Source organism: Nostoc commune NIES-4072, assembly GCF_003113895.1.
GTDB lineage: Bacteria > Cyanobacteriota > Cyanobacteriia > Cyanobacteriales > Nostocaceae > Nostoc > Nostoc commune.
This window is the reverse complement of sequence record NZ_BDUD01000002.1, coordinates 403,701-806,781: the sequence shown is the minus strand read 5'-3', so window position 1 is coordinate 806,781 and position 403,081 is coordinate 403,701. Positions and strand designations below refer to the sequence as shown.

The window sequence follows — 403,081 nt, the reverse complement described above, 5'->3', positions numbered from 1 at the left end:
CATTCTTTTCTAACAACTTTTTAAATCCTGGTAACAGGCAGCCTCCACCTATCGCCCAGATTTCATCCCCTTGGTGCTTGGCATCAAGTGTCAGATTCACCACTTTTTTTAAGTATTTTTCATACCAATCTTTCAAACAAGTGCTGTATATATCTTTGATATCGATGTCACGGCTGTACTTGGTATGTCCCATTTCCAGACAAAATCGAATCTTGGATGCATCCCCAATTTTTCCCCCATTTAGATGTTTCATTTTTTGGGAAATATCATCAATGAGAACTTCTACACCAATGGGGTAGGCGGTGTGAACTTCTCGTTTCCCCTGGTTGTAACGAGAATACAGAGTCGTGCCATTGCCAAAATCTAAAATAGTTAATTTTTTTGGCAGTGGATGCCCAAATAATGCACCCATCCCCTCTAGCACAACTTTCAGCACTTCTACTTTCACATCTGATTGTTTGCCAGCAAGTATCGGCTGATATTCCCCACTTAGTACTTTTTGTAGTTCTTCAGCCAGACCAACATCATGTAAGCTGACAACTAATTTTAAGTGCCAAGCCTTACGGTGTGGCAGATGTGCCAATGCACCGAATAAAGTCAACAACGCATTATTGACTTTGTTTTCATTGTTATCGGTGTTTCGGTCAAAATGATAACCTGTACGGAAAGCTGATTCTCCGACTGTGTAAGCACTACCGTTAAAAACTACCCGTCCGGGTACATCTTCCATGTCGGCTGTGGAAATATAGCTGGGGACACGAACAACTTCAAAGCCATCGACTAAAAGTTTTAGGCTTCCGTAACCGTTATCAAAGCCAGCAGGAAAAATTTTTTGCAAGGCGTGAATGTTTGACATAGGGATCAAGTCAATACGTTTTAATTTGTGAAAGTTATCTGTTCAGATTATCTAGGGGAGCAGGAAAGCAGGGGAGAGAAGAATAACTTGCTATGAGTCTTTCCCCAGAACTCTGCCCCTTCCCTCTCTAACCTCAAGAGCTTATCATACCCCTTGGGGGCTAAGTGGGGTACAAAATATCAAATAGCTAAATGTACCCCAAAAAGCCCCCACAAAGCCCCCATGTAGGTGTCAAATTCTCATCAAAGTCCTAATCTATTTTTGGGGTACACATAGTCCCCATATAGCCCCCACCAGAATTTTTGAAATCTTTTCTATGAACGTAGTAGAAATTAACTTACAAAAAAATAGAGAAGAAGAAATAGAAAACTTTAGTTGTGATATAAAGCCCACTTAAAAAAATATTTATTTCGAGACGCATAGCGCGAAATACAAAGCGCAGAGGCGGAGACACTCCACCTCCGCTCCTTGCTTAAATCCCACGTTTCAAAACGTGGGTTCCCTACACCCTCTGAAATGGTTGACTGTTTGATTTATACTCTACTGTCAATATCTTTGTTATTAAATTAGCTTCCCGCCACGCAAGATGTCTAGCCAAGCTTTGATACAGTTGGAATCTACCTACGAGAAATTGGTCGCTTTCCGAGGCTATTGCCAGAGTAAAAGATTGTCTACACAAGACTTGTAAGGTCAATGCAAAACTTGATAAGCAAAACGATTCTCAAGTGCAACGACTAGAGCGTTCCCCAACTAGGGCTGAACTAGCTACCGAGGTAAATAAAACAGAAGCACAGTTAACGCAAATCCAAAAGCTTGGTCAACTGGTCAGATTTGGAGAATTTGTCAGCTGACTTGAAGCCAAATCAACGTCCAAGTCTTAACGTTACAGTTTGGGCTAGAGGGACAGGGCAAGCTAACTGTAAAACAGATTGCACAAAAAAAAATTCAATTTTAGTCATTCCAAGGTACGCTCTGCTCATGGACAAGGAATGAAAGCTTTACGACGTGAGCAAGACGAGATTAAAAATTATTTGGTTTCTTGAAAACTATTTATGTCCAAGGAAAAGGAATCACTATTGTAGAAAGCACTTCTTCCGTACTAATTCTAATAGCAGTTTGCTCAAAGTTTGGGCATTGACCTTTAACTTGGATGATTGAAGACCGTCCATTATATTCTCCAACTACAGGCTCACCCGTAAACTCACAAAGTATCCTCTCTTGGCAGTGTCAGCACTCAAATATAATTCGGCTTACTGCTTTGTCGCAGTCTAGAAATCTCACATGCTGAAACCGTTCGGCTGATAATTCTGGTTTGACTCTGCGGGATTCAGGCGAAAGCTATTTGGGTAGTTTAGATAAGCACTTATAGATTACATGGACATCTCCGATTCAGTGAACTAAGTCGGACGAGATAGTATTAGTCCAGCTTTTTCCGAATCTCTTTTGCCTTAGCTTCTAATACAGCCAATAAATCTCTCAGTTGCTCTTGCTGGATATCTTCGACCTTAGTTGCTGAGACATCTCGAATTAGAGAACTGATTTGGGGACTTGGTTTAGGTTTTGTTTCAGGAGCATGTTCAGCAATAGTTTGGGCAACTAGAAAACGAGTTTGAGCGACTGTTAGCCTTTCTTGCAAAACTTGTGATGTAGCATCTTGTCGGATTTTAAGAGCTTTAGTTTCTTCAACTTTTAAATTTTTAGAATTTAGTTTTTGGAGTGATCGGGCATGGTTTGCACCAAGTCCTGATTCTCTAATCGCAATTTTTAAGTCTTCTGAAAGCCGTAAACAAGGAAAGACATTTGCATCTACTGATGCTGGATTTTGTTGAAAACGTAATAGCAACAGAAGAATACTTTGTTCTATTTCGTCTAAATTAAATCCTTTAATGCCTTCTGACTGCTCTTTTCTAGTTAAAATAACCAATTCAGTTAATTGGGGCAAAAGCTTTTTTGCATTTAATCTAGCTATTGCTCTCCTAAGTGCTCTAACTACTTCTTCCTGTTCAAATTCCAAAGCTAACTTAGCCTGTTGAATCAAGCCCTCGGCTAAATCTAGCTCATTCAAGCTTTCTCGATGAAGACTAGTTAATAAAGTGCGTGCATGTAATTCCTCTTCAGAAAGAACTTTCTGAAGCATCACTGCATCAAGCGTTTCAATTTCTGGCTGTAACTCTTCTGCAACGGATCTCCATCTCCGTTCTCCATCAAAAATGAGATTTCCCGGTAGTAAGATAATCGGCTGTTGTTGCCCTTCCTCTCTAATTGAAACAGCCATACTCCGAATACTATCCGAAGTAAATGTTTGCCTTGCTTGTTTCGGATTGGGTTTTATTTCACTATAGTGAATTTTAAAAATTCCAGATGCTTTCAAATGTTCTCGTAGGTCTTCAATAGTTTGATTGAGGACTGTACGTTCTTCTTCAGCAAGCTTTCCCTGTGCTTGTTCATCTTTTAATCTTGTAATCTCTGCCTGTAAATCTTCTACTCGTTCTTCAAGCTCAAATACCTGTTGTGAACCAGCAGCAGAAGCAAACATTCCAAGTACACTCGGTTTGTTTAATTTTGTCATCGATCAACCTCTTATTAGCTTAAGTTCGTTAACTAGTGCATCAACAATTGGCAGAAAATCTCCTCTTGCCTCTTTGCCTGGTCTGTAAATTCCCAGAGGTAGCCCTCTACCAGAAGCATTAAGAATATCAGCTGATTCTCGAATTGGGCTAAAATACTGAATTCCCAAATTTTTACAGACTAGGGGAAGTTCCTCGACAATACTTCTATGCGCTCCCCAATCACTTTTCCAACGAGTAGGAACTATACCTAATATTTTTGGAGTCGGTTTCAATCTCAGCCGCTTGCAGTTGAAATAGTACCACTCAATCATCGCCGCAGCACTTTGAGAAGCCTTGTATTCAGGTTGAATGGGAATTAATACGTGGCTAGAAGCTGCAAGAGCAGTCAGTGGTAAAGGCTCCAATGTTGCAGGACAATCGATAATTACAAAATCGTGAGATAAGGGGTAATCACTCAACCGATCTGCAAGAGTATAAGCTCCACGCAGATCCTTTGAAACTTCCCGAATTGTTTCGTGTAATTCTTTTCCGCCTTTACAAACTTGAATTTTGTCAATCTTACCTTGCCAAGCTGTAACTAAAGGCCAGTTCCCATTGAAGTCTGGATGGTAAACATTAGCCATTGTTCCCTGAGTTTTAAATTCTCCTAATCCGCAAAATAATGTCAATGATTCGTTAGGATCGATGTCTAATAGTGCCACTGAATAGCCACGAACACCCAATTCATACGCAAGATTGTATGAAATAGTACTTTTCGCCACTCCTCCAGCGTTTGTCTCAATCGAAAGGGTCAAATTGGCAGGCATAATTTTTTCTCTTTCTTGATTACTATATTTCCGACTCCCAGTCATGAGATAACGTTATATCAGTTTGGGCGAAGAATTTTGAGATAATGTTATATCATTTTTCTGATTTCTCTAACAAGGATTGCTATCAACACAGAGGTTGACTGCAAGTAATATCGACCTAGCTACACAGATTGCCTATTGTGGAATTGTACACAAAAAGAAATATACCCCGTCCAAGAGATATTCACTCAGCACTTGCTCAATCTAATAGTTCCGTAGGAAAGCATTATGGCCTTTGTGCAAGCTGGTTATTGAGTATAAAAACCAACGGCATAATTCTAATGTGATTTCAACCTTTAAAGCTGTGTCAACCAGCAGCTATTAATGCGACTTTTTTGAGCTTATTGAGAAGAAAAATCTTCTGTTGACATAATATAACCACCTTGCCATGAAGATTCTACGCTGAACAACAGTCTTTGTTCAAAGTGTACTCGATTGAAGCGGGATAACAATATTCTCTATCTACCTGATGTCATTATAGAAAGGGGCGCTGCCAACAAGGAATTATTTTCAATCCCCCTAGAACTAGCTATTCTCACCTAACCACGAGTAATCGGCTCATTCATGCAGTGGTTATTGAGAAGTTACGTAAAAAGCATCCCAGAAGTGTAGTTGCAGTCCTTGTAACTACACTACTTTTTCTGAGCTAATCAAACATTCTCGTTCACAGCAATAAAGGTACTAGGTCGATCACAAGGCGTAAAATTATACTTACGTTTAACTTCTTCATCTGTACTACCTTCAGCGGATTTAGTTAGCAGTACAACCTCAGAGCGGGTATAACCAGTCAACTCATCAAACTGAATAATCATATATTGGTAGAGCGCCCAGACATCCGCCATCCGATTGCCAATACCGGAAGATATCTCATCAGGTATAAAAATATTACCGTGCCAAGATACCTTAATCCCCTCTTTCTGGAAGTAAGCGTCTATTTCTGGACGAATGTAATCCGCAGTCCCTCCGCAAAACACCAGTTCTTCAATATCATCATCCATCTTCGAGCGCAACCATCTGACGATCGCACGCCAATATTCATCTCTAGCAAGCAATAAAGCCTTGGACATCAACTCGCCATCAAGTTGAATTTCATCACCTTTGCGTTTGCGTGAGAGTTTCTGCATCACCTGGGAGTCACAACTAACTCCAGCTTCTACCAACACCTCGATAATATTGGGATTATCAGGGCTTAGTCCTGATGTCTTAGAAGTAAAATTATTCACCAGCCAAGACATACCAAAATTACTGGTTATTCCCGCACCAATTGAACCACTACGAAAGGTGAAAATACTTGCGTTGCGATAACCAAGCATCACATACATCGAAGCAGGCATATTATCGCCAAGCGATTGCCTACGGTGAAAAAATATCCCACTACCCTCAGAAGCTGCATCATAACGAAGCATTTTTACCCGCATCTTACCTGCTGGTGTATCAAATCCTCGAAACGCATCCTTCAACCGAACTTGTAACTGTTCTTTGTCTTGCACTTCACCGGGCGGTAGCAGGATGCTCAAGTAAGCTGCAACATCATTACCCAGGTTCAACTTCTCCTTAGCCAGCCAAAATGCACCACAAATTTTGGGGACTGCCAGTTCGTACTTTAGCTCCTTCAGCTGCGATATACCCCCAAATCGACGACGGGCAAGCTCTCCCAAGGCGCAATACTCATCGCCTATTCCTACCCAAGTACGAGATTCAGGACTACCTTCTTGTTGAACGCTCTCAATCGAAGCTTTAGCAATATCTGCTACTTCTGAGTCAAAAAGTAAAACAACAGGCTTTCCCTCTGGATACTCTTGAACGATCGCCTTGGTTTTACTTGCACCCATGTCAATCGTAATTACTACCTTTTTTACGTCTGTTTTCTCCTTAGTTTTGGGCATATCTTTAATCTTTTATTACCTTTTACTATCGTTCCCAATTTAACCGAAATGGGAAAAATACTGTGGTGTAAAATACTTTCTTTACAGGGTTTAACAACTTTTTTACATACAAAGTGCATATAGAAAAAACTATTATGGCGATGTTTTTCGATGGCGCTACAGCATTCATACTCAACTCCATTGAGTAGAAAGTCCACTGCAAACTGCCGACAACTACAGCAAATTGCCAGAGGGCTAACTGAAGTACCTCCATAGCACTAATACCAAATCAAAACTGTAAACTCTAAGTACATTAGAGTACTAAAGATTACTTTAATACCCGATGATCAAAACACCTCCTAAATTATGACTAAATTACCCCAATCACACCCAAATTCTGTATCAACGAAAAGTTGAATTATTAAATAAAATTACCTTTTTAGCTGTAGTTCAAACAATGCGATTGTTATGATCACACCCCGTATTACCTCAACTATCCCCGCAATTACCCCAGTAAAAAGTATCGCAATTGTGTAGTCCTGGGCGATAACAAGGTATGTCAAATGGGGTTAATTACACATTTGCTTTGCTGTCAAATTTTTGATCGCAGCTTTTACAGATGAGATATATGAAGTGATTATTCTAGGCGATCGCACCTCTAAAACTAGAATGCGATCGCCTTTCCAGTTCCGTCAAATACTATTGAAGCCCTCGACCAAAGGCTTTGACCAAATGTATGGCTGAAATGGTTTCATAGAAACTTTGAGGAATGCAGTGCAGGTGCTTGAGCGAAAACTCCTTCTAAATGCGCCCAGTGTAGTGGTGCAAAGCACTTACTGGTAACAGCGCCTGCGCGATCGCACTCCAGGAGATATTGCCCACAACGACAAACAGGACAAGGGCAGGACTTACGCAAGTATCACAACCGAAGGCAGAGAGAGTATGCTTTTCTCAAATATCTAACCACCCATATCCTCATAATCCCCTCACTCCAGACGAAATCCCGCATCAACTTCTATTTCTGCCTTAGCAATTGGGTCATCCTCCTCATCATTAAAGAACCCATCATCTTCGGAATCTTCTTCCAAAACATTTGAGCCGACTGGTTCTGTCGCAACAGTTAACGACACAGGACTTGGCCCAGTGGAATCAAAAAAAGAAACTGAAGGGGGAACCGAATTAGCTGAAATAGGAGCTATTTCCACGCCATTAGTTCCAACTGTTGGTTGTAACCCAGTTGCACCTTGCGAGAAAACTCCACTATGAGGATTAACAAGAACTATCTGGGGCAACCCCTCCATCCCAAACATCCGTTTCATCTTAATTATCTGAACTTCCAGTTGCGCGATCGCATCATGAAGGGCTGACTGCAATTCAACACCAGATACCCCCGCAGCAGATAGCGCAAACGGTAAGTAATACGCCCGCAGCGCCTCACATACTAACTCAGTTTGCCCTCGCTTCTTCGACTGGAGATAGCTAATTACTATACCGTCCTCCATATCTTTATTCCGCATGATACGCGCCAACTCAACCGAATCAGCTGGCTTACTCGCTCTTGCCATAACTTCTCTTCTATCTAACGTGCAAATCAAGCTTCTCAGTAAGCTATTTGTCAATACTCATACTTTAACCATACGGCAGGAGAACTCACCCCCGTATTTACTCCTAACTACCCCAATTGACACACTAATTACCCCAATTAAGTGAAATTGGGTTTGATTTTTGTCAATCAAAATAAATAATTAACTGAAAAATAAACTCTAACAATCCCCATAATTGAGGTATTCTGAGGGCAAATTAACCCAATTATTTCAGCATTACGTCGAAGTTAATCAACTTAGGATAGAACCCCACAATCCGCTCTGTATCTGATTTACTACAGTTGCACTCCACAACAGACTATTGCTGTCGCCGTACAGTCCTGTAACTAAAACAAGGTATGTTTAGTAGGGTCATTTTATCACTAAGGTTATTATCAATAAACTAGATTAATTGACAGTCCTTTAATACCAATCGTTTTATTTTGTAGCACAAAATGCTACCTTTGTAATATATCTACTGTTTGATAAATAAACAGATTGAAAAATAATACCTATAAATAATTGTAATTACGTATAATTTAATTCACGATAATGGATAGCACCCACTACGCGATCGCACGCTGGCGACATAACCATACAATCTCTACAACCCAACAATTGCATCATTAAAAACAAGGTTTACGGCTTCAGTGTCAGTTACAAGACGAACCATAAGATATTACCTTGTATTATCACAAGTTACAGTACTCTCACTGGCGGCATCTAAATCAAGTATAGTTTATACCAAAAGTAGCAGCGATATTGTCCGCAATTGAGACCATACACTGTTGTCAGATTTCCGGTTATCCCCAACTCCCTCAGTGCAGTCTCTAACTATGCCACTCAGTCCCGCAGTGAAACAAGGTATGGTAAGTAACTCCATAAAGCGAACTAAATCTATCAAGGTATACCTCTTTGAGCAAGAGAAAACTACCATTGAGGAAAAAGCGATCGCCACAGGGGTAACTGCATCTGAGTATTTACGTTCCTGTGGGTTAAGGCGGGTACTAACGGCAAAACCGCCTGCCGACTTGATAACTATCCGCGCTACTGCTGGAAACCTCAAAAGCGAACTGATGATGTTATCTCATTTAGCAAAGGAAACAAACAACCAGGAAATTTTGGATACTGTCAATAATGCGATCGCACTCGTAGATCAGACCATAGCTGCTGCATTTAACCTAGACGTTCCAGATAAATCAGCCTTAAGCCAAGATAAATAAGGCATTACAGGTTCTATATATCCACTTTAAACTCCCTCAATTTGATTCCCGTCATTTATAAAAAACCGAATTTTCTCGACACGCTCAAGTATGTCTTGGGGAAAGATGATGCTGCGATTGTCGATACTAATATGATGGGAACAAAGCCAGATGAATTTAACCAGCAGTTCCTCAGTACCAAATACACCAAAAAAGCAGTTAAACGGCAGTGTGCCCACCTCATTATCTCGATAGCACACCGCCCTAACTACCACGAGCATTTGTCGGACAGTCAGTACAGTTATGTAGCAAGGGAATATCTCAAAGATATGGGATACTTGCCCAAGGAAGAATCATCTGTAGCAGCTACGAGTCAGTTCGTTGCAGTACGCCACCACGATCGCAACCACGAACACCTGCATATAATCACCTCCCGGATTCGGTTAGATGGCAGCTTAGTTAATGATTCCTATGATTATTTCAACTCCCAAGTCTCAACTAGACGCATCGCGGCGGAACTAGGATTAGAGGTAACACCGACAACAAATGAAGCCGTCGCCTCTAGGTTAGAGCAAGAGTACGGAATAATTACACTCACTAGTCCCAACCGATCAAAAAGTATTAGAGCAGTCAACAGTAAGCACAAAACCCCAACAAGTAAGGAAATTATTCGCCAAGCAATAGGAGAAGCCATTAAGGATAGTCCCACCGTCTCTACGTTTATTCAACGCCTGGAGGAAAATAACATTGGAGTATTGCCTAAGATGCAGGGGGAAGAACTACTAGGCTTTACCTACACTCATAATGATGTAAAAATTGCTGGTTATCAAGTATACAAACCTTATAGCTGGAACAAACTGCGGTCTGAATATGGAATCATGTACGACCCAGATAAAGATAAAGAAGTAATTCAACAAGCTAAAGCCAAAGCAATTGCTCGCATAAATAGTATAATTTTAAGTAACATTGATTACTTATATAGTGATAAACCTACTAATAGCAGTACAAGTGATAGTAATGGTGATACCGATAGTAACTCTAAAAAACTTGTTACTATATATACATTAAGCAGTAATTATCCCAGTGAGATTTCGATAATACAACCAAAATTAGAATATAACCCCACTTCGGAAGCAAATAAGACCAAGAAAAAAGTTCAGCCGCATCCAAAGAAACAGCACCCACAACAGGATATTTCAGCAGGGTTAGCGCGTCTCAAACCCTATTGACAGGGGGATTTATGGCAGAGGTACTGAGTTTGAGAGAGCCGCAGCTAACACAGAAAGCATATAGTGATCGTTCATAGCTGCCCGTCGTGATTTTTGGCGAATACTGCGACGAAAAGACGATTCTCGCTCTAATGCATTAAGAGCAATACGACGTAGTAAAGCAAAGTTTTGTGGACTGTGTAAAGAACGAATTCGGCATTCATCCTCGTGGAAGGTAACATCCAATGTCCAATGAACAGAATTTTCTATTCCCCAATGCTGTCGAATTGCACTAGCAATCTTGTTTGCATCATTAATAAGGCTAGTAATGTAAAATTGTACTTCGTGTGTTGTTTTATTCCAATGCTGAATCGAACGTACTACCATGACTATTGTTTTTAGTCCTCCCCATAAATCTAGTTGATAAAGTCCAGGAATCTGCGACACAGGTACGGTGTAAACTGTACGTTTTTCGATGCGGTGATGTCCTTTTTCAATACGTTGACTAATACCGATATCAATATCTTTAAATCCAATGGATTGTGCTGCCTCAAACCAATTTTTTACTTGTTGATGGAGTGTTGGATGATTATCTTTCAGACTCAGAATATAATCCGCATTAGCTGCAATAATTTTCTCGGCAATCAATTTCTGTGTACCCATCGCATCAATGGTAATGATGCAGCCAGAGATGTCTAATATGTCCAATAGTGCTGGAATTGCAGTGATTTCATTTGATTTAGAACTGACTTTTGTTTGTCCCAAAACTAAACGATGTTCACTCGACCAGGCACTCACTGTGTGCAAGGCTTTTAGTTTTGATTCTCGGTCATAAGAGCCTCTATGAGTTTTGCCATCTATGGCTACTACTTCTACTCCCAATTTCTCAACCAAGGATTGAACCCACTGCCGAAAACATTGCTCAAATTCTTTTGGGTTAATTCTTTCAAACACCCTCCTAAAAGTATCGGGGCTGGGTATTCCGAATGGTAGTTGCAAAAACGTTTTCAACCACTCTTGTTTACTGATTCCATACTCCTCAATATCTTCCCAACCTGACGCTCCTGCTATTACTGCCAAAATCGCTATGGTGATGATATCTGTGAGTAAATGATATCTTGTCCTTTCCACTCTGGGATCTTTTATTTGTGTGAAGTATTCCTGAAACTTAGTGGTAATGTCTTTGCTATTTACACTGGGTGTAAAAGATGCTTTGGTTTTGCTTTTCTTGTTCTCAAATCCTGCTGGCATTACTCGAACCTTGCACCTAGATGGATTAAATCTTACCCTAGCCCGGATAGTGCCACTTTGTTTCCAACTTGATTGCTTATAGGTAAGTCCGCTTGTCAATAGGGTTTGAGACGCGCTAACCCTGACTATCCAACGGGGCCAAAATGGGTCATGTCCTGGTAAAACTCTTTGAAGTTCCTGATGAATTTGTGTTGGTATTCTCAGATTTTCTGGAAACGTATTCATATCATCATCACGCATCCAAGCCTCTGCTGCTTCAATTGCGATTTCTGCTTCTTTGGAACGGGCTTGTTTGAGTCCAAAAATATCTGAGGTTAACCATCCAACTATGTCCCCTTGTTTTGACCAAGGTACTTCGTCAAGGCTAACCTCTCTATCTTGTAATTTAAATAAAAATAGTTTATCTTCTTGCTCATGAAAATTTGGCTCTAAAGAAGCAAGAATAAGTGGAGAATGAGTAGTTACTAAAGCCTGTATCTTCATCCTGGGTTGTAATTCTGTCACCACAGATAAAATAGCTGGTAAAATCACCCTCTGCCAACGAGGATGCAAATGAGATTCAATTTCATCAATTAGTAAAACTATCTGATTTACTGGCTTTTGTTGTCGCAGTTCTGAAGCTTTTTTATGTTCGTACCAAGTCCACACTAGTAAATAAGCTAGTCCCAAAATACGCTTCATTCCGGCTGATGTTTGAGTGACAGGAACATTCCCGTAAGGTAGGTTAACTGTAGGAATATCGCGCACGTCTTCAATAGAAACTCGCGTTGTTTCTCCCACTTCTATCCATTCGGAAGGGTGAGGTGCAAGTTTTTTAATAACATTAGAAAAGAGTTCAAATGGATATTTATTGGGTTGATTCTGCCATGTAACCCAATCTTGAATTAGACCATTACAAATAACTTTATCTTTTGACTTTAATCCATTCCAAAGTGTATTTGGATTAAAGTCAAAAGGAATATCGCGTTGGCGAGCTGGGTCAAAAATGGAAAAACTACCATCAACCCGTACATAAATAACTACCTCTTTTAATAAAGGAGGCATTTGTAAATTACGCCATTGCTGTTCAGAAAAATCAAAGTGGCTCTGATATTCTCTTATATTTTTTTTATTGCTAACTACGGCTGTAATTTGCGGATTTTCACCTCTGACTCGCTGTGGGTACGCTGGTTGCTCCGCCCAATTTGTAGTCATCACCCACCATGCAATATCAAGTAAAAAACTTTTACCTAAACCATTATCACCTGTAAATATATTGAGCCTATCGGCAAATGCGACATCAAAATGGGCAGCTGGACCAACTTGTTGGAGGTGAAGTTCTTTTAACATTTGGCTCTCATACACAAATTTATATTGATCAACTTACTTCTTATAAATTAAAAGCTATGTGTCTGGATGTTTGCTGTAGCGAACTCACAGTCTTTGCTCAAGCTATTCGTAATCGTTCAATGTCCTTCATCGGAGGCGCACCAAACATCCGAGAATATTCGCGACTAAACTGTGAAGGACTTTCATACCCCACCTGATAGGCAGTACGGGTCGCATCGGCATTCTCGGCAAGCATCAGGTGACGCGCTTTCAATAGTCTTAATTGCTTTTGATATTGCAGCGGACTCATGGAGGTGACTTCTTTAAAATGGCGATGGAACGAGGAAGGAGACATATTGGCTTGAAGAGCTAGATCCTCAACCCGCAGTGGCTTTGTAAAATCAGCCTTGATAAGTTTTATCACTTCAGCAATGCGCTGCATATTGCTGCCCGATGTGGCAATTTGGCGAACTGCTTCACCTTGTTCACCAATTAGCAAACGGTAGTAGATTTCGCGGACGATCATTGGTGCTAGGAATGGAATATCCTGCGGTGTGTCCAAAAGCCGTGTCAGCCTGATAGCACAATCAATCAACGATGGATCGGCATCGCTGATGAACCAGCCTCTAACCGAGTTTTCTTTCTTACCCATGCCTGGGTTAGTTTGAGCAATAATGTCACAGAGTTGAACGGGGTCTAAATCTAGCTTAAATCCTAGATACGGCTTCGCAGGTGTCGCCTCGATCGCACATCCACAGAGCGGCAAATCCACCGACACCACTAGATATTGAGCCACACCATACCCATAGGTTTCCTCATTTAGCAACACTTCTTTTTTGCCTTGAACGACAATGCCGAGAATCGGTTCGGTGACCCCCTGCATTGTGGCTGAAGTATCAGATTCCCGCATGAATTCTAACTGATTAATTGCCGTTGCATGAACACCGTTCCCCTTACCGTCAGTGTGCCGAGTCACTAATGCTGCCAGTTCGTCACACTTGCTGATTGCCGCTTCATAGTTGAGTGTTTCAATCACCATACTCAATTCCTGACTGATACCATCCTCATACGCTCATTATAGAGAATATTTCTCCCTTGCCAACGCCTGATTTGAGAGGATTAGGCAATCATCTGCGAGGTTTATGTATTTAGGGAAAAGCTTTTCAACCTTATGATGAACCCATGCTGAAAGACAAGGCTGAAAGGATGAGGCAATGAAGAGAAACAAGGCAAAAATTGCTTTAGTCACAGGAGCGAGCCAAGGACTGGCGAAAAATACCTCTTTGGCGCTGGCGAAAAAAGAGGTTGGTGTAATTGTGACGGATCGCAGCAGTGAGGCAAAAGTGAACAGTGTTGTTTCTGCGATCGCCTACTGTGGCCATTCACCCATCGCGGAAACCGATGAGTAAATACCCAAAGAATTGAAGTCTCTAGAGGCATATTTTTCTAAGTCAAATCAACCTCAACAGCAAGGACAGTCATCATGTTAAATGTAGAAAACAAAGTTATTGCGATCACTGGAGCCAGTAGTGGCATCGGTGAAGCCACCGCGAAGTTACTTGCTCAAAACGGTGCAAATGTAGTTCTGGGGGCACGGCGTACAGAAAAGCTAGAAGCGATTGTCAAAGAGATCCGCGACCAGGGAAACATTGCAGAATTCAAAGCAGTGGATCTTCGCTATCGCGAGGATGTGAAAGCATTCATTCATTTTGCTAAAGAAAAATTTGGTCGCGTCGATGTCATCTTCAACAATGCAGGTGTGATGCCCTTGTCTCCAATGAATGCCCTGAAAGTCGAGGAGTGGGACACCATGATTGATGTAAATATCCGTGGCGTATTGAACGGCATTGCGGCTGGTTTACCGATCATGGAAGCACAAGGCGGCGGACAGTTTATCAATACTGCGTCGATCGCTGCTCACATGGTAGGGCCCACCAGTGCAGTCTATTCCGCGACAAAATATGCTGTTTGGGCGATATCTGATGGACTGCGCCAGGAGTCGAAGAACATTCGCGTAACCATCATATCCCCCGGTGTCGTTGAGACCGAACTCGGCTCTGATATCACGGACGATGCAGTAAAAGGCTTCTTAAAAGAACTTCGCAAAACTGCCCTCACCCCTCAGGCGATCGCCCAATCTGTCTTATTTGCTGTGTCCCAACCGGATGATGTCGATGTCAACGAAATCATTGTCCGCCCGACAGCCAGCGCCTTCTAGGTATCGAAGACATCACTGTCTGTGTCCCTTCTTTGCATCATGAGCTTGATTGACACAGACAAGACACTTTTACCATTCTGAGTACTCAGCACTCCTCTTCTTACTCAGCACGGGCTAAACCTTAGCTATCCGCTAACAGCACTTTTAACTCAGCACTCTTCATCGACTTTGTTGTTTCAGCCAGAAAAGAAACCTATGAGCCTTACCGCCTTCCGCACTCTCGGACACTCCGGCTTGCTCGTCAGCCCGCTCACCCTCGGCACCATGACCTTCGGCACCCCGCGATGGGGTGCGCCCGATGAGGTTTCTGAGTCCATCTTCCATGCTTATGTCGATGCTGGCGGCAACTTCATCGACACCGCCGATGTATATGCCAAGGGTCGCAGCGAGGAACTGATTGGTAGCTATATCGCCGATCGCAGCCTACGCGACCAACTAGTGCTTGCAACCAAGTTCAGCTTTCACGGCGGCGAACCGGGCAACGCGAATGCGGGCGGTAACGGACGCAAAAACATGCATCGGGCGCTTGAGGGTTCGCTGCGCCGCCTCCGTACCGACTATGTTGACCTCTACTGGATGCACACCTGGGATATGGTGACGCCCGTTGAAGAAGTACTACAGTCGTTCGGCGACCTGGTACGCGTCGGCAAGATCCGCTACTTCGGATTCTCAAATGTGCCAGCCTGGTACACTGCCAAGGCAGCGGCGATCGCCACAGCGCATAACATTCCTGGGCCCATCGCCATGCAACTGGCGTATTCGCTCGTTGAACGCAGCATTGAGCGCGAACATCTGCCCGCCGCCCGTGAATGCGGTCTCGGCATCTGTGCCTGGAGTCCGCTTGCTGCCGGTTTCCTCACTGGCAAGTACGAGCGCGAGGGGGCGGGGGCGAGCGGTCAAGGACGGCTGATTGGCCCCAATCCTTTCGGAAGCCAGATGTTCACCGATTGTAACTGGCGCGTCCTTGATACTTTGCGAACGGTGGCAGCCCAAGTCGATCGCCCCTTGGCACAGGTCGCCCTTGCCTGGGTTTCAGTGCAGTCTGGCATTACCTCGCCGATTCTGGGTGCCAGTAAGCTCGAACAACTGTATGACAATCTGGCATCATTGGACATCCGCCTCACCCCGGAACAGATGCGGACGCTGGACGAGAGCAGTGCCCTTGATCCCGCCTTTCCCTATAGCATCTTCACCAGCGAGGTGAATCGTAGCATTTTCGGCGGCGCGATCGTTCAAGGCTGGAGGTAGTGCTTCGGTTGTGTTGCAAAGTACTTTAGTAACTTAAGGTAGTCGATCTAACCAAATTCGAGAACAAGTTAGCCAAATTACCAAGCAATTGCTAGGAGGATTGTAATGCCTAACTGGAGTGCAATTGAAGCAAGTTTTTTACGTCAACCCCACGCGCAACAATTAGGAGAATTGGCAGCTAGTTTGGCACGCCTTAACTCTTGGTCACAAAAGAGTGCAATTCGTGAATTAGCTCCAATATTGTTGTCAGAAAGTTTGTTGTACGTGTCTTTAATACAACAAAAAAGTGAAATTAATAATGTTGAATTAAATCAACTCCAAGACTTATTACAAAACTGGATTAATGTTTGGGACAAATCAATGGAAATTACAGATATTGCATCTGTTGCCTCTACTTGGTCACAGCGAGTATTGGAGATGTCGGGTTTGCTAGCTTCTTAAATCGTTGAGTGCATAGTCTTAAGTAATGCGCTTGACCACTGCGATCAGCTACACTGGGCGGTTACGCCATCGCTCCTCAGTAAATAATGCTGTATCAAGAGTCGGCAGTCGCGTCATTATCAGTGGTAGAGTATTTAGAAGCAATAAAATAATTATTTTTGCTTGGTAATTAATTAGATTTTGCTACGGGATTATGAGAATACTACACAGCAATTTGCTCCCAGCTAGAATTCTCCTCAAGAATATCTATTTCATCAAGAGAAAGTATTTTAGGTTGCATTTGTTGTAGGTCACGCAGTACCATTTCGGTATCCTCAGCATTAAATTTATAGTACTCAGTTAAACTGCCGATAGGATAATTTAAGCACTGATAGCGGTGTTTGAAATACAGTTCAACATTACCTCTATGCTCCCAAGTTCCTAATACTCTAATAGCAACACTGGAATAATGAGCAAGTAAATCAATTTTTACTTCTGCTACTCGCTTGACAACGGGTCTTTGGGTTACTCCTATTTTGTACAAAGTGCCAATATTCGTTTGTATTTCTAAAAAATATAGGCTAGAGGATAGAATACGTTGAAGTTGAGCGCGGTAGAGTTTTAAATCAGTAAGTCGATATGCTAAATCTGGAGCATTTTTGTATTCGGCGTGTTTAAAAGCTAGCTCAAATTTCAGCAGTTTTTTAAGTAATAGTGGCTCCTGTACATCATTGAACCGTGCAAACTCTAGCGCTCCAACAGGAATTTTACCCAAATCACTAAATTCATACTCAGGTGGGGTTAAGTATAGATTTTTTCTTAACACTCCTGCTTTGAGTAAACTAGAAGTAATTAAGTAGGAACTAATAGGGTAATTTTTGGCTCCGTACTCCTGCCAAAGCAGCTTTAACTGTGCCAAATCCTTGCCAGATAATTGAACGTTGAAATTGTCATAGAGTGGCAGAGTAGGGAATTCTCGGTTAGCTATGGGGCGGCAGGTTTCTTCATTATGAGCAAAATGATGCTCTTTCACCTTGCCTTTTTTAGCAGTTAGACTGCTATTACAGTAAGGACACTGAAGTGAAGTCTTGCCCCTGTTGATATCTTCAATACATATCAAGATACCTTCTTCATTTACACCATATTTTAGCCACATTGCTACACCATTACTGAATAGTTAAAGTTGCTCTTACTAGTGTGCTTTAACTTTTCTAAGATGTCTCTATCTTCTGGAGTAATATAATGTTGATTTTAAGAATTAATGCACCAGTTAAAAACCCCTCCAAGGTTGGAGAGATAAAGTAGCTTTTCAAAGGCTGTACTGAAACTATGCTTTATTCAAAGTTGCCATTACCCATCATGTGATAAGCAATAACAGCAGTATCAAAGGGTTGCAGAGAATTGATATTTATGGAATTACTGGGTAAAGTAATTGATGTTTCACTCTTGTTAGAAGTAGCTGTTTGATTGTTAGCGATTCTAGGTAGTAAAATAGAACCAACAAAATTTGCTAAATTGAGTGAATTAGCGAGTTTCATAGGTGATCCTCTGTTGGTTATTGAATATATATATAACTGAAATAATCTAACAACTTATGCATCACAGTTAATCATTTGTAGGTGCGATCGCCTGACTAAAAAACTAAAGAGATGGGGGCAACACCGAATAGCCCGCCGCAGGCATCGCTCTTTTTTCCTCTCTACGAGACGCTGAACGCGAGCGCTTGAATGAAGGGCGATAAGCAAGAGCGACATGGCTGGCGCTTACCACAATTCCTGTTATTCAATTTTTTATTCCTGAACCACCAACTCTTGCAGCAAGGCATCATTTATCCTTTGTGCCTCTTTTCCAGTACTTTCCTTGATGTCAAAAGCCTGCTGCACCACAGCTTGAACTGACTCTGGCAATGATTCAAATTTTTCCGAATTGAGTATAACGATGCGGCAACCTGGGTAAGGCATAAAATCAGTAAAGGGTTCCATCCCCGATTTAATCAGAGTTTTGCTAAGTTCCGCGATGGGATGATGAGGCTTTTGGTTGTCCTCACTGCCGTTGATTTCTGATGCCATGTAGCCGCAAAACCAACTCAAAGTGTCAATATCTTTCTGCAATGCTGCCAAAATCCCCGTTACTACTCGTTGGTTGAGGTTGACAGGTAAATAATCAAAGATGCTGTCTAAGGCTTCTGGGTGTCGCTTGTGGCAATAACGCACCGCAGATTCAATAAGTTTATCGATTTTAGTAGGTTGAGATTGCCCAAATCCCTTTGCACACATGGCACTGCCTCAAAATTTACGTGCTGGAAGACGCGATTTTAACAGAATTAGTGGGGCGATGAGCAGGAGCCGGGAGTACATTTATTTCGCAACACTGCCCGGTAAAACCGTTTGCTGGCAGCAACATCAGCAACTCGTAGATGAACATGGTCAATCAGGCGACCTCGATGGAATTCTATAGTGTTATCTTGCCTCTAAAAATGAGTCATTCTCTGGTCAAGCATTGTTCTGGTTGAGTTGCTGCTCAAGCTGCTCATCCCAGAAGGCGGCTTCTATTTTGTGTCCATCTGGATCGCGCACAAAGCAGCCGTAATACGGCTCACTATAGTCGGGTCTGCCACCAGGGGCACCATCGTCTTTGCCTCCTGCCGCTAATGCTGCCTCATAGAAGGCGTGGACTGCTTCTTTTGTAGGAGCAATAAAACCAATGTGAGTTCCATTGCCAACCGTTGCGGGTTGCCCGTCGAAGGGAGTTCCCACCCAAAATTCGGGATACTGTTTGCCATAGGCGATCGCCCCTGGATGCTCCATAAATCGCTTACAGCCCAATGTTGGCAACACAGCATCATAGAAGGCGATCGCTCGTTCAAAATCATTAGTACCAATCGAAACGTGCGAGAGAATGCTGGGATTGTTATCCATGTCGGAATCCTCTATCAGTTGATGTGGATGTGCTAGAGAGCCGATCGGTGATTTGCTGCACCCTAACACAACTTGATGAAACGATTGGATTATAACAGTACTTTAGTACTAAGCCGACTTGTCTACTTTTGCCTTTTGTTAAGTTACAAGTTCACCCTGTTAGAAGATTTTTCATTTCTTTTTCAACGGCATCATGGATGCCTGGCGCTTTAAACTGTTGTAAACCCTTAGCCGGACTGAATGTTATGTTGAACTTCGCGCAACCGACGTTCCAGAAAACGACGCTCACTGTCATTTGTCACTAATTCTAGTGCCCGTGTATAGCTCTGAGTCGCTTCCTCTAATGCTCCAACACGCCGGAATAAATCTGCACGGGTGGCATGAAAGAGATGATAGCTGTCCAGTTCTGGAACAAGGCTATCAATCAGTCCAAATGCGGCTTGAGGACTGTCTGCCATTGCGATCGCCACTGCTCGGTTCAAGGTAACAATGGGTGAGGGCTGCAAGCGTTCCAACACCTCATAGAGCCGCACGATCTGCGCCCAGTCTGTTTCTTCGGCGCGGGTTGCCTGACAATGGAGGGCGGCGATCGCCGCTTGCAGGGCATACACTCCGGTTCTACCGCGCAACGCTTCCTCTACCAGAGGTAACGCCTCAGCAATCTGTAGATGGTTCCAACGACTGCGATCCTGATCTTCTAGCAAAATCAAATCGCCTGCCTCATCTAGACGCGCATTGCGCCGCGAATCGTGCAATAACATCAGCGCCACCAGTGCTGTGACTTCAGATGGGGGTTGGGGTGCCAGCAATTGCCGCACCAGTTGCCCCAAGCGAATCGCTTTGATGCAGAGGTCAGCCCGCACGATCGCATCTCCTTTGGTTGCGGCATAGCCTTCGTTGAAGATGAGATAGATGACTGTCAGGACTGCCTCTATCCGGGGAGCGAGATCAGTCGTCTCAGGTACTTTGTAAGGAATGCCTGCGTCTCGAATTTTGCGTTTAGCACGAACTAACCGCTGTGCCATTGTTGCAGTCGGTATAAGAAAGGCGCGGGCAATTTCGTCGGTTTCCAGTCCACCCAACATTCGGAGGGTCAACGCTACTTGAGTTTCCGTTGCCAGTGCCGGGTGACAGCAGGTAAAGATTAATCGCAGGCGATCGTCTCCAATTTCATCACTGTCATAGGTTGGTTCTTCAGTGGCTGGAATTAAGCCAGATGCCGCATACCACTCCAGTTTTTCGGTCAGTTTCGTGCGTCGTCGGAGGCGATCGATCGCCTTGTACCGGGCAGTTCGGATAATCCAGGCGCGGGGATGATCGGGAATACCGTCGCTTTCCCACTGATTCACTGCCGCTATAAATGCTGCCTGTGCAGCTTCTTCAGCTACATCAAAATCTCCGACCAGCCGAATCAGAATAGCGACAATGCGCCCCCATTCAGTTCGATAAAGGGCAGCAATTGCTTGAGCCACATCTGTTTTTGGGATTGAAGTCATACCTTTTACAAAAATACATAAAGAATTTTGGGCAAGGTGTCGATTTGAGCAATTCCCGTTCGACTAACTGATAAAGGGAGATAAGTTCAATTGTACTAGACAAAATTTTTGCACTCAGGTGTCGATTTGGACAATTCCCGTTCGACTTAATCACAAAGGAGGCAACCGAATGAAATATTTGCTGCTGATTTATATGGACGAAAACGCCATGAGCGACACCGAGCGGGAGCATTGCTATGGGGAATCTGCCCAACTCGCCCAGGACTTGCATACTCAAGGACAATTTCTGGCGACGGCTCCACTCCATCCTGTTGCAACCGCAACCAGTGTCCAAGTCCGTGATGGCAAATCACTCGTGACCGATGGCCCATTTGCCGAAACCCGCGAACAATTGGGTGGATTCTTCCTCGTTAATGCTCAGGATTTGGATGAAGCCATTGCGATCGCCACCCGCATCCCAGGTGCAAAAGTCGGCACCGTCGAAATCCGTCCTGTGATCGAAGTTACGGGACTACCAGCACAGCCCTGACTGAACAATTCGCAATTCGCAGTTCGCAATTGCGGACAAAAAGGATACAAGTCCCTCAATTCATTGAAGAAAAGATAAAAAGACGTAGTATCTAGTTCTTGTCCCCGCCTTTAGGCGTGGGGTAATAATTGCGAATTGCGAATTGCGAATTGGGTTGACCGTCCTTAACCGCTTGAACTCAAGGAGAACCCTCATGCAAAACAATTCCAAAATCACTCCCTGTTTATGGTTTGATGATCAAGCCGAAGCCGCCGCTCAGTTTTATACGTCGATTTTTCGCAATTCCAAAATTGTCCACGTCAGTCGATATGGAGACGCTGGACAGGAAATTCACGGAAAACCAGCCGGAGCCGTCATGACTGTCAGCTTTGAACTTGATGGTCAGCCGTTCACAGCACTCAACGGTGGTCCGACCTTCAAATTTAACGAGGCGATTTCCTTCCAAATCTTTTGCGATACCCAGGCGGACGTGGACGATTACTGGCAAAAATTGTCTGCCGGTGGGGATGAAACCGCACAGCAATGCGGCTGGCTCAAAGACAAATACGGTGTCTCCTGGCAAATTATTCCTCGCATTCTGATTGAGTTACTCAACCACCCCGACGCGGCAACCTCTCAAAAAGTGACCACTACCATGCTGCAAATGAAGAAGATCGAGATTGATGAACTCAAACGTGTCGCTGCTGATTAGCGGTTCCTTCGGAGTTGCGCTTTGTGCTAATCAGCACACCCAACCCCTCGCAATCTAACTCAAAACCATTCAACAGGAGATTTCACAATGAAAGTCATGGTCTTTGTCAAAGCAACCCAAGACTCCGAAACTGGGGTCATGCCGAGCGAACAGCTTTTAACTGAAATGGGGCAGTACAACGAAGAATTAGCCAGGGCAGGTATCTTGCTCGCCGCTGAGGGGTTTCATCCTAGCTCAAAAGGGGTGCGAGTTCACTTTTCAGGAACCGATCGCACCGTCACCCAGGGACCTTTCACTCCAGCGCAGGAGCTAGTGGCAGGGTACTGGCTATGGCAGGTGAACTCAATGGAAGAGGCAGTTGCTTGGGTAAAGCGCTGCCCTAACCCTATGCCAGGAGACTCCGAGATTGAGATTCGTCCCGTATTCGAGACAGAGGATTTTGGTGAAGTCCTGACACCCGCCTTAAGGGAGCAGGAAGACCGCATTCGCGCTCAACTTGAAACGCAGCAGCAAGAGTAACGTCAGCGAAGAGGACAAGGGGCAGGGGGCGGGGGGCAGGCTCACAAGTGTAGGTTTTTTACAATCAGATCTAGAATGAGGTAAGACTTGGAAGACTTGGGGGGAAAGTAGACAAGGAAGCTTTTTTACGCCAGAACCATTCATTGAGATTAGGAAGTATTGGCAGCAGCAGCAGATGTACTGTGGTAGGGTTGTGGAAACAAACCAGTTAAAGAAATAGCCTTGCCGTTAAGTAAGTCAGCAAGAATATGAATTAAACCTTGAAGAAAACAAGAAATCTTACAAACAGTTTTTTTGGGAATATCTTGTTTTTTGTCCAGATGATTTGGAGAAAGTTCTTTCGATAAATTATTTAGGTAATGTGGCTCTATATCAGTGCCAATTGTTATAGTCCAAAGGGTAGCTACAGCCATAGCTAACCATACCCTTTCGGCTCTATTTGGTTCTCGTAAACGAGTTTTATGCCACTGCCAACCATCACTTTTGATATCCCGATAACTACACTCAATCCAAGAACGTAAAGAATACCAGAGAGCATCCCCTTGTTGGGGTAGTAAATCCGTGACAATTAACCAAGGATCTTTGTAACCTTCATCCCAACGGGCAAGTATTGTGCAATTGAGTGGATTAGTTTTAAAACAGGTGACTATTCCAGACCAACTCGTCCCTGTTTTTTGTACTAGTTTATCTAAAAACTGCCATTCGGTCTCTCCTCTAATTTGATATGTTCCAGTATAATTAATTCGTAAAAAAGGATGCCAATTCAAAGCGCAAATTGCGTCAAACAACCAGTCAGCATAGAGTCCTCTATCTGCTGAAACAACGACTTGCATTTCCGGAGGAACAACATCTTTCAATGATTGGAATAATTGCTGCCAATGAGGTTTCCAAGCTCCTTTTTCTGTTCCTTTGACAATTTTCCAAGCTACAGGAATGCCGCAACCCCGATAGAGAACATGAACAGAAAGAACCGTGAAGTGTTGTCCAATATTAGTGCTATCTACCGCAAGAGGAAGCCATTTTTCTTCACTGTTCCACATACTCAAAATCCATTGGAGTAGGGGAGCAAAGCACTTAGTTACATCTATAGCAGTTCTTTTTTTTCCTGTTTTGGCATCTGCTTCTTGATACCATTCTTTTAGTCTTTGTCGAACTGCATTAGTGTTCTCTTGATTAAGCCTGCCGATAAATTCTGAGACTCTGGTTAGACTACTTGAGCCTGTCATTACTATCCCAAAGCTCCAAGTAGCTAAACCTGGGGAGCAACGCGAAAAAGTGAGATCGGGGTTTAGTTCTCAATTACACCCCTATATTCTCAACAAAATCTGGTTTTTTAGTTGCGATCGCATCCTGAAACAAGCTATATACGTCCCAGATTTTAGCACCTCACAAAATCGCGTTGCTCCCGAGAGTATCTTTCTTCCTCTGGGAACCGTTTTGATATCTCAAAAATAGTTATAGCTGCCTGAAATGCTTTTTGGTAGATGATTAAATCTTCGTGGGTTATAATTTTTCTGCGTTCTTCCTCCTTGTCCACTTTCCCTCCTTGTCTACCTAGTCTTACCTCATTCTAGATGTTTTTTGTAAAAAACCTACACTTGTGAGGGGGGCAGGGGGGAGAACCCCATAAATAAATTTAGGGGCTTGGAACAAGGACGTATTATTTCTCGCGCTTCGCGTCGACGCTCGCGGACTCGCTAACGCTACGCTATCGAAATAAATGTTTTTACTTGGAGCATAAATAAATTTAGGGGCTTGCAACCCTTGTGGCAGGGGAACTCCAGTATCTTTATCCCTTGCTCCCTGCTCCCTGCTCCCCTGCCTCTTTGGTCATCAGCAACCGCGCAAATGATGTTCATGTGCGAACGATCCGCTCATCAAAACGCAGAATCGATTACAAAAGGAGAAATCAATGAAACTCAATTCTTACCTGATGTTCAACGGCAACTGTGAGGCAGCGTTCAAGTTCTATGAACAATGTCTGGGTGGCAAGATGACTATGATGATGACACACAAAGAAGCACCTTCCGCCGAAAATGTCTCACCGGAATGGCAAGACAAAATCATGCACGCTTGCCTTGAACTAGATGATCGCCTCCTGATGGGATCTGACTGCCCACCAGGATACTTTGAAACCCCGCAAGGTTTCTACGTACAAATTAGCGTTCCTGAAATCGCTGAGGCAGAACGGCTTTTTCACGCTCTAGCAGAAAACGGCAAGGTGAAGATGGCGATCGCGCAAACGTTCTGGTCATCGCGCTTTGGCATGTTGACCGATCAGTTTGGGACACCGTGGATGATCAACTGCGAACAAAGCATCTGAGCCTATACCAACATCTGTCATTCGTCCTTTGTCCTTTGTAAATAACCTGAGTTCGGGATAAGAAATCCTCAAAAGCCTTGAATTATCGTTGTTCGGTCTAAAGCTCTGTTTTCATCTATTGTCAATAAGACATATTGCTGAGATTAGTTTCATTTGTGAACCTTATTGACAAAATGATTCCACTTTTATCCCTGCTTTGATCAATTCCAGTTTTATTCAATCCTGACAGAATAAGCTTTTTAGCTTCTGGCTTAACCCGAACTCAGGTTAAATAGCCACTGACCAACAACTAACTACACCAGGAGAAACCATGAGTACTCAAATTTTCGTCAACCTACCCGTCAAATATCTCCAGCAATCCATCGAGTTTTTCACAAAACTTGGCTTTCAGTTCAACCCCCAATTTACCGATGAAACGGCCACCTGCATGATTGTGTCCGAAACCATCTTTGTGATGCTTTTGACGCATGAGAAATTCAAAACATTCACGCCGAACCCGATTTGCGATGCCACAAAAAGTACCGAGGTGTTGACGTGCTTATCAGTTGAGAGCCGAGAAAAAGTGGATCAGCTGGTTCGTGAAGCCGTTGCTGCTGGTGGCACAACCTACAATGTACCTCAAGACCACGGATTTATGTACGCGCATGGATTTCAGGATTTAGATGGTCACATTTGGGAACTGATTTACATGGAACCCGAAGCAACCCATCCAGTTGAGGCTGAAAGGGAAGGAGCAGGAGTGTGAACTACAACAGAACAACCAGTGGAATACAAATTCGCGAACTCATCGAAACATTAGCACACCCATTGATACAAGAAGATGAAAGATATTTGCACATCACTGAGGTTGATTCATGAAACTCTATGAATTTGCTCCCACACGATCAATTCGGGTTCGTTGGGTTCTCCAGGAACTTGGGGTGGAATTTGAAGCAATCTCCATCAACATGCAGGCAGGTGAACACCGTACACCCGATTTTCTCACCATCAATCCCACTGGCAAGCTCCCTGTACTCATCGATGGCGAACATATCATCACTGAATCCGTAGCCATTGCTTTGTACCTCGGTGAGAAGTACCCAGAATCTAACTTGGTACCTACAGAATTGCTTCTGCGAGCACAGCTTTATCGTTGGCTCCTCTTTACTGCCACCGAATTGGAACAGCCGCTATGGCGTATCGCTCGCCACACGTTTATATACCCAGAAGAGTTGAGATTGCCTGCTGAAATACCTCTCGCTCGGCAAGACTTCACCAGTATGGCTGTCGTTTTAGAGAACCATCTGTTGGATCGGCAGTTTGTAGTGGGTGAACACGTCACAGTGGCTGATTTTGTGCTTGCTTACACACTGGATTGGGCGAATGAAGTTCAGCTACTCGCCACTTTCCCCACGCTGGTGGACTACATGGAACGAATGTACAAACGACCAAAGGCATCTGGGCGAATCGCAGCTGCACTTGCAAGTCTCAATCAGACCTCACAATGATTCGCGATCTGATCAGCCGTTTGGGTATCAGCCAGAGTGAAGTCTGGTAGATATTGTTTTACAGAGACATCCAGGTTAATTTTTCCAGCTTCTACCAATTGCAGCGCTGCGATCGCTGTAAAAGATTTACTCAGTGAAGCGATCGGAAATTGAGTTTGTGGGGTGATAGGTTGCTGAGCGTCCGCTTTGCCATAGCCTTTGGAATGGATTGACATCGCGACACTTCTTGAATTACGTTGCTCCTTCTTCCAAAAAGCTTAATTAACCGAACTGGTCAAAGGAAATAAATGCTCCCATGATTCTCTGGTAAGCTGCCACTTAATCTGGCTCCACCCTTGCATATGCATCCAGCCGGAACCAGGTTGTGTACCGATCGCCTGGAATCCGTAACGTTCTGCTAGCCGGGATACTCTCAGGTTAGCACTCACAGAAAGACCAATAATTTCCTTTAGTCCCAAATCGCGGAACCCAAAATCAATCAGAGCTTTCCCAACTTCGATTGCATAGGCATAACGCCCCCAGTGCTGGGGTGCTAGCTCAATTCCAAGTTCTGCCTGCCCGGCAGCATAGCCATCCTGCCGCAATCCACCACAGCCAATTAACTCCAGATTGCGGCGATCGACGATCGCCAACTGGTAATTGCATCGAGGAACTTCGGTTGCCCATTGTATGAACCGTTGAAACAGTTGATAAGTAAAGTCCGGGGTCACTTCTTCCGGTGAACAGAACTCGGCATAACGAGGATCAGCGTGATAAGCAAGGAATGCAGGCTCATCCTCCTGAACAAAGTCACGGAGAAGAAATCGTTTGGTGGTAATGTCCATAGCCATGTTTTAGAAAAGCGATCGACTCTGGGTTCCTTCACCAGGCGTGATAAATAACACTGAACTGGGAGTACGAACCTTTGCTGTATGCCAGACTCCGCGTGGCACCAAAATGTACTGACCAGGGGTGTTGAGAGACACAATTGCTTCACCTCTATCTTGCTCCAGCACGAAATCAATCTGTCCAGATAAAAGGCAGACAAATTCCTCTCCGGCAGGGTGTCTTTCCCAACTATCCCAGTCTTGCTCGAATGTGTAGTGGGAAATCAACCGTTTTCTCTTAAAGTCTCCAAATTGCTGTTCTAGCTTTTCGTAGAAGCGATCGCTGTTAGCGATCAAAATTGCATTGTTAGCATCATCCAGGACAACAAAAGTTGAGTTGATATTTTGGGGAGTGATTTCACTCATGATTCGATGACTCCTGCTGTAAGAATGAATAACGATTAACCTCGGAAACCAACTAACGCCTTTCGTCCGTCTGCTAGGGAGCAACGCGAAAAAGTGAGATCGGGGTTTAGTTCTCAATTACACCCCTATATTCTCAACAAAATCTGGTTTTTTAGTTGCGATCGCATCCTGAAACAAGCTATATACGTCCCAGATTTTAGCACCTCACAAAATCGCGTTGCTCCCGTCTGCTACGAAGTTGGGCTGCTGGCATACCTATACCCAATCTTCAACCGTTAAAGCCCAGCGTTCATGGTCACGCCATTCTCCATTGATTTTGAGGTATCGTCGAGAGAAACCCTCCTTCGTGAAACCGAGCCGCTCTACCAAATGAATGGATGCCCTGTTTTGGGGCTGAATACGATGCAAACCGAGTGTACAAAAAGCGTAATCAATCGCTAAACGCACACCCTCTGACATCAACCCCTGACCTGAAAAATTGACGTCAACGTAATAACCGAGATAAGCATTTTGAAACGCTCGGTAGAAGATTTGACTGAAATTTGCGACTCCAATAATTTCAGCGCTATCTGCGTGACAAATTAGTAAGCCTTCAAAGTCCTCATTTTGGCAACGATTGATATAGTTTTTGCACTCCTGCTCGTTGAGTGGAGGAAAAGCCCAGAGGAAATGGAACTCTTTGCTTCGGGAAGGATGTATTGTAATGTTTTCTCTTTCGTTTACCCATTGAGCCATTGCAATGTCTATCGCCTTGCCGCCTAAACGTCTACGCACTCAACTTTAATGCTACCGTTGATTATTTGGTAGGCTTCTTTACCAAAGAGCAACTCCTCTTTGTGACACTACGTACACCCAAGAGAAATGTATTGTTTTTTACCTATATTTATCAGGAGTATCACCCACAAAAATCATCCACCCGGATATCCCGCCAAATGTCAGAAATCTGCCAGCCAGAGTTGCCAACAGACTGTACTGGAGGATTGTCAAGGAATGGAATATAGTCAGGTTCTCTTGGAAGAAGAATTGCTGCTGGTTGCTCATCAGCTACAGGGGCTGAAGAATTGACGGTATCAGCTTGAAGATTTTGGTCTTCAGCGTGTTGGATTTCCATCATTTTCTTCAGAGTCAGCTTGTCGGATTTTTTGATGATCTTCATATCTATCTATTAAAAGTTTTCATTCACTGCTCCCCAAAGGCATCGGCTGAAAATCTGGATGACAGCAAAGTTGTGAGAAATTGGATGTTAATAATTGCACGGAATAAACAAGATACAGCAAATCTATGGAAAATACGAGTCCCTTGCTGAGGAATTTATCTTTTTCGATACAAATTTCTTTTTCGTGTAGATGCCACAATATTTTACACAGATGTTTTGGGCACTCGCTAGCCTCATAAAAACCATTAATTCTCAAAATCAAACTGGCATATATCCGTTCAGTAGGAGCTATTCAGTTTCACATCTATGTTTGTATTACCTAACCTGCACACTTGCCAAGTTACAAACGTACTTGTTGAGAATGCAAGCACCTTTGTATATATGAGTAGAAGAAATAGAAAAATAACTTTTTAGGTAAAAAACTGCTTTAACAGAAATGTATAGCCAAAAATTTAGTTGCCTACTGAATACTTATGCCTACAGCGAGTTTAAAGATACGAGAAACTCTTCCTGAATTAAACGGTCGATATGTTCTGCCACTTGATGAGCTATATCTTCACCATGAACTAGTAGTCCCATTTCCATATTTAATGTCAGAGCGTACTCAGTGAGGTTAGCACTGGAAATAAACAGGTGCTTTCTATCGGCGATCGCACATTTAACGTGTAAGGAACCATACCTTCCTTCTGAATCTGTAAGCCGCTTATTTCGTGGCCAAATAAAAATGTGTGCTTGTTGGGCAATTTCCAGTCCCAATGCTGCACTGACTCCAAAAGGTATTTTACCCTTGCTAGATTCGGGGGTTTCAGCAATAATTCGCACAGTGACTTCTCGTTTCATTGCTGTTAATAATGCTTTTGCAATCTCTGGAATCTTATAAACAGCAAAACTGACAAGAATTATTTCCCGTTGCGCTTCGTGAATTAATTGTAGTAACACTTGTTCTGTTCTGCGAAGTGGTATTCCCTCACTTGTGGGGCCAGTCCAAACCAACTCAACAGACAACTCATTCTTTGCTGCCACCTCACAGTAAATTGCTGTGGCTAATGCAGACGCGATCGCACTACTGTCCAAATAAATAGCTTCCCGACACCAAGTTTCTAACAATTCCCCTACTAATCGGCGAAAATTAGTATTGGGCAGTTGTTTCAAGATTGATGCTTTCAACGCAAAATCACAATATCTTGCTGGAGTGGCTATCAACAAATTAATTACAGCATCTAAAACAGGAGATGGAAGTTGTTTGGCACAGGTACGAATTTGAGCTAATAAAAGCGGTGGTAAAAAGCTCACGTTTTCTCCTCTGGGAAGAACGCTAAGTCTGCGGATAGTACAGTGGGAATAAGTACCGCGCGATCCAGATACTTATTGCCGCGTTCACAGGAGGTTTCTGGGCTAAACAGACAAGCATGGCAAGCTGCCCAATGTAGTGATGTAGCTCCTTTAAAGGGGGTATGTTCTGCACACAAGGGATCAGAAGCGCATAACCGCATTTGTTCTAAAGCTTGGTCTATATGGTATCCAAGTATTTTAGGCTCTCCCAAACTGACTAAACCACCCAAGGTACCTTCACTATCAGGCGCGGCGGTATAAATTAGTATTCCTGCCATTGGGCCGCCTTCTTCTTCTGGTCGTTTGGAGTAAATTCGCTCCTTTAAACTGGCAGCATTGTAACCACACTCAAGGGCCATTTGCCGCATCAGAGCGTGAGCAAAAGAGTGTAGTAAAATGTAGCGTACACCGGGAAATTTAACTTTGTCTGGATCGAGAGAACGAACATTACACCACTTTTTATGAGCATCGAATGCTTGACGCTCATAATCTTGCAATAGTTGATTTTGCTCCCATTGATGAAGTGTCGTTTCTTTGAACTGGATAAAGATACCCTCGCCTTTGACTTCACTTGCCGGTACCCATTTAGGTTTGCTGCGACTCAATGGAACCCGATGCTCTGTGAGAATTTCTCCAGAGTCGATAAAATCACCTGGGGATTGAATGCGTGTAAAGCCAATTAAGGCACGAACTTCTCGCAATCTTTCTACCAACACCACCTGCGAAAAGTAATTTTCATACCCAGATGGTGGGTTTACAGTCCGCAGTTGAAAATCTGGGGTATTAAGATTTGGGTCTGCTGCTGAGAAAATTTGCCATTCAGGTGTTTTCAAGTCCCTGACACTTTCATCATCAAAATTGCTTTGCTGCTGAAGTTGTTTTTGTTCAACTAGCGCCCAAATTTTGTCTGTTGTGTATTTAGATAATTCCTGAAGTTGCCCCATAGCGAAGAAAGCTTGCAGCACAGCATCTAAGGCACTAAAGTTACTCGCTTTTCCCAAAATAGTCCAGTTTTGATTGACCAACTGCTCTAATTGATTAGAGGTGATGGGAATTGATAAGGCTGAGAGTGTAATTGGAAACCAACTATTAGATGCTCCCAACAAGATGGTTTTCATCTGTTCGTCGCAGCTATCATCAAAAACACGTAGATGCGGGTGACGAGCGCGACAAAGCGGCATATTTTTTTTGCCTAATTCACCAAAAGCATCCGATAATCGACGTTCTCTGTTGCAGCCATTGCATTTGACTACAATATCTGTAGGTGAACCCGATACACCGTATTCCTCCAGCCTGAGTGGCCCCTTGCAGGCTGTATTGCTACGATGGACAAAATATAACCAAGGAAAGTCATCTAAATGTCCGCGTTCGCACGAAACGAGGAACCTCGATGGTATTGCTGTTGGGTCTTTCTTTTGACTTTTAGGACAGTTTAGATGAACGTAACGGGTTTGGTCTGGACGATAAGAATTTTCTTTAAGTTGGAAATAAGGATATAAAGGGGCTAGCAACCGACATCTCGGACATACCATCCATCCAGGAAAGGGAGCGACGGGAATTCCTATTCTGGCATATTCGTCAAAAGGACTAGATGAAGAGGCATCTTCAGCAGGTATTGGAGGTGCAAGTAGTTTTTTAACTTGTTGGCCCAATTCACGACGAATGGCTGCAAGGAGACGCTGTTCCCCTAATTCAACTACTCCGTGTTGGGTGTTCCAGTCCTCCAAACCCATGACCATAACTGAAAGGTTTGGCAGGTCGAGTACAGCACCTACACCGAAGGAAAATAAAATCTGGCTGGGTCGCAGTTCGCCTACTCTGTATTTATAGTTAGATTGGCTCATTTTGGGGAATTGGGAATTGAGAATTGGGCATTGGGCATTGGGCATTGGGCATTGGGCATCGGGCATTAGGAATTGAGAATTGTGGATTATTAAACTGTATTTTTTACCTATTCTCTATTCCCCATTCCCTATTCTTTCATTGCTTGAGGTAACCGACTAAAGTCATCATCGGGTACTTGATCTTGAAAAATTAACCCTACTGTCGGTTCGACGTTTCGCAGGGAGTTCAAACAAGTAAATTCTTGCCAAATTCCTTGACCTGCTGATTCTAATAATTCAATGGTTAAACCATCACGCTTGTCTGTCTGATATTTGAGAGTACCGCCTCCAATCAAGTTTTGTGCTTTACTCAACCAGATATCTAATTTGGCTTCCAGTGCTTGTTTAACGAGTTTTTGAGCTTCTGTACCCGCAACTAAATTAGCGCGATCGCAAATTGTATTAATGGCAGATTGTATATAAGGATGGTTGCGTTCAATTCGTCCTGCTTGGTTGTTACCGTTAAATTCTCTACCCGCCAACCGCACAAGGGATATAAACAACGCGGCTAAACCTCTGTCAATCGCACGGGGCGCAAAGGGAGTTAAAGATAGCGCTTCTACGTGTTGATAAAATGTAGCGTGGTAATGCTCAAATCTTTCGTAGTGGGATAAATCTCTAGGACGCGCCCAATTATAAACTGTAAATACGATACCAGGAAATGTCCGCCCGACACGGCTGGTAGCTTGAATATACTCGGCAGTATTTTTTGGTTGACCTGTAACAGCCATCACACCCAAGCGTTTCACGTCTACACCCACGGAAATCATATTAGTAGCAAGTAAAACATCGAGCGGTTCAAGCTGATCGACTTTTTCCCCAGCTTTGCGTTTGGCTTTGATTTGTGCTTCTCGGACTGGATCGAAGGATGTTTCTAGCCTATCTAGAACTACAGGAATATCTGTAGAATCCTTACGAGATGTAAGTTCCTCCAAGTTAATCCGCAGACGTTTTGCTAGTCCCCGGCTATCCATTTTCGCAAGGCGGATGCGAATATCATCATCCACTAAGCGTCGCATACCCCCTAATTCCCGCATTGAGTTGAAGTAACCGACTAACGTCATCCAGGGGTCAGCACGATTTCCGTATTGTTTGTTTTCATACAGGTCTTGAGAAGCAGCAAGAATAGCAACATAAACTCGAATTAATGCAGCTTTTAGCCGTCGCCCTGTGGCACAAATACCGACATAGCGTCGTCCTGGATTAGTCTCATTTGGTTTCCTCTGGCGTGAGAAGAAATTATCTTCCACATCTAAACCCTGGGGTGGAAAAACCTGTACTTTCCGCAGAAATAGGTTGTGCATCTGAGTTTCTGCTTGACGTATTGTTGCAGTAGAAGCTATGACTTTGGGGCGAACCTTTTTACCATCGACTTCCCAAGAGGAGAGTTGGTCTACTGCGGTTTCATAAAGGCCTACTAATGTACCGAGGGGGCCGCTAATCAAGTGCAACTCATCTTGGATGATTAAGTCGGGTGGGCGTAGGGGGTTGCTGTGAATTGTTTTAGCACCGGGTAAATACGCAGTTTTTTTATGTGAATTAGTATCTTCAATATCTGATGTCCGAAAACCATGCCGTTCACAGTAACCATCTACTTGCCCAAATAGCATTTGAATTTCCCCTTTCCAAGGCATTTGGGCAAATTTATCTACGGTAGCAATCAACAGCGTGGGTAAACGACGGTAGATTTCTTCATCAACTACAAGGATGGGTAAACCTTCGCTTGAAGATTGTTTTTTACTAAACAGACAACGCCCCAAAGAGTCGCCGCAGTAAATTAGAGTACGGGCGCGACCTTTACTAAAAGATTCGACTTCAATGTTTTTACCTGGATCGATTTTAGAACCACACCACGGGCAATTTGTAAGTTGGTGAGGGGAACCGCTAGCACTTTGCTGGTACTGCCCTCGCGCTTGTTTGCAAAATTCTTCGCTTTGGTCGGTGTGGTTGGGGGTAGTGCGCTGACCTACCCACAACCCAATACGGAATGGTTCTTTTCCCCATTTAGTTGGGTTGTCTCTACGAATAGATTCGCAAGCACAAATTAAGGCAGTGGCGCGTTGAAATTGTTGTAGTGTAAGCAGGCGTAGGGTGTAGCGCATCAGGACTGCAACGCCATATTCTCCAGAACGCCCCGCAATTACCCCTTGTAACCTCCGCAAGCCCATAGTGTAGGCGGTCAAACCCAGGTAAGCTTCAGTTTTACCACCGCCAGTGGGGAACCAGAGTAAGTCTGCAACAGCATCGGTTTCGTGACTGCGATCGCAATGGTGTAAGTCGGTTATGCTGGGTAAGTTCAACAAAATAAAGGCTAATTGAAAGGGAAACCAGGTAGGATTAGGGATTTTGTCTAATTCTGGCGCTTTGCCTTGGCGTACTTCTTCTGAGTAAATAGAATGAAGACGCTGCAAGTGCATGGCTTGATTCATAAATCGGAAAGCTTCGGCTGCTTCAGGGTTGGTTTGCAGCAGCGTTAAACCTGACTGAATGCGTTGAAGAGTGCGATCGCAATTTTTAATTGCATCCTCAGCTACATCTTGGTAATCTGTCAATCCTTCATTAGGATTAGAAATCCGTTGTGCTTGTTTTTCAATCCAAACTGCGTAAGCTGTTACCAGAGGATTTAGCTTACTGATAAAATCTGCGGTTGGAGTTTGTGCCAGTTCTTTCATATCCAAAACCAATCCCGCCAATTCGGGAATTTCATCTGCTTGAGGTGGAGAGGTTTTGGGAACTTCGTAGACAGGTACAACATTGGTAGATAATTTAACAGCACATTCTGTAGTATTTTGTGCTGTTTCGGCATGGACGCTTACCCCATGACCAATGGCGAACTCTACCTGTTTACGATAAAGCATTGCCATTGCTTTTTCTTCAGCATAAATCACCGGGTCAAGCTTACCAGCCTGACGCGGTTTGTGTCGCTTGAGAAAAATATCAAGATGGTGAGAATCTGCTGATTGTACGCTTAATTCTGGTTGAAATAACCACGCTTCATCACGTAACTTGGCGGGTTCTTTTTGTCCGTTAATTAAAAACAAGCTAACAATCCAATCCCCGTTACTTTGTTGGCGAATTTTGCCTTGTACTTGCACTTGGGGATATTCTGAATGCACCGTCCATTTAGTAATTTCTCCCTCAATCAGAGGAATGGGAGGTGAATTTCCTAAAATTTGTTGGCGCTTCCACACCATTTTTGGTGTATCATCTTTTTTGGTAATAGTTTCGCTTTTAGTGCGTTTATATTGTCCCCAACCTGCGTTAATTTGCAATACTTTGGCTGCACCACTGACGCAAAAAGTCATCCCAAAAGATGAGGGAAACATCGTTTCAGCAGGTGGTACACTAACCTCAGTTGTGCCTTCCTCGACAGTACCTTTACCAACTACAGCCAATTCATCAAGAAGTTCTGGTTGTTGACAGTCAACTTCTCTAAATAATTCGTCTTGCACTTCGTCAACCACAACCGATTTATTTACAGTCTCAGCACTGATGCGGCGTTGTTGCGGTGCGAGTAACCCTACAAGATAGCGATCGCTTACACTATCCTCATCTACTTCTTCTTCCTCACCACCCGCAGGCCCAAGTAAATCTGCTAATACTGCTTTTTCTAATTCATCACGGATTTTATAAGGTGTGGGTAACTGCGATTCCAGAATTTTACTAGTTTCATCTGCTTTTACTTCTAGCTTTTCCTCAACAAGTGGATCAATCGCAAGGATAAATTTCTCTTCTAATAATTGACCTTCATTTGTTGAAGGGATAAATTGCGTTTCTAATAGTTTCCTCTGTTCCCAAAGTTGAGGAGTTACTTTAGTTTCTAGCGGCTTTTTCTTAGAACGCGATTTTTTAGTTTGAGGTTTCTGCTTGTTAAATAAATTGATGATATCAGTGGCAATCTTCTCTGCAATATCTCCATTTACTAACCAATCAGCATCTTCTACTTGATCAATTCCGTCTAGCAAAACCACAAGCTGAGATTCTGGTGCAGACACAACTGCACTCCAATCAAGCTGAATTTGATGTTCCCGCAGTTGTTTATTGATATTTAGTAAATCTAATTCACCTGGAAGTACAGAAGGAAGCTTAATAATTTCCATATTGCTGATAAAAGTATATATAGTTAGCCTAAATTATGCGTGTAAACTTCTTTCTTACTCCCTTCTCCTTGGGGGAGAAGGGTTGGGGATGAGGGCAAATTTCGCAATTCAGCAATGCCATTTTTCTTTCTTATTCTCTATTCCCAAGATTCCACAATTGAGAATCAAATTTTTCCAAAAGGAGAGAAGAGTTGCTTGCAGGAACAATAACCAACAATGCCCGCATAGCACGAGTCATACCAACAAATAGAGTCCGGCGATCGCGTGCTAAAATTTCTGTAATTTCATCCTCCGGTGTACCTTTGGGAATTGTTGGATAGGTTGCATCCAAAAATCCTGCGATCGCTACAATGGGAAATTCTAACCCCTTCGCAGCTTTAAGCGTAATAACTTTAACACCTTGTTTATTTAAGTCCAAATCTTTGCTAGACATGAAATGCGCTTCTAAACCTAAGTATGAAAGTTGACCAGCTATTTTTGTACCAGCACTTTCTGTCGGCACAATTACGGCACAAGCGTTAATACCCAACCGAAATTCACGGGCAGCACTTTTGCAAAATCGTACCAGTAGTTCTGCTTCATCCCCTGGATTATTTACGGCACGGACAGCCGGTGGTGGGCCATTGTGGATATAGTCTCTAGTTGGAGAATGGGAAATTTCTCCGATTCCCAATTCCCTATTCTCCATTCCCTCATCATCTAAAATCGAATTTGCCAAGTAAGATATTGCAGCTTCGTTAATTTCGCGGGTGGTGCGGTGATTAACGCGCAGTACTCCTGTGCGTCCGACAAATTTCAAGTCTTGGCTAACGTCACTCCATCGGAAGCTACTACCATATATGGATTGATTGGCATCGGCGGTAATGAACAGGCGGTTAGGGTGACGGCATATTTGAGTCAAAATACGTAAAGTATTGGGGTCTAAATCTTGGGCTTCGTCAATTACCACTGCATCATAAATTGGCGGGTTATCCATCTCCCGTAATGTTTCCAAGGCACGGGTACGGACTTGCTGCCAAGTTTCGAGTTCTTGTTTTTCTAGCAGCTGGTAAAATTGTTGACGCAAGTGCCAGATTGCTTGACGTTGCGTTTTGTTAAGGGAAATTGCCCTACCGCTTCGTGGCGTTGCTTGATATGCTTCGAGAGTTTTGATTTCGCGTGCTTCGATAACTGTACCAATTTCATCGATGAGATAATCAATACTCAGACGTTTTAACGTTTGTTCTTGCGCTTGACGTTGTAGTAGGTTGCCTTCTAGAGAATCAATTGCGTAGATTAGCGCTTGCTTAATGGTTTTTCGCAGGACATCACCAGAAGCAATATTGGGTTTTCCGCTACTTTGGGAAATGACTGACGCAATTATTGCATCGGCAGTTTTAACATTAACATACTGTATATCTTCGCCCAAGAGACTTGCTAAAAGTTGTTGAGAAAACGCAACCAGTGCATTTGTATAGGTTGTAAATAGGATTTTAGGTTTTTCGATTCCGTTGGCTTGGAGGATTTCTACTAACGCACGAACACGGTAAAGTGCAACGGTACTTTTTCCCGTACCGGGGCCACCTTTTAGCAGTGTAGGGCCAGAAGCGTTGATTGCCCAACTGACGAACTTTTCTTGTTCGGGATTGAGTTTGAGTAAAAATCCTAGCAACTCACCTTCAGTGAAGCGCAATAAATCATCAGTGCTACCCGTAACAAAGCTGGGTTGGTTCAGAACTTGGTCAAAATTGGGTTCAGCGATACAATCAAAAATGCGATCGCACCACTTACCTGGTAAGTTGACCGCCATTAAATCATCTAATGTCCGACACGCGGTTAATGTTGTCCAATATTCTTCCGGTAGTCGCAACCTTTGAAGCAAATCTTCGGTAATTTCCACGGGTAGCGGGCTTTCTGTGTTGGAGGTATCAGGCAAAACCAAGTTTGGGGTATAAGTTGGTTTTACAGCCAGTAATGCTTCTACATCTGGCAGAGTGCTGATATCAATATCGGTTGTTTCAGCAACTAGCTTATCGCCTTTGTATACATCTTTACGAGCATCTACACCCAGCAAGATTACCCATTGATCGCCAAAAGTATAAATTATGCGATAGTCACCTGAACGCAGACGATACACATCACCCTTGTAGCCGTGTAGTTTCTTCTTTAAATTACCGTGAGGTTTGGGATCATCGCGCAATACTTCGATTTTTTCTAAAATTTGCACTACGTACTCTTTAGGAATAGCCAAGAGTTGATTGGTGAAGGTGGGTTTGTGGATAATCTCGAAGATCATGGTAGATGGGTATCTATACGTAGATATGATTAGGTTTTTTTAAGTGTTATTCAAAATTATACTCAATGAGGAATGGGGATTGGGGATGGGAAGATCGGATTTTGAAGATTTGGAGGTTTACAGGTTATCGGAAAAGTTAGCGAATTAATTGCGCTTGTTGACTTTTCAAAAGAACAATCAAAGGTGAAGAGTTAATAATTAGACGATTAATCGACATTCGTTAGTTCTTCGGCTAACTCTTGGGCAGTATATTGCATAAAGTCTACTTGGTAGCGTGATAATGCATTAATAAATTCAGCACGAGATAGCCCAGCAATTTCTGCTGCTTTAGCTTGTGATATTTCACCTAATTCATACCATTTAGCTGCTGCTGCAATTCGCATTTCTTGGATAAATTCTTCAGGATTTTTGCGGAGTGCTGAAAATACTGTTTCTGGTAATTGGATTGGTACTGTTCGCATAATTTTTTTCGGTTTATCAGATTGAATGAATCATAACAAAAGTAAAATTATGTGCTTAATATATCAAATATAATTTTATAATAACTAAACCTCATCTAAGTTGAGAACCGTAGTTTTCGCCCTCACCCTAAATCCCTCTCCCCAAGGGAGAGGGACTTTGAAATTCTAGCTCCCCTTCTCCCAGATACGGGAGAGAGATTTTGAAATTCTAGCTCCCCTTCTCCCCAAGGGAGAAGGGGTTGGGGGATGAGGGCAAATCTTTTTCAAAAGAGTTGAACTACAGGTTTCAAGATAGACGTGGTTTATATCAGTATAAAATTGGGTGTAACTGGTGGCTTTTGACAACGTTTGTAAAATATTAGCAGAGAAATATCCAACGGATTTTGCGCGTTGGTTGCTCCCTCATGAACCGCGACAAATCAAAGTATTAAAAACTGAATTAAGCATCGAACCAATTCGAGCCGATTCTGTTTCATTTTTACAAACAGAGAATAGGATTTTGCATCTAGAATTTCAAACAACAGCAAAATCTGAAACTCCCATTCCTTTACGAATGTTGGATTATTTTGTTAGGTTAGTGCGACAGTATGATGTTCCAATAACGCAAGTAGTAATTTTCTTACAAGAGACAAGTAACGAAATTGCTTTTACTGAAGAATATGTAAATGAAATGACACATCACCGCTATCGTGTTGTCAGAATGTGGGAACAAGATTCGGCGTTATTTCTGGATAATCCTGCATTATTACCGTTAGCACCTTTAACACAGACAGATTCACCCCAAAGGTTATTATCGCAGGTTGCCCAGAGTGTTGCTAGAATCTCAGATAGGGAAACTCGGCAGAATATCGCCGCTTACACAGAGATATTAGCAGGTTTGAAGTTTGAAAAAGATTTAATTCAGCAATTTTTAGGAGAGGAAATTATGCAGGAGTCAGTGATTTATCAGGATATTTTGCAGAAGGGGAAACAACAAGAAGCGGTTTCATTTTGTTTGCGGTTACTCAATCAACGTTTTGGGGAGCTTAATTCATTCACAATTGAGAGAGTTCAAGTTTTATCTGTTGAGAAACTCGAAGCTTTAGGTGCTGCATTGTTCAACATTTCAGAAGTATCTGATTTAATTACTTGGTTAGATCAGCAGGAAAGTAATTAGTTTTAGGGTTTGATAAACTATAAAGCCGGAGGTAAAAACTCCGGTCTTTTATATAGTGATTGTTCATAATTATGAAAGTAAATTTAACTTAATTCATACTTTTACAACAATAGGCTATTTATTTTATAGTAAAAATGTACTATATTAATATCTGATCAATTATTGAGTGAGGATTTTATGCAAGAGTCAGTCAATGATGAAGATATTTTATATCCAGGTGCGTATCATTTATTTAATTGTTTAGTTCGTAGTCGTTTTTGTGATATTAGTGAACTTGAGGAAGAAATACCTGGAATATCCGAACGCATTCGCGGATTGAATCTGCAACAGTTAGAAGGATTTGCAATAGCTTTTATGGAATTTAATGATGCAATTGATTTAAAGGTTTGGTTAGATGAATATGAACATGAAAAGGATTGGGAAAATCGGTTTGTCAAAAAGGTATTTAATTGGTGAAAACTTATAACCCACCCTGCCAAATTCTAGTTCCAGTCCCCCTTCTCCCTTGGGGAAAAGGGGCTAGGGGATGAGGGCTTGAGCAATTGTATGTAAAACAAACTCGATATCATCAAATATTTGCTCATTACTAAAGCGGATTACAATAAACTGATTAGAATTTAACCAGTTTTCTCTAATAGAATCTTCAGCTTGCTGATTTGCATGAATACTACCATCTAACTCGATAATTAATAACTTTTCGTGACAATAAAAATCAGCGATATATCTACCAATATTATGTTGTCTGCGAAATTTTGTATTTAATAAACGTCGATTTCTTAAACATTCCCATAATATTTGCTCTGCTGGTGTTTGTTGTTTTCTTAACTCGCGGGCGCGTTCTAATAATACTTTGGGAATTTGTCGGTTGTTACCTGCTAATTTAGAGATTTCTGCCCTCACCCCTAGCCCCTCTCCCTCTGGGAGAGGGGGACAAGATTTATCGTTATCTTTTTCTTGTTTATATTTATTCTGTGGTTCTTTTTCTTGACTGTCTTTTTCTCTTTCTTTACTCCCTCTCCCAGAGGGAGAGGGTTGGGGTGAGGGCTTATATTCCATATTATCAACCTAAAATAAACTCATCTGCCCATTATCATTATCTTGATTTTTAGATTCCGCTTGCACTTTTTTCTTACCTCCAGATTTACTTTTTTTATTACCTTTATCATGTAAACCTTGTGCTACCTCTTCAGCATAGCGTTGGTGATTTAATTCTAATAATCTATCTAGCACTTCTCGCCGTGCAGTTTCGCTGATGGTGAAGCGTAAGCCTTGTTTGGTTTGGTGGAAACCATGAGATAATTCTAAATCTTGCCAACCGTAAGCAGCAGTTACAGCATTATCCATCTCTATGTGCAATTCGCGCAATTGTTGAATATCGGCGGCGGTTTCGTCGGGGTTGTGGAAGCGGTTGTAGGTTTTGGTTAATCCTTCTTGGCGTGTTTGCATGATATTTTGGCGATGGTTGTAGTAGCGATCGCCTATTTCTTCTAGATTTGCGGTTGATGTGGGGAAAGGGAAAGTTTCAAAGCAGTCGGTTGGAGTATAGTTATACGTAATTTTACCAAGAGTTGAACCAAATTGTATTGCCCAAACCCAGTGAATAGTACTTTGCGCCATAAACTGCCCGAAATGTCGCCAACAGCCGACACCAAGCATCATAACGCCGTTCTAATACTTCCTCACCTTCTTTATCAGCCCGTTGTTGCAACTGTTCCCGCAGAGTGGAAACAGCATAATGCTGGTCATAAAGGGGGTCGCCCAGTAGCAACAAACCCCGTTCTTCCGCCGAAAACAAAAACACCAGCCGCATCATCACCGTCAACGCAGCTTCGTAAAGGTCTGTTTCAGAAATACCTTGAAGGAGAATGCGGTTTCTATCTTGGTCGATGTGGTCTAACGCCTCTACCAACACCTCCACCGCCTTGCGGACTTGATAGCCAAGTTGGTCGGTAACTTCTTGCTGGTCGGTAACACTTGCTTGCAGCAAAGCCTCCAAGCTTTCCGAGTCATCTACCCCAAAAAAGCGCTGTACACCCAGCAAACTCCGAAATGCCCGCAGTGTGATGTGTTCTTCCAGCCACAGCGCCCCATACCAGGAAATAAAACCAGTTGTTTCCCCCCGTGGGGCGTTTACCAGCAGCCAATGTTCTCCATTCGTCACCAATCCCAACCGCACATTACAAGCGTGCAGCAACTCCATCATCCGCGTCGCTGGACTTGCTTTCCAACGGCGGTCTTTGAGGGGTTTTTCTAAATTCTGCTGAGGCAATACAATCTGCACTAATAAGCGAGGTTTGTTCCCATCCGGTTCAACTACCACCCAGTCGGGACGCAAAGTTTCACCCTGTTCAGCAATTGTGGCAGCCAGCCCCGTGGGAATGCGTTGACCTGTTAATAAAACTTCATCCGGCAATTCTAAAGTCTGCCGCAGCACAAAATCTACCCACGCCCGATGAATTGCTGGTTCAGGTTTTGCCCCTAATTGATTATCTTGCCATTCTTCGTATGCTAATCGTAACAGCTTTAAGTGTTCTGGATCGTGGGCATCTAAACCATTAGGAAATACTTTGAGGAGTACAGGTAGACTGAGAAAGGGGCCAGAAGCTTCAACTAAAGATAACCATTCTGCGTGGTGACGGGCTGTAGACATGGGAATAGGGAATGGGGAATGGGCTGATGTTTTGAAAGTTAAAATTTAGCTAATAGAGATTTATTGTTTAGGTAAGAAAATATAATAATTCAAAAAATTAACACACCAATCATTGAAACTTTCCCATAAGTCATCATCATCTTCTAAATACACAAGAATATAATTTGCTTTTGATATTTTTAATCTTTTTATCATTTCTTCTGGTGTGATAACTTCGTAGTCTTCCATACTAGCGCAACAAAAACAATCTCCCGGTTCAGGGATTTCAAAAGCTTCATCGGTAGCAGGTAAATCCACTCCTGGTTTTTTTACAGTTCCTGGATAACCTCTATCTTCCCATTCTTGTGCTGTTGCAATTGATGACGAGAAAGTTACGTATGTGCATTGACAAGCTTCGTAAGCAACAGCCATTAAAGCTAAATCCCGATCTTCTGTTTCAACATAAACAGGAAGATAAGCTAAATTCTCATCTTCATCCGCTTCTAAAAAATCTTCATCGTCTTCATTCGTTTCTAAAAAATCTTCATTTTTTTCATTGTCTTCATTTTCATAATCATATTCGGAGTAAAATTCTTGTCCTGTCTTGTAAGGTACTAAAACAATAAGTCCATTTTTGCTCATGTTTTTATTCTTTTTAAGATTATGTGTTGGAAACTTGAGATGAACTATTAATAAATATTTATCTAGTTAAAAAAACTCAGGGACATTCAATTAACAATGGACCTTCAGGAATAAAGCGAGAATTATAATAAGACTTTTTACCTAAACCTTTTAAAAAGCCAATTTTTCTAGGAGAAGTTAATCGTTTCAAATCTTGCACTTCCCAAAAACTAGCCCAAGTCGGTTTATCAGTAGCAGTAGATGGCGGACGAAATTGAGCTTTACCTGGATATCTGCCATTGCGAGAATTGACATGACCAATGTATAAACCATGCCAAGATGCTTCTGAGTCTAAAGGTTGATCTGCATCTGAATGGGAAGCATAAATTAATACTTCCACACTTTTATCTCCCCGCAACTCATCAACTTTACGAAAAAGCTCAAAATCCATACTTCCGAAAGCTGTTTTAACCGTTTCATCACTTAATTCATGCTCTAAGTTAGCTATTGTCTCCATCGCTGAAAGCAAGTGCATTTCTGGAACAGGTGCAAGAATTGCAAATGAATGTGTTTTAACCATATTTCCGCAAGTTGACTTTGTAATTATATTTACAGTTATACTCACCGTGCTAGCTTTTGGGGAATTAAGTAAGTAACCGCCAAGGGAAACAGTCGCGGTGTCGGATTTGCAAACCTAGCTTGAATTGCAGCCACTTCGCGCTCAATTTCTGCGGGAATTTGCTCTACTCTCACCTTAAGACTGTTGACATTGCGCTCGAACTGTTCCTTCTCTGCGGTATTAAACAATTCCAACTGCTTAAACTCAGGTTCATCCAGTTCATTGAGAATGCTTTGACGCAATTCCGTTAAAACTGCTGTAATATCAGCTGCTTCTTTTTGAGCGCGATCGCCTAAGTCTCGTTGTAAACTTTTACTACGGTCTTGAAGCCGTGCCTCCAAAGCTTGCATCAAAGCCGATGCGTGACTATCCCATAACTGGGCTAATTTCTCTGTGACATTTTCCGGTGCTAATTCTGGTAAAGCCACTGAAACAGCTTCTTGAATTTTCATCACACCCAAACGGCTAAATTTTCCTTCTTTAAGTAACCCACCCGCCATGATTACTTCCTCATGTAACCGTTGTTGGTCGCTTCCTAAAATCACCAATCGACCGTAAGCTATAACCGCAGGTGTATCCAAAACCGAATTAGGAACCAAACGCGCCGTCACCCGATGCAAAGCTTTTCTACCTTCCTTTGACCAAACTTCAGCGCGTAACAAACGCAAGCACATTTGCACTAAACGATGATTCAAGTGGGCTAAGACTACATCATCTCTACCATGTGCCAATTCCGGGTCAAAAACAATCGGACGAATTTCTTTGGTGTGGGGATGGGTTAAACCTTCGCTGCAAACTGCCCAACTGCTTTTTAATGGTGGTAGGTAAAACACCTTCCCAGCAACTCCCTCTACTTTCCCTGCAATCAAAAGTGGTTGTTGAGCTAATTCCAAACCAATTTTGACCACAGCCTCAATATTATCGGGTGTCAATCGCAAATGCTGGCGCGTCTCATTCAACTGTTCTCGCAGCTTTTCAATTTGCTCCCGCACCTGGCGTTCAAATTTCAACATTCGCCGCACAACTTCAGACTCCCTCTCTGCGACTGAAGTATCCAAAACGCTGCGATACCCCATCATCGCTTCTTCCACCTGCGCCGCAATCACTGGCCCCACCTTACCTAAATCTTCGCGGATGTTGTTGATTTTCAACGCCGCCCGCATGAGAAATTCTAAATCGCCTTCTAACTCACCGGGACGTAACCCAGTTGTATTATGTTGATAATCTTTGCCGACAAAGTGGTAAATCCTCACTAGGGAGGCTTTTTGCCCATGACGGTCAATTCTACCGTTACGCTGTTCCATCCGGTTCGGGTTCCAGGGAATTTCATAGTGGATAAGGCGCGAACAAAAATTCTGCAAATCCAAACCCTCACTCGCCGCATCCGTCGCTAACAAAATTCGCACTGGGGAAATATCAGGAGATGCTTGAAACGCCGCTTTTACCTGTTCTCGGTCTTCCGACTTCATCCCACCGTAAAGTGTCATTAGGCGATCGCCTTCTACTAACCCCTCTGTGGCAAATAAGTTATATAACCATTTCTGGGTAGCTCGATATTCTGTAAAAATTATTACTCTCTCCTTAGACCATTTACCATCAGGTTTAATGTGAGTATGAATCCAGTTAAGTAGTTCTTTGGCTTTGGCATCAGACACTCTCGATGTTGTCTCTGCCCATTCCCGCATCTGTCGCAGCAAAGCCTGTTCTTCTGCACTCAGTTCTCGAAATAACCTAGTTGTATTAGTAATTGCCTCATCTGTCGATTCTTCATAAACTTCATCATCTGCAAAATCTTCTTCAATTTGTGCCAATTGGCGGCGCAAAATACCTTCTGTCGGTCGAGATAAACTGCTATAAGTGCGGCGACGGGCATTTTTTAGCGATTCTTCATGCTGTGCCAAAGTAGTTGCAAACGCTTGAGGAGATGAAAACAACCGTTTTTTTAACAACTTGAGGACAAATTCAGTAGCATATTTTTCTGTATTATCTGCCACCCCTTTGCAGCGCAATTCAGTATATCTTTTGAGGTTAGTGTGTGCTTGTCGTTCTGCTTCAGGATAGTCTACAGGTATAGCTTCTAACTGACGCTGTGGAAATAAGTCAGAACCATCCCAACCTTTCATCTCGGATTTGAGACGGCGAACCATGATTACTTGTAACTGCTTGCGATCGGGTGATACCCCCCGTGCAAACCGTTGGCTATCAAGTAATTCCAACAGGGCTGTAAAACTTTCGGGGTAGCCGTTGTGTGGTGTCGCTGTCAAGAATAGTTTGTGTTCAAAATGCGGTACTAAAAGCCGAATAGCAGCAGTCCTCAAAGAATCAACAGCATAGTTTCCACCGCCAGAGGGAGCAACATTGTGCGCTTCATCCACAATCAGCAAATCAAACCGCCGGGGATACATCGGTTCCCCTTCACCTGGTAACATTTCTCGCAGAAGACGAAGAGGGCGATCGCGTTTGAGAAAATCTATTGAGGTAATCAATCGGGGGAAATGCTGCCAAGGGTTGACGTGGATTCCCCGCTTCCGTCGCAGTTCCTTCATTAAGGTACTGTCCACGACGCGGAAATCTAAACCAAACTTATCGCGCATTTGGTCTCGCCACTGAATTTGCAGTGAAGATGGACAAACTATCAAGATGCGCCGGCAGCGATGACGGATAATTAATTCTTGGGCAACTAACCCCGCCTCAATGGTTTTACCTAATCCGACATCATCTGCAATCAGCAAATTAACGCGAGGCATTTGAATTGCTCGCACTACTGGATCAAGCTGATAATCTTCAATATCGATGCCACTGCGAAAGGGGGATTGTAAAGTGCGAATATCAGCTGTTGATGCTGCTCCCCAACGCACAGCATCGAGAAATGCATCTAACCTTGCGGGTGCGTCAAAGCCTGTAGGTTTGGGCAACTCCATCTTTTCATAAACTAATGCCCCAGGCTCTAATTCCCAAATTACTTGTAGTTCTTCACCCAAACCATCATCTTCAACGGAGGATAGACTGACCAAATGCTGAGTTTTTTCCACTGCACTCAGCATTGGATTGGTGGGTAAAGTCGTATTACGCACATCCGTGACGACGAATTGCCGGGAGCGAACGTTAACCAGTTGACCTTGTTCTGGGATAGCTCTGACTATAGCCATGATTTGGGGAATTAGGGATTGGGAATTGGGAATTATCAAAAACAGGTTTGTGTTGTTATTATTGTTACTTCTCTTTTCCTATACAGTCAAAATTATCAGTGATGTGTTCTCAAGATAGTGGTGCAAAGCATCTGTCGTGAAAACACACTCAGTAACTCAAACTGTGAAATGTATGATAAATTTTTTAATTGGAATTTTTGTAGTTTGCGTAGGCGCAGCCCGTCGTAGACATCGCTGTGTACTTCAGGAGGGCGGGTTGCTGAACTGTGCTGTTTCTCGCTTTTAGCAGAGGCCAATAAACCAGACCTTTGCTGATCTGTAGATACCTGTAGGCGAAGCTTTCGCTGCGATCGCTTATCCAGCCACAAAGTAAAACTTAGAACATAAAAAAAATCTAGAGAATCGCGTATTCTTCCAAAAAGTGTAAATAAATACGCTAAATATAGAATAATTAACCAGTACTAATGTACTTGCCTTAGTTCAGATAACCAAGGGGACTGAGGTACAAACTGCATCAAAATTTTCACAGATATAAAGTAAGTGCTACATATGTCCATTTGCTTCAACGGGTTTAAGGTAGAACTTTCCGCTAATACGTTCACCGCCTATGTTCAAGACATGCCAGATAATAGAGGGCTACGAGAATTACGAGAAAAACTCCAGTCGGACTGGTTTCTTCATTGGCGCTCTGGCAAAGTCTACGGAATCCCTAAAGTGCCTCAACAAGAACAAACCTTTGGTAAACCTGTTGAATTGAAAACTGAAGAACACCTGCAACTTCTAGCAGCTCGCATTGATAGTGTCTTGCCAAAGATATTTGCCCAATATTCAGCTTTTCGATTTAAACCCTTCACATTCCTTTCTCAAAAAGAAGAGTTAGTCAGTTCTATTGCTACTAAGATCAAAGACTTACCATCACTGATTTCTTCCTTCAAAATTAAACCCAAATTTGCACTCGAAGCAAAGTTAGTTGAACTGCGACACGAGGAGACATTTATTGGTCTGTTTCTACGGTTAGAAACTCGTTGGGAAATCCTTGCATCTCTGAGCGATCTACAAAATGCAGGAGTTAATCTTCAGGATCTATATGTTGTTCGTCGCCAACCTCAACCAGGACAACGCCGTTTGGTTGGAAAAATCAGCCACATCTATGAAAAAACGGTCAACTTATTAGAATCATTCGATGGAATTACTTCTATCAATGAAGATGAAGTATGGCTAGAAGGCTCCAAAGCGTCTTTTGTCCGTTGCCTCAAAACATTGCTGGGAGATAAATATGATGCTTTTGAATCAGAAAGATTGATTCAGGAAGCTAATTTTTTAACTGGCCCTGCACTAGACAATATTTTGATTCGCATGGAGACTTTTCTAGCAAAAAAATCTCCTATGCAGCTTGCACCTAATTTATTTGGGTATATTAGAGATCGTATTGAAGCAGTGAATGATGATAGTTATCAAACGGTGATTTCTGCTTCACCAGTAGAGTACTGCTTTGATGCGGCCCGAACAAAACGAAACCTATACGCTTGGAAAGGAATTGAGAAATATGGGCCTTTTAGTCGTGAGATTTTCTCAAAAAAATCCCCAGAAATATTGGTTCTTTTTCCAGATACCGTTCAGGGTGCAGTGGAAAATTTTTTAAAAGCATTTCGAGACGGAATTAGTATCAAGAAAAAAGTATTTCAAGATGGGATTGAATATTGGGAGGAAAACTCCAAATACTCAGGTGGATTTGCCAAAATTTTTGGTCTTGTTAATCCTAAGTTGACTCTACGGCAAATTCCCTGGCTCAATAGTAAACAGAAACCGCCAGCAGTCGCTTATAGAGAAGCTGTGGCGCAGGTTTTAGAAAAAACCATGCCAGATGCAGCTATTGTTATTCTCTTAGACGAACATGCAAGGCTTCCAGACCCAGAAAATCCATATCTTCAGTCCAAAGCTCTGTTACTAATGGCTGGAATCCCTGTGCAAGGCATTCGGGCATCTACTCTAGGGCAATCACGTTATTCACTGCAATACACGCTGCAAAATCTCAGTGTTGCTCTCTACGCCAAAATGAACGGGTTGCCTTGGACAGTAGATCATGACCTCACAATTAGTGATGAACTTGTCATCGGCATAGGAAACTGTGAACTTTCTGGGAGTCGCTTCTTTGAGCGACAAAGGTTTGTAGGTATCACAACAGTTTTTAGAGGTGATGGGAACTACCTCTTGGGCAATCTTTCCCAAGAGTGTTCTTATTCTGAATATCCAAATATTTTGAAAACATCTACTGTATCAATTTTACAGGACATTAAGCGACGCAACGGTTGGCAACCAGGAGATACTGTTCGCCTTGTATTTCATGCTGCTAGACCTTTCAAAAACCTTGATGTTGCAGATATTGTCGCACAGTGCGTTGCGGAGGTTGGAGAAGAACAAAACATTGAATTTGCTTTCCTAACAGTTTCTCACGAACACCCGTTTACCCTGTTAGATAAGTCGCAACAAGGTATTGTTATGAAAGATGGTGCTAAAAAAGGACAATTAGCACCACAGCGAGGCATAATTGTGCAACTAGGAAGATATACCCGACTTTTGTGTACTAATAGTGCAGCACTAGTAAAAATGCCGCGATCGCCTTTACCAACCCCTTTATTAATTCACCTACACCCACAGTCCACTTATCGGGACTTGACGTATCTTTCCGAGCAAGTGCTAAAGTTTACATCATTATCGTGGCGCTCCTTGCTTCCAGCTAGCAAACCAGTGACTATCTATTACTCTGAACTAATTGCCGAACTACTTGCCCGCCTTCGCAATATTCGAGATTGGTCACCTGCATTGCTCAATATCAAACTTCGTGCAAGCAAGTGGTTTCTATGACAGATGCAGTAGCAAAAAGCTTCGGTTATCAATTGGATTTTCTGACACATTATCTGGGGGCAAACTATAACTGGGAATCACCAGAAAGTGGCTTTGCACGCTATCTTTTTTATCGCGTTGATAGCAAACCACCTTTTAGTGTGGCAACAGATGCAGCAATTAACAGTTTGGAACTAAGGCGACTACATCAAGCTCCTGTTCTTGCTGCTGTGGGTTATGAGCTTGCTTGTGGCAGAGTTCTTGGTGAGAGTTTTTTGTCAGCTTGGGCAAACGGTTTGACGCGACTGGCCTCTCGTGAAGTATTTCCTTCGGATCGAGCTTCGTTTTTTTATCGACCTGTAGAACTGTTGGGTATATCGCTTGGTGTAAGCTCTTGCCCAAAGGTTCGCCCTGAAGACTTGCGTTGGTTGCAGGATGTATTAGCAGAGGGAGAACAGAGATTAGTTCATGAGATAAGGCTTTACTTTCTAGTTGTATAACAGCATCTGTCTCGGCGCATGACACTTCTCATGCTGCTGCACTGTATCTTTCTCTGCAAAAAACTGTTAACCAGGTGTTTCTGGCAAGCTGGGAGCATTACTTTCAAGTTGGTAACAGCATAAAACAACCAGTGAAATTAATTAGGTTTCTTTGCGATCGCTTCCATCTTGTTGCTGAACAGCTTCAGTCTCCACATTACGGAATTGAAATTAATGGTGAGTACGATGTCCAAGAAATCTTGGACTCTCTATCGCAGCTTCGGTCAGATACTGATGCTGTAGTGGCTAAGGTGATAGATGCAATGAGGCAGAAACTTGGTAATCAGATAATTAATACTCAAAAAATTATGATCACAGGAGGTAATGTTACCATGAGCAACAATCAAAATTATGTAGAAACTATGTCAGAGCGCAAAATAAATATCAACCAAAGTGGGGCATCAATTGGTGTTGGCTATAGTGAGAACGTTGAGGCAAATCAACTCGGTGGCACTATAAACAACTATCCTTCGGAGCGGAAGCAGACTCTTGCAGAAGCAGCCGCAGAGATACAACAGCTTCTGCAACAGCTAGAGCAGACTTACCCCACCAACACCACAACAGGGCAGATGGTAGTAGCAACAAAAGTTATTGAGCGTATAGAAAGTGACCATATTTGGAAACAACGGGTTGTAAACGCAGTTAAAGAAGGTGGTCTTCAAGCGTTCGAGAAAGCCATTGATAACCCTGTAGGTGCTTTTATTGTAGGAGCGATTAAAGGTTGGCAGGAAGCTGAAATTGAGTGATGTCTACTGCTAATTTAACAAACACTCCCAGGTTTTGAGCATTTGGTCAAGTTCCTCCTTTGTCGCGCGATTCCCTTCGGGATAGCTGACGCTCGTTCCTCGCTATCGCTAATGTCGTTTGTATTGCAATCTGTCTCGTCAACTAAGAACACCCAACTCGAACGCTCATATTTCCGCACCTAGATTTTGAATGAGAATTTATTGGTCAGTATTAGGTAAGATAGTTGGGTAAAATTTTTGGAGTAGGAGTAAACTTTTTTGTACTGTAGTAATCCCTATTCCTTTCGTTGATAAAAATTTAGATAAATTACATATACTTTCCTCTTGCATTGCTTGCTTGACTTTTTTAATATATGTTTTCCCCAAGCCAGTTACCTCTAAAATTTCTCTATCTGATAGTGAAAGAAAAACATTTTTTAATTCATTAAATATATCATCAGGTGCATGAGGATCGTATATATATATTTCTATAGGTAATTCACATTTACCTAAATACCTAGTCATAATTTCTAGAGATTGCTCTTGGGGAATTCCTCCATTTTGTGTTCCAAGCAGAGGAAAAGCGATAGAAGTTATCTCTTTTTCTATGTAGGTATCGACGAATTTTTGCAAACCCAATTCCAGATATTCTAACTTTGATGGTTTCTTCCAGTGCTTTTTAGTTGGGAAGTTAAGAACCCAATGTTTGTCACATTTATACAGCCACAGCTTACCAATATCCATCAAATTTTGATTACATATTTCTACATAATATGTATACATTTCTTGATATCTTAAGCGAAATTCCAATGCAATACCAGCACCCATCACACCCACACAGTTAACAGTGTTGACTAGTGTTTGACAATTTGAAGTAAATAAATTGCCTTTAATAATTTTGAGACTCATTTGTATAAACAGGGTCAGCGCGTCTCAAACGCTATTGACAAGGAGACTTACCTGATCAGCAATCAAGTTGGAAACAAAGTGGCACTATCCGAGGTAGGGTAAGATTTAATCCATCTAGGTGCAAGGTTCGAGTAATGCCAACAGGATTTGAGAACAAGACAAGCAAAACCAAAACATATTTTGCACCCAGCATAAATAGCAAAGACATTACCACTAAGTTTCAGGAATACTTCACACAAATAAAAGACCCGAGAGTGGAAAGAACAAGATATCATTTACTGACAGATATCATCACCATAGCAATTTTGGCAGTAATAGCAGGAGCGTCAGGTTGGGAAGATATTGAGGAGTATGGAATTAGTAAACAGGAGTGGTTGAAAACGTTTTTGTCACTACCATTCGGAGTACCCAGCCCCGATACTTTCAGAAGAGTGTTTGAGAGAATTAACCCAAGAGAATTTGAGCAATATTTTCGGCAATGGGTACAATCACTAGTTGAGAACTTGGGAGTAGAAGTAGTAGCCATAGATGGCAAAACTCATAGAGGCTCATATGACAGGGAATCTCAGCTAAAAGCTTTACACACGGTCAGTGCATGGTCGAGTGAACACCGTCTGGTCTTGGGACAAACAAAGGTCACTGACAAATCCAATGAAATCACCGCGATTCCAGCACTGTTAGAAATGCTAGACATATCTGGCTGCATCATTACTATTGATGCAATGGGGACACAAAAATCAATTGCCCATTAGATGTCACTTTCAATGAGGATGAATGTCGAATTCGTTCTCTGCACAGTCCACAAAATTTTTCTTTGCTCCGTCGCATTGCTCTTAATGCCTTAGAGCGAGAATCCTCTTTCCGCCGCAGCATTCGCCAAAAGTCTCGGCGAGCCGCGATGAATGATCAGTATATGCTTTCAGTTTTGGCGGCGGCTCTTCCAAATTCAACACTTTCCTAGAATTCCACTGTCAATAGGGTTTGAGATGCGCTAACCCTGCTTGAAAGTGAGTACACATCAGTTGCAACAAGCTGATACCCTTGATTATTTAAATAACCAACTAATTTATCAGGCATTACATGAGATGCACCGTAACTTGGTAACAAATTATGTTCAATTTTATCCTGATCTAAAATATTTAATTGCACAACACCTGTACGACAAAATATATCAAAATCAATCGGTTCGACTAAGCCACTTGTAGTAATTTCTATTGAATCTAATTCCATCGCTAGTTGATCTATACTCGCAAAATTACATGACCACGGGTTGCCCATTAAAAATAGCCGTATCGATATTGCCTCTGGCTGCACCTTCACGATATCAAGTAATGTTGTTGTAACCACATGTGGCTGTAAGTAATCTAATACTCCATGAACTGAAACTAGCCGTAGGCTATTAGGAGCGTAAAGTTTTGTCAGTTCTAGTTCTGCTAGATTGCGATCGCAAAAATAATTTAACTGTAGGTTTGGGTATTGGCTGCGTAAAGCTAAAAACTTTTCTGGCGGCTCAGTAGCAATGTCGTAACAGTCGATTGTCGGAAGTTGGTAGCGCGTCAAGTCAACTCCCTCAAAACCAAAAAAAACTTCACGTTCGGCAAAACCTGCACCCAAGATAGCTGCACTATCACCGTTACCTGAAAGAATCGCTTCCCAAGTCAGGGGATAAACATTGGGGGTAAGCTCCAAAAGTCTAGCTCGACTAATCTCTAGAATATTGCCACTGCCCTTGTTTTCTAGGAATCTTACTGCCATAAAACCTCGCTATATTATGAAACAACCTTGGGACGACTGATTAGGGTGATATCTTTACCTTCGCCCAAACGGTACACTTCTGTGCGATCGCCAACATCAATTTCAAAAAACCGATAGCTTGTAGTAAACCGCGCCCACGGTGCCAAAGGATTAATTTTTGGGAGATTGGTTGTTGCTTGGTAAGTAATTTCAAACCCCGCTCCCCCATCTTGCTTGAACATCTGCAAAAAACATTCGTAGTCTCTAGCGTGCCAAAAATCAGTCGTTCGGCGACGCACCACATCTTGTGAGTCAGAACTCATCGCCCGTGCTGCTGATGCGGACACGATTAATTGCAAATTGTCAGACATTCGCGTTAAAGCAAGTTTCTTGTCTGGGTTTGAAAATATTTCATCAACAATTGGTATAAGCTCAGGGTGCAAACAAGTTTCGGCAATGTAAAACCCTGAATACTTGCTGATATCATTCTCAAATTCCCGATCAACTAGTCTTTCGGAGTCACAACTAACCGACTTTCGTAAGCTCGCAAAAATCAAGTCTTCATATAACTTCTGCTGCGATGCTGGCGTTGCTGCAAGAATTTTGAATGCAGACCCACGCATCCCCTGAATTCCTATCAAAGCACAGGTACAATCGAGGGATGCCGCCCACATTGCTAGAAATTTCCGATAGTTGGTATAAAGCATTAATGCTTCCTGGTAAACTCAACCCCAGTTTACGCTACCTCCAGAGGATGAAAGCCTACGCCCAGTATTACAGTATTACCTGACTCATACTCGCGCCCTAACCAATTTTCTTGTGCAACCATTACAACGGCAGGGGTTGGCTTATATAGATCCTTATGAAAATGTTGTGTTTATCAAGCGAGATTTAAACGGTGAAAAGTCAGGCGCACTGGTTTGGGATACCGCACGGATTGACAATCGCTGTTCGCAGTATTCCGAAAACAGCGATCGCTCCGAGGGGTGGTTTCATCTGAAATTGGGTGGAGAGCCTGACGATAAAATCGAGAGGGTATACCTGTGTTCTTCCCCCATTGATGCTTTGACAATGGCAGAGATTGACATTCAGGGACACAAGGGGCAACCACCAGTTAGAACAATGTACATGGCAGTGGATGATCCAAATAACTTGCCCTTTGAACTTCTCAGAAATATCAGCAGAATTGGGTTGGCATTTAATAACGATGATCAGGGAAATGAAACATCTCTTGTCGTTCAGGAAATGCTACCGCAGGCTAAAAGAATTGCACCCAAGGGGCAAAGCTGGAATGAGATTCTTGTTAGAGAGCGGCAGCAGCAGCAAGAGATGCTCTCTCAAAAGCAACGCTCTAGGGGTTTCAGTCGGTAATCTAAGTAATCAACCCCCGTGGAAGTTAAAGGTGCGCGAGGGAGGGGCTTTGCCCCGTCCTTCTGGACTCCCTCCCCAATGCCAGTTGTTGACCGAGCGCTGTACAAATTCCTTGGTGCGGTCAACTAGATTTTTCGCAGCGCTCAGTCACCGCTTCGCTACAACTGGCGAGCGATAGAAAACCAGCTAAGAAACGGCTCTTTTGTAAAGGCTGTCAATCGCTTTTGGTAAAGGTTTGAGGCTGCCAGTGCTGCCTAAATTCCTTGCCAAGCATTGGCAACGGCGATCGCACAGGGCTATTTCCTTTTACATTTTCCTAGAAATGGTAAATCTTCCCAAACTGGATGCTCCCTCCGATTATCCTACTAAAGAGGGGGAAAAGGAGACCGACGCTCACCTCTTCGCCCTCTTTAGGACTTATACACTTACAAAAAGTCCCAGATATTATTCATAACCAATAGCACCACTGCAAAGGTTTTGGAAAATGTATTTACGTACAACATTTTTGAACAAGTTCCTTTGCACTTCGTACCAATTGCTAATCTGGCTAATCAAAGTGATTTATAACCATAGTCTTCATTATAATTCGCAGGCAGTTCGCATTTACCGTCTGTTGCATATATGTTGACTCTGATACGATTTGTCAAACTAAGACGGGTAAGTGTAGCATACATTTCTGTCTGACAATTAGTTGAAAGATTGGTACGATTTATAATAAGGTCAGCAGTGCGATCATCATAGAACACACCACTGATTGTATGAGAAGTGGCATAGTTTGAAAATGTGCCCTGTAAATTACAGCCACTCTGGGAAAAATTCCAAATAACATCATCAAATAATCTTGCCCACCTACCGCTAATGTTGGGGCAGGCTGGTTGAGCGATTGCAGATTCTTGCATGGGAACAAAAGAACCCAAAAGCAAACCGGAACTAACAATAAGCAAACCCAAAAAGTTTTTCACGAAAATACTCCTAGTTTTTCTAATAGTGTTATCACTGTTCTGTTGTGAGAATTTGTCGTCTAACCAAACAAAATATTGCCCAAACCACAATTAGTTTGCATCAAGTTAGTAACCATATACTTGTCGTTACGGCTCACAAGTTTTATGCAGTGCCAGCCAATTCTTTACAAAACTTTATAAGAAAATCCTCCCATGCCCAGCATTGGCTGTCCCTTACCTTTATCAATAGGGCGTTTACAGTAGATTACTTTTGCTGTTTCTTACCCGTTACTTACTTTTACTTTGTTTTATTAAAAATCTTAAATATGTTCAGCAATGTGTTGTAAACCTAACCTATCTTCCTCATAAGGCATTATATGAATTGGCACAACCAATTCTTTGTAAATAGGATTTTGGCTAAAAAACCTTTTTGACCAATTAGCTTTTACATCTATGCCTTTACTCAGTGCTTCTGTTACTGCATCAACTTTACTCCGGGAGCAACGCGATTTTGTGAGGTGCTAAAATCTGGGACGTATATAGCTTGTTTCAGGATGCGATCGCAACTAAAAAACCAGATTTTGTTGAGAATATAGGGGTGTAATTGAGAACTAAACCCCGATCTCACTTTTTCGCGTTGCTCCCGCCGTAACCTTCTTTTTTAGCCTTAATACTGCCATAATCAAGAAAAGTTGTGTCTCCGACGCACAGCATTACATCGCTTTCTGCAACAATCTCCGCCGTCATTTGACAGTGCGGCTCAATCACACTGGAAAATTCCACTTTTGGGTTGCCAAAAACTCATAGGCTCTTTTGAGTACTTTTCCATTGCTGAAGATTTCTGACAGTGCTTTGCCAAATCCAAGACTTAGAGCATAGCCTATCGACATTGCACGCTCATTTAATCGGGAGCAACGCGAAAAAGTGAGATCGGGGTTTAGTTCTCAATTACACCCCTATATTCTCAACAAAATCTGGTTTTTTAGTTGCGATCGCATCCTGAAACAAGCTATATACGTCCCAGATTTTAGCACCTCACAAAATCGCGTTGCTCCCCCAAACGCCTACCTGACTCTGAACTGAAGTCTTTAGCAAGACGAGCAGCCCAGGTGAAGCAGGTCGAGAAAGCAAAAGTATTGGTAGAAATGCTCTCAAAATCTTCCCAGAAAACCTTGGTCTTCACAACCCATAAAGCAACTAGCACTTATTTGGCCCAAACTCTCCTTGCAGCAAATATCCCCTTTGCAGAATTTACTGGTGGGATGTCCCTTAAACAGAAAGATGAGGCTATAGCCGCATTTCGAGATACTGTTTCTGTACTGCTGGCATCTGAAACAGGCGGAGAGGGACGTAACATCCAGTTTGCGAACGCGATCGTTAATTATGACCTCCCCTGGAACCCAATGAAAATAGAACAGCGCATTGGTCGTATCCACCGCATTGGACAAACCCAGGATGTTTTTATTTTTAACTTTTGTCTCAAGGGCAGTATCGAAGAGTATATTCTGCGGATCTTGCATGACAAAATTAATATGTTTGAACTAGTGGTCGGAGAGATTGAAACAATTTTGGGGAACGTGGATGATGAATTTGACTTTAGTGAAATTGTTATGGATATCTGGCTCAAGCATCAAGTCAAGCCCGAATTAGATACAGCCTTCGAGCAATTGGCAGATAATTTGTTGAAAGCCAAAAACCAGTATCAGCAAATTCAAGAACTGGATGAACAGATTTTTGGCGAAGATTTTGAAGCTTGAGAGATTGATTTGAATAAATATGTTATCAGACCCAATTATTGCTACTTTAGAAAAAATTGTTTCTCTGCATGATGGGATAGCAGAACCTGCTGGTGAACACATTTTAAATGTGTTGTTAACAGAAAATATAGCATCGCTGCTTTCGCTCCCAGAAGAAGTTACTTTTACTACTATTGCTGATGTACCCCAAAGTGTTTTTGTCACCTATCATTCAGAAGTATTAAATAAGCTATCTGAACTATTAGCTGTTAAAGGACTTATTAGTGCGTTGGGTGTTAAAATCGATGGACATCTGAAAAACACAGGCTTTGAGAAAATTTTATTGGAGAGACTCGCACCTCAAAATGGCTTAATTCGTTTTTTAGATGCTAAACCAGAAATTACTCGTTACATCTTGTGTAATGTGGCTTACACAGCGAATGCTTCAGAAAAAAGGATTGGTTTAGTTTCGTTCATTATCAATGAAATAACCGGAGTAACACCAGTAGAAATTGGGGATGCTTTGTTTTGGGAGTCTGACCTAATGACTGTGGAGCATCAAGAGACACCATTGGCGATGCCAATTGAAGATTTGTTGAGGTTAATCGAACATCAAAGTGCAATATTAATTGGAAAATCTCTAGATAATTGGCAGGCTAAATTAACAAGAGCTAGAGCTAGGGATGAAGAAAGACTCAAGGATTATTACAACACGATTAGCGACTCGATTCGCAACAAGATTGAGTTAAAAAAATTGATTGGTGATGAACTAGATAAAGAATTAGCACGAATTGAAGCTACTAATAGAGAATTAGAGAGAAAATTGTTAGATATCCAAGAGCGTTATGCAATGAGTGTAGAAGCTTGGTTGCACAGTGCAATGATTATCCATCTCCCTACGGTACATATTCAGTGTGAGTTGCAACGAAAGAAAGTAAAACGGACTGTAACAGCAGTTTGGAATCCGTTCACTAAAATTCTTGAGCCGCTTCGCTGTGAATTATCAGGAGAACCTGTTTACAATTTCTATTTAGATGATCAATCAGCCAAAATTATCTCACCGACAGTTTGGAGAAAGTAATTGGTGAGATTTCCGCTACTAGGGTTTGACCCCCAATACCAAAGAGCAACCTTCCCCAAATCTGGCAGGGCAGCGTCATTCTTGAAACTTTGTCGCTTTTAAGCTACGATTTATAATCTATGGCTGATATCGTTCGTCAAAAAACACTGCTAGTCTATGCTACAGAAAACGGCAAGGAGCCGTACACCGAATGGCTGGAAAACTTGAAGGACTATGTGATCCGTTCCAGGATAATCCGACGGATAGAGCGACTCAAGCAGGGCAATTACGGGGATTGCAAGCCGGTTGGAGATGGCGTGCAAGAAATGAGGTTTTTCTTTGGCAGTGGCTACCGCGTTTACTTTGGTGAATCCGCGAACGATCTGGTGATTCTCCTGTGTGGTGGCGACAAGAACAGCCAGGAGAGGGACATAGAAAAAGCTAAAGAATATTGGCAGGCTTATCAGGAGGAACAGGATGAGCAAGAAACTGAGAAACCATGACGAGGTTGTGTTCGAGCAGCTGTTGAACCCGGAAATGGCAAAGGCTTACCTGGACGTTGCCCTTGAAGAGTACGAGCAGGATGGCGATCTGGGTTTTTTTCTGGAAGCACTACGGAACGTAGTGGAAGCACGTTCGGGGATGACGAGCCTTGCGGAAAAAACGGGTTTGAACCGCCAGAATCTTTACCGAGTCTTGTCGCCAGAAGGCAACCCCGAACTGCGAACCATCAGCCTTATTCTGCATCATCTCGGCTATCGCCTGAGTGTGCAACCAATTCAAAGCTGAAAATTTAAAAAGGTTCAGACCATCGCTTAACTAAAACCTCCCCAGAACTCCTATCAGGGCTTACGTGCAGATATTTACTCGTGGTATCCAAACTTGTATGCCCCAAAGTAGCCTGAACCAAATGCACCGGAACACCTTCATCCAAAGCGTGAGTAGCGTGACTGTGCCTAAACCAATGCGCTGAAACATTCATCGCATTCTCTAATTCTGCTGCTGCCGCCGCCCTTTTCACGACTCGGTCAATGTGAGAAGGGGCCAAGGGTCTACCCGTAGCACTGGCAAACACAGGCGCATCCTTCAACGCTTCGCCGCGCAGTGCCATTAACTCCAGCCATAGCGACTGGGGGACGTGAACTCTACGAGTGCGCCCCCAGCTGTGACTAACTCCGCTTTTTCCAGCAGCCGTTGTAATTTATTGCCAGTTAGCTGTTCTAAGGGTTGGTCTAAAAAATATTCATCAAAAATGGATTTATCATCACAAGACACATCCACCATCGACAGCGATCGCACTGCATCAAACACAGAGTTGGAATACTGTTGCTGACCATAAGAACCCAGGATTACCCACCAGTTACCGTTAGTGCATCCGACTTGTCCCAGTTTCACGCCGTTGTCGTTGTAAATGCCATCATCGAGAATTTCAAACCCGTAATTCTGGCACTCGTTGAAGATATGCGCCATGATTAGGTTTTCAGTCGTGGGGGCTGTTGCAAGTTGTTCCTGCACTGGCAGCGTGTCATCTTTGTAATGTATGCGAATGTCAGTAGACCGAAAAGTTTGGCAAGCGTCAATAAATAGTAACCTGTGATACAGTTTTCCCTTGAATTCACAACAGTTGATCGTTTTTGATGATTTATAAAGGAAACTTATGAATCAGCCTCCAGAATCAACCATTACTAGTCCTACGTCAGATAAACTTCGTGCGCTACTCCATAGTTGCGGTCTATAGTTTGACGTAAAAATTCCAACATTTGTTTGAGAGTAAATAGATGAGAAAAAGCCTTTTTACTACTTTTTATTAACGCACTAAGATGATGCCATAAGAGAGAAATCCAAATATTAATAATTAAAAATGCCAAAGCTATAAATAGAAACCTGATAGTTGGATTTTTAATAGTTGTTTTGATGCGGCATTGATTTTTCATTCGATAGCTGCTTTCAATTCCGAAACGTAGACGATAGTCATCATGTATTGAATATAATGACAACTTAATGTTATAGACAGCATAAACAAAAAACTCTCGTCCATGTGCTCGTCTTTTTCCTTTTTTATACGTACAAACTATCCAAACCTGAAAGGTGACTGAACCATATTTATCGCTATTGAGAGTATAAGTTGTTTTGTAACTACGCCGACCTCTAATTAATTGTCTAGTTCCTCCATGTTTACCTCGGATAATAGCTGGCATTTCAAAAGGGATATCCAAAGCTTGCAACCACCGAATTACTGGCACGCAGAAGAACTCTCTGTCTAAAAGTAATCGCTCAATTTTGAATGTGTTAGGCTTGATTAATGCTAAAAGGTATGTGATAACTGCAACTAAAGTATCTTGCTGTCGAACAGCTTTAATGGCAAGAGTTACTCGTTGATTTTTCTTAATTACATATAAAGTTGCGTAAGCATAAAATGAACAAGTACCACTTTTAGCTTGACTTCTATAAATATATGGTGACTCTGATGGTGATGGTTCACCATAATAAGGAATTAAGTTAAAGTCGATAGCAATTTTATGTTTCCCTTTTAGAATTACATCTGGTATCCGGCTTTGAAGTGCTGCATTTAAATCTGACTCCAATGAGTTCAGATCTGAATATTTTCCTAAATGGTAATAAACATTTTTGCTTGTAGGCACATTTGTTAAGACTTTACTAGTATTCTCTATACTATCTTTCTGTGTGGCAGCGCGAATTAATATTTCAAAAATTGTCTGTTGCTCACACTTACCTTGGGTTTTTATGGGAATATTTTCTGTGAGACAGTTAACTACTTCTTTTAACGTTTCACTATCAGTTAAGATTGGGGAATTTGCCGTACTCACGCTTACTTAATTCTCCTGCGTCAATATCCTTTTTACTTACCTTACAAAAATTTATACACTTTTACTTTGATTTCTTACTAGCTTGACTCTGAGGCGATCGCAAGAATGAAGCGGTGTTTAACGATCAGCTTGTTGTAAGCTCTGGTTTGGTTCTCCCTTCCGTGTAATACATGGTTTAGGATTATCCCTCACAATTTGCTCTAAAAACCCAAGTTTCATCGGTTACTGACGGGGAGCGAATTAAATCATAGTCAAATAAAGCCCTTTGACCAAGTAATACACGGTTGTCCCTAGCTCAAAGGTTTGGAGTTTATCTATTACCTTTTCTTATCAATTTATTTTTTCCAAAAAACAAAATAACTGTATTCAAGAATACAGCTAATTAAACAAAAATCTGATTTTTAGTCTGTTCCTCAGAATGATTGCAAAACTTTTCGGTCTACTGACAGTCAATCACACGGGCAATAGCAGAGAAATCCCGTACTGTACGCTTGCCAATTCATATCACCGAACAATTGAACAAAATTAAGAAGGTACAGCGAGAATTATTTCAGACACTGGGTCGTTCAGCCAGTGTTGTAGAAATTGCTGAAACTTTAGACTTACAACCAAGTCAGATTAGGGATTTTCTCAGCAGTTCAAAGCAGCCAATTTCTCTAGATGTAAAGATTGGAGATAACCAAGACACAGAACTTAGCCAACTTTTACCAGATGAGGGCATATCTCCAGACGAACATATCACCAAAGAACTTTTACGCCAAGACATAAATAGTTTATTAGAATCACTTAAACCGACGCAACGTGAAGTATTAATTTTGCGTTTTGGGTTAGAGAACGATGAAGAACTAACTTTAGCTCAAATTGGAGAGAAATTGAATGTCAGTAGAGAACGAGTTCGTCAAATTCAACAGCAAGCAATCACTGTTCTACGTCGTCAAAAACCTGAAATTAAAGAGTATTTAGTTTCCTAAAGGACGCTAAAAGTTAATATTTTAGCGGGCTGAATTTGGTGAGAAGTGGGGATCTAATCCAGGATTTGAAAGTTTATTTTAACCGGAACTTGCGTGTTTCTAAAGCTCAAGATTCTCTTGTGCCGAATGCCAAAATCTAGCGATACTGACCCGCTTTTTCTCCTCTTCAACCCTGTAGACAACACGATATGGTTTAAGAATAAGCTGACGAATATTAGGGTCGTCAAACTCAGGTACTTTCTGACCAATAAATGGAAATTGACTTAACTCCCTACTTTTTTCGGCGTTGCATAATAGAGGGATGAATCCAGCACAAGTACTATGCAATGTTTATACTGTAATTATCCTGATGTCAGGAAGAATGGTAAGCGACGAGGTAAACAAAATTACATTTGTGTAAACTGCGATCGCCAATTCATCGATGTCTATAATCCGCCAAAAGGATATTCTGATGAAGTTAAACAAGAATGTTTAAAGTTGTATGTTAACGGTATGGGATTTCGGGCAATCGAGCGTTCTACAGGAGTTCATCATACAACAATTATTTATTGGGTTAAACAAATTGGTCAACAACTTCCAGATGCACCACAAGAAGATGAAATTCCAGAAGTTGGAGAGTTAGATGAACTAGAAACTTTTGTTGGGTCAAAAAAAAACAAAATTTGGTTGTGGACAGCAGTCAATCATTTTCGTGAAGGAGTTTTAGCTTGGGTTCTGGGAGATCATAGTGCAGAAACATTTCAACCACTGTGGGAGATTGTTTGCTGTTGGCAGTGCTATTTTTATGTCACAGATGGATGGAAAGTTTATCCCAGTTTTATTGATTCAGGAGACCATATTGTGAGCAAAACCTATATGACTAGAGTTGAAGGAGAAAATACCCGTTTACGTCATTACTTAGCACGCTTACAGACGCTCCTAACGTCGCTACCGCTTCGCTATCGCAAAACATTATGTTATTCCAAATCAGTAGATATGCTTAAACACTCAATTCGCTTATTACTTCACTATTTAAAGTATAGGGAAATACCCGTGTTTAACTGATTCATCCCGCATTTATGCAACGCCTACAGATGAAATGCACTACACCTAAAACCTTGGTGCTGATAACCTTTATCCGGTAAGGCTTTCAACCTTAGCGTAAGTTTCTGTACGATTGCTACTAAAACGCCTTCCACGAACTGATCTAATAAAGCGGCAAGTGCCATTTCTGGACTTTTGATATAAGTCACAGTTGCCAGCACGACTTTCTCTCGCACAGAGGAACCACGTCCACAAAGCTGGCGCAATGCTCCAGACATCGGACTGTAGATATAGTGGTGTAAGTCGCTAGAGTAGAAAAAGTAATTAATTCCTCTGTCAAAAGCGTAAAGGGTATCTTCGCTGGAGATGCTACCGCCGCCACCTAGACCGAGACAGCTGACCGTTAAATCAGTCCGCCCCAGTTTACGGTAAAACGGTAAATCCGACTCTGGGAATTTATCTGCTGCATGGCTAACTTCGCTTGCTGAGGCTGCTGGCGGCGCGAGATCAGTTAGTTTCATAGATTTAACGGGGTGTAGATGTCTTCAGAGTTGGCATTGAGGTAGGCACGCTGCCAGTCAATCCCTAAAATAGAGAAGTGTTGGCGAATAAATGCCATTCGAGCTTCTGGAGATTCATCCCCTTTTTGTCTAGCTGACAGCAAGCCATTGGCAACAATTTGACAGCGATTCATCCCAAAACTTTCAGACTCAGCAAATTTGAAATCTGGTTCTTCTGCTAAAGCAAGTCCAGGCGCAAGTAACTTTGTAAATAGGGGTACTTCTGTGCGAAAGTACGATCGCTTTTCTGCATAAACACTTTTTAGGACTTGCCGGATTGCTTGATAATTGCTTTTCTCAAAGTAGAGAACCCCACTGTCATAGCGTCCATAATCAGAAGGGTTGTATAGGACTTTAAAGGCAAAAGGAATTCTGATTTGGTTTAATTGCCGTGTCAGGCTTTCCATAAGTGCGATCGCACCTTCAGGTGTGAAGTTAAAGTAAACTCTAACTGTCTGAGGATGAGTGTCTGGGCCAGCATTGCTTACCGCCATGTAAAACCCGTTTTGAACTAGATTTTTGGGCATCCGGATGGCAACTAAGTCGCCTTCAGCAGCAAATTTTTCAGCTTGTTGTAGATGTTTTTCGCGCTCAATATGCAAAGTCAAACCACCCTTTGTCACGGCGAGGCTATTATCAGATTCTTGCCGCAACACCTGCCAACCTGGGTCAAAGTAGCCTTCTCCGGTATTGCTTTTATGCAGGCGATCGTAAAACTCTAGGTCTACTCCCAGAAAAGTATTGTTTTCTAAATTCTGCTGAAGTGCTAGGTTATCTGAACTTGCATTTGCTGCTAAGGCAGCTTGCATCGAGCCGTTGTAATAGATACCGTAGAGAAAACTTTGCAGTTGTAGACTCAAATACTTATTTTGAAGCTCCAATGGTATTCGTTGAAAACGAGTTACTACCTCAGCAGGAATTTCAAAGAGTTTGTAAGCTGGATGGGTAATACAAAAATTTGACTGGATCTGAACATTGTTGGCAATATCTTCCAGAGAATCCAGCACTCGATCTGGCACAGAAGCTGCTAGTTGACTTGGAACAGAATCTAGTAATTGCATAAGAGTTTGGGTGTAACTAAAAATAATTAAGTAAGGCAGTGAGTTCAGATTCTGACACGCCAAAAACTGTCGGGATTGATTGTTCTGGGCGGCACAACAAAGACTTGGCAACCTGAAGCATACAAATACCCGTATTACCAAAGGATTTTTGGTATTGGAGCATTGCCTGAATTTGTTGAATTAAGGCAAGACCAGAAAATTGCACAACTCGTTTCAAAAAATCAGGGCGGTGCTCTAAAATTTCTGGAAAATTACCAATATAAGCTTGAGTAAGGGCTGCAATAGAAGGCTGAATCACTTCAAGCGGTGTCATCGCTAGGCGCAAGGATTCTTCGATATTGATCGCTTTGCTAACAACCAAACTACCAAGCCAAAATTGTAGATAACTGGCAATGAGCATTCCTAAATCGAATGCAGGATCTCCCCAAGCGCCGCGTTCCCAATCTATCAATCGAATAATACTATGATTCGATTGCTCTGCTTGAGAAATAGTTTGCTCCCAATCGTTGTGCAAGAGAATGTTGTTCAGCTTTAGGTCATTGTGCGTTAGACAACAAGCCTCGAAAGCGGTGGTGAGTTCTGCGATCGCTTTTCCCAGGCTATCGTATCGTTGATAGAGAGCAAAGAATTTAAAACCATCTGCGGGAATCAGACCAAAAACTTCAGGACTAATCCGTTCTAGCCCAAGATTAAAGTTAAAAGCTTGTTCACTAGATACATCCTCAGATTGCTGAGAAAAAAATTCTTGATATTTTTGACAGTTGAATGTAGCACGATGGATTGTAGCTAAAGTTGTGCCGATTGAAGTTGCGATCGCGGTTGGAAAAACATTCTCCTTTGTATAGAAATCGGCTAGATCGAGATAGTCATTGAAGTAGTTAAAAATAATAACAGAATGCTCTGCATCAAAATGTAAAGCCTCTGAAAGCATTAACTGGATGTGACTGAGTTCAGGAGTTTCTTGAAAGAACTGATAAATTAGCCATTCACTCAAAAATTCACCCGCAGTTTTCCCTTCTCGATCGTGACGCTCCTGTTTTACTAGCAGTTGGCGATTATCTTGTAAGCTCACTAATAGATTAAAGTTTTTGGCATCTTTTAGCTCGACTTTGCTTAAAGCTTGCTCTTTTTGAACAAATAAATTCTTGTTAAGTAAGTACTCTAAAACGTTTTCAGAACTTAATAAAAATGTCACAACTAAAACTCCCTTTAAATGTATTACACAAGGCTGATTACATAGATAATTCTTTTTTGAAACTTCATTAGCTTTAATCTGCTAGGGCGTTCAATGGATATTAGTTCTAACACACCAAAAATTTAAGATATTGGGTATGTCAGCCCGTGGGATAACATACCCTAATCGCGTAGCATTCAGTTATTAATTGAATTAAGTTAATTTTTATTTACGATTATCCCACCAGCGTTTAACAGCACCCGCTGCTCCAGCTATACCAGCAGCACATTGCTGAGAGGAACGAGCAGCAGCATACCCAATTCGGAAGCAAATAAGAGTAGACCCTCCATTGACTTTGACAAGTTCGTTGTCACCTAACTCACTCATGTAACTTTCAGAATCAGAAAATAGATCGGAACCAGTAGGACGCAAATCAGAAATGTTGATAGTAGCCATTGAATTTTTCCTCTTAGATAAAGTTGTTTTGAATTGTGATTAGCTGTGTATTGCTTAATCACATTTCCATCTTCGGAGATTCAATCTATAATTTCAAGACTTAAAAACTTCTTGTTGATGCATAATTCAATGAGTTATGTTTTAATTATTCAAATATTTAATATTTAAAAATAAAAGTACTTTTATCTGAAAAAATACAGTGCAGTAACGCGTTATGACTCCGAATTAGGCAATTTGAAACTGAAGCTATGTTTTTTGTTTTATATAGTGCTGTTTTTACCTTGTCACACCACCAAAGCCTGAAAAGCCACACTTGTGACTGTTTCCCCGATTCTTGTAAAGCTTTGTAACGAGATGTGGAATTCCCGGAGTTTTGATTCAGAGAAGTAACAGAGGTTCTCAAGGATGATCCAGATTAATTTCTATCTGGGCATTGCAAGTTATACCAGGAGGAATTGCTGTGGACAAGCAAGGTCTATATTTAACAGCGTTTCAGCGCAAGCTTCTATTGAAAAGTCTAGAAACAGATTTACGTCCAGAATACCGTCGTCGCATTGAAATTATGTTGTTGGCAGATGCAGGCCAATCTCAGACTCAAATTTGTGAAGCTTTAGGATGCTCTCAGGAGACGTCGCGGCACTGGATTACTATGGCCCAAACAGGTCAGGCTCACCATTGGAGCGATCGCCCGATGGGTCGCCCCAAGACAGTGAATGAGCAATATCTTGTTCGTTTGCAAGAACTGGCAAGTCATAGTCCACGTGAGTATGGCTATTCATTTCAAAGCTGGACAGGGCAATGGTTAAGCAAGCATTTGGCAAAGGAACTGGGGATTAAGGTTAGCAGTTGTCACATCAACCGTTTGCTCAAGGAAATGGGGCTTTCTACTCGACCAAAAGACAACACCACTGAGAAAGAAACATCAAATCAACGGGATTCCGGCATTAAGATTGGCGATTTGCCATCGAACGTCCAACCTAGTTTCTTGTGGCAATTCAGTTTGATGAAAACCAGTAATTAATTCTGCACCTGGAAAGCTATGATTCAGAATAAATCTACGTTTCAAAAGCAACAACTAGGTCAACAACTCACCCAAATTTTGGGTCAACCTCTTTCAGAACAAGAACTTTCAAATTGCTTTCAACAAATTGAAATCCTAGAACCAAATGCAGGTAAACTGTTTTGGCAAGCATCAGACGCTACGGTTGGTATTTATATCATCCTGGCGGGTAAAGTCAGACTGCTCAATACCACAGATAACTTAATCGCTTCATTGGGTGTGGGAGCATCATTTGGTGAGATAACCTTGTTTCCAGAGTCAGGCTTTCAGCCTTACACTGCTAGAGCTTCGGTAAATCTCAAAGTTTGCTATATTCCGGGAGATTGTTTGCGATCGCTCATCCGCAAGTATCCCGCGATCGCAGAGCATCTTCACTCTTCAGCAGTACTTTGGGATCTACTGGTGTTATGTCGTCAGATTCCTTGCCTTGCCAATGCTCCTGTAGAAGCATTGATGCAAATATTACCATTACTCGAACAGCATAATCTCCAAATTGGCAAACTCCCATCTTCTTTACTCAAAGACCAGCAACTTTGGCTACTGCGGCGAGGAGAACTATTACATACATCAGGATGCAAGCTTACTGTTGGGAATATTTATGCTGTTGAACAGTTACCCAAAGAACGTACTTGGCAGGTGACTCAACCAAGCCAAATCTACAGCCTCAGCCGTTCTCATTGGGAAAGCGCGATCGCAAAAGAGCCACAACTGGCTGAACTGATTAACTCTAACACCCCACTTGGAGATGGAAAGACGAGGAAAGAAGACACGGGGATGCAAAGACAAAGGAGGCGGGTTCCAATTGACGCGCCTGCCGTGGACACCCGAACACCAATTCCTAATTCCCAATACTCAAGTTCCCGAAAAAAAATCAGTAAGGCTTACTTCCCAAACCCAACTGTAAAAATCGGTCATTTTTGGCAACGCATCACCCGGCGATATCCATACTTTGAACAGCAAAGCGCCTCTGACTGTGGTGCAGCTTGCTTGGTGATGGTTGGGCGTTACTGGGGCAAGCGTTTTAGTATCAATACATTGCGAGATATTGCTAATGTTGACCGCAATGGGGCATCACTACGAGGTTTAGCTGCTGCGGCTGAAAGTATTGGGTTTTCAACTCGACCTGTAAAAGCCAGTCTCGACAAACTTGCTCTACAAAGCCTACCTGCTATTGTGCATTGGGAAGGAAGACACTACATAGTCGTCTACGAAGTAACAGGCGATCGCGTTATCGTTGCAGACCCTGCTATTGGTCAACGTACCCTCTCTCATACAGACTTCAAAGCGGGTTGGACTGGGTATACTTTATTAATACAACCTACCGCCCTACTTAAAGATGCAAAGGAAGCCAGCACTCCTTTTTGGCAGTTCTTTGAATTAGCTAAACCTCACTGGTTGGTGTTGTTGGAAGTGTTTATAGCTTCTATCCTGCTTCAAATTTTTGGACTGATCACACCGCTATTTACTCAGTTATTGTTAGACCGAGTAGTTGTACAACGCAGCGATCTGACATTAACAGCTGTAGGGATAGGATTACTCATCTTTAGCCTATTCCGAGTCGCCATGACTGGACTGCGGCAATATCTTCTAGACCACACAGCTAACCGAGTGGATCTAGCTTTGATTGTAGGTTTTATTAGCCACACCTTCCGCTTACCCTTGAACTATTTCGAGTCTCGTTACGTGGGAGACATCATTTCCCGTGTACAGGAAAACCGCAAGATTCAACGTTTCCTCACAGGTGAAGCACTCTCTATCGTTCTTGATTTACTAACAGTATTCATCTACGTAGGATTGATGTTCTGGTACAGTTGGAAAATGGCACTGCTTGTGTTAGTGATTGTGCCACCATTCGTATTACTGGCACTCATTGCCACACCCTTCTTACAGCGTGTTTCTCGTGAGATTTTTAGTGCTTATAACGAAGAAACTGCTTATTTGATTCAATCTCTCACTGGCATCCGCACTGTCAAATCTATGGCAGTTGAGCAGTCTGTGCGTTGGCATTGGGAAGAACTTTTTGGCAAGTCAATTAAAAAGAACTTTTCCGGGCAGGTTATTGGTAACACACTACAAATATTTAGCTCTGGCATTGAAGCTGTAGTAACCACAGTATTACTGTGGTTTGGGGCATGGCAGGTGATACAAAACGAATTAACGATTGGGCAACTTGTTGCTTTTAATATGTTGTTGGGGAATGTGATTAATCCTTTTCAGCGGCTGATTATGCTATGGAATGAATTGCAAGAAGTGCTGATTGCTGTTGAACGCATTAATGATGTGATTGACGCTGAACCAGAAGAAGATTTGCACTCGTCATCTCGGCAATCTTTGCCACCAATTCGCGGTTACATTGCCTTTGATAAAGTAACTTTCCGTTACCATCCAGAAAGCGATGTCAACACACTAGAAAATATTAGTTTTGAAGTACGGCCAGGGCAAATGATAGCGCTGGTTGGGCGTAGTGGTTCGGGAAAGACAACGATTTCCAAGCTGGTATTGGGGCTGTATCCTCCTACAGAAGGGAAGATTTTGATTGACGGGTATGATACAAGCAGCCTTTCATTGCGATCGCTCCGTTCTCAAATTGGTGTCGTTGACCAAGATACTTTTCTCTTTGGTGGTACGATTCGGGAAAACATTAGTTTAGGTTATCCCGAAGCAACTTTAGAAGAGGTAATAGAAGCAGCGCAACAAGCGGGAGCGCATGAATTTATTAAAGAATTACCGATGAGCTATGAAACACAAATCGGTGAGGGGGGAGGAACCCTGTCTGGTGGACAAAGACAACGACTAGCGATCGCCCGTGCCCTTGTAGGAAATCCCCAACTGCTAATTTTAGATGAAGCCACCAGCAGTCTTGACGCTGAATCTGAACGTATCATCCAGACTAACCTCAACAAAATTCTTCAAGATAGAACAACACTGGTGATTGCTCATCGCCTTTCAACAGTACGCAATGCTGACAAAATTTTGGTGTTAGATAGAGGTCTTTTGGTTGAAAGTGGAACTCACGATCAATTAATGGCTAAACGCGGTCACTATTTTTACCTTAATCAACAGCAACTTACCATAGCAGTTTGAACTAAAAAGCCCCTTCATTTTTCGTTCCTTAGCTTTGCTAGAAACCAGAAAAATCCAATATTTGAAATCCAAAATGGTATGACCAATTATGCCAAATGAATTTACTAACCAAGAGCAGTTCAGTCAGAACGGTCACTACCCTAGTAGTCAACCGGACTTGAAAGACTCCAAAAAAACACCATCATCACGAGAGTCAAAATCTTATGCACCTTTGGGTGAAGACTGGTCTTCTTTAACAAAAGAACTGATTGATACCTTACCACGGATTTGGACACGCGGCTTGTTGTATTGGCTAGTAGTATTTGCTGCGATCGTCTTACCTTGGGCAATGCTATCCAAAGTAGACGAAACAGGTAGCGCCAGAGGACGACTTGAACCCCAAGGGAGAACTGTGAGATTAGATGCACCCGTTACCGGAAAAGTTACAGCCATCAAGGTAAAAGAAGGCCAAACTGTACTTTCAGGGCAAACTTTACTGGAATTAGAATCAGAATTAACTCGTACTGAACTGCAACAAACTCAGGCAAAACTTGAGGGTCAACAAAATCGAGTTAATCAGCTTCAGCTATTAAAAAATCAACTGGAAATGTCTTTACGCACTCAGCAATTGCAAAATCAAGCTCAAGAATCTGAGCAACTTGCTCAACTCGACCAAATACATCAAAAATTTAATTCCAGTAAACAAGTATATGCCCTAGAAGTTGGTCGCATTAAGCTAGCTAAAAACGAGGTACAACGTTATCAATATCTTTTGCAAAAGGGCGCTATTGCCAAAAGTAAATTAGAAGAAATAGAAGGTGCGATGTTTGAGCGCCAAAGACTTTTAGAACAAGCTCAATCAGATATTCAACAGGCTAATACCGAGATTGCTAAACAGCAAAGCACCAATCAACGTATTAGACGCACAGGTGAACTTGCAGTTTTGGATAGTCAGAAACAACTCAAAGAACTCCAAGCTCAAGTTGTAGATTTACAATCAGAAATTTCTCAAACTAAAAAGCAAATCCATTCTTTACAATTTCAATTACAACAGCAAACACTCCGCGCTCCGATTGCTGGCACAATTTTTCAGTTGTCTATCAATAACGCTGGGACAGTCGTACAACCAGGGCAGATGATTACTCAGATTGCACCTAATGGAGTACCTCTGATATTCAGAGCACAGATGCCTAGTCAAGAAAGTGGTTTTCTGCGTGTAGGAATGCCAGTGAAAATTAAATTTGATGCTTATCCTTTCCAGGATTATGGAGTGATAGAAGGCAAACTCCACTGGATTTCACCAGACTCCAAAGTTGTGGAAACTGCCCAAGGTAAGATAGAAAACTTTGAATTAGAAATTGCAGTGCCGCAGACTTATATTCAAAGTGGAAACAAACGTATTGCTTTAACGCCTGGTCAAACAGCAACTGCTGAGGTAATTGTTCGGCAACGCCGTATTGTTGATTTTGTATTAGATCCGTTTAAAAAGTTGCAAAAAGGTGGTTTTAAACTTTAAAAGTAAGGAATTATCAAAACTTTCCTCTTTTCTCTTTCATTTTTAAGATTGTCAAATTCAAATTTATTGATCGCTAAGGAGTTCTACTATGTTAGAAGTGGCAACTGTTTCTCTAGACGAAATTCTCAATCAAATCAAGATTTCATGTCAAATTCCTTCTGTGATTGAAGGTATTCTTACTCGCAAGATTATTTCACAGACGGCACAAGAGATTGGTATTGAAGTGGAGCCAGAAGAACTACAGCAAGCGGCAGATAACTTGCGTTTGATGAACAATTTGACTAGTGCTGATGCTACTTGGTCATGGCTACAAAAACATAGTTTATCTCTAGACGAGTTTGAAGAATTAGTTTATTACACAGTAATTTCCTCAAAATTAGCTCAATATCTGTTTGTAGATAAAGTTGAACCTTTTTTTGTAGAACATCAGATTGATTATGCTCAGGTAGTTATGTATGAAGTGGTATTAGATGATTTTGATTTGGCTATAGAACTGTTTTACGCATTGGGTGAAGGTGAGATGAGTTTTCATGAAATTGCTCATCAATATATTCAAGATACAGAACTACGTAGAAAAGGAGGATATCGAGGGATATTAAGCCGTGCAGATTTGAAACCAGAAATTTCTGCTGCTGTTTTTGCGGCAACTCCACCGCAAGTTGTCAAACCAATATTGACATCCATTGGGGCACATCTGATTTTGGTTGAGGAAGTTATTGAGCCACAATTGGACGAGATGTTGCGCTTAAAAATTCTCTCCGACTTGTTTTCTCAATGGTTAAAGCAACAAATTGAGCCAATTTCTGGTTTTGCCGCTACTTTTATGGAGAATTAATAGTAAAACAACATCTGTCAAATAAAAAATTATTTGTCGTCGTTAACATATTAGTGTCGCTCACTTGATGGAAGAAAGCTAAATTAAGCTTGATCAAGGATTAGCCCATTATACGCAAACAGCATAAGTCTTTTTTATTTGCCGTTGTTCCAAGAAATCCAAAGTGCTACAGCCTAGTAGGGGTAAAGACAAGATACGCGCAAAATTTATCACGACGTAAAGTTTTGTAACAAATTTACTCAAAAGCCTAAATTTAACTTTTCCTCTAGTGCTGGTGGAATCGCATCAAAATCAATCAGATAATCACCAAAACGCTTGATGTGACTGGTTAAATAAGGACTCAAAGCCGCTAAATCTTCTCGCTCCCAGAAAAAACCTTCAATTCTTATAGGACTTACGCAAAAGTACACGCTGTAGGGGCAATTCATGAATTGCCCCTACGTGAAAATAAGGGTTTCGGTTATTGTTTGCGTAAGTCCTGTCTTAGCTGAAGCAAAACCTCAGTTAAATCAACCACATTATGGAAAATAACAGCATTAGCTACTAAATCACCGTACTTAATCGTCTTCTCTTGCTGTTCAGGGTCATTACTAGCAATCACCCCTTCTCCTCCAAAACAAAACCATTTAGAAAAGCCATTATAAGCTTCTACTTTATTAGTCATTGCTGTAATTTGTTGACCATTTTTTGAATTCAAAATTCAAAATTCAAAATTCACTTAGGAAGAATAGAATAATTTTGAATTAATAAATTCTGGGTACAAGCCCCCACTGATTCAAAGAATCAGTGGTCTACAATCAGTGGCGGGTTTCAGAGCAAGCACTGATTGTCTTTAATTTTGAATTGATAATTTTGAATTTTGAATTCCCCGAAGGGGTTGGGGTATGAGTATCATCAGATGCTGTTGGCGAAATATTTCTTCACATTTGAAAACCCTAGAAATGCTAAAGCGAGCAGACGTTGAGGAAAATGGGATGATGTTAATCAACAAGCATCTACCATCACCTGCGGTGAAGGAGGAATTGAGTGATTCAACCGCAAGCCATAGACCCCATTCCAGAAGAAACAGTGCGTGTGGCTCGTGCCGCTTTCCCAAAAGGCAATCTATACATGACTATGAGGGATGAAATCGGTACTCTCTACAATGACCAAGATTTTGAAGCACTGTTTCCAACACTTGGCCAACCCGCTTTTAGTCCTTGGCGGTTAGCTTTGGTGTGCGTCATGCAATATATTGAGGACATGACTGACAGACAAGCCTAGTTATGCAGTTCGCAGTCGAATTGATTGGAAGTATGCACTCTCCCTGGAATTAACAGATCCAGGCTTTGATTTTAGTGTACTCTGCGAATTCAGAATCAGATTAATTTCTGGAAGTGCCGAACAGAAATTACTGGATATATTGTTAAAGCAATTTAAAGAAAAAGGAATTATCAAAGAGAAAGGAAAACAGCGCACCGATTCAACCCATGTATTGGCAGCAATTCGTAACTTGAATCGTTTGGAAAGCGTAGCCGAAACTTTGCGTGCAGCATTAAACGCAGTGGCAACGGTCGCCCCAGAATGGTTGCGCTCTTGGGTTCCCCATGAGTGGTTTGAACGTTACGGACGTGCGCTAGAAGAGTACCGTTTACCTAAAGGAGTTGCGGCTCGATATAAATTAGCTGAAACTATTGGTAATGATGGTATGCGGCTATTAATAGCCATATACGAACAAGAAACGACACCTCAATGGCTGCGGCAAATACCAGCAATAGAAATTCTCCGCCAAACTTGGGTGCATCAATACTATATAGATTATACAAATCTAAAAGATGATGAACCTGGTAAATTATGTTGGCGTAGCGCAACAGACTTACCTCCGGCAGGCCAGCATTTTGACTCTCCTTATGATACTGATGCCCGTTACGGTAACAAACGCACCACAACCTGGACTGGTTATAAGGTACACATCACGGAAACTTGTGATGCTAACGATGTCCATTTAATTACAAATGTGGAGACGACCCCAGCCCACCTGTCCGATGTAGACCAAACACAACCAATTCATTTATCTCTGGAAGCCAAAGGCTTATCTCCAAAAGAACATATTGTAGATGCAGGATACGTAGATAGTGAATTACTGGTAAAAAGTAAAATTGATTTTGATATAGAACTTATTGGCCCAGTACGCCCAAATGTTAGCTGGCAAGCGAAAACGCCTGGTGGGTATGACATAAGCAAGTTTACAGTTGACTGGTTAGCAAAAACAGTTACGTGTCCTCAAGGACAAAAAAGTACAACTTGGACTCCTGCAATTGATAATTGGGGTAATTCAGGAATTAACGTGAAGTTTCCCTCCAAAGTCTGCCGCCGTTGTGATTTTAGGCATTTATGTATCAAATCAAAAAGTGAAAGTGAGCCAAGAAAATTAAGATTGCGCCCAGAAGAAGAACACCAGATCCTTCAAACTATCCGTAAACAGCAGGATACTGATGAGTGGAAAGAGCGTTACAATACCCGTGCTGGTGTTGAAGGAACTTTGTCGCAAGGAATAAATGCTTTTGGTTTACGGCAAGCACGTTACCGCAATCTGCCCAAAGTCCGATTACAGCACCAAATCACCGCTGTTGCCATCAATGTTGTTCGCATGGTTTCTTGGTTAAATGGTATACCTCACGCCACGACCAGAACATCGCGGTTTGCTGCACTAGCTGTCACGTAAAGACAACGAACACCCATAGCTTTCTCAAAAGCTTCCCATGTAATACACGGTTGATTTTTGTTTGGGTTTTTCTCTACAATATCCATGTATTACATCGATGCAGGACTTATGAAAAAGATGAAAAGGGATATTCAAGGATTCAAGGTAAGTTTACGCTGAAGAATGATGACTATCGTGAAGTACGTTCTTTGCGACTAACAGACGATACTTGGAAGAAATTAGGTATTGCCTCTGAATGCTTAGGATTAACCAGGGCAGATTATCTGGAGGAAATAATTCAAAGGGAACTTTTACCATGTAATACATGGAAAGGCTCAGAACCTCTTCCAAGTATTACACGGCAGGAGGTGGAATTAGAGAGACTAAAAGCACAAGTCCAAAATCTTCAAAAAGAAAATTCCGCACAGAGGGAACGCTCCGCCGTTACTTTTATTTATGACATTGTGGATTTTGATGCGATACGCGATCGCACTTTATTTGAATTAAAGTTGGGGCGGCAGGCTTCTGGTTATAAAACAGCGCAAAAAGCCTTAGATAAAATGATTGCAGAGCTAAAATTTTTGGTTGACAGTCTCTAAATCACTCAAAAAGCTATTTCTAAGACAAAATTCAACATCTTCCAGACATCGCGCTTCCTTTGTTGGCAATGTGAAGAAATATTTCGCCAACAGCATCATCATCAGAACAGAAAACCGGGTTAAGCTTAAAAGCCTTATTCGCTAAGGGTTTTCCCGATAACTAAGGTCATTGGCTTAAACTTATTATCGAGTCACTACTCAACGATAAAATAAGGATTTCAGCTTCTAAAAATGCTTGTATTACTCATGTAATATCTCTTAACCCGGTTTTCTGCGCGAATGCTACTCATACCCCTGTATACAGCCATACGAGGTCTTGCAACTTATGCTTAATATCGATTGCTGACTTGATCAAGATAAAGTCGTAATAGCCTCTATCTACTCCTACTCCAACATCTACAAATAATTCTCCTGGTTTCAAAAAGTCAATCAGAATAGGACATTGGTCGCTGTTTAAGAGATGAAGAAGATCCGTTTTTCGTTCAAATGGAATGCAAAACAAACTTATCTCAGATGAAGCATCCCCAAGCGTAGTCTTATGAAGTGAGATTAACTGCTCAAATGAGTTAAATTGGAATAAACCGGCCTCATCTTTATGCCTACTTTCCCAATCCGATGGAGGTACACTAGTACAGGCTCTAGCGCGAACAAAGCCTTTATCAACTGCTAAACCAGGTTCTTCTGCTTCAATTTCATATTCCCATTTGACAAAATCAAAATCCAGCCCTGTTAATTGTTTGGCCAAATCACGATAATAGTTTGGAATGGCGTAACAGGGCTTTTCTTCACATAGCTGCCAAACAAACCCGAGATAGACAGCCATTTCCTCCATATTATTATTATTAGACTCATCCACAAAAGATAAATGCTTGCTGTAAGTAGATTTGACGGATTTAGTTGAAGATAGCGATCGCTATCTGGGTCTACGATAAAATAGGCGTTTTCAGGCATTAAGGGACAAAAAATTAAAATTGGGGTGAAAAGTAAAAAAAGATGAAATCAGTTTAAGGAGAAAAAATTAAGTATTAATAGTTAAAGATACTAAGCGATTAAGTCGTAACCTGACCAGTCCACAAACTGTCATAATCACTTGGCTATATCGATGACGAGCTAGACGGAATCTATCACTGGCTACTCGAAATATTTTTACCCGACATATCATGTGTTCAACAGCAATTCTGCGTGACGATAGTTGTTTATTCTCTTGCTTTTGTAATTCCGAAATTTCTGTATTCTTTCGCTTTTTATGAGGGGTAGTAATGGCATCATCTCCAATATAGGCTTTATCTCCAAGAAACTTTTGTGAGGGTATAAATTTATTGCGGGTATCTCGGAATAGATTAATATCGCTCATTTTACCCAACATTCCCACACAGATATCTACAATATCTTCACCATTTGGTAGGATAATAAACTGGTTTTTTAAAGTATGCATTTTTTTCTTACCAGAGTAGTATCTTTTTTGTTCTTGATAGTCTATGGTCTCGGTATAGCTTGTTCTGCACTGTCAATGATTAATTCGTATTCTGACAGCATTCGCTGTAATTCTTGATATTTTTGACTGTCTGATTCAACTTCTTCTATTTGAGATGCTGGTAAAATCTCTCTCAATATATCTACCCAGTAATTAAACGCATCATTGGCTTTGGTTTTGGAAATGTCAAATAGTAAGCCTAAAATCTCAAAAATTGGTTTTTGTCTGAGGTAAACTAGACATAAGCATATTCCTTCTTTAGGTGAAATCTCTGGTTTGCGTCCACCTCCCTTTGCAATAACACGGACTTTATTTTTTTCAAGTTCCGCCTGTTTCTCTATATGCCTTTGCTCTGCTAATACTACCAATGCTAAAAACTGGTCATAATTAATTCCAATTAGACGTTTTGCTTCATGGGGATGTGATTCAATTCTTGCCAAAGGACTTGTCATATTCTCTACATATAATTTTCGCTCCGTTTTTCATTATCCCACTTTGTTTATATTAAGGATATGTCTATCGACGTTAAACTTGCTATATGGGGTTTGCGTTGTAGTCCATTCCTGAAAAAGCCCTGGCCAATTTTTGGTTACAATTGATTGATCGCTAGCTACATAAAGATATGTATGTAAGCCTTGATCAACAGTCATCTGAAACTGAAATGGAGTTTTCATAATTTGTACTCAGCATAAGAGCAAATTTGTTGTACCTCCTGTACTGGCAATATTAATTGCGAGTGTTTAAATCCACTAAATTTATTATCACCAACTAAAATTAATGTTGTCCCAGGTTTATCCATAGTAAATACCGTTATATAATACTTTTAACCTCATATGTTGTCACGTTTTGGCTCGTAATTGAGAACAATAATTCCACAGTCAAATGATGTAGCTTTTACTAATGTCATTGCTTTATCACTAGCAATTCAATCACTGCAAAGCTATAGCGTTCGCTGTTCTCAAGACAGAATATGGCAATGTTAGGGGAAACGTGAGTATTGAATTGCAGATGTTACACAAGCGTGATCGCTGTGTTGATTTTGGGAATTCTAAAATAGCATTTACTAAACACAGCCATGTTTAAAGGATTTGGTCGTAGTAAGAAAAAACCAGTGCTTGAGGACAACGAACTGACTACAGGTATTGTGCAGCATCCGATTACGAAACGTGGGCAGATTTGGATATCATTTACTGGTCATGATATACAGTGTGTCACTGTCCATAATCAGCGAGAGGAAGCTAATAGAGCGGCTAGACAGATGGCTTCGGCTTGGAGTCAGGGAAAATACAAAACCCAAGAAGAGGTATTTGATTATGGTGGGAGCCTTCTCTCGGAATTAGGTAAACAGGCATTAAGCGCAAGGAAGTAATTAGAGCGATGGCTACGCCAACATCTGCAACTAACACGCTACAGAGTATGCTCAATTGTATAAGATTGAGCAAGCTTTGGCATCAAAGTTGCAGCCCAACCAATAGCCAAGTTCGACTTAAAGAATGGTGCAGCAGGTAAATGTCCCATCGGAGCTTCCGTTTTAAAAATCAACTCAGAGTACTGACGCCAACGGTAGTTTAGCCGCCATCCCACTGCATCAGAAAACTTGCCGTAGTTCTGTTCTACATTCTTCCAGATGTAGCTTTGAACAGAAAACCCAAAACGCTCTTGACTATGCTTTACCCAGAGGTAATCAATAGTTTGTAGATCCAGTTGGGGAAATTTTGTAATGTCTGACTCTCGAAGCCAGCCTTCTTTGATGCGATCAGCTATTTTTAGCATCACTGCCCCAGTCTCGGAGTCAGCTTTTTGCCACTGCCCTCCTACAAGTAAGTCATGCAACAAAATATAGTCCACACCTACACTTCTGGGTAATTTATTTTATTCAGACATTTTTGCCTTTGTAAGAGCTTCATTAAAAATTAAGTTGTACCTCAGTTTAATTCTTCACTGATCTAAATATACACAACCAGCACAGAAATTAGATATGTTTGGTCAAATGTCCAGGAATTTTGCCTTTTAAACCTGTATTGATTAGGAATTGACATAGCTGGTGAAGTGTTGAAATTATATTCCGGATTAGACTGATGCAAGGAAGTGAGTATATAAAGAAGAGGATTACATTCGCAGATGGTTAACCAAATTACCGCCTTAGAATCCTGTTGGCATATTTCTCCTGGATGGGGTAAGGATATGCCTCCACTAGCAGTAGAAATGTTGGAAAAAGTTTTGTTGCCAATCTCAAACTTGTCAGGTTCTTGCCGTGGTGTTGAGTGGTCAGAACAAGAATGGATTTATGCAACTGTTTGCCAGAGTTAAACTCTCTACTTACCTGAGCAAGAATTTCATCCAACAAAGGGACTAAAAAAGTCCACTGTTTCTACTCCAGCTTTTAATCTGGGGGACATAGTTGAGGTTGATTTCGGTGAACAGCCGACACGCCGTATTATTCAAGGAATTTTTAGTCTCAAAGATAATTGGCTTTATGGGGTAGAGTGGCGCTCCCCAACTTTAGAAGAAGTGTCTACCCAAAGCAAAACAATATGGCTTGCTGATGTTGATCTAGTCAATGTTAGTGTATGACCAGTTGACACTAAAGAGCAGTACCAAGTTAACTAACAATTTGGGCTATTAATCTCAAGTTATTGGTTTTATTAGCTACTTTTAATTATTTATCTAGGCATCATAAAAAATAGAAAAATTTGAGTAGTGCAAGTTTAAAACTTGACAAATAAATTTAAGTTGTATTTGAGATAATGTTTTAGACAGTTAGGAAATAGCTGGCACTAAGGGTGAGGTCGCTAGAACCTTGAATGATCGCAATTAGTTCAGGACTAGTTTCATTCAGGAATAAGGCTGTACCTGTAGCCAAACCAGTTGGCGCTGCTCCCAAGCTATAGCTCGAGTTGGAGCCAGACAATTGCAGCGTATCTTCGGTGGCATTGAAATCAGCAATCAGAGCGTAGTCGCCCAGTCCCGAAGTACTAGTATTATTATCGCTGTAGAAGACACCGACAGTAATACCTAGCACAAACTGATCACTCCCAGCGCCGCCAGTCAAAAGGTCAACTTCAGCAACACCTCTTGCTGGTGTATCTGTTCCTGTGAGTATGTCGCCACCTTCATCTCCAAACAGGCGATCGCTTCCAGTGCCGCCGAAGGCAGAATCATTTCCACGTCCACCATAGAGAAGATCATTACCATCGTCCCCAAACACGGAATCGTCACCATCGCCACCTGTAATGTAGTCAATTCCTGCATTACCACGGATGGTATCATTGGCTGCACCACCCGCTTGTGTATCATTGTTAGCAGTACCCAGAAGATTTAGAGCAACAATAGCCAAATTATTTTTTGTGCTGGCATCGTTGTGCCCAGTAAATTCAGCATTGACTACTGTATTCAAGTTCAGGAGAATATCGTTGGACTGGGTAAAGCTATTGCCTTGGAGTAATTCTGTATAGAGAGTATTGGCATAACCGTGATTACCAGCAAAATTCCACTGTTCAGGCTGGAATAAGTCATTCCAGTTGGCATATACATCCAGGGTAGCCAATCGCTCATCATAGCCTAAAGCTTCACTAGTATGAATAGATACAACGCGATTAGCGTCGTTTGCATCTAAGCGATCGCTTGCGGCTTTATCTTCAAACTCAGGCCCTGCGGGGTCGAGTCCTACTATTTGAGCAAGAGAACGCCCTGTAGATTCACGATAGGTTGAACCAGTGAATCCAGCAATGTGCGCTCCCAGACTATGCCCGATCAGGTTGGTGTAAGTCGGATCTACGCCATTATTTATTAAGTAGGTAGCCAGCTGATTTCCAACATCGCGTGTTCGGGTGGCGGAAGTGGGATACCACAACGAACTAGCTCCTTCCTCCCAATCTAGGAGAATGATATTAGCATTAGACTCACGCTCTCGGATGGTTTGGGCTATGTTTTCCATCCAATCAGCAGCTTTGTAGTTATTACCTGCATTGCCACCAGTGCTTTGATAACCGTGAATAACGACATAAGTCGGTGCATCAGAACTAATATGCCCAGAACGGTTGATAGAACCGTTACCCCAAACATTAAAGTTGACTTCAACCATCTGAAAAATTCGGTAGTGGAAAATTTTTATTTCTTGAGGCGAAAATTATGTATTATCCTGTCAGATTTCTAGGTGGGATTTCCCCTCCTTAATAAAACATCTAGTCCACCAGGGAAGTTCTTTTGTACTACTCTAGTTATAAATATTACTTGTTATTGAGAACCCTCTTGAGGTAAAACACTATTGGACATAGTAACAATTGAAAAATATGTTGTTTTATATCCAGAAAAAATACACCTAATTTCTAATATTACTGGTGTCGATAAATTCAGAAATCAGTCTTTAGTCTCAAGTGGTTTCGGCTAAAGCAGAAAATTTTTGGTAAAGAAATCGTAAAACTTTTGACATTAAAAACTTTGGGTATGCCTGAATGAAATATAACCGTCCAAGGGGGTAAGTTCTTTTAAAACAAAGAGAACTCTTCGCGTTGAGGACAATCATTTGGCTAGTTTGGTAATTTATTCTGAGTGAAGGAAAGAGAATAATTAAGGTTACAGCAGCGCTAACATAGAATTTACTTCCATAAAAAGCTAAAGTATGCCCAAGACTTGGAATATAAAAATAGATAACTATTTTCAAGCCAATCCCAATTGCATTATCGCCACAGCCCGCGTAGACAGCTTCCCCATAGACCTTCCCTTAGAACCCAACATTCGGGAACCGAACCGCAAAAGCGCGACCTACAGACAAATCTTCGACTCCCTGACGACCGAACCCGAAAAATTCTTCTCTCGCCACAGTGGAATCGTTCTGTCAGCTAATATTGTTAAGCCCAACAGAAACAAAACTGAGCTAGAACTGGAAATTTTAGAAGCCTCGGAGGGCGGTAGCGATGGGATTATCAACGGTGGGCATACAGTTTTAGCTTTTGAGCAAGCGAAAAATTACAAATATGATTTAACCGAAGCTAGGGTAAAAATTACGATTCACATTGGACTGACTGAAGAATCAGCCAAAGACATAGCCCTGGCTTCAAATACCACAACGCCAGTAGATTCTCGCTCCAAAGTCAACGCTAGAGGTGATTACAAATTCATCAAGCAGTACTTAGCCCACTTAGAACAGAAGGAAAATAGAAAATTCCGCATCGCTTATTACCAAAACCAAAGCGGCGCTCCCAGAAACGCTCAGTGCAATGTCACCCATTTACTGAAACTGCTTTACTGCCTCGATAGAAATAGATACAACCCCGACGGCAATAAACGAACCAAACACCCAGCAGGAAGGGAGCAACGCGAAAAAGTGAGATCGGGGTTTAGTTCTCAATTACACCCCTATATTCTCAACAAAATCTGGTTTTTTAGTTGCGATCGCATCCTGAAACAAGCTATATACGTCCCAGATTTTAGCACCTCACAAAATCGCGTTGCTCCCCAGCAGGAATGAGTCTTCCAAGTAACATCACAGATGCAGAAAGGGAAAGATTAACGGCTTTACTGCCTCTCTTGACTCATGCTCTGTGGATAGAGCAAAGACTCTACGAAATAATCCAAGACTATATCAGCAACCCTAGAAGAAAGGGTGCTAACGATTTAGCATCAATTAATATACGTAAAACTACATTGTTGCCTGATAACAAATACTCTTTTGGGTTTGGTGCGCCAACTGATCTGGCACTACCGATAATCGCATCATATCGGGTATTTCTAGACAAGGAATATAAATAGATTATTCCTTTTGACGAATTCGCCGAAGATTTCCTGCAACACTTGTGGAATAACTACTTCCGCAAATACTTGGTGTCTGAGAAAACAGCAGGGAATACAGTCGGCACAAAAATCAGCCGCAATCAAGAGATTTGGGAAAGCTTGTATATTTCGGCGCAGAGTTATCTAAATCAGCACTTGATGCAAATGGTTAACTCTAACAAGGAAGAAGAATCGAAGGTTACACAAGGTACAAAAGGGCGTGTGCAAGCAGGTAAAAAATAATAGTACAAGGTTTCTATTGAGAGATTCCTTTTGGATGGGCAATAGCGTGTTTACCGAAAGACGGCGAAAAAGCCTGTCTTTCGGTAGATTATTTAGGTGACAAGGAATAATAAAATCCTAATTTTGTATTTTCACTATTTATTGAATGCGTTAAAAGTTTTTCATAAGGGATCAAAAATCTATTAATGCTGATGTAATCTTCAGGGGTTAGCAACTTACTGGAGCTTAAAGTATGTTGTAAGGCTCTAACTTGGCTAGTTCCCATAATATAATCTGGTTTCGCCAAAATATAGATAAAATCTGTTGTTTGAGAAAATTCAATTTTTTGAAGAATCTCATTGATTTGAGCATCTTCGTTGTTTGCTCTCTTGAAAGAAAAGCGATAATCGTCTATCTGCTGCTGCCAATATTTTTGTGAAAGTGAAATAATGGTTTTTGATAATTCCTCATGAGCAAATGGAATAATTATTTGAGCTTCAATCAAAGTATCATCTCTTTGCAATAAAGAAAAATTAAATTCAGATTTGCTGATTTCTAATAAATGTTTCATAGATATAAAGAAGTAAAGAAAGCGTCTAAAATATGAAGATTGCGTCTTGCTCCAGCAGTTGTGTTTGAGGTTACGACCATTGTATCAAGTGTCGAATCGTGGGGTATGAATTAGTTTTTACAGGCGTTAGGTACGCAAGGCAGTTCAGAACTAATAAAAATTTGACAAGTTTATCAGCGCTGATGTTACTGTCGATTCGCTAGATATATTGTGGCGTAATATAATGCTTATTGATAATATTTCAGCGTACTTAATTTTGTAAAAGTGAGGATTTAATCCAGGATTTTAAAGTTTATTTTAACTGGAACTTGCGTGTCTCTAAAGCTCAAGATTCTCTTGTGCGGAATGCCAAAATCTAGCGATACTGACCCGCTTTTTCTCCTCTTCAACCCTGTAGACAACACGATATGGTTTAAGAATAAGCTGACGAATATTAGGGTCGTCAAACTCAGGTACTTTCTGACCAATGAATGGAAATTGACTTAACTCCCTACTTTTTTCGAGGAGTTGCTGACCCAATTTCCTTGCAGCTTCAGCATTGCTTAAGGCAATATACCTGACAATTGCTTCTAAATCCCCTACAGCTTTGGGAGAAAGAACTACTTGGTAGTCCATGCTTCAATCATCTGTTCAACAGATTCAATTGAGACAAAATTTCCTTGGTCAATCTCTTCTAAACCCTCTTTTACAGCCGCGATAAACTCAATTTCTCTAACAATCTCACGCAGAGACACATTTGGCGGCAAGCGCTTCACAAGTTCAAGGACTGTTTCTCTATCGCTCATAGCAGTTTTTGCTTCTATGAAAATGACTACTGTAATCTTAACTCATAGGTTCACCTTGTAGCTTTTCTTTTAGCTAGACAAATAACTTTGATAATGTTTTCCGACCCGCTTGTTGAGAAAGACTTTATCCTAATCTGACTGGCAAGCAGTAAATCTATCTATTAAACTGGAATTAAATCAGACATTTTATCAAACAGAATTCAGGAGTCAGGAGCCAGAATGGGCTAAACGCCCCGCTTCCGCTAACAGAATTGAATTCTGTGCGACTGGTAGATGAATAAACGTGTTTAAAATCTCATCGTCTGCACGGTGTCTACAATTGGTTGGGGTCTGAATCCCCAATGGACATTGATTCTGACTCCTGAATTCTCACTTCTGAATTCTTCTTCATGAATCCTGTTGAATCTAATCCTTAATCTTCACCTTATCCTGAAAATCGGGGCAGATTTCACCCTGATACCCATGAGGATAGATCCCACAAACTAGCAAGTTTTCCCCATACTTCTGACCATGATAGTTATCGCAACCTATGCAAGCTGCTGGTCTAGGTTCTTCATCATAAAAATCAAAGTCTTCACCCCAATCCTCTTCAGGCATTAACTTAGCATTACAGTTAGGGCAATATTCAACATCCCGCCCTTTGTCATCAACAAGGCAGGTGGTAAGTTTCCAAAAATCATTTGCAAACTCCTCAAAACGAGGATAGCTGCATGAGCATACAATTATTTCTTCATTAGTTTCACTATCGGAATGTGCCGATAAATATTCTGGAGAAATTTTCCAATCCTGTTGTTTAGAAATATTTGAGGGATGACCACAAAAATCTATATCCCAAAGCTTTTGTTCATGAAACACTCTCACTCCAAAAGATGTATAGTCATGAGCCAGATTTTCGACTTCACAATAATTCTTGGCTGATTGATAGTCAAAGTCTCGTTTGCTAACTCTTAAACCTATCTCACGAGGATAAGTCTGAATTACCAAATACTCGCCTTCATAAAATGGATTAAAATTTGTGGAGATTCTTTCGTTTAAAAATAAAAAATCTGTGGATGTGTCCATACTTAAGTTCCTTAATAATTTTTCTCATTTAATGATTTTGTAGCTGAATTATTACGACTTTTTGACTCACTCCAAACAACAAATACTAGACCGAAGCAAGCAGTTGAGCCTACTACAAATCCCGATGGACGACCACCAGTTAGCAATAGCATTATTAGAAAAATAATACCGACCTGAGCCGTTTGCTTAACTAATGAACTGAGGCTATAAATTGAACTTTTCATAAAAAATAATGCGGTAACTCGTGTATTTTTTTCACTGGCTGTCTAGAATAGAAATTGTACAATCGTCCTTATACTTAATAAAGATGATCGCAAATCGTCCTCATATCAACGATTTAATTAATAAAGTTGTAGTTGCTGATCCATATTATCGATTAGCACTTTGAAACGTTGACAACTGCTAAAATCCGCTCAACTGCTTCTGCGATAGTTAAGCCATTCGTCAGAACATGAATGTTCTGGTCAATTTCAGCTTGAGTAATGGCTTGCAAACCTATCAACGCTTGCATTTTGCGTTGAGTCATTAACAACCTACTTGAATACCTTTCTGGCTTGTGTTCTAGGTAATAAGGCAGATGAACATCACAGTCTTTTGCTAATTGTTCGAGCAGCAAAGTTTTAAAAGTTTCGATCTTCATGGATTTCCTCTTGAATTCCCAATTTTTGTTAAATATTGATAAATTTGAACAACCAAATATTTTTGATTACCCCTGTATGCTTAAATCAATCACGTCTAAAATATCGGGTAGCCATCGAACGTGTTCAACAATCTTGCCATGAGTTCGTGCTTTGTCTCGTGTGACTACGCCCCACTGCTTACCTTCATCGGTTAAATGCCAAATGTTTTTTCGCTTCTGTTTGCCCTGCGTATCAGTCTTAATCTCGACTTCTTTGCGTTGTAGCCCAGCAAACTCCAGAACTTGATTAACGACTTGTGGACTGACTGGTTTTGGTAGTCCATTACGTTGGGCATATATTTTGCCCAATTCAGTCGGGGGCAAGTGCCTGTCGTGAGTCGCTTCAATTTCCTGAATTGCTCCGACCAACTCTTGTGCCATCGGAGCTATTTCGGGACACAGCGCTTGTACACCTCGGAGAATAGTGATGGTTTGGAGTTCCGCGCTGAGGCGAGTGCCAGCAAGCACTTTTTGTCCAAAGCTGACGAGTTCATCAAGCGTGGGTTTGGCGTTATGTTGTTGGGTTGGCTTGGGCATTTCATACTTGCCAGTGCGCCGCAGGGATGGAAGGACTTCATGGAATACCCACCGTTGGAATCGTTTAGCAACAGGTTTACGAGATTTGAAGATTAGGCGATAAAGCCCTGCTTCAGTCACAGTAAGCATTTCTTGTCCTTGAGGGTTGTCATCACCAGGGGTATAGACATTAGCTAGACCCCTCTCGTCTTCATCGAAAGAACCTAACGCATCACTTGGGTTCTTAATTTCAAGAATTGCACAGACATCGGCCGCGACCCATTCTGGTTTCTCTGGTGTACCGACGAACCGGATTTCTTGAGACTCAAACACAAAAATTGATAAGTCTGACATAAGTAAAATTTTTCCAAAATTGATTAAATACGGGTTAACGCAAGAAAGCAAAATTTAATTCGTAGACATATAGCTTTAATGAAAGTTTGATGATTATCTAATCCACCCCTTTGTACCCAGACTTGATGGTAATGAACTGAGGTACGGCTGCTACTTCTACCGTAGTAATTCTGATGGCAACGAGAGCATACCCCTACACAATCCCAGCCGGGAATTTCGTAACCAGATACGCTTGCAACAGGGAAATGCAGTAAAAAAATTCCCAAAAAGCGGCGCAAGAAAGAGCGCTTATATTTGATGTGATGTACAACAGTAGCGCGTCCGTGCCAGGGATTATTAGTGCAGCGCGGTTGCAGCTTATAGACACGACGGCAAGTTATTGACCAGTTACTAGGGTATTCAAATAAAGTTAAGGATTTACGCATTATGGGTTTACGCATTATGTGAGTTGAATTGGTTCAATAATTAATCGTAAAGATTCAGAATGTACCGACAATAAAGGTATGCCATAGCGGTGACGAAAAGTTAAGAATTGATTGCATATTTTTCTCCAAATTTTAATTTTGATTACTATCGCAGCCGTCGAATTTGTATTTAAGATGTGAATTCTGAAGCAATCTTTCAATTCCTTTTCGGATAAGCTCTGGTGGAACTCCATCTAATTTCAACTCGCTTTGAATAAACTCATCAATGGAACTGGCTTTCGTCTTCTCCAAAAGCGCCAACATCTGTTGAGCTTGGGTTGTTGATGTGCAAGACTCCTTAGTTTCAGCTTGAGAGGTTTGCTTATTACTTGGTGCAGAGTCAATAAAGTTTTTGGTATCCCGGTCATAACCAGAAAAATTCTTTAACAGAGGCATTGGTATCCATTCATTGATGCCGCCGTAATAAACTGCTCGACCGACTGGTGATTGTGCAGCAACCTCCATTACTTGGGTTGAGGTAATCTTGCGATCGCTGGGGATGAGTTGAGTGGCAATCATGGCATTGTAAGCTGGGACGTTATCAGGATGAACCAACGCCACAGACGTTAACTGCGATCGCAGTCCGCCAGAAATTCCCAAGTCATCCGTGTGGGGATTTTGCACGACAATCCAGAAATGCCAACCGGAACTATCACCGCAAGAACAGTAAGAGATGATTTTGTCTTTGAGCCAGCCAATTTCACCCTTGGTATTTTTAAATTTGGAACAAACAGCCGTACCTTCATCCAAAATGATCAGCTTGGAGCCAGAGATATTTTGAAATTCGGTAAAGCATTCTTTGACCCATTTGACAGCTTCGACCGGAGACATTTCTAGGATTTTAGCCCGTTTAAAAGTATCGACACGACCTTTGAAATAACCGGTTTCTTTCTCGTCACCTTTGGGGTCAATATAAAAGATGTGTATGCCAGGATGCAGCCGCTTAATAGCATCGATTGCATTGCTAATGGTGATGCCCTTGCCAGAACCAGGGACACCAACCCACAGCATATTGGTAACTTTCTTAGCAATATGCCCAATTAGGTCATACTGCACTTGGGGTTTAGTGGTGTAGATGGAGATATCGGTATTGACTGGAGGGGAAGAAGCACTTTGCACCTTAGCAGAAGGTATGGGAGAAATTTCCCCTGCGCTCTGCCCCGTTTCCTCTACAAACCTTGCTCCCACAGCATGATTCGGTAATTGAGCAAATCGAGCTTGTGGGATACCAAGATTTTGCGGTTGTATCGCCTCTTGAATAACTGTTACTTGTTGGTAGTTAACTCGTGGGTCAATTGTCACTTGCGCTAAATGCCCGGACAATTGCTCACGGGTGGGAAACTGCCCACGTAGCTGAATAAACCAATCAAGTAACCAACGGTAAGCGTAAAATCTTTTTCCTGGCTCAACGGCGCTCAAGTATTCACACACCACATGAGATGATTGCTTGAGCATGGCAAACTCATACTTAGACATTGGCTCCAGATGCAGCATCAAGTCAGCCAGTTCATTTTTGCAGGCATTGTATTCATCCCTGGCAACACTATCTCCCATTGCCGAGAGGAATTCAAAAAAGCCACCACGTATAAAAGGAATTGGTGCAAATTGATGGGTATCGTTTAAGTCCTGAACAATTGACCATAAATAACCAACACCAGCTACGACTGCACCGATGGGAGCAAGTGGAGAAGTGGCATAACAAACAGCACCAGTCGCCGCCGTTGCTAAAGTAATAAACTTCGCCAGATTCATGCCATTACGCTCATCTTTAGCGCGGACTAATAACTGATCTTGACGCTCCTGTAACCAAGAGGCGGTATTCCCAGCTTCCAAATACTCAATGCTGGGGTAATCGTCACGTAAAAGTGCCGTTTCTTTTGTACCGAGCATTGGTATTTGTTGCTGCATCTCTCTCATCCTAGTGAAGTCTTGTAGTGTGGGTCGCAGGGGGGCAGGGTGCAGGGTGCAGGGGGGAGTAATTAACGCTTTATAATCCAAGGGGATGGATTGTTGATGATTGTGACTAAAATGCTTAGAATTCGGTTATATGTAGAGTAAAGCTCTCTAGCTGTTTCAGCATTAAGGTAATTACATTTCACAGCAAACTTCAACCAGGTTTGAGTTTCTGCGGCCTCTGCCTCACAATCATTTAATTTAGCTACAAATGCTGCTTCATACCTCCGTTTTCTCCATGCCTCCGCCATATTTGCACAGACCGAGCGTGAGGATCTACGAATTTGATCAGTTAGTGAATACCTTTCCTCGACTGGGAAAGTTTTAGAAAGCTCAAAAATTCGCATAGCTACATCAAATGCCATTTTATAAACTTCTAAATCTTCGTGACTCTTTATAGGCTGTTTTTCCATCTCCCCTGCTCCCTGCTCCCCTGCCTTACTTAGTAAGTTTCCAAATGCTGTAACCAATCTCGCCTGCCATCATTGAAGCTACGTTGTAAGCAAAGCAAGCCAAGATCACACCAGGGTTCGTGTAGCGAAAGGGATTACGACCAACGAAGGTAGTAGTCAAATCCAAAACCCAGAAAAATAGTGCGATCGCTCCACCTGTATGACGTTCTTTCATGCCAGCAGCTTTATAATCACCCCACAATGCCACTGTCAGGTCGATATTGCCATTCGGTTTACTGCCGAGTGTGTATTGTTTTGATTCCTCAAACTCGTTCTTGGCCTGTTGTGGGTCTTTACCACGTAAGGTTCGAGCTTCCATCACTTGAACAAGTGCAGAGATACCGAAGCTAATCCAAAACAAGGGATTAACTAGGAGTTGTAACCAACCGAACCAACCAATCCATTCTGTTTCAAACCAGGGAAAAATCGGTTTTCCCTGGAATAAAACTTGCCAGATGCTATCAGTAGAAAGCAGTGTACCAATCCAGAAACCAATTGCACCAACAAGCTTGTATCCGGGTGTGCCTGGGGTAACGAATTGGGCAATGATATGTGAGATAAAGATGACTGGCAGTGAGATTAATGCCACAATCCACCGAGCTAATAATTCTAAGTAGTCACTCCCTCCTTTTTTCGGTTCTTTTTGTGGTGATGATTCTGGTTTTGGTTGGGAATTAGATTTGTTTGGAGTGAGATATTTCATAAATCAATTGGATGAATCTTTAAATAGTGGCGAATTCTTACAAGCATTTTTGAACCGATATTTCCATTTCCATTGCCTCTGTTCAATTCGCCCAATACATAAACCAGTTGAGTCATACACAAAAACTGTCTCATCTTCTAAATAACCTGTAATATCAGGTCTAGGGTTACGTTTTTTCGAGTCTAAATAGTTCCTGATTCGTAACTTACTGAATGAGGGCGTAACTCCAAGAGAGTTAATTTTGTCGGCGGTCGCTGCCCTTTGCTCGGCTTTAATGCGTTCTAGTTCTTCAGACTCACGAATCGTAATGCCGTGAGAGTAAGTTTTGAATTGGGCTGGCAGTTGTGATAACCAAGGACTTGCGATTAACCCCATGCCCAATAATCCCAACATCGCTTGCTTCTGGTATTTCATTGTCACTCAACCGGAATATTTTACGGTTGTTGCCCGTCGATAGTTTGTGTTGTCTGGGGTGGTGGTGCATTAGCAACACGAATGTAAACAGACAGCCCAATACAAATTAATAAAAAAATAATTGAGAATCCGAAAAGATTCTGCTCAAAGAACTTGCGCCATTTTAAGCTGGAGATTGGAATTTCTCGCTCAACAAAGAGCGTGTCAAATTTTTCAGATCCTGAATTGTCGCAGGTCGTGTAGACTTTTTTTCTGATGTTGGCACTCCTAATTCGTCTAAAAATGCTTTCGGGTCAAAACCAACAGTTGTACCAGTCGTGAGGGTTTGAACTTGTTGCTTAATCTCATCCCCAGTCTTTAACCCGTACTCTTGGGTAATTTGTTGCCTGATTTCGGGATTTTTGGCCAACTGATAAATAAACGCTATTTCATCAAAACCTTGCTCTGTGCGTCGCTGTAATGAACGAGCATCAAGTTCACTCGTGATTTCATCGAACAATTCTTGCTCAAACTCATGAACTGCCAGCGCTTGGGCAACAGTCTTACCTGCCACAATGTCCAAGAACGCTTTAAAAGTTTCCCGACTGACTCCAACAAATTGTAATTGTTCAGTGGCCATGTCTATTGCATGAGTCTGTATATTCGCCAAATTGCTGCTACCTCCTAACAGCTTCGATTTGTCGAGGGTTGCTTGCGCTAGATTGAACAACTTTTCTAAGCGATCGCTGATTTCTACAGGAAATTCTTCTGCATTTGGATCAACTGTTGAGTCTGAAGTGGCAAGTTGTTCTAATCCAGCGATGATTTGTCCAGGACTATAACTAGCACTTAATAGCTCAAACAATTCTGCGCGAGTAAATGTGTTATCCGACATGATGTGTCTCTCCTAATACAAGTGATGTAAATCTCAGTTGTTCTTTTTCAAATTCGGCACGGGTGTACTCGTCTTTTTTGGCTTCGATGATGATCTCAACAAAAGCCTTTTTATCAACCCCTTGAGTTATATCAGAGAACAATTCCCCAATCTTACCGATGATCCATACTTGATAAGGTGTAATTGGTGGCGCACGTAATTTTTTTTCTTGGGTCAAAGTCTTCATTCTCACAAGTATTAATCTATACTCTGGAATGATTGGCGCGACCTCTGCCCATCGTTCTAGTGTGCGGTAGCAAATGCCTAAAATCTTCGCGGCTTTTGCTTTTGACATTGGTAAAACTAAAGGATTTACCCCTGATTTACTTGGTTGATAGCTAAAAAGTTGTTTTCTCCACTCTGATTTCATTAAGAATGTCAAATCCGTATCAACAGTTTCAAAAAGTTAGTCAATATCTGTGTCACACCCGTATCAATATTGATGTCAACGTTAATATCAATATTGATGTCAATATGAATATCAATATTGATATCAATGTTGATATTCATAAGCATTGTTCTGTAACTGTCAATTGACTATTTATTGACCTTGCCCTTTTATAATAAAAAACCCACCTTAATATGGGTAGTGTCTGTGTGACCTTTTTTGATTTAAAAAGCGCTTAAATATAAATCTAATAAACCAAAATGATTTAAGACAGATTCTTTTGGTTGTTGGTAACGACTACTATGCTCGTCAGCCAACCAGTGCTTAAGAGTTTCTGGTGGATAATCGCTTAGTTCATGAATCTCGGACACCGATAATCCGTGCTTCAATTTAAATTCTTTAGGATGAATCCGTTTCACCTTTAATAAGTGTTTGTTTGACATAATGCAATTACTTATAAAATCTTTCATTCGATGCGTTTTGATGCAGTGATACCGAAGGCACAATTTTTGTACCTTCGGTAAAAAGCAAGCAGACCATGAGAGGAATGGCACGCTTGATAAGCTGAAACTTCCTTGCTGGCAGGGTGTGGGAGGAGTGGGAGGTGTGGGAGGTGTGGGAGGTGTGGGAGGTGTGGGAGGTGTGGGAGGACGGGGAAGAAGTCTTACCCCCCACACTCCCCACACTCCCCCCTCTCCCCCCTCTCCCCACACTCCCCCACACTCCCCACACTCAAAAGCAAGTTCTATCAGGGCTTTGCGATTAACTTAGTGCCATTCCCCTTTACCCCGCCAAGTTCACTTGGCGAACTTCTAGAGTAGCACAAATATATTATCTATACCCCTGTAGATAAGATATTATTTAGGGAAGGTTTTTTAACAAAAACATCTAACTATAGGGGTATAGTTATATATAAATCTCCTTATGATCAGAAAATGCCTAAGAAAACTACACCAAAAATGGTTCAAATCGCAGTTTCTATTCCAGAACCGTTGTATGAAGCAGCAAAACGGATTCAAGCAATGGAAGGATGGAATGAGTCAGAAATGCATCGACTGTTTTGGGAAAAAGGATTTGCGCTTCACGTTCAGGGAACTCTTGCCCGTCATCAATTGGGTTTGATTTCTTCTGAAGCAGAAAGTCTAAGCGAGTGATGAGGGAGCTTCGGTAGCAAGGGAGAAAAGAGAATTATCTGAGAGTAATTCTTCTCCTCCTGCTATCGAACCTCCTCCTACTTCCCTGCCTCTTTTTCTTCAAGAAGCCTTTCTTTGTTTGACTAGCACCAAACGCAAGTACTGCCGACAAGCTGCTTCTCCCCGATAAATCAAAATCCTCAGCGCCTCTATTTCCTGCATCGGAGAAACACAGATTTCGGCGATGGCACTAATCAAATTCTGTTGCGATCGCACATAATTTTGATGCTGCTGCTCCAACTCTTGAATCTTGGAGTTTAGCTGCTGTATCTGTCGCAATGCTTGAGTTAAGGACGATTCTTTGTTTTGAGAGCGATTATCCAGAGTGAATGTCATGTTGTTGCTCCTCAATAATTTAAATTGTTGTTCATAATTCCAATAGAGGCATTTATTGGCGTTGTTTTTTTGGTGGTTCGTGCTTCGATAACAAAGAAGAGAAGTCGTAAATCGTTACTGTTGGTTTTGGTTCTGGTTCTGGTTTTGGTTTCGACTCTATCACGAGTTCAGGACTACCCAACCCAACTGCATTTTTAATTTCCTGCTCCATGTTTAGATTCTCCTTGTGGATTAACTTGCTCCACCTCATTAATTGCGTCTACTACTTCTCCCAAAATATTGAAAGCATCGTTTAACATTACATGATTTGATGTAGAGAAGTACTCAGACGATTGAATTTTACGATAATCCTTACTACTCCCTACAAGCCGCAATGTATATTGACAACCTTGCAAGATAGTCCGAATCTCTGATGTAGTTAATTTGATTTCCATTGCTGTTCCTCCTAAAATTTGTCCCGTTGAATACTGAAACTCGCGCCAATCAAAGCGCTGCCCAAGAAGCCTGAAAAACTAACTAACATCATCCCCAAACAAATGTTCTTCTGATGCTGCCAATATTGAGAACTTGTAGCAATCTCCATACAAGAGCAACCTGTTGCCCCTACTCCTGCAAATCCGGTAAAAAGTAGAGAGATAATTGCAGTTGTTTCTATGATGCGGTCGATGAAAATCCTGGGGTTGAATCTTTTTCGAGTCCGGCGACGAAGAACCAATTTACTCTTGTGGTCTAATTGAGATTGGTAAACAACTTGTTTGTGATTAGTCATTTTGAATTCTCCATTTCAACAAAAAATCCCGCGCCAGTATTCTTAATCTTTACCAACTTTTGATTGACCAATGTTTGAATCACCCCCAGACTAAATTTGATACTGCACAATCGAGCGCTACCTCCGCAACGACGGAGATACTGTAGGCAGAGTGAGGACTGGTCAGTAGAGGTAGGGTAAGTGGATTTTCTCGGCATAATCTTGACTATGACTCTATGATTTCTAAATGATATGCATTGAAAAAAATTCCTTCACCAGGCGGCATATCTGGGAAATGAACGCAAACCATGCCGTGTGCTGAATACTGGATGACTGTACCTGTTTGCCCTAACCGTGGGTCTTTTTCTGTCAGTGCTTTAATAACTTTGACAACTGAATTAATTGGTGGGAGATTGGACATTTTTAATCTTTTATTAGTCAGCTTGTTATCAATTAGTAATTTGAGTTTTCGCCGATACCATATTGCCATTTTAGAAAACTGACGGGAGTACAGATTTCCTGCCAATCACAAGCTCCCATTGGTGCATTCCAATCCTGTCGGTATTCCTCTCCAAAATACCCCAGTCCCCAATGCCAATCGTCATATTCCGGCTCCGATTCCCATCCAAACCAGAGAGCAACATTCACTTTAATCAGGTACAAAAACTTAATCATCCATCCGCCACTGTAATCAGAAATACAGCACTTCCCGCTATTATGCAATACAGTTTTCCCCTTGCCCATCTCATTTCATAGCTTTCAGCTTTAAAGATGTACCTCATAGCTGTCGGAAGTGCTGTAAAATCGTAAAAGTCTCCTAGAAAGCGTTCATTTGTTAATGCAATTAAATCCATTCTTGACCAAAGATTCATCTTTTGAAGTTCCTTTTTAATTTGAAGTATGATTTCTCTTTTCAATTGAGTTCAGGTAATTGTGCAAGCGCTCCCTCCATCCATGCTTGAATTGCTTCCATCTCAGAAACACCTCGCAATACAGCATCGATTACGTGTTTCTCATAAGAATTAACAGCATGATTCGGGTGTCCAAACTTATTCCCAGCCCAAGCTAAACACATAGTTTTTACTAATTCATCAATTTGAAGAGAATCAAGCTCACTCGGACTGGTAACATTTCGAGAATGCAGCCACTCTTTGACTAAATCCAACGGATAATTTAAAAGTGTGCGAACTTCTTTGACTCGCAAATCTTTTGGGTTGATTGATGGTGGAGTTACAGCTTGTTTTGTTGGCTGGACTCTATACTGTTGATTGTCTTTGCGGGGTCTAATGTTATTCTGTGGTTGTTCAGGCTTTTGAGGAGCATTTGCGCTTTCTGCATCATCATCTTCATCTGCTGTGACTGATAAAATCGCACAAACCGCATATCGACGAGCGTAGGTCAAAGCTGCACCCAATTTCTGAGAATCACTTATTTCAGGAAGAGGATAAGTACTAGCGATGCTCTCTCCAGATTCATGAAAAATATGAGTCCGTAGTGTTGTTTTACCTTCAAAGATTTCAGTAGTTTGAATTATTACTAATCCATGTTTACCAAGCGCAGGAGTGACAGCATCTAATACGGCATCTAGTGTTGCATATTTGCGCTTGTAGTGAGGATTAGTACCGTCTTTTTGAATGGGGTTAAACTCTGCCTTTGCTTTGATTAAAGCTTTGATTAGTTCTTGCATTAGTCAATTCCAAACTCTTACCAATCGTTTTCATTGATATCGCCAGACACTTTTTTGCTAGATTTAGCCTTATTTATTTGAAACTCTGAGGCTTTTAACAGTGACCAGTTATCAGTTATCAGTTATCAGTTATCAGTTATCAGTTATCAGTAGAGAGTGATGTATTTTTCTTGGGTTGAAGTCCCCGACTCAAATTGTGATAACTGGTAACTGGTAACTGATAACTGATTTAGCACAGGCATTGCCGCAAGTTTGACTGAAGCTTTGGCTTGGTGATAGAGGAATTGGGTTATCCCATCAGCGTCTTCTCCATCTTCAACTTGCGCCCATAAAGAACAACCCAGTTCTAGGGATTCATAGTCACCGAGATTGAATTTTCTTGAGTAGCTAACAGATACAGTTGTGAATTTCATTTTGTTTGGGGTTACTAAATTTTGGTTGTTAATTCTCTTCGCTAGTATCAATCATCTCAATGCTGAGTCTTTGACATAAATCTCCAGCTTTTACACCAATAACTCCTGGTTGAATTTCAGTAGATAATTCCTCAATTATTGAATGAAAGCCAGGGTCTTTATCATTGATTTCTATCTCCATCAAACCTGCATTATTCGATATAACAGTTGCCCAACTTGGTAAAGTTTGAGGAATACTGGTTGCATAGAGTTTCATGATTTTGATTCCTGATTAAACTTGACTTCAACAATTTCTTCTACACACCCCATCGCCTCAGCCAAATAGTGCAGAACATCACCCAAGTGAGTCGCTGCTTCTGGGTCAATCTTCTTGTTAGCAATCAACAAAAGCCAATTTTCATCTTGAGCGATTGCCTGAATCTTCTGGTAGCAAGAGTTGAATTCTCGTAATATCTCTATGGGTGACATTGGTATATCCGATGAGTTGTGTTGTTCTATTCCGATAAACTGAGAATTTGATTTTGCTTTTTACTTTTTACTTTTTACTTTATAGGTGGGTCTTACTGCCCACCTGTTTTTTACGCTGCAACCAAATCTCTAGTTTCTGGAACGTACCTCTTTAGCCGCTCCCACTCGTCACTTGTCAGCGAATCAAATTCCTTATCTAGCAACTCTTCTTCCGTGGGCGGTTCTTCTTTAGTTGCTGTAAAGTAGCCTGCCATCGTCATAAATTCGTCTAGTCCGGCGGCGGCATCAACCGACTTGGCGTATCGAATCTTATCTACAGCATTGGACCAGTGGGTGATGTGTTGAAATATTAACCCAATCATCGAATCGCCTTTGTACACTCGATAGTTTCTGGGGCAGGCTCCATTAACGTAAACCAGTTTGTAGCCAGGGATTTCCATGACCTCTGCGTTTAGATCTGTTGGAGGTAAAAGAATTTTCTCTCTTGGATTATCCGACTGGGCTTCTTGAAGAGGAAATGGGCTAATCATATTTGGTGTGCCATCATGATTTCGATTGTCTAAATTTCGGTTGAATGGCGATTGCTTTTCTCTTGGACTGCGATCGCCTTTTTGACTTCAGGGATTTTTTACACCTGTGCGTTCGGATCTGCTAGAGGACGCATAATTTTCAGTTGATGGTTATCGAAACCCGAATCTTGAAGTGTGGGGTTATCTGCTGTACTTTGTGCCATTATTGTGTTTGCTTAGGAATTACCTTGTTGGCGATTGCAATTCTTTTGGTGTGCAATCGCCTTTCTCACTTCCAGCAACTTACGCCGCTACTGCCGCTCGTACTCCCAACAACGCAATCACATCTTTGGCACTGCCAGCAACCCGATTTACTCCGTACTGTCTTGGTCTTGCGTACCACGCTTCTTGATTGCACCCGACGAAGCCGACAAAATGCCCGTCTTGGTAAAGTTTGGTGCTGAATGATACCCAGTTAATCTCACCGTAGTACAGACCAAAAACAGTGCAGGCTTCCTCTAATTCATCGCTCAGGCGCTCGTTCCGTTCTAGTGCTGTTTCTGGCAGAGTCGCTTTGACCTCTGCAACTCTTTTTGCGAACCAGTCTCGGTCAAAAGGCAAGCAGCTACCGTTTACGAAGCGCACCCATACCGTAATCCCGCCTTCGATCCAGATGGTGCGAACTGATTCGGGTTCGACCTCGATAATCTCGCCAATGATGCGGCGATCTCTGCTGGTGAGAGGATCTTGGGTTGGGGCTACAGCTTCGGCTTGGGTTTCGAGGTGGCTGTATAGTTCTGCTTGAGCTAGGGCTTGCTCGTCTTTGAAGGGAGTATCTGCAATTATTGTTTGATTGAGTTTGAAACTTGAGGGTGCTTGTTGTGTGTAAACGGATTGCGTCATAATAAGAATCTCCTGCCTCTACACGGGGTTAGGTTTTTACAGAGGGTGATCACAAACTTTGGACGGGGAGTGATCACCTTTTGATCTGAGCAAATAAAAGCTGATTTGTGAAACCGCTTTATTTATTCCATATATCTAAGATACTATTTTGTTAATACTTTTGTCAATACGTTGTTAATACGAGTAGGTGATGTATGTCCTGGAAGTTGATAAGCTATGTTTATACACTTGCTAATACAACTTGCTATTGATAGCGTGTAAGTTGAAAGTTATAAACAACGAGAATTGAGATGGCAGCAGACAAACAGATAATTATTAGGATCTCTGAAGACAAAAAAGAGGCTTTTATGAATAAAGCCAAAGCTAGCAATACTTCTGTATCCAAGTTGCTAATGGATTTTATTGATTCTTATTTAGCTGAAAAGCCAGTAAATGAGCTTGATCCAGAGTTAGTAAAGCTGAAATCAGAAGTCGCCGAAATGAAGCAGCAGTTTATGCAGTGGCAACAACAGCAGTACGAAATGTTGGGGGAATCCGCCGCCTGAGAGAAGAGAATAGTACTCTCAGGCAATGGCGAGAGCAAGTTACTAAGGCAATAAGCGACAAACCAGCTAGGGAAACTTAGCTGGTTTGTTTTTTGATAGGTTGATTTGTATTAACAATTTTGCTAATGTTAATACATTGATCCTAATCCGGCTTATTTTCGGAGTCCAAATGGTTTCAACAATACAAAATCCCCTGTCCACAATGGGGGCAAATTCTGTTCGCCTATATAAGCGGCTAACAATAAGTCAAAAACGCCGTAAAAGACTGGATCTAATTGCCAAGTATGGTTGGCGGTGCTTCTGGTGCAACAGTGTCATAATCCCAAACACGCTGACTATGTTTTTTGCCTGTATATACAGCATATAAAGGTTAAACAATGCTGACACTAGACTGTTCCGAAACAACCTCAGCCATTGACTACAGCAATCTCAACATCAGCATTCAGGAAACCTTCGCCGCCATAGACCGATTTGAGTGGCAGGTATCGGATGAACTGCGGTTGATGCGAGATAACAAATATTACCGAGATGGTACATATACTAGCTTTGAAGACTACTGCGAAAAGGAATTGACCAAACACGGGGGATATCGCAAGGTTAAAGATTTATTTGCAGCAAAGCGAGTGGTTGAAACTTTACCTGAAGATTTGAGAGGCAAGATCACTAAACCATCTCAAACCCGATCCCTACTCCGTCTGGTAAAAACACCTGACAAGCTTCAAGAAGCTGTTGCGATCGCAGCCAAAGAAAAACCCTTCCCAACTGCCGCCGATTTTGCTAAAGCAGTACAACAGGTTGCACCAACAGCTAAAAAAACTACAAAAAGCGAAAGAAGTCAAACGCAATTGTGTAAATCAGTCAGGATTTCATCACAATCACACCCTCGCTATGGCGAATCGGGATTGATTGAGGCAGACGCACCAAACAACTATCAGCAGATTGTTACCTTCAGCGATAGTGAGAGACTGCTGGTAAACAATAGTGATTTAGCTGATGACGCAATTGTGTCCGAATCGAGTGATCGGACTTACCCAAAACAATATTCTGAGGCCATCGCCCAAATCAAAGAGCAACACCAGCAGGAGTTAGAGCGCTTACAGCAAGAGTTGAGAATTGGGCTACAGTCAGAAGCCACAGCCAGAGCCGAAGAACAAGTAAGTGAGCAGATCCAATCTCTGCAACAACTCTTTAAACAACAAAAAGAAGAAAATATCCAGTTACAGCAACGGCTTTCTGAAATGGAAGGGTTGAGAAAGCTGGAGATTGAGAATCAGCTACTCCAACAACGTATCCAAGAATTAGAAAACGCTGTTGAACAACGCCCTTCTCAACAGTGGGGGAATACCATGACCCAGCAGGCAACCAAAGCGTTAAATAAGCAGGTAAAGCAAGCACTGGAGAAGACAATTGATCTGCGATCGCTAGCTGTTGAACCCCCCAAGGAAAATGCCCAGGAATGCTTACGGTTGATGGGGATGGCTTTGAAGAATCTCGCCAGTGCCATGAACAATACCCAAGCGCTCGAAGCTGCGGCAATCATTCTGGGGAGTGAACCAACACCAACTGCGATCGCCTATCGAGCCGAGCAATTGGAAATGTTACCCCAGGCAGTTAGTGATATTCAGTAGACCGAAAAGTTTTGCGATCGCTCTGAAAAACAGATTCTAAATCAGACTTTTGTTTAATTAACTGTATGAAAGGATACAGATTTTTGTTATTTTGGGAAAATTTAATTGATAACAAAAGCTAATAGATAAACTCCAGATCCCTGGGGTCAACGGTGTATTACTTGGTGCAAGGGCTTTGTTCGACTATCGTTTAGTTCGCTCCCTGAGATTAATCGAGGTTTCAACCGTTGGCTTTGGGTATTGCAGCGAACGTACAGGCAAAACGGGAGCAACGCGAAAAAGTGAGATCCTCGTGAAATAGGCAGGGGGGGCAGGGGGAGCAGGGGAAGCAGGGGGAGTAAAGAGAGAAAGTAGTAATTTTTGCTACCGACATACCCTGAAGTATACTTAATTTCTTTCTCTCCCCCTGCCTCCCCTGCCTCCCCTGCTTGCCTACCTCACAAAATCGCATTGCTCCCGGCAAAACTGAGGCACTTAGAACAAATTGTGAGAAACAATCTCAAGCCTTATACGGAAGGAAGAGCCTATACATCCATGTAATACAAGGCAAAACGATTCGCTTCAACCGTGTAATACATCATCGCCAAGATGCAAGGTTATGGAATATAGATTGGCGTAAACACCCTAGGCTTCGCTCTATTGGTACGCCATGTTAGGGAGAACCATAAAAATAAATATCCAGGCGATCGCCTTTTCACGAAGTTGGTAAGAAATCAGGGGGAAAGTGCAGAAATTTTTGTAAGGTAGTTCAATAAAGAGGAGATTGACGCAGGAGAATAGAGTTTAATGAGTAGGACAAATTCCCCAATTTTAACTGACAGTGAAACCTTAGAGGAAGTTGTTAACTGTTTAACAGAACATATTCCGATAAAAACCCAAGGGGAGTGTGAACAACAGACGATTTTTGAAATTTTAATTCGCGCTGCCACACAGCGAGATAGTATAGAGAACACTAGTAAAGTTTTAACAAATGTGCCCACGAGCAAGAATATTTATTATCATTTAGGAAAATATTCAGATTTGAACTCCCTGGAATCAGATTTGAATGCAGCGCTTCAAAGTCGGATACCAGATGGGATTCAAAAAGGAAAAAATAAAATTGCTATCGACTTTAACTTAATTCCGTATTATGGCGAACCATCACCATTAGAGGAACCATATATTTATAGAAGTCAAGCTAAAAGTGGTACGTGTTCATTCTATGCTTACGCAACTTTATATTTAATTAAGAAAAATCAGCGAGTAACTCTAGCTATTAAAGCTGTCCGAAAAGAAGATACTTTAGTTGCAATTATCACTTATCTTTTAGCACTACTTGAGCCTTTAAAATTAAAAATTGAGCGATTGCTTTTAGACAGAGAGTTCTTCTGCGTACCAGTAATTCGGTGGTTGCAAGCTTTAGATCTCCCCTTTGAAATGCCAGCTATTATCCGAGGTAAACATGGAGGAACTAGACAATTAATTAGAGGTCGGCGTAGTTATAAAACAACTTACACGTTGAATAGCGACAAATATGGTTCAGTTACATTTCAAGTCTGGATAGTTTGTACATATAAGAAAGGGAAAAGACGAGCGCATGGACGAGAATTTTTTGTTTATGCTGTCTATAAAGTTAAGTTGTCATTACATTCAATACATGATGACTACCGTCTTCGCTTTGGAATTGAAAGCAGCTATCGGATGAAAAATCAATGCCGTATTAAAACAACTATTAAAAATCCAACTATTAGGTTTCTATTTATAGCTTTGGCTTTTTTAATTATTAATATTTGGATTTATCTATTATGGCATTATCTTAGTACTTTAAGAAGAAGTAGTAAAACAGCTTTCTGTAATCTATTTACTCTCAAACAAATGCTGGAATTTTTACGTCAAACTATAGACCGCGACTATGGGGTAGTTAATGAAGTGTGTTTGACGTAGGACTGACTTGGGTTGATTCTGGGAGGTGATTCATAAGTTTCCTTTATGATTTATCAAAACAGCTCAACTTTTTTAGACTCCGAGCAAACTGTATCATACACTACTTTTTTTGACGATCGCAAAACTTTTCGGTCTACTGACATTATTTAAGTTATAGTTGTTGCCATTAAAATTGATATCCCCCTGTTCAACAGTAATTACATAATTACTTAAGTTGACATTAGCGGGAATATTTAGTCCCCCTCCGATAACTCTGACAACAGTAGGATTATTTACCGTACCAGCAGCAGGAAACTTCTGCGACCAATCGCTACTAGTATTTAGAGGGTTTTGAGAAATATTAAAAGTAACAGTTGGTGTGCCTGCTGGAATTCGGCGATTCAGGTCAACCTGCTTAATATCTGCATAAGCTGGTACAAATACTGTTTGCTGTGCTACAAGTGGTGGTGGCACTAAGCCAGCATATTTACTATTAGAACCATTGGCAATGCTTGTAGTATAACCATTAGAAACTGCTACAGCTTTATCTACCAGCACAAGTTTGCCATTGGTGTCTCGAATCGGATTGCCCTGTGCATCTCTTTGAACAGGTAATTCCAGATTACCATTCATGACAAATCCCTTGGCTGCATAAATCAAGGCATCATCACTCAAGTCTGTTGGAATCCCATCAAAATCTCCATTATTATTGATACTAATAGTACCTTCAGTCCGAATGGCAAAACTAGGGGTAGAAGTTTGACTAGTACTAAGTGTAGATACTGAGCTAGCCCTGGCAGAAGAGGAAGAAACGGAGGAATTCTGTTGGGAATTATCTAAATTTTCTAATGCTCCAATAGCAATGAGTGGTTTCTGTTCAGTAATGCCAACTAGGGAGTTATCTGTAGTATTACCTGTAAGCGAATCTTTGACTTTGTTAGAGTTTTGATTATTACTAATAGGGAGTATGGGAATGGTTGTAAAATTCTGCGGTTCTTTAAAAGACTGTCCACAGTCGAAGATATTGTTCCCAACTAGCGTGTAATTAATAGTATCCTGATTTGATTTCTTATTTTCTGTAGTGTTTGGCGATTTTTCTTGATGTTCTAATTTTGAGGTGATTGGATCTGAACCACTAGGTGTTCTGAGTGCGATTTGCAAAGATGTTAAGGCAGAATTGTCATCTAACGCTGCACCCAAAGATGCACTCTCAAGTAAAGATGGAGGTAAAATCCCACCATTAGTTCCTAAGTTTTCAGGACTACCCATAACTAACCCCAAGAAGTAGTAAATTGTTTTAGTTAAATTAAATATGAAAGTTAAACTGAGTATTGGGCTTTCGCAATTCGCAATTGTATAGCAACTTTTGTCTGCGACATGCTCTTGCGTTCGAGCGTTATTGGCAATTGCGAATTGTCAATGACTCTTTAGCCCAATATTGAGTAGCAATTATGATGGCTATTATTGCGACTTTTTTAATTATTATAAATGAGGAGATGTACAGTAGTTTTTCTCCTCATTAATCAGCTTTTGATTCTATAAATATTAGGCGACTACACTGTGATTCATTGTAAAAACATCTGGAACTACAGTTGTAGGTATCTCTGATTTCAGCAAAATTTTGGTGTTGATAATTTCTTGATAATTAGACAAATCTGTTTGCCAATTATCAATAATATCATGCAGATTTACTACTCGCTCTGCTGATTTTTCACTTTTAACTTCGTAGCTAAAGCTACCATTAAATAAGATAATGGGAATATTAGTTTCATCTGGATTCCGTAATGCAGCTTCGCTGACAGTTAGGTAAAATGGGCAGCGCTCTAAAGTGTAAACCAAATTAAGCGTTGCTCTCACAGGTGTAGTCCCAAGGGATTGCCAATCCCCACCAGATAAAAATGTTTTGGCTAAATACTGACTAGCAGCGTTATCTTGTTGTTCAAAACTAATATAACCTCTAGGATTTAGACCTATAGCTTCATACTGTACATTTGGTAGTGTTTGAACGTATTTTTTCGCTATTTCCGCCACAGTGATTTCTTTTATTGCTTTCTGTTCAATAGCTTCTATAAAAATCACTCGTGTAGGTTCAGCTACGATCATAATCCCATTGGTAAAAGCCAATTGGGAAACGTTTTGAGTGTATATGGGCTGCCGAAGTAATTCCCATTCTTGCGGGACAATACCACTATATTTGAGAAAATCTGGATTAAGTATTGTTGGATTATGATTTTTTGCAGCTATAATAATCCCAAACTCTTGGGTAATTAAGTTTTGTTTCATGACGCTTTTTGATAACTTGTTACTTGAATTTTTGCAGAGTAGCACTACTTTTAATGGAGATTTGAGCGCTTATAATTGTCTACAATTACTTGTAACTTTATACCACGTTTTTTGAGTCTTATACCTGCGTGAATATCCTTAAAATATTTTATATGCCTATTTAGGTAATAACTAGAAACAAAGTATTTTTTCTCAGTATATCTAAGTGTGTAACAGCCATTCTCCGGGCTAACATCGGTATACTTATCGTTGTCATAAGTAGAACAGACAATACATGATACGAGAGAGAAATTATTTAATACATTCTTTTATCCTGGCTGTGACTCGCACCCTATGGCTCATCTCTCAATTGGCAACCAGATAATTGCAAGCGCAGAAATCCCGCATTTGCTGGCTGGCTACCAAATGCTGCCGCAATTGTGTCGTTTGTTGGTGATTGAGGGGGCGATCGCTCCCTTTAAACTCACTCCATCAGAAAAGCTCGGTGTTATTGAGCAATTCTATCAAAACAATCAACTAACAACACCCCTATCTATAGCAAAAGCCTTAGAGCATTACAGCATGAGCCTTGAGCAACTAGAAGCTGTTGCTATGCGAGAACTGAAAATTGAGAAATTAAAGCAAGCTACTTGGGGGACAAAGCTAGAATCTTATTTTTTGCAATGTAAACCTCAGCTAGACAAAGTAATTTATTCCTTAATTCGCACATCTGATGCCGAAGTTGCCCAAGAACTCTACTTCCGCATTAAAGCAGGAGAACAAACATTTGCTGAATGTGCCAGTGTTTATTCACAAGGCGCTGAAGCTCAAACTCAAGGGATGCTAGGCCCCGTGACTATAAGTCAACCTCATCCAGCAATAGCGCAGAAACTTACCATTTCCCAGCCAGGACAGTTATGGCCACCGATGAAATTGGATGAGTGGTTTGTGATTGTGCGACTCGAAAAGCTAATTCCGGCTCAATTAGATGATGCAATGCGCTCTACACTCCTTAATCACCTGTTTGAAACTTGGTTAGCTGAAGAGATGAGCAAGGCGCAATTGACGATACATGAGGAGGAGTCCGGGAGAGAGGGAGAGAGGGAGTCCGGGACGCAGGGAGTGAGGGAATGTGAAATTTCCCACCCTCCTACACTCCCTCACTCCCACACTCCTAGTTCCCCAGCCCTGTTAACAAGATGATAGAAAGCACTACTACAATTCAAGAATTCCTTGCAAGCATTTATCCATTTGACCAGCTTTCGATTACCAGCGTTGAGCTCCTTGCAGAAAAACTTGAACCTTTGCGTTACCGTATGGGGCAAGCAATTTTGGTTAGAGAAACCCTTCCAGCTAGAGTAGCCATTCTTTACCCGCATTTCTCACAAGCTTGAGGGGAAGGATGGGCAGAGGGGCAGAGGGGCAGAGGGGCAGAGGGGAAAGAACAAGGCACATTGAACTCTCCTCTGCTCAAGCGCAGGCTTAATCGAGATGTGGTGAGAAATCCGGGTTTACCAGGGGCAAGCGCGTTTATTAGGATATGCCCCTGGTGCTTCTGCCCCTGATACCCTGCAACTACTAGAACCAGGAGAAATCATCGGTTGGACAAGTTTGCTGCGTCGTGTACCGTGTGAAACTGCGATCGCCTCAGTTGAAACTCTTTGCCTAACGCTCAAAGCCTCGGATTTCTTAAGTCTACTAGAACTTGAACCAGCAGTAGCCAACGCCTTTCGTAACTATTGCAGCTTAGTTGAAGTTTTTGACCTGTTGGGTGCAGAACTAGAACGTCGAGGTAAGATTCTAGACAATCTTAAAGAACTGGCTACTGCTTTAACAAAACAGGCTACTATCCTTAACTTGCCGAATGGTACAACACCACTTCAGCAATTAGACCCTAATTTACTATGGTTAGTTAGCAGTAAAGGGTCGAACTATGATGTGGGTGAAAGACTTTTGCCTGGTTCAGATCGAGCTAACATTACTGGAGAAGTTCGCTTAGTTGGTTTTACCGATCCGACACTCCCGATGGCTGAATCTGACGTTAACATCGCCTCATTGTCAGATACTGGAATTTGGGCAAACGCCCCATTCGCCCCCCTAAGCCCAGAACAAGCAGAAGAAGTAGAGTCTGGGCAAGGAATTAAATACCCGCACATATCCGGTCGTGGGCCTGTGGATGGAACTCTTGCCTGTTTTCAAATGCTAGCGCAACACTTAAGAATGCCATTTCGCCGCGATGTCCTGCGCCGTGCATTAGTTAGTAATAAACAGCGCACAGGTGGCATTTCCATTCAATTATGTGGTGCTTTGGCAGAATTAATGGGACTGACTTCTCAACTAGTGAATGTTCCCGCCGTCGCTATATCTAAACTACCGACACCAGTTTTGATTCCTTGGCAAGATAGCTATGCAATTCTTTACAAAGCTACTGAATTTGAACTAGTTCTTGGCATTCCAGAACAAGGCATTATCCGTAAAAAGCCAGCAGATTTTGTAGAAACTTGGGGGGAGGAGGGGCAAGTACTTCTGTTGCAACCCACCAAAGAAACTCCTCAAAAACGATTTGGCTTAAGTTGGTTTTTACCTGCTATAAAAAAACATCGTACTGTTTTAATTGAAGTATTTATTGCTTCATTATTTGTACAACTATTGGGGCTAGCAAATCCCTTAATTACCCAAGTAATTATTGATAAAGTTATCATTCAAAACGGGATTAATACTCTCAATGTTCTGGGTTTTCTGCTCATAGCAATGGCTATAGTAGAGGGCATTATTACTTGGCTACGTACCAACTTGTTTGTCGATACCACCAATCGGATTGATTTGAGTTTAGGAAGTGAAGTTATCGACCACCTATTACGCTTACCACTGCGTTATTTTGAAAAGCGCCCTGTTGGGGAAATATCCAGCCGGATCAACGAATTAGAGAATATTCGCTCTTTCCTCACTGGTACTGCTCTGACTGTTGTTCTAGATGCTATTTTCTCTGTTATTTATATTGTAGTCATGATTTTCTATAGCTGGCTGCTAACGATTGTAGCATTAGCAACTGTGCCATTATTCGCACTTATTACTTTTATATTTGCACCCATTATTCGCAGTCAAACTAGAACCAAAGCCGAACGCAATGCCGAAACTCAATCGTATTTAGTTGAAGTGGTTTCTGGGATTCAAACTGTCAAAGCCCAAAATATTGAATTGAATTCTCGCTGGCAATGGCAATCTCGTTATGGAAGATATATTAGTGCTAGTTTTGAGAATGTTCTGACAAGCAATACTGCTAGTTCCCTCTCTAACTTCCTCAATAAACTATCAAGCTTACTCTTATTATGGGTAGGTGCATATTTAGTCTTGCAGCAAAAACTAACTTTGGGACAGTTAATTGCTTTCCGTATTATTGCAGGTTATGTCACCAGTCCTTTACTAAGGCTGATTCAACTGTGGCAGAACTTCCAAGAAACTGCTTTATCGCTAGAACGCTTGGCTGATATTCTCGATACTCCCCAAGAAACAGAAATTGCTGGACGTAATAACATCCCGATGCCCGCTATTGTTGGTGCAGTTCAATATGAAAGTGTTACTTTCAGCTTCGCTAAAAGTCCTAACCCACAGCTTAATAATGTTCATCTTGATATAGAAGCTGGTATGTTTGTTGGAGTTGTGGGTCAAAGTGGTGCAGGCAAAAGTACATTAACTAAACTCTTGCCGCGCCTCTATGAGTTAGACTCTGGTCGCATCAAAATTGATGGCTATGACATTAATAAAGTAGAACTCTACTCCTTGCGCCAGCAAATTGGTATGGTGTTGCAAGATACTTTGTTGTTTGATACTACGGTACAAGAGAATATTGCTTTAACAATGCCTGATGCTACACCAGAAGAAATTGTGGAGGCTGCTAAGATTGCTTGCGCTCACGATTTTATTATGAATCTGCCCTTAGGTTATGAAACTCGTGTTGGGGAAAGGGGTTCGGCTTTATCTGGCGGACAAAGACAACGAATTGCGATCGCTCGGACTGTACTGCAAAACCCACCACTGTTGATTCTGGATGAAGCTACCAGCGCACTTGATTATGCTACTGAACGTCAGGTGTGCTTGAATTTAGCCCAAGTATTTAAGGGAAGAACAGTATTTTTCATTACCCATAGGCTAGCAACAATTCAAAATGCTGATGTGATTTTGATGATGAGCCAAGGACGAATTGCAGAACAGGGAACTCATGGAGAATTAATTGGAATGAATGGATTGTATTACTGCCTCTATCAACAGCAGTCAGCAATTTCTGAATAATTTCTCTGCTTGTTCAGTAAACAGTTAAGTTTATTTAAATATTTATCTATTAAATAGTCAATTTATTACTAATTATGAATATTAACAATACTAACGGTACAAATGGAAAACATAACTCAAATGGAAATGGTTCATCGCCACCAAAAGTATTAACTTCTTTGCAAGACTTAGAAAAGTTACCACCAGAAATATCTAATATTCAGCCAAAACCACCCTCAACAGCACCGCGTTATATTCCAAAATTCGACCAACCTGTAATTCTCCGGCAGTCTCGCAAATGGTCAAGAGCTATCCTTTGGGGTCTGATGGCTGTTACAACTGGTACAATTATCTGGGCAAACCTCGCCAAAATTGAAGAAGCTGTTTCTGCTACTGGTAAGTTAGAGCCGACAGGTACAGTTAAAGAAATACAAGCTCCTAGTTGGTGGCGTAGTAAAAAAAATCTATGTTGAAGATGGACAGCAGGTTAAACTTGGTGAACATCTTATCGGGCTTGACCCTATTACTGCTAATGCTCAACTTGACTCTTTGAAGAAAATTCGTCTATCTTTACTCAGAGAAAATCAATTTTATCAGTCTCAAATGAGAGGTGGGTCTACAATCAGTGCCACTGATGTTCAAGTCACAAATGAAATGCTTGACCTTACTAAAAGTCGAGTTGCTCTAGTTGCAGAGAATCGTTTATATCGTGCCCAACTAGATGGTACAGGTTCTAGCAGTGGACTTTCCATTGAACAAAAAGAACGATTGTTCTCTACTTCTTCTGAATTGGATGCGCGGTTCACTGCTGCAAAACTAGAAATTGACCAATTAAATCGTCAACTTAACCAAAGCCAAATAAAATTGGTTAGCACAAAAGATACTCTCAAAATGAATCAGGGGATTCTTGACAATATTACTCCCTTAATGAATGATGGAGCGATTTCTAAAATCCAATACTTCAAGCAACAAGAAGAAGTTAGAAACGCTCAATCAGAAATTGACCAGCTTACCCAAGAAGGATTTCGTTTACAATCTGCTATTAACCAAGCACAAGCTAAGTTGCAATCAACTGTAGCTATTTCTCGCAAAGATTGGCTCACCCAAATTGCAGATAATAACAAAAAAATTTCCGAGATTGATTCTCAGCTTACTAAAGCCATTGTCGAAAATAATAAGAAAATTGCCGAAAATGATTCTCAGTTGAGCCAAACTCAAATGAATCTTCAATATCAGTCAATTAATTCCCCTGTTTCAGGTACAGTTTTTGAACTTAAGGCACATACACCAGGATTTGTGGTCACATCCAGCGAACCAATTCTCAAAATTGTTCCTAATGATGCTCTGGTTGCTAAAGTTTACATCACCAACAAAGATATTGGTTTTGTTAAAGAGGGGATGACAGTAGATGTCAGAATTGATTCATTTCCTTTTAGTGAGTTTGGCGATGTCAAAGGTAAGCTAGTATGGATTGGCTCTGATGCCTTACCACCCGATCAGATTTATCCTTTCTATCGATTTCCTGCTAAGGTACGTCTAGATCAACAATCAATTTCGATTAATGGGCGTAAAGTACTTCTTCAATCTGGTATGTCAGTCAGTGGTAATATTAAACTACGAGAACGGACGGTGATGAGCATATTTACAGATATGTTTAGCTCTAGTGTCGAAAGTCTCAAGTTTGTTCGTTAAGCCAGTAAATGTGCTTTGAATCATAATTTCTCATGAAATTGGCAATTCTTCCTCCTGTTGCTGATAATAGTTTTAGAGCTAATTATCTAAGAGGTTGATTGTGGTCTTTGCTCAAACCAGTCCCCCAAATGTAATAACAACTCGCCTGACGTTAGACGAGTATCGGGCTATGGAAGAAACAAACCCCGAACGCCATGAATACCGCAACGGAGAGATTATTACTATGTCGGGAGGGTCGGAATCTCATAGCGCGATCGCCAGCAACTTCTTAATTTACTTAGGGTTTTTATTGAGAGATACCGATTTTCGTTTGTATAACAGCGACTTGCGAGTTTGGATTCCCGAATATCAGTGTGGGACTTATACCGATTTGATGGTTGTTAATGGTGAACCAGAGTTCAATGGCAATCGCAATGATGAAATTCTCAATCCAATGCTTATTGTCGAAGTTTTATCACCCTCTACTGAAGCTTATGATCGAGGGGACAAGTTCAGAAAATATCGCTCGATTGCCAGCTTTTGTGAATATGTGCTTGTCAGCCAAACTGAACCCTACATTGAGCAATATCACAACTTGGATCGCAACAGTAACGATCGCTGGCTATGGCAAGTTCACTCTCACCTTGAGCGGACGATTATGCTGCACAGTTTAAACGTAGAAATTCCCTTGACTGAAATCTATCGTCGCATTAATTTTTAAGGCTGCTTAACCCGGATTTCTCACGAGCGAGAAAAAAACACTTGGGTTAGCCAGATTTAGGATAACTTAATTAATACATTATCAAACTTCCACAGATTATGAGAAGTTCAAAGTAAAAACCGAGCCTATTAAAGATAGATAAAATACATTTAAAATTCAAAAATACTGAAACACGAAAGAATTAGTAAGAAAAATTGATATGCCAATTTGTTGGGCTAAATTAGGTAAATAACCCAAATAGTAGTCATTTAAAATCAGAATTAGCTATTACTTATGAATTCAACATGTCATTAACCGGGGTAAGGCAGTCGAGATAAACACTCATAAATTGTTGCAAAAATGTCCTTGTAAGGGCAAGCGCTACTTATTGCAATTAGAATTCGTCGCTGAAGAATAGTAATAACAGCCCCTAGCTTTAATAATTTTGTGCGTATAGTACCAATCGTTACATTTTGGAATTCCGTATGGACTAAACATTTCTCTCGCATGGTATTCATTAAAATGTAAGCAATAGCTGCGAACCACAAGCGTAATTGGTTACCCTCAAATGTATGAGTACTTGTTCTATCACTTTGTAAATCTAATTTTTGTTCTTTGAGACGATTTTCCATATTGCCTTGTACTAAATTATCCGTAACATCTAAATCCACGATTATCTGCCGTGGTGGCTTTTGATAGGATTCTAAAAATAGCTCAACTAATAGTGTTTCTATCGCTGATGAATCATATTCAATACGGTGATACCGACTATTTTCTTTTGAAGTTACCTCTTCTGGACAATGTTCGAGACGATTTAAGGTACTTTTTCCTGCCAAATTAAATGATTCTCGCTTTGAATTAATCACTTTTCCAACTGTCAGCGCAAATATTGGGTCGTGACGTAGAGTTTCATGGTCATTTATATCTTCATAACCCATGATTAAGCCATATATCCTTTGTGCAATTAAGCTGTGAACTGGATGTAAAACTTTATTTGGCTCTCGGTAATCTTTGAAACATGCTGCCAGCCGTGATGTTATTTCTCTTTTTCTGTCTAGTTCCGCAATTAGTATTAATCCTGCATCAGATGTTACAGGCTCACCCTTGAAATTAACTACAACTGGACGTGACTCTACTTGTCCAAATACGAACTGTTCCGGTATACAATGATTTTTATTTGGGGTCATGCTTTAAACTGCTGGAATTGTTTTGCAATATACATTTTGGCAGTTTTTGACCCCTATTTCTTCAAACTTCGTGAGAAATCCGGGTAAAGCAGCAAGTAAATCGGCATTTTCTTGAGGGTTCATTTGTTTGTACCAAAAGCATTTTCACTTTCGCATTGGCGCAGCCGTTTAATTGTGATATATGAAGCGTAGAGCCAATAAAAAGCGCTCTTGATTTCACAAAAGCGCTTTTTATTACTAATTATTTGCCCTGTACAGGTTATTGATGTGAATTAAATCTTGCCAGCAAATCTTCACGAGATAATTCAAGACATAGGGGAGTAAATTCTTCTGGTGCTAACTGCAACAAACTATCGACTACTTTTGAAAGTTCTTCATCCACAGAACCAAACCGGAATCTTAACAAGTTTTCTACAACTTGGCGTTGTCCTTGCTGTACTCCTTGCTGTACTCCCTCCTGTACCGCTTGCGCTCTAGCTTCTTCGTAAGCTTGAGTTAAGTTCATAATCAACTCCTGGTCATCTCTGGTTAATTCTGTCTGTGTCATTACACTGATACGCCACCTGTAAATTATTTCCAGTACGTTCCGGCGTACAAGATCGGATGGTGGTAGTGCAACCAGTTCTTCTACTGCCTCCCTTTGTACTTTTCCCCGACCCAAGAGCCGAAACCATAGTGTGTCTGGAGTTCGCGGTAGCTTATTAGTTGCCACTATTGCTGCCCTTAAACCCAATGGCAGAAAGTACACTCCGCTCATCCAATTGTCTAAATCTAGTTTAGCTTCAAAAGCCTTGAGCAAAGCTTTTGAAGCACTTGGAGAAATAATCCACAGTTGTGCTAACTCGTTCTCTGCTATTGTTGTGTCTTCCCTGTTGGCAAGACGTTGCGCGTCTGCAATCACAGTAAATAATTTTTGAAGACAACTACGTACTTCTGTTCTGTTTGGTTGATTGCGAAACGGTTCTAGCAAAGTAGTATTTAATACCGCAATTCTACCCAATAATCCTAAAGTTTCTGCATCAACCGCAGATGTTGGTGTTGGCGAAAATAACACATCAACAAATCTTGTTTCATCAGTTACTTCCCTGTTAGTTTTTACTTCCCCAAAGGGAGAAAGTAACTCTTCTAAAAACTGCTTGGCAAATTTATCATGAGGTTGTTGGGTCATGTCACCAGTAATAATCGTGTTGTATCATACTGCTATAACTGAATAGAGTTTGGTGCAAAAGCGATCGCCCTGCCTTGCTGCCTTGTCAGCAATCGCCTTTTCCCTTTAACTACGCCGCTATTAACTCCCGTTCTACCACTGGCTGATATTCCCGTAGCCGCTCCCATTCCTGTAGCGTGAGTTCGTCAAACGGCTTATCCAGCAGTTCCTCACGAGATGGTTGCGTCAGTTCTATCATCGACAATACCCACACCGCATCAAATGCAGAATCACACGGGACTTTCTGCTGATGTACTGAAGTTGCCCTAATAACCCACCAACGACCATTAGTACAGCCTACTTCGCCAAGCTTTTGCTCGTGGTCGTAGATACCATCGTCTAGGATTTCAAACCCGTACTTTTCGCATTCATGAGCAATCTGTACCATGATTTCGTTCCCCGTTGTAGCGACTGGGGTTTCTTCTTCTTGTATAGGCAATGTTCCATGCTGGTAATGCCATGTAATGTAGCTGTGGCATCTTTTAAAAGTGTTCGCGCGATGGATCTCCTCACCATTGACCATGACTATCCAAGGTTGCGTTAGGTCATCGTCGTGGGTAATGCTAGCTACGAGCTTTTGACCTGCATAGAATTCGTGATCTTCAAACGAAATCTCTACTGACCTCAGTTCTTCAACTGGTTTAACGCAAGAGGTTACAGTTGTTGTTGTTTGTGGCATAATTTTAAGATTCTTTATGGATAAAAAGGCGATCGCGATGGGGAGCAACGCGAAAAAGTGAGATCGGGGTTTAGTTCTCAATTACACCCCTATATTCTCAACAAAATCTGGTTTTTTAGTTGCGATCGCATCCTGAAACAAGCTATATACGTCCCAGATTTTAGCACCTCACAAAATCGCGTTGCTCCCCAAGCAGACTTAGATATGCTGGAATTAGCTGCTGCAACTGGCGAAATCGATTTAAAGTATCTAGATGAATCAGGGTTTTCTGTATGGAGTGAGCCTGGTTACACCTATTACTTTAGAGGTGAGCAAAAACGTTTGGAACAAACTCTTCGTCGTGGTCGTAGGTTAAGCATCATAGGATTTCTCCAGCCTTTTATCAGTTTTGTTTACGGTTTAGTTATCGGTGGTGTTGACCGTAAATCTTACATAAAAATGATGGAACAGGAAGCTACTGAAGCACAAGAAATAGGACGTAAGTCAGTGGGTGTATTTCCGTGCTGATGGGGCTGGGTGGGGGGAAGACGAAAAGCTGCGAACACGGAAATGTAGAGATTGTAACAATGTTCAGTTATTTACGTATGATTAGCTGTCAAGACAAACGAAACTAGCCTTGAAGCTAAAACCAGCACTCCAGTTAAAATTTGTCGCAGATTTTAAGCAGGCGCAGATCCACCAAGCGCATTTCTGCAAACATCAGCAGTTTCTATGCCAAAACCACCAGCTTGAGCATGACCGAACAATTCGCAATTCGCAGTTTGCAATTCGCAATTGCAGACAAAATTGTAAATTGATTCATTTAAGGATACAAGCCCATCAATTCATTGAGTCATTGAGGAAAAGATAAAAAGACGTTGTATCAATGCTCTTGCCCCCGCCTTTAGGCGTGGGGTAATAACTGCGAATTGCGAATTGCGAATTGCGAATTGGCATGACGGAGTAGCGATTGTACTATCGGCATCGCAATACTCATGCCAAATAAGGCATTGAAACCTGCAATAACCACTGGCGCTGACAACACAACTGTAAATTCTGGGAATAACGCCAATACAGCTACTAAGACCAGAAAAACAATCGGTGTCGCAATACCTGCTGCCTTTGCCGCTTCTAAAACTAAATTTTTGTACTCTTCAACAGTAATATCGCCCCGATAAAGATCCAAAGAGTATGAAATCGCTGTGACTATAACTTGGGTAAGAATAGCGGTTCCTGTAGCAGTGATCCCCAACTTAGCAATATTAACTATTTAGGTAATTTTTTTATTGATACAGCAATCAGCATTATATGAACCAGTTTCTAGCTTTGTTATTCTGTGCTTGAATTGAACAAAGAAAGCGATCACTGTAAAATTACTTAAAAAATAAAGTAGCAACGGGAGCAACGCGAAAAAGTGAGATCGGGGTTTAGTTCTCAATTACACCCCTATATTCTCAACAAAATCTGGTTTTTTAGTTGCGATCGCATCCTGAAACAAGCTATATACGTCCCAGATTTTAGCACCTCACAAAATCGCGTTGCTCCCAGTAGCAACACTCAACTCCTAGAATTCTGACGTTTAACGAGTTTTGGTTTAGGAATTGGCTTAGGCGTTGGGGTCGTATTTTCGGGAATCTGATAATTAGCCACAACAGAGGCGATCGCCTGTATTTGCTGCTCTGTCAAGCACTCAGGACAGCTAGCCATTGCTTGCAGTAGTGCTTTAGCATCGCTGGCTAGGTGGCGGGTTTCATAATCATTTCAGTCCCCGTGAGGGGATTTAGTTTTCATCAGGCAGCTTGTTCAAAGTTTCAGTCCCCGTGAGGGGATTTAGTTTGTGGAAACATTTTGCTGCCATCCCTTCAATAAAGATGTTGTCCTGTTTCAGTCCCCGTGAGGGGATTTAGTTTGTGGAAACTTACGATATGTAATTGTTTGCCCTTTATCTTTTTAGTTTCAGTCCCCGTGAGGGGATTTAGTTTGTGGAAACTATTATTACAATAATGATTTAAGTCAACAATTGTATGTTTCAGTCCCCGTGAGGGGATTTAGTTTGTGGAAACAAAAAAATAGGTCATACATCCTTTACGCTTCTGTAGGTTTCAGTCCCCTTGCGGGGTAATAGGCTTTGGAAACGGAAGTTTTTCACCCTCTGAAGTTGCAAGATAATCATGTTTCAGTCCCCTTGCGGGGTAATAGGCTTTGGAAACCGCTCGGTGCTGAAACTGTTACAGAGCAAGCTTCCTGGGAAGCATTTTGGCAGACCTCAAAAATAGGTCGATTTCAGCCGCTCTTATTGCGACTAATTATCAACTTCCCTTAGTACTGAAACTGTGAAACTATTTATTTGTCAAGGTTCTGGCGATTTTGGCAGATCCCCAGGGTTTTTGACCTCGCTTCGACTTGCCAAATATCAAACTGATTCCATAATCATAAGATGTGTATTTATTATTGTCTATGAGTTTGCGAAGATTTAATCTCCAACACCATATTCTCGCTCAATCAAACCCAACAATTTCTCTTCGATAGCCGTTAGATAAGGCCGATTCAGTTTCCCCAACGACTGCAACAGACTTTCGACTGTCTCCTCCAGCGAATCGGAATACACTCGACTGATGCGATCGCTGATTAACTGCATCTGCTCACATTCCTGGGGTAGGTAGTTGAAGGACTTCAGATGCTGCAACCCAACGGTGTACTCGCCATCCCAGGTTTTGACAGTGCAGCTAAATTCGCCCACATAGTTTACGATGCCCCAGCACCCACCCTTGCCTCTGAGTTATGGATTGTCCTTTGCAAGTATTTGGCATACTTCGCCTAACTGGTAGGTGTTGGGTACTTGGGTGCGTTCCATTATTTGCTGCACTACGTTTTTAACGATTCTAGCTGGTGGCACTTTACCCCCTGCCTGCTCCACCGCTTTTACCCACACTTCCTGCTGTTGTTCGGGTTCAAGCTTTGTCATTGGTCGGACTTGACGTTCGTTAGTTGGCAAAATGTGATCCAATGGATCACATTTTTCCATCAAATTATCGAAAACAACCGCCGCATCCATTAAAAGATAAGACTGACGACGACTATGAGCAAAGCGATCGCGGCAATAATCTTCAAATGTTTTATGCGTGGAGCGATAAAGCCGTCTGTCCCTCAATTCCGTCAGCGCTTTCCCCGCCTCAAAAAACGCTCTTTCCACACGCCGCTCTAGATGTAAGCGATCGCGCTGTTCTTCTTCTGTCAACTCTGGAACTTCAACAGCAGTAACGGTGATTGTTGCTAAGGCTGGGTTTTCTTCAAGGTCTTGGTCATCGGTTAGTGTGCTGTCATTAGAAGCAGCAGAGGTATCTTTTTTGCGCTTAGAAGGTGGTTTAGGCATTATTCCACTTCTTTTGGCTCAATAGTATTTGCTTTGAACCAATGGCAGATGATTCTAACCGTGATAGGGGAGCAACGCGAAAAAGTGAGATCGGGGTTTAGTTCTCAATTACACCCCTATATTCTCAACAAAATCTGGTTTTTTAGTTGCGATCGCATCCTGAAACAAGCTATATACGTCCCAGATTTTAGCACCTCACAAAATCGCGTTGCTCCCTGATGAACTGATAGCCAGCATCACCCACGATGATGATCTAACCCAGCCTTGGGTAGTCTTGGTACAGGGCAAAGAGAAATTCCGCGCTAATACTTATGCAAGATGCCACCGCTTCATTCAATGGCATCACCAAGACAGCACACTAAACGAACCCACCCAAGTAGAAACACCCCCCACTACCGAAAACCTAATCATGGCGCATATCTTCAACGAGTGCCAGAATTATGGGTTTGAAATTCTCGATGATGGGATTTACAACAACAACGGCGTGAAACTGGGGCAAGTCGGATGCACTGACGGTGACTGGTGGGTGAAGAGGCGTTATTCAGTTCAGCAGCAGTATTCTAACTCGGTCTATGATGCAGTGCGATCGCTGTCGATGGTGGATGTGTCTTGTGATAGTAAATCCATTTTTGATGAATATATTTTAGACCAACCGTTAGAACAGCTAACTGGCGATAAATTGCAACGGCTGCTGGAGAGAGCGGAGTTAGTCACAGCGTAAGTATTGGGCTTCACTTGGGAAAAGGTTTTTGGGTTTGGGGGAAAGGTAAATTTCTTCATTCCCTTCCCCTTTGCCCTTTCCCCCTTTCCCTAATTATTTATTCACCAATCCCCAATTAAATCTATGCAACCGACAATTTCAATCCCCCAACACTGGGCATACCCTCGCTTTACTTTAGAACAGCGTACAGAACAAGGTACGATTCTAGGACTTTACTACTACCCATCTGGTACAGAGTTGGCTGAACAATTTGATGATGGTTGGCGTTATGCTCTGATGCCTAATAAGAATTCTGATGAAATATCGTACTTGAAAGAGGATCAAATCCAACTGCTCACACCAGAAGAATTATTCCAGCAAATCACCGCAGAGATTGACTTTTATCAACAGCAGATAAACATTCTCAACCGACAGTTAACTGTATTAGCTAAGGGTGTAAACAATGGCTAACTCTACAGACAACTTTGAGGGTAGAGCCAAGCACTTGCTGCGTTTACTTCAGCTTTGCGGTGGTTGTGTTCCATTACATCGTCTTCAATTCCAATTCTCCGATTCAGTCATTCAAACACTGCTGGATAGAGAACTGGTGCAAGTGCAGAACACGGGACGCGGCTTTTTGTTAGAGATTGCCGAGGATTTTTAAGTTATTAATTCCAGAGGACACAATCATGAAACTTTACGCAAAAACCATTTCAAATACTCTTCCAGATTGGGCAACTACCGTTACAAAGAGTGCAGATTTATTTGAAGTTGAAATCAACGATGAGCATCCTAACTTTCAATCTCTGCTTGAACAATTAGCAACAGAAATTGAACCAGGAACAATAGGTGTAAAGGCAGAGGATTTATGTTCACGGCTCGGAATTGAAATGTCTAACCCCAGCCTCCAGCAATTACTTGAACAAGCTCAAACTCTGATATCACTTATTGCTACGCACCCCCACTATGAGCAACTACTAGAAACAGGATATCAACCAGATTTAAACATTGCCGATGCTCAAACTGCGCTCACTTATCTGCAATGGGAATTAGACCGCAATCGAGAACCTTCTGCCTAAGAAAAAAAGCGTTCACCTAAAGGAATGCATTACTTCAAGTGAACGCACGGAAGTTTTTCTCCCGCTACAGAATTCCCATTATTGCACACAGAACACTAATCAATGAAACTTAACCGAGGTGAACATGGTTACTGAAATCAAACTAGGTTTATCAAACCCTCCCGAACCCATCTATTTATATGTCAAAAATGCTGAGTTAAGTGGTGAATCCTATCTCTGGTATCACTACAATATCGATAAGGATAAAACGATTCCTGTTCTAGAAAGAGGGCTGACTGGTTACATATCAGAACTGAGATTAACAACGAAAGAGTTTAAAGGCAAGGACAATATTAAGTTAGACATCGTTGTGAGAGCAGATGAGGTTTATATTGTCAGAACTGGCATTGAAACTAACTTCGCCAAAAGCTTTCTTTTAGCTGCTTCCCTTGTTCAAGATTTTGATAAAGCCCTAATTATTGCTGTGACTGCTGGGGAAGAGAACGTAGTATTTTGTCGCCTTTATGATGCAGTAACTAAAGTCCGACTTCGTAGGGAGTGGGATAAAGATGCAGACTGGGCAACAATCATTCGTGACATTCAAATTTTATTAGCGGGGAATTCCTCAACTACTCCATCCACACCAAAACTTAGCGTAGTTCCTCAACCAGTACATCCTCAAGATTTACGAATTAAAAACATTCGTACTTTGCTTGATTATCCCCTTGATTTAGTCAGAGAGTGGTTGCAATTTCAAAATGTTAGTAATCCCAGCCAGCTAGATATCAGCAAGATAGATTCTCTAGTAAAAACAATGTGTTTGGCTTGGGCATCAGATAAGTGTGAATATCCCAATCATGCGGAATCTTCTTATCAAAAGGAAGTGATTGATGTTGTTGCTAGTGGTGCTGATGAATTAGCCGCAATCAGTGCATGGATGCAACAGTTGCAAACTGCAAAAGCAGGAGCAGTGTAAATAACCATACAGGATTTAGAAGAAGTTTTATTTCTGAATCCTGTATTAATCAGATGGGAATAAAAACTATGAAAGTCATCGTTACAGTAGTCGAAAAAATCATGAGTGAAGCGCACATCGATATCCCGGATGGGCTGAATCAATCCGCAATCAAGCAGCACATTGTAGACCGCTACAACAGTGGGGAAATGCTGACTGACATGAACATCTTTCAAGTAGATTTTGAATCTATCAGCGCTCGGATTGTACAAGGACAAGCTGACACAAATTATCTCTCTTTATCCGAGGTGAAATTATGAATACAAAATGGACTGATGAAGAAGTAGCAATCATTGAAGAAATGGCTTGTCTCTACACTGTTAAGCAAATAGCTTATCGCCTCAAAATCAAAGGATACATACGCTCAACATCAGCTATTCAAAACAAATTACGCTTTTTAGGATACTCCGCACGTCCAATTCTTGATAATTACAACTGCTGCGAAATTGCCAGGGTTTTACAACTTAATTCGGCTACTGTTTGGACTTGGGTAAAAAAAGGATGGATTCGTACAACCAAACACTCTGGAAGATATCACCAAATCAAGAGCAAAGATTTAAAAAGATTTCTTCAGAATCCACCTGAACGTATTAAAAACCGAATTGCTGCCATTGATAAAGACGCTATCGAGTACCTGGTAGGGAGGTTGGAATGATACAGCAAATCATTCGCCTGGAAACCCAAAAAGTCCTTGACCTTTGTTCTGGTATTGGCGGCTTCACCCTCGGTAATTTGATTAGTGGCGGTTTTGAAACCGTGGCTTTTTGCGAGATTAACTCTTACTGCCAACAAGTTCTAAATCTACGCTTCCCACAAATTCCAATTATCCCAGACATCCATGATATTACAGTTAAGTCTTTGGCAGGAATCGGAGTTAGAGAAGTTGACGGCATCATCGCCGGACTCCCCTGCCCTCCATTTAGCCTTGCGGGGAAACAAAAAGCATCACTTGATGAACGCAACTTGTTTGGAGAGTTCTTTAGAGTCCTTCGCTGTGTTCGACCAGACTGGGCGATTGTGGAAAACGTACCCGGATTGCTTACTGCTGAGGGAAGTGAATTTTTCCGTGCCGTACTGTGGCAGTTTGCCGAGATGGGGTTCGATGTCCAGTGGGGAGTGTTTTCAGCAGCATCGGTGGGAGCTGTCCACAAGCGAGAAAGAGTTTGGATTATTGCCCACTCCCAAAGCCCAAGACGGGGAACATCCTGGAGTCAGTACACACAAAGCGGGACAAACATTGCATCTGTCGGCGGCGGTGATGATGGCGACTCCCAGAAACACAGACTTACCAACTCAGTTTACCCTCTTGGCAGTCGAAGGGTTGAATACACAGCGTTCGCCCTTGGGCGTGCCGCAGGTATCGCTGAATCCGCATCTAATAGAGGCGATGATCGGCGTACCACAGGGCTGGACAAATGTCTCCTTACCCACCCAGGACTTGATTCTTGGCTCACCTCTGCCACAGTCCCCAGTTTCAATCGGCTCAGTCGTAATGAAATTGCAGCGCTTCCGGCAGATAGCCAAAAAGAATATTGCCAACTCTATGCAGAATACCAAAGCCTCAGAAGACAACACGCAGAGCAAATCAAAGCTTTAGGAAATGCGATTGTGCCTCAATGCGCTGCATTAATTTTTGAACGACTTAAAACAATTTTATCCCAACAAGAGAAAAACCCATGATTGAGTTAATTAATATCCTTGAAACAAGTTGGTATCTTTCTCCTCCTTGGAGACAAACAATTCCACCTGTTGAGGTCAATTTACTAGAGAGAGTATACCTGAGAACCACAAGAACATTTGGTTACTGCTGCGGTATTCAGTGGAAACATGAATGTTGGATTTATTCAATTGATTGCCGTAATGAAATCCTTCACGCCACACAAAACCAAATCATCGGGACTGGAGAATTAGAAGCCCTCAACTTGCAAAAACCTGCTTTCGTTTTGGGCGAAAGAGTAATCCTCTGTTCTCACGATAAAGGAACAAAACAACGGCTGATTTTGGGGATTGCACTGGTAAATAATTCCTGGTTCTACCTTGTTGAATTGGTGTCGCCAACGTTAACCCAATCGCCGATTGTATGGAATCGCTTCTCACTAGTTGGTGAGAAAAGTTTGGTGCGGGTAAAGGTCTAATTCTCTCTAATCACACAACAAAAATTATCACCCAATCAAAGTTATGTCACAAATTGAAATCGCCGAAATCATCGAACAGATCAAACAAGAGATTCAGATCCACCCACAGTAAAAGGCAAATAGCGAAGCCGGTTCACATAACATATCAAAAACTCAGAGGAAGTATGGATGCAATTATAAAGCGTGAAAATCAGCCCAGCCCATTTGACCAAATCAAGCAGGTTGATACAGATGGCAATGAATATTGGTTAGCTCGTGAATTGATGCCCATATTGGGATATCAGCAATGGCGACAATTTGAGGATGCCATCTCTAGAGCGATCGCAGCTTGTTCAAACATAGAGCAAGAGAGCGAAAAACACTTTTTGCGTCTGACCGCAAAAAGTACCGGAGGTAGACCTAGAGACGATTTCAAACTCAGTCGCTATGGTTGCTATTTAACTGCGATGAATGGTGATCCACGAAAACCAGAGATAGCAGCAGCGCAAAGTTATTTTGTTGTGAAAACGCGAGAGGCTGAAACCCAAACCCAGTTAAAAGCTATGACACAAATACAGTTACTTGCTGCTTTAGCACAACAACTAGCAGAGCAAGAACAGCATTTACTCCAACAACAACAGCAACAAACTGAAATTTTGCACCGACTAAAAGCGATTGAAGTTGAGCAAGACAGAGTAAACACTCCATGCGGCCATAAATATAGTGTTGTTGGTTTCGCTAATCTTCAAGGTTTAGAAATATCTGTAAAAGAAGCGGGTACTAAAGGTAGAAAGGCAAGTGCATTGTGCCGAAAACAAGGAATAGAAATAGAACGCATTCATGACCCACGTTTTGGAAAAGTTGGTTTGTATCCAGAAAGCGTGTTGATTGAGGTTTTCTCTACTGGTCAAAATTAACAGCAATTGTCTTCAGAATACTTTCTTTAATTGGAGAAAAGTACTATGCAACAACTCAATTTATTTGCTGAATCAACCCCAGTGTTACCAGTCAGTTATTACCCCGATTTCTTAAGTCAGGAACTTGCCAACTCGCTCTATCAACACTGTTTAAAACTGGAGTGGCAGCAGAATCAAATAAGTATGGCAGGTAAAACAATGCCCGTCCCTCGCCTGGAATGCCTGTACGGTGACAAAGGCTGTGACTATCTTTACTCCAATAGCGTGTTTTTGAAACCACTATGTTGGACAGAGGCTCTGCAAGGAATGCGCGACTCAATCACTGCGCTAACTGGTTATAAGTTCCGCATCGTCATCGGCAATCAGTACCGCAGTGGACAAGACTCAATCGGCTGGCATTCCGACAATGAACCATCGATGGGATATCAGCCAGCGATTGCATCAGTCAGCCTGGGGTCATGTCGCAAGTTTCAAATCAAACCGAGGAATGGCAAACCTACTGACTTCTGGCTGGAACACGGCAGTTTACTTGTGATGCACCCTGGCTGTCAGTCTACTCATCTGCATCAAGTTCCAAAGACCAACAAAGTAGTCGGCACTCGGATTAATCTGACTTTCCGGCCACATACCGGGGGTGGGAGATGATTCTGACTTGACTCAGATCATGTAAAATGACAGTTTCTTAGTTCATGTGTACTACTTCTCCCGGTTAAAAAGCAGTCAACAGGACGAAAAAACAACTACCAATACAAGTCCTGTTGATTGCTTCCCTTAAAACCACGCTTCTTTGACCTGTGTCTACGTAATCAATCTAAAAGGCGGTATGACTCAATACCCCAAGCTTTGCATTGCTTCAAAATATTGGAGGAAATATGCGTATAATCGAATCTGATTCTCAAGCTCTACACTTACAAGAATGGCGGGGCAGTGGGGTTGATGAAGAAATAATTGCCCTGAATGTACGTTCGCTCTACGGCACAACACCCTACGAATATCTCCTCTACAGTCCCAAAATCTCCCGTCGCAACGATGGACGATTACGAGACAGGGACTTGAAGAAATACCAGCACATTGAAATTGGCGGCTGGTGGTGCAATGGCGTTGACCCCCTCAACGACTATGTACTGATGATGTGGGGCTGCTTCAAACCCGACCATCCCAGACGTGACCGCCAAAAGATCCACAAATTCATCAAATACGAACACCCATTCAGAGAAGAGACACGCGCTTTCTTCCTCCTAGTCCCGAATCGCATCTGGGTGAAAGTCTCTAATCGTAGCGGCATCCCCATCACTGAAGAAGATTTGCAGCACCCTGGCGGTTTCTGGCACTGGGTTTGGCGGCATAATGTCCCAGTGACAATTGTCGAAGGTGTCAAAAAAGCGGGGGCATTATTGACAGCCGGCTATGCTGCGATCGCAATTCCTGGGGTTAACGCTGGATACCGCACACCTACTGATGAGTACGGTACTAGCATTGGTAAGCCATCCCTCATCCCCGACTTGAAACATTTCGCAACACAGGGCAGACAGGTTAACATTTGCTTTGACCAGGATAACAAACCAGAGACAGTCCAGCGAGTCAGAACCGCTATAAGTCGTATGGGACGGCTGCTGGTAAATGAGGGTTGTTCCTTGCGAGTTATTGATTTACCGTTAGGGGCTTCTAAAGGGGTTGATGATTTTATCGTTGCCAAAGGTCGAGAAGCTTTTGATGCACTTTACAACACTGCCGTTGCACTGGAGTTGTGGGAGATTAAGCTGTTTACTCTGCTGACTTATCCCCCTTCAATCGCTCTCAACCAAAGATTCTTGGATCACTTGCTTGTACCAGAGGGTGAAAAACTGATTATTCTCAAGGCTCCCAAAGGTACTGGTAAAACCCAATGGCTGTCTACTGAGGTGGCGAAGGCGCATGATCTGGGACGCAGGGTATTAATTATCACCCATCGTATCCAGCTAGGTGAGGCATTGTGTAATCGGTTTGGTGTTAACTATGTTACTGAAGTCCACACTTCGGAGACAGGCACATTACTAGGATACGGAGTGTGTGTTGATTCACTGCATCAAGAAAGTCAGGCGCGATTCAACCCCAATGACTGGGCGAATGATGTGATTATTATTGATGAATGTGACCAAGTTTTCTGGCATTTACTTAACTCTGGTACGGAGGTTGCTAAACGTCGGGTATCGGTTCTAAAAAACCTGAAACAACTGGTACAAAATGTTCTCGGTAGCGAACACGGCAAGATTTACCTATCTTCTGCCGATGTGTCAGATACTGATGTGAAGTATGTTTTATCACTCGCTGGAGAATATCGTGTTAACCCATTCGTCATCGTCAATAATTATCGGCACATAGCTGGCAATTGTTACAACTATTCTGGCAGTAACCCGAAGAATCTCATCGCTGCATTGGACAAAGCCATTGCCAAAGGTGGGCATCATTTACTATGCTGTTCTGCTCAAAAGGCTAAGTCCAAATGGGGAACCCAGGCACTTGAGGAACGTTTTCGTCGCAAATTCCCACATCTGCGAATCCTCAGAATTGACAGTGAATCTGTTGCTGACCCATCACATCCAGCTATGGGGTGTATCGCTCATCTAAATGAAATTCTCACCGAATACGATTTGGTTATCGCCTCCCCAAGTTTAGAAACTGGGGTATCCATCGACATTGAAGGACATTTTGATGGTGTTTGGGGGATTTTTCAGGGAGTGCAGCCGGTTAACTCCGTGCGGCAGATGTTGGCAAGGGTTAGGGAAACTGTTGACCGTCACATTTGGGTTAGAGAATGGGGTATGGGCGTTGTGGGCAATGGCTCCACTACCATTGGAGGATTGCTCAGAAGTCAACACGTCGCAACACAAGCGAACATTGCGCTGTTGTCGGCGGCGGATAATGCGGATTTGAGCTATATTGACCAGAATTTTCAGCCCGAATCTTTGCAAACCTGGGGGAAACGTGGCTCTGTAATCAATGTAGAGATGCGGCGCTATCGAGAATCTGTGCTTGCGGGGTTAGTTGAGGATGGGTACACCGTTATTGATGCTGACGATGCATCGGATAATGAGAGCAAAGCAGTAATCGACTCGGTTATTGCCGCAAGTGAACAATTGTATACTGCTGAGTGTGAAGCGATTGCTGATGCTCCAACCATCTCTGATGCCGAACTCAAGAAGTTGCAAGACACAAGGGCGAAAACGAAAACCGAAAGACATCAGCAGCGTAAGGCGGAATTGTCTCGCCGCTACGAAATTGAAGTTACGCCTGAGCTTGTCTCAAAAGATGATGACGGCTGGTATCCCCAACTGCGGATGCACTATTATTTGACGCTGGGACGAGAGTTTCTAACAAAGCGTGATGCAAAAAGAGCGAAATCACAATTAGAATTGGGGGAAAATTCGATTTGGAAGCCAGATTTTAACAAGGGGCAGTTACTCCCAGCAGTCTTACTGTTAGAAAATCTGAATCTGTTGCAGTTTCTTACACCAGACGTTCAGTTACGTGGCAGCGACGAGAAGATGCTCTCGTTTAAAGCACTGGCCGTAAAGCATCGGCAGGTTATCAAAAATTACCTGAATGTTTCGATTTCTGAAAAACACACACCGATAGCGATCGCACAGAAACTACTTGACAAAATTGATTTGAAGCTCGATTACGTCGGTCGCCTTGGTTCACGAGACAACCGGGAGTGTGTTTACCAGTTTGTTGCCCCTGATGACGAGCGTGATCTTATCTTCATGCAGTGGTTAAATCGAGATGAATTGTTTTCAACGGAATCGGTGTCAGTCAACAACAATATAGTTTTATCGACACCTGTCATTGACACCACCTCACAGTTAATACCCAAAAATACTGAAGTCGTGTCAGTCACCAATAATATAGAGTTCCCAACACAAGTAACTGACACATCCCAATCAAACCCCCTTTCATTAAATGAGGTTGAAAGTCATGTAAACCAAGGATGGAAGGGGCTAAAGCTGAAATTGCAGCAAGGTTTGGACAGCGCTGGTCAGTTCTACCAACAGCTAGTCTCCACAATCGGGTCGGCTGTTGGGGTGGCTGATAGTGAGCCTTACTGGAATGGCTATCTGGGGCAGTGGCTCCTTTGGGTTAAGTTTGCAGACGAGTGTAGGTCTGTGGTCTGTGATTGGTTGGTGGGGGTGTAACATTTTCAATTATACGGTTAGCTCCAACTAAGCTAAAGCTTGTCACTGTTTCGTTTAATTTCTCGTTCAATGATTTCCTTGATCAATTCAGGGATTTCTTTGTTCAAACTAATAGCTTGCTGTTTTAATCTTTCGTAAATCTCAACATTTTCTCCTTGCCAGATGAGGTCTATCCTTCTGACTTGTCGCATCGCAATATGTGTGTAGCTTTCTGGATATGCCCAATAACATGACAAGCAAATAGACTTATCCTTTATGCTGCCCCAATTTTGACAATGCTCGCATGACCAAGATTTAGCTCGATTAGCAGAGCCACAAAGTAACATGAAGTTATCAGACTTTAACCCTGGTTCTCCATCAACTTCAAAGGGAACACGATGATCAATCTGTAGTTCGCGCTCATCAACCTCTTCTAGATAAATAAAGCACTTACAACCATATCTCGTAATTAACTCGTTTTTTATCTGCTTCGATAAGCCTGTTCTACCAGATAACCTAGAAAACCTTGCCTTGTCAAAATTTCCAAATTTGTAAGCTGCTATTTTTCTCCCATCGCTACCCGTTACGCGAAAGGTTTCTAGAGGAATTCCATGTTCTCGAACATCTCGTGCTGCTCTCGGAGGATGATTATATCCGTATCTTTCCTTTAACTCTTCTGTACTTATAAAGCCATATTGCAGAATATGGTCAATTACAGCTTTTGGTCTTTTAGCAGTCACTGATTGACAAAGCTTTATAAAATCATCAGGTAGATTTTGAGGGCTATCCATATTATTCCCAAATATCTTGCTGTTTGGGTACTCTGCAAATATAGCTGCCCATATTTAAAACAGGTTCTTTAAGTAAACTGGGTGACAAGTATAAAGATTCCACAGTCACTTCTTCTCTTCCTAATAATGTTGATTGAGAGGAGCGCCCAACCTCAATCTCAATTCTCTTAAGTCCTAATTCTTCAGGTAGATTATTGCCAAATATTTTATTACCTCGTTTGCCATCATAACTAACTGCAAATGCTATTGCTCTTCGATTCAATTCTTCAAGAGCCAAAACAAAATCATTAAAATCGATCCTAGAAACATATCTTGAATCCCTGTCCCCTGATACACCTTGATAAGGTGGATCTATGTAAACAAAGTCATGACCTTGAACTTCAGCTAAAACATCTCTATAGTCCAAGTATGTAAATTTACATTTTCCCTTTAAAAGCTTGGAAACTCCCTCTATATTTTTTCTCATCTTTTCAGGTTGAGTTCCCTTTCGTCTTTTATCAGGACTTTGATTGAAGAGTCCATTAGAGTTATATCGAACAGCACCTTTTACACATCTAGCTAGTAAATACAAAAACAGTTTTGGCTCATTCGTTCTATTGAACTCTTCTCTAACTTGCAAATAGTGAGATATGGAATCCTCATGCTGGTCATTCCATATCTTTGTATATTGATCTGCTATCTCACTTGGTTTCTCTATAATTAACTCCAGTAGTTTAACTAGAGGTTTATTCAAATCATTGATCCAAAATTCTTGAGTAATACCTTTAAAAGAGGCAGCAATACTGATTGCTGCGGTTCCTGCAAATGGTTCTACCAGCCGTCCTACTCTACCAGGCACAAACCCGAGAATATTTGCAGCAAGGTTTCTCTTACTACCTTGATACTGAATTGGATGTGGAAGACTAGCCATTTTGAAGAGAGCAAATAAATATTTAAATAAGTCTACCACACCCCCAAAACATGAAAATGGAAGTAATAATTGGGGGGTTTGGACACAGATACAGAACTCAGTGATTCTTGGTGGGAGCGGGTTAAATATTATGCTCGACTGGCGATTGAACGGGTTGAATACGGTGTTGATGCGGTGAAATAATTACTCAATAGCATGACGAGTGATGAGTGGTTGGGCGCGATCCTGGAGTTTGAGGATGTTGACCCTCAAAAGTTTGCTCAATTGGTGTCAGATGCGCCCCAGTGGACTGAATGGATGGCGTGATTTTTCGGCACAGATTGCTCACGCTAAAAGTTCAGTTCCTCCCAAGCAAAAAAAACTAACTTTTATCCAGAATGACTTTCAAACTTTTTAGAATCGCTCTTATGTCCTTACAATCTGTGTAATTCGTTTTTTAATCATCATCCGAACTCCACCTTCAGGAGCAAACCTGAGTTCGATGTAAGAAAATAAGCTATAAATAGCTGCTCATAAGAGTTAGAGGATTTTTTTATGTTTGAGTGAGTGTCAATAATTTTAAGCTATTGATAAATAATTGCTAGTTAACAACTTCAATAAATAAATTTTGTAACAAAACACTAAGTAATATTACCAATAATCATCAATATCGTCCCAAAGCTCTGAGAATAAAGTAATTATTTCAGAGAGAGGAATAGATAATGGAATTAGAAAAGTTGTTTTGTGAAATAGATGATTTTTGTGTAATTTTTGAAGAGAATTTTAAGTCTAAAGTTATTGCCTCTCAAAAGCAAAAAAGAGAAAGAAAGAGTCAACTTTGTTTAAGTGAAATCATGACAATAATAATTTATTTTCATCATTCTAATTATCGAAATTTCAAGAGTTATTATCAAGAGAATCTGCTAAAACATTTTCAAAAAGAATTTCCGTGCTTGGTAAGTTATAACAGATTTGTTGAATTAATACATCAGGCTCTAATGCCTTTAATGTTATACTTAAATTCTCGCAAAGGAAATATTAGCGGCATCAGTTTTATTGACAGTACATCTATTCCAATTTGTCATCCAAAGAGGGCGAAAAGAAATAAGGTTTTTAGAGGCTTATCAGGTTGGGGAAAGAGTTCTGTCGCTTGGTATTTTGGTTTTAAGCTCCATTTAATCATTAATGATCAAGGGGAATTACTAGCTTTTCAAGTAACTCCTGGAAATACAGATGACCGAGTACCAGTTCCGACCTTAACTCAAAATTTATGGGTTAATCTTTTTGGAGACAAAGGGTATATTTCTAAAAAATTATGGTCAGAACTTTGGTCAAATAATATCAAGCTAATTACTCCCTTTAAGAAAAATATGAATAATAAGTTGCTTGAGTTATGGGAAAAACTGATGTTACGTAAAAGGTCGTTAATTGAAACTGTTAATGACCAGTTAAAAAATATCTCTCAAATTGTTCATTCTCGCCATAGAAGTGTTAAGAATTTTATGGTTAATCTCCTTGCAGGTTTAATTGCTTATACTTTTCAACAGAAAAAGCCCTCTTTAAAGCTAGATAAAAATGAAGCCGAAAATTTACCTGCTTTGTTAGTTTAATTACTCTTTTTATTGAAGTAAATTATTTAACTTAAATTTTCCCAAATAGCAGTTTTTGGATTAGCTTATTTTGACTATTAATTGTCAATAAGAATTACTAATTGAGAGAACATTGACTACGACTCATTTTTAAGCGTTTTTGTTATATCGAACTCAGGTGAGCAAGGGTAAATCCACTTTCGTGCGTTCACATAGAAGTTACGGGAGCAAGCTGGATCTCAATTGGACTACCTGTGTTGATTTGGGACGAGAAAAAACCCAGAGCAGATTCTGACCAACTAAAACTCTTATACCATGTCAAACTAAAAGACAAAGTGTTAAGGGAGGTTTTTAAAGATGGATTCTGTAGCCCAACTTGAGTCAGAATGGCACGATAGCGCACTTGAGAGCATTATAAATATAGTCAGAGCGCCCGATGGTGACTTTGAGAGTATTGGCAACCTCGCAAATACTGTTGCTGATTCGCATAGCTTACAAAAAATAATAGAACTTCTTCATAGCACCCCACAAGGAAAACAAGCATTTCAAAGACGCTCAAGATTAGGTGATATTGATCTCCAAAAACTTTATCGCTTACCTCTCAATACACTTGGATATAGCTATGCTGAACATCTGCTCAAAAACAATTTGCAACCTTTACACTCTGGGCAAGTAGAGAATGATTACCAATTTCTCGGAGTGCATATCACAGAAACACACGACATTTGGCATATTATTACTGGATGCGATACAAACATTCTTGGAGAAATTCAATTAGATAGAAGCTTTTTATGTTGCCCAACTACACTTTTCGCGTTTCTGGTTAGCATTATTGGCTAAAAATCTTGTCAAAGCCGCTATTTACGATATTGAGGTTTCGACAAAATATATGGATGCAATAACTAAGGGATGGCTAATGGGAAAACAGTCGCTGCCCCTTTTTGGTATTGAATGGAATTCCTTGTGGTCAAAGCCATTGGAGAATGTCCGTAGTGACTTAAATATCATTCTTTGTGAAACTTAATGATATAAAACTGTTGTAACTACTGTTAGTGGTTGAGTGTGAATGTGAAAATGATGTTAGCTTCTGCGGTGAAGAAAATAAAGGGAAATATTGCCTCAAGAGGAGCAAGAACGTCATGCAATACTGCTCACTCCAAGCGTCGTAGACAATTTTCGCATTGCTCCCTCCCTTAGATCAGATTCTGAGTTGATGCGGCACAATCTTTAGCGGTGAAAACTTTAACTGTTTTGATCTAAAAAGGATTGAGGTTGAATTTGCACCGCATCAGCTCATCTATCTTCAGGCAGATTTTAGAAAAATCAAAAAGCAAATATGGTGTTAGTAGAAATTTAGTTCCGGTTTACTCAGTTGTAACTAGTACCTATGGAAACTAAACCACCCCTACCAGCCAAAACATCTTCTGCTGCTCTCATCAAAGTGCAAGCAGTAGAAGATGGTTGGAATATCCGTGATTTGGAACGAGTTGCCGCAGTGGCACGCGATCGCACTCACTTGCAGTCACTTGTCAATACAAGGCTATTTAATTAATAATGAAAAGCTTTTTCACCCTCAAGACAGCGCAGATAGCGCTTAGTTTAGCACTCTGTGCGACTTCTATCATTGCTTCTACTAATCTGGCTCAAGCTACTGATTTAACATTTAACTGGAAGGGTGATGCTGGTTATTCGGCTTCTTTTGAGTTTAGTTACGATCAAACCACTACCCCAGCCATAATTTCCGAAAGTGGTGCGGGAGCCACAAAAGCCTTGCAGTCACTCAATGTTTCTTTTTTCAATCCATCACAGGAGTTGATTGCAACTAAAAACGAAGTTGTTAATGGTGTATCAAGCAATCAGTTTTTCGAGTTTAACTTTGACACGACTACAGGCAATTTATTTGGGGCAATTGATGTTGGCACAGGTAGTGGCATAGGTGATGTTTTTCTCAGCAATGTTGAGGCTCCGGGTCGTATCTTCATCTCTCCGGGAGCGACCTCTTATCTTTACCAAAATATTACAGCAGACTATAGTCAATTACTCGATTCGAGTCCGAATCAGATTAAAGCATCTGCGGTTCCTGAACCGACAACTGTTTTGGCAACCCTCCTTGAAGGCATGTTGGGTATAGCACTCAGCAGCAACAAAATTGCATTCTTCTCAAGGAAGCCAAAGAAAATTTACAGGACTTACCGCGCTTGAGTGCAAACATAGGGTTAGCGTGTCTCAAAGGCTATTGACAAGAGGACTTGCCTAATCAGCAATCAGGTTGGAAACAAAGTGGCATAATCCGAGCTAGGGTAAGATTTAAAAATTATCTTGAAGAAAATGAGGAAAAACTACGGTTTTCAACGTAGACGAGGTTTATTATCAATAGGCTGGGTGTAATTCTGATCACAAGGCATCGCCCTTATGGGACGTTACCCCCTTGACCATTAATCACATCGTTGGATTTATCAAAACCCACGATTTATTGTTTAAGTCAAAAATGGGTTTCCTAACTCCATGATATGTTTGACAATATTATTCCGGTTGGTAACAAGCCAATCTTTCTCTTGTGCAATCAACATTAATGATGGATGAGGTTCAAACACTACAGGTTTTCCAACGATCTCAAGGAGCGCCGTATCAGTTATTGAATCACCTATGGCAAGGGATTCCTCCAGATTTACACTCCAATCCTTAACCATCTGTAGAAAAATAGAATACTTCTTGCCAAGAGATCCTGACAAGAGATTTACTTTTCCAGTGTACTTACCTTGGTGAGTGGCGAAAATTGAGCCTTGGTATTTTGAAATCCCAAACTCCTCAGCTAGGCAACACACGATTTCATCCGGGCTACCTGAAATTAATACAAGGGAATATCCCTGGCTGTTGAGAATGTCGATGAGTTTCGGAACGAAAGGGAATAGTTTGGTTCGTTCTTGCTGCCATACTTGCCTAGCAATACGCTGCATTACAGTTTGTGATATCCCTGCAATCGCCTCTGCAAAGAGATTATAAGCAGTAGTTGCCATGATCTGGAAGTCAATTTCATTAAGACGATATTTTTCAACTACTTTAAAAATATCCTCGATCTTTGATTTGTCACTAATACCATTTGCTGTCAATGCTTGTAGTAACTGAAGCCCTAAAGCACCGGGGTAGAGAGTTCCGTCAATATCTAAGGCAGCAACTTTCATATCGTTCCTTTGCATATTATTCCCTGATAACGGCAGCAGTGTATTTAAGAGCGAGTAACGCGAAGATGCTAGTGAGAATAGGCACATCATAAGGTATGGGTCGGGGAGCTACTTGATCTGGTATAGAGACGAATTTCCCTTCTTCATCCTGCTGTAGCATCAGGTAATGTGTACCTCGCCTTAATGTTTCGGCATCACCAAGGCTGCTTAGGGCAATTAGGGTATATGAGGTACTGATAACATCGCTTGTGTCACCTAATTTATGACCCCAACCGCCATCGCTGTTTTGAGATTTACGCAGGTAGTCTAATGCTTTCGCTTCTGCTGTATAAATACTTTCTAAAAGCTGCGCTGACCGAACAACTTTACAGGTACGCATTGCTAACACTGAACGAAAAATCGCCTGTGCTTCGCTCAGACTCCAGCTCCTTTCAAAAGAACCGTCGAACTTTTGTTGGTCAGTGATGTAGCGCAGTCCTAACTCGAAGACGTTTGTATACTCAGTACAGCGAGGGGCCAACGCGTTAAGAGCTGCTGCTGTCATGGTAATTTCAGAGGAATTACCACGCACAAAGGTAGGAAATCCACCATCTTCATTCTGAATAGCGAGAAGGTATGCCTCACCTTTTGAAATGTATTCTTTGTATTTGTCAACCTCAACTGCCTGTAAAAACTCTACACAGAAAGAAGTATCATCTACGTCACTCTGACTTGTACCCTCTGCATATGACCATCCGCCATCTGATTGCTGTTGTCTCACTATGTACTCAGCCATTTGTAATAGAGTCTCAATGTCAGCTCCACTATCTGTTAAGGCTACTCCAGCAGTTGCTGTACAGAAAATCTCAAAACTAGCAATAAAAGGGAAACCGCCATCTGAGTTTTGACAACTTAGCAAATTGTTAATTCCCTTCAACACTACATGATGGTGTTCTGGAAACTTTTGAAGTGCCAATAAGATGATAATATTGGCTAAAACGTGTTTTTCCCAAATCGAGTTATTGTTCTGCGTTGCCAGTAGAAATTCTACGTCATCAAGGTTTATCCACTTTCGGTAGTTTAAACCAAAAGCGTATAGAACTTTGAGAGCGCATATTTCACCTGCAACCCAACTTTGATAACCTTGATAAAAGAAGTGTTCTATCTGATACTGGTTGTCATACGGCATTACCCCTAGTTCTGCTAGGATTGCACTGAACAGCACGCGCTTACGGCTTGCCGTAAAATGCTGAAAGCCTGTCATATAATCTTCACCAACTTGTGCATCTTCAGGCATACTTTTACGCAATGCTCCAATAATTAGAGCCTTGTGGAACTTGTTATTATGCTCTTTATCAAGTTGAGTAGTTAAGTAGTGAGTGAGTTGATACTGACAATTTGGATATATTTCTTGGATAGTAAGCAAGTGGAGCATCAATGAGGATTCAAGCACACGGCTCTTGCAAACATCTCTAACAGATCCGTCTGTTTTCACTTGGTCTTTTAGATAGCGTGTAAGTTTCTTCTGGCAGTCTATAACTTGACCACGTAGTTCTGGCTCACCCAGTATTAAAGGTTGCAAAACAGAAGAGCTAACTATAGGATTAGAGAATTTTTTAAAAGTTTCCATAGATTTGTCAATAGGTTAGGTGTAATTCTGATCACAAGGCATCGCTCTTACGGGGTGAAAAATTCAAGCGAATCGCGCTGTTTTTCTGTCAACTCTGGAACTTCAACACCCGTAACCGTAATCGTTGCTGAACATGGGTCTTTTTACTGAGAAATATTCTTATTTGCAGAGCTAGCTGCTGAAGTTGAATCGGTAGATGCGGCAGAGGTGGCGTCTAGAGGGTGTTTTAGGCATCATTCCACCTCTTTCTTGATCAGCGCTTGTAAATTGAGTTGTGGAACTCAAGGTACATCTTTAGCCAGAAAAACTCCTGTTCGTTCTCAACAACCACGGGAAACTGTGCAGGAAATTATGGCTGGTTACTCGCACATTGGGCTGTCAGATCATTAATTTTCCAAGCTGCAAATAGTAATTGTGTTGCACCATTACGCCTGAGTTTCACTGGTACATTACGAGCTATTCGTCGTGCGTTACCAAAATTCCAACGCTTGCAACCTCAATAACTCCCTTTTTTTTTAGTTAGCTGAATTTGGAAATTCTGGATACATTGCTTCCAGAAAGAGTTCATCGAATCAACCCCAGAGTTATAAAATAACCTGTATCTAAGAATGAAAATTCCAAGTTTTGCATCCTTGAACCAGTCTGGAACTTCATGCTTTGATAGGGATTCAGTTGTTGGTTCATAAGTTTTTTGTGCAAGGGCAATAGAAGTGAACAAGTTCAAAAATACAGTTAAAGATAATGTAGCAAACAGTAAACGTACTAAAAACTTAATCATTACAAGGTTCCTTAAGTATACTTAGCCATTTTTAGTCGCTATTTTTTTCAACAAGCACTGGATGTTAAGTTTAAATCTATCAAATAGTGAAACTAAAGCTATTTAGGGGTTGCTGAAAAAGTATGAAAAAGCAATCTTAAGGGTTGACTAGTTATTCAAGCAAAATCAAAGATAAGCTTTTCTTGTTTATAACTAATAAAATCATAATTTTCAGTTATACGGAACTGCAAAAAAGGTGCAGTTTTCAAAAATAGACATAAAAAAGCATAAAACACCCGCGACAGGTGAGTAGAAAGATTCATCACTAGAAAAGTAATAGCAATTGCAGTTTCAGAAGTGTGGGAAAGTTTCGCCATCACTCGATTGAGGCTAAACCTTCTTTTAGCTTGCCCAAATTTTCCTTCAATACAATTACGAATTCTCTCAGATTCTAAATCTTGTTTCTTTTTTTCTTTACTAACATTGGCTGGTGGTCTTCCCAAAGGAGGACCACTCATGATAATACCTCTTCCTTTGCACCAAGCTCTATTCTCTCTTGTGCGATAAATTTTATCTACATGAACCGATTCTGGATAATAGCCAGTATAGTTTTTATATGCTTCTACTTGTGATTTTAAGTCTCCTGATTCATTAAAATTATCCCAACTAATATGGTCTAAAAATACATACCCATCAAAATAACTAGCTGATAATTTTGCCCCAAATTCCACGGCTTTCCCAGCTTTTCCACGGACAATTGGGCGGATATGTGGTTGGCTTAAACTAACGATTCGGTCATCAATACTCTGTTTTTTATTTTCATACAACCATAGTTGTTGACGATAAACTTCTACAACTACAAGCAACATTTTATATTGTTTAGTACTTAGTTTTTCTAGAGTTGCTCCCGATCTGATTAGCTGGTCAATATGAGATAAGTTTCTTTTGATATATTGAAGCTGCTTTTTAATCGCTTTTTTCCTATCTTTTTGGGATACACGACGTTTTTTAGCGACTTCTAAGTAGTTTTTTCTCGCTATTTCCCGATAAGTCCTTGGTTTTTTCTCTAATGTACCTTTTATCTGTTCATAAAGAAGGTCTATTATTCGTTCTGTCTGTTTTCTTGCTTGATTTAATAGCTCGAAATCTGTTGGATAGCTGATGTCTGCTGGCGCACAAGTCGCATCTAATATTAATTTTCCCCGATTTTTCGGCGTGTTATCTTCTTTTTCTAATTCTTCTATTTTTTTTTGAGTTGATTCAGTTGATTCAGTTGATTCAGTTGCTAAAGTCGAAGATGTTGTCTCTAGCATCCTTTTAACAGTTTCTTGATTTACTTTGTTTACTAAGTCTGCACTAATTCTTTCACGAAAATGGACTAGCATAGATGGATCAAATGGAGCTTCATTAATATAAGATGATATTCCTATGAAGTACTGTAGATAAGGGTTTTCTTTAATTTGTTCTACTGTTTCTCTGTCGCTTATTCCTAGTTTTTCTTTGATTATTAATGCGCCTAATGCCACCCGAAATGATTTTGCTGGCGCTCCCATCTCTGCCGAAAAAAATGAAGAATATTCCTCTTCAAATTCCGCCCACGGTATTAAATCAGCCATAATTACCCAACGATTATCTTCTGATAATTTTCCTTCAAACGGAAGTTCAAAGTTTTCTGGTGGGATTGTAGTTTGCTCCTGCTTTCGGTACATGGTTACTAATGACACACTTTAGTCCTGCTAGTCACGGTGATGCAAGGATTTTGGGTTATTTTACCCTCAACTCTTGCACCTGAATATCTTTCTTTGGTCTGATAATCTAGAGACTGTAACCTTTTCTTTTTTTTCAGCAACCCCTATTTATTTCCTGAGTAGTCTTTACTGATATTTAACTCATGTATTGCCTTGTTCTACTTGATCGCAAAGGTATTGTTCAAGATATTGGATTTTCAACCATAGCCGCACCCAATTGATTTTAATTATGCAAAAAATTATAGGCAAGATTAAGTTTGTTGGCTGATTCTTCTAATAAGCGTTGTTCATGAGCATTTCTTGATAACAGCAGTTGGCGGTCAATACCTTTTGAGCCAATGATACATGGAAGTCCAAGAACAACTTCATTGCCAACTCCATAGTTAGCATCTGCTCTAGCCGATACTGGAAATATCTGCTTTTCATCTCGCAGGATGGTATCAACTAACTGACAAACTACTGTTGATATACCATAGCTTGTATTTCCTTTGCGTTCAAAAATGTTATGGCCTCGTTTACGAGTTAACTGTGCGTACTCTTGCTGAATTTGTTCTAGCGTTGCTCCTTGTGGTAGGGGAAATTCAGTTAATAGAATTCCCCCAATAAATGCACTAGACCAAACGACAAATTGACTGTCTCCATGCTCTCCAATCACATAAGCATGAATGTCTTGTTTTGCAACATTCAGTTGCTTTCCAAGTTGATATCTCAGTCTAGCAGTATCAAGAACGGTTCCCGAACCGAAAATTAGGTTTTCTGCTCTGGTGGAAGTAGCGATTGCAATCCGCGTCAGTACATCCACTGGATTGCTAACAATGATTACGATTGAATTCGGTGCAACTCGATCCAATTCTTTGATCGTCAAACGGATGATCTCTGCATTGTCGCTCAATGTATCTAATCGGGTCTGTCCAAGTTTCGGCTTCACCCCAACAGTCACAATAATGATATCTGAATCAGCTAAATCTTCATACTGATTTGATGGTATGATTTCCATCTCCTTAAGTAGGGGAATGCTGTCTTCAATGTCCCATACTTGTCCTTCAGCTTTTGATAAGGTTCGGTCAAAAAGGACAACCCTTACACATCTACCGAGTAAAACTAAAGCATTTGCAACGTCTGCACCTACATTACCTGCACCAATAATACCGACTTTAGATGTTTTACTAATCATGCTATATCTACTTGATCTTCAAGAGTGAAATGTAGTTTATTTGGTAAGTCCTTGGGTCTGCAATTGCTGTATGCTTACAACTTGGAAAACAATATATTTAATCCTTCGGTCATCGTGGGATGAGTCAAAATACCATCGCGCAGAATGGTGTATGGCATCTGAGCTTGCATCACCATCTGCACTGTTGAAATCACTTCACCTGCTTCATGACACAACAGGGAACACCCTAAAATACGACCTGTATCTGCATCCACGATTGCCTTCAGAAGTCCATCGGTTTGACCGAGTGTTCTTGCTCTAGGAACGGCTGATGCATCCACCTTCGCCACGCGGATAGCATATCCTTGTTGCTGTGCTTCAGTTTCAGTCAAACCCACATGAGCCAGTTCTGGATCGATGAACAAACAGGATGGAACGAGACGATCGCCTGTACTGCGATCGCCTCCATCAATTAAATTAGCTTTGATAATGCGATAATCGTCGAGCGATATATGGGTGTATTGTGGGCCGCCATTGATATCGCCTAACGCCCAAATTCCGGGTACGTTCGTCTCCAGGCGATCGTTAACTTGAATAAATCCGCGTGTATCGGTTGCCACACCAGCAGCAGGTAAATTTAAGCTCTCAGTATTGGGCGCACGGCCAACGGCGATGAGCAAATGCGACCCCTGGAGGCTGAGGGAGCGATCGCCAACTTGGATTTGCAGGATGGTTTCATTACCAGTACGATCAACTCTTAATACCTTCGCCTTTAATAAGAATTCAATACCATCTTTTTCTAACAGTGCTTGAAGTGCGATCGCAATATCTGGATCTTGCTGTGACAGGATTTGCTCACTTTGCCCAATAACAGTAACAAAAGAGCCAAAGCGCCGAAACATCTGGGCAAACTCTAAACCAATATAGCCACTACCGAGAACGATTAGGTGTTCAGGTAGGTGTTCTAGCTCCATAATCGACTCACTCGTTAAAAACTCAACTTCTGTGAGTCCGGGAATGGATGGAATTAACGGTCGTGTGCCTGTATTAATAAATAACCGTTCGGCGGTAAGTAAGCGATTGTTCCCAAGAGTCGTCGTTACTGCGATCTTTTTGGGAGCAACAAACCTTGCTTCGCCAACGATCAAGTTGTTATCGAGAGCCGTTTCTAGATTGTGCAAGTTCATTTCACGCATCCCTTGCACAACCGATCGTTTTCGTTGAATCACCTCTGCTAAATTAACGGTGGGTGTATTGGTTTTAACCCCATAAGCGGCACTGTTTCGCACTATGTTTGCTACATTGGCACTCGCCACCATAGTTTTAGTAGGAATGCAGGCAATATTAATGCACCCGCCACCAATCATGTTTAAGCTGCGTTCAACCAGAGCGGTTTTACGTCCGTCAGCAACCAGCGCTGGTGCAAGTGTTTTACCCGCTTTGCCGTTGCCGATAATAATGTCGTCATAGTGTTGAGTGTCCACTTCCATATCTTTTGAGTTTGATGGGGTGAATAAGATTCCTAGAAGGTGTTATGAATTTCAGAAAAAACTGGTTGACTAAGAGGGTTTTAGCGATAACGTATTTGCCCTAGCTGGGTTGACAAAAAGTGCTAACACCCGTGCTTAGGATTCAACTTTTTCTACAAGCTTGCCTCATCAAGATCCGATTGTTTTTATACACCTCTAAAGTTCCAGACTGCGGGTTATCCAACGTGCCATCCCACACCCAATATTCATAAATTCCACTCCGAAACTTATAGACTCGAACACCTTCTGTCGCTTTGCTAGTTCCTTTGCCCAAACTTAAATTACCGTTAGGACTGGTCGCGCGATAGAGTAGTTCACCGGAATTATAATTCTGCCAAATATTGATGTTGTACCGACCCTGGCATTTTGTACTCAGGATGAGGCCAGCAGTAGAATCAGCAGAAGCTCTTAAGGAAAAATTAGCTAAGATACTGATTGACAGAGCCAAGAGTAACGCGGATGTTTTCATAAGTTTTGTAAAATTGGTGAGTTTGACACTACTGCATTGCTGCTACAACTTCATCTGTAGAAAGAACTACATTAGCTATATACCCAAAATTGATCAGTGCTGCTTTGTAGCCGTCGCCCAATTTCGGATGCCGAGGATCTGCTGTTGCATCCTTAACGACAAGAACCTCAAATCCCTGTTCGAGCAATTCGCGTAGGTGAGCTTCAACACAAAGATTCGCCAACATTCCGATTGCTTGAAGGATGGCTGCAAAGCGATCAATGGTTACGGGCACTGAATTCTGGTTGATAATGCCGTTGTTTGCATTCATAGCAGTGGACTGATTGCAGGATAAAAACTAGGTAATATTGTCGTTGGTTCGGCTTCTCAAAAATTGAGGTCGGACAATCCGGGATGATCGTCAGGACGACGACCTAGTATCCAGTGATATTTGCGATCGCTTTGGTGAATTGGCAGGTCGTTGATGCTGGCAATACGCCATCGCATGAATCCATGTTCGTCAAACTCCCAATTCTCATTACCGTAAGAACGGAACCAGTTGCCGGAATCATCATGCCATTCGTAAGCAAATCGGACAGCAATTCGGTTGTCTTGAAAAGCCCAAAGCTCTTTGATTAGACGGTAGTCTAATTCTTTAAGCCACTTACGGGTCAAAAACTGAACAATCGCCTCACGACCAGATAAAAATTCTGAGCGGTTGCGCCAAAGGCTATCCGATGTGTAAGCAAGTGCTATTAGTTCGGGGTTACGTGTGTTCCAAGCATCCTCTCCGATTCTGACTTTTTGGATGGCGGATTCATTATCAAAAGGCGGCAGGGGTAGTCGAGGATTTTCGGCGTTGGTCATAGTATAAGAGTGTAAAATGGCGATCACTTCAGCATGATTGGATTAAAATTACAGCATATTTCAATTTGGTAAAGATACAAACTAAGTCCCAAAGCCAGGTATAAACCCTGTTTTACTTTTGGATTCTGAATTCGGCTGTAAGTGCGTGGCGGCTGAATTACCTCAAAAGCAGTTAGATGCCCCCGTCACAACTGCGATTTTTCCGTCTAGTTCTTTGATGATGATTTCTTAAGATCGGGCAGCGTGAACTCCACAGTTTCGCTAGTGATTACTTTGTGTGTGGGGTCAGCTAGTTCAATCAGCACCTTGTGTACGCCAGGTTCCAGTCCGACCAGGATGATCGTTTCCCCACTGGCATCTACAAAGTGCCACGGCAAATCGTCAACGGTGATGTGGATATGACCGATGCGCGGCGATACTTCGAGGGCACCTTTGCCGAACACTGGCAACACACGCAAATTCTCCGTCCGGTACTGGATAAAAACGCGACCCTGTGCTAGCGGTTCGGGAAGCGGTGGATCGACAATCAGCTTGGGTAGTGCTTCGTTTTCGATCGCAATCAACGGTGATGATCCGATAATGTCCCTAGCGCTCGGTGTGTGGCTGTTCATAGCAGGTAATTACCTGAGAGTAGTTTGTATTACGATCAAATGGCACTAAGATAAGCCGAAAGTCTTGTTTCACCTCGTTCCCAGCCTGTAGGCTGGGAATGTATTTCGAGAGGCTCTGCCTCTCATCAACCCTTTGGAGGCGGAGGCTCTCAGAATTAGTTCCTAGCCTGGACGCTTGTTCCAGTCACGGCAAGGGCTGTGTCTTAACAAGCGTGTGCATTATTCTGCTTTACCCTTTTCCCCTACGCTAACTCGGTAAGCAGCAAAGCGATGGAAGAGCGTCTTTTCCTTTCCCCAAAAACATTGATCGCATCCTATTGCAGATATTTCTTCAATTGGGCAGCAGCTTGAACAAATAGAGAGCGGACTTCTGGCAGTTCGGCTAAACCATTGAGCAGTCCGAAGTCATGAATCATACCGTTGTATTGCACTGTTGTCACCTCGACACCAGCTTCATCGAGCTTGCGTCCATAGGCTGTGCCCTCGTCATGCAAGATATCGCTCTCTGCAACCACAATTAACGCCGGAGGCAAGCCTTTGAGTTGCTCAAGCGTCGCCTGTAGGGGAGAAGCATGGATGTCTTTGCGCTTTTCTGGGTCAGCGATGTACATATCATACATCCACTTCATCGTTGGTACTGTCAGAAAACGCTGATCGCCAAATTGGTGATAAGAATTCGTTTCAAAATCAGCATCTACAATGGGCCACATCAGGATTTGCAGCTTGATGTGTGGCCCTCCTTTTTCTTTTGCCTTCAAAGCAGTGACAGTTGTCATGTTACCGCCGACACTGTTGCCAACGACTGCCAAATTCTTGCCATCCACCCCAATCTCTTCACCATGCTCGGCAACCCATTTGGTCGCAGCATAAATCTCATTGATTGCCTGTGGGTACTGAGCATCTGGCGTGCGAGTGTAGTTGACAAAGACACCTGCAAACCCTGAAAGCACAACCAGATCGCGAACCATGCGCTTGTGTGTTGGGTAATCACCCAGCACCCAACCACCACCATGAATAAAGATGAAAACAGGTAATGTGCCTTTGACACCTTCAGGTCGTACAATATTGAGGGTAATTGAATAACCATCAGCAGTAATCGTCTTTTGGGACTCCTCAATGCCTGAAAGGTCTACTGAAACAGAAGCTTGTGCATCCGCAAGAACTTGACGTGCTTCGATTGGAGTGAGTTTCTCCAGCGCCACACCCCCTGAATTTAGCAATTTCAAAAATTCCTTCGTTCCTTTGGAAAGACGTGGATCATCGGCAACTTCCAAAATTTTTGCTGTTTGCGAGTTTGCTTGAGCAACCATGACATTCTCCTTTAATAACTTATAAACAATCTGTTGAGATGGCACTGTTAAGTTAATTGATTTAACACTGTTGCTTGATCAGTAGTAATTGTAGTAATAACAATCACTTTTTATTGACATCGTTTAAGAGCCAAAACTATTTGTTACTGGTGGTTAGCTTGGTGTTCTCTACAACGTGAGTCGTCAGAAAACGGTGAATATGGTCAGCGATCGCGTCCCCATCTTCTTCCAGAGCAAAGTGCCCTGTATCAAACAAATGAAGCTCCAGGTTTTTTAAGTCGCGTTTGTAGGCATAAGCTCCCTCGACTAAAAATCCCTGGTCATTTTTGCCCCATACAATTAGCGTCGGTGGTTGATATTGGCGCAAGTAAGCTTGCCATTGTGGATATAACCGCACATTGGACTGGTAGTCGTATTTTAATGCCAATTGAATATCTATATTGCCAGGGCGATCGAGGAGTGCTTGATCCAGAGTCCAAGTATCGGGATTGAGGTTTTCTAGATTCCTAACTCCAGTGGTATAATACCATTTTGTGCCCTTGCTTGTCAAAGCCTGTCGCACGCGATCGCCATTTTCAGGTGTCTTATTCTGCCAAAAAGCGCGCATAGGCTCCCAGAAATCACCGAGTCCCTCCTCGTAGGCATTGCCATTTTGCACAATCAGCGTCTCAATCTGCTCAGGATGCTGCGTTGCCAGGCGATAGCCAATCGGAGCGCCATAATCCATCAGGTAAAGACTATAGCGGTTTAATCCGATCGCAGCGATAAAGCCTGCCATTACTTCGGTAAGATGATCGAAGGTGTAATCAAACTCGTCCACCGTGGGCATGGAACTATAGCCAAAACCTGGATAATCAGGGGCAACAAGATGGAAGCGATCGGCTAAGGCAGATATCAAGTTGCGAAACATGTGAGAGGAGGTTGGAAAGCCGTGCAACAGCAGAATTGTCGGATTACTGCGGGAACCAGCTTCTCGGTAAAAGATATCTAAACCATTGATCGAAACTGTGCCAAATGTGGTCATGCCATTACTCCTTAGACATTTTGAGCGATCGCCCAGCAACTTTTACACTTAATTAGACAGAGACGGGTTGCAGTCGTGAGGCGAGAAATTGAGCAATATGGTCTGCGATCGCATCCCCATCCTCTTCCAGGGCAAAATGTCCAGTATCGAGTAGATGGAACTCAACGTCTTTCAAGTCACGCTGGTAGGGATAAGCACCGTCAGCAGGAAAGATGTAGTCGTTCTTGCCCCAAACAATTAGCGTCGGTGGTTGATGCTGGCGGAAATACTCCTGCCATTGGGGATAAAGTGGTGGATTCGTACCATAGCTATACAGCAGTGCCAGTTGAATCTCACCGTTTCCGGGGCGATCAAGGAAATGTTGATCGATAGTCCAGGTATCGGGGCTGATCGCTTCTAAATTGCGAACACCATTGGTATATTGCCACTTCGTCGCTTCTAAGCTGACAAGATATTTGAGCTTTTCAGCATTTTCAGGCGATCGCTCTTGCCAGTATGCCTTAATCGGCTCCCAGAATTCGCGTAGACCTTCCTCGTAAGCATTGCCATTTTGAACAATCAGAGATTGCACGCGCTCTGGATATTTAGCGGCAATCCGATAGCCAATCGGCGCACCATAATCCATCACATAAAGGCTATACTTTTTGAGAGCGATCGCAGAAATGAATTTTTCCACAATCTGTGCCAAGCGATCAAACGTGTAATCAAACTCATTTATAGTTGGCATCGAACTGTTGCCGTAGCCAGGATAATCAGGTGCAACGAGATGGAATTTATCAGCAAGTGCTGGTATGAGATTACGGAACATGTGAGATGACGTTGGGAATCCGTGCAATAGCAAAATCGTTGGATTATCACGGGAACCCGCTTCACGGTAGAAGATATCTAAACCATCGATGGAAACTGTGCGATATGTCGTCATAGGATTACTCCTTATAAGTGATAAAAGTGACATGATGGCGTTTTACGACAGGTCGATCTATCTCACATCCTGACGACGAATTTGCTCCTGAAAGTAGTCCCGCCAGCTTTCGGGTAAGGCTTCAAGTTGAGCAGCACGATGCAGTAACTCTGGATTGTTTTGGTCACGCACATAAAGCTGAGTGATATCAGCAACAGTAATATTGTTGGTATCTCGACTCATCAACTCTAAAGTGTCTCCAGCGACCACTTCGCCCTCTTGCAAAACCCGAAAGTAAAATCCGGTGCGACGACTGGCGAGAAATCGTTTTACCATATCCGATCGCCCAAAGCGAATCCCTAGTTTGTAGCAGGGTAAGCGCGGTTGAGTCACCATTAGTTCCACACTGCCGATTTTAAAGCGATGCTCCAAAGGAGCCGCTTCGCTAACGCCAATATTTAATTCTTCTTCTCTCAATCCTGTAACTGTGAAATTTTCACCAAAGATTCCTGGCGTTAACTCTGTGTCAGGCAATTCATCTCGCCAGTAGTCGTAATGCTCAAAGGGATAGACATAAACTGCTTTGTCAACTCCGCCATGAACGGTGAGATCCGCTTGGCGATCGCCATCTAAATTGAGTTCACGCACCATCACTCTCGAATTAACTGGCTCTTTGAAAATTCCAGTGCGGACGACTTTTCCTTTCCAGGTCACTTCACGCGGCAGGCCAACATTAACAGAGATAAGCTTCATCTTTAACTCCTTTTGGACTTCAAATCTGTGCCATACCGCCATCAACAAACAACTCAATGCCGTTCACAAAGCTACTGTCATCTGAAGCCAGAAAAACAACCGCTTTGGCAATCTCATCGGGTGTGCCGACTCGCCCTAATGGAATAGTGACAGCTTGGCTGTCCACGAATTCTTGCAACTGCTGGTCATTCAGTCCTAAATGATCGTAACCAGGAGTCGGAACCACACCAGGGCTAATGGCATTCACCCGAATCTTGCGTTCTCTGAGGTCGAGTATCCAATTCCGAGCAAATGATCTCACGGCGGCTTTGGTGGCGCTGTAAACACTGAAAGCTGGCGTACCTTTTATAGAAGTAATCGAAGCATTCAGGATAATAGAAGCGCCCTCTGGCAACAGTGGCAGTGCCTTTTGTACGGTGAACAGCAAACCTTTGACGTTTACGTTGAATGTTTTGTCAAAGTGTTCCTCAGTGATTGCTCCAAGTGGGGCAATTTGTCCACCGCCAGCATTAGCGAAGATGATATCAAGGTGTTCTTGTTCTTGCTTAATGGTGGCAAACAGACGATCCAGGTCTGCCAGGTTAGAAACATCGCTCTGCACAGCCGTAACATTTTTACCAATGGCTTCGACAGCAGCATCCAGTTCGACTTGGCGACGACCCGTGATGTAGACATAGGCACCTTCAGCAACAAACTGTTTGGCTGTGGCAAGACCTATACCACTGTTGCCACCCGTGACAAGGGCGATTTTTCCTTCTAGTTTTCTCATTATGCTAATCCTTGGATTGTTGGGTTTAAAGCGGTAAGTTGTTAATAGAGAGTGGAGTCAGCAGGAAGAATAGTCAGCCGATATTGGGGAGTAAGGGCGATCGCCTTTTGTATCTTAACAAGCGTGCCATTCCTTACATCACCTTTGATTGATCTGCTTAATGAGGCTGCTTGAGACTTGAAACAAGGTCGGTCACTTGACGTTGAGCCTCTACGCTCAGTAAGTCAAAGTCGTCTAAAAAGAATTGACGTTCTAGCGTTAACTTCCGGGTATTGAGCAACCCTTCGATCTGCCAACCTTCGTCGCCTTTGGTTACGACGTATAGTGGCAGCGAATCTCGTGACGGTGAAGTTTCAGTTTGTCCGGGCAGTATTACCCTGATAACTACGAGCATGAGCGCGAGTTGCGAGTTCACGAAGCGGACAAAATCCACCTCACCCTCCAAACGTGTTCCTTTAACAACTGTGTCGAACGCTTGCTGATGAAATGCAGCGATTTCTTTTCGACCCTTGAGATGCGTACCCTCGAACGTGATGAAATCGGCAGTTTCGCTGAATGGGGCAGCGAAGCCTTCGCCGCTACCTCGATTCCAAGCATCAATCATCTGGCGATGGAAAGCACGGATTGCCGACTCGTCAGTAGTAGTGGTGGTTTGAGCTGTTTGTGAATTCATAGTTTTGAGTTTTCCTTTTAAGTGATGGACGAAAGGCTGGCAGGCTTACGACCGGCAATTCGTTTATCAACAGCGTGAAGCTCACTGTTACTGCCAGGTCAAGCGAGCAGGCGCAACGATTCATCCCAGAGCCGATCGGCATTGTCTGGATTCAGGGCGTAGGGGGCAACTCCGCTCAGATAGCCGTTCCCATTGGTGACGAGAGTGGCTTCATTGCAGTCCTCGAAATAGCGTCCGCCAACGCCCTTTAGTAACGGAGATGTTGCCAACAGAACGGAAGTTGCCGCACCCTGCGTTATTGTCTTCTGCCGCTCAGGTGGGGTTCTAAGACCGCCCGTATGACGCTGGAGGTTGGTTGCGATCGCCCCAGGCATCAGGGCATTAGCGGTAATACCATCCTTGAACCAGCGCGCAGTAGCACCCACAGCAAATAGGATACTTGCGGTTTTGGACTGTCCATACGCCAACCACGGTTCGTAAGGACGGAACATGAAGTGAATATCATCGAACACAATGGGCGACATCAGGTGTCCGCTAGAGCTAACCAATACGATACGGGCGGCACCCTCGGCAGCGAGAGCGTCGTATAGTCCGAGCGCTAGGGCAAAGTGTCCGAGATAGTTAGTGGCAAATTGCATCTCCCAGCCTTCGGGTGTGCGCTGTTCGGGCAGTGCCATTACCCCTGCATTATTAACGAGGATGTGCAGCGGCTCACGCCAGGCAGCAATGAACTTGGCAATTGAGTTGCGATCGCTTAAATCAAGCAAAGCAACATGAATATTCCGGTTCCCAGTAGTAGCCATAATGTCAGCCGCGACTTGCGCTCCAGCATCGGTATTACGCACAGCTAGTGTAACGATCGCTCCAGTTTGAGCCAGTGCCCGCGCCGTTTCTAAGCCGATGCCCGATGCGGCTCCCGTAACGATCGCCCACTTGCCGGAAAGATCAATTGCTTCTACGACCTCGGCGGCGGTGGAATGTCGTCCAAATGGTGTTGTAATCAGTGCCATTGTGTATTCCTTTACAAAGGTCGAGTGTTCTGTTTGCCTAACATCCACCGATAAACGCTCAACAGGTATGATAATCTGAGATTAATCAAAGACAATCGCTCGTTTCTAAATAGATGAATACGCCGGATTTTGGACGTTAGATTTGCTGAGAACCGTTCGTGCTGTGCGACCTGCTTTAATTAAATCTGCTGCCTTCTCACCAATCATGATGGTGGGTGCGTTGGTATTTCCGGTCGTGATGGTGGGCATGATGGAGGCATCTACAACTCGTAACCCTTCAATTCCATGTACTCGTAGTTCAGGATCGACCACTGCCATGTGGTCATTGCCCATTTTGCAAGTGCCAACCGGATGCCACACTGTGCTGCAATTGTTGCGAATATAAGCAACGAGTGCTTCATCACTCTGAACCTCAGCACCCGGAGCAATTTCTGCACCACGAAACTCATCAAAATGATTCATCTGAAACAATTGGCGTGCTAGTTTAGTTGCAGCGACTAACTTTTGCACATCGGCTTCACTTTGCAGATAGTTCATCTGAATCATGGGGGTGTCTTGCGGATCAGATGAGCGCAAACTCACACTGCCACGATTTTGCAGACGGGTCAAAGAGACAACATCCGTGAACCCAAAAGCAGCAGCAGGATAGCCAAGCGGCAAGAACTGGACAGGAGCGAAGAAAAACTGTAAATCAGGTGCAATCTCTGAGTTGCCTTCGCTATGTAAGTACAGTCCAGCTTCTCCGATACTACTCGTGCTAGCAAAGTGTAGATCCTGAATTGACTGATAGACCACAGGAACCAGAATGTGATCTTGCAGGTTTTGACCCACTCCCTGCAAATCTAATACGACAGAAATCCCCAATGCCTGTAACTGTGAGGCATTGCCAATCCCGGAAAGCATTAAAAGTTTAGGCGAATCGAATGCACCCGCACTTAAAATCACTTCTTTATTGACTCTAATTTGGTGCAGCATTCCCTCATGCAGATATTCTACGCCAACCGCGCGAGTACCCTCAAACAACAATCGAGTCACCAACACCCCAGTTGTAAGGGTCAAATTAGAACGCCCGACAATGGGCAAAAGGAAAGCAGCCGCAGCACTGTGCCGTTTACCGTCCTTGATAGTGTGTTGATAAAATCCTGCTCCTGACTGCTGCTTGGCGTTGAAATCAGGATTATAGTCATAGCCTGCTGCAACACACGCCTCTACAAATCGGTGAGAAATTGGAGCAGGCGCAATCAGATCGCTCACGCTTAACGCTCCATCTACACTGTGATAGGCATCAGCACCGCGCTGCTGGTGCTCGGATTTTTTAAAATAGGGTAAGACATCCTCGTAACTCCAACCGGGATTTCCTAATTCCTGCCAGCGATCGTAATCGTGAGGATTGCCTCGAACATAGAGCATGAAATTAATCGAACTGCTGCCCCCTACGACTTTGCCACGGGAACAAAGGATCTTGCGGTTGTTCAGATACGGTTCTGGTTCGGAGAGATAGCCCCAGTCCACTTCAGTGCCAATTAGATTGACGCATTCTGCTGGGATTTGGATTTCCGGTTTCGTCGCTGGATTGCCCGCTTCGAGCAACAGTACAGTGATTTCTGGGTCTTCTGTGAGACGATTGGCGACTACGCAGCCTGCTGACCCTGCACCAATTACAATGTAGTCATATTGCATCACGAAACTCTCCTTTGCTGTCTGCAACGAATTGATGGAACTAGGGATGGACAGAAGTAGCCCTACTTTCCTGCGTAGAAATAGTCCGGCTTGATCTTGCTCTTCAGACGGTCACGTATCTCGATAGAGAAACAGAGTACGGCACTGAGGGGGCGATGATGAATTGCAATATGGACAATCAGACCGTTCGGGTTCTTGGTGAGGATTGTTACGCCAGATAAGAGCTGACCGCCGAAGGCTTGCACCTCTCCGCTTTAATTAAATCTGCTGCTTTCTCACCAATCATGATGGTCGGTGCGTTCGTATTTCCCGTGGTGATTGTTGGCATGATGGAGGCATCAACAACTCGCAATCCCTCAACCCCATGTACTCGCAACTCAGGATCGACCACTGCCATTGGGTCAATGCCCATTTTGCAAGTGCCAACCGGATGCCACACAGTGCTGCAAGTGTCCCGAATGTAAGCTTCGAGTGCTGCATCACTCTGCTTGTCAGCACCCGGAGCGATTTCCTTACCGCGAAACTCATCCAAAGCACTTGCACCGAACAAGTTACGGAGTAATTTAATCCCGACAACTAACTTTTGTACATCAGTTTCACTTTGGAGAAAGTTCATTTGAATCATCGGTGTGTCTTTGGGGTCGGGGGAACGCAAACTGACACTACCAATGTTTTGAGGATGAGTTAAACAGACGAAACTTGTAAATCCTAAACCAGAGTGGGCATAACCAGGCGGTGCCAACACAACCGGGCCGAAGAGAAACTGTAAATCTGGCGCGGCATCCAGATTACCCGGAGTATGCAAAAACAAGCCAGCTTCAGCGACACTACTGCTGCTTGCCGTGTGTAAATCCTGAGTTGCCTCGTGTGCCACGGACACGACAGGATGGTCTTGGAGGTTTTGACCGACACCCGGCAAATCAGCCACTACCGGAATTCCCAAAGTTTGCAGGTGTTCTGCATCACCAATACCGGAAAGCATCAGCAGCTTGGGCGAATCGAACGCGCCAGCACTTAAAATCACTTCGGAGTTTACCCTAACCTGGTGCAGCATGTCCTCGTGCAGGTATTCTACCCCAATAGTGCGAGTACCCTCAAACAACAAGCGAGTTACCAACGCTTTTGTGGTTACAGTCAAATTGGGACGCTGGAAAATGGGTAACAGGAAGGCAGCGGCCGCGCTGTGGCGCTTACCATCCTTGATCGTCAACTGATAGAGTCCTGCTCCTAACTGCTGCATTCCATTGGGATCGGAATTGTGGTCATATCCTAGTTCCACTGCTGCGTCTACAAAACGTTGGGATACCACAGCAGGCGCAATCAGATCGGTGACGCTCAACTCTCCATCGACCCCGTGAAATTTAGACGCGCCTCGTGAGAAGTTTTCTGATTTCTTGAAGTAGGGCAAGACATCAAGGTACGACCAACCGGGATTGCCCAATGACTGCCAGTGGTCATAATCGTGAGAATTACCCCGCAGATAAATCATGATATTAATCGAACTGCTGCCGCCCAGGACTTTGCCACGAGGACAAAAGATTTTGCGGTTATTCAAGTAGGGTTCTGGTTCAGAGAAATAGCTCCAGTCCACCTCAGAACCTAGTAGACTGAGACATTGCGCTGGGATGTGAATTTCTGGTTTCGTATCGGGATTACCCGCTTCAAGTAGTAACACAGTTGTGTCGCTGTCTTCTGTCAGACGATTGGCAACAACGCATCCTGCTGAACCTGCACCAATTACAATGTAGTCATAATTAGTCATAAAGTTCTTTTCCTCTGTTATCTACAATGGATAAATGGAGTCAAGAATGAACTGATTTAAAGAGCGATCGCTGAAATACTGTTAGTTATTCATTTACAACGCCCGATCTGCTGAATTTAACTGCGTACCAATGGTGTATCCACCAAATGTTCTGCCAGAAACCAAACTTGCGTCTCATTGGTTCGCAGGACTTGGCTCACTAACAAATCGTTAGTACCACTATCTTGATTCGCTGCTGTTTTATCGATCGCCACTCTCAATTCCCCAATGATTAACTCGTGGGCTTCCAGTAACCGCGACAACATCACAGGTACTTCCTCAACACCATTGGGCGGACGCTTAATCCCGCATTTCTCACAAGCTTGAGGGGAAGGATGGGCAGAGGGGCAGAGGGGCAGAGGGGCAGAGGGGAAAGAACAAGGCACATTGAACTCTCCTCTGCTCCCCTGCTCCCCTGCTCCTCTGCTCAAGCGCAGGCTTAATCGAGATGTGGTGAGAAATCCGGGAGAGGGGAAAGAACAAGGCACATTGAACTCTCCTCTGCTCCCCTGCTCCCCTGCTCCTCTGCTCAAGCGCAGGCTTAATCGAGATGTGGTGAGAAATCCGGGTTAATCTTAGTGACTTCTGCCACATGACGTGGGTCAGCGATGTCTGACGACAAGCCGCAAAGCGTCTACGCCACACCTCCCAGTGTTTGTACCCGTTCACCCAGTGCATCAATTAACTCAATTTGTTCGCTGGCGTGTTTGTCGAGCAACAGATGTAGTTGATAAAACGTATGTCCGCGCATCAACCAGTGATGTTTCTTGTAAAGGTGATAGAGAATAATCGTATCTGCCAAAATTTGATTGACTAAAACACAGCTTTGGCTGCGGGCACTGGGGGCTGAGAACAATTGGCAAATCACGAAGAGTCCCATACTGCTGAATTTCATATCCATGTTGATGCAGTAAGGGTTGACTGCCATCAACTTCAGTGATACTTGTATTTTGAGTCGGCACGATCGCATCTCCTAGAGTCTTAAACAATTCGCAATTCGCAATACTTCGACTACGCGGTAGTTGAGCGTAGTCGAAACTCAGTACAAGTTCGCAATTCGCAATTACGTTTGGGAGCAACGCGAAAAAGTGAGATCGGGGTTTAGTTCTCAATTACACCCCTATATTCTCAACAAAATCTGGTTTTTTAGTTGCGATCGCATCCTGAAACAAGCTATATACGTCCCAGATTTTAGCACCTCACAAAATCGCGTTGCTCCCATTACGTTTTGTGATGGGGATTTAGACCCCAACACTCTCACAAGCTGTATGTCTTGGGGATGGGGTTTTAAACCCCTTTTAGTAGGATAATTAGGTCTGTTCTATTTGTATGTACCGAAAAACTTCTTCTCTTAAAATTGGGATTACTTCACAGCAGTGCTAGCTGCTTCAATCACTTTGGTAACTTCTTTTGGATGAGAGATAAAAGGAACATGACTGGAGTTAACTTCGGTTGTCTTAGCATTAATCCGTTTAGCCATAAATCGTTGAAGTTCAGGGTTGATGGCGCGATCACTTTGAGTCACCAGAAACCAGGAAGGGATCGTTTTCCAGGCAATTTCAGTCACTGATTGCTCAAAGGCTGCGCTGGCGATCGGCTTTTGGGTTGCTGCCATCACTCGTGCTTCAGCTTTTGATACGTCTTGGGCAAAAAATTCGTGAAACTTCCCGCGATCAATATAGAGAAAGTTTGCAGCATCAGATACAATTGCCGTACTAATCGGAGGTGGTGCGTACCTTTTATTCAAATCACTCGTCTTTTCACCGACATCTGGTGCGAAAGCATTAACATAAACCAGAGCTTTCACCTGTGGATTGCCAGCCGCCGCACCCGTAATCACATTTCCACCATAGGAATGTCCAACTAATACAACAGAACCTTTTTGATTATTAATCACCCGCTTGGTCGTTGCCACATCATCAGCAAGTGAGGTGAGCGGAATCTGCACAGCAGTCACTCTGTAGCCATCCTGCTCTAACAATGGAATGACGTGTTGCCATGATGTACCGTCAGCATAAGCCCCATGAACGAGAACGATCGCAGGTTTAGAGTTGGACGCTTGAGGTAATTCCTTGGAGGTGGCTGGTGTTGGATGCATTGATATTCTAACGACAACACTTAATGCAAATAACCACAGCAACAATTTTTGAACTTTTTTCCATGTAAAAACTATCATTGCGATCGCCTCTGTATTCTTGCTAAATTGCTGAAATCTCTGATTCTTGTTGTCCGTATAGAAATTATGAAATACTCCCCGATGAAATACTTGTTGGGATAAGAATCAAAAACCTTAATCATTTGCAGCAACAATAGCTGCCATTATCTGCTCAACAGTCCAGCGTTCAAGATACCGAATTCCATTAATAAACAGTGCTGGGGCAGCCGTTACTCCACTGTATAATCCACTTTCAATATCTTCATTGATGCGATCGACGTAGACTTTTTTAGATATATCTTGCAGAAATTTGGAAATATCAAGTCCTAGATTATTGGCATACTCCACGAGATAGCCATTTCCCAACTCTTGTTGATAGCTGAACAGCATTTCATGCATTGTCCAAAATTGACCTTGGACAGCAGCCGCTTCAGCTGCTTCAGCCGCACGTTGAGCATGAGAATGAATCTCTATCTGTGGAAAATGACGGAAAATGAAGCACAAATAATTCTCCCCCAAAGAAACACTAAGCTGTCGCCCAATGACTCTAATCAGCCTGTAAACGTCCGCATTCTGAGAACATTCATAGTCCCCATACATCACAAGCACTACTGTGGCATTCAGCACACCTTTTATGTGATCTTGTGTTGAAGGTGGGACGAATAACAAACTGCGATCACTCTCAAAACTCACTGAGACCTCCGAAGAAGAAAATGCTCATCGCCAGTGATCTCTTCTGAAATCCTTGTACTACCTGAGCTAAAATCTAGTTTTTGGAAAGGTCTAAGTCATTCAGAAGAAAATTAGATGGTGCGTTAACGAAATGTAACACATCTATACACATCTATATTTATATATTTATGCCCACCTACTTATTAACTTTTTGGGATCTGTGTGAAATAAAAAACGCTAAGAGGATGTTTGAAAAATTGTAAAGTATACCAGAAACCCCGCTTCCATTCCTCTCCCCGTTGGCGTTAGCCTGTCGTTAGACAAGGGTCGAGAGGCTTTGAAACTCTCATTCCCTTGTAGGTAAGGGGGTTAGGTTTCCAAGCCTCAGAAGTTACCAAAAATACTTTTCAAACATCCTCTAAGGCTTAAAAACACGAACGGTAACAGCCTGCTAGCAAAGTTTTTTTCTTATCTAGAGCAGCATTTCTATTTTGAGATTGAGTTTGTTTGATGCTGTAATTAATTTTCAGGGCATCGTCTCCTAATGTATTGTGCTTTTTAATCGCTGTGTTTAAGGTAGGTGCATTCAGATTATTATTTAGAGTCACACCCTGATTGATTTTGGCAATAGCAGAGTTTCCAGAGAAAGCTATTGCGCTAACGATTACGACTCCTAAACCTTTAGCCAAATTCCAAACATCCATAATTGTATTCCGCCTTTTTTACTAATTCTAAATCGCCGCCAGTGAGCAACTAAATGTTTACATACTTTTGTTGAAGCTTTGGAGGCTTTGTCTATAAATATATGCAACTAACTCGGTTCTTGTCGTCCCCTAAAAGTTGAAACTTTTACTCAATAGAGTGATTGATAAATCAGTCCATATATAAATGGAATGTTGGCTCCAACTAAAGTTGGAATCTAAATTTGAACTTTAGTACAACTTCCTTACAAATTGACAATCCCTCGTTTAACAGCAATAATCACGGCTTGAGTGCGATCGTTCACTCCCAATTTACTTAAAATTCGATTAACGTGAGATTTGACGGTGCTTTCACCGATACTCAAAGTACTGCTAATTTCTAAATTACTCATTCCTTGCGCCATTAAACGGAGTACATCTAGTTCTCGCTCACTCAGTTCAGGATTGCTCATCCTCTGCACCAGTTTTGCCCCTACTTCGGGTGGAATATACTGCTGACCGCGATGAATTGTGCGAATGGCACTCAGAAGTTCGTTGGGTTTAGCATCTTTGAGCAAATATCCTTTAGCGCCTGCGTGCAATCCGCGATAAATATCTTCATCACCATCGTAGGTTGTCAGCACAACAATTCGAGCAGCTTTAAATTCAGCACAAATAGCAGTAATGGCTTCAACTCCTGCCATCTGGGGCATTCGTAAATCCATCAGCGTTACATCTGGTTGGTATTCACGAAAGAAAGCGATCGCTTGTTGTCCATCTTCTGCTTGAGCAATCACTGTCATCTCTGGATCACGGTTAATGATGGTTGCCAATCCTTGCCTGACAATGGAATGATCATCAACAATCAGAATCCGAATATTCGTTGATTGGCTCATAATTATGAAGAAATTGAAAGTACAAACTGAGAAATTAAGCTAATACTACACGTTGCGTTTCTGATCTTGCCTATTTAATAATTCTTAATCTCGATTGACAATGACAACAATTTCTGTTCCTTGCCCAGGTTGGCTCTGAATACTCAGTTGCGCTCCAAGATGTTCTGCCCTCTCGCTCATTCCCAGCAATCCAAATCCGCCAACAACTGGGATCGTAGCAACCCCAAAGCCCCGTCCATCGTCTTTAACGCGCAGAATACATTGGGCATTGTCATATACCAACTCAACACGAATTTCCGCAGCATCAGCGTATTTTATAGCGTTGGTTAATGCTTCCTGCCCAATCCGTAGTAAGTTATTTTCAACCTCAGCTGGCAACGAATAGGCTGTGCCTTTGATTTCGTAGATCAGAGCGGTATCGGCAGTGGCTCTCATTTGAGTCACAAGGCGATGAAGGGCACTATGTAAATTGCCATCCTCCAATAGCTGAGGACGGAGTGCTGACACCGATCGACGCGCCTCAGCAAGTCCGGTTCGTGCCAGTTCATCAATTATTTCCAGGTGTGCCTGTGTCGCTTCTATATCATCCGCTAGCACTTGTGTTGCAGCTCCTACTTGAACAAGAATGCCTGTGAAGGACTGTGCCAGGGTATCGTGAATTTCTCGCGCCATGCGGTTGCGTTCTTCCAGAATGGAGGCGTGTTCGGCTCGTTTGCGTTCACGTAGTGCAGCGTTTCGCTGTTCGCTAACATCCGTGATGAGACTGTAGAAGCCTTTCACTTGAGCATTGCGATCGCCTTTGGCACTGCCCCTTGGGCAATTGCAATCGGGGATCAAGGTAGCACTGATGCACCTTTTACCCAGTGAAAAGGGAATTTCTGCTTCCAGGGTTACAGTTTGCCCTTCAAACACTTGATTAATAAACGGCTCAACCCGTTGATAAACCGTCTCACCCAGGAGTTCATGAACAGATTTGCCCAAAATCTCATCTTGACTAAGGTTAAACCAAACCTCATAAGTGTGGTTAACAAACCGATAGCGCTGATTTGCATCCACGTAGCTGATAAGAACTGGTAGAGCGTCGGTGATTAGTCGTAATTCTTGTTCGCGTAAGCGAAGCTCGTCGTAGACATCGCGCAGTGCGGCTTCGCTTTTTTGTAAAGCCGCAGTCCTTTGAGCTACCTGTTGCTCTAGAGTGCGGTTGTAATTGGCTAAGAGGTGTTCTGCTTGTTTGCGCTCCGTAATGTCTTGAACGGCTGTAATCGAATAAGCCACGTTGCCTTGCTCATCAAATACTGGAGTTCCCCATGCCTCAACTGGAATGGTTACGTTATTTCGGCGAATTTCTGAATCGTCGATCCTAGTATGTTCGCCGCTCAACGCCCGCATCCCTGGCAATTTCTCAGTTGGATACTTTTGATCCGTTCCTGCTAAATAAATTTGATAAACCTCTGAGATTTGATCCAGTGTTATGGAAGGATCTATCCCTTTGCCCAGTAGCTGAATTGCCTTTTGATTGAAGTAGTAAGGACTACCTACCGCATCCATTATTCCAATTCCTATTGGAATCGCTTCTAGAAACTGAGCCATCTTACTTTCACTCGCACGGAGCTTTGCATAGAGTTTGGCATTTTCGATCGCAATGGCTGCCTGGGTGGATAGCAGATTTAAGACTTGCGATCGCGTAGCGTCTCCTAATGCCTCCGGCACGCTTGCGCGAACGGAGAATCGCTCTGGTGTAAAAGCCCCAGCCGCTAGTTTATTTTCTAGATACAACACGCCCACGAGCTTACCTTGATTGAGCATAGGTAAACATAAGATTGATTGAGTTTGATTGTGTTGAATATATTGATCGTTAATAAAATTACCTTCACGAGTAGCATCATTTAAAATGACACATTCATGAGTACGAATCACATAATTAATAATTGATTCAGGTAAATGATTTGCAGTTGGGATAGATTGCAGCACTTGTGTAGCATAGACATTCTCACCCTCATTGAATTCACTAGACGCTTCAATCACCCATTTCCCTGAATTTTCCAAAATCAAAAATCCTGTTTGTGCGCCAGCATTTTCGATTAATATCTTCATCAATGAACTGAGTAACTTATCCAGTTCAATTTCACTAGAAATCGCAAGGGAAGCTTTCATCACCGCCGCTAAATCGAAAGCGATGGGTGAGTGATTAGAGGTGGTGACAGAAGTTTTGTGGATTGGCACGTCAGCCATGCCCGACGATTGAGAAAATAGCTGGGGATAGCGAGTTTCTAAATCTTTGACTTTCGCAGATGCTCCCCATCGTTCATAGCAGTAATGTGCTTCCTTCATGTAAGTTTGGGCGATTTTTTCTCTACCTCTTGCTAGATAATGTTTAGCAGCTAATTCATAAGCTAATGCTTCTTCTTGCAAATACTCATTGTCTCTAGCTCCTTGAATTGCTTGTTCGTAGAACTCTTCTGCCTCAAGTAACTGACCCAAAACTCGTGCAATCTCTGCTTCCACTAAATGATATTTATGCAAATAATTCATTGGCGCATAAACTGCCCATTGCTTCATTTGCTCCTGGATAACAGCAACGTTTTTGAGAATTTCCTCTTGCGCTTGAGCGCTGCTTCCAGGAAATATTGCGAGTCTTGCTAGAGAGCTATAGAAGTAGTGTACAGGAACGAGGGGTGTTGCACTGACGCGGATTACATGACTTTCCGCTATGGCTGCGTTCTCAGACGCCTGAAAATACTCAGAAAATACATAACATAGAATAAGTTTGTTGAGATGTACCAAAAAGAGTATAACTGCATCTTCTATTTCATGGTGTGGCAGTCTATTTTCCTCGTTGTAGGATTCGCCAACGAGACGGGATGGATTGACCGAGCATCCCATCAAATTTAAAACAGACTGCTGAAATATTTGAGTCCAAGTGAGTGATGTTGTCTGTTTAATTTGATAGATTGCTTCACAGTATGTTGCCATCTCGTGTTCAACCTCTACAAGTTCTTTTCCAACGATAAAGAGTTGGAGGCAGTAAGTGAAAGCGCAATAGGCAGCAAACTCTAAATCTCCAGTTTCCAGACCACTTTGATAAGCTTCCAAAAATGGTTTCGATGTTTCTCTAATATGCTCTTTCCAGTGGGTGATGAAGTTAGTCACCATGAACAATGTTCTAGCTTTAAGTGAATGGATTTTCAGATGAGCTAACAGCCTTAATGTAAGCTGCCCAAACTCGTAGCCAGTCTCAATGTTGCCGACCATTCCACAAAGAATTAACCCAAAGTTGGCGTATGCAAAAGGAGACACAAACGTATTGCCATACTGGATTGATAAGTTGACCTGTTTAAACACAAGTAGAAGCACCAGATCGGGAGCTGCATGATAGGCAGCAAGGGTTATCCTTGAGAGAATTCGCATTGCTGCTAGCTTCTCTGGTTGAGCCATTTCTGGCAATTGGATCAAGTTCTGAATCGGCTCGTTGTCAAAGCGGGATATGATTATGTTTAGTTCAAGCTGAATATCTGACTGGCTCAGTTTTTCGGGAAAACTGATCCCCAATTTCTGCAACACTTGCAATCCAGTATTTATTGCTTTTAATAGCTGGTTCTGCGCGATGTCAGTTTGAATTTTGACTTCGTAAACTTTTACAATATCGACAATAGTCTTGCCTGATTGTAGAACGATCGCCACCCAGTGTTCTACCTGCTCAAAATCGCCACATAAATACGCGACTTCTGTTGTCTCTATACATAGCTCTAAGGTTAAGTCATAATTGGTTTGCCAGCTAGATGCTGCTAGCCATACTTTTCCTGCGGCTAAATAGTTTCGAGCCATATTGTAGGCGATCGCAGCTTTTGCTTTCTGTCCTGTAATTAAATTTAATCTAGCAATTTCATTGCGTTCTAGTTGATCTGTGACTTGCTCAATTCCATGATTAAGATGATCGACAATTTCAAACAATCGGTCTGATAGTCTCTCTGGCAAAGTTTTTCCGAGGAGATTGCGACCAATTTGGAGATGAACAATTTTTTTTTGCGACTCATCGATTAAGGTATATGCTGCTTGCTGCACGCGATCGTGCAAGAACTTATACTCTTGAATTAACAAGTTTTCATCTAATTCAGATAGTGGTTGAATTAATCCAATTTGTATGGCTGTTTGTAAATCTTGAAAAACAGTTTCAGGTGGTTGATCACAAACAATCGATAGAGTATCTAAATTAAATTCAGCGCCGACGCAAGCAGCTAACCGGAGAATTTGCTGTGTGTTTTCTGGCAGTTTCTTCAACTTGTGAAGCATCAACTCCACAACATTATCAGTGATATCTTGGGCTTGGATCTGAGCTATATTCCACTGCCAGCTTAAGTCTTCAGCATCAAAGGTCAATAAATTTTCGCTATGCAGCATTCTCAAAAATTCACTGACAAAGAAGGGATTGCCCTCAGTTTTACGCAACACTAATTCAGTCAAGGGACGAACAATGTCTGCATTCCGATGTAGCGTCTTGGCGATTAACTGACTCAACGGCAAGAGAGTTAATGGTGTTAGAATAATTTCCTGAAGCACTGCCCCTTGTTTTCGCAGTCTTTCTAGCATTAATGCTAATGGATGCGTTGGATTTACTTCATTATCTCGATAGGCTCCAATCAAAAATAGTGATTTGGTTTGCTCATCAAGCAACATCAACTCGATTAACTTCAGTGTTGCTGAGTCTATCCACTGCAAATCATCTAAGAAAATCGCCAGGGGATGTGATTCTGAACAAAACACCCGCACAAACTGCCCAAAGATTCGATGAAAGCGATTTTGAGCTTCAGTTGCTCCAACGGATGGTACAGGCGATTGCTTACCGATAATTAATTCAACTTCGGGGATGATATCAATGATGATTTGTGCGTTGTTTCCTAAAGCTGTAAGTAAGAGTGAACGCCACTGTTGCACTTGTTCGTCTGGTTCACCCAGCAATTGCTGCACCAATTTTTGCAGAGCATCTGTGATCGCGCTGTAGGGAATATTGCGGCCAAATTGATCGAATTTACCAGAGATAAAATAGCCGCGTTTTTGGGTAATTGGTTTATAGATTTCTTGCACTAACGCAGATTTACCAATGCCAGCATAGCCAGATACCAACATCATTTCGACTTGGAATTTTGGTTTGCCTCTTTGTTCGCTTTGTGAAGTTGTTTCTGAATTGTTTGGTAAAGAAACAACGCGATTTGACTCTGGACACGCTACACGATCAAACGCTGCCAGTAACATTGCAACTTCCTTGTCCCGTCCATACAGTTTTTGAGGAATTTGAAATTGCTCAGAAACGTCTTGAAGCCCAAGTTGAATGCTAGAGATTTGACCGATTTCTTCTAATTGTTGAACACAGATTTCTAAATCCGCTTTGATGCCCCAGGCACTTTGATAGCGATTTTCAGCATTTTTCGCCATCAGTTTGAGAATGATATCTGAAACTGGCTTGGGAATCGTTGTATTTATTTCATTCGGCGGAATAGGATGTTTGGCAATATGACAATGGACTAGCTCCAGCACGTCTGTGATGGGAAATGGTAGTTGTCCAGTGAACAGTTCGTAAAATGTCACGCCAAGGGAGTAAAAATCGGTGCGGTAATCGAGTAAACGGTTCATCCGCCCGGTTTGCTCTGGAGATAAGTAGGCGAGTGTCCCTTCTAAAACATGAGGACTTTTGAAAGACGGATTCGTGCGGTTAAATTGGGTGGCAATTCCAAAGTCAATAATTTTGACAACGCCAGTATCCAGATTAAAGACTATGTTTCCAGGGTTGATATCTTTATGAATAACACTAGCTGCATGGATTTTGCCTAGAATATCGCAAATATCGATCGCTATACTTAAAAATTGGGATAAAGGCATGGGGCAGAAAATATCTGGACGCTTGTGCATCCATTGCTCTAGGGACTCTCCGCCAAAATCTTCTAAGATAATCACCAGAGTGCGTTGATAGTCCTGCTGGCTGTATGCCTTGACAACTCCTTCCAGATTCAGGGAACGGGTAATTTTATATTCCTGTCTGTAGCGGGTTAGTTCTTGAGATGAAGGATAATCAAGCTTTAGCATTTTTACGATGAGCGCTACTCCATCGTCTCTGATGCCCCGGTACACTAGAGAATTGGAACTTTCGTATATTTTGTTTTGGACAGCAATACCAGGCAGAGTGATCATAGAGCAACTCTTGAGAGTATAATCTGGCATAACTCAAACTATACAGCAATCTAGCTATCTACATTTTTCATCTTCTGAAACTCTATTTGGTTTTGTTCATTTCTAGCCAGTTGTAGAGCCTTAACTGAACTCTGTTGAGCGCTGTATCAATTTTGTAGAGCGTTCTACAGCACTCCTTTGACAACTGGCATAGCACGGTACACTAGAAGCGGAAAGTTTTGCCCTATCCCTCATACAACTTCTTGACTGTCCCGTTATGGTGATATATCCATTGAAACTGCAACCCAAAGACATTAGATGCCAAATTGCCAAAATTGTTTAGGGTATCCTCCCATACTCCAACTCCAGAAGCTTCAACAGCTTTTCTTCCACAGCAGTAAGATAAGGCCGATTTACCCTCCCCAATAACTGCAACAGACTTTTGACTGTCTCCTCAAGTGAATCGGAATACACTCGACTGATGCGATCGCAAATCACCTGCATCTGCTGACACTCGGCAGGCAGGTAATTGTAAGATTTGAGGTGCTGCAATCCAACCGTATATTCCCCATCCCAGGTTTTGACAGTGCAACTGAATTCGCCCACATGGTTAACGATACCCCAGCAGCCACCCTTGCCCCTGAGTTCGGGGTTGTCTTTGGTAATGATTTGGCACACTTCACCGATTTGGTAGGTATTGGGTACTTGGGTTCGCTCCATAATCCTTTGCACCACATCTTTAACGATTCTACCAGTCGGCACTTTCCCGCCAGCAACTTCTACTGCTCTTAGCCATGCTTCCTGCTGTTCCTGGGGTTGAAGCTTTGTCATGGGTCGAACTTGCCCCTCTGCTGTCGGCAAGATTTGTCGCTGCCCGGAGTGGACTGTATCAGGATCATCTTCATTTTGCGTCCAATTTGGACACATTTTTATCAGGTTATCAAACACAGCCGAAGCTTCGATTAATCTGTAAGGATGACGGCGCTCAAATCCAAACCTGTCTTTGCAATACTCCTCAAAAGTGCTGTGGGTGGAACGATACAGCCTTCTATCCCTCAATTCCATAAGCGCCTTTCCCGCCTCAAAAACCGCTTTCTCCACTTTTCTTTCCAAGTGCAGGCGATCGCTTTGTTCCTCCTCTGTCAACTCTGGAATTTCGACAGCAGTAACGGTGATTGTTGCTAAGGCTGGGTTTTCTTGCTGGGAAATATCCTTGTTTGCAGAGTTAGCTGGTGAAGTTGAATCGGTAGATGCGGCAGAGGTGGATTTTTTGCTCTTACGGGTTGATTTGTCCATAAACCCACCTCTAGGTTGATATTTAAGCTACTTGTTGCCGATGCTCTACTAAATCAAGTAAAGGAGGGAATATTCGGGATTTATCGGTAGAAACCAACACAAAAACTGCATTTGTCGAGAAAGGTTCTTGAATATAGTTATAAAGAATCACAAATGCTCTGGTAGTCAAATAATGAGCATTTCTCAGTAAAATTACAACTTTGCTATCTTTTGACTCTGCCACCAAAGTTTTTACTTGCTCTATGAGCCTTTCAATATCTTGGGCTTCATAAGCATTCTTCGCTTCAAAATCTATAATTTGGTCACATATAAACGATGTCATAGATGCAGCCTCTGTATTTTCAACTTTCTCAAAAGTTCCATCAGCACGTCGCCGCCAACCATCCACAATTACATCATCTTCAGAATTACGAGGTTTTGAGGGATCGCGCCAGTCGTAATCAATAGTTTTATCGGACGATTCTGGCTTTTTGTTAGGTATTTTATCCTGATTAGAAACGCTAGCTTCAGTCATACCGTTTTTCTTTTCAATAGCAACAAAGCCGTCTCATAATCATTCTGGCGTTGGCTATTGTACAATTTTTGTTTCATGCCGCACCTCTGTTGGCATCAATGACAATCATGTGTGGTTGACGTTTTGTTGATTTTGGCGACTCACTTTTTCCTTCTACTTCCTCTGAAGCAGTTTTTAACACCTCATCATTTGATGAGTGCCCAGTTTTGTCATCAATATTGTTTGGCCGCCATTCCAAAATATCTCCAGGCTGACATTCAAGTACTTCGCAAAATCTCCCCAAGGCATCAAATGTAATTGAGGCAGCTCTTCCTTGTTCAATTTTTTGAATATTTTGCAGACTGTAACCAGTTTTCCTCGCTAGCTCATTTTGAGACAAGCCTTTAGCTTCTCTTGTCTTTTTCAGTTTTACAAGCACAGGCATTTCCTAATTCTTACTCCCTAAAGTAGCACTACTTTCAGTTGGTTATCTACAGTGTGTGTATCCATAAGTAATCTAAATAATTACTAAGAGTAGCATTACCAATCGTAATACAAAAGTTGGCTTTAGACTATTGCTAACTACTTACAGTAGCGCTACCATAAGTAGTATAAAAGAAAAAAAACAAAAACAAAAGACGACCGACTGAGCCTGAGAAACTTCCGCGATCGCCTTTTGTTCCAATTAATTATGGAGATTTCAATCATGACACATCCCAAATACACACAGCAAGCCCTCTCCCGCTATACCCTCCCCCGCCTCAAAAGAATCGCTGCCGAATTAAGCGTTACACCCACTCTTGACAAAAGAGCGACTGAAACCTGGGTAAACGCAATCATCACCCACCAATCCACCCAGCTTCAGAAAGTTGACAACCAAGCCCTTGCCCAAGCTGAACTCGACAACTACATCGCAACCCAAGCCCAAGTTGTAGCTCCCGAACTCCTCACAATAGTCGAAATCTCGTTTGACCATCACGAATATTACGCTGGTAATCAACTGATAGCAAGCATTACCCATGACGACGATCACTTAACGCAACGCTGGGTAGTCATGGTTAACGAGAAAGAAGTATTTCGTACCAATACCGTAATGCGCTGTCATCGCTACATCTCCATCCACTACAAAGATGGCACACTGTCAGTGCAGGAAGAAGCTCTTAGGCAGGGGGGCAGAGGTGCAGAGGGGAAGGAATTTGTACAAGAAATCTCTTCTGCTCAAGAGCTTAAAAGCACCACTGGTAACGAAGTCATGGCGCAGATTTTCAACGAATGCGAGAAGTACGGGTTTGAAATCCTTGACGACGGTATTTACCAAAATGACCAGAAATTAGGCGAAGTAGGATGCACTGACCTCGGCTGGTGGTTCACACGCGCAGCAGACGAAACCCAGCAGCGCATACCCTGTGATTCGGCAATGGATGCGGTGTGGTGGCTGTCGATGGTGGAAAGCGTACCCCATGCAGAAGCGGCTGGCTGTGAAGAATTGCTAGACCGACCGTTTGAAATGCTCACGAATGAAGAATGGGGGCAGTTGAGGGAGTATGAGCCAGCTTTGGAACTAGTAGCGGCGTAATTCTCACACACATGAAGGCGATCGCTCGATAGACACGACCAACAGCGATCGCCTCCCACCACATTCTCAACAATCGCCATTAAACCCATGCAACCCACAATCTCAATCCCCCAACACTGGGAATATCCCCGCTTTGCTATGGAACAGCGAACTAAACACGGCATCATCTTGGGACTTTATTACTACCCAAATGGTACAGAACTAGCTGAACAATTCGGTGGTGGTTGGCGTTATGCGCTGATGCCTCATAGAAACTCTGATGAATTGTTCCACTTTCAGGAAAATCAAATCCAACCGCTTACACCAGAAGAATTGTTCAACAAAATCACTGCTGAAATTGACTTTTATCAACAGCAAATAAGCATTCTCAACCGACAGTTAACCGTATTAACTGAGGGTGCAACCAATGGCTAAGGAAGCAAACAACGATTTTGACCGTAGAGCCAACCATTTGCTGCGTTTGATTCAGCTTTGTGGCGGTTGTGTTCCTCTGCATCGTCTGCAATTCCAATTTTCCGATTCAGTAATTCAAACATTGCTGGATAAAGAACTGGTGCAAGTGCAGAACACGGGACGCGGTTTTTTGTTGGAGATTGCCGAGGATTTTTAGGTTATTAATCCCAGAGGATAAAATCATGAAACTTTACGCGAAGACCATTGCACAAACTTTACCCGATTGGGCAACTGTCGTTACAAAGAGTGCAGATTTGGTTGAGATTGAAATCAACGATGAACATCCTATTTTCCAATCTCTGCTTGAAGAGTTAGAAACCGAGATTGAACCAGGAACAATAGGTGTAAAGGCAGAGGATTTATGTTCACGGCTAGGCATTGAGATGTCTAACCCCAACCTCCATCAATTAGTTGAACAAGCTCAAACTCTGATATCCCTTATTGCTACGCATCCAGACTACAAACAACTGTTAGACGAGGGATATCAACCTGATTTAAACATTGCTGATGCTCAAACTGCGCTCACTTATCTGCAATGGGAGTTAGACCGGAATCGAGAGCTTTCTAATTAGTACAAAAGCGTTTACCTAAAGGAATGCCATTACTTCAGATGAACGCACGGAAGTTTTTCTCACGCTACAGAATTCCCATTATTGCACATAGGACAACAATCAATGAAACTTAGCCGAGGTGAAACATGACTGCTGAAATCAAACTAGGTTTATGCAACCCTCCCGAACCGATTTATCTCTACGTGAAAAACGCTGAGTTAAGTGGTGAATCCTATCTCTGGTATCACTACAACATCGATAAGGATAAAACGATTCCTGTTCTAGAAAAAGGATTGACTGGTTACATATCAGAACTGAGATTAACAACGAAAGAGTTTAAAGGCAAGGACAACATTAAGTTAGACATCGTTGTGAGATCAGATGAGGTTTATATTGTCAGAACTGGTATTGAAACTAACTTCTCTAAAACATTCCTCTTAGCTGCATCAATTGTTCAAGATTTTGAGAAACCCCTAATTCTTGCTGTGACTGCTGGGGAAGAGAACGTAGTATTTTGTCGGCTTTATGATGCAGTAACGCGTGTACGTATTCGTAGAGAGTGGGATAAAGATGCAGACTGGGCAACCATCATTCATGATATTCAAACCCGTTTAGGTGGTGTTTCATCAACTACTCCATCCACACCAAAACTTAGCGTAGTCCCTCAATCAGTACACACACTTGATTTACGAGTAAAACAGATTCGGACTTTGCTTGATTATCCCCTTGATTTAGTCAAAGAGTGGTTGCAATTTCAAAATGCTATTAATCCCAGTCAGCTAGATATCAGCAAGATAGATTCTCTGATAAAAACAATGTGTTTAGCTTGGGCATCAGATAAGTGTGAATATCCCAATCATGCGGAATCTTCTTATCAAAAGGAAGTGATTGATGCTGTTGCTAGCGGTGCGGACGAGTTAGCGGCAATCAGTGCATGGATGCAAGAGTTGCAAACAGCAAAGACTGGAGCAGTGTAAATCAGAAGTCAGGATTCAGAATAATTTTACTTCTGAATCCTCAATTAATCAAATAGGAATTAAACCATGAGAATCATTGTCACAGTAGTCGAAAAAATCATCAGTGAAGCGCACATTGATATCCCTGATGGGCTGAATCAATCCGCAATTAAACAGCACATAGTAGACCGCTACAACACTGGGGGAATGCAGACTGAGATGAACATTTTTCAAGTGGATTTTGAATCTATTAGCGCTCGGATTGTTCAAGAAAATTCTTCTCCTAAATCTGCCTAAACATTGGAGGTAATAAATGAATCCCAAATGGACTGACGAAGAAATAGCAATCGTTGAGGAAATGGCTTGTCTTTACACTGTCAAACAAATAGCGTATCGGCTAAAAAGAAGAGGATACACACGCTCAACATCAGCTATTCAAAACAAACTGCGCTTTTTAGGATACTCCGCACGTCCAATTCTTGATAACTACAACTGCTGCGAAATTGCCAGAGTTTTACACCTTAATTCCGCTACTGTTTGGACTTGGGTAAAAAAAGGATGGATACGCACAACTCGACGCTCTGGCAGATATCACCAAATTAAAAGCAAAGATTTAAAACGATTTCTTCAAAACCCACCGGAACGTATTAAGAACCGCATTGCTGCCATTGATAAAGACGCTATCGAGTATTTAGTGGGGAAACTTGCATGATTGACAACATTAACGCACTTCAAACAAGTTGGTATCTTTCTCCACCTTGGCGTGGAACAATTCCACCTGTTGAGGTCAATTTACTGGAGAGAGTATACCTCAGAACCACGAGAACATTTGGCTATTGCTGTGGAATGCAATGGAAACACGAATGTTGGATTTATTCAATTGATTGTGGAAAAGAAATCCTCCACGCTACACAGAACCAAATGGGAGCAACGCGATTTTGTGAGGTGCTAAAATCTGGGACGTATATAGCTTGTTTCAGGATGCGATCGCAACTAAAAAACCAGATTTTGTTGAGAATATAGGGGTGTAATTGAGAACTAAACCCCGATCTCACTTTTTCGCGTTGCTCCCTTGAAGTATTTAGGCGATCGCACCAGAGATAACCGCGCCTTAACAAAAACAGATTACGAAAAGTTGGGAAGAGTGGTTGGTTCTATAACCAAGCGTGCTAACCAGGAATACGATCAGTTAGTTAAAGAAAACCCCGCCTATGAAAACACAGTGCGACAGGTAATGTTGCGGATGATTTCATTGCAGGGTGGGGAGTTAGCACGGCGACAGGTTTTAAAGTCTGAATTGGTTTACTCTTCTCAGGACGAAAATAATCGCGTAAAAACAGTCATCGAACGCTTTTCTCAAGCCCGTTTAATCGTTGAAGGTTCTAATTCTGAAGGGGAACCTTATGTGGAACCAGCCCATGATGCTTTGGTACTGGGATGGGTTCAATTAAGAGAGTGGAAAGGAAAGGACAAGGAAAACTTAGACTTACAAGGACGTTTAACACCTGCTGCTAATGATTGGAACAAAGATCAAGGAAATCTTTGGACAGAAGAAGAGAGTCGCCTTTCGCGGTTAAGATCAGTTATTAACTTTGAGCAGAACTGGTTAAACAAAGTAGAAACAGATTTTATCAACAAGAGTATTGAGGAGAAGCGGAAGAGACTGGCAGAAAACGAACAGCAACGAGACGAAGCACTGGAAGGTCAAATTAGTGCCTTAACTGCCTTATCTGAAGCTCGTTTTCAAGACGATCAACTTGGGGCATTGATACATATTTTGAAAGCAGCCAGAATACTCCAACAACTGAGAAATTCAGAATCGCAGTGGATACAAGAAGACATCCGTCTTCGCACTGAGGTAGTCTTGCGGCAAATCCTTTCCAAAGTCAAAGAATTTAATCGTTTGGAGGACAAGGACATACCATTAAGCATGGTTTCAGAATTGAGTTTTACTTCCAATAGAGCGATTCTTTTGCTGGATAGCCAGGGACGATTTGTAAAATTAGAATTTACTACCGACCAACAACTCATTCTGATGCGGGATAGCCAAAGGATAATTAGATTTTGGCAGTCAGATGGTACTTTGGTAGAGAGAATACCACCAGGTTTCTCTCCAGTAAAATCGAGTTCTGATGGTCAGATGATTGCTCACTTTGTATATAGAACATCGCAATCTCAACAAGAACCAAAAGCAAACGCTATCAGACTTATGAACCTAGAAGGGAAACAGGTAATTCTCCAAAAGGACGAACGTGATAACTTAATGACATTTGCTTTTAGCCCCAATGGACAGTTTATTGCCTCTGGAGGTTGGTTTGGCGAGTTATACCTCTGGAAAACAGACGGAACGACAATACAACAGAAACAAACAGGGGCAGGTTCACTGAACGCCATAGATTTTAGTCCGAATGGCGACAAGTTTGCTACAGGAAGTCGTAATGGAGAAATTAGACTCTGGGATCAAAATGGTGATTTACTCAGAACCATAGAAGCCCATAGAGATGCGATTTGGGGGGTCAGTTTCAGCCCTGATGGGGAGACACTAGCCTCAGTGAGTACGGATACAACAGTCAAAATTTGGAAGACAAACGATGGCATCTTACTGACAACCCTTAATGGGCATAGGGATAAAGTGGGTGCAGTTTGTTTCAATTCCGATGGTCAGATACTTGCTTCAGCCAGTGACGAGGGAACTGTGAGGCTTTGGAGACCAAATGGCAGTAAGCTCAAAGGCTTAGACGACCATCATACTGGCTCAGTTTATGCCGTAAGGTTTAACCCTAAGCAACCAATGATTGCCACGACAAGTGGGCAGGGGCAATTAATACTTTGGAGTCAAGACGGGAGGTTATTAAGAAATTGGGAAAAAGGACATAATGGAACTATTACCGCATTAGATTTTAGCCCCAATGGCAGAATGTTTGTAACGGCTGCTGGAGATAGAGAAGTTAAAGTTTGGAAATTAGATGATGATAAAGATAAGCAAGATTTTCACGCGCATAATTTAGGCAACCATACAGGCGAAAGTCATCTGCCAACAGTTTTTGGAGTGAGTTTTAGTTCTGACAACCAAACCATTTTACTTGGGAGCGGCAGTCCAGAGGGGAAAGGATATCTAGAACTTTGTGATTCTGAAAGTATGTCGTGCAGAATTATTCGAGAATATGATTATCAAGTATTGGCTGTTTGTTTTAGCCCAGATGGTCAGATGTTTGCTTTGGGTAAAGGAGATGGAAGTGTTGAACTCTGGAGAAAGGAAGAAGACAACTTCAAATTGCTAAGAAACTTTAATCAGCATGATAATCTAGTTCTTGTAGTTTGTTTCAGTCCAGATGGTAAGTTATTAGCAACAGGGAGTGCTGATAAAACCGTCAAGCTATGGCAAATAGATAACATTTTGAACAATACGAACAGCATAACTGTTACTCCGACCAAGATTTTTGCACATACAGACCAAGTAACTGCCGTTCGTTTTAGCCCAAATGATGATATGATTGCCACAGCCAGTAATGATAAGACGGTCAAACTCTGGAATCTAGACGGCAATTTGAAAAAAACTTTACACGGACATAATGATCAGATTAATGCACTAGATTTTAGTACTGACGGTCAAACCCTTGCCTCAGGAAGCAATGACAAGACAGTCATTCTGTGGGATTTGAAGCTAGAGTTAGGGCTAGATCAACTAATTGATTATGGATGCGAATGGATTTCAGATTACTTGACGAATAATCCTAATGTTAGTGAGAGCGATCGCCAACTTCTCTGTCTAGAAAATTTCCCCAATCTGAAATACGATTCCCAGAAGTGGATTTAGTGCTTGGTGTGGTTGGTCTTGTGGTTATGTTGCCAAAATATCAATTAAGGTATAAGGCTTCTCGTAAAAGGAAATTTTTCAACAACAATTACTCTAGGGGATACCAAACCAGCCTCCTGTATCCCCTCCTGCCCAACAATCCCCCTGACAAGACTCGAATGTTTCGTCTGCCACTTGCTTAAACTCCTCTGCTGCACTTATCTCTTGTCCTTCGTAGCCCGCAGGGTGGAAAATTCTGCCAATGTATTTTCCTTTTAAACGAATTTGTCCGATGACGTAAATGCCTCCTCCAACGCTGTAAACCCCACTAACAGAATTATGGGAGTAAATTGCAATGTAACCTCCATCCTTACCTTGATAACGATTTACTGTAGGTAAAATCTTCTCTTGGTAGCCAGGAACGGAATGATTGATAACACCTGTCTCACCTACATACACTCGAAAATCTTCAGGAAGTATCCTGTTTTCCCAATCGATATTGTTTTTCATGTTATTTTTTTGAACTTAAGTAAAAGTCTTTAAAAGTTGAGGACAGGGTGCTGAGTTATACCATGACAATTATAGTTAACCAAATGGCAATAGGTTTCCGCAGTAATACTTAATTTCTTGAGTATTTTTATGCCGCATCAGATAGTATTCTAGATTTTTACTTTGGTTAATAGAATAATTTATCTTTAAGAAGAAAACTATATGCTTAAGGATTGAAAATGCAGTACGAATCGTCTGATGAAAATTTAATATGCATGGAAATACCAAATCCTCAAGGTGCTTCAGGAAAATATTTTGAACAAATTTCTCATACTTGCGTGATAACTGGAATGCAAATCCGCAAGGGTGACATTATTGATGGAGTAACGCCAATTTTTCAAGCTCTTGAGGCAGATCGCTCTATTAGATCCGAACTTTATATTGGCAAACAGCAGGGAGGCGATGGAGGCGGTGGAGATATTTTCATCCAATTCGGGTATGTGCTAGTTGGTCTACGCTTTCAAACTGTGAATTACTACGGACACGGAGCTATCAATTCCCTCAGCCTGATTTGGCGCAGGTGGTTGAATGGGCAGGTTACTAATGAAGAACTTATCAGCGAACCATTGATACCTCAACTGCCATCTTACGTTAAGACATTTGGCTCTGCTGAAAAGGTAGAAGTGTATGTACCTGATGAATACGTGGCAATAGGTATTTGTGGAAAAGCTTCCAGTTATCTGAACACTCTGTCTCTCATAGCTGGTAAACCTGCTTTTAATATATCTGCAATTGTACGAATGCAAGATATTAACGCTCTTGTACGAGTAAACCTCCAACAGATGGAGCAAAAACTAATTGACGAGCAAAGAGATGCAGATGAAGCAGCCGAACGCGATCGCCAACGCATTCAGCAAGAGTACCAACAAAAGCTGGCCGACCAAGATGCAACTAATTATCAGTTAAGTTGTGAGTTTTCAGGGGGAATGAGAAACGCTACAGATGGGTTGTCAGTGGTAACAATTAATAATGATGATTCCGAAGCCTTCGATGGTAAGCTCCGTTTGCTGTATTCAAATCGCAGTTGTATCCGAGCTAATTTTGAATTAAAAGAGCCAGCTAATTTTGCAATACTTTACCTTAGCCATCTCTCTTCTGGAATGGGAGGTAGAAAAGGGTATTCACCAGTGAATATTGAGGTTAATAACAAGTGTATAGCTGCTAACCATGACCCCCGAAGTGATAATTATACTGTTGATCGCTTTGAAATTACTTCCTATCTTCATGTCGGCAGTAACGAAATAACCATCACCCTTGGCGATTCCACGACACACTACTGGATAGAATGGCTGAAATTATTAATAAATTTAACTCCTAGTTTCTAAAGCCCGATTGGGGTAAGACTACTGTCAGTAGACTGAAAAGTTTTGCGATTGCTCTGTGATGGATAACAGTGAACTACTTTAACCTACACCGCCGCCAACCAATCGCACACCACCGACTTACACCCGCTTCCAAAGTTTACCCAAACTTGCCACTGCCCCAGATATCCGTTCCAGTAAGGCTCCCCATCAGCAACGCCAATAGCCGAGCCGATTGTGGAGACTAGCTGTTGGTAGAACTGACCAGCGCTGTCCAAACCTTGCTGCAATTTCAGCTTTAGCCCCTTCCATCTAAGAATCGCAATATTTTCTGGGGTATGTGGTGCTGTGTCACTGAGTGGTGTTGCAAAGACTATATTATTAGTGCCTGACACCAATTCAGTATTGTGGGATATGGAAAGTGATGTTGTGTCAGTTACTGGTGTGGTAGTACTTATATTATTACTGACTGACACCAACTCACTAAGAAACACTTCATCCCGATTGAGCCACTGCCCGAAAATCGAATCACGCTCATCATCAGGGGCAACGAATTGGTAAACGCACTCCCGATTTTCACGCTTGCCCAATCGACCAACATAATTCAACTTCAAATCAATTTTGGCAAGTAACTTCTGTGCGATCGTTATGGGAGTAAATTTTTCCGAAATGGTGACGTTTAAACAAGTTTTGATGAGATACCGATTCTTCATCGCCGCCTTCTTCAACTCCTGCATCGCCTCGTCAGAAGAGCGTAACCGTTCCCCAGAGGTAAGCAACTGCAACAAGTTCAGTCTCTCCAATAATAAGACGGCAGTCAATAGCTGCCCCTTGTTAAAATCCGGCTTCCAGATAGCATTATTCCCAGCTTCGGCTTGTGCCTTAGCCCGTTTCGCATCACGGGTGGTCAGAAACTCTCGCCCCAGCGTCAAATAGTAGTGCATCCGCAGTTGAGGATACCAGCCGTCGTCATCTTTCTCGACTAAATCAGGGGTTACGTCAATTTCGTAGCGGCGGGACAATTCCGCCTTGCGCTGCTGGTATCGTTCGGTTTTAGTTTTCGCCCTTGTGTCAAGGAGCTTCTTGAGTTCGGCATCAGAAATGGTTGCAGAATTAGCGATGCCTGCGGCGGGCTACGCCTACGCTTCACACTCCGCAGCATACAATTCAACAGATGCCGCCTTAACCGACTCGATTACTGCGCCAGTCTCATCATCCGATGCATCCGAGGCATCGATAATGGTGTAACCATCTTCGACCAAACCCGCAAGCACCGATTCCCGATAGCGCCGCATCTCGACGTTAATAACAGAACCACGCTTACCCCAAGTCTGTAGGGATTCGGGCTGAAAATTCTGATCAATATAGCTCAAATCCGCATTATCCGCCGCCGACAACAGCGCAATGTTCGCTTGTGTTGCGACGTGTTGACTTCTGAGCAATCCTCCTATCGTTGTGGAACCATTGCCCACAACCGACATCCCCCACTCTCTAACCCAAATGTGACGGTCAACAGTTTCCCTAACCCTTGCCAACATCTGCCGCACGGAGTTAACCGGCTGCACACCCTGAAAAATCCCCCATACACCATCAAAGTGTCCTTCAATGTCGATGGATACCCCAGTTTCAAGACTGGGTGAGGCGATAACTAAATCATACTCGGTCAGAATTTCGTTCAGGTGAGAAATACACCCCATAGCAGCATGAGAGGGGTCTGCAACAGATTCGCTGTCAATTCTGAGGATTCGCAGATGTGGGAATTTGCGACGAAAACGTTCCTCAAGTGCCTGGGTTCCCCATTTGGACTTTGCCTTTTGAGCAGAGCAACACAATAGATGATGCCCTCCTTTGGCTATCGCTTTGTCCAGTGCGGCGATGAGATTCTTCGGGTTACTGCCAGAATAGTTGTAACAGTTTCCGGCAACGTGGCGATAGTTGTTGACGATAACGAATGGATTAACCCGATATTCTCCAGCAAGAGAAAGAACGTATTTGACATCAGTATCGGAAACATCAGCACTTGATAGGTAAATCTTGCCGTGTTCGCTACCGAGAACATTTTGTACTAGTTGTTTCAGGTTTTTTAGAACCGATACCCGACGTTTAGCAACCTCCGTACCAGAGTTAAGTAAATGCCAGAAAACTTGGTCACATTCATCAATAATAATGACATCATTTGACCAGTCATTGGGATTGAATCGCGCCTGGCTCTCTTGATGCAGGGAGTCTACACACACCCCGTATCCTAATAATGTACCTGTTCCCGAAGTGCGGACTTCAGTCACATAGTTAACACCGAAGCGATCGCATAATGCCTCACCAAGTTGAATCCGATGGGTGATGATTAACACCCTGCGTCCAAGGTCATGGGCTTTGGCCACCTCAGTAGACAGCCATTGGGTTTTACCACTACCTTTGGGAGCCTTGAGGATAATCAGTTTTTCACCCTCTGGTACAAGCAAGTGATCCAAGAATCTTTGGTTGAGAGCGATCGCAGGCGGATAAGTCAGCAGAGTAAACAGCTTGATTTCCCATAACTCCAGTGCAACGGCGGTGTTGTAGAGTGCGTCAAATGCCGACTGACCATGAGCAACGATAAAATCATCAACCCCTTTAGAAGCCCCTAACGGTAAATCAATCACTCGCAGCGAACAACCTTCATTTACCAGCAGCCGTCCCATGCGACTGATAGCGGTTCTGACTCGCTGTACAGTTTCGGGTTTATTGTCCTGGTCAAAGCAAATGTTAACCTGTCTCCCCTGTGTTGCAAAATGTTTCAAGTCGGGGATGAGGGATGGCTTACCAATGTTTCGACTACGCTCAACACAAGTGGCAGTACCGTACTCATCTTGGGGGGTGCGGTATCCAGCGTTGACACCGGGGATAGCGATCGCTGCATAACCCGCAGTCAATAACGCCCCCGCTTTTTTGACACCTTCCACGATTGTCACTGGTACGTTGTGCCGCCAAACCCAGTGCCAGAAACCACCAGGATGCTGTAAATCTTCTTCGGTGATGGGGATGCCGCTACGATTAGAGACTTTCACCCAAATGCGATTTGGCACTAAGAGGAAGAAAGCGCGTGTCTCTTCTCTATATGGGTGTTCATACTTGATGAATTTGTGAATTTTCTGGCGATCTCTTCGGGGATGGTCGGGTTTAAAGCAGCCCCACATCATCAGTACATAGTCGTTGAGGGGGTCAACACCACTGCACCACCAGCCGCCTAGTTCGATGTGTTGGTATTTTTTCAAATCGCGATCGCGTAATCGTCCATCGTTGCGACGGGAGATTTTGGGACTGTAGAGGAGATATTCGTGGGGTGTTGTGCCGTAGAGCGAACGTACATTCAGGGCAGTGATTTCTTCGTCAACTCCACTGTTGAGCCATTCTTGTAAATGTTTTACTTGAGAATCAGACTCGATTATACGCATATTTCCTCTATTTTTTGACGCATGGTTCAGGAAGCGGCACTTGGGTCTGTGCCGCCAGTTCAAACTTTTTGCGATGCTGGCTATGAAATCCTCAATAGCCAGCTACAGCGTTATCTGTTCCCGCCTGTGTGCGGTCTGAATGTGAGATTGATTCGTGTGCTAACAACTTTGTTGGTTTTTGGAACCTGATGCAGATGAGTTGATTGACAGCCTGGGTGCATCACAAGTAAGCTGCCGTGTTCCAGCCAGAAATCCGTTGGTCTGCCATTTCTCGGTTTGATTTGAAACTTGCGACATGACCCCAGGCTTACTGATGCGATCGCTGGCTGATATCCCATCGATTCCTCGTTGTCAGAGTGCCAGCCGATGCTGTCCTGTCCACTGCGATACTGATTACCGATGACGATACGGAACTTGTAGCCAGTTAACGTAGTGATTCTGTCCCGCAAGTTAGCCAGATTATCTGTCCAAGTCAGGGGTTTCAAAAATACGCTGTTCGAGTAAAGATAGTCACAGCCTTTGTCACCGTACAGGCATTCCAGGCGAGGGACGGGCATTGTTTTACCCGCGATCCTGATTTGATTCTGCTGCCACTCCAGTTTTAAGCAGTGTTGGTAGAGTTCATTGGCAAGTTCCTGGCTTAAGAAATCGGGATAATAAGTGATGGGTAAAACTGGGGTTGATTCAGCAAATAAATTGAGTTGTTGCATGGTAGTTTTCTGCAATGAAAAATGTGTACTGAAGCAGTTGTTCTTAGTTTTAGTTGCTGGAGAATACTTCACGTTTCTTGAGATACTTGCTCCCAATACTCAATGACAAAATCATGGGCTTGCTGTAAAACTTGGGGGAGTAAAAATAAAGGGACTTCCCAAGCCGCAATCACACTACCAGCGAAACATTCTGAAAGTTCAACCCGAATACACTCTGGTAAATTGCTCTCTAAAAACTTGAGTGAATGATCTTCGTTTTCTGGTAGTTGAACAAAAAAATAATCGTCGTGCATAATATCAGCAACTAGACCGTATTTTTCTGCCAAGGTTTTTCGTAGAGTGTTCATAATTGTTGTTGAGTTAGGTAGGGAATTATTGAGAGATGACTTTTACTATTTCGGGCAACCACCGCAGTTGAAAAACAGTTTGATTTGAAGATTTGGCGACTGCGGGAACCATGCGACCCCATTGCTTGCCTGATTCAGTAGGACGATAGGGAATTTTCTTATCATCAGTTCTGTATTGCAGTCCCGAATTTAGTAAGCAGTGGTTAACAGCCCGTGCAGACATTCCCACTACCTCACCGATTTGTGTTGGGTTGAGAAATGCATCTTCAGAAACATTTGTAACTGCGATCGCAGTTTTTAGTTCATCTGCTGCTGGCTTAAGTGCGGGGTTAACTTTGGTGGCGGCATTAACTGCTAACTGGGCAGTGAGGGATTTGTCTAGTCCAGCAAATTCCCCCAACATCATTGCTAACTGTGCGGCTTCGTGCGATGGAGCTAATGTATGTGGTGGTTCCTGCTGTAATACTTGCTCTACTTGGGTTGAGAGCATCACTTTCATTAAAGTTCTGTTGGCCCAGATGCGGAATTCAACAGAAACCCACCGAGCTAAATCAATGGCGATTTCTGGATGAATCCAAGTGCTTTGCTCACTTCCGTATCCCTGGATATCTATCACCAATAACGATATGAGGATCTTCATATCGTTAGAAAGTGCTTGCAAATACTGCTTTGTAGACTTGAGCTTCGTGTAATCAGCTAAGAATTTCCCGTTAGCTTTGCACATTTGACTTGCATTCACGTAGCCCTTGGGTACAACATATTTACCTATTTCCCCATCTTGGGGCATTTGGTTAATTTCTGATTCGTGCCAAAAATGGGGAGCAACGCGATTTTGTGAGGTCAGACAAAAAAGGTGCGATGCCTGCGGCGGGCGTAGCCATCGCTAAAACTTACATTTGTGTATGGAGTAATTTTATTTGCAATTAATATACGTAATTACACGTTAAATCATCTTGATGAGATATCTCAAAAAGATTGGTAGCAAGTTATTTGACAATTATTTCCAAATATATCTGCAATAAGTCTTTAGGGCTTAGTATCAATTAGGGGTAAAAGTAGCGAAGAGAGAATTTGCCGCCACGCAATGGCTGAAAAGCATATCTCGAAGGCATTTCAGAAAAAAAGCTAATTTAACGTGAGTTCGACGATTAGAAAAAGCCAAAAAGCTTGTGATATATGAATTTGCTCAACTGGGAAAGACCAAGCGATGGCGCGAAGCACCCACCGAAGGCGATCGCTACGATTGATTGAGAATCAGCAAAAAAGGCACAAAAAAATGCCGAGACTAAGAATATCTAACAAAAATGAGAGTCAGGGCTTAGTCTACGATTGTATCTCGCCTCGACCAGAGCGCAAATTTTCTGCGACGTAGATGATTTCTGTAAGCAATGGGAAAATCTATGGCAGCAAGTACCACAACTGCCATCGACAACAGGAGAACGTCGCAGTAAATCCAGGATGCATCTATCGGAAGTGATGACAATAGTCATCGCATTTCATGGCAGTGGATATAAGACTTTCAAGGAATTTTGCACGCTGCATGTGCTTACAAGTTGGCATGAAGCATTTCCCAATTTAGTCAGCTACACTCGGTTTGTGGAACTGATGCCCTGGTGCAAAATGGCTGTTATGTTGCTTTTTACATACACGTTATTGAGAAATTACTGGGATTAGCTTTATTGATTCCATACCAATTAATGTTTGTCATAACTGTAGGGCACATTCTCACTCTTGTGTTTAAAGGATTAGTGAAATGGGGCAAAAATTCTGTGGGCTGGCACTTTGGGTTTAAGCTTCATTTGATTATTAATGAGCGGTAGTCAAAGAATATAAATCTAACAGTCCTACATATGAGGAAAAAGTTTACACAGTGATGCGTTCATCATATCTGCATCACTATCGGCGCATGGTTCCTCAACTGCTATCCACACTAGAGTTTCGCTCTAATAATGATATGCACCGCCCAGTAATTTCTGCTTTGTCATTGCTTAAAAGATACCAACACAGCAATCAGCGATACTATGCAATCGGTGAGGAATTGTTCATCAATGGTGTTCTCTCCAAGGAGCAACGCCGCCTGATTTTAGAAGAGGACAAGGATGGGCAGGAACGGGTAAATCGAGCCAATTATGAAATATGCGTGCTACAGGCACTGCGAGATAAGCTGCGCTCGAAGGAAATTTGGGTAGTTGGGGCTAAACGCTACTGTAACCCAGAAGAAGACTTGCCCCAAGACTTTGAAGTACATCGAGAAACCTACTACTTGGCTTTAGGGCAACCATTAGATGCTCTCACTTTTATCAGCCAACTCCAGCAGGAAATGACCCAGGGTTTAACAATGCTGGATAGAGCAATGCCAAGCAATACTAAAGTCAAGATTCAAAAGAAGAAAAATGGTTGGATTAGCGTCTCTCCTCTGGAAGCACAGCCAGAACCACTCAATATCTTGCAACTTAAACGTGAGATAGAAAGGCGCTGGCCCCTGACCAGTTTGCTGGATATGTTGAAAGAAGCTGACCTGCGGATTGGTTTTACTAATCATTTCAAGAATACGGGTGTGCGTTCTAACCTAGACCGAGAAACCCTACAACGACGATTGTTGTTGTGTTTGTATGGATTGGGTAGTAATACTGGACTTAAGCGTATGTGCGGAGGAATTAACAGTGACTTAGAGTATGATCTGCGTTATGTCAAAAAGCACTACATTCACCGAGAACACTTGCGTAATGCTATCGCAGAAGTTGTAAATGCTACTTTCAATGTTCGTAAGGTAGCAATTTGGGGAGAAGGTACGACAGCGTGTGCTAGTGATTCCAAAAAGTTTGGCTCGTGGGATCAAAATTTGATGACAGAATGGCACATCCGTTATGGAGGTCGGGGAGTGATGATCTATTGGCACGTTGAGAAAAAATCTGCCTGCATCTACTCTCAACTTAAGACCTGTTCTTCTTCGGAGGTGGCAGCAATGATTGAGGGTCTCTTACGTCATTGCACTGATATGAAGGTAAAGAAAAACTATGTAGACACCCACGGTCAAAATGAAATTGCCTTTGGCTTCTGCCGTTTACTGGGCTTTGAGTTGATGCCTCGGATCAAGCGCATCGGCTCCCAAAAGTTATATCTACCCAGTGCTGGACAAAAACAAGATTTTCCTAATTTACAACTTGTACTGACTAAAGCGATTGATTGGGAACTGATTCGCCAACAGTATGACCAGATGATTAAATATACTACTGCTTTACGTTTAGGAACGGCGGAAGCAGACACGATTTTGAAACGTTTTAGCCGTTCTTCTCCTCAACATCCGACACAAAAAGCACTTTCTGAGCTAGGTAGAGCGGTTAAAACTATCTTTCTCTGTCACTACCTCAACTCTGAAGCATTACGGCGTGAGATTAATGAAGGGCTGAATGTGGTGGAAAACTGGAATAGTGCTAATGGTTTTATTTTTTACGGCAAAAACAGTGAAATTGCTACTAACCGCCTGGATGAACAAGAATTATCGGTTTTGTGCCTGCACCTGCTGCAAATCAGCCTTGTTTACATCAATACCCTAATGATTCAAAGGGTTTTGGCAGAAGCCACTTGGATGAAGCAGATGAGAAAAGAAGATTTCCGCGCATTATCACCGTTGATTTGGTTACATGTTAACCCTTACGGCACTTTTCGACTGGATATGAACGAGCGATTACAAATTGATGCTGCTAATGCTTGATTTTTTGTCTGAAACCTAGTCTGGGTAAGATTTTCAGCCGTCACGTGGCGGCAAATTAGCTCTTCGCTACTTTTACCCCTTGATGTACTGAGAGGACTTCTATTTCTTCCCCGTACATCTCAATAACTTTTTTGGTCATGTAAATTCTCCACCGTCTTAATAAATTATTGACCGCGATCGCCCTGATTAAACAAGCGATCGCACTTTAATTATTCAACTATCGTGTACTTGCTAAACACAAAAGATGCACTGTTGATTTCTTCATCGGTGTAGTGGCGATTATCCTCTAAACGTGGAAGATTCCTCACACCCATCACAATAATAGAATCGCCTACACCAAGAGAAATACTCGGAGGCTTAGCAGGGATTTGGATGTTCAACCCAAATCTAGAATTAGCTGCTTCAACAGTTGCTTTATGCGTTCCGTTGCAACAAGATGCTGCTGACTCAATTTCTTTCTTATTTGCAGTTGCATCAAAAGGCTGTTTTTTAATCGTAGCCTCAGCCGGAAACATACTATCAGCAACAGCAAAGCCGAAATATACTTTATTAGACATGATTTTCTGCTATGAATTCAATAATCAAAGTGCGAAATATCTTGAGTGCGTAAGCACATCACGCCTTAGTGATGATTACCTGATGCACCAAACCAGGGTTATCTTGGTTTAGTTGTTTGGCGTGCATCGATCGCTTCATTAATATCACTTTCGCTGTTGCCCACTTCTTGGCGTTGTTCGGGAACGCCTAAATTGTTATTCTCTTGTCTCACTATTTCTACTTTCATGCCGCAATCTCCCTAAATAATCAACATTTAACCATATCCCTGGAATTTACATTTTCCAGATACTCTTGTGCAATTTGTCTACGCAGCGAGTTCTTCAACTGTTGCAGTGGTCATAATTAATCCCTTTGTCAGTTTTCACAAAACAATGGCGCAGCTTATCAATAGCCACGCCTTTGCATTGTTACGCCGCTGCTACCTTTACTCCCAGCAAAGTAATCGCATCATCAATAGTAAGAACTTGTTGACTTGGCCCATACTGCCTACGTCGGCAGTACCAGCCTCGCTCGTTGTACCCGACGACCCCCATCAATTCCTTGTCTTGAAAGAGTTTGCAGCCAAATGACAACCAGTCAATTTGACCGTGCCAGAGCTTGAATTTCTTACAAGCTGTTTCCAATTCTTGAGATAAGCGATCGTTGCGCTCCCGTGGAGTTTCGAGGACTTGCTTGAAGTGGGCAACTGCCGCTTTGAACTGAATTTTGTTGAACCGCGCGTAACCGTGGGTCATCTTCACCCACACCACATCATCATTTATCCAGATGGTAATCACATGCTCGCTCTGGCATTTGTGCGGATAATCCGACTGATTGATGATGTGTGCAATGATAGTGCGATCGCGGCTCGTGAGGGGGTCTTGGGTTTTTGTGATGCTATGTGTCATAATTTTAAGGAATCGATTGATTTTAGATGAAAGGCGATCGCTAACTTTTCCAGGGGAAGCGATCGCCTTTTGATTTACATGGGAATTACGCCGCTGTTGCAGTGCGTTTGCGGGGTTTGTACTTGCGTAACTGCTCCCACTCCTGGGCAGTTAACTCGTCAAAAGGCTTGGACAACAATTGTTCAATTGAGGCAGTCAAAGTTGTATTTTTCATAATTGAAATCCTTTCGTGTGCCGTTGTGCTGCTGCACAACGTTTTCACAAATACTTGGCAAAGCCTTACCTTAAACAGCGCTCGGCTGTAGAGAAGATTCAATCCTCTGTGCAACCGGTTGCTGGGTAGAGCGATCGCGCTTTGTACTATCACGAATCAGCGTTACTAAATTAGTAACCTGTGTCTTTATTCGGATTTTGTAAGAAGGAGTCAGAAGTCAGAATTCAGAATTCAGAATATTTCCATGAAGAAGAGCAGGGGTTTCAATAAAGAAGCTAAAGCTTTTTTATTTATCCACGAATAAATTCACTTGCTCTAGACCATTATTCATCCATACCTACACATGATTGTGTTCATTCTGACTCCTGGCTCCTGACTCCTGAATTCTTCTTTAGTAATCAATGCTGATTGCCAGAAATCACTGTGTAAAGTAATGTGTATTTAGTTCAGTAGTTGAAGTCGTGTTTATGACATTCAAAGAGCTTCAAGCAGGCGATTATTTCCGTATTACTGGTATGAGTATTGGTTACGTCTACAGAAAAACTAGCGATGACTGTTGCAGCTTAAATGCTACTTCTCAGCCAATTCGTTCTCACACGCAGGTAAAAAAGCTAACTGGGGCTGAACTTATTGAATATCTCGCACAACAGCCGACCGCTGCTGAACAAAACCCCAAACCAGTAGTTAGGTTAAAATCCCGATACCAAAGCTGAATGCAGAAAAGCGATCGCGTCTATGTACTTGTTTTGAGAGCGATCGCTGTTTCTGTACGCACACAATAGGCAACCTCGCTTGTAATGCTCCTCCCAGTGGCTAGGAGCTTACCAGACAGGAGATTTCTAATCAGGCGACGGATACCGCTCCAACTCACAGCCCGTCGTCCCGCTTGGTAATTTTTTATTAATGCCAAATCCATTTCCCGGCTGTGTACCTCTCGCCTTCTCTGGTGATGCCAGTGCCTCGGTTACTTCTCAAGCGGTCACTCTGGATTTAACTGTCAAGGTTCTGTGGTGAGCGCTTCTTTATTTTGCAAAAGAGGCTAGCGCTCGTTTCCTCTCTTGTAATTACAAGTCTAACTTTGAATTTATCGCTTGTCAATATGTAACTTGGAAAATTCATAATTTTTTTGTGGAATTTCCAAGTCTATCTTATAATGTTTGTAGTAAGTTAAATAGAGGAGTACATTTAAGGTGGTGATTTTTGTGATGCAGACTTTGATTAGGTGGAAACTAAAAGAGGTAATGGCGCGATACGACATTAAAGCAGGTGATCTTGCCAATGAATTAAATATCAGTGCGAACTCGGTAACAAATTTGCGAAAAGCAAAGACTATGCCACGTTTGGATGGTAATTCCTTAAATAATCTTTGCAATGCTCTGAATCGCTTGGCACATAATTTAGACAAGCAGATTACCCCATTTGATTTAATTAGTTACACTCCAGACTCAGGCACTTTCGACCCTTCTGGGAACCCTGGCAGCGGCAGTAATGAGGATACCTCATTAAGCAAGCATAAGCCTCAATCAATCGATCCTGATACTCAAGCGTGTTTTTCAGCTGCTTAAACAGAGCGATCGCTGTCCGGTCAAAGCAATGCGATCGCTCGCCCAAATCGTTTATCACGAAATGAGCTAATTATGATGTTGACATATAAATGACAAGTTGAAAAATACACAGAAAATACCTACTACCTTTACTGCACTAGAGATTGCGGTGGACAAGGCAGTAATGAGAGAAATTTACACTGAATCTTTCCGGTGGCAGTAAGTAGACAATAACTCCTAGCGGGGTATACCCACTGACAAACAAGACCCCAACAAGATTAATCTAATTCTTCACCTTGACTGGGAAGAAGAATTTTTGTTCTTCGATGCTCATCACCCAGACCCCAAGCGATGGCCTTGGTTGATTGGCGATTAAAAGCGATCGCCCTACAGGGGATGGTGCGATCGCGCTTATGTCATCGTTAAACCAAGTACCAACATAATACCAGCTTTTAGTTACAAGACTTAAAAATCCACAGGCGATCGCTGACCAGCAAGCCCAAATTCAATTCGCCTACATATTGGGTGAAGAAGGTGATTCCTTGTGTCTGTAAAACATTATCGCGTCTTGCAAGAAACAAATTCTATTAGTCAGATTGAAAAACAAAATTTTAAGTGTATTACATTCAAAAATACCAATAGGAGAATTTTATGAGACTAACAGATTTTTTGACAGACATTGGTAATTCTGTTGCTTATTATCCCAAACTAGTTGAAATCAGTGGTGGCGTTTTACCAAATTTATTTTTATGCCAAATGTATTACTGGTTAGGCAAACAAAAAAATCCTGAAGGTTGGATTTATAAAACTCAAGCCGAAATTGAAAACGAAACTGGACTAAGTAGGAAAGAACAAGAATCAGCCCGAAAATCCCTTAAAGCTAGGGGTTTGCTCTTTGAAAAGTTTACAGGTTGCCCTAGACGCTTAGAGTTTTGGCTGGATAAAGATGCTTTAAATCAACGCTGGTCAGCTTTTATGAATAATCTTGAGCTACCAATAGTAGAAATCACAAAAGCCTGGACTCGCAAATCCGACAAGGCTCTCGATGATGTTGATGAACAGTCACTCATAATGCCCAATTCGTCCAATATAGACAGTCTCGATAGTGCAATATGTAATGCCCCAACAGAGCAATATATAATGCCCTATTCATCCAATACAGAATGCCCATTCGTTACAGGCAGTAATGCCTCACATGGACATGCTGTAATGCCGCAGTTGGGCAATATATCTATCCTGGCATCATGGCATCAGATCCGTTACCTGCCGTTTACCGAAGTGAAATCAAGTCGCGTGGCTGGCGCTTCCCTTGGCGTACACCCACCATAGATAAAATTTACCAAACCTGCGATCGCACCCTTGTAGAATTAATCGCCAGAGAAAGGGCTTCTTGGACTGGTTGTTCTTGGCTTGAAAAAATTCCCACAGTCATCAAATCCATTGGCAATTTGGAAGCGAGCAAGGGGGGCTTAGAAGAACTATTGGGCTATTGGTCAAAAGTTTTGGAGTTAACTGCACCACAGACATCTGAATCTGTGTCAAAACTTGAACCCGTTGGCTACTACTCAAATCGCTCAGTTGATTGGCACAAAGCTACATTCTGTGAATTGCTAGACCTTGGCGATAGAGTCGGCACTGATAAGGCGATCGCTCAATTCAGTACCCGCTATGACCAAAATCATACAGGTGCTACTGATAGCTGGTTGAACTGGTTAAAAGTAGAACATCCCTCTATGTATGCGTACCTACATCCACAAGTAGCATGACGAAAGAACTAGACTTTTCATCCCAACAAGACCGCTTGCCCCCGCAAAGCATCGAAGCTGAAGAAGCAATACTCGGCGGTATCATGCTTGACCCAAATGCCATGAGCCGAATCAGCGATCGCCTGGTAGCCGATGCGTTTTACATCAACGCTCACAAAGATATTTACCAGGCAGCGCAACGACTATACAGCCAAGGACTACCAACGGATTTGCTTTATGTCACCAGCTGGTTGTCTGATAATGGTTTGTTGTTTCGCATCGGTGGACGTAATAAATTGGCTACATTGTTTGACCGTACTGTGTCAGCCGTTAACATCGATGCGTTAGCCGATTTGGTGATGGAGAAATATCAAAGGCGGCAGTTAATTCAAGCTGGAACTGAGATTGTCAAGCTGGGCTATGTAACCGAAACCGAGTTCAGTACAGTCCTTGACCAAGCTGAACAAAAAGTTTACGGCATTGCATCAGAGCATTCTGCTGCTGACTTGGTTCATATCAGTCATTCCTTAGCCAACACTTTCACCGAGATTGAAGCACGTCACGCCGGAACTGCAAGCCCGGCTGTGTCCACTGGTTTTTATGATTTTGACAGTTTACTTGGTGGTGGTTTTTGCAAAGGGCGCTTGTACGTGCTAGCTGCTCGTCCATCTGTTGGAAAATCTGCTTTGGCTGGTAATCTCGCTCTCAATGTTGCTTTTAGTGGTCAATTACCTGTCTGTATTTTCAGTTTGGAGATGTCTACTGATGAATATGCACAGCGATTCCTCAGCAGCGAATCTAGCATTGAAAACAACTTATTAGAAACTGGGCGCGTTTCTAATAACCAGTGGCAACCTCTAAGCCAAGCGATCGCTTCTTTGAGTGAACTGCCGATTTTCATCAATGACAATTCTTGCCCCAGCTTAACCGAAATCCGTAGCCAAGTCCGGCGGGTTTCATCGCATTACGGTGGTGTTGGGCTTGTGGTTGTTGATTACCTGCAACTAATGGCAGAAGGTACTGACTCCAGGGCTAACATGACCGAGCGTGTTGGAGAAATCAGCCGGGGGCTAAAGAAACTCGCCAAAGATTTGGATGTGCCAGTGCTTGCTTTATCGCAGTTAAGCCGTGAAGTTGAACACCGTAATGATAAACGTCCCATACTGAGCGATTTACGGTCAAGTGGTGCAGTTGAGCAAGACAGTGATGTTGTCATCATGCTTTACCGTGAGGAGATGCATAACCCCGATACACCTGACCGTGGTATTGCTGAGTTAATTGTTCGTAAACAGCGCAATGGCCCTACTGGTACGGTTAAACTTTTATTTGACCATCAGTTTACCAAATTCAAGAATCTCTCTCGTGGTCGAAGTTTTTAGCGAGAGCTTGAGCAGGGGAGCGCTTATGAGGCTTATACAAGTTCTATTCAAACTCAGACTCAAGACTACTGGCAACAAATAGCACAGGGAGTCGGGCAACTAGCAGAAATGCCTTGGAAGATTTTTGAGCATTCCACCCCTACTACCACTATGATCGCCTCTGCTGTTCGCTGTGCGATCGCCGAATTTGGTGGTTCTATCGGCGCTGTATTTATTGACTATTTACAGCAAATCCCCCTGGAGTCCGGCGGCAACATGGCTCATGAAGTTGGCAAGATTACTCGTCAAATTCGTGCGATCGCTAAAGACCACAAAATCCCTGTTTTCTTGGGTTGTCAGATTAACCGGGGGAATCAAAACTCCGCTGAGAAACGCCCCAACCGTCATTTACTCCGCAACTCTGGTGAAATCTTCGAGGTTTGCGATCAGTTGATTATGCTTTATCGAGATGCTGTTTACACCAAAGATTCGAGCGATCGCACTATTGAGCTGATTGTTGAAAAAAACAGACTTTACGGTAAATTAGGCACGGCTACCATGCTGTGTGATTTATCCACCTCCCGATTTTTGAATTTGGCAAGGTGAACGTGAACTTAAAATAATTGCGATCGCTTTGGTTGAGCTTATTGTACAGGTTGTAGTTTTGCTACGAGTGCGATCGCTTACCACCGATGAGTCCGGCTTTGTTGCATTGCATTTGCAAATACATTAATAGTACGATGCCATAGGCAACCCCAAACTATGCTCAGGTTCTCGCCCAAAAATTACCAATTGGTAGTAGAGCAATTGAGAGTTTAATTCGGCTTTGTTGCATGAAACAAATCCGCTTTTATACTACTCTTAGGCGGCTTTTCTCTTGAACCGGATTCCTCACAAACATTGCTCACGCGCTGCTTACGCTATTAACAAAATCTTCATCTTGTATACAGGTATAGGGTTTGAGCAATTTAGTTTTACTTTATGCTACTTATTGGACGTTTTTGTCAGGTAAAGTTGGACATCCATTTTTGTCAGGTAAAGTTGGACAACCTGTCCAAAATCTTCTTCAAGTCACACGTAGCGATGCGCTTAATTTCTCCTTCAGTCAGTGGTGAGAGGTTTTCAATTGACAAAAACGGATGAAACCATGCAACATTTTTCACCAGTGCAGATGGTATTTCGCGTTCAGTCACTATTCCCCAATCAATACCTCTAGAGAGCCAGTAAAGACGTTCAATCTCTAGTTTTTCCAAAGTTCGTTTTGACTGTAAGTCTTTAGCGTATTTTAGGGTGCGAGCAATTTCTGTTGTGCCAATACTTTGACGCATCGTCACTACAAAGTCTGTTGTCATTACAACCAACTCAGAGGTACGCCCAACTGCTGGGTGACGAAAACCACACTCCGAAGCTATTGCCTGGGTTTGTGTCAACGGTAGTAGAGGATATTGCTCTCGGATGTCACAAACGACTTGCGACCATTCCAGTACGTAAAAGTAGTCCAGTTCCAGTTCGCTGAAAAAATGGTCTACCCTACCTGTTTTCCATCCTTTAATACGGTTGACCTGCCCTCTTGAAGGCACATCTTGAACTTTTAGCCACGGTTTATAGTCAGCACCTCGACCTTGACCACAACCAGAGGCGATGTATTTGTCTATATTCTTTTGGTTTATTGAGCGCCTACGCAAGCCTATTCCCTCTCCTTCCATGCCAAATAAAGGATTTTGGGAAAGCTAACTGCAAACAGCTTTTGCTCAACCTTTGATCCGTTATCTTGGCTCAAGCCGCGCCAACACTTACACTCACTGTCAACAAACACAGACAATGAAGCTTGGTTTTAGCTTTAGTATCCAACTTTATTGTCTAGTGTACAACTTTATTGTCTTGTGTAGAACTTTTTTGTTCTCATACACATGTATGACACGGGAGGGGATATCTATCTTTCCATGTATTACATGGATAATCCGCCATTTTTATGTTAAGTAATATTTCGCCAACGGTATCGTTATCTCGGCGGATACCCTATTACACGGGAGAGCGAGTTTCATCAAACATCTGATACGGCGATCGCAAAAAACGCTCCGCAGCCCATCGCAAAACAGTCTGTTGAATTGCCTGTTGCATCCCTGGAAATTTTACGTGACCGTGTTTTGTCTGATCTGAAGCTGGGTAAGCAAGCACCTGGGTATAAAACTGCTCAGAAAGCTCTCAATCGGTTTATTTCTGAACTAATCGGTTCAGTTTAGCTGTTTAGAGAATTCGCCAACAGTGTCTTCGCTATATTTAGCCCTAATTAACTTACTCTTGGTTTTTGCCAGTCCATTATTTTCGCGCCCATACTTGTGTAACACGAGGGATGCCAAACGCTGTTGTTTCGTCAGCGGCTAACGCCTTGATTTGGGCAATCGTCTGGTTAATCTCTTCAAGTGTCGTCAATCCAGCTTCAATCAAAACGTCATTTGCCTCGAACAGTGACAAATCCACTACGCGCTTGGTCTCCCCACGCACTACGACAGCTTGCGCCAAAGAAATTTCTGGAGCTACAAATCCACTATCCTGAAAAAAACGGTGAAGTATAATCCCCATATTTAAGTGCTGACCCCTTGCATGTGAGAGAGCTAGAAAAAGTTCAAAACAGCGGTTATAAGCTGGGTTAGAAGGTTCACAAAAAGCAGTACTAAAGTCTGCTTCTTCACACACAAGCAGTCCACCAGGCTTAAGAAGTAATCGCATTTGCACAAGTGCATCAATAGGACGAGTCAAATGCATTAGCAAGAAGCGACAGTAAACTAAATCAAAGAAGTTTTGAGGCAATCCAGTATCGTAGGCGCTACCAAGACTAAATGTTACATTACTTAAACCAAGAGCTTTTGCATTGCGTCGCGCTTGTTCTACCTGTTCCACGCTCAAGTCCACACCAACAACTGAGCCACTAGAACCAACTTGTTGAGCCAACCAGTTAGAAACAGTTCCAGTACCGCAGCCAATATCAGCTATCACCATCCCTTGCTCAAGTCTAACTCGTCGAAATAGGGACTCGGTATAAGGTCTGTGGATTATATTAAGGATTGAAAGTCGATATGCGCCCAACTCTCCAGTAGCAAGTGTATAACGATCATTTTGTGTGATTGCCGTTGTCTGAGCAGCTTTAACAGATTGTAATTCTGAAAACATGATATTGTATCCGCTATGAAACTCACTACTCTACGCTCAGCATCAGCACATAATCTACATTTCCATTTTCATCTGAAATTGGAGGAGACTGTATGGAGATAAACTCTATACTTTCAGATTCGGTCGAGAAGGAATGCACAACTTGAGGCTCTATGCAAATGATGTCTCCTTTTTTTATACTAATATGTTGGTCTCCAATAATGCCATACCCTCTTCCTGATGTGACGAGCAAGTAAGTTTTAGAACGTTGATGTAGGTGAGGCGGTAAGGAAGTATTAGCGGGCATAAAGACGTGATCGCAGCCTACATGGGGAATTTCACCAGGTGGCAAAAATGACCTGATAAAAGAACCGTTAACCTCATAAGGATGAATATCATCCAGTTTCCCTTCCTTGAGTGCTTGATTTGTATTGGTCACAGCTTTTTGTAGGTTCGTTTTGTATGCCATATAAGTTCTCCTGCCTTTGCAGTATTATCTGGTTCAATTGCCGCATCGTTGTAGCGTTTATTTGCGGTAGAAGGCATTGCAATAGTGATAAGATGTCGGGCATGGGCGGCTAGTAGTTTCTGAGTTGTCGTTGTGAGAGACAATAACTCTACTACGAAACGCCCTACCTCTTCATGCTCTTATTTTGGCAACGGTATTGTTAATAGGGGCTTTTTTCAGGATATAAGAGGTTAATGCGTTTTTGGCGTAATGCTGATTCTTCTTTTTGTAGTTGCTCTAATTGCTCTACTGTTTCCTCTGAAACCCCTATAATAGAAGCCATTTGCCGAATTTTTGCCTTTTCCTGTTCATGAAGTTCGCCATCAGCAGCACAAGCCCTAATTGCCGTGAGAAGTAAATCTCTCTGTGCTATGGATACTTGAGGAGAGCGAGCAATGACTTCTTCTAAATCTTCATAAATGCCAGTTTAACAAACTGCGTAATCTGAAATTGTTAAAGTTACGAAAGCCATATCCAAGCCTTTTAATTAACTTGAGTTTATTATTAATTCCTTCTACAGCTCCACTTGTAGTTCTTCCGTCAAAATAACCGACTATTTCACCAAACCATCTAACTATTGTACCTAGACTTTTCGGAAAATATAAAAGTGCATCATACATCCAATCCAATAGTTTTATTATACTATCCCCCCAAGATTTAGTTGTTTCAAATATATCTCGGAATTCTTCTTTAAGTGCGTGCATTTTGGCTAGTTTTGGCGACACCTCTTGCACAGATTTTAATTTTTTTCTTTGCTTTTCATTAAGAGAATCTTGATTTTTTATCAGCGCATACTTACTTTTATTCAATGCCTCTAATATTCGCTCTCTCTCTGATTTATTATCTAGCGACATGGCTGCTTTCTTTTCAGCTTTACGCATAGTATCTAATTCGTCATTTACTTGCTTCATTACATGAAATCTATCAGCAGTTATATTAGCATTTGGCATTAACTCTTCTACTAAGTTTTTATAAGGCGACCAGAGATCAATGCTCACTTCTTCAATTTGATTAAGTACCTCAACGCCCCAATTTACAAGTACTTCACGAATATCTTCTATCCGTCTTGATTGCACTATCTCAATTGGTTTATGAGTATCTAAATCCACTAATACTGCTAAGTAGTTTCCTTGTCCTTTAACTAAAGCTATTTCATCTATCCCTAACTTTTTTATCTGACTTAAGTTGATGTTTAATATTTGTGCTACTTGCTTTTTTAACATTGATTCTACTTCTTCATCACTTAAGCTATTTCTTTTGGCAACACTATGGATATTACTATTTAATACTTGTTGAACTATGTCTGTTGCTAATCTTTTAGTATATCTTTTGCTTTGATCTACACAATCTAGTTGTTCACTAAATACTTTTTTACACTTATGACATTTAAATTGCCGACGATTTATTTTTAACAACACTGTTTTTTTGTTCCACGGTAAATCATGAATTATCCGCCAGTGATTTTGATGTATACTGTGAGTGATTTGTCCGCACCAAGGACAAGTCGAATAGTTCACACTTTTTTCTATCGTTATAATTATTTCTTCCCCTTCAAGTTCCTGAAAATCTAATACTTTCATATCGGGAAGATTTAGGATTTGTTCTACAGGAAATTTCATAACGACTGTCTAAAAATTTACCATGTTATAATATAAACTGGTTTTTCTGGTTTATTTAAGTATGCTTTATTTTTCTTAAATACTTACACTGTCTGTATTTCAAGTATCAATAACACTAAATTACAGTCTTTAAAATTTAGTAACTTTTAATTATCACCATAAAAATGCCGGAAGAACCGAAATTACTTTAGCCAAAACATCATATACATCAGTTAAGGTAGTCAGAATTCAAGAATCAGAATGCTTAGATAATCAGAAGAAGATTTAATAATCACATCTCGCATTTATCCTAAATTAATTTTCAAGTATGGCTATCATTTAAATCAGTTAAAAGGTAAATTACTTTAGCCAAAACATCATATATATCAGTTAAGGTAGTCAGAATTCAAAAGTCAGAATGCTTAAATAAGCATAAGAAGATTTAATGATAACATCTGACATTTATCCTAAATTACTTCACAATTTTGACACCGCTGAGTCCTGCGTGCTGAATTCTTACAAATCTTTGACTAACCTAATCCTATTCATGAGTCTCGGAACCATCTTTTGGTTTGGGGCGTTACTGTTTATCCGATTTGTGGGTGACCACTTGTTTATCAATGACAATCCCTGGCTAGTATTCTTGTTTATTTGGTTCAAAGCCGCGTATCTCGGCTTTGAACCGTATTGATTATTTATTTGTTTGTTTTGGAAGAATAAAAATTGGGATGCACCCGTTTACAAGTGATTAATAAGCTGTTAAGATTAAGCGTTAAATTTAAAAAAAATTACACAACATTCTTATGCAAGAAGCATTTGATATTTACACCAATAATGTTTCTATTGCTCGATCTCGATTTGATCGCGGATCAACCTTAAAGGCTTTGCTTGACCCTAATATCGACCCGATTCTTTTAGAGATGTTTTTGCTATACTACTGTTCTCAAGGAATTGAAATGACTGAGCCAGTTGAAAGTTGGATTCGCAGAGCAGGTGAGCGCTGTATTGAAATTGGTCTTACTGAAGTGGGTCAATTATTAATCGCACACGCCAAAGGAGAAGCAGGGCATCAGTTAATGATGATTGCAGATACTAAAGCTTTAGTATCCCGTTGGAATAGTCAACGAAAACCGCATTTGGATGCAGAGTGGTTTTTCTCTCAGCCTAAAACTGACAGTGTATCTGAGTATTATAAACTACATGAAGATACAATCACGGGAGACACTCCGTTTGGTCAAGTGGCGATAGAGTATGAAATTGAAATGTTATCTTTGCGATGCCTATCTCACCTAGTTGAGCAGTGCAAAAAAGTACTTGGTAACGATATTACCAAATGTATCAGCTTTTTAGAAGAACATATTATTGTAGATGTTGCTCACACTCAACTCAATGAGAGAATGATCAAAAACTTACTCAATAGTAATCCCGATTATTTAACAGTGTTATCTAGTATTGCTAGTAAGGCTCTCGACACTTATGGTTCTTGCTTAAGTGACTGTCTCAATTTAGCACAAGCCCATCGTGAGCTATATAATTTTGAAGCAAGGATTCAGGTCTAATATTTAGTCAGCAATGATGGGCGAGACAAATAATTATTATAGTCAGTCAGAATAATCCTCTGTTCAATTGCTTGTTGTATTCGTCCATCGGGTGGGACTAAAATTCTTAATACAATATCAACTTGCCCCAGTTACCATACCATTTATTGCTGTTTTTAATAGGGCATGTGTGCATACATAATTATTAGACTTCTTGCATAAATATTTTTTTGTTTCACGCAAAGGCGCAAAGACGCAAAGAAAAAAACGCTAAGAAGGACTTTTGCAAGAGGTCTATTCATCCATCGTAAAAATGCTTGCAATCCGCTTGAAAAGCAAATGAATCGGAGTTTTCGCTTAATTTTTAAGGTTGCAGAAACTGAGGCTGAAGTACTTCAATGCCAATCTTTAATCGCCCAAGTTTACTACAAAGAGTTAGGTATTACCTTCTCCAGTACTTATAATCCAGAAAATAAAATTGAACTCTGGCCTCATCACTACTTAATGGGTTTAGTTAATGATGAACTTGTGTCCACTATAAGCTTGTATATACATAGTACAAACTTAGAAAGATATGGAGGGGTTACTTCAGAAGATATTGATAGTTTACTAGCAGAAACCGAAGTTCCTTGTAAGTATTCAGGCAATTATATACGAGAATTGACTAAATTTGTAGTCAAAGAGAACTGGCGAAAAAAAGGAATTGGTAAATTATTGATGGCTGTAGCGCATTCAAAAAACTTTATTCAAATAAATGAGGAGAAACCTCATTTGATATCCATAACTTCAAAACTTTCAACTTTCAACTATTTTTTAGATCCAATCGGTATAAAAACTCGGTTAATTAAGTTGATTCCTGCCTTTAAGATTCACGAATTGTACTCTAATGAGAGAGATCCAATGCAGAGTCGATTGATAATTCCGGATATTGATATTCCAAAACAATGGTACAATTTGAAGCTACCTGCCGAATATCAAATCACAAGTAACAAGTAACAAGTAAACAGGGCTATTTCATTCTAAAAAGTTACTTGAATGCGTCTAATCCAAAAGAACAGAAACATTGAGCTTGTGCCATATTTTCAAATATATTGCTGGGTTTTGGGTATGACGAAAGAAACTATTCAATCATCGAAAGTTGGTAAAAGCTAAAATGAAGAACGCATTTATGCCCACAACAGCCGCGAACGCACTTATGCTAACAGTCCTTAAACACCAGATATTTCAAGCGTTACAGCAATTATGTACCCTTGATGCCAAATATTCCCCAACCTTTTGAAGCTGCACAGTAACAATAACCGCTCTAGCTTTCTATGACTTGAAGAAGATTTTGGACAAGTTGCAAGCTGAAACACCTATAACTTCGTGAAGGCATTAATAAGCGCGATCGCTTTTGCTGAAAAAAGAAAGTAGACACAAATCTGCTAAGATGCGGATTTCTCACGCATGGATTGCGATCGCTTACCGCCCACAACTACCAAACCGAGCATTGCTGCAAATAGATTACTAGGGCGATTCGCACTCACGCCTGAGCAAGTGTTAAACAGCCTGTCGGTTTGCCAGCGATTTCAGAACTTGAAATTTTACGCGATCGCCCAGCAGTCTCAACTGAAGTTAGGGAATCTTGCTACTGGGTATAAAACTGTTCAGAAGGCTCTCAATCGTTGAAATACACTTAATTTCTTTCTCTTCCCCTGCCTCCCCTGCTCGCCCACGTCACTTGCATCGCATTGCTCCCGTCAAGGGTCAACAGTCACAAGTCTTGGCTGAACTTGGACTTTTGACTGTTGATTCTGGACAACCCTCATGAGTAACTACGCAACTTAAATGCGTAACAGCTTATCTTTCACGACTTTCCAAACATCCTCAGAGGTTTATTAACTACTGCTATCTTTGCAGGGCATTAATAATTTGATTGATTTTCCCTTCTAGCCCCTGAATCTTCTCCTCTAATTTCTGGTTCTTTTTCTGCCATTCAGTAATTTTATCGAGCAATATCTGGTTGTCAGAAATTACTGTTATAGACTTTAATGTGCGAGCATCCTGACCAAATCCCATCAAAGCTGGACGTTCCACGTAAGTAACACGATGCAGCACCCGCCAAGCTTTGTTAGGTTTGCCGGCTCGTGTTTGCCGCAACGCTCGTGCTTCTTCATCATTGCTAGCTAACCATTCCGGGTCAACCACATAGCTAAAAAAGTCTTGGAAGTTTTGGGTAGTACCTTCCAGATAGAAACTCATAAACCGATAGCGGTCTACTTTCTCTCCTGGTAAAATTGGTAGATCGTTGTAGTTAGTGATTCCCCGGAACTCGATTCCGCTCAAGTCTACATTTAACTGTATACCTTTGCTGCGAGATTCAGTTTTGCTCATAGTTTGGGTCATGTTAATAGTAGCTTGAGCAGTTAGTTCTACAGCAGCACCGCCACCACCAAACTTTCCTTCAAATCCTAAACCTGCATTCAGCCCAAAGGAGCCACCAATGGTATGCTCAACTGTATTGGCAAAACTCTGAGCTTCAGTTCGCAGTCCGCCATCAGCATCCCAGACATAGGTATTGACAATGTTCCGCTTGCCTGCCTTGATTTGAATATCTTCCATTCGTTTCTGCCAGCCGGCAAAACTTGTTTGAGCATGGACTCGTTGATCTTGGTCGTCAATCTTACCTTGGATTTCTGCCTTTTTAGCTTCGGTAGCCGCGCTTTGCTGCTTGACAAGAGCTGCTGATTCGGTTTTTAGCTGTGCTGTCTTTTGCTCATCAGTCATCGTGGTACTGGATTTGTCTTCTTCCCTCTGTACACCAACAGTAGAGGGAGCATCACCACTATCTATATTCCGTCCCAAAGAGGTTTCATCAACTGTCCGCACATCAAAGTTATCAAAATAAGATTCTCGGCGCTTATCTTCTTTCTCCATCGCTTGTTTGAGGTTATAAGCTTCTTGCAGACGATAGTAACTGGCGGGATAAAGAGAACCATACTGAGCGCGCATTTGGGGAACGTGCTTAAAGAAGCGATCGCTAGTAGCACTACTCCCCGTTAACCCATCCAAACTACCATTCATGGTATAAGCCGGATTCATCAAAAAGGTAATTGTATTCACATCCGGGGGAATACCATCAACAGGTTGGACTTGATACCCAACCATTTTGCCACTCCGGGCTAGTCGAGTAATAAACACATCAGCTAAGGCAGAAACCACCAAAGCATAACCAACGTTTTTGGGAATAAATCGGTTGTTCAGATGAGGGAACTTAGGAGTTGTTTCTGGTGTACCCCGCAGTTCCAATTTATCCGTCATGCTCAGAGATGAGCTAGAGGTAATGTTACTCTCATTCTGGAATTGGTAGCTAAAGGCAAGGTTGCCTGTGAAGCCAGCACGAACCCTAGCTATTTTTGCGGAAACTGCAAAACCTGCACTCATTTCTGCATCGGCACCTGCAAATATTTCGGTACTCGCACCCAATCCGCTATCTTGAGAACGATTCCAGCTAAATGCCACATCTTCAGAGATAGTTAATTCTACTGAACTTGCGCCATTATAGTCATCCGGCAAGGTCAGGTTTTCACTAGGTACAGGTGGCGCACCTTCAATGTAGCCCAGGAGGGTGGGGGCAAACTGGGCATTACCAATCCATTTGAGTTCTAGTTCTTCGATGCGTTTGTCTGGTAGTAATTCCACACCATTGAGGGCGGGACTGGCTATAAAACGCCGCATGAGCGCAGATTTACGCTTGGTGACAGGTTCAACAGTAATTGTGCTGTATTCGGCACTCACTAAAGCATTGCCGCCAATGGGCAAGGTGTTGTCATCTTGGCTAATTGCTCCATTGACAGTACCATGATTATTGTTACTGGTGAGATCTAAAACTTTGAGCGTCGAGCCTTCTGGTTTGATTTCATTGAGTGGCAAATAAGCAACCAAACCTGACTCTTGCCCTGTTAGGCTTTGGTACATATTCGCTTGGATTTGTGCCTCTGTGCAGGCTGTATTCCAGATGCAGACTTCGGCTATTTGACCGTTGAAACAAACAAATGCTTGTCCATTCATTTGGCGTGCACCAATTAATACAGATGGTGAAGCATTAGCGATAATGCTACCAAAGGTTTGAGAGGCTTCTAACTTACCATTGATATAAAGTTTTAGAGTTGTTCCATCGTAGGTAGTAGCAACATGGCTCCATACACCAAAAGAAATCGTGGCAGTAGAATCTAAAAACCAAGGTTTCTTGATATGTTGCCCGTTGACTAACTGCAATTAGCTCAGAATTGCTATATTTCACCGCATCAGTTGTATTGTCTCCCAGTTTGCGGTTGAGTGTCATCGCCCCTACATAAGGATCGCTATAGACTGTACCATCACTGCCGTTATCTGCAAAGTCAATCACCTTGCCTTCGGAGATGCCACCTAAGCGCCAATAACCGACTAAGCCAACTTCTTTGCCGGTTAGTTGCAGATACATATTATTTTTGATATCTGTTTCGGTGCGCGCTAAGTTCCAAATCAGAACATCGGCAATTTGACCAGAGAAAAATTGTTGTGCTGTTCCCTCTGTTCCTCCTGTACCAATTCGCAGAGGACGGGCTGTGTTAGCTGTATAATTTGCTGCTACTTCTGCGGCAAATATTCCATTGATATACAGTTTAGCTTTACTACCATCAAAGGTAGCGGCAATGTGTGTCCATTGATTGAGGACAATATCGGAACCAGTAAGTTTAAGCCAATTTTGGGTATTATTACCAAGCCAAAATTGCCATTTATTGTTGTCTCCAGCATAGATCATATATCCAGAAGTATTGCTGGTCTTGATGTCGCGGGAGGTGACTACAGACCGATAAGTTCCTTGTCCTCCTGTAACTTTTGCCCAACAGGTAACGGTAAATTGTTTGGGGTTAAGTTCTGTGGAGTAGGGAATTGCTACATAATCATCCACGCCATCAAAGACTATACCGCGTCGCTTCAGGGCTACTAGTCTGACGTTGATGGCTTCTCCCGTTGCCCATTTGCGCTCAATGATAAAGTGAGTATCGTCAATCTTCTTGACTGGGTAAGTATCGTTGTAGGCTTGTGTGCCAGTAAGCTGGACTTGATCGCCATTCTCTAAACCATGATTGGGACAAGTAACTTGCAATTTGCCATCGGCTGTTTTCTGGTAGGCGGTAATCATACCGTCAAAAATCAAGCCACCTTCTTCTTGTTGTTTTTCCCAGTAACCTAGTTCCGTACCTGTAGCAATGTTAATTTCAAAGGTATTAGCATCGATTTTTCGGGTGCTATAAAGACCTTGATAATCTTTAGTGCCAGTGATTTTTACTAGGTCGCCATCGGTTAATCCTGCGGCTTGGGCATTAGTGGATATTTTCACCAAATCTTCGGCATCTTCTGCTTCAGTACCTTCTGAGAACCCGGAAATGATGCCTTGGGGAGGTGGTGTTCTGTCACCAAAGGCTTTGATTTCATCTAAGGTGTTGAGGGGTAAGAGAACTTCGCGCTGGTTACTGCGAATGATAGTAGTGTCTGGTGTTTCATCGATTTGTGCGAGTGTCCCATCTTTGGCGATCGCAAAACTGAGGGCGGCTGTTCCTGTGCTGGTGGGAACTGTTAACATCAATCTGGTGGCGGTTTTCAACAGTAGCTCTTGCCCTGATTGCGTCATCTGAGACTGTTGTAAATCGTATTTGGTGGCGGCTAAACCATTGTTAATGGTGACACTGGCAATATCTAAGGTGCGCTTAATCACACCAGGAATGCTTCGGGGTAGTAAGCCGTTGTCAGATTCTTCCAAAATGGTGTAGTCTTTGACTTCAAATAGTCCTTCATCGGAGGCACGTAGGGTGGTCAATTCCACTTTTTGGGTTTGACTGTTATGGGCGAAAATATGCCAACGATAGATATCATTTTCGATGGTGGGAACTAAAACGACGGCAAACCAACCTTTTTGCAAGTTGCCAATGGTACAGAGTTCGGTGGTGGGTTCGTAGAAGGGCAGTCCGTTAGCATCTCGAAAGTCTAGGGTGTCGATATTTTGCAGTCCATTTGCTCCCTTAGTCAGGGCTTGCTGAAAAAGAAAGAAAAGGTGGCAGTCTCTAGATTATTAGAGCCTAAAAATATATTCAGGTGCAAGAGTTGAGGAAAAAAAGAAGCAAGCTAAAGAGGACGAAGGAATTCGTAATTCTATTGAGGGTAAGTTTGGACAAGCTAAAAGAAGATTTGGCTTGGATAGAGTGATGGCGAAACTAAATCATACTTCTGTTACTGCAATTGCTATTACTTTTTTAGTCCTGAATCTTTCTACTCAAATGTCACAGCTTTTGTGTACTTTTTTGTGTCCATTTTTCAATATTAGACCTAGTATACGGTCTAATATTATTGATACTTATAATTTGATAGCAAGCAGATAGGACACAGTTATGATTAACCCTTATTGAGTAACTAATCAATCCTTCTCCTGCCGGTTTCTGACTTTTTCAGCAAGCCCTAATTAAAATTGGGTGCTAAAGGTAACAAGCAATGCTGGACTGGTGGGAAAAAAAATTGCAACCATATCTTTAGGCGATCGCCGATTGAATGAACGTGCAATGTCAATCGGTTATGCTCTAAGTTTGGGATTTGGCAAAGCACTGTTGGAAGTTTTCAGTAGTGGAAGCGTACTCAAGAGGGCTTATGAGTTTTTGCTAATCCAAAAGTGCAATTTCCCAGCGTGATAGAACCGCACTGTCAAATGACGGCGGAGACTGTTGCAGAACAAGACGCTGCTAGCTAACGTTGTGTCTGGTTTATCCACTGGGCTGGAGGAATTGTTTTTTCCACCTGACAAAGAGATTGACCATCGCTCAAATCTGGATGCGTTTGTAAATAATCTCGTATCCACATACAACCAGAGTGCAATATCTGGTTATTATCCAAGACGCGATCGAGTTGCCAGAGAATCACCACATCATCTAACCCGGCAGATGCCAAAATTGCTCCTTGGTTGTGGGTAGCAGGGTAAAAGGCAACATTCAATGCGCGTTGTTCATGTCCTTCCAAAGTAGCGTGGAGGATGCCATCTAGCGACCACAGTTTCACTGTATTATCCCAACCAGCGGAAGCTAGGACGGTACCCCAATTGTCGGGGAGTCCAGAATGGGGGGGAATGAAGGTGATGCCGTTTACCCGATCTGTGTGGGCGGGAATGGTGCGAATTAATTTACCGTCTAACGACCACAGTTTAATTGTCTTGTCCTCGCTGGCTGTGGCAACGAACTTTCCATCAGGGCTAAAGGCAACATCCCAAATAGTCTCGTTATGACTTTTCAGGGTGAATTGCGGCTGAGATGGAAACTTCCCGTTTGCATTCCTGTGCCAGAGGCGAAGCAACGTATCTCGACCCCCGATCGCTAACCACTGGTTATCAGGGCTAAATGCTCCAGCATTGAGGCGATCGCGGTTTTTAGGTAGGGACTCACTCAGGGTTTGGATGAAAGTGCCATCCCGCTTCCAGAGTTTGGCTGTGCCGTCCCAACTGATGGAAGCTATCTCTAGCCCATCGGGACTAAACACCACATCCCGCACTGTTGCGTTATGGGCTGAAATCGTTTTTAAGGGTTTTCCCTGCATCGTCCATAAGGTCAAAGAACCATCATCGCTACCTGCGGCGATGTCCTTTCCATCTGGGCTGATATCCACCGACCAAACCTGTCCTGGTGGCGGGGTTAAGGTGTTGAGCAGTTGTCCGGCTCGATTCCACAGCTTAATGGTACCGTCAGCACTAGAGGAAACGATTGTTTGCCCATCAGGGCTAATGGGCGTGTGCCAAACAGAGGCACGATGACCCCGCAATACCGTGAGAATCTCGCTTTGCAGCTGCCACAGCCGCACCAAGTCATCTTCGCCACCGGAAATCAAACGACGACCATCGGCACTGAAAGCTACTTCCCATGTACCGTTAATGTGGGCATACAGGGTTTGATTGACAGTTCGATCGCTGTTCCAAAACTTAATTGTATTATCCCAACCAGCTGAAGCGAGGGTTTGACCATCGGGGCTAAAGGCGAGAGTCACCACACTGCTGTCATGTTCTGTGGCAGTTTGCAATAGAATGCCAGTGACAGTCCACCAGATAACATTACCAATCCAGTCTCCAGCTACCAGAGTTTGTCCGTCAGGGCTGAAGGTGACGCTCATCAGACGGTTTTTACCTTTTTTGGATGCGATGGGATTATTCAGTGTCCGAATTTTCTTACCCTCCAGATTCCAGAGGATGAGAGTATTATCATCACTGACCGAGGCTAGGATGTTAGCACCAACAGGACTAAACGCCACCTTTGAAACTGCATCGCTGTGTCCCTTGAAAGTGCGAATCAAGCTGCCGTCGATACGCCAAAGTTTTACTGTCCTGTCGTTACTAGCCGAGGCAATCCATTGTCCGTTAGCACTGACGGCGAGCGATCGCACCGAATCTGGATGTCCCTTGAGTGTTTTAACCAGTGTCCCGTCCAGCTTCCACAGTCGCACCGTGCCATCTTGCCCAGCCGAAATTAGTTTATCGCCTTTGGGATTAAAGGTGACATCAAAGACTTCTCCTTTGTGTCCGCTGAGTACTTTTAGCAATGTGCCATCACTTTTCCACAGAGTAATCTTACCCTGTTGGTGAGCAGCAGCGATTGTCTGCCCGTTGGTACTGATGGCAACACCCCGCACTTTACCTTGATAACCGTTCAGGCGGTTGCGTTCAATCACTTGAAAGGTGGCACGGCGCAATTCTCGATCTACCTTGGAAACTAACTCAGTAGGCACATCCGCTAATTTGCTCAATCGGGTCTGGGCTTTGATGGCACTGACTAAAGCATCTAATCGATTTCCAGAGGCAAACTGAGCTTCAGAAACGTTAGCGATCGCTTCAATTTCTCGGAGAGTGGCTTGATATCTTTGAGCAAAGGCATACATTCCCAAGAAACTGGCGACGAGGAAAGCAATACTAACAGTCCCTAGTAGCCACTTTTGCAAGCGACTGGCACGTTTTTCTTGTTGCAGTCGCTTTTCAACTTCTTGCAATCGCCGGAATTCTTCTTGTCGTTTCAAATCATTTAAGTCAATGCTGGTGCCAAACCACTTCACCACCTGTCCGCTTCCATCTTTAATGGGAATCGCTCGATTGAGAAACCAGCGATAGTTTCCTGCAACATCTTGTATTCTCAGTTGCACTTCATAGGGTGAGTTGGTTTCTAGGGAATGTGTCCAGGCGGTAAGGCTAATGAGGCGATCATCGGGATGAACCAGATCCAGACTTTTCCAGTCCGTCACCTCCGAAAGCGATCGCCCCAAAAAAGTACTTAAGTGCTGGTTGGTATAAGATAGTCTACCATCTGGCTCTACAATCCATACCATCTGGGGCATAGCTTCTGCTAGTTGCCGAAAGAACCGTTCGCTTTCCTGCTGCGCCTCAAATTGCCGCCGGATTTCTTGCTGTTCTGCATCCTGACTAGCGGCAAGAAATTGGTAATCTAAGTCGCTGAGGCTTTTGTTTTGCGCCCACTTTTGGGCATCAATTAGAGCTTGTCCCCGTAAAAGTCGGGATGTATCCTGTTTTTGAGAAGCAATCCAAGCTGATAGTGTTTCCGAGTAGGGACGTAATTGATTTAATTGTTCCTCTACCCATTCCGAATTGAAAATTTCTTGATATATGCAATTGCGGATTTGCAGATATCCTTGATGTTTAATTACCAAACCAGAAAGCAGCAGTTCTACCTGTTCTCTACTGTCGTCGGCTGCTATAGGCATAGCTTGTAAAAGTTGCTGATAGATGCCCAGTAATCTACTAACGCGCTGATTATTATAAAGTAGGCGATTGCGAATTGTGCGTAAATGCTCTGGTTCGTCCTGAGACTCCCAATTGTTAATGATTTGCGATCGCACTAAAAACTCTATCCACTCTGCTTCCTTACCTGGTGCAATTTCCAAAGGCGGGCTAGTTTTGCCGTTGCTACTTTCTAGATTCATCCCTTGGCTGTGATGCTGTTGCTTGGCTCTCACCACCAACTGACATAATTTTTGCGTTAAAAATGGCTGTCCATTAGTCCAAACCATAATTTCTTTAAATATCGCTTGGGGATTGCTTACAACTGGCTCTAATCCTACTACCAGAGGTTGAGCTTCTGCTAATGTAAATCCTTCTAAATTAATGGCAACACCGATATTAAAAGGTGTTTTGAGTTTATCTTGAATTAAATCAGAGGGAGTCGCAACACCAAATAAAGCAAAACCCAGTCGTTCGTATTCAGGATTATGGACTCTTTGTTGATAACAAGCCCGAATCCAAGCATAAAAATCATCTATGCCAAAGCTTAATTGTAGCAAACTATCAATTTCATCAATGAAAATCAAAATCCGATTATTACTTAGATTGACTAACAAAATCTCTTCGATAAAATTCCCCAAACGTTGTATGAGTGATAACTCAGTTTGTTCTTGCCACCAAGCTGCAAAATCGATTTTCTTAGCTAACCCAAAACTATGCAGCAAACGGACAATTATCCCTTTATAAAATTGTGTCTGGGTGAGTTCTTGGCTGCGTATTTGTGTAATATCAATGTAAGCACAACTAAAGCTGTCATTTTGTAATTGTTGCTTGATATGCACCAGCAGTGAAGACTTACCTATTTGGCGACAGTTGAACACATAGCAAAATTCCCCTGCTTTCAGGGCTGTATAAAGTTCAATGTCTGCTTGCCTAGTAACATAGTTAGCAGCATTAGCATTCAGACAACCACCAACTTTATAAATACTTTTGTTCATAATAGCAAATCATGATTTGCTGAACCTTGTTTAATTACAACACTAGATATTTTTTCAAAAAATCTCGATATAATTTACAACTAATTACCCATTTTTGCTGCTGCAATTGAATTAATCCTATATTTTCTAATTTGTAAGCAGTTAATATATTTAAATCTATATTTTCATCTTTTGTTAAAAGGTTTTTTATACTATCTAATAATTGGCTATTTTTTTGTACTTTATTTAATAAATTTTGTAAATGTTGCCGATAAATTCCTAATTCTGTGGTTGCTGTTTGCAAAATCTCTTCTAAGGTTAATTTATGATAGCGCAGATGATAAAGAGTAAGATTCAGTAATGCTGGATGTCCCCCGATTAATTCCATTAATTGCTGCACTTGCTTGTTTTGTTGCCAATCAATTCCATAGCGGTTTGCTAACTCAATTACTTGCTCAAAACTAAATTCCGATATTTTCAATGGTAGCCCAATGTTAAAGGGAGATTGATTCATATCAACAGAAATATAAACATCTGTGGAATAAACAATCACCAAACGCAGCTTTGCCCATATTTCATCATGTTGCGCTTCTTCTTGCCAGGAACGTAACAACGGTAGAAATTCATTGGCTAGTTCGGGATATTCAAAAATATGCTGAACTTCGTCTAATACTAATAATAAAGGTTTTTCTAAAGGTGCAAGCAAACATTCTTTTAAATAAAGAGTGCAGCTAAGTTTACTACCTATTTCTTCGTCCCAATGTTTATCGACATTAAATTCTATGCCTAGTTGACGAGCTATACTTGCAGCTAACCATTGCATGAATAATTGAGGCTTTTGTAAAACATCAATATCAACTTGAGCGATATTGAGTTTTGCTGTTTCATAGTCTAACGTTTTGGTATGAGCTAAAATCCGTAACATCAAAGATGTTTTACCCATACCTCGACAACCTTGAATGCGAATGACGCATCCCGGTTGCGTGATTTCTTGATATGCTAGCTCTTCTAATGGAGGACGAGGAATATAAAATTTAGAATCTAAAGATAAAGGAGTGCAGGGATATTTTATATATTCACTAATCTTTGTTTGAATGTTGTAATCGTTTTGTTTTTGGAGTGTAATTTCACTCTTAAATTTTTCTTCACCGAGAAATACGGAAACAATTTGAGATGGTGCAGTATTTGGTGTGATTGTTTGTTGTTGCACAGAATTAGCTGAATTTTCCGATAAATCTCCAACTATCACCTGTCCTTGTTGTTGGAAATATTCCTGATGAAAATCAATGTCATTTGCATCATAGAGGGTGTAGTCATCCTCATGCAACACTAAATCAAAAGCACTAAAGAAGATTCGCATGGTACGCGGATCTATCCTCGAATTCAAAGACCATAAACGGCTTAAACTAGAGGTAGAAATTCCAATGCGATCGCTTAATTCTACTTGTGTAAAACGTTTACCTCCTCTTTTTTGTCTCTCTTCTTCCAAAATTGCAGTTTGCAATCTCTTTATCCCAACAGCAGTTAGAACTACTCCTCTTTTTCGCAGTGATTTATTTTTGTCTTCTTTCATTTATAAATAAAAATTTTAACTTGTTTTCATATTAATTTTGCTCAAAAGCGGTTTCCAGCCTTAAGTGACGTATATGATGTTTTAATCGATGTAATCTAGATATTACCAGATATATGCAACAGCTTAACTGATGTAAGTAAAGTTTTTGAACTGGGAAAAAATCTATTTATTTTTTAGCAGTGATAAAATAAAACATTATTAAAAAATAATTAAAAAAGTTTTAAACATCTATGTAAATAAATAAAAATTTTGTATATAAAAATACAAAATTTTCTAAGCAAATGAAGTATTTTATTGCCCAATCCTGAGATTACCAAAGCTACAGCCTATATAAGAGTGTTTTTAGGTAATTTGCCTGCAAGTAAGTTAACTGATTTATCTGCACTTGAGGTAAATAAGAAAACATGGGAAATTTGAAGCTGTCTAAAATATTGGCGTTGCTCAATCAGAACTATGAAATTTTAAAATTACTTTTTTTCCTTCGTAACTTTGTGCCTCAAAAAGCGGGAACGCCTAAAGGCGAATGCTTGAGACAATCGCAACCTACAGTTATGTCAAACTTTAACTATCACCCTGACATCTGTGTTCTTGTCCTATCATTTACTTCTCTGATACCAATGAAGGGGCGCTTTAGGTTAAAGCAATCCAATTTGTAATGATTCCTAAAATATTGGCACTCTTGACAAAACAACATGAAAATAAACCGTTTAATTCCGATCGTTGCGAGTTCCCTAATCATTACAATTGCCCTCAAAGCCCAGGCTCAAAATGCTGGAGATCCTGTTCGCGGACTTCAAGATTTAGTGAATGTTCGCGGACGAGATGGAGAAGCCATACTCCAAAAGCGGGGCTATAGGTTTCGCTGGGCTGAAAAATCTGATGATTCTACTTATAGCTTTTGGACTCAAACTAAAACCGATCGGTGCATTAGCGTGAAGACAGAACAAGGTCGCTACGTCTCTCTGGCTGATACCGGAACCACGGCAGATTGCGATCGCGGCGATAGGAAACGTCCTCAAAATACAGGCAATTCCTCTTCCCGACCCTTGCCAGACCTAATAGGAGCGAGGGCTGGTCAAGCAGAGGGCGAAGTGCGGCAGCGGGGATATACCTATCGCCGTAACGAAAAAGTATCAAATACTTCTGTTGCTTCGTTCTGGGTTGAAGGCAACTCAGGTCGGTGTGTAGAAATCGTTACCTCAAACGGTCGCTATCAAAACATCTTTTACGTTGATTGGCATCACTGCCATAGATAATCTAATCCCGTTCTTGTGTCTAAACCGATTGACACTGGCAAAATTCTCAATGATAGAGTTTCCAAACAAATTCATGTAGGCTCAATGCAACTAATGAAAAGCTTGCGAATATTAGCCCCTACTTTTCTGGGTTTATTAACTCTGACAGTCACTCATCCTGTTAATGCTCAAGCAGTGATTGACACTTTAGACAACGGTAATCTAAGTGTGACAGGGATGACACGAGGAAGCGGCTGCACTGTCCTTTTTAACCCTCAAGGAGAGATCCTTCAACAAGGTCGATCCTGTAATTCAACAGAAATCCGTAAAGCCGAGACAGCGATCGATAGCTACTTGCGGGAACAGCGCACATCTGACAATTACAATAGCAGTTCGTCGCGCCAAAATCTGACGTTGATCTGCTATGGTGAGGGTCGCAAACCGACTGTCACAAATAGCTATGGATATGAATGGAACGACCGCCGCCATCGCTACGAATCAAGTAATCGCATAGAGTCAACGACTACCGACTTCGACTCCGAAGTTCAGGTCGAAGTCCGCGGTACAGAGGGAAAAATCCATCTCGGTGGAAGGCTCATCCCACCGATCCATTCGGGCGGTGACAATGGATGGTGGACGCTCGACAACCTTCAGGTCTCCCCCGATAAAATTACGGGAAAATACAGGCTAAACGGGCTAAATAAACCGCGTGTCAATATCGACCGGCGCAGCGGCAGGATCGCCATAGATGGGATTGAAAAGTTTCGGGGCGATTGCAACTCAGGCGACTGGAGCAATAGCAGAACCCGATTCTAGTTTGCTGTATTGTTGGGTTTCGTCAAGACAAAAACAAAACCCATGTCTTCGCAGTTGAAAACTAGACTTGTTCGAAAACTCCAAAGCCAGACTGTTCAAAGCTTTGTGACAAAACTTTGATATCTTCGTGAAAACGGAGCCATAAGGCTTTGAGATAATTAGTGATAGTTTAGAGGCATAAAAATCTACTCCTAATTTCTGATAATTTATAATTAATGCTAATAGCTAAGTTGGGAGAATTAAGCTACCGATTCTTAATCTAACTAATCCGCAAGCTGTTAAAATAATCTGCTCATAAGTATCAAGTTTTAGTCTAAATCTTTGTGAAGCAACCCGAAATATTTTAAGTAGTCGAATTAAATGCTCAATAAATATCCGATTACTAGACAAAGCCTTATTTTCATCTTTTTGCTGTTGACTTAATTCTCGCTTTGGTTTTCTTTTATGAGGGGTAGTAATGTTTTCACCTCCTTGAAAGCCTTTATCACCAGAAAAAGGTTGAGACTTATCAAACTGTTCCTGAGATTGACGAAACAATTTTATATCGGCTGTTGGCCCAGGAACGCCTACTTCTACTTCAACAATATCTTTACCTTCTGGCATCCCAATTATTAGACTTTTTAATGTATGTTGTCTCTTCTTGCCGGAAAAATATTTCTGTTGTTTTTTTTGGTCAGAATCCCTATATATTGGCTGTTCTAGGCTATCGACTAATAGCCTAAAATTTGTTAATACTTCCTGAACAAAGAGTAAGTCGCTTTCATTATTTGAGACTTGTTCTAATAAACTAGCGGGTAAAATATCTCGTAAGATTGGTATCCAAGAATGAAAAGTATCGTTAGCCTCTGTCTTAGATACCTCAAATAACATTCCTAATACTTGAAATGTTGGCATCTGTCTTAGATAAAATAGGCATAAACATACTTGTTCTTCGGTTGATAAATTTTCGGGACGACCACCACCAGCTGCATTAATTCTAATTTTCTGGCTCTCTTGTTTAGCTTTGATGTCTTGGTGTCGTTTTAAGGCACAATTTAGCAGTGATTGTAATTGTTCGTAACTAATCCCTAAAATCTGTTTTGTTCGTAGTGGATACTTTTGGATATAATCAAAAACCATAACTAGTTGTGAAAAATGGTAAGCACTCAATTCAACGTTTTACCATTTTTCCTTTCCTAAGTTAATATTTCGGACAAGTCTTATTTCTCAATTACCAAATTTATACAACCAAGATGATTGGCTTGGTCTTAAATGTGTTGTTATGGTAGTCCGGGTCAGACATCTTTGGAATAAGACAACCCGTGAAGTTCAGTTTTATTTAACTAGTTTGGACTGTGATGCTCGTAAACTGGGGCAAGCTATTCGTCTGCATTGGGGTGTTGAAAATGGTCTATATTGGACAATGGACGTCACTTTCAATGAAGATGCTTGTCGCATCCGTACTGGGCATGCCCCACAAAACTTAGCATTGCTACGACGAATTGCTCTTAAAGCTTTGAACCTAGAGCAATCTTTTAAACGTAGTAATCGCCAAAAATCTAATCGAGCCGCTATGAATAATAATTATATGGCTGACTATTCTTGCTGCTTGCTTATTCCAACACTTCTGGATGCTTCTAAACCCGCTAGTCAATAGCATTTGAGATGCGCTTACCCTGGTACAATCTAGCCAATAAATCACAATTATTGGAGTTCTATAACTTCAGCCAACTTCCATAACCATACAGAATAATCAGGATTGGCACTATGTTTCATCGAGTTCCGGAAAAACAAATGCATTTTATTAGATGGCTGCTCGTTATTGGCTGGATTTTACTCATTTTATCGTTATTTTACGACCCGATTTCGCCATATCTCACCCAGCCTACTACTGAGTGGAGTATTTTCCGTCTCAATCCGAATCTCTTAGACCCGACGAAATGCCAAGAGGTTGTCACAGTCCAAGGAAAGTGTGTTGATGTCAAACCTTTTGCATTAGGAGCCAAAATCTTTTGGGGAATCATAGTTCCTTGTGGAGTATTGATTATCTTTGTTTTAGGACATGAAACATGGCGACGGATTTGTCCGTTATCTTTTCTATCACAAATTCCGAGAGCGTTAGGTAAGCAACGTCAACGCCAAATCACTAATCCTCGCACGGGAGCAGTGCGCTATGAACTAGCTAAAATAGCAAAAGATTCTTGGCTTGGTCGCAATCATTTATACTTCCAATTTGGGTTTCTTTGCATTGGTCTTTGCTTGAGAATTTTATTTATTAATGCCGATCGCCTGTTTTTAGGGTCTTTTATAATTCTGACAATTCTATCAGCAATATCAGTAAATTATCTATTTGCTGGTAAAACTTGGTGTCAATATTTTTGTCCTATGGGTCCCGTGCAGATGGTCTATAACGGGCCAAGAGGATTGTTAGGAAGTGAGGCTCACCAAGGTCAAAAACAGATTGTTACTCAGTCTATGTGCCGGACATCAGATAAAGATGGTAACGAAAAAAGCGCCTGTGTTAGCTGCCAATCTCCTTGTATGGACATTGATGCAGAACGGTCTTACTGGGAAATTTTTAACAAGCCAGGTCGGAGAATAGTTCAATACGGCTATGTGGGACTAGTCATCGGTTTTTATCTTTACTATTTTTTGTATTCTGGCACACTTGATTACTACTATTCGGGAATTTGGAGTCATGAAGAAAATCAGTTGGCAACTCTTTTAAATCCAGGATTTTATATTTTTGGTCAGCCGATTCCGATTCCGAAATTAGTTGCAGTTCCTCTTACTATTGGAACTTTTGTTGCAGCCAGTTACTTCTTCTTGTCGAGGGTAGAAAAAGAATACAGAGCTTATTGTCAACGGATTAATAAACCTCTCAGTAAACAACAGGCACAACACAATATTTTTGCAATTTCTACCTTTGTAGTTTTCAATTGTTATTTCTTATTTGCTGGCCGTCCCATACTCAAACAACTACCAAATCTCATAGAGCTAGGATTTAACGCTTTAGTTATTCTCGTCAGTACATTGTGGCTGTACAGGACACTCAACCGCAGTGCGGAAACCTATTCGCGTGAAAGTCTTGCAGAAAGTCTGCGTCGTCAGTTGGCTAAATTAACAGTTGATTTCTCTAAATTCTTAGAGGGTCGATCAATGGCAGACCTGAAACCAGATGAGGTGTATGTTCTTGCAAAAGTACTGCCCAGTTTTAGTAAAGAATCTAGCTTTCAGGTTTACAAAGGATTGCTGCGTGAAGAATTAGAACAAGGAAATGTAGAGCCGATAAATAGTTTAGACGAACTCAAGCAAATCCGTTTGGAATTAGGACTTAAGGATGAAGAACACTTCAATATCTTGACAGAATTGGGAGTAGAAAACCCATCTTTATTAGATCCAACTAAACGCAGAAGTCGGGAAAATCAGTTAAGAATTGAAAGCTATCGGCAAGCTTTAGAACTACAATTGTTAGATTTGATTGAGATGGGAGTTCCTTTGCGTCAAGCACTCCAGCGCCGAGACAAGCAAATTCAAAGCCTGAAACAAGAGTATGGCATTACAGCAGAAGAAGAAGCACAAATTTTATCCCAAATGATTGATGAAAATAGTGCTATTCTCCGCAAAGCAGAGATACTACTTACCCAGTTAAAGGAGCTAATTGTCCGTTACAAAGCTTTAAGTAATTTTCCAAGTCATCAAGCACCCGTGTTTGTCTTGCTGAGACTAGTCGCTATTGAAAATAAACAACTAATTATCACCAAGCAATTATTGAGTATTCTCGAAGTTTTGCAAGATGCGCCGGAAGCTGTGAAAATAGCTAGTGCCATTGGCATACTTGCAGAAAATGTATTGCCAAATATTCTGAATGAAGGCAATAATACTTGGCGGTGGCAAGAAAGAATTGCCTCCGAAGCGATCGCACTTCTGCAACCCGATGATTTAGAATTAGCAGCAACCTTTGATACTCCTTCCCAGATAGTTGATGACGAAGCACCGACGCAAATATTTGTTGCTGGACAACCAATACCAAAGGTGATACCAGCCAATCATCAACCCTTTGTGATTGATGTTCTTAAAGAACTTTTGCAAGAACTAGAGCCACTCATCCAAGCAGCTGCACTTTACGCCCTAGAGCAACTCGACCCACAGCAAGGCCGCGAACAAGCACGCCAGTTACTCAACTCCACAAAACCCGGAGATTGGCTAGTGCAGGAGACAGCAGAAAATATTTTGGGTCTGGATGAAGGACAGGCTGCTGCTTTGTTGCAAACTCTCACGGCTGAAGTGAAGGTGGAGGGAAAAATACAACAGCTTGTCTTTCAGCAATCAGCCGTGCAAGTGGGACGTAGTTTAGCAAATGATATCATCTTGCCCAATGCCAGAGTATCTCAGCACCACGCGATATTTCATCTTGACCAGCAAGAAGTGAGATTAACGGCGCTCAAAAGTGCCTATGGCTTACGTATTAATGATAAACGCATACAAAATGATACAATGCGTCTCCAGCCAGGAGATGTGATTCGGTTTAGTCCAGCAGAGGAACCAGCCATAACTGTGAGTTGGGAAAAGCAATCGCCAGTAGACTCAGCAGTAGCAAAAGAAACTTTCAGCACCCTGGATAAGCTGTTATTGATGTTTGAAACCAGTCTTTTGCGAACGGTGAAGCCGGAAGCGACGCTCGAACTGGCTCGTAAGGCGGAGATTCGAGTTTACCGTCAAAGAGAAATTATCTGTAAGGCTGGAGAACCATCTGATGAATTGCTGTTGTTGATCGATGGTGAAGTTGATGTAACGGTTCTGCAAGGAGATATTGAGGTTGTCGTCAACACAATTCGCTCAGGCGAAACTATTGGTGAAATGGGAGTTTTGACTAGGCAAGCGCGATCGGCAAATGTAGTTGCCAAGGCTGAAATAAATCGAGTTTTGGTCATAGAGGCGAAGGATTTTGAGACACTGTTACGCAATGATTCGGAAGTGTCGAGGAGTTTGTTGCTGAACATGATTGGTCGTCTGCAAAGGTTAACTGCACAAGTTAAAGAAAGTCAGAAGTGAAAAGGGGATTGGGTTAATATGCTCAAAATCAAACTGTTAAACTCAAAAATACCCACAGAGAGACAAGAGTTAGACATATCGCCAGAAGTTATGATTAATGGCGAATGTTTTATGGGTCGCTCCCGCAATTGTGGTATAGTCCTGCCCAGTGTTGAAGTTAGCCGAGTTCACAGTAGTATCCGCTATGAAGAGGGCGAATATTACTTCTCTGATCTGGCTAGCCTGACTGGCTCCCGTATTAATGATCAAGCGGCGGGTCTAAACCAAAAATATCTCCTGAAAAAGGATGACATTATTCGGATTGGCGAATTTATCCTCACTGTTGAAGCAACCGGATCGGCAACAGATAAGGCAGAGGTTGCACCAGTTCGAGAAGTCCAAAGCCAAACACCAACTCTTCCACAGGCGACATACACCATCCCTATTCCCCAAGTGAGTCAGCAACCAAGTCAGGCGACTCGTTCGCCTAGTGAGTATATGCCGATCGCACTTGTGCCGCCAGAACAAATCAGTCGGTGGACAAAAGGTGATTTAATGGTTCGTTGTGTGGCAATAATTGACGAAACTGATGATGTAAAGACGTTTCGCTTTGCTGCTGACCCACCAATATTATTTACCTACCAACCTGGTCAGTTTATGACGCTGAACCTGGAAATCAACGATAAACTAGTCAAACGCTCTTACTCAATCTCTTCAACTCCTTCACGACCCCACACTTTAGAAATTACAGTCAAGCGTGTTCCTGCACCACCAGATGTTTTGGATGTAGCGCCTGGTTTAGTTTCCAATTGGTTACACGACAATCTCAGAGTCGGTAGTGAAATCAAAGTCAGCGGCCCTTTGGGAAAATTCACTTGTTTTGCCAACCCCAGTGAAAAACTATTGTTTATTTCTGCGGGAAGTGGTGTTACACCGATGATGTCTATGTCACGATGGATGATGGATACTGCTGCTGATTGCGATATTGTCTTTTTCCATTGCGCCCGCAGTCCTCGTGATATTATTTATCGCCAGGAACTAGAGTTAATATCTAGCCGCCAACCTAAGTTTCGTTTAGCGATCGCCATTACCAGACCCGAAGCAGGTCAAGCATGGTATGGCTTTATGGGCAGACTCAACGAACAAATGCTGTATGCGATCGCTCCTGATTTTTGGCAACGCACAGTATATGTCTGCGGGCCGAGTCCTTTTATGCAAGGGGTAAAAACTATGCTAGAGCAAATCGGATTCCCCATGCAAAACTACTATGAAGAAAGTTTTGGCGGGGCGAAAAAGTCAAAACCCCAGCCATCGGTTCCGCCTCAAGTAGTCACTGAGCAAGTTACCAAAGTGACAACAGTAGTACCAAAACCAGTAATTTCCACCCCAGTTACTCCCCCAGTTAAAACAACAGGCTCTTTTACTCTAGTGTTTTCCAAGTCTGGCAAAGAAATTACCTGCACTGGAGAAGAGCCGATTCTAGAGTTAGCTGAACAAGAAGGAGTGGCGATCGACAGTAGTTGTCGCAGTGGAGTTTGTGGTAGTTGTAAAACGCGGAAGCTTCAAGGAGAGGTGAAGTATCTAGGAGAACCTGATGCTCTCGATGAAAGCGAACAGGAGGAAGGCTATATTCTCGCTTGTATTGCTCACCCTAGAGGGCGAGTGGCGATCGATGCTTAGGATCAAATAAAATAATTGCCTTGTTTTTGGGCAATTATTTTATACGCCGTTATAAATTATCTGTTCTACAAAATTAGACTCAACTAAAATATTCCAGCTTAAAGTAAGCAGCATCTAATCTTACTTTTACAAGTTGTTTCAGATGTTCGATTCTTAATAAAGATGAATTCACAAAACCAACAAAACTGGCAATCACAGCAATTATCTGAAGAAGACATACTATACATCAGTAGTGATTTTACTGAAAGTGTTGCTAGGGTGAATAAATTTGTTCTAGCAGAGTTTGAGCGTGAAGTTATCGAAAAGCAATTGTACTACCATACAAAAGATCATTTGATGGCTGTACAGCAACGCGCTCAATTAATTTTTCAAGTCATTCGTCCTTATTTGTCAGCAGATGTAGAGACAATTAAGAGGATGGAATTATTACTCGATGTTTGTGCGATCGCTCATGATTTAGTGCAAATCTTTATACCTCATCAACCGCACACATCCAGACGACGAGAAGCAGGTGTCAGTGAAAATGCAACTATAGAAATCCTATTGAATTATATACAAGTTTTAAATCAAGAAATATCAGCATTTTATCCAAAAAGTACGGCTCTTTTCACAGATACAGATTTGGAAATCATTCAAGAAGCGATCGCCGCTACAATTTGTGATTACGATACAACAGAGCAAGCCATTTATCAACCCTCTCTTTATAATCAGAGCCAACCTATTTCACCAGTAGCTTGCATCATTGCTCTAGCGGATATTGGTTCTTTGGGAATCGAAGGAATACCATCTTATAACCAGGAGGGTAGCCTACTCTTTTTAGAAGATAATCCAGATATTATTCCTATCATTAAAAATCAGAACGTGCGAACTCTGGCTACAGATAATCCAGAACTGTACGAAAATATTAGACAACGTTTACTCAGACGTGCAAAATTTCAAGTTAATTTTGCTAAATCTCGCCTAAATCGGCTCTCTTGTGAGTTGGCTTCTTTACCAGCAGATGCAATCCCCACATTAACTCAAGCAGTTTTTCAGTATCTAAATCTAGAAACCATACAAGAAATTAAGGCAACTACCCCTACAAATGAACAAACATCTTTAGAAGTTTTAATCAAGTTTTTTGAATTTGAGCGATTAATCAAAAATTGAATTGGGGACTGAGAATTGTGAAGATTATGGACTTTTATTCAGAAATTCTGAATTCTGACTCCTGTCAGCGTAGCGGGGCGTAGCCCATTCTGAATTCTTCTCTATAACTACCTTTAAGGAAATTGCCATGTTAATGTTGCTTTTCTACACTATTAATATTAATATGCTTAATAATTTGTCCTATAATTGCCATTGTCTTTGGTTTGTATTTTAGTAAGCCCATAGTTCAAAACCTGAGTGAATTATTAAAAATTTCTCAGCATATAGCTAATAGTAATTCCAGCGCATAAATAAAATCATTCAGATAGACAATATGAGATCGATAAACTACAAACTGCTTTTTCTAAACAGGATTTACGCAACTATTAAAAAAGCAAGTTGCTCAAAAAAGTTTCGTCTGCGAACTGTTCTGATTGTTCCATTTATTATTCCCATTATTGCGTCAACTGGCTTGGTGGGGTGGTTCTCTTTCCGCAATGGACAGCAGGCGATTGATGACCTGGCAATTCAGTTGAATGGTGAAATTACTGCCCGCATTAAGCAACACGTTTTGGACTATTTGAATAAATCTTATAATGTTCTGAAACTCACCGATGCGGGTATCCAAAGTGGCAACTTAAAGCTTGATGACTTTGAAGGATTGCAACGCTATTTCTGGCAGGTAGTGCGACAGGGTGACTTAGAGAGCTATCTATATTTTGGGAACGAAAAGGGTGAGTTTGTCGGTGTAGAACATCGAGAGGATGGCACAATTCAACTCAGAATTCGCACCAAAGCTACTGAGCCGATGCGCGAAACCTACTTGCTGGATGATCGCGGCGATCGACAAAAGTGGTTGAAATCGACGAAGTACGATACCACCTCCCGCCCCTGGTATAAAGCCGCCGTGCAAGCTCGTATACCTACGTGGAGTCCAGTTTATCCATTCTTTTCCCGTGAGAATACGTCTTTGGGGATTTCTCCAGTCCGTCCTGTCTACGACTCGAACGGCAAGCTGCTGGGGGTTTTGAGCATTAACATCACCTTGATGCGAATCACAAACTTTCTGAAACAGCTTTACATTAGTCCCCACGGACAAAGCTTTATCATGGAGCCGTCGGGACATTTGGTCGTCAGTTCAACCATTCCGGAGCCATTCAAGGTTAAAGGTGGCGAAGGAGATAATCGCAAGATTGAGCGAATGCCAGCCGCTGATAGTCAAAATGCCACAGTGACTGCTACTGCCCGATATTTACGTCAGCATTTCGACCTGTTTGAGGTCATTAAGAGCAGTCAACACCTAAAGTTTCAAATTAACGGTGTGTGGCACTACGTTCAGGTCATGCCAATTCAGGATGGTCGAGGTATTAACTGGCTGGCGGTGGTGGTTGTTCCTGAAAATGATTTTATGGCACAGATTAATGCCAATACTCGTACCACCATTCTGCTGTGCGTACTGACATCTGCGGCGGCAACTGCGATCGGTGTTCTTGCGTCTCGTTGGATCAGCCATCAAATTTTCAAACTTAACACCGCATCTCAAGAGATTGCCAGTGGAAATCTCGATCAACACGTTGAAGTCAACGGCATCATCGAGATTGAGAGGCTGGCTAATTCGTTTAACCGCATGGCGTTTCAACTCCAGGAATCCTTCGAGAGATTGGAAACTCAGAAGAATTCATTTGCCCGGTTCTTTCCCCCCGAATATCTCAAGTTTCTCAACAAGCACGGGGTAACAGACATCGAACTGGGCGATCACGTCAGCAAAGAGATGGCGGTCATGTTCTCGGATATTCGCTCCTTTACAACCCTATCCGAGAAGATGACTCCCAAAGAGAATTTCGATTTCGTCAATGCTTACCTGCGACAGGTTTCTCCAGAAATTCGCGCCCATGATGGCTTTGTAGTGAAGTTCTTGGGTGATGGTATGATGGCAGTCTTTCCTAATGGTGTGGATGATGCCGTTGCCGCAGGGGTTGATAAATTCAAACGGGTACAGAAATACAACCGAAAACTAGAATCTCAAGGCTACTTGCCAATTGATGTAGGCATGGGTATCCACTTTGGACACATGATGGTGGGCATGGTAGGGGAACACAACCGGATTCAAGGGGATGCGTTTTCTGATAATGTGAATCTGACTGCTCGTTTGGAAGGATTGACAAAGTTCTATGGTGTTTCATTACTAATTTCTGAAGAGGTCTTGGAGCGATTGAGCAACCCAGAGCAGTACAAAATTCGCTTTTTGGATCGAGCGATCGTTAAGGGTAGAACTGAACCGATCGCGGTTTACGAAGTGCTCGATGCCGAAACAGAAGCAATCCGAGAACTAAAACTTGACACCTTGCAAACCTTTGAGCGGGGAATTCAACACTACTGTCGGGGCAACTTTACTGATGCCAAAGCCTGTTTTGAACAGGTCCTTGCAGTGAACCCTCTCGATAAGACTACCAAACTCTATCTAGAACGAGTCCAAGAATTGCTGCTAGAAGGTACTCCAGCCAATTGGAATGGCGTATGGGCATTTACACAGAAATAAAATTCGTTCAATTTATCAGTCACCAAGGCGACTCTTGACTCTCGCCAAATACTAAAACGCTGACCAGTCAGTCAATGGCTACTATTTTTTAGCGATGGCTACGCCCGCCGTTGGCGAAGCCTCTCGCAGAGAAGGCATCGCCAAACTTTTCGGTCTGCTGAAATTTGATACCCATAAAGTCTCATTTTTTACTTAAATCAATAATTTTTTATTGGAGAAATTAAATTTTTGTATTAAAAATAACAATTTTCTGGTGAAATATCAAACTAATATCACAGTTTAAAGTTTTGTCGTTTGAACTTTTGTAACTTTTCACATTCCCCTAGCAAAAACTGATTAAGAAGCAAGAGGAATTTTTTCGCATTTTATACCTTTACGAGCCTGAGTAAGAACTTGAGCAATGTAACTCCAAGGGTCAACATTTCTCAGACGACAAGTTTCAATCACGCTTAAAATAGAGCAATAAGCCAAGCTCCCCTCAGAGCTACGAGTACCATAGCTAATTCGTCGCGCAATTACTGCATGTCGCAGAGCGCGTTCAGCTTCATTGTTGGTGGGTGGTAGTTGTGGATTATAGAAAAACGCAACCACTGCAGGGAGCAACGCGATTTTGTGAGGTGCTAAAATCTGGGACGTATATAGCTTGTTTCAGGATGCGATCGCAACTAAAAAACCAGATTTTGTTGAGAATATAGGGGTGTAATTGAGAACTAAACCCCGATCTCACTTTTTCGCGTTGCTCCCACCACTGCATCCCAAGAACGCAAAATCTCGTAAGCTAAAGCTTTCAGCTTGGGATGGGGAGCAACAGTAGCTAGTCGGCAGACCCGATAAAGGCGACCGGGGCTTTGGTCTTTTTCTTCATCCCCGTCGCCCAAGGCAATGGTTTGTATTAATTCCCTAAGTTCTTCTAAAAGCCATTGCCCTAAGTCTTGCGCCTCTTTATCAACCACTTCTGTTAAAGCTATAGCCTTACGAATTAAGTGAGCTAAACAGTGTTGACGTTTTGGGTAAGTACTATAAGCTCCATAGCCATCGGTAACTAACCATCCCAAAAATGCCGAGCTAATTAGGTGTAACAATTCTTCTTTTCTGCGACTACCAATGTGATAAACCGCTATTGTCCTGGTAATCGCCACCCATAACCAGCAAAATTTCCCCTTCTCGTACCAAGGGGTTTCGTCAATGTGGATAATTTCGGCTGATTGTAATTCTTCAATTAATTCCTCAACAACTCCAGAGCAAGCAATACCGACTTCCCGAATGCAACGGTCGATAGTTCCAACACTCAGTTCTGCACCCAGCCAATCATTTAATAGTTCTCTGATTTTGGGACGGGACATACGATACCGTACCGCGAGACTTGCTATAAACGTCGCCAGCATTGGTCCGACAAGCCCATATTCTTGTAGCCGTAAATCTCGACTTCTTCCTTCAACTACCGATACATAACCTGTAAGGGGCTTGGCTTTTGTATGATGCCCACAAGAACAAGTTGCTTGATAGTAATGATGAAGAGTGCATATTACTTCAATCCCCGAATTTTGTTTCGCTAATTCTAATACGTAGTAACCCATATGGGGTTTAGCATCTGGGTCTATTGTTAAGGGACTATTGCATGATGCACATGTTTCTGGATAGTGGGGTATGGTTTGCTGGGGAACTAAGGGTGTTGTCCGCCATATACCCTTAGCCCCTTGCTGCTTCCCCGGTTTTTTCTTCTCAAATCCCTTACTTTTGGCTTTTTTGGCGGATTCTAAAACTTGCTTATCTTCTTCCTCTGAACTTGTTTCAGACTGCGATCGCTCTTTTTGTTGTTCTGACTGTAGCCCTAATTTTTCTTGATTTTTGAATTGGTCTGATGATGGGGGTAACGAACTATTGCTTGAATTTTGCTCTAATTTTTCTAGTTGCTCGACTGCAAGAGAATGAAGATTTCCCGCAACTTCCACCAATTTCTGTTTGTCGAGAGATTGGAAGTAGTCCCGGTTCATTTGCGTGAGGTCTTCTTTACTCAGTCGCTTCATTCTTATGAAGGCTTAAATTGGACTGCGGATTTTTTTACATTACCATACGATGGTTCCCCTACTTTTACCTACAAGGCAAACTCTCCTTTATGGGGGGAGAGTGAAAAACTACGAATCAGCGATTAAAGAATTGTACAGAAGCAATCAAGAAGAATTTAACCTCCAAGAAACTGAAACCCTTGTGGGGCAAGCACTTAAGGATGTTAGACAGACATTCTGTCTAAGTCCCAGAACACCAAAAGCGAGAGTTTTTAGTCCTTTAGGCGCTCTCAGGATTGCGATGTTACTACAACAATCAGAGGTGGCCGCACAGATCCGAACGATACTTATTGAAATCGTTGCAGCGATACCTAACGCAATTGCATCTCAAAAGCAAAATCATGTACCAGTCCTTCCTCCTGTTGAACAGAGGCTAGATACTTTTGTCAAAGCAATGAAGACTTTAGCCGAACTCACAGGTGGCAGACTCAACCCATACATGGAACAAAATTGCAAAGACTTCGCCGCAAATCTGATAGCTGACTACAACAGGCAGTCACTAACGGGCACAAAAGAAAAATGGCTTGGCGTAGTCAACTTTGCAGAGAGCGAACTTGGAAAAAAAGTCCCCCTGAACGGCCCTCACTACCGGGGACATCTTGGCACATGGGTTCGCACGTTTTACCCACAGTTAGGCGATCGCCAAGAAACGCGATTGGTTAATGGTGTGCAACAGCCCATCTATGTCTACGCTTGTCACGATCCGGCTGTTACTGACGGGTTGACCAAAGCTATAGAAGAGTTCTTCGCTCACCCCAGTCCTGGTGCAGCGCTAAGGCAGGTGGGAGCTTTCGCTAGAAAAAAGGAACCAGTGCTGACCAAGTGAAAGCGAACGCCCCCACCACAGAAACGTTCGCTAACTAAAGATGGAATTTATTGCTGAAGCATCGAATATTACCAATAACATTAAAAGTTTCTCTTTCACGTAGTCAAGCAACTAACAGTCTTTTGACATTATTTGTTACAAAGAGGGCTTCTCTAGCAAATAATACACATCTTAGAAAGCGTCGTCACTTCAAGATTCCTAATAATCAAAATAAAAAGCGATTGCCGCTCAATAAGTAACAATCGCCACACAAAAACACTCATTGCATCTCTAGAGTAACAACAATGAAAGCCATAGTCACAGTAGTTGAAAAAATCTCATCTGAAGCTCATATTGATATTCCTGAAGGTTTAACAGAACTAGGCATTAGACAGCACGTTGTAGACCATTACAACAGTGGCGAAATGCTTCCTTTACTGAATATTTTCCACGTTGATTTTGAATCTATGAGCGTTCACATTGGTAAAAAACTCCAAATCACTTGGCAACCTGGAAAGCCTTGGAGTTCAAAGCGTCCCTATTACTTTTGTAAACTTGGAAGATTTACTTTGACTCTGTTAACTGATACAGAGCAAAACTTAACTCGTACAGAAGTTTACTTTGGGCATCACAAGCAACTTATTTATACGTCAGAAAAAGACATATCCAAAGAATTGGCAACAGTTGAACTCCAAAACTTCTTAAGCGGATTAGCTGTTGAACTTCAGACTTTAAGTCACATTGAATTTAGTGAGGATGAAGTATGACTGTTGCACAACTCCTGACACCACAACCGTACTCTCCTAAATCTACAGGAGAAACTGTTGGTAGACATCCACTGAACTTTTACGAGTCTCCATCATGGTTCACAACAGAACTACTGCGCCATGTTCCGTTATCTGGTGTCATTGGTGAACCGTGTGTAGGACATGGGGCGATCGCTTCTTTACTATCGGCGTGGCCACACACCAAGCAGATGTGGACGAACGATATTGATCCACATAAAGCGGCTGACTACCAAATGGACGCAACACTATCCGAGTCATGGGCTAAGTTTCCCGATTGTGACTGGATTTGTACTAATCCACCATACGCGGAATTTGCTGCACCAATCATCAAGAATGCGTACCAGAAAGCGCGTGTGGGTGTCGCTGCTTTTTTACTTACCAGCTTTCTCGAACCCTGTGATGATCGTGCAGATTTCTTGCAGCAGCATCCGCCGTCACTTGTCCTAATCATGCCCCGCTTCTGTTTTCGTAAGGATAAACGGGGTAGTCGTTGGGCAACAGACAACATTACCATCTCCTGCTTTGTATGGGACAAACGCGCTTTCACGCAGCAAATTATTATTCGTCCCAAGTCGGCGATCGCTGGATTTTACAAGAACCCAGAACAGGCTATTTCACAAGAACGGGCAGAAGAAATTGTTCGGGCGATAGCGTGTGGTGAAGTTAGTACAAACTATTGATTGAAGAGGTAATTATGTCTACAAATATACAATGGTGTGACGAAACCTGGAATGTAATTGTTGGCTGTTCACGGGTTTCTGGAAGTCCTGGCTGTGCGCGATGCTATGCAGCGAAAGCTGCCAAATCCCCACGACTTCAACAATTCCCCCAGTATCAAACTGTTAGTAATTGGGATGGCACAGTTGAATTTGTCAAATCTCAACTTATTAAACCATTATGTTGGAAAAAGCCGAAAAGAATTTTTGTATGCTCAATGGCTGATTTGTTTCATGCCAATGTCCTTGATGAATGGATTCATCAAGTAATGGCTGTTGCTGCTCTTTCACCTCAGCATACTTTTCAAATCTTGACTAAGCGACCAGAAAGAATGAAGGAGTATTTTAGTCAACCCAACCTATGGGTTAAGTGGTATGAAGCAGCTTGCGTAAATCTTTGGGACGCTGTTAGTGAGAAATTTGGAGGATTAGTTAATCTCCAACAATCTTTTTCCCTGCAACCATTTCCTTTACCTAATCTCTGGTTAGGAACTTCTACTGAGAATCAACAAATGGCAGATAAGCGTATCCCAATTCTGTTACAAATACCCGCAGCAATTCGATTTTTATCTTGTGAACCACTGCTTGAGGAAATTGATTTTAGACAAGCAGGTGCAATTCAAAAATTAATTAGTGATGACTCCGAATGGGAATTAGTAAATGAAGATATCCAGTGGATTGTTGTAGGGGGTGAGTCTGGCCCACAATCAAGACCATGCCACATCGAATGGATTGAGTCTATTGTCCAACAGTGCCTACAATCCCAAACCCCTGTGTTTGTGAAGCAGTTGGGGGCGAATGCAATATTTGGGGGACAGCGATTTAAAACCTGCGATCGTAAGGGTGGCGAAATCGAAGAATTCCCTGAACAACTGCAATTACAAGAATTCCCGTTTGGTACGTGAATCAAGCAAAATCCCCCACCTGTAGCGCAGTGTAGGGGAAAAGATCAACTATAAGTTTTGACAAATGGTGGTTGTATATGAGTGTAACATCAAAAATACAGAGCGATAGCTTCAGCGACGGCAGAAAGAAACGCCATATTTACATCGATAGTAAGTTGGATGATTTGCCACTAACAATGGAGGCATTTCGGGTTTACTGCCACCTGTGCCGCCGTGCCGGTTGTGATAATAACGCTTTCCCTTCCTATAAATCTATAGGTGAAGCTTGTTTCCGTGGTTCTTTCCCGAACTCACCGACTGAAACTTTACGGCGAAAAGCGATGGCAGCAGTCGATGAGCTTGTTTGTTGGAATCTGATTACTAAAGCCACAAAAAAAAAGTTAGACGGTTCGCCATCATCAAATCAATACAGACTCACAGATATTGACGATTGGTTTACCGAAGCAACTAAACAATCTAGTTTGACTAGAGGGAAAGCGAAGACCAGTAACGGGGAAACAACCAGGGTAGTGTTGGGGGAACACCAGGGTGGTGATCGGGGAACACTAGGGGTAGTGATGGGGGAACACCAGGGTAGTGATGGGGGAACACTAGGGGTAGTGTTGGGGGAACACCAGGGTAGTGCTGGGGGGACACCTAAAGTATATCCAATTGAAGATTATCCAATTGAAGTCTATCCACTCAAGGACGCGCCCCTGGCTTCGCCACCCGCGCCCCCCACCCAAGAGTGTGTGTGTGAAAAGGAAGAACTTGATTTAATAACGGAAGGAATTGAACACAAAGAACCAACCCCAAAACTTTCCACTTTGTTGTTAAAAAATTCCAAGTCTTTGCAACAAACCGATAACCCCTCTTGTAGACCAACTATTGCGGGGGGGTCGTTCGAGAAAACCGAACAATTGAATAATCAACTAGTAGCACCAAACCCAAAAAGTGCTAGTCCTACATCACTGCCCGATTCGACTTGTTACACAATGCACCCCACAGAGAAAACCGAGCAAGCGATGCGAGTATTTGGGCTGCCGCCTTGGATGGATAAAGCAGGCCCTAACGGTTGGAAAGCAGAATTTGTGGAGTCCTACAGGCAATACTTGAACAGCACTCCCAGGTATGCCAAAGACTTAATTCGTCAGGCAACAACAGGCGAGGCGAAAAATGCCCTGACTCGACTCTCAAAAACTGACTCCGGCAAAGCAGAGATTCAAAACCATTGGGATAGTTTCAACGAGTTGAAAGAACGTCAACAGCCTACCGAATCAAAACATAATGCAAATACCAGCAACGATGATGTTTTAGCTATGGCAATTGCTGCTGACGAAGAACGCCGTCAACAAGAACTTTTCAAACAAGAGCGTAAGAATGAGTATCGATTTAGCCCACAAATGCTGGAACTCAAAGCCAAACTTCAAGCCGCAGTTAATGCTCCAAAACCTCAACCAAATTCCCGATTTTCCTCCGTTGACTTACGGGAAGTTGAAGCGCAGTTAAAATTAGCACTAAGAGCCTAATCTAGCAATTCGCAATTCGCAATTCGCAATTCGCAATTGTGAAAGCAATTTAATCATTCGAGATACAAGCCACAAATTTTAATTATGAAATAAAACGAAACTCAACTTTATAGCAATTCGCTAAAAGAATGAAACAGATGCAAAATCTAAAAACCTTGCTAAATCTAAGTTTTTTAATTGCGAATTGCGAACTGCGAATTGCGAATTGGAGATAATTATGCACCCTAATCAAGACAACGTAGTTTCTTTTCACCCTGACAGGTCACTTGACAACTTGCCTCCGCAAAATATCGAAGCTGAAGAAGCGATTTTGGGTGGGATTATGCTCGACCCAGAAGCAATAACCAGAGTCAGCGATCGCCTGAGCATTGAAGCCTTTTACATCAGCGCTCACTCATACATTTATCAAGCTGCGACAACGCTTCACGCTCTGTTTCAACCCACAGATTTACTAAGCGTCACCGCTTGGTTGTCTGACCACAATCTGCTCAATCGCGTTGGCGGCAGGAATAAGTTAGCGACTTTGGTAGACCGCACTGTATCAGCCGTCAACATCGATGCTTTGGCTGATCTGGTGATGGAGAAATACCGACGGCGGCAGCTAATCAAAGTGGGCAATGAAATTGTCCAACTCGGTTACGAGACGCAAACTGAACTACCACTTGTTCTTGGGCAAGCTGAGGCGAAAGTTTTTGGTGTTACTCAAAATCAAAGTGATGAACGCTGCAAGGTTTTCTCAGCACAAGACATGGGCATTGAACTTTTTCAAAAATTGGAGATGGGAAACATGGCAGGCGACAAAGTTGGCTGGTACGACTTGGAAAATATCACCGGTGGCATTTATCCCAGCAGCTTAGTTGTAGTGGCTGCTGAGTCGCACATGGGGAAAACTCACTTCATGATTTCTTACGCTTACGAAATCATGACCAAACTTGGAAAGCCAGTTCTGTACGTTACTCCAGAAATGGACAAGAATCAACTCAATGCTCGAATGCTAGCTCGAATCACTGGCGTAGACGCTTCTATGATTCAAACCAATACTCAATGCTACTGGGAGCAAATAGCACAAGGCATAGGACAGATGGTGGAGTTGCCTTGGAAGGTTTACGAGCATTCCTCCCCTACAACCACAATGATCGCTTCTGCTGTGCGCCGTGCCATTGCCGAATTCGGTGGTTCTATTGGGGCTGTGTTTATTGATTATTTGCAGCAGATTCCTCTGGAATCCGGCGGAAACATGGCTTTTGAAGTGGGCAAGATTACCCGCCAGATTCGGGATATCGCCAAGTCTCACAAAATCCCTGTTTTCTTGGGTTGTCAAATCAATCGGGGCAATCAAACTACGGCTGATAAACGCCCCAATCGTCATTTACTTCGCAACTCTGGCGAAATCTTTGAGGTTTGTGACCAGTTAATCATGCTTTACCGCGATGCTGTCTACACAAAAGACCCAAGCGATCGCACTATCGAGTTGATTGTTGAGAAAAACCGCCTTTACGGTAAGCTCGGCACTGCGACGATGTTGTGTGATTTATCGACCTCAAAATTTTTGAACTTGGCGAGATAATTTACAGCCAGATCCAGCGATCGCGGAAGAAAGACGCATACATTCAATTACTGGAGTTTTAAAACCCGTGAAAGCGATATCCGTCCGTCAGCCTTGGGCATGGGCAATAATTTATGCTCTCAAAGATATTGAAAACCGTGGCTGGCCTATCAATTATCGCGGCGACATTCTGATTCACGCCGCAAAAACCTGTACCAAAAAAGAGTACCAGCTAACGAGAGAATTTTGCCAAGGGATGGGGATAGTAATCCCAGAGTTAATCTCTCTCCGTCGCGGTCAAGTGATTGGCATTGTCACAATAGTAGATTGCAAGTTTTCACAAGTTGCATCTGGTTGGGGGATGCCTGGGCAATACCACTGGAAGCTGGAGAATCCACGCGAGATTACACCGATTCCTTACATTGGTCAACTGGGAATTTTTGAAGTGCCTGATGATTTGGTCATGGAGGTGGCTGCATGACCAAAGGAGTAATAGTTGAGTTATCTGCAATACCCGAAAAATCAAGCGAGAAAGGGGTCAAAGGCTCACAATGCGAATCGGTTGGATGCCTTTATCCGTACCTCGAAACTAAAAAGCTACTTGATGGCTCAACCTTTATCAAAAAAGCGAAATCCAAAAAAACATCACCAAAATTAGATGTCTGCAAAAATTTTGATAACACAAAAATAAAACCCACACTACCAGATAATGCACCGATCGCCCAATTAATTCTGTTATTTTCTGGTTACTATGAGGCTTATCAATTACCGTATCATCTCCACTTAAAGTACCTCCAACTAGATTGATATTGGGTTTGATTTCTTCAAATAAGACAAGAGGGTTCGTACTGTTCACGTAGCAAAAATCTATTGACGCTATCATGAGATAAATTTTCCATTATCTCTGCCAGACGTGTGCAACCTGGATACTTCGATTCTGCCAGTAGAAACAGAGTATAAGTGTTCAAGTCACATTTAGCGGTTGATGGTTTAGTAATTGCTCTGATTGTCCGAACCCTAAACACAGCCAAGTAAATTATCTGTTTTTAACGCCTCTGGTAACTAGCGATCGCTGTTTTTTTTTCTGCATTCTCTTTATGCACTTTTTGTCTTGCTTGTCAATGCGTAAGTTCTATAACTGTATAGACTGATCAAAAAGTGAGGTTAATAAGGTTACAAGGGAACTAAAAATTTCTACTATACAATATAGCTGTAATTTTATAGTAGCTAATTATACCTTTGTATTAGTTTTTATCAAGCAGATAATTATTACCAAAATAGTAGTTTTTTCTTCCAATAGTATTGACATGTTATTGATTGCTGTATACTATCAATATCTTATGAAGAAAGGGAAAGGGGGAAAGGGGAAAGGGAACCAGTAACTTAAAAGCTCTTGTTTCAAATATGGACACTGCTAAGTTATCGCACTACGTATCTCAAAAATCTTCTTTTTTTGTTCTCCACAATTAAGACAGGGGCTTTATACCTTGTGGGGAAAAGTTCACCCATTCTGTGCCCTTTCCCCCTTTCCCCGGTTACTGAGCGCAGCCGTTGGCGTAGCCTCTCCAAGAGTTGTATCCCCTTTTCCCCTTCTTGGTAAATTCAGACTATTCTCAATAACACTGTAATATCAGCACTAATTTTTCTGAGCTATTTTCGATCTTTTGCTTAAATAAGGTCATATCTGTTCTGTCCTTATTTAACAAGAGCCACGTAAAATAGAGGGAAATATTACAACTATTGAAGAAGAAAGTCAAATTCCGACTACGTACTTATTCACGTAAAGGAGAAAAATTTTGAGCGACGGCAATAATAATAATTCAGTTAGTGTAGCTTACTTTGATAGCTTGCCACAAAAATTTTCTGAAGGAGATGCTGATGCGCTTTTAGCTTTTGGTCGCCATTTACATTGGGGTTATTGGTCTGACCCAACTAAAGCTAATGGTTCGGTTGCAGATTTTGCTGTAGCGGCAGAGAACTTATCTCGTCTCGTTACTGACGTTGCAGAAGTACAGGATGGTTTAAGCATTCTTGATGTAGGCTGTGGATTTGGAGGAACCATTGCTACTCTCAATGAACGTTTTTGTAATATGCATTTAGTCGGAATAAATATTAATAAAGAACAGCTATCTAGAGCTGAAACAACAGTACAGGCTCTCCCGGATAATCACATAGAATTTATTTACGCTGATGCTTGTCAGTTACCATTCCCTGATGGTTATTTTGATGTAGTTTTTGCAGTAGAGTCTATTTTTGCTTTCTCTAGCCGCGAAAATTTCTTTAAGGAAGTAAGGCGAGTTTTACGTCCAGGAGGAAGATTAACTATTTGTGATTTTATTCCTATTCAAGCTTTTTACCGAACCTGGAAATTAATAGAAAAAGCTATTAAAACTCTTATTGTTCGTACTTACGGCTCTCGGTCTGTTAATTTTTGTCCTGTATTTGAGTACAAAAAGTTAGCTGAAGCTACAGGTTTTGAGCTAGTAAAAACAGAGAATATTACTAGTAATACTCTACCAACTTACCCAGTAGTTAACTCATTAATGCGGCGAGAAGGAGATGAAGAAACTTACCGGGCAACTAGAGGCTTGGAGAGGCTTAGTCGCCGTGGATTACTACAATACATGATTTTATGTTTCCAAGTCTCTCCTCCTTAGTTGGAAGCTGAAAAATAAGATTATATAATTAACATGAAAATATTCAGTTCTCCTAAAGTCATCAAAGTAAGCATAATGATTTGCTTGTTGAATTCTGGAGTAGTAAAAGCACAAATCATCCCAGATTCAACGCTACCTGTCAATTCCAGCATTACTGTTGATAGTGATATTAGCATTATCAATGGAGGAACTAGAGCAGGTAGCAATCTGTTACATAGCTTTGACCAGTTTTCCATCCCCACTGGGAAAACAGTTTACTTCAACAATGCAGGAGACATTCAAAACATCATTAGCCGGGTAACAGGTAAGTCTATTTCTAACATTGACGGATTACTTCGAGCCAACGGCGCAGCTAACCTCTTTTTGCTTAATCCCAATGGCATTATTTTTGGTTCCAATGCCAGCTTGAACATTGGCGGTTCTTTTGTAGCAAGTACAGCTAGTAGCTTAAAGTTTGCTAATGGAACAGAGTTTAGTACGACCTCTACTCAAACTGCTCCTCTTTTAACTGTAAGCGCACCCATAGGTTTGAACTTAGAAAACAATACTGGTGAAATCCGTGTACAAGGTTCAGGACATACTTTGGGTATTTCTTCCTTGTTTTCACCTATTTTAGGGGCAGGTGCTAGCAACAATGGTCTACGGGTTTTGCCGCAGAAAACCTTAGCCTTGATAGGGGGTAAGATTGCTTTAGAAGGAGGCAATTTGACAGCACCAGGAGGACGGGTAGAACTTGGTAGCGTTGGTAATGGAATAGTTACCTTAAATCCGACAACCTCTGGTTGGGTATTCGGATATGAGGGGTTACAAAACTTTCAAAATATCGAACTGTCTAAACGAGCATTGGTAGATGCTAGCGGCTCTGGAAGTAGTGCCGTTCAACTAGTAGGAAAACAAATTTTTTTGACTGAAGGCTCGGTTGCGTTGATTCAAAATCAAGGCGCACAAACTGGAAGCGGTATAAATATACAGGCTTTAAATTTACTTCAATTAAGCGGTACTTCTGCGGATGGAATGATCCCTAGTGGAGTTGAAATAGAAACTTTGGGAGGAAGTGTAGGTGATGTTGTAGTTTCAACTAAGCGTTTGAGCTTTGAAGATGGAGCAGCTATAAATAGCAAAACATTTACACAAGCAAGCGCTAGCAATATACTTCTGGATGCTTCAGAATCTATAGAAGTCAAAGGATTTTCCTTTATTAACCCTACCACTGCTAGCATTGCTAGTGGCGTTGGCTCATATACTTTTAGTGCTGGCACAAGTGGGAATATTGCAATTAATACAGGTCAATTAACTGCTTTAAGTGGAGGTACTATAACATCTGGAACTTTTGGTACTGGCACAGGTGGGGAATTGCTCATTAATGCGGCTCGTAGTGTTGAATTGAGTGGGTTTAATCCTATCCTTTCTTCCCCAAGTCAAGTAGCTGTAGGGGCTTATAAATCTGGAAATTCTGGGAATTTGAAAATCATCTCCCCTGAAATTAGATTAGACAACGGAGGCATTATTGCTTCTTATACTTTTTCGGGCGGGAATGCTGGAGATATCACAATTGAAGCCCCTAGTTTTCTAAGTATTACAACCCCTGTCAATACAAAAGATTTATCTTATGAATTTTTGTCTGGAATATCATCATACGCAGTATCCCCTCCTCTATTAATACAACAAGTTTTAGGACTATCTTCAGAGGTAAGTGGAGCAGCTAGGAGCATAAAAATAAAAACTGAACGATTATCCCTATCTAAAGGTTCAATTACCGTAAGTAATTTAGGCACTGGTTCAGCGGGGAACATAGATATTGATGCAAATATAGTTTCTCTAAAGAATAATTCTTCCATTAGTGCTGCAACCGCATTGGCAGACGGAGGAAATATTTTTATACACACAAACGATGTGCAATTATTTGACAGCATTATCAGTGCTAGTGCCAGTAATCCTGAGGCGGCTTATCGTCTTTTAGGTATCGACTTTCCCTACAACCTTCCCTTAGTCGGTGCTGGGATTGGCGGCAATGTGACAATTAATACAAATACACTGTTTTCCTTGGGAAATAGCACTATCACAGCCAACGCTTTTGGAGGACGCGGTGGAAATATCAGGATAAATGTTCGTGATGGGTTCCTTTTCTCTGAGAATAGCCGAGTTGAAGCCAGCTCTGAGTTTGGAATCAATGGCACAGTTCAGATCAATGGACTTGCTATTAATTCCAGGGGCATTAAAGCAGCACCAGAAGTCGTTCAGGAAACTCCTGAAATAGACTCCAACTGCCAGGGGCAATCAGGTGTAGCGGCAAGTGAATTAGTAATCAGTAGCAGAGGCGGTTTTCCACCTAGCTCTGACGAAATGCCAGAGAACATTTATGAACGGCAGAATAACTCTGTTCTAGTTGATAAAAACATTTCGGAAGAACATAAGGCATCAGTAGTTGAACAAACCCTAGAAATCGTAGAAGCTAACACCTGGACAATAGACTCTAATGGAAGAATTGCCCTGATAGCAGACCCTAATACAGCCACCCCCGTTGCTTCGGCATTGTCTGCCTCAAAATGTCGTCAGGAATCTTATACATCAGAAGTATCACCAACCATAAAAACAGTACAGAGAAATGATTAAGTTCCAATACTGGTTCAAGTACTCGTTGTTAGGAATTCTAGCTTTGTCAATAGTTGTAAGCCAACCTTCTATTACCCCCGCTCAAACTTCAAACAAAAAAGCACAACAACACAATCAAGCGCAAGTATTGACCCAGGAAGGTTATAAGCAATTAAATCTCGGTCAGGCAATTAAAGCTTTAGAAATTTGGAAAAAAGCTACGAGCATTTACCGTCAATTAGATAATCAAGAGGAGATTAGTGGAAGCTTAATTGATGAGAGTATTGCCTTACAAGCTTTAGGTGCGAATCTTCGTACATGTCATACGCTTGTTGAAGACTTAAAGTTAAATAAAAATGCTGGGATTTGTACTATTGCTCCGGCACAACCGACTGAATCTATAAAACAACTACTTTATACAGCGATTACGAAGCAAAAACCAATACCAGTTTACTTATTGGGATGGCGTCATTTAGGAGAAGCCTTACGCCAAATAGGTAAGCTAGATGAATCAAAAATAGTTTTAAAAGAAACGCTCTCACTTACCAAGCAAACACCTTCGGCTGATATTAGCGGAATTTTACTATCTTTAGGGAAAGTTGAGCAATCTATTTACAAGCAAGCGCAAAATAGATTTTTTCAGACAGAAGAACCCGTTTTTCAAAAAGAAATTGTTAATATAATTCAGGAGCATTCACTTAACTCCCTTGATATTTATCAACAGGTGAGTAATATCCCAAATGCTCCAATCGCAGTCAAACTACAAGCTCAATTATCCCGTCTGAGCTTACTATTAGATTTTGATAATTGGTTAGCAGCAAAGTCCAATTCAGGCAATATACAGTTAAAGAATATTCGTCCTAAAATTACTCATCAGATTCAGCCAGCAGCGACTCTAATTATAAACAATTTTTCGGTATTTTCTCAGCTACCAGCTAGTAATTCTATTTATGCCAAACTAAATTTTGCTAAAAGTTTAAATAAGATTCCAAGCAAACAATTACATTCACTAGCTATCGAATATGCTGAAGAGGCCTTGCAGACAGCTAAAGGATTGAATAACCCGCGATTAAAGTCAGATAGCTTTGGCACTCTAGGCAAGTTAAAACCAGAGCAATCACTTGCATATTTTCAGGCAGCTTTGAGCCAAGCTCAGTTAAGTCAATCATCGGATCTTGCTTATCAATGGCAGCAGCAGTTAGGGGATTTGTACAAAAAACAAGGAAAATACGATACAGCCCTTCAGGCTTACAGTGCAGCAATTGATAATATAATTAAAGTGCGTGATGATCTTTTGCCAAGCAATGCAGATTTACAATTCTCCTTCCAAGAAAAAGTGGAGCCTGTATATCGGGAGTATATGCGATTGCTCTTGGCATCTCCTAACCCTAATTTAAAACGAGTAATTCAGACAAACGAACGGCTGCAAATCGCTCAATTAGAAAATTTTCTTCAATGTGGCAAACTTGACATCATCCCTTTAAATGAAGTTAAAAACTTGTCCAACCCTCCAACAGTAGTTCACATTATTGATTTAGATAACAGCGTAGAAGTAATTGTCCAGTCCTCTGATGGCTCCTTTCACCACCATTCTGTTGACTCCAAGCTAGTTAAAACTAGCGTCGATAATCTATTAGAAATCTTACAATCTTCTAGACTAGCTTCTATTAATAAGAATTTGATTATTTCGCCTTCTCAATCACTTTATGACTTGTTAATTGCACCCGTCAAGACATACTTACCTCCATCAGGGACGTTAGTGCTTACTTTAGATACATCTTTCCAAAGCTTACCAATAGGTTTGCTTCATGACGGCAAAGATTATTTACTCAATCGTTACAGCATTGCTCAAACTTTAGGTTCTAGGATTAGACCACCTAAATTTTTACCCAAAGAACAGTTAAGAGCCTTAATTGCTGGACTCTCTAAATTTAGTCCTAGCTTTAACGCTCTAAATGCTCCCGAAGGCTTAAAAGCATTGCTAAGAGTGAAACAGGAGGTAGAAGATGTTAAAAAACAAACTACTTCTTCAACAGTCTTATTGAATGAAAAATTTACTAGCCAGGCGCTTGAGCAACAGTTAAGCACAAATCATTTTTCCATTCTTCATCTAACTACTCATGCTCAATTTAGTTCTGACGCCCAAAGAACAATGTTTTTTACTTGGAACAAACCAATTACTGTACTAGAGTTTGATAACTTGCTAAAATTAAACGCTCAAACCAATGAAGATGGAATTGAACTATTAGTTTTAAGTGCCTGTCAAACCGCTAAGGGAAATAAGAGGTCAGCATTGGGGATTGCAGGTGTGGCAGCACAAGCAGGTGCCAGAAGTACAGTGGCAACTTTATGGAAGGTAGATGCTGACTCCACTGCTTTACTTATGGAAGAGTTTTACAGGAACTTGAAGTCCGGGACTCCTAAAGCAGAGGCATTACGTCTTGCACAATTAAATTTAATGTCAAATTCTAAGTACAGCCATCCTTATTTTTGGGCTTCGTTCTTGCTCGTTGGTGGATGGCTGTGAAATTTTGTGCAATCACAACCATAAGCTGTCGATAATTTTAACAATTATATATTGGCATTGGCAATCGGCAATGCCAACATCTGGTTGCTATCGTTGCCAACTTTTACCTATTGTGCCATTCTACCAACTTTAGTCTTTGTTGCACTCTAGCTAATTCATCTGAATTCCTAGTGCGTTTCGCCAATTCATTTGCCACCTGATAATTGCGAAGCGCTTCATTTGGCAACCATGCTTCTAGATATCTATCTGCCAGTACTCGGTAAAGAGTGGGGTTTTGACTTCCTGCTGCCACTCGTGTTTTCAGCGTCTCAATCGATTCATTCAAAAGGCTTTTGGACATAAATACAGCATCTAAATCTAAAAAAGCAGCTTCGTCTGGAGGCAAGTTTAATTCATTGATCTGCTTTACCTTATATGCAATTTCTTTTTGGTCTTTTTCTGGCAAAATACTGATTACTAAAGGCTCCGAACTAATCAAAGAACCTCTCAGGTTGGCAATGACAGTAATTTTGTAGGTGTTACCAAGTTGCAATTCTATTTGCTCTTTCGGGTATGCCAGTGTAGTCGTTTTCTGATCTACTGTTGCTTCCCAATAAAATTCGTAACCCTTTACAATTACTGTATAATTAGTAGCGTTCGAGACAGCACTCCAAGATATTAGAGGCCGCGTACTTAACATTGAACTCCCATAAGGGCTTATTAGGGTTGGTGCTTCTTTTTCCTCACCTGCACCCTTAGGGTTATAGCAATTACTCGGATTTAATCCGGTACATAGCTCTGTTATCTCTTGCGGCACTGTACACGTATCTGGCTCCTTGAACACGGTACTATGCTTCAGGTATACAAAATTTCCATTTAAATAGCACAAAACCTTGACTGTAGCTCCCTTAGCTGGATTAATCCTATCTCCTTGGCACAATCGGCTTCCACTTGGCAAATAGAGATCGCCTGAGCTAGAGACTCTACCTATAAAGTTGCGACATCCGCTGTTTACTACTGCTACTGATTCAGTCCGACTTCCTGCGCTACTAATATCTGATAAAAATAGTATTGATGGTAATATCGATACAAGTGCTGCAACTTGAAACTTGGAAATTTTTTTCTTCCTATGGTTGAGTAAAAACTGCATTAAAAGCTTTTATCTATTTACTTGCCTGTTAATAGCATACATAAGTTTGATAGCTAAACAAATAGCTAGAGTCTATAACTTTCACACAATGCACTCTATGGAGAGATTTTTGAGTTTTTGGGGGAGCAACGCGAAAAAGTGAGATCGGGGTTTAGTTCTCAATTACACCCCTATATTCTCAACAAAATCTGGTTTTTTAGTTGCGATCGCATCCTGAAACAAGCTATATACGTCCCAGATTTTAGCACCTCACAAAATCGCGTTGCTCCCGTTTTTGGTGAGGCGGTCTAGTAATTCCTGTCTCCACTTGAAAACATCTTGCTGAGTAGTCCTAGCAAGCATACAGATTTCCCATGAAAGTCTGGCATCCTCAATTTTACCTAAAGCCTCTTGCACCTGAGCCAGCAAGCAGACAGCATCTATTCTCTTGCTGTCTAAATCACTTGCTTTTTGTAAATATTTCTCTGCCTCGTTATACTGATTTTGCATGAACTTTGCCCAACCCAAATTTTTATATAAAGCAGCTTGTAGTTTTGGGTCTTCAGTCAAGCGCAATCCTTCAAGTGCTAATGCACTAGCCTGGGTATAGTCTTCTTTGAGATTTCTGAGGCGTGATAAATCATTGAGTGCGGGCACTGCTTTCTTATTAATTTTAATTGCCATTTTATATTGTTCTTGAGCTAAATCCTCTTTTCCTTCTTGATCATAAAAACTTCCTAACCTATAATATCCCTCCCAATCATTAGGCTTTAATTTCAAAATCTGCTGATAATTATTTAAGGCACAAGCGACTTCTCCAAGCTGCCAACAAACTACAGCTAAACTATTATAAGCACTTATATCTTTATCATTATATTTAAGGGCTAATTCATAATATTTTTTCGCTAGTTTGAAGTCGTTAAAATGACGAGCAGCTTGCTCTAAGTAAAACTGGGAGACAGAAAGTTTAAGTTGGGAATTATATTCTATAGCTTGGTTAAAATAGTTTTGTGCAGTTTGCGAATCATTTGCTATTTCTGACTTTTTACCTTGTAGTACTAAATTATTAGCCATTAGTGGTAAAAATACTTTGAAACCTGCAAAAAGCCCTAAAGTAATTAATGTCACTAATACAATAAATAAAGTTTTTTTAGATTTAATTAATTTATAAATTTTACTTTGATAAGGGAGTTTGTTAAGCCGTTGCAAAATTACTTGAGTACTTTGCGGACGCTGACCTGGGGAAGAAGCCATCAAATCATCCAGTAAATCAGCAAAAGGTTTATCAATCTGCGGCGCATATTTTCTCCAGATTAGCCTCCCTTTTTTTTCGTTTATTGGTAGATCCATCAATGACATCCCAGTAACTAAGTTCACAAAAGTCCGACCCAGAGCATAGAAATCTGATTGCGGTACTGCCTGGCCATTCATTTGTTCAGGTGGACTGAAAAAAGCCGTGATCACAGATGTTACTTCGTGTCCACTACCTAATCCTGTACTGCTTCCCCCATTGGTACTAACTTTTGCTAAGTAAGTGCTAGTAATCTCTCGTGCTGCACCAAAATCAATCAACACCAATTTCCCATCAGGCTTATGAATTATATTTTCTGGCTTGATGTCTCTATGAAAAAAGCCGGAGCTATGTACGACATCAAGAGTATTAATTAATTGTGACAACCAATCAAATGCCACATTTTGAGGAATTCGCCCATAAGATTTTAACCATTGCCGTAAATTCTCTCCTTCAACCTTTTGCATTACTAAGCAATGTAATTCTAGAAGAGTGTCCTTTAGTTTAAAAGTGAAGTAATCATCTCTAGCAGACTCAGGAATCCCAGGATATTGAATTATTTGCAAAATTCTAGCTTCTCGCTGAACTAGCTCCACTAATTTAGGTTCGCTCCACTTTAATACTTTCATTACTCTTATTTGAGACTCTGGATGCGATTTTGTGCCAACATCTTCAACCTCAAAAACATTTGTGTTAGTATACAGATTTTCTTCCAAAGAGCGCAACGGGCGTAGCAAACGAATGCGACCATTTATTAACAAAGAATTACCGCAAGCTAAACAGTTTTTGGCGTTATCAGGATTACGGCGCAGTGTACAAAGGTGATTTATGCAGTAAACCACATTTACTCCTGGATGGAATTACTGATTTGTAACACACTTGTTTTTCTTCGCACCAAATTAAATGGATCAACTAAAATGTATTTTCTGATAAGTGGTTGTAAACTATAACTAACTTCTTGCTTACCTGATTTTCTATAAGTTTCAACTAAAGAACGTTGTTCTAAAATTTCTATTGCTCTGATAGCTTCCGCAATTGATACTTCTAATCCTATTTGTTTTTTTAAAGCTTCAATAATATTATAAAACTGAATTGGAGGTGAGCTTTCTGAAGTTGACTCTGCTAAATAAATCATTATTTCTCTTTGGACATCGCTTAAAAGTCCCGGCTGTCCAAATTGCTGATGTAGCATAGATTGAAGGAGTTGCCCAATAACAGTAGTCCTGTAATCAAAGAATGTTTTTACACTTCCTCCAAAAAGCCGATGAATTCTGTCAGATGCTTCTTCTAACTCTGATGGGTTTCCACGATGCATTTTAATTAACTCTTTACATTCTTTCCCCCATAGCCCTTTTTCATTTAGCATTCGCATAGCTGCACGTTCCTCTAAGCCTTCAAGGCGTAAAGAGTCAATTGGAAGATTTTTTGTTGCATAAATAACTTCTTCCAAAGGTAATTGACTTGTTATAATTGTACAGTTTTCATGATTCCCCTCTGAAAGTTGAATAAATAATTTTTCATACTCTAATCTTTTCTCAAAATTAGCTATTTGGCCTAGTTTTTCAAATCCGTCTACTACTAGTAGTAACCGATGTAATTGAAAATATTTTAATAATAGCAAAGTTTGATTTTCAATAGATTCATTGTCTATTTCTATATCAAAAGCATTAATTAATTTAGTAAACAAATTGTCAACGGACGAATGTATTTTTATCCAAACTATATCTTTATAGACATTGGGGTTCTCTAAAAGTATTTCTTCTAGTAATTTAGCCGCTAGTGAAGTTTTTCCAATTCCTCCAACTCCAGTTATAACTATGCAGCGTCGTTTCAAAACATGAATTTGATTTTTTAATTTACTAATCTCTCTTTCTCTCCCATAAAAAGATCCTATTTTGGGTAATTCTCCATAAATTCTCGTCTTGCCAACTAAACAATTGTTGTCTAGCTTGGAGACTTCTAACTTAAAATAATTCTTTTTTGCTAGTTTAAGTAAAGCAGGTTTCAAAGATATTTTTTTTACTGGGATTCCATCACCAATAACCTCTGAAAGCATTGCCCATAATTGCCGAGCCACTTCTCTATGCAAATAGTCCGCGTTGTATCCAGAGTTGCTTGCTATCTCCTTATAGTCTCTCCCGTACCAAGACCCTTTAATTAAAACTCTTTCAGATTTCAGTAAATGTCTTCCGGTATGTTGAAGTACTCGCTCATCCAAAATCTCCAGTATTTTATCTATGTCTAAGTTTTTATACGAGTCCATACTTAGTAAGCTTTTATATTATTGTTTTAACAACTCTAAGGGTAGAGTTATTCAATGAAGTACAAGAAGCTACTCTCTTAGCTTACTCTACAAGAAAATCCTCTTAAACACGGGAGCAACGCGAAAAAGTGAGATCGGGGTTTAATTCTCAGAAACGCATAGCTAGATTCTCAATAAAAACAAGTATTTCGCTGCGATGCCTAACGGCGGGCTGCGCCTACGCACTATTAAACAGGTCATTTGTACCCCTAATTTTTAGCACCTCACTTTGGAGCGTTGCTCCCCTTAAACACTTACAAAAACCCAAAGTGAACATCTAATGGAAACCAGATTCCGTCTAAGTTGTGCTGCGTTTTGCCTAACATGACACATTGCACCATAAATTTGTAAGATTAAGTAATCATTATAGGTACAACGCTAATACACACAATTATTCGATTTTTGCAACTCTCAAACCCTACTCTCTTAATATTTCTTTACAATCAGATTTTCTAAAAGATTTTGCTAAAACCTACACTTTCTCAATAATTGTTTACAATATCCCTCTTTCAAAAAGCTTTTACAGGTTATATGCTCTAAATGTTACGTTCAATAAGTAGCACTACTGCATCTATAGATGTAGTATCACGATTACACTTTAATCAAAATTGACTAGTGTAATAAGTGATACCTTTGAGTAGTACCAGACATCGCTTTACCCCAATTTAATGATTACACCTAATCTCGTGTTTAACTAACCTCGTAGTATTCTTTTAAAAAGATGAAACAATTCCTGCCAAAAATCAAATTCTTGTTAGATCCCAAACGGACATAACTTCTGTACAATCAAGCTAATTGAAGGGAGACATGGAGGTGAATATACAAAACTATCAAAACTTAACGCACAAAGCGCCACTAAGGAGTAGCGCTTTGTGCGGGTCTTAGATTCCATATAACCTCAGAGCGGGAGTTGATCTCGAAATAACAAAACAAGTTGTCGTGAAAGTTTGGCTACTAGTTGCGACTACTAAATTTGTCCGAGAGTATAATCCGCGCTGCCACATCCATTAGGGAGCAACGCGATTTTGTGAGGTGCTAAAATCTGGGACGTATATAGCTTGTTTCAGGATGCGATCGCAACTAAAAAACCAGATTTTGTTGAGAATATAGGGGTGTAATTGAGAACTAAACCCCGATCTCACTTTTTCGCGTTGCTCCCATCAGCTTTTGTGTTTCTTGTGGTGAAAGGTGATTGTGTATTACCTTGTATTCTTCTTCTTCTTCTACTTTATAAGCACTAAAAGCCGATTGATTATCACTTTTACGCCAAACAGTCAGACGCTGCATACCTTCTCTCATCAACAAATTTAATTGATAAGCCATACCTTCATAGACCCGACCGCCAATAGTATCTTGTCCCTTTGTGACTACAATATTCATCAGTGCAGGAATGAGAGACTTTTTAACAACCGTATCATTTTCACTCTCAACCGATTTTGACTCTTGGCTGTCAACAAAAGGCAGTTTGCGCCCTTTAGTTTCTAATATCTGCTGCAAGAATGTCTTTTTCTTTTCATTGATCAAATCTTCAACTCTTGTTGAGTTATCTATATCAGGTGTTTCCTCGGATTTATTTAAACCAAATTTTTGGGCGTACTCTTGGTAGTATTTTTCCTTAAGGGATTGCCTGTAATCTTCAGTACTTTGAGCATTTTGGGACAGGTCTAAAGTATTTCTCACCTCACTAATAATATTTTCGCGCTGTGTGGGGTCTAGTGCGGGGGTTATTGACGGTGAAGGTGAGTGTTTCTCCATCATCAGCGCCAGTCTGTAGGCCATTTGGTTGTCAGAAAAGCCACTGTTGCGGTTGATGATAGTGATGGTTTCGGCTACTGAGCTAGATTGCATAAGTATTACAATTCTAATTCCTGTGAATTAGTAGGTCGTTGTGGAGTGTGAGCTTTTTGGGAATGTACTTCAACCTTGGGCGTATAAGTATTGTTAATAATCTGGCTACGAGTATTGAGCAAATCCTGAATAATATCACTCAAAGGAGGAAGAGAAATATCAGTTTGCCCAATGTTCTGCTGCTCGAATTGACTTTGAAGGAGAATTTTCTGGTAAAGTTCACGTTGCTCTCCAATAGTCAGCTTGCCAGTAGTGACAAGTTTTTCCCGTAAAGGGTTGTTGTACTGATTGGCAACACTAGACCAAGTTTTATTAGTTTCTAAATTGTGCCAATGAGAGGCAATACCAGGGTGGAGAGGCACGGGTGTATCACGCTTTGGGTCAGAAGAAAACTGTGGCTGTGCTTCTTTTTGAACCTGCGATCGCAAATCATTAACAATATAAGCTAATGGTGGAAGCACAATATCAGTACGCCCATTGTGATTAATTTCACTCCAGGCAAGATTTTGAATCTGCTGGTAAAGTTCACGCTGTTCACCAACAGTTAATTTTCCAGTTTCCTGAATTTTAGATTGAAATTCTAAATCTCCTTGCGCTACAGTCTCATGACTTGAACCATCTTTTTCTAACTGTTCCCAATATTGTTTTAAAACTGGATGTAGTGGTAGCACAGCGTTATCTAAGTTAGAAGAAAAATTGGGTCGTTTTGTTGGTTGTGATGGTGTTGTGCCGTTAGGTATTGATGTAGTTGCGTGCGATACAGCGTTGTCTTGTTTTGGAGAATTAGAGCTTACTCCTTGTGGGTTTGATTGTGTCTTGCGATCTGGTGCGTTGGGCGTAGATTGAGTAGATTGGTGTGACTGATCATCGTTTAAATTACGGTTAATTTCGGGGTGAACGGGCAAGTCGATGTCACGGGTGTCTGTCGGGTTGCCAAATAATGCTTTGTAATTAATATGCAGTTTTTGAGCCAACAGTCTTAACTTCTCCAAATCAGCTTCAGTGATAGCCATCGCTTGGACTTGATGAGTCATCCCAGTGTCAGTTTTCTCAAACTGAAAGCGAACAGCTTCCCGATTTGTACCATTGTGTTCAGTTTTGAGTAATTGCAGAGTAGATGTATTGTCACTGGTTTGCCGAAAAATAATCCGGTAATTGCCCAAGGTTAAATCGTCTTTATCGAAGCTAGTAATACTTTGTGTGAGTATTTTTAATACCTCGTTTTCTTTGAAACTTTCTAAAATATTGTGTGTGCCTTTAGGAGAGACTGAACCAACGGCAGAAGCTATTTTGCGAGGGTCTTCATCAACAGAGGGCAATTCTTTACCAGCTTTCAGGTAGTCAGCCACTAACAAAAACTCCTGCCTTTCAATAGGCAGAATGTTAATTTGTTTTTCTCTCCAAACTTTTGGCTCATCATCTATTTCTGTGTAAGAAAGTTTAATATTGCCTACGTGTCCCCATTTATCAGCTTGAAAAGTCATTAACTCTACATCATCATGACGACGAGAGATACTGTATTTATCAGCACCATGATTCTTAATTACAAAAGCATCAGCATGGTAGATTTTGCCACTGGTCTGCTGTTGTTCATCTTTAGCCTCAACACCATATTTTTTTAACAAAGTATAAGCAGCAAAAGCTATTTGTTTATTCTCACTACCTTCTAGGCGCTTTCTAAAAAAATTAGACTCATAAAGCGTAACATTTTCTTTTTTAGCCCAAGAAGAACTAGTAGTCTGCCAAGGAAACTTTGCATGGTGGTTAGCAGAGGAGCAGGGGAGCAGGGGAGCAGAGGAGAGGCTTATACAAGTTCTTTCCCCTCTGCCCCTCTGCTCCTCTGCCCCTCTGCCGACCTCCACCCAACAATTTTGGGTTGGCGAACTACTAGTTACAGGCGGTTCAGTTGGTTGGGCTGGCTCCGGGGCAACATCTATATGGATAATGTCTGAATCAATAACTTTTATATCTATAATCTGTGAACCAGGGTCAATAGGTGATTTAGCACGACTTTTTTTAAATACACCAATGTTTGGTTCTAATTCGGGATCATCTATCACAGTAGAGTCTCCTTTTTGTTGATCAACAGGGGAGGCAGGGGGCAGAGGGCAGGAGGCAGAAGGAAAACTGCTTTCTGCCTCCTGCCGCGACCAGAGGGAGCTTGGATTTGAGTCTCCCACTGAATCAGAGATTTCAGTGGCACTCCTAAAGTGGGGGTCTAAATCCCCCACCAAATTCTTCCCTTCTGCCTTCTGCCTCCTGCCTCCTGCCTCCTCTTCAATTTTTTTGACTGTGCCATCCTTGAGCTTGATAGTAAAACGTTTTTTATCAAGTTGATTTTGATGCCACTCCTCTAAAGATATAGCCCCGGCAGATAACTTTTCAAAAGCTTCTTTTCCTTGTGAAACTATAAAATCATCTACACCTTTATCCGGCCCTGGCAGCGTTACTACTTTAACGACAGCACCAAATTCTTGTAATAAGCTTCCTGTTTTCCAAATATCTCTTTGGATATTGAGCTTAGTTTCAGGCTTCGTTTCATAATCAAAGCAGATTTTGAAAACTCTACCAGAAGTTGCGAAAACAGCTAACTCATCAGCCAGATAGGAATCACCAATTTTCTTGCCCCACTCGTTTTTCGGTGAGCGATAGCCGGAGGAAATTCCCGGTAGTCCGATGGCTGCGTGACCTTGGCTTAACAGACTAGCCGCCTTCTTCGCCCCCTCTGTAATGACGAGTGGAATATTGTGTTTATACACACAATACCAAAAACCATTCAAGCGATCGCTGTCGGTGGGGTTTACTCCAGCTTTTGAGTAAATATTTTGGGCAATCACGCTTGGGACATCTAGCAAGAAAATACTCAAATCAACTGATGGTGGATGCTCATATTTGATGAACTTGCCTTCAACCACAACAGTGAACCCATCTTTTTTCACGGTTTTGGGTCTGGGGCGGTTTGGCTTATAGCATCCCCATTCTTTAATTTGAGGTTGCTCACCAGGGGTAAGATTAGCAAATGTGCGCGGATCTACTCCTGAATTACACCACCAGCCACCTGCATCTAGGTGGGAATAGAGTTCTAAAAGCCTAATAGAGAGGCTACCTGTATTTGTACGTGAGAGTTTGTCGCTGATCATGAGCCGTTCCCAAGCTTCATGTTCGCCACCGACATAGCTAAAATGAAGACTTTCAAAGTTGAGATGTGCAATAAGAGGTGCGATCGCACTGCCTACTACGAGTTCGTGCCAATGTTGCGGATCAATATGTTCTGGGTGAGGCGGGATATGTTGAGTATTTTGTAGCTCAAGTTTTTTACTACTTATGCCATTGTTGGCGCTTTCAACTGTAAAAAAAACATTTCTCTGGATGGAAGCATTTAAATCTAGATTTTCTTGGTCTTTAATAGGTAGATATTCCTGGGGATTTTGAGAATCGAATGGTATAGTTAAAAACTCAACAGATGTGGCAGAAGGCGGAAGAATTAAGGGGGAATTGGGGTTGGGTAAAACTGGAGGTAAATCAGGATCAGGAGGAAAATTTGACGGTGTTATATCATTACTACCGGGGAGAAGTTTAGGCAATAAATATGCCATCGTCTCTTCTACTTGTTCTATTTCCTCATCTGTTACACCTTCAAAGTTATTTTTAGACCATTTCCAGCCACCATCCTCATCAGGAGTAAGAAAATAAGTTTCTTCTCCTATTTCAATTCGACATTTTAAATCAATAGCTGATTCGATTGATTTATAAATAAACTCTCCTAAAGGATAAATAAAAGCTCTAATAAAATGCTGACTAGCTCTAGCGTAAGCGGAAGTGAGTTGCAAATGTCGTTCATCAAACATATTTATTTGGGTGTAGCAGAGTAAAGGGTAAACGGATTAAAATTCATTCTTTTTCACTTTTCCTTTCCTTTCTAAATTCTTGTCTAACCGCAACAGTTGCAAAATCGTCTTTGCAAATATTTGTTATGAACAGGGTTGTCGATGATGAGAGAACAAGATTGGCGCAGAACCTCATATTGTTGCCAGTTAGCCCCTAAGCATTTGATATCCATGAGCTTACCTTGGGGTGTAACGCGATTAAAAATAATATGAATATAAATATTGCTAGATTGAACATCTAAAAAACAGATATACTGCAAATCATGCCAGCCGACACCGTGAATATATTGGTCAACAATTTTCCGGCAAGATTCTTGATTTAGTTGAATGTAAGTGTTTTTTAAGCTGATGATAGTATATATGCCCAAATTTCTCAGCTTTGGTCTAGTTTTAGATAAAGTCTTAAACTCCTGAATAATTTGAAGGGGAGGCAGACTAATATCAATAAAACTACTATTCGCTAAAATTTTTTCTGGAAATAGTGTTTGGATTAGTTCAAAATTAGGAATTTTCAATTCTTCAATAGTCATTTTCATAACAATCAAATTCCACTGTCAGATTTGTTTTGATTAATCATGCTGCCGACTTCTTTGAATGTTAGTCCAGAATTATTAGAAATAGCTTGAGGGTTTTCGGGAAGCGGAAAGCGTGAATCAACTTGCTTAACTCGCAAAGCTAAATCTTGCTGTGAGGGAAATTTCTGTGTACTCTTTCTAGCTAGTAAGCTGACAATCCTTGCCCATTTAAGTTGATTGTATTTATCAATATTTTTGAGAGACTCATTAATTTTGATAGTTTTGACTAAAGCAGGGTTAGCGCGTCTCAAACCCTATTGACAAGGGGATTTGTTTGAATTAGGAACTGTACTGTACGTTCGCTCCTGATTGAACGGTGAGAGGAATTAATAGCTTACTGTCCAAGGAAACAACCTGATTCTGGATCTTAATCAAGCTAATACCGTGTAATACTTGGGGAAAGGTTTGAGATTAACGGTGTATTACATGGAAAAAGGAAATTAATTTGTTGGATGTACTCCATGAAATTAAATTGAATTCATTTAGAGGCTGTTATTTACCTATTAATAGGCATGGTCGGAGTCTTGTTTCCGTGTAATACATGGGGAAAGACTACAATTGAGAATTAGTTTAAAAGAAAGTGGCGCTATCTGAGGTAGGGTAAGATTTAATTCATCTAGGTGCAAGATCAAAGTCATGCCAATAGGATTTGAGAACAAGAAAAGCAAAACCAAAGCATCTTTTGCACCTAGCATAGATAGTAAAGACATTACCACTAAGTTTCAGGAATACTTCACACAAATAAAAGACCCCAGAGTGGAAAGGACAAGATATCATTTACTCACAGATATCATCACCATAGCGATTTTGGCAGTAATAGCAGGAGCGTCAGGTTGGGAAGATATTGAAGAGTATGGAATCAATAAACAGGAGTGGTTGAAAACATTTTTACAACTACCATTTGGGATACCCAGCCCCGATACTTTTAGGAGGGTGTTTGAAAGAATTAACCCAAAAGAATTTGAGCAATGTTTTCGGGAGTGGGTACAATCATTAATTGAGAAATTGGGAGTAGAAGTAGTAGCCATAGATGGCAAAACTCATAGAGGCTCATATGATCGGGAATCTCAGCTAAAAGCTTTACATACGGTCAGTGCCTGGTCGAGTGAACACCGTCTGGTCTTGGGACAAACAAAGGTCAGTGACAAATCCAATGAAATCACCGCAATTCCAGCACTGTTAGAAATGCTAGACATATCTGGCTGCATCATCACAATTGATGCAATGGGTACACAAAAATCGATTGCCCAGAAAATCATCGCGGCTGGTTCTGATTACATTTTGAGCCTGAAAGATAATCACCCTACGCTGCATCAACAAGTGAAAAATTGGTTTGAAATAGCACAATCTCTTGGGTTTAAAGATGTTGATGTGAATGTTAGTCAACGGGTAGAAAAAGGGCATCACCGAGTCGAAAATCGTCAGGTTTACACCGTGCCAGTGTCAAAACTTCCTGCACTTCATGAACAAGATTTGTGGACTAGTTTGACAACAGTAGTTATGGTAGTGCGTTCGATTCAGCATTGGAATCAGACTACCCATGAGGTGCAATTTTATATTACTAGTCTCGCCTGCGATGCTCACAAGATTGGTAGTGCAATTCGACAGCACTGGGGTATTGAAAATTCTGTTCATTGGACATTAGATGTCACTTTTAATGAAGATGAATGTCGAATTCGTTCTCTGCACAGCCCACAGAATTTTGCTTTACTACGTCGGATTGCTCTCAATGCCTTAGAACGAGAAACATCTTTTCATCGCAGTATCCGCCAAAAATCACGGCGAGCCGCGATGAATGATCAGTATATGGTTTCTGTCTTAGCGACGGCTCTCCCAAACTCAACACTCTCCTAGAATCCATTTGTCAATAGGGTTTGAGACGCGCTAACCCTGTATTATTACGTTGGTTTTCAAAAGTTTGTGGTTTACTGTTTCTTCGTTTTTGGGTTGAGTGGTTGCTAGTAGATGCTTTTTTCTCATTTTTTTTCTTGTGTTCGACTTCAATATCATCAAGAACACAAGAAGATTCGGACGTTATAATTTGCGATCGCCGAGCTACCCATTCGCTTAATTGCACGCGGTCGCAGTGTTGCGGAGACTGATTTAGTCTAAACTCCAGTTGGTAAATTCACCACTAAAATGTTTCGATTCCGGTCTCCAATACGTTCATAGAAGAATTTATCAACGCCATGAATCGCCAGATACAATCCCAGTCCGCCAATAGGTCGCTGTTCTATTGGCAAGTTTATCTGTTCTTCCTCCACATTCAATTTCTGGAACGGGTTAAAGGGTTCACTGGTATCCTCAATAAATAGGGACAGGGCTTGCTCGTCGATACTCACGCGCAAATCTAGTACCCCTTCACGACCCGTTTCCTGATAGCCGTAAACAATGATATTAGTGGCGATTTCTTCCACTGCCAAGCGAAGGTTATAGGAGGCTTTTTTATCTAGTCCAGCAACTGCGGCTGCTTCCTTCGCATATTTGGCGATCATTCCCAAAGAGCTTAGTGTTCCAAATACCGTTAAAGATTCCATAAGCAATGGCTTCATTGCTAAACAATAATTGTTACCTTACAATTGTCGGTCAAAGATTAAAAGCATACTGCGTTCTATTGGTGCCACAAATTATCCAAATTTTGCATTAGCTCTTGAAATAGCTTTTAATAAAGTCTCTTTAAATGACATTTATAATTGGTTTACTCATTGTTGTTACTGTACCTCACTAGACTAGGAAATGCTATAAGAAATATTTCTAATAGGCCGCGCAAAATTTCCAAAATGAGAATTGCTGACCTCTCACCGAAAAGAGCAGGGGAGGCAGGGGAAGAAGAGAAGCAGGGGGGAAGAAAATACCTCTCCTGCTCAGAAGGGGTTTCTGTTGCCCCTAAATTTATTTATGAGAAAGAAAAAATATTTTTTACGAGACACATAGTGCGAGGAAAAAAGCGTCCTTATTTGAAGCCCCTAACTTTAGTTGTGGGGTTTGCTCCCCCTGCTCCTCAACCTCCCCTGCTCAAGAACTGCTTTCTTGGCTCACCGATGGACTGAAATAGATTTGACTTTGTTTTGTTGCTTGCTCTTCAATCTTAAAATTAGACCTAATACACCAAATCCCAAAAGACTTAATCCATAATTGGATTCAGGAACAGAAACGATTTTAACATTGTCAATTAACAATCCAGAATCGGTGCCGCTATCTCTCCAATCTGTAACTCCGATACCCAAAGAGTATATTCCGGTAGTTGGTATCTTAAAGGAAAAAGTGTTAAATCCAGTCTCTTTAAAAAAGTCTGTCGTAGAAGAAATCACAGTGGGTGATAATACATCAGCTAGGTCTGACAAAGAACTAATTGAGACAAAGGCAAAATCGTTAAGCGAAGGAAACTGTTCTTCATTCGAGAGAAAATTCCAATCGAAAGTCAAAATATCTCCTGCTTTCCCTGTAAATATTTGTTGAATAGCAGAGCCTTGAGTGGCCTGCCCACCGGGGAAAGGAAAAGGATCTAAGCTTTTGCCAAGATTATCCAAGCTTCCTGCTTCTAACCCTAAAAATTCTTCAATAATTGAGCTATAAAATGTTTTATTACCAGTTGAAAGTAAAGCTTGATAATTTCCTTCAGTTGGATTACTGCCAAAAGTTTTTGTCTCAATAGTAGTTTCACCTAGTGTTGTCCAATCACTAAAATTACCAGTTTCAAAACCACCATTTAGAATAGTTGGGTTAGTGGAGGCTTTAGGCAGATTAAATGTATTTAATGACAGTGTATAAGAACCAGATTCTAAATGATCTCCTATTAGGTTAATATCCCTTAAGCCAGATACGGCAAAATTCAAACTACCACTTGCTGGTACTTTCCCACTTAATAGAGAGAGAACACTATTGTCGGATTTATTATCGTTTATCGCCTGGATATTACCAGAATCATCAAGTAATCCTAAAAGTGGATCAATTGTCTTTGAATTAATGTCTGCTGTAAACAAACTTCCAGTATCAAGATTTGAGAACCCAAAAAAGTCAACATCTCCACTTTCTAGTTGTCCATTTACAGTAGTTGTACTAGAAGGAAGAAATTGTCTAGTGTTAAAAGAGTTATTGGGTTCATTCTCAAGTGCTGCAAAAACAGGTTGAATGGTAGCAATATAACTGAGCGAAATTGACCAAGCAGTACTAAAAGCTAAAGCAGAAAGGGCTTTCATGAGTATTACCTTAATAAACAAAATACAGTTGCATAGGTCTGGTTTTACCTACTCACGCACATCAGTGCATCTTATGTGCATGGATCTTGTTGTAGCAAAGATTAAGGTACTACCTCGTAGGGCAACATCATCTCGTTGTCTTCATGGTCGAGCATATGGCAATGCCATACGTAACGTCCGGTGAACGAATTGCCGAAAGGCAAGTTTTCCGCAGCTTGGGCCCCAAAGGGAACAATCAGGCGAGTAACCTCACCAGGGTATACTAATACCGTATCCTTCCACCCAGACTCGTTTGGTGCTGGCGGTCTTGGTGGAGCAACTGCAAAGGGTGTAGGGTCTGGCGGTGGATAATTAGCTGGCACTGTTGGTCCTCCTAATGGTATGTGGTGTGTTCTTACCTGGCGAGGAGAACCAGTAGTAGTAAGATATGATTTCAGATATCGAGTCAGATTAATCTTTTGTCGATTCAGGATTTGGAAGAAAACTAGGTGCAGGTGAACTGGGTGGGCAACTGGCTGAAGGTTAATAATATTCCACTGCTCTACCGTATCTACCTTCGGACGCTCCATTAATTCTGGGTAGTTCTCGGCCTCATCCCAGTAGATAAAGTTTTGCAGCAAGACTAGTGGCCCAAGTGGCCCGACGATCTCTCCAAGCGTCAAGAAACGCTGCCGCACTGGTTTATTGGCAATTGGTTTGATGAGTGGTTTATGTAATCGCAGTGTTTGAGGTATAGGCTTAGGATTGGCAGCACCCGCTTTTACTGTAAACTGCATGATTTCAGGCAGTGGGAAACTTAGATTGAAGACGGCGTTAGCTCTGCCAAAAGGAAAGGGTGAAGTAGCATCATTTTGCCAGACAATCTTTTCTCCTGGCAGATTTTTGGAGAAGTCGATCAGCACGTCAGCACGCTCACCAGGAGCAAGCAGTAGCCTAGACAATTCTACAGGAGTGTTGAGCATTCCTCCATCAGTGCCAATTTGGATAATTGGCTGGTTTGATGACAGTTTGAGGTGGTAGGTGCGAGCATTTGAGCCATTAACAATCCGGAAACGATAAATGGTGCGCTCAACATTCAAATTTGGCCAAGCTTTGCCATTAACTGTAGCAACATTACCCAAAAACTCAGGTGTCCACGGAGCTGGGGGATAGAACAGTGAACCATCTGGGTTGAATAAGCGGTCTTGCAGCACTAACGGTATCTCATAGGGAGGCCCTGCGGGAATACCGAGGGGCCCGTTACCACCTACAGGATCATCAACATCTCTAATCAGGTATACTCCAGCCAATCCAGCCATGACGTTCAGGCTAGTCATACCGAGCGTATGGTCATGATACCAGAGCGTTGCCGCTTCCTGATTGTTATTAAAATTGTATACATAGCTCTGTCCCGGCGTAAATGTGTTCGTTGGATAACCGTCACTTTTTGCTTCGGTATTGCTGCCGTGGAGGTGCAATGACAAACGTGGGTTGGTTTTGTCAGACTCTTGTATGCCGTGCAATCTCAAGTCCAGAGAGTTGGCAAAGGGATGGGTTCCAAGGTTGTTGTGTGCAGTTAGTTGTAGCGGTGTACCCCTGGTGATCTCGAAAGTCGGGCCAAGGTAGTCAGCCCCGTTGTAGCCCCAAGTAGCCCCTGCACCTAAATCCTTATGAAAGGAATGTGAACTCGGTGCGATTACCAAACTACTAGGTGCAGCACTAGCAAATGAAATTGGCAGAGGTTCGGTAAATTTTGATATTTCCGGTAAAACGGCATAGCTTTTCTTCGCCTTAAATATCTCAGAAATGAGAAATCCTGCTCCAATCCCTGTACTTGCTAGTATTAATTGCCTTCTAGTTAACATTATTTCTTAATCTCCATTGATGATTAAATATAGTCAGTAAAAAAGTTAAGAGGTAAGAAGTTAAAACCAGCGAAAACTGGTTTATATTCAGCAGGACATGGTTCTTAATACAGCTTTGCGTAAAATCGTGGCGAATTGAGGGTTGAAATTTAAACGCAAAGGTTCGCAAAGGCAAACGCAAAGGAGCGCAGAGAATTCGCTACGAATTAATAAAACGTTGTACTTAGGTTATGCTGATCCGCCGCACAGCCAACATGGTAATGTCATCAAATTGTTGGGCGTTGTCAATGTGAGTAAACAAATTAGTTTTGATGTCTTCTAGTAAGTCATAGGCTGAAAAGGCTTTCTGATTCAGCAGTGATAGCAATCGTTTGTTAGAAAAGAATTCACGGCTAGGGGCACGAGCTTCTGTTACACCGTCGGTATAGCCAATTAAGATATCTCCCGGTTCCAGATGAACCTGCTGAATTTTAAATTTGATGTTGGGCATTATTCCCACCACTGGTCCGGTGGATTTGAGACTTTTCTTTACCCCAGAGTCACCGACGATAAAAAGAGGTTCATGTCCAGCATTGATGTAAGTCAAACAGCCGTTTGCAGGATTTAGCACTCCAAAAAAGAGTGTAGCAAACATATTCATCTCACCGTGTTCTTGGGCGATGTAGTTATTTGTGAGGGCAACGGCCTTCAAGGCGTTGATTTGGTTAAAGTCGGTTATGACTAGGGGGTCTATCAAACAATCCAAGCCCTCGTCTCTGCCAATTATCGACAATCCGTCCAAGTTGGTTTGTCCAGAAAAGACTCGGATTAAGCTGCGAAATAAAGCCATAAATAGTGCTGCACCCACACCTTTATCACAGACATCAGCAATCACTATACCTAAGTAGTCACCGGGGAGCATAAAAGCGTCATAGAAGTCGCCACCTACCTGACGAGCAGGATAGAAACAAGTTGCAATCTCCCAATTTGGTAGCTGTGGGATTTCTCTAGGTAGAAAATCTCGCTGAATCTGCCTACCCTTTTCTAGTTCAGAGTCGAGGGCTTCTGAATAGGCTTCGATCGCAAGTTTTGCGTTGTTTAATGATTGGTAAGATTCTTCTAGTTTCCGATAAAGTCGGGCATTTTCTAGGACTAGGGCTATTTGGTGGGCAGCCACCTGCATCAAATAGGCGGTTTCAGGGCTAAATTGTCCAGGCTCTTGGTGCAACAGAGTGATAATGCCTAGTAACTCATCATCCCTGAGAATGGGAACAGCCAAGGCTGAACGAACACTGTAAGGCTGATTGGGTTGTATCAGCCAGCGATCGTCAGTTTCGGTGTCGGTAATTAATCCCACTTTATGGTGGTGGAACACCCAGCCAGCCAGCCAGCCAGGGAGTCCCTTGTCCAAAATACTGCCGATCTGGCAAGCGTCTTCCTCTTGCGTCAGGATGCTGTCAGTAACAACACCGTTGCTATTGAATAAAAACAGACTACCTTTCTCGGCGCCGCTTAACTTGCTGGAGACATGTACAGTTTCTTGTAAGGTGGCTTTTAGCATTTCTTCACAAAATGAACAGCGTGCCATCGCCACCAAATGCTCAAGTAGTTCTGTTTGAGTCTCAAAAGCAGCTTTTTCTGTTTTGAGTTCAGCTACCTCTCGGCGCAGCAGTTCCAATTCTGCGATTAATTGTTCTTCTTTAGATTGATGATTGTTTTCAATCATGCTCTTAATCCTAAGTAATGAAACTAGTAGCAACTTAGTTGTTAGTCCCAGATTTCTCACAACCAAAAACTAACAACTGACCTTAGACTTTTGCTATCTTGTCTTGGTCATATTCATCCACCAAAATCACACTTTGGTCAAATCCAGTTTTCTCAAGGGTGTCTAATACCATCTCCTGAATGCCAACAACATAGATGTCAGTATCAACACCCATCTTTTGCTTAATGAATATGAGTACCCGCAGACCTGCACTGGATATATATTCTAGGTCTTGCATCATTAGAACGAGATGTCTTGGATGTTCCGTAGCTGCATTTTCTACCTCTTTTTGGAAAATTGGTGCAGAAATTGAATCCAACTCTCCAGCTAAAGTAATTTTAGCGATACCCTTGCTTGTTTCTAGTGTTGCGTTGAAAGCCATAATCTTGTCCTTTATCATTTACTTTTAACTGATGACCAATCTCATTTACCAACCAGAATGACTACAGAGCGATCGCCCATGAGTAATCCGTACTGATTCTCCAGCACAGGTTCCGTGCCAGGTTTCCAACAATCCAATGGTGGAGTGACACCAGTGTTGGCAAACACATGCCACTTCATTGAATTTGGCAATCCTGGAATTTCAAACCAGTTAGCTTGATGATGCATATTCATAGCTACGTAAATGTAATTGTCGTCAACAGTACCCTCCTTTGCGTGCTTTCCACAAAGCATAAAAGCGAGAGTGCGACTGGAGTCAGACCAGTCAGCATTCCATGCTTGGATGCCATGCCAGGTGATATCAGCATAATCACTACCTACATAGTCTTGATTACGGAAGTGCCACGAATTTCTCAGTACTGGGTGAGCGTTGCGAAAGGCGATGCAGTGTTTGAAAAACTGAAATAAGTCTTTATTGGACTCCAACAGCGTCCAGTCCATCCAGTTAAGTTGATTGTCGTGGCAATAGGCATTGTTGTTGCCTTTTTGACTTCGGGCCACCTCATCGCCCATGAGGATCATTGGCACTCCCTGGCTGACCATTAAGATAGCCACGGCATTTTTGATCTGTCGCTGCCGCAGAGCATTGATACTCGGATCGTCCGTCCATCCTTCTGCCCCACAGTTCCAGCTGTCGTTATCATTGCCACCGTCGTTGTTATTTTCCCCGTTAGCCTCGTTGTGCTTGTGGTTAAAAGAAACTAGGTCGGCGAGGGTAAAACCGTCGTGACAAGTGATGAAATTAATTGATGTGGCTGGCGCACGACCTGCCCAAGCATACAAGTCTGGTGAACCTTGTAGTCGCTGTGCCATATCTCCTACCCGACCTGGCTCTCCTTTGAGGAATTTGCGAATGCCGTCGCGATACTTGCCGTTCCACTCAGCCCAGCGGCCAAAAGCTGGGAAGGAACCAACTTGGTAGAGACCCCCTGCATCCCAAGCCTCAGCAATGAGTTTGCATTTTGCCAGAATTGGGTCAAATGCCAAAGCTTCTAGCAAAGGCGGGTTAGCCATTGGCGCACCCCAAGGGTCACGACCGAGAATCGAAGCTAGGTCAAATCGGAAGCCGTCGATGTGATACTCAGCGGCCCAGTAGCGCAGACAATCAAGCACCATATGGCGAACAACTGGGTTGTTACAGTTGAGCGTGTTACCAGTGCCACTGAAGTTAAAGTAGTACCCATCCGGCGTTAGCATGTAGTAGGTTTGGTTGTCGATCCCCCGGAACGAAATTGTCGGGCCATGCTCGTTTCCTTCCGCCGTATGGTTGAAGACAACATCCAGAATTACCTCAATGCCATTTTTATGTAATTCTTTAACTAGGGTTTTGAGTTCATCAACTTGCATCCCGAATTTGCCTGTAGCCGCATAGCCAGCCTTGGGAGCAAAGAAGCCGACGGTACTATAACCCCAATAATTCATTAACAGTTCCCCGGTTTGCGGGTTAGGGCGACTGTTTTCAAATTCATCGAATTCATAGATAGGCATCAGTTCAACACTGTTGATGCCTAGCTCTTTGAGATAGGAAATTTTTTCGCGGATAGCAGCAAATGTTCCTGGATGCTTGACTCCAGAGGAAGGATGACGGGTAAAGCTGCGGACGTGCATCTCATAAATAATCTGATCCTCCGGTGGGATTTCCAGAGGACAGTCATTTTCCCAGTCAAAATCGTCAAAGGCAAGACGCCCTCGATGTTGGTAGATGTTATTCCAGTCAGGCGTTTCTCCCCAAATATCCCTACCACTGATGACTTTAGCGTAGGGGTCTAGAAGAATTTTACCAGAATCAAACCAGTGACCTTCACTAGGGTTGAAAGGCCCGTCCATGCGGTAGCCGTATTCAATATTTTCGTAATCCAAGTCAAATACGATCATGCTATAGACATTTCCAATCCGAAACTCTTTCGGAAAGAGAATTTCCGCCATCGGTTCCGGGGCATTCTTTTTGAATAGCACTAAGGTACAGGATTTAGCATACCGTGAATATATCGAGAAATTAACTCCTCCCGGCACTAAAGTAGCTCCAGGGGACAATGGACGACCGACACGCAGCTTGAAGTTGCCGTAGGTGTGGGTTGGATGAATGTCTATTCTTTCTAGCTCCATTTCTGCCTTCTCCTAATTAAAATTTATCGACAAATATTTAGGTAATTAGGACTTACGCAATAACTCTCTGAAACTCTTATTCCTTTGGGTCCTTCTGCCAGGGGGAGACGCATTCGCTAATGCGGTTCGTTTTTTCATGATTTTGCGTAAGTCTTGGTAATAACTATTTGAGGCTAAGTGGAAAAAACGTGAAGCTTGAAATTGAGAGCTTTTAATCCTGAATCAAGGGTGTCACTGATTTGAAAAAAGTCGAGAAAGCCAGTAATGGACATGGTGTCCTTAATTTCTTCGGCAACCCCCACCAGCAACAGCTGTCCGTTTTGACTTAAGACTAGTCGGTACAGCGACAGTAACAACCGCAAACCGGCACTAGACATATAAGGGACTTTAGTCATATCTAGAAGAATCTGGCTCCCTGGTTGGACTAGTGGCAAAACTTGCTTTTGAACTAAAGGTGCAGTACTACTATCTACATCACCGATCATTTCGATTACGGATACTGGTTGAATTTGTAGGGCACTGATTTCTTTTTGGATTGGAGGTGTAGTATTGACATCTACCTTAACAGCCGCTTCCATTGCTGTTACTTGGAGTGTCTTGATATTAATATCCATGATTATGCTTCTTGAGTACTAAGCTCACTGATTAGGGACGATTTGAACTTTGACTTTCACTTGTTCTTTCGTATCCGGCAGTTTAACCGTCAGGGCATCAGCGTCAAAATTGTTATATGGTTCTTCGTTAAGCCAACAAGCATTAATCTTTACACTACCGGGCGGGAGAATATCTGGTGACACCCGTAGAATATTATCCTTAAAGGCTCCAGGTAGAGGTTTGAAGTAAAAGTCCATTGGCTGTTTAGTGAACAGCAGATTAGTATAAACTGAAGCCAGATAACACAGTTCAGTTGAATGATAACCGCTCATTGAGTGACTACCTTTAAATCGCTCATTACCCATCAAGAAGGGTAGCCCGCTTGCCAAGACGTTGAAATAAATGCCGCCATCTTCATGGTCAAGGAAGTGGGCATTATAGAAGGCTGCGGCTTCACGAGCATGACGCAAATATTCTGGATTCTCAGTGATGCCATTTAGGATCAGGTAAGCTAAGATAGCTTGTTCCTGCTGCCACCAAGCTTTGCGATCGTGCCAAACGAGGCGGTGTTGTTCTTCCCCTTCGTCTAATACGCGCTCCATAACGTCGTACCAGCCACCACGCTGCTGGTCACTACCTATTTTGGGCATGAGGGAGGCAATTTTTTCCGCCAAAGCCACATACTGATCTTTGGGTTTGAGACTTTGCATCCGCATGAGGTTCCAGGCAATTTTCAGATTATGCCCGATGACAGCGCGGTTTTGCTGCCAGCCCCAAGTTGTGTCGTGGCTCCAATCTTCATGGAACTTTTCTTGGACAAAGGGGCTGTTGTCGTAGTCTGGGAAATATTTAGCGATCGCATCAAAGGTATACTCCAGCATATCGGCATATTTCTGTTCGCCAGTTGCCAGCCACAGGTTGATCAGATAAGCTGGAGCGTGATCTCCAACGGAGTTCCAGTTCTTGCGAGCGCGGTTGTTACCTAGTGACTCAGCACGTGGATCGAGGGTGATGGGGTCAATGTGGGAAAAATAGCCAGCGCCTTCTTTATCCAAGAAGAATTTGTCAAATAAATCTACAGTCATCTCGGCATCTTTGAGAATGCGCTGATCCCCAGTAATCCGGTAAGTTTGAATCGGGCCTGCCAAAGCATAAATTTGCTCGTATGCCGGGATAGCGTCGTAATCATCGCTAAACTCAGAGGTTAAGAGTTTTTGCTCACGATTGCCCGTTACCTTAATGCCGTGATACCAGTAAATCAGGTTTTCATCAGGGTCATAAAACCGCATGTGCTGACGCAGATATTCAGTGCCTTTTTCAGCAGCTTCTAGAAAGCGGTCTTCGCCCGTCATCAAGTAGGCTGAGGCAAAACCATAAACTAAGCGGGAAACAGTGTCGGTTTCTTGCAGGTAATCATCTTCGCGCTTTTTGACACCAGTTACCCTTAGAAAAGTCCGATATTGCCGATAATCTATTTCGTTTTCGGGATAATTGAACTGCCAATAGAGGTAACTATCAGCAATTGAACGCACTTGCTTGACCCACCAATCCGGCTCTTCATGCCGATATACACTGGGAGCATCTCCAGGAAAGACAAAGGACTTAACTTCAAATTTGTACCCTTCCCCCTGTGGGTAGAAAATACCGTAGGCAAACACAGGCTGACCAGGGGTTAGCATCTCTGCAAGGCGTTGGGTACAGTCGTTGTAAGGTTCCTGTAAGTTTTGGGTAATCCGGCCATAGGTGGTTGGAGTCAGGTAAGCCTGAAATTTCCGTCCATCTGATGTCTTGATTCCAAAGCTTTTTTCGCTACGGTTAAAGTCAGTGACGTACCCAGCAATGGTGTCAGAAAATGAAAAGCTCATGTGATCCATGAGGTTAACTCCAGGATTGTTAAAGTAAAGTGGCTGTATGTGATCAAATTTTTATCTACTAGCAAGAGATTACCAAAGAGCAGAGATAATTTTTCAGTTCTACTCTCAGGCATCACACAAATGATGATTTACCCACTGGGAGTTTCTGCATTTTTTCCTGCTTTTGAATCTCTGCTACAAAAACTTCCATAAATTCATCGACAACTCCAGGATGTTTTGCTGAAATCAGGTTGTCATCTATCACCAAATCAGCAGTTGCATCCCCATCATAGATAACTTCACCACCAGCATTTTCAACATCACAGATGATGTTGTGGGCACAAGTAACTTTGCGACCTTTGATTAAATCTGAATCAGCGCAGAACAGCCACAAGCTATGACAGATTGTTCCTATTTTCAAACCATCTATCTGTAGAGCCTTTCCCAGAAATACAACTGCCGGAGCTTGATTTTTCTGACCTTTCTTTACAGAAACCTGATATCTCAGACGATCTGTAGCATAGGCACCAATACAAATTATTCCCTTGTAATCTGCCGGAGCAACATCATTGATTTCTGTTGTAACTGTAACATGATCCTCAACTACACCAGTATCAGGGTTTGCCCCAAAGGTTAACTCTGGATTATCCCAGAGATGAGAAATATACTCGACTTGATAGCCTTGAGTGGGAAAATATTCGTTGAATCTGCGAAATTCAGTTTGATCGAAATGTTCCTCAATTAGGACGCCAATTTTCCCCTTAATTGGGTCGCCAATTCTACCGTTATTTATTAAAGGTGTAGATGTCATGATATTTTTCTCGTTATTATTAGGATTTACTTTTTTGTAACGAATTCAAACTAACCTCGGACTTTGAACAATGAGGTAATTTCCTTTGACTAAGTACAACTTTGCATAAAATCGTGGCGAATTGAGGGTTGAAATTTAAACGTATAGGGGCTTCGCCTTGCAGATAATTCACTACGAATTCATGAAATGTTGTACTAAGTCAGTTTCTTTTTCTTAGTGACATTCAACTCTTTAGCTTGATATGGGTGATGCTAATCAATCTGACTTCTAAACCCCGTCACGTAAGAACGGCGGGCGTAGCCAACCACAGTAAGCAGAGTCAGTAGCACAAGCGCCGGGATCGCCTGTGGCCCTTCCCCAGCCTTGAGATGCGAGAACACACAGCCAGCCATTAATATGCCCAGACCGACACTTGCCAGCGTCACAGTGCGTGGAAACAGCAGCAGCACCGCCCCGCCAATTTCAGCCACACCAACAAAGAAACGAAACCAGGTGGGATAACCCCACTTAATAAATTCTGCTACGAGTTGTTGAGCGCCTGTAAGCTTTAAGGTTCCGAACATCAGGAAAGCCGCAGCTAAGAGAGTAGTGACACTCCACAATGCGATCTTGTTTAGTCTGTTTGATCTTGCCATGAGAATAACCTCCCTATGAGATTCAAGTTTCTAGAACTAGCCCTTTGAACATGAATATTTGTACTATTAAGCAAATGATCTTTTAACTTAATTTTGGTATTTTGGCTGAGGCGATCGCCTGATTTACAGTCCAAAAATTTGGAGTTTTTTTGTGCAATTCAATCATGATTTAAGTGTTTGGTTTGTTGTTGGATCACTAAAAACGCAACGATCGCACCAAGTGCCACTAAACCAGCGCCGAGGTAGAAGGCAGATTGAAAGCCTTCGGTCAAAGCCCTTGCCAATACTGCTGGCGAGCTACCTTGCGCGGCAATAATTCCTTTAGAGTGAGCGCTGGCGATCGCCACTAGCAACGCCAAAACTATAGCAGCACCTACCTGCTGACTAGTAGCTAGTAACCCAGAGGCTAGTCCAGCGTCTTCATCTTTGACCGACATGAAAGCAGCAATAGTTAACGGCACAAAGGAGAAACCAGCACTAGCACCAACAACAAGCGAAGCAGGTAGCACATGGATTACATAGCTGCCACCGACAGAAACCTGGGCAAAGAGTACCAGACCAATGGCCATTAAGAGCATCCCGACTGTCAAAACAGGCTTGACACCAAACCGATTCACCAGCACCGAGGCCAATCCAGAGGAAATACCACCCGCCAGTGCAAAAGGTAAGAAGGCCAGTCCTGAGTTGAGCGCTGATAAACCTAACACTTGCTGGAGGTAGAGTGAGATAAAGAACAAGGTACACAACGGCCCAGTGCCGTGAACCAGAGTGATTAGGTTAGCTCCAGTGAGATTACGCAGACGAAAGATTCGTAACGGCACTAGTGGTGCAGGTGAGCGCTGCTCAATGAACATGAAGCCAAGAAACAGCGATACACACAAAAAGAGAAATCCAAGTGTCCGTGCCAAGTGTCCTTCAGCGTTGACGATTGTAAACACAAGCAGGATCAATCCTGTTGTACTACAGAAAGCGCCAGCTAAATCGAATTGCCGAGACTTGTTGTTAGTGACGCTCTCACTCAGGAATATTGGAGCTAAAAGGGCTGCTGATCCCGCGATCGGCACATTGACAAATAGCACCCATTCCCAACCGAGCAGACCAGTAATTAGTCCGCCCAGAAGTACACCAGCTGCGCCACCTGATGCACCCGTAGCCCCCCAAACACCTAACGCGCGGTTCCGCTCTGAGCCTTCACTAAAGGTCATGGTGAGAATCGACAATGCCGTCGGAGAGCTAAGAGCGCCACCTAGACCCTGAGCGCTACGCGCTGCAATTAAAATAGTTCCAGACTGCGCGAAACCGCCTATCAGGGAAGCAAGGGCAAAGAGGCTAAGTCCAAATATAAAAACGCGGCGGTGACCGAGTAAGTCTCCTGCTCGTCCTCCCAGGAGGAGAAAACCCCCAAAAGCAAGTGTGTAAGCATTGATCACCCATTGGAGGTTCTGTTGCGAGAAATTGAACGCTTGTTGGATTGAGGGAAGAGCAATGTTGATGATCGACACGTCAAGCACAAAAATAAACTGTGTGGCACAGAGTAGGATAAGTGCTATCCAGCGACGGGAATCTAATGCAGTCTTAGTGACCATAGGATTTATTGTGTCATTTGGGAAGCGATCGCTATGGCTGTGTTGTATAAACAACTTCGTACAAGTGAAAATCGTGAGGGAATTCTACAGCCTTCTCCACGGGAGCCATAAATTCTTGGCTTTTAAGAGCTGTGTCCAGTGCTTCTTTGCTGCTCCACTGGGCATAGTTTACGACTCGTGTACCATCCAAACTTTTGTGGATATTAACAGAAATGAAGCCTTCTTGCTTCTTAGCTTTTTCGATGTTACTTACGAGGTGATCTACTAAACGTTGCTGCTGTTGATGATTTTCAACAGTGAAGACGTTGATTACAGTCAGTAAACCAGCTTTTTCGCTAATCGTAATCATTTTAGTTCCTTATCAGGGGTTAATACTCTGCTGGAAGTCTCAGGCTCAGTCTCCTTCAGTCCTCACCTTTGTAAGGTCCTGTATTATGTGTCATCGGCGTGAATCTACAGTTAATGTTGATTTTTATGGTGAATCAGGCTGTTTGGTGCTGATACTGTTGGCGTTTTGGTGAGGAAGAGGTAGGGGCGCATAGATGTACGCCCCTATAGTTGATTCAACTGCTGCTATATCAAAATCAGAAGGCTTTTAAATGCGGACACCAGTCTGAGAAGCATCTGGATAAACTCGCCATTCATAAATCTTATCGCCATCAAAACGATAGATATCGGTACAAGGAACCTGAACGAATCGCTTGTCTACTTTATGGATATAGTTAGCATCCATTTCCAAAATAATCGTATTGCCAATTTCCCACATGCCGCGAGTATTGTGAGTTGTCAATTTCAGAGTTTTATAGATATGACTTAAAAGATCACGACAGGCTTCTGGCCCAATCACAGGATCATTTGCACCAATTTTGTAGAGGAGATTGGGAGTGAAGAATGTCATAAATTCATCCCAATTTTCGGCGTGGAGAGCCGCATACATTTTCTCCAGCGTTTTCGTCAAGGAACCACTAGAACTAGCAGGTTTAGACTGTGTTTCATTATTATCAAATACGAATACCGGATCGATATTCATATAAATTCGTAATTCCTGAACTTTATCACCTTTGAAAACAATAGTGTCGCAGCAAGGAAGCGTAAACACTTTGCCGTCATGGCGAATGTAGGTAACATCCATTTCACAGATAACTGTATCTCCGACTTCCCACATATTCTTAATGTGGTGGTAAACTTTTGCAACTGTTGCCAAGAAATCAACAGAAGAGTCTCTAATACCTTGCGGTCCATAAGCAACGGGGAAGTTGCTGAATTGGTAGTGAGCATCATCGGTGTAAAACTTGATGAAGTTTTCCACATTCATCGATTCGCCAGCTTGGAACATTCGTTTAACGATTTCAGATTTTGTCCCAACAAATGTTTGTGAATGTGCCAGTATCATTGTATTACTCTCCTGATTAACTTGATTTTCAATGATATTTTTGAGATGGTGGACAGCTTGAGCGATCGCTTCTGGTTGAGCAGCTTTAATAAACCATTCAGCTTCCTCTTGTTCCAGAGCTTTGTCATTAGTAGGTTGCAAATCTATTGTGTAAGTTACAATCGGTAAAGATCCAGAATTATGATTAGCAGGTAGCGTTACCTGATTACTCAACTCACCAGTAAAAAGTGGATGATCTACGAGAGTAAATATTACTTTTTTAGCTTGCTCATCTACGGTGACTTTTTCTTTCATCTGCATTCGCGGTGTTCTAATTTTACGGAGAATGCCATTGTTATATCTTTCTAAAATTTTAAATTCTTCAACTACATGGGGAATATATGGTTGGGGGTTTTGCATTTTGTCCAGTAAAACATCCCAAACAGTTTCCAAAGGAGCATTCACAGGAATACTATATGTGGCGTACAGTCCCTGAGTATTTGATTTTGGTTTTTGGGAATTTAAAAACCAGTAATTTGTGCCATTAGCTTGGTTGTATTCTGTTTCGGCTCTAGTAAAGTTTTCTTTGGCTTTCCGAGTCACTTGGTTGAACTCTAGCTGTTCGCCGTTTGGCCCTTTACAGTAGAATAATGCCCATCCTTCAAAATCGTCAGTAAAATCTGTCTTAGCAAATTTGGGAGCAAGTTTTTTCATTTCTTCTGCGGAGTTGGCCCGGACAATCCGGTTAACAACTACCTCAGTTAAACCTCGTCTTTGACATTCATCTTCCAATTCTTTTGCAAAGACATCAATATCTACATCATCTTTCACATAGAAAGAAAGGTGCGGTGCATTGGTGTAACCAACAGAAGAAGGTATTTTTTCAAAAGCATTTGGTGCAGCAAGCGTTAATTTCGCATCTCGGAAATGAATGATTTCAACGACTGTGTTGCCAAAAGAAATGAACCTGACATCTAAAGCCATGTCTGAACCATCTCTAATGTTAGCAACACCCAAAGCTTTCGGATCAATCCCCTTTTCTATCGCTTCAACTTCCTCTTTTTGAAAGAGCAGATTGTGCAAGGCTTCGCCGTAAAATCCATCTCCACCAATAGCGACTTTACCTCCTAGTACTTCGAGGTAAAACTCTAAGGATTTTGGCATATCATAAACTGTGATCCCAAAGTGTTGCACACCTTGTAGATAATGCCCCAATCCCGACTTCCCATTCTGTTGATTCTGAGTGCCGTTCATCAGAGAAACTATATCATCTTTAAGTTGATTTGTTGCACCTACTTTCATAATCAAATCTGCAACCTTAGAACTACATTGACCCGCTAGAGTTATTTTGCTTTCGTAAACGAATGTGTAAGCAGTTCGTTCCGGAAATGGTAGAATCTGTTGGACATATTTAGCCTGGTCTTGAACAGCAATAGCGTATTCTTTTGAGGCGAAAAATGTTTCCATCTCCAGAGGATTGGCAAAAGCAATTTCAAAGGCCGCTTGATACTGCTTTTCTGGCGCTTCATAATGAGATACCCCAGGCGCATCTGGACGGGAATTATCTACTTCTTCCAACAAATGCAGTCGGAATTTCACAACAGAATCACTCTGGACAACAGCTGGTGCAAAGCTGTCTGTCATATATCTGCGAAAAGCTTCTACACTCACGGCATCAGATTTCTTTACCATGACGTGGAACTTAATCACATTTAGGTTTCCGTTGGGAGCTCCTGTAGGGATACTGTCAATATAGGTTTGAGAATTGCCAGAATTAGTTATGTAACCAATCGCCTTACTGAATATATTGCGCTCATCATCCATGAGAATGGCCGCAGATTTAAACCAAGTTTGACGGTCAACTTCTGTCTCAAAGGTTAATTCTGCAATGCCATCAAACTGATCTTCTGGTGGTAAGTCGTACTCAATACCCTCAATAGTTGGCCACAAGTCTCCCTGATTATTAGCCAAATGGAACTGCCAGTATTGATGTTGTCCTGGTAGTCTAGCACAAACAGGACCATGCACATTTCTCCAGTAGTCATCGAATAAATCTAACGTTATTGACTTTCGTTTCCATAACAGAACGTAGAAAACTGCTGTGCCATTTTGATCGCGTATGGCATAATCGGCTTTTTTGATTGCTGATATCATTGCTGCATTCCTTAGTTCAACACTACTTTGCTCAAAAATCTTATTTAGTGTGCCGAAGCAGCTTGCGACTTTATTAAATCCTGCATAAACACACATGAACAAAAGAAGTTCCTCAATTTCCTCATAAGCAGCTCCCTGTTTAAAAGCCATATCCAGATGTGCTGCGAAAGGATTACCGGGGCCTTTGTGATTCTGATTGACAACATCAATTGCGATCGCCATCAGCGCCTTGGTTTTTTGGTCAATTAATGGCAGATCCCATGCTTCACCAGCTACACGAATCACAAAGTCACCAAACTTCGGGTTAATACTTTTTAAACCTGCTTGTAGTTCTAAATCATCTAAAACCGCATTTTTGTACACCCGATTATCTGTCATCTTAGGCTGTGGTGATCAATTTCAGTAGTCCATTGGGGGCAAAAACATCTCGATAGAAAGTCAATTGCTCAGTTTTGAGATAACATCCGCCTCTGTGTCCGCGTCGCATCCATGTGACATTTCCTTTAGCAAGTGTTTCGTTAGTTTCATTATCTACACACTTCCATTCAAAGTAGGTCACTTCCCCATGAAACATGACGATTGGCCAACACATAGTTACACCTGGTTGGGCAATTAATGCCCACCAATGTTGCTCACGCTCTTTTTGTTGTTCTAAGCCTTGATAAGGCCCATCTTGGCAAAAATAAACCAAGTCATCACGATATTCACCAGTTAGGATATCGCCTCGTCCCTGCCTCAATGCTTCGCAATGAGTAGGCCACCATTCTTTGTTTTCTTGTTCAATTTGTTTGAGAGTATAATAAGAATCTATTTGTGGCTGGTTCTTTTCTTTCATCGCCACATACTTTTCGGCATCTTCTATGAGTTTTTTGGCGACATAAGGAGTCACAAGTCCTGGTCTAGAATAATCTGCTGCTAAATCTTTGTAATAATTATTCCGAGTCTTAGTTGGACTATTTGCAGTATTTTGTGAATGATTAAGAGAACCATTCTGAGAGCCATTGGAATTGGAAATGACCAGTTTTTGATCTAGCATAAGAGAAGTTATATCCTCCTTTAATTGATTGGTTGCACCAAGGTTTACGATCAGGTCTGCCACTGTGGAACTCCGTTGACCTGCTAATGTTATCTGACCGTTGTAGACAAAAGTGTAAGCAGATCGCTCTGGAAATGGATTGATTTGTTTGATATACTTTGCTTGGTTTTTTACAGCTTTTGCATATTCTTTTGAAGCAAAGAAGTTTTCCATTCCTAGAGGATTGGAAAATGCAATTTCAAAAGCTGCCTGATACTGCTTATGTGGAGGTTCATAATGAGATACTCCAGCAGCATCGGGACGAGAATTATCTACTTCTTCAAACAGATGCAGTCGGAACTTGAGAACCGAGTCACTCTGGACAACAGCAGCAGCAAAGCTGTCTGTCATATATTTGTGAAACTCATGCAGACTGACGGCATCTGCTTTTTTGACCATGACATGAAACTTCAGGATACCCAGTTCTCCGTTTGGATCTCCCGTGGGAATGCCATCAACATAAGTTTTGGAATTACCAGGGATGGTATTATATCCAATCGCCTTACTGAACAAATTGTGTTCATCATCCATCAAAATGGCAGCAGCTTTGAACCATGTTTGACGGTCGGCTTCTGTCTCAAAGGTTAATTCTGCAATGCCATCGAACTGGTCTTCAAACCCAGTGGTGTATTCGATGCCGTCAATAGTTGGCCATAAATCACCCTGATTATGAGCCAAATGGAACTGCCAGTATTGATGCTGCCCTGGTAGTCGGGCGCAAACTGGGCCGTGAACGTCTCTCCAGTAGTCATCGAATAGATCTAATGTTATTGACTTTCGTTTCCATAAGAGAACATAGAAGACTGCTACACCATTTTGATCGCGTAAGGCATAATCAGCCTTTCTGATTGCTGACATCATTGCTGCTATCCTTGTAGAGGTTATTATATTCAGATTTCCACTGCACAGGAGTTGGTTGCTGATGGAGTTCTACTAGCTTTAATATTGAAGAAAGCGAGAAGTAGGTGGGTGAGATAGTCTGGAGGCTGATCAGGAATTCAATGCCCGCAGCGCTCGACCGCGCCACCGCACACATCCTTGGCGACCAACTCAGTAAAGCATTTCATAAATTCGTGACGAATTAAGCTGCCTAATAATAAGGCTTTGGGAAATTTAATAACGCTACGAACTTGTGAAATCCTGTATTTAATAGAAGTTATGGTAAATACTGAACTTCTATCAGAAATAGCCCTGCTATTTCTGATTTTGAATATTATAGAGAATTCCAAATCTCATTCAGTGTGCCGAAGCAACCGGCGACCTTATTGAATCCCGCATAAGCACACATGAATAAAAGAACTTCCTCGATTTCTTGGCGAGTGGCTCCTTGTTTAAGAGCCATACTCACGTGCGCTCCAAAAGGATTACCTGGGCCTGTATGGTCTTGATTGGCAATATCAACTGCGATCGTGATTAAAGCCTTAGTTTTTTGATCAATTAATGGCAGACCCCATGCTTCGCCTGCTACACGAGTCACAAAGTCACCAAACTTGGGATTAATAGACTTTAAACTTTCTTGAAGTTCTTTGTCGTCTAAAACTGCATTTTTGTATGCCATGTTATTCTCCATATAAAGTATAAAGTCTGTTGTTGAAACTGGGGCAATTCTGTCTAGGGGCTAATAAATAATTCTCAATTAAATACCGATAATAAATCTACCGACGTAACTAAACTATGGGTGTTTATTTCAGTATATTACTGATTATTATAACATTGTTTTTGGTTAAAGGTGGCTCAAAAACTCATCTAAAACCTCATATGAAAACTTATGAGTTTATCAAATCGATTTGAAATTCTGTATTTTGGATTCTTTTTTTCTCAAATGACTCATTTATTTGACAAGGGAAGGGCAAGCAAATAGTGAAACATGTTCTGCCTGGTTGGGATTCAAATGAGAGTGTACCGTGGTGGCGATTCTCTACAATCCGGCGAACGGTTTCCAAACCGAGTCCTGAACCACGTCCCACTGATTTGGTCGTGAAGAATGGTTCAAAAATGCGTGTTTGAATTTCAGGTGGAATTCCACTGCCCGAGTCAATAATGTCAATCTGAGCAAAGCAATTGTCTTCTCTTCGAGAAGGTTCGCCAACAGCACTGTCGTTTGTCCAACCTCTTTGCTGAGTTGTAATTTCCAGCAGTCCCTTACCATCCATTGCATCAATAGCGTTGTCAATTAAGTTCGTCCACACTTGATTGAGTTCACTACCATAGGCAAAAATTTTAGGGAGATGTTGATCATAATTGCGTTGCACTTGGATGCCGGACTTGAGTTTATGAGCAAATAATCGCAGCGTATCTTCTAAGCCTTGATGTATATTTACTTCTTGCTGAATGCCTTGATCGAGATAACTATAAGACTTCATCGCTTGCACAAGTTCGGAAATCCTCTGAGCTGATCGCGAACCATGTTTAATCATCGACATGACTTCAAATGAGAGCGATAGCCACTGCAATCTCATTTCTCGCAATTCTGTGTCATGGTTGCGCCAACGTTCTGTGAGCTTTTCTAGGGTTTCCGGCTCAATGCCGCCTTCTGCTAAAGGTTCCGCTAATTTCCATGCTTGCTTCACACCGTAATCTTCTAACCATTCCAATAATACAGTTTCGCGATCGCTTAGTGTCACCGGATCTAAACGATTATGCAAAATCGCATCATAGCCTTGATCACGCACTTTTAACCATTGTTCAGTATGGGCTTCTTCAACATGGGATTGCCCATAAATTAAGCTCATTCGTTGTAGCTCCAAGAGAGCGCTTGGCATTTCCCCTAAACCACGAACAAGTGCTGCGGCTGGGTTGTTGAGTTCATGAGCTAGACCGGCAGCAAGTGTGCCCAAAGCTGCCATCTTTTCACGTCCCCGAATAAAGGACTCTATTCCTCTGATCCGACGCTCCACAATGCGGAAGACCATCCGCTCAAAATTGCGACACTCATGCAGTAGTTTACGGAAGTCCTCTCCCTTAACTTGATAAAAGTTACAATCTGTAAATGCCCGTACTGTCACATGTACAGGATCATCTGTAAGGATGAAAATTTCACCAAAAAAGGATGGAGCTTGGTGTTGTCCGATGGGAATTTCAATTCCTTCACTGCGACGGGTAAGGTTGATTTTACCTTTGACTAGGATAAATAAGTTATCTACAAGGTCTCCCTCATGCACCAAGACTTCTCCAGCACGGAGTTCAAATATTTGAGCGCGATCGCACATCCACTCCAATCGCTCTTTGGAAAGCTGTTGAAACGGGTCTAAGTTAATCAAATCTTCAAGACACAACATCGAGCAACCTCCTTAATCTTTGCCGCTCCAACTAAACATTGCTTAGATAGCGGTGAACAAATTGAATAGCGATCGCACCTTCACCCACACTGGATGCCACCCGCTTAGTTGACCCGTGTCGCACATCTCCGGCTGCAAAGATCCCAGGAACACTGGCTTCTAGTAAGAAAGGAGAGCGTTCCAAATGCCAACCTTGAGAAGGTTTGCCATTATGCATCAAATCGGGCCCAGTGATGATAAACCCCTGAATATCGCGTTGAATAACGCCATCGAGCCAATCCGTTTTGGGGCTGGCACCGATAAAGATAAAAAGCGATCGGGTTGGGACGGTTTCAGTTTGTCCCGTCTGGGTATGGGCAATGACAATTTCTTCTAAATGTTCATCTCCCTTGACTTCAACAACGCTGCAACCTGTGCAGACTTTGATATTTTCAGTAGCCGCAATCTGGTCAATCAAGTATTGCGACATACTGGATGAGAGCGATTCACCCCGCACCAGCATGATCACTTTGTTGGCATACTTAGAAAAGTACATTGCTGCCTGTCCAGCAGAATTTGCCCCGCCTACCAAGTAAATCTCCTCATTCCTACAGGTGATTGCTTCAGTCATAGCAGCACCGTAGTAAATTCCTGCTCCTGTCAGCTTCTTGGCTCCTGGGATATTTAGCCAACGGTAGGAAACGCCGGTTGCAATTAAAAGTGCATGACAACTAATTTCGCTGCCATCGACCAATTCCAGAACCCGATAAGGATCTTCCAGCCTAACCCCAGTTACTGCTTGAGGAGTGAGAATCTCTACCCCAAATCGCCGCGCCTGAGTGACTGCCCGCCTTGCCAAATCGTTGCCGCTCAAGCCAACAGGAAACCCCAGATAGTTCTCAATGCGTGAACTCGTGCCTGCTTGTCCGCCTGGTGCTTCACGCTCAATTAAGACAGTATTCAATCCTTCAGAAGCGCCATAGACGGCTGCTGCCAGTCCCGCAGGGCCAGCACCGATGATCGCCAAGTCATAAAACGGACGCTCTGCCTGGGTTTGCAGTCCAATTTTAGTAGCAATCTCTAAATTAGATGGTTGAATTAATCGGGAGCCATCGGGAAACAGCACTAAGGGCAATTGCTCTCTGCCATTGGCTTCTGCGTATTTCACCAATTTTACGGCATCCTCTTCTAGTTCAATATCTAACCAGTTGTAGGGAATTTGGTTACGCGCCAGGAAGTCTTTCACCTGATGGGAAAAGGGCGACCAGCGATTACCAATGACTCGAATCCCTTCAAAGGGTGGGCGGAATGCCAATAACCAGTCATCTAGCAAATCATCCAAAACAGGATATAGCCGCTCTTCTGGTGGATTCCAAGGCTTGAGTAAATAATAATCAAGTTTGGCACTATTAATTGACTTAATGGCAGCATCTGTATCTGCATACGCCGTCAGCAAAGTACGTTTTGCATCAGGAAAGATGTCTTTTGCCCGTTCGAGAAACTCCACACCACCCATTTGGGGCATTCTTTGATCCACTAAAAATAGGGCAACTGGTTCATTACGCAATTTGAGTTGCTGCACCGTATTCAGAGCAGCAATACCGGAATCTGCCCGGATAATGCGGAAGCGATCACCATACTGATAGCGTAAATCTCGTGACACTGCTTGCAGCACCTCTGGATCATCATCGACGGTTAAAATTACTGGTTTTACCATAAACACTACTACTCAACGATAGCTTTTGCGGATTGCAGATATATCCAGGGTATTCCGTGTATATTGGCGGTCAAAAGTCCGAATTCCCCGCTCACACAAAATCACATTGGGATTATCCTCTGACATAAACCAATCTTCAATTGTGGCTGCAAGTCCGCGCTTTAACAGTACTGGCTTACCTGTCGCTCCTACTTTCTTGAGCAAGGAAAAATTCTGCATATTACGAGCGCCAATTTGGATTATATCTGCCACTTTAGCTACCTTGTCTAAGTCTGCTGTATCCATGACTTCTGTAATAATCCCTAAGCCTGTAGCTTCTCGAGCTAAAGCTAATAACTCTAAAGCACTTTCACCATGACCTTGAAAAGCATAGGGTGACGTGCGGGGTTTGTATCCTCCTCCTCGTAAAAACTGCGCTCCTGCTGCTTTAACTCGCCGTGCTGTAACCAAAATCTTTGTCATTGTTTTTCCTGATATAGGACTAATATTTGATTTCTGAAAAAGCTCCGTACATTTGGAGAGTGGCAAAATCAAAGGTAGTGAAGTACTTCTCTTTATCTATCAGCTTTTTTAGGTGGGCTTTTCTGCAAAATTTGGATTTTGTTACAAAACTTTAGATTCGGAAAATATATTTTGTTACAAAACTTTAGATTCGGAAAATATAAGGTCTAAAGGCGAATCTTTTAAATAAAGCAACTTATTCTACTCTCGAAATTGTTGGACTTTACGGTAAACGTTGGGATGTTGAATTGGATTTGAGACATATAAAAACTACCTTGGGTATGGATATCTTACGATGTAAAACTCCTTCAATGATCCGCAAAGAAATTCATATTTATTTACTGGCTTACAATTTACTTCGGAGCTTAATGTGGTCGGCTGGGACTACTTACAATACTCCTCCAAACCGTTTATCACTTCAAGGTACTCGACATCATTTAATTAACTTTATTCCCGAACTGTTAGCCGCAACTTCAACAAAACGTCAGCGAATTTATCGTACTTTACTAAAAGTTATTGCCCACAAGCCTGTCAGCGATCGCCCCGCAAGAAGTGAACCACGAGTTCGTAAACGTCGCCCGAAAGCTTACCCTTTAATGACGAAACCTCGGCACGAATTACGAAACCAATTGCAAACTGCTTAACCCGCAAGTGTTTCGGCTTTTCTTAGTGCCATTCGGTCATGGTCAAAATCATCTGTGCGAATTTTTATTGTCTTTAAATTTACTAGCTTTTTTATTCCATACTGTTTTAGATTTAGTTAATTATACTTATCAAAAAGTTCGTGAGCTATTAGCAACTCGGACTAGTTTTTTTAATGATATTCGTACCTTATTAAAATTTATTTGGTTTAAAAGTTGGTCGGAGTTTTTCTTATTTATTCTTGCCGAATATATCCCGCTCACAAAAGGAAATTCTAGTTAAAAATGTCAAAATTCGAGGGGAGGTAAAGATTATTAATTGAGAGAACTTACAAAAAAGGTCGGAATTTCAGCTATATTTATAAGTTAAAATCTATTTTTTAATGGGCAGATATTTAAAATTATTTCTCTTCAGTTAATTATCATGATTATCTTTCAAAAAATCATAATTAGATAGAAGTTTTCTATGTAAAGAAGAGGATTTTATCTTCTTTTGTTTTCAAAATGAGAATTGCTGACGAAAGCAGTTGCAAACTGCTTAATACACAACCCGGATTTCTCACAAAGGTTTAAACGAGTAGCCCAAAACGCTTATGCCACTTAGACTTGAGATAAAATACGCCGTTCACATATTGTTGTGATTCGTGCAGTGTCTAAAACGCTCAAAATCTAAGCCTGATAAAGGTTTGGTAATAGCGATCGCACCGCTTGTGAGAAATGCGGGACAAGCGTTTTGGCTTTTCTTAGTGCCATTCGATATTGCAGAAGGTAAAACAGGGGATGAACTTGCTATTTATTATTCTGAGTCAGTAAAGCAAATAGAATACCCTAATCGCCTATTTCCTGAAGGAGCAACAAGAAATCTTTTCGATTTAAAGGAAGCAACTCTTAGAGGTAAATCAGTTCTGATAAGTCAGAATTATGACATTCAAAAGTCTTATGTTGCTGGTAACACAGTAATTTTAGAAACAATATGGACAGCAGAAATTGCTGTTCCAATCGGGCAAACTCCTGCCGGAGGAAAGATGAAAGCTTATTTTGCACAGTTTATCGAATTTGAGGATGGCAAGATAATCTGTCAAAGAACCTATGACTGTTTTGAACCGTTCTAAACCCAGAAGTTATCAAGAAAAGCAGAGGGCAGTTCTTGCTGAAGGCAGAAGGGAATACTGCCTCCTCCCACAGAAAGTGACCGAACGTGAGTGCGTCTCGTTGGCGCAGCCTCTCGTAGAGAAGAGAAGGGAACAAGGGAATCAAGGGTGATTATGATGCCCGTCGTGCTTATGGCTTGAGTTGTTCTCCAAGGCAAGCTGCGATCGCTTGGAAACGGATTGATTATTTGTGCAGTCTAAAGTCCTGTCAGGAGGCATAAGCATTATTAACCGTGTACACTTGATACTACCGTAGTAAAATTGACTAGTTGGAATCGCCGAATAACTCGACTTTAGCCGATAGAAAAACGATATATTATATAATATCAACCCTGTTGAAAATGAAACATTACAAAGAAAATATTCTGGAATTATGACTAAAGTAGAATTTAATATTCCCGTTCATTCTGTTAATAATACCATTAGAAAAGAAGCAGAAACTAAAGCCAAAGAAGCTTATGTGATGACTCTACTTAAATATGGAGAAATTAGCAGTGGTAAGGCTAGTCAATTACTAGGAATTCCTAGACTAGACGTAATAGATTTAATGTCTAAGCATGAAATATCCCTATTTGACGATAGTATGACTTTAGAGGAATTTCAGCAAGAAGTTAATCAAGCAAAAGTGAAATTACAAGGCAATAATCTATGATTGTTGTCTCAGATACAACCCCATTAAGTGAACTTTCTAAAGTTGGTAGATTAGACTTGCTTCAGGCTGTTTTTGGTAGAGTAATAATTCCTCAACAAGTCTATGCAGAATTAACAACGGGGGATCATCCCGCAGTTTTAGCTGTAAAATCAGCCTTATGGCTAGAAGTTCTTTCTATAAGTAATAACCAACTCATTGAACAATTACAATTAGAAACCGACTTGGATTTAGGAGAATGTTCGGCAATTATTTTGGCAGAAGAATTAAAAGCAGATCAACTTTTAATTGATGAAAAAGCTGGGAGAAAAGTTGCTATTAGTAGAGGCTTGCCAATTATTGGTTTAGTTGGAGTGATTATTTTAGCAAAAGAGCAAGAATTGATTGATAATGTCAAGTATATTTTAGATGATTTAATCAGTAAAGGAACAAGAATCAGCCCAAAAATTTATGATTATGCTCTAATTACAGCAAGAGAAATTTAAAACAATCTGACAATGAACCTATCCCCAAGTGACTGGCTAGAAAATATCATCTCCCAACTTCCAGCCCTTACTCTTCTGCAAAACATGGGCTATGAATATCTCACACCACAGTCAGCCCTAGCCAAACGTGGGGGAAAACGTTCTAAGATTGTTCTAGAAGAAATCCTCACAACCCAACTTCGCAAACTAAATCAAATTCAACACCGGGGACAAACTCACGCTTTCAGTGAAGTCAATTTTGTTTGTGCTTGAATACAGCGATCGCAAAACTCTGGGCATTGAAGTCCACCCAGACAGTAGCGTTGTAGTTAAACCCGCATTTCTCACAAGCGGTGCGATCGCTATTACCAAACCTTTATCAGGCTTAGATTTTGAGCGTTTTAGACACTGCACGAATCACAACAATATGTGAACGGCGTATTTTATCTCAAGTCTAAGTGGCATAAGCGTTTTGGGCTACTCGTTTAAACCTTTGTGAGAAATCCGGGTTAAAGCCCCCCATAATTCACCCCTAGAAGCTATCCAGACTAGAGTTAGCAACCGTGGAAGATGGATAACCAAGCAGCAACGGCAATTCGCCCAATACGCCCCTACATTACCCGCCCTGGAATATGTTTCTGGAGAGGGGTATCGCTATCTGGGCAGACAATACCGCTTAAAAGTAATTGAAAGTAATCAGGAAACTGTGCGACTTTGGCACGGTAAATTAGAAGTCAGCACTCATCAAAGAGAAAACAGCAAGCAGGTAGAAAATTTAGTCAAGCGCTGGTACAGAGAACGCGCACAACAGATATATTTGGAACGTTACCAGCATTGCATCCGGCTAGTAGCCCAATACGGAATTCAACATGAGCGAGGGTTTGAGCTACGCACCATGCACAAACGCTGGGGAAGCTGTACCAAGGAAGGTAAGATAATACTCAACCCTTTGCTGGTCAGCGCCCCAAAAGATTGCATTGACTATGTAGGGGTTGCTGAAAAAAAAGAAAAGGTTACAGTCTCTAGATTATCAGACCAAAGAAAGATATTCAGGTGCAAGAGTTGAGGGTAAAATAACCCAAAATCCTTGCATCACCGTGACTAGCAGGACTAAAGTGTGTCATTAGTAACCATGTACCGAAAGCAGGAGCAAACTACAATCCCACCAGAAAACTTTGAACTTCCGTTTGAAGGAAAATTATCAGAAGATAATCGTTGGGTAATTATGGCTGATTTAATACCGTGGGCGGAATTTGAAGAGGAATATTCTTCATTTTTTTCGGCAGAGATGGGAGCGCCAGCAAAATCATTTCGGGTGGCATTAGGCGCATTAATAATCAAAGAAAAACTAGGAATAAGCGACAGAGAAACAGTAGAACAAATTAAAGAAAACCCTTATCTACAGTACTTCATAGGAATATCATCTTATATTAATGAAGCTCCATTTGATCCATCTATGCTAGTCCATTTTCGTGAAAGAATTAGTGCAGACTTAGTAAACAAAGTAAATCAAGAAACTGTTAAAAGGATGCTAGAGACAACATCTTCGACTTTAGCAACTGAATCAACTGAATCAACTGAATCAACTCAAAAAAAAATAGAAGAATTAGAAAAAGAAGATAACACGCCGAAAAATCGGGGAAAATTAATATTAGATGCGACTTGTGCGCCAGCAGACATCAGCTATCCAACAGATTTCGAGCTATTAAATCAAGCAAGAAAACAGACAGAACGAATAATAGACCTTCTTTATGAACAGATAAAAGGTACATTAGAGAAAAAACCAAGGACTTATCGGGAAATAGCGAGAAAAAACTACTTAGAAGTCGCTAAAAAACGTCGTGTATCCCAAAAAGATAGGAAAAAAGCGATTAAAAAGCAGCTTCAATATATCAAAAGAAACTTATCTCATATTGACCAGCTAATCAGATCGGGAGCAACTCTAGAAAAACTAAGTACTAAACAATATAAAATGTTGCTTGTAGTTGTAGAAGTTTATCGTCAACAACTATGGTTGTATGAAAATAAAAAACAGAGTATTGATGACCGAATCGTTAGTTTAAGCCAACCACATATCCGCCCAATTGTCCGTGGAAAAGCTGGGAAAGCCGTGGAATTTGGGGCAAAATTATCAGCTAGTTATTTTGATGGGTATGTATTTTTAGACCATATTAGTTGGGATAATTTTAATGAATCAGGAGACTTAAAATCACAAGTAGAAGCATATAAAAACTATACTGGCTATTATCCAGAATCGGTTCATGTAGATAAAATTTATCGCACAAGAGAGAATAGAGCTTGGTGCAAAGGAAGAGGTATTATCATGAGTGGTCCTCCTTTGGGAAGACCACCAGCCAATGTTAGTAAAGAAAAAAAGAAACAAGATTTAGAATCTGAGAGAATTCGTAATTGTATTGAAGGAAAATTTGGGCAAGCTAAAAGAAGGTTTAGCCTCAATCGAGTGATGGCGAAACTTTCCCACACTTCTGAAACTGCAATTGCTATTACTTTTCTAGTGATGAATCTTTCTACTCACCTGTCGCGGGTGTTTTATGCTTTTTTATGTCTATTTTTGAAAACTGCACCTTTTTTGCAGTTCCGTATAACTGAAAATTATGATTTTATTAGTTATAAACAAGAAAAGCTTATCTTTGATTTTGCTTGAATAACTAGTCAACCCTTAAGATTGCTTTTTCATACTTTTTCAGCAACCCCTATGTAATTATCCACGAACTGTGCCATATTCGTATTCATAATCATTCCCCAAGCTTTTACAAACTCTTAGAAACCATCATTCCAGACTGGCAAACTCGCAAAAATTACCTCAATACTCGCATTGAACTACGTTCCGTGGGGTCAAATAAGCGGTGATTCCGAAAACAGTTGTCAATAGAGTCATAGCCTAAAACTTTCTGAAGTTCTGCTAAATGCTCCCGGCGAGTGGTATCTCGTACCGCATATTTTTTGAAAAACTTCGGCTTAATGGGACTTAAACAAAAATTAAGCCCAAATGTAGCCTAAACTAGCTTTATAAGCGGCAAATACGTCACGGTTATGGGTTAACCAATCAAAAAAACGATAAGACATAGCTGTTCTAAAGGCTTCCAATGCTTCAGTAAAGGTGTTCAAAGGTTTGTTTGCCCACCTGCGTCTCAACCCTCCTGTCATTTGATGCCAAAGAATAAAAGTATAGGCACAGAAAACCAAGATAAAATGTCGAAGTAGACTTCTTTTATCCCGAACTTGATATTCTTTTAGCCCCAGCCATCCCTTAGCTTCTCTATAAAAAACTTCAACCCAATTTCTTTGAGAATAGGTATTAACTATCCATTCTGGTGTGACAGTTGATGTAGAAACATTGGTGATAAAATAATCAATATCAGTGGCTTCAGAGAAAGTCGAAGCGTTCATGACGATGGCAATATTTCGCTTTCCTTTCAGTTGTGATATCTCTATTTCTCTAGTTACTACCCATACTATTCTAGGTTTATCCAAATTTAATTGGATTTCTGTGAAAGCTTCTTTAGGTAAGCTCTGTGCTAATTCATCTATCCTAATGTTTGTTGAATATTTTCTGATATATTAATAGTTATTTTTCGATTTTTAGCTACTCCTCCTAAGTATTTTAATTGTCTCTTTTCTAACTCTAATAAAAAGGATGTATTGTTGCCATATCCAGCATCTATAATTACAATTCCTGGTTGATATTTCCGTTCTATAGTTCTGTCTATTAACTTAATTGCTAGTTCAGTTTTTTTCTCAAATTCTGAATCTTGTTTACCTTCTGGTAAAGAATTCGCGTGCTGATATAACTCTATATCTAATGGCAAGCTTTTTCGTCCATCATATAAATGAGTTGTTACCACTACTATGCCATTATCTGTTTTGCCGATTTCTCCAATGTACTGCCTTCCCACTCCATCAGTAAAATTACCGCTTTTTCTGTGACCAGAATCATCAATTATTAAGCTAAATCCTCGACTAATTCTGGTTTGACTACACTGGTTCATAATCTCTAATCGAAGTTCATTGATCTTGGAGTCAGACCAAGGTGCTTCAGTTAAAAAGTGGTGCAATTGATGGTATTCAACTCCTATCGCATTCAAAGCGAGTTGAGACAGGTTTTTTCTCTCGCTTTCCCCCAATAATCCCCCTAAATAGTGCCTAAAACCTCTTTTTTGGGCTTTATGAGTAAACGCTTCATCAAAGCGATGACACCATTTTTCAAAACACGGGGGCATGGCTGCGGGAGTTGTTTCTTTCATTGGGTCTTACTTCAACGTAAAAGCTATGCTAGCAAAGCATTATACTCTATTTTTTCCTTCTATTTTGTTTAAGTCCCGTTAACCAAACTTAACTTTACCTAAGATTTATGAATTTTGACAGCAAAAACATCCCGCAAGGAATGGACTTTCCAAGCGGCAGACCCTATAATGGATCTGGCAGCGCGGTAAAAACTCTCGGACAATTTTAGTAGTCGCACCAGTGCCCAAACTTTAGCGACAACTTCTTTTGTTCCTTCGAGATCAAACCCGCTCTTTTAAACGATGAATTTTACAAACAGACAAAGCGCCTACTCCTTAGTGGCGCTTTGTGCTTTAGGCTTTTTGATTGTTTCATATTTACCTCCATGTTTTGCTTCAATTAGCTTGATTTTACAGAAGTTTTAGTCGCCTAGTATCGACGCTATCTTCTTTTTTGGTTTTGAGTTTTCAATATCTCCATAGTCCATAAGTGTTTTGGGAGTATCTAAGGACTTGTGATAACCTTAGATAATGTCTAATAGAAAGAGACTTTCGCTCAGACGGTACTTACCGCAGATTTTGCCTCCACTACTACCTTCCAAAATTTGCACCTGAGCCTCTGCCTCCTTGAGTTATTGTACTTAAAGCTCAATCGTAGCTTTAATGACATTTTTTGAGGACGTGTTATTATTTATGCAATGTAGCACTCTAAACTTATATCCTGTAAAAGGTAATGATAGCAAGTAGCTTTTTATTAAAAATTGTAAAAAAGCTATATAAAAGTTTTAGGTAAAATTTGAATAGCTATTATGGTAGTGCTAATAACGTACTATTGTAGGTGCCGAGTTAAAAATGCTTAACCGAGCAGTATTGTAGCAGCAGTGATGAGAGTATATTTTGGAGTGATTGCCCTTATGCAGTGCTTTATGCGATCGCTGTAGGCAAGATTTGCAGTACTTGTACAGAGGTATAAATAGTTGCAAAAATATAAACTGAATTGTTGGTAAAAGATGATTATAGTAAATTTATATACTCTATCGGGGTGAATAACTCGGTAGAGTATTTTTGTGAAAGTACGCTTACCATAAGCGATCGCCTCCCTTATCCCTTGTTACAACCGCCCTCTACAGCCTAAGATTGCTCCCTTGAGGTGATGACGCAGCACTTGGGCAGCGAATGGGAACCATTGGTTCCCAAAATATGACTGATGGTGTTACAGCAATTGTGAGGTTTTGTACCAGAGGTTCATATAGATACCCGTGTGGGAGATATGCATATCTCACAATTACGGAGAATTTTAACCCTATGTCTACCGGAAGAATATAGAACATCGCGCTAATATTAAGTAATATTCTTTAGGAATAGAAAAAGGGGGGAAAAGGGGAAGGGGAAAGGGGAAAGAAAAAACCTTTAACCTTTACCCTTTAACCTTTTCCCCAAACCCAATGCCGAGTTAATAATGCTTAACCGAGCAGTATTGATACCCGGCATTATATTGAAACCGTGTTTAGTGGTATTACTAATTTTTTCCCAAAATCCATTCATGCGGTTACGTATCAAGGGTTTTTACTTAAGCTACAAGCATTTATTTTTTCTTTTACTCTTCAACAAGCTTTTAGAGAATGAGTAATTTATAGAACTTAAAATCATTTCAGGAAATGAATGCTCAATCAACTCTCAGGTGCAGTGACGCTACGCGCCACCGCCATTTTTTTGTACGCGTAGGCGTAGCCCGCCGCAGGCATCGCATAAATTGAAGGGTGACAAACACGCATCACATCTAATAACCCGCAACTTGGGTTATTAGATGTGATGATACCCGGCATGGATGGGTACGAAGTCGTCTGCCCTCAGCATAAGTGCCTTCTTCAACCAAAAACAAGCATGACTCGCTTTTCAACTGGAGTTTAGACTAAAAGCGATATGAGAGACGCAAACCAAATGGAATTAGAGGTTAAAAATATTCAGTAGACCGAAAACTTCTGCGATCGCTAAAAAATGGTAGTGTATGATACCGTTTTTGGGAAATTTACAAAAGGTGATTGTGAGAGTTGAGTAATAAGATTAGCTTATAGATAAGCTCCAAAAATCAACCAAAATCAGTCAGATGGTAAACAAACTTCGCAGGCTACCCCATAGTTGCGGTCTACTGTTTGACGTAAAAATTCAAGCATTTGTTTGAGGGTAAATAGATGAGCAAAAACCTGCCGTCTGCTTCTCTTTAATAAGTTAAAGTCGTTTAAATTCAGGAAAAACTCACTAATGGCAATTATCAACGGTACCATTTTTAATGACAACAATACCGTCAACGGTTCCCCGCTAATCTTGCTCCCTGCCCTAGATGGGGGTGCTGGCAGCGATATCCTCAACGGCAATGCCGGGGACGATATCCTAAATGGGGGTGCTGGCAGCGATATCCTTAACGGCAATGCCGGGGACGATATCCTAAATGGGGGTGCTGGTAGCGATATCCTCAACGGCAATGCCGAGGACGATATCCTAAATGGGGGTGCTGGTAGCGATACCTTAAATGGGGGTGCTAGCAGCGATACCTTAAATGGCGGTGCTGGCAATGATAGCTTAAATGGGGGTGCTAGCAGCGATATTCTCACTGGCGGCGCTGGGACTGATTCTCTCACTGGCGGTGCTGGTAACGATATTTTCAATTTCAACTCAGTTTCAGATAGTCCTGCTGGTTTGTCACGGGATGTTATCACTGACTTCGTTGGAAATGGTATCTTTGCAGGTGATCAAATCGATCTATCTACCATTGATGCTAACTCCACTGTAGGGGGCAACCAAGCCTTTACTTTCATTGGATCTGGCGCATTCACCGCAGCCGGTCAGGTTCGTTATTCAGAAGGTATCCTTCAAGCTAGCACTGATGGGGATCTGTCGGCTGAGTTTGAGATTGGGCTGAGAGCAACACCACAACGTAAGGATTCAGGTCTAATATTTAGGAAGCAGGGATGGGCGAGACAGAGAATTATTGGAATTAGCCAGCAGTGCTTGTGCAAAAAAATCAATCACAGACCTACCTTGACGGCGGCAGGTTTGCACCACAGTCAACAAATTGGCAGTATGTTGAAACCGCTCCATTGAACGGGAACCACCACCAACATCAACTTCCAATTTAAAATTTTATACATAACTTAGATAGGGGGAAATAAAATACATTTAAGTCAAAGTCAGTAGACCGAAAAGTTTTCCAAAAGGCTTATCAGTCCTTAATTTGACCATTTTTTTGAATTGTTTTGACGTTGCGATCGCCATCTGCCGAAATTAGCTTCCAATCAACCTTTCAAGCATCTCTGTTCCAGATGGATAAATAGAGCGATCGCCTGTGCTTGTGAAGTAACGGGGAAAAGCATCGCCTCAAACCCTGATGATTTCGTCAACTTTCAAAAGTTTTCGGTCTACTGAAAGTATCATGAGAGTACTAATTTTGTCCCACTCGATATACTACAACAGGCGACTAGAGACCTACCACTGTTTGTCTTAGTTTTTGACTCTATAGTGTTATCAATTTCAAAATCAAAATTTTCGCCAATTTGTAATTTTGTTACATAACTTTATATTTGTGACAAAAAAGAAGTTACAGTGGACATGATGAAGATAACTATTTATGGGCTGTTGTACAGACTTACTACTCCTCCCAATCAACCAACACCCCATCAACAATCGCAATCCCCCACTGCGGAGGCTTCACCAGCAACTTCTTGATCACAATCTGCAACGCCGGATCATCCCAACACTCCTGCAAAAAGTCAAACCCCGGATTCTGCCCCGAATTCGCTGCAACCTTGAGTTTCTGCATACGCTCCGGTCGCATATTTGACCTTGCAACAATCGCCTCATGTGACCATTTCTCAGGATTTGGCACGGACGCGGCAGAACAATTTTATTTTCCTCGTTTATTCTCTGTTTTAATCCCTAATTGAGTTATTCAAATTCAGGTGGCCATAATTCTGCTAGAGCTAATTCCCAACCTGGAAGTAACTCTGGTATTACTAATTTGTCGTTATCTCTTAAAATAACTGGTTCCTGGTTAGGGCGATAAACTGTAACTAAAAGTTTGTCAGGGTCAATAAGAATACCTACTGTAGAACCAAGTTCTAGGAATAGTTTAATTTTCTCTTCCAATGGTTTGATGCGATCGCTTTTAGATTTCACCTCAACCGTGAGATCGGGAACTAACTGCACAAAATCACGCTGAGTTTTCTTGAGTCGTTCTGCCCGAACAAATGAAACATCTGGAGCGCGTAAGTTTCTTTTTTCCGGGTCGCCCGTAGTTTCATCGGTTTCAATGCTTGGCAAGATAAAGCCAGCGCTCGAACCTGTAACTCTGCCTAGCTTGCGAGGCATAACCCAAATATTAAGAAACGTTAACAAGCGAGAACCAATTTCGTCTGATTCATAATCGCATGGACCCATAACGATGATGTTTCCCTCTACTAGCTCCATCTGCCAATCGGGATTCTGTGACTGTAATTGTTCTAAGTCTTTGATTGTCAGAGACATAACGTATAACTCGCAAGATTTGCGCGATCTCTTTCTATGATAAGCGATCGCTACCCCTCCCAATCCACCAACACCCCATCAACAATCGCAATCCCCCACTGCGGAAACTTCACCACCAATTTCTTGATCACAATCTGCAAAGCCGGATCATCACTCCAGCATTGTTGGAGAAAGTCAAAACCAGGATTTTCCCCAACCAGAGAAGCCATCTTCAGTTTCTCCATTCGTAATAGTCTAGCTTGGGATCTCATGGCGATATCTTCTCTACGAGACGCTCCGCGAACGGTGGTAAACAACGCCTCACTTGATTTTTGCACCTGATAATTGACTACAGATATATTCCACTGCTTCTCAAACTTGCTGATTGTTGCTCTCATGCTGGCGTAATACTTGCTGGAGAGCAAATATTGAATTACCCACAATGGGGGACATTCTCCAAGGTCTGCTCTATCCAACCATTCAAATATCTCACTTTGATTTAATGACACGGGCGCTTGATTAGCGATCGCTGAAGTTGAAGATTTTTCAATTTGGGCAGGCGGCGCGGCGGAACAAGTACCTTCATGACAGTCTCTCGGCTCAACGCCACAATCCTGTTTTTCAGCCAACAACGAAGCGGGATTACTCTGTGCATCATCCACAAGCGTTAGCGATGTACAGTCCTTTACCGCAGGTAACTCTTCTTCCAACTCTGACACGCTTTGAACAAACTGAGGCGACGCGCCCCTCAAGGGCGCGTGAGCCGTTTCCTTAACACGCGGATTTTCAGTTGGCGCGTCAGAACCAACTACCATACCAACAACCTTAGTTGGTTGTTGGTAGGTAGTTAACGGGTTGTTAGAAACGTTGTTAGGTTTTTGGAACCCTTGCAAATCCTCACTTTTTTGAATATTCTTTTGGAATGATTCCAAATCAGCATGGATTTGTTCCACTTTGGGGTAATTTTCATTCGGTCTGGCGTGGTTGGTTTTCTCCCCGGCATGGACAGCTTTCTCATCACAAGAATTGGTTTCCCCAGACATGGAAGATTCCCAGTAAAAGCGATTGTAATAACCGTGCAAGTTACGAACACGGTAACTAATCAGCCCAGGTCTACCAGAAGGTAAGCGACCAAACACTTCCTCAAACTGGAACAGTCCCTGAGCCGTTAACGCCGCCCCTGCTTTTTGCAAAGATTTGTAGGTGAGGTTAGTATCGAGTTTGTGGGCAGAACCCCCGAATTGTTCAGCCGCCACGCTATCTAACCAAAGCTGCTGCACAGATGGAGGCTGTTGACGAACCCAGTTGATATCCTCAATCGATACTTTGCAATGTGGTCTAATCGATTTATCTGCGTCTGCTTGTCTGCGCTCGTTTCGCTGCTTGCTGCCACCGTTGATTGCTTTTAACGCTGTAGTCATAAATTATCTCCTAAATTTGCATGACAATGTGAGCGACATGGTTGCAATGCCGCGTTTAAGTTTTTTGGCTATTCTCTTAGCGAGTTGTTATCTACTGGTTCTCGTCCTCCCAAAACCGCAATTCATCTCGGAAATACCTATCAGTCTTTTTCGATTGCTCCTTCCAGTGATCCCAGGCTACTATCAACTCTTCGCCCAAATCCTCTACAACTTCGCCCCTCTCCACATACAAAGTGCGATATGGATCAGCATGGGCAACAATAGAACCAAGCCCGATTGTGTCAGGTTGAGAGGATGCGTTCTGGAGTGCGGTAATTAATTCTGTTTCCTGGGTAGTAAGTTCTGCCCAGTAATCTGATTTAATCACCTCATATTCTTGCGCTACTGCCCAATAGTCCTGCCACGTACATCCAGGCTTTGACAACACCCGTCTAATGTCACTAACCGCTTGGGGCAACATTGACAATTGCTCGGCTCGGTAAGCGATAGCCTGTGGTGTCGGCTCACTCCCCAGAATTATCGCCGCAGCTTCCAGGGCTTGGGTGTTGTTCATAGCACTGGCGAGATTCTTCAAAGCCATACCCATGAGCCGTAGACATTCTTGGGCATTTTCTTTGGGGGGTTCCTGGGCCAGCGATCGCAGATCAATAGTTTTTTCTAACGCCTGTTTCACCTGCTTGTTCAACGCTTTAGTCGCTTGCTGAGTCATGGTATTCCCCCATTCTTGAGAAGGGCGCTGTTGTACGGCGTTTTCCAATTCCTGAATGCGTTGCTGGAGTTGACTTTTCCCGTTAAGTCTCAAAAAGCTTTCTCACAAAGGATTTTGGGTAAAGTACCGTATATACGGTACAGTAATTAAAATTCGGTGTTAAAGGTAACAAGCAATGTTGGACTGGTGGGAGAAAAATTTTGCGACCTGTGAGTTTGGCGATCGCAGATTGAATGAGCGTGCAATGTCAATAGGTTATGCTTTAAGTCTTGGATTTGGCAAAGCACTGTCGGAAATCTTCAGCAACAAAACTGTACTCAAGAGAGCATACGAGTTTTTGCCAACCCGAAAGTGGAATTTAACAAGCTAATAGAGCCGCACTGCCAAATGACGGCGGAAACTGTTGCAGAATACGATTAGGATAGATGAATTAGCACAGAGCTTACCTAAAGAAGCTTTCACAGAAATCCAATTAAATTTGGATAAACCTAGAATAGTATGGGTAGTAACTAGAGAAATAGAGATATCACAACTGAAAGGAAAGCGAAATATTGCCATCGTCATGAACGCTTCGACTTTCTCTGAAGCCACTGATATTGATTATTTTATCACCAATGTTTCTACATCAACTGTCACACCAGAATGGATAGTTAATACCTATTCTCAAAGAAATTGGGTTGAAGTTTTTTATAGAGAAGCTAAGGGATGGCTGGGGCTAAAAGAATATCAAGTTCGGGATAAAAGAAGTCTACTTCGACATTTTATCTTGGTTTTCTGTGCCTATACTTTTATTCTTTGGCATCAAATGACAGGAGGGTTGAGACGCAGGTGGGCAAACAAACCTTTGAACACCTTTACTGAAGCATTGGAAGCCTTTAGAACAGCTATGTCTTATCGTTTTTTTGATTGGTTAACCCATAACCGTGACGTATTTGCCGCTTATAAAGCTAGTTTAGGCTACATTTGGGCTTAATTTTTGTTTAAGTCCCATTAGTAGAGCAGAATCAATTGGAAGGGCTGAGATTTAAGCAAGTGGCTTAGGATTAAGTAGCAAGACAGTGCGTTCCCTGAAAGGGTTGCCGTAAGCATAGGCTTGGGTAAGCTTAACTGGTGTAGGCGAATATCCAATGTGCGAAGAGATGCGACAAGCGATTAAAAATGGTAACACTTTCACTTTCAATTATAAAAAGCCTCTTGGACGAGTTATGGGCGAGGAAATATTGACATAGTGTTCACAGAAGGTCTTGCCTCTCTCCTAACTAATCCTCCAATCCACCAACACTCCATCCACGATCGCAATTCCCCACTGCGGAAACTTCGCCAGCAATTTCTTGATCACAATCTGCAAGGCAGGGTCATCATTCCAGCATTGTTGGAGGAAGTCAAAACCAGGATTTTCCCCAACCAAAGAAGCCATTTTCAGTTTCTCCATTCGCAATAGTCTAGCCTTGGATCTAATGGCGATGTGTTCGGGGGTAAACAACGCCTCACTAGATTTTTGCACCTGATAATTGACTACCGATAGATTCCACTGCTTCTCAAACTTGCTGATTGTTGCTCTCATGCTGGCGTAATACTTGCTGGAGAGCAAATATTGAATTACCCACAATGGGGGGCATTCTCCAAGGTTTGCTCTATCCAACCATTCAAATATCTCACTTTGATTTAATGATACGGGCGCGGCCGAACTTGTGCCTTCATGATCTACTTTATCCTCATCACCAAAAACCAAGTTTTCGGCCAACAAGGAAGCAGAGGGACGACTCGGTTCTATTTTTTGATATGCGATCGCTTCCTTGTCAGAAAATTCATTTTGTGCAACGGGCGCGGCGGAACAACTGCCTTCATGACAATCCCTCGATTCAACGCTACAATCCTGCTTTTCACCCAACAACAAAGCAGATTCACCCTCTGCATCATCCACAAGCGCCAGCGTCGTACAGCCCATTGCCACAGGCAATTCTTCAAGTTCTGACGCGCTTTCGATATGTGAAGGCGACGCGCCTCCCAAGGGCGCATGAGCCGTTTCTTCAACACGCAGATTTTCAGTTGGCGCGTCAGAACCAACTACCATACCAACAACCAACTAAGGTTGTTGGTAGCTAGTTAACGGGTAGTTAAAAACGTTGTTAGGATTTTGGAACCCTTGCAATTCCTCACTTTTTTGACCATTCTTTTGGAATGATTTCAAATCAGACTGAATTTGTTCCACTTTGGGGTAATTTTGATTCCGTTCGGGGTGATTTACTTTCTCCTCGGCGTGGACGGCTTTTTCGTCACAAGAATTGGTTTCCGCAGACGTGGACGATTCCCAATAAAAGCGATTGTAATAACCGTGAAGGTTACGGACACGGTAACTAATCAATCCTGGTCTACCAGAGGGTAAGCGGCCAAACACTTCCTCAAACTGAAACAGTCCTTGGGCGCTTAACGCCGCCCCTGCTTTTTGTAAAGATTTGTAGGTAAGGCTAGTATCGAGTTTATGAGCAGAACCCCCGAATTGTTCAGCCGCCACACTATCTAACCAAAGCTGTTGGACTGACGGAGGCTGTTGACGAACCCAGTTAATATCCTCAATCGATACTTTGCAATGTGGTCTAATCGATTTATCTTCTAAAGCTTGTTTGCGATCACTTCGCTGTTTGCTGCCACCGTTGATTGCTTTTAACGCTGTAGTCATAATTCCTCCAAAATTTGCATGACAATATGAGCGGCATGTTTGCAATGCCACGTTTAAGTTTTTTGGCTATTCTCTTAGCGAGTCTTTATTTACTGGTTTTCGCCCTGCCAAAACCGCAACTCTTCCCTGGAATAGCTTTGAGTCTTTTTCAACTCATTGCGCCAGTGATCCCAGGCAACAACTACTTTGCCCCCTACCTCGTCCACAACTTCGCCCCTCTGCAAATACAGAGTTCGGTATGGGTCAGCATGAGCAACAATAGAACCAATGCCAATTGTCCGAGGTTCAGTAGATGTGTTTTTGAGAGTTTTAATTAACTCTGTTTCCTGGGTGGTAAGTTCTGCCCAGTAATCCGACTTAATTACCTCGTACTCTTGAGCCACTGCCCAAAACTCCTGCCAAGTACACCCGGGTTTTGCAAGTATCTGCCGAATGTCGCTAACCGCTTGGGGCAACATTGACAATTGCTCGGCTCGGTAAGCGATCGCTTCAGGAGTTGGACTACTGCCCAGAATTATGGCCGCAGCTTCGAGTGCTTGGGTATTGTTCATCGCGCTGGCGAGATTCTTTAATGCCATGCCCATGAGTCGTAAGCATTCCTGAGCATTCTCTTTGGGTGGTTCCTGGGCTAGCGATCGCAAATCAATTGTCTTCTCCAGTGCTTGCTTTACCTGCTTATTCAACGCTTTGGTTGCCTGCTGGGTCATGGTATTCCCCCATTCTTGAGAAGGGCGCTGTTGTACGGCGTTTTCTAATTCCTGAATGCGAAAAAGGAGTTGTTGGTTTTCAATTTCCAGTTTCCGTAACCCCTCCATCTCATCCAATCGCTGCTGCAACTGGATATTTTGTTCTCTCTGCTGCTTGTATAGGTTTTGGAGGGATTGGATTTGTTCTTGCACTTGGGCTTCGGCTGTAGTAGCTGCTTCTGCTTGCAAACCAATCCTCAATTCCTTGGAAAGTCGTTCTAACTCTCTCTGATGCTGTTCTTTAATTTGAGCGATCGCTTCCGTATATTCTGGTGGATAAGTCTGCTCTTTGGGAAAGGGAACACTGGTAGCATCTAAATCAGTATTGTTGATAAGCAGCCTCTCACCATCAGCAAAGGTAACAATCTGTTGCCAACGATTTGGTGCGTCTGCCTCAATGGTTCCTTCTTGGGGTCATGACGAAATACGTGTAAAATGGGACACGTTGTAAAGTTTTGTAAAGAAATCCGGCTGAAAGCATTGATTTGTAGAAATTTTGAACCAAAACTAGGTTCAGTCGAGCCAAAATTTCTGGAAGCGATCGCTCGTGAGTTCTGTGTAGCGAATAGTGTGTTGAAAAAGAGGAAAAGGGGCAGGGAGCAGGGAGCAGGGGGGATAGTTCAGATGGGGATTCGACCCCACCCTCACTTGAACCACTTAGGAGAAGTGGGGGAATCAGACCCATGTTCCCCCCTTCATTCCACAGCAGGAGGAAGGGGGCACTTCCCCCAGCTAAGTGCCCCCTTCCCCCTGCCTCTTGGTTCAACTGCCGATAGCTTTGTTCAGCAATTAAAGTCAATGCTTGCTGATACAGCACTTCAAGTAGATGAAGCTTATCCTGATAACCGTCAAGTTGTTATTAATGACCAAGGAGAACCAGTATTAAAAAAGCCGCCACGTCATGAATTGAGTCTCCAAGCCAAGGCACTGATAGAAGCAGTTGAAGAACGTTTTCCAGAACGCAATTTAATTGATATTCTGAAAAATGTTGATTATTGGACTAATTTTACAAGACATTTTGGGCCAATGAGCGGCTCTGACCCCAAGTTAGAACATGCTATTGAGCGTTATTTACTAACTACCTTTGCTTATGGTTGTAACCTTGTCCACTAAGAGAACGCTGCACTACTTCTAAAACTGGACGCAGTGTTTCGATTCATCCTGATGAACCATTGTTCCAAGAATTAAAACAACGTCAATTAACTCCTGCTGGCCGTGCCAAGCTCAGAGAACGTGTTGCTGTTGAGCATTCTTTATTCCACATTGGTCGATGGCAGGGGGAGCAAGCTCGTTATGTTGGTTCTCGCAAAAATCTCTTTGACCTTCGCCGTACCGCCGTTGTTCACAATCTTCATGTCCTTGCCAAAATTTTTACTCACACTACTGAGCATTCTGTTACTTCATCGTGATTACTAAATCGGTGTTCTAGCTCTGGGGATATGATATCAGTTGCTCATCATCAAGTGAGCCACCCGTTCTGCTAAAGCAGCGATGGTCATGGAAGGGTTGCGCCCAACAGCTTGAGGTAAAATAGCCCCATCAGCAACGTAAAGATTTTTGTAGCCGAAGGCTTCGCCTTTGTGATCGACAACGCCATCTTCCTCTGTCGTCCCCATTTTGCATCCTCCAAGGGGATGCACTGTTAACAAACTGCGGAGAACCGACCAGTAGAAGGGAATGTAAAGTTTACCGCCGTTGGCTTGAGAAAGTTGCTTTTGCAGATTGAGGATGGCATCAATTGCAGCCTTTGAGCGCTGGATATTCCAATCAAGTTTTAAGTCTGTTTCCCAAGGTTTGAGCCAGTTGCGACCAAGAGAAAGTTGCCCATCGGCAGCATCAACACCCGCACCTAGCCAAACCATAACGTTGCTTAAAGGATTCTTTTCGTCCAACCCACGCTGCAAGTGGTTGCGTAAAGCTAAGGCAAATAAGCTGAATTTGCCAGAATTTAGTTTGCTGCTAATGGCATTAAGCAACATGTTGGGAAAGCCATCATCTTCAATAATAAAACTCTCTCCCTCAAAGCTACCGTCAGTAAAATCCATACCTGCGGTAATAGTTGGGCCCATGGACTGCTTAACCTCAACATCTTTGCTGTAGAAATCCGGTGTAAGAACGTTGGCGTTAGCACTCCAATTTTTACCGAGCTGCCTACTAATTTTGGGTAAAGTGCCGTATTTATCGCGGCTGTTCAGTAGCAATTCGGTGGAGCCAAGGGAACCTGCGGCAATGACAATTATTTTGCCCCTCTCTTCCCCACGAATTAGTTGACCGTCTTCGATGCGGTCGAAGATGACACGATAGCCGCCCTCATCTGGTTGAATATAACGTACCAAGTGGAGCGATCGCACTTCTGCCCCTTTATTTTCCCCTGCGGGGATATAGTTCAAATCGAGGGTGTTCTTGGCGTGGACATCACATCCCAAATCGCAATTACCCAGATGGATACAAGTGCCTTGTTTTTGTCCTTGGGCATTGACAAATTGCCGGGAGTGCTTTTCATTCAATGGGTCTTCCAGTTGGTAGTTCCAGTCTGGATCGAAGGAGATTGCTAGGGGCATACTTTGGAAGCGATCACCATACCCCACCTTTTGCGCCGCTTGTTGCATCAATTTCGCCCGTTGGGTATGCTGCCCTGGGGGTATGGGATGCACACCCATCATTTTCCGCACGCGATCGTAGTAAGGCAGCAATTCACTGTAAGTAATTTCCGGTGGCCAGCCCTGCTCAAATCGTGTTGGATTCGCCTCCAAAACCACGCTGGAATAGCATAGAGAACCGCCACCAACCCCCGCCCCCTGAGCAACAGCCATCCCCTTAAAGAAACGTAAATCGAGCCAGCCATTATGTTTTTGCGGCTGGGTGTGTTCATAAATCCAGGCATCTTTGGCTTGACGTGGGTATTGGTCTTTAGTCCAACGCCGACCGCGTTCCAACACTAAAACCCGCGCTCCTGATTCAGCCAAACGGCAGGTAACTACTGACCCACCAAAGCCGCTACCAATCACGATGACATCAAATTGCTGGCTCATAGGATTTACTTAATCACTACAGGATCTGCTGGACGGGCAAGGTTATCTCTTTCCGGTACTGGGATGTCGCGGGGAATCCAAAAATGTATCCGTTTATCACAACCTTCACAAATGGAATAGTCATTGAATTCAATCACACCCAACTTCGTCCACTCTTTTTCATTGAAGTTTTTGACGTTGATCGTATAGACCAATTTGTGGTCAGGATACTTTTCTAACCGCAATTCATCGCGGAAGTCTTCTGCATCTATTTTGACTGTGCCTTCCATTACCCTCAGCATAAATTGGTCTGGGGTAACAACTTTGCTTCCTGGCGCCAAGGCAAGAGTTGAGATTGGGAATAGCTGACGAAACCCTGGTCTTTTGTCCATCAGTCGGAAAATGATTCGGTTAACTAAGTTAGCTCCAATATCTAAACCAACAGAGGGAAAGTTAGTTAACTCAGTATCAGTAATATGCTTTGTCTTAATGCCTGTCAGATAATCGACAGTCACAAAATTGCCTGGTTTTACCTTTTCGTTGGGGTTTAGGGTAGGATAAACCTTACCCGCAATTCCAAAGGCCCTGCGATCACCCCGCTTAATTCCAGCACCAGCAACCGAGAGGCGGGCAAACACTAAGCCTTCTGAACCCTTAGCGAAGTAGCCTGTATAAGGGGAATCCTCACTAATTCGCCAAATGCCTGAGCAACAAACACCATTGGCGTGAATTAACTTGTCGTAATAAGGGCGGATATCCCGTTTATCGAACATATTCCGCGCCGAATCGTTGAGAAACTGTAAAAACTTGGTTATTCCCAGACCCTCATGATAAGGCAGTGGTTGACCGTAGGGGCCACTAAAACCAACTTCTTTTACTTCGTTATAAGTAGACCCGTCATACTCGAAAACATCTTTATCCGGGGTGGAAGCTTGAGGTTTGTTGAGCATAGTTAGTATCAACAATGGAATTTGGAATAGGCACAAAACTAAGTCAATAATTCCGAAGGCAGGATATATGTTGGGGTAAAGAAAGAAAAAGAAGAGGACTCCAGGCGGACGAGAAAGAGTCGCTAACACGGCGTTAGCAGTATAGCGGTATGGGTCATTTGCTCCAGGAATGTAGAACAGCGACAGCAGAACCACTAACAAGCCAGCAAAGGAAGTCCATACCGGGTCTTGGCTAGGTCTTTGGTGGAGTAATTCCAGCAACCAATTCGGTGCAAAGATCGCCGGGAAGCCGATCGCCCAGTCTTGGATCACGCCTAGCCAGACGATGCGGCGAAACCAAACAGCATATTTGTTCATCGCTTGGTTATAAAGTTTTGAGATATTCGACTAATGCTTGTTTATCTTTGGTGGGTAAATCGGTGCCATAGATATGTCCTTGGTTACTATTACCAGGAACGTTAATATCGTATTTAAAACCTACACGTTGTGCTTCTTCCCCTTCGGAAATAAAGCCAACTTTTTTCTGGTCGTAAACATCAAATCCTCGATAAAAAGATTGAGGGCGATTCTCTGGTTTTTCTAACAAGTCTTGTAAGGATGGTACTGAACCGTTATGGAGATAAGGCGCTCTTAACCAAAGACCATCAAGGGAGACAGATACATAACCATTAGTCTTCCGTAACTGGCTAAAATCCCAAGAATAGCCATCACCAAATTTGTTGTAAGTATCTGCTGCTTGCTGTGTCCACATATCTAGACGGTGGCGGTCAGTTCCCACTTCTTCAACAGGAATCACCTTACCAGTCCTTTCGCCGCCAAATGCATGACAAGAGGCACAAGTATTGTTAAAAATTGCTTTTCCTTGTGTAGCTAGTTGCTGATCAACTGCAAACGGATATTTGGGAGGTGGTAATTCCGAAATATAATCTTCTACCCTTTGGAGATCCTCTACTGGTAGAGACTCTTTAGTTGCACCATCACCAATAGCTCCAGTTTGCACCGTTTCTCGTAGCGAAGTTTCTAAACCATCCCAATGCAGGGCAAAGTTTTGGTGTTGCTTTTCATTCCACAGAGGCATCATATCTGAGTTCCCAATGGTGTCATCTTTAGGCAACTTTAAGGTAGTGAACTTCACAGGGTTAAACGGGTCAATTCTACCCGGCCCCCAATTGGGACGAGAATCAGTCCAAGCAAAGTCTGCTTTTTGTTGCAACAGTCCTTTCTTCGTTTGGGGAATAATCACAAAGCGATAAAGCAGGTTTTCCCACCAAGGAAACTCATGGCTATATTTGATTTCATCAAGGATATAGTCAGGTTCAAATCTGGGATCGCTAGCAGCGTTACTAAGAAAGCGGATATAGCCTTGAGAATCGAATTTATTCGCAGGCCCGGCTGCAATGATTGTTGGCTTATCTTTGAGGTTTTCTCGATAAGTGGTATGATGACAAACAGCACAAGTTATCCCGACTCTGGGAAACCCAATTGTTTTTTTAGCGAAACCAACTGGTAGTTCTTTACCTTCTTCCCATGTAATTCCCAAAGAAGTATAACCGCCTGGTCCTGGTAACTTATCGGGAAATATCCGTGGCAATACTAACCAAATCCAATAGGGTACACCTTGCGCCTGTTCTGTACCAATAGAACCATATTTAAAATGATCCTCTGGTGACTTGTAAACTTCGCTAGGGACTTCGCGGAAAAGGTTGTACCATCCGACGTAACCCACAACCCCAAAAAGAAGGACAATAACTACAGCAATTGAGGTGATTATTTTCCCTAATTTTGACTTAAGTATTGCCATAAACTTAGGTTTCTCCTTGCTAAAGTGTCCTTCAAAGTTTCTTCATGTACTCAACAATTGCATCTTTCTGTTCTGAAGAAAGATCAACGCCGTACAAGTGACCGCTATTACTGTTACCATCAAGTTTTGTATCGAACTTGAAGTATTTTTTACCATTCTCTTCGGCGACATCAGAGACAAAGCCAACTTTTGCTCTATCGATAACGTCGTAGCCCCGATAGAATTCTTGTGGTCTGTTCTCTGGTTTTTCTAGTAAATCCCGGAGGGTGGGGACTGAACCATTGTGCAAATAAGGGCTGCGTAACCAAACACCATCAAGGGGCATATTTGCATAACCATTAGTCTTACGGAAATGCTCAAAGCGCCACGGATAACCTGCATACAGAGTATTTTGGTTAGAAATGGTTTCATAAGTAAATGAATCTAGGCGATGTCGGTCTGTACCAATTTCTTGAATTGGTATAACTTTGCCGATATACGCACCACCAAAAGCGTGACAGCTAGCGCAATTACTTTCAAAAAGTGGTTTTCCTGTGGCCGCTAAAGTTTCATTAACTTCGTAAGGGAATTTTGGTGGTGGTAGTTCCCAAAGCCAATCGGCAATGCGTTGAATTCGAGGCAAATCGATGGTTGTGGGTGTGACTCCAGTCCCTAAAGCTGCACTCTTATTTCGTTCATCAACGGAAGTGTTATTACCATCCCAGTGTAACTGCAATCCCTCGCGGGGTTTTTGATTCCAAACTGAAGGGAAATCAGAAGTACCAATCAATTCATCCTGACGCAATTTATCCATTGGAAAATGGAATTGAATTGCTTTATAAGGATTAAAAGTATCTACTCTTCCTGGACCCCAATCTGGTTGTTCTTCAACAAACTTAAGTCGATATGCCTGATTAATTAGGGCATCTCTAGTTTGGGGAATTGCTATAAAGCGATAAAGTAATTTTTCAACGGGATTCAGGCCGCCACTTATTTTTTCAATTTCTGGCAACATCCGGTTAGCAGTAAAGCGCTCATCCACACCAACTGCTGATAAGAATTTGATATATCCCTGCAAATTAAGCACGTTAGCAGGCATCGTGGTGATGACTTGATGTTCGCTATTAGGGGTATCTCGCAATGTCCCTGTATGACATACAGCACAATTCAACCCAACTCGATCAATAAAAACTCTCCGTTGCGAAAAACCTACAGGCAAATCTTTATCAGGTTCTTTGATAAATCCCAGAGAAGTATAACCTTTCCCAGGTAATTTATCTGGGAATAAATCTGGTAAAACTTTCCAAATCCAGTAAGGGATGCCATTGATGGGTTCGCTACCGATTGAACCATATTTAAAGTGGTTTTCAATGTCAGCATAATCCACTGGGGAGTTAGACAAAACAGGCCACAATAAAAAGACTGCTACTGCTACAACACCCACAATCACAACCCAAATCCGCTTGAAGAATCCCTTTAGCGGGGAAGAAAGTAGGGTAGGGTTTGTTTGTTCAGTCATGAAACGCTCCCTCTATTATGGAGATTATCTGTAAGCGAAATTGTCAATGTGATACCCATCGCTTTTTTATTTAGATGAATTTGCAAACTGAGTTGGATGAAAAACTGACATCACTTCTGCCATCATCTCTTCATAGCTATTGAAGCGATCCTGCTCGTAACAACCTAAAGGATTTTCAGTTACATTCAGCAGGCATTTATTGCAATAGGTACAGGGTTTATCTGCCAGGTCTTTACCTGCCTGAAAAATTTTAACTAGATCATTGTTAGCAATTAGGGTACGAGCCATTGTGACGCCATCGCAATACTTATCATTAATTGCCTGACGAATATAAGAAGCCTGCTGCAAACCACCAGTACATAATACGGGAATATTAACATGCTTTTTAATTTCTCTGGCATCCAACAAGTTTCTGCCTTGGTTCTCTATCAGTAATTGCTTGATTTTCGGGTCTTTTACTTCATCACCACTAAATGGTTGAGGAGGCAATTGCTTTTTGACTCGATTCCATAAAAGATTGAAAAGGGGATGCAAAAATGACTTGCGAAATAAAATGTAGTTGCGTGTGGTCTCTACGCCACTCGACAACATGGTGTCATAAGTTTTACTAATGACATCGAAATTAAAATCACCAATGGGATTGAGTGGATGAGGAAACAAGCTACCAGTTGACACATGGACGCCATCAGCCCCAGCTTCTTCTGCCCATTTACAAATTTGGATAGAATCTTCTATGGTATTACCTGGTTTTTCCCAAAAGGTGACGGCGTTGTTATAGTCAACAGCACTAATTTTAAATTGCAGGTGAAAGTCGTTGCCTACTTCTTTGCGGATTGCTCTAATTACATCTAGCAAAAACCGCGCTCGATTCTCTAATGAACCACCATATTCATCTTGACGGTCGTTAATTCCAGAACTGAGAAATTGGTTAAAAAGATATCCATTAGCACTGTGCAATTCTATTCCATCCAAACCTGCTTCACGGACACGTCTAGCACCATCAGCAAAGTATTGGATTGTTTCTTGAATCTCTATTAGTGTCATCGCTTGACACAAAAAGCCGTGGAATGGCTCAGTTTGGCTGGTGGAACTTAACGCTTTTTTCCCTAAGTTTTCTACACCACCAATATCTTGCTGTCGTCCAGAATGGCTTAATTGCAAGATAAATTTACAATCATATTCGTGGACTTTTTCTCCAACTTTTCGCCAAAAGGGAACAGTCTCATCGCTGTGAATAGTGGCGTAATTGGGCATAATTCTTCCCCGAATGGCGACTGGCACAAAGGAAGTAATAATAGCCCCTACACCACCACGAGCAAACTTTTCTTCCCAGTTGATTCGGGCTTGGGTACCTGAACCATCATAGTTATCCCATCTTCCAGAAATACTAGAGCGAAAAATCCGATTTTTGACCGTGAGGTTACGAAACCTCAATGGCTCAAAGATAATATCGTTTTCCATCTGTTCCTCTGTTTTTTGTGTAATTTCGGCAATAAAATTAGGTATTAGAATTTTTAGTAGCACTAATACCCTTGCCAGAGAACTATTATTTATAGGGTCTCTGGGAAAAGAAGTTATTTAGTTCTACAAATCAACAATGCAGGTTTTCGGATGTGATGCCTACATGGGCTACGCCAACGCTAAATATTAATTTTTTGTTAATTATCTTTGCCTATCAAGTTCCAGGATGTTGGTTTTTACAGTTATATAAAGATTTTTGCAGTTTGTAAACCTACAGCATCAACCAACAAATTCTTAAAAAAGTGAAAATTTTTGTCTTTTATTTCTTCTTTAAAGGTTAAGGCAACCTTAAAAGTAGATTCTAACAATTTGTTACAAACTTAGCCAACTATCCAGCAAATCGATATAACCATAACAAATTGGTTATTGAAGTCTATCATTCGTTTACAATTTTTTAAATTTTGATTGAGAAATGTATAAAAGTTTATTGATGACGTTTTGCAAACTTGTGTAGTAAGTTCATACATAACAGACCTCACTAAGGTACATTTTAAATCATCAAAATATCCCAAGGCTAAATCCGGAAATTGGGAAATCAGTAATGGAGCATTAGTGTACCCCTGCAAAGGTGAGGTCAGTGGAGAAGGTTTAGGTGTTATAACCAGAGAGTTTTATGAAAAAGACAAGTCTAATTTTTAAGGGCTGTCTGCTCCTCCTGTTCGTGACTATGTTTATAGTCTGTGGCTTTTATGGAACGCCTACAGCTCTAGCCGATGAGTATAGTGAGACACCTGCGGCTATAAGTACTGAATATTCTGATACTGGTGTATCTGAATACCCTGATAACTGTGATGGTCTCGGTTATCTCCCAGACTACACCAAGGGAAATTTAACAGATGCCGAGAAACGGGGTCGTTGCACCTGGTACTTATGGACTGGCGGTAACTCAAAGTACTATCGTGATTTAGCGAAGCGAACGCGTGGTGGTGCTGACTTGCTAAAACTGATTGACTCGGGTGTGCATGACGAGCGATTTCAACGTTATGGCGCAATTAACGATCCTGGATGCGAAAAAGCAACTGCGCCAGATGAATACGGATTACTGCTAGATAAGTGTAAAGATCCGCTCTCAACTGGCGTTATTGGGTTGCGTAAGTTCCCCAACCCCAACTTTGATCGGGCAAAATGGAACCCCGTTGAATATGCCAAAAACTCACAAGTCGAGCCTCCCTACGTAATAGGGCAGTCCTGTGCCATCTGTCATGTAGCATTAGATCCGCTCAATCCACCCAAAGACAAGGAACACCCGAAATGGGAAAACCTTGTAGCAGCATTGGGTAATCAGTATATCAAGGAAAACAAATTCTTTGATACCAGCGTCGCGGAAAATAGTTTTATTAAGCAAGTACTTAACTCTCAGAAACCGGGGACTTCTGATACTTCTCGGATTGCGACCGATCATATTAACAATCCGAATGCGATCAATGCCATTTTTAATTTAGGCGATCGCCCCAAATATCCAGAGGTGATGAACGATGGTTCAACCAAGGATGTTAATCATATTCTCAAGGATGGTGCGGACTCTACAGGAGTGGCAACTGCTTCACTACGCGTCTACGTCAACATTGGGATGTGCGGCGATTATTGGACAAGTCTCCATGAGCCTTTATTAGGCAGAACTCCCCAAAAACCTTTTGATATTGAAAAGGCGCGGAAGGAGTGCGAAGGCTGGAGACAGACAGAAGCACGCATGGCTGATGCCGAAGCATTCTTGAGAAGCATCAAGCCGATGCACCTGAAAGATGCACCGGGTGGTGAAGAGTTCTTGACCCAAGATGAAGAAGTTCTCAAACGTGGCAAGCTTGTTTTTGCTAGCACTTGCGCTAGTTGCCATTCCAGCAAAAAGCCACCTACTGAGATTGCTATTGACCCCGAACAGGCTCAAAAATGGTATGAAGAGTCTGTACTCAGTAGTAATTTTCTAGACCACAACTTCTTGTCTGATGATCAGCGTTATCCAGTTACACTGATTGGTACTAATGCGGCGCGATCGCTAGGAACAAATGCCACCAAGGGGCATATTTGGGATCAGTTCTCCTCTAAGACCTACAAAGAACTGCCATCACCAGGTACTTTGTCGCTGTACAATCCCTTTGATGAGAAAAAACCCATCGAATTTAAGATACCAGACGGCGGTTTGGGATATTACCGCACACCTTCGCTAATAAGTATTTGGGCAACAGCACCACTTCTGCACAACAACACTCTAGGACTATATAACGAAGATCCTTCAGTGAAAGGACGTGTGAAAGCCTATATGGATGCTATGGAAAAGCTGTTGTGGCCTGAAAAGCGTCAAGGAATTATCAGCAGGACAGATCGAGATACCAAATTAGAGCTTCCCCCAGGAGATCCGAATCCTAGATTTAGGCTTCCTGTTCCTAAAGGTACGCCTGTGAATTTGCTGGCAAGCATCAATATCAGAGAGGCGATTACATCTCTCAATATCGGCAACCTTTTCCAAGACTTAAAACCAGAGGGTGGAATCAAAGGTAAGTTGGCACGCGTGCTTTTAAGAGCTAATAAGTCTCCTGACTTTGTTGAGGATAAGGGTCATTATTTTGGCTCAAATCTACCGGATGAAGATAAGAAAGCCCTAATTGAGTTTGTGAAAACGTTCTAAGACCAATATGCTTGGGTTCATGATATTTGGGCTTGGAAGATCCACCAACCCCCCTTAAAAAGCTACGGTGTACACAAGTCGAAAAATCCTCTATCCACATTTTTGTCAGAGTGAAACTGTCAGACTCACCGACATCCCGCCCAGAACTTGAGTTCTGGGCTAATAGTGAAAGTCCACACTGAGTAGACTGAATTGACGAACGAGCATTTAGTTCAGCAAGCGTGGACTAAATGCTCTCAGACTCGGAATAAATTCCAAGGCGGGATAGAAGCGCAGTGTGAGATTTATTAAAAAAGATATTTTTCTCTTTTCCAGGTTAAATCTGGGAACGAGCCAAAATACTTAAATTAAATAGCGAGGATATATATGCAGTATTTACCAATCATCTTCGTTCGTGGATATGCAGGTACACAAAAAGACGTTGAGCAAACGGTTGACGATCCGTTTTATGGATTCAATAGTGGTTCAACCCATATTCGAGTGGATGAGAACGAAAATCCCCAGAAGTTTTTTTTCGAGAGTCCATTACTGCGGTTAATGACCGATCATGGTTATCAACCGATTGTTGACAATCAGAATATAAGCAATCAGATTAGAAGATTGTCTGGCCAACTTAATAAAACTATTTGGATCTATCGATTTTATGATGCAACTACACCTAGTTTTGGCTCTTCAAGTGTAGCCCGAAAGGAGATGGAGGAGATAGCAAAGGATTTAAGAAAACTGATCCAAAATGTCAAGGAAACGACGGGTGCAGGCAAAGTTTATCTTGTCGCCCACTCAATGGGTGGTCTTGTTTGTCGCAGCCTGATTCAAAAGATTTATCCAGAACAGGCCAAGCAAGCTGCCGATGACATTGATAAATTCTTTACCTATGCCACACCTCATGGTGGGATTCATTTTGAAGTCGGGGGTGGCTTGCTCGAAAACCTTAGAGACAGATTCCAGTTAAATAATTCTGATGACTTTGGCCCTCAGCGAATGTACCAATATTTAACACCTAATGCCAAGCCAACCGATAAGTTACCCGATAACTTTCAGCTAGAAAAACTACAAAGCATCGATAATGCATTTTCGCCAAGCCGCGTTTTTTCTTTGATCGGCACTAATGCACATGATTATGAAGAAGCTTTTGGTCTTTCACGCACAACTGTTGGGGTAAAAAGTGATGGTTTAGTTCAAATCGATAAAGCCTACATCCTTGGATCTCATCGTGCTTATGTTCATCGCTGTCATGGTGGGCGTTATGGCATAGTGAACTCGGAAGAAGGTTATCAAAATCTGCAACGCTTTCTGTTTGGTGATATCCAGGTGAAGCTGTCTCTGAGCAATGTTGAGTTAAAAGACTTGGACAAAAAATTTTATCAACTGGAAACTAGGGTTGCTTTGCGTGGTCTTCCTATTCCTATATACGAACAAGCGATCGCTCATTATTGCCCAATTACACAAGAGTTAACAAGAACGGATAAACCCATTCCTCTGTTTACAGCCTTTTTAATCCCAAGAAACTCAGCCAGTGATGATAGTGTCTGTAGATATGCCCTACGTTTAGCACTGCATTCGTTCACAAAACAAGAGACGAATTGGTTGCGTGACAATCATCTCGACCAAGTACCCCTATGGTCTGACTATCTAATTACTGATGTTGCCGAATCAGATAGCACATACGAGGCTAAATACAGTTGGAATTCCGATGAAAAAGAGCCAGTAACGAAGTTAAATCCAACTTCCGAATCCAGTTCAAGTGTATATGTTGCATATATATCTCTACCTGAACGTGGGCAAAAAGTTTTAGGAACAAAAGCGGCAGTTCGCTTGGAAATCTCTCGATGGCAATGAAGGAAGTAGGGGAGGCAGGGGAGGCAGGGGGAGAAGAATTAATAACTAACAACTAATCACAAATGACAAATGATTAATGACAAATAATTCATTTTTATTCAAGCAGTTAAGATAGGAAAGTTTATGCAGAGTAATCGTAATCGTAAACAAACAGCTCTTATTACTGGTGCATCTGGCGGCATTGGTTATGAATTCGTTAAGTTATTTGCTCAAGATGGTTACAATCTTGTGTTAGTAGCTAGAAGTGGGGAAAAGCTGAATAAAATCGCCGATGAATTTAAAAATAAATTTGGGATTGATGTCAAAGTTATTTCTAAGGATTTATCTAAACCATTAGCCCCAGAAGAAATTTTTACTGAGCTAGAACAAGCATGTATTAATATTGATGTGCTGATCAATAATGCGGGGTTTGCTACCTACGGATTATTTAACGAAATTGACCTGAATGCTGAACTGCAATTGCTACAGGTTAATATTTTATGTCTCACACATTTAACCAAATTATTCCTCAAGGGTATGGTTAAGCGAGGGTCTGGAAAAATCTTAAACGTGGCCTCTACTGCTGCTTTTCAACCAGGGCCGCTAATGGCAGTATACTACGCTAGTAAAGCTTATGTATTGTCGTTCTCAGAAGCGATCGCTAATGAATTAGAAGGTACAGGTGTGTCAGTGACGGCGCTTTGTCCAGGGCCTACAGAATCTGGTTTTCAACAAAGAGCCGCAATGGAAGATTCAAAGCTGGTAAGCGGTCAAAAAATTATGACTGCGGAAACAGTAGCCCAGATCGGCTATCGTGGCCTATTGGAAAACAAAACTGTTGTTGTTCCTGGAATTAAAAATAAGCTCCTCGCTGAATCTGTAAGATTTACTCCCAGAAAGCTAGTGACTAAACTAGTTAGAAATATGCAGGAAAGCAAATAAGTTGTAACTTTAGGGCAGACGCGAATAAACAAAAGGCGGGGATGCGATGAAAGAACTTTTAGTGTCGAATGCCACTAAGTACAGCTTTGCATAAGTTCGTAGCGAATTGACAAGGGAAATTTTTTGACTGTAGGGTAAGTATAAACATCCCTCAACCATTCAGTACTATGATTGGTCGGCAAAAAACTTACAGGGTAGAACTGACAGAAGAAAAAAAGCTGTTACAGCAACAAGTGCTTGCGCGTAAAACAGGTCAAAGCAAAGCTAGAAGAGGAAAAATTATCCTAAAAGTTGACGAAAGTCCAGATTGGACGGATGCTCAAATAGCTGAAGAAATAAACTGCTCACCTGCTCTTGTACGTAAATGGCGCAAACGTTGGTGTCAAACCCGGAGCCTGGAAGAGGCTCCACGCCCTGGTCGTCCAAGTCTTTTTCAAGCGATCGTAAAAGCACAAGTCACAGCGATTGCTTGCAGCAAACCGACAGATTTTGATATCCCTTTAGCAAGATGGAGTTGCAGCGATATTGGGGCACACTTAGTAACCCTGGGTATCGTAGTTGCCATCGCAACTTCAACAGTTTGGCGATGGCTAAAATCTGAAAGGATAAAGCCTTGGCGCTTTCATGCTTGGATGCACCGGATTGATGATAATTTCGTTGAAAAAGCAACACCCGTACTCAGATTATATGCCCAAGCTAAATTTTTACTTTCTGCGGGATTTTGGGTAGTGTGTGTAGATGAGAAAACTTCTATCCAAGCACGACTTGGCTTGCATCCGAATAAAGCAGCAGGTGTAGAACAACCAGTTCACTTTGCAGCCCGATATGTTAGGGAAGGAGCAACACATCTTTTCGCGGCTTTAAGTGTTGCCGAGGGTTTAATCTATGGCTGTTGTAGTCCGACAAAAACATTTCTCGATTTCCAGACATTTATAATATCGGTATTAATCCCAGAAGCCATTCGTCGTGGTGTACGCCATATCTATTTAATCCTTGACAATGGCTCTACTCATGCCCCAAAACAATTACAGGCTTGGTTGAATCAGAAACAAAAACAAGAAGGTTGGAGCTTTACAGTGGAAGTTGTTTGGCTGCCAAAATACGCTTCTTGGTTAGACCAAATCGAAATTTGGTTCAGCATTCTACAGCGTAAACTACTGACTCCAAATGATTTTCCAGACTCCCAACGATTCCAAAAACTTCTGCACCGATTCCTCCAGCCCGCCCGAATACACCCATGTAATGCGATCGCAAATCACCCGAATCTGCGATCGCGTAACTCAGTCAATGCCTTCCCTGCTTCAAAGAACGCTCGTTCTACCCTACGCTCCAAGTGCAGGCGATCGCTCTGCTCCTGCTCGGTTAATTCAGGAATTTCAACAGCAGCAACGTCAATTGTTGCTAAGGCTGGGTTTTCTTGAGGGGAGATATCCTCTTCTGCAAGGTCATTTGGTAGTGTGCTGTCATCAGATGCGGCAGGGGTGGGTTTTTTCCGTCTAGAAGGTGGCTTATTCATGTTTCCACCTCCTTTAGCTCAATGATATTTGCTCAAAGTCAATCGCAACATCGCAACATAGCTTTTGAATGTAGATGGTAAATGCGTAGGCGTAACCCAGCGCAGGCATCGCTTATAAAATGAGACAAAGGCTAGAACAAAAAGAGGTTCTTCAGCAGGTTCAATCATCACACTGCTTCTTCCTCAAACAAATCTTCAATATCACATTCCAGCACTTTACAAAGTCTTGCTACTTTTGCAAAAGTTTCTGATCCTTTGCCATATTCCCAATTTCTGATTGTCAGTAGATCACAAACTTTTCCCCCAAGAGCGATCGCTAACCGTCCAAGGCAGCGAACACATGTACTACTCTTGAGATTTCAATAAGTAAAAATTATAAGTGAATCATCAACTTCTAAAATATGAAATCATAAAGATTGTACGTAGCGTATGGGAGCAACGCGATTTTGTGAGGTGCTAAAATCTGGGACGTATATAGCTTGTTTCAGGATGCGATCGCAACTAAAAAACCAGATTTTGTTGAGAATATAGGGGTGTAATTGAGAACTAAACCCCGATCTCACTTTTTCGCGTTGCTCCCTTTCATTTTCACCACCAATAGCTAACATTTTGGCTTTAGGTTGCCGTTGCCTTGTATCCTTATCGCCTTCATGCGTTCGCACTAGCTTCAAAAATAATCGCTTAACCCATTCCTGCTCCTGCTCTATGAAATCGTGATAAATCATTTCTGCGTGACGATCCAACGCACCATTTACACCACCCATCACCCGATACTGCTCAACTGTTAGCTGATGCTTTTCACTGTCTCGTTTTTCCCAAAGTTCTGTAAGAGCAAACTGCAACAGTGGTAAACATCCATGTTCTTTCCCCACATCTTGCATAATCTCTCCTAGCAATCCGTCCTCAAAGCGATAACCTTGCAAGCTTGCTGGTAATGCGATCGCCCGCTCTAAATCTGCCCCTAGCAACGGCGGCATATACACCGCCTGATTTTGAATCAGTTGAGTCAGCGGTGGATAGCTCAGACAAGGTTCAAGAAAGTCCGCTCGCATGCTCGCATGGTGGTAATAATTGCCAACCTTCCACCAAGAGAGTAATTTGTCAACAGTTCAATAAATTTGCGTCTTTCCTCTTCCTTGGGACAAAGCGTAAACACTTCTTCAAATTGATCTACAACTAACAAGAAACGCTCTGAACTAGGGAGGCGCTCAATGATTAGATTTAAGGCATCGCAATGATTGTGGATGAATTCATAAAGCTGCTGAATCTCTCTTGAACGTTGAAAAAATGGCTCAAAGGCTGCTCTCAATTTTGCCAATGGCTCAATTCCTGGTTTAATCGGCTCTAAGACTCGCCAGCCATTGTTCTCCAATTGAGGAATCAAACCCGCCCGCACCACGGAAGATTTACCACTTCCAGACGCGCCGATTATTGGAACAAACTGCGCCTGAGCGAGTTTTTGTAAAATATTCTCAACAACTTTCTTACGACCAAAGAAGAATTGAGCGTGCTGCTTGTCAAAAGCTTCCAAACCTCGATAAGGACACTCCTCACGCACAACCACCACCGGATTCTTTGGCGGATACCAAACCAGAGGAATTGACCTTCCTCCGCCCATGAATATTGGTTCTTGTCCACTGTGCTTAAGTTGGCGTGATATGAAGCTAAACAAGTCGCTGGCGTTGACTTCACCAGTCGTTTCATCAGCTTTATCGTGAGATAATCCTTTGAGAATTGCTTGGGTAAAAATGCCTCCTTCAATATCTTCCCGCGCTCTTTCAAACTCACGAGAGGCGGTTATCAAACGGTAGTTTAGTTTGCTGTTGAAAACGGGGAAACTTGACCTGAGAAAACTTTTTTCTAGAAATGAACCAGCATAGCAGCAGTCAAGCAACACCACTAAACTTGCAAGCTGAGATTTGTGGATTAAATCGTTGAAGTCGTCAAAGGCGATCGCATTCTGCCCATCGCTAGTACAATCGAAAGTTGCCAAATACCCTTTCTGGTTACCTGTTAAGGTTGGTGCTTCAAATCCATGTCCGGCAAAATAAATCAGTGCTTCGTGATTTTTTGCTTTTTCCAGCAGAAACATCCTCAATACTGAACCCAGTTCCTTACCAGTTAACTTTTTGTCCGGGGCGACACGCCAGCAATTTTCACTCTCGACTAGCTTACCTGCAGGGTTAGCGCGTCTCAAACCCTATTGACAAGCGGACTTACCTATAAGCAATCAAGTTGGAAACAAAGTGGCACTATCCGGGCTAGGGTAAGATTTAATCCATCTAGGTGCAAGGTTCGAGTAATGCCAGCAGGATTTGAGAACAAGAAAAGCAAAACCAAAGCATCTTTTACACCCAGTGTAAATAGCAAAGACATTACCACTAAGTTTCAGGAATACTTCACACAAATAAAAGATCCCAGAGTGGAAAGGACAAGATATCATTTACTCACAGATATCATCACCATAGCGATTTTGGCAGTAATAGCAGGAGCGTCAGGTTGGGAAGATATTGAGGAGTATGGAATCAGTAAACAAGAGTGGTTGAAAACGTTTTTGCAACTACCATTCGGAATACCCAGCCCCGATACTTTTAGGAGGGTGTTTGAAAGAATTAACCCAAAAGAATTTGAGCAATGTTTTCGGCAGTGGGTTCAATCCTTGGTTGAGAAATTGGGAGTAGAAGTAGTAGCCATAGATGGCAAAACTCATAGAGGCTCTTATGACCGAGAATCAAAACTAAAAGCCTTGCACACAGTGAGTGCCTGGTCGAGTGAACATCGTTTAGTTTTGGGACAAACAAAAGTCAGTTCTAAATCAAATGAAATCACTGCAATTCCAGCACTATTGGACATATTAGACATCTCTGGCTGCATCATTACCATTGATGCGATGGGTACACAGAAATTGATTGCCGAGAAAATTATTGCAGCTAATGCGGATTATATTCTGAGTCTGAAAGATAATCATCCAACACTCCATCAACAAGTAAAAAATTGGTTTGAGGCAGCACAATCCATTGGATTTAAAGATATTGATATCGGTATTAGTCAACGTATTGAAAAAGGACATCACCGCATCGAAAAACGTACAGTTTACACCGTACCTGTGTCGCAGATTCCTGGACTTTATCAACTAGATTTATGGGGAGGACTAAAAACAATAGTCATGGTAGTACGTTCGATTCAGCATTGGAATAAAACAACACACGAAGTACAATTTTACATTACTAGCCTTATTAATGATGCAAACAAGATTGCTAGTGCAATTCGACAGCATTGGGGAATAGAAAATTCTGTTCATTGGACATTGGATGTTACCTTCCACGAGGATGAATGCCGAATTCGTTCTTTACACAGTCCACAAAACTTTGCTTTACTACGTCGTATTGCTCTTAATGCATTAGAGCGAGAATCGTCTTTTCGTCGCAGTATTCGCCAAAAATCACGACGGGCAGCTATGAACGATCACTATATGCTTTCTGTGTTAGCTGCGGCTCTCTCAAACTCAGTACCTCTGCCATAAATCCCCCTGTCAATAGGGTTTGAGACGCGCTAACCCTGGGATGATTATGGGTTTATGCCTGCTGGTTTATACATTGGCTCAACGTCAAGTAAGAGCCGCACTCAAAGAGTCTAAATCAACTATAAAAAATCAATTAGGTAAAGCAACTGACCTTTTTAGTGATTCATGACTCCTCAGAAGTCTTTTTTGATTTCAGATGTATGTTTTTATTCTTTCTTGTCTTTTTTTTCTCAATAATTTCCGTTTGTGACAGTTGGGGTGCGGAAGATGGGTTAGTATTTTACATTGATACGCTTCAATTTCAGCCTGAAGTTCAGTGCGTAATTCAAGCGGTGTAAGTGGATGAATTTTCTCCTCTTCAAGATGTGACACTTCTGAAAAATCGTTTTTATTTAGGACAGCATAACGCCAAGATTCGTTACATAAGCCAGTCAGTAGATTATTGGGTGGGTAATACTGAATCCCAACAATCACTCCCTGCTTGGTTCTTTGCCCTAATGAATATTTGGGTGATGTCCAATGATTGGGAATAGTGACAACTTTTGGAGTTTCCATTTATACCTCTACAAAATTGTTTAAGGTGAATTGTTTACTGACTCGACTGCGAAACTTGATATGGCTGCGACTTTTTGAAATTCAGGAGTCAGGAGTCACAAAAGGTATTAATAACGAGTAGCGGCTGAATAACTGGGTTTAAGACCCGCCACACTCAATATTTCTGACTCATGAATTCTTCTTCAAGAAGTCTTTCGTTGTCGGGAGCAACGCGAAAAAGTGAGATCGGGGTCAATAGTAAGTTATGGGAGCAACGCGAAAAAGTGAGATCGGGGTTTAGTTCTCAATTACACCCCTATATTCTCAACAAAATCTGGTTTTTTAGTTGCGATCGCATCCTGAAACAAGCTATATACGTCCCAGATTTTAGCACCTCACAAAATCGCGTTGCTCCCAATAGCTGGTATTATGAACTTCTTGACGCTATCGCTTCATTGAAAGAATTTCCTAATCGCTGTAGCATAGCACCAGAAGCACCAGCGATCGGTCGTGAAATTCGGCAACTCTGGGTTGGAAAACGAAGAAAATATAGAGTTTTATTTGTCGTGTCAGAAAATACTGTAGCAATTCTTCATGTTCGCAACAGTCGCCAATCTGATCTAGGTGAAGAATCCGAGTGAACTACTCAGACTTGCCTCCGGCTGAAATCTGAGCTTCTGTAATTACGGGGGAGTGCCTTGAAGATGAAGACTTGGGCGACATATTAAGGGTTTTGGTTAACATAGAAATTCCCCTGACATTGCAAACAAACTATGCCCAAGACTTGGAACATTAAGATAGATAACTATTTTCAAGCCAATCCCAATTGCATCATCGCCACTGCTCATGTAGATTCGTTTCCAACAGACCTACCCCTAGAACCGAATATCCGCGAACCGAACCGCAAAAGCGCGACCTACAGACAAGTTTTCGACTCACTGACAACCGAACCCGAAAAATTCTTCTCCCGTCACAGTGGAATCGTTCTATCGGCTAATATTGCTAAACCTGTCAAGAACAAAACTGAACTAGAACTGGAGATTTTAGAAGCTAACGAGGGGGGTAGCGATGGAATTATCAACGGTGGACATACAGTTCTAGCTTTTGAACAAGCTAAAAACTATAAATACGACTTAACCCAGGCCAGAGTAAAAGTTACGATTCACATCGGGCTGACTGAAGAATCAGCCAAGGATATAGCCCTAGCTTCAAATACCACAACGCCAGTAGATTCTCGCTCCAAAGTCAACGCCAGAGGAGATTACAAATTTCTCAAGCAGTACCTAGCCCAGTTAGAACAGAAAGAAGATAGAAAATTCCGCATCGCCTATTACCAAAACCAAAGCGGCGCTCCCAGAAATGCCCAGTGCAATGTCACCCATTTGCTCAAGCTCCTTTACTGCCTCGACAGAAATAAATACAATCCCGACGGCAATCAACGAACCAAACACCCAGCAGGGATGAGCCTTCCCTCTAACATTACAGATGCAGAAAGGGAAAGATTAACTGCTTTACTGCCTCTGCTCTCTCAAGCTCTGTGGATAGAGCAAAGATTGTACGAAATCATTCAAGACCATATCAGCAATCCCAGAAGGAAGGGTGCCAACGATTTAGCATCAATTGATATACGTAAAACTACATTGTTGCCAGACAGTAAGTACTCTTTTGGGTTTGGTGCGCCAACTGACCTCGCATTACCGATAATTGCGTCCTATCGGGTATTTTTGGACAAGGACTATAAATGGATTCTGCCGTTTAACGAATTTGCCGAAGATTTCCTGCAACATCTGTGGAATAACTATTTCCGTAAATACTTGGTATCGGAGAAAACAGCAGGAAATACAGTCGGTACAAAAATCAGCCGCAATCAAGAGATTTGGGAAAGTCTGTATATCTCGGCGCAAAGTTATCTAAATCACCACTTGGTTAAAATGGTCAACTCTAGCAAGAAAGAAGAGGAATCGAAAGTGACACAAGGTACAAAAGGGCGTGTGCAAGCAGGTAAGAAATAATAGTATGAGTTTACTATAAAAGAGCCATTTTAGATGGGCAATGGCTTTTAATAGTAAACAGTTATCAGTCAAGTCGTAAAGTTCTTGGTTTTTAACTGATAACTGATAACTGTTTTAAGTGATGGACTAACTTGTGGAATCGAAAAAGTGCCATTGCTCACAGATTATTTTCCATTTCCATATAGAATAACAACTGCTCATTCAATGACTATTTTGTGAATTCAACAGTAGCAGGAGAGGAAAAATAATGGCTGAACTCAAACTCCGGTCAAAAGATCCAGATTCACTCAGACGCATTATTCAAAGTGCGTTGTCAGAAAGATTACAGAGTGTGACAGCAGGAATCAAAAGAACAGAAGAACGGATTCAGGAATTTGAAACTAAATATAAATTATCAACTGAGGAATTTATCACTCAGTTTAATAATGATGAATTATCTCATAATTTTGACTTTGATGAGTGGATTGGAGAAGCTCGAATGTTGGCACATTTACAACAAACAAAAGAATCCATAGAGGAGATTGATTTTGTTGATTGAAGATTATTTTCAGCAAATTCGGCTTTTAATTGAATCCTCAGAAATAGTTAAATTATTCCATGTAGAAACTGAAAAAAGAGGAATATATGAAGGTTTTATCAGAGCCAAACTCGAATTTAAAGATAACTCCTTGCTGCATTTGAGGGAATTTGTTTATGTTGAAATATCACTTGATAGAAAAATGTATAGCTATCAATATATGAATTCAGAGAATAATCTAATTTTTCGCTATGACAATACTGAACATCACCGAAAATTAAATCTGACCACCTTTCCTCATCATAAACATGATAGAAGTGAGGATAATATCGTTAAATCAGATGCTCCTTTTTTAGCTGAGATCCTAAAAGAAATTGAGAAAATATTAGGATAAGTGCGATGCTTACGGCAGACGTTGCCAACGGGTATATACATTACATATACCCCTGTCGTCTTCAACAGGAGCTTGACATCGATGCTCATTATTTTCGGTGTAGACCACGCCCAAAGATTTGCGTGGTCTGGACTTACCAACGGCTCTGCCAGGAATTCACCTTTGTTGCGTATCCCCTCAATAATTCGGGGTAGGCAATCAGCAATTCTCATTTTGAAAACAAAAGAAGATAAAATCCTCTTCTTTACATAGAAAACTTCTATCTAATTATGATTTTTTGAAAGATAATCATGATAATTAACTGAAGAGAAATAATTTTAAATATCTGCCCATTAAAAAATAGATTTCAACTTATAAATATAGCTGAAATTCCGACCTTTTTTTGTAAGTTCTCTCAATTAATAATCTTTACCTCCCCTCGAATTTTGACATTTTTAACTAGAATATCCTTTTGTGAGCGGGATATATTCGGCAAGAATAAATAAGAAAAACTCCGACCAACTTTTAAACCAAATAAATTTTAATAAGGTACGAATATCATTAAAAAAACTAGTCCGAGTTGCTAATAGCTCACGAACTTTTTGATAAGTATAATTAACTAAATCTAAAACAGTATGGAATAAAAAAGCTAGTAAATTTAAAGACAATAAAAATTCGCACAGATGATTTTGACCATGACCAAAGTTATGCTCTAAATTGTAACCGTGATTTTTTAGAACGTTATTACCTTCATTCTCAACTTTCCACCTACTGCGTCCAGCTTTGACATCACGCAAAATTTGCATTAATTCAGAAATTTCTAGAGTCGCCGCTTTTTGAGCCATCTTGGAATAATTTGACGCGAGAATTGGATTTTTAACTCACCAATTTTACCTGGATGACAACAGTTATAAATTTTTATTTCGCTTGAGTTCTCTTTTCTCAAAACAGAACTTTTTTGCTGGATTTCCCCTTTTCGTTGTCAGCCAATTTCCGCCGACGAACTGAGTATTTATACTTAATCAATCGGTCAAATTGTTTTTTTAGCGATCGCTTCCCTCGCTTCCCTCGCCACAAGCATCGCCTCTCCCGGAAAACTAGTTATTTTGTACTATATTTTGAATTTTGAAATGGGGGTTAATACTCTATTTATTTCAAAATGAGAATTGCTGGACATATCAACGCTTTATTGACAATTTTTAAATCACTGGTAGTTCAAGATTGAAGTTGCTGCATCAGACCTGCTGCGTCAGAAACAGACCAATGTTCAGCAATCTTTCCATCTTGAACCCGATCAATTCGGATCACTGATGTCGAGATGCTCCTGCCAGTTGGTGCAATGCCGTAGAATGACCCGCTGTGCTTGCCGTGACTTATGATGTAGCTAACAACCCGATCCCCTTCGGCGACCTGCTGCACAATCTCAATTTGGATGTCGGGGAACGCAGCGAAGAAATCGTCAAAGAAGGATTCATGATAGACCCTCAGTGCATCAATACCGCAATTTTCTGTACAAGACATCGCATGGTTAATACAATTCTCTGTCCAGAAATCTTTCAACGCTGTAAGATTTCGACCATTCCAAACGACTTGAACAAAGTTCTGGATTACTTGCTTATTTTTATCAAGTCGGTCATTAGCTTTTCTCCAGAGAGTCGTTTTTCATTGAGCAGTATACAACTTCAAAAGCGTGAATGACTTTATTGTTGATGGGAATGTTGAAAAATACAGATGAATAAAAATTAACCCTCTTTTGTCACTTTCAGAAAATAATAATCGAAGCAACATTCTGAAACTTTTATGTAGTCGAGCTTTGAGCTTTTATTTTCTAACAGTAACTCAAGTTTGTAGCCAAAACCTGGAGATGGAAGCCCTGAAAGCCTTTCAGCGATTGGGTTCTACCAAAGTGACAAAAGAGGGTTAAAGAACCGTCTGGATTTTGAGCAGGAACATCCCCAAGCAATGTAACCAGGTAAAGGAAAGAAAAGTCGAATTACGAAATTTGACGTTGATAAGCTAATGGTGTAATACCGACGTGCTTGCGAAAAACTTTAGCAAAATGGCTTTGGCTTTGAAACCCGACCAGATAAGAAACTTCTGTAATCGATAGTTTCTGTTTAATGAGATGCGCGATCGCTGTATACCAACCACAAGGTGTAGCACCCGAAGGTAAGGCAACGCGAAACCCCCTACTGGCAACCAGAACTAACCGCCGACGTGCCTGGAGTAATCCGAATTTGTCCATGCTGACCACGCTGTAATCGACCGAGTACCCCTCAAGTTCCAAGGCTGACAGGATAATACTGAAACTCTGACTGTTCTGATAACGCAGGACATTCTCCAGCGTAAACACCCGTGGCTGCAACTGTCGGATGGCTTCAGCAATAGCGATCGCTGCACTCAGATCATCAGCCGTTTCAATACCCTTACCCGCTTTAGCTGTGTGAGCTTGACTGAAGTTGGCACACACCGGGGAGGCGTGAAGGTAATCGGGGCGGCGAGGAAAACCTATGATATCATGTCCGGTGGCACACCCATAGTAAAATCAATATATACCCTCTGCTGCAAGCATCTACCGTATCAATGCCAAAACATATTAGTATAGAGCCACATTTATCATTAACCGAGTTAGAGCAGCGTTACCGTCAAGCAAAGGACAGTAGACCGAAAAGTTTTGCGATCGTCAAAAAAAGTAGTGTATGATACAGTTTGCTCGGAGTCTAAAAAAGTTGAGCTGTTTTGATAAATCATAAAGGAAACTTATGAATCACCTCCCAGAATCAACCCAAGTCAGTCCTACGTCAAACACACTTCATTAACTACCCCATAGTCGCGGTCTATAGTTTGACGTAAAAATTCCAGCATTTGTTTGAGAGTAAATAGATTACAGAAAGCTGTTTTACTACTTCTTCTTAAAGTACCAGGGTTAGCGCGTCTCAAACCCTATTGACAGGGGGATTTATGGCAGAGGTACTGAGTTTGAGAGAGCCGCAGCTAACACAGAAAGCATATAGTGATCGTTCATAGCTGCCCGTCGTGATTTTTGGCGAATACTGCGACGAAAAGACGATTCTCGCTCTAATGCATTAAGAGCAATACGACGTAGTAAAGCAAAGTTTTGTGGACTGTGTAAAGAACGAATTCGGCATTCATCCTCGTGGAAGGTAACATCCAATGTCCAATGAACAGAATTTTCTATTCCCCAATGCTGTCGAATTGCACTAGCAATCTTGTTTGCATCATTAATAAGGCTAGTAATGTAAAATTGTACTTCGTGTGTTGTTTTATTCCAATGCTGAATCGAACGTACTACCATGACTATTGTTTTTAGTCCTCCCCATAAATCTAGTTGATAAAGTCCAGGAATCTGCGACACAGGTACGGTGTAAACTGTACGTTTTTCGATGCGGTGATGTCCTTTTTCAATACGTTGACTAATACCGATATCAATATCTTTAAATCCAATGGATTGTGCTGCCTCAAACCAATTTTTTACTTGTTGATGGAGTGTTGGATGATTATCTTTCAGACTCAGAATATAATCCGCATTAGCTGCAATAATTTTCTCGGCAATCAATTTCTGTGTACCCATCGCATCAATGGTAATGATGCAGCCAGAGATGTCTAATATGTCCAATAGTGCTGGAATTGCAGTGATTTCATTTGATTTAGAACTGACTTTTGTTTGTCCCAAAACTAAACGATGTTCACTCGACCAGGCACTCACTGTGTGCAAGGCTTTTAGTTTTGATTCTCGGTCATAAGAGCCTCTATGAGTTTTGCCATCTATGGCTACTACTTCTACTCCCAATTTCTCAACCAAGGATTGAACCCACTGCCGAAAACATTGCTCAAATTCTTTTGGGTTAATTCTTTCAAACACCCTCCTAAAAGTATCGGGGCTGGGTATTCCGAATGGTAGTTGCAAAAACGTTTTCAACCACTCTTGTTTACTGATTCCATACTCCTCAATATCTTCCCAACCTGACGCTCCTGCTATTACTGCCAAAATCGCTATGGTGATGATATCTGTGAGTAAATGATATCTTGTCCTTTCCACTCTGGGATCTTTTATTTGTGTGAAGTATTCCTGAAACTTAGTGGTAATGTCTTTGCTATTTACACTGGGTGTAAAAGATGCTTTGGTTTTGCTTTTCTTGTTCTCAAATCCTGCTGGCATTACTCGAACCTTGCACCTAGATGGATTAAATCTTACCCTAGCCCGGATAGTGCCACTTTGTTTCCAACTTGATTGCTTATAGGTAAGTCCGCTTGTCAATAGGGTTTGAGACGCGCTAACCCTGATACCAAAATAATAAATCTGAACCAATTTGAAACTTCTCAACATTATATATTGCTAAAAAATGGATATCTTTAAGTAGTTTAATAATATTAAGTGCTGTGCCATTTTTGGTAGATACTACTGTTTCATAACAATCAATCTGCCAATATTGGAATTCTTCATAGGTATCAGTCAACTCAATTTCTAAATACTTGGTTAATTCTGGTGAGGGTAGGGGCTGATTATTGGTCGTTGGTAAAGCAAAGTATTTGGGAGATATGCGTTGGCCAAATTGAGTATTGTCTTCTTTAATTCCCAATTCTTGTACTAAAAAGGCGATTAATTCGGATTTAACCAAATGTCCAGGATGAATTTGTTGACTATTGGTGTGACTTTTTTGGGATAATTGAGTTTCTACCCACAAATAAAAAGATCCTGACTGAATAAAGTCAGTTTCTTCGTTTGGTATCCAGGTGCCATGAAGTATTCTCATAGTTATCGTAAATTAAAGGGTTTAAGACCCCATCCCCAAAGGAAGAAGCTTGTTTTGTGTTGGGGACTGTCTTGAGAAATCGCTCCTCTTGGGCAAAGCCCAAGACCGCGTTTCTCGCTAAATCCCCATTACAAAACGTAATTGCGTTAGCGAGTCCGCGTTAGCGTAGCGGGGCGAAGCCCATTGCGAATTGCGAACTTGTACTGAGCGTAGTCGAAGTATTGCGAACTTGTGCCGAGCGAAGTCGAGGTATTGCGAATTGTTTAAGATGCCTCTGAATTGTTTGGAAATTCACGCGCCTTAGAATTACTTTAGCAAACAGAGGTGCTAGAATTATCTTCTTTATGCAAAAGAAAGCGATGACGCTATAACGCTATAGTGCGATCGCTTGACTTATGCCGATAGAGGCAGCAGTCCCATACTTCCCTTACAACTCAAAATCAAGAGTGAAGGTTTGGTCATCAGAATCAAGAATTTGGTTTTCGATAGTAGATGGCTCTTGAGTCATTGAAGGAAGTTTGGTATCTTCACTATTAATTGGCGTGAAAGCTACTTGTTGTGTGGGAAATGCACCCTTCCTAAAAGCAAAATAGCAATCGACGATAAAGTAGAGCGTCTCCAGGTAACTCTTGTCTAGTTGCTGTGATTCGGCAAATATCCGCTTCCGATAGCTATCTTTGATCCGAACTTTTTCCGGTGCTAAGTCTTGTTTATCTGCCATTGCGATCACTTAAGAGATGTAGTAGTTGGGTTCTTGGCAAAAATAGTTTTTGCCATCTCTAAAAGCCCAGAGACATTGGCTTCTACCGGATTGTCCAGGATTTGGAAGCCGTTTTTCTCCAACAGCTTCTTAAATCCTGGTAAGAGACAGCCTCCACCAATCGCCCAGATTTCATCGCCTTGGTGTTTGGCATCCAATGTGAGATTCACCACTTTTTTTAAGTATTTTTCATACCAATCTTTTAAAGAAGCACTGTATACATCTTTGATATCGATGTCACGGCTGTATCGGGTATGCCCCATTTCCAAACAAAATCGGATCTTGGAGGCATCCCCGATTTTCCCCCCATTTAAATGTTTCATTTTTTGGGAGATATCATCGATGAGAACTTCTACACCGATGGGGTAAGCAGTGTGAACTTCTCGTTTCCCTTGGTTGTAACGAGAATACAGAGTCGTACCATTACCAAAGTCTAAAATGGTTAACTTTTTCGGTAGTGGATGCCCAAATAATGCACCCATCCCCTCTAGTACAACTTTGATGACTTCTACTTTCACGTCTGATTGCTTGCCAGCAAGTATCGGCTGATATTCTCCATTGAGTACTTTTTGTAATTCTTCAGCCAGACCGACATCATGTAAACTGACGACTAATTTTAAGTGCCAAGCCTTACGGTGTGGTAGATGTGCCAATGCACCCAATAAAGTCAATAATGCCTTGTTGACTTTATTTTCATTATTATCGGTGTTGCGGTCAAAATAATGTCCTGTGCGGAAGGCTGATTCTCCAACAGTGTAAGCAGTACCGTTGAAAACTACACGTCCTGGAACATCTTCCATCTCGGCATTAGTTATATAGCTGGGGACACGAACTACTTTAAAGCCATCGACTAAAAGTTTAAGGCTTCCGTAACCGTTATCGAAACCCGCAGGAAAAATTTTTTGCAACGTGTGAATGTTTGACATCTGCTCCAAGTAATAAACTTTAAGAAAGTGAAAATTATCTGTTCAAGTGATCTGCAAGGGCAAGAGAAAGAAGAATAAAATAACTTCCCCTTTTTTTCCTAATCTCAAGAGTTTATCATAACCCCTTAGGGGCTAAGTGGGGTACAAAATATGAGCTAGTCAAAAATACCCTACTTACCACCTATGTATATCCTATATAGGTGTCAAAATGTCCCCAAAGTCCTAAGCTATTGTTGGGGTATATATAGCCCCCCTGTAGCCCCCAATAAGAATTTTTGAAATCTTTTTTATCAACGCACCAGAAATTAAATTAGATCATTATTGACCCTTTGATTTATACTTTACTATCAATTTTTTGTTGAAAAGCAATTCAGTTTTGATCTTTAACTTCTTGCTGACTATGTAACGAGTGCGTTACTACTTGCTTACAGGTTCAGCTTTCTCTACTGAATTATCATTCACACCCAGAGTCAATTCCAAAGGAGTTCTTTGGGGGTAAGCTTTTACTACTTGCCGATAAACATCATAATTAGTAGGTAGCGTGTTCTGAGTATTACCTACTCCATAGGTCATTTCCAATTCGCAATTCGCAATTCGCAGTTCGCAATTACGGCGTAATTGATAATTGAGGCGTTGGGGTACAGAGCAACTAATTTCAATTATGAAAAGAAAAGAACACGTAGTATCAATATTCAGAGCAAGCACATTTATGCGTAGGGTATTATTAATTGCGAATTGCGAATTGCGAATTGCGAATTGCGAATTGTTAGGTCATCTGGGCCAACAACTGCTCCTGGCGGTTTCAATCCATTCTGATTCAACACTGAAGTATTCGCAAAGATTTCAATACGTGGCTGTGGTTGACTTGTTAGGTTATTCGCGTACTTGACTTGCCAGGTGTAACTGGTGAGTGCTGTAGCTTCATACTGTTCAGCAGTAGTAGTACTGTTGATCAATTCTGGGCGAGTTCCCGTGGTGCGGTTGACCCAGGTATTTCGCCAAGCTCAACAGAGCGCAATCATCTCTGCTGCTCACCAAATTAATCGAGGAATTTATCCGACAATCGAGCCAATTTCTGATAATCCTGTGTCTGATTGTCTGTGGCATGGTGGAGGTCATCAGCCTGAACATGGAGTGCAAGCAATCTGCGAGTTGATTACAGACTTGCTCCCTGGCTTAGGTTACAATCGGGCCACTGATGTCCAAGTGCTTTGCCCGATGACACGGGGAGTTGTGGGTACTCGCAATCTTAATACCGTGTTGCAGCAGTTGATTAATCCACCCAGCCCCAACAAGGTGGAGATTAACAGAGGTGGGAATTTGTTACGCGAGGGCGATAGGATCATTCAACTAACCAACGACTACAACCGCGAAGTCTTTAACGGCGATTTAGGAATCATCCAAAACATTGATACTGTCGAGCAAGAAGTTACAGTCCAATATGGTGAGCGGACTGTTGTTTATGATTACGCTGACCTCAATGAAATTGCCCTGGCGTGGTGTGTGACTATTCATAAAAGCCAGGGTTCAGAGTATCCGGTGGTAATTCTGCCAATTTATATGCAGCATTATATGATGTTGACCCGGAACCTATTTTACACCGGGCTAACCCGTGCCAAGAAGTTAGCGATCGTAGTTGGCGCAAAAAAAGCGATATCTCTGGCGGTGCGCTCTACTGACGACCAACAGCGTTACACAAGGTTGAAGCAGAGGTTACTTCATCCAGGACTGCATTAGTGATGAATTTTGACTATTAAAAATAGAAAATTTTAATGAGCTATTTGATTTATACTTTTAAATCCCCTGGTTAAAAAAAGCATTGAGTTGTATGTCCAGCCTCAGTTCAGATATGGTTCGCATCTATTTGCAGGAAATTGGTCAGTATCCTTTATTAAAGCCAGAGGAAGAAATCGCTTATGGTAGACAGGTACAAGAAATGATTGCCATTGAGCAATCTAAAAATGAACTCACTCAACAGCTAGACCGCGAACCAACTTTAAGAGAATTAGCCAACGCTGTTGAAAAAACCGAAGCACAAATCCGAGCAGCACTATACCTTGGTCAAAAAGCTAAACAAAAAATGGTGACAGCTAACCTGCGGCTGGTAGTATCTGTTGCCAAGAAATACCAGAACCGCAATTTGGAATTTCTAGATTTGATCCAAGAAGGAGCGATCGGTTTACAAAAAGGTATAGAAAAGTTTGATCCCAACCGAGGTTATAGGCTATCAACCTACGCCTACTGGTGGATTAGTCAAGCTATAACCAGAGCTATCGCAGAACAATCGCGCACTATTAGATTGCCTGTTCATCTCACTGAAATACTTACCAAAAAAAAGACAAGTACAGCGAGAAAGCTTTCAAAAACTCGGTCGTCATGCCACTGCTGAAGAAATAGCAAAATCATTAAACCTCAGTACAGATAAGCTTCGAGAATATCTCGCCGCCTCTCGTACAGCCATCTCTTTAAATAAACAAGTCGGAGATGAAAAAGAGACAGAATTGGGCGAAATTTTAGCAGACGTTGGCGCTTCACCAGAAAAACTGCTTACCCAAGAACTTCTATCCCAAGACGTGGCTAAATTCCTAGAACCATTGACACCTATACAGCGCCAAGTGTTGACTTTAAGCTTTGGGTTAGAGAACGATCGGCATTTCAATCTCGCTCAGATTGGCCAACAGCTAAACCTCAGCCGAGAGCGGATTCGTCAAATCCAGGTCAAAGCTATAAGTATTCTCCGCCATCATCAAAATGACATGCAAGAGTATTTATTTGATTAAGTAGTGCAAGAGTATTTATTTGATTAAGTAGAATTACTTTAGTCAGATGACGCACGGATCTTGCAGAACTAATATGAAAAACTATATTGAAGAAGTAAGACCAAAAAGGTAGTCAATGCCCAGCAAAACAATCGATGTTCGAGAGTACACCGTCAGAGCGCATAAGCGGGAAATTCACACCCGCGTTTTTAACTTTGTATGTAAGCAGTGCGAACAACCCACACAACGAGAAACCTTTGGTGTGCGACCGCTTTACTGTGAAATATGTCGTCCTCCTCAACCTCCCAAGAAATCAGTAGTGCCTATACAGAAGAGAAAACCCAGAGCTATGACTTACAAAAGTGGTAAAGACATAGCCGGATGATTTGTTGTCTCAAGGTTTTGAGTGAGCGCACGAAAGTGAGTGAAACAGTGCGCTCATTCGCCCAACCTTACTCAAACTGGTAAAAAGTAACTCTAATGTTTAGGAGTCATTCAGGAGGTGCAAACTGTTTTTTGCAGGGGTTAACCCCAGATGTCGATTTTGAGCTTGATTCTGGGTCGAATTGGAATTTAGTAGTTGATTTTGGCATTGCTTTTGATGCTCCAAGATATACCCTAGAAAGAACTTCAAGCTCTGAAATTAGCTTGACGGGTGAAGTCGGACGGGCAGGAACATACATCTATCAAGATTCTGCTGCCAATATTACCTTGAGTTCTTCATCTACATCAGTACCAGAACCTACTTCCCTACTAGGTCTATTGTTTGGAGTTGGTGCAATTGCTGTCTCTAAAAAAGTTAGTGAGACGAAATCTGAAGCATGAATTATTCAACTCTTTACCAAAGCTTTATCGATCTACACCCCCACTAGCCAATCGCACACCACAGACTTGCACCCGTGGGCAAAGTTAACCCATACCTGCCACTGCCCCAGGTATGCGTTCTATATTGGCTCACCATCAGCTACGCCAATAGAGAGAGCATCACCAACTTTTGAAACAAGCTCAGTGTAGAGCGAGCCAGCGCCCTCTAGCCCTTGCTGCATTTTCAGCTTCAGCCCTTTCCCCGCTTGCACAGCCTTGTTAAATGTTTGGGGAATATCGTGTGTGTCATTCTGATGTCGCTCTCCGATATTTGCGTGATCGCATTAATGTACCGCGAGATATGTCCATCTACGCAGCCAAGCGATTGAGGGAATCCCTGGAGAAAACCGCAGCCCTTGCGGGTGATGGGCAGCCAGCCCCCATTCCCACTAAGCAATAACTTCTACAGATAAAATATTATTAATCACTTCAAACCAATTTCAAATAAACCAAATTGAATGACTCGATTTGTACATGACGAATTTGCCAAAGACTATCTTGAAGAACTGTTAAAACCTTATGGGGAAGTAAAGTCATCATCAAAAATCTCAGGAGAGATCAAAGAAATTGATGTGTTATTTACTCCTTCAGTACAGCAGAACTCTAATTTAGAACTGTTAGGGTTACTTGGAAGATTTACAGAGTTTCCAGCAATATTAGAACCATTTCGCAATGCAGCTTCTAGTGATGAAATTTGTGATTGTATTCAAAAATTATTAGAAGTAAAAGCTCTCTTGCGGCGAGACGCTAAAGCGAATAAAACCAGACTCCAAGAATCAGATATTCCGAAACTATGGGTTCTTAGTCCAACTGCATCCCCAGCATTACTATCAAGCTTTAACGTTAATCAGAAATCGGGGTGGTTACCAGGAGTATACTTTTTAGGTGATGCTCTACGGACAGCAATTGTAGCTATTCACCAACTACCACAAACACCGGAAACCTTGTGGTTGAGAATTCTTGGCAGGGGAAGTGTGCAGTCACAGGCGATTGTGGAATTATCAGCGTTACCATTGAATCATCCATACAAGCAAGCGACGCTAGAGTTAGTTTATAACTTGCGCGAGAATTTGAGAATCAATCAAAATTTAGAATCAGATGATAGGGAGTTAATTATGCGATTAGAACCACTTTATCAGCAAGACCGTGAAAGAGCAAAACTTGAAGGGAAACAAGAAGGGAGACAAGAAGGGAAAGAAGAAGGAAAACAAGAAGGGAGACAAGAAGGACAACAGGATTTAATTATACGTCAGCTAAATCGTGGTCTTGGTGAAATTGATGCATCTTTGATTGAACGAGTTCGAGGATTATCTATTGAGCAATTGTGGGATATGGAAAGTGATGTTGTGTCAGTTACTGGTGTGGTTGTACTTATATTATTACTGACTGACACCAACTCACTTTGAAATACTTCATCTCGATTTAACCACTGCCCAAAAATCGAATCACGCTGATCATCAGGAGCAACAAACCGATAGACGCACTCCCGATTTTCACGCTTACCCAATCGACCAACATAAGCCAGCTTCAAATCAATTTTGGCAAGTAACTTCTGTGCGATCGCTATCGGTGTATGTTTTTCAGAAATGGAAACATTCAAGTAATTCTTGATAATGTGCCGATGTTTTAGCGCCAGTGCCTTAAACTCCACCATCTTCTCGTCACTGCCACGTAACCGTTCCCCAGGCGTAAGCAACTGCAACAAATTCACTTCTTCTAACAACAGTACAGCAGGCAATAACTGCCCCTTGTTAAAATCCGGTTTCCAAATCGAATTCTCCCCTGCTTCTAACTGCGATGCAGCTCTTTTGGTATCACGATTCGTCAAAAACTCTCGCCCCAGTGTCAAATAATAGTGCATCCGCAGTTGAGGATACCAGCCGTCGTCATCCTTCTCCACCAAATTAGGGGTCACGTCAACTTCATAGCGACGGGATAATTCCGCCTTGCGCTGCTGATGTCGTTCAGTTTTGGTTTTCGCCCTTGTGTCTTGCAGCTTCTTGAGTTCGGCATCAGAGAGTTCATCAGAATTAGCGATGCCTGCGGCGGGCTACGCCTACGCTTCACACTCCGCAGTATACAATTCCTGACTAGCCGCTTTAACTGACTCGATTACAGCCCCGCTCTCATCATTATCAGCATCGTTGGCATCTATAATAATGTATCCATCTTCGACCAATCCCCCAAGCACTGATTCCCGATAACGTCGCATCTCCACATTAATCACAGAACCGCGCTTGCCCCAGGTCTGTAAGGATTCGGGCTGAAAATTCTGATCAATATAGCTCAAATCCGCATTATCCGCCGCCGACAAAAGCGCAATGTTAGCCCTCGTTGCGACGTGTTGACTTCTCAGCAATCCTCCTATCGTTGTAGAGCCATTGCCCACAACCGACATCCCCCACTCTCTAACCCAAATGTGACGGTCAACTGTCTCCCTAACCCGTGCCAACATCTGCCGCACCGAGTTAACCGGCTGCACTCCCTGAAAAATTCCCCAAACAGCATCAAAGTGTCCTTCAATGTCGATGGATACCCCAGTTTCAAGACTGGGTGAGGCGATAACTAAATCATACTCGGTCAGAATTTCGTTCAGGTGAGAAATAAACCCCATAGCAGCATGAGAGGGGTCTGCAACAGATTCGCTGTCAATTCTCAGTATTCGTAAGTGAGGGAATTTGCGACGAAAACGTTCTTCAAGTGCCTGGGTTCCCCATTTAGATTTGGCTTTTTGAGCAGAACAGCACAATAGATGATGCCCCCCAATGGATATCGCTTTGTCTAGTGCAGCGATGAGATTCTTGGGGTTACTGCCAGAATAGTTGTAACAGTTACCGGCTACGTGCCGATAGTTGTTGACTATTACAAACGGGTTAACCCGATATTCACCAGCGAGTGATAAAACATACTTTACATCAGTATCTGACACATCGGCAGAAGAAAGGTAAATCTTGCCGTGTTCGCTACCGAGAACATTTTGTACCAGTTGTTTCAGGTTTTTTAGAACCGATACCCGACGTTTAGCAACCTCCGTACCAGAGTTAAGTAAATGCCAGAATACTTGGTCACATTCATCAATAATAATTACATCATTTGACCAATCATTGGGATTGAATCGCGCTTGACTGTGCTGATGCAACGAATCAACACATACACCGTATCCTAACAAATCCCCTGTTTCGGAGCCGTGAACTTCTGTGACATAATTCACTCCAAAGCGATCGCATAATGCCTCACCTAATTGGATGCGATGGGTGATGATTAATACTCTACGCCCCTGATCATGCGCCTTCGCCACCTCAGTAGACAGCCATTGGGTTTTACCAGTACCTTTGGGAGCTTTGAGAATAATCAGTTTTTCACCCTCTGGTACAAGCAAGTGATCCAAGAATCGAAGGTTTTGTGCGATTGAAGGGGGATAAGTCAGCAGAGTGAACAGCTTAATTTCCCATAACTCCAGTGCAACGGCGGTGTTGTAGAGTGCGTCAAATGCCGACTGACCATGAGCAACGATAAAATCATCAACCCCTTTTTCTGCCCCTAACGGTAAATCAATCACCCGCAGCGAACACCCCTCATTTACCAGCAGCCGTCCCATGCGACTGATAGCGGTTCTCACCCGTTGGACTGTTTCAGGTTTATTGTCCTGGTCAAAACAAATGTTAACCTGTCTCCCCTGTGTTGCGAAATGTTTCAAGTCGGGAATCAGAGAGGGTTTACCAACAGCAGTACCGTACTCATCTTGGGGTGTGCGGTATCCAGCGTTAACGCCAGGAATTGCGATCGCAGCATAACCAGCAGTCAGTAATGCCCCTGCTTTTTTGACACCTTCCACGATTGTCACTGGTACGTTGTGCCGCCAAACCCAATGCCAGAAACCGCCAGGGTGCTGCAAGTCTTCTTCAGTGATGGGGATGCCGCTACGATTAGAGACTTTCACCCAGATGCGATTCGGCACTAAAAGGAAGAAAGCGCGTGTCTCTTCTCTGAATGGGTGTTCGTACTTGATGAATTTGTGAATTTTCTGGCGGTCACGTCGGGGATGGTCGGGTTTGAAGCAGCCCCACATCATTAGCGCGTATTCGTTGAGGGGGTCAACGCCACTGCACCACCAGCCGCCTAGTTCAATGTCAGTAGACCGAAAAGTTTTGCGATCGTCAAAAAAAGTAGTGTATGATACAGTCAGTAGATCACAAACTTTTCCCCCAAGAGCGATCGCTAGAAAATTTTGTAGTCTGTAATACTTTTTATCAGCCACCGTTTAAGCAAGTATGTTGGTTATCTATAATATTTGCTTATATCCAGGCGATAACTTAGTTTCTGGGAACTAACCCGATGGAAGATAAATGCTTTCAACGACTTCATGTATTTTTTCAACAGCTTGACGTAAGAAAGCCAACATTTGTTTGAGGCTAAACAGTTTACGGTAAATTAATCGTCCACCTTTCCTGGGTTGACTAATTTTTGCCCAGAGAAGATTAACCCAGATATTTACTAAAATGAAAGAGATACCAACAAACAATAATCTCAAGGCTGGCTTTTTATTAGTTGTTCTAATCCGGCAGATGTTTTTGAGCCGATAACTACTTTCAATCCCAAATCTTTTTCGATAATCTTGATGAATATAAGATAAACTTGTTTTTATTTTGTGTACTACATAAGCATAGTAAGGAATTAAGTTTAAATCAATAGCTATCTTTAAATAACCTTTTTCAATCCCAATTGGAATTCGACTTTTTAAAGCTTGATTAATTTGTATTTCTAAATCTTCAAAGTTATCAATTTTATCTAGATGATATCTAATATCGTTACCAGACGGAACTTTTTTCCAAGTTTTAGCTGTATTTTCAATCCTGTCTCCACTACTAGCAGCTTTATCATCACGTCGGCGGAATCTTTTCACAACAATATTTTCTTGATTGGGAATATCACGGACAATACACCACGGTTTTAATTGCTCAGAATAAGTCATATTCTACCCCTTAAAAATTCTGTAAAATAACCATGCTTGCTATGTGCTTTAAAATCGCCAAATTTTACCTTAAACGAGGAGGTATACTCAAAGACAGGTCAAATTGATATTGACAATTAGAATTATGCGTGCATTAGATTTATTGGACAGATATATAGCGTTCCGACTGGAATGAAATATTGTGTACTGAGTCTGAAAACCTTGCAGGACAAAGTTTTTGTTTTAAAAACCTTTCAGTAATCAAACCAGATTGCTATATGTAGAAGAGAAATGTTATTGAGATCAAGGCGAATGAGTCAGACATAGCAATTGCCAAAGTTGTTCGGGAACTTCTTCAAAATGTTCCAGTAAAAAGTCCATGAATGCCAAATGTCGTAAATCATTAGGCTGAGGATAGCGTCTAAATTTACCTTGCTTAAACCAACCTCTGACCGTAGAATCAGAACGACAGCATATTAAGGCAATTTGTTCATAACTCACATCCCATTTGGCATAAAATTCTTCTGGTTTCATACCAAATTCCCAGTGACTGTAGAGTGAAATTAGATGAATTTCTCTTGCCCCTAAAATCTGGGGGTTAGACATTGATACACCTCAAATATGTAAATATTGGAACTCATTTTTGACATCAGGTATTTGTCAGTCACAGAGTTTATAGACACACCAATAAAACCCAATTAAGCGGGTTTTAAACTCTGGATTCACTCTCAATCTGCGTAAGCAGATATAGTTAAAATAGTTCCGTTATTTATAATGGCTAGAATACCGATTCAGGAGATGTTGAAGCTTTTTTTATGGCAGTAGCAATTTTTCTGGCTGTCCGTAAATCAATTTTGTCTACATCTTTTACCAAGCTCACCTCAAAGTTTAAGCAGCTGCCAGTTGTTTCTCAATCGCATCACACGCCACCTTAACCCCATTCTCTGCTTGTATAATACTTGCAATTTTCGCAGCTTTCACTGCATAGTTGGGATTTCCTAACAGTTGACGTAATTTCTTGGCTACTCTTACTGCTGAATATTCCTTTCGCAGAATCATCCGCGAAGTACCTAAGCGTTTAAGCGTTGGGAGCAACGCGAAAAAGTGAGATCGGGGTTTAGTTCTCAATTACACCCCTATATTCTCAACAAAATCTGGTTTTTTAGTTGCGATCGCATCCTGAAACAAGCTATATACGTCCCAGATTTTAGCACCTCACAAAATCGCGTTGCTCCCCTAAGCGTTCAACTCTTGCTGCATTGTCTGGCTGGTCATGACTGTAGGGCATTACCAGCGTTGGACGACCTGCACATAAAGCTTGAGCAGTGGTTCCAATTCCGCCTTGATGTACAATTGCACAAGCACGCCCGAAAATTTGAGAATATGGTGCATAGCTTACGGCAATAATATCTTCTGAAAGGTTGTTTGGAGGGGTGTTTCTATCAATTAGTAAAACAGCGCGGCGGTTTAAGAGTTTTGCAGCAGTAATACTTTCCTCATAAAATCGACCTGGAGCCATAACTGCGGCTGATCCTAAAGTGAAAATAATCGGCGGTTCACCTGCATTTAAAAATTGCTCTAGTTGGGGTGTCAGCTTTGTCCCATCTTCACTACCATCGTAAAATGTAAATCCTGCGATTACCGTATTTAAAGGCCAATCTGCTTGAGGTTGACCCAAGACTGATGAAAACAGTGCAATTACAAGATATGGTGAAAATCTGTTCTCAATGAAGGGATTATAGTTAATGGGCGATAAACCTAGTTCCCGCCGAAGTTGGTGGATTGGTTCTGCCCACGAATTACTAACAAGTTTTGCAAAGTTGATTATGCTTCGATTTACAATTGGCCCTAGTTTATACAGCTTTGACAAACTTGGAAATGGTGCTAAAACTGGTGGATCGTAAACTGAGAAAAATGATAGTGGAACCATTGCACTGGATGCCCATCTGATTTCCAATTTCTCTGCCACAAGTGGAGTCACAATCACTCCTTCTCCTGAAAAAATCAAATCTGCGCCTTTGACAACATTATGTAAGTCAGCATACATACAGCGCAGATTCGGATTTACCCACTGACGCACCATGTATTCCTGTCCAGTTTTCAGATCCATCATTCGCGCCATTTCTTGGGGATCATTTATTGCTGTGAAATCAGGACGCATTGAATGAAACTCGAATCCCAAACCTTCAATTTTGGATTGATAAACTTGATGCGTTACAAAAACTACATCATGAGCGCGTTGCCGCAATTCTAGCGCGATCGCAATCATGGGATGTAAATCACCAAGCGTTCCCAACGTTGTAATCAGGATTCGGCTCACTTTCTTACCTCTTTACAAGCAGCAGTATTTGCATATAATTTCTGATTTTAGTCCATTCCTGTTCGTATTCAGTGAAGATAAGTTCCAATCGCTCCTGAATACAAGCAAACTTCAGCCATTGGGGAATCGTATCGCTCCAAGGACTGCGATGAATTACCAATGGCCCTGCAAGGTAGCGAACATGGTGTAGGGAAAATTCAGCTATTTCCAAAAGACTTGCTAATAATTCTTTTGGTGTATTTAAACTTGCCAGAATTTGCAGCATTTTTCGGGTATTGTCTGGCAGGTTGGTACTATTACCATCACTGATTTCTGCCATTAATTCTGGTGAAATCAAATTCATTTGCTCCATTTGTCATCTCGATATGAGCGCATCACCAAAAATAGCCAATCGGCTAAAAAATTAATGTCCAATAGGTGAAGGCTGATACTAGATAAATCTTTTTATGCTGGCATTGATACAGCTTTTTTAGGTAATGCCAATGAATAACGAACCCACAATTAACCAAAATCTTGATACTGACGACAGTAATAATTATCAGTCTGGCAGTGGCTATCAATCTGGAGGTTACGGTGTTGAGCAATTAAGTTCTGGAGATAGTAGTAATCCCTTGCAAACAGACCAATTTAGGGATGGTTATCAAGAGAATATTTTTGAAATCAATCTTGGGGATACACCTTACACTGAATCGGCTGCTAATCCCAATCCTCAATTATCAGGATATGGCTCTGGCTCCGGTTACAAGTCTAAGAAAAATCAACAGTCAGCATCCCCAGAGCTAGAGTTATAAGTCATATTTTCACTCTCTTACTATACCCCATAAGCAACAATTAATTGGGTTTTTATTCAATAAATTACTTTGCTTATTGGGGTATATTTGCTGTCATTTTTAAACCTGGAATTATGAAGATACCAAAAGCATGGATATCTCTTCTGGTTGTCATTGCTTGTATTATTTATAGTATCGCCGCACAAGCTACAATCAACACAATTGGTGATGGCAATTTACCGACTCGAATTGTAGAAGTTGCAAATCCTCAGTCTCGACTACCTGCTACTAAAGTTTTGCTGCCAGACTGGAGCCGCATTTCTCTGGCCCAGCTACCAGGTATCAGTCAATCTGGTGCAATTGATGGCAGTCCCTACAGCCAGACACTAGGTTATGACCTGAGTCGCACTTGGAATGTGGGTATGACTCCTGACCAATATTTGAAGTTAGGAGATATCAGTGAAGCATTGCAGGCAGAGGAGTTTTCTTTACAGGCGATCCAGGCGATCGCTCTTAAATGCGATCGCGGAAATTGAGAGCGCTGGTAGCGGCGATTACAAAGCAGTTGGCATACATACCTGTAGCGACCTGCAATTATAAATGCCCAAACCTGCAATCAAGACTTTTTCAAACCAGAATTATTTGCAACTATAATTTCAGTTGAGCCAGAATTAACTGCAACTGAGCCAGGATTAAATGCAATCAGCCTGCAATCATCCGTTTCGACGCTTGTTTAATTGCAAATCAGCTCAACACTTTACTATGACTAAGTTTTCTCTCCTTGACAGGAGTTTGTCAAAAAACTCATTTGAGAATTTTATAAATTAACAATGAAATCTTTACCGAGTTTTTTTACTTAAAAACCAACGGTAAAAGTAACTCTAAGCCTTACTGGTGACGCAGTTAAAAAACCGTTCGTTTTTTTAACTTTAAGAGATTGCATTTAATCCTGGCTCAAAGCGATGATTGCAGGTTGGTTGCAAATAATCAAGGGGAACGTTGCATTTAATCCTGGCTGAAGCACAATTATAGTTGCATTTAATCCTGGTTTGTAAATGTCTTGATTGCAGGTTTGAGCGATTAGTATTGCAGGTCGCTACAACTAGAGATACGTCCTTGCATGTCTAATTCTTGATCTCACTCAACAGAAACTATCTTCTCCTATTTCCGACCCCTTTTTACGGTTACCTGTACTAAGTTTGCCTGCCCCTGTAATGTGATCGGCATGGAGGTGAGTTTCTAGACAGTAGCGTAGTTTTAATCCCAATTCATCCAAAGATTCCAAATCGCGGTCAACTTGCTCTAATACAGGATCGACTAGAACAGCATCTCCTGTCTGGCGATCGCCAATTAAGTAAGTATAACTACTAGTTGCAGGGTCAAAAAATTGCCGAAATAGGAAAGTTGACTGCGGTATCTCTGCACTGCGCTCGCTTAACAAAGGCATCGTTGGAATAGTCCGCACACGCGCTGGTAATGATTGCAACAATGCCTTAGATAATTCCTGCGCCTGTCCCCGTAATTCTGGTACAGCGATAGTTTCCCACAAGTCGCCCTTGCGCGGAGTTCCCAAGGTATAAAACAGCGTCGAAACGTTACCGTCTGCTGCATATAAAGCACCGTGGGTATCTGTATCTAATCCTAAACCGATGGCATTGGGGCGAATTAATTTCTGCGATCGCAAATCAGTAATCAGAGGATGAGGCGATCGGCGATAATCTGCTGCTACCCCTGTACAATTAACTACCCGGCGGACGTGCAAGATATGATTAGTTTGGGTTTTGCGCTGGCATACGGTTACAGCTACACCATCAGGTAAAGCTTGATATTCCCGAATCCGCCCAGCAGAGATGGTGAGTTGACCAGAATCCAGCATTTCAGTGACAACATTCGCCACCCTTGGGGCAATGCGGTGACGATGCACATCCCAATACGGTGTCAGATGACGCAAAAAACGTTGCTGTTCTTCAGTCGGTAGTTTTTGCCAGATTTTCTGATTTATGGGACGCAGAGAATCAATTACTGCCCGCCAGTCGTAGCCTTGGGCAGCAGCAATTTCCACCTCAGCACGTACTCGATGTAACCAATCGCGCACATTTTTTGGTGAAGTCTCTGGGGTCAAGAAGGAGGGATAAGGTTGAGCCGCTTGATGTTTGAGGGGAAATAATCCTCGTCGAGACACTGCATAAATTTTACCTCTATGCTGGCGATCGCTCAGAGATAAAACCATGTCCACCATCGTCAGCCCCGTACCAATTAGCAACACAGGTGCATCAGTATCAAGGTCTGCTAGGGCATCGGCTGACCAAGCATTCCGCAGATAACTTTCATTATTACTGTTTGCGTTTTGAATGGCGGGGGGTGCAGAGGGTGAGTTCCCCAATGCCAACACAACTCTGTCTGCGGCAAAACAGCGACCACTACGCAGAGAAATCATTGCGCCTTTTTCTTCAGGCTGTACTCCTACCACTTCATCGGTGAAGCGTTCTAGTCGCACATCACTGGGTGCTGTGGCTTCTGCTTCTGCCAAAACCGATTGAATGTATAAACCATAGACCTTACGAGGTATGAAGGTACTAGCATTGACTTCTTCTGAAAAAAATGCTGTTAACTCATCGCGGTTGTGCTGAAGCCAACGTAACAAATGCGCTGGATCGTGGGCAAATGCACTCATATTGCCTGCCGATACATTCAGCAAATGACAGTTGGTATCTGTGCTGTAGGCAATTCCCTTGCCAATTTGATCGCTACGCTCAATCAGCTTAATGGTGAGGGGTTGGGTGGCAGTTTTCAATAAGTGGGTAGCGACTAGAGAACCACTAAAACCTCCGCCAACAATAGCGATCGTGGTTGGAGTATGGGCAGTTAAAAAACTAGGGTTCATGGCGGTCTTAGCTAGAATCAATAGTTACGCTGATTTCATCAAGTCTCTTTACTGGGACTAAATGTCTTTCCAATTTAGATAAAAAAATTAAGATTTGATTTCTTATAAATTCTAATAATACCCTGATTTCAAGCACTAAATACATTTAATTGATAAATTAACAGTAGTTTGGGATTACGTGGTAATCATCCCTGATCGGTAAACGAAATCAGCGATCGCCAAGATGAAATTAATGCTTATATTGAATGCAAATTCGCTTGTACTTAGATGAGGATATCAACGTTTTGGTAGATGAATATATTCTCAATGGTGAGCCAATTATGCAGGGAACTCATACATCTGTCAGAGCGATCGCTGAAACTTGGCGGATGGGTGTCTTGCTTGAAGAAATTTTACAATGTTTGCCTCACCTCACCCTGGTACAAGTTTTTGATGCGTGACACTCGAAGTCTGATTGCTAGGTGCATGCAAATATTTTCGCAGCGTCACACACCCTACAGAAAATTACTTGCTGATTGCATAGCAATAACAGTCTCTTGGCGCTAGGGAAATATTCGGATGCATGAACCAGCGCCTTAATATACCTTCTCTGTGCATTCCAACTTTCTCCATTACTCGCACTGATGCTTGGTTTTCAACATCACAAACCGCCCAGACTCGATAAATTTCATTCTGTGCTAATGCCCAATCGATCAGTGTTTGGACACCTTCTGGCATATATCCTTTCCCCCATTCTGATTTTGCAAGAACATATCCCATATCTACTTTAAAATGATTGATGCGAATTTCTACCATACCAATTAGTTGAGCATCCTCCTTACGGATCAGAACATAAGGAAATGCGGAGGCATTAGCCCAAACTAAGATGCATCGTTTTATGAATTCATCAGCTTCTCTCATGGATTTGTGTGGTTGCCAACTTGTATATTTAGCAACTTCTGGATCTTGTGCATACTGCTCAAAGATTAATGCTGCATCCCCGGATTTCTCACAAAGGTTTAAACGAGTAGCCCAAAACGCTTATGCCACTTAGACTTGAGATAAAATACGCCGTTCACATATTGTTGTGATTCGTGCAGTGTCTAAAACGCTCAAAATCTAAGCCTGATAAAGGTTTGGTAATAGCGATCGCACCGCTTGTGAGAAATGCGGGGTATTGCTTTACCCCGTTCAGTAGCCCCTACTGGCAACCCACTATCCCACTCTATTGCCCTTACTACTATCTGGATGCGTTTTTGGGCTTGTTGGCTGCGTTCCCAGTTCTGTTGCTTACGACGGTCAAATGGGATTACGTTGTCTTTGGGTTTATCAGTGGTGCTAATGCCTGCTATGGCTTCTGCAAATGTGTTGGCGAATGTACCCAACAACCTTTCGGGATAACTAATATAGGCGCTATACCATTTGTTGCGAATTGTGGATTCTACCCAATGTCGCACTCTAGCTTTGATTTCGTGTTGGTGTCGGCAATATTGGCTGTAGCCGGGGGCGTTAATTGCGGTAGTAAGGCAAAATTCGACTAATTTATCACTCTCTAAGTCTAAAAAGACGATTCCGTAGTCTACGAAGATTTGTAGGAGGGTGTTTGTTTGTCCTTTTCCTGTCCAGCCTGTGCTGATGATTTCTTCCCAGTTGGCACGCCACTGTACAACGTCAGCAGATTCTTGCTTGCGATATCTCTCCCGTGAAATTTGTTTTTTGGCTTTGTTTGCTACCCGTTTTAGTTTGGTTAAATCTTGCCGACTGGCCGCGCGATCGCAATAATCGAGGAAGATAGAAACTGAGTCACTAATTGGTTGTAGGTCATCATTAAGTAAAAATGACCCGCTACCTGGTTGCATGGGGCAACGGATGGCTTTGTAGTTAGTTATTTGTTTGGCACTATATGGTTTGGTATTGGGGAAAATTTCTAGGTGTCCTTGGCGGAGGATAAAGCCTGCGTTTCTTAAGGTAATCTCTAGGGCGCAGGCTAGGGGAAAGGTGGGTAGGGGGGATGCGAAGCTTAGGATTAGGTGATAGCCGCCACTAAAGCTGGACTCGAGGATGATGATATCGACTATGCCGATGTCCTCTAGCACCGCTTTGATGCGATTTATGGATTCAATATTATGGTAGTCGCCTTCTAAGTCTAAATCGATTGTGGCGTAACGAGTTGTGTCGTTAAAGCGCAGACCTACTAGTTTCGACTTGTCTTGGTGCAGGTTCCACAGTTGGGAGGGTTGGAGGTAATAATCGATGGTACGCCATGCTGGTTTTGCACCTTGTGCTTGATTTGGGGCAACTATCGCCCCAAATGGATGCCAAAAGCGTTCTACGTAGCGTTTACCCACAGAATCTGCGGGCAGGTGGGGTTTGATTTTCTTTTTTGAAGGCTGTGAAAGGCTTAATTGGGGCTTGTTCTCAACATCTGAAGAGAAATTTTCTTGGTACATGAGTGACTGTCCTGATGATTTTTGTGCATCAGGTAGTCTCGCTGTTGGTCAAAATGTGTTAGCCTAAATTTGAAATTTTATTTTGACTTAAACAAACTTGTATGCTGCATCAATACTTCGGTTAAACTCCATCTCCAGTGCAACAACTGCCTTAAATTTTTCCATTTCTCGTAATTGAGAAATAAACTCAAAAACTTTCTTACCCTTGTGATAACTGCCAACACTTATATTTAGATTCTCCGAAACCTCCTGAATCACTCGCTTGCCCTTACATACATACCTTGGAAAAAGTGACAATTTTAAAAAATAATTAAATCTTGTAAATAGCAAAGGATTAACTACCAGAAAAACTCAAGGGAGAGAATTTTCTCGCGCAGTAAACTATTATTCCCAACCCATTGAAAACCAATACGACTGAAGAGATATTTAGCGCACTAGCATTTGAAAAAAAGCATCTATCTAAAGATAGATTTGTCAAATTGGGTAAACTCATGATATGATGGGTCTAGATAACTAAATTGACAAAACAAAGTTCCGTCCTGTTTTAGTAACAGGTGGGGTTGTTTTTTCCTCAAAGCCCTGTTTGCAGCAGGGCTTTGAGTGAATATTTAGGAAAAATGAACTCTACAAAAAAAGTATATCAGGCTTCATTCGATTTGGCAAAATTGTAGGTTTAAGCGGGGTAAATACTAAAATGCCTCATATTCAAGTATTGAATCCTATTGAAAAGCAAGTATTAGAGAATATAGCAGCCACCGGCAGCGATGAAATGATCAAGAGAGCAAACATCCTGCTAGAGCTTAATCGTGGGGAAAATCATAAAAATATAGTAAAAAAACTTGGTATAGCGAAGCAAACAGTAACAAACTGGAAGAAAAAGTGGACATCTTGTACCATAACATCGGAAACCTTGGAAGATGCGATCGCAAAGATAAATAATGTATTAGGTGTGAACGCAGGCAGACCTAAGAAGTGCAAGAGCGCAGAGGCGAGCAAAATTGTCGAAATCAGCGAATGGAGCAAGAACCGAAAACCCAGTCGTTCAAAGCACCATTACCATATGCAAGTTGCTGAAGAAGCTACTCGCAGGGGGTTGCCAGCACTATCACCAAGAAGTATAGGTCGGATCTTGGAAGCGCAACCCTAATAGCATCAAGCTCAAATCAAGCTAACGGGCAATTCTATCTATTCAAACCGCCAGAATAACAACCAAGTCGCCGAAACTGTCAAGTTAAAAGGAATGCCTGAATTGTCGCCAACAACAATTGGTCGCCTCCTATAAGCAAAAGAAGCAGTAAGAAAAATTGATAATTCCCTTAAACCATTCCAACCACTGGGATGGTTTAATTTTTGCATCTATAATAATTCAGTCAAAATACATAACGTAGTACAGTCAAGCGTTGGGTAACAAGCGAATAGCACTAATACCACAGCAAGGGACGACGGCAACAGCCACGCTGACCCAATTTATCGAATTCTACCTAGATGATATAGATAACCTTGATGCAATTGGTGGCAATGATTTAGATAAACGCCTCGACTCTAAGATTAAGGCAAGTGTTGAGGAGTACTTGGTTGCTAGTAACAATAGTCACCCCAACCCGACCAATGAAACGATATTAGCTATTTGCTCACGACTTGATAAGCTGGAGTCACAGTTTTCAAGTGAATCTAGCAACGAAACCGGAGCAATCCATAATCTCGCCGATTTAGAAGAAAAAATTGAGGGGATAACAGCCCGAATGACACAGTTTACCGAGGCGATTATTAAAATTCAAAATCATCTCAATAACCAACAAGGGCGGGGCAAGAAATCGTACTACAACAATTCATCCTATCAAGGGCATACTCCCCGAATCCAACCATTAACCGAAGAAGGTTTAGCTTCAAGACTTGGTGTAAGTGTAGAAACTATACGCGAGCAGCGAAATAAGCTGCACCCACCGCTTTTTGTGGCATGGTGCAAGGGGAAGGATAAATCGGGTATGGGATGGGAATTTAACGAAAATACGGGTTCATATCATTCGGTAAGTTAGTATTTTTATTAATTTTAAATACGCCTACACACTTGTTGATTTTTGGCATAACACCAGTTTAATTTCTCTCACAAGTGCTAGAATTTTCCTGCTCAAAAAAATAGCAGCTTTAAATATTAATATTATTGAAAGCGTAATAAATATTCTTTTGTACTTAGGAGATAGTTAGGCGATCGCCTTCTGCCTCACCACTTCTCAATCACTTTTAGTCCTGATTCTATTGTTGGTATAAAAGCTGTCTGTACTATACTCATCAAAACTCTAAACATTATGTGCCACAAATACTACCTTAAGAGTACTTAATCGATTAGAATTACCTCATGTTGTTGCTCTCTCAAGTATTTTCATGAGTACCAGCCGCTATCCCCAGAATTGGAAAGAAATCGCCACCTCTATCAAAGAATCTTTTGATTGGCGCTGTACTAGATGCAATCGCGTTTGCCTGCGTCCTGGACAAAAGCCACCAGAGCTAACTTTATCCCAGCGCCGAGTCTATACACTTCAGGTACACCACTTTAATTTTGATCCTTCTGACAATCGCTTAGAAAATCTTGCCCCGTTATGTAGTGGCTGTCATCTTTACTACCATCGATTCCGACGAGGCAATATTTCTCCTGGTCAATTGTCATTGTTCAAATGAGTGATGCACGAACATTACAGAACCTTGATGAACGCACCCTGGCAGTACATGAAGCGCGATGGCGTACTCGCTCTTTTCGGAGGCGATCGCAAATCTCTTGTTACTTACAATATTATGGAAATCAGAATTTTAAAACTTATACTTAATATAACTTGTATATTTAACAACAAGCTACTGTTGGCGGTTGTTAGTTAACTGTCAATTAACAACTATTGATATATACCAATGCTTTCGCCAGTATTTCAAACGTGTCTTCCTAGAGAAGAAATTTTAGCAGGGGAACTCTCCCCCGAATTATTCGCCGCCAAGTTGCGACTGGTTGTGGAAGGGAAAGCGCCGCAAGTCTACCAAGACCCCACAGCCTTTTTCGCTAATACATTTGCCACCGATGGTTTGAAAACCCTAATCTCGGAAGTGTTCGGGCGGTTGGTAGGGGAAGCTGTCGGCTCCCCGATTATTCGACTGGAAACCAGCTTTGGTGGTGGTAAAACTCACGATGAAATTGCTTTGTGGCATATTGCCAAACATGGACGGCATATTCCTGGACTAGACCGTTTTGCTGATTTAAATTTAATTCCAGACCGACCGATTCAAGCAGCTGCGATCGCTTGCCAAGACCTTGATCCAGTTAACGGTGTTTACCATGCGGACACTGGCGTTACCACATATACCCTTTGGGGAGAAATTGCTTATCAAATTAATGGTGTAGCAGGTTATAGCTTGCTTAAAGGTTCTGACGAACAGCGAGTCAGTCCAGGCACAGTGGTTTTAGAAAGGATAATCCAAGGGCAACCCACAGTCATTATCATCGATGAAATTGCCTCATACCTGAGAAAAGCCAAGGCTACTCTAGTTGGTAACAGCAACTTAGCCGGACAGGTAGTTGCTTTTTTATTCGCCCTCATGGATTTAGCAGCATCTTGTAATAATTTAGTATTTGTTTACACGCTGGCTTCCTCCACTGACAGTTTTGGCGAAGAAACCACCGAAATCCGGGAAACCATTTCCGCTACTGCTAGGCAAGAGCGGATCATTAAACCCAGCACTGATATTGAAATTTACAATATAGTTAAGCAGCGAGTATTCGCCAGTATTGAAGCTAACGCTGCCAATAATGCTTCAAAAGAATATTTACAAACTTATAAAGCTAGTCGGATTAATTTACCAGATGGTTGCAAAGATGCACGCTATGCCGACAGTATCGAGCAGAGTTATCCCTTCCACCCGGAATTATTTAATCTGCTGACTAAAAAGATTGCCTCGATCCCAAACTTCCAACGCACCAGAGGCGCTTTGCGGTTATTTGCTGGAGTTATACGTTATCTGTGGCAAAATGCTGACGGTTCACAGTTAACTGTTGACGGTTCACGGTTGACGGTTAACCGGAAAAATACAGTCAACAGTCAACAGTCAACAAATTGGATACCGCTAATTCATTCTCACCACATTCCTGTTGGTATTGAAGAAGAAATTACCAGCGATTTAACTGCCCGTTTGGAACGTCCCTTGATGCGGATTACGATCCAAGCAGACATTTACAACAAAGATGGTAGAGAAGCACACGCTCAGTTACAAGATGCAGAATGGAAAGCTGCTGGTAAACCTCCCTTTTCAACCTGGGTAGCCCGGACTATTTTTTTGCATTCCATCACTCAAGGTATATCTGCGGGTATTCGTCGCGCCGAATTAAATTTATCTTTGTTGACACCGGGGCTAGAAATTGGCTTTGTTGATACTGCCTTAGAAAGGTTGAGTGAAGTTGCTTGGTACTTGGAAAATGATCCAATGACAACTCTGGCTCGTTTCAAGGAAGAACCATCAATCAATAAAATTATTGCCGAAGAAAAAGCTCAAGTTGGAATTACCGAGGCGAAGGATGATTTACGAAGTCGCCGCGATGCCATTTTTGCTAATAGACTACTGACGTTAGTTATTGCACCGGAATCACCAGCAGATGTGGATGATGTGTCGGATAGTATTGCCTTGTGTTTAATTGACTTTAACGAGGCGACTATTTCTGTAACTACCGAAGGGCCACCGCCAATGGTGGAGAAAATTTTTAATGAAACAGGTGAATCAGGTAAATTCCGTACTTTTAGAAATCGTTTGTTATTTTTAGTTGCCAACAGGCAAGAATTAGAACGAGCAATTGACAATGCTAGGGAGTTTCGGGCTATTCAAAATATTCTAAATTCTCCCAATCGCTTGCAAGATTTATCAGAAAATCAGCAAAAACAACTCAAAGATAAAAAAGGTTCTCTTGATTTAGGGGTAAGAGTATCTTTAACAAATGCCTACCGCCATTTATTTTACCCTGCTAATGACCCAGTAAAAGCTCCCAAGGGTTTGATGCACTATACCCTTCCTGCCCAAGATTCTAGCGATGTGAAGGGTAAAAATAATCAACAAGATGTCATCTTAAAAGCACTGAAAGATTGTCAGAAAATTCGTGCTGATGACGCACCATCCTACGCCCCTGCTTATATTTTGCAGAAGGTATGGCTGTCTGGGTTAAACCATTGGACAACTAAAGCATTAAAAGAAGCTTTCGCCAAAGACTTGAGTTTAAATATATTTGTCGATGCCGAAATCTCAAAGCTCCGAGATACCATCCGCCAAGGTTTGCAGACTGGTAACTGGGATATGAAGGTGGGAGAAAAGCTGTTTATTAAAACTGATAACGGGAAGTTTACCCTACCCGACTCCATAGAATTTTCTGAACGGATGGAACTCTACCGCCGGGGAATTCTGGAACCACCAAAACCGCGAGAAATTGAACTGAATGCTCAAGTCTTGTCCAGTACAGAATCGGTAAAACCTGTGCGGATACGGTGGAAAGCATCGGGGGCTTTGACGATTAAGCTGTATCAAGATGGGAATTTGGTTGCAGGAGAGTTTCGCCCTAGTGATGAACATGAGACAGCGATCGCTAAAACCACAACTTTCAAAATTGTAGCTGACTACGGCAATGGCGAAGTAGAGGAGAGGGAAACCCCAGCAAGCATCTTAACCTACGGTACTGGTACACCCCGCACACCTAACGGTAGCGAAAAAATTGGCGATGACTGGAATGATTTATCTCTGTTTAAAGCTAAACCAGAAGAATTTGACTTGGAGGGAACACTCGATAGGGTGTTTAATGAATTAGGCGATCGCGTCCAAGATAATCAAGTTCAGGGTATCCAGTCGTTGGAAATCTCCGTTGGGCAAGTAATGGACTACCGCAAGTTGATGACGGCTTTCCCTATGTTGATCAAGCTACCCTTGCAAATCGACCAAACGGCAACTATTACTGTTAATGAACAGTTTATCCGGTTAGAGTACCAAGGGCCAGTCAAAGGATTTCAGAGTTTTCAGGGGGCTGTTAACACTTTGCTAAGTAGCCCGGATGTAAAAGCTGACGTGTCGCTGAAGCTAGTATTTGAATTTTCATCTCCAGTGCAACCAAACGGCGCAGAAATCAGTAATATCAAACAAGCCCTGAATCGTAATCCGGTTGACAGGCTGAATTTGACGGCGAAAGTAACGTACTGAGATGCAAGAGTTTCAATTGCGAGTGGTTCCTACAGATAACAATAACTTTGCCCTGGAGTTGTATCAATGTGCTTATAAAAAAGCCGGTGAAAAAAAGCGTCCTTCTGCCAAGCGTATTGGGCGTTTAAAGGGCAATGCTTTAATTCAGGTGAAACAGGCAATTTATGATTCTTTGAAGGCTAATAATTATGACCCCAAAACCCTAAGTCACAATCGCCAAACTCCTTATGTTTTGAATGAGGAGTCAGGGATAAATTTGGCATTATTGTTTCAGACTTTGCAACCGCTTTCTAAAATAGAACGCATTGCGAATATTGCCCAAGGGATTAGAGCCATGAGTTATGAGGAATCGCACTACTGGTTTGCCAAGATTAGCAATGGGAAACGTAATCAGGCTTTGAAAGCGATTCGGGTGCTTTTGGGGGATTAGTTGACGGTTGACAGTCAACAGTTAACAAATAAAGTTATAACTATAAATCAGGAGGTAAAATATATGAAAATTGACGTGCGTGGTGCTGTTCTAGCTGCTAAAAAATATTTTGAAGATATCCAGGATATGATAGGTAATTCTATCAATGATATCTTGCTTGAAGAAGTAGAATTGTCAGAAAATAAAAGGTTTTGGTATGTAACTTTAGGTTTTAGTCGCCCTGTAGCTAAGACTGAAAGAACACTTATTCCTGAAGCTATTTCTTTAGCTACTAAATATGAACGTGAGTATAAAATATTTACCGTAGATGCAGAAACGGGGGAAGTAAAATCGATGAAAATTCGTGAGGGATGAAAGATTATATTCGCTCGTTGTTTCAAAGTTACAAACAAAAAGGAATTTTAATTGACACAAATATTTTATTACTTTGGTTTGTTGGTACTGTAAATCGGAGGCGAATATCACAATTTAATCGGACTGAAAAGTTTTTACCGGAAGATTACGATTTGCTGGTGAGTATCTTGTCGTATTTCTCAAAAATTGTTACAACTCCTAATGTGCTGACTGAAGTGAATAGTCTGGTTAACCAGATTGGTGAACCAGAACGTTCTCAATGTTACTCTGTATTTGCTCAAGCGATGACTGCATTAGATGAATTTTATATTGAAAGTGTCAATGCTGTTCAGCTAGATAATTTTACTAAGTATGGGCTGACTGACTGTGGAATTGTGACTTTAGCAAAAAATAAATATTTAGTGCTTACAGATGATTTCAAGTTAGCTAATTATCTGCAAAAAGTAGGTATTGATACAATTAATTTTAATAATATTCGGACTTATGGTTGGTAATAAAAATGTCTGACTCAATTTCTAAACGCCCTGCTGTATTTATTGAAAAAATGATGCCTGTGCAGGTATTAGGGGTAGAGCTGGCGAAGCTGTCACCAAATGCAAACTAAACAGTTTAGTTCAGTAAAGCGGTAAAGTTTAGTTTGAATAATGAAAGAGACAAGTAGTAAATAATACTAATATTAAAGGGGCTGGCTTTGAGATTCAGAACTAATAGAAGCTTTATATGGAAAGCCACAGTAAGGACAAAACCGAAATTTCAATGACGTAATAGGTTCGTTACACTTAGCACAACTATTACGTAATGCCGTACCGCACAAGAAACAAAACTGCGATCGCGGCAATAACCAGATTTCTTCAAGAGTTGTTCCGGGAGTCCAGCAGTCGGGGCAAAATTTGAGGACATCGGTTGCAGACATGGGTACACCCCGGATGACTGCATCAAGGTACTCAGATGGAACCTGCAATGCGCGAGCTAATCCACGCTGGCTTTTACTATTGAGCTTGGTAGTCATGCCTCGTTCAATCTTACCTAAACTTTGAAGATGAATGCCTGCCTTAGTTGCCAAATCATTTTGACTTAATGAAAGGCTTGTGCGTATTCTTTTAACGTACTGGGACAGCGTTTCTTGGGGTTGGGGGGTATTGTCCATGCTTTTAATATGTAGTAAAGTATATAATTAATTATTTTATATAAGTGCATATTTTAAATGAATAGCAGTACTTTTAATTAGATAAAGAGGTGAAACGTGACAACTACATTAGCACAAGTTGCTACAGCTTTCCTTTCTCGACAAGGATTAGCTGCTAGTACACTTAAATCTTACGAGCTAACACTACTATCTTTGCTGAAAGAGCATGGCTCCTTACCTATAGAGTTAGTAGACCGTCAACTGCTGAAAGACTACTTAGCTCGGTTAGATGAACTAAAATACACGACTCATAATCGTCACCAAGCAATAATCAGCGCTCTGTTGAATTTTGCTGTTGAATCTGGCTACATTCAATCAAACCCAGTTAGCCGTCTGAGTCTGAGGAAACCAAATCGAGAACGGGGAGAACACAATACAGACGAGATAATACGCTACCTCACGTCTCAAGAATTAGATATTTTGTATGATTTGTTAAAAAAATCTAATGCTAGACTTGAGACGATAGTCCGCTTGCTGCATCGAAGTGGAGCTAGAATTGGAGAATTACTTGGACTGGAACTGGCACAAATTTTTCAGGAACAACGTAAATTTCAGGTAGTGGGTAAAGGCAACAAAAAACGCTGGTGCTTTTATAGTGAAGATGCAGAAATTGCTTTAAAAAACTATATAAAATATTATCGTCATCCAGGTTCAACAGCATTATTCACCGCTCAACATCCAACGACTAAAGTTGTAACACCAGTAAGTTATGAGGCAGTAACGGCAGACTGGCGAGAAATAATTGACCAAAGCCAGAAATTAAAAGGGATTAGGCTGCATGATCTCCGCCATACCTTTGCCACTGAGCGGGTGGGATTGATGGGAATTGAAGAATTACGGGCGCTGATGGGACATGAAAACATTCAAACAACTCTCCGCTACCAAAAAGTAACTAGTGCGAGAGCAGAAATAGTAGCAAAGTCTGCTTTAGAGAATTTAAAAAAAGTATATAAAAGTATATAAAAGTTAAGGAATATTTCTGAGTAATAAATTTACCAATACATATATTGACTAGAGTTAATTGTTGCAGTACAGAGTAGAGTATCTACTCTGTACTAAGAAAGTGAGGGATGATGAAACGAAACTGGCAACCAGAAGAACTACTAGAGTACTGGACGCTGTTACCAAAGGAATTAGAGCTATTAGCGCACAAAAATCCTCAAAATCGTTTGATTTTTGCTTTATTGCTCAAGTTTTTCCAGATGGAAGCAAAATTTCCCGAATCAGACCATGAAATTCCGGCTGTAGTTGTTAACTACGTAACACAACAACTCAGTATTACTCCTAGTGTTTACCAAGACTGTAATTGGCAAGGACGGTCAGTAAAATATTACCGCAAGAAAATTAGAGAACTTTTTGGATTTCGAGAAGCTACTATCAATGATGCTGAAGAATTAGTTAATTGGTTAACAGAACAAGCGTTGATTTATGAATTAAAATTTGAACAACTTAAAAGTGCAGCTTTTGATCGTTTACGAGAATTAAAAATTGAGCCGCCAACGCTCAATCGCTTAGAACGTATTACTCGCTCTGCTCTTCATAGTTTTGAGGAGAACTTTTTTCAAAAAACTGTTGCACAGTTATCTAGCCGAACTAAAGAACAGATAGATAATTTATTCAAACCTCATCCCCTTGAAAATCAATCTGATGAAGAAGTAACTCAGTTAGATGTTGATTCCTCACAGTTATCGATCTGGAATGAATTAAAATTAGACCCCGGAAGGATTGGTGTAGAAAGTTTTCAAAAATCAATTGAAAAATTATCAATTTTGCGTCAATTAGATTTACCTCCTGATTTATTTACTACCATACCAACAAAAATTTTACAAAAATATAAACAACGTGTAGTTGTTGAATATCCGAAAGACTTACGCCGTCATCCAGAACCAATTCGGTATACATTAGTTGCTATTTTCGCCCTTGTAAGAAGCCAAGAAATAATAGATAACTTAGTAGAGTTAATTATTCAAATTGTACATCGTATAGGAGCTAAAGCCGAAAAACGTGTAGACCAAGAATTGCTGCAAGATTTTAAAAAAGTCAATGGTAAGACTAATTTACTATTTCAAATGGCAGAGGCTTCTTTGCAACAGCCTGATGGAGTTATTAGAGAAGTTATTTTCCCGATTGTTGGTGAAACAACTCTCAAAAATTTAGTTAAAGAATACAAATCAACAGGTAATGTTTACCGCGAACGAGTTTATACTGTCATGCGCTCTTCTTATGGAAGACATTACCGAAGAATTTTACCATTAATTTTAGAGCAGCTTGAATTTCGCTCAAATAATGATGTTCATCGTCCAGTAATTCAAGCACTCCTATTACTCAAAAAATATGCTCACAGTAGTCAGCGATACTATGATATAACAGAAGATATTCCTATTGAGGGAGTGCTGCGTAGTGGCTGGCAAGAATTAATCTTGGAAAAAAGTAGTGATGGTGATCTCAAGGTAAATCGCATCAATTATGAACTAAGTGTGCTTCAAGCATTAAGAGACAAACTCAGATGTAAAGAAATTTGGGTAGTTGGAGCCTATCGTTACCGCAACCCAGAATCAGATTTACCAACAGACTTTGAAGCCCAACGAGCCGCATATTTTCAAGCTCTACAACAACCATCTGATGTTGAAGAATTCATTACTGATTTACAGATGCAAATGCAGTCAGCGCTGATGCAATTAGAATCAGGATTATCTAAAAATAAGTATGTCTTAATTAAAAATCAAGTCAAATCTCAGATTTCTTTATCACCTATACCGCCTCAAAGTGAGCCAATAAATTTAGGGCGCTTAAAGACTGAAATTAATCGCCGATGGGCGAGGACTAGTCTCTTGGATATCCTGAAAGAAACAGATTTACGTGTCAATTTTACTGGACATTTTCAATCAGTCTTAACTAGAGAAGTTTTAGAATCTGAACTATTACAAAAGCGTTTGTTACTATGCTTATATGGTTTGGGGACAAATACAGGACTGAAGCGTTTAAGTGATGATATAGGGGGCAATAATTATCAGGAATTATTACACGTCAAACGTTGTTATATCCAAAAACAACAATTACGCAACGCTATTACCAATGTTGCAAATGCTATTTTTCAAGCCAGATTGAAGCATATTTGGGGAGAAGGTACATCTTCTTGTGCTTCTGATTCCAAAAAATTTGGTGCTTGGGATCAGAATCTGATGACTGAATGGCACATTCGTTATGGTGGTCGCGGTGTGATGATTTACTGGCACGTTGAAAAAAATTCTGTCTGCATCTACTCGCAGTTAAAAACCTGTTCAAGTAGTGAAGTGGCAGCCATGATTGAAGGTTTACTACGCCATTGTACCCAGATGAAGGTTGAGAAGAATTTTGTGGATAGTCATGGACAAAGTGAGGTAGCTTTTGCTTTCTGCCATTTGTTAGGTTTTCAACTGATGCCACGTATTAAACGCATTAATGTTCAAAAATTATATTTACCCATCAATGGAAGTGCCAGTGATTATCCCAATTTACAACCTGTCTTAACTCGCACAATCAACTGGGACTTAATTCGTCAGCAATATGACCAAATGATTAAGTATGCCACTGCACTTCGCTTAGGAATGGCAGAAACAGATGCTATTTTAAAGCGTTTTACTAGGGGGAATTTATTGCACCCTACTTATCAAGCACTATGTGAGTTAGGGAAAGCTGTCAAGACCATTTTTCTCTGTCAATATCTGCATTCAGTCGAACTGCGTCGAGAAATTAACGAAGGATTAAATGTAGTTGAAAATTGGAATAGTGCTAACAGCTTTATTTTTTATGGCAAGGGTGGAGAAGTAGCGACTAATCGCTTAGAAGATCAGGAGTTAGCTATTTTATCCTTACATCTGCTCCAAATATCATTGGTGTATATTAATACATTAATGATTCAGCAGGTCTTGTCACAACCCGAATGGATGAAATTAATGACTAAACTTGACTTGCGGGCACTTTCACCTTTGATTTGGTTACATATTAATCCTTACGGTACTTTCAAGCTGGATATGAATGAACGTTTGCCTATTGAGACTGCTGCCTAAAACATGCAACTGGAGTTATATCTTCTCTATTAAGCATAACTATTACCTTTTTACTCCAGCGATCGCCTGAATGTATTTCATGCAATCGATAATTTAACGGCAATCTTATCCTTCCACCGACAGTTTTTAAACTAAACGGTTTAGTTTGCACTTCATGACAGCTTCGCCAGTTCTACCCCGAGTAGGTGCGCCGTTGACGTATTTAGTTGCGACGGGTTGTGGCTGTTTGGTTTGTTTTGTTTTATCTATCGAAGTGTTCAAATTTGAATACTTCGATGGAACTGTTTGAGCTACTGCTTTCTCACCGAATAGGAGACTGCCGATATTGTAGCTACCTCCAAACCGGATTAACCCGTGTAGGGCAAGTCCCGCAATAAGTCCTGCTACCATCAGGTAGCGTAAATTATTAAATTTTTCCATCCGATACTCAAGCGCTCGGTTGGTTTTGTTGTGAGTACTTTCCTGACTTGCATCTCTCACTGGTACTATCGCAGGGGAGCAACGCGAAAAAGTGAGATCGGGGTTTAGTTCTCAATTACACCCCTATATTCTCAACAAAATCTGGTTTTTTAGTTGCGATCGCATCCTGAAACAAGCTATATACGTCCCAGATTTTAGCACCTCACAAAATCGCGTTGCTCCCCTATCGCAGTTACCTCGGTTGTGATATCTAAAATTTGGTTGTTAGAGGTCAGATTTTCGTTATACATCACTGGTTATTTAAAAATTATTGATTCAAGAGAAAGTTTGTTTTACCTGTATTTGGTGTTATGGGAGGGTTATTGCGCTGTGGCGGTATTTCTAAGAAGCGCTTTCCACCTAACAACATGAGTTTTTCAACCAATTGCATTGATACTCCGGTGGTGCTGGCGGCGACGACAAGTTCCTCTCCTTGCGATCGCAACTCCACAAGTTGATTGAGGCGCTTCCAAAGCTTGCTATCTGTAGTAACCCACTGGTTTTTTAAGGCAACTTGCATCCCTTTGGCGATATGTCTGCTATCAGATAATGCGGTGTAACTGACTTTTGGTTTTACTTCTTCAGGTTTGCTGGGAGTATCGCCAATAATTTCAATTTGGCTGTACTCTGGTGTGCCACTGCTCGCTACAATCCGAAAGTGGTAGCTTTTCCTTGTTGACCCAGATTCGGTAATCACCGTCATGTGCGCCCCGTAAGAAGCTTGTGGTAAACCGGGGATTTTGACTGTCTCGATGCGGCGAATATGAATTAGTCCTGCGCCCGTACTGTTTCCAGAACACTTACCCAAGCCTTCAAGACATCCGTCTACATCAAAAACAAACCTAGATGGATCATCCAGCCAGATTTTCTTGATAATTTCTCTGGTGTTGTAGAACGATATTGATACCCCATGTCCGGGCCAGACCTTAACTGTCTGCAATTGGGCATTCTCCCCTGACACCTGGGACGCTGCAACTTGATGGATAGTATTTGCCAGTAGAAGTTGGTTTGGTGCAAGCACGGAGGCAATGGTGAGGCACCCGCTAAAGGCGATCGCCCAGGGCATCATTAAACTAAAGTCGGCTATATATCTGAATTTCACAGCTTGATTGACCTATCGACTTTGATTGTGATTTTGGTGTCTTTAGGCACATACCAGACATTGGGGCGGCGGTTGATTTCGTCAGTGGCACGTTCTGTCCGTTTGCTGACTGTTTCGCCAAGTTTGCCAAAGGCACCTTCAAGGAAAGCAGCTCCCAGGTTGCGGTTGTTATTGCGGCTGCGGGTTCTTGTCCCACCTAAAGGCAAATCTTCTGTGACTTCTTCATCCGGCTGGTTGATAATTTCCCCTACCTTGGCAAGACCAGCTATTGTTCCTAAAGTGGTATCGTATTTGGCAATTTCAGATCCCTTGTTGTCGTAGGGTCTGGCGGCTAGGGGGGAACCTGCCTCTCCCAGGACTGATATCGTTCCGGGTGATATAGGGTATTCAGTTCCATCTTTAAGAATAGCCGTGACTTCGGCACGCACGCCTGATGTGCTATCAACCGAAATCATAGCGATAGTTACCTGCGTTCCTGCTGGAATGGCTATTTCGCCAGTATTGCTGTAAAGCGGCTCGTTCAACTGGGCGACAAACCGTAACGTATTTGTCTGCTCCTGGGAACGACCGTTATTGCTGATTTGGGGCATCACGAGCGGAGTTACGAGGGTTGCACTTGCAAACGAACCGACAACTAGATACTGTGGTTGTGTTTCTTGAAGTATTTGTGCTTCTTCTGGCAAGTAGTTATTTGCAAGTCGTTCGACTTGCTGAGTGGGGTTGTTTTCTTTATTACCAGCAAAACTGGATTCTAAGGTTTTTTCTTTGCCAAGTTCTGAGCTAGTTTGTCGTTCTTTTACCGAGAAGCTATAAATAACTGGTACGGCTTGATTGTTCTCTTCGTCACCAGTATTGCTATACTCTGGAGTATTGTCGTTTGTGTTTACAGGTTCCCAACGCGGCCGTAGTTCTTCAATTTGACTGGGAGTGTTGGCAACTGTTTCGGTATTCTCGCTGCGGCGGTTACGGCGACGACGGGAGCGACTGGTATTTTGTTCTGTTGGGCGTAATGTTTCTTCAGTTTTAGCTGTAAGTTCTTGTACTGTTGTGCTTGTAGGTGGGAGCAACGCGAAAAAGTGAGATCGGGGTTTAGTTCTCAATTACACCCCTATATTCTCAACAAAATCTGGTTTTTTAGTTGCGATCGCATCCTGAAACAAGCTATATACGTCCCAGATTTTAGCACCTCACAAAATCGCGTTGCTCCCCATTGTTAGCTAGTAGCCCGATAACCAGGATGGGCCATATCCAACTGGAGAGAGCTTTCATATCCTCTTGATTTATCCAGTTTTTGCCTAACTCAACCATAAAAAGGGTGAGTGTGGCGATCGCAAAAAACTGACCAACTTTGCACATTGAGCCATATAAGCTGCCGTTGAGGGTTTCTTGCCAAAGTTCATTGAAACCTTCAGCTACTAATTGCGCTCCAGCGGCGGCATTTTCTAAAATGTCTTGTCCAAAAAATGGGTCGGTTGCAATTATGAGGTGTTCTAACATAGCACTTGGTTAACAGGCGTGAAGGTTTGGTCATCTCAATTGCAGAGATGACCAATTGATTAGGGTGAATTATTCACCTGCTGTAGTTTTGAGACTACTAAACCCGCTGATTTCGATGTACTGGGCGCTGATACCGTCCATCATCAGGTTTTGACGACGGCGATCGCTTGCCCCCTGTTCGGCAAGTTGAGATAGCATCAGGTTAGTTTGCTGGACATCGTGCCGTGCTTGCAGTCCGTCGGTGCGGGATTGCCCCAACATTGAGACAATTTGCGAGTTTTGGGCAGCAATTACCTTGAGGATGTTTTGTGAAGCATCCATTGATTGTGCAGATTCCGCAAGTTCTTTGGCCTCAGCTACAGTTTGTTCAGTTGCTTCTATTTCATTTTTGGTACGTTCCTGACCGACTTCCCCTAAGACGCTGGCGATCGTGGCGCGGGTGGTTTCTCTCTCCAGTTCGTTAGCTGCACCTACAGCACCTTCAACTGTGTTACTTTCATTCCAGTTACCTTTGCTCTTGAGTTGCTCTTTGAGCTTTTCGGCTGAATTTACTGGGTCTGGCATATCCATACTGCCACTCTGAATAGCAGTTTTAGCTTCGCTTTTCATCCCACCCCATTCATTAGCTGCTGCGGTGAGTTCGTTTTTGGTTTCCTCAAAATAGTTATTGAATTTGCCTAAAACCTTCAAGAAATCGTCAATTGAAAAGGCATAACTGGGTGCTGTACTGAGTAAAGTAACCAGACCAATGATTGACCCGATTATTACCCCTTTCTTAGTAAACTTGAACTTTGGTTTCATACTTTTGGTGGATAAAATAACCAATGTGGCAATTAAAGTTAAGCCACTTTTTTATGATTTATTTATTCTTCTTTTTCCCAGTCCAGATTATTTGTTAGTTTGTCTTATATAATTTATGCTGGCTTTAATTGCTTATTGTTATTGTTATCCAGTAATTGTTGTGCTTCTTGGCTTAACTCATCCCCCCGAAGCATTTGTATGTATGCCTCAGAAAATCTCACCATACCCAGCATTGGATTATCGGCATATTTATTGAGGAAGAGAGTGCGTAATTCTTGCTCATTCGGGTTATTTGCTACTGCTGCAAGTAAACAATAAGCAGGGTAATATCTACAGAAGGTAAGTTTGCCATTATCGTCAAGTAACCACTGTGAGTAGATACTTTCGCGTTTTGGGAAGAATGCTTCGGTACTATTACGCGAAATAATTTCATAAGGATATTTAAACCTGTTAACAAATGGGTCAACAGCTGATGTTTGAATCCGACCGATAAGGCGGGTCGTGATGTTAGCAAATATTTTGGAGGCAGATTTACTTTGAAAAATACTTTCTGGTTCTTGGGCAGATAAAATTACACGTATACCTGCTTTTGCACCGTTGGCGCAGAGTCTACCAATTAGCTCGGCTATGCTATCAAAACTAAATAAAATTGGCGCTTCGTCTAAGAAAAATATTGATACTTTAGATGATAAAGCTCTACGTAATGCTGCGGAATAGGCGCTAAGGGCAAGGACTGCTGCATCAGCTTCGCTCCCAAGCGATCGCAGTGCGAATACCAGTAGTCGCGCATCAGTTTTAAAGCTAGATGGATTGGCGATTGATTGTCCAACTCGTGAGTTCAGCCAAAACTTTAATCGCAATCTGATTTGGTCAAGAGCATCAAGAATTTCTTTACTATTATTGGTGATTGAATCAAGTTTGATAAATCCAGGCGAACAATAATTATAGAAATCTTTAAGTGTTGGAATATCTGCCCATTCAGGTGTTCCTACTCCATTTTCTAGGGCTAGCTTATATCGAAGTTTGATATCCTCATCGTTGTAGAAAGTTTCAATTGTGATTGTAATGATACTCTCGATATTTGATATCATTGTGGCACTTACCCCTACAGGGTTCGTCCCTAGTACCATTATCATTAGAGTTGATTTTAAGAATTCCTTGAAATCAGTCATTCTCTCCTTAATAACTTCAGGCTCATACCCCCTTAAATCAGGTAATTCAAATAGATTGTTCGATTCTTTACTAATATCGAAATATGCCCCTTCTTCTCCCATGAATTTGGTATAGTCGGTAAACGTACTAGTACCATCGGGTTTGGGATAATCAAGTGCAATTACGGGAATGTCTTGAGCCAAGGCAGGTGTTAATAGACCTGCTACTAAGACAGATTTACCCGCACGGGTAGTACCAAAAATGGCGAGATTTTTGTGCTGCTTGTACAAGTCAAGATGTACGGGAGCAACGCGATTTTGTGAGGTGCTAAAATCTGGGACGTATATAGCTTGTTTCAGGATGCGATCGCAACTAAAAAACCAGATTTTGTTGAGAATATAGGGGTGTAATTGAGAACTAAACCCCGATCTCACTTTTTCGCGTTGCTCCCAGATGTACTGGAGTTCCTCCCTCTTCAGCGATTAGCTCAAACCCAGATTTATCTCCCGTAGCCGTTCTAACTATCGGCATGAGTCCGGGAACTTCTGATGAGAAATAGGGGAGGCGACGGTTAAAGGGTCTTGTGAGTAGGTTTTCCCAAACAATAGGTACGCATTGTAACCATGTCTTCCAAGCATACTCGATTTCTCTATCAACTACAGCAGGGCGTAAGAAGCAGCTAGAAAGGTATTGGCAAGCTTCATCGAGTTTTTGACGACTGTGACGATGAACACAAAAAACAACGGCAGTATGGATCGGGAGACTGCCTCTGAGGATAGTTTCTTGTGCCTTAACTGCCTCCTCGATGTTCATATTGGCTTTTACGTCAATTGATCCCTTCTCAGAAGACATCGCGCTGGAAGTAATTGACTGTTTCGTAATCCGTTGAAGGGCAGTTTTGGCGAGTCCCTGGTTGGCTTTAGATAGCTGGCAGATAATCTCAGTATCGGAGATTTTTTCTTTGGATATTACCTCCCAGAGGTATCGAAGCTGGGCATATTCGTCTACCCAGCCTTGGGGCTTTTCGCTAAACTGAAGAACGCCGATATACTTGTCTTGCAGTCTTACCCAGCTGCGATCGAGAAAGGGGACAGATTTTTCGTTCTCCAGCATCAGGTGGCGAATATGGAAATCGCTGGTTTGAATTTCTCGAAGCCCCTCTTCATCTAATATGAGGGGATTGGGAACTTTGGGTGCGTCGCTACGGTTAAACTGACTCCAAAGAATCGACCATACTTCCTCACTTGTGACTGCTCGCACTGAAAGCCCCATCGAGTTTGTAAAAAGTTGTTCCCACCGTTGAAACCCAGAGGTAAAACTATCCCGTAAGATTGTTTCGATTCGCTCTTGCCGCACACCGTGAATTTGTCCAGTAAATTGAAACCAGGCATTTTGCAATTGTTTGATAGTTTTTTCAATTGCATCATTTGAGCGACTGTCTTCAGAAGCCAGGACACTATAGGTACACCAGAAACGTAAAAACTTATTTTTACGAGTTCCTGCTTCGGTGAGTTCTCTTGCTCGCAGACGTTCCGATCGCACTAATAAAGTTAATTGCTCTAGATCGCATTTATCCTCTATCTTTTTTAGTTCCTGCTGCCGGAGAAAGTCATCAGTAAACGAACCAAGATGAATTGTCAAGGTTTCACGTTCGGGAAGTTCTTTGAGTCCGCCCTCAATATTTTCAAAAATGGGGAGAATCTGTTCTTCTGGTAAAGACGGGTGAATTCCCTGTACGTCGAAGCAAAACTTAATTTGAATATCTTCTTTTTTCTGGAGGATGAGTGCGCCGATATCTCTACGACCAGCAAGCGAGATACTTGCAATCCCGGCTAAATGGGTAATATCCTCAAACGGTGTCAGGTTTTTGACAACACCTAATTGTTCGGTATCGAGAGATTTTTTACCAATTTTGTGCTTTATTTTCGTTGAGGTGGTCGAACTCATAGCCTGTAGTTTTGTTCGCTGGTATTAATTCAGAAGCTTTATCTGCGTTTTTTCAGCTGGCGCTTTTTCTTGGGTTGAGGTTGTAGAGGATTAACGAGGGAGACAAATGGTTTGTAACCACGGGTGATGCGGGGCGTGCCGACAAACTTACCGAAAAAGGCTTTGTTAGAACTTACTGTCCACCAGGTTGCCCATCCCCAGGCGGTTACAATTCCGGTTGCAAGCCAAGAAGCTTGCATAAAACCCTTGATTACCATGTAGGAGATGAGAGCGATCGCACTCCAGGGAACAATTTGGTCGGCGGGGAATGGCCCGAGGCGTGGTTGGTCTCCTAATACGCGGTTGACAGTACGAAATTCCCGTTCTCTGCCCATTATTACGAAAGACAAAAGTCAGCTTTTGAAATCTTGATGAGTGGCACTTGTGGAATTGTGCCACTCGTGGTGGCTTTTTTGACGAGTGACGTATCAGCCTGTTACCAGCCCTGCAAGCAAATCTCCAACTACAACTGTGAGGGCAACGATAATTGGTGTACGGGCGATTGTTTGCCAATCCTCGTCGTTTCTGGCTGATTGAACGACCCGGATCAGACCAATACCAAGGTAAATTAGGAACAAACCGCGCAGTACCGCAAATACGTATTTAATGATGTCTGCATTAACACCTGTAAAATACTCTGTGAAGAAATCCTCTGCGTTTTGCATGAACTGGGCGTTTGCGGGTGCAGCTGCCATATCCAACATAAATATTACACCTACTAAGCAGAACAAGACGGTATAGATATTGATGCCATACTTGCGCTGCCATTTCTCGAAGTTGGAAAGTAGCAAGTTTGCTTCCTTGGGTAGTAACGCTACAATGCCAGTTCCAAAGGCCAGTGATGCCATTACCATGTGATGAATGGAGATATCTGCAATCATCAAGCCAGTACCAACTGCCATTAGTCCGGCAATGCTGGCGTTTTCTTTCCAGTTGCGACGGCGACGGGTGGGAGCGGGGTATCCGTATTCTTCGTAGGAAGGAATGCGATCGTTGCTAAAATTAGATTCGTAGTCTGTTCTCATAAAAAAAGTAGATGATTTCGTAAATTACTGGATGAAACTTTGTAGGGGTAATTACGACTGAATTACTGCTTTATTCTGTTGGCGGAGTCTGCCCCTAGTACATAGTTTGGATTGGAGTAAATCTCTGCTCCAACTTCTCGCTTGTAAACCTATTTTATGAGACTAATATCCGTAAAAGCATCTAAGAATTTTCCATTTTTAAACACTATGATTTTTAGTAAATCATTAGTAAAAAATTAGAAAAATTGAATTGACAACTTTCAACATTTAAATCAGTGGTTTATTTCATAATGTTTGACCCCCGATATAGTCTATATCGGGGGTCAGTAATTGATATGTGAGGTAGTGTAATTACGGTAGCTTACCGTTAATTTACCCAGTGAAATAAATTGTCCGTCAACTAATTCTGCGTTTGATTTGGGTTGAAGTCGAGATGGAGCTTCTTACCTACTTTGAGGTTGAGGGTTTTGGTACTGTTAGCAGGTAGTTCGATAACTTGGTTAACAGGATAGATGGAATCGTACTTAGGACAGATTTTTGTTTTGCAGGGGGGAGCCGCCTCTACGATTGATTTAATAACTCCATCTTGGAGAAATATCATATCTAAAGGAATATACGTATCCTGCATCCAAAGTTTAACTTTTTCAGGTTTGTTGAGGACAAATAGCATTCCGTGATTTTCGGGAATCGAGTCACGAAATTTGAGTCCGTGGGCATATTCTTTTCTATCGTCTGCTAGTTCGAGTTGAACTGTTTGATTATTACTGGTAAAGGTTGCACCAATAGGTAGGTACTGGGGCTGGCGAGTCCAAAAGTATAGTGGTAGGGGTGAGAGAGCAGCAGTAAAACCAGCAATTGGCCCAACGATATTGAGAATTTTGAAAAACAGGCTTTTTTCTGGATTTTGTGCTTGTTTAGTTTGAATGTTGGTTTGAGCGGTTTGTCTTGTAACTTCCATAATCTTAGATAAATAAAGTAGAGTGGTTAAAAATGGCAGGCATTATGAACTTTTGAAATGTTTTGGCTACATTTGCTTTCATTCAAACATGGTGAAACTTTGAATTGATTTATGGAAACAGAATTCAGAAGTCAGGAGTTAGAATTCAGCATGAATTCTGTAAGACTGGCAGATGAATAACCTTTTTTTGACTCCACCAAATTGAAATTTGGTGGTCTTCAATCAGTGGCGGGTCTGAATCCTTCACTGATTGATTCTGACTTCTGAATTCTTCTTGAAAATGTTTGCTAGCTAAAAATCTCGATGTTACCAACAGCAAACTTGCTTTCATCGAGGGGACTACTAGGTAAAGCTTGTTGGTCAGCTTTGTTACGCATCGACTCGACTTTATCGGCTTCGCGGATGGCAAGCGGGTTAATCTGGCGGCGTTCTTCTAGTAATGCTTCGACTGTTAGTTCGAGTGCGGGGAGTTTGCTTGATGCGTAGGTATCTTCTATTACTGTTTCGCAGAATATGGTACTAGCGGCGCGTTCTACAATTGTCTGGATTTCTGCACCTACACATCGATTGGTGGCTTTAAGAATTCTGCGCCACTGTTCCTCGCTCCAGGGGTCGCCGCCATTGCGAAAACGTTCGTCAAATCGGGCAGCGTGCAGTTTGAAGATACTATATCTTTCCCCATTATTGGGCAGGTCTACCTTAAATAAGGGAGCAACGCGAAAAAGTGAGATCGGGGTTTAGTTCTCAATTACACCCCTATATTCTCAACAAAATCTGGTTTTTTAGTTGCGATCGCATCCTGAAACAAGCTATATACGTCCCAGATTTTAGCACCTCACAAAATCGCGTTGCTCCCCTCTCTCTTTAACTTTGCTACCCAAACCGGAGACGAAAAATTCGTCCACAAGAGTCAAAGGCAAAAATAAGAAACAAGTTTTGCCGCCGCAGCCCAAAGATATACCAATGCTCGAAGAATTTCAGGGTCAGTTTTTAATTGATCCACTAACAACTTTTCTAGAAAATAATTCGGGTAAAGTTTTCGGGGTTTCAGAAATTACCAACGGAATCTATGGCGAACTCACTGCGACTGAGATTAGAGAAGTGAAAAACAAGATATTGAATGAGTTATCACGGGGTCATCGCACAGGGCGATTCTTTAGAGTCCCTGACCAAATTGGATTTTATACCTGGGACTTAGAGTTGCTCAACAAGTAGAAACGATTGATTATCTTAAATATTGTTCATCAAGCAGCTTCAAGCACCAGGGCGACCGTCAGCCGCAATCTGAAAACGGATCTTCACTTGGGAACTGACGTATAGCACAAGTTAGCCTTGCGCCACCACAGCACTATGACTACCACTAAAATTTACTCACTTACCTGCATCAACAACTCTATTTTGGTCGTATTTTACACTCAAGCGTATTGCTGGCAGTTTCGGTTCATTAATGACGATAGTGCAGTGTTTGGCGAACAAAAGCTTTACTATACACCATCAGCAGCTCTTACTGCTGGGCGTGATTGGATATGCTTTGGTGGATGAAGAGGCGATCGCTAAAACCACAACTTTCAAAATTGTAGCTGACTATGGCAATGGCTCCCGTAGAGGAGAGGGAAACCCTAGCAAGCATCTTAACCTACGGTACTCGTACACCCCGCACACCTAACGGGAGCGAAAAAATTGGCGATGACTGGAATGATTTATCTCTGTTTAAAGCTAAACCGGAAGAATTTGATTTGCAGGGGACACTTGACCAAAACAATTGTCAATTCGCTTTTTCGCCCATTCGCAGTTAAATACGAGAAATCGTTTAATTGCTTAATTGTTAATTACTGGGTTTCAAGCCCCCACTGATTTTAATTGCGTTAGCGCAGCGGTTAGCCCATTGTCAATTGCGAATTGGTTTCACCGTGTATTTAATGAATTAGGCGATCACATCCAAGATAATCAAGTCCAGGGTATCCAGTCGTTGGAAATCTCCGTTGGGCAAGTGATGGACTACCGCAAGTTGTTTCCCTATGTTGATAAAGCTACTTATTTATGCGGACATTTGAAATAGCGTTAAAAATAATTCCGCGCATTGGTGATGAAAAGAAACGCCTGACTGAAGAAAAAGCGTTATTAGATTTGTGGTTGGCTATGGATGAAATCAAACCGAAAGTGTCTTATCTGCAACCTGAGCTATCCTTAAATTATGGACAAATGAGTTTGAATTTAAAGATTGATGATTGAGGGCTGTTCACCGTTAACAGACAACTGTCAACCGTCAACTAATTAATTACAGGAGATAATCAAATATGAAGGTTAGAGGGATAAAACGTGGTCAAAACATCGAAATTTTAGAAGAACTCAATAATATTCCAGATGGGACAGAGATAATCATAGACGTAGAATTTATTGCCAATCAAATTATAGAACCACAACCACCATTAACAAACGAGGAGAGACTAGCTAGACTCAATCAATTATTTGGGGTTTGGAAGAACCAACCGGAATTAGCAGAAATATTTACAGAGATTGACCAACAGCGCCATGCTTATCAAGGCAGAACCATAGACTCACTTGACAATCAGGATTTAGGCTAATGTATCTGCTAGATACCAATATTTGCATTGCACTGCTGAACGAAAATCCCCAAGCTGTTACTAAATTTAATCGCTTTTTCCGCCAATGCTATCTCTCTATCATTGTAGTTTCAGAACTATATAAAGGCGTTTATTGTTCTCAACAGGTAACCAAAAATCTAGAGATATTAGCACAGTTTACTGAATTACTACCAGTAGAACCATTTGGAATAGAAGCAGCTATCGAATTTGGCAAGATTCAAAGCGAACTCAGAAAAATTGGGAAACCAACCGGAGAATTTGATGCTTTGATTGCTGCTGTAGCTCGTTCTCGTGACGATATTCTTGTTACTAACAATATCAAAGATTTTATCAATATTCCCAACTTAAAATTAGATAACTGGTTAGAAACTTGAAAAACCTGCGTGAATCATAAGGAAAATTAGCTACACCAGCAACACCCACAACACCATCACTGATTTTTACATTCCTGCTTTAGAGTGCGCCATTCAATATGATCGTAAGTCAGGTTTTTTTTAGCACACCATGCACGCAGTAAAAGTCCCCAAAACCGCAAAGAAACGCCCAATCGTTTATTACAGTTAATACTAACTTGTCGGCTGATATAATCCTGTATTTTCGTTAAATTCCCACCCAATACCGGATCTATCTTTGCCCTTACACCATGCTACAAAAAGCGGTGGGGGGAGTTTAATTCGCTCCTTGCGTACAGTTTCCTCACTTACACCAAGTCTTGAAGCCAAACCTTCTTCAGTTAACGGTTGCATTCTGGGAGTATGCACTTTGAATGATGAATTATTGTAGTACGATTTCTGTCCCCGCTTTTGTTGGTTGTTGAGATAGTCTTGTATTTTAATGATCGCCTCAGCCAACTGTGTCATTCGAGCTGCCATTCTCTCCACTTTTTGTTCTAAATTGGCGAGATTATCAATTGCTGTAGTTTGATTGCTATCAAATTCACTTAAAAACTCTGACTCGAGCTTATCAAGTCTTTCGCAAATAGCTTTTATCGTTTCATTGGTAGGACTGCTGTTAATATTATTACTAGCGACTAAGTATTTATCTACACTTGCCTTAATCTTTGAGTCTAGGCGTTCGTCTAAATCGTTACCACCTATTGCATCAACCTTATCTTGGGAATCGCCTAAGTAGAGATCGATAAATTCGAGCAGCGTGGCTGTTGCTGTTGTGCCTTTCGAGTTGCAACAGGCGATAAACTGCTCCCACTTCCTTTGATCGCAGTTGAAAGATGCTAATTTTTTTTTACGCCCTGTATTGCTCATGTTCGCATATCATCTAGGTAAACTTGGACTGTCCACGCTTATTAAATCGTGTAATTCATCATGATGAATTACCTTGATGCTATCATCGCCAAATGTGTCAGCGCATTCTTCAAGCGAGCGATCGCTTTTATGAAGAGATACTACTGCCAACGGCTACCATTGGCGATTGCGAATAAATATAGACATTACCTCGTAGCAATTCCAGCATCAACCATCTTCGTCAGATATACAGTATTAAAAACACTCAGTGATTATGCTAGTTACTTAAAATACCCATACTGCTCATCTGCATAATCGCTCGGTTCCATTTCTTGTAGTTTACCGACCCCTTCTCCTGCAAAGACGCACTCGCGTTCAGGATAGGGAATAGGAAACAGGCAACAGTAGGATTAAAGCTCAAAGATAAAATTCCCCATTCCCTTATAGCCCTAAACTGAAAAGAAGAGCGCTCGCATTTCAGAGCCAGGAACCTATAGAAAAAGTGTAGAAACTACATCAATAGAGGAGATTTCTTCCTCTGTCCTGGAATAGTCAACTTTTGGACAGCACGGCGTTTAGTTTCTTCACCGCGACGGTCATATCTGGCAGTCTGGTCACTGTTTGCGTGTCCAGCTAACCTTTGGACTGTAGAAATGTCTTCACCAGCATCGAGCAACTCCGAAATGAAAGTCCGCCGGAAATCATGAGCAGAGAAATTAGCAACAAAGGCTTGTGCGCCACGTTTTTGCAAAATAAATAGCACTGCTTGAGAGGTAAGTCGTCGCCGCACTATCCTTGAGCCTCTGTTGACATGGCACAGCAAGGGGCCTGCCTCGTACCCTCGAAGCGACAACCAATCCGAGACGACAGTTAGACCACTTTCGGGTAAGTACACAGTCCGATCTTTGCCACCTTTGCCAGCACGCACCTGTATTGCCCCGGTATTCTCTTCAAAGTCGCTCAAGTCTAAATTCACCGCTTCAGAGCGGCGGACTCCAGATCCACGGAGTATTGCAAATATTGCAGCATCTCTATAACCAGTGGGGGTAGGGTCATCAAAACAGGTTTGCATTAATTGGGCGATTTCTTCTGCCGTGAGGACACGTCCCCGCAATTGCTTGGTGACTTTAACGTTGGGAATGTCTACAGCACGAGCAAAATCAACAGCATCCATTATCTCTAACCGCAAGGCTTCTTTTAAAACTCGCCGCAAAGCAGACAGCACTTTGTTGACATAAGCTGGTGCATATTTTTCGCTCAACACAGAGCGGACTGCCGCAGTATGTTTGTAGCGCAGTGCTGCCCAGTTTAAAGTCATCGCATCACAACTTGAGTTGGTTAATAATCGCGCGATCGCATTTAAAGCTTGGCGCATAGCTGGACGGGAACCAGGGGAAAGGGTCGCCAAGTAGACTTGGGCGGGGTGTTCGATCAAGGGAACGGGAGAGGCAAGGGCTAAGGAAGAGGAGGTACTGTTTTCAAGGGTTTCATGCATTTACTTATCGGAACGTGTCTTCTTATAAGCAAGATTCTGATAAGTAATTGTCTCATTATTAGGGACAACGCGATCGCTCTTTCTTATCCCTCCATCGGCAACACTTCTTCATTCAGCAAGGCGTAAAATTCAGGAACTTGAGCTTCCACAAGCCGCAGTTCACTAGAGGCGATCGCCTCTAGTTCCAGCACCGTCTCCCAGCGCAAATCACTCTGCCATCGTTTGAGAATGCCTTTAATTGCGTCCACTCCACGAGAAATACCAGAGCGAAGTATTTCTACGCAGTGGAGTAGTGTAATGCGATCTGTCGGAGGCGACTCAAATGCGGTAGTATCCTCCCCTTGGCAATGGGAGTTCCCTATAGCATCAGGGGGGGGTGTGGATACGGGCTGCTGATTAGAGCTTACACTATACGCAGCAGGGGTTTGAGCAGCATAATAGGTTCGATTTTCTTTTTGATTACGCTTTTCCACACGATGAGCAATTACATGCATTGCAAATTCTAATTCCTCTTTAGATAAAGAGAAAAGTTTCACCTGTTGCCCCCGTTTACCTTGCTTGCGGAAAGTCAGTTTTAGCCCCAGCTGCTCTACTAAAGTAGCTAGCAACCAAATAGGTTTACAGTCACTGGGAATAGTAAACCCAAGAATTGCTTTGACGTGAGCAGCGCAGTTTTTAGCGATCGCCGTCATCTTGAGTAAGGTGGAATCGTCGGCGGTAACTTCATCACCCTTCACTAAAGAAGTGAGAATTTGATGCAGCCCCAGGTTAAATCTAGCCAGCCACCGTGCCGAGTAATTGCCCCAGTCGATGCACAAAGGTAGATTGTCGCGCTCGGTGCGGTCTTTTTGGGTGACAATTGTTGGTGGTGTAGGATAAATTTGCCCAGTTTTGGGGTCAGTAAACGATTCTTCGGGTGGGGCTAAAATTGCCTCAAGTCCAGCGATCGCTCTAATTAAGCGGCCACCTTTATCCATTTCTACGAGTGATTCGGTTACTTCGATGCCGTAAGAATCAGAAATGCGAAACTTTTCACATTCAAAAATTTCTAAAGGGTCAAGGTAATCTTTGCTTTGACGGGCACGGTACTCGCTCAAAGTAATATTCTTGGCCTTGGCAACAGCCGAATTGTGGGCACTATCCAAAGCTTGTGCTGCTGCTTTAAGACTTTCAAGGGATTGAGTATCATTATCACTGCCCACATATATAAATGTATTGCCCATTTCTGTGAGAAGCGATCGCAAGTCATCGCGCAAATTATTGAGAGAATAGTGGCGGTTAGCCATAATTTGGCAGTAAGCCTCAAGCGCCCAATCTTTCTCCGCTCCCCGCTTACCCGTTTCTCTGTCAATTCGCAACAGAAAAGCGGTCATTTCATTGGTTTGGAGCAAGCGCTCTTTAATCTTGGATGCGTTTGTATCCTTGTAACCTCCAGGAGGACGCGGGGCCACCCAAATATGAAACGGGACTTTCGGGCGATAGCGGTACAACTGCTGGGCGCATTCAGTAGCAGTTTGGGAAACGCCGTGAAACACGCCAAATACTAAGTCAAAATGATACTGGGAAATATCGACACCAGTACCGAGACTGGGAGAGGTGAACAAGGCATCAAAGTTTTTGACGGCGTTGGTGATATCTTTGATGAAAGCGACATTCTCATCACTGCCAGAATTATCGGAATGAACCGACCAGATGCGCCATGAAGCCCTACGGGCTGGGTAAGGGGTAAGGGGTAAGGGGGAAAGGGAGGAGGAATCTGTTAATTCTTCCTTTACCCCTTCCCCTTTACCCTTTTCCCCGCCAAGTTCACTTGGCGAACTACTAGATTCTTCGTATTTGATTGTAAAGGATTTGTCGAGTTTTTTGATAAAACGCTTAGAATCACTTGCAACCATAACTTTTTCTCCAAGCATCAGCGCCGCCGAGATTTGGGCGACTAGAGCGCTAGAATTATCCCCCTCGTACCAATAAATTGTGCGTGAACCGTTTCGCCACTCGTTTTTAATGATGTAAGGTACTTCACCTTTGGGTCGCATTGCAAGAAAGAAGTTTACCGTTAAATCATCCATGTGTGCATCGGCAATCACCACTAACGGCGCGTTGTATACTATATATTCCAGTACTTCTAGGATTGCTGCACGGTGTTGTCTGCAAGTATTACTATGCAGTAAGTGGGTGAGGTATTGGCAGGCTTCATCAATAAATATGCAGCCGTAGGTGAGAGACTGAGTATTCAGCTTATGCAAGCTGTCAATAGTAATACTAAGGGCTTGGGACTGGGCTAAACCTGTGTAACCCAAGTCGGAGTACATGGCAGTCTGCAAGCGTTGGGCAAGATTTTTCAACAAGTTAACCCGATGCCCATTGTTGAGGAACCGCGCGTCGGGGTTTTGGTCACGCCACCAGCGCATAAGTTCAGTTTTGCCTGTACCCATGTCGCTCCAGAGTACGACTAGTCCTGATAAAGGGAAATTGAAGGTAGGGGATTTCTTCGATTTGTCTGAATCAACTTTGCCAGAATCGATAGACTCCTTGTTTGAAGGATGTCCTTTTATAGATGGCGTGAAAAGTTGTTCCTTTTCAACAAGAAAGGCAGAGGGCAGGAGGCAGGAGGCAGAAGGAATACTGTTTTGCGCTAAAGCCCGTGACTTCATGGAACATGTTCTGACGTCCCCCACCATAATCTCTGATTTGGTGGCCAAGAATTGGGCGGGGTTAGAGCCAGGGTCAAATTCTTCACGAATGCCTTCTGCCCTCTGCCTCCTGCCTTCTTTACGATCATTTTGCTCAGGCACTCTCAAGCATTTTTCTTCAAGTTCAGGAATGCACAAAGCCTCAGAGAGATACTTAACATTAACAGTGACATCCGGCTGGTACTTGCTTAACCCCCATTTTTTAGCCCGATACGAGCGCTTGTAATCAGCAAGTGATTTAGCATCATTGATGATTGCGGTAAGTCCTGCGTTAGCATCTTCGCCCCGCGCCACAACAAAATCATCAACACCTTTCTCTGGACCTGGTAACAGCGCAACTTCACATTCACAACCAGCCGATTCGATTGCTTTTGCAGTGCGAACAGTGGCTTGAAACACCGACCACCTGGTTTTAGAAGAAGTTTCGTAATCAAATAATATAATGAACTTGCGCCCCGCCTGAGTCATTGGTACTAAGTCAGGATGCAACCGTTCATCAAAATCTTGTTTGCCCACGCGCCCGTTCCAAATTCCAGGAAGTGCGATCGCTACAAAGCCCATACTGAGCAAGCAAGCTGCCTTTTTTTCCCCTTCGCATAAAATAATGGGAATTTCTGGGTGCTGCTTTACCCACTCCCAAAATATTAGCGGATTGAGTTGATCCAGTAAGCGCAGGGCCAAAAGTGAATGATAGCGCTTAATTAAATAGCGTTTTGCAACTTTGTCCCAGATGGGGTTAGCGACATCAAAGTAGGTAACGCGGTTGGGGGTTTTGGGTGGCGACTCGTATTTAACTGGTTTACCTTTTTCCCAATCAAAGCGTGGAAAGTTGGGCTTAATCCGCCCCCACTCCATCGGTTGCCAGTTCTTGAATGGGTCAAGGGACTGAATCCACGTCCCACCCAGTAATAGGTGCTGATACATTTTTATGTATCCATCCGTGACTCTACCTGCATTTTTCCGAGGGATTTTGTCGGAGATGAACAGGTAGTCATAAACTGATTCTCCTTCAATGTGGAAGAAGTTGCGCTTAATCAGCGCCGGATGAATGGCGCTACCAGCTAGCAACTCATGGTACTCGGCTCTCTTGAGATTGTTTGGGTATTCAATCGGGTGTTCGCTCTGCTCAACTGATACCTTGCAATCTGGTTTAGGCTCGAATGGCTCAAAGTTGCCACTGTTAATTGCATTTTTATTTGTATTCACATTTTTTTCCTAAATTTTTCCATGACAATTTCGGCGACAAAAAGCACCTATGCCGCATTCATCAGTGAACAGTTATCAGTCATCAGTCATGCTGTACTCCGGGAGCAGAACCCGTAGGGTTGTCCTTACAGCAAATCAACATGGAAAAATGGATGACGATTAGCTTAAGTGTTAACTGTTAACTGTCTTTTCGAGCTTGTGTGATTAAATCAGTCTCTTGGGTAGTAAGTTCTGCCCAGTAGTCAGGTTTTATCACCTCGTATTTTTCAGCCACAGCCCAAAACTCCTGCCATGTAAACTCAATACGTGCAAGTACTTGCCTAATTTCCTTAACCGCCTGGGGTAATAGTTGTAATTGCTCCGTCCTTGTTGCGATGGCAGACTGTGTGGGACTAGTACCCAAAATTATCGCCGCCGCCTCAAGAGCTTGGGTATTGTTCATGGCAACGCTTAGGTTTTTCAATGCCATACCCATGAGGCGCAGACATTCAGTCGCATTTTCTTTGGGCGGTTCGGCTGCCAGAGTTCTCAAATCAATTGTCTTCTCCAGTGGTTCCTGAACCTTCTTGTTTAGCGCTTTAGCTTGAAGTTTAGTGTAAGTATTCTCCCAGTCTTGTAATTGATGCGGCTCAAAAGCGTTTTCCAAATCCCGAATGCGCTCTTTTAGCTGCTGGTTCTCAGTTTCAAGCTGCCGTAGCGATTCCATCTCGTCTAAGCGCTGCTGCAACTGGATGTTTTGCTCTTTTTGCTGCTTGTACAGGTTTTGCAGAGATTGGATTTGCTCACTTACTTGGGCTTCGGCTCTAGCCTTAACCTCTGCTTGTAGTCCAATCCTCAATTCCTGCTCCAGGCGCTCTAGCTCAAGCTTATGTTGCTCTTTGAGTGCTGCGATCGCTTCGGAGTACTCTGGTGGATAAGTTCGCTCAGTCGATTCGGACACAATTGCGTCATTCAAATCAGTGTTGTTTACCAACAGCCTTTCACCATCAACGAAAGTCACAATCTGCTGCGAATTATTCGGTGCGTCTGCAACAATAACTGCCGATTCCCCATAACGGGGATGTTCTGGTGATGAAATTGTGATGGCATTTTTCGGAACCAATGGTTCCTGATGGAATTTATTTTTTCCTCTTGGCATTGGAGCAATTGTATTTGCCGCAGCTGCGAAATCTGATTCACTAGGGTCTAGATTTAATGACAAAGCCAGTCTTATAGCAGCAATAAGTTTTTCTGGCTCTTTGGCTAACCTCAAAAGAGGACGGGCTTGGCGCTCATTTTTAATCTGTGACCCCAACTCCCCTGCTGCAACAATAACTTTTGAAGCCCCTAAGAGTTGATTTATACGCCGATAGCCGCCATATACATGCAATTCGCCTTGGCAATATTGTTCAAAGTTTTTGTACCCAGCGATTTTGTACATCCGCTCGTCATGCATGACGCGACAGAGTTCTACTGCTTGCAACTCAAATTGGTCTATGGTAACGAAGGTGTCTTTGATACTGCTGTTGAGATCATCGTAATGAAGTGCTGATTTGTTTTCTCTATCTAGTGTCAGCATATTTCTCTCCCGTCAATAGCACAAGGAGAGGTGTTTGAAAAAAATTTTGATGTCACCTGAACCCCGACACCAAGATGTATTCGGCATAAGTCATTTTTCACGATATTTTTCCCTGATAACTTGGTTGACAAGCTTTGCTAGGGGGTTGCATCAGTGATCAGTTATCAAAGACTCTGATTGATAAGTGGTAACTGATAACTGTTATTCGCGCTACTACTGCTTTTTGCTACGAAATTCGGGATATTTCTTAATCAAACTTAACTTTACAAAAACTTATGAATTTCCACAGCCAAAAGATGCCGCAAAGAATGGACTTTCCAAGCGGCAGACCCTATAATGGATCTGGTAGCGCGGACTATACTCTTAGACAAACTTAGTGGGATCACAGTCGCCAAACTATAAATACCACTCGTTTTGTTCCTTTGAGATCAACCCCGCTCTTTTAAACGATGAATTTTACAAGCAGATAAAGCGCCTACTCCTTAGTGGCGCTTTGTGCTTATAGGGGCTTTTTGATTGTTTCATAATTTACCTCCATGTTTTGCTTCAATTAGCTTGATCTTACAGAAGTTTTAGTCGCCTAGTATCAACGCTATCTTCTTTTTTGGTTTTGAGTTTTCAATATCTCCATAGTCCATAGGTGTTTTGGGAGTATCTAAGGACTTGTGATAACCTTAGATAATGTCTAATAGAAAGAAACTTTCGCTCAGGCACCTTCCAAAATTTGCACCTGAGCCTCTACCTCCTTAGTTATTGTACTTAAAACTAAATTGTAGCTTTAATGACAATTTTAGAGAGCGTGTTATTATTTATGCAATGTAGCACTCTAAACTTATATCCTGTAAAAGGCAATGATAGCAAGTAGCTTTTTATTAAAAATTGTAAAAAAGCTATATAAAAGTTTTAGGTAAAATTTGAATAGCTATTATGGTAATGCTAATAACGTACTATTGTAGGTAAATATGTCTTCAAACAAAAATTTAGACCTAGAAGCAGTACTAGAGATTTTAGAAGAGCGGGTGCTTCAGCATACCGGAAGATATTTGTCGCCCTCTGAAATGGTTTTAATCAAAGGGTCTTGGGATGGTAAAGACTATAAGGAAATAGCAAACGATTCGGGGTACAATGTGCATTATTTGCAGACTGGTGTAGGTACTCCGTTGTGGACAATGCTTACAGAAGTTGTTGGAGAGGGAGTACAAGTAAAAAAATTAACTTTAAGAAATATTTTGCTTAGACTAGCAAAAAAAGAATATTTGAAAAAGCTAGAAGCGTCATACCAAAATGTTGATCCTTTAATAGGAACAACTAGATTATATGGGGACTTTCCAAAAATAGTATCGTTTTATGGACGACAAAATGAAATAAGTATTTTAAAAAGGGAAGTCAATATTTTTAAAAAACGGTGTATAGCATTAATCGGAATTGCCGGGATTGGGAAAAGTATACTAGTGTCAAAGTTAATCGAAGAAATATTATTAGAAGATTCAAATAATTACGAATATGTAGTTTGGAAAAAAATTAACCGTTCTTCAACAATTGATAATTTAATTACTGAGCTAATTGAGACTTTTAATATAGAACAAGCAGAAGATATAACTCTTCAAAGGAAATTATGTTTATTGTTAAATTATTTGCAATTACATCGTTGTCTATTGGTTTTAGATGGTTTTGAAGCCATAGCGCCAGTAAATGTTTTTGAAAAAAGATTAGAATATGAAGATTTTTTTGTTGGGATCACCCAAGAAAAACATCAGAGTTGTGTAATTGTAACAAGCCAAGTGCCTTTAAAAGAAATTGCTTATGTGAATGTAAATTCATCTATTGTATCTATTCAAATAGAAGGTTTAGAAGAAGATGCAGCAATCCAGTTAATGCGTGAAAAGGGCATAGCTGGAGAAAAATGCAAAGAATTGATTGAAACATATCGTGGAAACCCGTCAGAACTAGAAGCTGTTTCTGACCGAATAAATCGCATTTTTGGGGGGAGTATAGAAAAATTTTTCGATTATAGGACTACTGTAATTGGCCCGCGAGTTGAGGCGATGTTAAATCTCCAATTTGGACAAAATGGGCTTTTAACTGATCTTCAAAAACAAGTAATGGTTTACTTAGCTGAGGAGATGGCAAAAAGTTCTGCTTTTATCCCTTTTTCAAAGCTTATTAATGATTTAAAAGAGCGATTAAAATTAGAAGTCATGTCAATTTCAAAGGTAATATCGGCTTTGGAAGCTTTAGAGCAACGTTCGTTAATTGAAGCCAGTAGGCAATCAAGTAAGCATGAACTCAGCTATGGTATGGAACCAGTTGTTAAGAAATACATCTTAGTAGATCCATACGGTTTAGTATATAAATCATCAAATAATAAAGAATTAACTAGTTATGTGCAGGGGCAAAACTCTCCGTGAGCTACTGTATAAATCTCTTATGTAGTAGGCGGCATAATCCTGAAGATACTGAAAATTGTTTAGCTTGTGGTAATCCCTTACTAATAGATGGGCGCATTCGTTTACTGCGCCCATTGCGTTCTTTGGATGAAGATTCATCTACATATACAGATGTTTTTGAGGTTGAAGACGTTGAGCCGTCATGGGGGGCAAAATCTAGAATCAGAGTAATGAAAGTACTAAGGTGGAGCGATCCTAAATTAGTTCGTCTAGTTCAGAGAGAATCACTTATATTACAGACGTTATATCATCCAGGAATTCCTAAGTGCGGTGTGGATGACTATTTCACTTTTACACTTAAGGATGATCGTCTAGTATTGCACTGTTTAGTAATGGAAAAAGTTGAAGGGGAAAATCTACAACAGTGGTTAAAAACGTATGGAAAAATTCATCAGAAAGTAGCATTGGATTGGTTAACACAACTAGTTGATATTATTGAATCTGTACACCGCTCTGGCTTCTTTCATAGAGATATTAAACCAGAAAATATTATCTATCAACCTGATGGTCAACTGGCACTTGTTGATTTTGGAGCAGCCAGACAAATTACCACAACATATTTAGCAAAAGTTGGCGCTAGTGGAGTGAATAAAAGAACACGTTTTAGTAGCGGATATGAAGTAACAGTTGTTAGAACAATTCGATTTTCTCCACTTGAACAACTTAACGGTCAAGCATTGCCCCAATCAGACTTTTATGCTTTGGGGCGAACTTTTGTGAATTTATTAACGGGGATATCACTGTTGGAATTTCCAGTAGATCAAAATACAGGAAGACTAATCTGGAGAGATAGAGCACCACAAATTGATAAGCCTTTTGCTGATTTACTTGATGACATGATGGCTCCTTTTCCAGGACAGCGCCCACAGACGACTCAAGTAATATTGGAACGTTTGCAGCGTTTACCATTTAAATTAAAACTTAATCGCTTTTTGGTTTCAAATATATTTAAATGCTTTTTAGCAGGCTCATTGATAGCAACTATTAATAGTAGTTTTAAACAGATTAATCTTGCTTTATCTGCTTACTACTTTAATCAAGCTGGACATTATATGAATGAACCTGAAATAGCTAAAAAATATTATAAGCTAGCATTAATTTACAATCCTAAAGATGATGAAATATATAATAACTTGGCAGTAGCTTGCCAGGTAACTCAGGACTTAACCTGTGCAATTGAGAACTATCAAAAAGCTTTTGAACTCAAGCCTAATGCTTGGGAACTGCACTATAATCTCGGTAATTTTTACGATGAGCAAGGCCAATATGACCAAGCAGAGCAGCAATACAAGTTATCGATTAAGTACGGCAAGAATCAACCGATGAATGCTGTCAACAATTTATCACGGCTCAAAAATATACAAGAAAAATACTCTGAGGCAGCACAACTAGCACTTGAAGGATTGAAAGGTACTTCAGATCCAGTATGGCAAGCAGCCTTGTACAAAAATCTAGGCTGGGCAAGATTCAAACAACAGCGTTACACAGAGGCCAAAGATTACTTGCAGAAATCGGTGAAATTAGATTCTCGAAGAGTAGATGCTCACTGCTTGTTAGCAAAAACACAAGAAGCGTTAGGTGACTTGGAGAATGCTAGGGTACATTGGGAAGTTTGTTTAATATCAAATAATTCTGGTCTACCAGAAATCTCAGAATGGAAACAACAAATTCTACAGCGCATTTTCCAACAAATTGACTAAGGCGTGTCAATTTCGATAAGCTATCAAATAGATAGCAAATTACTAAATAATAGGAATGCTGATTGTACCAAAGTCAACAGCCAAAAGAAAAAAAATTTCAAACTCTCAATTCGTGTCCATTGCATTAATAGTGTTGTTTTCAAGCTTTAGCAGTGTAGGGGGACAAGCTCAATCAATAGGTAAAAGTGATTCAGATGAGCGAGACTGTGAAGTTGTAGCAAAAGTTATTAGTGGCGATATTAATTGGACACCCCAGAGTAAACTTTGTAAAGATGACAAAATTCATCCAGTTCGTGGGCGTAAGGTTGAGATTTTTTGTTATTCACATGGAAAGGTTTTATACCTCACAGATAGTAATGTAGGTGAACATTGTTTACCGCTTTCCCAGCGCCGATTTGAGAATTGTACTTTGAAAAATGGGTATACCTGTGTGACACCCAAAGGCCCAGGGTCAGATGAAAATATGCCTACATTAATCACTCCCTATGGTGTCGTCATTTTAAATACTAATCCGATACTATCTTGGTCTGCGGCTCCTTTAGCTACTAGCTATATGGTGCAAATGGAAGGCAAAGGAGTTAACTGGTCAGTTGAGGTTAAGGCAACTCAACTGCCATACCCGAAAGATCAGCCAGCTATGGAGTCGGGGAACGTTTACAATGTAAACGTCGTTGCTAATCGTGGAGATGAGCCTATTGCTGCTAGTACCTCTATTCTGCTGGTAGTCCCTACTGATAAAGCACAAGAGATAGCGATGACAATCAATCGTCTTCAAAGTCTCAATCAGTTTCAAGATGAATTGGCTATTGATGTAGATAGTGTATACCAAGCAGAGAACTTAGTGAACGAATCGATTCTGGTGTTAAAGGCAAGAGCCAAAGCAGGTAGTAAGAATCCCACTATCTATCGATTATTAGGGGATCGCTACCTAGAAGCATACTTGCCATCTGCGGCTATATCTGCATATGCAACTGCAAGCAAATTAGCTCGAAAAGAGAATAATGCCGATGAATTAGTCAAAGCAGAAGCAGGAGCGAAAATTGCAGATCAGAGCCAGAAAAAAGTAGAAAGAGCAAAGGGCGGTTAGATTTAACCAGTGCTGACTCGTCGCAGAGGACACCGTAAGAGTGCTTTGTTGGTGGATCGATAACTGGTCTATAAATGGAAGCATAAGTCCTCCGAACTCAATTAGTGGGGAGCAACGCGATTTTGTGAGGTGCTAAAATCTGGGACGTATATAGCTTGTTTCAGGATGCGATCGCAACTAAAAAACCAGATTTTGTTGAGAATATAGGGGTGTAATTGAGAACTAAACCCCGATCTCACTTTTTCGCGTTGCTCCCCAATTAGTGTGACTTAAAGGAATGTTTGTCACTTAATTGAAAGCTAAATCGCATCTTGGCGGCAAACTTATGCTTCCACTGACACACTTTTTTGCTCAGTTGCCAACAAGAATAAAGCCAGCCCAGTAATAGGGATGGAAATATTTTTCACTAGACAACAAACTCAGTTTTGCAAGTCTTAGTGCTTCTGGTAAAACAAGTCCATTTTTTAATCCTTTGTAGAACTCCTCCATCAATAGAGCAGTAGAATCAGCGTCAACTAGCCACAAACTAGCTAATGTACTACGTGCTCCGGCTTGTACAGCTATTCCAGCAATTCCAAGGGCAGAGCGTTTATCACCCTTTGCAGTTTGACAAGCACTTAAAACAAGTAAATTAATTGTGTCGCTTTCATTTTTGAGCAAAAATTTCAAGTCTTTGACATTTAAAGGTTTGTCCCAAGCCAAGACAAAGGTTTGTTCAGGGTCAGAGCTGAATTGAGCGTGAGTACTCAAATGAACTAAAGAAAATGAATTTTTTTCAAATTTTTGTTGAAAGCTGCGACTATTAAAATCACTATCAATTAAAGTTAAAACAGAAGTAATACTTTTTTTTATATTTTCGATTTCTACTTTTACTTCTGGCAAAGCTGGTAAATTTTTAGGAACTGAGGGGTCGTTAAGACTAGGACTAAGTTTAGAAATACCGCCAATTAAAATATTATAATTTTTGAATTTAGGCGAATTATTATGCAATTGTTTAAAGCTTGAAGCCGTGACGATGCTATATGAATCAGTCAAATATTTTTTTCCATCATGTAACATATCGATAGGTAAATTCTGGAAATAGCTATCTAGAACAGAGCCTTTATCTATAACTGTAGAAATTTTCTCAACTAAAGGATCTGTTTGCAATAGTTGCAAAGCTGTCAGCAAATGTTTGCTATTGAAAACTTCAGTTGTGTTTGTCTGTAAGCGTTCACGAATATAATTTTGTAATCGTGCGCTACCCATAACATTAATTTTCTCTAGCTTGCCTTCAACAATTTGTATAGTGACTACTCCTCCGCTGGCTGTAATAGCTTGATTTTCTTTAACAGGAAAGAAGGCTCCAGAAGTCAAATATCCTTGTTCAGTGTACAGTTTCGTGACTGCTGTACGAGCTTCGAGCAATTCTGAAAATGTGATTTCTCTGCCTGTGTAAGAAGCAACTACTGATTCTAGTTGCTGAGTTGATAAAACAGTATTACCTTTGAATATGAACCTTTCAACTTTAATTTTTTCTCGGTTTATTTTGGGAATTTCAGGTATAGGCACTGAAGCAGGAGGTATTTGCAGTTCTTCTCTTTTTTCTATTGGAGAAGGAACTTGTGGACTCTGAGGAATTGTTGGTATTTGCTGTGTAAAAAGTCTTAGAGGTACTGTTTTTGCTAAAAGCGGGTTACTTGTTGATATCGGAATTGCCAGAAAAGAAATTGCTCCGAACAGATTTAAGCATCGATATTTGGACAACATAGCATTTTATTAACATAGAACCAATTTTTTAAGCTTTTTTATCCTCTAATAAAAGCAGCTAAGTAGATAACAAAAATATTTACAGCCCTGGCGTTTACCCCGATAACAATTGCAAGGACTGGGATTGCTACCCTTCAAGAAGACTTCACTGCATTCGCAATGAAATTATCTAATTATGTTTAGTTACATAAAGCTGCTGTTTTATTCCAATGCTCTCTATATCCTTCTATTTATATTTCTGAGAATTATGACAAGGTGAGTCTGATAAAGAACCGTAAGAAACTACTTCTTTTGGTTTAGTTGTAAAACTTACTGTACCATTTCCATTGTTCTTCCATCCTTGTGCTTCTACATATTCTTGGTCTACTTCAATCTGTATTGGCTGTTGTGACTGTTTAGTAGAAATAGGTTGTCGCTCATCTCTCCAGCCATAAGTACTATTGAGAGGATCGCTTGGGCTTTGTGGAATACCCCCAGATCCTCTGTCCACAAACTCATTAGGTGCTTTACCCGATTGCGTAGCGCAAATATGAGCAACTGTAGGAATATTAATTGCTGGTGGAACGAACGCTGCTTTAATGAAATCAAATTGTAAAGTATTTATTTGAACTATACCGGCAATTCCTCTGTCTGAAGTAGCTGTAATCTTACTATCAAAAGAAGAAAAGATTCCTTGAGTATTGATAGTGACATTACCACCTCGCCCCTCAAAGGCATTTGCTGTAATCTTGCTATTTTCTAAAAGAAGCAATAGTTCCGTATTAATATTAATGTTCCCACCGTTCCCTTTGGTTTCTTGCTGTCCAGCAGTTGTAGAGATATTGCTATTGCCTAATAATACATTGTTCGTATTGAAGATAATGTCACCTCCCTCACCCACGGCAGTAGTCGCGGTAACGCCTCCGTTGTTTGTAATGTTAACGTCCTTAGCTTTAATTTCAAGGATTCCTGCATTGCCTGAGCCATTATTTCTAACACTAACTTGAGCATTATTATCAATATTCACTTGTTCAGCATTAATAATTAATTTGCCTGCATCTCCAGTAGGAGTAGGAGGTACTCTATTAAATCTAGCCCTCAAACTATTATCTAGAATATCTCCTGATGAATTTATAAAACTAGGAACTTTTGAATTTGAATCTACTCCTGAAATATCTACTGAACCAGAAGTGTTAATATTAAGATTTCCAGCGTTTCCAAACGATACGGTACTTGTAGATATACCCGCACCATCTCTGATAATTAGCTTTGAGGTATTAATTTCCACATTCCCAGCATTACCACTACCAAAAGTAGCAGCATTAATTATACTAGGTCCGACAATAGGCGACCTACCTGTAATATTTATGGTATTATTTGCATTTATTAAAACATTACCTCCTTTCCCACTATTAAAAGTTGTAGCTCCTAAACTGCTTCCATTCTTAAGCGTAATATTTTGTGTACTTAATTTTAAATCCCCAGCATTACCAAAAGAACTAGAAGCTGTAGTTATATTACCCCCATCTTCTAATATCAAATTTTTGATTACTCCAGTAATATTTCCACTATCTCCGTAATTAAGATAACTGAAACTATTAATAGCACCATATCCAAATTGATTAACAGAAGACGGAGTAGAGCCAGTAATCTTTAAATAATCGTTAGCATTTATTATTATTTCACCACCTGGAGCATTACTAAAAGTAGTAGTAGCTATTTGCGCTCCACCAATAGTTATTTTATTTGAATTGAGTTCAATATTTTCTCCGGGTGTATTTCCAAAGTTGCTAGTATAGATACCGCTAATACCAAATTCTGATGCATCTTTAACTTCCAAAAATTCAGAGTTAATACTAATTTGTCCATTTTGCTTAAATCCCTGATTTTGGCTCATAATTAGCGCACCATTTAATACTTTTACATCGTTTCCCCGAATATTAATAGTATTTCCTTCACCTTCTGTACTGTTAACATAAACTAAAGCATTCTTTAAAAAGGTTATATCCCTAAAACTTAATTTTTTTTCATAGGTTAATAATAACCTTTTGTTTTCTGGCTTAATATTAACTTCCCCTTGCTCTATACTTGCTAAATCAATCCTTCCATTTTTGGTACTAAGGACTCCTCCATCCAATAATATTTTTCCTCCTATTAAAGCTAGGGTATTTCCAGGCTTTACTTGTAAACCCGTAAAAATTGTACTTGCATCTATAGGGGATCTCAAGATAGAGTTCTGAATGGGGAAACCATTGCCTTGCACATTAATTTCTCCCACGGTAGTATCATAAAACTGCAACCCAACAGGTACATTTAATGTTAGCAAAGGAGAATATTGAGGTTCTATAGCACTAAATTCTATACCATCAGTAAATTTAATGCTATTTGCTGTAGTTGCTAAAAAAGAACCACCAATGTCTAATCGAGCATTTGTTCCAAAAGTGATCCCGCTTGGATTCATCAAATATAAGTTAGCTGTTCCATTGGCTTTTATCAGTCCATCAATATTAGAAATTAATCCACCAGTAACTCTAGTAATAATATTTTGAACATTTAAAGGATTATTAAATATAACTGTGTTATCGATAGGTATAGAAAAGTCCTGAAAACTATGAAAAAGGTTGTTTCCTACCTGAGTTCCCTCTTGAATAATTCGATTATTTCCTTCTATTTTAATATCAGTGTTATTAGGTAGAGTAATATCTGGAGTAATTTGAGCCTCACAAGGAAAGATAGCTGCAAAAGAAGTAATAACTGTAATTACAAACGTATTGATAATAATCTTCATAAAGTTTTCGTATTTTTAAGTAAGAACGTAAATTTTGATTAATAAACAAAAATAGCTTTTAGATCCTTATTAGAGAACATTTTTAAAAGGATTCAGGGATAAACTTTGAAGCATTTCTGGTTAGATATTCAATTAGCTTAAAGTTATAGCTAAGTAGGTAGACATAAATTTAACTATGTAAAAAAATGTAAAAAGAGCAAAACATTTGTTATTGCTTCACTCCCGCAATAACATAGTTCCAAATTTTATCGCCTACCTACTTGTTTTATTTAAAGATGTTATGCTGCTTCTATCGTGTCGGTGTCCTTAAGGACATAATCAATTACTTTAAATACTGCCTGAACTTTACGGGTGCGCCATTCATCAACTAATTTTTGCACTTGCCTTGCAGGCATTCGCCGCATCATTGCTTCATAAAGGTAGGCAGCATGACCTGTTTCATCTTTGGCGATGCTTAACATCCCCAACTTTAAGTTATGAGTGATGCGCTCATCATCAGGCAATACATTTGCCATTCGCATATAGTCTTTACCAGCATCTAACTCCATAATATAGGTACTTGCCATAAAGATATCCCAGTCAATCACGGCAGGGCTAAGTTGTTCTTTGCTATAACCTTCATAGTAAGCGGCAAAGAGAGGACTACGCCCTTGTCTTGATTGATTTTTAGGTGCAATTTCAGGCTCTGAATCTATGGAATTTTTATCTATTTGCTTCAACGCATGAGCAAAAATTTGGCTATGCTTAGTCTCATCCAACGCGTGTTTTTTTAATTTTTCTGCTAGCCATGTATTACCTTCATTAGCTGCACGCTCACTAAGTGCAGATAAAAATCCAACGGAGCCAGCCTCTGATAGATGTAAACCCTTAAGTACAATAGGGCGAGTTTTAGAGTCACGGATCTGAGAAGCAGTATAGTAAGCAACAGCTCCTGAGCTTGCTAGATGCATGAGATAAGTCAAAAAATTCATGAGGTATTTATGCTAAGTTTTGTAAGCTACATTTCTTATAGTAGTACTCTAAATGCATTTTAAAGTCTTTTAGAACGACTTTTGTGATGCTAATGGTGATAGCAAAAGTTATCTCAATTTTTAAGTTTGGCATCTGTCGCGTCTTCTAGTAAATTATCTAGTTAATTCAAATCAGTTTTTATACTATGTTGCTAGTTACTAATAATTACAGTTTTTTACATTAAAGCTTTCTTTTAGGATTGCTAATTTAAGACTAACTTTGCAAGTTAAAATCATGATTTTAATCTTGAATTTAAGCTGGCAGCATTTATCTGCTTGATATTAGATGCTTAAAACCTAAGAAAACTTTGAAATTGCGAATTTTAGCCTTAATTGCTATTTTCTAGCCCCTAATAGTACAATGGCTTATCTATAACTACTGAAGTTTTATCGCAAATATAAGAAAGGGATTAATTTATTAAGAAATCAAACAGCTATGTATTTGGAAGCCCGACTTGGTGTGTAAAGTAATACTCAAATGCTACTCTTCATCATCCTCATAATCGAAATCATCATCACCGTGTTCTTCATACCACTTTCTTTCTTCCTCCAAAGCGATTTTTCTCTCTATGCTTTTCCTTTCTAAAATTTCCCTCTCTAACTTTTCTATTTCTTGCCTTTCTCTTTCACGTATTTCTGTTTCTATCCGTTCTCTCTCTCTAGTTTCTCTTTCAACCCGTTCTCTCTCAAGCTGAATTAATCGCCGTTCCACTTGCCCACAGTAAAAATCCAAGGCTTTTCCAGTGGCTGCTCCGGTAATCGCACCACCAGCTAAAAAGACGAGTCCAGTTTTCCAGCCGCCAAAGGGATTACCGCTCCACTCCAGAGTACCCTCATTGAACCATACCAGTAGGAAGTAGACGAAAGTTCCAATAACTGTATTGATTAGTGCAAAAGCTCTCGGTGTCATCTCGGTTTGACGAAGTATCAACCATTGCGCCAGACTAAGAATCACACCAAAGATTACCGCAGCGATCGCACAAAGAATAACATTACCTGGAAAAGTAAACGGATCTACTGCAAATTTAATGATTAGCGTGATAGTAATCGGGGCAGAGAGCAAAAAGCTTAGGAGTAAGCTAGCACTAATGGCAAGAAACCAGTAACGACCGAGATAACCCAGGCGAAATTCTAACAACGACTCTTGTACTCCAAACAAAGTCATCCAAAATGCAATACTCGCTGTCAAATAATCAAGCATTAGCCGTTGTTTTACCCGTGTGTTGAAGAAGGTATTTTCTAGAATACGCCCAAACAGTATTTTGTTGTTGCGATCACTTCCTGTGGGCGGGTACGCCATTGCTCAACTGAGAGCATCCCCAACCTAAGATCAGCAAAAGTGGACAAGACCCTTTATTCGGTATACGCGAGAAGGCAGGGTCAAAATCGTTTCAACCCCTAATAGGGATTTTGATTAATTGCAATTTAATGGATTGAGTGAAAATGAATGGAATTTGAAGTTTCAATCCCTAATAGGGATTTTGGTTAATTGCAATAGGTAAAACTGCTAGCTGAGTTTTAGTTATCCGATCTGTTTCAATCCCTAATAGGAATTTTGTTTTCAAATGCTCATACATAGGGCGATGCAGCCATTTTTGTACTCACCCTCTTGCCAACACCTACCCATCCGCGCTTTTTTTTGGCAATGTCGGGAAATACTTCTAAAACAACATCTCTCCAACTGGTAACAGCATCGCTAAGTTTGCCACGACTTTCAACAACTACTATAGTCCAAGCCAAACCTGTTATTTCAGGGGGAACGGATCTAAATTGCTCTTGATCAGAACCAAAGCTTAATGATATTATTTCAGGCTCTATTGAAAATACGCAGTTTTTCTTGACATAGTTGGCTGCGCTGTTAACACAATAGAGTTATTTAAAGTTTTCTAATTGCAATTAGAGCGATCGCCATTGAACTACAGCTTGCCCTATAAAAATCTAGATACGTCGTGTACATATTTAAAGTTAGGGTCCCCTTTGTAACCAGAAGCCAAGGCTTGCTCCTTGAGATTTTGCACACCACTGTACTGGCGCTCATTGATAACCCAAGTGGGAAAACCAGGGATTTTCGCGGCTTCGCACCAGTCGGAATGTGGATTGAGGCGACTCCAGGTTTAGAGGGTTCTCTTTTTAAGATGTTTCATATTTGGTAGTGCTTTAAAAGTGCAAAATATAAAAAGCAACGAAAAACCCCAGCCTATTTAAAGGATGGGGGTATAAATAAAAAACTCTATTTTCATGATGACACAACTCAATATTGCTACGAGCCAATTTGCCCTGGAGGTAGCACAGTGAATAAACTACCATCTAGACGGAAGAAAGCTACCTCTGCGGCATCTGTTGAACAAAAGCCAGCCACCGACTCTGCTCCCAAAAATATTTCTGCCCAAGACAAGCCAGCCTCAGCAACCATTGAGGTTGTGGCTGTTGAAGTAAGAGAGTTGACCGACCAAGAACAAAACTTACGCTTGCAATTGGAACGCCGTGTAGAACGTGCATTTTTAGAAGCGGGTCAGGCGTTAATGGAGTTGAGAGACAGACGGCTATACCGTTCCACGCACCGAACTTTTGAGGAATACTGCCGCGAACGCTTTGGTTACAGTCGTGATGCAGCGTACTTGAAGATTTCAGCTACTGCTGTTTATGAGAATCTTCAAAAGTTTTTGCCGACCAATGGTCAGCAAATTCCAATGCCGACCAACGAACGACAACTGCGGTTTTTGGCAAAAGCTGAGTTGGAACCGGCTGTACAAGCGAATGTATGGCAGCAGGCAGTAGAGCAAGCTGGCAATAAGATTCCATCCGGTCGGATCGTAAAAGACGTGGTGGATAAGATACGCGAAAGTCCGAAAGTACCCAATCCTTATCATATTGGGGAAATATGCCTTCTGTTGCCCAAAGATAACCCAGACTTGAGAGGTAAAACAGGTTATTGGGGCGTGGTAACTCATGTTGGAGAATACAGCTGTACGCTCCAGACATGGGACGGCGACTACACCGTAAAAATCGAACAGATGAAATCACTGAAATTACTTGATGAAGATTGCTTTTTTATGCAGCAGTTATGTGTGAGGTTACGGCAGTTGCATCAACTGGCTAGCCGTGACGAGGCTGTAGATTGGCTGTTGCAGGGGTTGGGGAAACAAGCTAAACCGTATCTGTCATCCTTGCAAGCAAAGCTGCTGGCGGCTGTGGAACGGGAGTACAAAATCGAGTGGAGGCAACAGAAATGATGGTGCAGCTAGGAAACAATAATTTAATACAACAAAGTTCACTAAACTCGTTTAGTTTCAAATATTTCTCGCCACAATTTAAATTCCGGACAATTGCACCAAAGGGTAACGAACCCATCAAAAAGTTTAGTTTCTGAATTTTTAACTCCCCTTGGGAGAACTTGGATCAAGATAGGAATATCCAAATCACATTTCAAATTTTCTATTTCTTTTTGAACTTGGGCAATACTGTCTTGATGGAATCCTCGGTCATTGTTGGAACACTGAACAAGTAAACATCCATTATCAGAATCTTTGACTCGCTTGATTGAGAAATTAATCTGCGTCCACATTGATTGGACTTCATTGAAAATATTAGGCAAACCATAGTGATTGCCTAATATTGCCTTTCGGCGTTTCGATTCACCCATAAGTCCCCCTCAGCAATACAAATTTTGACAAGGATGACGAAGAAGATAAAGAATCTTCTGACGAGGAGTAAGCTCAATAGCGCTCAAACTAACCTTCTGGGGGCTATTAACTACTAATACTATTGTAACGATAAATTAGGGGTTTCAAGTATTTTGCAGTTGCAAGGATTGGGGATTTTGCCAAACCTTATCTATCATCCTTGCACGCTTTGCTGCTAGCGGCTGTTGAGAGAGAGTACAACCTTGTTTGGAGACAGCCAAAGTGATGATATAGCTAGTAAACAAGAGGTTAATCCAACAAATCCACAATGCAACAATGTAATAAATAACCCATTGTATGAAAGCGGTAAGCGATCGCCTAGGCGTACCTGCCATGAATCGGTGGCGTTCGTCGAACGCGAGTGCGTCTCGTAGAGAAGACGTGCCGTAAAGCCTGCGGCATAGCTACGCTTAGGGCATTGCCTCTCGAACGCGAGTGCGTCTCTGAAAGAGAAGAGAAGGTATCGCTTGCAGGTAAAATTCCGCTGCGGTATGGTATTTGGTTAAAGTAGGGCAGAGATGAGTAGGGAATGAGGAGTGTCCTTTTATAGCCGCCAATTTTAGACACTACAGCCACTCCAAAAACAATAACCTCACTTAGAGAATTTCTCTTGCGTGGTATTAATTGAGTATGGCTACTATTTTTTTTTGCTGTCGAAAATTTCCTCAGTTTCATCAATAATCATCAAGTAACTTAATAAAAAACTTTACAAATATCCTTTAAGGAGAATTTTCCCGTGTTCTCTAAAAGCTTATTTTATCAGTGGTGGCAGTTGAGGTTGGCAAGGTTATTAACTTTAGTGGCGGCGATCGCAGCAGCCAACGAGTGTGCCCTAGCCCAGATAGTACCCGATAACACCTTAGGTCAAGAAAATTCTGTTGTTACACCTTTTGCTTCTAACTTTGACCTGATAGACGGTGGAGCAACTCGTGGTGCCAATCTATTCCACAGTTTTGAGCAGTTCAACATTAAAGAAGGAGGAGGAGCCATTTTCAGAAATCCTCTTGGCATTGAAAATATTATTAGTCGGGTGACAGGGGGCAACCGCTCCGAGATTTTCGGCAGGCTCGGTGTTTTAGGTACTGCTAACCTGTTTCTGATTAATCCGTCGGGGATTATCTTTGGGCCGAATGCCCAACTTAATATAGGAGGTTCCTTTCTAGCAACAACAGCAAATGCCATCGGGTTTGGTGAGCAAGGCTTGTTCAGTGCCTCAGTTCCTAATTCTCTCCCACTCTTAACGGTCAATCCTTCAGCTTTGCTATTCAATCAAATTCCCAAATCGATTACCAATGAATCTTTAACAGGTCTGCAACTTCCTGTCAATGGAAGTTTGTTGTTGGTAGGTGGTGATGTGAACTTAGAAGGGGGGAAATTGTCCGTTCTCAACGGTCGAGTAGAATTGGGAGGATTAGCAGGAGAAGGAACAGTAGGGCTGAATATAGATGACAAAAATCTGCCTTTGAGTTTTCCTGATAATGTAGCGCGAGCAGACGTATCCCTCACCAAAGGAGCTATAGTCCAAACCAGTGTTAGACGAGGTGTCGGTTCTCAACTAGGCACCGGCAATATTCAGGTAGAGGGTAGACGTGTCACAATCGCTGATGGTTCACAGATTGTAGCTAACAACACAGGAGGGGAACCAGGAGGGACACTTACCGTCCGCGCCTCCGAGTTGGTGGAAGTCCTTGGAGCAAGTCGCCTGTTAGCTGAAACTTATGATGTCGGAACTGGTACAGATTTGACGATTGACACTGGGAAGTTGATTATCCGGGATGGGTCAGAGATAGCAGCTGGTACTTTTAACTCCGGACGGGGGGGGACTGTGACTGTAAGAGCCTCTGATTCTGTGGAACTGAGTGGAACATCGGCTGATGGTGCGAATTTTAGCAGAATCATAACTCAGACTGATAATATCGGAAATGGCGGTTCAGTGAGCATTGAAACTGGGCAATTGATTGTTCAGGGTGGGGCACTAGTCGCAACTGCTAGTGCTAATACTAGTTCGGGACAAGGAGGACTGTTGTTTGTAAAAGCCTCTGATTCGGTGCAACTGATTGGAACATCAACATCAGCTGAGAATCCGACACCTAGTGGTCTGTTTGCTTTGGGGGAAGGTTCCGGCAAACCTGGAGACTTAACGATTGAAACTCGCTTATTTATTGCCCGGGATGGGGCAAGAGCCTCAGCTTCCAATTTAGGTTCGGCTCAGTCGGGAGGGACGTTGAGTCTGACCGCTTCTTCATTAGTGCAACTGATTGGAACATCGGCAAATGGTCAGGTCAGAAGCGGCTTGCTTGTTGGAAGCACAGGTACTGGATCTGCCGGAGATTTGACAATTAAAACTGAGAAATTGCAAGTCCTGGATGGAGCATTTGTGTCGGCCCGTACTGCGGGCGAGGGACGAGGAGGAAGCGTAACGGTAAATGCTTCTAACTCTATAGAGCTAAATGGCACCTCAGCCGACCGTCAGATGCCCAGCCTCTTGACAACTGAAACCACAGGCGGGGGAGACGCCGGGAATTTAACGATTGAAACTAGTACAATACGGCGTAAATAAGGTTAGGGTATAAATAATGTAGATAACTGGATTACTTATGCCTTGCCAAGCGCTAACAATTATCTTGAGTGATGCAAACCAGGAAGCCCTCGAAAAATTAGCGAATCGACCCAGTACGCCACAACAAATAGCACAACGTGCCCGGATTGTGCTAAAAGCTGCTGAGGGGAAAAATAATGCCGAAATTGCTCGGACGCTCGATATCAGCATCAAGATGGTGCGGCAGTGGCGACACCGTTGGGTTGATAGCAGTGAGCAATCCAAGACGGTGACTGAGCGATTGCTTGATAGTTTGCGTCCTGGTGCACCGTTAAAATTTACCCTGGAACAGCAAGTTGAATGCATGGCGATCGCGTGCCGTGACCCAATGGAATATGGTCGTCCCATAAGTCATTGGAGCGTTCATGAACTAGCGGATGAGTTGATTGAACAAGGGATTGTAGAGCAGATATCTCCGCGCCAGGTTGGACGATGGTTAAACGAAGCAGAACTTAAACCACACCAGTCTCGCTACTGGCTTTTTCCCCCCGTATGACCCGGAATTTGAAGTCAAAGTAGAAGATATCAGCCAACATTATCTGAGTGCCCTAACCAGAGCAGAACTGGGAGAACGTACTATTAGTATGGATGAAATGACCGGCATTCAAGCTCTCGAACGAGCTTTACCCAGTTTACCGATGCGACCTGGCAAAGTCGAACGTCAAGAGTTTGAATATATTCGACATGGTACGCAAACCTTAATTGCTAATTTTGATGTTGTTACAGGGCAAGTCCTGGTTCCTACTATTGATCAGCACAGGACTGAAGCTGATTTCTTGGCGCATTGTCAACGCTTAATTGCCACTGACTCGACTGCGAGTAAGTGGCATTTGATTATGGACTGTCTAAATATCCACCAATCGGAATCCGGGAGCAACGCGAAAAAGTGAGATCGGGGTTTAGTTCTCAATTACACCCCTATATTCTCAACAAAATCTGGTTTTTTAGTTGCGATCGCATCCTGAAACAAGCTATATACGTCCCAGATTTTAGCACCTCACAAAATCGCGTTGCTCCCTTTTTGTTTTAATGAGGTGCTGTTTAGGTTTGTGCTTCGAGAGTAACCTTGTAACCAAGCTGTTCTAATCGAGAACGCATTTGTTTGAGCAGATGCTGTTTTTGAGGTTGATTAAGATGATTAACTCCCAAATCTTTATAGGGTTGACCTATGGACAACATATGAAAGACAGCAGTCAAAATCCGATGAGCCACAGCGACAATAGCTCTTTTTCTACCACGTCGTGCTTTCAGACGTTGATACACAACTGCCAAGTAAGAGTTTTTACATCTGCTGGCGGCGTTAGCAGCTTGAATCAAAGCACTACGTAACCAACTGTTACCTTGTCCAGTTCGGCCAGAAAACTGTTTTCCGGCACTCTCATTATTTCCTGGACAGACCCTTGCCCATCTTGCCAAGTGTGCGGCAGAAGGAAAACGCGACCTTTGTACCAACTGCTTGAGCAAAATGTATCACATTTTCATTGTTTCTTGTGAGCGCAGCTCATGGAGTCTCTTGCAAAAAAGTTTTGTGGTAGAGTAGTGTGTTAAACACATTTTCTCTTAACTTGCATTAAGAATCTCATAGTTATAAATTCCAGCAATTAAGTGACAGCGCAACACAAAACGTTGTCTGCGATTACGGTAGCGTTGACTGAAAATCCGAAATACCTTAAATCGTCGGTTGACGTGTTCAACAACAACTCGACGGCGAGCTAAATCACGGTTAAACCGCTTATCTTCTTTGGTTAGCTTGCCTCCTCTCGGCTTCTTTCTGGGTAAAAGGCTATTGGTATGAAATTTAGCAATTCCTTGGTAGCCACTATCTTCTAGACTCTGTGTATCAGGATGAAAACGTACTTTGCTTTCCACAAATAGTTTGAAGTCATGTCTACGACCTGAATCATTGACAACACAACGGACTTGTGAGGTCTCAAGATCAATTACAAATTGAGATTTGAGAGTATGCTGTCCCTTTTTGCCACTATAGAAACGTTTCTGACCGCATTTAGGACGTTCAATAGGACTCTCGGTTACATCCATCACAACCGTTTTTGGTTTCTGTGACGGTATCAATAAGGACTTTTTTCCTTCTAAACGGAATCTCCCAGAACTAACCAACACACTTTCAATGTGATGTACTGTACGGCAAACAGTTGATTCCGATACTTGCCAATCCTGGGCTATATGGAAGTAAGTTCGATATTCTCGCCAATACTGCAAGCAAATTAAAACCTGGTCTTCCAAATCTAGTTTATTTGGACAACCTCGAGTTCGTTTAGGACTGACAGTATCTTGCATAATTTTCACCATCTCATCAAACGTGCGTCTTTGCACTTATCTGAAGTATTTTGTTCGGAAATTTCAAACCCAAATCTCCTGTATAACGAAACAGCAGGGTTATTTCGCAGAACTTGTAGTGTCAAAGGTTTACCAAGCTTTGTAGCTTGTTGCTGACAGTATTGAATCAAATTACTGCCAAGTCCCTGTCTTTGCATTTGAGGTACAATTGCAAGCCAAGTTAAATGTAGTTGTTCGCCCCAGTCAGAAAAAGTAATGACTCCTACAGCAACACCATACACAAGGATTAATTTGCCTGTTAATGATTCTTGTGCATAGCTACGTTGTATATTTTCATCCCAACCATAGGATTGAGCAATCATATCCTTCATGGTCACTACACGTAGTGACCAAATGAAATCCCAATCGTCTTTATTTGCTTGTCTTAGTTGAAACTCCATTTTTAGGATGTTTGTAGCTGACACTTCAGTTACTTATTTTCTGCGATCGCGTACAATATTTGATAGTCTGCAACTAGGGTGTTATTTGCCATATCGCAGCGATCGCTTGGAAGCACAGTGGAAGTAACACCCAAAATTGTATGTGACTTCAGGTAGAATTTGCCCAAGACAGAAGGTAAAAGTTGTCCGCCTCGTCACTTGACACGATCTGTATCTTTGGATAACATTCAACTATATGGTTGAATCAAATGTAGCCCTTGATAAAATTTTTGCTGCTCTGGCTGATGTGACGCGGCGAGACATTCTTAAGCGGGTATCAACAGCAGAACATACTATCGGCGAATTAGCACAACCCTATGCGATGTCTTTTGCAGCGATCGCAAAGCACATCAGTGTATTGGAGAAAGCCGGACTGATTACCAAGCGTCGAAGTGGTAAGGAGAAAGTTATTCAGATTCAGCCGAAAACTCTCAAAGTAGCCGCAGCATATCTAGGCGAGTATGAAAAAATCTGGAGTGCCCGCTTTGATGCTCTGGAAAAACTACTAGAAGATCGATAACAAAAGTTTTCATTGGGTGTTCCCTCGAAGGCATTGGCTTAAAATTTGTCTGGGTAAAGTTGGGAGAAGATGGGTATTAATAATTGCACAGAAATAACAAGGTACACCAAATCGATGGGAAATACGAGTCCCTTGTTGAGGAATTTATTAATTGTGTACAAATCTGTTTTCGGGTAGATGCCCCAGAATAATCTGTTGCACAGATGCAAGTATTAAGCGATCGCTTCTTCATCATGACTGTAGGTCAAAAATGTGATTGCGTTTTTGACTCCTGATAAGCAGATAATGGATGGTTGAGAGTTCTCGCTGGAAAGGAACAGCGTTGAGAAACTTATCAGGTGATAAAGGCACAATCTTAGTAGTAGATGACGAAGCCAGTATCCGCCGAATTTTACAGACGCGTCTAGAAATGATTGGCTACAGCGTAGTTACAGCTAGTGATGGCGAAGAAGCTTTGTCAGCTTTTAGTCTCTTAACTCCTGATTTGATAGTTCTGGATGTAATGATGCCAAAACTAGATGGTTATGGTGTCTGTCAAGAATTACGGAAACAATCAGACGTACCAATTATCATGCTAACAGCCTTGGCAGATGTAGCAGACCGAATCAAACCAATTCGCAATTCGCAATTCGCAGTTCGCAATTTCGGACGTAATTGATAATTGAGACGTTGGGGTACAGAGCAACTAATTTCAATTATGAAAAGAAATAAAACACATAGTATCAATATTCAAGCTCCCGCATTCATAAGCCACTGCGGTGGACGGGAACACCTGCATAAAGCAAGTGGCGTGCGTGGGGTATTATTAATTGCGAATTGCGAATTGCGAATTGCGAATTGTTCGGTCAGATATTCCGTTCCACGGTGGCTATCTTCCAGGTTTTGAAATTAAAAGTCAGTTTACTATAGTTTACAGTCCTGTTACTACAGAGTTAAGCCAATCAGAGGAGGCTCAATCTTTAAAGCATAGTCCAGGGGAACGTACTCCCATTAGCGGACAGTATGAACTAATAAATTCTGATGGAGAAGGCACAGGGGTGGAAGTAACATCAATTAGTGGACATCCGTTTCCTCCAACGAGTGAACCTGACCAATCATATCGGTTAGTTGACCCCACAAAGCACAAAAAGTCTAATAGATAGCAATTAGTGTTGCTTTGGCTAACGCATAGAAATATGGAACAAATGCTATTGCAGAGCATGAGTATAGGCTAGATAGCAACTTGAGATAAGCTAATGTTGTCCTTAAGAATGTCTATCTCGACTGGAGAAAGTATTTTATCTTTCATTTGTTGTAGTTCATGTAGAGCAGCGTTAGCATCGGCAGCACCAAATTTGAAGTACTCAGTTAAACTACCAATGCGATAATTGTAATTATGATAGCGGTGTTTAAAATATAGTTCTACATTACCCCTGTGCGGCCAAGTTCCAAGTATTTGAATAGCAACAGTTTGATAAGGGATAAGTAAATCCGCTTCTATTTCTGTCAATCGCTGTTGAATGGATCTGGCGGTAACTCCTATCTTGTGCAAAGTGCCAATGTTAGTTTGAATTTCTAAAAAATACAGAGTACAAGATAAAATGCGTTGAAGTTGAGCGCGATAAAGTGCCAAGTCGGTGAGCCGATATGAGTTATCTGGTGCATTTTTGTATAATGCGTGTTTGGCTGCTAGCTCTAGTTTCAGTAGCTTTTTGAGCAACAGAGGTTCTTGCACTTCGTTGAATAAACTGAATTCTAGCGCCCCAACAGGAATTTTTCCTAAACTAGTAAATTCATAAGCTGGAGGGGTTAGATAGACATTTTTTTGGAACATTCCAGCTTTAACAAGCCCTGGAGTAACTAAACCAGGAATTATAGGATAATTGATTAAACCGTATTCTTTCCACAGCAATTTTAACTGTGCTAAATCTTTACGCGATAGGTAAATATTAAAATTATCGTAGAGTGGTAAAATCGGGAAATCACGTTTAGCTACAGGCAGGCAGGTCGCTGACGAATGTGCAAAGTGATGTTGCTTTACCTTACCTTTCTTAGCAGTTAACTCACCGTAACAGTAAGGGCATAAAAGCTCAGTCTTACCACTACCAACATCTTCAACACAGACTAATTTTCCATCTGGGGCTATACCAAATTTTAGCCACATTGTCACGCTCACTCATTAATAGAAAAACTAGTCAAAACAGATAGCAGAAAGTCCTAGTAAGCCTTAAATAATTTGCAGAGATGCTGAATTTCGTTCAGACTAGTGCTAGTGTACTATAAGATTTGTAGTTTAGGATTTTATTTACTTGGAAATAGTGTGTGAAAGGCGAGACTGCTGGTGGTGGAGCTACCCTTGAGACAAGAATCTGTCGCTAGAACCAGGAAAATAGTTCACGTTGATATGGATGCCTTCTACGCATCGGTGGAACAGAGGGACAACCCTAGCTACCGAGGTAAACCGTTAGTCGTCGGTGGCAGTCCGAATCAGCGAGGCGTAGTTGCAGCCGCCAGTTATGAAGCTCGTAAGTTTGGGATTCACTCCGCGATGCCGTCAGTAACAGCAATTGCTAAATGCCCCGGACTGATATTCGTTAGACCAAGATTCGACGTTTACCGAGATATTTCCACTTCAATCCACGCCATATTCAAACGCTATACTGACCTGGTGGAAGGAGTTGCACTAGATGAAGCATACCTTGACGTTACTGAGAATAGGCAAAACATCACCTACGCTTCTACGATTGCAAGATATATTAAAACTGCAATTTTCCAGTCAACTCAGCTGACGGCGACCGCAGGCGTGTCAATTAACAAGTTTCTTGCAAAAATGGCATCAGGGCAGAACAAGCCCAACGGGTTGACAGTGATTTTACCAGAGCAAGCGGTCGCTTTTGTAGAACAGCTAGCGATTGAGAAGTTCCACGGGATTGGAGAAGTTACAGCAGCTAAGATGCACTCACTCGGCATTCATACTGGAGTAGATTTGAAAGGGCGATCGCACAGGGAGTTAACGCACCATTTTGGTAAAGCGGGGCATTACTACTACAAGATTGCCAGAGCAGAAGATAACCGCCCAGTTGAGGCGAATCGGGTTCGTAAGTCCATCGGTGCAGAAACCTCATTTGCACAGGGAGCAACGCGAAAAAGTGAGATCGGGGTTTAGTTCTCAATTACACCCCTATATTCTCAACAAAATCTGGTTTTTTAGTTGCGATCGCATCCTGAAACAAGCTATATACGTCCCAGATTTTAGCACCTCACAAAATCGCGTTGCTCCCCTTGGCGAGAGACTTTCCTTAAGTGGCAGGATTTTGCGCGAGTTTTAATGTCGGTCGGGGTTAACGGCAAGGTGTACTCAAAGCATGGGACGCAAATTGACACCAGAATCACAGTAATTGACAAGGTTCCGGCTGACTCCAGCGAAATTCCTTGCATTACCGAAACTTTAAATCTGCCTGAAATACTGGCACTGATTCAGCAATTGCCTGGGCGTTCGTCTTTGACGTTGCCGCAGGCATCGCAATGGAATGCTGCAACTATTAAAGCTGCTGTCGTTGCAGCGAAGGTTGTTAAACTGCCAACGAAGCGTACAGCGATCGCTTTACCAGAACCCTCCGCAGAAATTTCAGATGTGGTTATTCTGGAATACGAAGTCGTCGAATGGTCTGCTACTGAAGGACTCAAAGATACTTTATACGAAACATATCGCCCACAACGAATCAGAATCAAGGACGCTTTACCTCATCCCTCACTGCTTTGTGAGAGTGCAGCCCTAGCACTTGTGTCAGCACCAGCACCAACTTATAAACCACATCTTCCTAGCAACATTATCACACAAGGCTTGTTATCAGAGGCACAACTTGAAAGCGTTATTTACGCAGGTCAGGCTCACTGTGAATTTCTGTCTGGGTCTTATATTGTGGATGATTCTTGGGATAATGTGACTGTAGCGGCAACTGGCTCAGAAAATGCCGTAAAATTTCGGCGTGGCTGGTTTCTTGGCGATGGGACGGGTGCGGGGAAAGGAAGACAATGTGCAGGAATCATCCTCGACAACTGGTGTCAGGAACGAAGAAAAGCCATTTGGGTATCAAAGAGTTCTGCCCTAATTGAGGACGCACGTAGAGATTGGTGTGCGCTCGGAGGTAGTGAAAAAGATATCATTGACCTCAGTAACATCAAACTTGCCGACTCCATCCCATTCACCCAAGGCATCCTATTCTGCACCTACTCAACCCTACGATCCCAAAAGAACGGCAAAAGTCGGCTTAAGCAAATCGTTGAATGGGCAGGTAAAGAGTTTGATGGTGCGATCGCTTATGATGAGTGCCACGCGATGGGTAACGCAATGGCTCAAGAGGGCAAACTGGGCATGGTTGCAGCATCCCAGCAAGGCATTGTTGGGCTGCGGTTGCAAAACGCATTACCGCAGGCACGGGTTATCTACGTTTCTGCGACTGGTGCGACGAAGGTTTCCAACCTATCTTACGCAAATCGTCTGGGGCTTTGGCAGACTGGCGACTTTCCGTTTACCTCCCGTGAGGATTTTGTGGAATCCATTGAGGGCGGTGGTATCGCTGCGATGGAAGTGGTCGCCAGGGATCTCAAGGCTTTGGGACTGTATCTGGCGCGGAGCCTTTCATTCGAGGGAGTTGAGTATCAAACTCTCTACATTGATTTAACGCCCACGCAGGAACGGAGTTATAACAGCTATTCTGATGCTTTTGGTGTTATTCACCATAATTTAGATAAAGCCCTGGAAGCTTGTAATATCTCTGGTGACAAGACTTACAACCGTGCTGCAAAGATGAGCGCGGTGTCTCAGTTCGAGTCGCACAAGCAAAGATTCTTCAACCATCTGTTGACTGGCATGAAATGTCCGCAGTTAATTAAAGCAATTGAAGAGGATTTAGCTGCTCAAAATGCCGTTGTTATTCAAATTGTATCAACTAATGAGGAGTTGCTTAAGCGCCGACTCAATGAAGTTGCACCCGAAGAATGGAAGGATCTCAATCTTGACTTGACCCCACGAGAATATGTGATGGATTACCTGATGAGTGCTTTCCCCATTCATCTTCATTCCATCCATTCTGGCGTTGATGGAGAAGAAAGATCCGAGCCAGTCTTTGACGCTGATGGTTCTCCAGTTATCTCTATTGAAGCCGTAGCCTTGAGAGATGCCTTAGTCGATAAGTTAGCAAGTCTTGACCCAATCCCCGGCGCATTAGAACAATTGCTGTGGCATTTTGGTCACAAGCAAGTGGCTGAAGTAACTGGTCGTAGCAAGCGAGTTCTCAAGGATGATTCCGGGCGTTTGTTTGTTGATTCGCGTGGTGACGGCGCTAACATTGCTGAAACTGCTGCATTCATGGCGGACGAGAAACAAATCCTCATCTTCAGTGACGCTGGCGGTACTGGTCGCAGTTACCATGCTGACCTTAACGCTGTGAATCGTAAAAGGCGATCGCACTATCTTTTAGAAGCCGGCTGGAGAGCAGACAATGCAATTCAAGGACTTGGGCGATCGCACCGCACAAACCAAGCATCTGCACCCGTGTTCAGACCTGTTACCACTAACGTCATAGGTGAACGCCGCTTTATCTCAACCATTGCTCGACGGCTGGATAGCTTGGGCGCTCTGACTCGCGGTCAACGGCAGACGGGTGGCAATGGGATATTCTCGGTACAAGATAATCTGGAGTCGAACTATGCAGAACACGCCCTGTATGAATTATTCAGACAAATATACCAAGGTCGATTTTTTGAAGTGTCTTTAGGAAAGTTCGAGCAAATGACTGGACTGAGTTTAACCTCTCATGAAGGCGGGATGAAAATCGACTTGCCCCCACTGCGTCAATTCCTCAACCGACTACTGGCTCTACGAATTGATATGCAAAACGTGATTTTCGAGAGGTTTGAATTACTCTTGAGCCAGCAGATTGAAGCAGCGATCGCGGCGGGGGTCTACGAGATGGGTGTAGAGACACTCCGGGCTGAACGCTTTGCTGTATTGAGCCAGGAAACTGTGTACACCCACCCTGCCACAGGTAGCGTCACCAATTACTTGAAAGTGGAACGCACCCAAAGGAACCACATCAAAACGGCTATTGAGATGTTGGAGTTTGCCACTCAATATCAAGGATGGCTCATGATCAACTCCAAGTCAGGCAATGCTGCTGTGTCAATTCCGACACATAGTATCTACGACGCTGATGGTGGTGTTGTACCAAGAGTGTTACTCGTCCGTCCCCAAAAAGAAACCCGTATACCAGTCAAGGATTTAGAATCTTCCACTTGGAAAGCGGTTTGTGTCGATGCGTTCGTCGCAGCGTGGTCTACTGAAGTAGACGCACTGCCCAAGTTCACAACCGATTACCTGCATTTAGTCATCGGTATTTTGTTGCCCATTTGGAAAATCTTGCCGCAGCACAGTAGCCGAGTCTTCAGGTTACAAACCAGCGATGGACAAAAGATACTCGGTCGCGTGGTTAACGCTCAGGATATCCAGTCGGTGGCTGAACAACTCGGACTCAAAGACAAGCTGTTAAGCCCACAGGAGTTAGTCTCTTTAGTGCTGAACGAAGGCTATTCCCAGCAGTTACCGGGTGGCGTAACTTTACGGCGTTCTTATATTGCCGCAGAACCTCGCATAGAACTGCTTAATGCTAGGGAGCAACGCGATTTTGTGAGGTGCTAAAATCTGGGACGTATATAGCTTGTTTCAGGATGCGATCGCAACTAAAAAACCAGATTTTGTTGAGAATATAGGGGTGTAATTGAGAACTAAACCCCGATCTCACTTTTTCGCGTTGCTCCCTTAATGCTATCTCACTGGCAGAGCGACTCTTAGCTGTTGGATGTTTCACCGAGATCATCAACTGGCAAAAGCGGGTATTTATTCCGGTTTCGGACAAAGCACCAGCTATTCTAGCGGCTGTGATTGAAATCTTGGGATAAGTCAAAAGCTGATGTATTTAAATAAATACATCAGCTTATTTTTCGCTCAAACAAGAGTGTGAAGAAAGGGAAAGGGGAAAGAGAACCCCATACTTACCGTTTCGGCACGGTGATGCCAAATTGAGCAGTTTAAGATTGGTAGCCATTTGACTTCACAGCTGGCAGGACTGTGCCAAAACGGGAAAATTGTACGCTAAGGAATTAATGCAAACGCTATAACCATTGTGAGGCTTAGGTTTCAGCCATTGCTGAACATCATTTTTTGTTTTATCCCTCAGTTAACAGTTCAAGAGAAATATTAATTCTCTTAAACTGTAAAGTTGACATTGCTATTACTAGCAAAACGATATTTATTTTTAGCCAAAACTGATATTTACTTACTACCCATAATTGGGAATTTTCTCAAAGGCTCGTTGTGCTACTTCTTCCGCACGCCGAGAAGTCACTTTTGAATATCGCAAAGTCATTTGAATCGTCTCATGTCCCATCAATGCACGTAGTTCGTCGATACCCATCAAACCGACCCTTTCAGTACCAAAGGTATGTCTCAAATCGTGGAAACGAATTCCTTCTAATTCGTTTACGCCCTTAATTACCTCAAGTAGGGACTTATAAGCTGTTGCGTAAGATAGACGAGAAACTTTAAGACTAAAGGGTTGTTGGGCTGTAAATAATGCCGACACGCACGGATGCCTGTAATATTTGAGGTAGTTATTTAGACTTTGTGCAGCACTTTCGCTGTAAAAACACCATCATTGCTTATTTCGCTTACCAATTACCTGAAACTTCCGATTTTGAATATCTACACCGTCTAAATCTAACGTCAATATTTCCGCGATTCTAGCCCCCGTGCTGTGCAACAAATGTATCAACGCAGACATTCGAGCATCTGGTTTAATGGTTTGGTAGAGAAGATTTAATTGTGCTGGTGTAAGATAACGCACTTCTTCATCAGAATTATGTTCCCCTTTCTCCAAGTTAGGTTTACATCGAGGATGTCTAGCTAGAGGGTTTGATTTGATATAGCCCCGCTCCACGGCAAAGTTAAATAATGCGGTAATTACTGCTTGATATTTATGGTGAGTTGTAAATTTTACTTGAGACACCCCTGATAAATATTCAACCAAAATTTCATAGTCAATAATTTCAATCGACCAACGTCCATAAAGTTGAAGTAAAGGTATCAAAACATATTCGTAAGTACGAATCGTTGAGTTTGTCAGTCCTGGACGATCTAAAAACTGGGTTGTTAACGCAGCTAAAGTAATAGTCACAATCAAGACAAAAATTTAAATTATTGAAATTTTGTACACATCTTAATTTAATATTAAGTGTTACAAAAATAATAATACTTTTATGGATGTATCTCTCATAGATGTGGCTTTAACAGCAAAATATTTTAATACTTTATAGAATCGATTTCAGGCATTCACAAAAATTAAATTAGATGGTCTAAAACTTGGCTACCCGCGAATTATTATCTGATATACAACGAATTCAATTTACTCAAATACCTATAGATATTACCGACAGAGACATTGTTCGCTACTACACTTTTAACACTGATGATTTAAAAGTTATAAACAGTCGCCGTCGCGTACATAATCGTTTAGGAATGGCGGTGCAATTATGTTATTTGCGGTTCCCAGGTCGGGTATGGGAATTAGGAGAAAAAGTACCGAATTCCATTTTGTCCTATGTTGCCTCACAATTGTCAGTTAAGCCGAAGTTTTTCAAAAAATATGCGGTACGAGATACCACTCGCCGGGAGCATTTAGCAGAACTTCAGAAAGTTTTAGGCTATGACTCTATGAGTATATCTCACTATAAAAGACTCTCTAAATGGTTGATGAAACTGGCTTTTAACACAGACAAGGGAATTGCTTTAGTCGAAGCACTGATTGAAGAAATGCGTCGGACTAAAATAATAATTCCCGCAATGTCTACAGTTGAAAGGCTGGCTTGGGAAACACGACGACGCGCTCAAAACCAATTTTATTTATCACTAACTCAACGCTTAACAACTATTCAAAAGAAAGAACTTGATGGTTTATTGGTGATAAATGTTGAAAAGAACCGGACTCCATTAGTTTGGTTGCGCCAACCACCTGGAGTAGCCAATCCCAAGAATTTCTTAAAAATATTAGATAAGTTTGAATTTATTCGTGATTTAAATTTAGATAGCTCATGTCTAGCTAAAGTACACCATAATCGTTTGGTGCAATTAACCCGTATTGGAGTGAAAACAACGCCTGCACACATAGCGAGATTAGATGAGCTAAGAAGATATGCTACTTTGGTTGCTTTTTTATTAGAAACATCTGCCATATTTGTTGACACTGCAATCTCAATGCACGACAAGATGATAGGTAAATTGTTCCGCCGCAGTGAAAATCAACGTAACCAAAATTTTCAACACGATGGAAAAGCTATTAATGAGAAAGTCAGGCTCTATGCTGATATAGGAGATGCTCTAATTAACGCCAGAGAGGGAGAAGGAGATGCCTATGCTGCCATTGAATCGGTGTTAAGTTGGGATGATTTTCTGAAAAGTGTTGAAGAAGCTGGGAAATTAGCACGTCCTGCGGATTTTGATTATTTTGATTTGCTCGACAGACGTTATTCCCAATTACGTAGATATACACCAACATTACTTTCAGCCTTTGAGTTTAAAGCCAGCAATCCAGCCGCAGCTATTATTGAAGCGTTAAATTTAATCAAAGAACTAAATGACACTAATCGCCGTAATATACCAGACGATGCACCAGTTGATTTTATCAAACCCCGATGGTTAAAATATGTGTTTAATAATGGTAAAATTGACCGTCATTATTACGAAATGTGTGTCTTAAGTGAACTCCGAGACTGTTTGCGTTCGGGGGACATTTCGGTTGCAGGTTCTCGACAGTATCAGAATTTTGAGGATTATCTTCTACCCCAAGACCAATGGCAGATTCTGTGCAATAACAATGAAATACCAGTGGCGATTACAACGGATTTTACGACTTATATTAAACAACGTCAAGAATTGTTGTTTGAACAATTCGATAAAGTTTCTGACTTACTAGCAACGGATAAACTACCTGGCGTTCTCATTGAAAATGAAAAATTAGTGATCAGTCCAGTTATTAGTAATATGCCTGACGGTGCTACTCAGTTTGGCGACCGAATTTATAATTTATTACCGCGAATTAAGCTGACAGAATTACTTATTGAAGTTGATTCTTGGACTGGTTTTACTAAACACTTTACCCATCTACAAACGGGGGAATTGGCTTCAGATAAAATTATTTTACTCAGTACTATTTTAGCTGACGCGATTAATTTAGGTTTGGTAAAAATGGCTGAGGCATTACCCTCACCCGATTTAACTTTCGAGCGATTAGCGTGGGTTGATGATTGGTATATACGTGATGAAACATACTCAAAGGCTCTAGCAGAGATAATTAATTTTCATACCAAAATTCCATTTTCTGCCTATTGGGGTGATGGGAAAACTTCTTCAAGCGATGGTCAGCGATTTAAGGCAGCTGGCCCTAAAACCTACATTCCGCACTTCAAATTGAAGTACAAAGGGATTACAGCCAAGATAAAAGCAAAAAATCAGGCTAATTAAGACTCATAGTAATGAACGAATCTACGGCATGAAGATAAATAATCCAACAGAAAATATTTGACCTATAAAATAGGTTGTGTAAGCAATAAAAATTTGAGGTGCAATTACTGTTCCTCCGGATATTAATAAATTGTGCTTCAATCTCCTAACGTTGTTTAGATTAAGAAAGCAGATAATATTTTTGGCAAGACGATGGCAGACAATTCAAAATAAAATGGCGTTCTGAAGTTAAATTAATAATTTGATTAACCCCATTTAAAATCAAAAGATGAATTCCTTGGAAACATTGAAATACCCATCTTAACGTAGGAGATAAAGTTAACTTTCCTAATTGATTTTTGATGCCGATTTTGATTCTTTTTAAGCTATTCCTCAGTTCCCTCTGACCGAGATTGTAAACTAACAAGCACAGAGACATTAAAAATAACATCGTCTCTATTCTCTCAGGGTTTTCAACAAAGAAACTATCAGCAAAAAATAAAGGGTCTTTCAAAAATCTAAATCCTCTCTCACAGGACTGTTGATTTTTATAATTTCTAATAATTTCTGATGGTTCTAACTTTTCCTCATCAACTAAATTAGTAGCCAAAATAAATCTTCCGGCTGATTTTCTTTGTATTTCTATCTCTTCTGGTTTTTCATTACCCACTCCTGATATTTTGTAAATAGTCTTATTATCTTTTGTTTTACTATCGATAAGTTTAACTTCTTTAATTTCAAATAGTTTCAACTTTTTGTTGATGACTTTTAGTTTATATCGGGCTTGCTCTGGAGTCTCAAAATTTTCTTTTTTTAATTCTTTCAGCAACTTTTCAACTTGCTCTTTTTCTTTCTTTAGCTTCTTATCTAGCTTGTCTAAATCACTATCTTTTCTTTTTTGACTTTCTACTATTAGCCAAGTTTGTTTAATCCCACCATAATTTACTATTTCTGATTTCCACTTGTATCCGTCTAAATTTAGGGCTGATCTTCTCTCTATTTCTTCTAGATTTATCTCTTCTATCTCTACAGACTGAACTAACTCTTGTGCTTTTTTAATTGTCATCGGCACTCTAGTTATCCATTTTAAATGTTCAATTAATCTGAGGTTTTCTTGGCTATATAATGCGCTGTCGCAGACCATAATACTGTCAAAAACTATTTGCTTTTTAAATTCTGCTAAGATTTTTCCAAATACGGCTTTATCCGCTTCATTACCATCTCCCGCTCTCATTAATAATGGGATGTCTCCATCACTACTCGTTATTAAATCTAAAACACATTGTTTCAAATCTGGTCTATGATCGCGAGAATATCCTTTGGTTATAATTATTGGTCTTTCTCTGATTATTTCTGATTCTTTTTCCTGATTATCTTCACTATTATATTTTCCATGTAGATGAAATGATGTCGCATCCAGATGTGAGTATTTTGTATCTATTTTGAATTTCTTAATTACTGATAATCCAATTTCTATAAATAGATTATTCAATCCATATTTATATAATTTATCCATGACTCTGCCAATCTTGTCATCATTTATACAATCAGCTTCTACATCTTCTCCTAATAATATCTCTATTCCTTTATCATCAAAAAACTGCCTAAATAAATATAAAGGTCTTGATACAAATCCTAATCCGTTCAGCAAAATAGCTTTTACTAATATTCCTGATGAAATTTTTTCCCGAATATCTATTCATAATTTGGAGTTGATTATTTCCACTATTCCTATTTCATCAATTAGCCCCGCTACTATTCCTAAGTGATCTATATTTTTAATTTTTGTTTCTGAGGTTGGAGACAATTTTTTTACCTCTAAAATATTTTTGATTTTTTGATTGTCTCACGGATAGCATCACGCCTCAGTCGATATCATAATACAATGTATCTTTATTCTTGTAAAAGACCTAAAGCCAAGCATTTATCAGCTTTTTACCCACTTTATACTTCACACTATAAATTTCTTCTTCATCCCATTTACTTAAATATTTTGAGTATCTTTATTTACTCGTATCAGCGCAGATTTATGTATTATTTTTCAACTACATTATGA

The 403,081-nt window shown here is 41.7% G+C and carries 381 protein-coding genes and 43 pseudogenes (1 of these 424 running past the window's edge); 184 read left to right on the top strand and 240 right to left on the bottom strand.

Annotated features, from left to right (window positions below):
• Positions 1–856 (bottom strand): ParM/StbA family protein (locus CDC33_RS36230; RefSeq protein WP_109013326.1); only part of this gene is annotated, 856 nt, incomplete at its 3' end.
• Positions 857–1,459: 603 nt separating this feature from the next.
• On the opposite strand from CDC33_RS36230, the pseudogene CDC33_RS41815 reads away from it, so the two are divergent.
• Positions 1,460–1,519 (top strand): annotated as a pseudogene (locus tag CDC33_RS41815) (sigma-70 factor domain-containing protein); the annotation flags it as partial.
• A 62-nt stretch (positions 1,520–1,581) separates the two neighbouring features.
• Positions 1,582–1,707, top strand: a complete 126-nt coding sequence (locus CDC33_RS41495; RefSeq protein WP_260504442.1) for a hypothetical protein — start codon at positions 1,582–1,584, stop codon at positions 1,705–1,707.
• 566 nt (positions 1,708–2,273) lie between these two features.
• On the opposite strand, the gene CDC33_RS36220 is transcribed toward CDC33_RS41495, so the two are convergent.
• The 4 genes from CDC33_RS36220 to CDC33_RS38090 all read right to left on the bottom strand — a co-directional run bounded on the left by CDC33_RS36220 (position 2,274) and on the right by CDC33_RS38090 (position 6,413).
• Positions 2,274–3,425 (bottom strand): ParB/RepB/Spo0J family partition protein, encoded by a 1,152-nt coding sequence (locus tag CDC33_RS36220; RefSeq protein ID WP_109013325.1) that lies wholly within the window; start codon positions 3,423–3,425, stop codon positions 2,274–2,276.
• Between the two features lie 3 nt (positions 3,426–3,428).
• Positions 3,429–4,232, bottom strand: coding sequence for a ParA family protein (locus CDC33_RS36215; protein ID WP_109013390.1), 804 nt, complete (start codon positions 4,230–4,232; stop codon positions 3,429–3,431).
• Positions 4,233–4,924: 692 nt separating this feature from the next.
• Positions 4,925–6,160, bottom strand: coding sequence for a ParM/StbA family protein (locus CDC33_RS36210; protein ID WP_109013324.1), 1,236 nt, complete (start codon positions 6,158–6,160; stop codon positions 4,925–4,927).
• A gap of 25 nt (positions 6,161–6,185) precedes the next feature.
• Positions 6,186–6,413: a hypothetical protein gene (locus tag CDC33_RS38090; RefSeq protein ID WP_146195930.1), complete on the bottom strand. Its 228-nt coding sequence runs from the start codon at positions 6,411–6,413 to the stop codon at positions 6,186–6,188.
• 326 nt (positions 6,414–6,739) lie between these two features.
• Between CDC33_RS38090 and CDC33_RS39665 the strand changes: the two genes are divergently transcribed.
• The gene (locus CDC33_RS39665) at positions 6,740–6,883 is read left to right on the top strand and encodes a hypothetical protein (RefSeq protein WP_181374357.1); all 144 of its coding nucleotides are present in this window, start codon (positions 6,740–6,742) and stop codon (positions 6,881–6,883) included.
• A gap of 242 nt (positions 6,884–7,125) precedes the next feature.
• Here CDC33_RS39665 and CDC33_RS36205 read toward each other — a convergent pair whose 3' ends face one another.
• Entirely contained in the window at positions 7,126–7,704 is a 579-nt protein-coding gene (locus CDC33_RS36205; RefSeq protein WP_109013323.1) for a hypothetical protein, read from the bottom strand.
• 854 nt (positions 7,705–8,558) lie between these two features.
• On the opposite strand from CDC33_RS36205, the gene CDC33_RS36200 reads away from it, so the two are divergent.
• Complete coding sequence (locus CDC33_RS36200) at positions 8,559–8,945, top strand: plasmid mobilization protein (RefSeq protein ID WP_244919553.1); 387 nt, start codon at positions 8,559–8,561, stop codon at positions 8,943–8,945.
• A gap of 41 nt (positions 8,946–8,986) precedes the next feature.
• On the top strand, positions 8,987–10,153 hold the full coding sequence (locus tag CDC33_RS36195) for a relaxase/mobilization nuclease domain-containing protein (RefSeq protein ID WP_244919552.1): 1,167 nt from the start codon (positions 8,987–8,989) through the stop codon (positions 10,151–10,153).
• Between the two features lie 9 nt (positions 10,154–10,162).
• Here the strand turns inward: CDC33_RS36195 and CDC33_RS36190 are convergent, their stop codons facing one another.
• The 3 genes and pseudogenes from CDC33_RS36190 to CDC33_RS36180 form a co-directional block, all read right to left on the bottom strand.
• Positions 10,163–11,383, bottom strand: coding sequence for an ISAs1 family transposase (locus CDC33_RS36190; protein WP_109012853.1), 1,221 nt, complete (start codon positions 11,381–11,383; stop codon positions 10,163–10,165).
• Between the two features lie 123 nt (positions 11,384–11,506).
• Positions 11,507–12,712 (bottom strand): annotated as a pseudogene (locus CDC33_RS42070) (AAA family ATPase); the annotation flags it as partial.
• A 97-nt stretch (positions 12,713–12,809) separates the two neighbouring features.
• The gene (locus CDC33_RS36180) at positions 12,810–13,730 is read right to left on the bottom strand and encodes an AraC family transcriptional regulator (RefSeq protein WP_109013322.1); all 921 of its coding nucleotides are present in this window, start codon (positions 13,728–13,730) and stop codon (positions 12,810–12,812) included.
• 175 nt (positions 13,731–13,905) lie between these two features.
• On the opposite strand from CDC33_RS36180, the gene CDC33_RS36175 reads away from it, so the two are divergent.
• The 4 genes from CDC33_RS36175 to CDC33_RS36160 all read left to right on the top strand — a co-directional run bounded on the left by CDC33_RS36175 (position 13,906) and on the right by CDC33_RS36160 (position 16,598).
• A complete protein-coding gene (locus CDC33_RS36175; RefSeq protein ID WP_244919551.1) occupies positions 13,906–14,100 on the top strand; it encodes an SDR family NAD(P)-dependent oxidoreductase in 195 nt (64 codons plus the stop codon).
• A 74-nt stretch (positions 14,101–14,174) separates the two neighbouring features.
• Positions 14,175–14,909 carry an SDR family oxidoreductase gene (locus CDC33_RS36170; protein ID WP_109013321.1) on the top strand — a complete coding sequence of 245 codons (735 nt, stop codon included), beginning with the start codon at positions 14,175–14,177 and terminating at the stop codon, positions 14,907–14,909.
• Between the two features lie 195 nt (positions 14,910–15,104).
• A complete protein-coding gene (locus CDC33_RS36165; RefSeq protein WP_109013320.1) occupies positions 15,105–16,157 on the top strand; it encodes an aldo/keto reductase in 1,053 nt (350 codons plus the stop codon).
• A gap of 105 nt (positions 16,158–16,262) precedes the next feature.
• Entirely contained in the window at positions 16,263–16,598 is a 336-nt protein-coding gene (locus CDC33_RS36160) for a hypothetical protein (protein ID WP_109013319.1), read from the top strand.
• A 202-nt stretch (positions 16,599–16,800) separates the two neighbouring features.
• On the opposite strand, the gene CDC33_RS36155 is transcribed toward CDC33_RS36160, so the two are convergent.
• The 3 genes from CDC33_RS36155 to CDC33_RS36145 form a co-directional block, all read right to left on the bottom strand.
• On the bottom strand, positions 16,801–17,733 hold the full coding sequence (locus CDC33_RS36155) for a GIY-YIG nuclease family protein (RefSeq protein ID WP_109013318.1): 933 nt from the start codon (positions 17,731–17,733) through the stop codon (positions 16,801–16,803).
• 178 nt (positions 17,734–17,911) lie between these two features.
• Positions 17,912–18,115, bottom strand: coding sequence for a hypothetical protein (locus CDC33_RS36150; RefSeq protein WP_109013317.1), 204 nt, complete (start codon positions 18,113–18,115; stop codon positions 17,912–17,914).
• Between the two features lie 252 nt (positions 18,116–18,367).
• Positions 18,368–18,853, bottom strand: coding sequence for a hypothetical protein (locus tag CDC33_RS36145; protein WP_109013316.1), 486 nt, complete (start codon positions 18,851–18,853; stop codon positions 18,368–18,370).
• Between CDC33_RS36145 and CDC33_RS40045 the strand changes: the two genes are divergently transcribed.
• Positions 18,852–19,034, top strand: coding sequence for a hypothetical protein (locus CDC33_RS40045; RefSeq protein ID WP_219930143.1), 183 nt, complete (start codon positions 18,852–18,854; stop codon positions 19,032–19,034). The genes CDC33_RS36145 and CDC33_RS40045 overlap by 2 nt on opposite strands.
• Positions 19,035–19,069: 35 nt before the next feature.
• On the opposite strand, the gene CDC33_RS36135 is transcribed toward CDC33_RS40045, so the two are convergent.
• Complete coding sequence (locus CDC33_RS36135) at positions 19,070–19,495, bottom strand: VOC family protein (protein WP_109013315.1); 426 nt, start codon at positions 19,493–19,495, stop codon at positions 19,070–19,072.
• A gap of 227 nt (positions 19,496–19,722) precedes the next feature.
• Entirely contained in the window at positions 19,723–20,991 is a 1,269-nt protein-coding gene (locus CDC33_RS36130) for an RNA polymerase sigma factor (RefSeq protein WP_109013314.1), read from the bottom strand.
• Between the two features lie 169 nt (positions 20,992–21,160).
• Here CDC33_RS36130 and CDC33_RS36125 point away from each other — a divergent pair, with 169 nt between their 5' ends.
• From CDC33_RS36125 to CDC33_RS36115, 3 genes are all read left to right on the top strand, one after another.
• A complete protein-coding gene (locus tag CDC33_RS36125) occupies positions 21,161–21,520 on the top strand; it encodes a YciI family protein (protein WP_109013313.1) in 360 nt (119 codons plus the stop codon).
• Between the two features lie 193 nt (positions 21,521–21,713).
• Positions 21,714–22,211 carry a VOC family protein gene (locus CDC33_RS36120; RefSeq protein ID WP_086762236.1) on the top strand — a complete coding sequence of 166 codons (498 nt, stop codon included), beginning with the start codon at positions 21,714–21,716 and terminating at the stop codon, positions 22,209–22,211.
• Positions 22,212–22,298: 87 nt separating this feature from the next.
• A complete protein-coding gene (locus tag CDC33_RS36115) occupies positions 22,299–22,730 on the top strand; it encodes a YciI family protein (protein WP_109013312.1) in 432 nt (143 codons plus the stop codon).
• A 149-nt stretch (positions 22,731–22,879) separates the two neighbouring features.
• On the opposite strand, the gene CDC33_RS41000 is transcribed toward CDC33_RS36115, so the two are convergent.
• Positions 22,880–23,956 carry a transposase gene (locus tag CDC33_RS41000; protein ID WP_244919550.1) on the bottom strand — a complete coding sequence of 359 codons (1,077 nt, stop codon included), beginning with the start codon at positions 23,954–23,956 and terminating at the stop codon, positions 22,880–22,882.
• Between the two features lie 49 nt (positions 23,957–24,005).
• Here CDC33_RS41000 and CDC33_RS40995 point away from each other — a divergent pair, with 49 nt between their 5' ends.
• From CDC33_RS40995 to CDC33_RS36090, 4 genes are all read left to right on the top strand, one after another.
• The gene (locus CDC33_RS40995) at positions 24,006–24,185 is read left to right on the top strand and encodes a hypothetical protein (RefSeq protein ID WP_181374370.1); all 180 of its coding nucleotides are present in this window, start codon (positions 24,006–24,008) and stop codon (positions 24,183–24,185) included.
• A 457-nt stretch (positions 24,186–24,642) separates the two neighbouring features.
• Positions 24,643–25,053: a VOC family protein gene (locus CDC33_RS36100; protein ID WP_109013310.1), complete on the top strand. Its 411-nt coding sequence runs from the start codon at positions 24,643–24,645 to the stop codon at positions 25,051–25,053.
• A gap of 310 nt (positions 25,054–25,363) precedes the next feature.
• The gene (locus CDC33_RS36095) at positions 25,364–25,798 is read left to right on the top strand and encodes a VOC family protein (protein WP_109013309.1); all 435 of its coding nucleotides are present in this window, start codon (positions 25,364–25,366) and stop codon (positions 25,796–25,798) included.
• A 109-nt stretch (positions 25,799–25,907) separates the two neighbouring features.
• Positions 25,908–26,540: a glutathione S-transferase family protein gene (locus CDC33_RS36090; protein WP_109013308.1), complete on the top strand. Its 633-nt coding sequence runs from the start codon at positions 25,908–25,910 to the stop codon at positions 26,538–26,540.
• Here CDC33_RS36090 and CDC33_RS36085 read toward each other — a convergent pair.
• From CDC33_RS36085 to CDC33_RS36075, 3 genes are read right to left on the bottom strand one after another with little or no spacing between them, the layout of a single operon-like run.
• Entirely contained in the window at positions 26,525–26,755 is a 231-nt protein-coding gene (locus CDC33_RS36085; RefSeq protein ID WP_109013307.1) for a serine hydrolase domain-containing protein, read from the bottom strand. The two genes, CDC33_RS36090 and CDC33_RS36085, sit on opposite strands and share 16 nt — an antisense overlap.
• Positions 26,756–26,797: 42 nt before the next feature.
• Complete coding sequence (locus CDC33_RS36080; protein ID WP_109013388.1) at positions 26,798–27,364, bottom strand: GNAT family N-acetyltransferase; 567 nt, start codon at positions 27,362–27,364, stop codon at positions 26,798–26,800.
• 9 nt (positions 27,365–27,373) lie between these two features.
• Complete coding sequence (locus CDC33_RS36075; RefSeq protein ID WP_109013306.1) at positions 27,374–27,772, bottom strand: cupin domain-containing protein; 399 nt, start codon at positions 27,770–27,772, stop codon at positions 27,374–27,376.
• Positions 27,773–27,865: 93 nt separating this feature from the next.
• Between CDC33_RS36075 and CDC33_RS38085 the strand changes: the two genes are divergently transcribed.
• Entirely contained in the window at positions 27,866–28,051 is a 186-nt protein-coding gene (locus CDC33_RS38085; protein ID WP_146195929.1) for a hypothetical protein, read from the top strand.
• Here the strand turns inward: CDC33_RS38085 and CDC33_RS36070 are convergent.
• The 7 genes from CDC33_RS36070 to CDC33_RS36035 form a co-directional block, all read right to left on the bottom strand.
• Positions 28,028–28,546, bottom strand: coding sequence for a GNAT family N-acetyltransferase (locus CDC33_RS36070; protein WP_219930142.1), 519 nt, complete (start codon positions 28,544–28,546; stop codon positions 28,028–28,030). The two genes, CDC33_RS38085 and CDC33_RS36070, sit on opposite strands and share 24 nt — an antisense overlap.
• A 121-nt stretch (positions 28,547–28,667) precedes the next feature.
• Complete coding sequence (locus CDC33_RS36065; RefSeq protein ID WP_109013304.1) at positions 28,668–28,928, bottom strand: hypothetical protein; 261 nt, start codon at positions 28,926–28,928, stop codon at positions 28,668–28,670.
• A gap of 477 nt (positions 28,929–29,405) precedes the next feature.
• Complete coding sequence (gene drmC / locus CDC33_RS36060) at positions 29,406–30,221, bottom strand: DISARM system phospholipase D-like protein DrmC (protein ID WP_051502786.1); 816 nt, start codon at positions 30,219–30,221, stop codon at positions 29,406–29,408.
• Positions 30,218–32,170, bottom strand: coding sequence for a DUF1998 domain-containing protein (gene drmB, locus CDC33_RS36055; RefSeq protein ID WP_244919549.1), 1,953 nt, complete (start codon positions 32,168–32,170; stop codon positions 30,218–30,220). Before drmB ends, drmC begins: the two co-directional genes overlap by 4 nt.
• A 62-nt stretch (positions 32,171–32,232) precedes the next feature.
• Positions 32,233–36,243 carry a DISARM system helicase DrmA gene (drmA, locus tag CDC33_RS36050; protein ID WP_109013301.1) on the bottom strand — a complete coding sequence of 1,337 codons (4,011 nt, stop codon included), beginning with the start codon at positions 36,241–36,243 and terminating at the stop codon, positions 32,233–32,235.
• A 130-nt stretch (positions 36,244–36,373) separates the two neighbouring features.
• Positions 36,374–38,518: a UvrD-helicase domain-containing protein gene (locus CDC33_RS36045; RefSeq protein ID WP_109013300.1), complete on the bottom strand. Its 2,145-nt coding sequence runs from the start codon at positions 38,516–38,518 to the stop codon at positions 36,374–36,376.
• Positions 38,519–38,724: 206 nt separating this feature from the next.
• Entirely contained in the window at positions 38,725–38,979 is a 255-nt protein-coding gene (locus CDC33_RS36035; protein WP_109013299.1) for a UPF0175 family protein, read from the bottom strand.
• Positions 38,980–39,310: 331 nt separating this feature from the next.
• Between CDC33_RS36035 and CDC33_RS36030 the strand changes: the two genes are divergently transcribed.
• Positions 39,311–40,135, top strand: a complete 825-nt coding sequence (locus tag CDC33_RS36030) for a DUF4351 domain-containing protein (RefSeq protein ID WP_109013298.1) — start codon at positions 39,311–39,313, stop codon at positions 40,133–40,135.
• Positions 40,136–40,312: 177 nt separating this feature from the next.
• The gene (locus CDC33_RS36025) at positions 40,313–40,591 is read left to right on the top strand and encodes a DUF4351 domain-containing protein (RefSeq protein WP_109013297.1); all 279 of its coding nucleotides are present in this window, start codon (positions 40,313–40,315) and stop codon (positions 40,589–40,591) included.
• Positions 40,592–40,654: 63 nt separating this feature from the next.
• Here CDC33_RS36025 and CDC33_RS36020 read toward each other — a convergent pair whose 3' ends face one another.
• From CDC33_RS36020 to drmD, 6 genes are all read right to left on the bottom strand, one after another.
• Complete coding sequence (locus CDC33_RS36020) at positions 40,655–41,191, bottom strand: endonuclease domain-containing protein (protein ID WP_244919548.1); 537 nt, start codon at positions 41,189–41,191, stop codon at positions 40,655–40,657.
• A gap of 9 nt (positions 41,192–41,200) precedes the next feature.
• On the bottom strand, positions 41,201–41,752 hold the full coding sequence (locus tag CDC33_RS39650; protein WP_181374355.1) for a hypothetical protein: 552 nt from the start codon (positions 41,750–41,752) through the stop codon (positions 41,201–41,203).
• Entirely contained in the window at positions 41,694–42,785 is a 1,092-nt protein-coding gene (locus CDC33_RS36015) for a type IIL restriction-modification enzyme MmeI (protein ID WP_244919547.1), read from the bottom strand. The genes CDC33_RS39650 and CDC33_RS36015 overlap by 59 nt, the downstream gene beginning before the upstream one ends.
• Before the next feature lie 60 nt (positions 42,786–42,845).
• Positions 42,846–43,406, bottom strand: coding sequence for a hypothetical protein (locus tag CDC33_RS36010; protein WP_109013296.1), 561 nt, complete (start codon positions 43,404–43,406; stop codon positions 42,846–42,848).
• Between the two features lie 76 nt (positions 43,407–43,482).
• Positions 43,483–43,965, bottom strand: coding sequence for a hypothetical protein (locus CDC33_RS36005; RefSeq protein WP_109013295.1), 483 nt, complete (start codon positions 43,963–43,965; stop codon positions 43,483–43,485).
• A 41-nt stretch (positions 43,966–44,006) separates the two neighbouring features.
• Positions 44,007–47,153 (bottom strand): DISARM system SNF2-like helicase DrmD, encoded by a 3,147-nt coding sequence (gene drmD, locus CDC33_RS36000; RefSeq protein WP_109013294.1) that lies wholly within the window; start codon positions 47,151–47,153, stop codon positions 44,007–44,009.
• 549 nt (positions 47,154–47,702) lie between these two features.
• Here drmD and ago point away from each other — a divergent pair.
• The 3 genes from ago (at position 47,703) to CDC33_RS35985 (ending at position 51,282) form a co-directional block, all read left to right on the top strand.
• The gene (ago, locus tag CDC33_RS35995; protein WP_219930141.1) at positions 47,703–50,018 is read left to right on the top strand and encodes a protein argonaute; all 2,316 of its coding nucleotides are present in this window, start codon (positions 47,703–47,705) and stop codon (positions 50,016–50,018) included.
• Entirely contained in the window at positions 50,015–50,497 is a 483-nt protein-coding gene (locus CDC33_RS35990) for a hypothetical protein (RefSeq protein ID WP_109013292.1), read from the top strand. Before ago ends, CDC33_RS35990 begins: the two co-directional genes overlap by 4 nt.
• A gap of 131 nt (positions 50,498–50,628) precedes the next feature.
• The gene (locus tag CDC33_RS35985; RefSeq protein ID WP_181374353.1) at positions 50,629–51,282 is read left to right on the top strand and encodes a hypothetical protein; all 654 of its coding nucleotides are present in this window, start codon (positions 50,629–50,631) and stop codon (positions 51,280–51,282) included.
• A 198-nt stretch (positions 51,283–51,480) separates the two neighbouring features.
• On the opposite strand, the gene CDC33_RS35980 is transcribed toward CDC33_RS35985, so the two are convergent.
• Positions 51,481–52,170 carry a macro domain-containing protein gene (locus CDC33_RS35980; protein WP_109013290.1) on the bottom strand — a complete coding sequence of 230 codons (690 nt, stop codon included), beginning with the start codon at positions 52,168–52,170 and terminating at the stop codon, positions 51,481–51,483.
• A 134-nt stretch (positions 52,171–52,304) separates the two neighbouring features.
• Between CDC33_RS35980 and CDC33_RS35975 the strand changes: the two are divergent.
• A pseudogene (locus CDC33_RS35975) lies at positions 52,305–53,131 on the top strand (ISAs1 family transposase).
• Here the strand turns inward: CDC33_RS35975 and CDC33_RS35970 are convergent.
• Complete coding sequence (locus tag CDC33_RS35970) at positions 53,128–53,925, bottom strand: hypothetical protein (protein ID WP_109013289.1); 798 nt, start codon at positions 53,923–53,925, stop codon at positions 53,128–53,130. The pseudogene CDC33_RS35975 and the gene CDC33_RS35970 overlap by 4 nt on opposite strands.
• A 14-nt stretch (positions 53,926–53,939) precedes the next feature.
• Complete coding sequence (locus tag CDC33_RS35965) at positions 53,940–54,611, bottom strand: hypothetical protein (protein ID WP_244919546.1); 672 nt, start codon at positions 54,609–54,611, stop codon at positions 53,940–53,942.
• Between the two features lie 79 nt (positions 54,612–54,690).
• On the opposite strand from CDC33_RS35965, the gene CDC33_RS35960 reads away from it, so the two are divergent.
• Entirely contained in the window at positions 54,691–55,275 is a 585-nt protein-coding gene (locus CDC33_RS35960) for a DUF3991 domain-containing protein (protein ID WP_109013288.1), read from the top strand.
• Positions 55,276–55,826: 551 nt separating this feature from the next.
• Here CDC33_RS35960 and CDC33_RS35955 read toward each other — a convergent pair.
• The 3 genes and pseudogenes from CDC33_RS35955 to CDC33_RS42065 all read right to left on the bottom strand — a co-directional run.
• Positions 55,827–56,237, bottom strand: a complete 411-nt coding sequence (locus CDC33_RS35955; RefSeq protein ID WP_146195928.1) for a hypothetical protein — start codon at positions 56,235–56,237, stop codon at positions 55,827–55,829.
• Positions 56,238–56,691: 454 nt separating this feature from the next.
• Positions 56,692–56,844: a hypothetical protein gene (locus CDC33_RS39640; protein ID WP_181374351.1), complete on the bottom strand. Its 153-nt coding sequence runs from the start codon at positions 56,842–56,844 to the stop codon at positions 56,692–56,694.
• A 136-nt stretch (positions 56,845–56,980) separates the two neighbouring features.
• Positions 56,981–57,112: pseudogene (locus tag CDC33_RS42065) on the bottom strand (IS4/Tn5 family transposase DNA-binding protein); the annotation flags it as partial.
• Positions 57,113–57,140: 28 nt separating this feature from the next.
• On the opposite strand from CDC33_RS42065, the gene CDC33_RS39635 reads away from it, so the two are divergent.
• The 5 genes from CDC33_RS39635 (at position 57,141) to CDC33_RS35935 (ending at position 59,801) form a co-directional block, all read left to right on the top strand.
• Positions 57,141–57,299, top strand: coding sequence for a hypothetical protein (locus tag CDC33_RS39635; RefSeq protein ID WP_181374350.1), 159 nt, complete (start codon positions 57,141–57,143; stop codon positions 57,297–57,299).
• A gap of 26 nt (positions 57,300–57,325) precedes the next feature.
• Positions 57,326–57,973 (top strand): helicase-related protein, encoded by a 648-nt coding sequence (locus CDC33_RS35950; RefSeq protein ID WP_244919545.1) that lies wholly within the window; start codon positions 57,326–57,328, stop codon positions 57,971–57,973.
• A gap of 19 nt (positions 57,974–57,992) precedes the next feature.
• Positions 57,993–59,033 (top strand): hypothetical protein, encoded by a 1,041-nt coding sequence (locus CDC33_RS35945; protein WP_109013286.1) that lies wholly within the window; start codon positions 57,993–57,995, stop codon positions 59,031–59,033.
• 119 nt (positions 59,034–59,152) lie between these two features.
• Complete coding sequence (locus CDC33_RS35940; protein WP_109013285.1) at positions 59,153–59,515, top strand: type II toxin-antitoxin system RelE/ParE family toxin; 363 nt, start codon at positions 59,153–59,155, stop codon at positions 59,513–59,515.
• Positions 59,490–59,801, top strand: a complete 312-nt coding sequence (locus CDC33_RS35935) for an addiction module antidote protein (RefSeq protein ID WP_109013284.1) — start codon at positions 59,490–59,492, stop codon at positions 59,799–59,801. The genes CDC33_RS35940 and CDC33_RS35935 overlap by 26 nt, the downstream gene beginning before the upstream one ends.
• A 4-nt stretch (positions 59,802–59,805) precedes the next feature.
• Here CDC33_RS35935 and CDC33_RS35930 read toward each other — a convergent pair whose 3' ends face one another.
• The 3 genes from CDC33_RS35930 to CDC33_RS35920 all read right to left on the bottom strand — a co-directional run bounded on the left by CDC33_RS35930 (position 59,806) and on the right by CDC33_RS35920 (position 61,840).
• Positions 59,806–60,123 (bottom strand): tyrosine-type recombinase/integrase, encoded by a 318-nt coding sequence (locus CDC33_RS35930; protein WP_109013283.1) that lies wholly within the window; start codon positions 60,121–60,123, stop codon positions 59,806–59,808.
• Positions 60,123–60,527: a hypothetical protein gene (locus CDC33_RS35925; protein ID WP_244919544.1), complete on the bottom strand. Its 405-nt coding sequence runs from the start codon at positions 60,525–60,527 to the stop codon at positions 60,123–60,125. Before CDC33_RS35925 ends, CDC33_RS35930 begins: the two co-directional genes overlap by 1 nt.
• Before the next feature lie 176 nt (positions 60,528–60,703).
• A complete protein-coding gene (locus CDC33_RS35920) occupies positions 60,704–61,840 on the bottom strand; it encodes an ISH3 family transposase (RefSeq protein ID WP_244919543.1) in 1,137 nt (378 codons plus the stop codon).
• Positions 61,841–62,286: 446 nt separating this feature from the next.
• Here CDC33_RS35920 and CDC33_RS35915 point away from each other — a divergent pair.
• Positions 62,287–62,811, top strand: a pseudogene (locus CDC33_RS35915) (sigma-70 family RNA polymerase sigma factor); the annotation flags it as partial.
• 99 nt (positions 62,812–62,910) lie between these two features.
• On the opposite strand, the gene CDC33_RS35910 reads toward CDC33_RS35915, so the two are convergent.
• Positions 62,911–63,138 (bottom strand): type II toxin-antitoxin system RelE/ParE family toxin, encoded by a 228-nt coding sequence (locus CDC33_RS35910; RefSeq protein WP_109013281.1) that lies wholly within the window; start codon positions 63,136–63,138, stop codon positions 62,911–62,913.
• Between CDC33_RS35910 and CDC33_RS35905 the strand changes: the two genes are divergently transcribed.
• Positions 63,133–63,855, top strand: coding sequence for an IS1 family transposase (locus CDC33_RS35905; protein WP_109013280.1), 723 nt, complete (start codon positions 63,133–63,135; stop codon positions 63,853–63,855). The genes CDC33_RS35910 and CDC33_RS35905 overlap by 6 nt on opposite strands.
• Before the next feature lie 128 nt (positions 63,856–63,983).
• Here the strand turns inward: CDC33_RS35905 and CDC33_RS35900 are convergent.
• The 4 genes and pseudogenes from CDC33_RS35900 to CDC33_RS35885 all read right to left on the bottom strand — a co-directional run.
• A pseudogene (locus tag CDC33_RS35900) lies at positions 63,984–64,355 on the bottom strand (aldo/keto reductase); the annotation flags it as partial.
• Positions 64,352–65,455: a T3SS effector HopA1 family protein gene (locus CDC33_RS35895; RefSeq protein WP_109013279.1), complete on the bottom strand. Its 1,104-nt coding sequence runs from the start codon at positions 65,453–65,455 to the stop codon at positions 64,352–64,354. The pseudogene CDC33_RS35900 and the gene CDC33_RS35895, both read right to left, overlap by 4 nt.
• Before the next feature lie 16 nt (positions 65,456–65,471).
• Positions 65,472–66,650, bottom strand: coding sequence for a phosphotransferase (locus CDC33_RS35890; RefSeq protein WP_109013278.1), 1,179 nt, complete (start codon positions 66,648–66,650; stop codon positions 65,472–65,474).
• A gap of 204 nt (positions 66,651–66,854) precedes the next feature.
• The gene (locus CDC33_RS35885; protein ID WP_109013277.1) at positions 66,855–67,085 is read right to left on the bottom strand and encodes a hypothetical protein; all 231 of its coding nucleotides are present in this window, start codon (positions 67,083–67,085) and stop codon (positions 66,855–66,857) included.
• A 460-nt stretch (positions 67,086–67,545) separates the two neighbouring features.
• Between CDC33_RS35885 and CDC33_RS35880 the strand changes: the two genes are divergently transcribed.
• From CDC33_RS35880 to CDC33_RS35865, 4 genes are all read left to right on the top strand, one after another.
• Complete coding sequence (locus tag CDC33_RS35880; protein ID WP_244919542.1) at positions 67,546–68,106, top strand: helix-turn-helix domain-containing protein; 561 nt, start codon at positions 67,546–67,548, stop codon at positions 68,104–68,106.
• Between the two features lie 18 nt (positions 68,107–68,124).
• A complete protein-coding gene (locus tag CDC33_RS35875; protein ID WP_109013275.1) occupies positions 68,125–71,229 on the top strand; it encodes a peptidase domain-containing ABC transporter in 3,105 nt (1,034 codons plus the stop codon).
• Between the two features lie 88 nt (positions 71,230–71,317).
• Positions 71,318–72,724: an HlyD family type I secretion periplasmic adaptor subunit gene (locus CDC33_RS35870; protein WP_109013274.1), complete on the top strand. Its 1,407-nt coding sequence runs from the start codon at positions 71,318–71,320 to the stop codon at positions 72,722–72,724.
• Positions 72,725–72,812: 88 nt separating this feature from the next.
• Positions 72,813–73,559: a peptidylprolyl isomerase gene (locus CDC33_RS35865; protein WP_109013273.1), complete on the top strand. Its 747-nt coding sequence runs from the start codon at positions 72,813–72,815 to the stop codon at positions 73,557–73,559.
• Positions 73,560–73,798: 239 nt separating this feature from the next.
• Here CDC33_RS35865 and CDC33_RS42060 read toward each other — a convergent pair.
• Positions 73,799–74,259 (bottom strand): annotated as a pseudogene (locus CDC33_RS42060) (Tn3 family transposase); the annotation flags it as partial.
• A 329-nt stretch (positions 74,260–74,588) separates the two neighbouring features.
• Here CDC33_RS42060 and CDC33_RS35850 point away from each other — a divergent pair.
• Positions 74,589–76,263: pseudogene (locus tag CDC33_RS35850) on the top strand (IS1182 family transposase).
• A 137-nt stretch (positions 76,264–76,400) separates the two neighbouring features.
• Positions 76,401–76,841, top strand: coding sequence for a hypothetical protein (locus tag CDC33_RS35845; RefSeq protein WP_109013385.1), 441 nt, complete (start codon positions 76,401–76,403; stop codon positions 76,839–76,841).
• A 286-nt stretch (positions 76,842–77,127) separates the two neighbouring features.
• Here the strand turns inward: CDC33_RS35845 and CDC33_RS35840 are convergent, their stop codons facing one another.
• The 3 genes from CDC33_RS35840 to CDC33_RS40985 form a co-directional block, all read right to left on the bottom strand.
• Positions 77,128–77,697 carry a hypothetical protein gene (locus tag CDC33_RS35840; protein ID WP_146195926.1) on the bottom strand — a complete coding sequence of 190 codons (570 nt, stop codon included), beginning with the start codon at positions 77,695–77,697 and terminating at the stop codon, positions 77,128–77,130.
• Between the two features lie 162 nt (positions 77,698–77,859).
• Positions 77,860–78,276 carry a transposase family protein gene (locus CDC33_RS40990; RefSeq protein WP_244919540.1) on the bottom strand — a complete coding sequence of 139 codons (417 nt, stop codon included), beginning with the start codon at positions 78,274–78,276 and terminating at the stop codon, positions 77,860–77,862.
• Between the two features lie 41 nt (positions 78,277–78,317).
• Complete coding sequence (locus CDC33_RS40985) at positions 78,318–78,767, bottom strand: helix-turn-helix domain-containing protein (RefSeq protein ID WP_244919539.1); 450 nt, start codon at positions 78,765–78,767, stop codon at positions 78,318–78,320.
• 623 nt (positions 78,768–79,390) lie between these two features.
• Here CDC33_RS40985 and CDC33_RS35825 point away from each other — a divergent pair.
• Complete coding sequence (locus CDC33_RS35825) at positions 79,391–79,684, top strand: hypothetical protein (protein ID WP_109013269.1); 294 nt, start codon at positions 79,391–79,393, stop codon at positions 79,682–79,684.
• Positions 79,685–79,722: 38 nt separating this feature from the next.
• Here CDC33_RS35825 and CDC33_RS35820 read toward each other — a convergent pair whose 3' ends face one another.
• Positions 79,723–80,163, bottom strand: coding sequence for a GUN4 domain-containing protein (locus CDC33_RS35820; RefSeq protein ID WP_109013268.1), 441 nt, complete (start codon positions 80,161–80,163; stop codon positions 79,723–79,725).
• A 273-nt stretch (positions 80,164–80,436) separates the two neighbouring features.
• Between CDC33_RS35820 and CDC33_RS35815 the strand changes: the two are divergent.
• Positions 80,437–80,889 (top strand): annotated as a pseudogene (locus tag CDC33_RS35815) (DUF1392 family protein).
• A 178-nt stretch (positions 80,890–81,067) separates the two neighbouring features.
• Here CDC33_RS35815 and CDC33_RS35810 read toward each other — a convergent pair.
• Positions 81,068–82,399 carry an alpha/beta hydrolase family protein gene (locus tag CDC33_RS35810; RefSeq protein ID WP_109013267.1) on the bottom strand — a complete coding sequence of 444 codons (1,332 nt, stop codon included), beginning with the start codon at positions 82,397–82,399 and terminating at the stop codon, positions 81,068–81,070.
• Positions 82,400–82,936: 537 nt separating this feature from the next.
• Between CDC33_RS35810 and CDC33_RS35805 the strand changes: the two genes are divergently transcribed.
• Entirely contained in the window at positions 82,937–83,785 is an 849-nt protein-coding gene (locus CDC33_RS35805; RefSeq protein WP_280524475.1) for an AIPR family protein, read from the top strand.
• Positions 83,773–84,330, top strand: a pseudogene (locus CDC33_RS35800) (AIPR family protein); the annotation flags it as partial. The gene CDC33_RS35805 and the pseudogene CDC33_RS35800, both read left to right, overlap by 13 nt.
• Before the next feature lie 88 nt (positions 84,331–84,418).
• Here the strand turns inward: CDC33_RS35800 and CDC33_RS35795 are convergent.
• The 15 genes from CDC33_RS35795 to CDC33_RS35730 form a co-directional block, all read right to left on the bottom strand.
• Entirely contained in the window at positions 84,419–84,880 is a 462-nt protein-coding gene (locus tag CDC33_RS35795) for a hypothetical protein (RefSeq protein WP_109013266.1), read from the bottom strand.
• 318 nt (positions 84,881–85,198) lie between these two features.
• Positions 85,199–85,495 carry a type II toxin-antitoxin system RelE/ParE family toxin gene (locus tag CDC33_RS35790; RefSeq protein WP_109013265.1) on the bottom strand — a complete coding sequence of 99 codons (297 nt, stop codon included), beginning with the start codon at positions 85,493–85,495 and terminating at the stop codon, positions 85,199–85,201.
• Entirely contained in the window at positions 85,480–85,665 is a 186-nt protein-coding gene (locus CDC33_RS35785; RefSeq protein WP_109013264.1) for a hypothetical protein, read from the bottom strand. The genes CDC33_RS35790 and CDC33_RS35785 overlap by 16 nt, the downstream gene beginning before the upstream one ends.
• Before the next feature lie 405 nt (positions 85,666–86,070).
• A complete protein-coding gene (locus tag CDC33_RS35780) occupies positions 86,071–86,727 on the bottom strand; it encodes a hypothetical protein (protein ID WP_109013263.1) in 657 nt (218 codons plus the stop codon).
• A gap of 376 nt (positions 86,728–87,103) precedes the next feature.
• Complete coding sequence (locus CDC33_RS35770) at positions 87,104–87,367, bottom strand: hypothetical protein (RefSeq protein ID WP_109013261.1); 264 nt, start codon at positions 87,365–87,367, stop codon at positions 87,104–87,106.
• A gap of 66 nt (positions 87,368–87,433) precedes the next feature.
• Positions 87,434–88,276 carry a BRO-N domain-containing protein gene (locus CDC33_RS35765; protein ID WP_109013260.1) on the bottom strand — a complete coding sequence of 281 codons (843 nt, stop codon included), beginning with the start codon at positions 88,274–88,276 and terminating at the stop codon, positions 87,434–87,436.
• A 23-nt stretch (positions 88,277–88,299) separates the two neighbouring features.
• Complete coding sequence (locus CDC33_RS38080) at positions 88,300–88,701, bottom strand: hypothetical protein (protein WP_146195925.1); 402 nt, start codon at positions 88,699–88,701, stop codon at positions 88,300–88,302.
• Between the two features lie 132 nt (positions 88,702–88,833).
• Positions 88,834–90,648: a hypothetical protein gene (locus tag CDC33_RS35760; protein ID WP_109013384.1), complete on the bottom strand. Its 1,815-nt coding sequence runs from the start codon at positions 90,646–90,648 to the stop codon at positions 88,834–88,836.
• A gap of 71 nt (positions 90,649–90,719) precedes the next feature.
• A complete protein-coding gene (locus CDC33_RS35755; protein ID WP_109013383.1) occupies positions 90,720–91,106 on the bottom strand; it encodes a four helix bundle protein in 387 nt (128 codons plus the stop codon).
• A 25-nt stretch (positions 91,107–91,131) separates the two neighbouring features.
• Positions 91,132–91,848, bottom strand: coding sequence for a hypothetical protein (locus CDC33_RS35750; protein WP_109013259.1), 717 nt, complete (start codon positions 91,846–91,848; stop codon positions 91,132–91,134).
• Between the two features lie 3 nt (positions 91,849–91,851).
• The gene (locus CDC33_RS35745) at positions 91,852–92,262 is read right to left on the bottom strand and encodes a hypothetical protein (protein WP_109013258.1); all 411 of its coding nucleotides are present in this window, start codon (positions 92,260–92,262) and stop codon (positions 91,852–91,854) included.
• A gap of 163 nt (positions 92,263–92,425) precedes the next feature.
• The gene (locus CDC33_RS35740) at positions 92,426–93,136 is read right to left on the bottom strand and encodes a hypothetical protein (protein ID WP_109013257.1); all 711 of its coding nucleotides are present in this window, start codon (positions 93,134–93,136) and stop codon (positions 92,426–92,428) included.
• Positions 93,126–93,545, bottom strand: coding sequence for a hypothetical protein (locus CDC33_RS35735; RefSeq protein WP_109013256.1), 420 nt, complete (start codon positions 93,543–93,545; stop codon positions 93,126–93,128). Before CDC33_RS35735 ends, CDC33_RS35740 begins: the two co-directional genes overlap by 11 nt.
• 8 nt (positions 93,546–93,553) lie before the next feature.
• Positions 93,554–93,685 (bottom strand): hypothetical protein, encoded by a 132-nt coding sequence (locus tag CDC33_RS41485; protein WP_280524474.1) that lies wholly within the window; start codon positions 93,683–93,685, stop codon positions 93,554–93,556.
• 102 nt (positions 93,686–93,787) lie between these two features.
• Positions 93,788–94,006, bottom strand: a complete 219-nt coding sequence (locus CDC33_RS35730; protein ID WP_100903457.1) for a hypothetical protein — start codon at positions 94,004–94,006, stop codon at positions 93,788–93,790.
• A gap of 492 nt (positions 94,007–94,498) precedes the next feature.
• On the opposite strand from CDC33_RS35730, the gene CDC33_RS35720 reads away from it, so the two are divergent.
• Positions 94,499–94,717: a hypothetical protein gene (locus CDC33_RS35720; protein ID WP_109013253.1), complete on the top strand. Its 219-nt coding sequence runs from the start codon at positions 94,499–94,501 to the stop codon at positions 94,715–94,717.
• A gap of 99 nt (positions 94,718–94,816) precedes the next feature.
• On the opposite strand, the gene CDC33_RS35715 is transcribed toward CDC33_RS35720, so the two are convergent.
• The 12 genes from CDC33_RS35715 to CDC33_RS35655 all read right to left on the bottom strand — a co-directional run bounded on the left by CDC33_RS35715 (position 94,817) and on the right by CDC33_RS35655 (position 99,820).
• Positions 94,817–95,092 carry a hypothetical protein gene (locus tag CDC33_RS35715; protein WP_109013252.1) on the bottom strand — a complete coding sequence of 92 codons (276 nt, stop codon included), beginning with the start codon at positions 95,090–95,092 and terminating at the stop codon, positions 94,817–94,819.
• Between the two features lie 52 nt (positions 95,093–95,144).
• Positions 95,145–95,303, bottom strand: a complete 159-nt coding sequence (locus CDC33_RS39630) for a hypothetical protein (protein ID WP_181374348.1) — start codon at positions 95,301–95,303, stop codon at positions 95,145–95,147.
• Complete coding sequence (locus CDC33_RS35710; protein WP_181374347.1) at positions 95,287–95,526, bottom strand: hypothetical protein; 240 nt, start codon at positions 95,524–95,526, stop codon at positions 95,287–95,289. The genes CDC33_RS39630 and CDC33_RS35710 overlap by 17 nt, the downstream gene beginning before the upstream one ends.
• An 11-nt stretch (positions 95,527–95,537) precedes the next feature.
• Positions 95,538–95,861 carry a hypothetical protein gene (locus tag CDC33_RS35705; protein ID WP_109013251.1) on the bottom strand — a complete coding sequence of 108 codons (324 nt, stop codon included), beginning with the start codon at positions 95,859–95,861 and terminating at the stop codon, positions 95,538–95,540.
• A 205-nt stretch (positions 95,862–96,066) separates the two neighbouring features.
• The gene (locus tag CDC33_RS35695; RefSeq protein ID WP_109013249.1) at positions 96,067–96,261 is read right to left on the bottom strand and encodes a hypothetical protein; all 195 of its coding nucleotides are present in this window, start codon (positions 96,259–96,261) and stop codon (positions 96,067–96,069) included.
• Between the two features lie 32 nt (positions 96,262–96,293).
• Entirely contained in the window at positions 96,294–96,584 is a 291-nt protein-coding gene (locus CDC33_RS35690; RefSeq protein ID WP_181374346.1) for a hypothetical protein, read from the bottom strand.
• 169 nt (positions 96,585–96,753) lie between these two features.
• Entirely contained in the window at positions 96,754–97,527 is a 774-nt protein-coding gene (locus CDC33_RS35680; protein WP_109013246.1) for an ERF family protein, read from the bottom strand.
• A gap of 146 nt (positions 97,528–97,673) precedes the next feature.
• The gene (locus tag CDC33_RS35675; protein ID WP_109013245.1) at positions 97,674–97,940 is read right to left on the bottom strand and encodes a hypothetical protein; all 267 of its coding nucleotides are present in this window, start codon (positions 97,938–97,940) and stop codon (positions 97,674–97,676) included.
• Positions 97,941–97,968: 28 nt separating this feature from the next.
• Positions 97,969–98,196: a hypothetical protein gene (locus tag CDC33_RS35670; protein ID WP_109013244.1), complete on the bottom strand. Its 228-nt coding sequence runs from the start codon at positions 98,194–98,196 to the stop codon at positions 97,969–97,971.
• Entirely contained in the window at positions 98,193–98,408 is a 216-nt protein-coding gene (locus CDC33_RS35665; RefSeq protein ID WP_109013243.1) for a hypothetical protein, read from the bottom strand. Before CDC33_RS35665 ends, CDC33_RS35670 begins: the two co-directional genes overlap by 4 nt.
• A 110-nt stretch (positions 98,409–98,518) precedes the next feature.
• Positions 98,519–98,848, bottom strand: coding sequence for a hypothetical protein (locus CDC33_RS35660; RefSeq protein WP_181374345.1), 330 nt, complete (start codon positions 98,846–98,848; stop codon positions 98,519–98,521).
• 372 nt (positions 98,849–99,220) lie between these two features.
• The gene (locus CDC33_RS35655) at positions 99,221–99,820 is read right to left on the bottom strand and encodes a hypothetical protein (RefSeq protein ID WP_109013242.1); all 600 of its coding nucleotides are present in this window, start codon (positions 99,818–99,820) and stop codon (positions 99,221–99,223) included.
• Positions 99,821–100,110: 290 nt separating this feature from the next.
• On the opposite strand from CDC33_RS35655, the gene CDC33_RS35650 reads away from it, so the two are divergent.
• The 3 genes from CDC33_RS35650 to CDC33_RS35640 all read left to right on the top strand — a co-directional run bounded on the left by CDC33_RS35650 (position 100,111) and on the right by CDC33_RS35640 (position 103,916).
• Positions 100,111–100,365: a hypothetical protein gene (locus CDC33_RS35650; protein ID WP_109013241.1), complete on the top strand. Its 255-nt coding sequence runs from the start codon at positions 100,111–100,113 to the stop codon at positions 100,363–100,365.
• Positions 100,366–100,742: 377 nt separating this feature from the next.
• Entirely contained in the window at positions 100,743–101,993 is a 1,251-nt protein-coding gene (locus CDC33_RS35645) for a hypothetical protein (protein ID WP_369694414.1), read from the top strand.
• A 786-nt stretch (positions 101,994–102,779) separates the two neighbouring features.
• Positions 102,780–103,916 (top strand): ISH3 family transposase, encoded by a 1,137-nt coding sequence (locus CDC33_RS35640; RefSeq protein ID WP_244919538.1) that lies wholly within the window; start codon positions 102,780–102,782, stop codon positions 103,914–103,916.
• Positions 103,917–104,009: 93 nt separating this feature from the next.
• Here the strand turns inward: CDC33_RS35640 and CDC33_RS35635 are convergent, their stop codons facing one another.
• Both CDC33_RS35635 and CDC33_RS35630 read right to left on the bottom strand, forming a co-directional pair.
• On the bottom strand, positions 104,010–105,164 hold the full coding sequence (locus CDC33_RS35635; RefSeq protein WP_109013240.1) for a hypothetical protein: 1,155 nt from the start codon (positions 105,162–105,164) through the stop codon (positions 104,010–104,012).
• 276 nt (positions 105,165–105,440) lie between these two features.
• Complete coding sequence (locus CDC33_RS35630) at positions 105,441–106,178, bottom strand: hypothetical protein (RefSeq protein WP_109013239.1); 738 nt, start codon at positions 106,176–106,178, stop codon at positions 105,441–105,443.
• Between the two features lie 333 nt (positions 106,179–106,511).
• Between CDC33_RS35630 and CDC33_RS35625 the strand changes: the two genes are divergently transcribed.
• The 5 genes and pseudogenes from CDC33_RS35625 (at position 106,512) to CDC33_RS35600 (ending at position 112,818) form a co-directional block, all read left to right on the top strand.
• Positions 106,512–107,360, top strand: coding sequence for a peptidylprolyl isomerase (locus tag CDC33_RS35625; RefSeq protein ID WP_109013238.1), 849 nt, complete (start codon positions 106,512–106,514; stop codon positions 107,358–107,360).
• Positions 107,357–107,551: a hypothetical protein gene (locus tag CDC33_RS39625; protein WP_109013237.1), complete on the top strand. Its 195-nt coding sequence runs from the start codon at positions 107,357–107,359 to the stop codon at positions 107,549–107,551. Before CDC33_RS35625 ends, CDC33_RS39625 begins: the two co-directional genes overlap by 4 nt.
• A gap of 109 nt (positions 107,552–107,660) precedes the next feature.
• Entirely contained in the window at positions 107,661–110,447 is a 2,787-nt protein-coding gene (locus tag CDC33_RS35615; RefSeq protein ID WP_109013236.1) for a type I secretion system permease/ATPase, read from the top strand.
• Positions 110,448–110,521: 74 nt separating this feature from the next.
• A pseudogene (locus tag CDC33_RS35610) lies at positions 110,522–112,118 on the top strand (HlyD family type I secretion periplasmic adaptor subunit).
• A 100-nt stretch (positions 112,119–112,218) separates the two neighbouring features.
• The gene (locus tag CDC33_RS35600; protein WP_109013235.1) at positions 112,219–112,818 is read left to right on the top strand and encodes a Uma2 family endonuclease; all 600 of its coding nucleotides are present in this window, start codon (positions 112,219–112,221) and stop codon (positions 112,816–112,818) included.
• A 290-nt stretch (positions 112,819–113,108) separates the two neighbouring features.
• Here CDC33_RS35600 and CDC33_RS35595 read toward each other — a convergent pair whose 3' ends face one another.
• The 3 genes from CDC33_RS35595 to CDC33_RS35585 all read right to left on the bottom strand — a co-directional run bounded on the left by CDC33_RS35595 (position 113,109) and on the right by CDC33_RS35585 (position 115,870).
• Complete coding sequence (locus CDC33_RS35595) at positions 113,109–113,984, bottom strand: transposase (protein ID WP_109013234.1); 876 nt, start codon at positions 113,982–113,984, stop codon at positions 113,109–113,111.
• A 259-nt stretch (positions 113,985–114,243) separates the two neighbouring features.
• Positions 114,244–115,152, bottom strand: coding sequence for a hypothetical protein (locus CDC33_RS35590; protein WP_109013233.1), 909 nt, complete (start codon positions 115,150–115,152; stop codon positions 114,244–114,246).
• A gap of 109 nt (positions 115,153–115,261) precedes the next feature.
• Complete coding sequence (locus tag CDC33_RS35585; protein ID WP_146195924.1) at positions 115,262–115,870, bottom strand: hypothetical protein; 609 nt, start codon at positions 115,868–115,870, stop codon at positions 115,262–115,264.
• Between the two features lie 57 nt (positions 115,871–115,927).
• Between CDC33_RS35585 and CDC33_RS35580 the strand changes: the two genes are divergently transcribed.
• Positions 115,928–116,377 (top strand): hypothetical protein, encoded by a 450-nt coding sequence (locus tag CDC33_RS35580; RefSeq protein ID WP_109013231.1) that lies wholly within the window; start codon positions 115,928–115,930, stop codon positions 116,375–116,377.
• 376 nt (positions 116,378–116,753) lie between these two features.
• On the opposite strand, the gene CDC33_RS35575 is transcribed toward CDC33_RS35580, so the two are convergent.
• Complete coding sequence (locus CDC33_RS35575) at positions 116,754–117,101, bottom strand: hypothetical protein (protein WP_244919537.1); 348 nt, start codon at positions 117,099–117,101, stop codon at positions 116,754–116,756.
• 162 nt (positions 117,102–117,263) lie between these two features.
• Here CDC33_RS35575 and CDC33_RS39620 point away from each other — a divergent pair, with 162 nt between their 5' ends.
• Positions 117,264–117,425, top strand: coding sequence for a hypothetical protein (locus CDC33_RS39620; protein WP_181374344.1), 162 nt, complete (start codon positions 117,264–117,266; stop codon positions 117,423–117,425).
• Here the strand turns inward: CDC33_RS39620 and CDC33_RS39615 are convergent.
• The 3 genes from CDC33_RS39615 to CDC33_RS35570 all read right to left on the bottom strand — a co-directional run bounded on the left by CDC33_RS39615 (position 117,407) and on the right by CDC33_RS35570 (position 119,222).
• Positions 117,407–117,556: a hypothetical protein gene (locus CDC33_RS39615; RefSeq protein WP_181374343.1), complete on the bottom strand. Its 150-nt coding sequence runs from the start codon at positions 117,554–117,556 to the stop codon at positions 117,407–117,409. The genes CDC33_RS39620 and CDC33_RS39615 overlap by 19 nt on opposite strands.
• A 766-nt stretch (positions 117,557–118,322) precedes the next feature.
• A complete protein-coding gene (locus CDC33_RS41810) occupies positions 118,323–118,589 on the bottom strand; it encodes a hypothetical protein (RefSeq protein ID WP_369694413.1) in 267 nt (88 codons plus the stop codon).
• A 39-nt stretch (positions 118,590–118,628) separates the two neighbouring features.
• Entirely contained in the window at positions 118,629–119,222 is a 594-nt protein-coding gene (locus CDC33_RS35570; protein WP_369694412.1) for a hypothetical protein, read from the bottom strand.
• A gap of 84 nt (positions 119,223–119,306) precedes the next feature.
• On the opposite strand from CDC33_RS35570, the gene CDC33_RS41480 reads away from it, so the two are divergent.
• From CDC33_RS41480 to CDC33_RS35510, 13 genes are all read left to right on the top strand, one after another.
• Complete coding sequence (locus CDC33_RS41480; protein WP_280524470.1) at positions 119,307–119,441, top strand: hypothetical protein; 135 nt, start codon at positions 119,307–119,309, stop codon at positions 119,439–119,441.
• Positions 119,431–119,943, top strand: coding sequence for a hypothetical protein (locus CDC33_RS35565; protein ID WP_244919536.1), 513 nt, complete (start codon positions 119,431–119,433; stop codon positions 119,941–119,943). The genes CDC33_RS41480 and CDC33_RS35565 overlap by 11 nt, the downstream gene beginning before the upstream one ends.
• Positions 119,944–120,066: 123 nt before the next feature.
• Positions 120,067–120,393 carry a hypothetical protein gene (locus tag CDC33_RS35560; RefSeq protein WP_109013230.1) on the top strand — a complete coding sequence of 109 codons (327 nt, stop codon included), beginning with the start codon at positions 120,067–120,069 and terminating at the stop codon, positions 120,391–120,393.
• Entirely contained in the window at positions 120,386–120,586 is a 201-nt protein-coding gene (locus tag CDC33_RS35555) for a hypothetical protein (protein WP_109013229.1), read from the top strand. The genes CDC33_RS35560 and CDC33_RS35555 overlap by 8 nt, the downstream gene beginning before the upstream one ends.
• A 25-nt stretch (positions 120,587–120,611) precedes the next feature.
• Positions 120,612–121,001, top strand: a complete 390-nt coding sequence (locus CDC33_RS40980; RefSeq protein WP_244919535.1) for a hypothetical protein — start codon at positions 120,612–120,614, stop codon at positions 120,999–121,001.
• 124 nt (positions 121,002–121,125) lie between these two features.
• Positions 121,126–121,956 (top strand): hypothetical protein, encoded by an 831-nt coding sequence (locus CDC33_RS35545; RefSeq protein ID WP_109013228.1) that lies wholly within the window; start codon positions 121,126–121,128, stop codon positions 121,954–121,956.
• Between the two features lie 68 nt (positions 121,957–122,024).
• Positions 122,025–122,255: a hypothetical protein gene (locus CDC33_RS35540; RefSeq protein ID WP_109013379.1), complete on the top strand. Its 231-nt coding sequence runs from the start codon at positions 122,025–122,027 to the stop codon at positions 122,253–122,255.
• Positions 122,252–122,650: a MerR family transcriptional regulator gene (locus CDC33_RS35535; protein WP_244919534.1), complete on the top strand. Its 399-nt coding sequence runs from the start codon at positions 122,252–122,254 to the stop codon at positions 122,648–122,650. Before CDC33_RS35540 ends, CDC33_RS35535 begins: the two co-directional genes overlap by 4 nt.
• Positions 122,647–123,675: a DNA cytosine methyltransferase gene (locus CDC33_RS35530; protein WP_109013226.1), complete on the top strand. Its 1,029-nt coding sequence runs from the start codon at positions 122,647–122,649 to the stop codon at positions 123,673–123,675. Before CDC33_RS35535 ends, CDC33_RS35530 begins: the two co-directional genes overlap by 4 nt.
• Entirely contained in the window at positions 123,672–124,130 is a 459-nt protein-coding gene (locus CDC33_RS35525; protein ID WP_109013225.1) for a DUF1392 domain-containing protein, read from the top strand. The genes CDC33_RS35530 and CDC33_RS35525 overlap by 4 nt, the downstream gene beginning before the upstream one ends.
• A 164-nt stretch (positions 124,131–124,294) precedes the next feature.
• Complete coding sequence (locus CDC33_RS40975) at positions 124,295–125,026, top strand: BRO family protein (protein ID WP_109013224.1); 732 nt, start codon at positions 124,295–124,297, stop codon at positions 125,024–125,026.
• A 45-nt stretch (positions 125,027–125,071) separates the two neighbouring features.
• Complete coding sequence (locus CDC33_RS35515) at positions 125,072–125,671, top strand: alpha-ketoglutarate-dependent dioxygenase AlkB family protein (RefSeq protein ID WP_109013223.1); 600 nt, start codon at positions 125,072–125,074, stop codon at positions 125,669–125,671.
• A 227-nt stretch (positions 125,672–125,898) separates the two neighbouring features.
• A complete protein-coding gene (locus CDC33_RS35510) occupies positions 125,899–129,198 on the top strand; it encodes a plasmid replication protein, CyRepA1 family (protein WP_109013222.1) in 3,300 nt (1,099 codons plus the stop codon).
• Positions 129,199–129,230: 32 nt separating this feature from the next.
• On the opposite strand, the gene CDC33_RS35505 is transcribed toward CDC33_RS35510, so the two are convergent.
• Both CDC33_RS35505 and CDC33_RS35500 read right to left on the bottom strand, forming a co-directional pair.
• Positions 129,231–129,968, bottom strand: coding sequence for an HNH endonuclease (locus CDC33_RS35505; RefSeq protein WP_109013221.1), 738 nt, complete (start codon positions 129,966–129,968; stop codon positions 129,231–129,233).
• A 1-nt stretch (position 129,969) separates the two neighbouring features.
• Positions 129,970–130,917 (bottom strand): Dam family site-specific DNA-(adenine-N6)-methyltransferase, encoded by a 948-nt coding sequence (locus CDC33_RS35500; RefSeq protein WP_244919533.1) that lies wholly within the window; start codon positions 130,915–130,917, stop codon positions 129,970–129,972.
• 662 nt (positions 130,918–131,579) lie between these two features.
• Here CDC33_RS35500 and CDC33_RS35490 point away from each other — a divergent pair.
• From CDC33_RS35490 to CDC33_RS35475, 5 genes are all read left to right on the top strand, one after another.
• Positions 131,580–132,467, top strand: a complete 888-nt coding sequence (locus tag CDC33_RS35490; protein WP_109013219.1) for an IS982 family transposase — start codon at positions 131,580–131,582, stop codon at positions 132,465–132,467.
• Between the two features lie 336 nt (positions 132,468–132,803).
• Entirely contained in the window at positions 132,804–133,286 is a 483-nt protein-coding gene (locus CDC33_RS35485) for a Coq4 family protein (RefSeq protein ID WP_280524473.1), read from the top strand.
• Between the two features lie 49 nt (positions 133,287–133,335).
• Positions 133,336–133,470, top strand: a complete 135-nt coding sequence (locus CDC33_RS41475) for a hypothetical protein (protein WP_369694418.1) — start codon at positions 133,336–133,338, stop codon at positions 133,468–133,470.
• Between the two features lie 363 nt (positions 133,471–133,833).
• Positions 133,834–133,998, top strand: a complete 165-nt coding sequence (locus CDC33_RS39605) for a hypothetical protein (protein ID WP_181374342.1) — start codon at positions 133,834–133,836, stop codon at positions 133,996–133,998.
• Positions 133,999–134,000: 2 nt separating this feature from the next.
• Positions 134,001–134,648 carry a PEP-CTERM sorting domain-containing protein gene (locus tag CDC33_RS35475; RefSeq protein WP_109013218.1) on the top strand — a complete coding sequence of 216 codons (648 nt, stop codon included), beginning with the start codon at positions 134,001–134,003 and terminating at the stop codon, positions 134,646–134,648.
• A gap of 275 nt (positions 134,649–134,923) precedes the next feature.
• Here the strand turns inward: CDC33_RS35475 and CDC33_RS35470 are convergent, their stop codons facing one another.
• Entirely contained in the window at positions 134,924–135,628 is a 705-nt protein-coding gene (locus tag CDC33_RS35470; RefSeq protein WP_181374341.1) for an HAD family hydrolase, read from the bottom strand.
• A 16-nt stretch (positions 135,629–135,644) separates the two neighbouring features.
• On the bottom strand, positions 135,645–137,237 hold the full coding sequence (locus CDC33_RS35465; RefSeq protein ID WP_109013216.1) for a prenyltransferase/squalene oxidase repeat-containing protein: 1,593 nt from the start codon (positions 137,235–137,237) through the stop codon (positions 135,645–135,647).
• 277 nt (positions 137,238–137,514) lie between these two features.
• Between CDC33_RS35465 and CDC33_RS35460 the strand changes: the two are divergent.
• Positions 137,515–137,740, top strand: a pseudogene (locus tag CDC33_RS35460) (IS4 family transposase); the annotation flags it as partial.
• On the opposite strand, the gene CDC33_RS41805 reads toward CDC33_RS35460, so the two are convergent.
• The 19 genes from CDC33_RS41805 to CDC33_RS35365 all read right to left on the bottom strand — a co-directional run bounded on the left by CDC33_RS41805 (position 137,734) and on the right by CDC33_RS35365 (position 155,241).
• Positions 137,734–138,015, bottom strand: a complete 282-nt coding sequence (locus CDC33_RS41805) for an alpha-L-fucosidase (protein WP_109013215.1) — start codon at positions 138,013–138,015, stop codon at positions 137,734–137,736. The pseudogene CDC33_RS35460 and the gene CDC33_RS41805 sit on opposite strands and share 7 nt — an antisense overlap.
• Before the next feature lie 155 nt (positions 138,016–138,170).
• A complete protein-coding gene (locus CDC33_RS35450; RefSeq protein WP_109007337.1) occupies positions 138,171–139,703 on the bottom strand; it encodes an IS5 family transposase in 1,533 nt (510 codons plus the stop codon).
• Between the two features lie 262 nt (positions 139,704–139,965).
• Positions 139,966–140,916: a malate dehydrogenase gene (locus tag CDC33_RS35445; protein WP_109013214.1), complete on the bottom strand. Its 951-nt coding sequence runs from the start codon at positions 140,914–140,916 to the stop codon at positions 139,966–139,968.
• 74 nt (positions 140,917–140,990) lie between these two features.
• Positions 140,991–142,385, bottom strand: a complete 1,395-nt coding sequence (locus tag CDC33_RS35440; protein WP_109013213.1) for a mercuric reductase — start codon at positions 142,383–142,385, stop codon at positions 140,991–140,993.
• 142 nt (positions 142,386–142,527) lie between these two features.
• The gene (locus tag CDC33_RS35435) at positions 142,528–142,893 is read right to left on the bottom strand and encodes a hypothetical protein (RefSeq protein WP_109013212.1); all 366 of its coding nucleotides are present in this window, start codon (positions 142,891–142,893) and stop codon (positions 142,528–142,530) included.
• A gap of 28 nt (positions 142,894–142,921) precedes the next feature.
• Entirely contained in the window at positions 142,922–143,203 is a 282-nt protein-coding gene (locus CDC33_RS35430; protein WP_244919532.1) for an isochorismatase family protein, read from the bottom strand.
• Between the two features lie 56 nt (positions 143,204–143,259).
• Positions 143,260–143,739 (bottom strand): nuclear transport factor 2 family protein, encoded by a 480-nt coding sequence (locus CDC33_RS35425; protein WP_109013211.1) that lies wholly within the window; start codon positions 143,737–143,739, stop codon positions 143,260–143,262.
• A 206-nt stretch (positions 143,740–143,945) separates the two neighbouring features.
• Positions 143,946–144,350, bottom strand: a complete 405-nt coding sequence (locus CDC33_RS35420) for a DUF6130 family protein (protein WP_109013210.1) — start codon at positions 144,348–144,350, stop codon at positions 143,946–143,948.
• A 314-nt stretch (positions 144,351–144,664) separates the two neighbouring features.
• On the bottom strand, positions 144,665–145,660 hold the full coding sequence (locus tag CDC33_RS35415; RefSeq protein WP_109013209.1) for an alpha/beta hydrolase: 996 nt from the start codon (positions 145,658–145,660) through the stop codon (positions 144,665–144,667).
• A 136-nt stretch (positions 145,661–145,796) separates the two neighbouring features.
• On the bottom strand, positions 145,797–146,684 hold the full coding sequence (locus CDC33_RS35410) for an alpha/beta fold hydrolase (RefSeq protein WP_109013208.1): 888 nt from the start codon (positions 146,682–146,684) through the stop codon (positions 145,797–145,799).
• Between the two features lie 52 nt (positions 146,685–146,736).
• Positions 146,737–147,606 carry an alpha/beta fold hydrolase gene (locus tag CDC33_RS35405; protein ID WP_109013207.1) on the bottom strand — a complete coding sequence of 290 codons (870 nt, stop codon included), beginning with the start codon at positions 147,604–147,606 and terminating at the stop codon, positions 146,737–146,739.
• Positions 147,607–147,663: 57 nt separating this feature from the next.
• A complete protein-coding gene (locus tag CDC33_RS35400; protein ID WP_109013206.1) occupies positions 147,664–148,338 on the bottom strand; it encodes an MOSC domain-containing protein in 675 nt (224 codons plus the stop codon).
• A gap of 19 nt (positions 148,339–148,357) precedes the next feature.
• A complete protein-coding gene (locus CDC33_RS35395; RefSeq protein WP_109013205.1) occupies positions 148,358–149,107 on the bottom strand; it encodes a glucose 1-dehydrogenase in 750 nt (249 codons plus the stop codon).
• Positions 149,108–149,264: 157 nt separating this feature from the next.
• A complete protein-coding gene (locus CDC33_RS35390; RefSeq protein ID WP_109013204.1) occupies positions 149,265–149,780 on the bottom strand; it encodes an SgcJ/EcaC family oxidoreductase in 516 nt (171 codons plus the stop codon).
• Positions 149,781–149,878: 98 nt separating this feature from the next.
• Positions 149,879–150,790, bottom strand: a complete 912-nt coding sequence (locus CDC33_RS35385; RefSeq protein ID WP_109013203.1) for an SDR family NAD(P)-dependent oxidoreductase — start codon at positions 150,788–150,790, stop codon at positions 149,879–149,881.
• Between the two features lie 105 nt (positions 150,791–150,895).
• Positions 150,896–152,470, bottom strand: a complete 1,575-nt coding sequence (locus CDC33_RS35380; protein ID WP_219930140.1) for a GMC family oxidoreductase — start codon at positions 152,468–152,470, stop codon at positions 150,896–150,898.
• 208 nt (positions 152,471–152,678) lie between these two features.
• The gene (locus CDC33_RS35375) at positions 152,679–154,232 is read right to left on the bottom strand and encodes a GMC family oxidoreductase (RefSeq protein WP_109013201.1); all 1,554 of its coding nucleotides are present in this window, start codon (positions 154,230–154,232) and stop codon (positions 152,679–152,681) included.
• 116 nt (positions 154,233–154,348) lie between these two features.
• Positions 154,349–154,759: a ferritin-like domain-containing protein gene (locus CDC33_RS40030; protein WP_219930139.1), complete on the bottom strand. Its 411-nt coding sequence runs from the start codon at positions 154,757–154,759 to the stop codon at positions 154,349–154,351.
• Positions 154,760–154,905: 146 nt separating this feature from the next.
• Positions 154,906–155,241 (bottom strand): Dps family protein, encoded by a 336-nt coding sequence (locus CDC33_RS35365; RefSeq protein WP_219930138.1) that lies wholly within the window; start codon positions 155,239–155,241, stop codon positions 154,906–154,908.
• Between the two features lie 118 nt (positions 155,242–155,359).
• Here CDC33_RS35365 and CDC33_RS38075 point away from each other — a divergent pair, with 118 nt between their 5' ends.
• The gene (locus CDC33_RS38075) at positions 155,360–155,581 is read left to right on the top strand and encodes a hypothetical protein (RefSeq protein ID WP_146195923.1); all 222 of its coding nucleotides are present in this window, start codon (positions 155,360–155,362) and stop codon (positions 155,579–155,581) included.
• 53 nt (positions 155,582–155,634) lie between these two features.
• On the opposite strand, the gene CDC33_RS35360 is transcribed toward CDC33_RS38075, so the two are convergent.
• From CDC33_RS35360 to CDC33_RS35320, 8 genes are all read right to left on the bottom strand, one after another.
• Positions 155,635–156,447: an alpha/beta fold hydrolase gene (locus CDC33_RS35360; RefSeq protein WP_109013200.1), complete on the bottom strand. Its 813-nt coding sequence runs from the start codon at positions 156,445–156,447 to the stop codon at positions 155,635–155,637.
• 114 nt (positions 156,448–156,561) lie between these two features.
• A complete protein-coding gene (locus tag CDC33_RS35355) occupies positions 156,562–157,119 on the bottom strand; it encodes a DsbA family protein (RefSeq protein ID WP_109013199.1) in 558 nt (185 codons plus the stop codon).
• 404 nt (positions 157,120–157,523) lie between these two features.
• The gene (locus CDC33_RS35350; protein ID WP_109013198.1) at positions 157,524–157,802 is read right to left on the bottom strand and encodes a hypothetical protein; all 279 of its coding nucleotides are present in this window, start codon (positions 157,800–157,802) and stop codon (positions 157,524–157,526) included.
• Between the two features lie 242 nt (positions 157,803–158,044).
• On the bottom strand, positions 158,045–158,674 hold the full coding sequence (locus CDC33_RS35345) for a response regulator (RefSeq protein WP_109013197.1): 630 nt from the start codon (positions 158,672–158,674) through the stop codon (positions 158,045–158,047).
• An 84-nt stretch (positions 158,675–158,758) separates the two neighbouring features.
• Positions 158,759–164,857: an AAA family ATPase gene (locus CDC33_RS35340; protein WP_109013196.1), complete on the bottom strand. Its 6,099-nt coding sequence runs from the start codon at positions 164,855–164,857 to the stop codon at positions 158,759–158,761.
• Positions 164,858–165,175: 318 nt separating this feature from the next.
• Entirely contained in the window at positions 165,176–166,132 is a 957-nt protein-coding gene (locus CDC33_RS35335; protein ID WP_109013195.1) for a hypothetical protein, read from the bottom strand.
• A 22-nt stretch (positions 166,133–166,154) separates the two neighbouring features.
• Positions 166,155–166,646, bottom strand: a complete 492-nt coding sequence (locus CDC33_RS40970; protein ID WP_244919531.1) for a hypothetical protein — start codon at positions 166,644–166,646, stop codon at positions 166,155–166,157.
• A gap of 73 nt (positions 166,647–166,719) precedes the next feature.
• Positions 166,720–167,070 carry a helix-turn-helix domain-containing protein gene (locus CDC33_RS35320; protein ID WP_109013194.1) on the bottom strand — a complete coding sequence of 117 codons (351 nt, stop codon included), beginning with the start codon at positions 167,068–167,070 and terminating at the stop codon, positions 166,720–166,722.
• A 261-nt stretch (positions 167,071–167,331) separates the two neighbouring features.
• Here CDC33_RS35320 and CDC33_RS40025 point away from each other — a divergent pair, with 261 nt between their 5' ends.
• From CDC33_RS40025 to CDC33_RS35270, 9 genes are all read left to right on the top strand, one after another.
• Positions 167,332–168,201: a hypothetical protein gene (locus tag CDC33_RS40025; protein WP_219930137.1), complete on the top strand. Its 870-nt coding sequence runs from the start codon at positions 167,332–167,334 to the stop codon at positions 168,199–168,201.
• Positions 168,202–168,288: 87 nt separating this feature from the next.
• Complete coding sequence (locus CDC33_RS35305) at positions 168,289–168,615, top strand: hypothetical protein (RefSeq protein ID WP_109013191.1); 327 nt, start codon at positions 168,289–168,291, stop codon at positions 168,613–168,615.
• Complete coding sequence (locus CDC33_RS35300; RefSeq protein WP_109013190.1) at positions 168,608–168,811, top strand: hypothetical protein; 204 nt, start codon at positions 168,608–168,610, stop codon at positions 168,809–168,811. The genes CDC33_RS35305 and CDC33_RS35300 overlap by 8 nt, the downstream gene beginning before the upstream one ends.
• Positions 168,812–168,836: 25 nt before the next feature.
• Positions 168,837–169,226 carry a hypothetical protein gene (locus CDC33_RS40965; protein ID WP_244919530.1) on the top strand — a complete coding sequence of 130 codons (390 nt, stop codon included), beginning with the start codon at positions 168,837–168,839 and terminating at the stop codon, positions 169,224–169,226.
• A 125-nt stretch (positions 169,227–169,351) separates the two neighbouring features.
• Complete coding sequence (locus CDC33_RS35290; RefSeq protein WP_109013189.1) at positions 169,352–170,182, top strand: hypothetical protein; 831 nt, start codon at positions 169,352–169,354, stop codon at positions 170,180–170,182.
• Positions 170,183–170,248: 66 nt separating this feature from the next.
• Entirely contained in the window at positions 170,249–170,458 is a 210-nt protein-coding gene (locus tag CDC33_RS35285) for a hypothetical protein (protein ID WP_109013188.1), read from the top strand.
• A 16-nt stretch (positions 170,459–170,474) separates the two neighbouring features.
• The gene (locus tag CDC33_RS35280) at positions 170,475–170,873 is read left to right on the top strand and encodes a MerR family transcriptional regulator (protein WP_100904091.1); all 399 of its coding nucleotides are present in this window, start codon (positions 170,475–170,477) and stop codon (positions 170,871–170,873) included.
• On the top strand, positions 170,870–171,184 hold the full coding sequence (locus CDC33_RS35275) for a DUF1392 family protein (RefSeq protein ID WP_109013187.1): 315 nt from the start codon (positions 170,870–170,872) through the stop codon (positions 171,182–171,184). Before CDC33_RS35280 ends, CDC33_RS35275 begins: the two co-directional genes overlap by 4 nt.
• A gap of 49 nt (positions 171,185–171,233) precedes the next feature.
• The gene (locus tag CDC33_RS35270; protein WP_109013186.1) at positions 171,234–173,978 is read left to right on the top strand and encodes a WD40 repeat domain-containing protein; all 2,745 of its coding nucleotides are present in this window, start codon (positions 171,234–171,236) and stop codon (positions 173,976–173,978) included.
• 93 nt (positions 173,979–174,071) lie between these two features.
• Here the strand turns inward: CDC33_RS35270 and CDC33_RS35265 are convergent, their stop codons facing one another.
• The gene (locus CDC33_RS35265) at positions 174,072–174,467 is read right to left on the bottom strand and encodes a hypothetical protein (protein WP_109013185.1); all 396 of its coding nucleotides are present in this window, start codon (positions 174,465–174,467) and stop codon (positions 174,072–174,074) included.
• A 218-nt stretch (positions 174,468–174,685) separates the two neighbouring features.
• Between CDC33_RS35265 and CDC33_RS35260 the strand changes: the two genes are divergently transcribed.
• Entirely contained in the window at positions 174,686–175,831 is a 1,146-nt protein-coding gene (locus CDC33_RS35260; protein WP_146195922.1) for a hypothetical protein, read from the top strand.
• A gap of 83 nt (positions 175,832–175,914) precedes the next feature.
• Here CDC33_RS35260 and CDC33_RS41800 read toward each other — a convergent pair whose 3' ends face one another.
• The 5 genes from CDC33_RS41800 to CDC33_RS35240 all read right to left on the bottom strand — a co-directional run bounded on the left by CDC33_RS41800 (position 175,915) and on the right by CDC33_RS35240 (position 181,085).
• Positions 175,915–176,829 (bottom strand): hypothetical protein, encoded by a 915-nt coding sequence (locus CDC33_RS41800; protein ID WP_369694411.1) that lies wholly within the window; start codon positions 176,827–176,829, stop codon positions 175,915–175,917.
• 117 nt (positions 176,830–176,946) lie between these two features.
• Positions 176,947–179,241 (bottom strand): plasmid replication protein, CyRepA1 family, encoded by a 2,295-nt coding sequence (locus tag CDC33_RS35255; protein WP_369694410.1) that lies wholly within the window; start codon positions 179,239–179,241, stop codon positions 176,947–176,949.
• Between the two features lie 110 nt (positions 179,242–179,351).
• Positions 179,352–179,951, bottom strand: coding sequence for an alpha-ketoglutarate-dependent dioxygenase AlkB family protein (locus tag CDC33_RS35250; RefSeq protein ID WP_109013183.1), 600 nt, complete (start codon positions 179,949–179,951; stop codon positions 179,352–179,354).
• 68 nt (positions 179,952–180,019) lie between these two features.
• The gene (locus CDC33_RS35245) at positions 180,020–180,298 is read right to left on the bottom strand and encodes a hypothetical protein (protein ID WP_109013182.1); all 279 of its coding nucleotides are present in this window, start codon (positions 180,296–180,298) and stop codon (positions 180,020–180,022) included.
• 25 nt (positions 180,299–180,323) lie between these two features.
• Positions 180,324–181,085: a KilA-N domain-containing protein gene (locus CDC33_RS35240; RefSeq protein ID WP_109013181.1), complete on the bottom strand. Its 762-nt coding sequence runs from the start codon at positions 181,083–181,085 to the stop codon at positions 180,324–180,326.
• A gap of 541 nt (positions 181,086–181,626) precedes the next feature.
• Between CDC33_RS35240 and CDC33_RS40960 the strand changes: the two are divergent.
• Both CDC33_RS40960 and CDC33_RS35230 read left to right on the top strand, forming a co-directional pair.
• A pseudogene (locus CDC33_RS40960) lies at positions 181,627–182,112 on the top strand (transposase); the annotation flags it as partial.
• Between the two features lie 2 nt (positions 182,113–182,114).
• Positions 182,115–184,013, top strand: a pseudogene (locus CDC33_RS35230) (Tn3 family transposase); the annotation flags it as partial.
• 209 nt (positions 184,014–184,222) lie between these two features.
• On the opposite strand, the gene CDC33_RS35225 reads toward CDC33_RS35230, so the two are convergent.
• From CDC33_RS35225 to CDC33_RS38070, 4 genes are all read right to left on the bottom strand, one after another.
• Positions 184,223–184,570 carry a hypothetical protein gene (locus CDC33_RS35225; protein ID WP_109013180.1) on the bottom strand — a complete coding sequence of 116 codons (348 nt, stop codon included), beginning with the start codon at positions 184,568–184,570 and terminating at the stop codon, positions 184,223–184,225.
• A gap of 98 nt (positions 184,571–184,668) precedes the next feature.
• The gene (locus CDC33_RS41470; RefSeq protein ID WP_280524471.1) at positions 184,669–184,797 is read right to left on the bottom strand and encodes a hypothetical protein; all 129 of its coding nucleotides are present in this window, start codon (positions 184,795–184,797) and stop codon (positions 184,669–184,671) included.
• Positions 184,798–184,978: 181 nt separating this feature from the next.
• Positions 184,979–185,458: a hypothetical protein gene (locus CDC33_RS35220; RefSeq protein ID WP_109013179.1), complete on the bottom strand. Its 480-nt coding sequence runs from the start codon at positions 185,456–185,458 to the stop codon at positions 184,979–184,981.
• Positions 185,459–185,543: 85 nt separating this feature from the next.
• Complete coding sequence (locus CDC33_RS38070) at positions 185,544–185,825, bottom strand: hypothetical protein (RefSeq protein WP_146195921.1); 282 nt, start codon at positions 185,823–185,825, stop codon at positions 185,544–185,546.
• A 314-nt stretch (positions 185,826–186,139) separates the two neighbouring features.
• Here CDC33_RS38070 and CDC33_RS35215 point away from each other — a divergent pair, with 314 nt between their 5' ends.
• On the top strand, positions 186,140–186,385 hold the full coding sequence (locus tag CDC33_RS35215) for a hypothetical protein (RefSeq protein WP_109013178.1): 246 nt from the start codon (positions 186,140–186,142) through the stop codon (positions 186,383–186,385).
• Positions 186,386–186,405: 20 nt separating this feature from the next.
• Here CDC33_RS35215 and CDC33_RS39595 read toward each other — a convergent pair whose 3' ends face one another.
• On the bottom strand, positions 186,406–186,582 hold the full coding sequence (locus CDC33_RS39595) for a hypothetical protein (protein ID WP_181374339.1): 177 nt from the start codon (positions 186,580–186,582) through the stop codon (positions 186,406–186,408).
• A gap of 295 nt (positions 186,583–186,877) precedes the next feature.
• On the opposite strand from CDC33_RS39595, the gene CDC33_RS35205 reads away from it, so the two are divergent.
• From CDC33_RS35205 to CDC33_RS35185, 5 genes are all read left to right on the top strand, one after another.
• The gene (locus CDC33_RS35205) at positions 186,878–187,237 is read left to right on the top strand and encodes a helix-turn-helix domain-containing protein (RefSeq protein WP_181374362.1); all 360 of its coding nucleotides are present in this window, start codon (positions 186,878–186,880) and stop codon (positions 187,235–187,237) included.
• 630 nt (positions 187,238–187,867) lie between these two features.
• The gene (locus tag CDC33_RS35200) at positions 187,868–188,545 is read left to right on the top strand and encodes a hypothetical protein (RefSeq protein ID WP_181374338.1); all 678 of its coding nucleotides are present in this window, start codon (positions 187,868–187,870) and stop codon (positions 188,543–188,545) included.
• Entirely contained in the window at positions 188,461–188,982 is a 522-nt protein-coding gene (locus CDC33_RS38065; protein WP_146195920.1) for a hypothetical protein, read from the top strand. Before CDC33_RS35200 ends, CDC33_RS38065 begins: the two co-directional genes overlap by 85 nt.
• On the top strand, positions 188,979–190,340 hold the full coding sequence (dnaB, locus tag CDC33_RS35190; RefSeq protein ID WP_109013175.1) for a replicative DNA helicase: 1,362 nt from the start codon (positions 188,979–188,981) through the stop codon (positions 190,338–190,340). Before CDC33_RS38065 ends, dnaB begins: the two co-directional genes overlap by 4 nt.
• Positions 190,341–190,385: 45 nt before the next feature.
• Complete coding sequence (locus CDC33_RS35185; protein ID WP_280524481.1) at positions 190,386–190,925, top strand: DnaB-like helicase C-terminal domain-containing protein; 540 nt, start codon at positions 190,386–190,388, stop codon at positions 190,923–190,925.
• A gap of 425 nt (positions 190,926–191,350) precedes the next feature.
• Here CDC33_RS35185 and CDC33_RS35180 read toward each other — a convergent pair whose 3' ends face one another.
• From CDC33_RS35180 to CDC33_RS35155, 6 genes are all read right to left on the bottom strand, one after another.
• A complete protein-coding gene (locus CDC33_RS35180; RefSeq protein WP_244919527.1) occupies positions 191,351–192,004 on the bottom strand; it encodes a TnsA endonuclease N-terminal domain-containing protein in 654 nt (217 codons plus the stop codon).
• A 337-nt stretch (positions 192,005–192,341) separates the two neighbouring features.
• Positions 192,342–192,497, bottom strand: coding sequence for a hypothetical protein (locus tag CDC33_RS39590; protein ID WP_181374337.1), 156 nt, complete (start codon positions 192,495–192,497; stop codon positions 192,342–192,344).
• A gap of 141 nt (positions 192,498–192,638) precedes the next feature.
• Positions 192,639–193,490, bottom strand: a complete 852-nt coding sequence (locus CDC33_RS35170; protein ID WP_244919526.1) for a class I SAM-dependent methyltransferase — start codon at positions 193,488–193,490, stop codon at positions 192,639–192,641.
• Positions 193,491–193,515: 25 nt separating this feature from the next.
• Positions 193,516–193,938 carry a cupin domain-containing protein gene (locus CDC33_RS35165; RefSeq protein ID WP_109013173.1) on the bottom strand — a complete coding sequence of 141 codons (423 nt, stop codon included), beginning with the start codon at positions 193,936–193,938 and terminating at the stop codon, positions 193,516–193,518.
• A gap of 199 nt (positions 193,939–194,137) precedes the next feature.
• Positions 194,138–194,350, bottom strand: a complete 213-nt coding sequence (locus CDC33_RS41465) for a TerB family tellurite resistance protein (protein ID WP_280524480.1) — start codon at positions 194,348–194,350, stop codon at positions 194,138–194,140.
• Positions 194,351–194,390: 40 nt separating this feature from the next.
• Positions 194,391–195,596 carry an ISL3 family transposase gene (locus CDC33_RS35155; RefSeq protein ID WP_109013172.1) on the bottom strand — a complete coding sequence of 402 codons (1,206 nt, stop codon included), beginning with the start codon at positions 195,594–195,596 and terminating at the stop codon, positions 194,391–194,393.
• A gap of 782 nt (positions 195,597–196,378) precedes the next feature.
• Between CDC33_RS35155 and CDC33_RS35145 the strand changes: the two genes are divergently transcribed.
• The 3 genes from CDC33_RS35145 to CDC33_RS35135 all read left to right on the top strand — a co-directional run bounded on the left by CDC33_RS35145 (position 196,379) and on the right by CDC33_RS35135 (position 198,781).
• Positions 196,379–197,134 (top strand): hypothetical protein, encoded by a 756-nt coding sequence (locus CDC33_RS35145; protein WP_109013170.1) that lies wholly within the window; start codon positions 196,379–196,381, stop codon positions 197,132–197,134.
• A 318-nt stretch (positions 197,135–197,452) separates the two neighbouring features.
• On the top strand, positions 197,453–198,109 hold the full coding sequence (locus CDC33_RS35140; RefSeq protein ID WP_109013169.1) for a hypothetical protein: 657 nt from the start codon (positions 197,453–197,455) through the stop codon (positions 198,107–198,109).
• Between the two features lie 450 nt (positions 198,110–198,559).
• Entirely contained in the window at positions 198,560–198,781 is a 222-nt protein-coding gene (locus CDC33_RS35135) for a hypothetical protein (protein ID WP_109013168.1), read from the top strand.
• Between the two features lie 219 nt (positions 198,782–199,000).
• Here the strand turns inward: CDC33_RS35135 and CDC33_RS40020 are convergent, their stop codons facing one another.
• The gene (locus CDC33_RS40020) at positions 199,001–201,310 is read right to left on the bottom strand and encodes a LamG domain-containing protein (RefSeq protein ID WP_244919563.1); all 2,310 of its coding nucleotides are present in this window, start codon (positions 201,308–201,310) and stop codon (positions 199,001–199,003) included.
• Positions 201,237–203,057 (bottom strand): LamG domain-containing protein, encoded by a 1,821-nt coding sequence (locus tag CDC33_RS40015; protein ID WP_244919525.1) that lies wholly within the window; start codon positions 203,055–203,057, stop codon positions 201,237–201,239. The genes CDC33_RS40020 and CDC33_RS40015 overlap by 74 nt, the downstream gene beginning before the upstream one ends.
• Positions 203,058–203,241: 184 nt before the next feature.
• Here CDC33_RS40015 and CDC33_RS40945 point away from each other — a divergent pair.
• Positions 203,242–203,514 (top strand): annotated as a pseudogene (locus CDC33_RS40945) (transposase); the annotation flags it as partial.
• A gap of 90 nt (positions 203,515–203,604) precedes the next feature.
• Entirely contained in the window at positions 203,605–203,817 is a 213-nt protein-coding gene (locus CDC33_RS35115) for an IS4/Tn5 family transposase DNA-binding protein (protein WP_244919524.1), read from the top strand.
• A gap of 55 nt (positions 203,818–203,872) precedes the next feature.
• On the opposite strand, the gene CDC33_RS35110 is transcribed toward CDC33_RS35115, so the two are convergent.
• Together CDC33_RS35110 and CDC33_RS35105 are read right to left on the bottom strand one after the other, a co-directional pair.
• Positions 203,873–207,889, bottom strand: a complete 4,017-nt coding sequence (locus tag CDC33_RS35110; protein ID WP_109013165.1) for an AAA-like domain-containing protein — start codon at positions 207,887–207,889, stop codon at positions 203,873–203,875.
• A 34-nt stretch (positions 207,890–207,923) separates the two neighbouring features.
• A complete protein-coding gene (locus CDC33_RS35105; protein ID WP_109013164.1) occupies positions 207,924–209,441 on the bottom strand; it encodes an AAA-like domain-containing protein in 1,518 nt (505 codons plus the stop codon).
• A 692-nt stretch (positions 209,442–210,133) separates the two neighbouring features.
• Here CDC33_RS35105 and CDC33_RS35100 point away from each other — a divergent pair.
• Together CDC33_RS35100 and CDC33_RS40010 are read left to right on the top strand one after the other, a co-directional pair.
• On the top strand, positions 210,134–210,697 hold the full coding sequence (locus CDC33_RS35100) for a hypothetical protein (protein ID WP_109013163.1): 564 nt from the start codon (positions 210,134–210,136) through the stop codon (positions 210,695–210,697).
• A 15-nt stretch (positions 210,698–210,712) separates the two neighbouring features.
• Positions 210,713–211,492 carry a hypothetical protein gene (locus tag CDC33_RS40010; protein WP_219930136.1) on the top strand — a complete coding sequence of 260 codons (780 nt, stop codon included), beginning with the start codon at positions 210,713–210,715 and terminating at the stop codon, positions 211,490–211,492.
• 225 nt (positions 211,493–211,717) lie between these two features.
• Here the strand turns inward: CDC33_RS40010 and CDC33_RS35090 are convergent, their stop codons facing one another.
• Positions 211,718–212,611 (bottom strand): transposase family protein, encoded by an 894-nt coding sequence (locus CDC33_RS35090; protein ID WP_109013162.1) that lies wholly within the window; start codon positions 212,609–212,611, stop codon positions 211,718–211,720.
• A gap of 100 nt (positions 212,612–212,711) precedes the next feature.
• Between CDC33_RS35090 and CDC33_RS35085 the strand changes: the two are divergent.
• The 5 genes and pseudogenes from CDC33_RS35085 to CDC33_RS35065 form a co-directional block, all read left to right on the top strand.
• A pseudogene (locus CDC33_RS35085) lies at positions 212,712–213,128 on the top strand (ISAs1 family transposase); the annotation flags it as partial.
• A 137-nt stretch (positions 213,129–213,265) separates the two neighbouring features.
• On the top strand, positions 213,266–216,526 hold the full coding sequence (locus CDC33_RS35080) for a cyclic nucleotide-binding domain-containing protein (RefSeq protein WP_219930135.1): 3,261 nt from the start codon (positions 213,266–213,268) through the stop codon (positions 216,524–216,526).
• Between the two features lie 18 nt (positions 216,527–216,544).
• On the top strand, positions 216,545–218,185 hold the full coding sequence (locus CDC33_RS35075) for a 2Fe-2S iron-sulfur cluster-binding protein (RefSeq protein ID WP_109013160.1): 1,641 nt from the start codon (positions 216,545–216,547) through the stop codon (positions 218,183–218,185).
• A 162-nt stretch (positions 218,186–218,347) separates the two neighbouring features.
• The gene (locus CDC33_RS35070; RefSeq protein WP_109013159.1) at positions 218,348–219,334 is read left to right on the top strand and encodes a hypothetical protein; all 987 of its coding nucleotides are present in this window, start codon (positions 218,348–218,350) and stop codon (positions 219,332–219,334) included.
• A gap of 313 nt (positions 219,335–219,647) precedes the next feature.
• Positions 219,648–221,852, top strand: coding sequence for an adenylate/guanylate cyclase domain-containing protein (locus CDC33_RS35065; RefSeq protein ID WP_109013158.1), 2,205 nt, complete (start codon positions 219,648–219,650; stop codon positions 221,850–221,852).
• Positions 221,853–222,188: 336 nt separating this feature from the next.
• Here the strand turns inward: CDC33_RS35065 and CDC33_RS35060 are convergent.
• Both CDC33_RS35060 and CDC33_RS35055 read right to left on the bottom strand, forming a co-directional pair.
• A pseudogene (locus CDC33_RS35060) lies at positions 222,189–222,435 on the bottom strand (IS66 family transposase); the annotation flags it as partial.
• Positions 222,436–222,604: 169 nt separating this feature from the next.
• Positions 222,605–223,879, bottom strand: a pseudogene (locus CDC33_RS35055) (IS66 family transposase); the annotation flags it as partial.
• A 100-nt stretch (positions 223,880–223,979) separates the two neighbouring features.
• On the opposite strand from CDC33_RS35055, the gene CDC33_RS35050 reads away from it, so the two are divergent.
• The 8 genes from CDC33_RS35050 to CDC33_RS35015 all read left to right on the top strand — a co-directional run bounded on the left by CDC33_RS35050 (position 223,980) and on the right by CDC33_RS35015 (position 230,993).
• The gene (locus CDC33_RS35050; protein ID WP_146195919.1) at positions 223,980–224,744 is read left to right on the top strand and encodes a hypothetical protein; all 765 of its coding nucleotides are present in this window, start codon (positions 223,980–223,982) and stop codon (positions 224,742–224,744) included.
• Between the two features lie 284 nt (positions 224,745–225,028).
• Positions 225,029–225,490: a hypothetical protein gene (locus CDC33_RS35045; protein WP_109013156.1), complete on the top strand. Its 462-nt coding sequence runs from the start codon at positions 225,029–225,031 to the stop codon at positions 225,488–225,490.
• Positions 225,487–226,191 carry a hypothetical protein gene (locus tag CDC33_RS35040; protein WP_109013155.1) on the top strand — a complete coding sequence of 235 codons (705 nt, stop codon included), beginning with the start codon at positions 225,487–225,489 and terminating at the stop codon, positions 226,189–226,191. Before CDC33_RS35045 ends, CDC33_RS35040 begins: the two co-directional genes overlap by 4 nt.
• A gap of 14 nt (positions 226,192–226,205) precedes the next feature.
• On the top strand, positions 226,206–227,132 hold the full coding sequence (locus CDC33_RS35035) for a phage Gp37/Gp68 family protein (RefSeq protein WP_109013154.1): 927 nt from the start codon (positions 226,206–226,208) through the stop codon (positions 227,130–227,132).
• Between the two features lie 77 nt (positions 227,133–227,209).
• Positions 227,210–228,640, top strand: coding sequence for a helix-turn-helix domain-containing protein (locus tag CDC33_RS35030; RefSeq protein ID WP_146195918.1), 1,431 nt, complete (start codon positions 227,210–227,212; stop codon positions 228,638–228,640).
• Between the two features lie 217 nt (positions 228,641–228,857).
• Positions 228,858–230,207: a replicative DNA helicase gene (locus CDC33_RS35025; protein ID WP_109013152.1), complete on the top strand. Its 1,350-nt coding sequence runs from the start codon at positions 228,858–228,860 to the stop codon at positions 230,205–230,207.
• 67 nt (positions 230,208–230,274) lie between these two features.
• Entirely contained in the window at positions 230,275–230,667 is a 393-nt protein-coding gene (locus tag CDC33_RS35020; protein WP_109013151.1) for an ASCH domain-containing protein, read from the top strand.
• Positions 230,664–230,993: a hypothetical protein gene (locus CDC33_RS35015; RefSeq protein WP_109013150.1), complete on the top strand. Its 330-nt coding sequence runs from the start codon at positions 230,664–230,666 to the stop codon at positions 230,991–230,993. Before CDC33_RS35020 ends, CDC33_RS35015 begins: the two co-directional genes overlap by 4 nt.
• Here CDC33_RS35015 and CDC33_RS40940 read toward each other — a convergent pair.
• A pseudogene (locus tag CDC33_RS40940) lies at positions 230,938–231,193 on the bottom strand (IS701 family transposase); the annotation flags it as partial. The gene CDC33_RS35015 and the pseudogene CDC33_RS40940 overlap by 56 nt on opposite strands.
• A 789-nt stretch (positions 231,194–231,982) precedes the next feature.
• On the opposite strand from CDC33_RS40940, the gene CDC33_RS35005 reads away from it, so the two are divergent.
• From CDC33_RS35005 to CDC33_RS34995, 3 genes are all read left to right on the top strand, one after another.
• A complete protein-coding gene (locus CDC33_RS35005; RefSeq protein ID WP_109013149.1) occupies positions 231,983–232,843 on the top strand; it encodes a class I SAM-dependent methyltransferase in 861 nt (286 codons plus the stop codon).
• 75 nt (positions 232,844–232,918) lie between these two features.
• The gene (locus CDC33_RS35000) at positions 232,919–235,456 is read left to right on the top strand and encodes a two-partner secretion domain-containing protein (RefSeq protein WP_181374335.1); all 2,538 of its coding nucleotides are present in this window, start codon (positions 232,919–232,921) and stop codon (positions 235,454–235,456) included.
• A gap of 43 nt (positions 235,457–235,499) precedes the next feature.
• Positions 235,500–237,962 (top strand): CHAT domain-containing protein, encoded by a 2,463-nt coding sequence (locus CDC33_RS34995; protein ID WP_244919521.1) that lies wholly within the window; start codon positions 235,500–235,502, stop codon positions 237,960–237,962.
• Between the two features lie 103 nt (positions 237,963–238,065).
• Here CDC33_RS34995 and CDC33_RS34990 read toward each other — a convergent pair whose 3' ends face one another.
• Positions 238,066–238,785 carry a hypothetical protein gene (locus tag CDC33_RS34990; RefSeq protein WP_146195917.1) on the bottom strand — a complete coding sequence of 240 codons (720 nt, stop codon included), beginning with the start codon at positions 238,783–238,785 and terminating at the stop codon, positions 238,066–238,068.
• A gap of 444 nt (positions 238,786–239,229) precedes the next feature.
• Here CDC33_RS34990 and CDC33_RS39575 point away from each other — a divergent pair, with 444 nt between their 5' ends.
• Positions 239,230–239,382 carry a hypothetical protein gene (locus CDC33_RS39575; protein ID WP_181374333.1) on the top strand — a complete coding sequence of 51 codons (153 nt, stop codon included), beginning with the start codon at positions 239,230–239,232 and terminating at the stop codon, positions 239,380–239,382.
• On the opposite strand, the gene CDC33_RS34985 is transcribed toward CDC33_RS39575, so the two are convergent.
• From CDC33_RS34985 to CDC33_RS34960, 7 genes are all read right to left on the bottom strand, one after another.
• Entirely contained in the window at positions 239,341–241,203 is a 1,863-nt protein-coding gene (locus CDC33_RS34985) for a serine/threonine-protein kinase (RefSeq protein ID WP_109013145.1), read from the bottom strand. The genes CDC33_RS39575 and CDC33_RS34985 overlap by 42 nt on opposite strands.
• A 2-nt stretch (positions 241,204–241,205) precedes the next feature.
• Complete coding sequence (locus CDC33_RS34980) at positions 241,206–242,624, bottom strand: helix-turn-helix domain-containing protein (protein ID WP_109013144.1); 1,419 nt, start codon at positions 242,622–242,624, stop codon at positions 241,206–241,208.
• Positions 242,625–243,670: 1,046 nt separating this feature from the next.
• Complete coding sequence (locus tag CDC33_RS41460; protein ID WP_280524470.1) at positions 243,671–243,805, bottom strand: hypothetical protein; 135 nt, start codon at positions 243,803–243,805, stop codon at positions 243,671–243,673.
• Positions 243,789–244,511, bottom strand: a complete 723-nt coding sequence (locus tag CDC33_RS34975) for a hypothetical protein (RefSeq protein WP_109013143.1) — start codon at positions 244,509–244,511, stop codon at positions 243,789–243,791. Before CDC33_RS34975 ends, CDC33_RS41460 begins: the two co-directional genes overlap by 17 nt.
• Before the next feature lie 5 nt (positions 244,512–244,516).
• Positions 244,517–248,359: a DUF3854 domain-containing protein gene (locus CDC33_RS34970; protein WP_109013142.1), complete on the bottom strand. Its 3,843-nt coding sequence runs from the start codon at positions 248,357–248,359 to the stop codon at positions 244,517–244,519.
• Positions 248,360–248,442: 83 nt separating this feature from the next.
• Positions 248,443–248,934, bottom strand: a complete 492-nt coding sequence (locus tag CDC33_RS34965) for a relaxase/mobilization nuclease domain-containing protein (protein ID WP_109013141.1) — start codon at positions 248,932–248,934, stop codon at positions 248,443–248,445.
• A gap of 5 nt (positions 248,935–248,939) precedes the next feature.
• The gene (locus CDC33_RS34960) at positions 248,940–249,224 is read right to left on the bottom strand and encodes a hypothetical protein (RefSeq protein ID WP_244919520.1); all 285 of its coding nucleotides are present in this window, start codon (positions 249,222–249,224) and stop codon (positions 248,940–248,942) included.
• 385 nt (positions 249,225–249,609) lie between these two features.
• Here CDC33_RS34960 and CDC33_RS34955 point away from each other — a divergent pair, with 385 nt between their 5' ends.
• Positions 249,610–250,827, top strand: a complete 1,218-nt coding sequence (locus CDC33_RS34955; RefSeq protein ID WP_109008091.1) for an ISAs1 family transposase — start codon at positions 249,610–249,612, stop codon at positions 250,825–250,827.
• Between the two features lie 10 nt (positions 250,828–250,837).
• Here the strand turns inward: CDC33_RS34955 and CDC33_RS34950 are convergent, their stop codons facing one another.
• From CDC33_RS34950 to CDC33_RS34850, 20 genes and pseudogenes are all read right to left on the bottom strand, one after another.
• A complete protein-coding gene (locus CDC33_RS34950) occupies positions 250,838–251,050 on the bottom strand; it encodes a hypothetical protein (protein WP_181374332.1) in 213 nt (70 codons plus the stop codon).
• 31 nt (positions 251,051–251,081) lie between these two features.
• Positions 251,082–251,510: an ATP-binding protein gene (locus CDC33_RS34945; RefSeq protein WP_109013140.1), complete on the bottom strand. Its 429-nt coding sequence runs from the start codon at positions 251,508–251,510 to the stop codon at positions 251,082–251,084.
• Between the two features lie 498 nt (positions 251,511–252,008).
• On the bottom strand, positions 252,009–253,172 hold the full coding sequence (locus CDC33_RS34935; protein ID WP_181374331.1) for a hypothetical protein: 1,164 nt from the start codon (positions 253,170–253,172) through the stop codon (positions 252,009–252,011).
• Between the two features lie 101 nt (positions 253,173–253,273).
• On the bottom strand, positions 253,274–255,016 hold the full coding sequence (locus CDC33_RS34930; RefSeq protein ID WP_109013138.1) for a multicopper oxidase family protein: 1,743 nt from the start codon (positions 255,014–255,016) through the stop codon (positions 253,274–253,276).
• 223 nt (positions 255,017–255,239) lie between these two features.
• A complete protein-coding gene (locus CDC33_RS34925; protein WP_109013137.1) occupies positions 255,240–256,721 on the bottom strand; it encodes a PP2C family protein-serine/threonine phosphatase in 1,482 nt (493 codons plus the stop codon).
• A gap of 82 nt (positions 256,722–256,803) precedes the next feature.
• On the bottom strand, positions 256,804–257,142 hold the full coding sequence (locus CDC33_RS34920; RefSeq protein WP_109013374.1) for an anti-sigma factor antagonist: 339 nt from the start codon (positions 257,140–257,142) through the stop codon (positions 256,804–256,806).
• A gap of 41 nt (positions 257,143–257,183) precedes the next feature.
• Complete coding sequence (glgX, locus tag CDC33_RS34915) at positions 257,184–259,307, bottom strand: glycogen debranching protein GlgX (RefSeq protein WP_109013136.1); 2,124 nt, start codon at positions 259,305–259,307, stop codon at positions 257,184–257,186.
• A gap of 173 nt (positions 259,308–259,480) precedes the next feature.
• A complete protein-coding gene (locus tag CDC33_RS34905) occupies positions 259,481–259,921 on the bottom strand; it encodes an anti-sigma factor antagonist (protein WP_244919519.1) in 441 nt (146 codons plus the stop codon).
• 24 nt (positions 259,922–259,945) lie between these two features.
• Complete coding sequence (locus CDC33_RS34900; RefSeq protein WP_109013135.1) at positions 259,946–261,775, bottom strand: AGE family epimerase/isomerase; 1,830 nt, start codon at positions 261,773–261,775, stop codon at positions 259,946–259,948.
• 112 nt (positions 261,776–261,887) lie between these two features.
• Positions 261,888–262,565 (bottom strand): DJ-1/PfpI family protein, encoded by a 678-nt coding sequence (locus CDC33_RS34895; protein ID WP_109013134.1) that lies wholly within the window; start codon positions 262,563–262,565, stop codon positions 261,888–261,890.
• Between the two features lie 251 nt (positions 262,566–262,816).
• A complete protein-coding gene (locus CDC33_RS34890) occupies positions 262,817–263,200 on the bottom strand; it encodes a DoxX family protein (protein ID WP_109013133.1) in 384 nt (127 codons plus the stop codon).
• A gap of 158 nt (positions 263,201–263,358) precedes the next feature.
• Positions 263,359–264,786: an MFS transporter gene (locus tag CDC33_RS34885; protein ID WP_109013132.1), complete on the bottom strand. Its 1,428-nt coding sequence runs from the start codon at positions 264,784–264,786 to the stop codon at positions 263,359–263,361.
• Between the two features lie 31 nt (positions 264,787–264,817).
• Positions 264,818–265,135, bottom strand: coding sequence for an antibiotic biosynthesis monooxygenase family protein (locus CDC33_RS34880; protein ID WP_109013131.1), 318 nt, complete (start codon positions 265,133–265,135; stop codon positions 264,818–264,820).
• A 246-nt stretch (positions 265,136–265,381) separates the two neighbouring features.
• The gene (locus tag CDC33_RS34875; protein WP_109013130.1) at positions 265,382–268,690 is read right to left on the bottom strand and encodes an AtaL-like protein; all 3,309 of its coding nucleotides are present in this window, start codon (positions 268,688–268,690) and stop codon (positions 265,382–265,384) included.
• 1 nt (position 268,691) lies between these two features.
• On the bottom strand, positions 268,692–270,248 hold the full coding sequence (locus CDC33_RS34870) for an EthD domain-containing protein (RefSeq protein WP_109013129.1): 1,557 nt from the start codon (positions 270,246–270,248) through the stop codon (positions 268,692–268,694).
• Positions 270,223–270,414, bottom strand: coding sequence for a hypothetical protein (locus CDC33_RS38060; protein WP_146195916.1), 192 nt, complete (start codon positions 270,412–270,414; stop codon positions 270,223–270,225). Before CDC33_RS38060 ends, CDC33_RS34870 begins: the two co-directional genes overlap by 26 nt.
• Positions 270,415–270,600: 186 nt before the next feature.
• Positions 270,601–270,945, bottom strand: a complete 345-nt coding sequence (locus tag CDC33_RS34865; RefSeq protein ID WP_109013128.1) for a carboxymuconolactone decarboxylase family protein — start codon at positions 270,943–270,945, stop codon at positions 270,601–270,603.
• Positions 270,946–271,153: 208 nt separating this feature from the next.
• Positions 271,154–272,665 (bottom strand): sensor histidine kinase, encoded by a 1,512-nt coding sequence (locus CDC33_RS34860; RefSeq protein ID WP_109013127.1) that lies wholly within the window; start codon positions 272,663–272,665, stop codon positions 271,154–271,156.
• A 31-nt stretch (positions 272,666–272,696) separates the two neighbouring features.
• The gene (locus CDC33_RS34855; RefSeq protein ID WP_109013126.1) at positions 272,697–274,361 is read right to left on the bottom strand and encodes an FAD-dependent oxidoreductase; all 1,665 of its coding nucleotides are present in this window, start codon (positions 274,359–274,361) and stop codon (positions 272,697–272,699) included.
• A 30-nt stretch (positions 274,362–274,391) separates the two neighbouring features.
• A pseudogene (locus CDC33_RS34850) lies at positions 274,392–274,814 on the bottom strand (N-acetylneuraminate synthase family protein); the annotation flags it as partial.
• Positions 274,815–275,059: 245 nt separating this feature from the next.
• On the opposite strand from CDC33_RS34850, the pseudogene CDC33_RS34845 reads away from it, so the two are divergent.
• From CDC33_RS34845 to CDC33_RS41795, 10 genes and pseudogenes are all read left to right on the top strand, one after another.
• A pseudogene (locus CDC33_RS34845) lies at positions 275,060–275,506 on the top strand (transposase); the annotation flags it as partial.
• A 31-nt stretch (positions 275,507–275,537) separates the two neighbouring features.
• Positions 275,538–275,700: pseudogene (locus tag CDC33_RS34840) on the top strand (ISNCY family transposase); the annotation flags it as partial.
• A 447-nt stretch (positions 275,701–276,147) separates the two neighbouring features.
• Positions 276,148–276,615, top strand: coding sequence for a nuclear transport factor 2-like protein (locus CDC33_RS34835; RefSeq protein WP_219930134.1), 468 nt, complete (start codon positions 276,148–276,150; stop codon positions 276,613–276,615).
• A gap of 412 nt (positions 276,616–277,027) precedes the next feature.
• Positions 277,028–277,306 (top strand): UPF0175 family protein, encoded by a 279-nt coding sequence (locus tag CDC33_RS34825; protein WP_109013125.1) that lies wholly within the window; start codon positions 277,028–277,030, stop codon positions 277,304–277,306.
• Positions 277,303–277,788, top strand: a complete 486-nt coding sequence (locus CDC33_RS34820; protein WP_109013124.1) for a PIN domain-containing protein — start codon at positions 277,303–277,305, stop codon at positions 277,786–277,788. The genes CDC33_RS34825 and CDC33_RS34820 overlap by 4 nt, the downstream gene beginning before the upstream one ends.
• 12 nt (positions 277,789–277,800) lie before the next feature.
• Positions 277,801–278,040 carry a hypothetical protein gene (locus CDC33_RS34815; protein WP_109013123.1) on the top strand — a complete coding sequence of 80 codons (240 nt, stop codon included), beginning with the start codon at positions 277,801–277,803 and terminating at the stop codon, positions 278,038–278,040.
• Positions 278,027–278,200 carry a hypothetical protein gene (locus CDC33_RS39570; RefSeq protein ID WP_181374330.1) on the top strand — a complete coding sequence of 58 codons (174 nt, stop codon included), beginning with the start codon at positions 278,027–278,029 and terminating at the stop codon, positions 278,198–278,200. Before CDC33_RS34815 ends, CDC33_RS39570 begins: the two co-directional genes overlap by 14 nt.
• A 69-nt stretch (positions 278,201–278,269) precedes the next feature.
• Positions 278,270–278,833 (top strand): M48 family metallopeptidase, encoded by a 564-nt coding sequence (locus CDC33_RS34810; RefSeq protein WP_109013122.1) that lies wholly within the window; start codon positions 278,270–278,272, stop codon positions 278,831–278,833.
• Between the two features lie 66 nt (positions 278,834–278,899).
• Positions 278,900–280,432, top strand: a complete 1,533-nt coding sequence (locus CDC33_RS34805) for an IS5 family transposase (RefSeq protein ID WP_109007337.1) — start codon at positions 278,900–278,902, stop codon at positions 280,430–280,432.
• A 20-nt stretch (positions 280,433–280,452) separates the two neighbouring features.
• Complete coding sequence (locus CDC33_RS41795; protein ID WP_109013371.1) at positions 280,453–280,638, top strand: M48 metallopeptidase family protein; 186 nt, start codon at positions 280,453–280,455, stop codon at positions 280,636–280,638.
• Between the two features lie 129 nt (positions 280,639–280,767).
• On the opposite strand, the pseudogene CDC33_RS34795 reads toward CDC33_RS41795, so the two are convergent.
• A pseudogene (locus CDC33_RS34795) lies at positions 280,768–282,032 on the bottom strand (IS701 family transposase).
• Positions 282,033–283,493: 1,461 nt separating this feature from the next.
• Between CDC33_RS34795 and CDC33_RS42055 the strand changes: the two are divergent.
• Both CDC33_RS42055 and CDC33_RS34780 read left to right on the top strand, forming a co-directional pair.
• Positions 283,494–283,637 (top strand): annotated as a pseudogene (locus CDC33_RS42055) (IS982 family transposase); the annotation flags it as partial.
• 636 nt (positions 283,638–284,273) lie between these two features.
• A pseudogene (locus tag CDC33_RS34780) lies at positions 284,274–284,675 on the top strand (calcium-binding protein); the annotation flags it as partial.
• 285 nt (positions 284,676–284,960) lie between these two features.
• On the opposite strand, the pseudogene CDC33_RS34775 reads toward CDC33_RS34780, so the two are convergent.
• The 5 genes and pseudogenes from CDC33_RS34775 to CDC33_RS34755 all read right to left on the bottom strand — a co-directional run.
• Positions 284,961–285,131 (bottom strand): annotated as a pseudogene (locus CDC33_RS34775) (IS66 family transposase); the annotation flags it as partial.
• Positions 285,132–285,657: 526 nt separating this feature from the next.
• Positions 285,658–285,843, bottom strand: coding sequence for a hypothetical protein (locus CDC33_RS34770; RefSeq protein WP_109013370.1), 186 nt, complete (start codon positions 285,841–285,843; stop codon positions 285,658–285,660).
• Positions 285,844–285,953: 110 nt separating this feature from the next.
• The gene (locus CDC33_RS34765) at positions 285,954–286,532 is read right to left on the bottom strand and encodes a Uma2 family endonuclease (RefSeq protein WP_109013121.1); all 579 of its coding nucleotides are present in this window, start codon (positions 286,530–286,532) and stop codon (positions 285,954–285,956) included.
• A 50-nt stretch (positions 286,533–286,582) separates the two neighbouring features.
• On the bottom strand, positions 286,583–287,932 hold the full coding sequence (locus CDC33_RS34760; RefSeq protein ID WP_109013120.1) for a hypothetical protein: 1,350 nt from the start codon (positions 287,930–287,932) through the stop codon (positions 286,583–286,585).
• A 91-nt stretch (positions 287,933–288,023) separates the two neighbouring features.
• Positions 288,024–288,713, bottom strand: a pseudogene (locus CDC33_RS34755) (hypothetical protein); the annotation flags it as partial.
• Positions 288,714–288,816: 103 nt separating this feature from the next.
• Here CDC33_RS34755 and CDC33_RS34750 point away from each other — a divergent pair.
• Positions 288,817–289,011: an IS4/Tn5 family transposase DNA-binding protein gene (locus CDC33_RS34750; protein WP_109013119.1), complete on the top strand. Its 195-nt coding sequence runs from the start codon at positions 288,817–288,819 to the stop codon at positions 289,009–289,011.
• 33 nt (positions 289,012–289,044) lie between these two features.
• Positions 289,045–289,614: pseudogene (locus tag CDC33_RS34745) on the top strand (transposase); the annotation flags it as partial.
• A gap of 282 nt (positions 289,615–289,896) precedes the next feature.
• Here CDC33_RS34745 and CDC33_RS40930 read toward each other — a convergent pair.
• The 3 genes from CDC33_RS40930 to CDC33_RS34735 form a co-directional block, all read right to left on the bottom strand.
• A complete protein-coding gene (locus CDC33_RS40930; RefSeq protein ID WP_244919517.1) occupies positions 289,897–290,715 on the bottom strand; it encodes a hypothetical protein in 819 nt (272 codons plus the stop codon).
• 12 nt (positions 290,716–290,727) lie between these two features.
• Complete coding sequence (locus tag CDC33_RS40925) at positions 290,728–291,321, bottom strand: hypothetical protein (RefSeq protein WP_244919516.1); 594 nt, start codon at positions 291,319–291,321, stop codon at positions 290,728–290,730.
• Positions 291,322–291,410: 89 nt separating this feature from the next.
• Entirely contained in the window at positions 291,411–292,256 is an 846-nt protein-coding gene (locus CDC33_RS34735; RefSeq protein WP_244919515.1) for a hypothetical protein, read from the bottom strand.
• Between the two features lie 246 nt (positions 292,257–292,502).
• Here CDC33_RS34735 and CDC33_RS41790 point away from each other — a divergent pair, with 246 nt between their 5' ends.
• Together CDC33_RS41790 and CDC33_RS34725 are read left to right on the top strand one after the other, a co-directional pair.
• Entirely contained in the window at positions 292,503–293,180 is a 678-nt protein-coding gene (locus CDC33_RS41790) for a Tn3 family transposase (protein WP_109013117.1), read from the top strand.
• Positions 293,171–293,476: pseudogene (locus CDC33_RS34725) on the top strand (transposase); the annotation flags it as partial. The gene CDC33_RS41790 and the pseudogene CDC33_RS34725, both read left to right, overlap by 10 nt.
• A 36-nt stretch (positions 293,477–293,512) precedes the next feature.
• On the opposite strand, the gene CDC33_RS34720 reads toward CDC33_RS34725, so the two are convergent.
• From CDC33_RS34720 to CDC33_RS34700, 5 genes are all read right to left on the bottom strand, one after another.
• Complete coding sequence (locus tag CDC33_RS34720; RefSeq protein ID WP_109013116.1) at positions 293,513–295,099, bottom strand: GMC oxidoreductase; 1,587 nt, start codon at positions 295,097–295,099, stop codon at positions 293,513–293,515.
• A 5-nt stretch (positions 295,100–295,104) separates the two neighbouring features.
• On the bottom strand, positions 295,105–296,385 hold the full coding sequence (locus CDC33_RS34715) for a hypothetical protein (protein WP_109013115.1): 1,281 nt from the start codon (positions 296,383–296,385) through the stop codon (positions 295,105–295,107).
• Positions 296,386–296,392: 7 nt separating this feature from the next.
• Entirely contained in the window at positions 296,393–297,829 is a 1,437-nt protein-coding gene (locus tag CDC33_RS34710) for a c-type cytochrome (protein ID WP_109013114.1), read from the bottom strand.
• Between the two features lie 31 nt (positions 297,830–297,860).
• A complete protein-coding gene (locus CDC33_RS34705) occupies positions 297,861–299,327 on the bottom strand; it encodes a c-type cytochrome (RefSeq protein WP_109013113.1) in 1,467 nt (488 codons plus the stop codon).
• Between the two features lie 66 nt (positions 299,328–299,393).
• The gene (locus tag CDC33_RS34700; RefSeq protein ID WP_244919514.1) at positions 299,394–300,851 is read right to left on the bottom strand and encodes an NADH:flavin oxidoreductase; all 1,458 of its coding nucleotides are present in this window, start codon (positions 300,849–300,851) and stop codon (positions 299,394–299,396) included.
• Between the two features lie 610 nt (positions 300,852–301,461).
• On the opposite strand from CDC33_RS34700, the gene CDC33_RS34695 reads away from it, so the two are divergent.
• The 4 genes from CDC33_RS34695 to CDC33_RS34680 all read left to right on the top strand — a co-directional run bounded on the left by CDC33_RS34695 (position 301,462) and on the right by CDC33_RS34680 (position 307,652).
• Positions 301,462–303,471 carry a hypothetical protein gene (locus tag CDC33_RS34695; protein ID WP_109013112.1) on the top strand — a complete coding sequence of 670 codons (2,010 nt, stop codon included), beginning with the start codon at positions 301,462–301,464 and terminating at the stop codon, positions 303,469–303,471.
• A 366-nt stretch (positions 303,472–303,837) separates the two neighbouring features.
• Positions 303,838–305,310, top strand: a complete 1,473-nt coding sequence (locus CDC33_RS34690; RefSeq protein WP_109013111.1) for a lipase family alpha/beta hydrolase — start codon at positions 303,838–303,840, stop codon at positions 305,308–305,310.
• 123 nt (positions 305,311–305,433) lie between these two features.
• Complete coding sequence (locus CDC33_RS34685; RefSeq protein ID WP_109013110.1) at positions 305,434–306,231, top strand: SDR family NAD(P)-dependent oxidoreductase; 798 nt, start codon at positions 305,434–305,436, stop codon at positions 306,229–306,231.
• 167 nt (positions 306,232–306,398) lie between these two features.
• A complete protein-coding gene (locus tag CDC33_RS34680) occupies positions 306,399–307,652 on the top strand; it encodes an IS630 family transposase (RefSeq protein WP_109013109.1) in 1,254 nt (417 codons plus the stop codon).
• A gap of 502 nt (positions 307,653–308,154) precedes the next feature.
• On the opposite strand, the gene CDC33_RS34670 is transcribed toward CDC33_RS34680, so the two are convergent.
• Both CDC33_RS34670 and CDC33_RS34665 read right to left on the bottom strand, forming a co-directional pair.
• Positions 308,155–308,799 (bottom strand): nSTAND1 domain-containing NTPase, encoded by a 645-nt coding sequence (locus tag CDC33_RS34670; RefSeq protein ID WP_369694409.1) that lies wholly within the window; start codon positions 308,797–308,799, stop codon positions 308,155–308,157.
• The gene (locus tag CDC33_RS34665) at positions 308,769–309,944 is read right to left on the bottom strand and encodes an nSTAND1 domain-containing NTPase (protein ID WP_109013107.1); all 1,176 of its coding nucleotides are present in this window, start codon (positions 309,942–309,944) and stop codon (positions 308,769–308,771) included. Before CDC33_RS34665 ends, CDC33_RS34670 begins: the two co-directional genes overlap by 31 nt.
• A gap of 105 nt (positions 309,945–310,049) precedes the next feature.
• Between CDC33_RS34665 and CDC33_RS34660 the strand changes: the two genes are divergently transcribed.
• Entirely contained in the window at positions 310,050–311,270 is a 1,221-nt protein-coding gene (locus tag CDC33_RS34660) for an ISAs1 family transposase (protein ID WP_109012853.1), read from the top strand.
• A gap of 192 nt (positions 311,271–311,462) precedes the next feature.
• On the opposite strand, the gene CDC33_RS34655 is transcribed toward CDC33_RS34660, so the two are convergent.
• Positions 311,463–311,825 carry a hypothetical protein gene (locus CDC33_RS34655; RefSeq protein WP_181374329.1) on the bottom strand — a complete coding sequence of 121 codons (363 nt, stop codon included), beginning with the start codon at positions 311,823–311,825 and terminating at the stop codon, positions 311,463–311,465.
• A gap of 263 nt (positions 311,826–312,088) precedes the next feature.
• On the opposite strand from CDC33_RS34655, the gene CDC33_RS34650 reads away from it, so the two are divergent.
• From CDC33_RS34650 to CDC33_RS34635, 4 genes are all read left to right on the top strand, one after another.
• Entirely contained in the window at positions 312,089–312,445 is a 357-nt protein-coding gene (locus CDC33_RS34650; RefSeq protein WP_244919513.1) for a type II toxin-antitoxin system RelE/ParE family toxin, read from the top strand.
• A gap of 132 nt (positions 312,446–312,577) precedes the next feature.
• Positions 312,578–313,816, top strand: a complete 1,239-nt coding sequence (locus CDC33_RS34645; RefSeq protein WP_109013105.1) for an AIPR family protein — start codon at positions 312,578–312,580, stop codon at positions 313,814–313,816.
• 247 nt (positions 313,817–314,063) lie between these two features.
• Positions 314,064–314,354: a hypothetical protein gene (locus tag CDC33_RS34640; RefSeq protein WP_181374328.1), complete on the top strand. Its 291-nt coding sequence runs from the start codon at positions 314,064–314,066 to the stop codon at positions 314,352–314,354.
• Positions 314,344–314,727, top strand: a complete 384-nt coding sequence (locus CDC33_RS34635; protein WP_109013368.1) for a toxin-antitoxin system TumE family protein — start codon at positions 314,344–314,346, stop codon at positions 314,725–314,727. Before CDC33_RS34640 ends, CDC33_RS34635 begins: the two co-directional genes overlap by 11 nt.
• 520 nt (positions 314,728–315,247) lie before the next feature.
• Here CDC33_RS34635 and CDC33_RS34630 read toward each other — a convergent pair.
• From CDC33_RS34630 to CDC33_RS34590, 9 genes and pseudogenes are all read right to left on the bottom strand, one after another.
• Positions 315,248–315,494: pseudogene (locus tag CDC33_RS34630) on the bottom strand (ISNCY family transposase); the annotation flags it as partial.
• Between the two features lie 427 nt (positions 315,495–315,921).
• Positions 315,922–316,314, bottom strand: coding sequence for an ester cyclase (locus tag CDC33_RS34625; protein WP_109013104.1), 393 nt, complete (start codon positions 316,312–316,314; stop codon positions 315,922–315,924).
• A 385-nt stretch (positions 316,315–316,699) separates the two neighbouring features.
• Positions 316,700–317,218, bottom strand: a complete 519-nt coding sequence (locus CDC33_RS40910) for a DNA cytosine methyltransferase (RefSeq protein WP_280524479.1) — start codon at positions 317,216–317,218, stop codon at positions 316,700–316,702.
• A 447-nt stretch (positions 317,219–317,665) separates the two neighbouring features.
• Positions 317,666–318,886 (bottom strand): ISAs1 family transposase, encoded by a 1,221-nt coding sequence (locus CDC33_RS34615; RefSeq protein ID WP_109012853.1) that lies wholly within the window; start codon positions 318,884–318,886, stop codon positions 317,666–317,668.
• Between the two features lie 115 nt (positions 318,887–319,001).
• Positions 319,002–319,481 (bottom strand): hypothetical protein, encoded by a 480-nt coding sequence (locus CDC33_RS34610; protein WP_181374326.1) that lies wholly within the window; start codon positions 319,479–319,481, stop codon positions 319,002–319,004.
• A gap of 427 nt (positions 319,482–319,908) precedes the next feature.
• Positions 319,909–320,202: a hypothetical protein gene (locus CDC33_RS34605; RefSeq protein ID WP_109013103.1), complete on the bottom strand. Its 294-nt coding sequence runs from the start codon at positions 320,200–320,202 to the stop codon at positions 319,909–319,911.
• Between the two features lie 5 nt (positions 320,203–320,207).
• Entirely contained in the window at positions 320,208–321,167 is a 960-nt protein-coding gene (locus CDC33_RS34600) for a ParM/StbA family protein (RefSeq protein ID WP_109013102.1), read from the bottom strand.
• A gap of 417 nt (positions 321,168–321,584) precedes the next feature.
• Positions 321,585–321,740 (bottom strand): hypothetical protein, encoded by a 156-nt coding sequence (locus CDC33_RS39555; RefSeq protein WP_244919567.1) that lies wholly within the window; start codon positions 321,738–321,740, stop codon positions 321,585–321,587.
• 193 nt (positions 321,741–321,933) lie between these two features.
• Positions 321,934–322,123: pseudogene (locus CDC33_RS34590) on the bottom strand (hypothetical protein); the annotation flags it as partial.
• On the opposite strand from CDC33_RS34590, the pseudogene CDC33_RS34585 reads away from it, so the two are divergent.
• The 6 genes and pseudogenes from CDC33_RS34585 to CDC33_RS34560 all read left to right on the top strand — a co-directional run.
• A pseudogene (locus CDC33_RS34585) lies at positions 322,104–322,904 on the top strand (ATP-dependent DNA helicase); the annotation flags it as partial. The pseudogenes CDC33_RS34590 and CDC33_RS34585 overlap by 20 nt on opposite strands.
• Before the next feature lie 91 nt (positions 322,905–322,995).
• Positions 322,996–323,947 (top strand): annotated as a pseudogene (locus tag CDC33_RS34580) (RNA polymerase sigma factor, RpoD/SigA family).
• A 115-nt stretch (positions 323,948–324,062) separates the two neighbouring features.
• A complete protein-coding gene (locus CDC33_RS34575) occupies positions 324,063–324,311 on the top strand; it encodes a hypothetical protein (protein ID WP_109013099.1) in 249 nt (82 codons plus the stop codon).
• 95 nt (positions 324,312–324,406) lie between these two features.
• The gene (locus CDC33_RS34570; RefSeq protein WP_244919510.1) at positions 324,407–324,751 is read left to right on the top strand and encodes a PEP-CTERM sorting domain-containing protein; all 345 of its coding nucleotides are present in this window, start codon (positions 324,407–324,409) and stop codon (positions 324,749–324,751) included.
• Between the two features lie 289 nt (positions 324,752–325,040).
• Positions 325,041–325,190, top strand: a pseudogene (locus CDC33_RS34565) (glutathione S-transferase); the annotation flags it as partial.
• Between the two features lie 58 nt (positions 325,191–325,248).
• Positions 325,249–326,196 (top strand): DUF4351 domain-containing protein, encoded by a 948-nt coding sequence (locus tag CDC33_RS34560; protein ID WP_109013098.1) that lies wholly within the window; start codon positions 325,249–325,251, stop codon positions 326,194–326,196.
• A 650-nt stretch (positions 326,197–326,846) separates the two neighbouring features.
• Here CDC33_RS34560 and CDC33_RS34555 read toward each other — a convergent pair.
• The 6 genes and pseudogenes from CDC33_RS34555 to CDC33_RS34530 all read right to left on the bottom strand — a co-directional run bounded on the left by CDC33_RS34555 (position 326,847) and on the right by CDC33_RS34530 (position 332,404).
• Positions 326,847–329,048 carry a plasmid replication protein, CyRepA1 family gene (locus tag CDC33_RS34555; protein WP_369694408.1) on the bottom strand — a complete coding sequence of 734 codons (2,202 nt, stop codon included), beginning with the start codon at positions 329,046–329,048 and terminating at the stop codon, positions 326,847–326,849.
• Between the two features lie 69 nt (positions 329,049–329,117).
• Positions 329,118–329,465: pseudogene (locus tag CDC33_RS42050) on the bottom strand (ISH3 family transposase); the annotation flags it as partial.
• A gap of 579 nt (positions 329,466–330,044) precedes the next feature.
• Positions 330,045–330,347 carry a hypothetical protein gene (locus CDC33_RS34545; protein WP_099066929.1) on the bottom strand — a complete coding sequence of 101 codons (303 nt, stop codon included), beginning with the start codon at positions 330,345–330,347 and terminating at the stop codon, positions 330,045–330,047.
• Between the two features lie 282 nt (positions 330,348–330,629).
• Entirely contained in the window at positions 330,630–330,869 is a 240-nt protein-coding gene (locus CDC33_RS34540) for a hypothetical protein (protein ID WP_244919508.1), read from the bottom strand.
• 79 nt (positions 330,870–330,948) lie between these two features.
• Positions 330,949–332,061 carry a glycosyltransferase gene (locus tag CDC33_RS34535; protein WP_109013097.1) on the bottom strand — a complete coding sequence of 371 codons (1,113 nt, stop codon included), beginning with the start codon at positions 332,059–332,061 and terminating at the stop codon, positions 330,949–330,951.
• 4 nt (positions 332,062–332,065) lie between these two features.
• The gene (locus CDC33_RS34530) at positions 332,066–332,404 is read right to left on the bottom strand and encodes a hypothetical protein (protein ID WP_244919507.1); all 339 of its coding nucleotides are present in this window, start codon (positions 332,402–332,404) and stop codon (positions 332,066–332,068) included.
• A gap of 139 nt (positions 332,405–332,543) precedes the next feature.
• On the opposite strand from CDC33_RS34530, the gene CDC33_RS34525 reads away from it, so the two are divergent.
• Positions 332,544–332,852: a hypothetical protein gene (locus tag CDC33_RS34525; protein WP_109013096.1), complete on the top strand. Its 309-nt coding sequence runs from the start codon at positions 332,544–332,546 to the stop codon at positions 332,850–332,852.
• 113 nt (positions 332,853–332,965) lie between these two features.
• Complete coding sequence (locus tag CDC33_RS34520; protein ID WP_244919506.1) at positions 332,966–333,367, top strand: hypothetical protein; 402 nt, start codon at positions 332,966–332,968, stop codon at positions 333,365–333,367.
• A gap of 605 nt (positions 333,368–333,972) precedes the next feature.
• Here CDC33_RS34520 and CDC33_RS34515 read toward each other — a convergent pair.
• Positions 333,973–335,715 (bottom strand): FAD/NAD(P)-binding protein, encoded by a 1,743-nt coding sequence (locus CDC33_RS34515; RefSeq protein ID WP_244919505.1) that lies wholly within the window; start codon positions 335,713–335,715, stop codon positions 333,973–333,975.
• A 245-nt stretch (positions 335,716–335,960) separates the two neighbouring features.
• On the opposite strand from CDC33_RS34515, the gene CDC33_RS34510 reads away from it, so the two are divergent.
• On the top strand, positions 335,961–336,155 hold the full coding sequence (locus CDC33_RS34510; protein ID WP_109013095.1) for a DUF433 domain-containing protein: 195 nt from the start codon (positions 335,961–335,963) through the stop codon (positions 336,153–336,155).
• Positions 336,156–336,219: 64 nt separating this feature from the next.
• Here the strand turns inward: CDC33_RS34510 and CDC33_RS34505 are convergent.
• The 3 genes and pseudogenes from CDC33_RS34505 to CDC33_RS34495 form a co-directional block, all read right to left on the bottom strand.
• A pseudogene (locus CDC33_RS34505) lies at positions 336,220–336,687 on the bottom strand (GNAT family N-acetyltransferase); the annotation flags it as partial.
• Between the two features lie 119 nt (positions 336,688–336,806).
• Entirely contained in the window at positions 336,807–338,144 is a 1,338-nt protein-coding gene (locus CDC33_RS34500) for a hypothetical protein (RefSeq protein ID WP_244919504.1), read from the bottom strand.
• An 87-nt stretch (positions 338,145–338,231) separates the two neighbouring features.
• On the bottom strand, positions 338,232–338,402 hold the full coding sequence (locus tag CDC33_RS34495; protein WP_244919503.1) for a hypothetical protein: 171 nt from the start codon (positions 338,400–338,402) through the stop codon (positions 338,232–338,234).
• A gap of 436 nt (positions 338,403–338,838) precedes the next feature.
• On the opposite strand from CDC33_RS34495, the gene CDC33_RS34490 reads away from it, so the two are divergent.
• Entirely contained in the window at positions 338,839–339,291 is a 453-nt protein-coding gene (locus CDC33_RS34490; protein WP_094353448.1) for a helix-turn-helix domain-containing protein, read from the top strand.
• 38 nt (positions 339,292–339,329) lie between these two features.
• Here the strand turns inward: CDC33_RS34490 and CDC33_RS39550 are convergent, their stop codons facing one another.
• Positions 339,330–339,500, bottom strand: coding sequence for a hypothetical protein (locus CDC33_RS39550; protein WP_181374325.1), 171 nt, complete (start codon positions 339,498–339,500; stop codon positions 339,330–339,332).
• A 44-nt stretch (positions 339,501–339,544) separates the two neighbouring features.
• On the opposite strand from CDC33_RS39550, the gene CDC33_RS34485 reads away from it, so the two are divergent.
• The 6 genes from CDC33_RS34485 to CDC33_RS34460 all read left to right on the top strand — a co-directional run bounded on the left by CDC33_RS34485 (position 339,545) and on the right by CDC33_RS34460 (position 345,632).
• Positions 339,545–340,180, top strand: a complete 636-nt coding sequence (locus tag CDC33_RS34485) for a hypothetical protein (RefSeq protein ID WP_244919502.1) — start codon at positions 339,545–339,547, stop codon at positions 340,178–340,180.
• A 346-nt stretch (positions 340,181–340,526) separates the two neighbouring features.
• Complete coding sequence (locus tag CDC33_RS34480) at positions 340,527–340,820, top strand: HNH endonuclease (RefSeq protein ID WP_094345565.1); 294 nt, start codon at positions 340,527–340,529, stop codon at positions 340,818–340,820.
• Positions 340,821–341,045: 225 nt separating this feature from the next.
• Positions 341,046–344,354 carry an ATP-binding protein gene (locus CDC33_RS34475; RefSeq protein ID WP_109013093.1) on the top strand — a complete coding sequence of 1,103 codons (3,309 nt, stop codon included), beginning with the start codon at positions 341,046–341,048 and terminating at the stop codon, positions 344,352–344,354.
• A gap of 1 nt (position 344,355) precedes the next feature.
• Positions 344,356–344,784, top strand: a complete 429-nt coding sequence (locus tag CDC33_RS34470; RefSeq protein ID WP_015130210.1) for a DUF7680 family protein — start codon at positions 344,356–344,358, stop codon at positions 344,782–344,784.
• 63 nt (positions 344,785–344,847) lie between these two features.
• Complete coding sequence (locus CDC33_RS34465) at positions 344,848–345,138, top strand: hypothetical protein (protein ID WP_109013366.1); 291 nt, start codon at positions 344,848–344,850, stop codon at positions 345,136–345,138.
• Positions 345,135–345,632, top strand: coding sequence for a PIN domain-containing protein (locus tag CDC33_RS34460; RefSeq protein WP_109013092.1), 498 nt, complete (start codon positions 345,135–345,137; stop codon positions 345,630–345,632). The genes CDC33_RS34465 and CDC33_RS34460 overlap by 4 nt, the downstream gene beginning before the upstream one ends.
• Positions 345,633–345,814: 182 nt before the next feature.
• On the opposite strand, the gene CDC33_RS34455 is transcribed toward CDC33_RS34460, so the two are convergent.
• Positions 345,815–346,285 carry a double zinc ribbon domain-containing protein gene (locus CDC33_RS34455; RefSeq protein WP_109013091.1) on the bottom strand — a complete coding sequence of 157 codons (471 nt, stop codon included), beginning with the start codon at positions 346,283–346,285 and terminating at the stop codon, positions 345,815–345,817.
• A gap of 96 nt (positions 346,286–346,381) precedes the next feature.
• On the opposite strand from CDC33_RS34455, the gene CDC33_RS34450 reads away from it, so the two are divergent.
• Positions 346,382–347,287, top strand: a complete 906-nt coding sequence (locus CDC33_RS34450) for a tyrosine-type recombinase/integrase (protein ID WP_109013090.1) — start codon at positions 346,382–346,384, stop codon at positions 347,285–347,287.
• Positions 347,288–347,397: 110 nt separating this feature from the next.
• Positions 347,398–350,373 (top strand): Tn3 family transposase, encoded by a 2,976-nt coding sequence (locus tag CDC33_RS34445; protein ID WP_109013089.1) that lies wholly within the window; start codon positions 347,398–347,400, stop codon positions 350,371–350,373.
• Between the two features lie 126 nt (positions 350,374–350,499).
• On the opposite strand, the gene CDC33_RS34440 is transcribed toward CDC33_RS34445, so the two are convergent.
• On the bottom strand, positions 350,500–350,853 hold the full coding sequence (locus CDC33_RS34440) for a hypothetical protein (RefSeq protein ID WP_244919501.1): 354 nt from the start codon (positions 350,851–350,853) through the stop codon (positions 350,500–350,502).
• Positions 350,854–350,884: 31 nt separating this feature from the next.
• On the opposite strand from CDC33_RS34440, the gene CDC33_RS39540 reads away from it, so the two are divergent.
• Positions 350,885–351,040: a hypothetical protein gene (locus tag CDC33_RS39540; RefSeq protein ID WP_181374323.1), complete on the top strand. Its 156-nt coding sequence runs from the start codon at positions 350,885–350,887 to the stop codon at positions 351,038–351,040.
• A 60-nt stretch (positions 351,041–351,100) separates the two neighbouring features.
• On the opposite strand, the gene CDC33_RS34435 is transcribed toward CDC33_RS39540, so the two are convergent.
• Positions 351,101–351,934 (bottom strand): hypothetical protein, encoded by an 834-nt coding sequence (locus tag CDC33_RS34435; protein ID WP_109013088.1) that lies wholly within the window; start codon positions 351,932–351,934, stop codon positions 351,101–351,103.
• Positions 351,931–353,001 carry a TrbI/VirB10 family protein gene (locus tag CDC33_RS34430; protein ID WP_244919500.1) on the bottom strand — a complete coding sequence of 357 codons (1,071 nt, stop codon included), beginning with the start codon at positions 352,999–353,001 and terminating at the stop codon, positions 351,931–351,933. Before CDC33_RS34430 ends, CDC33_RS34435 begins: the two co-directional genes overlap by 4 nt.
• A 9-nt stretch (positions 353,002–353,010) precedes the next feature.
• Here CDC33_RS34430 and CDC33_RS42045 point away from each other — a divergent pair, with 9 nt between their 5' ends.
• Complete coding sequence (locus tag CDC33_RS42045) at positions 353,011–353,151, top strand: hypothetical protein (RefSeq protein WP_244919499.1); 141 nt, start codon at positions 353,011–353,013, stop codon at positions 353,149–353,151.
• Here CDC33_RS42045 and CDC33_RS34425 read toward each other — a convergent pair.
• From CDC33_RS34425 to CDC33_RS40900, 8 genes and pseudogenes are all read right to left on the bottom strand, one after another.
• A pseudogene (locus CDC33_RS34425) lies at positions 353,141–353,431 on the bottom strand (hypothetical protein); the annotation flags it as partial. The gene CDC33_RS42045 and the pseudogene CDC33_RS34425 sit on opposite strands and share 11 nt — an antisense overlap.
• A gap of 69 nt (positions 353,432–353,500) precedes the next feature.
• Positions 353,501–354,232, bottom strand: coding sequence for a hypothetical protein (locus CDC33_RS34420; RefSeq protein WP_109013087.1), 732 nt, complete (start codon positions 354,230–354,232; stop codon positions 353,501–353,503).
• 113 nt (positions 354,233–354,345) lie between these two features.
• A pseudogene (locus CDC33_RS34415) lies at positions 354,346–355,689 on the bottom strand (putative type IV secretion/conjugal transfer ATPase); the annotation flags it as partial.
• Positions 355,690–355,846: 157 nt separating this feature from the next.
• A pseudogene (locus CDC33_RS34410) lies at positions 355,847–357,331 on the bottom strand (hypothetical protein); the annotation flags it as partial.
• Between the two features lie 38 nt (positions 357,332–357,369).
• Positions 357,370–357,705, bottom strand: coding sequence for a hypothetical protein (locus CDC33_RS34405; protein ID WP_109013086.1), 336 nt, complete (start codon positions 357,703–357,705; stop codon positions 357,370–357,372).
• Between the two features lie 93 nt (positions 357,706–357,798).
• Complete coding sequence (locus CDC33_RS34400) at positions 357,799–358,395, bottom strand: hypothetical protein (protein ID WP_109013085.1); 597 nt, start codon at positions 358,393–358,395, stop codon at positions 357,799–357,801.
• Positions 358,396–358,795: 400 nt separating this feature from the next.
• On the bottom strand, positions 358,796–359,353 hold the full coding sequence (locus tag CDC33_RS34395; protein WP_109013084.1) for a DUF192 domain-containing protein: 558 nt from the start codon (positions 359,351–359,353) through the stop codon (positions 358,796–358,798).
• 287 nt (positions 359,354–359,640) lie between these two features.
• A pseudogene (locus CDC33_RS40900) lies at positions 359,641–360,060 on the bottom strand (ATP-binding protein); the annotation flags it as partial.
• 17 nt (positions 360,061–360,077) lie between these two features.
• On the opposite strand from CDC33_RS40900, the gene CDC33_RS39530 reads away from it, so the two are divergent.
• The 8 genes from CDC33_RS39530 to CDC33_RS34355 all read left to right on the top strand — a co-directional run bounded on the left by CDC33_RS39530 (position 360,078) and on the right by CDC33_RS34355 (position 362,333).
• On the top strand, positions 360,078–360,221 hold the full coding sequence (locus CDC33_RS39530; protein WP_181374321.1) for a hypothetical protein: 144 nt from the start codon (positions 360,078–360,080) through the stop codon (positions 360,219–360,221).
• Positions 360,222–360,289: 68 nt separating this feature from the next.
• The gene (locus tag CDC33_RS34385) at positions 360,290–360,568 is read left to right on the top strand and encodes a hypothetical protein (protein WP_219930133.1); all 279 of its coding nucleotides are present in this window, start codon (positions 360,290–360,292) and stop codon (positions 360,566–360,568) included.
• A 135-nt stretch (positions 360,569–360,703) separates the two neighbouring features.
• Positions 360,704–360,895: a hypothetical protein gene (locus CDC33_RS34380; protein WP_109013083.1), complete on the top strand. Its 192-nt coding sequence runs from the start codon at positions 360,704–360,706 to the stop codon at positions 360,893–360,895.
• A 50-nt stretch (positions 360,896–360,945) separates the two neighbouring features.
• Complete coding sequence (locus CDC33_RS34375) at positions 360,946–361,149, top strand: hypothetical protein (RefSeq protein WP_146195914.1); 204 nt, start codon at positions 360,946–360,948, stop codon at positions 361,147–361,149.
• A gap of 89 nt (positions 361,150–361,238) precedes the next feature.
• A complete protein-coding gene (locus CDC33_RS39525) occupies positions 361,239–361,412 on the top strand; it encodes a hypothetical protein (RefSeq protein WP_181374319.1) in 174 nt (57 codons plus the stop codon).
• Positions 361,394–361,585, top strand: coding sequence for a hypothetical protein (locus tag CDC33_RS34365; protein WP_109013080.1), 192 nt, complete (start codon positions 361,394–361,396; stop codon positions 361,583–361,585). The genes CDC33_RS39525 and CDC33_RS34365 overlap by 19 nt, the downstream gene beginning before the upstream one ends.
• Positions 361,586–361,650: 65 nt before the next feature.
• On the top strand, positions 361,651–361,938 hold the full coding sequence (locus CDC33_RS34360) for a hypothetical protein (RefSeq protein ID WP_109013079.1): 288 nt from the start codon (positions 361,651–361,653) through the stop codon (positions 361,936–361,938).
• The gene (locus CDC33_RS34355) at positions 361,938–362,333 is read left to right on the top strand and encodes a type II toxin-antitoxin system VapC family toxin (protein ID WP_109013078.1); all 396 of its coding nucleotides are present in this window, start codon (positions 361,938–361,940) and stop codon (positions 362,331–362,333) included. The genes CDC33_RS34360 and CDC33_RS34355 overlap by 1 nt, the downstream gene beginning before the upstream one ends.
• 192 nt (positions 362,334–362,525) lie before the next feature.
• On the opposite strand, the gene CDC33_RS34350 is transcribed toward CDC33_RS34355, so the two are convergent.
• The 4 genes from CDC33_RS34350 to CDC33_RS39520 all read right to left on the bottom strand — a co-directional run bounded on the left by CDC33_RS34350 (position 362,526) and on the right by CDC33_RS39520 (position 370,152).
• Positions 362,526–363,221 carry a hypothetical protein gene (locus CDC33_RS34350; protein WP_109013077.1) on the bottom strand — a complete coding sequence of 232 codons (696 nt, stop codon included), beginning with the start codon at positions 363,219–363,221 and terminating at the stop codon, positions 362,526–362,528.
• A gap of 490 nt (positions 363,222–363,711) precedes the next feature.
• Complete coding sequence (locus tag CDC33_RS34345; protein ID WP_109013076.1) at positions 363,712–364,695, bottom strand: tyrosine-type recombinase/integrase; 984 nt, start codon at positions 364,693–364,695, stop codon at positions 363,712–363,714.
• A gap of 83 nt (positions 364,696–364,778) precedes the next feature.
• Positions 364,779–368,498 (bottom strand): DUF3854 domain-containing protein, encoded by a 3,720-nt coding sequence (locus tag CDC33_RS34340; RefSeq protein WP_109013365.1) that lies wholly within the window; start codon positions 368,496–368,498, stop codon positions 364,779–364,781.
• Between the two features lie 274 nt (positions 368,499–368,772).
• Positions 368,773–370,152 (bottom strand): hypothetical protein, encoded by a 1,380-nt coding sequence (locus tag CDC33_RS39520; RefSeq protein ID WP_181374318.1) that lies wholly within the window; start codon positions 370,150–370,152, stop codon positions 368,773–368,775.
• Between the two features lie 962 nt (positions 370,153–371,114).
• Here CDC33_RS39520 and CDC33_RS34330 point away from each other — a divergent pair.
• The 3 genes from CDC33_RS34330 (at position 371,115) to CDC33_RS34320 (ending at position 375,386) form a co-directional block, all read left to right on the top strand.
• Complete coding sequence (locus tag CDC33_RS34330; RefSeq protein ID WP_109013075.1) at positions 371,115–372,560, top strand: helix-turn-helix domain-containing protein; 1,446 nt, start codon at positions 371,115–371,117, stop codon at positions 372,558–372,560.
• On the top strand, positions 372,557–374,299 hold the full coding sequence (locus tag CDC33_RS34325) for a serine/threonine-protein kinase (protein ID WP_181374317.1): 1,743 nt from the start codon (positions 372,557–372,559) through the stop codon (positions 374,297–374,299). Before CDC33_RS34330 ends, CDC33_RS34325 begins: the two co-directional genes overlap by 4 nt.
• Positions 374,300–374,429: 130 nt before the next feature.
• Positions 374,430–375,386 (top strand): hypothetical protein, encoded by a 957-nt coding sequence (locus CDC33_RS34320; protein WP_146195912.1) that lies wholly within the window; start codon positions 374,430–374,432, stop codon positions 375,384–375,386.
• A 101-nt stretch (positions 375,387–375,487) separates the two neighbouring features.
• Here the strand turns inward: CDC33_RS34320 and CDC33_RS39515 are convergent, their stop codons facing one another.
• The 6 genes from CDC33_RS39515 to CDC33_RS39510 form a co-directional block, all read right to left on the bottom strand.
• Positions 375,488–375,625, bottom strand: coding sequence for a hypothetical protein (locus tag CDC33_RS39515; protein WP_181374315.1), 138 nt, complete (start codon positions 375,623–375,625; stop codon positions 375,488–375,490).
• 112 nt (positions 375,626–375,737) lie between these two features.
• Complete coding sequence (locus CDC33_RS34315; protein WP_181374314.1) at positions 375,738–376,937, bottom strand: CHAT domain-containing protein; 1,200 nt, start codon at positions 376,935–376,937, stop codon at positions 375,738–375,740.
• A gap of 424 nt (positions 376,938–377,361) precedes the next feature.
• On the bottom strand, positions 377,362–379,902 hold the full coding sequence (locus CDC33_RS34310; protein WP_109013072.1) for a two-partner secretion domain-containing protein: 2,541 nt from the start codon (positions 379,900–379,902) through the stop codon (positions 377,362–377,364).
• A gap of 278 nt (positions 379,903–380,180) precedes the next feature.
• Positions 380,181–380,873, bottom strand: a complete 693-nt coding sequence (locus CDC33_RS34305; protein WP_109013071.1) for a rubrerythrin family protein — start codon at positions 380,871–380,873, stop codon at positions 380,181–380,183.
• Positions 380,874–381,393: 520 nt separating this feature from the next.
• On the bottom strand, positions 381,394–382,212 hold the full coding sequence (locus CDC33_RS40895) for a hypothetical protein (RefSeq protein ID WP_244919497.1): 819 nt from the start codon (positions 382,210–382,212) through the stop codon (positions 381,394–381,396).
• Positions 382,213–382,481: 269 nt separating this feature from the next.
• On the bottom strand, positions 382,482–382,652 hold the full coding sequence (locus tag CDC33_RS39510) for a hypothetical protein (protein WP_181374313.1): 171 nt from the start codon (positions 382,650–382,652) through the stop codon (positions 382,482–382,484).
• A 551-nt stretch (positions 382,653–383,203) separates the two neighbouring features.
• On the opposite strand from CDC33_RS39510, the gene CDC33_RS34290 reads away from it, so the two are divergent.
• A complete protein-coding gene (locus tag CDC33_RS34290; protein WP_109013069.1) occupies positions 383,204–384,145 on the top strand; it encodes a hypothetical protein in 942 nt (313 codons plus the stop codon).
• A 41-nt stretch (positions 384,146–384,186) separates the two neighbouring features.
• On the opposite strand, the gene CDC33_RS34285 is transcribed toward CDC33_RS34290, so the two are convergent.
• Positions 384,187–384,555: a hypothetical protein gene (locus tag CDC33_RS34285; RefSeq protein ID WP_109013068.1), complete on the bottom strand. Its 369-nt coding sequence runs from the start codon at positions 384,553–384,555 to the stop codon at positions 384,187–384,189.
• 144 nt (positions 384,556–384,699) lie between these two features.
• Positions 384,700–384,930, bottom strand: a complete 231-nt coding sequence (locus CDC33_RS39505; protein ID WP_181374312.1) for a hypothetical protein — start codon at positions 384,928–384,930, stop codon at positions 384,700–384,702.
• A gap of 401 nt (positions 384,931–385,331) precedes the next feature.
• Here CDC33_RS39505 and CDC33_RS34280 point away from each other — a divergent pair, with 401 nt between their 5' ends.
• From CDC33_RS34280 to CDC33_RS39500, 4 genes are all read left to right on the top strand, one after another.
• Positions 385,332–387,155, top strand: coding sequence for a two-partner secretion domain-containing protein (locus CDC33_RS34280; RefSeq protein ID WP_181374311.1), 1,824 nt, complete (start codon positions 385,332–385,334; stop codon positions 387,153–387,155).
• 37 nt (positions 387,156–387,192) lie between these two features.
• Positions 387,193–387,690 carry a helix-turn-helix domain-containing protein gene (locus tag CDC33_RS34275; protein WP_109013066.1) on the top strand — a complete coding sequence of 166 codons (498 nt, stop codon included), beginning with the start codon at positions 387,193–387,195 and terminating at the stop codon, positions 387,688–387,690.
• An 88-nt stretch (positions 387,691–387,778) separates the two neighbouring features.
• The gene (locus tag CDC33_RS34270; protein ID WP_109013065.1) at positions 387,779–388,084 is read left to right on the top strand and encodes a transposase; all 306 of its coding nucleotides are present in this window, start codon (positions 387,779–387,781) and stop codon (positions 388,082–388,084) included.
• Complete coding sequence (locus CDC33_RS39500; protein ID WP_181374310.1) at positions 388,081–388,224, top strand: hypothetical protein; 144 nt, start codon at positions 388,081–388,083, stop codon at positions 388,222–388,224. The genes CDC33_RS34270 and CDC33_RS39500 overlap by 4 nt, the downstream gene beginning before the upstream one ends.
• An 11-nt stretch (positions 388,225–388,235) precedes the next feature.
• Here the strand turns inward: CDC33_RS39500 and CDC33_RS34265 are convergent, their stop codons facing one another.
• From CDC33_RS34265 to CDC33_RS34255, 3 genes are all read right to left on the bottom strand, one after another.
• Positions 388,236–388,658, bottom strand: a complete 423-nt coding sequence (locus tag CDC33_RS34265; protein WP_181374309.1) for a transposase — start codon at positions 388,656–388,658, stop codon at positions 388,236–388,238.
• 96 nt (positions 388,659–388,754) lie between these two features.
• Entirely contained in the window at positions 388,755–389,528 is a 774-nt protein-coding gene (locus CDC33_RS34260; protein WP_109013063.1) for an IS5 family transposase, read from the bottom strand.
• Positions 389,498–389,932 (bottom strand): GNAT family N-acetyltransferase, encoded by a 435-nt coding sequence (locus tag CDC33_RS34255; RefSeq protein WP_109013062.1) that lies wholly within the window; start codon positions 389,930–389,932, stop codon positions 389,498–389,500. Before CDC33_RS34255 ends, CDC33_RS34260 begins: the two co-directional genes overlap by 31 nt.
• 235 nt (positions 389,933–390,167) lie before the next feature.
• On the opposite strand from CDC33_RS34255, the gene CDC33_RS34250 reads away from it, so the two are divergent.
• The 3 genes and pseudogenes from CDC33_RS34250 (at position 390,168) to CDC33_RS34240 (ending at position 391,633) form a co-directional block, all read left to right on the top strand.
• Entirely contained in the window at positions 390,168–390,491 is a 324-nt protein-coding gene (locus CDC33_RS34250; protein ID WP_109013061.1) for an ArsR/SmtB family transcription factor, read from the top strand.
• Positions 390,492–390,780: 289 nt separating this feature from the next.
• Positions 390,781–391,098, top strand: a pseudogene (locus CDC33_RS34245) (response regulator); the annotation flags it as partial.
• Positions 391,099–391,300: 202 nt separating this feature from the next.
• On the top strand, positions 391,301–391,633 hold the full coding sequence (locus CDC33_RS34240; RefSeq protein WP_109013060.1) for a hypothetical protein: 333 nt from the start codon (positions 391,301–391,303) through the stop codon (positions 391,631–391,633).
• A 68-nt stretch (positions 391,634–391,701) separates the two neighbouring features.
• Here the strand turns inward: CDC33_RS34240 and CDC33_RS34235 are convergent, their stop codons facing one another.
• Entirely contained in the window at positions 391,702–392,634 is a 933-nt protein-coding gene (locus CDC33_RS34235) for a competence protein CoiA family protein (RefSeq protein ID WP_109013059.1), read from the bottom strand.
• 177 nt (positions 392,635–392,811) lie between these two features.
• Here CDC33_RS34235 and dinB point away from each other — a divergent pair, with 177 nt between their 5' ends.
• The 3 genes from dinB to CDC33_RS34225 are packed head-to-tail and all read left to right on the top strand — an operon-like array spanning position 392,812 to position 397,170.
• On the top strand, positions 392,812–393,636 hold the full coding sequence (gene dinB, locus CDC33_RS34230) for a DNA polymerase IV (protein WP_244919496.1): 825 nt from the start codon (positions 392,812–392,814) through the stop codon (positions 393,634–393,636).
• Positions 393,620–393,799, top strand: a complete 180-nt coding sequence (locus CDC33_RS38050; protein ID WP_146195911.1) for a hypothetical protein — start codon at positions 393,620–393,622, stop codon at positions 393,797–393,799. The genes dinB and CDC33_RS38050 overlap by 17 nt, the downstream gene beginning before the upstream one ends.
• On the top strand, positions 393,799–397,170 hold the full coding sequence (locus CDC33_RS34225; protein WP_244919495.1) for a strawberry notch family protein: 3,372 nt from the start codon (positions 393,799–393,801) through the stop codon (positions 397,168–397,170). The genes CDC33_RS38050 and CDC33_RS34225 overlap by 1 nt, the downstream gene beginning before the upstream one ends.
• Here CDC33_RS34225 and CDC33_RS40005 read toward each other — a convergent pair.
• Together CDC33_RS40005 and CDC33_RS34220 are read right to left on the bottom strand one after the other, a co-directional pair.
• Entirely contained in the window at positions 397,139–397,435 is a 297-nt protein-coding gene (locus CDC33_RS40005; protein WP_146195910.1) for a hypothetical protein, read from the bottom strand. The genes CDC33_RS34225 and CDC33_RS40005 overlap by 32 nt on opposite strands.
• A gap of 375 nt (positions 397,436–397,810) precedes the next feature.
• A pseudogene (locus CDC33_RS34220) lies at positions 397,811–398,467 on the bottom strand (tyrosine-type recombinase/integrase).
• Positions 398,468–398,889: 422 nt separating this feature from the next.
• Between CDC33_RS34220 and CDC33_RS34215 the strand changes: the two are divergent.
• Positions 398,890–401,046 (top strand): Tn3 family transposase, encoded by a 2,157-nt coding sequence (locus tag CDC33_RS34215; RefSeq protein ID WP_109013058.1) that lies wholly within the window; start codon positions 398,890–398,892, stop codon positions 401,044–401,046.
• A 160-nt stretch (positions 401,047–401,206) separates the two neighbouring features.
• Here CDC33_RS34215 and CDC33_RS34210 read toward each other — a convergent pair.
• Positions 401,207–402,832 (bottom strand): annotated as a pseudogene (locus tag CDC33_RS34210) (IS1634 family transposase).
• A gap of 227 nt (positions 402,833–403,059) precedes the next feature.
• Positions 403,060–403,081, bottom strand: partial view of a hypothetical protein gene (locus CDC33_RS34205; RefSeq protein WP_244919494.1) — the end only. Its footprint extends 419 nt past the window's final position; the window shows 22 of its 441 coding nt (coding positions 420–441); its start codon lies beyond the right edge, outside the window; its stop codon occupies positions 403,060–403,062.

What these genes read in the sequence shown, in the direction of transcription:
- CDC33_RS35980 (WP_109013290.1), bottom strand. Translation starts at nt 52,170, where the DNA reads ATGAGTCTCAAAATTATTAAAGGCAATTTATTTACTTCAAATTGTCAA.
- CDC33_RS35560 (WP_109013230.1), top strand. Translation starts at nt 120,067, where the DNA reads ATGCAACCGACAATTTCAATCCCCCAACACTGGGCATACCCTCGCTTT.
- CDC33_RS36095 (WP_109013309.1), top strand. Translation starts at nt 25,364, where the DNA reads ATGAGTACTCAAATTTTCGTCAACCTACCCGTCAAATATCTCCAGCAA.
- CDC33_RS35785 (WP_109013264.1), bottom strand. Translation starts at nt 85,665, where the DNA reads ATGAGCGATAGAGAAACAGTCCTTGAACTTGTGAAGCGCTTGCCGCCA.
- CDC33_RS35680 (WP_109013246.1), bottom strand. Translation starts at nt 97,527, where the DNA reads ATGCAAGAACTAATCAAAGCTTTAATCAAAGCAAAGGCAGAGTTTAAC.
- CDC33_RS35825 (WP_109013269.1), top strand. Translation starts at nt 79,391, where the DNA reads ATGTTTAAAGGATTTGGTCGTAGTAAGAAAAAACCAGTGCTTGAGGAC.
- ago (WP_219930141.1), top strand. Translation starts at nt 47,703, where the DNA reads ATGTCCATTTGCTTCAACGGGTTTAAGGTAGAACTTTCCGCTAATACG.
- CDC33_RS36190 (WP_109012853.1), bottom strand. Translation starts at nt 11,383, where the DNA reads ATGCCAGCAGGATTTGAGAACAAGAAAAGCAAAACCAAAGCATCTTTT.
- CDC33_RS34575 (WP_109013099.1), top strand. Translation starts at nt 324,063, where the DNA reads ATGCCCAGCAAAACAATCGATGTTCGAGAGTACACCGTCAGAGCGCAT.
- CDC33_RS36170 (WP_109013321.1), top strand. Translation starts at nt 14,175, where the DNA reads ATGTTAAATGTAGAAAACAAAGTTATTGCGATCACTGGAGCCAGTAGT.
- CDC33_RS35410 (WP_109013208.1), bottom strand. Translation starts at nt 146,684, where the DNA reads ATGACCACATTTGGCACAGTTTCGATCAATGGTTTAGATATCTTTTAC.
- CDC33_RS34310 (WP_109013072.1), bottom strand. Translation starts at nt 379,902, where the DNA reads ATGAAGATTATTATCAATACGTTTGTAATTACAGTTATTACTTCTTTT.
- CDC33_RS36085 (WP_109013307.1), bottom strand. Translation starts at nt 26,755, where the DNA reads ATGTCAATCCATTCCAAAGGCTATGGCAAAGCGGACGCTCAGCAACCT.
- CDC33_RS35710 (WP_181374347.1), bottom strand. Translation starts at nt 95,526, where the DNA reads ATGGAAATCAAATTAACTACATCAGAGATTCGGACTATCTTGCAAGGT.
- CDC33_RS36025 (WP_109013297.1), top strand. Translation starts at nt 40,313, where the DNA reads ATGCAAGAGTCAGTCAATGATGAAGATATTTTATATCCAGGTGCGTAT.
- CDC33_RS36010 (WP_109013296.1), bottom strand. Translation starts at nt 43,406, where the DNA reads ATGAGCAAAAATGGACTTATTGTTTTAGTACCTTACAAGACAGGACAA.
- CDC33_RS35025 (WP_109013152.1), top strand. Translation starts at nt 228,858, where the DNA reads ATGCACCCTAATCAAGACAACGTAGTTTCTTTTCACCCTGACAGGTCA.
- CDC33_RS34965 (WP_109013141.1), bottom strand. Translation starts at nt 248,934, where the DNA reads ATGAAAATGACTATTGAAGAATTGAAAATTCCTAATTTTGAACTAATC.
- CDC33_RS38065 (WP_146195920.1), top strand. Translation starts at nt 188,461, where the DNA reads ATGGCATCAGATCCGTTACCTGCCGTTTACCGAAGTGAAATCAAGTCG.
- CDC33_RS34420 (WP_109013087.1), bottom strand. Translation starts at nt 354,232, where the DNA reads ATGAAACCAAAGTTCAAGTTTACTAAGAAAGGGGTAATAATCGGGTCA.
- CDC33_RS34705 (WP_109013113.1), bottom strand. Translation starts at nt 299,327, where the DNA reads ATGACTGAACAAACAAACCCTACCCTACTTTCTTCCCCGCTAAAGGGA.
- CDC33_RS35780 (WP_109013263.1), bottom strand. Translation starts at nt 86,727, where the DNA reads ATGGACACATCCACAGATTTTTTATTTTTAAACGAAAGAATCTCCACA.
- CDC33_RS39625 (WP_109013237.1), top strand. Translation starts at nt 107,357, where the DNA reads ATGATAGAAAGCACTACTACAATTCAAGAATTCCTTGCAAGCATTTAT.
- CDC33_RS34600 (WP_109013102.1), bottom strand. Translation starts at nt 321,167, where the DNA reads ATGTCAAACATTCACACGTTGCAAAAAATTTTTCCTGCGGGTTTCGAT.
- CDC33_RS40965 (WP_244919530.1), top strand. Translation starts at nt 168,837, where the DNA reads ATGAAACTTTACGCGAAGACCATTGCACAAACTTTACCCGATTGGGCA.
- CDC33_RS34525 (WP_109013096.1), top strand. Translation starts at nt 332,544, where the DNA reads ATGAATAACGAACCCACAATTAACCAAAATCTTGATACTGACGACAGT.
- CDC33_RS35200 (WP_181374338.1), top strand. Translation starts at nt 187,868, where the DNA reads ATGAGACTAACAGATTTTTTGACAGACATTGGTAATTCTGTTGCTTAT.
- CDC33_RS35420 (WP_109013210.1), bottom strand. Translation starts at nt 144,350, where the DNA reads ATGAACAGCCACACACCGAGCGCTAGGGACATTATCGGATCATCACCG.
- CDC33_RS35375 (WP_109013201.1), bottom strand. Translation starts at nt 154,232, where the DNA reads ATGACTAATTATGACTACATTGTAATTGGTGCAGGTTCAGCAGGATGC.
- CDC33_RS34225 (WP_244919495.1), top strand. Translation starts at nt 393,799, where the DNA reads ATGTCGGTCGGGGTTAACGGCAAGGTGTACTCAAAGCATGGGACGCAA.
- glgX (WP_109013136.1), bottom strand. Translation starts at nt 259,307, where the DNA reads ATGGAGCTAGAAAGAATAGACATTCATCCAACCCACACCTACGGCAAC.
- CDC33_RS35240 (WP_109013181.1), bottom strand. Translation starts at nt 181,085, where the DNA reads ATGCCCCAAGATGGGGAAATAGGTAAATATGTTGTACCCAAGGGCTAC.
- CDC33_RS34560 (WP_109013098.1), top strand. Translation starts at nt 325,249, where the DNA reads ATGACTCGATTTGTACATGACGAATTTGCCAAAGACTATCTTGAAGAA.
- CDC33_RS36155 (WP_109013318.1), bottom strand. Translation starts at nt 17,733, where the DNA reads ATGTGGCTAAAATATGGTGTAAATGAAGAAGGTATCTTGATATGTATT.
- CDC33_RS35155 (WP_109013172.1), bottom strand. Translation starts at nt 195,596, where the DNA reads ATGAAATTTCCTGTAGAACAAATCCTAAATCTTCCCGATATGAAAGTA.
- CDC33_RS41790 (WP_109013117.1), top strand. Translation starts at nt 292,503, where the DNA reads ATGGGACACGTTGTAAAGTTTTGTAAAGAAATCCGGCTGAAAGCATTG.
- CDC33_RS34275 (WP_109013066.1), top strand. Translation starts at nt 387,193, where the DNA reads ATGCCTTGCCAAGCGCTAACAATTATCTTGAGTGATGCAAACCAGGAA.
- CDC33_RS34825 (WP_109013125.1), top strand. Translation starts at nt 277,028, where the DNA reads ATGACTAAAGTAGAATTTAATATTCCCGTTCATTCTGTTAATAATACC.
- CDC33_RS35475 (WP_109013218.1), top strand. Translation starts at nt 134,001, where the DNA reads ATGAAAAGCTTTTTCACCCTCAAGACAGCGCAGATAGCGCTTAGTTTA.
- CDC33_RS34880 (WP_109013131.1), bottom strand. Translation starts at nt 265,135, where the DNA reads ATGATTACGATTAGCGAAAAAGCTGGTTTACTGACTGTAATCAACGTC.
- CDC33_RS35205 (WP_181374362.1), top strand. Translation starts at nt 186,878, where the DNA reads ATGCAGACTTTGATTAGGTGGAAACTAAAAGAGGTAATGGCGCGATAC.
- CDC33_RS34465 (WP_109013366.1), top strand. Translation starts at nt 344,848, where the DNA reads ATGAAAATTGACGTGCGTGGTGCTGTTCTAGCTGCTAAAAAATATTTT.
- CDC33_RS34330 (WP_109013075.1), top strand. Translation starts at nt 371,115, where the DNA reads ATGTCTTCAAACAAAAATTTAGACCTAGAAGCAGTACTAGAGATTTTA.
- CDC33_RS36115 (WP_109013312.1), top strand. Translation starts at nt 22,299, where the DNA reads ATGAAAGTCATGGTCTTTGTCAAAGCAACCCAAGACTCCGAAACTGGG.
- CDC33_RS35895 (WP_109013279.1), bottom strand. Translation starts at nt 65,455, where the DNA reads ATGCAATTACTAGATTCTGTTCCAAGTCAACTAGCAGCTTCTGTGCCA.
- CDC33_RS35930 (WP_109013283.1), bottom strand. Translation starts at nt 60,123, where the DNA reads ATGGCACTGCGCGGCGAAGCGTTGAAGGATGCGCCTGTGTTTGCCAGT.
- CDC33_RS36205 (WP_109013323.1), bottom strand. Translation starts at nt 7,704, where the DNA reads ATGGCAAGAGCGAGTAAGCCAGCTGATTCGGTTGAGTTGGCGCGTATC.
- CDC33_RS36120 (WP_086762236.1), top strand. Translation starts at nt 21,714, where the DNA reads ATGCAAAACAATTCCAAAATCACTCCCTGTTTATGGTTTGATGATCAA.
- CDC33_RS35395 (WP_109013205.1), bottom strand. Translation starts at nt 149,107, where the DNA reads ATGAGAAAACTAGAAGGAAAAATCGCCCTTGTCACGGGTGGCAACAGT.
- drmB (WP_244919549.1), bottom strand. Translation starts at nt 32,170, where the DNA reads ATGCCCGATGCCCAATGCCCAATGCCCAATGCCCAATGCCCAATTCTC.
- CDC33_RS34605 (WP_109013103.1), bottom strand. Translation starts at nt 320,202, where the DNA reads ATGGCAGATAAACAAGACTTAGCACCGGAAAAAGTTCGGATCAAAGAT.
- CDC33_RS34945 (WP_109013140.1), bottom strand. Translation starts at nt 251,510, where the DNA reads ATGGAATCTTTAACGGTATTTGGAACACTAAGCTCTTTGGGAATGATC.
- CDC33_RS35345 (WP_109013197.1), bottom strand. Translation starts at nt 158,674, where the DNA reads ATGAGCCAATCAACGAATATTCGGATTCTGATTGTTGATGATCATTCC.
- CDC33_RS35435 (WP_109013212.1), bottom strand. Translation starts at nt 142,893, where the DNA reads ATGAAAACATCCGCGTTACTCTTGGCTCTGTCAATCAGTATCTTAGCT.
- CDC33_RS36220 (WP_109013325.1), bottom strand. Translation starts at nt 3,425, where the DNA reads ATGACAAAATTAAACAAACCGAGTGTACTTGGAATGTTTGCTTCTGCT.
- CDC33_RS35465 (WP_109013216.1), bottom strand. Translation starts at nt 137,237, where the DNA reads ATGGAAACTTTTAAAAAATTCTCTAATCCTATAGTTAGCTCTTCTGTT.
- CDC33_RS35640 (WP_244919538.1), top strand. Translation starts at nt 102,780, where the DNA reads ATGAGTAGGACAAATTCCCCAATTTTAACTGACAGTGAAACCTTAGAG.
- CDC33_RS35670 (WP_109013244.1), bottom strand. Translation starts at nt 98,196, where the DNA reads ATGAAACTCTATGCAACCAGTATTCCTCAAACTTTACCAAGTTGGGCA.
- CDC33_RS35165 (WP_109013173.1), bottom strand. Translation starts at nt 193,938, where the DNA reads ATGGCATACAAAACGAACCTACAAAAAGCTGTGACCAATACAAATCAA.
- CDC33_RS35135 (WP_109013168.1), top strand. Translation starts at nt 198,560, where the DNA reads ATGGATTGCGATCGCTTACCGCCCACAACTACCAAACCGAGCATTGCT.
- CDC33_RS35875 (WP_109013275.1), top strand. Translation starts at nt 68,125, where the DNA reads ATGATTCAGAATAAATCTACGTTTCAAAAGCAACAACTAGGTCAACAA.
- CDC33_RS35490 (WP_109013219.1), top strand. Translation starts at nt 131,580, where the DNA reads ATGGAATTAGAAAAGTTGTTTTGTGAAATAGATGATTTTTGTGTAATT.
- CDC33_RS36005 (WP_109013295.1), bottom strand. Translation starts at nt 43,965, where the DNA reads ATGGTTAAAACACATTCATTTGCAATTCTTGCACCTGTTCCAGAAATG.
- CDC33_RS35730 (WP_100903457.1), bottom strand. Translation starts at nt 94,006, where the DNA reads ATGTCAAACAAACACTTATTAAAGGTGAAACGGATTCATCCTAAAGAA.
- CDC33_RS34925 (WP_109013137.1), bottom strand. Translation starts at nt 256,721, where the DNA reads ATGATTGAAAACAATCATCAATCTAAAGAAGAACAATTAATCGCAGAA.
- CDC33_RS35585 (WP_146195924.1), bottom strand. Translation starts at nt 115,870, where the DNA reads ATGCCACAAACAACAACAACTGTAACCTCTTGCGTTAAACCAGTTGAA.
- CDC33_RS35360 (WP_109013200.1), bottom strand. Translation starts at nt 156,447, where the DNA reads ATGATAGTTTTTACATGGAAAAAAGTTCAAAAATTGTTGCTGTGGTTA.
- CDC33_RS41000 (WP_244919550.1), bottom strand. Translation starts at nt 23,956, where the DNA reads ATGACAGGCTCAAGTAGTCTAACCAGAGTCTCAGAATTTATCGGCAGG.
- CDC33_RS34955 (WP_109008091.1), top strand. Translation starts at nt 249,610, where the DNA reads ATGCCAATAGGATTTGAGAACAAGAAAAGCAAAACCAAAGCATCTTTT.
- CDC33_RS34640 (WP_181374328.1), top strand. Translation starts at nt 314,064, where the DNA reads ATGGCTGAACTCAAACTCCGGTCAAAAGATCCAGATTCACTCAGACGC.
- CDC33_RS41805 (WP_109013215.1), bottom strand. Translation starts at nt 138,015, where the DNA reads ATGATTAAGTTTTTAGTACGTTTACTGTTTGCTACATTATCTTTAACT.
- CDC33_RS34610 (WP_181374326.1), bottom strand. Translation starts at nt 319,481, where the DNA reads ATGAGAATACTTCATGGCACCTGGATACCAAACGAAGAAACTGACTTT.
- CDC33_RS36035 (WP_109013299.1), bottom strand. Translation starts at nt 38,979, where the DNA reads ATGCGAACAGTACCAATCCAATTACCAGAAACAGTATTTTCAGCACTC.
- CDC33_RS34360 (WP_109013079.1), top strand. Translation starts at nt 361,651, where the DNA reads ATGAAGGTTAGAGGGATAAAACGTGGTCAAAACATCGAAATTTTAGAA.
- CDC33_RS34570 (WP_244919510.1), top strand. Translation starts at nt 324,407, where the DNA reads ATGTTTAGGAGTCATTCAGGAGGTGCAAACTGTTTTTTGCAGGGGTTA.
- CDC33_RS34890 (WP_109013133.1), bottom strand. Translation starts at nt 263,200, where the DNA reads ATGGCAAGATCAAACAGACTAAACAAGATCGCATTGTGGAGTGTCACT.
- CDC33_RS35595 (WP_109013234.1), bottom strand. Translation starts at nt 113,984, where the DNA reads ATGACCCCAAATAAAAATCATTGTATACCGGAACAGTTCGTATTTGGA.
- CDC33_RS35320 (WP_109013194.1), bottom strand. Translation starts at nt 167,070, where the DNA reads ATGCCTGTGCTTGTAAAACTGAAAAAGACAAGAGAAGCTAAAGGCTTG.
- CDC33_RS35675 (WP_109013245.1), bottom strand. Translation starts at nt 97,940, where the DNA reads ATGAAATTCACAACTGTATCTGTTAGCTACTCAAGAAAATTCAATCTC.
- CDC33_RS34695 (WP_109013112.1), top strand. Translation starts at nt 301,462, where the DNA reads ATGAAAAAGACAAGTCTAATTTTTAAGGGCTGTCTGCTCCTCCTGTTC.
- CDC33_RS34305 (WP_109013071.1), bottom strand. Translation starts at nt 380,873, where the DNA reads ATGAATTTTTTGACTTATCTCATGCATCTAGCAAGCTCAGGAGCTGTT.
- CDC33_RS35485 (WP_280524473.1), top strand. Translation starts at nt 132,804, where the DNA reads ATGGATTCTGTAGCCCAACTTGAGTCAGAATGGCACGATAGCGCACTT.
- CDC33_RS35990 (WP_109013292.1), top strand. Translation starts at nt 50,015, where the DNA reads ATGACAGATGCAGTAGCAAAAAGCTTCGGTTATCAATTGGATTTTCTG.
- CDC33_RS35790 (WP_109013265.1), bottom strand. Translation starts at nt 85,495, where the DNA reads ATGGACTACCAAGTAGTTCTTTCTCCCAAAGCTGTAGGGGATTTAGAA.
- CDC33_RS39520 (WP_181374318.1), bottom strand. Translation starts at nt 370,152, where the DNA reads ATGCTGACACTAGATAGAGAAAACAAATCAGCACTTCATTACGATGAT.
- CDC33_RS35510 (WP_109013222.1), top strand. Translation starts at nt 125,899, where the DNA reads ATGCGTATAATCGAATCTGATTCTCAAGCTCTACACTTACAAGAATGG.
- CDC33_RS35655 (WP_109013242.1), bottom strand. Translation starts at nt 99,820, where the DNA reads ATGACGCAATCCGTTTACACACAACAAGCACCCTCAAGTTTCAAACTC.
- CDC33_RS35795 (WP_109013266.1), bottom strand. Translation starts at nt 84,880, where the DNA reads ATGAAACATTTATTAGAAATCAGCAAATCTGAATTTAATTTTTCTTTA.
- CDC33_RS40925 (WP_244919516.1), bottom strand. Translation starts at nt 291,321, where the DNA reads ATGACTACAGCGTTAAAAGCAATCAACGGTGGCAGCAAACAGCGAAGT.
- CDC33_RS35870 (WP_109013274.1), top strand. Translation starts at nt 71,318, where the DNA reads ATGCCAAATGAATTTACTAACCAAGAGCAGTTCAGTCAGAACGGTCAC.
- CDC33_RS34615 (WP_109012853.1), bottom strand. Translation starts at nt 318,886, where the DNA reads ATGCCAGCAGGATTTGAGAACAAGAAAAGCAAAACCAAAGCATCTTTT.
- CDC33_RS34895 (WP_109013134.1), bottom strand. Translation starts at nt 262,565, where the DNA reads ATGACATCTACACCTTTAATAAATAACGGTAGAATTGGCGACCCAATT.
- CDC33_RS34935 (WP_181374331.1), bottom strand. Translation starts at nt 253,172, where the DNA reads ATGAAAGCCCTTTCTGCTTTAGCTTTTAGTACTGCTTGGTCAATTTCG.
- CDC33_RS35070 (WP_109013159.1), top strand. Translation starts at nt 218,348, where the DNA reads ATGAATTCACAAAACCAACAAAACTGGCAATCACAGCAATTATCTGAA.
- CDC33_RS34870 (WP_109013129.1), bottom strand. Translation starts at nt 270,248, where the DNA reads ATGATGTCAGCAATCAGAAAGGCTGATTATGCCTTACGCGATCAAAAT.
- CDC33_RS34765 (WP_109013121.1), bottom strand. Translation starts at nt 286,532, where the DNA reads ATGTCTCTGACAATCAAAGACTTAGAACAATTACAGTCACAGAATCCC.
- CDC33_RS40930 (WP_244919517.1), bottom strand. Translation starts at nt 290,715, where the DNA reads ATGGTAGTTGGTTCTGACGCGCCAACTGAAAATCTGCGTGTTGAAGAA.
- CDC33_RS39630 (WP_181374348.1), bottom strand. Translation starts at nt 95,303, where the DNA reads ATGGAGCAGGAAATTAAAAATGCAGTTGGGTTGGGTAGTCCTGAACTC.
- CDC33_RS35765 (WP_109013260.1), bottom strand. Translation starts at nt 88,276, where the DNA reads ATGTCAGACTTATCAATTTTTGTGTTTGAGTCTCAAGAAATCCGGTTC.
- CDC33_RS35590 (WP_109013233.1), bottom strand. Translation starts at nt 115,152, where the DNA reads ATGACCCAACAACCTCATGATAAATTTGCCAAGCAGTTTTTAGAAGAG.
- CDC33_RS34710 (WP_109013114.1), bottom strand. Translation starts at nt 297,829, where the DNA reads ATGGCAATACTTAAGTCAAAATTAGGGAAAATAATCACCTCAATTGCT.
- CDC33_RS34660 (WP_109012853.1), top strand. Translation starts at nt 310,050, where the DNA reads ATGCCAGCAGGATTTGAGAACAAGAAAAGCAAAACCAAAGCATCTTTT.
- CDC33_RS35440 (WP_109013213.1), bottom strand. Translation starts at nt 142,385, where the DNA reads ATGGAAGTGGACACTCAACACTATGACGACATTATTATCGGCAACGGC.
- CDC33_RS40025 (WP_219930137.1), top strand. Translation starts at nt 167,332, where the DNA reads ATGACACATCCCAAATACACACAGCAAGCCCTCTCCCGCTATACCCTC.
- CDC33_RS34680 (WP_109013109.1), top strand. Translation starts at nt 306,399, where the DNA reads ATGATTGGTCGGCAAAAAACTTACAGGGTAGAACTGACAGAAGAAAAA.
- CDC33_RS34255 (WP_109013062.1), bottom strand. Translation starts at nt 389,932, where the DNA reads ATGGAGTTTCAACTAAGACAAGCAAATAAAGACGATTGGGATTTCATT.
- CDC33_RS36015 (WP_244919547.1), bottom strand. Translation starts at nt 42,785, where the DNA reads ATGTCTACAGCCCGTCACCACGCAGAATGGTTATCTTTAGTTGAAGCT.
- CDC33_RS35940 (WP_109013285.1), top strand. Translation starts at nt 59,153, where the DNA reads ATGGCTGATATCGTTCGTCAAAAAACACTGCTAGTCTATGCTACAGAA.
- CDC33_RS35965 (WP_244919546.1), bottom strand. Translation starts at nt 54,611, where the DNA reads ATGCTTTATACCAACTATCGGAAATTTCTAGCAATGTGGGCGGCATCC.
- CDC33_RS35265 (WP_109013185.1), bottom strand. Translation starts at nt 174,467, where the DNA reads ATGAAAAACAATATCGATTGGGAAAACAGGATACTTCCTGAAGATTTT.
- CDC33_RS34815 (WP_109013123.1), top strand. Translation starts at nt 277,801, where the DNA reads ATGAACCTATCCCCAAGTGACTGGCTAGAAAATATCATCTCCCAACTT.
- CDC33_RS35225 (WP_109013180.1), bottom strand. Translation starts at nt 184,570, where the DNA reads ATGTCTAATAAAGTATATTTCGGCTTTGCTGTTGCTGATAGTATGTTT.
- CDC33_RS35110 (WP_109013165.1), bottom strand. Translation starts at nt 207,889, where the DNA reads ATGAACAAAAGTATTTATAAAGTTGGTGGTTGTCTGAATGCTAATGCT.
- CDC33_RS35810 (WP_109013267.1), bottom strand. Translation starts at nt 82,399, where the DNA reads ATGGTTGAAGTCAACTTTAATGTTTGGGGTAACGGTTCTATCAACCGT.
- drmA (WP_109013301.1), bottom strand. Translation starts at nt 36,243, where the DNA reads ATGGAAATTATTAAGCTTCCTTCTGTACTTCCAGGTGAATTAGATTTA.
- CDC33_RS35650 (WP_109013241.1), top strand. Translation starts at nt 100,111, where the DNA reads ATGGCAGCAGACAAACAGATAATTATTAGGATCTCTGAAGACAAAAAA.
- CDC33_RS34980 (WP_109013144.1), bottom strand. Translation starts at nt 242,624, where the DNA reads ATGGACTCGTATAAAAACTTAGACATAGATAAAATACTGGAGATTTTG.
- CDC33_RS35245 (WP_109013182.1), bottom strand. Translation starts at nt 180,298, where the DNA reads ATGAACACTCTACGAAAAACCTTGGCAGAAAAATACGGTCTAGTTGCT.
- CDC33_RS40980 (WP_244919535.1), top strand. Translation starts at nt 120,612, where the DNA reads ATGAAACTTTACGCAAAAACCATTTCAAATACTCTTCCAGATTGGGCA.
- CDC33_RS35515 (WP_109013223.1), top strand. Translation starts at nt 125,072, where the DNA reads ATGCAACAACTCAATTTATTTGCTGAATCAACCCCAGTGTTACCAGTC.
- CDC33_RS36045 (WP_109013300.1), bottom strand. Translation starts at nt 38,518, where the DNA reads ATGATCTTCGAGATTATCCACAAACCCACCTTCACCAATCAACTCTTG.
- CDC33_RS35690 (WP_181374346.1), bottom strand. Translation starts at nt 96,584, where the DNA reads ATGGGCAAGGGGAAAACTGTATTGCATAATAGCGGGAAGTGCTGTATT.
- CDC33_RS34475 (WP_109013093.1), top strand. Translation starts at nt 341,046, where the DNA reads ATGCTTTCGCCAGTATTTCAAACGTGTCTTCCTAGAGAAGAAATTTTA.
- CDC33_RS39505 (WP_181374312.1), bottom strand. Translation starts at nt 384,930, where the DNA reads ATGGCAGGTACGCCTAGGCGATCGCTTACCGCTTTCATACAATGGGTT.
- CDC33_RS34380 (WP_109013083.1), top strand. Translation starts at nt 360,704, where the DNA reads ATGACTACCACTAAAATTTACTCACTTACCTGCATCAACAACTCTATT.
- CDC33_RS34685 (WP_109013110.1), top strand. Translation starts at nt 305,434, where the DNA reads ATGCAGAGTAATCGTAATCGTAAACAAACAGCTCTTATTACTGGTGCA.
- CDC33_RS35390 (WP_109013204.1), bottom strand. Translation starts at nt 149,780, where the DNA reads ATGAATTCACAAACAGCTCAAACCACCACTACTACTGACGAGTCGGCA.
- CDC33_RS34905 (WP_244919519.1), bottom strand. Translation starts at nt 259,921, where the DNA reads ATGGATATTAATATCAAGACACTCCAAGTAACAGCAATGGAAGCGGCT.
- CDC33_RS35350 (WP_109013198.1), bottom strand. Translation starts at nt 157,802, where the DNA reads ATGGATGTTTGGAATTTGGCTAAAGGTTTAGGAGTCGTAATCGTTAGC.
- CDC33_RS34820 (WP_109013124.1), top strand. Translation starts at nt 277,303, where the DNA reads ATGATTGTTGTCTCAGATACAACCCCATTAAGTGAACTTTCTAAAGTT.
- CDC33_RS34375 (WP_146195914.1), top strand. Translation starts at nt 360,946, where the DNA reads ATGGCTCCCGTAGAGGAGAGGGAAACCCTAGCAAGCATCTTAACCTAC.
- CDC33_RS35735 (WP_109013256.1), bottom strand. Translation starts at nt 93,545, where the DNA reads ATGAAATCAGAGTGGAGAAAACAACTTTTTAGCTATCAACCAAGTAAA.
- CDC33_RS39550 (WP_181374325.1), bottom strand. Translation starts at nt 339,500, where the DNA reads ATGCAAAAATTAAACCATCCCAGTGGTTGGAATGGTTTAAGGGAATTA.
- CDC33_RS40975 (WP_109013224.1), top strand. Translation starts at nt 124,295, where the DNA reads ATGGATGCAATTATAAAGCGTGAAAATCAGCCCAGCCCATTTGACCAA.
- CDC33_RS34530 (WP_244919507.1), bottom strand. Translation starts at nt 332,404, where the DNA reads ATGAATTTGATTTCACCAGAATTAATGGCAGAAATCAGTGATGGTAAT.
- CDC33_RS35045 (WP_109013156.1), top strand. Translation starts at nt 225,029, where the DNA reads ATGAAAGCCATAGTCACAGTAGTTGAAAAAATCTCATCTGAAGCTCAT.
- CDC33_RS35545 (WP_109013228.1), top strand. Translation starts at nt 121,126, where the DNA reads ATGGTTACTGAAATCAAACTAGGTTTATCAAACCCTCCCGAACCCATC.
- CDC33_RS39555 (WP_244919567.1), bottom strand. Translation starts at nt 321,740, where the DNA reads ATGACCTATGGAGTAGGTAATACTCAGAACACGCTACCTACTAATTAT.
- CDC33_RS35035 (WP_109013154.1), top strand. Translation starts at nt 226,206, where the DNA reads ATGTCTACAAATATACAATGGTGTGACGAAACCTGGAATGTAATTGTT.
- CDC33_RS36200 (WP_244919553.1), top strand. Translation starts at nt 8,559, where the DNA reads ATGCCACTCAGTCCCGCAGTGAAACAAGGTATGGTAAGTAACTCCATA.
- CDC33_RS34805 (WP_109007337.1), top strand. Translation starts at nt 278,900, where the DNA reads ATGTACCGAAAGCAGGAGCAAACTACAATCCCACCAGAAAACTTTGAA.
- CDC33_RS35770 (WP_109013261.1), bottom strand. Translation starts at nt 87,367, where the DNA reads ATGAAGATCGAAACTTTTAAAACTTTGCTGCTCGAACAATTAGCAAAA.
- CDC33_RS35075 (WP_109013160.1), top strand. Translation starts at nt 216,545, where the DNA reads ATGCTCAAAATCAAACTGTTAAACTCAAAAATACCCACAGAGAGACAA.
- CDC33_RS35740 (WP_109013257.1), bottom strand. Translation starts at nt 93,136, where the DNA reads ATGTCGGATAACACATTTACTCGCGCAGAATTGTTTGAGCTATTAAGT.
- CDC33_RS34690 (WP_109013111.1), top strand. Translation starts at nt 303,838, where the DNA reads ATGCAGTATTTACCAATCATCTTCGTTCGTGGATATGCAGGTACACAA.
- CDC33_RS35805 (WP_280524475.1), top strand. Translation starts at nt 82,937, where the DNA reads ATGCCCAAGACTTGGAATATAAAAATAGATAACTATTTTCAAGCCAAT.
- CDC33_RS36125 (WP_109013313.1), top strand. Translation starts at nt 21,161, where the DNA reads ATGAAATATTTGCTGCTGATTTATATGGACGAAAACGCCATGAGCGAC.
- CDC33_RS34875 (WP_109013130.1), bottom strand. Translation starts at nt 268,690, where the DNA reads ATGACAGATAATCGGGTGTACAAAAATGCGGTTTTAGATGATTTAGAA.
- CDC33_RS35720 (WP_109013253.1), top strand. Translation starts at nt 94,499, where the DNA reads ATGCCTAAGAAAACTACACCAAAAATGGTTCAAATCGCAGTTTCTATT.
- CDC33_RS35065 (WP_109013158.1), top strand. Translation starts at nt 219,648, where the DNA reads ATGAGATCGATAAACTACAAACTGCTTTTTCTAAACAGGATTTACGCA.
- CDC33_RS36090 (WP_109013308.1), top strand. Translation starts at nt 25,908, where the DNA reads ATGAAACTCTATGAATTTGCTCCCACACGATCAATTCGGGTTCGTTGG.
- CDC33_RS34235 (WP_109013059.1), bottom strand. Translation starts at nt 392,634, where the DNA reads ATGTGGCTAAAATTTGGTATAGCCCCAGATGGAAAATTAGTCTGTGTT.
- CDC33_RS35935 (WP_109013284.1), top strand. Translation starts at nt 59,490, where the DNA reads ATGAGCAAGAAACTGAGAAACCATGACGAGGTTGTGTTCGAGCAGCTG.
- CDC33_RS39650 (WP_181374355.1), bottom strand. Translation starts at nt 41,752, where the DNA reads ATGGCGCAAAGTACTATTCACTGGGTTTGGGCAATACAATTTGGTTCA.
- CDC33_RS34470 (WP_015130210.1), top strand. Translation starts at nt 344,356, where the DNA reads ATGCAAGAGTTTCAATTGCGAGTGGTTCCTACAGATAACAATAACTTT.
- CDC33_RS35405 (WP_109013207.1), bottom strand. Translation starts at nt 147,606, where the DNA reads ATGACGACATATCGCACAGTTTCCATCGATGGTTTAGATATCTTCTAC.
- CDC33_RS38090 (WP_146195930.1), bottom strand. Translation starts at nt 6,413, where the DNA reads ATGGAGGTACTTCAGTTAGCCCTCTGGCAATTTGCTGTAGTTGTCGGC.
- CDC33_RS34750 (WP_109013119.1), top strand. Translation starts at nt 288,817, where the DNA reads ATGTTGGACTGGTGGGAGAAAAATTTTGCGACCTGTGAGTTTGGCGAT.
- CDC33_RS34270 (WP_109013065.1), top strand. Translation starts at nt 387,779, where the DNA reads ATGGATGAAATGACCGGCATTCAAGCTCTCGAACGAGCTTTACCCAGT.
- CDC33_RS34460 (WP_109013092.1), top strand. Translation starts at nt 345,135, where the DNA reads ATGAAAGATTATATTCGCTCGTTGTTTCAAAGTTACAAACAAAAAGGA.
- CDC33_RS35385 (WP_109013203.1), bottom strand. Translation starts at nt 150,790, where the DNA reads ATGGCACTGATTACAACACCATTTGGACGACATTCCACCGCCGCCGAG.
- CDC33_RS34930 (WP_109013138.1), bottom strand. Translation starts at nt 255,016, where the DNA reads ATGTTAACTAGAAGGCAATTAATACTAGCAAGTACAGGGATTGGAGCA.
- CDC33_RS34455 (WP_109013091.1), bottom strand. Translation starts at nt 346,285, where the DNA reads ATGGACAATACCCCCCAACCCCAAGAAACGCTGTCCCAGTACGTTAAA.
- CDC33_RS35885 (WP_109013277.1), bottom strand. Translation starts at nt 67,085, where the DNA reads ATGGCTACTATCAACATTTCTGATTTGCGTCCTACTGGTTCCGATCTA.
- CDC33_RS34355 (WP_109013078.1), top strand. Translation starts at nt 361,938, where the DNA reads ATGTATCTGCTAGATACCAATATTTGCATTGCACTGCTGAACGAAAAT.
- CDC33_RS35715 (WP_109013252.1), bottom strand. Translation starts at nt 95,092, where the DNA reads ATGACATTCACTCTGGATAATCGCTCTCAAAACAAAGAATCGTCCTTA.
- CDC33_RS36135 (WP_109013315.1), bottom strand. Translation starts at nt 19,495, where the DNA reads ATGGATAACAATCCCAGCATTCTCTCGCACGTTTCGATTGGTACTAAT.
- CDC33_RS35080 (WP_219930135.1), top strand. Translation starts at nt 213,266, where the DNA reads ATGCATTTTATTAGATGGCTGCTCGTTATTGGCTGGATTTTACTCATT.
- CDC33_RS35645 (WP_369694414.1), top strand. Translation starts at nt 100,743, where the DNA reads ATGCTGACACTAGACTGTTCCGAAACAACCTCAGCCATTGACTACAGC.
- CDC33_RS34855 (WP_109013126.1), bottom strand. Translation starts at nt 274,361, where the DNA reads ATGGTAAAACCAGTAATTTTAACCGTCGATGATGATCCAGAGGTGCTG.
- CDC33_RS35540 (WP_109013379.1), top strand. Translation starts at nt 122,025, where the DNA reads ATGAAAGTCATCGTTACAGTAGTCGAAAAAATCATGAGTGAAGCGCAC.
- CDC33_RS34285 (WP_109013068.1), bottom strand. Translation starts at nt 384,555, where the DNA reads ATGGGTGAATCGAAACGCCGAAAGGCAATATTAGGCAATCACTATGGT.
- CDC33_RS35760 (WP_109013384.1), bottom strand. Translation starts at nt 90,648, where the DNA reads ATGCAGCAACAAATACCAATGCTCGGTACAAAAGAAACGGCACTTTTA.
- CDC33_RS36065 (WP_109013304.1), bottom strand. Translation starts at nt 28,928, where the DNA reads ATGAAGATCATCAAAAAATCCGACAAGCTGACTCTGAAGAAAATGATG.
- CDC33_RS36160 (WP_109013319.1), top strand. Translation starts at nt 16,263, where the DNA reads ATGCCTAACTGGAGTGCAATTGAAGCAAGTTTTTTACGTCAACCCCAC.
- CDC33_RS35340 (WP_109013196.1), bottom strand. Translation starts at nt 164,857, where the DNA reads ATGATCACTCTGCCTGGTATTGCTGTCCAAAACAAAATATACGAAAGT.
- CDC33_RS36080 (WP_109013388.1), bottom strand. Translation starts at nt 27,364, where the DNA reads ATGGACATTACCACCAAACGATTTCTTCTCCGTGACTTTGTTCAGGAG.
- CDC33_RS36075 (WP_109013306.1), bottom strand. Translation starts at nt 27,772, where the DNA reads ATGAGTGAAATCACTCCCCAAAATATCAACTCAACTTTTGTTGTCCTG.
- CDC33_RS40985 (WP_244919539.1), bottom strand. Translation starts at nt 78,767, where the DNA reads ATGACAAGTCCTTTGGCAAGAATTGAATCACATCCCCATGAAGCAAAA.
- CDC33_RS34445 (WP_109013089.1), top strand. Translation starts at nt 347,398, where the DNA reads ATGAAACGAAACTGGCAACCAGAAGAACTACTAGAGTACTGGACGCTG.
- CDC33_RS35425 (WP_109013211.1), bottom strand. Translation starts at nt 143,739, where the DNA reads ATGACCAACGCCGAAAATCCTCGACTACCCCTGCCGCCTTTTGATAAT.
- CDC33_RS34395 (WP_109013084.1), bottom strand. Translation starts at nt 359,353, where the DNA reads ATGGAAGTTACAAGACAAACCGCTCAAACCAACATTCAAACTAAACAA.
- CDC33_RS35220 (WP_109013179.1), bottom strand. Translation starts at nt 185,458, where the DNA reads ATGACACATAGCATCACAAAAACCCAAGACCCCCTCACGAGCCGCGAT.
- CDC33_RS35635 (WP_109013240.1), bottom strand. Translation starts at nt 105,164, where the DNA reads ATGGGTAGTCCTGAAAACTTAGGAACTAATGGTGGGATTTTACCTCCA.
- CDC33_RS38080 (WP_146195925.1), bottom strand. Translation starts at nt 88,701, where the DNA reads ATGCGTAAATCCTTAACTTTATTTGAATACCCTAGTAACTGGTCAATA.
- CDC33_RS35030 (WP_146195918.1), top strand. Translation starts at nt 227,210, where the DNA reads ATGAGTGTAACATCAAAAATACAGAGCGATAGCTTCAGCGACGGCAGA.
- CDC33_RS34920 (WP_109013374.1), bottom strand. Translation starts at nt 257,142, where the DNA reads ATGGCTTTCAACGCAACACTAGAAACAAGCAAGGGTATCGCTAAAATT.
- CDC33_RS35170 (WP_244919526.1), bottom strand. Translation starts at nt 193,490, where the DNA reads ATGTTTTCAGAATTACAATCTGTTAAAGCTGCTCAGACAACGGCAATC.
- CDC33_RS34345 (WP_109013076.1), bottom strand. Translation starts at nt 364,695, where the DNA reads ATGCATGAAACCCTTGAAAACAGTACCTCCTCTTCCTTAGCCCTTGCC.
- CDC33_RS35290 (WP_109013189.1), top strand. Translation starts at nt 169,352, where the DNA reads ATGACTGCTGAAATCAAACTAGGTTTATGCAACCCTCCCGAACCGATT.
- CDC33_RS35090 (WP_109013162.1), bottom strand. Translation starts at nt 212,611, where the DNA reads ATGGTTTTTGATTATATCCAAAAGTATCCACTACGAACAAAACAGATT.
- CDC33_RS35745 (WP_109013258.1), bottom strand. Translation starts at nt 92,262, where the DNA reads ATGAAATACCAGAAGCAAGCGATGTTGGGATTATTGGGCATGGGGTTA.
- CDC33_RS35430 (WP_244919532.1), bottom strand. Translation starts at nt 143,203, where the DNA reads ATGAATGCAAACAACGGCATTATCAACCAGAATTCAGTGCCCGTAACC.
- CDC33_RS35145 (WP_109013170.1), top strand. Translation starts at nt 196,379, where the DNA reads ATGCAAGAAGCATTTGATATTTACACCAATAATGTTTCTATTGCTCGA.
- CDC33_RS34500 (WP_244919504.1), bottom strand. Translation starts at nt 338,144, where the DNA reads ATGTACCAAGAAAATTTCTCTTCAGATGTTGAGAACAAGCCCCAATTA.
- CDC33_RS34545 (WP_099066929.1), bottom strand. Translation starts at nt 330,347, where the DNA reads ATGTCTAACCCCCAGATTTTAGGGGCAAGAGAAATTCATCTAATTTCA.
- CDC33_RS35100 (WP_109013163.1), top strand. Translation starts at nt 210,134, where the DNA reads ATGAAAATAAACCGTTTAATTCCGATCGTTGCGAGTTCCCTAATCATT.
- CDC33_RS35665 (WP_109013243.1), bottom strand. Translation starts at nt 98,408, where the DNA reads ATGTCACCCATAGAGATATTACGAGAATTCAACTCTTGCTACCAGAAG.
- CDC33_RS35335 (WP_109013195.1), bottom strand. Translation starts at nt 166,132, where the DNA reads ATGGACAAATCAACCCGTAAGAGCAAAAAATCCACCTCTGCCGCATCT.
- CDC33_RS35400 (WP_109013206.1), bottom strand. Translation starts at nt 148,338, where the DNA reads ATGAAGCTTATCTCTGTTAATGTTGGCCTGCCGCGTGAAGTGACCTGG.
- CDC33_RS34885 (WP_109013132.1), bottom strand. Translation starts at nt 264,786, where the DNA reads ATGGTCACTAAGACTGCATTAGATTCCCGTCGCTGGATAGCACTTATC.
- CDC33_RS34715 (WP_109013115.1), bottom strand. Translation starts at nt 296,385, where the DNA reads ATGAACAAATATGCTGTTTGGTTTCGCCGCATCGTCTGGCTAGGCGTG.
- CDC33_RS34670 (WP_369694409.1), bottom strand. Translation starts at nt 308,799, where the DNA reads ATGCGAGCGGACTTTCTTGAACCTTGTCTGAGCTATCCACCGCTGACT.
- CDC33_RS36150 (WP_109013317.1), bottom strand. Translation starts at nt 18,115, where the DNA reads ATGAAACTCGCTAATTCACTCAATTTAGCAAATTTTGTTGGTTCTATT.
- CDC33_RS36215 (WP_109013390.1), bottom strand. Translation starts at nt 4,232, where the DNA reads ATGCCTGCCAATTTGACCCTTTCGATTGAGACAAACGCTGGAGGAGTG.
- CDC33_RS34250 (WP_109013061.1), top strand. Translation starts at nt 390,168, where the DNA reads ATGGTTGAATCAAATGTAGCCCTTGATAAAATTTTTGCTGCTCTGGCT.
- CDC33_RS35535 (WP_244919534.1), top strand. Translation starts at nt 122,252, where the DNA reads ATGAATACAAAATGGACTGATGAAGAAGTAGCAATCATTGAAGAAATG.
- CDC33_RS41485 (WP_280524474.1), bottom strand. Translation starts at nt 93,685, where the DNA reads ATGAATATCAACATTGATATCAATATTGATATTCATATTGACATCAAT.
- CDC33_RS34770 (WP_109013370.1), bottom strand. Translation starts at nt 285,843, where the DNA reads ATGCGACCGGAGCGTATGCAGAAACTCAAGGTTGCAGCGAATTCGGGG.
- CDC33_RS36210 (WP_109013324.1), bottom strand. Translation starts at nt 6,160, where the DNA reads ATGCCCAAAACTAAGGAGAAAACAGACGTAAAAAAGGTAGTAATTACG.
- CDC33_RS36180 (WP_109013322.1), bottom strand. Translation starts at nt 13,730, where the DNA reads ATGGTGATTGAAACACTCAACTATGAAGCGGCAATCAGCAAGTGTGAC.
- CDC33_RS36130 (WP_109013314.1), bottom strand. Translation starts at nt 20,991, where the DNA reads ATGACTTCAATCCCAAAAACAGATGTGGCTCAAGCAATTGCTGCCCTT.
- CDC33_RS35625 (WP_109013238.1), top strand. Translation starts at nt 106,512, where the DNA reads ATGGCTCATCTCTCAATTGGCAACCAGATAATTGCAAGCGCAGAAATC.
- CDC33_RS35380 (WP_219930140.1), bottom strand. Translation starts at nt 152,470, where the DNA reads ATGCAATATGACTACATTGTAATTGGTGCAGGGTCAGCAGGCTGCGTA.
- CDC33_RS35505 (WP_109013221.1), bottom strand. Translation starts at nt 129,968, where the DNA reads ATGGATAGCCCTCAAAATCTACCTGATGATTTTATAAAGCTTTGTCAA.
- CDC33_RS35555 (WP_109013229.1), top strand. Translation starts at nt 120,386, where the DNA reads ATGGCTAACTCTACAGACAACTTTGAGGGTAGAGCCAAGCACTTGCTG.
- CDC33_RS35275 (WP_109013187.1), top strand. Translation starts at nt 170,870, where the DNA reads ATGATTGACAACATTAACGCACTTCAAACAAGTTGGTATCTTTCTCCA.
- CDC33_RS35250 (WP_109013183.1), bottom strand. Translation starts at nt 179,951, where the DNA reads ATGCAACAACTCAATTTATTTGCTGAATCAACCCCAGTTTTACCCATC.
- CDC33_RS34645 (WP_109013105.1), top strand. Translation starts at nt 312,578, where the DNA reads ATGCCCAAGACTTGGAACATTAAGATAGATAACTATTTTCAAGCCAAT.
- CDC33_RS34970 (WP_109013142.1), bottom strand. Translation starts at nt 248,359, where the DNA reads ATGTTTGATGAACGACATTTGCAACTCACTTCCGCTTACGCTAGAGCT.
- CDC33_RS36165 (WP_109013320.1), top strand. Translation starts at nt 15,105, where the DNA reads ATGAGCCTTACCGCCTTCCGCACTCTCGGACACTCCGGCTTGCTCGTC.
- CDC33_RS34720 (WP_109013116.1), bottom strand. Translation starts at nt 295,099, where the DNA reads ATGAGCCAGCAATTTGATGTCATCGTGATTGGTAGCGGCTTTGGTGGG.
- CDC33_RS35705 (WP_109013251.1), bottom strand. Translation starts at nt 95,861, where the DNA reads ATGACTAATCACAAACAAGTTGTTTACCAATCTCAATTAGACCACAAG.
- CDC33_RS35695 (WP_109013249.1), bottom strand. Translation starts at nt 96,261, where the DNA reads ATGTCCAATCTCCCACCAATTAATTCAGTTGTCAAAGTTATTAAAGCA.
- CDC33_RS34860 (WP_109013127.1), bottom strand. Translation starts at nt 272,665, where the DNA reads ATGTTGTGTCTTGAAGATTTGATTAACTTAGACCCGTTTCAACAGCTT.
- CDC33_RS41470 (WP_280524471.1), bottom strand. Translation starts at nt 184,797, where the DNA reads ATGAAAGTAGAAATAGTGAGACAAGAGAATAACAATTTAGGCGTTCCC.
- CDC33_RS35570 (WP_369694412.1), bottom strand. Translation starts at nt 119,222, where the DNA reads ATGCCTAAACCACCTTCTAAGCGCAAAAAAGATACCTCTGCTGCTTCT.
- CDC33_RS39615 (WP_181374343.1), bottom strand. Translation starts at nt 117,556, where the DNA reads ATGGCTAGCTGTCCTGAGTGCTTGACAGAGCAGCAAATACAGGCGATC.
- CDC33_RS35140 (WP_109013169.1), top strand. Translation starts at nt 197,453, where the DNA reads ATGAATCGGAGTTTTCGCTTAATTTTTAAGGTTGCAGAAACTGAGGCT.
- CDC33_RS35445 (WP_109013214.1), bottom strand. Translation starts at nt 140,916, where the DNA reads ATGATTAGTAAAACATCTAAAGTCGGTATTATTGGTGCAGGTAATGTA.
- CDC33_RS35260 (WP_146195922.1), top strand. Translation starts at nt 174,686, where the DNA reads ATGCAGTACGAATCGTCTGATGAAAATTTAATATGCATGGAAATACCA.
- CDC33_RS35630 (WP_109013239.1), bottom strand. Translation starts at nt 106,178, where the DNA reads ATGAAACAAAACTTAATTACCCAAGAGTTTGGGATTATTATAGCTGCA.
- CDC33_RS35255 (WP_369694410.1), bottom strand. Translation starts at nt 179,241, where the DNA reads ATGCGTATAATCGAGTCTGATTCTCAAGTAAAACATTTACAAGAATGG.
- CDC33_RS34760 (WP_109013120.1), bottom strand. Translation starts at nt 287,932, where the DNA reads ATGACTACAGCGTTAAAAGCAATCAACGGTGGCAGCAAGCAGCGAAAC.
- CDC33_RS34350 (WP_109013077.1), bottom strand. Translation starts at nt 363,221, where the DNA reads ATGAGCAATACAGGGCGTAAAAAAAAATTAGCATCTTTCAACTGCGAT.
- CDC33_RS34510 (WP_109013095.1), top strand. Translation starts at nt 335,961, where the DNA reads ATGCAAATTCGCTTGTACTTAGATGAGGATATCAACGTTTTGGTAGAT.
- CDC33_RS35970 (WP_109013289.1), bottom strand. Translation starts at nt 53,925, where the DNA reads ATGGCAGTAAGATTCCTAGAAAACAAGGGCAGTGGCAATATTCTAGAG.
- CDC33_RS34900 (WP_109013135.1), bottom strand. Translation starts at nt 261,775, where the DNA reads ATGGATCACATGAGCTTTTCATTTTCTGACACCATTGCTGGGTACGTC.
- CDC33_RS40045 (WP_219930143.1), top strand. Translation starts at nt 18,852, where the DNA reads ATGGCACTGCCTCAAAATTTACGTGCTGGAAGACGCGATTTTAACAGA.
- CDC33_RS35905 (WP_109013280.1), top strand. Translation starts at nt 63,133, where the DNA reads ATGCAATGTTTATACTGTAATTATCCTGATGTCAGGAAGAATGGTAAG.
- CDC33_RS35470 (WP_181374341.1), bottom strand. Translation starts at nt 135,628, where the DNA reads ATGAAAGTTGCTGCCTTAGATATTGACGGAACTCTCTACCCCGGTGCT.
- CDC33_RS35015 (WP_109013150.1), top strand. Translation starts at nt 230,664, where the DNA reads ATGACCAAAGGAGTAATAGTTGAGTTATCTGCAATACCCGAAAAATCA.
- CDC33_RS34365 (WP_109013080.1), top strand. Translation starts at nt 361,394, where the DNA reads ATGCGGACATTTGAAATAGCGTTAAAAATAATTCCGCGCATTGGTGAT.
- CDC33_RS40970 (WP_244919531.1), bottom strand. Translation starts at nt 166,646, where the DNA reads ATGACTGAAGCTAGCGTTTCTAATCAGGATAAAATACCTAACAAAAAG.
- drmD (WP_109013294.1), bottom strand. Translation starts at nt 47,153, where the DNA reads ATGGCTATAGTCAGAGCTATCCCAGAACAAGGTCAACTGGTTAACGTT.
- CDC33_RS36100 (WP_109013310.1), top strand. Translation starts at nt 24,643, where the DNA reads ATGAAACTCAATTCTTACCTGATGTTCAACGGCAACTGTGAGGCAGCG.
- CDC33_RS34520 (WP_244919506.1), top strand. Translation starts at nt 332,966, where the DNA reads ATGAAGATACCAAAAGCATGGATATCTCTTCTGGTTGTCATTGCTTGT.
- CDC33_RS35415 (WP_109013209.1), bottom strand. Translation starts at nt 145,660, where the DNA reads ATGGTTGCTCAAGCAAACTCGCAAACAGCAAAAATTTTGGAAGTTGCC.
- CDC33_RS34405 (WP_109013086.1), bottom strand. Translation starts at nt 357,705, where the DNA reads ATGGGCAGAGAACGGGAATTTCGTACTGTCAACCGCGTATTAGGAGAC.
- CDC33_RS36020 (WP_244919548.1), bottom strand. Translation starts at nt 41,191, where the DNA reads ATGGAATATAAGCCCTCACCCCAACCCTCTCCCTCTGGGAGAGGGAGT.
- CDC33_RS40990 (WP_244919540.1), bottom strand. Translation starts at nt 78,276, where the DNA reads ATGCATACTTTAAAAAACCAGTTTATTATCCTACCAAATGGTGAAGAT.
- CDC33_RS35280 (WP_100904091.1), top strand. Translation starts at nt 170,475, where the DNA reads ATGAATCCCAAATGGACTGACGAAGAAATAGCAATCGTTGAGGAAATG.
- CDC33_RS35000 (WP_181374335.1), top strand. Translation starts at nt 232,919, where the DNA reads ATGATTTGCTTGTTGAATTCTGGAGTAGTAAAAGCACAAATCATCCCA.
- CDC33_RS34865 (WP_109013128.1), bottom strand. Translation starts at nt 270,945, where the DNA reads ATGGCATACAAAAATGCAGTTTTAGACGACAAAGAACTTCAAGAAAGT.
- CDC33_RS35305 (WP_109013191.1), top strand. Translation starts at nt 168,289, where the DNA reads ATGCAACCCACAATCTCAATCCCCCAACACTGGGAATATCCCCGCTTT.
- CDC33_RS35750 (WP_109013259.1), bottom strand. Translation starts at nt 91,848, where the DNA reads ATGAAATATCTCACTCCAAACAAATCTAATTCCCAACCAAAACCAGAA.
- CDC33_RS41475 (WP_369694418.1), top strand. Translation starts at nt 133,336, where the DNA reads ATGGATGCAATAACTAAGGGATGGCTAATGGGAAAACAGTCGCTGCCC.
- CDC33_RS35945 (WP_109013286.1), top strand. Translation starts at nt 57,993, where the DNA reads ATGTTATCAGACCCAATTATTGCTACTTTAGAAAAAATTGTTTCTCTG.
- CDC33_RS34400 (WP_109013085.1), bottom strand. Translation starts at nt 358,395, where the DNA reads ATGAGAACAGACTACGAATCTAATTTTAGCAACGATCGCATTCCTTCC.
- CDC33_RS35040 (WP_109013155.1), top strand. Translation starts at nt 225,487, where the DNA reads ATGACTGTTGCACAACTCCTGACACCACAACCGTACTCTCCTAAATCT.
- CDC33_RS34975 (WP_109013143.1), bottom strand. Translation starts at nt 244,511, where the DNA reads ATGCAATCTAGCTCAGTAGCCGAAACCATCACTATCATCAACCGCAAC.
- CDC33_RS39605 (WP_181374342.1), top strand. Translation starts at nt 133,834, where the DNA reads ATGGAAACTAAACCACCCCTACCAGCCAAAACATCTTCTGCTGCTCTC.
- CDC33_RS35365 (WP_219930138.1), bottom strand. Translation starts at nt 155,241, where the DNA reads ATGCGATCGTGCCGACTCAAAATACAAGTATCACTGAAGTTGATGGCA.
- CDC33_RS40895 (WP_244919497.1), bottom strand. Translation starts at nt 382,212, where the DNA reads ATGGCGTACCCGCCCACAGGAAGTGATCGCAACAACAAAATACTGTTT.
- CDC33_RS35530 (WP_109013226.1), top strand. Translation starts at nt 122,647, where the DNA reads ATGATACAGCAAATCATTCGCCTGGAAACCCAAAAAGTCCTTGACCTT.
- CDC33_RS35755 (WP_109013383.1), bottom strand. Translation starts at nt 91,106, where the DNA reads ATGGAAAAACAGCCTATAAAGAGTCACGAAGATTTAGAAGTTTATAAA.
- CDC33_RS36145 (WP_109013316.1), bottom strand. Translation starts at nt 18,853, where the DNA reads ATGTGTGCAAAGGGATTTGGGCAATCTCAACCTACTAAAATCGATAAA.
- CDC33_RS35450 (WP_109007337.1), bottom strand. Translation starts at nt 139,703, where the DNA reads ATGTACCGAAAGCAGGAGCAAACTACAATCCCACCAGAAAACTTTGAA.
- CDC33_RS35105 (WP_109013164.1), bottom strand. Translation starts at nt 209,441, where the DNA reads ATGAAAGAAGACAAAAATAAATCACTGCGAAAAAGAGGAGTAGTTCTA.
- CDC33_RS35215 (WP_109013178.1), top strand. Translation starts at nt 186,140, where the DNA reads ATGACATTCAAAGAGCTTCAAGCAGGCGATTATTTCCGTATTACTGGT.
- CDC33_RS34490 (WP_094353448.1), top strand. Translation starts at nt 338,839, where the DNA reads ATGCCTCATATTCAAGTATTGAATCCTATTGAAAAGCAAGTATTAGAG.
- CDC33_RS35285 (WP_109013188.1), top strand. Translation starts at nt 170,249, where the DNA reads ATGAGAATCATTGTCACAGTAGTCGAAAAAATCATCAGTGAAGCGCAC.
- CDC33_RS34480 (WP_094345565.1), top strand. Translation starts at nt 340,527, where the DNA reads ATGAGTACCAGCCGCTATCCCCAGAATTGGAAAGAAATCGCCACCTCT.
- CDC33_RS35300 (WP_109013190.1), top strand. Translation starts at nt 168,608, where the DNA reads ATGGCTAAGGAAGCAAACAACGATTTTGACCGTAGAGCCAACCATTTG.
- CDC33_RS35660 (WP_181374345.1), bottom strand. Translation starts at nt 98,848, where the DNA reads ATGGAAATCCCTGGCTACAAACTGGTTTACGTTAATGGAGCCTGCCCC.
- CDC33_RS35865 (WP_109013273.1), top strand. Translation starts at nt 72,813, where the DNA reads ATGTTAGAAGTGGCAACTGTTTCTCTAGACGAAATTCTCAATCAAATC.
- CDC33_RS35525 (WP_109013225.1), top strand. Translation starts at nt 123,672, where the DNA reads ATGATTGAGTTAATTAATATCCTTGAAACAAGTTGGTATCTTTCTCCT.
- dnaB (WP_109013175.1), top strand. Translation starts at nt 188,979, where the DNA reads ATGACGAAAGAACTAGACTTTTCATCCCAACAAGACCGCTTGCCCCCG.
- CDC33_RS36175 (WP_244919551.1), top strand. Translation starts at nt 13,906, where the DNA reads ATGAAGAGAAACAAGGCAAAAATTGCTTTAGTCACAGGAGCGAGCCAA.
- CDC33_RS34655 (WP_181374329.1), bottom strand. Translation starts at nt 311,825, where the DNA reads ATGGAAACTCCAAAAGTTGTCACTATTCCCAATCATTGGACATCACCC.
- CDC33_RS34515 (WP_244919505.1), bottom strand. Translation starts at nt 335,715, where the DNA reads ATGAACCCTAGTTTTTTAACTGCCCATACTCCAACCACGATCGCTATT.